The sequence below is a fragment of the Gracilimonas sp. genome (genome assembly GCF_017641085.1).
Classification (GTDB): domain Bacteria; phylum Bacteroidota; class Rhodothermia; order Balneolales; family Balneolaceae; genus Gracilimonas.
In genome coordinates, this window is sequence record NZ_JAEPPI010000001.1 from 1,210,695 (window position 1) to 1,605,420 (window position 394,726).

The window sequence follows — 394,726 nt, forward strand, 5'->3', positions numbered from 1 at the left end:
CGTGGTATGCGTATGGTAATGGAAGCCTCTGAACTTGAAAAAAATTACAAAATGTGCCGTAATGAGGCTGAAACCGCCTTTAATAACCCGGCCGTTTATATTGAGCGTTTTGTAACCAACCCTCACCATGTAGAGATTCAGGTTTTATCTGATCAACATGGCAATCACACCCACTTAGGTGAACGAGATTGTTCGTTACAACGTCGCCACCAAAAAGTACTGGAGGAGTCTCCTTCTCCACTAATGACGGAAGAACTTCGTAAGAGAATGGGCGATGCGGCTACAAATGCTGCCAAAGCTGTGAATTATGAAGGTGCCGGAACAGTAGAGTTTTTGGTTGATGACGACCACAACTTCTACTTCATGGAGATGAACACCCGCATCCAGGTAGAGCACCCCGTTACCGAAGAAGTTACCGGTATCGATTTGATTGAAGAGCAGATTAAAGTAGCGGCCGGCGAAAAGCTGAAGCCTTTCACGCTGGAGTTCAATAATCATGCGATTGAATGCCGTATTAATGCGGAAGATCCGGAACATAATTTCCGTCCTTCTGCTGGTGAAATTACCGTATTCCACCCTCCCGGTGGACATGGAGTTCGCTTAGATACGCATGCTTATTCAGGCTATCGAATTCCACCTCATTATGATTCTATGATCGCTAAGCTGATTGTTAGCGCACCAACCCGAGTGGATGCCATCAAGAAAATGAAGCGTGCTCTTAAGGAATTCATCATTGAAGGAATTAAGACCACTATTCCCTACCACATTCAGCTTATGGATGATGAAAACTTCATTAAAGGGAAGTTTGATACCAAGTACCTGGAAAGAGAATTTAAATATACACCCAAAGAAGACTGAACAACGATGAGCATACCAGCTGAACTGAAATACACCCGCGAACATGAGTGGATTAAAGATAACGGCGACGGAACGGCCACCATTGGTATTACCGATTTTGCTCAGGGTGAATTAGGCGATATTGTTTTTGTGGAACTGGAACCTGAAGGCTCAGAATTCTCTAAAGATGATACTTTTGGAACCGTTGAAGCTGTAAAAACCGTATCAGATCTTTATGCTCCTCTCGATGGGGAAATCGTTGAGCTGAATGAGAAGCTTGAAGATGAACCTGAGTTGGTTAATGATGATCCTTATGGCGACGGATGGATGGTTAAAATCAAAATTGATGATGACTCTCAGATGGACGACCTGCTCTCAGCTGAAGAATACGAAGAAGTCATAGCCTGACCCCTTACCGGTACAGGCTTTATTTATTTTACTCACTAATATCTTACAAAAAGCTTCATGCACAGCCGACATTCGGAATGGATTCTCATCCTTGATTACGGTTCTCAATTCACTCAACTTATTGCTCGCCGGCTGCGTGAACTTCATATTTACTGTGAAATTCACCCTTACAATGTAACCCTGGATGAAGTATCTACACCTACTCCGGGTGGAATCATTCTCTCCGGTGGCCCCAAAAGTGTAAATGACAAGGATGCCCCTGGTCTTCAAGCCAAAATTTTAGATTGGGATATCCCTATTCTAGGAGTTTGTTACGGACTTCAGTTATTAGCTCATACTGAAATCCCCGGTAGTGTTGAAAAAGCTGAAAAACGGGAATATGGCCGGGCTAATCTTCTTATTGATAATAGTGAAGACCTGCTAAAGGATATTGAAGATGAAAGTGTGGTTTGGATGAGCCACGGTGATCACATTCATGAGCTTCCTCCTTCCTACGAAATTATCGGACATACAACGAACGCTAAGGTCGCTGCTGTCCGGCATAAAGAGAACCACATTTATGGTGTCCAATTTCACCCTGAAGTTGCTCATACCGAACATGGAAAGCAGTTGCTCCAGAATTTTGCCTATACCATATGTGGACTAAAAGGCGACTGGACTTCCGAGTCTTTTATTGATGAGCAGATTCAATCTATACGTGAAAAAGTCGGAGACGACAAAGTATTATGTGCCCTTTCCGGCGGAGTAGATTCTACGGTAGTGGCCACGCTTATTCACAAAGCTATTGGAGATCAGTTGCAATGTGTGTTCGTGGATAACGGATTATTGAGAAAAAATGAATTTGAGTCGGTATTGGATCTCTACACGCAGGATTTACATCTGCCCGTTAAAGGCGTTGACGCTTCGAAACTATTTTTAGATCGACTTTCCGGTGTTTCTGATCCTGAAGAAAAGCGAAAGATTATAGGAAATACCTTTATTGATGTTTTCGAGGAAGAAATTGGCGACGATGCCGATTTCAAATACCTGGCTCAGGGTACTCTTTATCCCGACGTCATTGAAAGTGTATCTTTCAAAGGTCCTTCTGCAACTATAAAATCACACCACAATGTGGGCGGACTTCCCGAAAAAATGAAGCTCGACCTGATTGAACCGGTTCGTGAGCTTTTTAAGGATGAAGTTCGTGAAGTCGGCCGTACATTAGGTATTCCTGATCACTTTATTGGACGCCATCCTTTTCCCGGTCCGGGACTTGGAATTCGGGTATTGGGCGAGTTGTCTGAAGATCGACTCAATTTGTTACGAGAAGCCGATTATATTTTTGTTGAAGAGCTTAAAGAACAGAATTTATATAATGATGTATGGCAAGCACTGGCTGTCCTGCTGCCGGTTCAAAGCGTAGGTGTAATGGGCGATGAACGCACCTATGAGTTCACCATCGCCCTGAGAGCTGTCACCAGTCTGGACGGTATGACAGCCGACTGGTCGCATCTTCCCTATGAGTTTCTGGCTCATGTTTCGAATCGAATTATAAACGAGATCAAGGGAATTAATCGGGTGGTTTATGATATAAGTTCAAAACCTCCGGCCACTATTGAGTGGGAATGATTGTGCTTGTAAAACCCGGTGAAAATCTTATTTTTGCCTTCAATATTCCAACAATAACTAAGTTGAAATCTCGTGGCTGAATCAACCAAAAAAAAGCAGGCAAAAGAAACCAAAGGCTCTTCTCTCTTTGATAAATTTCTCAATTTAATAGAAAAAGCCGGGAATAAGCTTCCAGATCCTGCAATGCTTTTTCTCATGTTGCTGGTTTTTGTGTGGATACTATCCGCTGTGCTCTCCCCCATAGATTTTGGAGAAACCCATCCTTTAACCGGCAATGAGCTTGCCGTTAAGAATTTACTGACCGGTGAAAGCATGGCTGATTTTTTGGCCAACATGATCAGTACATTTGTATTGTTCGCGCCATTGGGTATTGTTCTTGTTGCCATGCTTGGTGTTGGAGTAGCTGAACATTCCGGCTGGATAGATGCAGGGCTGAAAAAGCTTTTGAATTTTACGCCAAAAGCATTTCTAACCCCCATGCTTATACTGATTGCCATCGTCAGCCACACAGCGGCAGATGCAGGATATGTATTGGTAATCCCACTTGGCGGAGTGATTTTTTATGCGGCGGGTAGGCATCCCTTGGCAGGAATTGCAGCTGCTTTTGCCGGTGTAAGTGGCGGGTTTTCTGCCAACTTCATTCCTTCTGCTATCGACCCGCTTATTATGAGCTTTACGCTTGAAGCAGCAAAAATTCTTGACCCGGATATTGCACTGAATCCATTGAACAATATCTATTTCACCGGGGCCTCCAGTATTCTGATTGTGCTTGTTGGCTGGTATATCACCGATAAAATCGTTGAGCCCCGCCTGGCCAACGTTGAGGTTGACGGAGACGAGGATGAAATGCCCCAGATGGAAACCGTAACTGATAAAGAAAGCCGTGCTTTCTGGCTTGGATTCGGCGCAATGATACTAGGAATCATTGGTTTGTTTATTTGGGCCTGGCCGGAAGGTTCTGCCCTTCGCGACCCAAACTGGGACAACCCGGATGTGAGCTCTTTGTTTTCATTCCAGGCACCTTTGATGCAAGCCATTGTACCCCTGATTTTTATCTTTCTATTAATTCCCGGTGTGGTTTATGGATATGTATCCGGTAAGTACACATCCTCTAAAGACATGATCGATAATATGAAAAAATCGATGGAGAGCATGGGCTATTATATTGTGATGGCTTTCTTTTGTGCCCTTTTTATCGATGCCTTTTCTGAATCAAATATCGGTCTTTTGGTAGCTCTAAAGGGAGCTAACTTTTTGCAGTCCCTGGCATTACCCGGGCAGGTTACCATTGTAGGGATCATCATTTTGAGTGCAGTTGTAAACCTGCTGGTAGGCTCCGCCTCTGCAAAGTGGGCTCTTATCGCTCCCATATTTGTCCCGATGCTTATGCAGTTAGGGATTTCACCCGATTTAACTCAGGCAGCATACCGGGTCGGAGATTCCGTTTCTAACATTATAACTCCTCTATTACCCTACTTCCCGCTCGTTGTCGTGTTTTGTCAGCGTTATGTTAAGAATACCGGAATCGGAACCCTTATTTCTATGATGCTTCCATACTCGCTAATTTTCATGGTTGTTTGGACGATCTTCTTGTTGCTTTACTGGTGGATTGGAATTCCATTAAGCTTTGAGTCTAACTATGTATATCCGGCCATGTAATGTTCTTTATAGAAATCACTTTTTAAGAGCCTTGCATCGTTGAACTGAACGCATTGTGATATTAATGATACACAAATTCAGAACTTTTTAGCCTTTGCTTAGTTATAAATTCAGAAACTAACATATTCATACCCTATTTGATGAAACGACTTCTATTTTCTTTAGTACTTCTGTTCACTTTTTCCTTATCCGCCATCGCTCAATCTATAGAAACCGGCATTGAGTTTTACGAGGAAGGAAACTACGAACGAGCTCTTCGAATTTTTGAACAATCCAACAATCCGAGTGCTCAGCTATTTGCAGGCAAAAGCTATTATGCACTAAACAACTTCATCAAGGCAAAGGAATACCTGGGTAAGGTTGACAGCACCTCCTCTGAAATATTCAGCGAAGCTAAATACACGGCTTCTCTTGCCGATTTCCAGCTAAAGAACTTTGCAGCTTCTCTGGATGCCCTGCATGAACTAAAACAGAATTCACGAGAACCTTCTGTATCACGGGCAGCCTTCTCTTTTTACCGCGATGTGGTTAATTATCTCACTCTCGAGCAGCGGTTTAATACTTTCAGAGCTACAAAATATGATGCTGTACGGCTTGACCTTGTAGAGGCTGGGGTCGGAAAGTTAGACTTGGTTTCTGCACGGGCCCTTTTCAAGGCCTATAAGGCAAGTACGATTTCGGATACAACCAATTATGCTTCCATAGAAGCTTTGTTGAGCGATTCTGCTGCCTATATGCAGCGATACAATCCAAACCGATATACGAAAGCTCCATCCGGTTTAGCCTATAATATCGGGGTGGCCCTTCCTCAGTTTGAAATTGAATCTCCTCAGTTTGAAATTCCCCAACACTTGTATTTTGGCATTCAGCTCGCAGTAGAAAAATTCAACAGTGAGAATACGGATCTGAAGGCGTTTCTCACCTACAAAAACACCGGTGCTGATGCAGCCAATGCTCCTGCTATTGCTAATGAACTGGCCTGGAATCACGATGCTGATATCATCATCGGCCCGCTTTTTTCGGAAGTGGCAGTAGCCATGTCTCAATATGCGGAGCTGTATGAAATTCCCATGCTCACTCCCCTTGCCAATTCAGACAGCCTGAACCTTGACCACAATTATACCTACCAGTTGAATCCTACCTTTGCGATTCAGGGTCAAAGAATGGCGCAATTTGCCATCCGGAATTTAGGATATGATACACTGGCCGTAATCGCAGAGCGGGGCTCTTTAGGTGAACCCTCAGCTGTGGCTTTTCTTGATGAAGCTCGCAAACTGGGTGGCGAAGTGGTAAGATATTACGTGGAAGAACTTGAATCAGAAGGCTACGATATCAGTAAATACGCCAGAAACTTTGATCCCGAAGTAGATACGGTTTTCAATTACAATATAGATGCCGTATATGCACCATTTACAGGCAACATCGCCGAGACCCTTATTAGTTCTCTACTCACCAATTTGGAAGCCATAGGAACCGATATGACGGTTTTAGGTTCTGAAGAATGGGAAATGGCCGATATCGATTCCCGAAATCTCCCGGATACTGAGATTTACTATACCAAGACCTTTGAGCAGAATCCCGGAAATACCGACATAGAAGATTTTGAAAGTGAATTTCGTCTACGTTTCGATACCGAACCCAATCGCTTTGCTCTTATTGGGTATGATGCGGCCAACGTAGCACTACGAACTTTAAAAAGAGTGCAAAATCCGGCTTATCTGAAAGAAGGACTTAAGAAGTTCAACAACTACCGCGGACTGATCATGGACGTGAGCTTTCAGAATACCCACATTAATCAGGAAGTGAGCATCAAACAGCTTCAGTACAAAGAAAGGGCTGGCGAACAGTAACGGTTATCTTGTTTCCTGCTCGTTAGCTTGTTGCTCGGCTTCGCGCTGCCTCTTAATTCGATATTGCTCACGTAGCCAGCGTCGCCATTTCTCACTTTCCGCCTGATGTTCACTAAATGTTCGGGTAAACACGTGTCCACCTTCCGGATTAGCTACCATATATAAATAGTCATGGTCTTCCGGATATAGAGTAGCCTCAATGGTAGAAAAGCTTGGGTTGGTGATTGGCCCCGGTGGTAACCCACTGTTCATATAGGTGTTGTAAGGATGATCTATCTGGTAATCTTCAAACAAAAGCCGCCTTCGCTCCCCTAAAGCAAAATTTACGGTAGGATCGGCTTGCAGGCGCATCCCCCGGTTCAGCCGGTTCCAATATAATCCACTGATGATTGGTTTCTCATCCTGATTTTTGGCCTCCCATTCCACAATGGATGCCAGCGTAACAACTTCGTTAATGGTCATATCCATTTCCTCAGCTTGCTCGCGATACTCTTGCGTGAAGGCATTGTCAAACTCCCGCAATACCTTATTTAGAAACTCTTTCGGTGAACTGGTCCAGTAAATGAGATATGTTTCGGGAAGCATCCTTCCGAAAAGTTCTTCTTTGGAAAGATCTTTCTCAGCCAAGAATGAACTGTCATTCATCAATGTTAATAAAGAATCGGAATCAAAATGCAGGTTCTCGGCTGTAGTTTGAGTGAACCTGTCTGTTGTAATACCGGGTAATATAACTACTGAAACCGGGTCCTGAATGCCCCGTGCCATTTTTGACAGGAAGCCGTTGTAAGAATATTCTCCTTCAAATACATACCGCCCACGCTGCATCTTTCTCCATCCCAGAATACGAGCCGCCCACTCCATTTCGGTTTTATCGAACCGGATGTCTTCACTTTCTAAATACTGTTGCAGGTCTAATAATCCGGAATTTCCGGGAAGCAGTATTTCCGTCTGTTCTTCAAAAACGAGAGAAGAACCGGATGTAAGTCGAATGAGCCTTGAACTCAATACCATCACTGCGATTAGTACAAAAAGCAGGATCGTTGTAATGAATTCGGGCTTTGTTACCGCAAATTGTCGTTGAATATTCATGCGCTAAAGATACAAATTGAAATGTAAAAGAGAATATCTGATGTAAAGTTGGTCAGCTGTAACAATTTACGATTCTGCTGAAACATTCCTTTTTCGTGGTCGTATTTGTTGGGCGAAGAGCAAAGAGCTTTTGGATGCTGCATAAGCACCAAATGCCCTAAAGAAAAAAACCCGGGCCTTGATCAGTCCGGGTTTCTTTATTAAGCGAGATTTTGTTTAGAAAGTTGGATTAAATCGTATCCAGAATGACGTTCTCCCCTCCGAACCAGCTATTGGTTTTGCGACCTCAGCTCTGAACATCCCAAAACCTAAACCGATGCCGGCATTATGAGAAAGTTCTGAGAAACTTAGATCAAAATCAGAGAGCGGATTTGTCGTTGCTAAATAACTTTGGTTGAACATGCTCGTGCCTGAATCCAGGAAAAGCGAGATATAAAATGAACTCAAATCCGGCCACCCATCCCGATAAGATGTACTTTTCCCCAGTTCTACTTCCAGATTACTCAATACCATCAGGTTTCCGGTTAACGACTTAAAGCCCAACGCCCGCATACTTCCTATTCCACCAAGAGCAAAGTTTTTGAAATCCGGAGCTTCACCCGTAATACTTCCGGCCATGAGTCTCCACTTGAACAGCGTGGTGTGGTCTAACCGAAAGTAAGACTTTGCTTCTACCTGGTATTTATTATAGAAGAAATCATTCTCTGTTCCTCCAAGATCAGCAATTTCAGCCTTAGCTGACACCGTTGACCATACCGAAGAATGTCTATTTACGGTACGTGGATTTATGGTGAGTCCTAAAGTGAGGCTTTGTTGATTAATTTGCTCAAGGTCACTGTGAATAGCCGGGTTTGGCCGGAAGCTGGAATATTTTGAAATCACAGAAAAATCAGTATTCACTTCCAAAGAGCTAAACTCATCTACATTATAAGATGCTCCAAATTCTAAAAAACGAACAGGTTTAATAATCGCATAGAATCCGTACCCGTCGGCATTGTAATAATCATGATAGTCAAAGCCGGTAGCGAATGATGTAAGCGAATTTTCATAGATACCTGTTCGCCAGTAATCTTCTGTAGAAGTAGTATTATGAAGGTCTCCTCCGAAGAGCAACCACTTTCTATCTGTACCAATACTCTTCTCAGCGCCAATGGAATACTGCAGCTGATCCTGAGCAACGGAATACCCGATCAACCCGTGAAGGTCAACGTTCTCGATTCCCAGAAAATTAGCGTTATTCCAATCCATCTTTTCTTCCTGGTATCCAAGAAATAAACCATCTACCCTGTTATGTCGAATCATTCCGGAAACGGGATAGGCTGAATAGATCGGATTTTTCACTCCAAAATTACTGCCGGAATAAAATTTCTCGTCAATCCCCTCATACAAATCAATACCTTCATAAAAATTGACTTCGAGATCCTGTGCTGGCAACCCAAGTGTAACACTCAGTGCAATCAGAAATGCAGTTATTACTCTCATAGTAATGTACCTCGTATTATGTTTCTCTTAAACCACTATGAATAATAACGTTAAAAATACTTTAAAAAGGAAGTCCCGGTTCTATGACCGAAATACACCGATCAAAAAGGTAATGTGATCATTGAGTTCTTTGCCGATAAGTTCAGCTCCCTTTCTTATATCTTCGCGTGGCACATTGGCTGCGAACTTGGCATCCTTAAGTTTTTTAGTAACCGATTTCACCTTCATATCCTCAAAGCCGTTAGGCCTCATCAATGAAACAGCGTTCATAAAACCGGATAACTCATCGCAGGCAAAAAGATATCGCTCAATCTCACTATTCGGTTCTTTACCCGTCCTTTCTGGAGCATGGGCTTTTATAGCTTCAATTACAGATTCAGGATAATCGTGCTCAGGGAGTATCTCGTTTACAGCTTTGTGTGGATGTTCATCCGGGTATTTCTCCCAATCCAAATCGTGTAACAAACCCGCAGTCCACCACTCTTCTACCTGTTGTTCCGATTTGTTCAATGCACGTCCATAACCTTCCATAGCCCTTGCAACCATCATTGAATGATTCAGCAAACTTTCTCCTTTAATAAATTCCTTTAACAGCTTAACTGAAGCTTCCCTTTTTATTACAGCCATAACATCTGATCTATATTTATGTTCGTATTAACAGTTGCATTAGTTACCCAAAATCATTTAACATTCAACAGTTATTTTTAAATAACTAAATAATTATTTAACCAAGGCTAATATGCGCTATTTTTTTTCAACCCTTGTTCTTTTTCTATTATTCTTTAGTGTTGGTTGTATCAGCAACGTGGAAGATATCTCAGAAACTCCTGATATCGATCCAAATGATATTAGTTATTCTGCTGATATTCAGCCAATACTTACCTCAAATTGTGGAAGTTGCCACATTAATTCTTCAACAAACGGGGTGAATCTCACTTCCTATAATTCTACGATCAATAGCATGGGTTCCGTGGCAGGCGGGCCTATCGTTGTACCCGGTGAGCCGGAAAACAGCCCGTTAGTAGAAAAAATTAAGCCGGATCCCTCTTATGGAAGCAGGATGCCTACCACCGGTCAGTATCTCACCACAACAGAAATCGCACAAATTGAAGCCTGGATTGCAGGCGGTGCGGAGGATAATTAGTATGAAGAAATTTACAACAACGCTCATTTTACTCTTTGGATTTATTGCGACGGCTTCAGCTCAGTCTTACATGACTGAGGAAGGCACGGCTATCTTTCATTCCAGAGTTCCGCTACACACATTTTCCGGTAATTCAGAGAACCTGACAGGACTCATAAACCTAAGCAATAACAAAGTTGACTTCTATATCGACTTAACGACCCTGGAAACAGGCATCGAAAAAAGAGATCGCGATATGAAGGAAACCCTGGAAACAAAGAAATACCCTTTTGCGGAATTTTTCGGGGAATTGGTTTCAGATTTTAACCCGGACACAACGGCCGAACAACCAGTAAAAGTGAAGGGAGATTTCAAGATTCATGGCGTGAGCCGGGAGGTCACCATTGACGGTACCCTTCAAATGAAACCGGAAGGGCTGTTGGTGAAAGCCAGTTGGATATTACGTCTCGAGGATTACGATATCGTCCCTCCCAGCCTGCTTTTTGTAAAAGTGGATCAGGAACAGGAAATTGAAATTGAAGCACTATTAAAACCGGTAGAAGATTAATATGGTTATTCGAAAAACAACACTTATCACACTGGTATTTCTTTTTGGCAGCTATTCCTTAAGCGCCCAGGTTCTGGAACGAAAAAGAGCGGTGCAGGACGGACCGGTTGAAGACATTTTTCTTGCGGGAAGTATTGCCGGTTTAAGTACAGTTACAGCTCTGCCCAAAAAGAATATGAACAGCATGGTAATGCACAATTTTGGTCTGGTATCGGGTGGAATTGAAGATTTTTACGGCTTGGACGGAGGAGCGGCCGTTCGGTTAGGTATCGACTATGGCGTAACGGATAAGCTCGATATCGGGATTGGCCGGACCGGGATTGAAGACGTTGTTGATCTGCGTGCCAAGTACGTTATTCTTGAACAATTGAAGTCGGACAAAGTGCCTGTGCAAATAGCCATCAAAGGTGATTTGGGAATCTCTACCCAAAAAGAAAGGCGTTTTGATTATACCTTTACCGAGCGGCTAAATTATTTCACTTCTGTGATGGTTGCCCGGAAATTTAACGACAAGCTGAGCCTGCAGGTTTCTCCAATGCTTTCCCACTTTAATACCGTAGTGAAAGAGCAGAATAACGGTAAGTTGTACAACACCATAGTTGGCCTTGGAATAGCCGGTCGGTATAAGTTAAACAACCGGAATGCACTCGCATTCGAATATCTACCCGTGTTGGGAAACAGAAACCCGAACACCAAAGATCATGTTGCCGTCTCTTTCGAAATCGATACCGGCGGGCATGTTTTTCAGCTCTTTTTTATGAGTGGACGGTGGTTCACCGAACAACACCTGCTTGCCCGTACCGATACCAATATTCTGGACCTGGATTTCCGGTTCGGTTTTAATATAAACCGTTTCTTTGGTCTGGGTAAATAAACCGTCTTATACGTACGACTGTATTTCCTTCGCTACGCCACGGTTATACTGAAAGGCCATGTCTTTGTAATTCACCAAATCTACAATGGTCCCGATTAAGCAAAGTCCACCGGTAAAGATGTACAGGATGCCCATCCCGATTTGATTCAATAAAAGACGATGCACACCTGCAATCAGGAAAAAACCAAGAATACAGGTAATTAAAACCGTTTGCGGGTCTTTTCTTCGTGAACGGTACACAGATGCAAACTTAGAAGCCTGTTCGTCTGATAAGTCTGAAAGTAATTTCCCGACGTATAGTGATTCGTCCCCTTCTATTTCCGGTAAATGATCTATAACATTAGCCATGCTGTTCCTTATTCGTAGTTAGTTTTGATTCTTGATAAAGTTCTTTCCAAATGTAAATGATTCTTCCTGAGAGGATGAAAACGGCTGCCGGTCCGGCGAAATGGGCTTGCAACGCGGCTTCAAAATTCCCCCTGAATGTGTAGGATACCGAATGCCCCAAACCCTCACCGGGACAATAATCAATGCCAATCCAATCAAAAAAGCAGAGTGAGGTTCCTGTATTTTCAGGACTCATAAGTGCGAGTAACACAAGTCCGGCACTGAACACAAACCACTCCAAATGTTTTCTTATAAAGCACATATCCCGACTACGCATCTTATTAGGTTAAGTTTCTAATTTCTGGGTCTTAACTTTCTGGGAAAGTAATGAGAAATAGTGAAGAAAAACCGATTTGATCGATACACGTCGCTGGTGGATATCTCACTTCCAATACTGATCTGCCAGAAGTTTTTGAATTTATGTTCGAGCTGAATTCTTCCTGAGTAAAAGAAGCCTTCTCTTCGTTCGTGTTTACCAAAAATCTCACCCGTAAGCTGAGTACGATAATCAAAGTTATCGGGGTTGCGGTACCTGAAATCAAGTCCAATACCCTGGGCAAAATATTGATCGGGGGTGTAATATGGTATACCTGATAAGAAGCTTTCTGTAGCATCGGCATAACTCACTTCACCCACAGGCCTGACCCTGAATTTGGTCTCCATTAAATCAAGGAACAGTCGGATTTGCCCTCCGTACCTGAACACATCATTGGTATAATATTTACCGGTTGCTGACAGGGCGCTTACTACGTTCCCACTAAAAAAATAATCCTGCCGGTACAGCTGAAGCTGAGCCTGATAGTAGTCGTTTTGGAGTGAAGTGGACGTGAGCTCAGCCCCTCCTGTTAACTCAATGGAAGTAAATGCTGAGTCTTTGCTGAAACTCATTCCGATGAGTCCTTCAGGAATGAATTCACTGCCATCAACCAGTACGGTTGGGCCTATTCGAAATTCAAACTGTTGATTATCAGATCGATGTGTAAATTGATATCCCCCACCCTGATAATTTAATGTTCCATTTCCGGTAAGGTTATCATCTGAAAAAACCAGGTACTCTGATTTGATAGTGTGAGTGTTCTGTCTTCGGTTTCCAAATTGAACAGAAAGTCCTCCACGGGCAAAGGTGTTGTCGAAGTTATCGTTTCTGTATTCTCCAAACAGGGAAGCTCTTACGCCTTCTGTCCATCTGTATTCGTCCCTGATTGACTTCCGCTGATCGGGGTCAAAGAACTTCGGGTATTTTCGGAAGAAGCTTTTTTTCATTTCATACGGTTTAAAGCCAATTTCATTTCTGATCAGCGTATCGGCAGCCAGTCCTTTTTCCCGGCCATTTTCAAAGAGCGGATATAAAGTGTTGTACGACTGCTCTTCAAAACCTTCATAAAATAAATTAGACCCAACAAAAGATCGGAGATCGGCATTGTCAGGATCGTTGGTTACCAGCTCGTTGGCTTTGGCCAGATACAGTGCATCCAGATTGAGCTGTGAAAGCCAGAATAGCTTTAACTGCTCTTCAAAGTCCGGAGCGTTATTGGCCCAGAACAAAGCTCTCTCATACTCATTGGCTTCAAAACCGTACATGAGCGCTAAGTTGGAAGCAAACGGGGTAAGTTGATCATAGGCGTAATCGGGAAACTCTTCCACAAGAGCCATCGTGCTGTCCGGGCTTGCATAATAAATAGATCGCTGAACGGTGAAGGCATATAGGGAATCTGTTTGGGGACGCATATCCAACAGCTTCCGCAAATTCTTTTTCATTTCCGGCCAGTTTTCCTGCGATTCAATGGACTTTGTATAACTCAGCAGCGTCTCATAGTCGTCGGGGGCAAGCTCTAAGGCCCTCAATCTCCACCGGCGTTCAAAGTCTTCACCAAAGAGCCCAAGTGCGGCTACAACCTGATTCTTAAGTGCTATAACTTTACCCGAACGATGTACTTCCCATAATCTTTCCAGGAAAAGTTCAGCCCGGGACTGCATCCCTTCCCAACCGTAATAAGTTAACAGGCGATCAATATCATCCTGAACCCACACATCATTCCGCAATAGTCGATCTTCAAGAATATCAATGGCGCGGGAAATCTGATTGAATTCTACGCTTAACGAAATAAGCTGTTCCTGATTTGCAACCGTTGGATTTTGCCGCCACGTCCTAACAGCATCTTCCATCCGTGTATCCCGCCAATTACCTGAATCGAAGACAGAACCATCGGATGCAATGAGGCTATACTGACGAAAGTTATCGATTTGATCTCTGACCAGGCTATTGACGAACTGCCGGTCATAGTAAAAACTCTTATCAAAATTGGGGACGAAAAACACATCAGTTGAAACTTTGAACTGATAGAGATATCCATCCCAAATTCCGGTTCTGCTGTAGCTCAGGCCTTGTTTGTTCAGGGTGCTCTCCACTTCCCTAACCTGCTCTTGGGTAACATACATGTACCAGTGTGTGTTATCATTTGGAAACTTTGGTACGTAATTATTTCTGTATCCGGTATTAATTTTGATGGACGGGCCGTCTAAGGAATAGTTGGAAAGCCGCTGCCTCCAGTCTTCGGTTTTTTTGCCCCCCAGTGTTGCAGCTACAAATCTATTATTGGGATAGTGTTGGTATGTGTGTTTGACTCTTCGGCTTAAAAGCTGATATAAACCATACCCGTATTCCGGATCTGATTTCCAGCCAAGTCCCAAAGGATTTCGACTCGAGAATTCGTCTTCTCTCCGCTGGGTAACCTGAAAAACATCATCGGGATGCACAAAATGATTCCAGATTCCGGTAAGCAGTTGCAGGCCATGCTGATCCATCAGGGAATTCTCATTCATGGTAAAACCACTGCTTATCCGGGGGTAGTTGAATAAGGCCGATGGAGCATAGGGATCAGGGTCAAATTCCCGTCCCCGCCCTTCTGAACGATCCCCAAAATAGAGAGAACTCATATATTCAATACTCGGCATACCTTTTACAATAGCCTGGATGCCAATGGAATCTATTTGATTTGTTGGGGGCACATAATTTGTTGGTAAAGGCCCTAAACCATCAATCCTCCATCGCTTGCGGGCCGCCTGAAGCGCCGACACCATGAAGTTCATATTATCCCAATCCTCGGACCACAGCGAAAAGTGATTATACCCATGAAATGCCAGTTCGTGGCGGGTGTTTTTTATACTGTTGGCCAGAAAAATACTCCCCTGTATAATTTTGTCGTTAAAGATAATGGAGCCCTGCCTCCATTCCTGGAAGTCGAAAGGCGGCACTACATTCGCATTATAATTGAATGCGGTCATTGCTGAGTAAGTAATATCGAAAGAATCGGCTAAGGCTACCATATCCGGCCACCAGATTTTACTTACAAACTCGGTGTGTGTAACATCATACTCTTCATCAATGGGTGGCAGCTTTTCGTTATACAGTGGTGCGGGGAAGTCATCCAGAAAAATTGTACTCACATCGGCCACCTGATATGGAATTCCCTGCAATCCCCGGAGTATGGAAGAGAAAAGAATTCCCCGATAAATCTTTCCTCCAACCACAAAACTGTTCACCGTAACTACTTCACCCAGCCCAATTTTATTCGAAATAATGAAAGGTTGATCAGGATCCGTTGCAGTACTTGCTAAAATCGAGATATCGTCGCTGAAGTCTTTCCTATCCAATCCATAATGAGGCAGCAATCCGTTTGGATTATATTGCCTGTTCTGCATTCCCGGAAAAGCGTCTCCCTTTAACCGGAAACCCACATTTATAGAATCTGCGTCAAAGTTAGCATCCTGTTTAATGCCCTGCAGAAACGAAAAACGAGGGTTATTAATCGGCCCGATAACTACAAGGGAATTCCCACGCGTAACAAACTCAACTATCTCCTCAATCTCAGCATCCGATAACTCCTGAATACGCTCAGAGGTCACGATCAGGCTTCGTACCGACTGTGGAATGGCAAATTCCTGGGTTAAAATTCCAAAGTCGATGGTGAAATAGGGAATCTTGGTGTAATCGAGTGCCTTCTGAACCTGCTCGGATACCTCAGCACTGAAACCACTTCCCTGATTCTTAATCACCATTACTAAAGGAGAGTTAGATGATACTTCAATCCCGGAAAATCCTCTGAACGAACCGTTTTGCTGGCAGCCTGATACTATAGCCACAGAGATTACCATGAACGCCAATGCTGCGCTTTGAATAAACCCGGTAGTTCTGGTTCTAAAGTTCGGTTTGTTATTTGAAGAGTCGTGCTGCACGTCCTTCCTCTGTTGGATAAATATTTCTTAAAACTCCGCCTATAGTAGATTCATCGTCCCTATTTACGATTTCATAAACAATGGCCTCTTCGGTTTCATAATATACTCTGACTTTCCTTCCTTCAAGCTGTCGAAATGTTACCAGCCATTGCTCAATATCTCTCATTGTATTCTGAGCATCATACAAAATTCCCTGCTGAATAGAGCCGTAAGGTGGCTTTTCAACAAACAGAAAGATGCTGGCAGGTGGTACTTCCTGTACTTCCGGGCGTTGATCGTCAGGTACCATTAAATATTGCTGGTACAGGGAATCAATTACACCATAATTATTAAGAAAAAACTGATAGTTCATGAAAAAGTGCCGGTTCTTAGCCAGCTCACGATCCAGTTCCGGTCCTACCGTTGCGTAAGTATAAGGTATTCGCTCATTGATGATATTGTAATAGGCGTTGAAAAAGCCGTTAGGTTCTGTTTTTGGAAGCTTACTGCTTTTGCGCAGCCCTCCCTGATATGCAAATAGAAAAACCACAACACCTAAAGTTATTATCGGCATGACATAAGGGGTGATTTTCTCAACAGGCTTAATTATCCATTCCAGAAAAATGAATATTGAGCACATACTCAACCCAAAGAAAATGCAGATCAACATCCCGTAAAAACTGTTAAGCTGATCAGGGTCGATATACACGTATTGATAATCGAAAAAAGGTGTGTACAAGTATGAGATGCATACAAAAAGCATCAGAAATACCATCTCATCCCCAATTCGTTTCTTTTGTTGAACAAAAAGCCGGATCAGGAATCCTGCAAATAAAATTATACCAGCATAGAAATATATCAGGCTTAACTCCTCAATGGGTATAATCAAATCGGTGGTAAAGCTGAATACCTGGGTATTAAATAGCTGATCCTGAAAGAAAGTACCAACACTCAGTCCTGAGGCCAGGCAATAAATGATATACGGAGCCAACGTCAGCACATAAATTGATATCAGGTAGAGTGTAATTTTTCCAAACCGTTTGAAGAAATACTTTTTAGGGATAGATAGAATCCCGACTAACATAAACGGCAGCAACACCATCAACAGTACAAATACGTTTGTGAGGCCCGTTGCCACTATTCCCATGAAAATATAGAACCAGGGTGTTTTCCCGCCCGACCGTATATTGCGGAGAAAGAACAGCATGGTAGGCAATGCAAAACATAAGGAGAACGAAAGGGATGTCAGTTCAGATTCGAGCTCCATCGAAACCGGCAGGAACAGTGTCGGAAACACTGCATAGATAAGAGCTGAAAGCAAAGCTGCAGATTGGTGCCTTCTTTTTGTAAGATCCCGCATTACCCAGAAAATGATAACGGCCAGGAAAAAGCTGATCAAAGCACCGATAATGTGTAGTATCATTTCCGGGCTTACCTGTGTAATAGTACTGAAGAAATTGATAATGGAGTGCATTCCCTTGGGCGTGGGATAACCGGAGAAGTATTCCTGAAGGCTCAGCCCTTTTACCGCATCCAATTCAAAATACCACACCCTGCTGAACGGTGCTGAATTCTGAATGGACGGTATAATTCTAAGCACCGAGGCTAAAATACCTATCCCTACAGCAGCAATGGAATATGGGTTTTCTGGGTTAATGGGAGGTTTCTTAAAAATTCGTTGTTTGAAATCGGCCCAGTTCAGGTTCTTTACTTTTTCAATAAACAGAACGTGGTTGGCTACAATACGGTTTTCGCCCCGGTTAAAAATATCTGTTACCGTACTTCCCTCCCATTTGCGTTTAAAGAAATGAACCAGCAGCGGCAGCATCAAAAGACAAAACAGAATACTGATGAAATCATAGATATGGAGATTCACCAGCATAAAGGTTCCAATGATGATCAAACCACCCAAACCCACCCAGGAAAATACTATACGATCAATTCCCCTTTTATTTCCGGCGTGTTCAAAAAACAAGGGGGTCACAAAACCAAATACAAAGAGGAAACTGATGGTAAGCCTGATCACCGAGAATATGGCTTGAATATCGTAGCTCATGAGCTCCCGGATTTCAGGGTGTTGGCAACTGAATCGGGCTGCACGGGCAGTTCACTCAAACCAATATTGCTAATAAAGTATGGGCGCCCTAAAGTATCCAGGCGGGCTTTAATTTGCTTTCTTTTGGTATCAGAATCAGCAAAACCTACAATAAAATACGGCTTACCGCTTTGGGTGGAATAGTGGTTCAAATATTCAAGCCGGTCGTTGAATTCTGCAGCAGACCGTATCCGATACCGTTTATTTTCAAAGTCATAGTCGGATGCGAGTGCCTCGGTTAAAAAAGCGTCAACATCATCGCCGGTCTCTCCCAGTAAAAAAGCTCCTGCATTCTGGATGATCGTCAACCCGGGGTATCGCTGCCTGATTCCCTCGATCAGCTGAACCATGTAGGGCTGTAAATGTGCGCGTTCTGTGTTCGGAGCTACGGCATCAACGGTATCGAGGAACAGACCATCTACACCTTTTTCCGTGATGGCCGGCAAAACTTCTGTTAAAATGACCCGCCGGGCTTCAGTACTTTCCAGGTCGATAAAAAAACTATTCCAGTTTTCATTTTTCCCCAGAAAACCGATTTCGGCTAAACGGGGATAATACCAGCGGTTAGCATCCACTTCTCCAAGCGTGACATAGGCAATAATCTTTGTGCCGGTTGCACGCAAAGCGTCCATTTCTTCCTCGGTATAAAAATCCGGCTCTATAATTACCATGCGGTAATTCTGCACCTGTTCCGGTGTTACCTTAGCATAACAAACCCCAAATGGAGTGTGATCTGCCATCGAAAAGGAAGCCTGTTTCGTGTTGTTACACTGTGTAAAAAGAAGTGCCATTATGCAAATTGCTGAAAAATTCAGTTTCATTCTTCAACACCTAACCTCACACATTCTTGCCATCCTAAGGCCTGTAAAAGCTGAATGGCCGTTGGAATCAATACCATATCAAATTCCACATCGGCACGTTCCATCAGGTTCTTCGATAATAACTCGAGCCATTCGTCGTCGGTTTTGGAGTCATCACCGGCATATGTTTCTACGAAATCCACCACAAACTCAAACAAGCCGATAATTTTCCCCGTCCACGGAATGCTTTCAGATTTCAACCCGGAAGGAGAACCGTTTCCGTTTACCCATTCGTGGTGGGTTTTTATTCCCTCAAGCACATCACGGTGTATCGAGAGCTGCTCAACCAAGTTAGCCCCAATGAGAGGATGTGAAAGCTCACCTCCAATTGTTTTACCCGGCTCAATACTTATAGCCCCCACATAGCCGATATCATGAAGCTTGGCTGTTTTGATGATAATCTCCATCTCGTCATCTTCCAGACCAAAAAACATTCCGAATCGCTGCACAAAAGCAACCATTCTTGGGGTGTGAAAACGGGTTTTCTCCCGGCTTTGCTCGATGGCGCGTAACATCTTGTAATAACCATCCATAAGCTGATCTGAGAAATGCTCATTTTTATACCGGTAGTCAAAGAGGTTGGCCAGCGACAGTCCGATTTCTTCTAACAGTCCTTCAACATCAAGCTTTCCTCCTTTGTCGGTTTTCTCAACCATTAGAAATCCTGAATGATGCTCTCCGTTAAAATACTCGACATCAACCTGCTTACCCCACTGTTTTAGAAACTCTTGTCCGAATTCGGTAGCCGAGAGATTGCCGTCACTATCTTTATAGAGGGCTTTTTCTCCTTCAGCCGTAAAATAACCGGCTACTTTTTCCTTCATACCAATAGAGGCAAGCAATTTATGCCCGCCCGGGGTAAACTCAACGATACATCCGGATTCTACTTTTCTTCCATTAACTACATACCTCAGCATAATCTGGGCAACCCCTTCCGTATTCAACTTCCCGCTGCCCAAATCCGAAACTACATCGTCGATTTTCTGCTCATATTCGCGCTGCGGGTTACTCTCTTCATCATCGAGGTTGATGAGCCAGTTGGCCAGCAATCTACCCACAATCGATAGTTTTGGGGTGATTTGATCCGGGCTTTTCGTGTACGGACCTGCGCAGTATATCCCCCATTGCTCTCCATCCTTTTTAAACAGAGGAATATGCTCGCACTGTCCGATGGAATGTGATGCTATCCCTTGCTCTTTAAACACCTCATCCATGCTCATTTTCTTTTCAAGGTTCTGCAACTGGTACTCGAAATCTTTTATGTATTCTTTCTGCTGTTGTGATTGTTTGTGAGGCTCTTGTTCTTCGTTTTTATCACGCAGTATGTTCCTGGTAAGCACATGTCGCCGGTCGAGCACCAATTTATCGCCCTGCAATCTATACACAAAATGTACGGGGGCCCGGTACAGCAAATCCATCCAGTTTACGATATCGCCGAATGAGGGACTTTCTTTTCGCGACAGGTGTTCAGCCGATAACTCCCAGAATTCAAGCTGTTGCTCGGTTCCGAAAGCCTCCATAGAGAAAGCCTTGCTAAGCCGATTGCCCACAGTATGTATGTAACTTCGAACGTCTTTAATCATAGGGATACCTCAATATGCAGAGTAATAGAAATAATCGAGATGTTTAAAAAATCTTTTTGCCAAAATTCCGGTGGATATACCAAATACCAGCGATCCGGCAATCAGGCCAATAACAGCATATTCTAAACCAAAAATACGGCTGCATAAAAATCCGGTTATAAAATTCACAAACAGTGAACCAATCATGGAATACATTACCATTTCGGGCCGGTTCAAAGTGAAAAAGAACAGGCTGTTCAACAATCCATATATCAAAAATAAATAGCCGATACTTGCCAGCCAAAAGACCTTAAAGGTCATCGGGTTGGCGAAAAAATCTGAAATCTCGGGTACTTCATTTTCAAAAATACGCAGGCTCAATACTCCATAATACGTAATCAAGATAGATATCCCGCCGACCACCAATAGCAACAAAATCTGTTTGATATAGAACCTCCTGAAAAAGCGGTTAAAAAGTTTAAGCTTTGAAATAACGGCTTTTTTCTGAGCGGGAATCAGGTTCAGTGAAAAAGAATGAACGCTATACTCAAGCATGGCAATGGTAATAACCAGACTTATTAGTGCCCAGTCCATCCCCAATTCGTATGGGGTGTTAAACCAAATGATGTATTCAGGCGGAGGCGGGCCGGCCGACCATGCCATTAACCGATCCATGAACAGGAAGGTGAAGTAGCAAAATCCATACACAAAGTAGCGATAGGTATTGTAATAACTTACCTCTCCCTCCGGTAATGATTGTTTAAAGAGTTCCTGACGAAGGGACCTGATCTTCAGCTTATAATAAATGAATGCATAGCCGGAGATTATGACGGTAGCTGTTAAAATCCCTAACCATTGAGACAGGTAAATTCCGAGTCCGGCAAAATCCATCCCAAATATCACAAAAATGGTACCTGATACAATCCCCATCAAAATCATAAACCGTTGCTCGGTAGCAAATAGTACGGATGCTGAAAGCAGAAGCAGCGAGATCAATACCATGTAAATCATGGACAAAATGATGAGCTGTTGCGGGTAGAAGGGCAAGATCAGGTTGATCCCAAAGATGACTAAAGCGGAAATAAACACAAATGGAATCCCGATTTTCATCACGGCGATGGTAGCTTTTGCTGCCAGGTAATAATTACCCTCTCCCTTATACTTGGACACCAGTCGGCCCAACGTTTGAATAAATCCACCAGTTAGAATGAAGGAAAGCATGGTACCCAATGCGACTACAGTTGCCTGTGCCTCATTAAAATCGAACCAGGCCCATAGTGCATACTCAAATACAATAATGGCAATGATTTGTGAAAGCATAGGCATGGAAAAAACCATCCCTGCCGTGTAATGTTTGGCAAATAGCTTGAGCGTACGCCCTATACCTCCAAACTTAAACTCATCAACATCTTCCTCTGCATCCCCGGCAGCTTCTTTTTCCTTCTTTTTAATCCGGTTGTACACTTCGTTGCCAAGGTCAAAAACAGAATCGTAGCCATAATCGGTTTTGGCATCTACATTTCGAACCCCGAGAGATTCAATGGTAGCGGCTACCGCCCATTTACTGATTGGGTTTCCAATCAGATCATACACTCGCTCAGTTATATCCTGAACGGCTTCAGCCTTAGCAGGACGTTCAAGCTGTATTTGATCATGCTCAGGCATACTCAAACTCCTTTTCTTTCACATGGTCTAACAACTTCAGCACCGATTTAACCTTAACGCGTTCTTTCCACGGCGAACGTTCTTTGGCGGCGAGCTTCGTGTAGGAGTCGTAATACGCATTCACCGACTTTTCTGTTGTGAATGTAAGCAATACACGGTCCCGGGCTTTCCTGCCCAGCTCAAGCCGTAAATCATCGTCAATTAGCAATGTAACCACCCCTTTTGCAATATCTTGCGGATCGCGTGGCTTGCATAAAATTCCACACCCTTCAAGGGCGTCCCGTATCCCTCCCACATCGGTGGCCACAACCGGACGGCCACAGCTCATAGATTCAATCACGGTGTACGGGAATCCTTCCGAGATGGAAGTTAAAATGGAGATATCGCCTTCATTGAAAATCATACTGGGCTGATCGTGGAATCCCCCAAATTGAAAAGTGTCCTCCAGCTGCAATTCTGAAACCAACGCCTTGCACCTGGCTACATATTCTTTATCCACTTCAAGACTTCCATATACCTTGAATTGAACCTCCGGGATCTCTTTTCGAACGATATCAGCAGCTCTGATCATCGTCTCGATATCTTTTAAGGGAAAAACCTGAGCTACAGCGATCACAGTTGGCACGCCCTGTGTTTGCCTTGGTTTTGGGGTTGGCTTAAACAGATCCGTATTCACCCCGTTGTAAATAGGTATTATATTTTCCTCAGCCGCCTCAAACCGTTTTTCCCAATCCTTGTTAGCTGTTGTAACCGGCGAAATCTGGTCGGCAGTATAATACACTGCCCGGCTTACCATGGTTGAAAGATCCACGAGTAATTTTTTTGAAAAGAAAGGCATATCGGCCTGCCCTACATTGATCAATCGCTCCCGCATATACACCCCGTGATCGGTTACCATGCTTGGGATGCCTTTCTCGTATTTAGCAGCAATGGAGATTAGCGCAGGGAAACCGGCCAGGGTTGCATGGGTAACATCTATTTCATCCGAAATGGGTGCCGCAACGGGCATTAAAAAATGATACAACCAGCGCATGCCAAAGGTAATGTCAAATACCCGGGGCTGTTCGTTATACGACAAATCAGACGCTTCAAAATTGTTAATGAGCGACTGTTTAAACCCGGTCCACAATAAAGGCTGCCTCAGGGTTTGTTTGTAGTCGTAGTATTGAAAGTATTTCCAAAGCCCATACAGGATATCACTGATGCGCTGTACATCGGTATAAGGATCAAAAAGGCATTCGATGAAGTCTTCAAAAATAGGCTTGAAATAGGTGTTAATGACCTTCTTAGATACCCGCGACTTCTTTTCAATTTGATAAGAAAACGGACGGCGGTCATCGTAATAGTCTGAGGGCTCATCAACTCCCCACAGAGGTATGTGAGTTATCCTTCGTATGTTTTCAGGCAGTCGATACCGGGTTTCAACATAGGGATTACCGGTAATGGCCAACAGTTCAAAATCTACCTTCTCTACCAGCTCTGTGCACAAGATATGCGACCATGTAGACACACCGCCCCCGCTGTAAGGATATGAACCTTCAGTCTCGAACAGCACATATGGTTTGTCTTTGCTCACTCTTCTGCTGCTTCCTCCACCCGGCTCATATTCTTCATTAATGTCTCATAGTCAGAAAATATCTGTTCCCAGGTATGATTTTCTTTTACCCTTTCAAATCGGGTATTAACGTACCGATTAAAATGTAGCCGATTATTCCAAAGCCTTGTTATTTTTCCCGCCAGGCCTTCCAAAGAAGAACCAGGGGGCGAAACAAGGCCATATTTTTCGGTTAAATCACCTACACGAAACCCAACGGGTAACGCTTTATGAGCTAAAGCCTCTAACATTACCAGTGGCTGAGATTCGTTGTGGCTGGTTATCGACAAAAAATCAAAATCACTAAAAAAGTTTTTGGCTGGCTGGTTCCAAATACATTCCACTTCCGGATAATCCTTGCAAACAGATCTAACCTGCTTTTCAAGCTCGTTTTCATTGGCATCACTTAATAGCATTCGAAATTTAGGAGTGATACTGTGCCCTTTGAACCCATCCACCAACTCAAAAAAAGCAAGTGGATTCTTCATTTCTGCGCATCGCCCCACCCAACCAATTACCGGCCGATCCGCTCTGCTTTTCTCCGATCTGAGCCAGGAAGCCGGGATTCCGTTTGGGATATATATGATGTCCGTTGCGCCCAATTCTTTTTGATATGGAATATTCGATTCGGAAACCGTAACCACTTGCTCGGCATTCTTATACGTGTATAAAGCAAGTTCTTTGAAAGAGGACATCATATTGATTTTATCACGGCTGCCTTCTGGAATTTTATATCCGCATTCCAGCGCAACCGCTCCCATTTCGATCTCCTTCCAGTAAATGGCGTGTTCTGTCAATAGAAGCGGCGTGTCTATTTGATTAGCCAATCTACTACCCAGCCAACCGGCAAAACCGGTATTGGTTACATGTACAAGATCAAACTCTGAATCCGAAAGTGTATGGTTCGACAATGCCTGATCGTACCAATGTTCCAGGTGAGCTGAAGTATCACTTCCCAATTCAGGGGGTGAAATCCGGATGAAATCGTTGATATTGTCGGTTAAAGGATACAGTGCTTCAGAAGGGTTCAATCCCTGAAATTCATCCGTAGCGATCTGTAAGATTGTAAAATCAAATTCCTGCAAATGGCTAAGATAGCGGTAAACCCATTCGCTTACACCCCCTCTGTACCACGGATAGGTCCCTTCTATAATGAGCAGAACTTTCATATGATTAAATCAGGAGTTCGCTTTTTTATATAGCCGATATAGAATAGATCCCGATTGTTTAATTAACCTGGAGACAAGCTCAAACTCAGTGGATGAAAACAGCACCGACCGTTTCATTAGCAGTATGCCAAACATAGGGGCATCAGCCGGAACGTTCATATTATTCATTAACAGCTCCCGCTCACTTATCGCAAACAACGGTACCGTAATTTCTGCAGGCAGATCTTCTTTCTTGGAGAAATCCACAAAAAAGCCTTGCTCATCATTAAACACATGATTGCTCATGTAGGCTTCTTTGGATTCTTTAAGGAGCTCAAAGCTCTTCTGCCCGCTTATATCGGTAACGTTATCCGGTTTTATTGAATTTTTAGACTCCATAAATAATAATTTGGATTGGTCATCGTGTACCATCCAGAAGCCGGTAAATTTATTCGTAATGATTTCATTCAATCCATTACCCAGCGTTTTAACTGTATCAGAAAACGAACCGGAAATGGCCGTCTCCATCAACTTCATAACCAGCCGGTCTTTCTTTTTAGACTGATCTTCGTCCAGCCCGGTTATGCGTATATCCGTCACAATCTTCATTCGGATTATTTCGAGCACCCGTTCGCGGTCGTTATTCAAAAGTTCTTTTTTGATGAAATCAGCCGCACCCAAATCATAGGCTTTCTGCTCTTTCTCAACCGTTGGCAGGTTCGTCATTATTAAAACGGGAATTTTCTTCTTCTTCTCATCCAACCGAATAGACTCCAAAAATTCGAGCCCTGAAATTCCCGGCATATGGATATCTGAAAGAATAAGATTGACATCTTTTTCAGATAAAATATCAATGGCTTCCTGCACATTGTGCGCATTTAAAACAGTAAACTCGTTCTTAAGCAGGTTTTTGATCATGAAATGAATCGGTTCATCATCATCAATAACTAAAACCTTGTAATTCATAGACTTTCTAATTTATGCTAACTTTTCTTCTAAAGGTAAACTAATAAAAAACGTGGTGCCCTTATCCAATTCAGACTCAACCCAGATCTTTCCTTCATGCAGTTCAACATATAACTGTACAATATCTAAACCAAGTCCGGTTCCAACCTCACCATTGGTTCCATTTCGGGAAGGTTTATCGGGATTAGTGAATAAATCTTCTTGTAATTTCTCAGGGATCCCAATACCGGTGTCCTGCACTCTGATTTCCAAGCTGCCATTATTCTGGATTGCATGAACGACAACTTCTCCCCCTGAAGGAGTAAATTTCAGTGCATTCGAAACCAGGTTGTTGACGGCTATTTCTAATTTATTTTGATCAGCATCCAACTTAATTCCGGCCGGACTAACAGAATAATCCAGCTTTACGTTTTTAACCACCGACTTTGCCCTGTTCATGGAAACTACACGCTCAAATAATTCCGTAATTGACACGGTTGAATATTCCAGTTCTTCAGGCTCAATTTTCTTTGACTCCCGGTCAAGGACTTCCCTCACCAAATTCAAAAGATTGGTTCCACTTTCTTCAATTACAGAAAGCATTTGGGTTTGTTCCTCGGCTGTAATCTTATTGCTGTCCCTCATCAGTTTTACCAGCCCGATTATTCCGGTGAGTGGATTCTTTATATCGTGGCTTACCGTTCGTACCAAATCATCCTTTTTTTGGTTCAGCCTGCTCAACTCAATTTCACGTTCTCTTAAAATTTTTATGCGTTCATTAAGCTGCTTTTGAAGGGAGCGAATTTGCAGGTGTGTCTTAATTCTGGCCAGGGTTTCTTCTTTCTGAAAGGGCTTGGTAATGTAGTCCACCCCACCATATTTAAATCCCTGTACTTTATCTTCGGTATCTGATAGCGAGCTTAAAAATATAACCGGAGTATCTTCAAGCAGCTGATTTGATTTAATTCGCTTGACCACTTCAAATCCGCTGATGTCGGGCATCATGATATCGAGCAAAATTAAGTCCGGCTCATGTTTTTTTGCCAACTCTATAGCTTCATGTCCGTTTGAGGCTTCAATATATTCATAGCCCTCTTTCGTCAGTACATGAGATAGCAGACGAAGGTTGGCAGGCGTATCATCTACAATTAAGATTAAACTTTCTTTTGGCTTCAAGTGCTAACTTTTTTTGGGTTGAAACTGCCTTCACTAAAGAACAACATTTTGCTGAAAAGGTAGGCAGATTGAGAAAACCTTACTAATTAATTTACTTTATAAATATAACGGAAAAAGGCCTTCTGAATTAAAGAAGGCCTTGAGGAAATAACAAATAAAGTTGTGTTTTTTCAGCACTCAAAAGAAAAGTATCTGAGCGGAATAAATGAGGCTAAATTAGTAATCGAAGTCGTCCATCATTTCCACCGGCTCTTTAGGCATCGCCAAAGAAAGGCCGAAATAGACTAAAAGACTGGCGCCCCATCCCATGAAAAATGCTGCTACAAAAATAAACCGTACAACGGTAGCGCTGATACCAAAATACTTCGCCAGTCCTCCGCACACACCGGCCCATTTTTTATCAGACCTGGATTTCATCAACCTTTTAGAGTGACGGTATCCATAGCTGTCGATACCGCTGTATGATGTACTCTTACCGGATGATGATTTTGAATCGAGGGCGTTATTCAATTTAGCATTTGAGGAATAGGAACTTGATTCTGAACCGGGAATATCTGTATAAGAGCCTGAAGAGGCTGCCTTGGCCTTCTTTCTGGCCTTCTTAATTTTACGTGCTCTTTTTCGGTCACCAACAAAGAATCCAAAGCCTACCAGGGTAATCAAAGCTCCACCAATAATGGGTAAGCCAACGATAGCATCACTAACAAAATTTGCGAGACCTTCGCCAATCGGTAACCCAACCCACTGCACCATAAAAGTAATAGCTAAAAACAACATTACCATGCCTGAGATGGTGGCAATATTCCAAATGCTTTTGCCTGTGTCTTTTTCCTCTTCTTTAAGGAATTCCTGCATGGTTGAGTTTAACTCAAAATCGTTAAACTCCAAAGATGCGGTACCGGTTCTTGATGCTTGCTTTGTTCTAATTTTATCAGCCATAATATTTTTTCCTCCGTTGTGCCCTACGGCTAAATTAGCGCATTGTTACGCGAAAATCACTTCCTCTTCCGAAATTATCACATCCAATTTTTCGTCAAATTCTTCGATGGGTATTTCATCAAACAGAAAGGCATCAAACACTAAGCCTACTTTTATAGCTTTGGCTTCTTTTAAAAAACGATCATAAAACCCCTTGCCATATCCCAGCCTGTTTCCGGCTCGGTCTGCAGCAGCCATGGGTACAATAATAAGCTCAAGCTCCTTCACATTTACCGGAGTAATATGCTTTGGCTCTTCTACTCCCCATTTGTTTTTTTTCAGGTCAGAAAGAGAGCGAATCTCCGAGTGGGTTAAACTCCTGTCTTCGAAATTGGTGACTGGAACTACGGCTCTCTTGTCTCCATTTAAAATATCTTCGAGTAAGCCATCGGTGTAAACTTCCCGCCGCTGGTTCATAGATATATAGGTATGAACCGTTTTAGCTTCTTTGAAGTAGTCAGCATTTGTAAGTGAAGAGATAATCTGATCTGATTTATTCTTCCATTCCCTGTCAGGAATCTGCAGTCTTTCAGCTAATACTTTTTCCCTTAAATCCTGCTTTTGTTGGGAAATGGAGCTCATAATTCAATCAGGTGATGTTTAGTCAGATCCAACCCTTCTTTCTCAATTTCAGCAAGCAGTTCGTTCCAAATATCCACCCCATACTTATTCATAAAGTACACCGGGGAAACTGCTCGTTCCTGTAATCCTCCATCGGGGAATAAATTCACTTTGATCTTCTCAATACGGTTTAGCTGAATTTCTTCCTGCTTTTTGATGGAGCGATATACGCGGCCTTTCAGTTTATCAAGCTCATTGCCAAATCCTGCTACCGTTTTACCGACCATGCCATCCAAAGTTGGGTCGATCTCATTTATAACTTGAAGGGGTTCTTCGGCCGAATCTTCCAGCTTTTGCTTCCAATCTCCGAATACCTGCTCAATATCAACGGTATCAGTTTGTTCGATAAACTCGGATTCGAGGTCTTCAATGCGCTTGCCATACTCACAAAAACTAAAGGGTAACTTTTCCACGATTCTCGAAATTCCGGACTCAATAATGGTGGCGCTGAATCTTGGAAAAATGGGAGGCATCTGCAGATCGAAGTGTCTATAAAAGTCTTTCATTTGCCCATAGTAGGCCAATTCACCGGGTCCGGCTACATACCCAAGAGTTGGTAATAGCATATCCTGAATTACCGGGCGAAGAAAAACATTAGGAGAGAATTTTTCCGGGCTACTCTGGATTTTTTCGATGAGTTCTTCCTGGGTCCAGTTTTTCTCACCGGCCCTCCACCCTTTCCCTTCCCGGTTAAGCTTTTGTCTGCCTTCAGTCTCAGATAGGTAAAACAAGTTGGAATCACCATTCATCACCTGTCGATGAAAATCATTCTCGAGTTCCGAACTTTTTTTCTCTATGGCTTCATAAATCGAATCCGCTTTCGATATGCTGGCAGAGAATTGGTCGACCAACAGGTTTTTAACAGGGGCAAAATTACTCCCCGCAATCAGCAGGCCTTCTTCAGCAAACCACTGGTTTATTAATCCGGCAAATGCCCGGGAGTGGGTTTTCCCTTCCCGATAGTGTTCATCTATTTGGCTCCAAAGAGCTTCCGAAAAGTCTGTATCAAAAAGTTCTTCCTTAATTTTTGATTTCAATTCTTCAATCTGCCCGGTAACCAATTCATCAGAAACCGGCTTTCCGCTACCCTCTTCATTTAAATGAATTTTTGTAAAGTCTTTTCTGCCGGTTATGCCTGTCCACGCTATTTCTTCAAAATCATGATCTTCATCAGCCAGCCAAAATACAGGGACAACGGGCCGGCCTAATTTTTCCTGATAACTTCGGGCAAGCAGAATAGCCGCCATTGTTTTATAAATGGTGAACATAGGTCCACCTAAAATGCCCAACTGCTGGCCGGTCACTACAACAAGTGCATCTTCTTTACCGAGTTTCTTCAGCTGATTGGTTTGAGAAGAGGAAATACCGAGTTCATCATGATATTCTCTCAGTGCCTCTATATAAGCGTCTTTATATCGTGCTCCAGAAAGGGCTTCTGCTCTTCTTTCAATGTCAGCTTCATCCAGAGGATTAAACTCATAAAATGAACTGAGCTTATCGTAATCGTTTAGGTAGGTTGTGAATAGCTTTGAGTAAGACAGTTCGGTAAACGAACATCCAGATAGGTCCAAAATTTATCCTTTCATTTTAGAAATGCGGTCCCGAATCTTGGCCGCTTTCTCGTAATTTTCGGTTTCAATAGCTGTTTGAAGCTCTTTTTCCAACTTTTCGAGTTGGGTTAATTCTTTTTGCCCGGGTGCAGGATCATCGCTTTTGAGTGCTTCTTCGAGGGTTTGGCTTTCCGGTTCTGTACTGATCCCGGCTTCCTTCAACACCTCGTCATTCACATAGATAGGTGCGTTAAAGCGCACTGCTAATGCAATGGCATCACTCGGTCGGGCATCCAGCTCTACCAGCTGATTCTCACGCTCAAATATAATTTGCGCATAAAAGGTTCCTTCTGATAAATCATTAATGAAGACCTGCTTCACTTGCGTGTCGAAGCTTAAAAAGAAGTTCTTCAACAAGTCGTGAGTCATTGGTCGGGGTGGCTTAATGTTTTCGAGCTCAAGAGCAATAGCCTGAGCTTCGAACGAACCAATGATGATGGGGAGTCTTTGATTTCCTTCCGCTTCTGTTAAGATTAAAGCGTACGCGCCTCCACTGCTCGGGCTTGTTGAGAGTCCCAGAATTTCCATTAATACTTTACTCAAATCTACACCTTTTATATGCTTTTGTAGGTTGGCTTTAGAAGGTAACGAATTTTAGTTAAGTCTTAAACCTGCTCATTTATTAATGCAACTTTAATCAATCTTGAAAAGTTTAGCCAAAATTCAATCTTTTTTCTTCCATAAAAATTCAAATAAAGCCTATATTCTCGCCCAATTTCGTTGACATTGCGAAACATTGAGGGTAACTTTTCAGCCCGTTAACCGAGAACATTTCAGATATATGCTCGAAAATTATTTTCCGATTTTAATTGTAGGTATCGTTGCCTTAATTCTGGCAGCTGCTTTTCTGATCCTATCTAAAATATTAGGGCCATTTCGTCCTAATAAGAACAAGTTAGATCCTTACGAAAGTGGAATGGATCCGGTCGGGGAAGCCAAAGACCGCTATTCTATCAGCTTCTACCTGGTAGCGATGGAATTTATTGTATTCGACCTTGAAGTCATTTTCATATATCCGTGGGCGGTTCGGTATTTAGAATTTGGCGTAGGAACGTTCATGGCTATGATGCTATTTATTGTAATACTATTCGTCGGACTTCTCTATACCCTGAAGAAAGGCACCTTAGACTGGGACTTAAATCATTTTAAAGCTTAATAACTACCATGGGAATCGAATCAGCACTTGGTGAAGGTTTTTTTACAACTAAAATTGATGCGCTCACAAACTGGGCCCGGGCCAATGCCGCCTGGCCGATGCCAATGGGTTTAGCCTGTTGCGCTATCGAAATGATGGCCTTTGCCGGCCCGCGTTATGACGCCTCCCGATTCGGTTCGGAGGTAATGCGCTTTTCTCCCCGGCAAAGTGATGTTATGATTGTGGCTGGATGGTCCACCTATAAAATGTCGCACGCTATTCGCCGTATCTGGGATCAAATGCCCGATCCAAAATGGTGTATCGCTATGGGTGCTTGTGCATCAACTGGTGGAATGCACCGCTGCTATGGTGTGGTTCAGGGAGTTGATAATTACCTTCCGGTTGACGCTTACGTTTCCGGTTGCCCTCCCCGCCCCGATGCCCTGCTTCATGCACTGATGAAGATACAGGACAAAATTAAAACTGAGCACTCTGTTTTATTAGACACTTAAGATTATGAGTTTAGACTTGAACAAAACGGAACAAGGCGTTGTAGATGGCCTTTCTTCTGATTTTTCCGAGGACTTGATTGAAGTTTATCAGTCCTGTGGTCATACCTACATCCGGGTTGAAGAAGAAAACATTATAGACATTCTGAAATACCTGAAGGAAAAGCACCACTTTATTTTCTTGTGTGATATTATCGGAACCGACCGGTACACATCTGACGAGCGGTTTGAAGTTATTTACAACATCATGAATCTTCGAACTCAGGATCGAATGTTTGTGAAGATCAGAGTAGAAGAAGAAAATCCTCAGGTTCCAACCGCCACTTCTCTTTGGACCTCCGCCGGCTGGTTTGAACGTGAAATTTACGATATGTACGGTGTTCGTTTTGAAGGGCATCCTGATCACAGACGTATGTATATGCCGGAAGATTTTGAATACTTCCCGCTTAGAAAAGAATTTCCGCTGTTGGGTATCCCCGGTTCTATCGAACTGCCTAACACAACCCCAGATACGGAGTAAGGCATGAAACTCAAAGACATTAACAGTAAGGTAGATCCTAAGTTTTTTAAGGAGCACCAGCGAGGCATATATAAAAGCCTTGAGGATAAGCACACTACCATTGAAGAGATTGACAGCGAAGACCCGCTGAATTCCAAAATGATTTTGAATATGGGTCCGCAGCATCCGGCTACACACGGGGTGTTGCGTCTTATCCTTCAGCTGAGGGGTGAATTGATTGAAAAAACCAAGATTGACATTGGGTACCTGCACCGTGGTGTAGAAAAGATTGCTGAGAATAAGACATACCAGGAATTCATGCCTTACACCGACCGCATGGATTACCTATCTCCTTACAGCAATAACGTAGCTTTATGTACCGCTGTTGAGAAACTGGCTGATGTTGAAGTACCCGAACGTGCTCAATACATTCGCATGATTTGTTGTGAATTGGCTCGTATCTCCTCTCACCTGTTATGGTTAGGTACCATGGTGATGGATGCCGGTGCCATCTCATTTTTCATCTGGACCTTCCGTGAACGTGAAAAAATCTATGACATTTTTGATGAAGTAGCCGGGCACCGTTTTACGGTTTCTCACTCCAGAATTGGGGGTGTGGCGAACGATCTTACCGATGATGCCGTAGCACGTATTAAGGAGTTTGTAGAGAAATTCCCTCAGGAACTTAAAGACTGGCATGGACTTTTAGACCGTAACCGAATTTTTATTGAAAGAAACCAGGATGTTGGGATCCTTCAAACCAAGAATGCTCTAGACCTTGGTGCTACCGGTCCGGTTCTAAGAGCTTCGGGGTATGCTGTTGACCAGCGAATTATTAATCCCTATCTGAAGTATGATGAGGTAGATTTTGAAGTACCAACCCGCCTTGAGGGTGATAATCTTGCCCGATACTTTGTCAGAATGGAAGAGATGGGTGAAAGTATTAAGATTATTCAGCAGTGCTTTGATAAGATGCCAAAAGGCCCGGTTAGAACCAATAACGCCAAGCAGGCCTACCCTTCCAAAGACGAAGTTTACTATTCCATGGAGGGAATGATTCATGATTTCATGATGACGGACACCGGTATTTGTCCACCGGCTGGTAAAGAAGTTTACCATGCGGTAGAATCCCCTAAAGGAGAACTTGGCTACTTTATTCAAAGCGATGGAACCGGACATCCATGGAGATTAAAAGTTAATGCCCCTTCCCTCAGAAACCTTCAGGTGCTGGAGCATATTCTGGATGGCGAGATGGTGGCTGACACGGTTGTTATAATCGGAGGAATTGATCCTGTAATGGGAGAAGCAGATAAATAAATGGAAGAAACGTACGAATTTACAAAAGAAGACTTAGAGGAAATCGAAACCATAAAGGCGAAGTTTCCTACCGTGATGCCTGCTACCCTGCCTACACTTTGGGTAGCTCAACGTCGGTTTGGCCACGTTGAACCGCCGGTTCAACGCCTGGTTGCAGAGACTCTTGACTTGCCTGAATCGCATGTTCACGGAGTGGCAACTTTCTATACCCAATATTATAAAGAGCGCAAAGGTAAATACGTGCTGGACGTTTGTACAACAACCAGCTGTCAGCTTTGCGGCGGATATGAAATGCTGCACTACCTGGAAGATAAACTGGGCATCAAAGCCGGTGAGACTACCGAAGACGGCATGTTCAGCATCCAATCGGTGGAGTGTCTGGGTGCCTGCGGTTACGCCCCTATGATGCAAATCACCAATGATGTATATGTAAATCATCTCACCGAAGATAAGCTGGATAAAGTCATTGAAAGCCTGAAAGATGGTAAAATGCCTGAATTTGAATCGGTAGGAATGCCTCTCCTCGAAAAAAGAAATATTTAAGTAATTATGGCCTCAGACTGGAAATCATTTGAACCCGTTCTTATTCCCGACATCCCAAATCTTGAAAAGATTGAGGTGTATGAGAAGAATGGCGGGTATGAATCTCTTAAGAATGTAGTTACAAGTAGCGACTGGACGCCTGAAGGGGTCGTAAATGAAGTGAAAGCTGCCAATATTCGAGGTCGTGGCGGTGCCGGATTTAATGCCGGCTTGAAATGGTCGTTTATGCCCAAACCTGATGGGGGGCCTCGTTACCTTGCCTGCAATGGTGATGAATCTGAACCCGGGACTTTTAAAGACCGTAAGATTTTTGAATATAATCCCCACCTATTTATTGAGGGGGCGCTGATTGCCGCTTATGCTATGCAAATCACCACCATATATGTGTATGTGCGTGGAGAATATATTTCATGGGTTAACATGATGGAGAAAGCCCTTCAGGATGCCCGGGACAAAGGATATATCGGAAAGAACTTATTTGGAACCGATTATAGTGTTGAATTTGAAATAACCTACGGTGCCGGAGCTTACATTTGCGGCGAAGAAACTTCTATGCTTGAATCGCTGGAAGGAAAGCGAGGATATCCTCGTGTTAAGCCTCCCTTCCCTGCTCAAAAAGGACTTTGGGGGCGCCCAACAACCATTAACAATATCGAAACCCTGGCGAATGTACCGCTGGTAATCAAGAACGGTGCGGACTGGTTTAAAGGCATTGGTGCTGAAAGTCATCCTGGACCGGTTTTATACGGAATTTCAGGTCATGTAAATCGCCCCGGAGTGTATGAATTGCCGACAGGTGTTCCTGTAATGGATTTAATTAATGATGTGGCTCAGGGAATTCGAGGCGGAAAGAAATTAAAAGCTCTGATTCCGGGCGGTTCTTCTACACCGGTTTTAAGAGCAGACCAGCTGGAAAATACTTCTATGGATTCCGATTCACTCCGTGAAGCCGGATCTATGATGGGAACAGCAGGCATGATTGTAATGGATGAAGACACAGACATGGTAGATGCTCTTTGGAGAATTTCCCATTTCTATCACCATGAATCATGTGGACAATGTACTCCGTGCCGTGAAGGAACCGGTTGGGCTGAAAAGATTTTGTTGAAAATTAAGAACGGCGATGGTGAAATCAGAGATCTAGATCTATTACTGGATTTAACTACTCAGATGGAAGGACGAACTATTTGTGCCCTGGCTGATGCAGCCGCATGGCCCATTCGCCACACTATTAACCGCTTTAGAGATGAATTCGAAGCTCGCTGTAAGAAATCAGTTCACGCAGTAGCCTAAAAGTGATGATCTTTTGATTGAATCATCGATCATAAATCAAAAATTGTGAGATGCCAGAAATATTTATAGACGGACAACGATACGAATTTGAAGAAGGTACTGATAAAGGTCTGCTTCAGTTCATTTTAGATAATGGCAAAGAAGTCCCCTTCTTTTGCTACCACCCTTCTATGAGCGCACCGGCAAACTGCCGGCAGTGTTACGTGAAAGTGGGTACTCCTGTGAAAAACCAGGAAACCGGCGAGTATGAACTGGATGAGAACGGGGACCGAGAAATCAGATGGTTTCCAAAGATGCAGACTTCCTGCACCATGCAGATGCAAGATGGTATGGTTGTTGAAACACAGGAAACAAGCGAAGAAGTAGCCCGGGCTCAGAAAGATACTATGGAACTGATCCTGGTAAATCATCCTCTTGACTGTCCTATTTGTGATCAGGCCGGTGAATGTCCGCTGCAAATTCAAACCTACAAATACGGTCCGGAAGGCAGCCGTTTTGAAGTTAAGAAAGTACATAAGCCTAAGCGTGTTGAGCTTGGCCCAAGAGTTACCCTCGATGCTGAACGATGCATTAACTGTACGCGATGTGTTCGGTTTACGGAAGAAATCAGTGAAACACATCAACTCACCATTACTTCCCGTGGCGATAAAAATTATCCGATTACGGCGCCCGGACGTGAGTTTGACGATCCCTATTCAATGAATACCATTGATATTTGTCCGGTTGGAGCACTAACCTCAACCGATTTCCGGTTTAAGGCACGTGTTTGGGAAATGAACCAGACCCCAAGTATTGATGTGACCAATGGTAAGGGAACCAACATAGATATCTGGACGCGTGATAACCTCGTGCTCCGAATCACGCCAAGATTTAATGGTGAAGTTAACGACCACTGGATGGCTGATGAAGGCCGGGAAGTTTACCGAAGATTTAACGAGAACCGTATCTCCCGCCCTGCCCTTAAGCTGGACGGAGACAACCAGTCAAAAACTTCCTGGAACAATGCTATTGAGACCTTTGCTGAAACGCTGGAAGCCGGAAAGCCGGAAGATGTTATAGTGATCGGAAGTGCTCATGCCTCTGTAGAAGAGAATTACGCGCTGATGAAAGTGTTTAATCTTTGGGGCGTTAATAACTTTAAGTTTGCTCCTCATATCATTGAAGGTGCAGGTGATGATTTCTTGCTCACCGACGATCAGGCTCCTAACACAAGTGGTGTGAAGCTGATTGGTTATGAAGAAAGCAACGACCTGAAAGCTGACGTAAATGACGCTAAGATCGTTATTATGCTTTCGGATGAACTTATTGATCGCGAAGTGCTTTCTGCTGAAGATCTGAAAGGTAAATTCAGCATACTTCTTTCAACCAATGAATGCGATACCAGTAAATCAGCTGATCTTGTGATTCCGGTTACTTGTATTGCTGAGCATGCAGCCAGCTACGTAAATGTAGATGGGCGAATTCAGCGCTCCTTCCCTGCCAAAGAAACCAAGTACACACACCGAAGCCTGGATCTGGAAATGTCACAAGGCCGACTGGATCGCTACGGAACCAATTTTGATAACTGGGTTACCGAAGACAATAAAGTTGATTGTGCTCCCGCCTGGGAAATCATGAACCGATTGGCCGATCGATTGGGATTAGATGTTGAATTCGGTGCATCTCGTGAAATTATGGATGAAATTGCATCTTCAAACCCATCCTTCGAGAACATTAGCTACGAGCGAATGGATAATGAAATGGGCGTGAACCTTAACCCTTCAAACAAAAAAGAGGCAACTGCATAAATGAGTACAGGTGGAATTGATATTTTAGGACTTTTTATCCCTACCTGGGTTGCCGTTCTTAGCTTAGGTATTTTTACCTGGCTTAATTCAGCAGCTCTTTTGGTGTATGCTGAACGTCGTATTGCCGGGTTAATTCAGAATCGTGTGGGACCAAACCGTGTAGGTCCTGCAGGTTTGCTACAGCCCGTTGCAGATGTTGTAAAGCTTCTGCTTAAAGAAGACGTTACTCCGTCTCAAGGCTATAAAGTTATTCACCACATTGCCCCGGTTATACCGGTTTTTACCGCTTTTATGACGGTATCGGTAATTCCTTTTGGAGAAAACCTTTATGTCACTGATATCAATGCTGGTGTTCTTTTTATTTTAGCTATTGCCTCACTGGGTGTATATGGTGTTACTTTAGCCGGGTGGTCCTCTAACAGTAAATACTCCCTTCTTGGTGGACTCAGAGCTGCTGCTCAGATGATCAGTTACGAACTTCCTATGGGTATGGCCTTGGCTTCCGTGGTTTTAGTAGCCGGGTCCCTGAGTATGGTAGAAATCGCTGCTTCACAGGAGCATTTGTGGAATGTGTTTATAAATCCGATTGGTGCCATCATCTTTATAATTGCTGCATTTGCAGAGGCTAACCGAACTCCGTTTGATTTGGTTGAGGCTGAGCAGGAACTTGTGGGTGGTTTCCATACCGAATACAGTGGTATGCGTTTCGGAATGTTTTTCCTTGCCGAGTACATGCACGTATTCATTGGTAGTGTACTTATTACCACCTTCTTTTTTGGAAGTTACCACCTGCCATTTGCAGGATACTGGCTGCCCGAAATGAGCGCATTAGCGAAAGGCGTTCTGGACGTTTCCGTATTCATGGCTAAAGTAGTGTTCTGGTGCTTCGTATTCATTTGGGTACGCTGGACCATCCCGCGATTCAAGTACAATCAGGTTATGAAGCTTGGCTGGGCCCGACTACTTCCGCTGAGTATCCTTAATTTCATGCTGATTGCAGCCGGTATGTACGCATATACGCACTGGTTCTAAGATTATTCAGCATATCTGATTTCTTTAAAGCCGGTTATGCCGGCTTTTTTTTTATTGCCCATCATTTATCGCATGAATTGCCTAATCTAAAGATGTGATATAATCCCAGCTCTCTGCTTTCTATCCTTACTCCGTGTTCCGGAAGGAACGTTAAAACCCAAAAATACGGAGCAGGTTATGAAAACAATTAAATTACTTTTGGTTGCGCTGATGCTAATTACACTCTCATCTTGCACTATTTACGATAATGATGTGGAAGGCGAAGTTGATCTCGTTTATTCAAGTACCATCACAATTCGTGCCAACGATTTCGTTTCCCAGGACGAATATGTGTCTGTTGCTAATTATGGATGGGATAATCTGGATGTGGAAATGGTTGATTATGGCCTTGTATTAGGTTATATCCGGTTTGAAGGTACCACAGCCTGGCATGCCCTCCCTTATTCCATTCCTTTCGAAAATGACCTCGTAAATCTCCGGTATTCATTCGATGTTGATAATATCAGTTTGATATTGGAAGGCGAAGTAGCTGATAATAATCAGGCAAATGAAGCTCTTTTTGATGGCGATGTACTGCGGGTAATCGCAATCCCTCCTTCAGAAATCATCCGATCCAAAGCAATTAATTATCGGAACTATGATCAGATTAAAGAGTTATATAATATTGAATGATTACTATTAGAGTAACATTTTGTACATCTTTTACTCTTATAGAAAGAAAAATTAATACAAACGAACCAACCAACTATTGGAGACACTAATGAATTTCTCAAAAGTTTGTACCATCCTATTTGGAATTATACTGGGCTTATCATTTTCGGCTCAGGCACAATCCATTCCCGAAACAGGGTCATTTGGAATTCGCGCTAACTTAACCGGACAGAATTCAATTGAAATGCCCTATATGCTCAATGAATCCCTTTCCCTGGCACCTTACATCGGATTCAGCACAACGCAGGATCAGTCAACTAATGTTTCGATTGGTATCCGGCCACGATACTATGCAAGTACCAGCAACGCATTAAGTACGTATTTTACCGGCACTTTAGGATTTACAAATACTTCTTTCAGTAATACAAATAACTCCGTAACCGACTTTAATCTTGGAGTGGGATATGGTGCCGAGTACTTCTTTTCAAATCAATTCAGCGTAAGTGCCGATGCCAACCTGAACAGCCGGTTTGGAGATAGCGCTACAAACCTTTCAACCGGAGCCAGAGTGTCAGCCACTTTCTATTTCTGATCCATCATAAATATGTATTATGTCGAAAAGCCGCCTTGCAACAGGGCGGCTTTTTTAGTTTAATAGAGTTACACTCCCTTGGCTTGAATTAGCAAGCTCGGGATTTTGGTTTGATAAGTAGTTATCATTAAGTATGATAGAAAAAGAAAAAAACGTTGAGATCTTTAGGGCACTGCCTGTTCCCACGGCCCTTATAAACATTGATGATCCGGCTTTTACCATTGTGGCTGTAAACGATGCCTTTAAAAAAGTTTCGAGCCGGCAAGGGAAAGATATCGTTGGAAAATCTTTTTCTGATGCTTATCAAAATAGTTGTGAGAATCATAAGTTTTCCGATTTTCAAGTGGTCTTGTCATCATTTCGAAAAGCCCTTGAAACTGAACAAATACATAAAATCCCAAAAATCCGGTACGATATTACCACTGATAAGGGTAAGCCTCAGCTTACATACTGGGAATTTACTGTAGCTCCCTATTATAATAACGAAGATTGTTTAGCCTACCTGCTTTGTACAGCCTCTGACATTACCGAGAATGTGTTAATTGAGGAACAGAAAGATATCATCCTTAATCACACCGAAGGAAGCTTTATTTTAACCAATGAGAATTTAGAAATACTGCTATGTAATGATCAGTTTGTGCAAAATTATAAAGAAATTTTCGGTATAGAGGTTCAAAAAGGGATTTCAATACTTGAATACGCGCTACCTGAAAGAAGAAAAGAGATTGAAAAGATATATGAACATGTGCTTAGTGGAGAAACCATTGAAATAGAACTCCCTGTTCCAATTCCGGGCGGTGATTACAGGTATTTCAATGTTTTATACAAACCAGCAAAACGTTCCAATGGTGACATTTTTGGGGCATTTATATCACTGCGAGAAATTACTTCTGAAAAAGAGGCCAAACAGAGTTTAGAAGAAAAGGAAGCTCGTTTTCGATCCCTTGTTGAACAAGGAGGTGATGTTGTAGTTATCCTTGACAGTAAAGGAGACCCTAAATATATAACCCCTTCTGTAGAACCCGTTTTTGGCTACAAGCCGGAAGAGGCGCAAAATTTAAATGTAACCGATGTTACCCATCCTGAAGATTTTCATCTGGTTGAAAAGGCTCTCCGGGAAGCAATGGAAAACCCCGGAAAGGATGTGAAAGTGCCCCCTGTTCGGATGCAGCAAAGAGACCGAACATGGAGGTGGTACGAAACGTCTATTACCGACTTGAGACATGAACCCTCAGTTGCCGGAATTGTCGATAATATCAGAGACGTTCATGAGCAGGTATTGACAGAAAAACTACTCGAACGATCCAAAGAGAAGTATGAATCGCTGGTGAGAAGTGTTGAAGGTGTTATTTGGGAAGCTAAAGCCGACACCTATGAGTTTACCTACATCAGTCCGCAGTCGGAATATTTGTTTGGATATAGTGCTGAAGAGTGGATCAATAATTCTGATTTCTGGGAGAATAATATTCACCCCGAAGATCGCCAGGAATCCGTAGCATACTGCCAGAACCAGACAAAAAAAGGACTCAATCACGACTTTGAATACCGGTTTAAAAAAGCCTCGGGGGAATATATATGGGTTCGGGATGTAGTTACTGTAATCACCAAAAACGGTAAGCCGGATTTACTGCGGGGACTAATGATCGATATTAATGAGCAAAAAAGGCTCATCAATCTGATGGAGGAAACTTATCAGATTGCCAAAATCGGAAATTGGGAGCTTGATCTTAAGCAGGAAAAATTGTTTTGGTCTCCGTTTATCAAAGAACTTCACGATGTACCGCCAGACTATGAACCGGACCTGAACACTGCGATTGAGTTTTATGAGAAAGGCAAAAGCAGGAAGGAAATTGAAAAAGCAGTAGAAAATGCCATCGAACATAATGAATCCTTCGATGTTGAACTGACCATAATTACAGCCAAGGGAAATAAAAAGTGGATCCGTGCTGTAGGAACTCCTGAACAAGCCAATGGCGAATGTATCCGGATTTTTGGGAGTACCCAGGACATCACAGACCGGAAAATAGCCGAGGAAAAACTTAAGAAAGCAGAACAAAAATACCGAAATGTTGTTGAGCACAGCACCAATATGTTTTACACCCATGGTGTTGATGGAGTTCTGAACTACGTGAGTCCTCAATCGAACTACTTTCTGGGGTATGAACCGGAAGAAGCCAAAAAACGATGGACGGAATTCATTACCGATCACCCCATCAATCAAAAAGGAGTGGCAATAACACAGAAAGCAATTGAAACAGGTGAAACCCAACCGCCTTATGAGCTTCAGTTACGAACAGGTAAAGACGAGATTATTTGGGTTGAAGTAAACGAAGCTCCCCTGGTAGTTAATGGTGAAACGGTTTCTATTGTTGGCTCTCTTACAGATATTACCGAACGTAAAAAGTATGAGGAAAAACTCCAGAATAGCCTGGAGCGCTACCACTATGTTTCCAAAGCCACTCGTGATGCCATTTATGACTGGGATGCTGAAAAAAATACCATCCACTGGGGAGATGGCTTGTACTCGCTGTTTGGGTACAAACCTTCGGATATCGATGCCTCTGTTAACCGATGGATCGACCTGATTCACCCCGACGATGTAGAAGAAGTTCGGGAGGCTTTAAAGTTTACCCTTAAGGATGCTTCAATGAATCATTGGGCGTATGAGTATCGGCTGAAGAAAGCGAATGGAGACTATGCGCATGTGAGGGAAAACGGATACATCAAAAGAAATGAAGACGGATGGGCTACCCGGATGATTGGGGCTATTCAGGACATTACCGAAGAAGTCTTCTCAAAACAAGAAATTCAGGCCTCCCTATCTGAAAAAGAAACACTGCTTTCAGAAATCCATCACCGCGTAAAAAATAATCTGGCCGTTGTTTCCGGGATGATTCAACTGCAGGCCTATGATACCGAAAACGCTGATTTACAAGCTAAACTGTTTGACAGCGTGGTTCGCATCAAAACCATGGCCACAGTACATGAACTGCTGTACCAGTCTCAAAGCTTTTCAAAGCTTGAATTCTCTGATACCCTCCAAAAACTTGTGGAGAATATATCCGACACCCTGCGTTCCAACACCTATATAGATACAACCATTGACTGTGAACCAATTAAATTAAACATAAATCAGGCCATACCCGCTTCATTGATCGTAAATGAAGTGATCACAAATATTTATAAACACGCTTTTAAAGGACGTGAAAAAGGGAATGTGGCGTTCAAGCTGGATAAAAAGAACGAGCTTATAAATATTCAGATAAAAGATGACGGTGTAGGATTTCCCGAAGGTTTTGACGTAGATGTAAACACCTCTTTAGGCTTTCATTTAATTCGGGTTTTAAGTGATCAAATCGATGCCACGTACAAGTATGAGAATGGAACTTCAGGAACTCTTTTTGAATTATCATTCCGAAAACATAACAACAAAGGCATAGGAAACAGGCATCTTAAATAAATGTAATTTTTTCCTAAAGAAAACTCGTTTACCTTCGATAAGTACTAAAACAGGTACGCACTGCAACGCTCTTTGTTAAATAACATATTACTATTCCAAGCTTTTAAGAGTTAGTACTTCATGGTTTCAACCTCATACAGTCGTCAGATACTGGATAACATCCCCAACAGTGTTTTTGTTGTCAATGTACACGACACCGGATTATTCAGCATCAAAGATGTAAACAAAGCTCAACTGGCCTTTATCAATAAAGAGAGAGATGAAATTGTAGGCAAATACACCCATGAGATATTCCCGGCTGAAGTCGCAAATCACCTTAAGAACGTGTACCAACGATGCGTGAACGAAGGTGAAAGAATCTCTTACGAAGAGAAGATAAACTTGCCGGATAAAGGTGAACGATATTATTTGACCACACTGACTCCACTGAAAGATGAGGACGGTGCCGTAACAAGTCTTGTGGGCACATCCATAGATATTACCGAACAAAAGCTTACTGAACAGTCGTTACGAAAAAGCGAGGAACAATATCGTGGCTTTGTACAAAACAGTACGGAGGGCATTTATTTGTTCGAGTTTAGAGATCCTATTGATACTACCCTGCCTCCTCTTGAGCAGATACCACTATTCTTCAAAAAAGGTTATATGGCAGCTTGTAACGAAGTAATGGCAGAAATGTACGGATATAATGATAGCAATATAATCATCGGTAAAAATCTTGAGTTCTTTTTTGGCAATGAAAAGAGCGACCACATTATTGAGTATTTTAAAGGAATAATTGAAGCAAATTATAAAATCAAAGATGCCCTGAGTATTGAGTTAGATAAGGATGGTAACCCTAAATACTTTCTAAACAGTATTACCGGAATTATAAAGGATGGTTATCTGACACGCGTGTGGGGAACCCAGAAAGATGTAACAACAGAAAAGGCGGCTGAAAAACAGCTGCAGGAGTCATTGGCAGAGAAAAATACGTTGCTCTCTGAAATTCATCACCGGGTGAAAAACAATCTCGCTGTTGTTTCCGGAATGATGCAGCTACAGGCTTACGAAGCTGAAAATGATAGCCTGAAGGAGAAATTGTACGACAGCGTAGTTCGGATAAAAACCATGGCAACGGTTCATGAATTGTTGTACCAGTCGCAGAGCTTTTCAAAGCTGGAGTTTTCGGATACGCTGACCAGACTTGTAGAGAACATTTCAGAAACCCTGCAAACAAGAACGAATGTAGAGGTTGATATCGATTGTGAACTCATTCACCTGAACATTAATCAGGCTATTCCCGCCTCTCTCATTGTAAATGAGGTATTGACGAATACTTACAAACACGCTTTCCCAAACAAAGAAGAAGGTAAAATCAATTTTACCCTATCAGAAAAGGATAAACTTATCCGGATTGAAATAACTGACAATGGCATTGGCTTCCCTTCCGAAAAGAATACAGAACAGGGCTCTTTGGGTGTACACTTGATCGATGTGCTCAGCCAGCAAATTGAAGCCAACTACGAATACACCAACAATAAAGATGGAAAAGGAACCTACTTCTCCATGTCATTTAAACGAACTGACTCATCAGAAATAGCTGATCACCAGCTTTCGTAGTTTTTTCTTTACTTCATTTGAGGGAGAGAACCGAGCTTCAGCAATTCGGCCATTCTTTTACCCACATAGGTATTGTCTCTCCATCCCATAAACTCGGTAGCCTGCGGACCATAAGCCATCAGTGGAACGGGTGTTCCGGTGTGATAGCCGGTAGTCCAGTAAATCTCTAAAGAATCTCCTTCAGCACGCTGCCGCTGTAATGTCATCCCGCCGGTTTCGTGATCAGCAGTCAATACAACTAACGTCTCTCCATCCTCACGTGCAAAGTCGAGGGCTGTTTTTACAGCTGCATCAAAATCTTCCACTTCATTGAGTACATAATCGGTGTCGTTTCCATGACCGCCCCAATCAATCTGACTTCCTTCAATCATGAGGAAAAAACCGGCTTCATTACGGCTTAATATATTCAGAGCTTTTGAGGTCATAGCTGCTGTCGATGGCTCTCCTTCTGCTCTTTCAAGGCCATCATTTGCAAATAAACCCAAAAGCATTTCAGCTTCACTGTTATCAAGCTCTTCTTCATTGCGAAGTAACTGATACCCAGCTTCCTCTGCTTGTGAGATCAGGTCTAAGGAGTCGCTGCGGTATTGTGAGGAAAAGAATTCGAACCCTCCGCCCAGCATAACTTCAGTTCCGGAACTCAGCAACTGAACCGCTATTTCTTCCTCCATACTCCGGCTTTCTACATGAGAGGCAAAACTGGCCGGCGTAGCATGGGTTATAGAGGAAGTGGCTATTAATCCGGTGCTCAAGCCCATCTCTTCAGCTAATTCTAAAATAGTCTTACAAGCTTGCTTATCCGGGTTTACGGCGATAGCTCCGTTATAAGTTTTCAGTCCGCATGAATAGGCCGTTGCCCCTGAAGCGGAATCGGTAATTAGATTATCCGAAGAGTGCGTTTTCACAAACCCGGTTACCGGCATTGTTTGCATGTGCAGCAAGCCGTCCGGGCCAACCAAAGCATATTGCCCGGATGTGATTTGTGCCAATCCGGTACCGTCTCCTATTAAAAAGATGATGTTCTTAACCGTCTTTCCTTCTACAAGCGGTAAGAGTTCCGGTGTTTCTGAGTCTGAAGTTGCAACCGGCATGACTTCGGTGTTCTCAGAATTATCCGGGTTCTGGCAGGAAGTTGAAATGATTAACAGTACGGATAGAAATAAAAACTTTTTCATAGCTAATTTTTTTCTGAAAGTAACGGTTCTGCTTAGGCTTTGAATTAAGAGAATGTAAAAGTATGGCTATCCTTTTATGAAAAGAACGCCTTGATCAGTCCCCACAAACCTTTTGCAGGCTTTAGTGAATTCTGATTCCTTTTGGTAGCCTTGGTAATGCGTTCGGCTGGAATAACCGGCTCCTGGGGGGCCTTGTTATTATCAGACCGCTTGGGTTTCTCCGACGATTGTTTCTTTGCTTTCGGTTTCGAATCCTTGGCAGCACTTCCTTTCAAGACAACGTCAACAGAATCCAGGTTTTGAACTTTTTTGTTGGCTTCAGCTATCTCTTTTTGAGTCAACTTTTTGGTCTTTTTCTTTTCCGGTTTCGGTTTATCTGATTTTTCTTTTTCGCTATCTGATTCAGACTTCTTCTTCGATTCGGATGGCCGTCTCTTTTTCTCTGATGTACTTTTTGATGATTTTTTGTCCTGGGAAGCAGGTTTACCTGAAGATGGTAGGTCCAAAATCTCCAGCTGGTCCCCTACTTTATCCTGAATGGCTTTAAAAGCACGTTTGTCCTTTTTGTTTACAAAGGTGACGGCAACACCGGTCTTATCATAACGACCGGTCCGGCCAATACGGTGCACATAATCATCCACGGCGCGGGGTACATCATAATTAATAATTAAAGAAACATCTGCGATATCAATACCGCGAGCCAATACATCCGTGGCTACAATAACGGGTACCTGTCCGCTTTTAAATTCATGTAAAGCTTTATTTCTTTCATCCTGATCGCGGTCGCCGTGAATACTGCCGGCCTTAATCCCCTTCTTAACCAGTAAGCGTTCCAGCTCGTCTGTTCCTCTTTTGGTAGCACAGAAGATAATACAAGAATCCCACTTCAGATCATCCAGCACACTCTGAACCAGGCTTAGCTTCTGTTTTTGATCCACAAAATAAGCCTGCTGTTCAATACTGCCCGATGGCTTTTCAATAGCGAGCTCCACTTTCTCAGGATCATTCATAAACTGATTGGCCAAATCCTTGATCTCATTTGGCATCGTGGCGGAGAACAACATTGTTTGGCGCTCTTTAGGAAGCTTTTTTATGATTTTAGTCACATCCGGTAAAAAGCCCATATCGAGCATACGATCGGCCTCATCCAACACCAAAAACTTGATGTGACTGAAGTCAATGTCCAGCACCTTGGTCTGATCAATCAGCCTTCCCGGCGTGGCAACAATAATATCTACACCGGAGCGGATGGCTTTGGCTTGCTGAGAAAAATCTTCACCCCCAATAATATTAGCAGAGGAAATCCCGGTGTGGTATCCGAGTGCAAAAATCTGTTCGTCTATTTGTTGCGCCAGTTCCCGGGTTGGGGATAAGATTAACGCCTGAGTATGTTCGGATGGATTTTCTAAAATCTGTTGTAGTACAGGAATAACAAATGCCCCTGTTTTCCCTGTACCAGTTTGTGCGGCTCCAATAATATCCTTTTTCTGAAGGATGATGGGTATGGTCTGTTCTTGTATGGGAGTCGGTTCCGTGTAGCCAATGTCTCTCAAGCCGGCTTTAAGCTCGTCTTTGAAGTCAAAATCGTTAAATGTCAATGGTCTCGTCTGTATTGAAATTTCTTATGATGCTACAATATACACAGATGACGGATTATTTATTCCACTTTGCTATGATTTGCCCTATTTTATAATGATTAACGAAATTGAACTTTATAATTCTAATCATCAAAACTTTACTATGAGATTTAATAAACTATTCTTCAGTTCTCTACTGAGCGCTATGCTGTTAGTTTCAGCATGCAATCAACAAAAAATGGGAGCAAGCTCTTCCGAAGCTGACCTCAGCACCAAACTCGACAGCGTCAGCTATGCCCTTGGTTTCCAAAATGGAATGTTTTTGAGCCGTGAAGGCATCGATGAACTGGAAATGAATAACTACAATGCCGGAATTAATGCCGGACTATCATCAGAAGACGGTCTACTTACCCAGGAACAAATTCGTTCGGTTACCAGCAGCTACCTGCAGGAATTAACCGAAATGAGAAGCCAGGAAAACCTGGAAGCCGGTCAGGCGTTTCTTGAAGAAAACATCAACAAAGAAGGCGTTCAGGAAACCGAATCCGGCCTTCAATATAAAGTGATTGAAGAAGGTGATGGAGCGTCTCCTTCGGCTGAAAGTACCGTTCGCGTGCACTATGAAGGAAAGCTGCTGGACGGAGAAGTATTCGACAGTTCTTACGACAGAGGTCAGCCAGCTGAATTTCCTCTTAACCGTGTAATTCCGGGTTGGACGGAAGGCGTACAGCTCATGAAAGAAGGCGCAACTTACGAGTTCTATATTCCGGCCGAGCTTGCTTATGGCAGCAGAGCTCCACAGGGCAGTCCGATTGGGCCTAATGAGACATTGGTATTTAAAGTAGAGTTGCTCGAAGTGAAAGAAGCGGGCAGTTCGAATTAACGGAATTGCTATTTCAAAAAGAAAACCCCGACACAAGTTAATGTGCCGGGGTTTTTTATTTCTTATCGTTGTTACGTTTAAGACGCAAGATTGATGAGAATCATGATTTGGCTGACAGCTTCAATTTCAGATTCACTGCTGCCTGACAGGTTACTCTCTACTGTTCCCTGAATACTTGTAAAGAATGATTCATACACATCAAATACAGCACTTGCTTTCAGGATTCCTGAAATAGAGCTACTGAAATTTGATTTGGCACCATTATCTGAATTAATCTCATTGTCAATATTCAGAATAACGGTTGCTTCAAATGCCGTATCGCTTTCCATGGTGTTTCTTACTTTGTCATGGTATGCTTCAAATGCAGCTTCTACTTCGCTGGCTACACCGGCACTTGCTTCAATGTCGGATCGCAGTTCTACGCCAGCATCTATAATTGCCTGCTTAGAACTTTCAGACATTTCCGTTGCTTCAGCTTCTGCCTGCACGGCTAAGTCAACAGCAGTTGCAGCGATTAAAGAAGCTTGAGCTCTTGCATCATTTTTGATTTCAGAGGAAACGGCTGTCATACTATTAACAGTAACACGGCTCCACATTTCGAGAGCTTTGGCTGTTGCAGATGCATCCAGTCCGGCATTAACGTATGCGTTAACGGTTGATTCTATAAATACGTCGTACGCTTCTGATCGTGCTTCAGCACTTGAAGAAGCAGCAAGTTCAGATTCTAACTGGAACTGAGCTTCCGCTAATAGTTCGTAGGTTTCTTCAAGGGCTTCTTCGGAATTGTCCTGCATCATTTCGCTATAGAACTCTACTCTTGCTTCCGCAGAATTTTTAAGAGCGGCTGCAATTTGAGCAGAAGAAGTAAGTCCGGATTCTACCTCTGATGCCACGTTATTGGTCACCACAGCTTCGATATCAGACTTCTGAACGATATCAGCGTTGCCTGAGGCAACAACTTCAGCAAACACCGAAGACTCTGCCGTAGATTCTGTGTTGATGGGTTTTAGTGAAACGGAACTACCGTTTTCAACTTCACCGGAAAGAAAACCTCTCCATTCGTTACCCTCTTTCTTCGCAACAATAACAATGTTTTCAGCTGCTTCCACATCTACTTCAAGCATAAAACTGCCTGACGCATTCGTTTCTGTTTCGGTACCTTCCATGGTTTCTAAAGAACCATCAGAGGTAACTCTGGCAGCAGTTACAACGGCTCCTTCTACAGAAGAAGTTGCAACTTTTTGTTTGGAAGATTCGGGCTGTACTGAACCTTCTATGGTAGCACTTCCATTATTGGATGAGCTTGTTGAACAACCCATAGCTACCAACGCCGTTATTAAAATTACAATTGATAGTTTTATATGATTTGTTGTAAACATTTCGATTTTTCTTGGATTCATGTTCACAGCCTTAAACCGGTAGTAAAAAACTTTGTTCCGAGTGGCATTTCACGATATCCCTGCTAAAATTGCTTATGGAAATGTTAAAAATTCTCTAATACGAATTAGGAATCTCTAAGGGCATTTAAATAAATCTATTCGCATATTAGGGAAAGAAATAAGGGGAAACGGCTATCAACCGCTCCCCCCTGATACGTTGGCTTTTTGGGGTACAAAAATATAGAAGGCTACTATGCTTAATTGCATTGTAGCTTTTTTTGAATGGGTTTGTTCCGAGATTTAATGAAGTTCTTCTTCAGCTATTCCCACAACTTTTGTTTTACACCACTTTTTCTTGATACAGTTCGTTCGATTATTCTCCTTAAAATTTCTTCCTTAACAATGATAAGAGTGCTCAGCCTTGCTCTTGTTACAGCTGTATAAAGAATCTCTTTCGAAAGTACTGTATTTACTTGATTTGGCAATATGATGGCTACTTCATCAAATTCAGAGCCCTGACTTTTGTGGATAGTAAGCGCAAATGCGGGTTCATAGTCTTTTAAACGGGCGGCTGAGACCCTGACAGGACGATCTCCTTCAAACTCGATGACCTCCCCTTTTCTCTGATAAATCCCAATTTCGCCATTCTTTACTTTTAATAATGAGTCATTCCGTGTAGCCATTACAATCCGGCCATCATACCATTCACGGTTATCTATCCTGCTTTCATTTCTTCGTATTATCCGTTCCGCTCGTTCATTTATGTACTCCACACCAAATGGTCCTCTCCTGAGGGCACAGAGAATCTTTTTATTATGTGAAGCGGCCAGTCTCTGTTCTTCCGGAAGCCGACTGTAATCCTTATAATGATCCTGCACATAGCTTTTAAAAACTGCTTCTATTGCTTTACTGTCCGGTTCAATCCAGGACAAACCTTCCAATTTGTGATCTTTGAGTATAGCAATTGCTTTGTCAGCATCAGATTCATTCACGGCTTCGGCAAATTTTTGGATACCGCTGTTCTTTCCAAAACGATAGCTTTTTGTCAGAAATAAGATACAGTCGTTGATTGGTGATGTTGAGTCCCCAACGGGAATATCAATCCCCTGTAGTTCTCTTAAAGAACTTGCCACTCCTTCAGAAAAGGTATTCTCTCTTCCGCATATATCTCCGAGAATAGAGCCCGCTTCCACAGAGGCCAACTGATCCTTATCTCCCAGTACAATCAGTTTGGTATTTGGCCCAATAGACCTGATCAGCCTTACCCACATGTTGATATCAAGCATGGAAGCCTCATCTACCACTACAAGATCATATGGAAGATGATTTTCTTCATTGAATTTAAACGTACTTCCTCTGAAATCAGACCCGAGAAGTTTGTGGACAGTCAGGGCCGAATCCGGAATTTCAATTCCTGCTAAAACTTCGGGGTTTAAATTCTTCTTTCCACTTTCTATTGATTCAGAAAGCCGCCGGGCTGCCTTTCCGGTTGGTGCTGCCAGCGCAATTCGAAAATCTTGTTGTGAATACGCCTGTGCCTGAGCAGCAATAATATTCAAAACTGTAAACGTTTTGCCTGTTCCCGGTCCGCCGGAAATAACGAGCAGGTCTTTCAAAAAGCTAAGCTGCACGGCTACATGCTGCCAGTTTACTTCAAACAAGTCGTTAGCGGGAGGCAAAACAGATTGAATAGCCTTCTTATGTTTTTCCTTTAACTCCAACCGGGGGGCAGCTTTCTGTTTCAGCCATGCACATAACTCCTCTTCATACTTCCAATAACGGTGCAGGTACAGTCGAGAGCCTTCCAGAACCAGCGGGTGCAGTTCAGTACCGTTACTCACCAGGTTGCTTTCTTTCAGTGCCCTGGACCAGTCCTTTTTTAGGGAATCAGTTAACTTAATCTCAGATTTGGCGTCTTCGAATAAGTATTCATCCTTCCAGTCTCCGAAATCAAGGCAAACATGGCCTTTTTGCTGGGCAAAAATACAGGCAGCTGCTGCTAATAATACTTCCGGTTTTACGTCCGGCTCTATTTGCTTAAGAAAGCGTACAAATTCCAGTTCAAGTAAAGAGATCACTTCTTCAGATAACAGCTTTTCCAGGTAAGGCAGGACTTCCATCATTGATGCCCTCCCTGCTCAAAATAGTGACCCAATTGGCTGATCAACTCAGAATCTGGTCTATGGAAAAACACTCCGCTGCCGGGCTTGTCCTTATCAACACCTCGCAAAAAGAGATAGAGAACTCCACCAAAATGTTGCTCATAATCATAGTGTACTACTCTTTTTCTAAGAAAACGATGAAGAGCCAGAGAATATATGTGATACTGTAAATCGTAGCCTGAATCTATGATTGCCTGAGAAAGGTTTTCAGAAGAATAGTCGGCCGGAGTATCTCCAAGATGGTTGGACTTATAATCCAGGATATAATACCTGTCTCCGGACCGAAAAATAAGATCGATAAACCCTTTTATAAACCCGGAAGCCTGATCGATATCTGCCGAGCCGGGTTTCTCTCCCCTGATCATCTCCCAAATTTCAATTACCTGCAGGTTTTGGACAGGAAAATAGAACTCCATCTCTTTTAGCACATCAGTATCGTTGAGGGTTGAAAGACTGACCGGCGGATTTCCCAGTTCCATAGCCAGGGTATCCTCTACCCATTGTTGAACGGGGGTTTTCCATATCTCCTCAAACCCATAGTAATTCAAATTATCAATGATTACCTGCTCAAGGTTCTTGGGAGAATTGAACGATATATCCTCGAAAATTTTGTGCAGAAAAGTACCCGCATTCGCCCCTCTCGGGAAGCCAAATTTATCGTGTGTAAGCGGGGCTTTGTTTTCGAATTGGTAGAATAACTCATCGTAATCATGAGCTGAGTCTGTATGACTCTTTCCCTCCATCAGGGATGAATAACTCAACATTTTCGGGTATCGATACATATCCTTTCTTCGGAACTGGGCCGACTTAAGAGTTGAAACAGTCTCAGATTTCTGATCTCGTTTAGCAGACTTACCACCTACCGGATCACGTACTTCAATATGATCGCACTTGTTAAGAATGGACAATAAAGAATCAAAACTACGTGAATCTGATTCATTCTTGCCGTTTAGTATTGATGATAATGGGGATTGATCAATCTTCTTGTAATTGGGAATAAACACAAAGCTCGAAGCTACCGACCGTGTTAAGGCCACGTATGTAAGCCTGACTTCCTCTGCCATTTGCTGCTCAACTGTTAGCGCTTCATATTGCTCCCGCTCCGAATGAGAAATCCCCTGACTGATATCAATATAATTGACTCCATCCCGGTGAAATTTCAATATGTCAGTCGATTTTACATCCGCCCCGGAATCCCACAAAAAAGGACATAGTACGATTGGGTACTGAAGTCCTTTGGAGGAGTGTATGGTTGAAATCTGAATGAGGTCTTCATCACTTTCCAGCCGCAATTGTTCATCGTCAGAGTCGGCGCTGCTTTTCTGCTGCTTTTGATGATACCATTTCAAAAGGGCTTTTCCCTGCACCCGCTGTTCTCTTTGAGCCTGGCCTAATAACTCGGACAGATGCATGAGGTTTGTAATTCTCCTCTCTGCGTCCTTAAATACCGATAGTCGCCCTAACACACCAAACTCCTGCAACAATCGCTCTAATGCCGCCTCAATGCCCTGATTATCCCATATTTCTTTTAGTTGAACAAACTGTTGAATAATTTTTGCCCATTTCTGCTCATCTTGAAGTAAAGAGTAAATATCCCCGGCGGTATAGCCCAACAACTCGGTCGATAGTGCAGCCCGAATTCCCTGCTCATTACTGATTTCTTGGGTGGATTTGAGCACAAGCAGTAATTCATCAGCTTCCCGGGTTAGAAATACACTGGTTCGGGATTTTAACACACTTTTCAGCCCCTTTTCCCGCAGCATTTGTTGAATTTTCTCCCCCTGGAATCCCTTCCTGATTAAAATGGCGATGTCTTTCTCTTCTACTTCACGGCCATTCAAGGTGTATTCTCCGGATAACAACTCCTTCACTTCGTTACAAACAGCTGTATAAATGTCCTCCTCAAGTGTACCTTTAGAGGAATATTCATCTCCATCCAAGGTAATAGCCTGAAGTGGAGTTACTGCTCCTGCGGATTTTCTTTTTAAATATGGGCTATCTTCTTTTTGAGAAGGAAAATGGGCCGGTTTAAAGGAAAAACCATCTATCAAAAAAGGAGAAGCTGATTGCCCGAATAATTCGTTAACCCCTTCAATCATTCTGCTGTTAGACCTGTGATTCTCACTCAAAGTATAGGATTGTGCATCATCGGAATCTTTCTTGGCCTCCAGGTAGGTAAATATATCCGCCCCTCTGAACCCATAGATGGCCTGCTTGGGATCGCCAATCATAAACAATGCAGCATCCACCCGTTTGTAGTAAATCTGCTTGAAAATACTGTACTGTATAGGATCCGTATCCTGAAATTCATCCACCAATGCCAGCGGATATTTTATACTTAACCGTTTAGCCAATTTACCGGAGGAATCAGCACTCAATCCTTTTTCAGCTAATTCGAGTAAGTCACTGTAGGTTAGCAGGTTGCTATTTTCTTTCTGTTTCTCAAAATCTGCTTTTATCTGACCTATTGACTCCTGTATAAATGCAATCTTCAGCATCTTTAACCGGTCCGCTATTTCCATATACTCGTCTATGGCCCTGGATATATTGAGCTCCGGAATATCGGGGGCAGACTTTTTCCCTGAACGACTTATCTTTCTCCCAAATTTTTCAAGCCTGTCCGAATACCAAATCTTTGCATTGTCATTATTCAGCCATTCCCGGAGAATAAGCCAGTCACTTTCCTCTGTGCTTTTCCGGTAAATACCGCGGTTTAAATCATCTCCCCTGTAAATCTCCTCAAGAGCTTTCCCTTCGTCTTCCCAGAGTACTTGTACCTCTTCAAATTTCTCCCGTAGTCGGTCAACTAAACTATATAATCTTTCTAAGTTATAATTAGCCGGTATAACCTCCGAATTTGGCTGATTCATAATTTCATCCACCACCGACTTCAGCTCATCCGGGCCGAAACCCTCATCTGTAAGGTAATCAAGCAGTAGCAAGTCATTAGAATCGGTTTCAGCCCCCCTGATAAATGACCTCCAGTAATCGTCCACGCAATCCTGGAGCACTTCTGATTGATCCGTTAGCAGCTCAAGGTTGGGGGGAACTCCAAACTGAAGGCTGTATTCTGTCAGTAAGCGGCTACAAAAGCCATGAATAGTAAAAACCGCTGCTTCATCAAACCTATCTATAGCTGATTTTAGCTTAGCTTCCGCATCATCATAGCCCTGGCTAATAAGATTTTCCAAAAACCCGTCATTACCGGCTTCATTACTTTTAATTGCCTGTAGCGATTCCTTAAGACGACTTCTAAGCCTGAACTTCAATTCTGCGGTAGCAGCCTCTGTATAAGTCATAACCAGGATTTGGGAAGGCTCAAGTCCTTTCTCCAAAATAGCCCGCACGTACAATGAGGTAATGTTATAGGTCTTACCGGTACCCGCACTGGCCTCCACCAGGCTTATGCCTTTCAGAGGAGCTTCGAAAACAGCTAAAGGCTTACTCATACCTCCTCCTCTCGTTGGGCTTGCAAGAATGGCTCCCAAAACTTTAGGGCGTTCTCTTTAAAAATACCCAATGCCATTGGATCATATCCCCGCCAAAGCAAAGCGTTGTAATAATCAGCTTCCTCGGCATATAATTTATGGGGGTTAACCTCCCATTTTGCCCGGGCTTTTTTAACAGCCTCCTCCGGATCTTTCCCATCTAAAACAGCATCTGCATAAGCTTTTGAGGATTGCGGAAAGAAAGCAGCTTTATGCAGAACCGGGTTGTTGGCAAAAAAGAACTCTACATACTCAGAAAGCGGGTTCGATTGAATATCAGATGACCGGATTTCAAGTACTTCTATATCCGCTCCATCCTTTGATAAGTAAAGGCTTCTATTCAGGTTGTAACCACTTTGAAGCAGCACAAGATGCTTCAGCCAGTGTTCCACCTCATGTTCGGCCCTGCGTTGCCCCACTCGATAGGAAACTAACAAATCGCCATACAATCCATGAATAGGGCCATATAATTGAATTCCGGCTACTTCAATAGAGATTTCTTCCGTGTGTTCACCCGCCTCTGTATAGGATTTCAGATGCTTCAACAAATCTGCAACACTTTCCTTTTCACGATTAAAGACTTTATCTCCTTCCAAAGCCTCCGGAATCATTGCTGCAGCACTTGCGTACTTTCTAACCATGCCAACCGTCTCGTTCTTTTGCAGCATTTCAAAGAGTAAATGATCAAGCTTGTAGCGATCTAAGCTGTTTAACTTAAAAGACTCACGGTCTGAAATTTCTTTGAATTTATTATAAGATGAAAGACTTAATTGATTCTGCAATATATATTTAGAGGGACTAATAAAAAAAGATATCAAGTCGGAAAGGTGTGTTTGTTCCTGCGGGTCTTTTTCTATTGAAGTAAGTTTTGGATCGATAAAAACCGGTTGACCTTCTCGCTTCCCCTTTTGCATTCGCTCAGAAAGCTGTCGATTTATATCCGAGTATGAATTCGGATTGTCTCCAACAAAGTATTGTTTGTTGAATGGGTGTAAACTATGCCTGATAATGCCTTCTTTCTGAGACTCAAAGAATACATCCAGCAGCTGCTGCACCAAAATAGACGGAAGCCGGGTGGACTCAGAGTGTTGGTCTTGCCCCCGGTAACTAATATGAAGATGTTCCCGGGCAGCCTGAATGGTCTCAAGAAATAAATAAGTGTCATCCTCTTTCAGAATACGATCTGCGGGCTTGGGATCAGCATAAATAAGGTCAAATTCGGGACGAATGGCTTTTCTCGGAAATACACTTTCATTCATCCCCAATAAAGCTATAAAGCGGAAAGGCACGGAGCGGTATGGAATGTAAGAGCTGACGGTAACCCCCTGCCCAAATCGGCCCGAGGACGAATCATGATTCGACAGTTGACCAACCAGCCAATCTTTCAATAAGGTAAATGGAACTTCTTGGCTAAAGGTTGTAAAAGATGCCTGTTCTTTCAGTTTATCAAGCATCTTCCGCAAGGTACCAGCCTGAAAGTTTTGGGTGTTTTCATCCCCGATAAAATCATCAATAAGCCGACGGGTAAATACAATCCATTCAACCGGAGTCTTCTGATTAGCTATTTTATCTGCGGCTGATCTCAATAAATGTATAAAGTGAGCAAGCCGGGCCGAAAGCATTGCATCATCCGATGAGGAAATACGATCATATGGAACCATTTGCTGATATACATTCAAAGTTTCCGGCTCCATACTAAACCCTGATAATAGCTGATTTACTCCCTTCTTCCAGCTATACCGGGTATTAAAGTCATTCCCTACTCCCTGGTAAATACGATTCTCCAGCACCCAACCTTCTATCAGTTCCAAATCTGCATCAGAAAAAGAAAATTTAGCTTTAACAGGTTCGTTATTTAGCAGCTGGAGTACGGCACTGGCTTTAAATGGAGACGACAAAAGCTCCAGCACTTCACTAAGCGTGTGCTCTGAAGAATGATAATTCCGGCCCGATAATTTCGAAACAGGAACTGCAGGTTCTCCCACATCACTGGTAAAAACCGTCTCTATCATACCGGAATAAGCCTCCACATCCGGAATCATGACTAATACATCGCTAAGCCTGCTTTGAGGGTTATTATCCAGATACCGAAGCACCTCATCTTTAAGCACCTGTACTTCGCGACGTATGTTATGACAAGAATGTACTTTGAACGACGGAAAGGAGACTTCCTCACCGTTTTCCGGACCATTAGTCTCTGTGGGAACTTCATTTTTATCCAATATTTCATGTAGCAGCTGTAGTTGTTCTTGAGTGGATCTCCCCCAATCATCCAGCAAAAGTTTCAGATCCTCATTTGAATGATCATCAGCCTTTTCCGAAGAGAAAAAATGAACGTCGTGCTTTTTCCCAATACGGCTTATGATCTCCATAAACGGCTTTGACAAGTGGGATAAACCAAATACGTACACATTCCCGGGTATTCCACTCCAAAGCTCATGATTGGCATCATCCAGCCATTCTACCAGTTCTGAATAGGCTTGAGACCTGCTCGGTAAATGCTCAATATTTTCGGTTGAGGTCCACTGTTCATTTAATGCATTCCAAATAGATAGCTGCCAGCGCTCATTCGGATCTTTCGTAACCAATTGCCGTTGTAGCCAGCTTTCCATCATTTCCGGTCGATACACCTGATACTGATCAAATATATCGGCGAGCTGTCCGCACAGTTGAAATCTCTTTTTTGAAGTGTCAGAGCCAGAATCGTAAAAAGGTATTTGATCCAAAAGGTTTTTGTTGGATGAAAGCAGTTCAAAGAGAGCCCAATGCATTGAATTTAAGTCGGCAGGTAAAACCTGGGGAATTTCGTCCTTTTGTAGCCGGTAAAGCATCCACAAAAACTCAGAAGGAAAAATGAACCGAATGTTTCCGGCTATACCCTGCTCTTCCGCTATTTTAAGCGACAGCCACTCCTTAATTTCATTGTTTTGAACAATAACCCAGGGCTTAGAGAAAGGATTTTGGCTATCCGGTTTTATGATCCCGGAAAAATGACGTGCAAGCGTTTGTTGTGATTGTGAATGATAAGTTTTGAACATAGTGCCTTGTATCTGGGGCACATAATAAGAAAACCCCCGGGGATATAAAGCCGAAATTATCTATTGATGAGATCTCTTATTGAACTTTTCAGAATGGCATTAACTACGGCTGAGTAAGAAGTTTCTTTCTTATCCGCTATCATTTTTACGCTTTCTACAACAGGCTCTTCCAGGTAATAACTGGCTGTAATTTTGTTCACCCTGGAACCAGAAGATTGCTCTTCATTAGATACTTCCTGATTGTTCTCACCCTGAGAATCAGAAGGAGTAATAAAGTCAAAAGAAGCATGTCTCCGCGTGCTGTATGCCAGCGGATTATGCCCAAGGCTCTTTTTCTTACTCATTGTTTATTGGCCGTTTTTTATTTCTTTGGCTAATGCAAAGTAATCTTGTGCCCCTGCACTGTTACCATCGTATTCAAATATCGTTTTGTGGTGACTTGGCGCCTCTGCCAGGGCCACATTGTCACGGATGATAGTCTTAAACACTTTTGGACCAAAATAGTCCTTAATGTGTCCAACAACCTCTTTATTCAGGTTCTTTCGACTATCATACAGGGTGCAGATTATACCCCCTACCTCAAGCTGATTGTTCAATCTCTGCTGAACCACTTTCACCAAATCTAGCAACTTGGATAAGCCGTGCAATGCCAGATATTCTGACTGTAGCACAATAAAAATATCTTTAACTGCGGTAAAAGCATTCAGGGTAAGCAACCCTAAGTTTGGCGGGCAGTCAATCAATACATAGTCGTAATCATAATCTTCCTCAAGCTGTTTCATCACATCCTTAAGTAAACTTTCCCTGGCCGGTTCACTGGCTAATTCCAGCTCTGCACCGGAAAGCTCAAGAGATGATGGGATGAAATCAAAGCCATTATGCTCAATGATGATATCGTCAACATTGGCCCCCCCACGTAAAGCATGGTATATGGTTTTTTCGAGCCGGTGTGAATGGGTTCTTAAGGAATAGGTTAAATTTGCCTGAGGGTCGAGATCTATGAGAAGTACTTTTTTGCCAAGTTTTGCGAGTCCTGCCCCAAGATTAATCGTTGTGGTTGTTTTACCAACTCCGCCCTTCTGATTTGTTAATGCGATTGTTTTCATGGTGATTCTAAGCCGTAATCAATTCTTTTTACTTAGAGAGTAATCTTGTGCCCTTTTGTTACAATAATATTAGTTCTTCGGATTGTCCAATAGAACTTTTTAATTCTTGATGACCAAAAGAGATTATTTCATTTCTTCAATATGCTGTATCTTCAAATGTAGCAATAAAGAACGAAGATATAATGAGATTTTTTAGCCGAAAGTTGATCAAGCCCCAGGACCTGAACGCACATGGAACCCTTTTTGGAGGTTCTGTTTTAAGTTGGGTTGATGAAGAAGCCGCCATATATGTACTGTGCCAGCTGGGTAAAAGTAACATTGTGACCAAATATATGTCTGAAATCAACTTTGTCAATTCCGCAAAGTTGGGCGAAGTTATTGAGATTGGCATGGAAACTGTTAAATTCGGACGTACTTCCATTACCGTTAAGTGTGTGGTACGAAATAAATTCAGCAAAGAAACCATTATCAGCATTGATAAAATTGTATTTGTTCATCTTGATGAATTTGGGAAACCATCGCCCCATCATATCGAAGAACCTGTTAACGAATAACTCCGACCTTGAGTAGCAATAATAAATTAGTTGATTTTTCGGGCCTGTCTGATATGCTCTATGGAGAGGAAAAGTATATCAAGGAATTTGCAGAAGCCGCCATTTCTTCCTTCAGCGAGTTCTCAGAGAACTATAAAAAGTTTTTACTGGCACGGGATGAAACTAATTTTAGAAAAGCGGGACACAAAATTAAGCCGGTAACTCAAATGCTTGGTCTCGAACAAATACTTGAGGAATATGAGCATGCAAAAACACTCATCTGGGATGAAAAACCCCAGAACGAATTAGAAACTTCAGCTGATAAAGTTCAGCACATCTGCTCGGAAGTCATTAAAGAATTAGAAGAAGAAACTTAGGCTATTTTCATGAATGTATTGGTAACAGGGGGAGCCGGCTATATTGGAAGTCATACGGTTCTGGAATTGTTAAATGAGGGACACCAGGTCATCGTGGTTGACAATCTTTCAAACAGCAGCGAAGAAGCGCTTAAAAGAGTTAAAGACATTACAGGGAAACAACTCACGTTCTATAAAGAAGATCTTCTAAACAAAAACGCTCTGGATAAGATTTTCTCGGACCATGAGATAGACTCAGTGATTCACTTTGCAGGATATAAAGCTGTTGGTGAATCTGTAGAGAAGCCGCTGATGTATTATGACAATAACATTACCAGCACTCTCTATTTGTGCGAATTGATGAATAAGCATGGGGTCAAAAACATTGTTTTCTCTTCTTCTGCTACGGTTTACGGGGATCCACATGAAGTCCCTATTACTGAAGACTTCCCCCTTTCGGCAACCAACCCCTATGGGCGTACCAAATTATTTATTGAATACATTCTCAAAGACCTTCACCTTGCTGATGAGTCATGGAACATTGCTCTGCTTCGTTATTTTAACCCGGTAGGAGCGCACAAAAGCGGTTTAATCGGTGAAGACCCCAATGATATTCCCAACAACCTGATGCCTTTTGTGTCTCAGGTTGCGGTAGGCAAATTAGAGCAGCTTTCTGTTTTCGGTGATGATTACCCTACTCCGGACGGAACGGGTGTTCGGGATTACATCCACGTAGTAGATTTAGCCATCGGTCATTTAAAAGCCCTGGAAAAACTGACTTCTGATCCCGGCCTGGTTATTTATAACCTGGGCACCGGGAAAGGAACCAGTGTTTTAGAAATGGTAAAAGCCTTTGAAAAAGCATCCGGCAAGGAAGTTCCCTATAAAATCACCCCACGCCGGCCCGGCGATATCGCTGCTTGCTATGCTGATCCTTCCAAAGCCGAAGATGAACTTGGCTGGACAGCTGAACGAGGAATTGAAGAAATGTGCAGAGATGCCTGGAAATGGCAATCAGAGAATCCTAACGGCTACAAATAAAAAGTAAAACTGCTTTGTTATTTAGTAGTTACTACCCTTATCTTTGAAGTCTTCAAAAAAGCCAAAGTGGCGGAATTGGTAGACGCGCGCGACTCAAAATCGCGTTCCTCCGGGAGTGAGGGTTCGAGTCCCTCCTTTGGTACCATCAAAGCCTTGCAGATTTCTGTAAGGCTTTTTTTATTGCCAGATGTTTTACGTTTACGCCATATCAAGTGTTGATCGGAATTATATCTATGTCGGCTTAACAGATAATCTAAACCGGAGAGTTAGCCAACATCAAAAGGGGTACGAGAAAACTACCAAGCCCTATGCACCATTTCGACTTATTCACTCCGAAGTTTTTGATACCAGAGAAGAAGCGCGAAAAAGGGAAAAGTATTTAAAATCCGGTTCCGGGAAAGAATTTCTGCGGTCAGTAAGAGATAACCTTTAGTTATAGCATGTTCCTTCGGGAGTTCGGGCCTGCCTGCCGGCTGAGGCAGGTTCGAGTCCCTCCTTTGGTACCATCAAAGCCTTGCAGATTTCTGTAAGGCTTTTCTTTTTTTCGGAAACCCATCACTTTCTCCCCACCGAAAGTGCAATCATCTTGGGTGATAATTTATTCCGGATGTTATTGAAAAGAACCTCTAACCGGGAACAAATATCTATTTCTGAAGTACATCCGGCTTAGCAAATACGCGATACACCCTATTTCTGAATCTGTTTAAATATTAATTATTTATAACAAATCTGTAACACCAATGGGTTGTGTACACTCTTGTAACAAAAAGAAATCAAGGAAGGAGCAAACATGGTCAAGTATTTAGTTTTCTGTGTTTTTGTAGCGGCTGGTTACATTGTCTATACCAATTTTCCGGTAAATCACGGCCCGGGCATTACTGCAAAAGAAGGACCTGAGATAAAGCGATTAACATGGCAGGAACCCTTTTCCTTTAAAGGAGCTACACTGACCCCAAAAAAAACCATTGAAGCCGAAGTCCGGATTATCAAAAGAAAGCGTTATTTCTTTGACAGTTTTTCCCGATACTCCCCGGTGGATGCTGTGGTAGGCTGGAATCAGCTTTCGGATGAACGCAACCTGGATTACATCTTCTTTACGCTTGATGACCGAACTCACGATGTGGACCTTACCCGTCCTCCAGTAGAAGTTTCTACCATCTACCAGGAAAGTGATTTATGGCATTTCATTCCCTCTTCAGCATCTGTAGAAGAACAGCTTAAACAACTCCGGGATGGACATATTGTAAAGCTGGAAGGACTCTTGGTTGATATTGACCATGACGAAGGATTCGGTTACCAAACGGCTACTGAAGTTTCAGGCAGATACAATGATAGCGGATTCGCCATCTGGGTAGAGAAATTTCACATCCGATAACTTAATTCAACTTCCTATTGATTGTATTATCCTCAAAAATTATTTTCAGGTTCAATCATAGGGAGCATAACTCCTTGTGAGTTAAATATTAAAGTTAATCGGGTAGTTATGTCAGAAAAACAAAAGGGTACGGTAAAGTGGTTCCACAATACCAAAGGTTATGGGTTCATAAGTACGGAAACGGGGGAAGATGCCTTTGTTCACTATTCAGAAATTCAAGCTGATGGGTTTAAGAAATTACGCCGTGGTGAAGAAGTGGAATTTGTTTTAGATGAAGGCGATAAAGGATTGCACGCCAAAGAAGTAGTATCCTTAACTCCTGTTGAAGATCAGGTGGAATAATTTATATGGCCTGGCTAAAAGATGCCTACTTAGATGTTATCGTTTTATTGTTGATTGCTGTATTTGCGGTATATACCAATAACATTCTGGAAGTAGTTTTATGGGTATATACCGGTCTCTTACTTTTAAGTAAAGTAATCGCTTTTTTCATGCCCGCCCTCCAGAAAAAGGCCGACCAAACGGAAGCACCTCCTCTATTCTATCATTTAATTTACGCGCTCACAATTGCGATATTTCTTTATATTGCGAAATATTATCTGGCTATTGCCTGGGCTTTAATTTGGTTAGCTTCATTTATTAGTTCGGCAAAAAAGTCAAAAAAGAAATCATAACTTTAGGTATCGCCATTTTTGAAGTTCGCGATTAAATTACTTTTTCCTGCCTTATTTTTATTCTTTAGTTCTGCAGCACAAACCAGTGTTGCACAAACCACAAATTCCGAATACAAAAGAGCAAGCTTTACCCTTTGGGCGGGCTATTCATTTAATTCTGTTCGTTTTTTGGGAAAAACAGAAAACTCGCAAACTCAGATTTTTGGTATTGGCCTTCAAAGACCTGTTAAAGAATATCCCCAAAACAAAGCCATTTGGTACACGGCTGACCTGATTCCATACATTCACTTCAATTACCCCAAAAGAGATGAAAATAACAGAATGGTCTCTCGAAGTGGGTTTGGGTTATCCCCAGTAGGCTTTACCCTTATGGACAATACTCAAAAACGCCTTACTCCTTATATCCGAACCACCGGTGGCATGATATTTATGGAACGTAATTTCCCAACTGATGGTGCAAGAAAGCTAAATTACACCTTCGATATTACACTGGGTGCAAATTTAAGATTCAATACTTTTGCAATGATATCCTTTGGTTATAAATTTCATCATATTTCGAACGCCGAAACAGGCAACGAAAATCCGGGGCTGGACTCTAACTTTTTGTTTTTAAAATTTTCAATTCAATAGAATCAACATGTCGCTGAAAGCAATCATCAAAACTAGCAAAGGAACTATAAACGTTAATCTATTTTCGGAGAGGGCTCCAAGAACGGTGGCTAATTTCGTGAATCTTGCCTCCCGTGGTTTTTATGACAACCTGAAATTTCATCGGGTGATTAATGACTTTATGATTCAAGGTGGATGCCCCAACGGTGATGGTCGTGGTGGACCGGGATACCGTTTTGAGGATGAGTTTCATGAAGAGCTGATCCATGATGAACCAGGTAAACTCTCCATGGCTAATGCCGGCCCAGATACCAATGGAAGCCAGTTCTTCATCACTCATGTCGCTACCCCTTGGCTGGATGGCAAACATGCTGTTTTTGGTGAAGTTGAATCAGAAGGTGATCAGGATGTAGTTGATGCTATTTCATCCGGAGATAAGATTGAATCGATTGATATTGAGGGCGAATTTGAAGAGTTGCTCAGAAAAATCGATGAAGTGCAGTATTGGAATGAAAGCCTGGACGAACAATTTGAGAATCTGAGGCCGGCCGCCGTTTAATTTCAAAATGCTGTAAACTTTTCGAAAGTCTATTCGTAGTGGTTGCAAAATAATCGCATCAACCTTATCACTATGCAACGACTGTTACTATTTTCCATTTTTTCGTTAGGACTTCTATTCTCTCCAAACTATTCCTCAGCTCAGGATAGCGGTGAATATGACGAGCTCAAATACCGGAAATGGCGAGTCACCCTCTTCCCTCCTTTAAGTACAAACTGGACTAACGCACCGGATTATACGGCTCGTTATTCCATTAATATATTAGGTGGTTATCATGGAGGTTTAGATGGTGGTGAAATCGGCGGGCTCATTAATTACAATAAGTACTATGCCCATGGTTTTCAGGTTGCCGGTTTAGTTAATGCCACAGGAGGTGATATGGCCGGGGTAAACATTGCAGGAGCCTTGAACCTTTCGAGCGATGAAATGTCGGGGATACAGTTTTCAGGCCTTGCCAACATAGCCGGGGAAGATCTTGAAGGTATTCAGGGAGCCGGCGGCTTTAATATAGCCGGTGGCAATTCCAGTGGATTGCAGTTTGCCGGTTTAGGGAATATTGCCAAAGGTGATATTGAAGGCTTGCAAGGCGCAGGAGGCATAAATGCAGCCTGGGGTGATATTTCCGGGTTACAGGCAGCAGGAATTGCCAATATAGCCCGGGAAGATGTGGAAGGACTTCAGGCAGCCGGGTTTATGAACTTTGCCGGATCCGATATTTCCGGCTTGCAAGCATCAGGAGCAGCCAATATTGCTCTGGGTGATATTGAAGGGCTTATGGCTACCGGAGGGGTTAACATTGCCAAAGAAAATGCCAGTGGTTTATTCGCCGCCGGGTTGCTCAACGTAGCCAATAATGTTGAAGGACTTGTTTTCTCAGGTGGAGCCAATATTGCCAAAAACTTAGAAGGGATACAGTTCGCAAGCTTATTGAACTTTTCGGAAACCGCTACCGGAGTTCAAATCGGACTTATAAATCTGGCTAAAGATTTTGAAGGTGTTCCGGTTGGTCTGATCAGCTTGTACGGTAATGGCCGAAAGAATGTGGATGTTCGCTTTTCTGATGGTGGATTCACTGATATCGGATTAACCCTTGGCACCTATCGTGTGTACAACTCCGCCATTTTCGGCTACAATACCCTTTTAGACAGAGATGCTTACCGAGTTGGGCTCGCCATAGGCCTTGAAAAGAACATCAACGATTCCTTCCAAAACTGGAAAGATGAATCCATGTATGTGAATCAAGAATTTGCTTTTACTCATCAGTTTGAGGATGAATGGTCCCGAAAATTAAATATGATCTATTCCTATAAATTTCTGGTAGGCAAGCGATTTGGAAATGGCTTCTCACTCTATGGCGGACCTACTTTCAACGCCCAAATCACCCGTGTAAATGCAGCTGAAGATTATACGTGGTACAGTTTATGGTCACCAGAGTGGAAAGGAAGAGATTACCGGTTCTGGGTTGGATTTACGGCCGGAGTACGTCTATTCAAACAAAAAGCAGTACCCCGCTTCAAAGATGAATTCAATAACTGGGACATTGACTGGTAACTGATTATGGCCGTGAATTTAATTCCGTAAGATTATCCGCTTTCATCAAATCTAAACTAAAAATACGTTCGTACTGTTAAGCAGCTCTAAACAGACAAACTAATTAACTTTGGATTTTATGAAATACGCAGTCTTAATTATAGCGTTCATGGCCATTATCGCTACCGCTCTCCTGTCAATAAATGCTGAAGAACCCCCGGCTAATATTCATCAACATGATTTAGAACAAGCAGGTATTGAGATGGTAGCAGCACGCCAAGACACCATGCCTGAAGAGGATTATCCGTTCAAAAAATCGGAAGCAGAATGGAAAGAAATTTTGACCTCCAAAGAATATCGCATTCTGCGTGAACGCGGCACGGAACTCCCCTATGTAAACGAATATGATGACAACAAAAGGGAAGGAATTTATGTGTGTGGAGGTTGCGGACAAAAGCTGTATAGCTCTGAACATAAGTACGACAGCGGAACAGGCTGGCCAAGTTTTTGGAAACCTCTGGCAGATTCCCTTGTAGGTGAACGAGAAGATAACAGCTTTTTCATGACCCGCACTGAGATTGTATGCTCAAACTGTGGCGGTCATCTTGGTCATGTTTTCGATGACGGGCCACAACCTACCGGTTTAAGGTACTGTATGAATTCTGCGGCTATGGATTTCATCCCAAAAGACGAAATTTCAGCTGATGAATAAAAAGCCGGCTGCGTTGTTGGAAATCTTTGCAACTATTTAGATTATAAGGCGTCTTGAACAGGATGCCTTTTTTATTGGAAAACAAATTTTACAGCATGACATCTAAAGCCACTATTCTACACGAAGCCAGTTTCAGCCCAAAAATCAAAAATTATATTTTGTGGTACGGGGTATTAATTTGCTTCCTTACCGTTGTTATGATCCCCCTTATCCCCATTTGGCTGATTGTCGCATCATTCTATCTGAGTAAGTACTTTGAGCGCCTTGAGTGTGAGCTAACCACCCGCTCCCTCCGATTTAAGAAAGGATATATTTTTCATACCGAGCGAACCATCCCGCTTGATAAAATTCAGGATCTGACCTTCAAAGAAGGTCCTTTGTTGAAATATTTCGGGCTTAGCATTTTGAGGATTGAAACTGCCGGTAGTTCAGCTCAAGCCGGACCGGACCTTTCCCTGATTGGCATAGTTGATGCCTTCGATTTTCGAAGCATGGTTTTGGATCAGCGAGATAAAGTAACGGACACCCAGGGTTCGGGTTCTGCGAATGAAAGCGCCGATTCATCCATCGAGATCCTTAAAGAAATCAGAGATTCTCTGAAACGCATTGAAGGTAAACTACCGCAATAAGTTTTAGGAAGTTGGAATTTTGGTTACCCGCACGTGGTTTTACTTCCAAATAAAACAACACATTCCATTTCGTTTCTATAAGTCTATTTTCAGTGCCATGAATCTCCCCAAAAAGCTCTTTAAAGCATGAAGATATCTGTTATTGGTGCCGGTTTAGGGGGATTGTCAGCCGCTTGTTTACTTGCTGCAAAGGGACATCAGGTCACTATTTTTGAAAAGAATGAGAATACCGGGGGGAAGATGAATATTATCGAGGTTGATGGATATCGGTTTGATACGGGCCCCAGTCTTTTAACCATGCCATTCATCCTTGAGAAGTTGTTTGAAGAGTGCGGAACCGACCTGCATGATTATCTCTCGTTAGAACCCTTAGATCCCATCTGCAGGTATTTTTATCCGGATGGAACTGTTTTCAACAATTATGAAGACAAAGAAGCAACAAAGGATGAAATCATGGCTTTTGCTCCCCAAGATGCAGACTCATATCCGAAGTTCTTAGAATATGCCCGGTCACTTTACCAAAAAACAGCGGATGCATTCATATTCAACCCTTTGTTTGGCTTTAGCGACCTGAAAGAGTTAGACCTCCTGAGTTTCTTTGGCATTGATGCCTTTACAACAGTTAGCAAGCGAGTGGATAGTACCTTTGAATCGCCATACCTAAGAAAATTCTTTAAGCGCTTTACCACATACAATGGTTCTTCCCCTTTCCTTGCTCCGGCAACCCTGAATGTAATTCCACACGTGGAAATAAATCAGGGTGGGTATTATGTGAAGGACGGATTATACAAAGTGGCCGAGGCGTTGACCACATTGGCTGAGGCGCTGGGTGTTGAATTCTTGTTTAATGCTGAAATTACTTCCATTGAAGTTGATCAATCCAAAGCAAAAGGCATTAAGCTACGTACCGGTAAAAATGTTGAGTCTGATTTAGTGATATCAAACAGTGATGCTACAGAAACCATGGCTCACCTTTTGCCGGGTGACTCGATTTCCAATCGAAAGAAAGAAAAAGCAAAATCTATAGAACCCTCCTGCTCCGGTTTTGTGCTGATGCTGGGTACCGACAAAAAATTCGAGCAGCTGGTTCATCATAATATTTTCTTTTCGGAGGACTATAAAAAAGAGTTCAAACAGATTTTTGAAGAGAAAGTGATGCCCGATGATCCAACTATCTATATCGCAAACACATCGTACTCCGATCCACATCACGCCCCCGAGCATGGATCCAACCTCTTTATTCTGATAAATGCTCCGTATCTGTCAGACCACTACAACTGGGATGAACAGGCAATGTCTTATGGAGATAAAGTGATTCGGGAACTAGAGCAGCGAGGACTTGAGCATCTTTCTGAACATATTCAATTCAAAAAAACCATTACCCCGAATGACTTCTACGAAATATACCGGTCAAATAAAGGAAGCATTTACGGGACTTCATCCAACAGTAAGTTCTCTGCCTTTCTTCGCCCCAGAAATAAGTCCCGTGAAATAGAAAAGCTTTATTTTGTGGGCGGCTCCACACACCCCGGTGGCGGGATCCCTTTGGTGGTGCAGTCTGCGTTTAATGCTGTGGAGTTGATTGAACGTTATGAAACTACCTAAGTAAAAGTTACTCTGCCGCTTCCTGTTCAACATCCAGGTTAATCACTTCTACGTTGTGCAGTTTCCCTTCTATAATCTGGAAGCGAATTACGGTTCGTTGTGATTGAAAGCCTTGTTTGCCGGCAGCTCCCGGATTCATGTACAACATTTTATTTAAATCCTGATCGCGGGAAATGCGAAGAATGTGAGAGTGGCCGCACACAAAAAGTTCAGGAGGATTGGTTTCCATTTCCTGACGGATAGGAAGGCAATAACGTCCGGGAATTCCCCCGATGTGCGTCATCCATACTTTCAGTCCCTCCCTCTCAAAACGCTGATGCAATGGATAAACCTGACGAATGTCTTCCCCATCAATGTTTCCATAAACACCAACAACAGGGGCGATTTTTTGAAGTTCCTGAGCTATAGACAGGGTTCCAAAATCTCCGGCGTGCCAGATTTCGTCGCAGTCCTCGAAATACTCGAATACCTGAGGATCGAGGTAATTATGCGTATCTGAAATTAGCCCTATTTTGATCATACTTTTTGTATCATCTTAGTACTCCAACAAAGCGGAACAAGAAACTACATTTTTCAATCTCGTTCCACCAATTTCGAAACAATAGCAAAATTTTATTCATTCATTGAAGAGTTTCAGCATTATTATCGTTACCTGGAATGCCCTTGAGCACCTCAAGAATTATCTGCCATCGGTAACCGAAACAGACTATCCTGAATTTGAAATCATCATTGCCGATAATGCCTCAACCGATGGTTCCAAGGAATGGATTAAGTCAACGTATCCTGAAATTAAAATTACCAGCTTCGACCAAAACTACGGCTATTGCGGAGGAAATAACAGAGCTGTTCCCTTTGCTGAAAAAGATCTTCTACTATTCCTGAATAACGACGTTAAAGTTGAGAAAAACTGGCTGCAAGGAATCAATGATATATTTGAGAAAGACGAGAAAATGGCGGCCGTTCAACCCAAGATGAGAGCAGTCGAACAACCGGAACATTTTGAGTACGCCGGGGCTGCCGGGGGATTCATGGATAAATACGGATACACCTTTTGCCGGGGACGAATTTTTAATGAAGTAGAACGGGATGAAGGTCAGTATGATGATTCCCCCAACCTATTCTGGGCTTCGGGTGCTGCACTCGCCATCCGAAAGGATCTTTTTATAGAATCCGGTGGATTTGATGAGGATTTTGAGTTCCATATGGAAGAGATTGATTTATGCTGGCGACTTCAGAACCAGGGGTATAGAATCGGTTACGCTCCCGAGAGTTTAGTCTATCATCTGGGGGGCGGTTCATTGCCAATGGGATCTCCACGTAAAGTGTACTACAACTTCCGCAACAGCCTCTTTATGCTATGGAAGAATTATAGTTCGGCCAGCTTACGAAAGAGGTTTTTACTTCGGTTGATATTGGATGTTATCGCCGCTTACAAAGCGCTCCTGTCCGGAAAACCCAAAGAATGGTGGGCCGTAGCTAAAGCCCATCTGCATTTTGTAAAGGACTTTTTCAGGGTGAACCGGAAGCGAAAAAAACTTCAATCCCAACGAACTATCTCGCATGATCCGGATACCATGCTGGATATCAGTCTCATTTGGCAGCATTTTGCCAAAGGTGTTAAACGCTTTCGTGATCTATAGTTTTAAGGGAGATTTTCGCTAAGGCTATTCCGTTGCTACCGAAAAAAGTGATCCTTAGATCACCTTTTCCTACCTCTTCTGTCTTCTCCTTCAACATTGAGAAGATTTAGGTGAGGCCGGAGTACAGGCTTGGACTTTTGAGCTAAACACCTGCACACTATCAAATAAATCACCTTTATTTTACCATTAAGAAGCTTTTCTCTTCTTGAATGAATTGATCACTCCTCCATCCAGAACTGCCTGTCGCTGTCGGTCACTTAGCGTATGTTTCACTTCGTATTCGGTTCCTTTGGTCACGTTGACCAATTTGGCCGTATTCCCACTTTCTATGCTTGCACGGATGTTTTCAACTTTAAGCACATCTCCCTGCTCAATGTCATTGTAATCTTCTTCGCTTGTGAACTCAAAAGGCGGAATACCGAAATTCACCAGGTTCTGCCAGCCTATTCGAGCATAACTTTTTGCAATCACAGCTCTTTGGCCAAGATAACGGGGAGCAATAGCTGCGTGTTCACGACTGGAGCCCTGTGCGTAATTTTCACCAGCGATAACCACGTGCCCACCATGTTCCTCTTTGGCTTTCATCGCCCGGTCGTGAAAGTTTTTATCGACAACATCGAGCGTGAACTTACTGATCTCGGGGATATTGCTTCTGAATGGCAGCACTTCGGTTCCTGCACGCAGTATTTCATCGGTTGAAATATCATCCCCCATTTTCAGCAGTACCGGAACTTCAAAGTCTTCCAGTTCACCAAAATTTGGCATGCTTGAAATGTTTGGCCCTTTCTTAATTTCACCCCGCTCCTCTTTGGGCTTTGGCGGAGTCAGCATGTCGGTATTTACAATAACTTCTTTGAGCGGAGTGTATTTTGGATACTCCATATTAAACAGCTTCTCAAGATCTCTCGGATCGGTGATTTTGCCTGTTAAAGCCGAAGCTGCGGCCGTTTCCGGGCTCACAAGAAATACAGAATCTTCTGGGGTACCTGAACGATCCGGAAAGTTGCGAGGCACCGTTCTCAGACTATTTTGACCGGTGGCCGGGGCTTGTCCCATTCCAATACATCCGTTACAACCGGCCTGGTGAATTCGGGCCCCGGATTGCACCAGGTTAAACATCACATCATTCTTAACCATGTTCTCGATAATCTGCCTGGATGTCGGGTTGATATCAAATGAGACGTTATCATTCACTGTTTTACCTTTAACGATTTCAGAAGAGATCCAAAAGTCGCGATATCCGGGATTTGCCGATGAGCCAATGTAGGATTGATAAATATCTTTACCCTCTACTTCTCGCACTGGCACCACATTACCCGGAGAACTTGGCAGGGCAATCAGCGGTTCTACATCATCCAGAATGAGTTCTTCATACTTATCGTATTCTGCTCCTTCATCGGCGAGGAGTTCAACGTATTCATCACCCCGTTTTTGGGTCTCCATAAAGCGACGGATTTCCCCATCGGCCGGAAAGACCGTTGTTGTAGCACCCATTTCGGTGCCCATATTGGCAATCACGTGACGGTCCATGGTATCAAGATTCTTCAACCCTTCCCCGAAATATTCTATTACATAGCCGGAAGCGCCATCTACATCGTAGCGGCGGAGCATTTCCAGAACCACGTCTTTGGCACTGACCCAATCTTTTAATTCACCTTTCAACTCAACCCCCAGCACTTTGGGCATTTTTATAAAAAGTGGTTCGCCTGCAATCGCAAAGGCCACATCCAATCCTCCCGAACCGATGGCCAACATGCCCATACATCCTGATGCCGGTGTGTGGCTATCAGAACCTGCCAGGGTTTTGCCGGGGATTGCAAAGCGCTCGGTCTCTATAGGATGACTCACTCCGTTTCCCGGGCGGCTAAACCACATTCCAAATCGTTCAGCTGCTGATTTCAGAAATACATGATCATCAGGATTCTTAAAATCAGACTGTATCAAATTGTGATCTACGTATTGACAGGAAATCTCAGTTTTGGCTTCGTCCAGTTCCATGGCCTCCAATTCCAACATAACCATGGTGCCGGTTGCATCCTGCGTCAGGGTTTGATCGATTTTAAGCCCAATTTCTTGTCCGGGCACCATCTCCCCTTCCACCAAATGACTTTGAATTAATTTCTGAGTTACGTTAAGTGGCTTGCTCATATCTATTTACCGATTGTTGAAATTGTGAATTATCGCTACTATCACAACTTCATGAGACGCAAAAAGATTCAGATTCGTGAACATTGATTTTGAACTTTACTTTGAGAAAGCCTTACCGGTCATAAAAAAATGGTGGTTTTCGGTGGTTTGTATTCCATTTTGTTGGGTATTGGCCGAACAGTTTTGGATGGCTCTGAAGTGGGAAATCTCCTTTTCCTGGAACTATCCCTATCCTTTCTTTCTGTCACCCTTTTTCTTTTTTATAGATAATTTTCTGTTGATTGTCCACGAGGCCGGCCATACCTTATTTGGTTTTATCGGCGGCAGGTTTATCACCATTCTTGGGGGAACACTTTTTGAAATACTGCTTCCCTTCGCCATATTCGCCTTTGGGTGGTACAATCAAAAACGATATGTAGCTCAAACCGGGTTACTTCTCACCGCTTTTGCCTGGATTGAGTCGGCAGCTTATGCAGCCGATGCCATGGATCGACGAATGCCGCTGATCGGAAATCTTCCAAAATCTTCTCATGACTTTTATAACCTCTTCTCGATGAAAGGAGTACTGACAGAACACATGACTTACGCCTGGGTTATGTATTGGATAGGAATCCTGACGCTGCTCCTTTTTTTTATTTGGCCGCTTATTGAACGAAAGCAATATGAGTATGTGGATATAGAAATGGATGTATGATTATTCTCATACATATTAAAATTAAACCATTAGTTAAAGGATAATCCTGAAAGGATTGAACATGAATAACTCCGGGTAAAACCCGGAGCAAAGGGTACACGCATAACAAAAACCCCAACGGGGTTAAATGGACCAGGAAAATGAGCACTTATACACAATTACTATATCAAATTGTTTTCAGTACCAAAAATAGGCAACCGGTGTTGACCAAAAAAAACAGAAAAGAGCTTTATAAATACATTTGGGGCATACTCAAGAATAAGCAATGTCATTTATATCAGATTAATGGGGTTGAAAACCATCTTCATATAATTACTCATATTCATCCGACTGTAGCTATTTCTACTTTAGTTAAAGACATAAAATTGGCTAGTAGTAAGTTTATAAAGCAGAATCAATTGTTTACTGATTTTCAAGGTTGGCAGTCAGGCTACGGCGCCTTTACATATTCAATAAAGGCCAAAGATCAATTAATTGAGTATGTGAAAAACCAAGAAGAGCATCACAAACATTGTACCTTTTTAGAAGAATATAAAGCTCTTCTCAGTTACCATGGTATTTCTTTTGATGATCGTTATTTCCCCTAATCATTAAACCCTTTTAGGGTTTATATATCCTTTCACTTTAGTTCCACAGGTTACGTTTCACTTTACCTGTGGCTATTTACATTTAATCCCTTCGGGATAAATAAAGTGTTGGCTTGATTCAAAATATTGATGTTACCTTGAAAGGGTTTAAATACAAATTTCTCCCTATTACATTAACCGCCTCAATTATTATCTTCAAACAGAGTAATCAAATTATTTGCCCATGATCCCAAAGGAAATCCTCAAAAAGATTCGTAAGCTTGAAATCCAGACTAAAGGTATCGTGAATACTTTATTTGGCGGGGAATATCAGTCTGCCTTTAAAGGCCGTGGAATGGAGTTCTCGGAAGTCCGGGCTTACACCTACGGGGATGATATCCGGCAAATCGACTGGAATGTTACGGCACGTACCGGGGACCCGTTCATTAAAGTATTTGAGGAAGAGCGTGAGCAAACGCTCATGCTCTGTATAGATATCTCTCAAAGCGGAACCTTTGGAAGCCAAAGCCAAAGTAAAATGGATCTGGCCATTGAATTAGCCGCCGTGTTGGCTTTCAGTGCCATAAAAAACAGCGACAAAGTCGGTTTGGTTTTATTCAGCGACCATATCGAGAAAGTGGTTCCTCCCAAAAAAGGCCGGACGCACGTACTTCGTCTGATTCGGGAACTCTACACGACAAATCCTACCGGAACCGGCACAGACATTGCAGATGCACTCTCTTACATCAACAGGCTACTGGACCGCAGAGCTATTGTAGTATTAACCTCTGATTTTCAGGATAAGGATTTCGAAAAGCAGCTGCGCATTACCAATCAAAAACATGACCTGGTTAGCATTATTATTAACGATCATTTGGAGGATGAGCTTCCTGATGTAGGATTGGTAAAGATCAGGGATGCCGAAACCGGAGCTGAAAAAATGATTGATACCTCAAGCCGGAAAGTTCGTGAGGCTTACAAAATCCGCCGTATGGAACAGAAAGCCTACATACACGATAAGATGCTTAAAATGAAGATCGACGCCGTTGAGGTTCAAACCAACGAATCGTATGTGCAGCCCTTGATGAACTTCTTTAAGCGTCGGGGCAGCCGCTACTGATCAAGGTGCGGTAAATGAAGCTACCGTTGACTCCCCTGCCTCATCAATTTGGCTGAGCTGAAATTTCAGGTCTTCGATATGATTGAAAAATTGCTCCATTTGAGCACCCTCAATTGCTTTTGAAGGTGGCAGCTTAACTTTAAGCGGGTTTACAGGCTGGCCGTTTTTATAAATGCGGTAATCTAAATGCACGCCCGTTACCCTTCCGGTTTTTCCGACAAATCCTATTACCTGCCCTTGTTTTACTCGTTGTCCTGCACGTATTCCTTTAGCAAAACCATTCAAGTGTAAATATGCGGTTGTGTAGGTTCCGTTATGGCGGATTTTGACAATATTACCATTAGCCCCTCGATACTGGGCTTCAACCACTTCTCCATCCCCAACAGAAAGCACGGGTGTACCAAGCGGTGCTGCATAATCAACCCCATAATGAGGCATTCTCCTCTTAAGAACGGGATGGAAACGACTGTGTGAGAAGTTTGAACTTACTCTTTGTGAATACTTGAATGGTGCTTTCATCAGGGCTTTTTGTACGCCGTTTCCTTCACTGTCGTAGTAGCCGGCCCGGTCGTCCGTTTCAAAAAAGAACGCATCGAAGGTTTCATTTTTATTGGTAAACTCTGCCGCCAGGATTTTTCCAATTCCAAATGGTTCACCATCTACAAATTCTTCTTCATAAATCACCTTGAAACTGTCACCCGGGTATAAACGGAAGAAATCTATCTGCCAGGCAAAAATCTCGCTTAATCGGTATCCAAGAAGAGCACTTACATCCTGATCAACCAGCGTTTCATATAAAGAAGATTCAATGACACCGCTCGCCTCAGCAATACGGGTGGTAACCTCTTTTTGGCCGGTTTTCACCGCTATCTCATTTCCCCACTCAAATACAACATAGTCGAGCGCATTGGTATGTAATATCAGTCGTTGGGCGTCTTTAGATTCCTTATCAAGATAGGTGATGTACTTCTGCCCGGGCTTTATTCTGTTGCTTTGAAAGACGCCCTTCGACTTTTGATTGATCTCATATATTGTTTGAGGTGAAACATCTAAATCCCTTAGAATCAGGTATAAACTCTCATTCCGCTTTACCCGGCCTTCCTCAACTTCAAGGTTGATGCGGTTGAACCCATATGGATCAAGCTGCACCCCTTCCGAAATCTCGACCATATTATCCGGTGAAATTACCAGCTCAGGCAATTCTGCATTTTTGTTTGAATAGAGTGTCAGGGAAAGTGTCGCAATCAGACAAAACACACCAATTCCCAAACCCAACTTCATACCACTATTAACCATGTATCAACTGTAGATTAAATATTTCGGAAAATAATAAGGATTAATACCCTACTTTCATAAAAATGAGATGCACCTTACTTTTGCAAAATATTTACAACTCATTGTTATATTTTCAGGCTGTTAAGTTCAATTAAGATATTATTTTCAATTTTAATGAAAATCACCCTGTTGAGGCTCCGCGCTTTACGACTATCCTTTTTGTTGGTTACATGTTTATGCTCGGCGCAGGTTTTCGCTCAAAGTGTGAATACCCGGGTCACTGCCGATTCCCTTACCATCGGTGAAGTATTTGAATACTCCATTGCCATTCAATTTGACCGGGAGTACCAAAACGTCCAGTACCCGGACACAAATTCCTTCCCTTCCTCTCTTGAGCTATTAGGCCGGCAACAATTTCGTACATCTGATTTTTCAGACAGCCTGGTTTATACACTACAGTACTTTAATAATGAGGATGTGCAAATTTCTTCGATGCCCATTACCCTTTACGGGACGAATGACTCTTCCACGGTGTTTACTGATCCGGTTTCCCTCTATTTTAAAACGGTAGTAGCTGCAGGAGATACTACCTTAAAGCCCATGAAACCTAATTTTGCTTTTCCTCGTCCATGGTGGCCATGGGTACTGGCGGGCTTAGCTCTTGCCGGATTTTTGCTCTGGTGGTTTAAATTCAGAGATCAGGAGAAAACAGAAAGCGTTGATCCTGAACCTCAGATTGAGCCATTTTACAATCCACTGGAAGAATTGGAAAAGCAATTGCTGGTAATCAAGAATGAATCAAAAGTGGCTGATACCAAGAACTTCAAACTCTTTTACAGTGAAGTGGGTGATGCCATCCGTGCCTATTTTGAAGATTTGTACAACATACCTGCCCTTGAGTGTACTTCCAGTGAGTTACTGCGCTACCTGGATGCCTATGGTGTAGATGATACCCTCACCGAGAAAACCCGGCTTATTTTGAGAAAAGCGGATCTGGTAAAATTCGCTAAATACACCCCAACTCTTGAAGATGCCTGGCAGACCTATGATAACGCCCTTGAATTCCTTGAGCGGGCAAAACTGGCTGATTCAGCGCGCATTGGAAGGCTTAAAGCAAAATACAATCAGCAATTCATGATCACACCAACCCAAAAAGATCAGGGTGAAGACTGATGGAATTTGCGAACCCTCAATGGTTTTGGGCGTTACTGGTTCTGCCGGTTATCATTGGGTTGTACCTGTATCGGTACTTTGCCCATAAACAGGCTACCCTCTCCTTTTCATCGCTTGAACTGCTGGAGGATTTACCCGGAAACTGGAAATCACACCTCCATTGGGTTCAGGCATTCTTCCTTTGGGCAGGAATCGGCTTTTTGATTATTGCGCTTGCGCGACCTCAGGAACGGCTGACCACCGTTGAACGCAATGCCGAAGGAATTGATATCGTGCTCGTATTGGATATGTCCACCTCAATGCGGGCTGAAGATTTAAAACCCAACCGCTTTGAAGCGGCCCGGAATGTGGCCAAGAGCTTTGTTGACAAGCGTAATTCTGACCGAATCGGGCTGGTTACTTTTGCCATGAAAAGTTTCACTGTAGTTCCACCTACTCTCGATTACCGATTGCTCAAAAGCTTACTCGATGATCTGGAAATGGGCGTTATTGAGGACGGCACGGCCATTGGGATGGGAATTGCTACCGCTATAAACCGGTTGAAAGAAAGTGAAGCTGAAAGTAAGGTTATCATCTTACTTACTGATGGCCAGAATAATGCCGGTGAGATTGATCCTGTTACCGCAGCCGATCTGGCTGTGACGTACGGCATTAAGATATACACTATTGGTGCCGGAACCCGGGGAACAGCTCCTTATCCTATTCAGGACCCGATTTTCGGACGAAGATATCAAAACATTCAGGTGAATATTGACGAGGAGATGCTTACACAGGTGGCAAACTTAACAGATGGCAAATACTTTCGGGCAACCGATTCTGAACAGCTTGAAAACATTTATGCTGAAATTGACGAGCTCGAAAAATCAGAGGTGGAAGAACTCATCTATACCGATTATGAAGATTTATACGCCCGTTACCTGGGGCTTTCCCTTGGATTTCTGTTTCTCAGCTTCCTGCTCAGCAAAACCATTTTAAACGGGATTGAAAACTCCTGAACGTTTTATCGGTTACTTCCCTTTCCATGAATCCAAATATTCTATTTCGATTGCCAATCGGGCCGGAATCAGCGTATCTTTAATCACAAATTTTCAGGCACCAAAAGCTATTCATGAGTATATCTTCAATTAAAGGTCAACTTCAGAAAAACGGGATTTTTGATCGTGTATATGAGGAGATTTCCAATCAGAAAAAACTCACCCTTAAGAAAAGCATTGGTGCACTCAACAGCTTTTTACTAAATGCACTTTCTTCCCGAAAAAAGAATGTGTTGGTGATTTCCGAAACAGATGAAGGAGCCCGGTTTCTTAAAGCCGACCTGGATGTAATCAGTAATGAAAACCCGGTCATCTTATTCCCCTCCTCCAATAAGAAACCATATGACCGACAACAACTTAAAGACACCAGCTTATTAGTTCAGCGGTCTGAGGCCCTTCAAGCTATTTCTGATCATGAGTCGAAGGTTGTTATTACTTCGGTGGAAGCTATCGGAGAGAAAATCGCTCCGCCCTCCACCTTAAATGAAGTTAGTCTGGTACTGGAAAAAGGTCAGGAAGTGGACCTGGAAAAGTTTAGGGAGCAGCTTGTGGATCAGGGATATAGCCCCGTTAAGTTTGTGGACGAGCCCGGTGAGTTTGCCGTTCGCGGAGGTATCCTGGATGTATTTCCCTATTCCGGAGAATATCCTTTGCGGCTTGAGTTCTTTGGGGATGAATTGGATACCATTCGTGAATTTGATGCCGATTCTCAGCGATCGATTGCTTTTCTGAATCAGGCTCGCATCATACCGGATCTTACCAACCTCCCGGAAACAGAGAAATCAAGCTTTCTCTCCTATTTCGATGAAGAAACACTGCTGGTTACCTCTAACAAGGACTTGATTGTATCAGAGATTGGGAAAAACTACGAAACGGCCGTTGAAGCTTTTGACGAACATGAAGCCGATGATGATTTATCGCTTCCTGAGGAGCTTTATCTTTCAGAAGATGTATTTGAGGGTGAATTGGGTAAATTTACCCATCAGCTGTTTGTAGCTAATGTTGGCGCATCAGAAAAAGCGGACAAAACCCTTACGCTGGAAACCAAGCCCCAGCCTGACTTTCACGGTAATTTTAAACTATTACGTGAGAATATCACTAAGAACTCTTCAAATGGTCTGAATACCATTATTCTTTGTGATAACGAAGGCCAAAGAGTCCGTTTTGAAGAACTTCTTGGAGAGGCCAGCCAGGAGTTTAAATATCTGCTGGTGGTAGAAACGCTTCACGAGGGTTTTATCTATGAACCCGCTAAATTAGCCGTTTATACGGATCACCAGATCTTTAACCGATACCATCGCCCAAAAACCAAGAGAAGACGCTTCCATGGCGGAATTTCCTTTAAAGAACTGAAGGATTTGAGTCTCGGTGACTTCGTGGTCCATGTAGATTATGGAATCGGCAAGTTTATGGGGTTCAAAAAGATCAACGTAAAAAATACGGAACAGGAAGTTGTAGTTCTTCAATACAAGGATGATTCCACCCTTTACGTAAACGTAACCAGCCTTCATAAACTGCAAAAATACTCCGGCAAAGAAGGAACTGCTCCCCGTATTACCAAACTGGGTTCGGGTGCCTGGGCTCGCAAAAAAGCGCAGACCAAGAAGAAAGTTAAAGACATTGCCCGCGAGCTTATCCAATTGTACGCCAAGAGAAAAGCGGAAACAGCTCACGACTTTTCACCGGATAATGAATGGCAAACAGAACTTGAAGCCAATTTTGAATTTGAGGAAACTCCGGATCAGTACGATGCCATTGAAGCCGTTAAGAATGATATGGAAAGTAAGCATCCAATGGACCGGCTTGTTTGTGGAGATGTTGGATTTGGAAAAACAGAAGTCGCCGTTCGCGCTGCCTTTAAAGCTGTACTCGATCATAAGCAGGTGGCCGTGCTTGTCCCCACTACCATCCTGGCTGAGCAGCATGCCAAAACGTTTATGCGGCGAATGGAGAAGTTTCCCGTACGGATAGAAGCCCTCTCCCGCTTCAGAACTTCCAAAGAGCAAAAGGAATCCATTAAAAAGCTCAAGAAAGGCGAACTGGATATTGTGATTGGCACACACCGATTACTGTCGAAAGATGTTGAATTTAAAGACCTGGGACTCATCATTGTGGATGAAGAGCAACGGTTCGGGGTTTCAGCTAAAGAAAAACTCAAAAACTTCCGGGCCTCTGTGGATGTCCTCACCCTTACCGCCACGCCCATCCCCAGAACACTGCAATTCTCACTGATGGGTGCTCGTGACCTCAGCGTCATCAATACCCCACCGCCAAACCGACAACCTGTTTACACAGAAATACACAGCTTTGACGAAGAGCTGATCCGGGATGCAATTTTGCAGGAAATATCCCGGGGCGGACAAGTGTTCTTCATTCATAATCGGGTCAAGAATATTGAAGAGATAGCAGAGATGGTAAGACGGCTTGCCCCCGATATAAGGGTGCGGTACGGTCATGGACAAATGACTGGCTCCCAATTAGATAAGATAATCACCGATTTCTATCAGCATAAGTTTGATGTGCTGGTTTCCACCAACATTGTGGAGAATGGAATTGACATTGCCAATGCAAATACCATCATCATCAACCAGGCCAATAATTTCGGATTGGCTGAGCTTCACCAGTTACGGGGAAGAGTCGGGCGATCGAACCGAAAAGCCTTCTGTTATCTTATAACCAACCCCATCCAAACCCTAAGTACGGAAGCCAGGAAACGACTTTTAGCCCTGGAAGAGTTTTCTGATCTCGGATCCGGTTTCAATATTGCCATGCGTGATCTTGATATCCGCGGAGCGGGTGATATATTGGGGGCCGAACAAAGTGGCTTTATTAACGACATCGGCTTTGATCTGTACACCAAGATTCTGAATGATGCCGTCAAAGAGCTAAAACAGTCCGAATTCAGTGATATGTTCGATGATGTGGAAATTGAAGTTGAATTACCTGAAACTACAGTAGAATTTGATGAAACCGCCCTCCTGCCTCAAAATTACGTGTCGGACAATGTTGAGCGCCTGAATCTGTACCGCAAACTCTCGCAGGCTAATACCGAGAAAGAGATTGAAGAATGGAAAGATGAAATTGTTGACCGCTTTGGTCCTGCCCCCAAAGAAGCCAAATATCTTATCCTGGCAAGCAAAATTCGGTTATTTGCCTCCCGGAACTTCTTCACAAAAGTTACTATCCGGGCTGATCGTATGTGGCTGGTTTGTCCAAAACAGGAAACAGAAATGGGAGCAAACTTCTTTGATTCCGGTAAATTTCAGGATATTCTTGAGAAACTGGAAGTTACCAAGAAAGACAAGTTTCAAGTGGTTCAAAAGAAAGATACTGTACGCTTCGTAGTACAGGATATCCCAGACATTGAATCCGCATATGAATACCTTAAAGAATTGGCTATGAGTGAGTTGCATGCCTGACCTTAGTACATATATAGATCTTATTAAACAAGGTAATGTCGTAGCATTTCCAACCGAAACGGTGTACGGTCTTGGAGCGGATGCCTGGAATCCCACGGCCATCCAGAAGATATTTTCCATTAAAGGCCGTCCTTCTGACAACCCGTTGATTGTTCATGTTTCTGAGGAAGAGCAAGTGCATGAATTTTCTGATCAAATTCCGGATTCAGCACATGTTTTGATCGAAGAGTTCTGGCCCGGACCTCTTTCCCTGGTGTTACCCAAAAAGCCTGAAGTTTTGGATGCCGTCACCGCCGGTTTGGATACCGTAGCCATTCGAATGCCTGATCACGACATTGCGCTGGAATTTATTTCCGAAACCGGGCCGTTGGTCGCACCCAGTGCGAATAAATCTGGCAGACCCAGCCCTACTAAAGCAGAGCACGTGAAGGCTGATTTTGGAGATGATTTTCCGGTTATCGATGGAAAAGCAACGAAAGTAGGGTTGGAATCAACGGTTCTGGATTTGACGGGCGATCAGCCTGAAATCCTTCGTCCGGGAAGCATCAGCCGCAAACAGATTGAAGACGTATTGGGTTTTACTGTCCATGAATCCTTCTTTGCGCATATGGAACGACCTAAGAGTCCGGGACAGAAGTATTCCCATTATAAACCAAAGGCAGAGGTACGCTGGCTGGAAGTTCTGGAAAAAACTGATGATCCAGAGTGCCTCTATCTGCTTTTAAGCTCTGATGTTTACGATTCGGTCAACATCATCGATTTCAACAACGATTTAGACCGCTTAGCCCGGCAGATATACGACCGATTCCGTCAGGCTGATATTGAAGGATACTCGGCAGTAGCCATTGAGAACTTTCAGGATATGGATCATCCTATTATACCGGCTCTGTTAAATAGAGTACAGAAAGCTATCGGTTAGTCTTCAAAAACCCCAAACGTTTGATCTGGGCGCATCGAGAGTACAGCTTTGACCATCACGTCAACTAAAGCATCCACGTCCTTCATAGAGCAAATTTCGACCGGAGAATGCATATATCTGAGCGGTAACGAAATCAATGCGCTTGGAATACCGGTCTGCTGGTAGAAAATACTGTCTGTATCCGTTCCGGTTCTCACGCTGGTAGCCTCATGCTGTATGTCGATATCGTTCTTCTCACAAACATCTTCCAGGAATTCAACCACTTTTGGGTGATTAGCTCCACCATGCTGAATAGTTGGTCCCTTGCCCAATTCTACTGTTCCATGTTCTTTCTGATCTATTCCAGGTGTATCCGTTGCGTGAGTTACATCGGTCACTAAAGCCACATCCGGCATAAAACGGTAACTCATCATCCGTGCTCCGAATCCTCCTACCTCCTCTTGTATGGAGTTCAGGGCAATTACATTCACTTTAAGATCTTTCTTCTGCTTACTGATTTTCCGCATGGCTTCAGCAATGATGTACCCGCCAATACGATTATCCAGTGCACGAGCAGTCAAGCGATCATCGCTTAAAAATTCTGTGTCGGATGCATAGGTAATTGGATCTCCGATTTGCACCAGCTCAAGCGCCTCTTCTTTGGAAGAAACTCCAATATCCACATAAATATCTTTCCAGGCGGGCTGCTTACCTCCGCCGTTTTTATTGTCCTGCAGATGAATGGCTGTATTTCCTGTAACGCCAACTACCCGTCCTCTTTTATTGTGAATAAATACTTTCTTAGCACGCGCAATGGTCGAATCACTTCCACCCAATTTGTTCACATAAACATAGCCCTGATCGGTGATATGCTGCACCACCATGCCGATTTCGTCACAATGGGCTTCCAGCATAACGGTAGCTACATCCCCACTCATATTGATTTTACCGGCTGCTGAACCGTATGCATCCGTCACCACCTCATCTGCAAACTGTTCCACATACTCCTTCCAGACTTTTACCCCTTCTTTTTCATATCCGGTTGGGCTTGGTGTGATGAGTAGTTCTTCTAAAAAATCGCGTTCATTCTGCTTGGCCATTCGTGTACTGAATTTGGTTTAAATTTAGTCGGGTTGAATATAATAAATATAGCTTCCAGAATAAGCCTTTTAGCATTTGTCATTTCGCCTGATCACCCGCATCTTCAGAACAAAAAAAAGCACCCATGTTTAGACCTGAATATAACCCTGACACTTTTTATCACTGGACCGAAATCCCTGTTCGTTTTCGGGACCTGGATCCACTGAATCATGTAAATAATGCCCTGTTTAACACTTATCTGGAGGAAGCCCGGATACAGTTTTTGGGTGAAGTTGGGCAGATGCAAAATGAATTCACAGAAGGCAAAACCTTTGTACTGGTGAAGATTACCATAGAATACCTCAAACAGATTACTTTTCCCTCCACCTTACTGGTTGGCACAGGCGTGGGTGAAGTAGGAAACTCCAGTATTGAAGCGGTTCAGGGAATCTACGATAAGAAATCGAAAGACCTGATGGGGGTAGCGAAATCAACCGGTGTTTGGTATGATATCAATAAAAAGCGCCCTACCCGCCTCCCGGAAATTGAAAATTTAGACGATATGGTTGTTGGGGAGTGATAAAGTGATGAAGTAATAAGAACTTTAGAAACCTCGCTGTCTCACCATATCACTTCATCACTCTTTACCTCATTTCTACATATCTTCAACGGCTCAAACATAATTCTCCTTAAAGCACATGGATAAAAGCACACGGTATAAAATTTTCAATGATCCGATTCATGGGTTTATCACCGTTCCAAAAGGTCCGATTCTTAGACTCATCGACCACCCTTATGTGCAGCGATTGAGGAGAATCCGTCAGCTGGGGCTTGGTTACCTTGTTTTCCCGGCCGCCGAACATTCCCGGTTTTCACATGCTTTAGGCGCCCTTGAGTTAGGTCAGCGCGTGCTAAACAACCTTCGTGAAAAGGATACCACCATTAGTCAGCCCGAATACGAAGGGACATTGATGGCGATTTTACTTCACGATGTAGGCCACGGCCCCCTTTCTCACACTCTGGAGCATACTTTGATAAAGGACTTCAACCATGAGATGATGAGCTTGTCCATCATGAAAGAGCTCAATAAGGAGTTTCATGGAGCGCTGGACACCGCCATCGATATTTTCACCAATCAGCACAAGAAGAAGTTTCTGCATCAGTTGATTTCTTCCCAGCTCGATTTAGATCGCCTCGACTACCTGAGAAGGGACAGTTTTTTTACCGGTGTTTCCGAAGGTACGGTGGGGATTAACCGGATTTTGAAGACCATGCGGGTTTTCAAAGGGAACATTGTGATTGAAAAGAAAGGAATATATGCCGTTGAGAATTACATTATCGCCCGCCGTTTGATGTACATGCAGGTGTACCAACACAAAACTGTTTTAAGTGCAGATTTTTTACTTCGAAGCATATTTAAGCGGGTACATCATCTAATTGCTGACGGAAAGGAACTGGATTTTGCCTCACCGGCCCTTCAGTATTTCCTGACCGAACAGCCTTCAGCCAAGAAAACAATCACTAAACAAATGATTGACCGTTACGCTGAAATGGATGACCACGATGTGTACTTAAGTATAAAAATCTGGAAGAAATGCGGAGATAAAATTCTGTCGAATCTCTGCCACCGGTTTCTAAATCGGGATTTATTCCGAACCACCTTTCTGGATAAGAAACCCACCAAAGCCCAGCTGAATGAAATCACCCAGAAAACTCAAAAAGCGCTAAAAAGACTTCGGTTGCCTACAGATGAAACAGCTGTGGAACATTATCTGGGTTTTGAAAACAGCTATTCAGAAGCCTACAAATATAAGAATGAGAGCATCTGGATTTTGGAGGACGAGAAGGCTATTGAGTTCTCTAAAGCTGCAGAAACAAAAAATATTATAGCTTTAACAGAACCCGTTGTAAAACACTACTGCGTGCACCTAAAAGATATCAGCATTTAAGAAGCCGATTTTTTAACGGGTAGGAATTGGGAGAGTTTGTCAAACAGATCTTCTTCATTAAAAGGTTTTTTCAGGTATTCCGAAAATCCTTGATTCATTAAGTCTGATCTCGATTCCTTATGTTCCCCGGAAGTAAAAGCGATGATAGGGATGCTGTTTACTTTATTACCCCGGTTTAACTTTCTGATTTTTCTCATAGCTTCTACACCGCCCATCACAGGCATACAAATATCCATTAGAATTACATCGGGCTTTTGTCCCTCAAAGTGTAGCAGCGCTTCTACCCCGTTTTCGGCTTCTTGTGTCTCGAAATTATTTCGCTCGAGTATAATCCTGGCCAGGCTTCTGTTAAACTTAAGATCATCTACGATCAAAGCCTTCAGTGCCTTCGTATCTTTTTTTGTTGGATTATGTTTTATAGCCCGGCTCATTCTATAATTTATAAGATGATTTCCGCCATTCACGTAACTCATCAAAATTATTAAAAGAGACTTCGGATTACAGGTTAATCTTTCTTAATTAATACTTGTAAATCGGGTATCAGACACGCTTATAGGTTACGTAGCTAAGCTCGTCATGATCCTCTCTCGATTCTTCCTTCCAGGTTGTTCCTATTTCATCTCTGTATTCAGGAAAATAGGTATCTCCTTCATATTCCTGATGGATTTCAGTAATGATGAGCTTGTCGGCTATATCTATGGTTTGCCTGTATAATACGCCTCCACCGATGATGAAAACTTCCTCCTCGTTAGACGATTTTAATGCATCTTCGAGAGAGGAATAAGTATCAACGTTCTTGTAATTTTGGGTTGTGGAGAGTACAATATTCTTTCGTTCAGGAAGCGGAATTTCATTTAACTCCTCAAAAACACCCCGGCCCATTATGATAGTTTTACCTATGGTGGTTCTTTTGAAATGCTTTAAATCTTCCGGATATCGCCAGGGCAGCCCCCCTTCTTTACCGATTACAAGGTTGGGATCATGCGCTGCAACAAGAGTGATGGTCATACTGCAACCTCAAATTTAATAACCGGATCGGGATCATAGTTCTCCAGTGTGAAATCATCAAAAGTGAGTTCATCTACCGGTTTGTTGGCTATTTTCAAGGTTGGAAGTGGTTTAGGCTTTCGGGTGAGCTGCTCCTTCAAACCATCAACGTGATTTACGTAGATATGAGCGTCCACTATGGAGTGCGCGAAGGTTCCCGGTTCAAGCCCCACTTCCTGAGCAATGGCCAGCGTTAAGGCAGAATAGCATGCCAGGTTAAACGGAATACCCAGTGCAATGTCTCCTGAGCGTTGCGTTAAATGGCAGTTTAACTTACCGTCAGCCACATTGAAAATATACATGAGGTGGCAAGGTGGAAGACCCATTTCATCCAGTAAACCCGGGTGCCAGGCACTAACCACAATCCTTCTGCTGTTCGGATTATTCTTCAGCATATCAATAGCTCGCTGAACCTGGTCAAACTCTTTACGAACCCAAACTTCTTTATCAAGGGCTGAGCCATTTCCTTCAAACCGAACGGATTCTTTTTCAAAATATGGAAACCTTCGCCAGAGCACTGGATAAATCGGGCCAACATGTCCGTCTTCATCTGCCCAGGCGTCCCAGATATGACAGTCGTTTTCATCCCGTAACCAGCGGATGTGATCCTCTCCCCTCAGGTACCAGAGCATTTCTAAAATCACCGATCTGAAATATACTTTCTTGGTGGTAAGCAAAGGAAAACCTTCCGATAAATCTACTTTATAAAATTCAGCAAAATTTGAAATCGTGTCGGTGCCGGTCCGGTTTTCTTTCCTGACCCCATTTTCAAGTACGCTTTTTACAAGATCGTGGTATGCTTTCATCGAAGTATGTTGGGCTTTAAAGTAAGGTTCCGCTTAAAAGTACAATTGCTATGGTAAAATAAATAATGATTCCGCTCACATCTACTATGGTTGCAACAAAAGGAGCTGAAGATACGGCCGGATCCAAATTCATTTTTGAGAGGAAGAAAGGAAGCATTGCCCCGGTAAAATTCCCGAACAAAACGATGGAAAAAAGGCTCAAGCCAATCACTCCTGCTGTAAGGAATACAGTTTTGGAAAGCTCAGCTCCTCCAAGTAAATCCCAGCCAATTAATGTGAAAAAGCCTAACAGACCTATCAATCCTCCCAGCATGAGACCGGAAGTAAATTCACGTCTGAATACTTTCTTCCAGTCTTCCGGTTTAAGGTCGTCGGTGGCAAGGGCTCGTATTACCAATGTAGCTGCCTGAGAGCCGGAGTTACCCCCACTGGAGATAATCAGCGGTACAAAGAACGACAAAGCTACTACTTTCTGGAGCACTTCTTCATATCCACCCATAGCGATGGCTGTTAAAATCTGTCCGACAAAAAGCACAATCAGCCACCAAAGCCGTTTTTTAACAATATCGAAAATGGAGGATTGAGAATAATAGTCATCCAGAGCATCCATACCAGCCATTTTCTGCATATCCTCGGTAGTCTCTTCCTCGGCCACGTCAATCACGTCATCTGCAGTCACGATGCCTACAAGCACCCCATCCGAATCAACAACCGGCAAAGCTACGCGGTCATATTTGGATAGCATTTTAACGGCCTCTTCCTGATCATCATAAACAGACAGAGCTTCAAAAGAGCGGTCCATCAACACATCAATCTGGTCTTCCTGATTAGCCAGGATCAGATGGGTAATCCGAAGATCATCAATCAGGTGCTCTTTGTCATCAACCACGTAAATTACGTTGATGGTTTCTGCAGTTTCCCCATACTTGCGGATGTGGGCCATGCTACGCTCTATCGACCAATCCGATTTCACCCGAACATAGCGTGGAGTCATCAATCGGCCAACGCTTTCTTCAGGATATCCCAACAGTTTCTTAAGCTGTTTCTGGTCTTCCCGGTTGATGGAGTTCATCACCCGCTGTGTCAGGTGGCCGGGAAGCTCTTCTAAGATCGAAACCTGCTCATCCGGTTCCAGGTTTATCATCACGTCGCTAAGCTGCTGTTTGCTGAACAGCTCCAGTAGCTCCACTCCTTTAGAAGAAGGGAGTTCCGCAAAAACATCGGCTGCCACCGGTTTCTTCAATAGCCGGAAAACAACCACGGCAATATCACCCGGTAATTCAAGTAACAGATCGGCGATATCAACGGCGGGCACATCGTTCAAAACCTCTTTTAAGGCAACCCAATCTTTGGAAGCGATAAGCTCTTCGAATTCCGGTTTAATGAGTTGAACAAACATGGATTTTCCTTTTGAATGGGCCTGTGGTGGACGGGCTAAGAATCGGGGTTAATCCATCAAAAAACAAGTTTTGTGACGCTTATTTCTCTACAATTACCTGAGAAAACAGGTAATCAGTCTTTGATACTCTTTAGTGCTTCACGGGCTGCTTTTTGCTCGGCCTTTTTCTTGCTTTTCCCAACACCGGTTCCCAGTTGTTCCTCTCCTATCAACACTTTTACCTCGAAGGTACGATTGTGCCCCGGCCCGCTTTCATTGATTAGCTCATACCTGGGAATGGGCATTTTTTCAGCCTGCGCATATTCAAGCAAGGCACTTTTATAATTGTCCAGCGTATTTATGAGTTCTTTTATAATCAGGTTTTCTTCAATCACCTTATCCACAAAATCATAAGCATGCTGATAACCTTTTGTGATGTAAATGGCAGCAATGATGGATTCAAAAGCGTCTGCCAAAATACTCTTAGCAACCTTTGTACTCCCGTTTCTCTCTCCCAACTCCATTAAATCTTCTATGCCCAGCTTCTTGGAGAAATCGGACAGTGTTTCTCCCCTTACCAGTTTGGCCCGGACTTTTGTGAGAAATCCTTCGTCTTTCTCAGGGTATTGATTGAACAAAATTTCTGCGGCAATCAGATCCAGGACGGCATCTCCTAAAAATTCGAGGCGTTCGTAAGAGTCGTAGGTTTCGTACTGCTCCTGGGAAAGCGTGGAGCGGTGACGCAGAGCCTTTAGAAAAAGAGAAGGATCGTCGATTTGGAAACCAACGATCCTTTCTAATTTCTCAATTCTGCTTTTAAGTTCAGGGCTAAGATCTGATTTCTTCTTCTTTGTAAAAAGAGACCTGAACCAATCGGGCATGAATGCTTAGTCCTTGTACTTTTTAAATACGAGGGTTGAATTATGGCCGCCAAAACCGAATGCATTGTTAAGTGCGTATTCAACATCGCGTACCACCGCTTCATTAGCGGTGTAGTTCAGATCACATTCCGGATCCTGATTTTCGATGTTAACGGTTGGAGGCACCATACCGTGATATATAGCCAGCAGTGATGCGATAGATTCAATAGCACCTGCTGCTCCCAAAGTATGACCATGCATACTCTTGGTAGAGTTCAGGTTGATTTTCTTCGCATGATCGCCAAAAACCTTTTTAATGGTATTGGTTTCAGCTATATCACCTAACGGTGTGGATGTACCGTGCATGTTGATGTGATCTACATCTTCCGGCTTAATGCCCGCTGCCTTCATGGCTTTGGTCATCGCCAGAATCACTCCATTTCCATCCGGATCGGGAGCGGTGATGTGATATGCATCGGCAGAAAAGCCATACCCTTTGATTTCACCGTAAATACGGGCACCACGATCGAGAGCAGATTCCAGGCTTTCAAGAATGAAAATACCTGCACCTTCACCCAATACAAATCCATCACGATCTTTATCGAATGGACGTGATGCTGTTTCCGGAGAATCGTTTCGGGTTGACATTGCCTTCATGCTGTTGAAACCGGAAATCCCGATTTTGGTTATCGGAGCTTCAGTTCCACCGGCAACGGCATAGTCTGCCTGTCCGTACCGAATGGTATCGTAGGCAAGCCCGATGTTATGAGAACCCGTAGCGCAAGCAGAAACCGCGCAGTAATTAGGACCTCTGAATCCATATCGTATGGAAATCTGGCCCGATACGATATCGGGAATAAGCATGGGTATAAAGAATGGGGAAACCCCTCTTGGCCCGTGCTCATGAAATGATATCGATTGCTCATAGAATGTTTCCATGCCACCAATACCGGTTCCCACCAATACAGCAACCTCGTCCTTATTTATCTTTTCCAGATCAAGCTTACTGTCTTCGAGCGCTTCTCCGGAAGCGATAAGGGCATATTGTGCCACTTTATCTAACCGCCGGGCTTCTTTACGATCGAAATAATTGGAGTAATCGTAGTCCTCAATCTGAGCAGCAAATTTTGTGGCGAAGTCGGTTGTGTCAAAATGTTCGACAGGCCGGACTCCGTTTTTACCTGAAACTAAACCGTTCCAGAAGTCCGGTGCACTTTTCCCGATTGGGGTGAAGGCACCGATACCTGTTACTACAACTCTGCGAGTGCTCATAGGAATGTGTTATTAAATGTAGTACGTATTAAACTAATTAAGACAGTTTTCCTGAAAGATAACTTACAGCATCACCTACAGTGGCGATGTTTTCGGCGTCTTCGTCAGGAATACTGAGATCGAATTCCTTTTCGAACTCCATGATCAATTCTACTGTATCCAGAGAATCGGCTCCGAGATCGTTAGTGAAGTTTGCATCACCTGCAACTTCTGATTCGTCTACACCAAGTTTATCTACAATGATAGCTTTTACTTTTGATTCTACGTCTTGTGACATATTGTGTCCTTTTCAGTGATTAGTTGGTAATTATAATTTTTATAAAATAAGTGTTTTCAACTTAAAAATTCAGTCTGGTATCTGCAATTCATAACCGCATTACATTGCCATGCCGCCATCAACCCGAATTACTTCTCCGGTAATGTACGAACTCATATCCGAGGCAAGGAATACAACGGCATCTGCTACTTCATCGGCTTCTCCTGCTCTTCCAAGAGGAGTTTCCGCTTTGATACCTTCCAATACTTTCTCGTCAAGCTCACCGGTCATGTCGGTCAGAATATATCCCGGAGCAATTACATTTGCACGAATATTTCTGGACGAAAGTTCTTTGGCATATGATTTGGTGAACCCAATAATACCGGCTTTAGAGGCTGCGTAATTACTTTGGCCTGCGTTGCCGGTAATACCCACGACGGAGCTGATATTTATGATAGATCCGCCTCGATTTCTCATCATGGGTTTAGCGGCCGCTTTAGAATAATTGAAAATACTTTTCAGGTTCGTGGTGATCACATCATCCCATTGCTCTTCGCTCATGCGAAGGATAAGATTGTCTTTAGTGATGCCGGCGTTGTTTACAATCACATCCAGCTTTTCCCAGTCATTTACAATCTCATTGATTACTTCTTCTGCACGCTCATAATTAACTGCATCGGCCTGGAGTGCTTTTGCTTTGCGCCCTTTTGCTTCAATCTCGGCCTTTACTTCTTCTGCGGCGTCAGCCGAGCGGGCATAAGTGATGGCAACATCGGCGCCAAAATCAGCCAGCTTAAGCGCAATAGCTCTTCCTATACCCCGGCTGCCTCCGGTTACCAAACACGTTTTTCCTTCAAGTGTTAAACTCATAGTCTGTTCTTATTGATGTCCTGAAATTTCTACGTCTTTCAATGTTCTTTTAACCAAGCCCTGAAGCACTTTACCGGGACCAACTTCCACAAAGGCATTCGCTCCATCCGAGCTCATGTTGTTCAAGGTTTGCGTCCAGCGTACCGGATTCAATAACTGATTTAACAAATTTGATCTGATCTCTTCAGGATCAGTGGTCGCCTCGGCGGTGTAGTTACTGTAAATCGGGCAGTTTGTTTCGCTGATGTCCAATTTCTGCAGTTGATCTTTTAAACCATCGTAAGCCGGCTGCATTAAAGAGGAATGAAACGCTCCACTTACCGGAAGTAATTTTGCCATTCGGGCTCCATTCTCTTTGGCAAGCTCAACAGCTTTCTCTACCGCTTCCTGATATCCGGAAATCACAAGCTGACCCGGACAGTTATAATTAGCTGCGATAACTTCTTTGCCGGTTTCTTCAGTAGCCTGAGCACAAACTTTTTCTACAGCCTCATCCTCCATTCCAATAACAGCAGCCATGGTTCCGGGATTATCCGTACCGGCTTTCTGCATCAATTCACCCCGGCGGCGAACAATTTTTAGCGCATCTTTAAAAGAAACAGCCCCAGATGCTACCAGAGCTGAGAATTCACCCAGGCTGTGCCCTGCAACCATATCAGGTGTGGCACCTAGTGTTTTAAATAACGCCACGGAGTGCAGGAATATGGCGGGTTGTGTAAACTCTGTTTGGGTAAGTTTCTCCTGTGGACCTTCAAACATAATGGTCTTCAGGTCGATGCCTAAAATTTCATTGGCATCATCAAAATACTTTGCGGCATGAGGGTTTGAGTCGTATAACTCTTTCCCCATTCCTACAAATTGAGAGCCCTGTCCGGGAAATAAATAGGCTGTACTCATCTTACTTAATCCCCCATGTTAAATAAATGGCGCCCCACGTAAAGCCGCCACCAAAGGCAGCCAATATGATGTTGTCGCCGTGATTCAATTTATCTTTCCAATCATATAAACAAAGCGGAATGGTTGCCGCCGTGGTATTTCCATACTTATTAATATTGATCATCACTTTCTCGTTAGAAAGTCCCATTCGGCGGGCAGTTGCATCAATAATTCTCAAATTAGCCTGATGTGGAACCAGCCATGCTACATCCTCCGGCTCCAGATTATTCCGCTCCATAATTTCGAGTGACACATCGGCCATTCCCATCGTTGCTTTTTTGAAAACTGCGCGGCCATCCTGCTGTAGGTAGTGCATTTTATTTTTAACAGTTTCTTCAGAAGCAGGATTTCTGCTTCCTCCGGCCGGCTGATACAGGCTGCATTCCGAATCGCCTTCCGTGTAATGCTTCTGATCTATGATGCCGGTACCGTCTTCTGATTCTTCCAATAATACCGCTCCGGCTCCATCACCAAATAAAATACATGTGGTTCTGTCGGTCATATCCAGGATGGAACTCATCTTATCGGTACCGATTACCAAAACTTTTTTAGCCCGGCCAGACTCGATATACATAGTACCGGTGCTCAGCGCATAAAGAAATCCCGAGCATGCGGCCGAAAGATCAAAAGCAAAAGCATTTTTAGCACCTATCATACCTTGTACCAGGCATGCTGTAGCCGGGAACATATAATCCGGTGTAACAGTGGCAAGAATAATAAGGTCAATTTCTTCAGCAGAAATGCCACGATTTTTCAGGGCTTCTTTTGCAGCTTCTGCTCCCATAAAAGCCGTTGCTTTATCAGGGTCTTTAAGAATTCGCCGCTTCTCGATTCCTGTGCGTGTTCTGATCCATTCATCATTGGTATCTACCAGTTTCTCAAGATCTTTGTTTGTCATTCGATCTTCAGGCAGATAATGTCCTACCGATGTAATTTTAGCTCGTTTTACTTCCATGAAGAGATTTAGCTCAGTTTAGAGATGCTACGATTTTGCCGTTCACATCGTTTTCTACTGTTTGAACAGCACTTTTTATCATATTTTTGATCGCAAGAGGTGAGCTTCCGCCGTGTCCGACAATGCTCACTCCGTTTACGCCTAAGAAAGGAATACCGCCTACGTTTTCATAATTAAAAGAGGACAAAGCGGTGTGTAATACTTTTTGAATCTGTCCCACTTCCTCTTTGGAAAGCCCCATTTCCTTAACGGCACCGCCAATCATTTGCTGAACTATTTCAGGAATGGATTCTCCGAATTTGAGTACGATATTGCCCACCAAGCCATCACATAAAAATACATCAGCTTTACCGGGAAGAATGTCTTTACCTTCCACGTTGCCAACAAAATTGTCATGGTTTTTTAATTCGGCGTGAATTTCTTTGAGGAGATCGGTCCCCTTTCCTTCTTCTTCTCCTACATTAAGGAGACCAACTTTGGGATTGTCAATGTTCAGAATCTGCTGGCAGTAGATTTGCCCCATTTTGGCAAACTGCACGGCGGCTTCCGGTTTAATTTCCAGATTGGCTCCTGCATCAACCAGCAGTCTAAATCCTTTTATTGTTGGGAAATAAGAAGCAATAGTTGGTCGCAATACTCCTTTTAGTTTACCTAAGCCAAACATGGATGCTGCCAATAAAGCCCCGGTATTCCCGGCACTTACAAAAGCATCGCACTTGCCGGCTTTATGCAGGCCTACCCCAACTACTATAGATGATTGTTGTTTAGTTTTTACAGCCTGTGCCGGAGATTCTTCCATCCCAATAACCTGGGGAGCGTCATGAACAAGAACCCGCTTGGTATCAAAATCATGATTTGCGAGTTCTTTATTTACTTGATCTTCAGGGCCAACCAGAAGCACAGTGAGTTCACTGTTTTCTTCCACCGCCTGAAGAGCTCCTTCTACAGGATTTTTTGGGTAATAATCTCCACCGGCTGCATCTACTGCAACAATCATATATCAGTTTTTTAGTTAGCTGCTTTCATTACCTGGCGGCCACGGTAGTAACCACATTCTGCGCATGCATGGTGGTAACGATGGAGAGCACCGCAGTTAGAACATTTGGATAATGTTACGTCAGAAATTGCGTGATGTGCACGACGCTTGTTCTTACGGGCATTCGATGTTCTTCGTTTTGGATGTGCCATTAAATTTACCTTGTATCGTTAATCTTTTAATTCTTTCAATTTTTCCCACCGTGGATCGATTTTTTCTTCATCATCTTCAGGAATATCACCGAATTGCTCATTCAGTACTTCCTTGGGATTTCCGTCCTCGTCCAGAAAGCGGGGATGTAATTTCTTTGTTGGGAGATTAAGCAAAATGGTATCTCTAACATCCTGCTCTAAATCAATTTGCTTACTTGCGTGATCGTAATTTCTTACTGCACCGTTTTCATCAGCTGATTCTTCAACCTCTTCAGCCTTAAAAAGGACCTCATAATCCTGCTGCACTTCGTAATCAAAGGCATCAAGGGAGCGGTCGCATACCAGTTCAACGTTCGCATCAATTGAAAACTGAGTGCGAACAAACTGCATGGTGCGATAGAAATCAATATGTAAAGAACCGCCTTTAAAAGTGACGTCTCCCAAATCAAGTTCCTCAGAACTTAATTGAAGAGTTTTTTCACTTTGTTCTTCAGGTATCTCAAAGATCTTAAACTTAAGCATAGAACTTCTCCTCAATAGCTACCTAAAATAAGCATTATACATTTGTGGTTCAATCAATTAAATAAGCCAAACATTCGCTGGTCTATTAAATCAATTACCCTGCCTAAATCCTCTTCATTATTCACAAAATCGAGGTCATCGGTGTCAATAATGAGTTTTTCATGGGGATAACGGCCGATCCAGTCCTCATACAGGTTGTTCAGCCTTTCCAGGTACTCAATGCGAATGGTGTTCTCATAGTCTCTTCCCCGCTGCTGAATTTGCTTCACCAAAGTGGGAACCTGTGCACGCAAATAAATGAGCAGATCCGGCGGACGAAGGTAATAGCTCATTTCATTAAAAAGTGCTTCGTAGTTGGCAAAATCACGGTCACTCATCAGGTTCATGTTGTGAAGGTTCTTCGCAAAAATCTCCACGTCTTCATAAATGGTTCTGTCCTGAATTAAGTTCACATCGTCGTTCAGCATCTCTTTTTGATGGCGAAAACGGCTGGAGAGAAAATAGATCTGGAGGTTAAAACTCCATCGGCGCATGTCCTCATAAAAATCCTGCAAATACGGATTGTCATCAACCGATTCGTAGAATGCCTCCCAGTTAAAATGTTTTGCCAGTAATCCTGTTAACGATGATTTCCCGGCACCGATATTCCCGGCTACCGCTACATATTTTGATTTATTTTCCTGATCCATAGATTGATTTAATTATTTACCAAGTAGTCGATACATGGCTTTTTTATAGTCTTCCACTCCGGGTTGATTGAATGGATTGACCTCTAAACTATACACAAAAATACCGGTTAATAGCTCGAAGAAATAAATCAGCTGCCCGATGTTCTCTTCGTTTAAAGCAGGTAACGAAACCCTCACTATCGGAACGTCCCCTTCGCTGTGAGCTTCGGTTGTTCCTTCCCGAGCTTTGGTATTAATTTCATGGAATGATTTCCCGGCCAGATAATTCAGCTCATCATCATTTCCTTCAAGCTTGTTCACCTGCAATTTTGAGAATGGCTTTTCTACGATTATAAAGGTCTCCATCAGGCTTCGCTGACCCTGCTGTATAAACTGACCAATACTGTGCAAATCCGTAGAAAAAGTGGCCACCGTTGGAAAGATACCTTTGCCCTCCTTCCCTTCACTTTCACCAAGCAACTGCTGAATCCAACCGCCAAGAGAAGTCAGCTCCGGCTCAAAAGTTGCAAATACATCAATGGTTTTACCGGATTCATGAATGGCATTACGGAGAGCCGCATATTCCAGCAGATCTTCTGCGTTTTCTTCGTACGAATTGTAAGCTGAAACGGCCCCGTAAAAAAGAGTACGGATATCAATACCTGCCACGGCAATTGGAAGCAGACCAACCGGTGTCAACACCGAGTACCTTCCGCCAACATTGTCAGGAATAATAAATTTACGATATCCTTTTTGTTCAATCAGTTTATTAAGAAGTCCACCTTCTTTACTGGTTGTACAGATAATATGCTCGGAAGCATCTTCGCCGTACATTTCCTCCAGAAGTTCTCTGATCATCCTGAATGCCAGAGCCGTTTCAAGCGTGGACCCGGATTTCGAAATTACATTCACATAAATACGCTTCGGCTCGCCATTCTTCTTAGGCTGCTTCAGGTAATTCAGGAGCTGTTCCTGATACTTCCCTCCAATATGATGGCCGGCATACAGTATCTCAGGTCCATTGCTGCCAAAATGAGGAGAAAGTGCATCGATCACGGCTTTGGCTCCTAAATAGGAACCGCCAATTCCACATACTATAAAGACATCAGCTTTAGCCCGAATCTCTTCTCCAAGAGATCCGATCTTTTCAAGTTCGGCATCGTTTGGATCGGCCAGTAAATCTCGCCAACCCAGCCATTCGGAGCCGGGACCCGTTTTATTCTTTAAATGATCAAGTGCAGTATCTGCCTTTTTGCGGGCTTTGAGATACTCATCATCTTGAATGAATTTTCGGGCAATACTTATGTCACAGTTGATCATGGTTACCTTAGAATTTTTGCTAATTCAATTAATGAATGGTCTAACTCTTTCTTTTTGGATATGGCGACACGCATTGGGGTGAGTTTCAGAGAATTATTGACCACACCAACCATAACTTCACTGTGACCTTCAATTAATACTTTCACAGCGGCCGCTCCAAGCCTGCTGGCCAATACGCGATCCCGTGCTGTTGGCGCACCGCCTCGCTGAATGTGACCTAAGATACAAACCCGCATATCGTACTGGGAGAAATCATCTTTTATTTTTTCAGCCAGTTTAATGGCTCCTCCGGTTTCGTCTCCTTCCGCAACAACTATCAGGCTGCTTCGGCGCTGTTCTTTCAGCATGTTGTTCAGCTGACGTTTAACCTCTTCCACATTCGTGAGTTCTTCCGGCAAAAGGGCAATTTCAGCACCACTGGCAATACTGGTTTCAAGTGCAATAAAGCCGGTATCGCGGCCCATTACTTCTACCAAAAACATACGCTCGTGAGCATCAGCTGTGTCGCGGATTTTATCAATGGCTTCAAGGGCTGTGTTTAGAGCGGAGTCGTAACCAATGGTTTCATCCGTACCAATAATGTCGTTGTCGATGGTAGCAGGAACACCGACTACATTAACCCCATGCTCTTTACTGAGTAAATTTGCTCCGGTGAAAGTACCGTCTCCGCCAATGGCTACAAGTGCATCGATATTATATTTTTTCAGATTATCAGCTGCTTTCTTCCTTCCTTCTTCGGTTCGGAATTCCTCAGAACGCGCTGATTTCAAAATGGTACCGCCGCGCTGTATAATATTCGACACCGAGTGCGTATCCATTTCAACAAATTCATCGTGAATTAAACCGTAATATCCATGTTTTACTCCATATACATTAATTTCTGATTGTGCTGAAGCTCTGACCACAGCCCGTACGGCTGCGTTCATTCCGGGAGAGTCTCCTCCACTTGTCAAAACTGCAATAGTTTTGACTTTAACTAAATCTTCTGACATAAATTTTCAATGAGAGTGAGTGATTGAGAGTAAATAATTGTTTCGTATTATGAGTAAATTATTACACCGACAAGTTTAAGAAAATTTCAACACAATTGATGATCGATAACCAAGAGTTAGAGCAGATAAATTCGGAGACCGTTACCCGCAAGACCTTAAAGGAAATTACCGCCCCTGTTTCTGAAAACTTGTCGGAATTCAGGAGTTTTTTTAAGGAGACCATTCAATCGGATGTATTTCTGTTAGATCAAATCATCAACTACCTGTTACGGCAGAAAGGCAAGGAGCTTCGACCTACCCTTGTGTTCATGAGCGCCAACCTGTTCGGTGAAATAAATCAAAGAAGTTACATCGCTGCTACAATGATTGAGCTGCTCCACACGGCCACCCTCATTCATGATGATGTGGTGGACGAGGCAAATTCGCGGCGAGGATTTGTCAGCATCAATAAAATATGGAAGAACAAAGCCGGGGTATTATTAGGTGATTATTTACTATCGAAAGGATTACTGATTGCTCTCGAAAATAAAGAGCATAACCTGTTGGAGGTTCAGTCGCGAGCGGTTCAGAAAATGAGTGAAGGAGAATTACGACAGCTCAAAACAGCCGGGCTGTTTAACATGACTGAAGAACGCTACTTCCAGATTATCTCCGAAAAAACTGCCAGCCTTATTTCTACCTGTTGCGAATGCGGTGCTGTTTCGGTTACCGATGACGAAGAGATTCACAAGAAAATGCGTGAAATCGGGATGTGTATTGGTATCGCCTTCCAGATCAGGGACGACCTTTTTGATTATGGAGTTTACGATGTAGGTAAGCCGACCCGAAACGATATTCAGGAACGAAAGGTAACTCTTCCCCTTATAAAAGCTTTTGAGCATGCTTCAAAGAAAGATGCAGCCCATATCCGGGCCTTGATGAAGAAAAGGAAGAAATCATCGAAGAATGTTGAGGACATCGTCGATTTTGTTCACTCCAACGGTGGAATGGAATATGCCAAGCAGAGCATGTATGATTACGCGAATGAAGCTATTGAAGGCTTAAAAACGGTTCCGGATTCCTCTGCCAAACAAGACTTTGCTGATTTGATTCATTTTGTAATTACCCGGAAAAAGTAGTTTGATGGATTTTAGCCAGCACGTTTTTATTTCTGATGTACACCTTGGTGCTTTTTCTTCGGAAACCAATAAGCAGATTGAGCAGGATTTAATTGCTCTCATTCAATTTTGTAAGCAGGAACGTATTAAAATGCACATCCTGGGTGATCTTTTTGACTACTGGATGGAATATCCTGAGAAAGGATTTGTGCCTTCATTAGGAAAAAATGTATTAGATGCATTTGAAGATTATAACAAAACCGTTACCCCTGCCCTGTACATAACCGGAAATCACGACAACTGGACATTCGGTCATTTTGAAGATCGCGGTTTCGAAATTGAACCCAATTTCAGGCTACTTGAACTTAATGATAAACGTTTTCTGCTGATGCACGGCGATGGAGTGGCAGCAAATAAGATTGATTTTCCCAGGGCTACCTTTCACCGCCTTTTGAGAAACCCGGCTTTTGTGAGTACCTATCAAAAAATATTATCTCCGGAAGCAGGCCTCGCAACCATGAAATTGTTTTCCTCTGTTACAAGAAGGAGAAATAATCACAATCCCGAACCTCTGAACCGTCAGGCAAAGAAGATCTTCGGGCGTCATAATTTAGACTTTATCATAAGCGGACATGATCATGTACCAAGAGTGGAAACATTTTCGCGCGGAGACTATATAAATCTGGGAACATTTTTTAACCACCGGACCATGGCCTTATATAACAAACAAGGAATACAACTCGTTAAGTGGAAGGCGGCATCAAAAAATTTTTTACCTTTCGAAGGAATTAAATAAATACCATGAGCGACGACAAGAAAGAACCCATCGATCATAAACGGTACTTCAACGATCCGGATTACCGAAAGAAGATATTAAAGGAGCGAAAGGAAAAAGGTGAAGCAGCTCCGGGAGGGTCTTCCCCTTCTTTCCGAAAGTTCTGGATATGGGCCGGTAGTATAGCCGGTGTTTTATGCCTGTTTGTGGCTGGGTACGTCTTTTATCTATTTCAGGGACTTCCTTCTGCCGATGAATTTGAAAACCCGGAAACCGCCATCGCCTCAGAGGTGAGAAGTCGGGATGGAGTAACCCTTGACAAATATTTTACCGAGAACCGAAAATGGGTTCGCTACGAAGACATCTCCCCTCATGTAATTGACGCACTGGTTGCCACCGAAGACCACAGGTTTTACAATCACTGGGGAATCGATATGTATGCTACACTGGCTATACCCTGGCACCTGATCAACGGTCGCTGGCAGGGAGCTTCTACTATCAGTCAACAGCTTGCCCGAAACCTGTACAAGAAAATCGGACAGGAATTTTCCATTGCCCGTAAGTTCAGGGAAATGATTACGGCCGCTCAGCTCGAAAAGCGGTACACCAAGCGTGAGATTGCCGAGATGTACCTGAACACGGTGGAGTTTCCAAACTCAACCTTCGGTATTGAAGCAGCCGCTCAAACCCATTACGGTAAACCTGCCAAAGAATTAAATATTAATGAAGCTGCGATGATGGTGGGCTCGTTGCAGGCCATTTATGCATATAACCCCCGGATCTTTCCGGAACGATCAGAACGACGTCGCGATATCGTTCTTTCGCAAATGCATAAGCGAGGATTTCTAACCGATCAGGAATATATAACACTGACCGAAGAGCCTATTGGTCTGGATTATCATCCGCCTTTCAAAACAGGTCGTCAAAGCCGTTATTTTGGTGAGTATGTCCGCCAGCAGGTTCAGCCCTGGTTAGAAGAAAACGGGTATGATTTATACAAAGATGGGTTAGTAATTTACACCACTATTGATTCAAGGTTACAACGCCATGCTGAGCGTGCGGTAAAAACCAAGCTGGATTCCCTGCAAAAAATCTATGAAGCTGAATGGACCTCACCCGGTGGCGAATACATGGATGAATTCTGGGAAAAGAACCCATTATTCCTGCGCCAATTTTTGAGAGAAACCGACCGCTATAAAAATGGTTTCTCCAAATATGATACCAAGATAGAGAAAGTCGTTTTCGATTCTCTCTTTGCAGATACCGCCTTTGTTGACTCAGTGAAACGTGCACGAACGAAGCTCGAATCCGGATTTGTGGCAATTGAACCCAGCAACGGTAAAGTTTTAGCCTGGGTGGGCGGAACCGATTACGGAAACGTTCAGTACGATCATGTGTATCAGTCACGCCGGCAGGCAGGTTCTACCTTTAAACCCTTTGTATATGCAGTAGCCATCGATAACGGGTACAAACCCTATCACAAGTTTTCCAAGTTCCCGGTGACCTTCCGCGACCGAGCCGGAAAAATCTGGAATCCCAAGGATGAAACGGTTCATGACGGACCTATTAATGTATCACTAAGAGAAGCGCTCGCCCGCAGTATGAACAATGTAACCGTTCGCTTGCTTCCTGAAATTGCGGGAGCCCCGGGAACCAACAAGTTGTGGGAATTAGATCCTGCAGCCCGCAAGATTAAGGCCATGGCCTCCAATCTTGGAATAGATATGAGCAAAACTCCGGCCTATCCTTCCATAGCTTTGGGAACTGCAGAAGTATCACTGCTGGAATTAACCAGTGCTTATACTACTTTCGCCAATAAAGGGGTTCATATTGAGCCGATTGCCATAACCCGAATTGAAGACCGTGAGGGAAATATCCTTAAAGAATTTCACCCAGATTACACCAAGGAAGTGATTAGCCCGGAAACGGCTTATATTATCACGGATATGCTTAGGGGCGTTATCCGCGGTGGGGAAGATTTTTATGGAACGGGCGTTCGTTTACGAAATGTGTATGGCGTTCGACAGGATGTGGCCGGTAAAACCGGTACCACTCAAAACAGTGCTGATAACTGGTTCGTAGGCATGATGCCTCACATTGTGATGGGTGCATGGGTAGGTGGAGCCGATCGCCGAATTCGCTTCCCTGAAGATACCTATATCGGTCAGGGTGCCCGGTCTGCGCTTCCAATCGTTGGTACTTTTATTAACTATGCCACAGCTGACGATCAGGCCTATTGGAAGTATGATGCTTTTGATCCACCCCCTGGATTTGTGATGCCCGAAGATCCTGAAAAGACCAACAATGAACTGGTTAAGGATAAAGACAAAGGAAGAATAGGCTGGTAATTGTTACCGGCCTTCATCCAGCCAATGGATGAGATTTAGTAAAAATTGAATGTTCTGCGGGGCCAGGTTTCGGTTGTTAAGCCCAAATTTAAATTCACCCTGGTCATTTGTAATTTTTTGAGCGGTAAACATCGCGGCTTCTCCAAAAACAGCTAATCGTCCCTTCCCGAACTCCATTATTACACCCTGGGAAAATCCATTAAGATCTATTGTTTTGGTGGTGTCCGTAAATTGCCAGGCTATTTCAGGTTCAAGGCTTACATCACCCTCTTCAAAAAGCATAACCGGTGTTGCATCGGAAGGATAAGTAAAAGCTGAACCTGTAAAGGAGGTCACCCTGGTTATTCCGTCTGTGATTTCCGTTGAACTGAGTTTTCCATTCTCCATGCTAAACACATCCGGGCTATTCCCTTCTTTATTTAGACGGGCAAAGCCATTACTGAACTCAAAGCCAAATGCCTTCGTCAGATTTGAAGCCGCTCCCGGAAAAGGCATATGATCGGCAATCAAGAACAGACTGCCTCCCTCTGCCACCCAGTTCTTGATGGTTTCTACTTCTTTGGCAGAATAAACCGGAGGATTGGGCAGTTGCCAATTTCCGAGATTGCTTTCGTGAAGCGGGTTGACCGTAACAAAAATCCGGCAATCATTTAACTGAGCTATTTGCTCGGCCGGCTCGGGGAAATCTATGGTTTGATAGCCGTCTTTCCGAAGGATATAAGCTGTGGGAGCAAACCCGCCCATCAGCGTATGAAAGTTATTATGGGCAGAGTCAAAGCAAATTACAGGTCCTTCGTCTGCCACATAGCGAGGTTCGTCAATATTAACCGTGAAAGAGGTATCGGGTTGTTGCTGGGCCAGGCCGTACAACGGCATAATCATCAAAACTGAAAGAAAGATATAACTCATGAGCTCAATTATTTAGTTACTACTATAAATATAGTACTATATCCCAAATAAAAAAGCCGATGTTCCCACCGGCTTTTTAACACTAAATAATAAATGGTTTCAGAATCAGGCTTCTTCTACAGATTCTGCCAACAATGTAAGTTTGTTGTTGTTTACTTCAACAAACCCACCGGAGATCAGAAAGTTTGTATCTCCATCATCTTTACGCACCAGTACACTTCCCTTTTCCAGAGTTGATACGATAGGCGCGTGATTTGCCTTGACTTCAAAGCTACCCTGCGTTCCGGGTAACTTCACTCCGGTTACTTCTCCCTCAAAAAGAGAGCCGTTCGGAGTTAAAATCTGTGCATTAAATGAGCTCATGAAAATACCTGATTAAATTTAAGCAGCTTCTTGTTCTTCAGCTTCAGCGAGCAGCTTCTCACCTTTCTCAATAGCTTCGTTGATATCCCCTACCATGTAGAACGCGTTCTCAGGAAGGTGATCAAGTTCGCCGTCAAGAATCATCTTGAAGCCTTTAACCGTCTCATCAACTTTCACATAAACACCCGGCTGACCTGTAAACTGCTCGGCCACATGGAAGTTCTGAGAAAGGAATCGCTGAACACGACGGGCACGGTGTACAACCTGCTTATCTTCGTCAGAAAGCTCATCCATACCGAGGATGGCAATAATATCCTGAAGGTCTTTGTAGTTCTGAAGCAGACGAGTCACGCGGTTGGCAACGTCATAGTGCTCTTGTCCAACAACCTTCGGATCCAGAATAGTTGATGATGAATCCAAAGGATCAACCGCCGGATAAATACCGATTTGTGTTAATGCACGCGAAAGTACCGTTGTTGCATCCAGGTGAGTAAAGGTGGTAGCCGGAGCAGGGTCAGTTAAATCATCGGCAGGTACATAAACGGCCTGAACCGATGTAATTGATCCGCTCTTGGTTGAAGTAATACGCTCCTGAAGGTCACCCATCTCGGTAGCCAGTGTTGGCTGGTAACCTACCGCAGAAGGCATACGTCCCAGAAGTGCAGACACCTCAGAACCGGCCTGTGTAAATCGGAAAATGTTATCAATAAAGAGCAGGATATCACGGGATACTTCATCACGGAAATATTCAGCTACTGTTAGCCCGGACAGTGCTACTCGTGCACGTGCACCCGGAGGCTCATTCATCTGACCAAATACCAGAGTAGCCTGAGATTCTTTTAATTTCGTTTTATCTACTTTGGAAAGGTCCCAGTTGCCCTCTTCCATAGATTCTTTGAATTCATCGCCGTAGTTGATAATACCGGACTCGATAAATTCACGCAGAAGGTCATTTCCTTCTCGGGTACGCTCACCAACACCGGCAAATACGGAAAGTCCACCGTGCTGCTTCGCAATATTGTTAATCAGTTCCTGAATCAACACGGTTTTACCTACACCGGCACCACCAAACAATCCAATTTTACCACCCTTGGCATACGGGCAAAGCAGGTCAACAACTTTGATACCTGTCTCAAGCATTTCGGTTGATGTAGCAAGCTGATCAAAAGCCGGAGCCTGGCGGTGAATTGGGTAAGAATTTTTTCCTTCCGGGGCATCGATTCCATCAATAGAATCCCCTACTACATTAAATAGTCGGCCTCGGATATCTTCTCCCACCGGCATAGAAATAGCTTTACCGGTGTCAACAACTTCCATACCGCGAACAAGTCCGTCGGTAGAATCCATCGCGATGGTACGCACACGATCTTCACCAAGGTGTTGAGCAACTTCAAGAGTTAGGGTTGAGCCGTCTGTCATTTTAATCTCAAGGGCGTTGAGAACAGCCGGAGTTTTACTTTCAGAAAAATCAACATCAACTACAGGTCCAATTACCTGCGCTATAGTTCCTTTATTCATGTGCTATATCGCGATTTTGTTAGTTTTGCTTTGATGAATTAGTAGCCTGAATTATGCACTACTGCAAAGGCTGGTAAAGATAGGCAGATACATAAAGAGAGGCAATCAAAATTCTTATGAAATATTACAGACAATTTTGATGCACCCGTTTAGTTTGTTGAGCATCATTCTCACATTAAAATGCGGGTTTATTTACGCCCTGCTATATTGATGTTAAACAACCCATTAATTAATCCAGTGAATTATGAACACCCTCCTATTTGTGCTCTTCCTTTTTGTGAATGCATTCCCGCCTACCGACTCCCTGCTTACCACCTCTCAAATTGATGAAGTAACCGTTTACAGACAACAAGCACAGATTCAGCGAAAGGCCACCCTCAATTTAAAGGCCGGAAAAAATATCGTTGTATTTGAGCAGCTCACCCCTTCTATGAATCAAAACAGCATTCAGCTTAAAGCGGATGGACAGTTCACGGTTCTATCCATAACGCAAAGGTATAACTATTTTAAATCTCAGCAACGAAATCCACAGGTCTTACAACTTGAACAACGAAGAGACTCTCTTCAGCAGGAAGTTACTTTCCTGGAATCGGACCTGAATGTGATACAACGGGAAATGAGATTATTGGAAAGCACCACCTCAGATGTGCAGAATCATGAGTTGACAGCTGCTGAACTCACCCAATTTCTTGATCTTTACCGGAGCCGGGCATCGAAACTTGAGCGAGAGAGAATCTCCCTTTCCAAAAAACTCAATACCGAAAGGGCCGAACTGAATAAAATCATCGCTCAGATACGGGAGTTGAGCGGGAGTCAACGTAATCGGTTTTCTGAGGTAATTGCTGAAGTGAATTCGGAACAGGCTCAAACCTTAACCTTTACTCTTAGTTATCTGGTCAGGTCTGCCGGGTGGTCACCTTCTTATGATATCCGTTCGCAGAGTGTTTCGGAACCATTACTCATCAATTACAAAGCAAAAGTATTTCAGAATACGGGTATCGATTGGGATGATGTGAGTCTTACTATCAATTCAGGAAATCCATCAGCCGGTGCCACATTACCAAATATTTCTCCAACCTATGTCGATTTTGTTCAGGCCTATCCTCAACCTGCCAAACAGAGTATGATGGATGAATTAGTTGTTACGGGATATGCAGAATCTGATGCTGCCAAGCGAGCTGAGGTAGCTATGGAGGCTCAGTTACCAAGCGTTGACTTCACCCAAAACCAAACATCATTCAGCTATAAAATTAACACTCCATACACTGTTCCGTCAGACGGGAAAGCCCATAATGTTGAAATTAAGCGAGCAGAAACAACTACGGATTACAGCTATTCAACCATCCCGAAGCACGCGCAACATGCCTACCTGATCGGGAATATATCGGACTGGGATGATTTGAATCTGATTGCCGGAGAAGCCAACATCTATTTCGAAAACAGTTTTATCGGTACAACCCGAATAAACCCCAATTCATTTGATGACACCTTGTCGGTTTCACTTGGCCGTGATGAAGGAATTATTGTGGATCGTAATAAGCTTCGGGATTTTGAAGAACGAAATTTCTTCGGAAACAGAGTCAGGGAAAAACATGCCTGGGAAATTAACATCCGGAACACAAAGTCCGAATCTATTACGATAACGGTAAAAGATCAGCTTCCGATTTCCGGAAACGAAGACATAAAGGTGAACGCAAACCGGCTTAGCGGAGGAAATCTGGACAAAGAAACAGGTATTGTAACCTGGACCTTAACCCTTTCCCCAAACAGTTCCGAATCGTTGAGATTTGACTATCAGATCGAGTATCCGTCCGATCAAAGGATTAGCTACTAAAAATCTTATTAGTAGTTTCAAAATTGAAATGAGCCGGATTCTGAATAGCGCAGGGCTGAACCCCATGCTTGCTTACCGGATGAGATTGGGAGCTATTCATGATTTGTTGGCACTAAAGAGTACTGGTTCCGCTGCGGAACCCCAATGCGAGGCTCAGCCTCAGAATTGGCTGGGTTAGTTGGTATTTAGTGATTAGAGTTAACTAATTTGAGAGAGAGATTTCGGGGGACGGAAAGTGGTTATTGAGGAGGAGCCTCGGGCGGGCATTACGGAGCGGAGCACCCTAACGAGAACTAACTAACTATTCATGGTTGGGTGCTATGGATACCCCTGTTTCCTGTAAACAAGCATGGCGTTCACGGCTGGCTTATAGAGATAACACACTCCACCACTGTCACGAAACCCCTCATAAGGTAAAAAAACTGCTAAATTGGGTGTACTTCCATTAGCAACTCCCCTGTTAAAATTTTATCTTTACAAGCTATTGAGCCGCGCCTAAAACCGTGGCTCGTTTTATTGCATCATCCAAGACATCAAGGTGACGAAAATCACCTTTTTTTGTAGCAGGTAACCACAATTTTAAAACTCGACTCCTTTGGAAACTGAATTATCAGAACGCTCGGTAAGTGTAGACATTCTCATAAACTTCGATGAAAATCAGAGGCTGGATTATAACCTGGCTGATGAGCTTGAAACAAGAGAACGGGCTCAGGTCAGGGAATACGTGCAGAATATCATGCGTAAACGAAGCTACCTCGATTTTTTGATCGATGAATTCTCAAGCGTTTCCGTGGCTGAAATGAAGCCGGGCTTGAAGAATATCCTGCGCCTCGCCATTTATGATATGCTGTTTATGGACAGCACCCCGGATTATGCTGCCATTAACGAAGCGGTTGAAATAGCCAAAATGAAACTCGGTTCTAAAACCGGAGATTTGGTAAATGCTATTATGAGAAACCTGCAGCGTGATCGCGAAAAGTTGCCCAAGCCGGCGTTTAAAGATCGTAACAAACTGGTAGCCACTACTTTCTCTCATCCCGAATGGATGGTGGAGCGTTGGAGAAAGCGTTTTGGAGAGCGTGAAGCCTTCCAGCTGATGCAGGCCAACAACTCCCGCCCACATTATTATGTACGTGTGAATACGCTGCGAACCAAGCCGGAAAATTTTGAGCTGCGCATCGAGAAAATGGATGTGGTAGCCAAACCAAGCGACTGGCTTCCGTATTACTACCAGGTAGAATCGGTCCAGCCTTTTATTGAAAAAGGATTGTTGAGCAAAGGCATTTGCCTGGTACAGGATATTGCCGCCGGCTTCGCCCCTACTGTGTTAGACCCTCAGCCGGGCGAGAAAGTATTTGACCTCTGCGCAGCACCGGGAACTAAATCCATCATGATGGCCGACCTGATGCAGGCCGAAGGCGAAATTCTTTCCGTAGATATTTCTTCCGAGCGGTTGGAAAAGCTGGCTGAAAGTGCCCTTAATTACGGAGCCGAGAATATTAAAATCCGCCGTGGTGATGTACTTGAAGTTTCCCTTGGGTTGGCAGATGCCGTACTCCTGGATGCGCCATGTACAGGAACCGGAGTATTAAGCAAGCGCGCTGACCTTCGCTGGAGACGTGATGAAGAAGGATTGAAAAATGCAGTTGAGCTACAGGAACAATTACTGGAAGAAGCCGCCAACATGGTTAAGCGAGGCGGACGTTTGGTGTACAGCACCTGCTCACTGGAGCCGGAAGAGAATATGGAACAAATCACCAAGTTCCTTGAGAAGTACGATAACTTTGAACTTGAACCTCTGGAAGATTACCTGCCGGAAGAAGTGTTGGCTGAAGAAGGCAAAGCCTACCAAACATTCCCGCACAAGCACGGCTGTGACGGACACTTTGGCGTGCTCCTGAAACGAGTTAAATAATAGTTTACAAACAATCGCTCCAGCGCAGAGCGTGTGGAGCGAGGCTTTATTAATACATTCAACCATAATAAACTGGTTTCGAACGCTCTGCGTCGGAACCTATTAGTTTAAAAAGCTGAAGTTTTGAGTAAAGAAATTCCCGCACAATACGATGCCTCTAAAGTTGAGGATAAATGGTATGCCTACTGGATGGAAAACAACTATTTCCATTCTGAACCGGACGATCGAGAGTCTTTTACCGTAGTTATCCCCCCTCCCAATGTTACCGGTGTGCTCCATATGGGACACATGCTGAACAATACCATTCAGGATGTTTTGGTTCGTCGTGCACGCATGCAGGGTTACAACGCATGCTGGGTTCCCGGAACCGACCATGCCTCCATTGCCACTGAAGCAAAAGTAGTACGCAAACTACGTTCAAAGGGAATTACCAAAAAAGACCTGACGCGGGATGAATTTCTGGAGCATGCCTGGGAATGGACACATGAGCATGGCGGAATCATCCTTGAACAATTGAAGAAGTTGGGAGCCAGTTGCGACTGGGACCGTACCGCTTTTACCATGGATGAGGATTACTCAGAAAGTGTAATTGATGTATTTATCGATCTGCATGAGAAAGGTAAAATCTATCGTGGCGAACGAATGATTAACTGGGATCCGGCTGCCCAAACTACGCTAAGTGATGAAGAGGTCATCCACAAAGAAGTGGATTCCAAACTGTACCATGTTCGTTATAAGATTGTGGGCGAAGATGAGTTTGTAACCATCGCAACTACCCGGCCGGAAACCATCCTGGGAGATACCGCCGTTTGTGTGAACCCGGATGATGAACGCTACACGCATTTGCACGGGAAGAAGGTGATGGTGCCCTTGGTTAACCGTGAGATTCCTGTGATTCAGGATGATTATGTGGATATGGAATTCGGAACCGGTTGTCTGAAAATCACCCCTGCTCATGATGTTAATGACTATGAAATCGGACAAAAGCACAACCTTGAAACCATTGACGTACTGAATGCCGATGGCAGTATGAGCGAAGCGGCTCAGCTTTATATTGGAGAAGACCGGTTTGCGGTCAGAAAGAAAATTGCTAACGACCTTGAAGAAGCCGGTCACCTTGTAGAAGTGGAAAATTACAAAAACAAAGTAGGCTTCTCGGAGCGAACCGATGTACCCATTGAGCCTCGCCTGTCTCTGCAGTGGTGGGTGGATATGGATCAGCTCAGCAAGCCCGCTCTCGATAACGTGATGGACGACACGGTTGAATTCCACCCCGCTAAATTCAAGAATTCTTATCGCCACTGGATGGAAAACATCCGGGATTGGAATATAAGTCGTCAGCTTTGGTGGGGACACCGAATTCCCGTGTTTTATTACGGGGAAGGCCATGATGATTATGTAGTCGCTAAATCAATGGATGAAGCTCTTCCTAAAGCACAAGAGAAGTCAGGGAATAAAGACCTGAAAGCCTCTGATCTGAAGCAAGATGAAGACGTGCTGGATACCTGGTTCTCCTCCTGGCTATGGCCTATTTCTGTGTTTGATTCAGATTACATCCGAACCGGCAAGGCCAATAAAGAGCTTCAATATTACTATCCAACCAAAGATCTGGTTACTGCTCCTGAAATCATGTTTCTCTGGGTAGCTCGTATGATTGTTTCCGGGTATGAGTACATGGACGACAAACCGTTCGACAATGTGTATTACACCGGTATAGTTCGCGATAAGAAAGGTCGGAAGATGAGCAAGAGTCTCGGAAATTCCCCCGACCCGCTGGAACTCATTAAGAAATATGGAGCCGATGGAATCCGGATGGGAATGCTTTTTGCAACCCCGGCCGGTAACGACCTCCCTTTTGATGAAAAACTGTGCGAGCAAGGCCGCAATTTCTGTAATAAAATCTGGAATGCCTTCCGCTTTCTTACCATGAATATGGAAGATGGCGAGAAGTATGAGCCAACGCTGGAAATCAATAAAGATGACATATCTGACCGGTGGATGGCTGCGCGGATTCAGCAGACGATTCAGGAAGTCAATAAAGACTTTGATAACTACAAGCTGAATGATGCACTCAAGAAAGTATATTCCCTGATCTGGGATGATTTCTGTGACTGGTATATAGAATTGGCTAAGCCGGAAGTGTATGGAGAAAAAATCCCTGTTGATAAACTCAATACAGCGCTGGGGTTTTTTGAGCAGCTCATGAAGCTCCTCCACCCTTTCATGCCATTCATTAGTGAAGAGATTTACCAGCACATTCAGGAACGAGGTACGGAAGAAGCACTTCTTATTTCCGAATGGCCTAAAGCCGATGATGCTAAGTTAAACGAGGACGATCTCAAACTTTTTGGGACCTTGCAGCAGATGGTTTCTTCTCTGAGAAATATCCGTTCTGAAGTGAATGTTTCCCCGAAAGAAGAACTGGATGTTCTGATTAGTACAAAAGAACAATCCACCGCAGAAGCCCTTCTCGAAAACCAGCTTGTGCTGAAAAAGCTGGAAAGCATTCAGTCGCTAACCATTTCAACCCAAATTGACAAACCCAAAGTGTATTCGTCCTCCATTGTAGATGGAAATGAACTGTTTGTACCGCTGGATGGTCTGGTTGATTTTGACAAGGAACGAGAGCGTATCCAAAAAGAGATTGACCGTTTGGAAGGATTTTTATCGGGTATAGAAAAGAAGCTGGCAAATAAAGGCTTCATCAATAATGCCCCGGAAAACGTTGTTGAGCTGGAGAAAAAGAAGAAAGCCGACACGGAAGACAGCCTCGCTAAACTGCGGGAACAACTTAAAGATTTTGAAGAATAACCACATCGTTCACTGAGGAATACAGGGAATAAATTTCAATAGTTGTAGTTACTTGAACTTTCTGTGTCTTCGTGGTTAAAAGAATATTATGAAAACATTTTCACTTCCATCTGAGGAGCCTAAAGGACGTCCTGATTTTCTATCCGGGCTGAACAAGCAGCAGAAACAGGCTGTAACCCACACCGATGGCCCACTACTTATTGTGGCCGGTGCAGGCTCCGGAAAAACCCGGGTTTTGACCTATCGAATTGCTTACCTGCTGCAGCAGTATAAAGCAGCACCCGAGCAAATACTTGCTTTAACCTTTACCAATAAGGCAGCCCGGGAAATGAAGGAGCGTATTCAGAACCTGATCGGCGATAAAGCCAAAAAACTCTGGATGGGTACCTTCCACTCTATCTTCTCAAAAATTCTGCGCTTTGAAGCCGATAAAATTGGCTATGGCGCGGACTTTACCATTTACGATACCAATGATTCACAGACGGTAATCAAACAGATTCTGCAGGAGCTGAATTTTGATCCCAAAGAGATCAAACCCAAAACCATCCATAATAAAATCAGTGACTCTAAGAATCAGCTGATTGAAGCCGATACTTACCAGGATCGTTTTGTGAGCAGTACGCTGGATGATATTACAGCGCGGGTGTACAAAATTTATAACAAGCGGCTGAAGCAGAGTAACGCCATGGATTTTGACGACCTGCTGGTGAAACCGATCCAACTGTTTGAAGAGCATCCGGACATTCTGGAAAAGTACCAGGACCGTTTTAAGTATATTCTGATTGATGAGTACCAGGATACCAACCACGCTCAGTATAAAGTAACCAAGTTATTAGCCGCCAAGTACGAAAATATTTGTGTGGTTGGTGATGATGCCCAAAGTATTTATTCCTTCCGCGGAGCAGATATTTCGAACATACTGAATTTTAAGGAGGATTATGAAGATGCGACACAGGTGCCGCTGGAGCAAAACTATCGCTCCACAAAAGCCATCCTGCAGTGTGCCGATTCCATCATCAAACAAAATACCAAGCAGCTCGATAAGACCCTGTGGACCGATCAGGATTACGGCGAACGCATCACCGTTCTGGAAAACTTTGACGAGCGGGATGAAGCCAATCGCGTAGCCAGTCACATTCAAAACCTGAAGATGAAGCATGGCTACAAAAACAACGATTTTGCCATTCTCTACCGCACAAACTACCAATCGCGTGTATTTGAGGAAGCCCTGAGGCGCAAGGATTTGGCTTATCAATTGGTGGGCGGACTCTCCTTCTACCAGCGTAAAGAAATTAAAGACGTGCTGGCTTATCTCACCCTGTTGGTCAACCCCCATGATGAAACCAACCTTTTGCGGATTATCAACGAACCTTCACGGGGAATTGGGAATAAATCCATACAGGATTTAATCAAGCAGGCGCGGGAAGAGAGCAGTTCCATCTGGAATATCATCCAGAACATTGAAGAGCTGGATGTCTATAAACCGGCCAAAGCACGGGTACGTGAATTTGTAGATATGATCAACCGCTTGCGAAGTAACCTTGAGGGCGGCGAGAGCATTTCGGATACGGTGAAAGCCATGCTGGAGCAATCCGGTTACATGCGTGCATTGGTTGAGGAAAACTCCCATGAATCGATGATGCGCAGGGATAACATCATAGAGCTTCAAAATGCGATCTCTTATTACGAAAAAGGAAAAGAGAAACCATCCCTGAGTGCTTTTTTACAGGAAATTAGCCTCATTACCGATACTGATAAGTTCGACGAAGACAAACCGGCTATTACTCTGATGACGGTTCATGCTTCCAAAGGACTCGAATTTCCCTGTGTATTTATTGTTGGGCTTGAAGAGAATCTGTTCCCCATGGGTGCCCGGGATAATTTTGATGTGGACATCGAAGAAGAACGCCGCCTGTTTTATGTAGCTATTACCAGAGCCGAGGAACGGTTGTATTTCAGCCATTGCAGGAGCCGGTTCAAGTTTGGAGAAGAAATGCGCCAGTCGCGTTCCCGATTTCTGGACGAAGTGGATGCCGGCGTTGTTCAAACCGAAACCGGGGCAACGATTTCTCAAAAGAAAGACCGGTTTGAGAATAAATCCTCCGGTGATTCCGGCAGGGATATGGACTACGATTGGAAGCAAGCCCACACCAAAAAAACCTACAAGTCTCCCTCGGCTACCATTCATTATGACTACGAAGACGGGGAAGATCCATTCCAGGTTGGCACTAAAGTGATTCACTCTAAGTTCGGGCCCGGTAAAATCATTTCCAGGTCAGGATTAGGAACAGATGCCAAAGTTGTTGTATTTTTCAAAAACAGAGGACAAAAAAAGTTAATGTTGAGGGCAGCTCCTCTACAGGTAATTGATTAGTAATTAACAGATTACCCCACGTTAGCGTTAGAATATCATGTATAGTCGGCAGGCAATATCTTTACTATTTTTCCTGTGTTTAAGCAGCTTTTCGGTGCTTGCACAGCCTGTTATTACTCCAAGAAATATGGCTCTTGGAGGTGGCGGAAGTACCTATATCACCGACTATAATGCCAATTTCTACAATCCAGCGAACCTCATGATTCGTGATCGTGAAGGTGATTTTTCAATCGGGGTTGGAATCGGCGGTTTTTTCTTTAATCCCTTTGAGAGTTTTGACGATCCGATTTTACAGTATGAGAACGCACGGGATTATTTATCAGCTTATGAGTCCGGTAATCGAGCTTCTTTCAGTTCAAACCGGGATGAAATTCTGGACGAGAATTATCGCCGTAATGCTACCCTTTCCGACAATACCACCCGCTACGATGCAACGGTATTGGGTATGAAGTGGAAACGGGAAAATCGCTCATTTTCTGTTGCCCTCCGAACACGTACTTCTTCGAATTTCAGAGCCGGAAAAGGATGGTATGTCAACGAATTTCAGGAAGACCGGGACGGTAATACTGTACTTGACCGAAGCCTGATCCACCGGTACCAAACGCTTCATGAACTCTCCTTTGGGTATGCGGAATCGTTTCCTTTTCTAACGGGATTAACCCCGCGGCTTGATAATTTTGTTATCGGAATAGCACCAAAAATCGTGGTTAGCGGTAACTACCAAAATGCTGCATGGGAGAATGTCTATCAGCAGCAGGGTAATTCCGTGCAAAGAATTGAATCCTTTTCTTATGATGCCACCGGAGAATTTTCAGCATCTACCGGGGCTTATTTTAACGGCAGTAACATACAAACTGCCAATACACAGTCATTCAATAATAACTATTTCACATTTGATGGAATCGGGGCCGGACTGGATATCGGCGTTACCTACCTCCTCACTCTGGGTAGTGACCTATCCGCCATTCGACCGGATCAACAGCCCACCCGAAAATCGCTTCGGCTTTCGTTTTCGATGACCGACATCGGGTTCGTTTCCTATAACAACGATGAGCTTACCATTTCGATGGATACCGACACCACGATGGGAGCTGCGGTTCCATCTAACGTAAGTAACGAAATGTTTACCGGCACCCGAGGGCAATACATCTCGTTTATAGAGCAATATGGAGAAGACAATCCATTCACAGGAACCAACCGAAGCCGAGCTTCTTTTTCTACGCTTTTGCCGATGGCGGTTCACGGAGGAGCTTTACTTGAAATTAACAGGCTGAAACTGATGGGTGACATCAGTATTGGCCTGACAAATAATGCTTTCAATTCAACCAAAATAATTTCTTCTGTGGGGGTTGAAATTCGACCTTTGAAGTTCTTGCCACTACGGGGAGGGGTTCAGTTTAAAGCTGCACAACCCAATTTTCTTAGCCTTGGAACCGCTATTGAAACCAAGAAATGGGATTTTTCTGTGGCCGCCCTGTTAACTCCCAATTCCCTCACCAATCAACCCACAATAACCGGGGTTTCGGTAGCTACCCTTCAGTTCCACTTTTAAAGCCTGCCACTTTGCCCTACATTACTGACAGGCAGCGGGTGTTTCTGACGCTTTGTTTTGTGTGAATGATATGGCTTCGTATTTGCACCTTAATATTCAAACGTAAAAACTGCAGATATTTTTATTTATGAAACAGCGCTTTGATTTATTTGAAAAATTCGATCAGTCTGATGACAACTTCGATGATTTTGAGCAGGCCATTCCTCTCATGTCCGAAGAAGAAGAGAAAGAACTGACGGAAGCTGAAATTCCTGATTCCCTCCCCATCCTACCCCTGAAAAACACCGTATTATTTCCGGGAGTTGTTGTTCCGATTACCGTTGGGCGCGATCGTTCTCTTGCCCTGGTAAAAGAGGCTTACGATGGAGACAAAACCATTGGGGTCGTTACCCAGAAAAATGAAGATATAGAAGAACCTGAGTACAAAGATCTTCATAAGATCGGAACCGTTGCTCAGATTCTGAAGCTCATCAAAATGCCGGATGGCAGCAAGAGCATTGTTATTCAGGGCAAGTCTAATTTCAAGGTTAAGAAATTCACCCAGAGTACTCCCTATTTCAAGGCTGATGTGGAGCCGTACAACAAAGAAATGGATATTGAAGGGTTAGAGCTGGATGCTTCGGTTCGCAATATTAAAGAGACGGCGACCAAGATTATCAACATGTCTCCCAACATTCCTTCGGAGGCATCTATAGCCGTCAATAATATCAACAGCCCAACTTTTCTGTTGAATTTCATTTCCTCCAACCTGAATGTGTCTATCTCAGATAAACAGTCTCTGCTGGAGATCCGTAAATTTTCTGAGAACCTGGATAAGGTCATGGAATTTCTTGAGAAGGAAGTGCAGGTGCTGGATATGAGTGAGAAAATCCGGACTAAAGTGAAATCGGATATTGATGACCAGCAGCGTGAGTTTTACCTGCGCCAGCAAATGAAGGCCATTCAGGAAGAGCTTGGTGAAGACGCCGAACAGCAGGATATTGAAAAACTGCGTGAGCGCCTCAAAAGCAAAAAGCTTCCGGACAGTGCCCGCGAAACGGCTGAAAAAGAACTGCAGCGACTGGAAATGACGCCTAATGCATCTCCAAATTATGGCATTATCTACAGTTATGTGGAATGGATTCTGGATCTGCCCTGGGAAGAGTTTTCCGAAGATAAACTGGATCTAAAATATGCACGAGAAGTGCTGGATGAAGATCACTACGGACTCGAGAAGGTTAAAAAAAGAATTGTCGAATACCTGGCCGTATTAAAGCTCAAGCAGGACATGAAAGCTCCTATTCTCTGCTTCTACGGCCCTCCGGGTGTTGGAAAGACCAGCTTAGGGAAATCTATTGCAAGAGCGTTAAACAGAGAGTTTGAACGCTTCAGCCTGGGTGGCATCAGAGATGAAGCCGAAGTTCGCGGTCACCGCCGAACATATATAGGTGCCCTGCCGGGACGCATCATCCGTTCCATGAAAAAGGCCGGCAAAGGAAATCCCGTTATCATGCTGGATGAAATTGATAAAGTAGGTGCCGACTACAGAGGTGATCCCACTTCTGCCCTGCTCGAGGTTCTAGACCCGGAACAAAATGATACCTTCACCGACAACTATCTTGAGCTGGAGTATGACTTGTCTAAGGTGATGTTCATCGCTACAGCAAACTCGCTGGATACCATTCCGGCTCCGCTAAAAGACCGTATGGAGATCATCAACATTAGCGGTTATACGCTGGAAGAGAAAACTCAAATTGCCAAAAAGTACCTGATACCCAAGCAAATTGAAGAAAACGGACTGAAAGAAGAGCAGATTTCTTTCACGGACGACTCCATTGAACGACTTATTGATCAATATACCCGCGAATCCGGCGTTCGAAATCTCGAGCGACAAATTGCCGGATGCTGCCGTGGAGTTGCGGCTAAAATTGCCTCAGGCGAAATCGAAGAGTTTGATGTAGAAGCCGATGATGTAGAAGAATTTCTCGGTAAACGGAAGTTTTTCAGCGATGCAGCCGAGCGGACCACCGTTCCCGGCGTGGCTACAGGCATGGCCTGGACGCCGTACGGCGGTGACATCCTATTCATTGAGGCCAGTGTATCTAAAGGCTCCGGGAAACTGAATATTACCGGTCAGCTTGGCGATGTGATGAAAGAGTCCGCTATGCTGGCTGTCTCTTATCTGAAGGCACATTCCGAAGAAATCGGTATTCCTGAAGAAGCGTTCAAATATTGGGATTTACACGTACACGTACCGGCCGGAGCAGTTCCTAAAGACGGACCTTCTGCCGGAGTTTCGCTGATGTCAGCAATCGCCTCCATATTTACGCAACGTAAAGTGAAAGGCACAATCGCCCTTACCGGTGAGATTACCCTTCGCGGACTCGTTCTGCCTGTTGGCGGAATTAAAGAGAAAGTGCTGGCAGCCAAGCGAGCAGGCATTAAGAAAGTGCTGCTTCCAAAGAAAAATGAAAAGGATGTAGCTGAAATTGAAGAAGAAGTACTCGGTGATCTGGAAGTAGAGTACCTGGAACGTATGGATCCGCTGCTGGATATCATCCTCGAAGATGAACCCGTTCAGGATGCTTCCGACTTCTTTAAGGTAAGCGAAGCTCATAAAGCTTCTGTTTCCGGTAAGAATGGAAAAATGCCCCAAAAAGATGTGGAAGTGGTAAGTCGCGATGATGACGAATAATTAATCCTGACATCATTGATAAATTAAAAGAGCGGGTTTTGCCCGCTCTTTTTTACACTATACAATCCAGCCCATCCAGCAGCATGTGAATAAGCAGCCCTAAGCCTGTAAGTTGTATCCTAAAGTTCCACTTCTCTCCCGCTTCTGAAAGCTTCCAGGACTTTAGATAAAAAGGAATCATAAACATCAGAATGTAAACAGCTATTGCCCAAATAGTATGTAAGGGATGGAACCCGATCGAGCACCGGTTTGGATCATAAACCGGGTTGGCTAACAAATGATCTGCATCTACTACCATGGTCGCTATCAGGATCAGGAAAGCCAATTTCCATTTCGACCTGTAAAAAAACCAAGCTACAATTAAGGGAACCAAAAAATGAGAAATTATATGTACCATGTTCTCAAGCTATGATTTTCTGTGTTCGTATCATATCCGATTCTCTTACTTCTCACTATTCTTGCCAGTTATAAAATTATCGTTTTTGTGATACTTTGGTTCCTCTCATTCTATTTGAAGCCATAAAATTCCTACATAAGATATTTTGGTAACAGAAAATTGCTCTTCGAACCCATGATGAAAGCCTTTGGATTTTTTAGGCCCTTCATAAAATCTTCAAGAAAAATTAGTAATCAATATTATCTATACAAATAAAATGGGGGAGTTATGAAAAAGCGAATTATTATAGTAGGGTCAGGATTTGCAGGCTATACCACGGCGGTTCAGTTGGCAAAGGCTACAAAATCCAGATATGATATCAGTGTGATTGACAAAAAACCCGAGTTTGTATTTACCCCCTCTCTGGTCTGGTTCCCCTTTGGGAAAAAGAAAATAGAGAACAGCTCTTTTGACACCCGGCCCATATATGAAAAATTAGGGGTTACCTTTATCGAAAGTATAGTTTATGGGTTTGATTTAGAGGATCAGCTAATATACACCCCTGATCGAGATATTGAGTATGATTATCTTGTGATAGCAACAGGTAGCACCCCGAAATTTGCAAGTATTAAGGGATTGTATCCCAACATACACACATGGTCCGTATTCAGTGGTTTCGAACATGCCCAAATTACTAAAAAGGCCTGGAAAGAGTACTTGAAAAAACCAGGCCCCCTGGTGGTAGGTACTTCGCAATGGGGCGGTTATTCTTATGTAGCCTACGAGTTTTTATTTAATGCACTATACCAATTGCACAAAGCAGATTTACTGGACAACGTACCTATCCATTTCATCACTTCAGAGCCTTTCCTTGGCCATTTTGGAATTGGCGGACTCGGTGAAGACTCCGACAAAGCAATGGAGCTTTTTAAAAGCTTTAATATCAAAGTTCATCTGAATGCTGAAATTCATGAGGTGAAATCAAATGAAGTAATTCTGGAAGGCGGAACCGTTCTACCTTCTTCATTTACCATGATCATCCCTCCCTTTAACGGTATAGATGCAGTTAAAACTACTCGAAAATTTGGCAATGAAAACGGTCTGATTCGTGTAACTGATCAATTTTATCATCCTAACCATCCAAATGTATTCGTTGCCGGAGGCGCCATTTCTGTAGTACAAAAAGCAGACAGTAAAGTTGGGATTGCCATGCCATGTACTCACTCATTCTCTGAAATGACCGCAAAAGCCATAGCTCAGAATATTACAGCTGAGATCGAAGGGGGAATTCATGCGGCCAGCACCACCGAAGAACTATACAGTTTTATCCGTAAAGATCTTCAGTATTTGGGTAATATCATGTTCAGGGAGTACTCTAATGTAACCGAAGCTCTGAACTTCATAGCAAAAGGGTCTCAGGATAAATGGGCAAACCACTCCCTGAAAGACTATATCGAGTCAGCCTATTCGGAGAATTTCATGAACATTAAATATTAGAGTAAGATCGCGCTACAGAATTTGTCTTGAAGGTTTCTGAAAAACACATCTTGTTAATCCCTTTTCCTTCCTTATTTTTGTCGCATGCAAAAAGGAAGAGTCATACAATCTACCGGTAGCTGGTATCATGTTGATACCGGGGATGAAATTATAAAATCGCGTCTGCCGGGTCGCTTTCGGTTGAATGAGAAAGAAGTCACCAACCCCATAGCTGTTGGCGACTGGGTAGAATTTGAGCTCAATGACGATGGAACCGGTAATATTGATAAGATCCATGACCGGGAGAACTATATCACCCGGCAGGCTACCCACGGTAAGAGAGGTGAACAGATACTGGTTGCCAACCTTGACCAGGCTTGTGTGGTTCAATCCATAAAAAAACCAAAGGTAAAGGAAGGATTTATCGACCGGTTTTTAGTGACCTGTGAAGCCTATGAAGTGAAGCCGGTTATCATTCTGAATAAAATTGACCTGGCTAAAAGTGGCGGACTCGAATTTGCTGAAGAACTCTCAGAATTATATACCGGGCTGGGTTATACTTTTTTAATCACCAGTATTGATAACTCCGATTCACTGCAAAAGCTGAAAGAGCAACTCAAAGATAAAACATCCGCTTTTATTGGCCCCTCCGGAGTGGGTAAAACCAGCTTAGTGAATGCTATTGATCCTTCTTATGACCTTAAAGTGAAAGAAGTGTCCGACTTTTCTAACAAAGGAAAACACACCACAACCTATGCTCAATTGATTCCACTCAGTTTTGGTGGATACCTGGCAGACACGCCGGGAATCCGGGAATTCGGGCTCGTTAATATTGAACCATGGGAATTGTCTCTATTTTTCCCTGAGATGCTGGAACCCAGAAAGGAATGCCAGTTTAATAATTGCACGCACGCTCATGAACCGAAATGCGGTGTAGCAAAGGCTTTTGAAGACGGTGAAATTGCTGTCAGCCGGTACAATTCATACCTGAATATGCTTGATTCCCTATAAAAGCGATATTTTCCAAACCCCGGATACAGGTATTCCCTCTCTGCAAAATTATATAGATATTAGGACATAACACTCAACAAATATCAGGAGTACGAATGTTTAATAAATTCAAAAAAATAACGAAAGGCTTATGTGCCCTATCTGTCATAAGCCTCGCTACAGTCGGGAATGCACATGCACAACTCGGGGATGCCGGAGCAATTCTAAGAGCAGGTGCTGAAGATGCGAATACATTGATGGAAAGCTATCTGGCACCTTACACCAAAGGTTTTGGAGCCGGACTGAATACAGGGTGGTTCAATACCGCTAAAGCTCATCCAACCCTTGGCTTTGATATAAGCCTGAATGTATCGGCTGCCGTTATTCCGGGGTCTGATCAAATTTTTGATGTCAGCCAGCTTGCTCTTCAGCAGTTAGAAGTGGTTTCAGGTGGTTCTGAAACGCCTACGGTTGCCGGAGACAAAAGCACCAATACCGAAGTAGGTATCTTTGCCACTAATCCTCAAAATGGAAACAGAGAAGAAGTGGCTCGTTTTGGGCTTCCTGGCGGATCAGGATTTCCATATGCACCTGCTCCTATGATTCAGGCAAGCCTTGGTATTGTTAAAGATACCGACATAAGTCTGCGTTATATCCCGGAATTCACAGCCCCTGTAGTTGATGCCGGCGTTGGGTTATTCGGAGTCGGTGTAAAGCATGGTATCAATCAGTGGTTACCAGGCGGAAAATTATTACCGGTCGATCTTTCTGTTCAAATTGGGTATAACAAGTTTAATGCGAACGCAAACTTTAATGTAGATCCGGAAGAAGGTTCTGACATTTACAACCCTTACAACGCATCTCAGTGGGACGGCCAGGGAATTGACTTAGAAACCACAGCCACCACCTATAATGCCATTGTAGGTAAAACAGTGCCATTCGTTTCTGTTTATGGCGGGATTGGTTTCGAAACTTCGAAAACTTCTCTTAAAACACCCGGTGCCTACCCTGTTACCTCTTTCAACCCGAATTACAATCCGAACTCTACTGATCCGGAGACTCGGGAAAAGAGAATTGAATCTGTGGAAGGTCCCATCGACCTGGAGATTAAGGATAATAACTCCATGCGTGCTTTTGCCGGTTTGAGATTCAGCCTTGCAGTATTCAGAATTTCAGCCAGCTACACCATCTCCAACTACTCTACATTTAACGTAGGTGTTGGTTTTGGTTTAAGATAATCCGGAATCATTTTTTCTGATTAAACAAAAAAGGCGCTCACTTGAGCGCCTTTTTTTATACAGCTATATATTCAAAATCTAAGCTCAGGCAAGCTGATGATCAGCAAGCAACGGACTCTCAACCTTTTCATCCGATTCAATGATTCCGTCTCGGAGCCGCACAATCCGTCGGGCGTGATCAGCAATCTCTTGCTCGTGAGTCACCACGATAATAGTATTACCCTGTCGGTACAGCTCTTCAAACAATAACATAATTTCTTCCCCGGTTTTGGTATCCAGGTTACCGGTTGGCTCATCAGCCAGTAGAATGGACGGATTGTTTACCAGCGCACGAGCAATGGCTACACGCTGTCTTTGTCCACCGGAGAGCTCGTTAGGCTTATGGTCGATACGATCGCCAAGCCCGACCTTGGTCAATACCTCGGTAGCTCGCTGTTTACGCTCTGCCGACTTCATCCCCGCATAAATCAAAGGAAGTTCAGCGTTAGCCAGGCAGGAGGTTCGGGGCAACAGGTTAAAGGTCTGGAATACGAAACCGATTTCCCGGTTACGGACTTCAGCCAGCTCGGCATCATCCATATTCGACACATTACTCCCGTTTAAGATATAATCTCCGGTAGTTGGAGTATCGAGGCAGCCGATCATATTCATCAGGGTCGATTTACCTGAACCGGAAGGTCCCATAATGGCTATGTACTCATTTTCTTTCACATCAAAAGTTACACCGGCAAGGGCGTGAACTTCTGTGTTCCCCATCTGGTACACTTTGGTTAAATCGGTAATTTCAATAACTGGTTTCTTCGACATGATGCGTATCCGTGCTGTAATTTAATTAATTGAATGTGGCTACCTTGTTGTTTACGATTACATTATCGCCATCCTTAAGCAAATTTGAAAGTGTTCGATAGCTTCCGATTACAATTTCTTCCCCGGCATTCACACCAGAAAGAATCTGGATGTGTGTATTGTCGCTGATACCGGTCTCCACTTCTTTACGAATGGCTTTGCCGTCTTCCACAACAAACACTACCTTTCGGATATCCTCTTCCTGAATAGTCAGGTCACTGTCGTCCTGAGAACTTACCAGCATAATTTCCGCAGAATCAGATTCCGCTTTTTGAGCTTTTTCATCCTTAGCGAAATCACGCACCGTTACAGCCTGTATTGGTACCGACACAACATTAGTGGCCGTTTGTGTTTCAATATCTACGGTTGCTGACATTCCGGGGCGGAATTTAGGTACGAACATTTCTTCAGGATCTTCTGAAGCTTCGTTGCGAACCAGTTTTTCCGGGCTGCTGTCTAAATTATGAGGGGTGATGATTCGAACCTTCACCTGATAATTGGTTACCTGCTCGTTGGTCCCGCTTCCGGTAACCTGAGCTGAATTTGCAATCTCGGTAACCACACCATTAAATCGTCGCTCCGGATAAGCATCTACTTCAATTCGGGTAGTGTCAGCAAAATCCACATTCACGATATCGTTTTCGTTTACTTCAACCAGTACTTCCATTCGGTCGAGAAGGGAAACACGCATCATCTCGGTTCCGGCCATTTGGGCATTACCCAACACACGTTCGCCTTCTTCAACTCCAAGTCCGGTAACGGTTCCATCCTGAGGAGCACGAATAACGGTTTGCTCCAGTTCTTCCTGAGCCTGTCGCAACTGTGCTTCTGCACTCTGAATTTGATACTCAGCAGCCTTCAAACTGGCTTTTTGAGATTCCCATTCCGACTTAGATTGAATGTAATCCATCTCAGAAATGAGATCTTTATCATATAATTTCTTGTCTCTTTGGTGAGCAGCCTCTGCCCTTATCAAAGATGCCTTGGTCTGCTCCAGCCTTGCTTTTTGGGTAAGCAGAGCTGCATTCAGGTTATCAATCTGAGCTTGATAAATATCCGGTTTGATGCGAACCAGCAAATCACCTTCACGCACAAAATCGCCTTCCTTCACAGCAAGCTCGATGATCTCTCCGGATACATCCGGGCGAATAATCACCTCGATCTCCGGCTGCACTTTACCTGACGCTGAAACCAGTTGCGTAATAGTTTTCAGCTTGGCGGTCGCAGTCTCTACTTCCTTACCGGTTTCAGAGTTTCCTATAACTCCGGTGAACCGCAGCGTTAATCCCAGTGCAATAATTACCCCGAGAACCCCGCCGATCCACATCAACAATTTCGATGTCGAAGATTTCTTCTTAGCCATTTCCCTATCCTATCCCTTACTTATTAAATCTATTTTGTTTAAAATTCTACGCTGTCGCCACTGAGTTTACCGAGGTAATAATCCAGCAGTTTTTCCTGGAAAATCAGGTTGTACATCGCTTGTGTATAATTTGACTGTGCCTCAACATAGTTGGCCTGGGCCTGACTCAATTCGATTAGCGTGCTTGATCCTACATTGTACCGCTCCTGTTGGGTTTCAAACGCTCTCTCGCTTGCTCTTCTTGATTTTTCAGAAGCTTCCAGCTGTTTTACATACGATGTGTAATCATTATAAGCCTGCGTTACTTCCTGAATTACCTGAAGTTTTGAATTGTCGAACGAAAGCTTGGCATTCTTTAGCTGTACTTTTGAAGATTGAATATTGTACATACGGTTCCAATTCTGAAAAATCGGAATATTAACTGACAAGCCTAATGAACGGTTAATTTGCTGATCAAAAAACTGGTCACTGAAACTAACACTTCCCTGCCCCGGCAAAGAATACTGGTCGCTGTATCGAGAAGACATTGATGCACTTGCGGATACAGAAGGATATAGACTTCCCTGAGCTATTTGAAGCTGATACTCAAGGGTTTTAATATCTGCAATCTCACTTTTCAAATCTGATCGGTTCAGGATAGCCTGGTCAATAAGCTCACTGAGGCTATAATCCTGTCCCACACTTTGCGATACTTCCATTTCTGTTTCCGGTACAACAAATTCGTAGTCGCCAAGCGGATCTATCTGAAGCTGGCGCACCAAAAAGAGTTTGCTGAATTTCAGGCTGTTTTCCTGTTGCGTTAGGGCCAATTCATCACTTGCTACCTGTGCTTCCTGGTTATATAGATACACTGTTGGGCGTGAACCTACCTCTACTTGTGCACGAACTTGTTCAAGCTGCTGCATAGAGTTTTCAAGATTCTCTTCCGCAATTTCCAGAAGCTGAAGATCCAGCAACACCTGAAGATATCTTGTAGCTGTATTAAAAATTACTTGTTCTTTAGCTCTTTGCAGGCTTTCCTCTGATGAAACCTTTGACTGCTGGCTTGCACGAAGCGAAAGTATATTATTGAAGCCATCAAAAATTGTTATATCTGCCCCAATTCTACCGCTTATTGATTGAGAGGTAACATCAACAAATGGATTTAAACCGGGCTCACTCAATCGGTCGGCGATGAACTGTTGACCTGTTGATCTGCCACCACTCAGGCTTGAAGAAACGGTTGGCGCAAAATCAGCATACTCACTGGTAATATTATCATTAGCGAGTTCAAGGTTATTCTTGGCCTGCTTAAGTTGGTAATTATTATCCAAGGCAATTTGAATCGCTTCCTGAAGTGTAATGGTGCGTGCTTCCTGTGCTAAAATCGGTGAGGTAAATAAAAGAAGGGCAAGCAGCGTAGATGAAAGTAGTCGTTTCATGATATTATTTCGTATTTGTATTAACGGGTTCGTACACGAGATTGGACGAAAATAGTTACAGTTTAGTTGCCCTATTTTCGAATTTTATATCCTTTTACAGAGAAGAGCTAAATTGTTGTAAAATCAATCCTCAGAATCATGCCCTTTTTCTTTCAGGGCGGCAACTTTATTGTCGATGTAATCAAGCACCAAGCTGAGACCTTTTTTAGCAAGCATTCGCTTTATCTCTTTTGAAATAGCAGAATCAGATTGACTCCGGCTACCATAAGTTTTAGATGACGATGAGGAAGAATTCTTTCGGTTTGAACCGAGTAAAAATCCAACCACTACCGAAGCACCCACAATGGGAAGCGGGTATTTTTTAATCAGGTTTTTGGGTGCTAAACCGGTTGACACTCCCTCTTTTACCTCATCTATAGATTTATCCAGTCCATTTTGGATGTTGGCTAATTCTTGCTCAAGCTCTTTTTTCTTTTTCTCAAGGTCTGATAACTTTTCTTTAGCCATTATTCTCAGTTTGTTTCTTTTCGTTTTCTTTGAGTGCAAGCTGTTCTTGATCTTGCTGCTGATTTGGAAGTGTATCCAGGAACTCAGCCAGTATCTGTTGCTGTATTTTTCGGGCTATTGATTTTGGCTTTGCCACCACAAAGATCAACCCAAGCACAATAAAAGGAGAAGCAACAATGGCATAACCGGCCCATTCTTTATCAAGCAGGTCACCTAAAAAAATAGAGAGTGCCGTTAAGCCAAAAACCAGTCCTAAGCCCAAAATAGCATATCCGAATAACTGCTGTATAGACTGCCCGATCAGGTAACTGACTTTATCTCCGATGTTCAATACACTCAGCTCAATACGGGTCTCCACATAATGCTTGAGCTCGCGGGTAATCTGTTTAATCCTGCTTCCTACATCTTCCATGAGAGCTTAATCGTCTGAGGTGAATATTTTTGCAGCAATAAAGCCTACTGCAAGCCCTATAGCAACAGAAGCGAGTGGATTTTTCCGGATGGTATTTTCCGATCGTTCTCGGAGTTCATCCAGGCGAACCTGCAATTCTTCATCTTCGAGAATTTCTCGGCCACGGCCAATAGCACTGTCGAGCCGTTCGTTTAAATTTTGGATGATTTCTTCGTTCATAATGCCCTGAGTTTTATTTCAATATAAGAAATTGCATTGGATGCATAAATCATTCCACTACAAAAAATTATTCGTAGCGTAAACTTTCTATAGGATCAAGTTTCGCTGCTTTAAAAGCAGGATACACTCCGAATATCAGCCCTACGATTAACATTCCGAAAAAGCCACCGGCCACTGACCAAATCGGGATAACCGCTTCTGTCTCGATCCATACGGCCATCAGGTTCCCAACCCCAATGCCTAAGGCCATTCCAATAATTCCACCGAGCTGGCATATGAAAATAGTCTCCATCAAGAACTGACTGACAATGGCTTTTCTGGTTGCACCGACGGCTTTGCGAACGCCAATTTCCCGGGTACGTTCCGAAACGGATACGAGCATAATATTCATTACTCCGATACCGGCTCCAAGCAGCGTGATAAGTCCGATTGCAAAACCACCCATATATAATGCTCCGGTGAAAGCATCAAATGTTCCGGAGAGGGAATCGTTAGTGGATATTTCAAAATCGTTGTTCTCACCGGGATTTACCTTTCTGATAACCCGAAGTATCCCGGTGATCTCTTCCACCGTTTCCGTTATAAAATCAATTTCTGGTGCGCGTACCTGAATGCTGATATTCCGGTTTCCACCATAAGCATTCAAGGCTGCGGTATATGGAATGAGTACAAAGTTATCGAACGACTGCCCGAATATTTGTCCTTTTGATTCCAACAGACCAATTACAGTATAGGGCTTACCATCAAAGCGGATTTCTTTACCAAGTGGGTATTCGTTTTTAAAAAGGGCGTCCTGCACATCTTTTCCTACTATTACCACATTGCGCCCATACTGGATGTCGTCACCGGTAAAATTCCGGCCATCTTCAAGGGTGTAAGAATTGTTGGCGAGGTAATTTTCATTACTGCCCCGAACCCCTACATTCGGCTCGGTTTCTTCGTCACCGAATTTGATTTTTGTAGTATTGAAGTACTCATCGGGACTCATTCCCCTTCCAATTTGCATCAGGTCTTCCAATCTTTCAGCTGTCCTGAAATCAATATCCTTCCGATTTCGAATATCATCACTCAAGGAACCCATCTGTACTGCCGGGGTTTTGGATACATTGATGACATCACTGCCCATCAGGCTCATGGTGTTTTTAAAATAGTTATCCAACACTGCCACGGCTGTTGTTGAAACGATAACCGCGAACACCCCAATCACCAAAGCAAGAAGGGTCAGGAAAGACCTTAGCTTATTTGCTTTAAGGGAATCAAACGCTTGTATGGTTGTCTCTTTGATATGCATTATTACTCAAACCTCAATGATTCAATAGGATCCGATTTAGCAGCGCGGTAAGCAGGGATGAATCCGAATATCACCCCAACCAGGGTACAAATGCTGAAGGCTAATATTACCACACTCACGTTCATTACCGCTACAAAAGCCTGATTGATGAGCACAGTTAAACCACCCGCAAGGGCCACTCCGATAATTCCCCCCAACAAACAAATCGCGATGGCCTCCAGAAGAAACTGTGTGAGTATTTCCCAGGCTTTGGCCCCTACCGCTTTTCTAATTCCAATTTCCTTAGTTCGTTCTCTTACGGATACAAACATGATGTTCATAACGCCAATGCCCCCAATCAACAACGAAAGTCCACTGAGTATAAACCCCACCGTATAGATTCCGGCTTTCATTCCTTCCAGCTGTTGTTTAAAGGCCTCGGGTTTATTCAGGGCAAAGTCATTGTCTTCTGTGGCATCAAGCTGACGTATTCTTCGCATAATTCCTTCCAGCTCATACTCTCCTTCTTTGAAAGCTTCCTGGTTAGGAAATTGCACACCTATTTGGAGTCCATACCTCAAGCCATAAATCTGCCCATAAGCGGATATAGGAATGATAATGCGATTATCGGTGTCTTCGAGCCCCAGAAATTTGCCCTGTTTTTCTAAAACTCCTACCACTGTGAATTTCTGACCGCCCACACGAATTTGTTTTCCCAACGGGGTTTCAAACTCGAACAATGATTCCATTAAGGTATGTCCGATAACCGCGACATTCGAACCCGATCGCACTTCCTGCTCAACAAACATTCGCCCTTGGTCAATATTCAGCCCCTGTATTTCCAGGTAATTCGCTGTGGTTCCACTTAATCCAACACCTTCCGCACTTTTTTCCTGGTAGCGGATGGATGTATTTCTGTTAGCGGAAGCCGTGACTGTATTAGCATACCGGCTGTACTCGCGAATCTGATCCACATACTCGAGCTTCATTTCCTTTCTGTTCCGGTATTCCCACCATTTGTACTCTCCGCCCATGCCCCATGGCCACTTCTGCACATACACAACATTTTGCCCCATCATAGCCATGCTTTTCTCAAAGGAGATGTCCATGCCGGTGGTAACTGCATCCACAATGGTTACCATCGTAATACCAATAATGATACAAAGAGCAGTGAGTGTGGAGCGGATTTTATTTACTTTAAGTGCCCGAAGAGCTATCCTGAATCCTTCTGTAAAACTGTTTACTATTCTCATGAAATTATTTGGGGTGAAAAGACGTCTCTGTTACGCAATTGAATTTAATTCGTTACATCGTTTTTGAAATAAAAGATCGTTTTTTTACCCTCATTGAAACCCTAAATATTCCTTACTTTCTCTAAAAACTGTTTTCTATGAAATTAGACGTTCTTGTTTTTGCATCCCATCCCGATGATGCCGAATTAGGCTGTGGCGGAACCATTGCTTCCCTGACCTCTGCCGGAAAGAAAGTCGGTATTATTGATCTCACCAAAGGTGAAATGGGCACCCGTGGAACTGAACAAACCCGTGCTGAGGAAGTTAAGAAAGCCAGCGAAATTTTATCTATTTCATATCGTAAAAATCTGGATTTGGGTGATTCATTATTACCCAACACCCGGGAGAACCAGCTGAAAATCATCGAACAGGTCCGGGCAACCCAGCCACACATTTGTTTGGTAGGTGCTCCTTTTGACAGGCATCCCGATCACCCCAAAGGAACACACCTCGTACTGGATGCCCTTTTCTACGCCGGCTTAAAGAAGCTTGCTACCCCCGATGATAATGGGAATGAACAATCCACCTGGAGGCCTTCCCATATTCTGCACTATATGCAGGATCGGCCTATGGAACCTGATTTTATTTATGATATTTCAGAGCATTGGGAAACGAAGAGACAGGCTATGCTGGCTTATACTACTCAGTTTAATGTAAGCGATCCCGGCGATGAGCCTTCCACCTATATCTCCAGCGAAAATTATTTCAAACAGCTTGAAGGTCGAGCCCGGTACCTTGGACACCTGGCAGGTTTTACTTTTGGTGAGGCTTTTAAATATTACCTATCCCCCGCACCGCTAAAGAACTTTAACTCCTTTTTTGATACTGCTCCAAAACGGTAAGTCAAATACTTAGTCCGGTTCAATACTCACAAACCGTTCGATATTCCGCGACATCTCGATCCGGGTTACCAGAGATTTAACAATCTTTTTATACAGCTCCGCACCCAAAATTTTGTCCTCTATACCGGCATCAATGTTTGGATTGTCATTCACTTCGATCACATACACTTTGTCGCCCAGCATTTTCAGATCAACGCCATAAAGTCCGTCTCCCATTAATGAGGCAGCTTTTGTTGCTGCTTTGAGAACTTTTTTTGGCACTTCTTGCATAGAGAGCGTTGAAGATTCGCCGGATTGATCTTTCTTTGCCCCTTTCCAGTTATAAATCTGCCAGTGCCCCTTTGCCATAAAATACTTGCATACGAACAAGGGTTGATTATCCAGCACTCCTACTCTCCAGTCAAAGTCAGAAGGCAGAAATTCCTGGCCAATCACCAGATCAGATGACTTGAATAACCGCCGCAACGACTCTTCCATCTCCTGTGCATCATTTACTTTAGTAACGCCTAAGGAAAAGGCACTGTCCGGTTGCTTGAGGATCATTGGGTATTTAAGGCCGGCTAAATCTTTGTCTTTCAACATGCCCTTATAGAAAACGATGGTTTCGGGTGTAGGGATGTTGTTCACCTTCAATCGTTCGTGAAGATAAATTTTGTTGGAGCACCGAAGGATTGACCACGGGTCGTCAATTACAGCCAGCCCTTCTGCATACGCCTTTCTGGCAAACTGGTAGGTGTAATCATTTACGTTTGTGGTTTCCCTGATAAACAGAGCATCAAACTCGGAAAGCCGGTTGTAATCATTTTTTGTAATAAATTCGGTATAAATGTCGAGTTCATCAGCAGCCTCTTCTATCTTCTTCAGAGCTTTTTTATTGGAGGGTGGATTTTCTTCCCCGGGGTTCACAAGTATAGCCAGGTAATACTTATAGTTTTGCAGCTTGGTGCGCTGAAACCGTTTGGTTTCGAAATATTGCCTGGCAAAATCCGGTATGTAATGCTGCTCATCATCCGGTACTTTGTTCATGCTAAGTGGTACAATTCGCTTAATATCCCAACGGTTCGTTTTTATGAAATGAACCTGAAACAAGGGGGACTCGAACATTTGGTATAGACTCTGCCCCAGTAGTTTATAGTTTTTATCTACCGTTTGACCGAAGTACACATTCAGATTAAATTTGCTCCCATCAAGTTTATCCAGCGATTTCTGAATAGTCTCATCAATATCATCGGCTATAGAGCGGATCACCTCCACATCCCGAAAGTCGCGTATGGTTGTAGCATTAGGAATCGCCCGGTGTGCCCGAGCCGATGCCAACAGCGAAACATAGTAGCCAAAACTCTGATACTTGTAAGAATTGCACAGGTTAAAAACCCTCAACGGCCGGTCCGCAAACCGTTCATTATTGGAGGTGTACTCTTTGGATGAAACCACTTCTACATTGGCGAGTTCCAGCTTCCAATTCTTGGGATTGTCCACCACAATTACATTCGAAATGCGTGTTTTAACCTCCGGGTGAGGAAGTTCCCAAACCATCCTCAGTGCATCTTTACCGTCTTCATAATAATCGCTAAGCAATTCCGTGGATTCAAAACCTGCTTTTTTATACCAATTGATGAGTTTACGGTCCTCCGCATATGCCTCAAGAGAAATTCTCACCACCCCTTTTTCAGCAGCTAACTTCCGAACGTGATCAAGTAAACAATTCCCTATACCCTTACCCTGATAATCCGGATCTACAACAATGGAGAATATTCGAATGGTCTTTTTATACACATACAGAATCAGGCTTCCTACCGGTTTGGGGCCTTCGGCATCAAAAGATTCGGCAATCCAAACTTGTTGAAAAGTGCTTTTAAGGCTTAAGTCGAGCGTTCGTTTTGGGCTTTGTTGAAAATAAGGGAAAGCTTTTTGTTCAAGCTTCAGCAAAAGGTCAAGGTCTTCTAACCTGGAACTTCTGATTGATATATCCATATGATAAGCAGTTAGTTATAAACTAATTTACGCCATTTTTTGATGGATAAAATAGCCTTGAAAAAATATTATCCTTTTAATTCCTCTTCCTCAAAACATGCCCTGATCTCATTCAACAAAAAACGATGTACAGATGCATTGCCGGCTATAATTCTTTGACCGAACAGCCAGTCACCTTCTCCCTTCCAGTCGGTAATAACTCCTCCTGCTTCCTTAATGATGAGCACACCGGCGGCAACATCCCAGGGACTTAGCCCATATTCATAAAAACCTTCAAAACGGCCACAGGCTACATTGCATAGATCCCAGGCAGCCGATCCTGGTCGCCGAACACCGTGAGTTTTCTCCATCATGCGCTTAAAAAGCTTCAGATAATTATCCACCAGGTTCAGGTTATTGTATGGAAAACCGGTTCCTATCAATGATGAAGAAGGATCCTCGTTTTGTGAAATCCATATTCGTTCCTCATTCAGGTAAGCCCCACCGCCTTCGGTTGCCGTAAATAATTCATCGTTAGCCACTTCGTACACCAAACCCACTTTAGGCTCCCTATTTTCCCATAAAGCTATCGAAACGCAATAAACCGGAAAAGAATGCGCAAAATTTGTGGTTCCGTCGATGGGATCAATTATCCAGATACGCCCCTCCGGGATGGATGCCTTCGCCTTCGACTCCTCGGCCAGAATCTGATCATTGGGAAAAGCATCTTCGATCACCTCTATGATTTTCTTTTCAGATTTCACATCGGCATCGGTAACCAAGTCGTTTTTACCTTTCAGCTTTACGTCTAATGAAGTCTTGCCGACAAACTCCCTGATGGTTGTTGCCGCTTCTTTAGCTGCCTGTTTGGCTACTTCCAGCTCTTTTGAATAATTCAATTTATACCCTTTGGTTTTGGTTTGAGGAATAAAGATTAAAGATAGAGATTAAAAAGCGGGATTTCCTTGCTCATCGCCTTTAATATCAACCAAATTTTGTGGATATTTGGAGCCAATTTCTTACCTAAATCAAAGATGTGATGGTCATCCCCATAGCAAGCGATCATGCCGGTTTTCCTGCCAAGGAAATGGTTAAAAAAATACTGGAAGAAATGGGACATACTCCCGTTGACTACGGAACCCATTCCGAAGATTCTGTCGATTACCCCGACTTTGCCGTTAAAGTATCCGAAGTGGTTAATAACGGCGAACATGAGCAGGGAATCCTGGTTTGCGGGAGCGGACAAGGCGTGTGCATGACGGCCAACAAGTATCCTAAAATTCGTGCCGGATTGGTCTATTCACCTAAAGCCGCCGAAATGACAAGACTGCATAACAACGCCAACGTCATGTGCTTGCCCGGGCGGGAACTGAATGAATCTGAGATCAAAGAAATTATTGAAGCCTGGTTTGCCACTGATTTTGAAGGTGGCCGCCACGAGCGACGCGTAAATAAAATCGAATCATTAACCCAAAAGTAACCGCCGCCGATGAAATCCCTTCAAGAGCAAGATGCCCAAATTTTTGACCTTCTCGAAAAAGAAACTGACCGACAGAATTATAACCTTGAGTTAATCGCCTCCGAGAACTTCGCTTCCAAAGCTACCATATCAGCGATGGGCAGCGTGCTTACCAATAAATATGCGGAAGGCTATCCCGGTAAACGATATTATGGCGGATGTGAGGTTGTTGATGATGTGGAGGATATTGCCCGCGACCGAGCTAAGAAATTATTTGGAGCCGATTGGGTGAATGTACAACCGCATTCCGGGGCAACGGCCAACGCAGCGGTTTATCTTGCCTGCATGAAGCCCGGCGAAACCCTGTTAGGCTTTGACCTTTCCCATGGTGGTCACCTTACCCACGGTTCTCCCGTAAACTTCTCCGGCATCAATTATAATGCCGAGTTTTATGGAGTGAGTAAAGAAACCGGCCGTCTGGATATGAACATCATCCGTGACCGGGCCCTTGAAGTGAAACCCACCATGATCTCCATTGGAGCTTCGGCCTACCCCAGAGATTATGACTATGAAGCTTTCCGAAGCATTGCGGATGAAGTAGGTGCTTTACTTTGGATGGATATGGCGCATACCGCAGGATTGATTGCAACGGGAAATCTCAATGACCCTCTGCCCCACGCGCACGTAGTAACCACAACTACACACAAGACTTTACGCGGCCCAAGAGGTGGAATGATTTTGGTTGGCAAAGATGGCGAAAATACCATCGGGGTGACTGCGGCCAAATCCGGGCGGACAAAGAACTGGGGTGAAGTTTTTGACTCGGCTGTATTTCCGGGGACTCAGGGCGGTCCGCTAATGCACGTGATTGCAGCCAAAGCGGTTTCTTTTGGTGAAGCTTTACAGGATGATTTCAAAAAATATCAAACCCAGACTCAGAAGAATGCCAAAGCTATGGCGGCTAAGTTCATGGAAATGGGCTATAACCTGGTCAGTGACGGGACCGACAATCACCTGATTCTGATCGACCTCCGAAACAAAGGCTTGAATGGTAAAATTGCAGAAGATGCGCTTGGAAATGCAGCCATTACGGTAAACAAAAACATGGTTCCTTTCGATACGGAAAGTCCATTCGTGACCTCCGGAATTCGGATTGGCTCTCCGGCAATGACAACCCGCGGCCTGAAGGAAGCTGAGTTTGAGCAAATCGCTGTGTTGATTGACCGTGTACTTCAAAAACCGGAAGATGCTGACACACATAAGAAAGTAGAACAGGAAGTACGCGACCTTTGCGATCGTTTCCCTCTCTATGATTTTGTAACCGCATAAGGCAGGAATCGAATTGGAAGAACGCCAAATCATGCAAGGTGAGCCGCCCAAGGCCCAGAAACCGGCCGACCGCACCGGCACCATGTCTTTTCTCGATCATCTGGAAGAGCTCCGCTGGCGCATCATCAAAGGTCTGATAGGGGTTTTGGTTGGGGTCACCATCGCTTTTGTGTTCTCAGATTTCTTTGTGGAAAAAGTAATGCTGGGGCCCACCCGTGCCGACTTCTTCATGTATGATATACTTCGTGTGGATGCAGTCAACTTTGAGCTTCAGAGTCGGCGTTTACCCGGGCAGTTCTTCACCTTTTGGGGAACTCTTTTCGTGATGGGTTTTGTGATTGGCTCTCCCATTTTCATTTACCAGATATGGGCTTTTGTGGAGCCGGCACTGGAATCAAGAGAAAAAAGAAAGACTTTTTTCAGCACCTTCTTTATTACGTTTTTCTTTCTGCTGGGTGTGGCCTTCGGATACCTGATCCTTGTTCCCTTTGCCCTGCAGTTTTTTGCCCAGTTTCAGATCTCGGATATTATTCGCAACGACTTTGATATCAACGAGTACTTCAGCTCCGTTTCAATGTGGGTGGTTGCCTGTGGTATCATATTCCAGATACCGGTGGTAAGTTACTCACTTTCAAAAATCGGATTACTGACGCCGGATTTACTTAGAAAATACCGCAGACATTCCATTGTATTTGCATTGGTGATATCTGCGATGCTAACTCCACCCGATCCGATTTCCCAGATTCTTATCGCCCTGCCGCTAACCGTTCTTTATGAACTCTCGATCTGGATTAGCCGGTATGCCATGCGAAAAAGAAAGAAGGAATTGGAAGAAGCTATAACAGGAGTTTCAGAATCCGACTCCTCCCGTTGATTAATCTGCCATCTCATATGGTTTTAAGCCAGCGAAGCTTTATCTTTGATCGAAATAAATTGAAGGCACAATAGTTAAACAACTATCTAACCAAACTTAGAGAATAATATCATCTCAATGAATATCACCCGCTTGAAAAGCTCCATTTTAGTCACCCTTTTTGTTTCTTTGCTCATCGTTTCCTGCGATACTAATAACGATCCCCGACGCATTGACTATTCTGATGTACCCGAACCTTTTTCCATTGAAAACCCGGTTAGTGTAGATACAACCGAGTCGGGCCTTATCATTTACGTGATTGAGGAAGGCTCCGGAGATCTTGAAGTGATTCCCCGCGACCAGATTTCTTTTTACTATACCAAGCGCTACAAAGATGATTTGGATCGGATTATTGGTAGTTCCTATGCCAATGGAGTAACGTTTCCACATACCGGTCCTGTAACTCCTACAAGTACTCGAAGTGTTATCAGCGAAAGCCAGTTCAGAGAAGGTGTTATAGGAATGGTTGAAGGTGAAAAGAGAGTACTGGTACTCACCCCACCGGTATTTGGTTACTTAGGAAATTCCTACACCTACACAAATGATACACTTTGGATAGACATCGAGTTGGATAGTATCGCCCTCTAAGAATTATATTCCCTTTTAACCTTGGGGTGAATAGTCGTGGTTATTTCATAGGGAATGGTGCCGGCAATACGTGCCCATTCTTTTGCAGAGAGCTTTCCGTTTCTTAGAATCACTACAGGCTCGCCCTGCTCAAAACGGTCTTTACCGAGGTACACAGTCATATAGTCCATACTAATGGTACCCACCTGTTGATATAATTGACCGGCTATTTCCACGTGTATCTTCCCGCTCAATGTTCTGAACACCCCGTCAGCATATCCTACAGGAATGGTGCCCAGCCATCCTTCTTCCGGAGCTGTCCATCGGCTTCCATATCCAACAGCATCCCCTTTATTAAGTTTTTTTACCTGAACCAAATGCGAAACCCACTTCACAGCCGGTTTCAACTCTCTTATTTCCGTCTCACCGGGCGCATATCCAAATAGTGAAACCCCAAACCTGACGGCATCAAAGTATGTGCCTTCTTCACCGTAGAAGAACAGGCCTCCGCTGTTACAGGCGTGGGTCATTAAGTGATCGGGGAAAACCGGGCGTATAGATTTAAAGACTTCCAGCTGGCGAAGCACCCGTTCATGCCCCGGATCATCTGAGTTGGCAAAATGCGTGTAAATGCCGGTGTAGTTCAGTTTATCAAATTCTTTCATTTTCTCCCGGGCACTTTCAGCCTGTTCGGGCAACATCCCAAGCCGAAACATGCCGGTATCAAAATGAAGATGACATTGTGTTCCGTCTTCAAGCCGATCAAAAACCGACAGGTCTGAAATACTTGTCGTAATATCGTGCTCCTTATATAGATGTTCACTTCCTAAAGGAGGAATTTCGAAGACAAGTATGGGTTTCTTAATACCTGATTCTCTAAGCTCGATGGCTTCCGCCAGCTTTGCTACACAAAAATAATCGACGCTGCCTTCCAGGTGACGAGCTACCTGAACGGCTCCATGCCCATAGGCATCGTCTTTAACCACAGCCATTTTTTTGATGTTTTTGCCTACCTGATCAGAAATCACACCTAAATTGTGAGCGATCCTTGAAAGATCTACGTACAGAGTTGATGACAATGAATTACCTCAGCTAACTAAATGAAAAGAATTTCTTCTTATTGTTTTTCAGGATTACCCGGGCTGCGTTATGACCTGCAGCCCCGAATACACCTCCTCCGGGATGGCAGGAAGCACTGGCCAAATATAAATTTTTGATGGGAGTTTCGTACTGACTCATTTCAGGAATCGGGCGAAACATAAACATCTGATCAAAACTCATCTCCACATGCATCACATTTCCCCTCAGCAGCCCATGTTTGCGTTCAATATCCAGCGGAGACTGAATGTACCAATCAATCAGTTTGCCCTTCATATTCGGAGCGTAACCGGTAACAACATCATAAATTTTTTGAGCTTCCCGCTCTCGTATATCATCCCAATGCATTCCATTTGCCAGTTCATAAGGATGCCATTGCGCCCAGGCAAACAGGGTGTGCTTTCCGTCCCTGGCTACATCCGGATCAATTTTGGAGAAGGTCATACATAACACCGCGGGCTTCTCAGGTGGCAGTTTCTTGGTATAGTCGCCGATGGCGTTATTCATGTATTGAACGGAAGGCGCCAACAGCTGAATCCCATTGTGGATATGAGGATCGCCGGGAGCAGCAGTATATTCCGGCAGCTCTTCCACCGCACATCGTATTACCATCCCGAATCCATTTCCAACATTAATATCTTCCACTTTTTTGAACATGGAATCATCTAAATGATCGCGCCCTACCATTTTCATCATGGTGGTTTGAACATGGGCATTGGAAACAATGGTATCAGCTTTGAATTCTTCCCCATTTTCGGTTCTGACTCCAATCGCTTTACCGTTTTCAATCAGAATTTTTTGGATGGGATGATCGGCCTTAACCTCACCGCAGTGGGCTTCAATCATGTTCTTCATAGCCTGTGTAAGCATGCCGCTTCCTCCCCTTGGATGCTTAGCACCACTCTCGTGCAGCATCGACTGCCAGCCAGCAAAATCGCCGGTCGCAGAATGATCGGGCAACGGCCCGGATTGAGCGGCAAACCAAAGGATAGCCGCCTTCATGTAAGGACTTTCAAACGCATCATTCACCACTTTTCCATAGCTGGACAGAATTTTTTGGAGTCCGGCAGCCTGTTCGCCTTTCCTGAACATAGCCCCGTCTTTAATCTGGGCTTTTGCCATGGTTCCGATGATGTCTCCTGCAGAGGGTTTGGTCATAAAAGCTTTCAGCACCCCTTTGTTTATCTTCCCCCAGAATTTGATGAACTCTTTATAATTCTCAACATCTCCAGGTGCCACTTTTGAAATAGACTCAAGAGTACGATCCACATCTTTCCAAAAATGAATCACACCTTTACCGGTTGGAACGGGATACGACATGATCGGATCCATATCGATGTATTCCAGCCCATATTTGGTGAGTTCTAAGTCTTCCAGGATTCCCGTCTGGTGAATCATAATATGCACGGAAGAACCCACATCCATTCTAAACCCATTCGGGTTTTCCGGAGATTGAAACATGGTCTCGGTTCTCACCGCTCCCCCTATTGTTGAGTCGCGCTCAAGAACTAAAACTTCGTATCCGTTTTTTGCAAGATAACAAGCCGTGACAAGGCCATTATGCCCCGATCCAATGATGATAGCGTCATATTTTTTCATAGAAGACAAAGATAAAATGAATTGCTTGAAAGCAAAGAATTTTTAAGTTACACAAACTGATTAATCATTCTATTAATTCACTGTTTATGAAAGTAGGCCGGTTTGAAATTGAACAGCTCAGCGAAGGAATTTTTGAGGTTTTCGATGATGGTATTTTCCAGAAAATAGACTCAGCTGATATCACAGCCCGCCAGAAAAAACCGGGTATTAAAAAGCAATCATCGGCAATTGGCATAAACCCCATTCTTATCCGGGATGGCAAACACAATGTGTTATTAGACACAGGCCTGGGTTGGGGACTGGATCACAAAAGTTCATACACCGACACCTCCAACCTGTTAACCAATTTGGATATATTTGGGCTTGCTCCTTCCGATATCACCCATGTAGTGCTCAGTCACCTGCACTTCGATCATGCGGCTGGTTCAACCTATGTGGACAGCAACACCTCCACCCAGCCAACCATGAGCTATGCCAATTATTTCATCCAAAAGAAAGAATGGTACTATGCGCTGGAACAAGTTGGAAAAAAGAAGCAGATTTCAGGAGCCGGTTATGAGCTGGATGAGTTTTATAAGCTTGCCGCTGAAGATAAACTGGTGATGATCACCGACACCTATTTTGAATTGCTTCCCGGAATTGAACTCATCAGAACCGGCGGACATACTCCCGGTCACCAAATTGTAAAAATCCAGGATTCAGGAGAAACAGCTTATTTTTTGGGTGATTTAGTTCCCTCCGAACATCACCTGAATCACTATGCCATGCGTCAGATGGATGTTGACCCCATTCAATCCAAAAAAGCGAAAACCTTGATTTTGCGACAAGCGGTAAAGGAGAAATCACTGATGCTGTTTTATCACTCGGTTCACGCCAAAGCCGGCATGCTGGAGCAGGATAAGGACAAGAAGTTTATACTTAGAGTGATAAATGGGTAAATCTTATCTCAAGGTCTGAGGAAGTATCTGAATCAGGTTCCAAACACCGCTCTACTTATTCATCGAAATCAGAAACTCTTCGTTGTTCTTCGTGCCTTTAATTTTCTCGAGCAGGAAGTCCATCGCCTCAAACGGACTCATGTTGGTCAGGTAGCGGCGTAAAAGCACTACTTTTTCACGTTCTGCATCTGAAACCAACAGTTCTTCGCGGCGGGTTCCACTTCGGAAGATATCAATGGCCGGATACAGACGTCGATCTGAGATTCGGCGATCCAGGTAAATTTCCATGTTACCTGTTCCCTTAAATTCTTCGAAGATCACATCATCCATGCGAGAGCCGGTATCAATCAAAGCAGTGGCAAGAATGGTAAGCGAGCCGCCGTTTTCAATGTTCCGTGCAGAACTAAACAACTGACGGGGTGCTTTGAGAGCTTCGGAATCCACACCACCGGTCATGGTTCGGCCTTTGCTGGAAGCGGTGATATTATAAGCTCGTGCAAGCCGGGTGATGGAGTCCATCAATAACAGTACATCATGTCCGCTTTCAACCAATCTCTTGGCTTTCTCAAACACAATCTCGGCCAATCCAACATGATTTTCGGGCCGCTCATCAAAGGTAGAAGCCACAACTTCAGCCCCTTTCACGTTTCGCTCCATTTCCGTCACTTCTTCCGGGCGTTCATCAATCAACACAATCAAAATTTTGGTGTCGGGATGATTGGCTGAAACGGCATTCGCGATATTTCGGAGAATAGTCGTCTTACCGGTTTTAGGCTGGGCAACGATTAATCCACGCTGACCTTTACCTACCGGTGCAAATAAATCAATAAGTCGGGTTGAATGATTTTGCGGATCAAACTCCAGACGATAACGTTGGTCGGGATGAACCGGAAGCAATTCTTCAAAATCCTGACGGTTGTCCATGTCATGAGGAATACGGCCATTCACTCCTTCAATGCGGAGCAGTGCAAAATACCGCTCTCCCACTTTGGGCGGACGAATGACCCCAATCACCACGTCTCCCTGCTTCAGTCTGAATCTCTTAATTTGTGAAGGCGAAACGTAAATATCGTCCGGACTGGCTTTGTAATTATAGTTTACCGAGCGCAGAAACCCGTAGCCATCAGGTAGAATTTCAAGTGTTCCTTCATTGAACAGGTAAGGGCCTAAATCCGGCTCCAATTCCTTAATGCGTTTTTCCAGGGAGGTTGCGTCCGACTCAGGCAACTTATTGTGCTCGTGCCCTTTTCGGCGCTTCTTATTTTTATGCTGATGCTTTTTCTTAGAGGAATTATCGTCTTTCTTTTCCTCTTTTTTATATGAAACGATATGAGACTGAACACCATAACTCTTCATTTCCGATTCTTTTTCGGCAGAATCGTTCTTTTGGCGATCATCTTTTTGATCGGAAGCCTTGTTATCAGATGAATTTTGATCCTGGGCTTCTTCTCGTATTCGTTCAATAAGCTGAACTTTACGAATTCCGGTTACCCGTTTAATTCCAATTGACTTGGCTAATGTTTGTAATTCGTGAAGCTTTTTCCCCTCTAAGGATTCCAACTCCCCGGCCGAGATTCCGGCGGTTTCATTATCTGACATAAAATGTGGCTGTTATAAATATATGATTCTTACTGAATTTTGGGGTGAACATCGGGCTGCCCTATTCCGGCAGCAGCATTGGACATTCAATCAGGTAAGGATAAATAGGCGGTGAGAATTTATGATACGTTTGTTGTCCACCGCTTAACGATGGGATAAAAGTAAAAACTTCCCATAAAAATTACTAACTCAGTCTTTAATTCATTTAAAATAATTTCTTTATCGTTTTCCGTGATTAATTCTGCTTCTATAAATTCACGAATATCCCCAAATTTTGCTGCTCTTTCCCCTTCCTGCTCCACAAAGTACGCTTTTTTAAATCCCTGCAATTGTTCCATGAACTCCGGGGTAATCTTGTCTTTCATGCCGGAAAAAACCAATACCACTTCCTGCTTGGGCTTCATTTCTTCCACTGCACTGAGAGACGATTCCAGTGCCTGTGCATTATGAGAACCGCTGAAATACCAATCAAACTCGGGGCTCAGCTTTTCAAAACGGCCGGGTGCCCCTGCAAATGATTCGATTGAATGTATAAGCTTTTCTTCCTTCACTTTGAATTTAGTGTTCAGGATATCAACTACCTTCCAAACTATCGCTACGTTCCACTTATTCATGGACTCCTTGAATGTAGTCTTAAGCTGAACCGAAGCATCATTCAGTGAAATAACGCCACACTTCCATTCGGGTTGCAACCTTTCAGCCTTATATACCTGCGCATTCTGTTTCAGGGCCACGTAAGAAATTTCGTTCAACGGGCTTCCTGAGATATTACCCAGCACCACCGGCTTGTTCTTTTTTATGATCCCGGCCTTTTCCCGTGCAATCTCCTCAACCGTATCCCCCAATACATTTTGATGGTCCAAACCAATGCTGGTAATAACTGATACTTCCGGGGCAATGATATTGGTGGAGTCCAGGCGCCCACCCAGTCCCGTTTCTATAATCGCCAAATCCACCTCCTGTTTTGCAAAGAACCAGAATGCCAGCGCAGTACTGATTTCAAAGTAGCTGAGTTGAATTTCCTGCAACAACTTCGCTGATTCCTGAAAGAATTCAAGCAGCTGAGCGTCTGTAATTTCTTCCCTATTCACTCGTACACGCTCGTTATAACGTAACAGATGAGGAGAGGTGAACAGCCCGGTTCTATAGCCCGCATCAGAATAAACTTTCTCAAGTAAATAGCAGGTGGTCCCCTTACCGTTAGTACCGGCTACATGAATGGATGGGTATTCATTTTGTGGATTTCCCATTTGCTCACAAAATGCCCGTATGTTTTCGAGCGAGAAATTGGCGGCCGAAGTACCCGACTTTTGAAACATGGGAATGGAGTCAAGAAAACCCCAAACGTCATCGATCGTACTGAACGGCTTCATTTCTGAAACTCCTTCACCTTCAGCTGTTCGAAGCCCACTTTAATCTTCATTACCAGCGGGTGGTTGACCTCAAACCGGGTTTTGTCCAAAGAAATTACTTCTGCTATTTCAAGCAGAGAATTCGTGCAGAAAACAGCCTCCGCTTGACGGATTTCTGAAAGAAGGTATTCTGATTCTTCGATCGGGAGCCCAAGAGAGAAAATGACATCGAGAACCAACGACCGGGTTACACCGGGGAGTAAATCACATGTCGTTGATGGTGTAAAAATCTTGCCTTCTTTTACCCAAAAAACGTTCGCAGAAGTAGTTTCACTGACTTTGTCACTGACAGTAAGCATCAACGCATCATCGCAGGAGTGCTTTACAGCCTCCTGAGCAGCCTTCACATAGTTCAACCCGTTACTGAGCTTATATTTGCGTTCGAGGGCCTCAGAAGGAATACAGCGCGTTTCTGCCACCGACAGTTTTATCTCTTTCTCTTGTGGCAGAAACTCCGATGCCTGTATCATCCACTGAGCATCTTTTGTTTTCGGAGCATACCCTCTCTCTCCACCTCTCCAGCATTGAATGCGAATCATAGCTTCTGTGTGCTCAAGCTGATTCTGTTTCAATAACTTGTGGACCTGATCCCATAAATCTGGGGATGAAAACGGAGCATTTATATCAAGATAGTTGAGCCCTGATTCCAAACGCTCGATGTGATCTTCCCACCCTAAAAACTTTCCGGCGTAGCTTCTAAGTGTTTCAAAGCAACCATCGCCATACATCATACCCCGGTTTAATGGAGAAATAGCAGCAGCTGATTCTTGAATCAGTTCGCCATTCAACATCATGTACATCGATCTACTCATCCAAATGCACTTTTAGTGAATCGTATCCCACTCCTTTCTCATAACCGATTTGGGAAGTGATGACTCGGCCATCTTTATCAAATAGGATATAACTCGGAAAACCCGGAACCTTAAGGTGATTAAACAGGTGCGTACCGTCCAGGTAGGTAAAACCGGGATATCCGGGGACTTCCGGGAGTGATTCTTCCGCATCCTTCACCAAACCGGCAAGCACAACCAGCGAATCATTTTCGAGGGTGTATTTCTGTATCTCGTCCAGCATGGATATGGACTTATCTGACCAGCTGGCCCAAAATATCAGCAAGGCTGTATTCCCTTTTTGATCTGCTACTGAAGTGGAATCGGCTGAACTCAGTACCCGAAGCGGCATGATTCGAAGCGAGTCGGAAGTGGCAATATTCTCGTTAAAACGTGTGCGTTGCTTTCGCTCGAAATTAAAGGAAGAGAATACAATGACCAGCATGGTAATGACGGCCACTGCAACCATAAAAGGAACAAATTGTTTTTGTTCTAAGCGCATCTTTTTTGAGGGAAGATAGAGAAGATTTAATTCAAAATGAGACCTGAAATAGTAGTAATGGTATAGCCCTGATACAAAGTACGTCTCAGTTTATCAGCACCGATATTTATATTAGCTATCGCTTACAAACAGAATCAATTTTTGTACGGTGAAATTAGCTGAAGCGGGTTCCCTTTTTGGTCCCGGTATACCAGGAAATCGGAGTCTGTTGTAAATACAGGTACACTTTTTTCGCTCTCATACAGTACTAAAAGGCAAACATCTGCAAGTGAAGTTTGCTGATCGGAATATTTTTCAAATAATTCAAACACTCTTTGTTTATTAGACCTCAAAGCAGACCTGACTTCTAATTGATCTTTATCTATCATGCTTGAAATGGCAGCCAGTGCATAAGAAGAGTTTCGGGTAATAAAAAGAGTTTCTGTCAGTACAGCCTCACAGGTAATAAACCTGAACCTTTCTTTACTGAGTTCAATCTTAACCCATTGATGAAATTGATCTCTTTCCCTGAGTAAAGCAACCAGTGGACCTGTATCAAGAAAGACTGTCTTCACCAAGGCCTTCCAGGTATTTAGGATTTGTAGAAAGATCTTCGGGCCCACCTTTTATAACCCCAACAAAAGATTGTAGCTGTTCTAAGGAAGAGCCCGGTTTGGCTTCAATTTCATACTCCATGACTTCTTCATTCACCAAATTCATTACTACTTCTTTTTGGGATTGCCCCTTCCTTTCTGAAAGTAGTTTAATCTTGGCTTTCTCTTCAGGCGTTAACTTCATCCCAAACCAGACAATATCTTTTTTGTCTTTTGCACTCATCTTTGACTTATTATTTTATTGTTGCAACAAATTTATAGCAAAGTTGCAACAGAGTCCACTAAATTTTCAATATCGACTTATTGATATGTTAGTGAACTATTTGATCTCTGCTTTCTCATCCACATCATCCACAAAATACATAGTGGCTGCGGCAATAATCATCACGATGCCACCGAGAACCAAAGCATAAACCGCTTCTCCCCCAAAGTATGTACGGGTTACAAATCCCAGAATGGTTGCCGCCAGCAGTTGTGGAAGTACAATAAAGAAGTTAAAAATCCCCATATACAGTCCCATTTTTTGGGCGGGAAGGGATCCGGCCAGGATTGCGTATGGCATTGCCAGAATGGAAGCCCAGGCTACCCCTACTCCAATCATCGAAATGATGAGCATCATCGGATCAGAGATGAAGTAAATCAAGATCAAACCGATACCGCCCAAAACCAAAGATAAAGCATGTACCCATTTGCGGCTCAATATTTTAGCCAAAGGAGCTAATCCAAAGGCAACGATAGCAGCGACGCCGTTGTACACACCAAACATCACACCTACCCAGTCGGCCCCTTCATTATAAAGCATGGAGGTTGTATCACTGGTTCCGTAGATGTGAGCCGTTACTCCGGAGGTGGTATAAATCCACATGGCAAATAAGGCAAACCAGGAAAAGAATTGAACTACAGCCAGCTGCTTCATGGTTTTCGGCATATGAATGAAATCATGCATCACCACAACCAGTCCGTGTTGGGTTTTACCGCCTTTCTGAAGCAGTCCTGCTACCAAAGAAACCAGACCAGCTGCAATCAACCCGCCCGTTGCCACATACACTTCTTTCTCAAGTTCGTATGCATAAGTGAGATACGTAGTGATTGCTCCGACAACGGCAAAAATGATCCCCAGATTAATTTTATTCTGCCCCTTTCCGGCTTCAATGGGAACTTCGCGGAGCACAGATTCATCTACTATTTCTTCTTTTTCCGCTTCTTCGAATCGTTCGAGTTCTTCCGGGCTGTATTCTTTAGTACGGAAAACCGTCCAGGCGACCGCACTGATGAAAGCTACCGCCCCCAGGTAGAACGACCATTTTACGGAGGGAGGAATAATTCCTTCAGGGGCTGTATTTGCCACCCCGAACCAGTTACTCAGCATCCATGGTAGAGCGGATGCCACCACAGCTCCGGTTCCGATAAAGAAACTCTGCATGGCAAAACCTTTTGTCCGCTGCTCGGACGGGAGCATATCCCCAACAAATGCCCTGAACGGCTCCATAGATACATTTATGGAAGCATCCATGATCCAAAGCATGCCCGCTGCTACCCAGAGCACGGGCGAATTTGGCATTATCACTAAAGCAATGGAAGCTGCAATGGCTCCAAATAAGAAGTACGGGCGACGGCGACCTAATCGTGTCCAGGTTCGGTCACTGAAATATCCAATGATTGGCTGAACCACAAGTCCGGTTAAAGGAGCTGCAATCCACAGTATGGGGATGTCATCTACACTGGCCCCCAGGGTTTCAAAAATACGACTTACGTTTGCATTCTGAAGGGCAAAGCCAAATTGAATCCCCAAAAAGCCAAAGCTCATATTCCATATTTCCCAAAAACTAAGGCGGGGGCGTGTGGTAGATTTTTCCATGCTTCCTGTATGATTAATTATTTAACAAAAATAACCCATTGGTTGGGGCCGAAACTGATCTCTTGCGTGGTAACCATCAAACTGGTGGAATTGTAGGTGGTGTACGATTCATCAACCCCTACTTCTGAAAGAGGTACGCTTTTTCGATCGCTGCTAAAATTAAGAACCACAACAACTTCACTGTCCTCTTTTTGACGTGTGTAGGCTAATACTCCTTCTGAGCCTTCAGGAACCCGGATAAACTCCAGATCTCCGCCAAAATCTCCATTCCACAAAGCGGGATTGTCCCGTTTCAGGCCTACAAGTGTTGTGTAGAAATCCTGATACTTATACTCTTTCCATTCAATCGGGTCTTTCTCAAAGAATTCAAGCTGCTTGTCTAATCCAGATTCCTGCCCGTTATATATTAATGGCATTCCGTCGATGGTTGCAGAAAGCACCGCGTAGTTCTCGAAATTATCCCCATACATTTGTGGATCAGTTCCATTCCATGAATTCTCATCGTGGTTGGAAGTGAAATACATGCGGTAGGAAGAGGAAGGAAAGTTGGCTTCGGTTGCCTGCATCAGGCTATCCAAATCCTGAAATGTTTGATGCCCTGCCGCAATTTCACGAATAGTGTGCGCATACTGCCAGGCATAATTCATATGAAAAGCTTCTTTTACCAATTCAGGCTCTCCATCTTCAGCCAGCATAAACACCGGTTTGATTGTGTTTAGTGAGTCAATTGCTTCTTTCCAAAAGTCGGTTGGCACCATTCCCGCCACATCACATCGGTATCCATCAATATCAAATTCACGCACCCAATATTCGAGGGCATCAATCATAGCTGCCCGCATTTTTTCGTTCTCATAATCGAGCTGAATTACGTCGGTCCAGTCGGTACCTCTTGGAGGCATAAAGTTTCCTTCCTCATTCAATTCGTACCACTCCGGGTTTTCGATCCAGGGATTATCCCATGCGGTATGATTTGCTACCCAATCGATAATCACCTTAAAACCTAATTGATGTGCTTCATCCACAAAACGGGCAAAATCAGCTTTGGTGCCAAAGTTCGGGTTCACGTCTTTATAGTCCTGTACTGAATAGTAGCTACCCAGCGGCCCCTTTCTATTCTTCTCTCCGATGGGATGAATAGGCATCAGCCATAAAATACGAACACCCATCTCGCGAATTCTCGGTAAGTCTTTTCGAACGGCTTCGAACGTACCTTCTTCCGAATACTGGCGGACATTAATTTCATAAATGCTGGAATTCTTACTCCATTCCAGCTGCTTCACCGAACTTACAGGAGCTTTGTCTGAATTTTGTTCGGGTTGATTGCAACCGCCAAAAATAACACTTAAAGCCAGTAAAACCGGAAGCAGGTTGTTTATAAATTTCTTCATGAACTTGGTTTTCTTATAGAGTTAGTATTTCAAAACTGTTTGATGGCAGGGTTACTTTGAGCACCCCATCCTCTATTACAAAATCGTTACCGAATTGGGCTTCCAGATTTGAGTAATCAAATTCATCCCGTAAAAGCACCTCTACTATTTGCTGCTGATCCGATTTATTGAAAGCTGCGATTACCTGCTCCTCGAAGTACGCTCTGGAGTAGGCTAATGTATTTTCCGTAACGGTATGGAATCGAAAGTCGCCATATGTCAGGGTCATTTCAGTGTTACGAAGGTCGGTTAACGTGCTGTACACGCTCCGGTTCCTGAGTTCCTGTGAGCTGAGCTCGTCTTCCTCAAATTCCATCCATCGGCGGTTATCCGGGTCGTTGGCTCCGGGCTGACCGTATTCATCGCCCTGGTACGTCACCGGAATTCCCGGAATGGTTTGGTTAAAGGCATGAAACATGCTCAAACGGTCGTAGGCAAAAGCCTGAGGATCTTCAATTTCCCGGGTCCAGCCTGCCAGTTTACCGTCTTCACTCCAGCTTACTTCCCCACTGGTTAGGGTGATAAACCGGGTTTTGTCGTGATTGCCGGAGATATAGCCCATCAGGTTGTGGTAACCGTAATAGTTAAAACTTTCCTGTAGTTGCGTTTCCAGTCCTTCAAAAGAGTTACCCTGCCCGAAGGTATTCAGTCCGGCATCATACAAACTGAAATCAAACTGAGCATCCAGCATCCCGGAGTTGATGTAACTTGCAATCAGCTCACGACTTCCATAAGTCTCTCCAATCTGGAAAATTTGTCTTCCGGTAGGTATTGTTACAGAATCTTTGATCTTACGGGTGAGCGTTCTCCAGAATTCCAGCTGAATATGCTTGGTGGCATCGTGGCGGAATCCATCCAGCTCAAAATCTTTAACCCAATAAAGTGCAGAATCCGTCATCGTTTCAATGACTTCTTCCCGGGAAAAGTCCAGTGTGGGCATGAAGGTATCGAACCAGGTGGTGAGTCTCTGCTCGTCCCAAAGCTCCGTATTCAGCCGTCCGTCAGGCAAATAAAGCTCGGTTGCCCAATCCGGGTTTCGCTGATATACAGGATGAAGTTCATGCACGTGATTGGCTACATAATCAAGAATCACATTCATCCCGTTTTGGTGGGCTACATCCAGCAGCTCCCTGAATTCCTCTTCCGTACCAAAACGGTCGTCCACTTTGGATGATGACACCGGCCAGTAGCCATGATACCCGGAGAAAGTTGTTGTCACCCCTCCTTTATCCCACAGTCCATAGGCATCTTCCGGATTCTGGGTGATGGGAGAAAGCCACAGCGTATTCACTCCGATATCCTGGAAATATCCGCTTTGGATAGTTTGAGTGATTCCCGCAAAATCACCCCCGTAATAATTGGCTTTAGGGTGAATTTGAGGATCATCCACTTTTCGGGTATTCGCAGGATTACCGTCTTTAAAGCGGTCAATCAACACGAAATACATATTCCAGTTGTGGTTATCGTGGCGAGTGAGTTCTCCGGTATCCCGTATCACCTTTCCGTAGCTCAGTGGAATTAATACATCATTAGAAAGCCGGCCGTTTTCGTAAGTCCAGGCCCGGATATGAGACCGCTCCATCCTTTGAGCATTAGCCGGGATCTCAAAACTGAGAATGTTGTCTTTGTAGCGTGTTTCCAGCTGGAAATTTTCCCAGAATATAATCGTGTTTTCTGTGGCCGGAGTTTTGAGATAAACTACCGGCTCAGAGTGGTCGTAAGTTTCCAGCATGGGCTTCTCAGCCTCCACATCACCAACAGTCAGAACGGAGTTCGTTCCTCCCATACCGTTGCTTACGGTATTAGGATTAGCAGGATCCGGTGTTTCCTTTCCATCCAGCATCAGGATGTATTGATAAACTCCTTCATTCACCAGCATCGTGGTTTTCCAGATACCGTTCTCTTTTGTAAAAGGGGCAGCAGCCGGATTCCAGTTATTCATTTCACCTTTTAACTGAACCGTTTCATACTGCTTTCCTTCCGGGTCAAAGGTGATGGTAACTTCCTGCTTGTTCGACTTTTTGAGGAGGATATCGTACCCATAGCCATCCACCCAAAAAGTCATAACGCCCAGGGGATTGTCTAACGAACCTGATAAAACCACCTCTTCTCTGTCCTGAGACAACACTGCAGACAGTGAAGCCGGCACAACAACTGAATCGATGAGTGAGGGAGAAATAAAGTAATCGGCTGTTATGATGGTGGTTTTATCAAATTCGAGACTAATGGGGGAAGCCTGCCCGATGATCTGTGAGTCTTTCGGTGCATCTATGTAAGAAGAACACCCCATTGCCCATAAGGCTAATGCTGCTATTGTAAACTTTAAAATCTTATTCATCATGGACACCTGATATTATTTGACCAGCATCATTTTTTGTGTGAAAACCTCATCCCCTGCCTGCAAACGATAGATATACATCCCGCTGCCTAAATTATCTGCATTAAAACTCACAGAATAAGAACCGGCGGCTTTTCTTCCGTTCACGAGCTCTGTCACCTTTCTTCCCAAAACGTCAAATACTTCCAGCTTTACCACTCCCGTTTTGGCTACATCAAAGGCAATAGTGGTAGTTGGGTTGAAGGGATTCGGGTAATTCTGTTTGAGCCGAAAGGAATCCGGCAGATCATTCCCGGATGCGGTTTCAGCAGATGTCAGCAATCCTTCCTCGGGAGTTTCAAACTGACTGGTGGTATAAATCCTGAACTCGCCAGGAGTAAGCGTAAACGTCATATTCGGATCCCCTACGGTAATGGAAGTCCCCTCAAAGAAGTTATACCACTCACCCGATGCCGGAAAAGTCACCTCTGCATCGGCTTCAGTAACTCCAAAATTCCCGACTACTAAAGCATCCGAATCCTCATGCTGCAGAACATATATTTTAATGGCTTCACTAAGTTTATATGAAGAAGCATCAGGATTGGTAAACACCGGACTGCTTTTTCTGAGGTTGATCAACGAACTCCAGGTTTTATATACCTTCAGTCGCTCATTATCGTCATAATAATTCCACCGGATGGGTTTCTCGCTTACTCTTCCCGGATCACTGGCCAGGCAATCCCCATTAGATCCCCCACCTGGTTTCAGGCATTCATCTTCGCCCCATCCATAGCCGAGTTCACCGAATTGCCACATCATTTTTGGCCCAGGCATCGGGAAGAAAAAAGCACCCACCAGCTTTTGGCGAGCCAGTGCGGTTCCTAAATCTTTGATGTCATAATTACCGGATGAATTTCCGAATTTCTTCTTTTTCAGCATCAGCCACTGTTCATCATGGCTTTCCATATACCCGACAAGGTGCCGTTGCTGGAAAGTGCTTCTGGATTCAGAAAGCACCCCAAACAAATTGGACTTACCATTCTCATTGTACCCCATGGAGGCTTCCCCGTAGGCAAAATTCATATTGCCCCAAAGCATCACCCCTTTGCCTTCATGAACCCGGTAGTTGGCCCACTCTTTCTCTTCGTTTTCGGTTCCCAGATGCTCAAAAATCACTATAAAATCAGGATCGGCCGCCCATTGATAGTCGGCGTATTTTTTTAACAGGTCAACCCGATCTTGTTGGTAAGCACTTGTACATGAACCATTACTTTCGGTACAGTTTTGAGTAAAGCCTTTGGTCAAATCCCATCGGAATCCATCAATCTTATACTCATTGATCCAGTGCTCAATCATCCGTTTTGTGTAGTACTGAGTCGCAGAATACGAATGATCAAAATCGTTGAATACATTAGATGCGTGTCGAGGCTGTGAGTTGAAATAATACTCATCATCATTGCCATAAAGCTGATAAAGCGGATTTGCACCGGTGGCATGATTCATTACCACATCCAGAATAACGGCCATGTCTCTTTTGTGGGCTTCATCCACAAACTTTTTAAAAGCAGTTGGTGTACCGTAAAATTTATCGAGGGCCAGGTGATGGTTGGGGTTATATCCCCAGCTCAGGTTTCCGTCAAATTCACTGACGGGCATCAGCTCAATGGCGTTCACTCCCAGGTTTTCGAGGTAATCAAGCGTGTCAGTTAACGTCTGGAAGTTTTTTGTTGAAAGAAAATCTCGGACCAACAATTCGTAAATCACCAGCTCGGTTTTCTTCGGCCGCTGATAATCGGTTGCCTCCCATTGGTATTCATCTCTTCCCGGCTGAAGAACGGTTACCCATCCCTGGGTTTTATCTGACGGGTAAGCTAAAAGGTTGGGAAAGGTTGATTCCGGAATATACTGGTCATTAAACGGGTCGAGCACCAATTCAGAATAGGGATCCGAAATCCGCAGTTCGCCATCAACAAGGTACTGCATACCGTATTCCTCACCGGGCGTTAATCCGGTAATTTCAATCCAGTGCCATACGCTGTCGGGATTCAGTGAATCTTTTTTCATGAGGAAGTCCTCATTCACTTTCCACTCGTTGAAATTCCCAAGCACAAACACGTAATCTTTGCCTGGGGCAAATAAAGAAAGCGTAGCTGAGGTACCGTCCTGACTGTAAGAAATCCCATCCTGAAGTCCCTGAGGACGATCGGCTTTTTCCGGGCTCACATCCGGTAAATAGGCAAAAGTGACCGAATCAGTCCGTGTAGCACCCGATTCGGTAACGGCTACCAGTTTAATAGTGTTTTCCCCTACCGTTAGTGAAGCAGTGGATAGATCCGTAATTGAAAATAACTGCCGATCGGTATCATAATTTCCGGCAAAAGAACTTACTGAGTTTCCATTCACAATAAATTCCGAAGCATTCAGGTCAATGGGATCGCTATCGGTTGAGGCAACGGTTGCCCAGATCTCATCCTCTTCGCCCACAATTTGGTTATTGGAAGGCTGAAGCTGAAAAATAAGCGGAGTTGTTACTTCGATGAATGAGTCATTGTTATTGCCGATAGCAATATCGTTTAGCGGATCGGTAAACCACTGCCATTCCGAGCCGCTGGCGTTGTACTGCTCATGAAATTTATAAGCATATCCTGATTGGCCCTCATAAGTTGAGGTGCCACCGCCAACCGTCAGGCTAATGGTTTTATACCAAAACCCGTTGGCCTGATCTTCTTGCATTAAGGAACCGTCGGTTGTACTAATCCGGCCACTGCTGTTGTTCCCCCAGTTATTAAACTCACCGGGCACGAAAGCCCTCACGGCATCATCGTTGGAATAATATCGGAAGGTGACGTCAATGGTATTTTGTGCTACAGATATACTTTGAGTTAACAAAAAGACGAGCAGTAGTGATATTGACTTCAAGTACTTCATGGAGCTTAGGTTAAGCGTCAATTTTCTTTCCGTTTACTTCGGTGGAAGTTCGGGTAATTAATTCCGGCGTATAAATGGTTTGGGAGATAGCCTTATCCGGTTTATTCATCCGTTCAATAAGGTTTTGAGTGGCAAAAAAGCCCATATCTCTCATAGGCTGACGAATGGTGGAAAGGCCCATATACTCAGCCAGTTCAATATCATCGTAGCCGATTATGGGAATTTGTTTGCCGGTATCCTGCATGGCTTTCAGTGCACCCACGGCCTGAATATCTGAGGCGCAAAAACAGGCTTCCGGCATCGGATCCATCGTCAGAATTTTAATCATGGCCTCATAGCCTGCCCGTTCGGTAAAACCGTCCCGATACATGGTATCTCCGGTAATCACCAGATTTTTGTCAAAGGCAATTCCAAATTCGTCCAGGGCTTTTTTGTATCCAACGATACGATCCTTAATAGGCTGAGAAGTCTCCAGAGCCGAAAGCATGGCAACTCTCTCATACCCCTTTTTAAACAAGCTTTTTGCAGCCCTGTAGGCACCCTGGGCATTATCAACACTCACAGAATCGAATCCCTCATAGTGTTCATCCACGAGGGTGATGGGTACATTATACTTCTGGAGTTTGCTCCAGTCTTTATCGTTCAGGTGAATGGAAATAAAGAGATACCCTTCTGCCCATCTGCGTTTAAGAACGTGCTCTACCTGCTCCTGAATATCTTTATTCGGGGAAATGTTAAAGATGCTGAGTTCGTAGTTTTCTTCACTCAGCTTATCCTGAATCCCTCCCAGTACTTCCATAAAGAAGTAGTTCGAGATAACCGGCACCACAATCATCACCGTATTATTCTTACGGCTGGCGAGTCCCTGTGCAAATGCCTGCGGGTGATACCCCATTTCGTCTGCAACAGCCAGAACTTTCTTCTTGGCTTTGTCAGATACGTTGGCGCTGTTATTGAATACACGGGAAACCGTGGCAATACTAACACCTGCTTTTTTTGCGATATCGTATATAGTTGCTGGCAAATCGAGTGTGTTTTTGAGAAAAACGCAGGCACCGGTCAAAGTACCTGCGAATAAAAGACTTATTATCGAGTAATCAATCTACTTGATTAACATCATTTTCTTGTTCTGGGTAAATGTACCTGCCTCAATTCGGTAGAGATACATTCCAGATGCAAGTTTAGACGCATCGAACTGAACCGTATGCTGTCCGGCAGTCATGCGACCATTTACTAATTGAGCTACTTGCTGTCCAAGAATATTGTAAACCGTCAACGTAACCTGAGTTGCAGATGGCAACGTGAAGTTAATGTTCGTTGTCGGGTTGAATGGGTTTGGATAGTTCTGGCTCAGTGAGAATTCTTCCGGTGTAGTAGTGATATCTTCGTTTTCGTTAGAAACAACTACATCGTTATCACCTTTACCACCACGTCGTACTACAACGGGTCCTTCGGTAGTAGCAAGGATGTATTCGTCATACAAATCATCATAAACTGAATCTCCGCGAACGAATCCACCAAACACTACTTCTACTTTAGAACCGCCGATACGAACATTGTGGTCAGCTCCGAAGCCAGCTTCGTTGTCATATCCGTTGATACCTAATTTAAAGGCACCTACACGGGCATCTCCGGCTACAAAAGACTTGGTTAACGTCCACAGAGAGTCTCCGGCAACTGCGTCGTTACCTTCTCCGCTGTCATTAAACTTCAGGTCTTCAGCTCCACCAAGAACAGGTCCCCAGTCTTCCCATCCACCGGCTAACAGAGGTCCGTTACCGGAAAGGAAATTAATGGTTGAATCCTGTCCACCACCGGCTTGAACATCAGCAGGAAGTGCTGAACTATCTGCAAGGTGGTAGTAAGCTGCACGAAGATCTACCTCAAATACAACATCGGTATCTTCAGAGAATACATCGTTAGGTGTAATTCCATCGAAGTAAGGGATATTACCATCAGGAGCGTTCTGAGCCAGGTATCGGCCTTCAAACAATCCTTCTTCAGTCACAGTGATCATTTTGTTATCACCACTTTCCCATGTCACAGATTCATCATCATTCACAATAGTGAATTTATATGCGTAGGTACTTGGGATCGGTTTATCAGTACTGAAAGTAACAGAACCTTCATAGATACCTTCTGTCTGTGACTCGGTTAGGTTATAAACTCCAGCACTCCAGTCAGCTTCGAATGCACCAGTTACAGAAACGGATTCAGTTTGTGGGTCGAAGTTTCCGTTTAGCTCCTGAATTGACATATCTACCTGGAAGAATAACTCAACTTCACCAAAAGTAGCGTTGTTTAAGTCATCATAATCAAACTCAGGCTCTTCAGCTCCGAGGGTAGAATCCATACTTACCGTAAATGTGCGGTTGTCGCCTCGACTTTCATAACCACCATTAATTCTACCAGAATTAGAGTAGATGTGGAATTTGTAGGCGTAATCGCCCGGTGACAGAATGAGAGCTTTGGTATAAATACCATCTTCATCACTGTCTGTTAAAGTATCAGCAGCAGTATCCCAGGCGCTCATTGAACCAGGGATGGTAACAAAATCTTCGCCCGGAACGAATGCAGCGGAGTCGATGATATCGTTCATATCAGCCTGGAATGTAATTTCATAGCCAAATGTGTGCATTCCAAGATCAGAAAAGTCGTTCTCATCTTTTACAATCCATTCTGAAGATGCAGCATCGGTGCCAAAAGATGCTAAAGCAGTAGTGTTACCACTAAATACGTTAGACTTTCGTACCAGGGTGTGATTTTGTGTACCGTTTGATACACCGGCAACATCCCAACCACTTCCGGGATCATTGTCAGGGTCACCAAACACATCTATAATTGTTGTGTCTGTTCCTGAAATATGGATGACAGCACGTGCATCGTCTCCATTATGATGAACCACACTTGGAAAACTTAATACCTCGTTTGCCATGCTTGTGTCATATAGTGCAGAATCGATTGAGCTGTTTGCCAGAACATATGTTTGATATGGTGCAAGACTTGCTCCTGTTGGAAATGTATGATAATACTCCCAACCACCGCCGTTTACCGATTGTGCTATTTGATAGTCATCTAAGGTGAGTGTATCACCACTCGCATTAAATAACTCGAGCGCCTTGTTATTACTTGAGCCTTCTACGTACTCAGAAATAATAAGGGCGTCCTGCGCCTGTACATTTACAAACCCTAAAAGGGCGAAAAGTACAGCACTGAATAAGGTTGTAACCTTTTTCATAGTTGCTCCTATGTTTATTGTTATTGTTTCTGCGTGTGCAGTTTCTTATTAAAAATCTATTTGTAAGGTCCACAATATGGGATCTTCCAAATACTCATGGGTCATATAGGTCGCTCCAAAATTGGCGCCTATCCCGTTAAAATCATACTTCAGGCCAAATCCGGCGGTCAATCCCTGATCTTCTATCTGAGTGGAAAATAAACTTCGATATCCTCCCCTCAAAAACAGCAGGTCGTTGAACCCATATTCAACTCCCAGATCTATACTTTCAGAGTTGTCGCTGGGATGTTTGGCATCAATGGCTAACTCAACTTTATGGCTTTCAATATCAAGAGCATCCATGGCAACCCCTACTTTAAACAGCAGAGGCATTGGCCAGGAATCGGTACCGAGATACCCTTCCAGCCGGTCATTATTCCCATTGATACTTTCATCAATGTCGATGGCTTGCCTTAAATCATCACCCGACATCTTCATTTCATTTCCGAAATTAGTCATCGACATCCCAATTCTCAGGTTCTTGAAATTCGTGCGATAAAATACGCCGAGATCAACTGCAAAGCCGGTAGCCGACTCATTCCAGATTTTTTCCTGTACAAACTTGGTGTTGGCTCCGATGGAAAACTGATCAGTTATAAATCTTGAATAAGAAACAGCAACAGCCAGGTTAGTCGGGGTAAATACCTCTCCGGTTCCTTCCGGGATCTCAATGGTTCTCACCTCAATTTCACCATGATCGATGGCACGTACGGAAAGAGCAAAATTACCAAGATTCCCTCCATTTATAACTACCGAAGCATCCTGGATTTGAGAGTCAAGGAACCAGTTCATATTTGAAAATGTCACCGTGTTGTTTTCCAGCTGTGCCATGCCTGCCGGGTTCCAAAACATGGAGCTTCCGTCATCAGCAATGGCAACATAAGCACCCCCCATGGCCGTAGCCTTGGCGCCTGATGAAATACTTAAAAAAGCGGCGGCTGTAGTTCCAACTTTATCCTGTGCCTGCACATTCGCTGCTAAAACCACGCTGGTTACTAACAACAAACAGTACTTGACTGCCTTAACTATGTTCATTGTTTGACCTTTCATTATTTAATGAGTGCAATTTTTCCTGTTTTAGTACCAACGCCGGGAGCCTTCAGGTGATAGTAGTAGACTCCATAGGCTACATCAAGATTTTCTCTTGTTCGCAAATCCCAGTCAACATATCCGCGATCGATGGAAGCATCGTGCTGAAGTTCACGTACCAGTTCCCCCCGAACCGTGAAGATTCGTATCGTTGAACCCTCGGGTACATTCTGGAACTGAATTTTGCGCTCTCCTCGTCCGCTCGTAATGGTTGGCGGTAATTTTCCTTCCCAGCTGGCTGCGCTTACATATGGATTCGGTACCACCCGTACCTGATCGAGCCTGTCTTTGGCTGATTCATTATCCACGTTAGATGATTTAGTGGTGTACGAATAGGTATCGCCGGAACCAAACGACTTATACGTCTTGATTTCATAAATATCGCCGGCTTCAGGCAACTCTCCTGTTGGCACGCGCCCTTGTCCCAGCACTGTTTCATATACAATTCGGAATTCAAAAACCGGGCTCAGAGAATCACCAAAACTGTCGTAGATATAGACGAATTCACGATCGCCCAATCTTCCGTCCTGGGTGCCCTGCGTTTCATCGAAAGCAAATGGTACTTCTTCTCCGGTAACAGTATTAGTTACGGTGAAGTTGACATCCACAGCCGGAGTATTTCTGGCACTTGGTCCCGTACCATTCACCGTATCAAGGGAGGTTGCAACATTCTGATCAAAAAATTCAATTTCATAATCATATGGAGCTTCCAAAGCCGAAAACTGCCAAAACGGACTGTTACTCAACGTTCCATCACGAACCAGTACGTCAATTTTAAGGGAATCACCGTCAACCCATCCTGATTCATCCTGATTTATACGGGTTTCATCATTCTGGAAAGCCAGTCTCATGCCATCAAAGATATTTGATTCGGCATCCGAAAGCGGCACATCGGAAAGTATGATATCGCCATTGTTAACCACAGAATAGGTGGTTGCCGGGTAGGTATTTCCCGGGAAGCGTACTTCGTATTCTGCATTTTCTTTCAGGAATACCGGGTCCAGAACTTCCACAAATACATCACCGGTTGCAGTTCCCTGTGGATGACCTACATCACCTACAACAGAACCGGCCTGGTATCCCAAAACAGGAGTATTTGGCTCTACTTCCACTACGTTAATATCTGTTACCGTAGAACCGTCATCCCGAATAGTTACCGAGAAGTTATTCTCAGCGGGATAAAAATCAATACTTCCCCTATCGTATGCAGCCAATGCATAATAATAGGTTTGGCCGTTCACCACATTGGTATCAACAAAGGAATGCTTGAGGCCGGTATCATCCCCTAAATAGAAGGGTACACCACGTACACGATCGGCAAGATCAGGGTTGTACACATAGGTCGGGTCGTTCTGTCCGGTTGAGGTGTCTTCCGCTGCCTGCCACAATCCGTTAATACCATTATCCAGATCAAACTGTGCGATCGGCTCCAGCAGAGCATCATTTCCAAAGGCATCAGTAATTCTACCCGGATCCAGGAAGTTGGGGTCGGTACTTTTGAAGATTTTGTAGCCCTCAAAATCCTGTCCTAAAATCGGGTCAATACTTTCTTCTGCAATGCTATTCCAGTAGAGGGTAACTCGTTCATCGCCAACGGCCGCTTTAAGGGTTGGTTTTTCCGGCGGACGGGCAAAGTTGTAATTCCGGTTATAGATTTCCTGAATAGTCTGCACGTTGTTGGTGATGTTGGCAAGGTCTTCTCCAAATACCAAAGCAAGTGAAAAACGAATGGTTTCGCCCGGCTCGAGTCGGAAATACCCGGAGCTAAAGATAAAGTCACCATCTACACCACCAGCCTGTCTGTCTTCGTTAAGCTGGTTATTTGGAGTGAAGAAGCCCGGAGACATGGCATCCCAAACCTGGGAGTCTTCATTCAGACGTACAGCACCCGGAGGTGTGAAGTAATAGAAACTTGAAAGACCAACCTGATCGGTTTCGTCCACATCAAGGTTTTCGAAATTAGGTTCACCAACAGTGGGTACGCCATCTCCTTCACCGGCATCTCCCGTTCCGGAAACCCCATCAGCTCCTACATCATCGGTAAGCGGGTTCCAGTCAGAGTCGTTATCAATTCCGTCCGAACCGGACTCATCAATCATAGGGTTTAACAGACCATGGTTGATAGAATCTTGGCGGGTTGGGGTGCCGTTACCCACATCTTCGGCAAAACCGAGGTAATTTTTGTAATACAAGGCAGGAAGGAAGCGAATGCCACCGGTAATTTCCTGCTGACGTCGCTCAAAGTGCAGCAGCTGATCTTCGTCAATCAACCCATCCAGGTCATCGTCAATCAGATTCTTCTCGGTTACTGTAATCGTCTCGTTTCGGTTCTGAACTTCTTTAGTTACTTCTTCAAGGGTCATTCCCGGAGAAAGCTGATACTCAATACCCTGAGATGTTACCGTGGTGGTCCCACTTCCGAGGAATATAAATGAGCGTTCGCCTGTTTCTTGATCAATCAAAATAATAGGATCGCCTTCACTCAAAGTGCGGGGCTGAAAATCCTGGCTTTGAAATACGTTACCCTGCCCTGCAAGGGATGGATCTACATAAGGGAATCCGTCAATATTTAACTCATTGGGATCGCCATCACCATCGTTATCAATACCGTCTTCAGGGTCGCCGGGACTTTCCATAAAGGCGTACCCAACATATCCCACGTCGTTACCGTCATTGTTGGTTCCATCGGCATCCCATGAATAAACAATTCGGTTAGCCTGATCGAAGAAAGCCAGGTCATCCTGAGTATCCCCGGTACCGGAAACTGCACTTTCTCCGGCAGCTGTTCCCACTACCAGGCCAACAGAAACACGCGGATAGGTTGTGGTACTGGTGTTTGTCAATTCGTAGATATAAAACATGGCATCCTGAGCCAGGAACTGAGACCACTGGAGCCCACGCACGCTCATAGCAAGTCCCTGTCCATCCCGGGAAGGATCGGTACTGTCCGGCTCAAAGGGTGAAATTTCCCCTTGGTCAGCCAGGTCATTCATATACTTGTCATTGTGATCGTCGGTCCAGAAATACGTCTCGAAATCAGCATTTTGAATACCGCGGCCAAAGAAACCATTCCACTCCGGGCTTCCATCGGGAGCTATCCAGGTAGGCTGATCAGGCCAGCGATTCGGCCAGGTTGATTCATCCACGCTGATGGCCGGACGGTCGTTTTCACCATCATCATTGGCAAAACCTCCCATAGGCTCAAAACCCCAGAAACGGGTTTGGCCGGGACGAATACCCTGTCCTGCCCGTGGACCAAAGTTTGTAACAGAGTGCTGAACCAATGAATCCGCTTCTCCATCGCCGTTGGTATCAACCGGAATTTCCAATGAGATTACCGGAGATACATCACCGATGTAATTCACATCCGAACCGCGCGGCCACTGTCCTCGAATTTCACCCACGCCGCCTAACAGACCGGTATTGTGGAAGGTAATCCACACGCGATTACCATCCGATTCAGCACTTTTTCGGTACTCCCGGCTTGAGCGGTATTGTGGATCTTTAAGGAAGTCGGGCACATTTTGAGCGGTTGCATAATCCTGCGCAAAAAACAGGACCGCAAATAAAAAAACTAAGCTGGATGTAAATTTTTTCATGCTTTTTTGAGTATCAAACGAATGCATATTGGTATTCAATTAAAAATTATATCGGACTCCGAAAACCACACGTCGCGGTTCGTTATAAAAATCAGGTCGGTCGTAATTCTCATTCAGATATCGGATATCTCCCCTGAACGTTTTCAGGTCTTCATTTCTGTAGAGCGAATATTCTGCAGTTCCTGTATCAGAAAAAACTCCCTGCTCGTTACCGGTGTCGAGCACGTTGTCAATCTTGGCATAAACCTGAAGCCTTTGATTGCCGCCCATTTCAAAATTCTTGGTAAGGTTTAAATCCAGGTTGTACTTAGGCGGGCGTCGCTGGCTGTTTAATGGATTGACCGATGGAGGTGTTGTTCCGCTGCGAAGGGTGTAATCCGGAGTGTACGGGAAACCGGAACCTGCATTAAAAATAGCACCAAATCCCCAACCCTTTCTGGAAGTATAGTTAGCTGTCAGGTTAACCGTGTGGAGCTGATCCCAGTCTAATGGTACAATCCTTTTTTCGAGTTCAGTTTTTGCGGCCGCTGCATTGTAGGCCTGAGATGGATCGGAGGCATTTCCTTTGGCAATCTGGAAGGTATAATCTGCGGTAAAAAAGAGTCCGCTTGAAAGCGCCTGTTCGAAGCTTAAAACCACCCCTTTGATAAAACCGAAGTCAGAGTTCTTAACAATGCCATATCGCACTGATGTACCATCAACAACGGTAGGATCGGTGGCCGTACCCGCGAGGTTTCTGATATCCCGGAAAAAAGCGGTTACCTCTACAGCCGAGCTACTGGTTAATTCCTGCTTATATCCCAATTCACCGTTAATGGTTTTTTGAGGCTTCAGGTTTGCGTTACCGAGCAGTCCAATCAGTCCCGATCCGCTTCCAAGGCGGAAGAAGGGATTTTGGTACAGCAGGTTAAAGTTTGGAATCTGGAAAAAGTGACCATAAGAAAAGTGCAGAGCTCCGGTCTCCGAAATCGGGAAAGCTATTCCCAAACGGGGACTGAATTGCCAGGTGGGTTCTGAAGATTCAAATACCTGACTTTCGTCCTCAGGACGTTGCTCTTCAAACACAACATTAGGGTCGGTTGGGTCAGTAAATACCTTGAAATTTGAATCGAAGTAGTCGAAACGGACTCCGGCATTAATAATCAGGTTCCCGATTTCTACCTTATCCTGTATGTAACCGGAAACCTCAATTGGGTTTACATCATATTTCGAGTTCACAAAAACGGTTGACACTCCGCCATTAGGATTGTTAACGATAGAGGTTTTGTCGCTGTACTTTAGGGAATGATACCTATACTCAATACCGGATTTAATTTGGTTGGCGCTGTTTACCTGACTTGTAATGTCAAACTTACCGATCAACGTGCTGGTTTCCCGGCTTGTGCGACCGTTATCGGTTCCCCCTACTATAAAGTTGGATGTGATGTTGCTTGCCCGGAATCCCGCATAATCATTCGGCAGATATCTTGAGTCATTGGGATCTTCAAACAAGTACGACTCATACATTTTATAGGTATTCGATACGCTAACATCATAATAGGTATTACTTGAAAGCGTATGGGTGCCTTTCAGGTAGGCGCTGTAATTCCTGGTAAACTCCTGTCGCGAAAACTGCGGCATGAACTGAGCGGAATGATTGTAATTCTGAAACTCTTCTCCACCAAAAATAGCATTAGCTGCAATCTTCACCCCTGAAGCAGGACGCCAGGTTAACTTCATCTGGGCATTCAGTTTTTCATAGGGATTCATATTCACCAGCGAAGAATCACCGGAGCCCAAGGTATCCACCAGCCCAAGCTGACCGAGTGAATTAATCCCCACATCATTATAATCGAACACTTCCCGGCCATAAAACCAGCCGTCATTTCCAAAATATCGGGCGCTGGCAAAGAAAAACAGTTTATCCTTTATAATGGGGCCGTCAAGACTGGCTTCAACATTACGTACCGCGATGGGGTTAATCTGCCCAATACCTCTAAAAAGATCCGTCCTTGTGGATACATAATCACCTAAAAAGGTATTTACCGAGCCGGTAAAATTATTGCTTCCATCTTTGGTTACAATATTCACAATACCACTCATGGCTTGCCCGTATTCAGCATTAAAAGCACCGGTAACCACCTGTACTTCCTTAACCGAGCTATTCTCAACACCTGCTGAAAGGCTGCCATCAAAAACATCTGTTACGGGAACTCCATCCACCCAATACCCTACCTCGCCGGTACGACCTCCTCTAAAGTGACCATCAACAACACCGGCTTGTAGTTCAACAACTTCTGAGAAGTTTTCTACCGGAATAGCTTCAATCTGATCGCTTGTTACTGAAGAAAGGCTCGCCGTTACATCTTTTCTGATCAATTCTCGCCCTGCAGTAACCGTAACCTCTTCCCCTTCCAATACCTGAGCCCGAAGTTCAACATTAATTTCTGTGGTCAGATCAATGGAAACACGTACATCTTCTACAGTAGTCTGGCTGTACCCGATGTATGAAACCACCAAGTTATAGCTACCCGACTCAACTCCTGTAATAATGTACTCTCCATTTACATCGGTTGCATCTCCTTTGGTTGTCCCTTCAATAATTACACTGGCGCCGATAATTGTTTCCCCTGTTTCAAAATCGGTAACTACTCCGCGAATTTTTCCATATTGAGCAAAGGCAGTCGCGGTGGTAAGGCTAAAAAAGAGTATGAAGAGATAGCGCATTAATCCAACATTATTTGTTCCGGTTCTTGGAATATAATGTAATGTAAGCGCTTACAATTTTTCAAGGATTATTTTCAAAAAACCGCTTTTCTAATGTAGGCTAATCGTCAAACTGTTTGGCACAATCCATCTCGGGATTAGTAATTAATTAACAGTTCTTTAACCTAAATATAATCTTTCAATTTTAGCCACTCTCGACAAATAATGAAATTAAAATATAAGGTTATTTAATTTCAGGGGTTAAAATTCTGAGAATGAATGAAAGTGCTTACAAGATTTTTATCTATTCGGACTCAACTGCCTTTTTCTTCCCATAATTTTCCTGAATATAATTATCCAGAATATCCCGGAATTCCTGCCCGATATTATCCCCTCTCAGCGTGGTGAAATGGTCTCCATCTACATAAACAGGGGCTTTGGGTTCTTCGAAGGTTCCGGGCAGAGAAATCCCGATATTAGCATTCCTGGATTCACCCGGTCCGTTTACCACGCATCCCATCACGGCTACATCCATTTCTTCTACACCGGGATATACTTTCCTCCACACCGGCATTGATTCAACAATGTAATCCTGTATTTCTTCGGCCAGCTCCTGGAAATAGGTGCTTTTGGTTCTTCCGCATCCCGGGCAGGATGTTACTTGTGGAATAAAGCTTCTTATTTTAAGTGACTGAAGAATCTGCTGGGCTACCTGAACTTCCAATGCACGATCTGCTCCGGGTTGGGGAGTCAGTGAAACCCTTATGGTGTCTCCTATCCCTTGTTGTAAAATGACTGATAATGCTGCTGAACTGGCAACAATACCCTTCATCCCCATTCCGGCTTCGGTCAACCCAACATGAAGCGGATAATCCACTTCTTTAGCTATTCGTTCGTACACGGTAATAACATCCTGTACACCGGACATCTTACAACTTATTATGATCTTATTGGAAGCAAGTCCTACTTCTTCGGCCAGTTTGGACGAACGTTTGGCGCTTTCCACCATGGTATCCAACATAACTTCCTTAGCCGATTTTGGTTTAGGTAATTCGTTGTTGGCATCCATTTTGTCTGCAAGCAGCTGCTGATCCAGTGAACCCCAGTTTACCCCGATACGAACTGATTTGTCATATCTGATGGCCTGTTCTACAATGGTTGCAAAGTTCTCGTCCCGGGTTTTGGTGCCAGTGTTTCCCGGATTAATACGGAAGTTGGCCAACGCCTCAGCCATATCCGGATATTGAGTCAGCAGCTTATGCCCGTTATAGTGGAAGTCACCGATAATGGGAACGGTAACTCCCCGGTTCATCAATTTCTCTTTTATATGTGGGACAGCTTTAGCAGCTTCGTCGTTATTTACGGTGATACGAACCAGCTCGGAACCGGCCCGGTGTAAATGCTCAATCTGGTCTGCCGTCTCATCGATATCTGCTGTATCGGTGTTTGTCATGGATTGAACCACAATGGGAGCATCTCCCCCAACGGGAACGTGCCCGACCATTACCTGTATTGATTTGCGTCTCTTAATTGCCGACATAGTGCCCTAATCTTTCTTACTTAATTCAAATAGTTTTCGTTTTTCTTCCTGAGAAAGTGAATCATATCCTTTCTTCGATATTTTCTCCAAAATGGCGTCCAGTTCCGACTGATCCATTTCTTCCACAATCTCAGCATCCTGAACAATATGCATGTTTTTATTGCGTGGACGTTTAGTACCGGAGCCGGAGGTACCGGCTGGTTTCACTTTCCCAAACATATATTCTACGTAACGGATAACCATACTTAAGTCCGTTCCGTTTTGATGCGCCTTCACTAATAAATATCCTCCCAGAGCTCCACCCAAATGTACAAGCCTGGCTACTCCATCCGCACTTCCAAGAAACAAGATGTCGATGGCAATCCATCCGGCCACAAAGAAACGAGCCTGAATGGGCGGAAATAAAAACAGCATGATAGGAGCTGTGGGAAACAGCATCGCAAAAGCAACCAGGATACCGGTTACCGCACCTGAGGCGCCAATTACCAGCGCAGTCCCGAATATCTGGGCAATACCCGCATCAAGCAGGGCTCCCAATATTCCGGCTCCAAAATAAATTACGGTAAACGATCTCGGCCCCAACGTTTCTTCCACGGCTCTTCCCATCCACCAAAGCCATAGCATATTGAATAAAAAATGAAAGAAACCTCCATGGAGAAACATATAGGTAACCAATCGCCAGGGTTGAGTTAAGAAGGTCGGAAAAGATGGATCAAAGCCGAGGGTTGGCACCACCCAGTTATTCAATGTCTGCCCGCCCAGCATTTGGATCACAAACACCACGGCATTAATGGCAATAATGGTCCGAATAGCCACCGGCATCCGCATAAAGCCACGCTTGAAAGCATTTCCAAACGAATCGTAGTTGCCGCTGTTCAAATTACCACCGGTAAAAAAAGAAGGTCCGTTAGCCATAGTATTCCGGTTTTTTTAGTCCCCAGTATTTAATCAGGATAAAACCTACCACCAAGCCCCCTAAGTGAGCAAAGTGTGCAACTCCGCTGTTGGGCATCGCCAAGCCATTGAACAATTCAAACAGCCCATAAAACCCTACAAAGTATTTTGCCTTTATCGGTATAGGCGGAATCAAAAGCATGATATATCGGTCGGGGAACATCATTCCAAAGGCCAGCAAAATACCAAAAACCGCGCCGGAAGCACCTAAGGTATAGGCAAAATATCCACCTATAAACATGTGAATGACAGCTGCTCCGATTCCGGTCAATAAATAATAAATGAGAAACCGCTTCGAGCCCCAAAGGTTTTCAATAGCCTGCCCGAATATCCACAGAGCAAAAAGGTTGAGAAAGATGTGGCTGAGGTCGGCATGCAAAAACATATAGGTTACCAACTGCCACGGCATAAAGCCTTCTCCCAACGGGTTCAGGACTAAGTACGGAGCAATAGCGGCACCGATTGGAGTCCAGCCGGAACCAAACAGCTGTTTGGTAAGCAGGAACGCCAGTGCGTTAATAATCAAAAGGTTTTTAATTACCGGTGGGAATACGGAAAATTGGGTATTGGGTGAAAAATTATCCAAAAAATTCTGCTTTATTGATGATTCTTGATGACACGTGAATATACGTTGATTCCACTCAAAGTTACGCCCGGAATTCCTTGTCCCGGGTACGTCGTATCTCCAACAAGATACAAACCTTTAAACGGAGTTTCGTGGGGAGTCCAATTGAGCAAGCTTCGTGCCATACTTTGTGGAATTCCACCTACCCTGCCTTTTTTACGGTACACCCAGTTTTCCCACGTTACCGGTGTTGCGGTATGTATAACATCTATTTCTGAGTCAGCAAATCCGGGCAACTTTTCAGCGAGTTTCTTAACGACAAACTCTTCCACCTGTTGCTTTGCCGATTCATATTCCCCGTTCAGTGAGTACCAAAATTCCGGAGAAGCATGGGTAGAAATATTCAACGTGCGACTCCCCTCCTTCGCCCGATCCGTATCCTCTCGTTTAGACATGGATACAAAGAAGGAGTCCGAGTTGGTAAACGGAACCGTTTTACCTTCTTCCAAATGGATTTGATGATGCAAGGGTAAATCATCCGGGTAGGTATCGGTGGTTGCGATCCCCAGCGTGATCGCACCCCAGGCATGGTTGAAATCTTTGGATTCCGATTCAAAGTACTCCTTCACAACACCGGAAGTAATCCCATTCATATTCCAAACCGGGATATTTGAGATCACAATGGGTGCCCGATAAGTATACTTTTCCTTTCTTTTATTTTGGGTTTTAACCGTGAACTGCTCTCCTTCCCGATCAATCATTTCAACTCCTTCTTTGGTATGAAGAGCTCCACCCTTTTCATGAATAAAGGCACGGATGGTATTCACCATCTCCAGCAAACCGCCCGGCACGTAATAATTGGAATAATTGGTGTAGGTCAGTCCTGCCGCTCCAAACAAGAAAGGAGTTTGATGTGCTTTAGCTTGTGCGGTTATCATCAGTTGCTCATCCACGAATCGGCGAAATTTGGGGGTATCCACGCCGTACTTTTGCATGACATCTTCCACGGATTGAATCGCATATTTAAGCACCCAAACGTCCAAAGGATTATTATTGATAGCCAGCTTTACCCATTCCGATATTTTTTGGGGAGGAAAGAATGGGTTCTTCAGTGAAACCTTCCACACTAAATCAGAAACGGCCAGTGCCTCTTTCCAAAAACCACGCTGTCCGTTTGCATTACCAAAAACCCGGACGCATTCCTGAATCCATTGCTCGCGGTCTTTGTAACGTGTAAGCTGTTCCCCATCCAGCCACACCGACATGCTTGGCGTAATTTCTTCTCGTGGAATCTGAATACCGGTTTCTTTTTCCAGCTTCCAGAGCGGCTGATTTTCATCGAAACCAATCAGTGTAGTTGCCCCCGATTCAAACACATACCCTTTACGGAAATAAGAAGAAGAACAACCGCCCGGAGCATGCGCTTTCTCCAGGATAAGAACTTTATATCCGGCATTGGCCAGCATGGCGCCGGCACTCATTCCACCCATACCGGAGCCGGCAATAATTACATCGTAGTCTGTATTGATATTCATGCCGACCTAACATGATTTATCAGCCAAAATGTTCCGTACTTTTTCGGTATTACGATGTGGGCATTTTTAACCTTTCCAGAGTTAAACCGGGAAGGTTAATCAAAATTCGAGCCTTAATAACTCTGGAAAGGATAGCTAAAGGAAGAATGATGATTAACCATCCAACAACTATTCGCTCCGACGCAGAGCGTCCGGAGCGAGTGTCACCTCATCACCTCATCACTCTTAATGCGCTTCCAACCAATTACCAGCTACTCCTGAATCAACATCCAGCGGCACTTCCAGCTCAAAAGCGGTTTCCATCAGTTCGTTGATTTTGGCAGGCACTTCATCCAGTTCGCTTTCATGAATTTCGAAGATCAGCTCATCATGCACCTGCAGCAGCATGCGACTTTTCTTGTTGTTGTTCTTCAGCCAGTGATGAATGTTAATCATGGCCAGCTTAATGATGTCGGCAGCTGTTCCCTGAATCGGCATATTGATAGCCGTTCGTTCGGCAAAGCCCCGTACGTTCCAGTTCCCAGATTTGATGTCAGGAATATACCGGCGACGGCCCAGCAGGGTTTTCACATAACCATGCTCCCGGGCAAACTCCTTTGTATCATTGATGTAATTCAGAATATTCGGGAACCGCTCGAAATATTGATCTATCATCTCCTTGCCTTCGTTATTCTCAATTCCCAAACGTGAAGCAAGCCCATAGGCACTTACCCCGTAAGGAATTCCGAAGTTTACTTCTTTGGCTTTACGCCGATGGTCGGCCGTCACTTCATCCAGCGAATCCAGATCAAATATTTCCTTTGCTGTTCTGGAGTGAATGTCTTCTTTGTTTTTGAAGGCTTCCATCATCGCCTCATCCTGGGCAATATGTGCAATAACCCTAAGTTCAACTTGTGAGTAATCGGCAGACATGATCTTATACCCTTCCTCCGCAATAAATGCCTTTCGTATCTCTCGCCCCCTTTTGGTTCGAATTGGGATATTCTGAAGGTTTGGATTGGAGGAACTCAACCGTCCTGTCGCAGCCACGCTTTGATTGAACTCGGTATGAATACGACCGGTATCTTCATTGATCAACTCCGGCAGTGCATCCACATAGGTTGATTTTAGTTTTGTCAGCTGGCGGTAATCCAGAATCAGACTTGGCATTTCATATTTGGCAGCCAGCTTTGTTAAAACTGATTCGGCCGTAGAATACTGCCCCGTTTTGGTTTTCTTGCCGGCCGGCAGGTCCATTTTCTCGAACAAAATGGTGCCCAGCTGCTGTGGAGAATTGATGTTAAACTCCTCTCCCGCCTTGTCATAAATCTGTTTTTCCAGTTCTTTCAGGTCTTTGTCCAGTTCCCTGGAAAAGGCCGCCAGCATATCGGTGTCCAGCTTTACGCCTTTATACTCCATATCAGCCAGCACTTCCATCAGCGGATAATCTACGGTGTAGGCTATCTCCTCCAGCTCGTCTTCCTTCAGCTTGTCGCTTAGAATTTCATACAAACGCAGGGTGATATCGGAATCTTCACAGGCATACAGATATACGTCTTCCGGCTTCAGCTCTGCCATTGAAATCTGCTTCTTCCCTTTTCCAATGAGTTCTTCGATGGGAACAGGCTTGTAGTTCAGCAAACTCTTGGCAAGCTCATCCATTTTCAGGCGCTGATTTGCATCAATCAGGTAAGCGGCGACCATGGTATCAAAGGCCTTGCCCTTAATTTCGATTCCGGATCGCTTCAGCATCAGGTAGTCAAATTTATAGTTATGTGCCACCTTGGTTGACTCCTCATTCTCGAACAACGGACGAAGAATTTCTATTACTTCCTTTTCATCCAAACCTCCTTCTACGTTCACCGGGATATAATAGCCGGTTCCGGGAGTGGCAGTAAGTGAAATTCCTACCAGTCCGGCTGAAACAGGATCAGGGCTGTCCGTTTCCGTGTCAAAGCAGAATTCCTTTTTATCTTTGAACTGTTCAGCAAGCTTCTTCACTTCATCCAGAGAGTTCACCAACTCATAGTTTACCTTATCCTCATCCAGCTCCTGCTTGGGAGCTTCCTCTTTAAATGAACCAAAAAGGTCAACCTGATCTCCATCTTTTGAGGCAACCGGACCTTCCTCTCCCAGATACTTCTTGGTAAGGGTTCGAAATTCCATTCGCTTGAAGAACAAACCCAGTTCTTTCTTGTCGGGCCCTTTCCACTCCAGTTCTTCCCAATCCTCAGTTTCGGGTACATCGGTTTTTATAGTGACCATAAACTTGGCATGAAGGGCCTGCTCACCATATTCCATCAAGCCTTCGCGGGCTCGTTTTCCACTGATATTCGGAGCATCTTCGATGGCTTTTTCCAGCGATCCGTACTTCTTAATCAGCTTAGGTGCTCCCTTCTTTCCAATACCCGGCACCCCCGGAATATTATCCGAGGTATCACCGATCATAGCCAGCACATCAATCACCTGCTCCGGATACACTCCGAAATAATCTTTCACACCTTCCCGATCGATAATATTGAAGCCACCGTTATTGTTGTCCGGCTTCATCATGCGAATGTGATCGTGCACCAGCTGCATAAAATCTTTGTCGGGTGTCACCAGCATCACATCTACATCATCAGCGTTTGCGCCGCTGGCGATGGTTCCGATAATGTCATCCGCTTCGTAGCCATCCTGTTCTATATTCGTGATTCCCCACGCCTTCACCATTTCTTTGATAAGCGGGATACCAATGGTTAATTCCTCTGGCTGGGGCGGGCGATTGGCTTTATAGTCCTCATCTTCTTCATGCCTGAACGTGGGTTCGTGCGTATCCCAGGCAACAGCAATGTGAGTCGGTTTCTCTTCGTCCAGCATTTTCTCCAGGGTATTGGCAAAACCGAGAACGGGTCCGGTTGGAATGCCCTCCGAGTTTTTAAGCCTGCTGTTTATAAACGCAAAGTGTGCACGGTAGGCCAGCGCCATTCCGTCCAGTAAAAAGAGAAGTTTTTTAGACATTGAATCTGATTATTTTGAACGTGTACAATGAACATGGAAACTAATTTTTTTTGATTCTAATTACGAATATAGATTACATATCATCCACCCCGGTAAAATGCCATTTCCATGCAATTTCTTTTTGATACTTAGAATATCAACTCATTAAATGAATTTAAACTCGCTGCCAAAAATTGAATTACATCTACACCTGGATTGCTCTTTAAGCTTTGATGTGGTTAAACATTTACGTCCCGGAATAACCCAGGAGCAATATAAATCAGATTTTATTGCTCCGGCCAACTGCTCCAGTCTGGATGAATACCTGAAGTGTGCGCAGGAACCCATAGCCCTCATGCAATCCAAAGAGCAGCTGGAGATGGTAACTCTCGATCTGTTCCAACAGCTGAAAAAAGATCATGTGATTTACGCTGAAATCCGTTTCGCCCCGCTTCAGCATTGCAACAAGGGTTTGACCGCAGAAGAGGTTGTGCAAGCTGTAGATGAAGCTACTGCCAAAGGGATAAATGAAACGGGTATTGAAGCGAGAATCATCTTGTGCACGCTTCGCCATTTTACAGAAGAACAAAGCATGCAAACCGTGCGGCTCGTGGAAAAATTTAAAGGCAGCCGTGTTACCGGTTTTGATATAGCCGCTGATGAAACCCTGCCGGTTGATAACCACATCAAAGCTTTTGAATACGCCAATCGAAACAACATTCCCTGCACGGCCCATGCCGGGGAAGCGTGCGGAGCGGAAAGCGTACGTGAAGTTTTACAGAATTTCTACCCTTCCCGAATTGGTCATGGCGTTCGAAGCCTGGAAGACGATGCACTCATGGGTCACCTCAAAGAACAAAACATTCACCTGGAGGTGTGCCCAACCAGTAACGTGCAAACCGGGATTTACGATTCAGTGGCCAATCACCGGGTCAATGAAATCTACGAGCGGGGAAATTCACTGAGTATCAATACAGACGGACGTACAATTTCCAATGTTTCTTTGAACGAAGAGTATTCTTCTTTGAATAAGCACTTTAACTGGAAACCCGAACACTTTTTTCGTGTTAACCATCACGCTATAGATGCTGCTTTTTGTAATGAGGAGACGAAAGAGACATTGCGCCGTAAACTAAAAGATGGGTCTAAGAACGATTGAAAGTAAAATAGGGAGATATTTGCAGAGCAAGTGTCTGTCCCCTGAATCAACTTTCAATTCTCATCCCTCAAAACTATTCCGGTTCTCTGTTTACTTATTTCGCTTCCGGATTTTGCTACCCGGCCGTTAACAATCACCCACTCAAATCCGGTGGCCGGTTTGTGGGGAGATGAGAAAGTGGCGTTATCCTGCACCTGTTCCGGATCAAAAATCACGATGTCTGCTTTTTTACCGGTTTGAAGTACACCCCGATCAGTTATTCCAAGTGTTTGTACAGACAGTCCCGACATCTTATAAACGGCCTCTTCTATGGAAAGGGATTGCTCTTCTACCACATATTTTCGAATGATTTTGGCAAAGCTGCCGTAGCCTCTTGGGTGACGCATACCCGGACTCCCATCCGAACTGATCATTACTCCATCCGCTATGGCAATGCGATCCTGTAACTCTTCATTCATTACAAAATGAGCGGCTGATCCTGCATTTGGACCCATTTGAAGCAGAAAATCAATGGGAGTTACACCTTCGGCTTTTGCTGCTTCAGCCAGTGTTTGCCCGGCATATGTACCTGACCCGAACAGAATTGCATCCGGGCCGTTTCGCTGTTCCACTTTCGATTCCAGAAACTCCCGCAGCAGCGTTGGATTCTCCTTCATGATGGCCTTCCATTCTTTCTCTGTTTTGGCCCAGGTTGGGAACACAATCCCAATCCCGGTGTAGCTGGCTGCGTACGGATAGGTATCTGCAGTGAAAGTAATTCCTTCTTCATTGTAAGACTCTATCTGATTCAGTACTTCTTCAGCCCGCTCTTCTCCTTTTCCATATACAACTTTAAAGTGAGATGCATGAACGCGAGCATATTGCCCCAACTCAGCCAATTCTTCTAAAGATTCAGCTATCCGAGAGTCGTCTTCGCTGCGCATATGGCTCATTACGATCCCGTCAAATTCTCCTACAACTTTGGCAAGAGCAGTTAGTTCATCGGGCTTGGCATACAGCCCCGGCACATATTCAAGTCCAAGGCTCATCCCAAAGGTACCGGCTGTCAGGTCAGCTCGTAGCTTGGCTTGCATTCGCTCGATATCACGGTCAAATACTTCTTTGTCTTCGTTCAAACCTACCGATCTTCTAAGAGTGGCATGCCCCACTAAAGCAGCTACATTAACCGCCGGCTTTGCAGCTTCCACCTCTTCAAACCAATCAGCAAGAGAACCGCTTGCAGGTGAGGAACCATCCTGACCAAGCAGAATAGTAGTAACACCCATCGACAGGTAGCTCTCAAATTCCGGTGTTCGAATCGGATTTCCGTGAGCATGCATATCAATAAATCCGGGAGCTACCACTTTCCCTGATGCATCTATCATTCGTATTCCATGAAGGGTATCCGGGCTGATCTCACCAATGGTATGAATGGAATCTCCACGAACCAGTAGATCTGCCTGATAAGCATCTTCCCCGGTTCCATCTACGATGGTTCCATTCAGAATCAGCAGATCTGCATTGTTTTGAGCCTGAAGTTCTCCTGCGCCCGCAAAAAAGTTAATTAAGCTAAAAGCCAGGATGAGTGTGGAAATAGTTTTTTTCATTGGATGCCTTCTCTGTGGTATGAAATAAAATTCATCACAAAGAAAGCCAAACCCGGCCACACTTAAAAGGATGTCTATGAAATTATGTGGAGCTTAAACCCTTAAACATTAAAACGGAAAAGCAGTACATCACCGTCTTGCACAACATATTCCTTTCCTTCCTGACGCATTTTTCCGGCTTCGCGAGCGGCTTTTTCTGAGCCGAGTTCTTCATAGTCCTTGAAAGCAATAGTCTCGGCACGGATGAATCCTTTTTCAAAGTCAGTGTGTATGACCCCGGCTGCCTGTGGGGCTTTAGTCCCTTTTTTGATGGTCCAGGCACGCGCTTCTTTAGGTCCGGCTGTGAAATACGTAATCAACCCAAGCTCTTTGAAGGCTCCTTTAATCAGTCGGTCTAAGCCTGCACTTGGTACGCCCAATTCTTCCAGGAACATTTCTTTTTCATCTTCGTCAAGCTCGGCGATTTCAGCTTCAATCTTAGCACAAAACATTACGGTTTCATCATCGTGCTCAGAAGCAATCTCTTTGACGGTATCCACGTATTCGTTCCCGTCTTCCAGGTCAGATTCTCCAACGTTACAGGCATAAAGCACCTGTTTATCGGATAGCAGGAACAGGTCTTTGTAGGCTTCCCTCTCTTCTTTGGAGACTTCGAAAGTCCGGGCTGAATTGCCTTCTCCCAAATGATCAGCCAGCCTTTGAACGATCTCTAACTGGGCTACTTTGGCTTTATCGCCGCCTTTAGCTTCTTTCTTCAGCTTCTCCACCCGCTTTTCAACCGATTCCAGGTCCTTCAGAATTAATTCTTCCTCAATGATGCGAATGTCCCGCTCGGGATCAACACTTCCTTCCACGTGAATTATATCGTTATCATCAAAGCAACGAACCACATGCAGGATCAGGTCAACTTCCCGAATATGAGATAAAAAGGCATTCCCTTTCCCCTTTCCTTCAGAAGCACCCTTTACCAAACCGGCAATATCCACAAACTCGATGGTAGCCGGCAGTACGTTTTTGGATTCAGCCAGCTCTGCCAGTATATGCAGTCTGTCATCGGGAACAGGAACCATGCCCACATTCGGGTCGATGGTACAAAAAGGGAAGTTAGCTGATTCGGCTCCGGCGTTACTCAGGGCATTAAATAAGGTTGATTTACCTACGTTGGGTAGCCCAACAATTCCACATCTTAAGCTCATGTACGGATTATTTGAATTTTAAAAGTCTAAACTATCTTGTTGAATAAATTTGGTTTCGGGGAGAGCCACAGCCGTTAAAACGCCATAGCCTCTTTCTTTATACACACAGCCGGTGTCTATGCCCAGCATGTTTGGTTCTACAATGGGTTCCTTTACCGGGGTATGACCAAAAACCACCGTTTTCTCCCACACGTTCTTGCGCGCATACACATGATCGCGCTGCCAGATAAACTGATCACGCTCGTATTTACTTTCCAGGTTTTCCTGAATGGTCAAATCGGGAGATATGCCACCGTGCACAAAAAAATAATCTTCGGTCTCCCAGTACAACACGGTGTTTTTGAAAAACTCGTAATGATCTTCCGGCAGGTCAAAGTCGCCCGGGGATGAATCGTAATCACTCAAAGTGGTATTCCCGCCATTGCTCAGCCACAAATTCCATTCCCCTTTTTCGTAGGCGTCCAGCAGCATTTGGTCATGATTGCCGGTCAGAAAAACACACTCATGATTCTGGTCAAATTCAATAAGCTGTTCTACCACCCGCCGGGAATCCGGACCACGATCCGTATAATCTCCAAGGAATACGTAAGTCGGTTTATTGTTGAAAGTATCATCAAGTGTGTTAAGCAGTGCTTCATTAGATTCTGCACACCCGTGAATGTCGCCAATTGCTATAATTTCAGGATGTGATGCCATGTTCTTTAATTATTTCCCAACGATTTTTGAATGAGTCCTCGCCCTTTTTTATTAATGCGTCCTTTTTCATTCAAATCGCTCAAAGCAGCATCTAAAATTCCATTTATAAATCGTCCCGATTTAGCCGTGGAGTATCGTTTAGCTAGTTCGATGGCCTCGTTAATGCTTACTTTGGTGGGAATTTCTTCGAAATAGATAAACTCGCAAATGGCCATTTTCAGGATCATGCGGTCAATTAAAGCCAGCCGGTTTATGTCCCAGTTTTTAATATGATCGACAATTACTTCATCCAGCTCTTCTTCATGATCAATGGTTTCGAAAAATAATTTCTCTGCGAAACGGCGAAGGTCTTTCTCTTTGGTGAATTCTGCTTTCTTGATAATGGTGTCGGCGACGTGCTGGGTAGAATCTTTGCCGAGTTGGAGTGCGTAAATTGCTTTGAGAACCGTTTCTCGTACTTGTCTTCGATTGATCATGCCAAATAACTATTGTAGTGAGCGCCAAAGATACGGGTTTGTTGATACAATTGTGCATCATAAAAATCACAAATCGACCTTTCGGTCAATCCCCGAATTCTCGGGGCAAATCTGCCTCGTTGATTTTCGAGCGATCGAACGACCGATTATAGATGGACGAATTTGTCCTGTAAGGAATTCGTATCTGGTCGCTCTTACATAGAAAGAATAAATCAGAAAAAAATGACCAAAGCACAACTTGAAGAACGGTTGATTCAATTTGCTGTTCTTATCATCAAAATTACTAATGAACTGCCTTCTAACAGAGCTTCAAACCAACTCGGGGGACAATTGCTTAGAAGCGGAACCTCCCCTGCACTTAACTATGGTGAGGCAAGAAGTGCAGAGTCGCTTAAAGATTTTATTCACAAAATGCAGCTGGTACTCAAAGAACTGCGGGAATCTTATGTTTGCCTTAAAATCATTCACTTATCAAACTTATATAAAAATGAAAGTAGTATTGTTGAGGCTAAATCAGAATGCAATGAACTGATTTCTATCTTCGTAAAAAGCGTACAGACTGCGACCAAAAGAAAAATGGGTAGCTCCTGACTCAACCAAATCACAAATCGATCTTTCGGTCCATCGCAATTCTGTCTGGTTGATTATCGAGCGATCGAACGACCGATTATCGATGGACGATTTTCATCTATATAAAACCCCAAACTAGCATTGTGTTACTCCCCGAAAGCTCCCTATATTTGAAGCCGTTATTTACTGATCTTGCGTCCTTAGCTCAGTTGGTTCAGAGCGCCGCCTTGACAGGGCGGAGGTCACTGGTTCGAGTCCAGTAGGACGCACATTTATTTTTAGGATATCACTTCGCTGCTTTTCTACTCCTCTTCTTCGCTGCTCTTCTCGAACCTGAATTCGAAAATGGCTCCATCCTCGCTACGATAATCAAATGAAGCATTTAGCTGTTTGGAAAGTGTTTTGATGAGTGTCATACCCAAGGAAGTATGGATACTGGCCTGAGGTTGCTCAGGAAGGCCAATTCCATCGTCTTGAATTTGAAGCAGCAGCTTGTCGCACGGACGGGAAAGGCTCACCGTTATGTTTCCAGTCTTTCTGCCGGCAAAAGCATGTTTGTAACTGTTGGTGATGATTTCATTCAGCAGTAAACCACAGGGAATAGCCTGAATGATCGGGAGTTTAACCGGAATGATATCCAGCTCAATGTTTACTTTAACATCCGACCGCTTCATGGTTTTATGTATCACTTCGGTCAGCTCTTCAAAATACTGGTTGATGTCCACCTCCGAAAAATCATCACTCTGGTAGAGCTTCTCATGCACCATCGCGATGGAATTAACCCGCATCTGGCTGTCTTTAAGGATTCGTTTGGCGTTTTCATCTTTGGCAGAATAGGATTGTAACTCCAGCAAGCCGGTGATTACGGCAAGGTTGTTCTTCACGCGGTGGTGGACTTCCGCCAGCAGCATTTCTTTTTCCCGAAGTGATTTACGAACCTGCTCCTCGGCCTTTTTCCGGTCGGTGATGTCCACATAAATACCATAAATACCCACCACGCTTTTTTCTACCACTACCGGAACGGCGTAAATGATCACATCCAGGATAGTGCCGTCTTTACGGATTCGTTTCTCTGTTACTTCGGTTACCTTTGCACTCTCAGTGAGCCGAACGGCATCATCATGTCGTTTTTCCGGGACGATTAACTTATCCAGCTCCAGCCCCTGCAGTTCATTTTCGCGATACCCAAACAGTTGCTCAAAGCCATCATTAACCATTTCAACTTCACGATGCTCGTTCAGCAAGGCAATACCGATAGGCGATGAGTTAAACAGCTTGCTGAATAAACCTTCACGCTGCTTAAGCGCTTCTTCTGATTCTTTCCGGTCAGAAATATCCCGCTCAATCACTATAATGACTTTTTCGCCAAAATAATTACCGGTATTTACCAACACCTCGGTGGGGAATATTTCGCCGTTTTTCCGTTTGCCCCATCCCTCATATTTGCCGGGATGTCCGTCATAAGCCCGCTCACGGATTTCCTTAATTTGTTCTTCATCATACTTACCCGGGGCCGAAAGCATTCGATTGTGCTTGCCTACTACTTCGGTTCTTTTGTAGCCAAAGGTGCTTTCGAGTCCCTCGTTGGCCTCAATAATCACTCCCTCTTTATCCAGCAGATAGATGGCATCACTGATGGAATTAAACAAATCCTGGTAGCTCATCATGCTGCGCTTGGCATCATCCAGGGCTTCTTCGCGGTCGGTAACATCGTGCACAAGAGAATACATGGCCACCACATCCCCATCTGAATTGTACAGCAGCGAATTATACCATTCGCAGTAAATCACTTCTCCGTTTTTGGTAATGTTTCTGTTGATTACCGAAACGTCTTTTTGGCCATTCTTATATGTCTCCTTGATAGTGTCTCGCACATAATCCAGGTCATCCTCGTGGATGAACTTTTCCAGCAACCTCTTCTCGTTGATAGCTTCTTCCTCGGTGTATCCAAAAAGATCCTCGGCTTTTTCTGACCAGCGAATGATATTCAGAGATGCATCCCATTCAATTTCAGCCAGCGGGAAATTGTTAAGGTCGAGCTGACTGGACAGTAATTTCTTTTCATCTCTCTTTCCTTCCACAATTTCAGAGAAGTTATGAGCTATTACCAGTTTAGCGGGCCGGCCTTTATAGTTGATGAGGTGAGCAGAAAGCTGAAAGTACAGATCCTTCCCGTCTTTTGTTTTAAACACCCAAATTTTATCTGCAGACTTTTTTGCAGGTATAGGTATTTCATCCTTTATCTTTTTACCTGATTTCTGCTCTCCGAAGTCGATTACTCTTTTCTTTAAGAACTTCTTTTTTTTATACCCTAAAATCTCAGTGGCCGCACTGTTTACATCTAAAATCTTGAGGGTAGCCTGCTCGCAAACGAACATAGGCTGAGCATCGAAGAAGCTTTCTTCGGGATTAAAATTCATGTACTACTGTAGATTTAATTTCATTGCCGAACGAATATCACATTTCTGAGCCATCAAATCCAATCCTTTTAATGTAAATAAATCACCAGAATAAGCCTGTGTGTACATACTATTTTTTTTATCTTCCACTGTTAAAGAAATTCTGAGAATAAAACACTGAATGGCAGACCAAAAAATTACGCTTACATTACCCGACGGAAGTCAACGAGAATATTCATCAGGAACCACAGGATTAGAAGTAGCAAAGTCTATTGCATCCGGATTAGCGCGTGCCGCACTTAGCATTACTGTGGATGGTGAAATTATTGATCTGGATCGTCCCATTACCAAAGATGCTGAGATAGCTATCAATACCTGGGACAGTGAGGACGGCAAATACACCTTCTGGCACTCCTCTGCTCACCTGCTCGCAGAAGCCGTTCAGGAACTGTACCCCAAAGCCAAATTCGGAATTGGCCCGCCCATCGAAAGCGGGTTCTATTACGACATCGATTTCGGCGATAAGCAGATTTCCCAGGAAGACTTGTCAAAGATTGAAGACAAGTTCATCAAGATGGCCCGTAAAAAAAATGAGTTTGACCGAAAGGAAGTAACGAAGCAGGAAGCCCTCGATTTCTATAAAGAAAAAGGTAATGAGTATAAAGTGGACCTGATTGAAGATCTGGATGACGGCACTATTACTTTTTACACACAGGGTGATTTCACCGATCTCTGCCGTGGCCCGCACATCCCCAATACCGGAGATGTGAAAGCGGTTAAGCTCACCAGCCTGGCCGGAGCGTATTGGAGAGGAGATAATGAAAGTAAACAGCTGACTCGTATTTATGGTATCAGCTTTCCCAAGCAGAAAATGCTGGAAGAGCATCTCACCCGTTTGGAAGAAGCCAAAAAAAGGGATCACCGAAAGCTCGGTAAAGAGCTTGGCATTTATATGATCGACAATATGGTAGGCAGTGGCTTACCGATGTGGCTCCCCAATGGAACGGTACTTCGCCGAACGCTGGAGGCATTTCTCCGTGATGAGCAAAAAAAGCGCGGCTATAAAGAGGTTATCACTCCGCATATTGCTAATATAGAATTGTATAAAACATCCGGTCACTATCCGTATTACCAGGATTCGCAGTACAACCCAATGCAGGTAGATGATGAAGAGTACATGCTGAAGCCGATGAACTGCCCGCACCATCACCGGATTTATTCCAATGATTTGCGCAGTTACCGCGACCTTCCTCTGAGATTGGCTGAATTTGGCTCGGTTTATCGCTACGAGCAGTCCGGGGAGTTAAGCGGACTTTCAAGAGTTCGGGGATTTACCCAGGATGATGCTCACATTTATTGCACGCACGACCAGCTGAAACAGGAAATTAAGCATACTATAGAACTCACTCAGTTTGTATTTAACACATTTGGCATGCCGGTCGATATCCGTCTCTCCTATCGTGATGACAACGAGAAGAAATACGGAGGCAACACCGAGTACTGGGATCGCGCACAAAAAGAGATTCGGGAAGTAGCCGACGAAATGGAGCTCGACTATCATGTAGCTCCCGGCGAGGCCAGCTTTTACGGACCAAAAATCGATTTTATAATCCGTGATGCCATTGGACGCAAGTGGCAGCTTGGTACTGTTCAGGTTGATTATGTAATGCCTGAACGATTTGACCTGACCTATGTAGGTTCAGACAATGAGAAGCACCGTCCGGTTATTATTCACCGCGCGCCCTTTGGATCGATGGAACGGTTCACCAGTATTCTGATTGAACATTTTGCCGGAAACTTTCCGCTGTGGCTGGCTCCTGAACAAGTACGCATTCTTCCCATATCTGATGAACAAAATGCGTATGCTGAATATTGCTATGAGAAATTGAATGAACTTGGGGTTCGGGTTGAACTGGATTCCCGAAGCGAGCAGATCGGAGGAAAAATCCGGGATGCTGAAACGAGTAAGATCCCATATATGTTAATAGTGGGAAGTAAGGAAGTAGAAGATGAAACTGTTTCCGTTCGCCGCCATAAAAAAGGCGATATTGGAACTTTCAATTTTTCTGATTTTCTTACAGACATAAATGAAGAAATTCAAACAAAAGCTTTACCTAAAGACTAACTAAACAACGAGGTTACTATCGCAAGAAGAAGTTATCAGAGACGACCACAAAACGAGGATCGTCCTCGAATTAATGAAGAAATCAATGCTGCTAAGGTTCGGGTTATCAAACCTGACGAAGAGCATGAAATTACGACAGCTGAACGCGCCCTGCAGATAGCTGCATCGTATGATTTGGATCTCGTAGAGGTCGCCCCAAAAGCCAAGCCCCCGGTTTGCAAGGTGATTGACTATGGGAAATTTATGTACGAGAAAAAGAAAAAAGAGAAAGAAGCGAAGAAAAAACAGCACACCATATCTGTTAAAGAATTGCGCTTCCGTCCGAACACGGACGATCATGATCTTGAATTCAAAACCCGCCACGCACGAGAATTTTTGGAAGGTGGCGACAAGGTGAAAGCAACTGTACAGTTCCGTGGACGAGATATGCTTTACACGGAAAAAGGCGAATTATTGCTTCTGCAGCTTGCTAAGGACCTTTCTGATGTAGGCAAAATTGAAAGCAAGCCTAATATGGAAGGCCGCAGAATGATCATGATGCTCGCCCCATCTAAAAGTTAATTCCTTCGTTGCACAGGGATACAAATCTCCCTATTTTATAAGTCTTTAAATTTTCACAAAAGTTGGTGGATTTCCATGCCAAAAATGAAAAGTAATAGTGGTGCTAAAAAGCGGTTTAAAGTTACCGGTTCCGGTAAAATTAAGCGTAAAAAAGCTTTTAAGCGTCACATTCTGACAAAGAAAAGTAGTAAAACTAAAAGACAGCTTGGAAAAGACACATTGGTTGACAAAGCCGATGAAAAGTCTATCAAAAGACAGCTGCCTTATCAATCTTAATTTTTAAACTAACGACAAAATGCCACGTTCATTAAATTTGGTGGCTTCCCGTCGCCGTCGCAAAAAGATCATTGATCAAGCGAAAGGTTACTGGGGTAAGCGTAAGAACGTTTACACCATTGCGAAGAATGCTGTAGAGAAAGGACTTCTCTACCAATACAGAGATCGCAAGAATCGTAAACGTAATTTCCGTCGATTATGGATCACCCGCATCAATGCGGCAGCAAGGCTCAACGGTACAACCTATTCTAAACTCATCCACGGGATGAAGACCAAGAATATGGAGATCAACCGTAAGGTACTTGCAGATCTTGCCGTACGCGATGCAGATACGTTTGCTGCTATTGTTAAGGAAGCCACTGCTTAATTGCATATATTAAACGGTATAAACCGGCAGATCTTTTTTATAAGGTTTGCCGGTTTTTTTATTTTTGGGAATTAATTTCGGTTCCGACGCAAAGCGTCAGAACCAGTCAAAGAAAAAGTATTTAAATTCCCCTATGCTATAACACTCGGTGTCGTGGCAATTACCGGAATACATTTTATTAAGCCTTCGCTTATGGCGGTTGGCGTCAAAGCGATTTCATTTAAAAAATCACATTTCATGCTTAATGATATAAAAGCATTACAGGAAGAAATTAACAGCTTCTCCATCACTGATGAGGAGCAGCTTGAAGCTTTCCGTCTTGAATTCCTATCCCGAAACGGGAAAGTGCAATCCATGTTCAAGAATATGGGGAAAGTTCCCAAGGAAGAACGGGCTGAAGTTGGAAAGGCCATGAACCAGGTGAAAGTGCTGGCTGAATCGAAATTTGAAGAAGCCAAAGCCGCACTCGAGCAAGATGAAAGCAAAGACCTGAGTGCCAAAGACGACATTACCCTCACTCCTCCTTCCTATCCGTTAGGTTCACTGCACCCGCTTACGCAGACTTTGGAGGAAATGAAATCCATTTTCTACCGACTTGGATTTACCATTGCAGACGGACCGGAAATCGAGGATGACTTTCACAACTTTACCGCCCTGAACTTTCCTCCGAATCACCCGGCACGGGACGAACAGGATACCTTTTTCATTAAGAAGAGTGATGATCCCGATGTTCAGGATTTGGTTCTGCGAACGCATACTTCCCCGGTTCAAATTCGGCTGATGGAAAACACGGAACCTCCAATCCGGGCTATTATGCCTGGACGTGTGTACAGGAATGAAGCCGTTTCGCCAAAGTCTTATTTCTTATTTCACCAGGTAGAGGCTTTATATATAGATGAAAACGTAAGCGTCGCTGACCTGAAGGAAACACTTATCACCTTTGCCAAGCTGATGTTTGGCACCGATGTGAAATACCGGCTTCGTCCCGGATTCTTCCCCTTCACCGAACCCAGCCTTGAGATGGATATCTGGTGGGGATCGGAACAAGACGGCAAGTGGCTGGAAATTTTAGGTTCCGGCATGGTTGATCCCAATGTATTCAAACATGCAGGTGTTGACCCGGAGAAATATACCGGCTTTGCCTGGGGAATGGGTGTTGAACGTATCGCCATTCTCAGACACGGGATTGACGACATCCGTACCTTCTACGAAAATGACATTCGCTTCCTCGAACAGTTTAACTAAATACCTCCCCCGCTTTAATGAAAGTATCGTACAACTGGCTTAAAGAATTTATTGATCTTCCCCTCTCACCGGAAGAAACCGCAGAAAAACTAACGCTTATCGGACTGGAAGTAGAAGAAGTTGAGTCTTTTGGCAGTTCTCTGGAAGGAGTTATTGTCGGAGAAATACTGGAAGTTCGAGAACATCCAAATGCCGACCGGCTTCAGATTTGTGATGTAAAACTCGGCGACTCCCAAACCCAGATTGTTTGCGGAGCCAAAAATGTGGCAGCCGGGCAAAAAGTACCCGTTGCTACCGTCGGCTCCACCCTACCCATTAAACTGGATGACGGTTCATTCCTGAAAATCAAAAAGGCGAAGCTTCGGGGTGAAGTTTCTGAAGGGATGATTTGTGCCGAAGACGAACTTGGGCTTGGAACCGATCATGAAGGCATAATGGTGCTGGATGAAGACCTGAAAGTGGGAATGCCCATTTCTGAGATCTTTGATCTTTATGAAGATACCATCATCGATATTGCCATTACCCCAAACCGGCCGGATGCCACCTGCCATTTAGGAGTTGCACGCGATTTGGCTGCCGCGCTTAATATTGATCTTAAGAAACCGGAAATACCATCCGGTAAAACTGTTCAGAATTCCGAAGACATCACCATTAAAATTGAGAATGCCGAGAAGTGCCATCGGTATGTCGGAAAGAAGGTAAAAGGTATTGAGATAAAAGAATCACCAAGCTGGCTGCGAAATAAGCTGAAAGCCATTGGTGTGCGTTCGGTTAATAATGTGGTGGATGTAACCAATTATGTGATGTATGAATTGGGGCAGCCTTTGCATGCGTTTGATTACAAAACCATTCGCGGGAAAGAGATTGTTGTTAAAGATTTCAGCAAAGAAATTGAGTTTGAAACGCTTGATCACGTAAAACGAAAATGCACACCCGGAACTTTGTTTATTTGTGACGGTGAAGGTCCGGTAGCCATAGCCGGCGTAATGGGCGGTGTGGATTCTGAAGTTGGAGATGACACTACCGACATCCTCATTGAAAGTGCTTATTTCGATCCCGGCTCTATCCGCAGAACGGCCAAAGAACAAACTTTGCAAACCGATGCCTCCTATCGATTTGAGCGGGGTATTGACCCTAATCTTCAAGCCATTGCGGCAGAACGCGCTGCTCAACTCATTGCTGAAGTTGCAGGTGGGGAGATTTCTGAGGAAACAGTGGATGTTCACCCTACCAAAACAGAAACGCACCAGCTTACTCTCAGAAAAAGCTACACCAACCGTCTGTTGGGAACCGACTTCGACATTCAAACCATTGCAACAATTCTGGACGGCCTTGAACTTAAGGAAGTGAATCGGGATGATGATACCATTACATTGGAGATTCCAACCTTCCGCCCGGATTTAGAACGCGAAGTGGATCTGATCGAGGAAGTTGGACGACTCTTTGATTACAATAAAATTCCCGCTCCGAAGCACGGTATTTATGTTTCTTCAGAGCCGATTAACGAATGGGAAAAGCTTAATCAAAAAATCAGGAATACCTGCCTGCAATTGGGCTTCCGCGAAATCTATTCCAATTCATTGATCTCTGAGAAAGAAGCTTCTCACTTTGGTGAACTCGATGATATGATTTCTGCACTGAATCCTTTAAACAAGGATATGAGCACCCTGCGCCCTTCCCTGCTCCACGGATTTCTGAAATCAGCCTCTTACAACTTCAACCGCAAAAGAGCCGGTGTTCGGTTCTTTGAACTGGGCCATGTGTTCAATGCGGATAAAGAAGGAACGTATTACGAAGGGATTAAAGAGGAAGTACATGTACTGCTTGGGCTTGCAGGTCTTAAGAATCAGGACAGCTGGTTGGAAGAGGCAGAATCCTATTCCATTTTTGATCTGAAGGCTTTGGTTCATGCCTTCTTCAGTAAGCTGAATTTAATGCAGCATCTTTCATCCAAGGCAAAAGATGAAACCATCCTCGAATACTTTTGGGGAGAAAAGAAAATCGGAACCCTGTTTCTGCCTTCCGATGACTTAAAAGAAGCCTATGACTTTGAACAGGAAGCTTTTGTAGCAGAGATTTCAGTGTCGGCAATTTCAGAAGCCCTTGCTGTTATTCCTGAAAATACCTTTAAAGCCGTACCTAAATTTCCCGCTTTTGAATTCGACTTTGCGGTCATTGTTTCACAGTCGGTTACAGCCGGAGAACTGATGGAAGTGATCGAAGATAAAGCAGGTGAACAGCTGGAAAGCATTGATATTTTTGACGTTTTTGAGGGGGAGTCTATTGGAAAAGGAAACAAAAGTCTGGCCTTCCGGTTAAACTTCCTGGATCCGAACAAGACCTTGAATATCAAAGAAGTAGAACCTATTATTCAGCGAATTGTTAAATCATTGGAAAAAGATTTTTCAGCTAAACTGAGAGGGTAATCAAACCTGCATATGAATAAACTTTCACAACAAAGCGATAAATTCAGACAGCTGCTGGATGAAGTGGGTTCCGAGGTGGAAGGCCTGAAACAGGAAATACGTGAGCTCAAAAAAGATAACGCAAAGCTAAAAGCCAAGCTCGAGGAAGAGCACGAGAAACAAACCGATATCTTTTCTGCCATTACTGAATCAGAGCGGCTGGCGCTAAGGCAACATGTGCAGGGACTTATCTCAAAAATTGACCATCACCTTGGAGTTGATTCATGAAATCGATAAAAGTTACCATCCTCGGCAAGCAGTACCCTCTTAAAGTTGAGGATCATGAAGAAGAATCCATGATCCGGATTTGCAAATTCGTGGATGAACGTTTCAAAACCTATCGGCAGCAACTGGTAAAACAGCCGGAATCTACCGTTATGGTTCTGGCTGCCCTCAGCATAGCCGAAGAGCTTTTTGAGGCCCGTAATGCCAATACGGAATTAGAGAATAACGAAGAAGTTCTGATGGAACGTGTGAATCACAGCCTTGAGCGTTTACTTACCGAAATCAGAGAATAATAATCCCCATAAATAGCAGGAGTTCATTTTGGCTGATACAATCAGCATTTTTTTTGTTGGCGATATTGTTGGAGACCCCGGCATTGAAATGACCAACACCTTCCTCCCCAGTCTCATTAAAAAGTACGACGCCGATTTTGTGATTGCCAATGCCGAAAATTCGCATGAAGGATTCGGCACAAATCGAAAAATCATCAAAAACCTGCTGAACCTTGGGGTGAATGTGGTTACCGGCGGAGATCATTCCTTCGACAAGTGGAAAGTGTTTGATTACATGCGCGAACATGATCATATCCTCCGCCCTCTTAACTACCCTAAGGGTAATGCAGGGCTTGGTTTCAGTATTCACGAAGTGCCTAAAAAGAATGTTAAAGTAGGTGTACTGAATTTGCAGGGTCGTACTTTTATGAAAGCCATTGACGATCCTTTTTCCACAGCCGAATGGGCTCTGGAGAAAATGCGGGAAGAAACCCATATCATTTTTGTGGATTTCCACGCCGAAGCCACCGCCGAAAAAATATCCATGGGATGGCATCTTGATGGGAAAGCCTCGGTGATGGTAGGCACCCATACTCATGTTCAAACCAATGATGCCCGAATTTACCCGCAGGGACTTGGTTACCTGACCGATGCCGGCATGACCGGATCCACCAATGGAGTAATTGGTATGGATAAGAAAGTAGCTATCAAGCGATTTATGACGGGTGTCCATCAAAAATATCAGCCCGCATCAGGCGATAATCAGCTTTGCGGGGCTTTTGCAAAAGTAGATATCGAAACCGGAAAATGTGTACACATCGAACCCGTTACCTATCCTGGACTTAACAACTCAGCTACTGATTGATGGATACAAAGAAAACCGTGCTTGAGGCACAAAACCTGTATAAAAGTTTTCCGGGCGGACCTGATAAAGGCGAGCTTAAAGTGTTACAGGGAATGAACCTGAAGATTGAAGAAGCCAGCATCACCTCCATCGTGGGCTCCAGCGGAAGTGGTAAAAGTACGCTCCTGCATATACTTGGTGGTTTAGACCGTGCCGACTCCGGCGATGTTTACTGGAATGGGAAAAACATATCCACCTACAAAGCGGATGACCTGGCTGATTTCCGGAATAAGTATATAGGGTTTGTGTTTCAGTTCCATCACTTGCTCCCTGAATTTACAGCACTTGAGAATGTAGCTATGCCCGCGCTTATTGCCGGCACACAATCCGGAGAAGCTAATGAACGCGCACATGAACTGCTCGGGTTATTTGGTATTGATGAACGATCGGAGCACCGTCCTACCCAACTTTCGGGTGGTGAGCAGCAACGTGTTTCTATGGCTCGGGCGCTCATGAATAACCCTCGTGTTGTGCTTGCGGACGAGCCCACGGGAAATCTCGACCAGGAGAATACAGACATCATACTGGACCTGCTTTTCGAACTCCGGGAAGCCATGGGAGTATCTGTATTATTGATTACCCACGAAAAAGAAATTGCCAGCCGATCTGATACCATCCTTGAATTAAAAAATGGTGTTTTAGAATCACTTTAGGGTTTTGGGAAGTCCAAAAACAGTCCTATTTTTACATCCTTCAAATCACAGCTATTTTAAATAAATAAACATGTCGAAAAGACTTTCAAAAGAAGAATTAGAATCCGATCCGCTGATTGAGAATTATAATCGTGCGGCGGCTTATGTAACGGAAAACAAAAGCTTTATCACCACTGTGGCCATTGCAGTAGTGCTGGTTGTAGGCGGTATTATAGGATATAATTACTATTCCTCAGCGCAGGAACAGGAAGCGCAGCAATTGCTTTCAGTAGCCGAGAACTATTACAACCGGGCTGAATATGAGAATGCTCTCTATGGAGATGAATTCGAGCTGACCTATGGATTCGATCAAATTGCTGAGGAATTCCCGCGAACCAACGCCGGCAACATTGCCAATTTCTATGCCGCTGTTTCCAGTTACGAACTCGGTGATATTGAAAATGCCCTGATGTTCATGGAAGAGTTTGATGTGCCCAAAGGCATTCTTGGTGTAGGCCCGCTTAGTTTCCACGGCAAACTGCTGATGGCTAACGAAAGCTTTGATGCAGCAGCCGAGAAATTCGTTCAGGCCGCCAACTGGAACGAGAACAGTGTCACCACTCCCTCCAACCTTCTTGAAGCCGCACAAGCCTATTATCAGGCCGGTAACTACGACAAAGCGGATGAAGTAGCTACCCAGATTATTGAAGAGTATCCACAAAGCGGTCAAATTGCAGAATCAGAAAGACTGAAAGGAATGATCGCTGCAACCAGCTAATCTTTCTTTTCTTTAGATAGAGATTTTAAAAAGGCTGCCTTCAGGGTGGCCTTTTTTTATGCGCTGTACTTTTATATGGAATTCAGATAACTGTGCAGATCTTCATCCGTGTCAATGTTCAGCTTCTTCCGCAGCCTCGACCTGCTTATATAAACACTGGAGGGTTTGATGTTCAGCATATTAGAAATTTCCTTGGAGTTAAATCCAATCTTGATGTAGGCGCAAAGTCGAAGATCGTAGCGGGTAAGGTCGGGGAATTCATCCCTCAGGGTATCAAAAAATTCCTGGTGAAGCTCATCAATCTGTATTTCAAAGGTATTGTCTTCCGGCTCAATGTGAGAGTCAATAATCTGAAGGATCTCTGCACTTCTTACTTTTATGGATTCCGGATGTTCTCCGATCTGTTCTAATTTATTTTTCAGCTTTTGAAGAATCCTGTTCTTCTCATCGTTCTCTTTAGATTTGGTCGCAAGCTCAATGGTTTTGGTTTTCAGTTGAGCCTTCAGCTGTTCAAACTCAGCCTGAGACTTTTGCCGTTCGGCAATTTTCAGCGTCTTTTTATGCTTCTCCTGCTGTTGCTGTAACGATTTACGCTGATTAATAAGCAGGTCTTTTTTCTGCTTACCGAGCGATGCTTCCTTAATGAAATCGGCTTGTTCATTGGCCGACATATACATGCTGGGGTTATTTCCATCATGAAGAGGCTCATTCTGAACGGTTATAGCATCGATGGTAATCCCCTCCTCTGCCATTCCCTGTATATATTTCACAAAATAGAGTGCGTAAGCATCATAATAGCGGGGTAGTAATCTTCCTCCCACGGTGTTGTTGTTTGATTTCATCCAAATGGGAGCTGACCAGGGTGAGCCCATAATTTTGAGTTCGGAATTAATAGCCAGAATCTCTTTCAACACCGGAATTAAATGCTCACGATCTGGGTCAAGACTGAATTCCGACATATCCTCGTCTGTCTCTCCGGCCTGTAAATCATTATAAGAGAATGTATGAGGGTCTAAATCCGAGGAACCAATACTCACACGCAGGTAGCTTACTCCAATATCCCCTTCACCACGTCCGAAAAGCTCTTGCAGCAATTCCTGACGAGCTGAAGCACTCATGTTACTAATATGAAGGGCACTCCCACCGGTAAGCGAATACCCAAAGCCGTCAATAGTTTGATAAGTTTTGTTTGAAGTAACTTCTATTGTTGGCAGTTCTGAATCAGCTTTGGCTTGTGTTACCCTGCCATCAATCTCCTCAAAGAGTGCAATTTGATCAGCGGTTGTAAGCCATAAATCTGAACCTTTATTACCATTGTCGCCCGCAGTTTTACATGATTGGTTAAACAGGAAAATTGAAATGACAAGACAAACAAAGCAAAGAATTCTGGTATTCATATGATCCTATTAATCAATAACTATCCATCAATTGTTTTGAAACAGGGCTACAACTTCCGAGGGACTCATGTTTTCGATCATATCCCTGCGGCCAAGTTCGCGGATGAAATCTTCAGTAACTCCGTTTGCGTGAAGGGCTATAATCCCTGAATAATCTAATTCTTCCAGGTAATCATATCTGTTCAGCGTTTGCATATAATCCAGTGGAACCCCATTGGCATATAGCCCAACAATACCAGGATAGTTCAAATCCTCCAGCAAGTCCAACCGATTCAGCCCGCGGAGATACTCTTCTGAAACACCGTTTGAATGCAACCCGATTACACCTGTGTAATCCAGCTCATCCAGGTAATCAATTCGTTCTAAATTTCGGATATAATCGGCCGGTACTCCGTTGGCATGTAAACCAATCAAAGCGGTATAGTCTAATTCCTCCAGAAAATCGGCACGTTCCAGCTCGCGCATGTAATCCAGTGGCACCTCGTTTTGATACAACGCCATGATCTGATTACGGTCTGGCGTTTCACCGAAATCAAGCTTTTTAACGTCATCGATATACTCCAGTATTCCACCCGAAAGACCTGCCGGATTCTGAACCACTTCCGTCACCTGTCCGCTGTTTCCTCCGATTCCCAATGCATCAAGTGGTCGCCAGTCATTAAACCAGATAAAGAAAATTACCAGAAATACCCCTAAAACAATGGCATCCCGTTTCAGAGTCCCCTTCTTTTCCTCGTTGAATTCCGGGCGGACGTAATCCAGAAAACCCTCATCCTCCTTAGGGTCTTCTCCGCCGTCAAAATCTATTTCCGGCTCCTGTTCTGCATCATTGTTATGCAGATGATTCTTGATACGATTGCTATGTTTGTCTTTTTGGCCAGCCATATCCCGAATGTATGAATTGCGGAGCTAAGATTGTACAGGGAAGACCTATTTCTTTATGAAGCCCTGAAGGACTTCGCTTGTTTACCGGAATAGATGAGTGGCAATAGATAGAATGCTGACTGAGTTTGACATTTTGGGTAACCCGATCGTCCATCGCAAATCGCGAACCGATCTCTCGCAAATCAAACAGCGCAGTGATGAACCAAATTCCGAATATCTATTAACGAATTTCCACTTCCGGTAACCCAAATGGTAAAGGAGATCCCGGATCAGATCCGGGATGACGACTTTGCTTTACCGGTAAAGATTAACGAAAATACTAATCTGCGAAATCCAACAAACCCACAAATCTGCGATCACATGTTTCGCCGATACTGCCCACCTACTTCATATAAAGCATGTGAAATCTGTCCCAGCGAAGCTACTTTAACCGTTTCCATGAGTTCTTCGAAGAGGTTGCCGTTGTTTCGGGCTACTTCTTTGAGTCGTTCGATAGCTATATCAGCGTCTTTTTCGTTTCGTTTCCAGAACTGCTCCAGGTTTTCAATCTGCTGGCGTTTTTCTTCTTCAGTTGAACGGATGAGGTCGATTTCTTTATCGCCTTCTTCTCCTTCGCCTTCCTTCTGAAAGGTATTCACACCAATAATCGGAAGCTCTCCGGAGTGTTTTTTGGATTCGTAATAAAGCGATTCATCCTGAATCTTGCCCCGCTGATACATATTCTCCATAGCGCCGAGTACGCCACCACGTTCAGTGATGCGATCAAACTCGGTAAGAATGGCTTCTTCCACCAGATCGGTCAGTTCATCAATAAAATACGATCCCTGGTTAATGTTCTCATTCTTAGCCGTTCCCAGTTCTTTATTAATGATCATTTGGATAGCCAGAGCACGACGAACAGACTCCTCGGTCGGAGTGGTAATTGCCTCGTCATAAGCATTGGTGTGCAAAGAGTTACAATTATCGTATATCGCTAATAATGCCTGAAGTGTGGTTCGGATATCATTAAACTGAATCTCCTGAGCGTGCAGAGAGCGACCACTGGTTTGAATGTGATATTTCAGCTTCTGTGAACGGTCGTTGGCTTCGTATTTATTCTTCATGGCTACGGCCCATATACGTCGCGCCACGCGACCGATAACCGCGTATTCAGGGTCAAGTCCGTTACTGAAAAAGAACGACAGGTTATGGGCAAAATCATCCACATCCAATCCGCGTGCCAGGTAATATTCCACAAAGGTAAACCCATTGGCCAGCGTAAAGGCTGCCTGTGTAATTGGATTCGCCCCCGCCTCTGCAATGTGATAACCGGAGATTGAAACCGAGTAGTAATTACGGACATTATGTTCGGTGAAATAGGTTTGAATGTCCCCCATCATCTTCAGGGCGAATTCAGTGGAAAAGATACAGGTATTTTGTGCCTGGTCTTCCTTCAGTATGTCAGCCTGAACCGTTCCGCGAACCACGCTCAGGGTGTTTTCCTTAATCTCGTTATAAGTGCTTTCCGGCAATAAATGATCTCCTGAAATACCAAGGGTAGCCAGGCCAAATTCATCATTGCCTTCCGGAATTTCATTGCTGTACTGCGGTTGTTCCACTCCCCGTTCTTTGAAGTAAGATTTAATTTTCTTCTTCGCTTCTTCCCACTTGCCGTTTTCTTTCAGATACCGTTCTACTTCCTGGTCAATAGCGGTATTCATAAACATCGCCAGAATCATAGGGGCCGGGCCGTTTATGGTCATCGATACCGATGTTTTTGGGGAAGTCAGTTCAAAGCCGGAATACAGCTTCTTCATGTCATCCACGGTACAAATACTGACACCGGAGTTACCGATTTTACCGTAAATATCCGGTCGATATCCTGGGTCTTCACCATACAGTGTTACCGAATCAAAAGCCGTGGAAAGTCGTGCAGCCGGCATGCCTTCACTCACGTAGTGAAAACGTTTGTTGGTTCGCTCCGGGGTTCCTTCGCCTGCAAACATGCGGGTGGGGTCTTCACCCTCCCTCTTGAACGGGAATACACCTGCGGTGTATGGGAAATATCCCGGCAGATTTTCTTTCAGGGCAAATTTCAGCTGCTCCCCTTTGTTCTTTGTTTTGGGAAGAGCCACACGTGGAATCTGTAATCCACTCAGCGATTCACGATATAATTCATTCTTGAAGGTCTTGTCGCGGATTTGAACCTCAAAATGTTCTTGCTGGTATTGCTCAAATAATTCATTCCAGCCATCCAGGATTTTCTTAGGCAGCACGTCCAGCTTAGTAAGCCAGTGCTCTCGCATTTTATCCAGGTTATCCTGCATCACCTGCTTTTCATCCGGATTCCAGCTTTCCAGCTGATCCATGGTTCCTGAAACCTGATCCAGTTTGGAAGCGGCATCCACCTGCTCTTCCACCCACTCGTGGTAATCACGAACTGTTTCTGAAATTTCGGATAAATACCGAACCCGTTTTCCGGGAATAATGGCCTGCGCCTGAATATCCTCAGCCGGCTTGGGATTCGTATAAATTTTGGTTTCCCAGCCAATTTCATAATGGCCGTTGATCTTATCCACCAGGGCCTTGAACAAACGGTTCACGCCTTCATCATTAAACTGTGCGGCTATAGTTGGGTACACCGGCATATCTTCCTGCTTGGCATGCCATGAGCCCGTGTTTCGAATCATTTGCTTGCGTACATCCCGCAGAGCATCCAATGACCCTTTCTTCTCAAACTTATTAAGCACCACCAAATCAGCGAGATCAAGCATGTTAATCTTCTCAAGCTGTGTGGCTGCCCCGTATTCACTCGTCATTACATACATCGGGATATCGGTGATATCCACAATCTCAGTGCCGCTCTGCCCGATTCCGGAGGTTTCCACTATAATGAGGTCAAATCCGGCTGCTTTGTACAATTCAATGGCACCGAGCAGTCCTTTACTGGTAGATCGATTGGATGCCCGGGTAGCCATACTGCGCATAAATACCCGGTCGGTGTCGATGCTGTTCATGCGGATGCGGTCGCCCAACAAGGCTCCGCCTGTTTTCACTTTGGACGGATCTACGGAAATGATCCCGATGGTCAGGTCTTCAAACTCAGTTAAAAATCGCCGAACCAGTTCATCGGTCAGAGAACTTTTACCGGCTCCACCGGTTCCTGTAATCCCGACCAGGGGTATGGTTTTATCGGATAATTCAATCTCCTTGCCTTTCCCATTAAGGATCTTACCATCTTTCAGCGCTAAAATGTCTTCATGTTCATTCTCAATAGCCGTTAGCGAACGGGAAAGGGCAATCGTATCATGTTTTTTGAGTTTCTTGAAGTCGGGCTTGGCAACAGAAATGGGATCGAAATCACATTCCTCCAGCATGAAGTTGATCATACCCTGCAGACCCATTTTACTGCCATCTTCAACAGAAAAAATGCGGGTTACGCCGGCTTCATGAAGTTCTTCGATTTCATCCCCAACAATAACTCCGCCGCCACCGCCAAATACTTTGATGTGTCCGGCTCCGTGCTCTTCAAGCAGTTCAATCATATACTTGAAGTACTCTACGTGTCCGCCCTGGTACGAGCTGATTGCAATACCCTGAGCATCTTCCTGAATAGCACAATTCACGATTTCATGCACCGAGCGATTGTGCCCGAGATGAATAACTTCGGCCCCGCTGCTTTGCAAAATTCTGCGCATGATATTGATACTGGCATCATGACCGTCAAACAAACTGGCAGCCGTTACAAAACGTATTTTATGCTCAGCCTGGTACGGCTCTTGCACGTGGTTATTCTTATCTGATTTTGCTGCAGCTTTCTTAGCTGGTGATGTTTTCGTTTTTACCGACATAATCTTTTTTCTTGATAGTGGAAGCGGTTCCATAAGATATGGATTTGAACAAGAAGTATTAAATACCTTAATGGAATATTATATCTTGCTCAGGATCTGGCGTTTTCGCCACTTTCAATGCTTTTTGGAGGATCGTTTTTATAAACCAACGTTCGATAAGGGAATGGTATTTCAATTCCTTCGGCGTCAAATCTTTTTTTGATGCTTTCCAGCAGGTCACACCCCATTACAAATGCATCCTGTGGGTTACTTGCCCAGCTCCAGGCTCTTAAGTTCACCGACGATTCTCCCATCATCACAACCCTAACCGGTACGATATCATCACCGGCCTCAATTTGCTCTTCCGTCCGCACATCCACAAAATGTGGATGTTTGAGTACCTCTTCTTTCATGATTTTTTTAGCAAGATCGATGTCAGAATCATAACTGATGCCCATATCAATCCACTTACAGATTTTATTATCCTCGTAGTTTGAATTTATGACCACCTCATTGCTGATCACGGAATTGGGAATAATAATGCGTTTGTTTTCAAAATTACGGATTACGGTGTGGCGGAGATTTATGTCTTCAACAACACCGGTCAAGTCAGTTCTTACCTGAATTCGGTCTGAAATCTTGTAAGGTTTAAACAGAACGATGAACAAACCACTGATCACATTGGAAAGAGCAGCCTGTGATGCAAAACCAACCGCTACGGCTAATAAACCTGCACCGGCCAGCAGGGAAGCTGCAATAACCCGAAGCTGTGGAATCATGTAAATAGCAAAGCTGATACCGGCCAGGTAAATCAACACGATGATTGAGCGCTTGAAAAACACCAGGCTGGTGACATCATCATTGTCTTCCGCCTCACGATTTCGTTTGATAATGGCGTTCAAAATCCTCGACGTGACCCCTGCAATCACAATGGTGATGAGAATAATCACACCAATTAGGATGGGCAGGTGCCAGATTTCATCAATGTAAGTCGAAAGCAGTTCTTTCATGGTTTTAGTCGAATGTGATATTTACTTCGGAAGTAAATCCTTCCTGAACTTTTAAATTACGTTGTACATAATAGTGCTCGGGGGCGTTAAAGGGAATTGCCGTGCCGCGATCCCATTTTTCATTGCCATTCTCGTCTCTGAACAGGATAAGGGTATAAGAAAGCGGGGGCAAACCCGTAAGTACGGTTGACTGACGAAATGAGGTAAATACCCATTCCTCTCCTCCCGGCGATAGCAGTTGTACAAAATGAATATCGGTTGAATCTACATTTTGGAGGTTGATTTCAATATCCCCGTATTCGGTAGAGTCCCATACTTCCGGTTCAAATAGCTTTCTTCTGAGCGTTTTAGGATTCCAAACCAGGAATTGGTAATCGACTCCTTCAATCCACTCCCCCTGCGGTGCCACCCATAATTCGTTTCGGTTTGTTTGAACCTCGGGCCAGTCCTCAAAATCCACCTGTCCCTCTATAACCACCAGTGAGTCTGTTATCTCCGGCTCCGATATCGGGGCGGCGTAAGTCACTTTAAAGACTTCATCCTGAAGTAATCCATTGGTTCCGTTAGCAGAAATGATACGCTGACTCGTAGTGTCTTCCTGGGCGGTTCCCGTAAACGGCATCTCTTCCGTTTCAAGTGGATTACCCGCACCATCTGTAAAACCGGATAACCGAAGCGTGTATTCTGTATTTTCCAGTAAAGGCTGTTCGCTTTGGGCAAAAACCACAAAAAGCTCTTTTTCAGGAATATACAGTGGGTAAGCCGATGTATAGTTTTCGCCTGCTGAATCCTGAACCACTAACTCCGCATCTTCTTCTATATTGATATTTTCACTAAAGCGTAAGCGCAAACGGTTAGTCGAGAATAATCCCACTCCTTGCAGTGAGGGTGCAACGGAGTCCACCTGGGTTACATAAATTACATCCAGGGTATCGCTGCCTTCCTTTTCCAGGGTTATGAATTCATCAAAGAACGGATAGGCTGACTCACTGCCTCTATCCCATGTTTTATTGCGGTTGCGGTCATCCACAAGCAAAGCTTTATACCGTCCGTCGGCGAGGTAGGAGAACCGGAATACTCCGCCAGTATCGGTCTGGGCTTCATAACTCGCTTTACTGCTTAAATCGAAAGGCTGCCTGTATAACAACACTCTTCGGTCTCCCGCCCCTGTTCCATCGTCAGCAATCCGGATTCTGCCCATGATTTTCCCCTCATCAATTTCATTTCCGGTTGAAATGGCAAGGGTAACCGGGCGCTCCATTTTATTTCCACGGGTATCGGCAAGGTCGGTGCCGAGTTTTATAATGACCGTGGTGGAATCCGGAAAGCGTTTATCAAACTCTATGGTCATCGTTTTTCTTCGCCATGAAACGTCATACTCGATACCAAGATCCGGCTCCACGGTGATGGCTCCTTGCACCGAAGAACGGCCGATAAACTCATCAAACTGAAATACAAACGTCCTGCCTGTAAAATTGGTAGTTCCTGTTTCAGGGGAAGTATATTCGACTTTGGGGCCATCTTTGTCTGCCGGTCCGCCGGTTGGGGCTATAGGAGTGGCACAGGCTGCTATGCCGGCAATGATCAATGCAAATAAGAAAAAAAGAAGCTTTTGTCGGGTCTTCAACAGGAGGTATATCTATTTGTTAAAACCCAAATATAGGCATTTTGCGCTCTCTGTCGAATGAGAACTTTAATGAATTCAAGGGAAACCGATCAACTCTTGCCCCGCAGCCTTGCTGAAAAACATTGTAGTAAGGCTCCGTCTCAGAATTGATTGGGAAAGAGCTTAAAAATTCCATATCTATTCTTTATTATATGTAGGTAAATCTATTGGTTGACAAGCAAAGCAAATAGTATAAGTTTTTAGCTTATGAAACGGTTAACGGGGTTCATTGCTTTAATTTTTTTAATGGGTGGCTGTGCTGCCTACAAGCTGGATACAGCTCAGAATGAGTTGCGTACTTCATTCGCTTCCGGAGACTACGCTACCACTGTTCAGCTTATAGAAAAGCTCGAGAAAAACGAAGTTTATCAAAATAAAGAAAAGGTACTTCTTCACCTCGAACACGGATTGGTAAACCATTTTGCCAGCAACTATGAGCAAAGCAGTTACCATTTCACCCAGGCTGAAAACGAAATGGATGTCCTTTTTTCAAAAAGCATGAGCCGGGCGGTAAAATCCTTTGTGGTAAATGATAATACCCTGGCCTATGATGGAGAAGATTATGAGGACATCTACCTTAACATTTTCAAATGCCTCAACTATATTCACCAGGATGAACTGGAAAGTGCCCTGGTTGAAGTCCGCCGTGTGACCTACAAGCTCGAGCGCCTGGATCAAAAGTATAACGGACTGGTGGAGTCGTTATCCAAAGCAGATACCACCAGCACCGATGATGACAAATGGAAAACCGGTGATACAAACATCCAAAACAGTGCCCTGGGGCGCTACCTTTCTACCATTCTGTATGCAAAAACCAATAAGCCGGATGATGCCCGCATCGAGTACGAAAACCTATTGAAGGCTTACAGAGAGCAACCTTCAGTTTATGGTAACAAGCCTGATGAGAGTAAGCTGCGCCAAATCACTGAGCCCGAACGATACAATGTGCTGGTGCAAGCCTTTGCCGGCAGAGCTCCAATCAAAGAACAGAACGACATCCGGCTCTATCTGGACGAATCGGATACTTACCTCAAGTTTTCACTCCCGAGTCTCAAAACATTCAACTCTCAGGTAAGTGCCGTTAAAGTGAATTTTGAAAATGGGAATCCGGTACAGCTCGACTTGATAGAAGAAATGGATCAGGTCGCCAAGGAAGTGTATAAGGTGAAAGAACCCATCATTTATGCCCGAACCTTTGTGCGAACCTTCCTGAAAGCCGCCGCGGCGGCCAAAATGAAAAAGGAGGCCAAGAAAGAAGACGAAACGCTCGGTAGTATTGTGAATATTTTGGGTAAAATTGCTCAGGAAACGACTGAAAAAGCTGATTTAAGAAGCTGGCAGACCATGCCCGGTAAAGCCTACGCCACCGTTTTGAATCTTCCGCCTGGTGACCATAACGTTGAAGTGCAATATTACGGACATACAGGGCAACTAATTCACGCTCAGCCCCGAATCATTACCGTACGGGAAAACGAAACTTTGAAACTGGTTGAATCCATTTACTGGAATTAATACCGAATCTATAACTGATTATCATGAACAAGACCTTAATCCTGCTTTCAGTCCTGTCTCCTCTTCTTTTATGGGGATGTGGATCAAGTAAAAGTGCTTCTTCGGGAAGCAACGGCATTCCAAACTGGGTGAATAATCCGTCAAGTGAATTTAACGAACAGAAATACCTGATGGCCGTGGGAAGCGGAAGCACGTTAAACGAAGCCCGGGGCGATGCCTTTGCCAGCCTTTCTCAGATTTTTCAGATGGATATTGATGCAACCGAGCAGCTTAACTCTGAGTTTATAGATCGGAACATTAACAATCAGCTTTATTCGGAGAGTACCTCCCAACTCTTGAATAACATCAAAATCGGGACAAACCAGGAATTGATGAACACAACCATCCTGACCTCCGAAGTGGATAAATTCGGCACCTACCACGCCCTGGCCGGCATGGATCGGGCAGAATCATCCCGCATCTACAACCAGGAAATTTCAAACAACCGGATTAAGATAAATGAGCTGGAACAAAATGCGGACAGCGAAAACAACATCCTTCAAAAATTAGTGCTTCTGAAAAAAGCTCAGTCATTGGCAACTGCCAACGAAATCCTAACCCGTCAGCTGAATGTAATCCGGGGCGGAACGGGAACCGGTGGTGAAGCAACGGAAACGCTGGTCAGGCTCCAAGAAAAATTCAGAACGGCTCAACAAAAGGCCATTGTGAAGTTGGCCTCGGGTAATGCCACTTCTACCGTAAAATCAGCGGTAGCCAGCGTACTGCAAAATGCCGGGTTTACTATTGCCGAAAGCACCGATAACGCCATCCTTGCCGTGAATGTAAACTACCTGACCCAGAAAGCCGACTTAAACCGTGATGACGCCGAGTTTGTGAAATGGGAACTCGTAATTGAAGTTAACGATCTTCAGACAAACCGGTCTTTTAAAACCTATATGACCGAAGGCCGCGATGGAGCTCCCTCCTATGCCGATGCCCTCAAACGAGCTGATTTTACTGCGCGTTCAAAAATCGAAAAAGAATTTAATACCTTCCTGAACAATGAACTTTTGCAAATTAACTAACACCGACCATTATGAAATACCTCGCTCTATCCCTTTTTATATGTACACTCATTGTAACCGGATGCGGTCCATCGCAGCAGGTAAGCCGCGTAGCTGCCGATACCCAAACCGACCTCTCCGGACGCTGGAATGATACCGATGCCCGGCTGGTAGCTGAAGAAATGATCAGTGATGCCGTTTCCATGCCCTGGTTGTCTAATTTCAACCAAAATCACAGTGATCCTCCGGTAACCATCGTAGGTAATGTCCGCAACGAAACCATGGAACACATCGACACCGATGTGATAACCAAAGAAATGGAGCGTGCTTTCGTAAACAGCGGCAGAGTGCAAGTGGTAGCCAGCCAGGAAGAGCGCCAACAGATTCGACAAGAGCGACAGGAGCAGCAAAGTTTTGCCTCCTACGAATCTACCAAGGCACTCGCTCAGGAATTAGGTGCTGATTTTATGCTGATTGGTAATATCAGTTCTATTGTAGATGAATCACTGAGCGGTAAAGATGCAGCTATTTTCTATTCTGTTAATCTGGAGCTCATTGATGTAGAAACCAATCGTAAAGTTTGGATTGGCAATAAAAAGATTAAGAAACTCATCGAACGCCGGAAGCTTCGCGGTTAAGATCGAACGTTTTCAATTTTTAAGGCTTTCTGTTGTGCAGAAGGCCTTTTTATTTTCACAAAGACATGCTCTTACAAAAACCAACGCTGTACACCGACTTCTATGAACTCACGATGGCTCAGGGATACTTCCTATCCGGTCGTCATCAGCAACCCGCTAATTTTGATTATTTCTTCCGAAGCCTCCCCTTCAATGGCGGTTATGTGGTTTTTGCCGGACTATCTGACCTTCTGGAAATCATCGAAAATTTCACCTTTCACGAGGATGAATTAGCCTACCTGAAAGAACAGGGTTTTAAGAGTGATTTCCTGAGCTATTTAAAAGATTTTCAGTTTCAGGGTGATTTTTATTCGGTGAAGGAAGGCGAAGTCATTTTTGCCAATGAACCGGTACTTCGTGTTGAGGGAAACATCCTGGAAACGCAGATACTGGAAACCGTGATACTGAACACGCTGAATTTTGAGTCTTTGATTGCCACCAAGGCTTCCCGTATTAAACTGGCAGCCGGTGATAAATCTGTTTTGGATTTTGGGCTGAGAAGATCACAGGGGTTGGGTGGCTTGCAGGCTTCCAAAGCTTCGGTTATTGGTGGCATAGGTGGATCTTCCAATGTATTGTCCGGTAAGATGTATGACATTGACGTGAGCGGAACCATGGCTCACTCCTGGGTGCAATCATTCGGGGATGAACTCACGGCTTTCAGAACCTATGCCCGGCATTATCCTGATGCCTCCATCCTGCTGGTGGATACCTACGACACCCTGAAAAGCGGAGTTCCCAACGCCATTAAAGTTGCCAAAGAACTGGAGGAAAAGGGACATAAACTCATTGCTATTCGACTTGACAGCGGCGACCTGGCTTACCTTGCCCGCCAAAGCCGAAACATGCTGGACAATGCCGGTTTAGACTACGTTCAGATCGCTGCATCTAATCAGCTTGATGAGTATGTAATAAAAAGCCTGCTCGATCAGGATGCCCCAATCGACTTATTTGGAGTGGGCACAAAACTGGTAACCGCTTATGACGATCCCGCCCTGGACGGCGTGTATAAACTGAGCTCCATCAATGGAAACCCAACGTTGAAGATCTCGGAAAACATTGAGAAAATAACCCTTCCTGATACCAAAAAGATTGTGCGATATCTCAATGAAGATGGCAGTTTTTATTGTGATGGGGTTTTACTGGACGATGAAGGTGAACAAGACGTAGTTTATCATCCCCACGTAACTCATAAATCTTCTAAGGTAGCTGAGTTGAAATCAGAAACTTTACTGAGTAAGATCGTGGATCAGGGTCGGGTTACTATCACCCCGCCAAAACCAAAGCAAAGTGCAGCATATGCCCGTGAACGGTTAGCGAAACTAAATCAGGAGCATAAACGCTTTGATAATCCCCATGTGTACAAAGTGGGTGTAAGTAAGAAACTACGAGACTTAAAAGATCAATTAGTCCAAAAAGGTTAGTACAATGAGAGCTTTAGTGATTGTTGATATTCAGAACGACTTTTGTCCGGGCGGAGCACTGGCCGTACCCGGCGGCGATGAAATCATTGAGCCGGTTAACAAACTGACCACCGGATTTGATTGCATCGTTCAAACGCAGGATTGGCATCCTCAGGACCATCTCTCCTTTGCTTCCAATCATGATGGCAAAGAGCCCTATGAAACCATTGAAATGGATTATGGGGAGCAGGTGCTTTGGCCTGATCACTGCGTACAGGGAACCAAAGGGGCTGACTTTCATCCCAATTTAAAAACTGATCCTTCTCAGCTCATCGTCCGAAAAGGATTTCGAAAACACATCGATTCCTACTCTGCTTTTTTTGAAAATGACAATGAAACCGTTACCGGCTTACACGGCTACCTGCAGGAGCGGGGAGTCAGTGAATTGTTTGTAGTTGGGTTAGCCACCGACTTCTGCGTAAAATGGACGGTTCTGGATGGACTGAAACTTGGTTATGATGTACACCTGGTTGAAGATGCCGTTCGAGGTATCGATATTGATGGATCGGTGGATACTGCCATGCGGGAAATGAAAGATGCCGGTGTAGTTCTAACACATTCAAAAAAACTTTGATAGTATTGTGAGTAGTTCATTTGATTTTTGTGTACTCGGAGCCGGGTTAGCCGGTTTGTCCATCTCGAAGCATTTAATAGATAACGGAGCTTCTGTTTGCCTGATCGATACCGGTGAAGTTGCTTCAGGAGCATCAGGAACTCCACTTGGGTTAGTGAATCCCGCTACAGGTCGTTGGGGTACCAAGAGCTGGAGAGCTGAAGATTGCCACCAGGCTGTGTATGATGATTTGAAGGAGATTCAGGAACAAACTCCGGTTCGTCTGTTCGATAAGACAGGCATTTTACGCCCGGCTCAGGACGAAGAAATGGCTGAACGGATGTTTGGTAATTTCGAAAAGAACGACTGGCCGGAAGACTGGTGTCATTGGCTGGATAAGAAAGAAGTAGCATCCATAAACCCCGAATTGAATTGCGTGGAAGGTGGAATGTGGCTTCCGCATGGACTCACTGTAAACGTTCCCACTTATCTCAAATCGAAAGCGGGTTATTTGTCCGACAAAGGGCTGCACATCATTACAAATGCGGATTACAGCCTTGATCAAAGTGGCGACCATTTTGAGCTTTCATTTAATGATGGCAAAATTCTCGAAGCCAATTCGGTGATCTTTACGGCCGGACATCAAACCAAAGAATCCGAATATTGGGATTTTCTCCCCCTCCATGCCATAAAAGGACAGGTAGCTGTATTTGAATCTCCCCAAACCCGAAAATTCGATTATTCAATTTCTGCCCTCGGATATATCGCTTCCATTTCTGATACCCGTTTTGTAGCCGGAAGTACCTACGAACATCACTTTGAAGACGTAGAACCTGATATTGAAGGACTAGACTATCTAACCGAAAGACTTGGAGGCGTTTATCCTTCCCTGTTCAAAGAAGCCAAACTGGTCGATCAGTGGGCTGGTGTCAGAGCATCCACACCGAATAAAAAGCCCATTGTTGGTGCCCACCCGGATATTGAGAATATGTTCGTTTTTGCCGGACTTGGATCAAAGGGGCTGTTGTATAGCGTCTATTTTGGTAAAGCTCTTTCTGAATATATACTGCAAGGATCAGCTATCCCCAAAGAGGTTTCGGTGAACAGGGTCTGAATCTTTTTGTTTCCTGATTCGGCCTTTTTTATCAACCGTAATTGAACCATACATATTATGCTTGTTAAGCTGATCAATTTTCTTACGGATATACTTCATTTTCTTTGGTGCATTCTTGTCCATAAAAATTTGCTTTACCTGAAGCCAAGCCGTCAGCTCATCTTCTTCTCTCCCGTTCCACATTGCTGAAAACAACCGTTCCAGTTCGTCTTTATAGGTGTCTTTTGAATATTTTCGGGCAAACCACGCCATCGCATAGCTTAGCGGCAGGGCCAGTATAAAACCAATAATCTCATAAATAGCAAAGCTCGTCATAGTGCTGATTTTATTCAGCGACCAGAACGAGCTTTGAAAGAAATTAATTCAGCAATAAAATATTAGAATCGGAGCAGGAGTCCACTCCAAGCTACACCGGCAGATGAACCTGAGTTCTCAGAGTTTGCCACATTTGATACTCCTACAGTAAATTCAAGGAAGTTGAAATCAAGTCCAATTCCGGCTGAATACGCTGCTGATGAATATCCACCTACACGAGAGCCAACCCGAATCGGAATAAAACCTAATAATCGGTATTGAGCACCCAGACTCAGTGCGCTTCGTTCAGAGTTAAGTCCATTACCGTTAAACCCAACGCCATAATCGAGAGCAAGCATCAGCTTACCCATCTCAAGCGAAGCTCCGAAGTTATACATCGAAGGCAGGTTATAAGTAATACCGGCCGTTTGTTCTGAATTAAACTGCCCGTAAACATCATTTTGCAGACTATCAGACAGGTTATCAAAGAAGTTGGAAAACTCATCGTCATCACCGGCTCCCTGGTAACTGAAGTTACCGTCTGCATATACGCTGGAAGGGTCCTGATCGTACGTTAGTTTTCCCATATCCGTGATGGACATAGATACACGAAGAGTTTTCTTCTTACGGACGAAAAGAGGAATCGGAACAGATGAAATATCCATTTCCACCGTAGCCCCAAGGTCAAGACCAAAGCCGGTTGCCTGGGGTGAGCTCAGGTCATCGGCAACATCTCCAAATTCTACATAGTCATCAAACTTGGCGTTGTTATCCTGGTTGTAAGCTGTTTCATAAGCCTGAAGCTGTCGGGAAAGCTCTCCAATAGTTTGCAAGCTGTAATTGAATTCGTGGTTAATGGTGAAGTTTGAACCATTGGAACCGTCATCAATCTGAAGACTTGAATTGAAATCAAGATCGGCTGTGTAAACACCATACAGGTATTTGGGAGCCGCTCCAACATATAATTTTATATCTTTGGCAAAAAACAGATCCGGGATATTAATGAAGTTCAGCTCCCGGGCATAGCCTACTGAAATCTCAGCGAAGGCTACCGTATTTGAACTAAAATTAACCGGAGTCGGACTAGAAAATTTATCCGAATCCAATCCATAGGTCATCAGCTCGGCCATCCCTTTGTTGATGGCAAAATCTTCCGTGATACGCACTCTAGAAGCCACACTGAATGCCTGATTGGCACCGCGGTAGGAAACCCCCAACGGAGCCATGCTGAAAGTAGCAGAAAGCTCGCGCTCATTGGATGAACTGGAACCAAACCACTCATTGAGCATGTTAGTGCGGGTTTCACCGGCAATTAGCCGTCCTGTAGTAAGGTATTTGTTATAAACAGCCAGGTTGGCAAGGCTTCCACCTGCCTTTACACCGAAATTCATCAACCCAATTTGAGTTTTTGGGCGGTGAATATCCAGCATAAGGTTAGCCGGGTTTATGAAGTTGGCGTGAAAGCCATCCACATAGGCCGTACCTCCACTTCCCATTGCAAGTGACTGAGAGTTATAGTGCCTTGACTGTGCAAACAACGAAGTAGATGCTACCCCGATAATTAGTGCTAAGAATAAACTTTTCTTCATGATGTTCTTATATAGCCTGTTATTCATCTTACTTCACCTCCGATTCGATGGTCAATTCTGCCCGAACCGATAAAGTGATATAGTCGGAAGTCCGTATTTTAACGTCTTGGTTATTTGTTGTTTGTAATGAAGCTGAAACCTCCAGGAACCGAGTTTGATAAAGTTGATCGAGCTGATCCTGCGATAGGGCAAGCTCAATGGTGCCGCTGGTTGGGTTCTCATGATCAGAGAATCGGTCAACACCAATTTGTGCAGCTTGCAAAGTTATTTCATCCAGAACTACAGAAACCGGAGAAAGTTCATTCTGAAGGGAATCCAGGAAGGTCACCACAAGCTCAACACCCATCGGGAACCCGTTCTCATAATCGATGGCGATAATCCCTTCCGTAATTGACTGATCGTCTCCATTTTCAGGAGAAGGCACACCACTCATATCTTGCTCTACAGTATCTGTGTAAGTAATAGGCTGGGTAGTTGATAGCCTCAGAGGAATATCGACACTGATTTTAGGATCGAAGTTAAGCGGGTCGATTATAGTGGCCACATCTTCATCTTCATTTACAACAGCTTTACCAATAAAGCGAATTTCAGAAGGCAGGTTATTCAGGAAATCGTCCACATTGGTGTTGGTACGATCGAACTGAATAGAAGCATTGATGTTATCACCATTTAAATTCTCAGCCAGTGAAAACTTAATCATTTCATCGGCATCAAGGGGATCTCCTGCATCTTTAAGCAGACCGGATATAGGGTCGGTTGGATCCACATCATATTCTGCTCCAGTTCCTCTCAGGTACACCTGCTCTCCATCTCCGTTAATTCCTACAAAAGCACCGTAAATCGTAGTCGGTACACTGATGTTGGTTTCGTAGTTGATGGATAGAATTGGGTTGGTGAAATTCAGGTTATTCAGCTGGGATGAAAGGTCATTCAAGCCGTCAATCTCTGTAATTTCAGCTTCGTTATCGTTGAATAAAGCTAAATCGTCATCCAGGTCAGCCGGATCGTCATCATTCAAAAGAACCGTTTGCTGCTTGATTACACCGGTAGCTCGTTCAATCTCCAGTCCTGAAATTGTAACCGAAGAAGCCACTGACTGATTTTCGTTAATCACTCGAATCTGATCACCCTGAGGAGCATTTTTGGTGTTCTCAGTAGCTGCACTGATCGTAAAAGTAATTTCGTTGTTGGTGGCATAAACTTCACACTCGGTCAACGGAATAGTAACCCGGTTAGAACTACCTGCTCTTGATATCTCCGTGCCATTGGCTTCGGTATATGCAATCTGCAGAGGGTTCACACTGGTAATCTCTGAAATATTGTTAGCTACAGAAGCCGGACAGTTTCTGATATCCGGGAAGTCGATGGTCACATCAATGGAAAACTCCAGATCATTTTGAATGGGATCAATGTCAATCTCACCGGCCTTCATTCGGATAAAGTGGTTAGACTGTGTGAACTCAAACTCATCGGCGCTAAAGGTAGCAGTGCTTGAGGTTGAAAAATCCTGTGCATCAAGAGCAGCTTGTACCTGTGATGCTACCAGGTTATTACCATTCACAGAATTAACCACCAACTCCTGTGGGTTATTCGGGAAATTGAAATTATCCCAGGATACCACAATCTCAACCCCGAGGTTGCGAAGCTGGTCACCATCAGAAAATGTAATGGAAGCCGTTTGCGTGCTACCGTCTGTTAACTGATTTCCGTTGGCTGCACTGAAAGTAGCAGCATTGCCAATAGGTGCATTATTTGTGGTGTCGATAACCTGAATATTGGCGGTCTGAAAATCAAATCCCAGGTTATTGGTCAGTTGTACATCTAAAGCCCCGCTTTTAATTGTAGCGCTGCTAAAGAAATCGGTGTTGGCACCAATACCGATACGCACCGGTGAAGCCGCATTACTGCCCGCGGGTATTGGCGTTCCAGCCGGTACAAAATTAGGGTTTTGCCCTGTCACTTCTTCTATATTAGCAGAACCCAGGTCGCCGGAACCGGAAGAGAAATCCGTAATCTCAATCTCCCCTACGGCCGCATCAAAAGAGGTGGGGTCCACATCAATTACCGGGATGGCATCATTCAACTCACCAAAATTGAAATCCTGCTCCTTGGAGATAGTGATGAAGTCGTCGCCGTCTACCGTAAACAACGAATCGAAGTCTGAGCCTGTCGTGTCAATCATGACTGACATGGTAGAGTCTCCCATGAATTGAAACGTCTTGTTGTACATCACGGGGGCTTCTACTTTGTGTGAAGTTCTGAAATCGGGTGATTTCGGAAGTTCACACCCTGTAAAAGCCACACCAAGTGCTATACACGCTATAAAGTGTTTTTTGATCTGCATTACCGAGTAATTTGATTTTGAATATTATATTGGACCCGAAGAAAATACCTGAAGGTAGGTTCAACAGTATTTTAGTATTCTATTTACCTAAAGCTATCAAAGCCTTGTAAGTATAGAAAGTTAAAATTGATTTAGCTAAAAAAAACGCCTGAATATGTAGTGTACAGTTGCCTCTACAGAACGCTTATCCAAGTTTCGGTGGTATTATCGGTACTATTTAATTTTTATTAACCGGATTAATTTCCCGTTAAACTAATTTCTGATGATCCTCACAATTCTCACTACAATTCGGTATTTTTGATGCTTCGTTTGAACGCAATTAATTAATCCAATTTTTATAGATGTCTGACCAGGAATTATCCCTCTCCGAACAAGAAGAAATTCGCAGGGAAAAACTTCAGCAACTCCAGGATTTAGGAGTTAACCCCTACCCTCACTCTTTTGACGTTACCCACAATTCAAAACAGATTTTAGATGATGAAGAGCATTATCTCCGGGATGAGGAAACCAATCCTGATTCTGAAATCGTGACCGTTGCCGGACGTGTAATGACGCGCCGCATTATGGGGAAAGCTTCTTTCTTTAACCTGCAGGATTCCGAAGGCACTATTCAGGTATATATCCGCCGGGATGACGTAGCCACCGAAGAGCTGGGCAACGACAACTACAATAAGGTGTTCAAGAAGCTTGTGGACATCGGCGACATTGTCGGCATCAAAGGCTTTGTGTTTAAGACCGGAACCGGCGAGACTACCATTCATGCCGAAGAATTCCACTTTTTGACTAAAACCATCCGCCCTATCCCTACTCCCAAAGAGGAGGAAACAGAAGATGGGGAGACGATTGTCCACGATGCTTTTACTGATAAAGAGCAGCGCTACCGCATGCGCTATGTGGATTTGATTGTGAATCCTGAAGTGCGTGAAACCTTCAAGCAACGTACCCAAATGGTTCAGATCATGCGTAATGTGATGAACGAGAAAGGATACCTGGAAGTGGAAACACCCATCCTTCAGCCTGTTTACGGTGGCGCAGCGGCCAAGCCTTTTGTGACGCATCACAATGCACTGGATATGGATTTATATCTTCGTATCGCTAATGAACTCTATCTGAAGCGACTTATCGTTGGCGGTTATGATGGCGTTTATGAATTTTCGAAGGATTTCAGGAATGAAGGTCTTTCCCGCTTCCACAATCCGGAGTTTACCCAGGTTGAGCTGTACGTTGCCTATAAAGACTACAACTGGATGATGGAGTTCACCGAGAAGATGCTGGAGAAGGTAGCTATCGAACTCCACGGTTCTACCAAAGTACAGGTTGGCGAACATGAAATTGATTTCAAAGCCCCATGGCCCCGTGTTCCTCTTTTTGAAGCTATTGAAAAAGAAACCGGGCATGACCTTTATGGCAAAGACCTGGATGAACTGAAGGCGGTTGCCAAAGAACTGCACATTGAAATGGACGAGTCTTTCGGTGCCGGTAAAATCATCGATGAGATTTTCGGGGAATACGTGGAAGGCAAACTCATTCAGCCAACATTTATCACCGACTACCCGTTGGAGATGAGTCCGCTTACCAAAAAGCACCGATCCAAGGAAGGATTGGTCGAGCGGTTTGAAGCCATCTGTAACGGAAAAGAAATTGCCAATGCTTACACCGAGCTTAATGATCCGATTGACCAGCGGGAACGACTGGAAGAGCAGGCCAAGCTAAGAGCCGGCGGAGATGATGAAGCCATGACCATCGACGACGACTTTATCCGAGCCCTCGAATATGGCATGCCTCCTACTGCAGGAATAGGAATTGGAATCGACCGTCTGGCGATGATAATGACTAACTCAGAATCCATCCGCGACGTCCTTTTCTTCCCTCAGATGAAACCGGAATAGTTGTTTAAGCACCAAATACCAAGTCACAAGCTCCAAATTCCAATGACCAGAATAAAAACTTATAGATCATTATTTACCGTCATTGCGAGGAGACGAACAGGTAAAACTGTGATTGGGATTTATAACGACGAAGCAATCTTCATGAACCACACAACAAGTCCTGAAAAGGAGATTGCCACGTCGCATTCGCTCCTCGCAATGACGGTATTTTCTGGTTTTTGGAATTTGATACTTGAAACTTGGAGTTTAAACAAATGAAATTTGAGTGGTACCTGGCACTTCGGTATTTCAAAGGCTCGCGCAAAAGCTCGGGCTTTTTGTCGTTCATCAAGTACATGTCGATTACCGGCATTGCGGTGGGCTCGGCCGGGCTCCTCATCGCCCTTTCCATTGTCCACGGATTTAAATCCACGATTAACGGGAAGATTATGGATTTTGCCCCGCATATCACCGTCACCACTTTTACGGACCGACCCATCGAACGGGTAGACACCGTTTTTGCCCATCTCGACCGATATCCCGAAATCAAGAGTAAGCAGATTGTGATTCAGGGTCAGGTTATGATTCAAACCCGGGATGCCGTAACCGGAACAACGCTCAAAGGTGTTGATTTAGACAGACCCTCGTTCGGAGTTGGAAAGTATATTTCTGAAGGAACATATAGCCTGGGGCGGGATTCCACCGGTATGCCCGGCGTTGTGATGGGCGCCCAGCTGGCCCAGGAACTTCAGGCCGAAATTGGATCTGTGATTACTGTTTATACTATTGAAGGCATTCCCTCCTTAATCAACTCCCCCGAAATCAAGCAATTCAGGCTGACCGGTATTTACGAAACGGGAATCGACCGGTTTGATGACGTGTTTGCCATGGTGAGCCGACCCCACGCCCAACAGCTGTTCAAGTATCCACCCAATGTAGCCGATGGTATTGAATTAAGGTTGCAGGATGATGTGGACATTTTCCCCTTCAAAGAAAAGCTGAGTGAAAGCCTCACCTTCCCCTACTACAATGAAACCATTTACACCGTTTTCGGGAATATTTTTGCCTGGGTGGAACTGCAGGAAAATATGATTCCCCTGGTAATCAGCGGAATGATTATTGTAGCTGCGTTTAACCTGATTGGAGCTATCCTGATGATGGTGCTGGAGCGTACCCGAGATATTGGCGTACTGAAAACCATTGGCAGTAAGTCGAAGATCATACGCCGGATTTTTCTGATGGAGGGACTGATGGTCGCCGGGGTCGGGCTTATTATCGGAATTGGTATATCTTTACTTTTTTGGTTCCTGCAGGCTAACTACCAGATTATCCCTCTTTCACAGGAAAACTACTACATGAGTTATGCCCCGGTGGAACCGCACCTGATGGATTTCCTGATTACAGCCGTAGTCACCCTTCTCCTCTCCGCCATCGCCTCCTGGTTCCCCGCCCGTGTAGCTGCCAATACCGATCCGGTTAAGGTTATTTCGTTCGGTCGATAAGGACTGGCGGTAACGTTCATTCTGATACAGATTGTCGGTATGAGGTTAAATTCCAAGCTTCAAGCTCCAAATTCCAATGACCAATTCTATGAAAACGAAACACCACCAAAGACCAGTCATTGCGAGGAGCCTCCGAATCCAAATGCCGGGCTAGGTGCATAACGACGCGGCAATCTCTCTGAATCTGGCAACCAAACCATTTAACAATTTCATCCCTGCTAAGCAGGGAGCTGATTGGCTCGGTAAGCTCTACAACTGGTGCCTTTATACTAACTGTTCCGACCTCTTTTGTTTTCTCCTTGTCAAGGAGAAAGACGCGTTGAAATGTTTGGTAGTTTGATTCATTCTCTTCCCTTTTTTAAGCTCCGAAAAAGCCTCCTCCTTACGAAGGAGAAGATTTAGAGGAGGTCGAGGGTTTAGGGCAGTGAGTTATAATGTTTGGGTGAAATCTATACCTGAGGAGCAATCTTCGTGAATTAGACTTAAAGATTTTTTGGAGTTTCATCCACAAGCATCACTACCATAAACCTCAGCTTGTTTCATGAAAATCCAACCCTCTCTATTCTTTGAATCAATAACTCTAACCCACCATTCTGTTTTTGATTTCTTGACTTGTTTAGCAAATTCTGTTTCCTCTGGTTCATCAGCCCGTCGATTAAACCAGTAATGGTCCGAAACACTAGAATATTTACCTTGGTAAAAAACTTTATAATATCCTTCTCCTTCATAATTCAAAACATATAAAGTGTCATTTGCTTCTATTCTCCACCAAGCCATAGCAAATGATTTTTTCGCAATGATCTCACCGGGCTCAATGATGTAAACATTTCCTGTTTCTGCTTTAAATTCTTCACCTTCTGGAATCATGAAAAGTAAAGTAGTATCTCGTGGATTCTCATACACCTTGATGTCGTTTTCGGCAGACCATTCTGTATAAACACAACATTCGAACGGACAAACTCCTTCCATGACCACCGGAACAACCATTTTATCCTGAGCTGTAGTTGCAGCTGAAAAGACAAAATGAAGAAGAAGACTTAGAATAAGGTTACGGAAAGTATTCATATGAAAGAGTATTTAGTGAGCTCTTGAAACTAATATCATTCAGGTTAATAAGGCTAAGCCTCTATTAGGCATTCAACAGCAGAGCAGCGGAACAAGAATAAGCAATTTCCATGACTACGGAATTAAGTCTTACAGGGAGCTTAAATTTATTATCTGTCCACTCATTATTTGAGTTCTAAGCTAATTTCATATTCCTTCCCGTTCATTGAGAATACAATTCTTTTGGATGTATGTTTTAAAATTTTTCGATCGCTTACATCGAATTCTTTGTGATGGTTAGGACAAAGAATTAAAATATTGCGAGGAGATTCAGGCCCTTTCTGGTTTTTGGGTATAATATGAGCCGCTTCAATGTAAAAGGTATTGTCTCTTTTTTGAATAGAATGACCACAAATCTGACACTTGTAATCTCTTAGGTATTTTAGCTGAGCAATAGTTTTGTTATCTCTCTTATAACTTGTGCTTTTAATAGTTATGGTTTGTGGATCTGAAGATGAGATTGAGTTTAATTCTTCGATTATTAAATCTCTATCTACATTGTTTGAAGTTAAGTAGTCATGAATTTCATCTTGTTCAGCATTGTCAATTGATAGAAGACTATATCCTGAAAATTGATCATATATTTTTCTAACTGTTCTTAAAGTTGTATTCCGGAGTGACTCGTAATATTCAATATGGAGCTTTAATGAAGTAAGGGCATCAATCAGTGATTCAATACCGAAATCTTGCTTAATATTCTCTAAAAAATAGTTTGTTGAATAGGCATTGAGAGTCCTCGTGAACCTTTTACCTTCCATCATGCATTTGAAAATATTAATGAAGTCTGAGGCTGTATTAGGATTCATTTCATGCTTTTCTTTAAGAAGAGAGCGGCCGTCTTGAAATGATATTTCTTCTAAGTACACAGCTTTAGAAACTTCATATGCTTTCTGAGAATGTTGTTCAGTAACTTTCATTATCAAATATCATCTAATTTTTATAATCATTGAATGCCCATAATTAATAATATTACAGATATGCTTATCCGTACTATTACAGTGTATAATATTCCAAATCCACCTTAAGTCCAAGTAAACCCCTGTATTTCAACATTATGCAGATTTATTAATATTCAAAATTTTGCTACCATTTCTTTACTCTCAAACTCCTACTTTTAGCCACTCAGTAGTAAAACATTCAATACGAATTTCATGGACCCCGTCACTCACGGACTTATCGGTGCCACCGCTTCACAGTCGTTTGCGGATAAACGAAGCTTTCGGGCGGCGGCTTTTACCGGGCTGGCATCGGCCATGCTCGCCGACCTTGATGTGTTTCTTGGCAGTGCCTCCGATCCGCTGCTCAACCTGGAGCTGCACCGGCAGTTTACCCATTCCATCGTGTTTATTCCGGTTGGTGCGCTGTTCGCTACCCTCCTGCTTTGGTGGTTTGTGAAGAATCATCTTACCGTCAAAGAAACGTACCTGTTCAGTTTAGCCGGTTACGCAACTGCCGGCATTACCGATGTCTTCACCAGCTACGGCGTGCTCCTCTTCTGGCCCTTCAGCGACACCCGTGTTTCCCTGGATATCATCTCCGTCTTTGATCCACTATTTACATTTGGAGTTATCCTTTTGACCGGCATGGCTTTCTACAAATGGAAGCAACTCTTCGCCTGGCTTGCCCTCGGATGGATGGCCTTCTACCTCTTCTTTGGATTTACCCAACAGCTTAAAGCAACGGAGGTTGCCCGACAAAAAGCCGGACATACAAACCACGAGATTCATCAGCTGATCGTAAAACCCACCATTGCCAACAACTGGCTGTGGAGCATTCGTTATACAGCTAACGATAGCCTACATACAGCCGGCGTAAAACTCATTCCCTTTTCTGATCCCGTAATTTACAACGGCGAAAGCACTCCGCTAATGGATTGGGAATCAGCATTCAGATCGTACCGGGGAACCACACTCTATAACGATATCGCCCGCTTTTCAAAACTCTCGGATGGCATACTGATACGTCACGCCAATCACGAACAAGTTATAGGCGATGGACGTTATTCCATGCTCCCGACCACCCTTTCTCCGCTCTGGGGTATTGAGGTTGATACGACCAAACCCAATCAGCATGTGCAGTTTGGGACGTATCGAGATGCGGGTGAAGAGGTAAGAAAACCGTTTCTGGAGATGTTGTTTTAGGAATGAGTTTCTGGCCCTTAGCTGCCCTTTCCGACCTCTTTTGTTTTCTCCTTATTAAGGAGAAAGACGCGTTGAAATGCTTCTTTGCTTAAATCTAATATCGTAATCTTTTATGAAGCATGGAAAAGTCTCCTCCTTGCGAAGGAGGAGATTTAGTGGAGGACGGAGGTTGCAATCATCCATCAAGCCATTTCCACCTAACGACCCACCTCCCTACCGGCAGGCAGGCCCCAACCCTCCCTATTGCGCTGCGCTTATATGGAGGGGGCGCTTAATTAAAGAGTATTCCCATAACCTATATCTTTCTCGCCACACCAACTCTTACCAACGAGTCCTCTTTCCCTGCGGCCACAGATAAGAGTTCAAATGTACTACAGGCGCGCCGGAGGGAGAGAGACAGAGAGACAGAGAGAGGGTCCTCTATGAAAAGGGTTCATCATTTCATCTCACCAACCTCCAAAATCTTCTCCAGCACCCGATCCATATCCGCCAGCTCTTCTTTTTTACCCGAAGTACTTTTAATCCCAATCCATTGAGTACTACATCCCGTTGGTAATCATACTCCTTTTGGAAATCATGGACTTTGCCGTCCATTTCTACAACCAGCTTTAGTTCCGCACAATAGAAATCAGCGATGTAGAAATACCGGCGGTTATTATGTTGCTCGTGCACAAAAGGTTTTTGACGAAGAAATTTATATCCACCCAGTTGACGGTTTCTTACATACTTCCATAATATTTTCTCGGAAGGCGTTGCATTATTTCGCAACTCTCTGGGTATTTCGGTTATGGTTTTTTTGGTGAGATTCATGATTGAATTAGAATGATTTGCCCGAAAACCGCAAGTTTGTTGTGCAAACGTTATAGCCCTTCGCTAAACGACCCACCTCCCTACCGGCAGGCAGGCCCCAACCCTCCCTATTGCGCTACGCTTATATGGAGGGAGCGCTTAATTAAAGAGTTTACCCTTTGCTCATATCTTTTTTACCACCCTAACTCTAACCAACGAGTCCTCTTTCCCTGCGGCCACAGATAAGAGTTCAAATGTAATACAGGCGCGCCGGAGGGAGAGAGACAGAGAGAGGGTCCTGTATTAAAGGGCAACCAACTACCCCAAACAAAAAAGGGCGGACAAACTGTCCGCCCTGCAGGTAATAATCTAATTTGAATCCGGAGCTTAGTTCAGAACGGTTTCCACTTCGTCCCATTCCATGTCGAAGGCTTCGGCTACATCCTGATACACGATGGTACCGTTGGCGATGTTGAGGCCTTTGAGGAGCTCCGCATCATCTTTCAGGGCTTTCTTCCAGCCTTTGTTGGCCAGTGCTACCGCATATGGAAGCGTCACGTTGGTGAGTCCCATGGTAGAGGTGTAAGGAACCGCTCCCGGCATGTTGGCCACACAGTAGTGAACTACATCGTCCACCATGTACACCGGATCTTTATGTGTGGTTGGCTTGGAGGTTTCAAAACATCCGCCCTGGTCAATGGCTACATCAACCAATACGGTTCCGGGCTTCATTTCCTTCAGCATATCACGGGTAATCAGGTGTGGGGCTTTGGCACCGGGCTTCAGTACTGCACCGATAATCAAATCCACACCCGGAAGCATCTTGCGGATATTGGCTTCGGATGAAAACATCGTGTTTACATTTTTGTCCATTACATCATCGAGGTATCGCAGGCGTGGCATGTTAATATCCATGATGGTAGTATCGGCGCCCATACCGGCAGCAATCTTGGCCGCGTTCACACCTACAACTCCGCCGCCCAATACCAATACTTTGGCCGGAGGTACACCGGGAATTCCACCCATCAGTTTTCCTAAACCGCCTTTGGGTTTTTCAAGGTAAACAGCTCCTTCCTGAGCGGCCATTCGTCCTGCTACTTCACTCATCGGGATAAGAAGCGGTAACGAACGGTCTGCTTTTTCTACTGTTTCATAAGCGATGGCAATACACTTTGAGTCAACAACGGCTTTTGTAAGCGCTTCTTCAGCTGCAAAATGAAAATAAGTGAAGATCACTTGTCCTTCCCGCATGCGTGGATACTCAACGGCGATCGGCTCTTTCACTTTCATGATCATTTCGGCCTTTTTCCATACTTCCTCCACGTCGTCAATAATGGTAGCACCGGCATCGATATAATCCTGGTTGCTGAACCCGCTGCCAACACCCGCATTTTTCTCGATTAACACTTCATGTCCGTTGCGCTTCATCTGAACAACGCCGCCGGGCTGAATAGCTACCCTGTTCTCGTGGGTTTTAATCTCTTTAGGAACTCCAATAATCATGATTTAAAACGTTTGGTTATGCTGTCATTTAAAGGGATGCAAAGGTAGGTATTTTTATCCAAAACTGACGAATGAATATTTCATATTGAGTTGTAAAACTATTTTGTTATTTGTGGTTAATGTCTAAAAATTTGAATCATTTGTACTAATTTCACCCGAATAACTTTCGGAAACTAAATTATTGACTCTATGCACGCTTTTTCTACTAAACTTATTACTGCTTGTGCTCTCTCCTTTTTTTTGATTGCAGGCTGTACCTCTTCCAAAGAAACCACATCCAATCCCACTCAAAAACCATCCCGATCTGCCAGCTCTTCCTCTAACGGTATAAAGCCTTACTCGGAAGTAATCACCGACAAAGCCAAAACCGACGAAGGCTTGTTTGATGTGCATTGGGTTGATGACAAACTCTACTACGAAATCCCGGATTCACTGCTGAACCGTGAAATGTTGCTCGTGAGTCGTATCGCACAGGTACCAACCGATTATTTCGGGTTTTTCTCAGGAGGATCAAAAACCGCCGAACAGGTGCTTACTTTTGAACGTCAGCGGGATCAGATTTTAATCCGAAAGCAATCTTATAATGCCGTAGCCAGCGATACGTTGCCGATCTACAAATCAGTGAAGGCTAATAATTTTGCGCCCATTCTCGCTGCCTTCCCGATTGAAACCATTGGCAAAGATTCAGCTTCCGTGGTTATTGAAATGACCGATTTCTTCACTTCCGATATCGAAGCTATAAGCGGTGCCATCAGCTTTCTGAGAAGAGAATATCAGGTAAGAAGACTTGATGGAAACCGAACCTATATTGAGTCTGCCAAGAGCTTCCCAAAGAATATTGAAGTCCGCCACGTACTTACTTACGATGCCGGCAATCCTCCCTCCGATCAGGGCACAAACACCCTTTCTATGCTGATGAATCAGTCTATGGTACTGCTTCCTGAGGAGCCAATGCGACCCCGTTATGAAGACTATCGTGTGGGTTGGTTTACGGTTGATCAAATTGACTACGGACTGGAAGCTCAGAAAGCGAAGGAAGTCAGTTACATCCGTCGGTGGAGACTGGAACCCAAAGATCCTGAAGCTTATGCACGGGGCGAACTGGTTGAGCCGGTAAAACCCATTGTGTATTACCTCGATCCCGCTACTCCCAAGAAATATGTGCCATATGTAAAGCAAGGTGTGGAAGACTGGAATGAAGCCTTTGAAGCCGCCGGTTTTAAAAATGCCGTAATTGCCAAAGAAGCACCTTCCCCGGAGGAAGATCCGGACTGGAGCCCGGAAGACATTCGCTATTCTACCGTTCGTTGGGTAGCCAGCACCATTAGGAATGCTGTTGGGCCAAGTGTGAGCGATCCCCGAACCGGCGAAATTATTGAAAGTGATATTGTTTGGTACCATAACCACATGCGTTCTTATCGCAACCGGCTGATGATTGAAACCGGAGCTGCTAATCCGGACGCCCGAAAACTACAGCTTGATGATGACCTGATTGGAGAAACCATGCGGCGTGTAATTGCTCATGAGGTGGGTCATGCTATCGGACTTCCCCATAACATGCAGTCCAGTTCGGCTTATCCTGTGGATTCCCTTCGCTCCGGTACATTTACGCAAGAGTATGGAATCGCAACCACCATCATGGAGTATGCACGCCAGAACTACATTGCTCAGCCCGGTGATGAGAACATCCGGTTCATTCGAAAAATCGGACCCTACGATAAATATGCTGTAAACTGGGGATACCGTGTAATTCCTGAGGCTGAAACTCCCGAAGATGAAAAACCCATTCTGGACAGCTGGATTGAAGAAAAAGCCGGCGACCCTGTTTATCGTTTTGCTTCTTCCACAGGCTGGGATCCTTCTTCTCAAACCGAGGACTTATCCAACGATCCGGTCCAGGCCAGTACGTATGGCCTCATGAACCTGAAACGTGTGGTTCCGAATTTAATAGAATGGACTTCCACTCCCGGTGAGGGTTATGATGATCTGGAGGAAATTTATGGTGAATTGGTTTTCCAATGGGCTCGTTATGCCGGCCATGTCTCCACTAATATCGGCGGAGTTTACCAGGAGCGAAAGGCTTCCGATCAGGACGGAGTGCTTTATACCCCGGTGCCTGCTGATTACCAAAAAGAAGCCATGGATTTTCTTAGTGAACATGTCTTCACTACGCCCGACTGGCTGCTGGACAAGGAGATCCTCCGCCGCATAGAACACGCCGGAGCCCTCGAAAGAGTCAAAAACCTGCAGGCTCGTTTACTGAATGATGTGATGGATGCCGGCGTAATGCTGAGACTGAACGAAGCACATATTTTCGATGAAGATGCCTATGCCCCGCTTGACATGCTGGAAGATTTACGGCGCGGTGTTTGGAGTGAAGTGTACTCCCCGGCTGCCATCGATCCCTATCGCCGTAACTTGCAGCGAATGTATATTCAGAACATTGAAGAGATGTTTGAGAATGATGAAGTTGGAAGGTCATGGAATCCGGTAGATGTGGCTACTTCTGATATCCGTCCGCTTTTACGGGTTGAGCTTAATACTCTTCAGGCTGATCTTCAAAGAGCTCAGAGTCGTATCCCTGATGCTGTTTCTAAAGCGCATATTGCGGACATCCTTGAGCGCATTGACGGGATTTTAAACCCAACTGATTAAGCGAGCAGTATTAGATATTAGAATCATAGCTTCTGTGTAAAAGCAGGAGCTATTTTTTTATTTAAGCTTCAGAGCTTTCAGAATACCTTTTTCGGTAATTTTTACGTGCCCGTACAGGAACGGCCCGCCTATACTCGCTATGTTAATCAGTTCTTTATTCTCCAGGTATTCCAGCAGGTTCTTAAGTTCTGCTCTGTCAACCTCAAGTTCTTCAGCAAGCTCTTCGACCGGTATTTTTTTATCGGTATCTTTTTCACACAGCTCCCCAAGCTGTAAGAGTAGCTGTTTAGCCCTGCTATTAAAATCTCCGCCAATTAACATATACATGCTTAAATCAATCGTTGGCTAAGAATCCCCAATTCAGCTAAAGAGAAGGTTACGTTAATGTTAAGCTATCATTAACAAGGCTGAATAGCGAGCTTATTATAAGACTATTCTAATCGATTATTTGCTCAGTTAGGCGGAACTTAAGCCTTAATAAAAATAGGTGTTTTATGTTAGATGGGTTGACGCTGAGGAATCGAATATTCCTATTCTCTTCTCTTTTGCTGCTGATGGCATTCTTGCTGATGTGGATATTCGTACGTCCGCAGTACAGGGAAGCTATCATTAATGAGCGTACCACCATTGTATCCCAGCTTCAAGAATACTCCTTAAAGCGCTCTGATCAGATTATCCGAAACTGGCTGAATTCCACCAACTACACCGCCGAAGAAATAGCCAAAGCCCCGGAGCAAACCCAGAATATCGTTACCAAAACCATCAACCTGACGCCCGGCTTGATGAGAATTACCATTTCGGAGCAATCATCGGCTGAGTCAGTTGACATGAGGCGTTCTTTTTATGATGAAGTAGATTTCAGTGGTATCAAATACAAATGGTATCCCTCTCGCCTGGATCCCATGATTAACGTTAGCTGGAGCCCCGATACCCTACAAAACACCCATTTCTTCATAGCCAAGCGGGTAATCCAAATCGGTGGAAACATCTTTCAGCTGGATATGTTTTTTGATGCATCGCAAATCACCCGGGAGCTTATTAACATCCCGCTGGGGGGGAATTATGTGGCTAACATCGTTAGTGGAACCGGTGATAACATTGTCCCCGAACAGCCTTTTGAGTTTCCAGCTTTCCTGGTTGGTGATGCCAGCTACTCCAGTCAATCTACCATAGAAATGAACGGGAGTAATTGGTTCGTTATGACTTCCAGGTTTCAAACCACTCCTTTTTGGCACGTCATAGCGGTGGAAGACTCTTTTATCCTGCAGCCTGTGCATGATTTAATCAGGTTTTCGGTGATAACCGGTGGAGTTATTCTTTTCATCCTCTTTTGCTTTAGCTGGTATGTAAGCATTCACGTTAACAAACCGGTTGAACAGATTATAACCGACGTGGAGTACCTGAGTGCTCTGAACTTTGAGCATCAGATTAAGCCTGTTTCACTACCCGAATTTGACCTCATGCAGGAAACACTGGAAAATATCAGGCTTACCCTGCAGCGCTATCAGAAAATAAATGTGGAAAGAATCATACTGGAAGAATCCAAGAACAAGTATATGATGACCTATTCTGAGGATCTGATTGGAATTTTGGATGAAAACCAGCATTTCAGCTTCCTGAATAACAATTTCCAAAACTTCCTGAACAGCCTTCAGCTGGATCCAAAGGTTATTACCCCGGATGAAATTTTGGAACACGCTGATATTCAAACCACCAAGCTTGAGCAGAATATTCATTACCCGGACCCTTATACCATTAAGATTAACCGTGCGGAATTGTCCCACTCTTTAAAAGAAGGGAAATCGTATTTCTATGATTTCCAGTATGTGACCATCGTTGATCAGGAGGATAATGAACAAGCTGCAATGATTATTCTGCACGACAAGACCGAAGACCGCCTGAATGATATCAAGCGAAACGACATGATTAACATCATTGTGCATGAGCTTAAAAACCCGATTAGCGGGGTTATCGGGCTTTCGCAGATATTACTGGAGAATGAGAATATTGAGGATGAAGAACAGCAGGTTTTGGTAAACCAGATTAATTTATCAGGCGACCGGATGAACAAGCTGGTAAACCGATTCCTTGAAATTCAACGACTGGAATCCGGCAAGAACTCGGCTGAATTTGAAAACGTAGATCTGGAGAAAGTGGTTGAGCATGTTCAGCAAATCACCAGCCCCCTCCTCAGTGAGAAAAATCTCACAATAGATTCGAAGAAAACCGGCCGTGATTTTAAAGTGAAGGGAAGTAGTGATTTATTGTTTGATGCTGTGCAAAATCTAATCAGTAATGCCATCAAATACGGGAATGAAAACCGAACCATTGAGATTCAGCTTACTGAAAAGCCGGAGAACATCCGTTTTAGCGTAACCGATCATGGTTTTGGGATTAGTACCGAAGATCAAAAGAAAATTTTCGACAAGTTTTATCGTGTCCGGTCTAAAGCAACCTCCAGGGAAAAAGGGACGGGACTGGGCCTGGCTTATGTTCGCGAGATTATACATCAGCACGATGGGGAAATTGAGCTGGAATCGAATGAAGCCATTGGTAGCCGTTTTACCCTGATAATCCCAAAAACGAATGGACAGAGCCTCACCTGAAATGAAATTTCGCTATCTGCTCATATCGCTGATTTTGTTTTCTGTTGAACCGGGAGAAATCTATGCCCGGCAAAACCCGCTTACCTTTCAATCTCAGGATTTACAGCTGATTGCCCAGCGCTACACCGGAAGCACGGTCAACTGGCCCCTTGTTATCGAAATGGCCTCTCACGATGTTGATAAAAACTCCTTTACCCTGGAACCGTCGGCCATCCTTCAGTTACAGAATTTTGCTGAGTTTTCTTCAAAGGTGAACGAACAACAAAAGCGGATCAGTGACCTCATTAATTCCGGGGCCACTGTATTTGCCGCTGAAGAATATGCAGCCGTAAAGGAAATTATCAGCAAATATTCCACCTCCATCAGTGAGGGTGAACTGGACCAGGCTATTGGCTATGCCGGGCAGCTGGAGCAAGCCGTTGATGAAATGGAAACCACACTGATGAATAACCGGATTGTGGACGTGCAGGCTCAGCTCAGCAGAAAGAAAGGGGAAGTAAATAAGAGAGTCGGGCTACTGGGCAGCTGGTCTGACTCATTCATTGGAGATTTATTCAAGCAATCGGACGGCATCAGAACGCTGATTGAAAGCTACGCCACCCTCTCCTTTACCGACGGCAGTGATATTCAGGTTAACCCCAATACCATCGCCGTAATCCGTAAATCCCGAATTGATAAGCTCAACAATGCGAGCGATACGGAAATCACCTTGGAAGACGGTGGTTTGTTAGCCAAACTTTCTGCCGCCGGAAAAGACCGAAGTACATATGTATTGAATGCCGGTCCCTCGCGTACCGAACTGAAAACTCAAAATTTCTATGCCGAAACGGAAGGTGTTGAACGGGCCAAGCTATCCAATTACGACGGAGAAGCCATCATAAACTCGAACGATGTCACAATCACCATCCAAAAAAATCAGGGTACCATCGTGGAGGAAGGAAAAGATCCGTTGCAACCGGTAGAACTTCTTCCTGCTCCGGAACTGGACTGGTCATCAGCTGATACCCTTATCAATGAAGAGGAACTTCTTTTTGCATTCCGGGAAATAGACGACGCTGCAAATTACCGGGTCCAATATAGTAACTCTCCGAACTTTGACGGCCAACTTACAGAAGTAACCACCAGCGAATCAGCGGTCAATATTGAAAACCTGCCTATGGGTATGACCTACGTTCGGGTTCAGGCCACAGATCAGCTTGGGCTTAGAGGGCCATTTTCCAAAACAGCAAGAATTATTCGTAATGTAGATAATCAGCCTCCTCCGGTATTTTTGGATAACATTCGGGGCAACATTTTGTTAACCTCGGGCGATACTTACACTGTTGAAGGCGTTACTGAACCGGATGCCGTTCTCACCATGAATGGAAAGAGAGTGTCGGTAGCTTCATCCGGTCGCTTTTCACATACACTATCGAACTTATCGGGAGAAACCGATGTAAAAATCATATCCAAAGACCCGACCGGTAATGTATCCGAACTGGATGTAATTGTAGCCCGGCTTACCGAAGATCAGCTCTATGATTTCAACATTGGTAAAGCTTCTGCATTACAATCTAACCGTGTAAAAGCGGGCAGTACTATTATTTCCTCTAAAGCTTATAACGGGTTGAAGGTGATAATTTCAAACCAACAGCAGTCCCGAACTATTGCAACCGACGGTCAGGGCCGCTGGGGGACTAAAATCACGTTTATTCCCGGCGAACTCATCATCACCTTTAAGGACGTGAGCACAGATCAAACCTATTTAACGAAGACATTTATTGTTGAGGCAGACCAATGAAGAAAATAGCCTTTGGTACATATCTTCTTCTGATGTTCTTACTATCTCCGCTGGCTTTGCTGCAGGCGCAGGATATGTTTCTCTCTATATCGGGACAGAATACCGAGTTCAAAAGCGGGGACAACCGACATCAGTATGACATCTGGATAAAGCCGGATGCCGATGCCCCCAAAGCTATGCTTCAACTTTTTGATGCCGGTATTGGCGGTACCATCGATCAGATTACCACCACAAACGCCAACACCACAACCACCTATCGCATCTATCCTTTTGAGGAGCTCTATTCCTTCAGTGATAACCAAATTACTGAGAAATCCGGTAGTAGTTCGGATCTGGAAACTTTGTCGGTGATGAACGAAGAACGGTTCAAAGGCCGCTGGATTAACTTATTTGTGCTCAACGAAGAAGTTGAAAATGGATTCATCGTTCGGGTTACAGCCGATGGCGGGAATGATGTAAATAATTTTGATCTGAGAGTCAGAAATACGGTTGGTGATCCGCTTGAAGGTCAACCCTGGAAGATTATCACCATAGACCTGGGGATTGGCATTTTTGATATGTCACCGGAACAGAGCGTGCAGGTGAAGCCGTACAATCCGGGCGTTGTGCTCCCAGCTTTGGAGGCCGACGGTGAAGAAGACAGCAAGATTGAAATCACCGATGCAACCGGTACGTACTACCCACTTAGTCAGGAAAACACTCGCCTTCCTGAAAACAGCTTTGGTATTGAAAGCGAATGGGCCGTAAGCATCAGCGGCTCCAGGCAGATACTGAACAACATCGCTATTTACGGTAAGGAACGACCGATTTTATGGTTGTATGAAGGTCACTTCCATCCGACTGCAAAACCCGATTTCAATATTCAAACCACCACCGCCAATAACTGTACGGATAAAACTTTCAGGCTCAGCAGCACCACCCTTTCTCAAAGAGAGATGCAGAATGCGGAGTGGACTCTTAACGAAAGAACACTGGCTACCGGTTTTTCTCCAAACATACCGTTTACCGTTCGGGGTAAACAAACCATAAATGTGAAAGTACCCAACCCGGCACCGAATGTGCTGCCAAAATTCTGGGTCACTTCAACAGACATTGATATTACCAGTCCGCCCATTGCCCGCTTGCAAAGTCCAAAGGAAATTGTAGCACCCGGAGAGGTTATCACCCTTTCGGCGGAAAACTCTTACGATCTTGGCAGGCAGGAATTGAGCTATACCTGGTTTGTAAACGGACGTCCGGCTGGTAATGGTCCAACCTTTGATTTTTCTTCTGAGGATACAGGCACCCATATCATTTCGGTTCGGGTGAGTAACAGTGGAACTGTAGCGAGGTGTAACAACAGCCAGCGCCAGCTGCGTATTCGTGTAAATAGTCAGCCTTATGCTGAAATCCGTTATGACTCTACCTTCCAGACCGGCCAGTCACTTACCTTTTCTGCCATAAACATAAACGACAGTGACGGCGACTCCCTCAGCTATGAATGGGAAGGATTGGGGGTTACCGGCAACGAGAACACAAAACGCGAGGTGGCTATAAGCCATTTAGCAACCGGCACCTTTGATGTTACCTTAACGCTTGATGACAATACAAATACCGATAATTCCGGGTTCACTATCACCCGTTCGTACACGGTTACTCCTCCCCGCGCCGTAAACGTTCAGGAATCTTCGGATTCTACTTTAACTGACTCAACCCAATCCGGTCCTGCAACTGATAGCCTTTTGACAGATGAGATTCAATTTGAACCACCGGTTCCCAATCCCAATGCAGCCATCGAAGCTCCGAGAGTTTCATCAGTTTCAAAAGTTGGATTTACGCTGAATGATTCTCTCACAACTTCTACCAACACCGCTTCCGATTCCGTTCTTATTGAGTGGGATTTTGGAGATGGAACGGTAGCCTCGGGTGTTCAGCCTTCTCATTTGTATGAGAAACCCGGCACCTATGCAGTGAATGTGACCATCAGGAAAGGAGATGAGGTAGAGAAAAAGCGCCATGTAATTGTGATAAACGAATATCCGGTTGCTGATTTTACCGTACCTGATACGCTGGCCGGCGGACATGCTTTCCGGGTTGACGGCACCCAAAGCACCGACAAGGATGGTTTTATTACCGGCTACCAGTGGTATATTGATGGTGTGCCTGCTGCCACGGGCCCAAGCCCAACGCTGACCATCAACGACCCCGGCGAACACACCATTTCCCTTAGAGTTCAGGATAATTCCGGTCACGAAAATGCCCAGGACCTTTCCAGTAAAGATATATGGGTGAATCACGCTCCGGTACTAAAATGGAATATCAACCCGGATAAAATTGCACCGGGCGACGAAGTAACATTCGATGCCACCGAATCCTACGATCCGGATGGTCAGATTCGGGAGCTGAAATGGTCTTTCCCTGATGGAACTGAAATGAACGGCCCCGTTGTAACCAAAAGTTTTGGAGAAAGCGGACCGCACTACTTTACTCTCACTGCTACCGACAATCAGGGGCTTGCGAATTCCACCATCTCCAAAGAAGGTACGGTCAACATAAACCATGAGCCTTATATCATTACAGAACGAGTAGTCCGGTCCAACTCCCTGGACATTAAACTGGATGCTTCCGAAACGTATGATGTAGATAACGACCAGGTGTTTTTTGAATGGACACTCCCGGATGGTTCCAAGCGAAATGAAGCCAGTTTCAGCTGGAGAGCTCCGGAATTTGGGGTACACATCGTGGGCCTATCCGTTCATGACGGACTTGAATTATCCAACAGCCGTAACCAGGAAACCATCCGCATACTTATTAATCGCCCCGTTGAAGCAATCGTTGATTCCCTGATTGCCACCTGTAGCGGTAAAACAGTTTTGTTCAACAGTTCAAGCAGTATCGATCCCGATGGAAACGACTTTGATGTAACCTGGTATTTCGGAAATGGAGAAACCTCTAAGGAAGCGAACCCTTCTTATGTTTATGATGCCCCCGGTGTTTATGAGGCCCGCCTGGAACTTACAGATGGCATCACCGAGGAAAAGACCGTTGCCAAGATACCGGTGATTGTTGAGGGTTCTCCGGTAGCCAAGATGAATGTTAGCGACACCACCATTTGTGTGAATACCGCGCTTAACCTCGATGGTTCAAACAGTGTGGACCCCTCAGGAGCTCTTCCCTCCCTGGTTTGGAGCCTTGGAGACGGCACTACTGAAAGCGGCCCAAAAGTACAGCATGTGTACACCGAACCCGGTATTTATCCACTTACCCTGACGGTTCAGGGATCCGGTTCAGCACAGTGTGGAAATACAAATCAGGTACGAGCAACCGTAAGGGTAATTCAAGGCCCGAATGCCGTTTTTAATTTACAAGAGTGGGCCAGTCCCGGTGATGTGATTACCCTGGATGGGAGTGCTTCTTCGGCAGAAGATGAAATAATCAATGCCGAATGGAGAATTGAGTATGTACCGGATGGGTCAGTAGAAACCGTTCAGGGCCTGGTTGCCGACCACCCTTTTACTGAACCCGGTGAATACCTGGTGACTTTATTTCTGCAAACTGATTCATCCAGCGGCTGTAATACCGTGACCCTTACGAAATCCATAAAAGTAAATGCAGCTCCTAATATCGTCTGGGATATGCCGGAAACGGTTCCTGCCGGTTCTGATTTAAATCTGAATGCCCTGCAATCAAATGATCCGGACGGTTTTATCAAAGAGTATAGTTGGTTCCTCGATGGGGAATTAATCAGCAAAAATGCCTCGGAGATCATTAAAACCGTTGAGCCCGGATTTCATACCATTGCCCTGGAGGTGAAGGATAACTCCCCTTCCAATAATAACCGGGTTCGTATGGAGAAACGCTTTTTTGCCAACAGTTCACCCCTGCCTGAGATAACCGCTCCCGGAAAAGTATATCTGAATCGACAAGTCCGCCTTTCGGGAGGACCAGAAACAGACCGTGACGGAGATCAACTTATTCAGCAGTGGAAGGTGAATAATCGCCTCATCGATGATTCCACCTTCACCCCCACCCAACTTCGGGAATATCGCATAACCCTGATTCAGGATGACGGACGTGGGATATCTAACTCGGTAGATTCGGCTGTGGTTCATATTATTCCAATCGGCCATCCGAATATCGATCCCGAGTATCCAGAGCAAATCAGTTTTGGGGGCAGCCTTTCCATCAGCGACCTGAAAATACCCCGGCAGAACGACTGGAAGTTTGTAGTGGACGGATCCTATCAAAACAGCTGGTCGGCCGATACCCCGGGTCCGGACAGCCTGCACCTGATGTGGTTTTATGAGCAGCGGCCCACATCGTCTGTGAAATACCCTATCGTGGTATCCGAGCCGCTACGGTTTACAAATGAAGCCGATACCGTCCGGAATGCGGAATGGAATCCGGCTAATCCTTTTACCGTAATCAGAGCGCCGGAAGTAAACCGTGAGGTTTCACAGGTTAAGTTTACCTGGCTGCAGGACGGGGAAGAAATTGGAGTTGGATACCGCATCAGTCTGCCGGTTCAAAAGGGAGAGAATCGCTTCAGGGTCATAGTTCGAGACTTGCAGGTGAAACAATCATCACCCGTTGAAACCGAAATGGTTATTATCACTGAATAGATCAGTATCTGCAAGATAATATTGGATTTAAAATATTCTATATGGTTTTATTTTCAGTAAAAAAGATGGTAACATTGAACGTTTTATAATTAATCATCAGGCTTCATTTGAAGATTGTTATTATTGGTGCCGGAGAGATTGGATACGACCTCGCCAGCGTACTTTCATCAGAAAAACACGACGTTACCGTGCTTGACCGTGAGAAAGAGTGCCTCAACAAGGTATCAGATTCTCTCGATGTGCTCACCATAGAAGGAAATGCCACCTCCGTTAAAGATCTCGTAAAAACGGATGTAGCTAACGCTGATATACTGATATCGGTTACCAGCATCGATGAGGTGAATATGATTTCCGGTATGATCGGGAAACGACTGGGGGCAAAAATGGTTATTGCCCGGATTCGCAGCGACGAGTTCTCTCAGGATAATGCTCCCCTTACCCCTTCCGATCTTGGTATCGACGTAATGATCCATCCCGAGCTGAGTGCCGCCCAGGAAATCGCCCAGTTGTTGAAGAGGTCATCAGCCAGTGATGTAATTAACCTTGCGGAAGACCGCATGCAGCTAATTGGGATACGCCTGGAGCCTGATTCACCTTTAATTGGCAAATCCTTAAATGAATATTCAGCCCTTCACTCTGATGTCACTTTTCGCGTGGTAGCTATTGGTCGACGTGGCCGCACTATTATTCCCAATGGTTCAGTAAAACTTCAGAAATATGACCAGATGTTTGTTCTGGCTAAAACCGAAAACATTCCCTTCATCATTGAAACGACTGGTAAAAAAGAGATGGAATTGAATTCGGTGATGATTGCCGGTGGTTCCGCTATGGGAGCCATGATAGCGCGGATTCTCTGCGCCGATCCTTCCAAAAAATGGTCCATTAAACTGATTGAACCGGACTATGATACCGCTGAGGAACTCGCTATCGAGCTTAAGGAAGTGATGGTATTAAACGGGAATCCTACCGACCCGGATTTACTGGCCACCGAGGGTATCAGCGACATGGATGCTTTCATAGCGGTGACTGATGACGAGGAATCCAACATTATATCCTGCCTGATGGCCAAGCACCTTGAGGTCAAAAAGACGGTAGCCCTTGTATCCAAACCCGATTTCATCCCATTGGCTCAAACTATTGGACTGGATGCCGTTATAAACAAGAAAGTAGCTGCTTCCAACGAAATACACCGTTATGTGCGCCGGGGACGCGTAATTTCAGTTACCGAACTGAGAGGTATTAAAGCAGAGGTTATTGAACTGCAAGCTAACGAAGGCTCTAAAATCACCCAAAAACCCATCAAAAAATTGCGTCTTCCGGATGGATGCGTGATCGGTGGTGTTCTTTGCGATGGTTCGGTTGAAATTGCCACCGGTGCAACGGAAGTAAAGGCAAACGATCGGGTTATGATATTCTGCGTGCCTTCTGCCATCGATAAAGTAACCAAGCTTTTTCAATAATGGCTCTTTCACCGACTTCAAACCTGAACCGGGCAAATATTGACTTCCTTGTCGTTTTGGGAGTTTTGGGTGCATTCATCTTTTTTATGGGTTTCGCCCTGATGCTTCCTGCATTCGTTGATTTTTACTATGGAGAAGATACCTGGCACTCCTTCCTATTTTCAGCAGCCATCGCTTTTGTGGTGGGTGGTGCTCTTTGGTATTCCTTTCGCCCTCAGGAAGAGCTCAGAGTCCGCGAAGGATTCCTGATTGTAAGCCTTACCTGGCTTTCACTCTCACTGGTCGGAGCCCTTCCTTTTGTGATCTCAGGAGTTCTCCCTTCTTTTACCGATGCCGTTTTCGAAACCATGAGCGGTTTGTCAACCACCGGCTCAACCATACTGGGCGGAACCACCAGCGACGGTTTCCGGAATCCACAGATTGAAGATATCCCCAAAAGCTTTTTATTCTGGCGCTCGCTCGCTCACTGGCTGGGGGGAATGGGTATTATCGTTTTATCATTGGCGATCCTTCCCTTATTGGGAATTGGAGGCATGCAGCTGTTTCAGGCAGAATCACCCGGCCCCACTGCCGATAAGCTCACCCCGCGTGTGCAAGAGACAGCTAAGCTTTTATGGGGCATTTACGTTGCCTTTACAGCAGCCGAATTCATTTTGCTGTGGCTTCATCCTTCCATGGACTGGTTCGAAGCCATTAACCATGCTTTTGCGACTATGGCAACGGGTGGATTTTCAACCAAAAATGCCAGTATCGAGGCCTTCAACTCTGCCTATGTGGATTGGGTCATTATCATTTTTATGTACCTGGCAGGCATTAACTTTGCCATGCACTTCCGGCTTATTCAGGGCGACAAAGGGGCCTTTTTGGGCAACCGGGAGATTCGATTTTACACGCTCGTTATTTTCATCGGCATCGTAATCATCTCCGGTTCGCTGTGGGTAATTGATAACTATAACATTCTTGACGCTCTTCGATACGGCGCCTTTCAGGTACTGGCCATTGTAACAACCACCGGCTTTGGAACCGACAATTATGAAGTCTGGAATTCTATTGGGGCCTTTTTCCTGTTCCTGCTCTTTTTCACCGGTGGATGTGCCGGCTCAACCGGCGGCGGTATTAAAATGATCCGCTGGATGATTCTGATTCGTAACACCGGACGAGAGATCAAGCAAATCATTCACCCCAAAGCGATCCTTCCTGTAAGAATAGGCGATCAGGCCATTAACCGAAATATCCAGCAGACGGTGCTGAGCTTTTTCATTCTCTATGTGTTCATTTTTGCAGCAGGGGCTTTTGCTATCAGTCTGTTTGGCTACGATATCATGTCATCCATTGGGGCAAGTATAGCTGCTATTGGTAATATCGGACCGGGTTGGGGTGATTTTGGTCCTACAGATAACTTTGCCGGACTTCCTTACCTCGGGAAATGGATTTTGATTATGCTGATGATGGTGGGGCGGCTCGAAATTTTCACCGTACTGATCATCTTCTCTCCTGCTTTCTGGAAACAGTGATTTCAGGTTACATCTCATCCCTTTAAAAATGTATCTACCCGTTGAGAGAGCCATCTCCTGAATTCTTCCGTAGTTGGTGGACTGTGTCGGGTATCCGGCAGCAGCTCCGTTTCAACATTCGGGATGTGTGCTTTTGCCCTTTCAATCAATGGTTCTCCGGGAAAAGACAAATCATTGTCTGCAGCAATAGTGAGAACCGGCATATTCAAGTTTTGCAGTTCTTCATCAGAGGCGACCGACGGAATTCTCTTTGGAGTGATGAAGTCATTTATGGAATCACCAAGAAAATGAGCCCAATCATCATCCCAGGTTGTTAAGAAATAATCTACCAGTTTTTTCAGGTTCTCTTCGGACGGGTTGAATTTATATTTAATCATCGGAATCGTCAGGGTCATTAAGCCTTTCATCACCGGAGCTTGAAAAATGCCCGCCGGAACTAACAGGATCAACTTACCTACTCGTTCGGGAAATGCCGTTGAAAATTCACGGACAATATATCCGCCTATGCTTACCCCGAATAAGTGAACCGTTTCAAGTCCACAAGAGTCTATAACCCCGGCAAGCCATTGAGAATGACTATTGTCTTTAAATGAAAGCCGTTCAGGGATGCCTTTCACGGAAAAACCGGGGATATCCGGAAGGATGAGTTGGTAATGCTCGGCCAGGTGCCTGATTTCAGAAAGCAAGTGAGCCGAACTGTTAAGCATAGCGTGCAGGCAAACCAACGGTGGCTTATCAGGATTACCGGCCACTAAAACATGGCTTTCCCCGAATGAGGTAGCAACCATCTTAAACTCCACATTCAGATCAACCTTAGATAAAAAAAGTTGAAACCATTCTTCCTGCCTGTTTCGCGCTTCCTGACTCTTGAAAATATCTTTTCCCACTTCAGTAGATTCTTTTGGAATTATAATTGAAGCCCTTGCACGTTTAAGCAAGCATGCGACAAAGCTCCATAGTAATACGATTCACCTGATTTCCAAAACAGAATCAGACTTGGTTCTCTTAGTTATGCTTCGTTTCCCCGTCTCATCTTAACCTGCTTGGCACACCTCATTCCATCCATGGCTGCAGAAACAATTCCCCCTGCATAGCCGGCTCCTTCACCACAGGGATATAATCCGGCAATTTGTACATGCTCCAGGGTTTCTCTGTTTCTTGGGATTTTAACAGGACTTGAAGTACGGGATTCAGGAGCATGAACCACGGCGTCATTAGTCAGGTAACCTCGCATACTGCGATCGAATTGAAGAAACCCTTCTTTCAGGTTTTTATGGATGAAGTCTGGCAAAACCGAACCCAGTTCAACCGAGGTAATGCCCGGTGCATAAGAGGTGTTGGGCAAGTCCTCAGAAACATCCCCTTTGATAAAGTCCCGCAGGCGCTGAGCCGGTGCCGTTTGGGTTTTCCCTCCTTCTGCCCAGGCTTTCTGTTCTATGGAGCGCTGAAATTCCATGGCCGCAAGTGGTCCGAATTCTTCAAAAGGCTTAAAGTCTTCAGGCTTCAATTCTACCACAATGCCTGAATTGGCCGTAGATCGGGCCCGGCGTGAAGAAGACCACCCGTTGGTCACAACTTCCCCCGGCGAGGTTGCACAGGGAGCTATAACGCCACCCGGACACATACAAAACGAATACACCCCGCGATCATCCACCTGTTTAACAATACTGTAGGCAGCAGGCGGAAGATAGTCTCCCCGGGTTTCACAATTATACTGAATGGTGTCTATCAGTGATTGCGGATGCTCAACCCGTACACCGATGGCCAGTGGTTTGAGTTCAATTTCAATTCCTTTTCGGTATAACAGCTCAAAAATATCTCGAGCCGAATGTCCGGTCGCCAGGATTACACTTTTAGCGGTAAACCTGGTTCCGTCTTGGGCAATCACTCCTTTTATGGACGAAGAATCAGCAATGAGATCGGTAACACGGGTATTGAAATGAATGTCTCCGCCGTGCTGTAAAATACACTCCCGCATGTTGGCTATAATATCCGGCAGTTTATTGGTTCCAATGTGAGGGTGTGCTTCCACCAGGATATTCTTTACCGCTCCGAAACCAACCAGCAGATCCAGCACTTTCCGAACATCCCCCCGCTTTTTGGAGCGCGTGTATAGCTTACCATCCGAATAGGTTCCGGCACCGCCTTCCCCAAAGCAGTAGTTCGAATCCTCATTCACCTCATGCCTGACGTTAATTCCCTTGAGGTCCTGAATCCGGTCTTTTGCATTTTTTCCACGCTCAATGATGACCGGCTTCAGCCCATTTTCCAGCAGCTCAAGTGCAGCAAACAAGCCTGCAGGACCGGCTCCAATTATTATCACCTCTTCGGCATTACTCACATTGGGATAATCGGGAAGGGAGATTTCATCCGGTTCAAACTCCTCATTGATATACATCCGTACTTTGAGGTTGTAGTAAGCCTGTCTGGATCGGGCATCGATGGAACGACGTAATACCTGCACATGACGCAGATCTTCCGGGGCTAACCCCTCTTTATCAATTAGGTATTCTTCAAGTAAATGAGACTCTCCTGCCACTTCGGGCAGCACTCGGATCTGTAGTTCTTTCTGCATGCCTCAAAAATACGGAATTGCAGGGTTTTAACTAACCGAATCCGGAACTAAGCTCCCTCAATTATTCATGGTGAGTGCAACCAGCTCAACGGAAATGGAGATATCTGGATCAACAAAATTATTATCGATAAGACTGGTGAGCCGTTTCCAATAACTTCCCTGATAAGAGATATTATACTCAAACCGGTCGATGGTAAATGAAGCATTGTAACGAATGCCTGACTTATCCGATGTTTTCGCGGCGTTGAATTCTACTTCCCGGGTTACATCTCTGACCGACAAGTTGCCTGTTATCCTCACCCGTTCACCTTCCAGCTTCCTGGTTTGGGTGATTTCAAATACCGCTGTTGGATATTTCTCCACATAAAAGAAGTCTTCACTTTCCAGATGCTCGGTTAAATATCGCCGCGGAACCGGATCACTTTTGGGAATGTCGGTTACCGTTATGGAGTGCATATCGGCTATGAAATAACCGCTGGTCAGCTGGCCACCATCTAATTCCAGGTGGCCTTCACGCAACTTCAGTATTCCTTCGTGGCTGTCGGAACCTCGCATTTCGGTTCCTCTCCATTTTACTACCGATTGCTCGGTATCCACAATCAGGTTTATGCTTTCGGTTGAGTCTGTTCTTTGCTCTTCGTTACTTTGAACCGCTGCGAATACACATGAAGCACCGGCAATCAGAATAAAAAAGGTGGTATGGAAGATTGCCTTATTCATAGCCCCTCACATTTTTACCCAGAATGAAATCTCTTTCTCCAACCAGGATGCCGTTTTCTTTTTTCAGGGATAAAACGCCTGAACTTCCTCCTCTGGGTGCATCCGGATTTTGCTGGTCATCATCTAACCGTGGATCATCTTCAAAAAAGTAGGATCCCAACCAGTAGTATTTTCCATTCGGTTCCAGAACAATGGGATGAATGTGTGCCGGTTGTGTTGCGTATTTACCGGGCCGGAAGGTGTAGAAGGTATATCTGCCATCAACACCGGTTTTAACCCATCCATGAATGTAACCGTAGCTGCGTTCCCAACCGGTTTCGCCGCCCCGTTTCGGATATACTCCATCCGCGTTGGTTTGATGAACGAAGAGAATCACCCCCTCTGCCGGAGTCTTACCGTCGCTTTCATAAATAGTACCGGTAATTTTGATTTTGGGTTCATTGTCACCGAATTCAGGTAAGGTGTCGGTTGGGGAAAGCTGGCGGTCACCAAAATCCAGCACGGCTTCACAACCCTGACACGGACCTCCAACCAGCCGTGCATTCTTAAAGGCCGACTCCTGCGCAAAACCGCAGCCGGACCCCATCATCAGTAACAAAAGCGAGAGTAGTATTTTGATCATATTCATTAGTTCGGGATTAGTGTTTATAAGAAAACGTTACACTTCACCCGCTAATGTAGTTATTCAGAAGGGCATTACGACCTGCATTAGCATGACATGAGTGATTTACCGAACAAGATGAGTAGAACCGCTACAGCAAATTTCCCCTGAGCGCATCTGCATAATTACGACTGAGCCGAACCTGATTTCCGTCATCCAATATCACATCATAATCCCCGTTTCCGCGCGACTGTAATTCCTCAATTCGGTGAGTGTTCACGATGGTGGATTTATGAATTCGCTTGAAGTGATTGGGCAAGTCTTCGATTATATTCTTCAGGCTGTCGAGTCGCACGTGCTTTTGTTTGTCGGTGAAAATATCGAGGTAAGCACCATCCGAACTAATCCACTTGATGTCGTTAACATCCACCACCAGGTTACTTCGTCCATTCTTGATGGTTAGGGTTTGGGGCTGATCCGCAGATGCCTGTTTTTCCCCGGTTCTTCTGCGTTTCATATAAACCGTCAATCCTGAAAGAGCCGTATAAACCGACAGTGCTATATACAATCGGGTGGAAAGTTTTTCAAAGAGGATATAGAGCAGGGTCATGGGGTTGTCGTGGATGAGAATGGAAACCCCGAACAGTATCACAGAAAAAACCAGCAGATGAACAAATGTTACCATTATGATTTGAACACCCAACACGGCGATATATAGAAACCCGGATGTTCGTTCTCCTGCTTTGGCTATGCCAAAATCCAGTGCTATAAAAAACGGGATAAATAGTGGCCAAAAGAGTTTGTAAGCTAATGACTCTCCCGCCCTGAAGGCACTATTCTGAAGCACCGAACTGATGTAATCCTGACCGAATTCCAGAAAAGCAATGAACAGCCAAAACGCACAAAAGCCCATAAAATACTTTTTATTCTCCACCGAGAATAACCCCGTTGAAGGGACTTTTATAGGTTGATAAAGCTGCTTTAAATAACTCATAACAATTGGGCGCAATTGCAGGAATGATGACTTCGGTGCTCTAAACAGGCAACGCAGTTATCTAACAAAATATTGAGAGCCTGGCAAGAAGGATATTCTTGAGGCTGGCTGCCGGATAACAGTTTATATGGTTCGGCCGCCATCTTTAGAACTCAACCACAATCTTTCCTTTATGCTTTCCCTCTCCGAAATACTGAATCAATTCCGGGATTTGATCAAAGGGGTACGGTCCGTCGATAACGGGTTTAAGTATCCCTTTTTCCGCAAGTCTTGTCAGCTGATCCAAACCCTTATTCGGTTTCAGGGCAAGAACACTAAGTTTTTTACCGGTAAAGAGTGACAGAATCCACCCTGACAATACTATTCCAAATAACCGGGGCATCGAACCTCCAACGGTGACATACCTCCCCTTCTTTTTGAGACATCGGGCATAGGTAAACACCGACCGGTTTGTTTTTGCATCGAGGATAAGGTCATACCGGTCTCCGGTTTCTGTAAAGTCCGTTGTCTTGTAATCGATCACATGATCATATCCCAGCGACTTCATCATTTCAAGCTTTTCTCCGCTATCCACCCCGGTTACTTCTGCCTGTAATGGCTTCAGCATTTGGATGGCCAGGGTACCAACTCCACCTCCGGCCCCGTTTATCAGTATCCTTTCACCGGATTTCAATTCCCTTTTATGGATAAGTCCCTGTAGAGCCAGAAGTCCGGCGTGCGGAAGGGCCGCGGCTTCATTATGACTCAGGTTCCCGGGCTTTTTTGATACCATTTTCTCCGGTACACACACGTATTCGGCAAATCCGCCAAAGCCGCATTCTGAAAGGTCGCAGTATATCTCATCGCCGATGCTGAAGGAACTTACTTTTTCCCCTACCGCTTCGATGGTTCCGGAAATATCTACCCCGGGGATCCGGATTTTTGGGGTTCGCAATCCGTATAGCATGCGAATTATAAACGGATTTCCTCTGACCAGTCCCCAATCCCAGTCGTTGATAGATGCCGAATGAATGTAAACCAACACTTCGTCATCCTTCGGAACCGGCTTGGAAACTTCCCCAACCTCCAGCTTATGCGGCAATCCGTATTCCTTTAATAATATGGCTTTCATGGAAGTGGGTTATGGCGGGCTGGTGGTTATGAATCCGAGATTATGAGTTGGTAGAAGTAGCGAAATTAATTCCTTGCAAACAAGTTCTATCGCAGCCTGGACGCGTTCGATTTAAAACGCTTTGTTAGCCAACCGTTAATATGGTTTTTTAGGTAATACTTGACTTGTATGCCAAATGGTAAGCATGTCTACCCGATTTGGTTTTAACTCGTACACCAGGCGATAATTACCATGGATAAGTTCTTTTATCTCCGGCCGGTTAAACTCCGGAATCATTCTTCCACTATCGGGCTGTGTCCTGAGTTGCTCACAATGCTCAAAAATACCTTCAGCCCATTGGATAGCCGTAGGGATATGATCTAAAGCAATATAATCTGTACACTCTTCAACCCTTGTTAAAAACCGATCGGTTAAAATTACTTCCATTTAGAAAGATGACTTTCGATTCTATTTTTTGCTTCATCCACAGAATAGGTCTTGCCTTGTTCCACCTGTTGCTTGGCTTCCAGTAAATCTTCCAGCATTTCCATTCTTTTAGTGACCCGTTCATATTCTGATACATCCATTAAAACCGCAGCACTCTTCCCATGTTGAGTAAGCACGATAGGTTGCTTTTCCTTTTTTAAGCGTTTCACAAAATCAGCAGATTTCCTTCTAAACTCAGAGAGGGGTTCGATATCGTTGGTAATAGAAATATTCATATCAGTGCATTAAAAGTTTTTTAAAGTACTGATAATATACTGGAATGAATTTTGAGAACCAATGGAAATGGAGGATTAGGTTGCTAACGACCCGGCGTTTAAACGGCGCAGGTTCTTGTTTTTCGTAGAAGTAACGGATTAATTTTATTGCTCACAAGCTTTCGAGGGAACCCTACCTGCGTCCGTTTGAAATGCTTGTTATTTTACTAGCTATGTGGGTTAATTAATCTTTCCTAGTTGCTCGAAATTCCCCGGTAATATTTGACTCTGTATCTGAACTAATTACTGTGACAAGCCTAAAACTCCCTACTAATAGATCGTCTGTTTTTTCATCAATATATATAGTACCAGATTTAATCCCCTGGGAATCAAGTGTGTTTGGATGGACAAATATATTTTGGAAGAAAGTTGATCCTAGTTCTAATTCATCTGCGTCTGTTTCCCAAAGTGAATTTAGAGTAAGGCCGATATTGATAGTGTACTCAGTTGTTTCACCATTAATCTCTCTTGTATTAGTAATTTCTCCTGTCTTAAGAGTTAAAAATAAAACTGAATCTTCTAAAACATTCTGAAATCCATCAGTAGGAATTTCAATTTCAAAAAAAGCATTCCCATCAAAACTACTTCCATCTTCAACTTTTGCAGTAAATTTTCCATCCAAAAGTTCGTCAATATTTAAACTTGTTGAGCTTGAGCAACCTGCAAAAAATAAGGTGCTAACTATCAAGAGGTGGCTTAAAGGCGATATTAGTTTCATAACAAATATGTTTGTTGATCTACTTATATAATCTAGTAAAGTCTAGGTAAAATAACATAATATTACCCAAACAAGGGTTTTGTTAGAACGCGGTGGATAAAATCCAAAAATCCGCCTTCAAAATCCTCATTCGGTGTTTCCAGGATATTATCCGACACCAAAGACGGATAAAGTCGCCGTATAACATCTTCTCAGGAATGTGCAGATTTCTTTTGAGAAAGGAAAATCAAATAGTTAGCGGTACGGGTGGGCTTGAATATGAGGAGTAGTGAGTTTTGAGTAGTGAGACCACTCATCACTCATCACTCACTACTAACCTCTTACATCTAACATCTTTTATCTTAAATCTATCAACCCTAAAACCGAATCCAGTCTTTGTCTTCCAGCCATTGGATAAGCGCGGGCAGGAAAGTAATCGAGGTTAGTAAGGTCATGCCGATTCCCAGCACCGCCATTACTCCTATTGACTGCAGGCCCGGATGATTCGTGAAAAGCAGTCCGGCAAAACCGAGCATGGTGGTAATGGAGCCCATGGTTATGTGCTGCCCCGTACTCGAAAGCACCTGCCACATGCTGTTCTTTCCTTCTTCCCGGTAACGGTGCGCAAGGTGCACGCCGCTGTCTTCCCCGATTCCGAGAATAGCCGGAAGAACCACCAGGTTATAAAAGTTAAACTGCAGGCCGAATATCATCATGAGACCAAACAGCCAGAGCAGACCCACCAGTAACGGAAGCATGGCTATGATAGACCACCGGAACGACCGGAAGGAAAACAACATGAAGAAGTAAATGAAAATGAAGGTGGCCCCTACCATATACGGACTTTCAGTTCGCATCAGGTCGAGCATGGAGGCGGCTACAATAGAGGTACTGGCTGCATGAAATTCTTTACCGCTGTCCAGGGTCACCACCGATACGTCATTCTTAAAGGCGATGGATTTCTTTCCGTCTCCCAGCCCTACCGACGGATAGATGATAACGAAACGCCCCACCTCTCCGTCTTTGGTAATAAAACGGGACTTCAGGTAATTCGGGATGGAATCCAGCGAAACGGGCTCAGTGGTTTGGGCGGCCATCCGAAGTTTTTCCAGGTCCTCATCCTCCTGTTCAACCAAGAATGGGTCCTTTAAGAGCTCCCGAATTTCGGCAATTTTTTGAAGCTTCTGCTGCTCTTGTGCTTCATGGATTGGATAACGTTCCTGCAGGGTCTCCACGCTTTTTATGGTCGGTGAAGTAGTGTCGGAATCCATCCGTTCTTTCAGGATGCCTGCAATTTCTTCCACCTGCTCGTTGGTCTCGGCAATGATGTAAGCCGGATTGCGCTTGCTGTTGTCATCCACCTGACCGGCAAAGGAACGAAATTCTTCATATTCAGGGAAGGTGGGTTCCAGCTCACCAAAGTCGTACTGAAAGCGGAGATTGCCGCTGAAGCCGATCACAAAGGCCGAAGCAACCAGGCCCACCGTTACAATGGTTCGGGCGTATGGGTAGCGGTGTACGCCGGTGTATTCCTCCTTCTGCTCATCGGAGATCAGGATCCAGTTGAGGCGTTCATCAAATATAACCAGCAGTGCCGGAAGGATATATAACATAGCCATGAGTGACAGCAATATTCCGGTGCCGGATATAAAACCAAATTCGGAAAAGCCGCGGAAATCGGCGAACATCAGAATGTATAAAGCAGCAGCGGTAGTAAAAGCCGATACCAGGATGGCTTCCCCGGTCTTTTCATTTGTTTTCATGACGGCGTCATGGGCATTCATTCCCAGGGAGCGAAGCTCTATATACCGGGCATAGTAATGAATACCATAATCGATGCCCAACCCGAACAGGATCACGAAAAGAACGGAAGTCATGGTATTTAATACTCCTAAATAGAAGTAGGTGATTCCGAATGTCCAGGTCAGGCTGATCAAAAGCGGAACCCCGATAATAAGCACCGGAACCGGCATCCGGATAATGTGCGACCAAACGGAGTAATCTCCATTCCCGTTGGTTCCTTTGCGGTAATGAATATACTTTTTAAAGAAGAAGTACAGCATCACCAGCAAAATCACACTGCTGATCCCGCTGGCAAAACTTCCCAGAACGTCGTTCATGATGGAGGTGAGTTCCTCAAGGTGTCGTTTCAGCCGGCCACCGAAACGAACTTCCATTTCCGGGTGGTAAGCCTGAGGGTTCATGGAGGCAAGTAAGGAATCATATTCATCAAACATATCCTCCAGGTACTTGATGTCGCTTTTGGAACCCGTTGGAAAGAACCGGACTACCATGATGGTACTGTCCTCATTTACCGGGTACTCTGAAGGAACCAGCATGTTGTAGCTGTCTTCAAAGTTTTCGGCTCCTGCGGTTTCTTCCTCATCTTCATCCCCGAGATCAAAATAGAACGGGTTGGCCTCTTCTTTGGCCTGTTGGATTTCATCTTGCAGGTACTGGGTTACTTCCTCCAGCTCGTTCTCGCTGGCGAGGTACAGGGCGTTGTTCTTTACAAACTCTGTTTCCCGTCGGAATTCAGCCCGTTTAAAAAAGGTGTCTTCATAACGGGGATAGTACAAATCGAGGGAGCGTTGAATCAGGGTATCGGCAAAGGCTTTGTTGGCTTCAAAGCTGGGAGAGTTAATCACCACCAGCATTTCCGTTTCTCCCCCTACCGACTCGCTCAGCTTTTCCAGGGCCAACACATTGGAGTGATCTTCTGGGAGAAGATTGGCAATGTCGGTATCAACTTTAAGCTGAAGCGCATAATAGCCGCTTAAAACGGCCAGTATAATACAAACGGAAACGACCCAATACGGATGGGAATAATTGAATTTCAGTAGTGGCTTTAACAGCCTCAGAAGTTGTTTCATTTAAATAGATTCCTGGAAAATTCTTTAATCAATGCCCTGCATCTGTTTGCTGCGGGTCATATTTCGTTCTGCAGATTACTTCATCGGAAGGCGTTTAAACTTTGAATGCCTGCATTTCAAAATGCCTAACATAAAAAATATGATCGCCAATCCTGAAGCGGTGGAAATTAACTGTTTTTCGCCTAATTTATTTCATTTGATCACGCAATTTTAAAAAACAAAACATCTTCGGTTAACATACATATAATTGATTCAGACTAATCCTAGATTTGCCCCGTTTGTTCGAATAACTATGATTCAGAATTATTTACATTTCGCCAATGAAATCTTCCAAAGCCGTGTTAAGCCTTTAAAATTTACCCTAACATTAACTATTGAATACGCTCTTTACTAATTATCTATCATCTGCACACAGCTTTTTCTGCCCAATTTTTCAATTATATTCATCGATGAAATCTTTTTTCTTTAGGTTCTTATTTATTCTATTTCTTCTGCCGGTTTCGCTCTCTGCTCAAACAGTATATTTCCCTGTTGGAAGTTTCGGAGATTCGGATGGTCAGGACTTCGCTGCCAAGAATATTCAGTCAAAATATTTTAACGAGCTGTGGACTTATCATGTGCAGCTCGATAATGGTGTTCAGCTGATCTATACCTTTTCCATCAACGATTTCGGCTCATTTAAAGGCAGAGTTACCGGCGTTAAGCTCTCGGTTACCTGGACTGACGGTAACACCTATGTAGTGAATAAGGAATATAATCCCGCCACCTTAGTGGTTGAGCCGGACAGTAATTACATCCGCCCTCATCCTGAACGACCTTACTGGGGCAAAGGCAGTTTTGATGATAAGCACCGCCTGTTTTTTCACAACACCAACGACGGGGTTCAATACGATCTGGATCTCACCTTCACCAACATCGCGAAAGGAAAAACCATGGGAGACGGCGTTTATAAAGTTGGTAATAACGAGCTCGGAATGGCTCTGCTCATTCCCCATGCTGATGTGAAAGGTATGGTGGCTATTAACGGTGATACGCTGAATGTAACCGGTGTGGGGTATATGGATCACATTTATCAGAATAATCTCTCTTCGGAAATTATTGACCGCAGTTACCGAATTAAAACCGGGGATGCTGAGAATGGCATGTTCTTCCATTTCCTGACGCTTCGCAAAGCAGGCCTCCAAACTCCGATTGGCTATGGAGTGGGCTACCGAAACGGACTCGAGTATCTAATCACCCCTTCTTCAATTGAACGGGTAGAATCGGGGCAGGAAACCCCAGAGTTGGACCGCTATGTTAAAATCAAACCTTACCAAACGGATGTACTGAATGTGAGGGTGAAAAAACACATGGACACTTACTCCCTGCTGAATGAACTGGGAGGCATAAAAAGGTTTGTAGCCAAAAAAGTAATTGGCGGAGAGCTGATTGAGATGAATGGTACCGTAACCATCAATAAAGACCAACTCGGTTATTTTTATTACCTGGTAGCTAAGTAATAAATTTGAGGTCAATACAACTTAACCGTTTTGCCGGATGAGGCTCACTTTATTAAATTTTTTGAGCAGTATTCTATGAAACAATCTTTAATCGTTATCCTCTGTTTATTCTTATTTCATCAGGCTTTGTTTGCCCAGAGTTATATTGAAAAAGCACATCCCGAAATAACGGAGCTTAAACAAGATGATTTCAAGATTCACAATAAACAGGGGGCCTATTACAATGAACAGTGGGCCTACCACGTGATTCTGGATAACGACGCTCAAATCTATGTTACCTACGCCGTACATCATTTTGCAGGACTTAGGAATTCTTCAAGCAGCGGAAGACTTTCCCTGTTGAACTGGAAGGGTGAAAACTATAGTTCGCCAAGAGAATATGACCTGAATAATCTGATACTTCAGGAAAACCCCTATAAAATGAAGCTGCATCCCGAACGGGATATTTGGATTGAAGGCATACCCGGATTTAGCGAGCATCACTTTCATTTTAAGGGTAAATATGAAATACATATAAATTTTGATCAACCCTACCCCGGCTTTAAACCGGGCAATGGGGTTTTTAAGTTAGGTGATGAGGATGAACTAGGGATGTTTGTCCATATTCCCTTTTCCAGGGTTTCGGGTTATATCGCAGAAGGTCAGGATACCGTTAAAGTTTCCGGTATCGGATTTATGGACCACATCTATCAAACAAATTTAGCCACAAGGCTGCTTGAAAGCAGTTATAAGTTTAATGGAAGAACAGAGAATGGTTTTTCCGGCGGCTCTTTTATGGTACCTAAGCATTCTGCCAATGAGGCCATCGGTTACGCCTATTTCTATGATGGTGAAACATTGACTTTGAAAAACCCTGAAAAGGTCACCGTTAATAAACGAAAAGAAGTATCAGGAACTAAGACCCCTCTCGATATTACTGTCAATTATGAGGACGGGTCCAGCGATACTTTTTATTTTAGTGAAGTAGAGGAAAAAGTAGCTATGTTAAATGAACTGAGTGCTTTTAAAAAGCTGATCATTAAGCCCTTTTTAGGTGGAGAAGTTCTATTCTACCGGGGCCGGGCCCAAACAAACACCAAAGAAGAAGTGTATTTTAACCTTTCATTGGTTGATTGATCTCAGACAACATCTTCTCCGCTTCAGCCAGCATTTCCGGGGTGTCCACATCCTGCCAGTAAGCATCTCCGATGTCCAGCGTATGCATTTTTCCGGCTTCGGCCAGGGCCTGAACTCCATCAGAAAGTGAGGCATCGCCGGTAGCTTCATATACTCGCTTAATTTCATCAAGCAAGCCTTTAGTGCATACAAATACGCCGGTGTCGATGCAGTTGTACTCGCTGATAAGCTTCCCTATCGACTTGATTCGACCTTCCTTCACCATCACTTTGGTGGCGTCATCCATATCAAAGATTTCATCCACTTTGTAATCTACCAGTAAGGTAGCGGTGCCTTCATCCGGTTGATGCGCGCCCGCCAGTTCCATCATTTGATCAGAAAGGATGTGGTCGGCCATGGTTAGAATAAAATCCTCTTCAATAAAAGGCTCAGCAACCAGTACCGAAATTCCGTTACTCAAATCGTACCGCTTGTTATGGGCAAATTCGATGGGAACATCCCCGGTGTAAGAATCAAGGATGTCTTTCTTAATCTCTTCAAACCCAAAACCCAGCACAATGACGACTTTCCCGCATCCTGCCGTTCTCAGACTTTCGATGGTGCGATAGATAAGCGGAGTACCACCGACAGAAGTCAGTGGTTTGAGATCCGTATCTGTATCCACACCGGCCAGGCGGGAACCAAATCCCGCCGCTAAAACGACACCTGTTTTTGTTGGTAATTCAGACATAAAACTTATTTGTAGGAGTCGTAATTCTCAGACAGGTGAGTTACCGGCTGCTCTCCACCCATAACGCGCAGGGTGTTTTTGAGCCTGAAATGCTGAATGAAAATATCGTGCTCCTGAACATGGCCGTCTTCAACCTGGGGACTCTTGAAGTAGAAACTCAGCCATTCCTGAACACCGGCTTTGCCTTCACGCTTGGCAAGGTCAAGGAACAGGGCAAGGTCAAGAACGATCGGTGCAGCGAGAATAGAATCACGGCAGAGGAAATCCACTTTGATCTGCATGGGGTAGCTCATCCAGCCAAAGATATCGATGTTGTCCCAGCCTTCTTTCTCATCACCGCGTGGCGGGTAATAGTTAATACGAACTTTGTGGTACAGATCCGCATACAGGTCTTTGTAAGTCTCGGGCTGAAGGATGGTATCCAGTACACCTGATTTGGTAACTTCTTTTGACTTGAAGCTTTCCGGATCGTCCAGTACTTCACCGTCACGGTTTCCTAAAATATTGGTAGAGAACCAGCCCTGAATACCCAGCATCCGTGTTTTGAAACCCGGTGCTAAAATGGTTTTCATCAGGGTTTGGCCGGTTTTAAAGTCTTTTCCGGCAATAGGTACGCCTTTCTCTTCTGCCAGCTGTGTGAGGGCAGGATTATCGGCTGATAAGTTTGGAGCGCCGTTTGCATACGGTACGCCTTCCATGATAGCTGCGTAAGCATAAAGCTGAGAAGGTGAAATAGCTTCATCGTTTTCTTCCAGACCTTTTTCGAAGGCTTCAATCGACATATGACATTCGGAAGGTGACTGGTAAACTTCAGTAGAACCACACCATACCATTACCGCACGTGTTGCCCCGGTTTCCTTCATTCGGTTGCGAATGTCTTCGCGAAGCTGCTCGGCCAGGTCTTTTTTGGTTTTGAAATCTTTCACGTTTGGCCCGTCCAGCTTCTTCACATACTTCTGCTCAAAAGCAGCCGACATAGGCTCAATAGTCTTCAGGAAATCGGCAATGGGCTCAATATCCTGTGGCTTCAACACTTTGGCGTGAACGCAGGCATCATACACATTATCGGGCTTTACGTCCCATCCCCCGAATGTCAGGTCTTCCAGTTCGGCAAGTGGTAAAAAATCTTTGATGAGCGGGTTTCGGTTTTCAGACCGAGCTCCTAAACGGATGGTCTGCATCTGGGTAAGAGAACCGATAGGCTTGGATAATCCTTTTCGAATAGATTCAACACCTGCGATAAAGGTGGTGGCAACGGCTCCCATTCCCGGAGTTAAAACTAATAATTTCCCGTCTGCTGCTTTTGTGCTGTTATTTGACATTCGTAACTTTTTAGCTGAAAATTTTAATCCTTAAAGATAAAGAACTTGCTCAAGTTATGTTAGCACTTAATTAGTAATTCTATAAGAATTCGATAACCCCTTCTTAATCCTTCATTTCAATTGCTTGCGCTTCGCCCTATATTTGCTGACTCCATTTTTTATAAAACAAAAGCGACAATCCCTGATGATTATTAAAGATAATGAGTGAAAGTTCCTTTGCGCGCAGAGTGGCTTCGTCGGTGCTCTACAGTGGAGTTGGTTCGGTTACAGCGCGCCTGCTCAATGCTGTTGCTCTTTTCTATACGCTTAAGGTAATTTCTGAAGAGCAGTTTGGGATTGCTGCCCTTGCCCTCGCTTTTTTCAGTACCACCAAAGCCCTTACCGAACTGGGACTGGGAACTGCCCTGGTGCAGGAGAAGAGAATCGGGCGCACACAAGTCGATTCGTTGTTCTGGATCAGCTTTCTCCTCTCGGTTGTGGTGTATGGCCTCATCTACCTCGGGGCCCCTTTTGTGGCATCCTTTTATGACACCCCCGTGCTTTCTTCGATGATTCGGGTGTATATGCTGGGTATCATCGCGTTTAGCTTTTATATGATTTCGAGCAAGCTGATGATGCGCGACCTAGAATTCAAAAAGCTGGCCATAAGCGATAACGTGGCATTGGCTTCATCGGCAGGACTCATGATTTACCTTGCCTACACCGGGTGGGGTGCCTGGGCCATCATTCTTGCAGAACTGGCCAATAAAGTGGGACAAATGGTATTCTGTATGTTTTTCAAACCGTATTGGCCACGCTTTCATTATGATCATGGAAAGGTGAAACACCTTATCGAATTTGGAATGTTTACCACCGGCTCCAACTTCTTTCAGAAATTTTATATGAATGCGGATTACCTGATTATCGGTAAGTTCTTTTCCATGGAGCTGGTAGGGATCTATTCATTTGCCTACCGCCTGGTGTTTGATACGGTTAAAGAACTTTCTAATGTGATTAACCGGGTGGCTTATCCTGCATTTGCCAAGCTCCAAAATCAAATTCCCCGACTGCGGAACTACTTCTTCACCATGTCGCGGGCCAGTATGCTTTTGGTCGGAACCGTTATGGTTATCATCGGAACGTATATCGACTGGTTCCTGCCACTGGTGGGCTATGAAAAATGGATGGATGCCGTTCCTTATATGAGAATTTTTGTAGCCGTTGGAATCATTCAATGCCTGGTTACCCTGCTTCCAAAACTGATCAATGCCAAAGGCGAAGCACGGTTCATTTTCTATTTTACCAGTGCGAATGCAATACTGCTTCCGGCGGGATTCCTCATTGCCTCTCAAATAAGCATGATGGCCGTTGCGCTCGTTTGGCTTACCGTTTATCCACTGGTTTCCCTGGTCATCATCTATTTTGGAGCTAAGCTTACCGAGACCAACGTATGGAGGTTTGGATTGAAGAGCATCTCGGCTTTCGCCACTCTTATCCCCCTGGCCGGCTTTGCTTATGCTGTCAGATACGGCATCACCACCTTTTACGGGGAGGCTACCATAGGAGCGGTTGCGTTGGCAGCTATATTTGTATTCAGCATTACCGCATCCGTCATCTGGTTCCGTGAGAAAGATGCCATTCAGGCCATCCGGAAGTAATTATACGGTAAACTCGTAATCCTTCAGGAAGTCATACTTCTGACTTCGCTCTGCCACCTGATCGATCATCTCCTGCGGCCATTCAATCTTGGTACGGCTCTTGGAAGGAGAATCAAATACCTTGGCAGCGGCCGCCTTGATGTAATCCTCATACGGCTCAACCTCTAAAAACTCTACAAGTGTACGAAGCGTCTTCTCTGAATCTGAAATAAACTCTTCGTGGGTAAGCTCACACCACTCATCTTCAGCTACTTCTGATTTGAGTTTGGCGTTCGCCTCTACCCTCTTAAAGTAACTGTCGATCGCCTCTTGCAGGCTTGGCTGTACCGACCATTTTCTCTTGTGCGTGGCGATGTTATCCAAAGGATGGCGTACAATATGAATCAGTTTTAGCGGAAGCTGAACCTCTTTTCTGAGCTTCTCAATAATATCCGGCTTGGCCTGCAGATGGCGGGATGAACCTCCGCCTTTTTTATCCCCAATTACCTTCAGATTTCGGTAGCGCCCTTGCCACAGTCCTTCGATGGCATAATCGTACCCGGTCCATTCGCGCCCTTTTCCGGTAAACACTTTGTCTTTATGAAGAATCAGGCTGAAAATTTGCTCGCGGCTGAATCCGGCTCTCAGGTATCGCAGCGCATCCAATTCATGCGAAATAACCACATCGGGGTGAGCATCTAACAAAGAACCCACCAGCGTGTGCCCGCTTCGCGGATAGCCAATAAACATGCAGTAGCGCTCAATCTCATTGTAATCCCACTTGAAGTGTGAGTTCATGATTTTACTTTTCACGTAATCCCAGGGCATCCCAAGATCTGCACGGAGATCTCTGCGTTCGAACCCAAGCGCATCTGACAAAGCGGTTATTTGTTCACCAACTTTTTTGAGTACCGCCATTTTCTTACCTAACTATCTGTTTTTTATTCAAATTTTGATTCGTCCGGATAGGCATATCCTTCCTCACGGGCACCGGTAATGGTAGCCCAAATTGATCGGCTGAAATCTAAGCATTGATAGAACAAGTTTTTGGAAAAGGAAAGGGAATATTCACTTTTCTCATACCCCATTTCCTGCAACCTGGAACCGGCTGTTTTTTCAACTAATGCAATCTGCCAGGGCTCCAAAGCCGACTTCCAATCATCATTTCTGTTCTTCTGAATAGGCTTGAGGGTTCCTTTTTTCCATGATTTCTCGCCTTCAGCAAATCCTTTTTCTTCCCTGTTATAAAATTCCAGCATTTGCGGCTGGAAATCCACACCCAGAAAATCACAAATCCGGTTTAACATTCCTTCCGCATCTTTTATCAAATCCTGATAGCGAAGCATCATGTATTGGCCTTCCGGCAGGTCGTTTTGCAACTGCTGATGCATCTCTACGTACTCCCGCCAACGCCGGGTTGTCACATACACCGATGGCGAACCGAACTGTGCTTTAATTTCTGACCAGGCAGTTGCACGCGGATCCCTGAACATAGAAATAATTTTAGCATTCGGATAGGCCTTCAGAATTTCAGGGACCTGAAGAATATGCCGGGGCGTTTTCTCCCCCACTATACTTTTATCCCTTTCCTTCCGGTACATAGTTAGCTGCAGGTTGAAAAGGTCGGCCGGGGATGTCAGTGTTAATTCCTTTGACCACTGAATGGCTTCCTTTTTAACCAATCCAAGATCTCTTAGCCTTGTTTTTTGATCGTACCAAAAATCAAAAAGGCGTTCTTTGAATGCTTGCCTGTTTTCAGAACTAAGATATTTTTGTTCGAGATCAGCAGCGTGGTGAAAGAAATGGGTTTCCGGAGGAATTACAATATCCCGGTGCGAACTGAGCATACTTTGTAGCAGAGTTGAGCCGGACCGGCTGGTGCCCACGATGAAGAATATCCGGTCATGGGTTTGCTTAAGGTCACTTTGTGTGATCTGAATACTCAAGAGCTGATTTTGTAATTCATTGTTGAACTCAGTTTTCGTCTTCTACAAGATCTTGAATGGTATTCCAGATTCGCTCGCAATTCTTACCATCAGCCGAAAGCATGTGCTTGTCTAAATATTGCTGGGCTTTCTCTGCACAGCAATCCGGTTCTTCCAGGCCTTTTTGAATTTGATCCATCATGGCATCAAAGTTACGGGCCAGCATTCCCCCATTCTCTTCGGGATCATATTTCCAGATGAATTTTATGGAATCCACTTTCTTCTTACGAATGCCGAACAGCGTCTTATTCAGCCACATAAACGACTCATCCTTACTCTTAACCGGATAGACATGAACCGTTGGCCGGTGAGTAGCATAAAACAGGTTCGCTATGCTGCTGAAATTTGTAACCAAAACGTCCGCAACCTGCAGGTCCAGAAAGTTATCGGGATGATGATCCTTAAACTTCAGCACGATGTTATCATACTTTGTTTCCAGGCTTTGCAGAAACTCGAGGTAATGATGTTCAAACCGGTACGAATCGTGCAGCCTCAAAATTACATTTACCTGCTTTTCATTGAGGTCCGTCAGCAGCTGGTTGAATAGTTTATCCTCATCTCCCCAATGCGAAAACACCTCTCCGTAATGCCAGGTTGGGGCAATTAAGACGGTTTTCCTGTTTACCACATCAAAAGGGTAATAAGGCTGCAATTCCTCTTTCAACACATCCTTCTGCAAATAATCGTGGCTGGCCGACCCGAGATTAATACAATTCTCGGGGTGAAATCCACTTACTTCCGTTCGGTGTTTAAAATCGATTTTCCCAAAACTGGCCCATTTGATATCCTGGTTGGGCTCTTTCATGGTGCCCCAGGTTAACCGAATATTGCGGTGGAGCCACTTAAATTCCTCTTCATCATTCGGCCCCTTCCAGCCGTAGCCGTGCCACAGTATCAACGCTTTGGGGCTGAGCTTTCTAAGCGGGATGTTATTATCCATAATGGTGATATCCGGGTCGAAGCCCTTAATACCCCGAATGAGTGCCATCTTGTTGGAGTCGTACAGCTCAACATCGATATCCCAAAATTCGAAGATACCTTCCTGCTTAAACTTTTCAGCATCATCCAGTAACACTTTCACTTCCGAGTCGGTCTCTTCCGTGAGATACTTGGTAAAGCTCAACAAGTCGGCACCAAAAGTGGTGGCATAGATCAATACTTTCATAAATTGATACTCAGCCGATTGTATTAGAATTTTCAGTTACTGCCATATAGCCCAAACCTAACGCCCGCTTTAAATATTGTTACCAACCTGCTGCGGGTTATCCCGCTTACATTGTTGTAATTCGCAATATGATTATATCCTGTATCCAGTTCAAACCAAAACATGGAGCTGGGTTGATAGAGTACATGCAAACCAGCCCTTACCGTATTTTCTACCTGTCCGGTGAGAATAATATCGATCACACTGCCATCCGGGTTTTCCTTATTATAATCCTGATTAATCACCTGTTCCCCTTTGGAATAATAGGTCAGGTAAGGAGCAACCATAAGTCCCCTCCGGTATCGATCCAGAAAAAATTCAGGATACACTTTAATCTTTATGTAGTCATTGGTCGGTGTTCCAATACCCCTGTTCATGTACAAATACCTTCCTTCTGCCAGATCAGTGTTATAGGTTTGGTAGGCTACGGCTTCAAATTCAAGGTTTAAATCTGCACTGGTGTTTGAGAGAGCATAATTAAGGGAACTCAGGAAGGTAAAGGTGAAGGGCTCGCCTTTATCTTCGGTGTGTTGGAAATCATCGATCAGTAACTGTCCATTCAGGGTGAAATTACTGAACTGAGTCCATATCATTCCCCCGAACATAAGGTTATTCGTCTCATCCCAGGGAATATTATCTGATACAAATACATGCGTCAGCAGTGGGTTGCTGTACTTTAAAGAGAGCCCGGTATTATGGCCGGAGTACAGGATGGCTTCAAAAAAACTTATCCGGAATTTCGGTGAGGGATGAAAATTCAACCGGTGCATGGAAATAAACCGGTTATTCGCATCTTCATCGAAAGTCGTTCTTTCAACAAACACACTATCCCCGGATATATCATTTAACTCTCCAAGGATGCTTTGGAATGAAAAATACTTCCCTGACAAACTGAAAGTCAGATTATCGAAAGAACGGGCATTTGTACTGATGATGGAGGAGGCTTCTCCGTATTTACCCCAATGATGATTATACCGGCCCAGCATTATCTTTACACCGGATTTTTGATACCCTATATAAGAATCTTCGGCCCTGATAAATAAGCGTTTTGCAGCATCAAACCCATCGGGGTCCTGGTCGTAGTAGTAATCGTGACGGAAGGAAAGCTGACCTGCAAAATCTCCTTTTTCCATGTATCCTGTAACGGTAGCAGCGGGATATATATAGACATCCTGATTTAACGGATCAACAGCATCAAGACGTTCAGTATCACTGATCACCGGAGAAGCTGAGAACTCGCCACCAATTTCGTTGTCATCTGTCTCATTTAGCTCTACCCTTTCTTTTATCAGGTTCAGCCATACCTTCTCATTTCCCGATAATTGATCTTCATTAATACGGCTTATGGATTGCTTCACCTGTCCGTATGAATAAGGAAGAACAGTAGGATCTAGATCCAGCATTTTGCCTCTATGCTGCAAGCGCTGGATATATTCATAGGTATAGTCAGAAAGTGTCAACACCCTGCCATCCTGTGCATATACGCTTACAACAAGCAAAGAAATACATATGGTGAGAAGAGCACCTTTTAATCTGTTGATCATCAAGAAATTAGGTAATGAATCTTTTGAAGAGGCTAAGTTAAATCACTGAAGAGTTTTTATGAAATGTATTTTTGAACCCTTTTCTGAGGTACGACAATGGGGTTATCAAAGCCGGGGTAATACCGATTAAGCCCGTGCAGCTCTTTTTCTTAAGCTCTCCAACAGGGGCTCAAAGCCCTTCTGATTGATAATGCGCTGGAACTGGCGATTGTAGGAAGAAGCGGTAGATACATCATCAATTTCCATATCTACAATTACCCATCGCCCGTCCTGATATTCCATTTCATAATTAACAGGAGTGCGCACATTTTCGAGCTGAGCGAGCGTCTCTACCCGAGCTTCATCACCTTCTACCTGAATATCACGATAAGTGACTTTGGCCCGATAGATATCCAGCTTATTCAAAGATTGGTCTCTTACGATAGTAGCAAAAAGATCGACAAATTCGGTCCTTTTTTCTGTTGCAATGGTATCGTACGTCTCCTCCAGCGCTTCCTTTGCCATGGCTTCGAAATTGATCACCCCGTTTATGATCTCTTTCAATTGCTGACGCTGTTCGTCGGTATATTCCGTTCCTTCAGGCCCCACAAGTTCTTTGATTTGCTCGTCCCGTTCTTCCAGCAGCGACCGCACATCCTCTGCTGTTTGTTGGGCTGTTGCTGTAGCCGTTAAGAATATCACTAATAGAAATGTTTTAATGGCCGTTTTTAACATATGCATTGTCTGAATCAGTTTGTTATTAACGTAGTTAACGGAATCCCTGCCGATTTATTCAGTTTTGCCAGCGATGAATTATACTCAAAAATGCGCTGCTTTAATTGAAGTTTAAGCTCCAGTTCTTTGCGCATGGCATCAATCAGGTCTTTCACTTCACCCATACCAAAATCGTAGTCCAGTTGTTCCTGCCTTAACCATCGCTTGGAGGTTACCAGCGCCTCATCGGTTTGTTCTACTTTTACATCAGCCAGAGAAGCCTGTCGGTAGTTGTTATTAACCTCAAGCAGTATACCATCCTTGGCTGCATCCTGAGCATATGAAGCCTGTTTCAGTTTAATTTTGCTTCGTTCAATATTAGCCCTGATGGAGAAAAAATTCAGCTTTTGCCGGATCGTAAATCCGAAACCACCGGTAAACAGGTTGGTGTTATTCTGAATAAATGGGTTCGACTGTCGAGGGCGATTAGGCGTATTCGCAAAGTTGACATAACCGGCCAGATATAATCCGGGTAAATTCTGTTTTTTCAGGGAAGTGATGTAAGTTTCGGTCGCTTCCTCTCCTACTTTGAGGGCTTTAAGTTCGGGGCGGTTATTAAAGGCGGCTTGTTGATAAAAATCCACCGGTTCAATATTGGCCGCAACCGGATCCAGAAATCGAACCTGTGGTTCAAATACATCCCCAGCTTCATTGCGAAGCACATAGTTCCAGGTTTCTTTCACGAAGTTCATGTTCTCTTCCACTTCCGCCTTCTGTATTTCAAACTCCGATTTGTATATCTCAAACTTGAATACTTCTGACTCATCCAGGCTGCTGTCCCCTTCCTCTCTCATTTCATTTATCTGTCGCTCAACCTGATTCACCTTATCCTGAGCTTCTTCCAGCAAACGCTCAATTTCCAAAGCGAGAACATAACTAAAGTATAAATCGAAAAGTCTTAATTCGAGATCGGCTTTTTTTGCATCAAAACTGTACTGAGCAGCTTCGGCTCCCAGTCGGGCTGCTTCCACGGCCTTGTTTATGGCTCCCCAGGTGAATACCGGCTGGACTGCTGAAAGCTGGAACTTGGTATATATGGCCCAGTCATTCCAGTTGTTACGGAGGTTGGGGTCTAAATAATATTCATCTTCCTGAAGATCCGTTCGGTCACTTTCTACTCCGGGAACAAGTCCGTGCTGGGTATCTAACCTCATGTTTGGTACAATGCGCTGAGCCTGTGCCTGCTTGATCTGGTTTTCAGCAATTTCCACATCCTGCCGTTGATATTTCATCTGCCCGGAGTTATCCAGGGCTTTATTCAGAAAGGTATTGAAATCGATTTGAAGAGTATCCTGAGCAAAACTCACTGGGCTGAAGGCAAGCAGACAAGTAATAAGCGATAAAAGAATTCGTGCTGTCATATTAATTTATTGGTTTGAGGCGTAAACGCATGCACGATGATATTATTTAAAACCCATTATATAAAACAGAAATAGCCCCAAAAGGGGCTATTTATTGCGGAGAGCGAGGGATTCGAACCCCCGGAGACCGTGAGGCCTCAATGGTTTTCAAGACCACCGCATTCGACCACTCTGCCAGCTCTCCTAATTTTCACTCAGTGCTTGCGCACCGGATACAATCTCAGAAATTTCTGTGGTAATCGCACTTTGTCGGGCCTGATTATACTCAAGTCGTAAATCTCGTTCGAGGTCCTTAGCATTTTCGGTTGCACTGTCCATTGCGGTCATTCGTGCGCCCTGCTCAGAAGCATTCGACTCAAGTACGGCTCGCCATAGCTGCATGTTTAAATGCAAAGGCAATAATCGATCTAATATTGCCTGCGAATTCGGCTCGTAAAGGTAATCAATAGCTTGCTTAGATGCATTACCAGAATCACTTTTTGTGATATCCTCTGTATCTATAGGAAGCACCTTTTGAACTTTACGGTTCTGTGCAATTACAGACTTAAATTCATTATAGGCGATATATACTTCATCAAAATCACCATCAACAAATTGCGCTGTTGCAGCTTCCATTATTCTTGATGTAGCATCATACTTAATATCATCAAAAAAGCCGGGGAAGCTGTTAATTACGTTATACTTTCTTTTTTTGAAGTGAGCCGAAGCTTTCTTTCCAATGGTAACCAGTGATAATGTTTTATTATCCAGGTGATTTTGGAAATCACTATGCAAACGGCTTTCTACTTCTTTAAAAAGGTTGTTGTTGAACCCACCGCATAATCCGCGATCAGATCCCACAACGATAAAAAGTACATTTTTCACCTCTTCGGGTTTACGCATTACCGGATTGGTGGCACTGCTGTTATCAGCAAGCCGGCCTGCAACTTCTTCAATCTTAGAAGCATAAGGCCGCGTTTGGGTCATGCGGTCCTGGGCTTTTCTAAGCTTGGCAGCAGCTACCATCTTCATAGCTTTGGTAATCTGCTGCGTGTTATTTACAGATGATATCCGGTTTCGTATGTCTCGAAGATTCGCCATCTATGCTAATTCTTTAGTTGGTTGCTGTAACCTGATCAATTACGGATTCCGCTACTTCTATAAGCTGGCTGCCAAAAGTGTCATCTAAAACACCGCTTTGTGCCAATTTGCTCATCTCATCTTCATACTTGATGCCAACAGTTTCAAGGTACTGGCTCTCAAACTCTTCAATTTGTTCTACAGCAAGCTTATCAAGCAGGCCTTCGTCATTAATTTTCAGAAGGGCGATTTGCTGTTCAACAGGCAGCGGTTGGTAAACATCTTGCTTAAGCAGCTCTACCGTACGCTCCCCTTTACGAAGCTGTGCCTGAGTGGAAGCATCCAAATCAGAACCGAATTTAGCAAAAGCTTCCAGCTCACGATACTGCGCAAGGTCAAGCTTCAGTGTACCGGAAAGTTTCTTCATGGATTTCACCTGTGCAGATCCACCTACACGAGATACCGAAGTACCTACGTCGATAGCGGGACGAATACCCTGGTTAAACAGATCTGTATCAAGGAAGATCTGGCCATCAGTAATAGAAATTACGTTGGTTGGGATATAAGCAGATACGTCACCGGCCTGGGTTTCAATAACCGGAAGTGCAGTTAATGAACCACCGCCTTTTACTTTAGGACGCAGCTCGTCAGGAATGTTATTCATTGACTGAGCTACCTTATCATCATTAATGATTTTCGCTGCACGCTCCAAAAGCCGGCTGTGCAGGTAAAATACATCACCAGGATAAGCTTCACGGCCCGGAGGTCGTTTCAGCAACAGGGAAAGCTCACGATAAGCGACCGCCTGCTTGGAAAGGTCATCATAAATTACCAGTGCATGTCGGCCGGTATCGCGGAAATACTCACCAATAGTGGCTCCGGCAAAAGGCGCAATGTAACGCATAGGTGCAGAAGCACTGGCAGGAGCCGATACGATTGTGGTATAGTCCATAGCTCCGTTTTCTTCCAGAACCTTACGAATTCCGGCAACGGTTGAACCTTTTTGACCAACGGCCACATAGATACAGTGAACTGGTTTTTCAGTACCCTGTGTAGCTTTCTGGTTAATGATGGTATCAACGGCTACAGAGGTTTTTCCTGTTTGTCGGTCACCAATAATCAACTCACGCTGACCACGGCCGATTGGAATCAAAGAGTCAATAGATTTCAGACCTGTTTGAAGGGGCTCTTTTACCGGCTCACGGTAAATTACACCCGGAGCTTTACGCTCAAGCGGAAGTCGAATAGTGTCGCCGCTTACGGCACCTTTACCGTCAATGGGATTACCCAGTGGATCAATCACACGCCCAAGCAGGCCTTCACCTACGTTGATAGACGCGATATCTTTAGTTCGTTTTACGGTGTGCCCTTCCTGAACAGCACTTGATGAACCGAAGAGTACGATACCAACGTTATCTTCCTCCAGGTTAAGTACCATTCCGGTTACAGGTTCGCCTTTTTCATTTTTTGAATCCGGCAGTTCAACCAATTCACCGGCCTGCACTTTAGAAAGCCCATACACGCGAGCGATACCGTCACCCACTTCGAGTACGGTACCTACATCGTAGGTATCAGCTTCGTTGTCAAAGCCTGATAATTGTTTTCGTAATATGGCTGAAACTTCGTCTGGTCTGACTTGACTCATTGTAATCTAAGATTAATAAAACTGTTTTAATTTATTCCGTTGCTGTATTCAGGAATACATCTTCAAGCTGTTCCAATTTATGCTTGATGGTACCGTCAATAACTGTATCAGCTATTTTTATGGCCATACCGCCTTTCAGGTCTTCCTGCACTTTAACTGTGATATTCACCTTTTTACCGGTTACATCTTCCAGTCTTTTTATGACCTGATCTTTTTGCTTGTCATCCAGTTCGTTGGCAACAAACACTTCTGCTTCTATGATGCCTGCATATTCATTGTAGATATCAGTAAAAGCATGCGTTATTTCGCCAATAATGTTTTGACGATTTTTACGCGCAATCAGGTTGACAAACCTAAACACCAGTTCACTAACTTTTCCTTCGAAAAGAGCTTCCAGTGCATTTGCTTTTTTATCTGGCTTGATAACCGGGCTCTTCAGAAATAACTGCAGATCACGGGATCCTTCAACGGTGTTCTTTATGAATTGAACATCCTCGAAGGTGCGCTCTACTGCATCCTGTTCTTTAGCGAGCCCTAAAAGTGCAGTAGCGTAACGGCGTGCCGCTTTAGATACCAGCATGAATTATTATTAGTTTTTTGGAAGGTTAGATAAAAAATTATCTACCAGCTTGTTATTTTTTTCACTGTCAAGTTCGGCATCAATGATAATAGAAGCTGATTCTACGGCAAGTTTTGCCACTTCTTTCCTCAATTCAACCAAAGCTTGTTTCTTTTCTTGTTCAATAGAGGTGCGAGCTTGCTCAATAAGTTGATCAGCATCTTCCTTAGCTTTCTTAATACGTTCTGCACGTATCAATTCAGCTTCCTCTACTGCTTCTTTTCGAATCTGTTGTGCTTTTACTTCTGCTTCCCGAAGAGCTTTCTCATTATCTTTAGAGATTTTCTCAGCTTTCGCTAATGCATTCTCAGCGGATTCTAAAGACTCCTTAATATTTCGCTCTCGTTCTTGGAGCGCCGTCATAATTGGCGGTACAGCATATTTTGTCATCACCCAGACAAATACAATCATGGATATCAAAATCCATAATGCAAAACCTGTATTAAATGACAGAAAACTGCCGCCTGCTAAAAGTAGAGTCATCTTCTACCTGTTTTTATACTTGGATTCCAAGAGCAAGAAGAATACAAATAACTGCACCAAGAAGGGCAACACCCTCAATGAAAGCTGCAGTTAAGATCATTGCACCACGAATATCACCTGAAGCTTCAGGTTGGCGTGCAATGCTTTCCGTAGCTGCTTTACCGATCATTCCGATACCGATTCCGGCACCAATTGCCACGATTCCAGCACCAATACCAGCTGCTAATAGTCCCATAGTTCTATAAGTTTGTTTATTTAGTTATTGTTGTGTTTATATAATTATGCTTTTTCAGCAATATGTTCTGTATGATATCCTTCTTCCGCATGCGCATGATCTTCTGCTGCCATTCCAATAAAAACAGCTGAGAGCAGAGCAAATATGTAAGCTTGTAATAGAGCTACGAATGCCTTTAGTGCGTATAGTGCGGCTGTTAATGCAACAGAAACCACACTTACTCCATAACCGGCCGCGGCCCCAAATGCTTCTGCAAAAATAAAGATCAATCCCAATACTGCTATAATCATGATCTTACCGGATAACATGTTTGCGAAAAGTCGAATAGCAAGCGCAAAAGGCTTGGTAAAAATCCCAAGTATTTCAACAGGCGTCAGAATTGCGCGAACCCAGGTTGGCACTCCTGGGAACCAAAATATATGCGCCCAATAATCTTTTGTACCGCTAAACTGGGTAATAAAGAATGTGATAACAGCTAATGTACCTGTCACGGTAAGGTCGGCTGTAGCAGTTGCTGCCCAAGGCAACAAGCCAAACAGGTTCATAAATGATATTCCCATGAATACCGTAAATAAATATGGTACGTAACGATCCGCCTTAGTTTTATCAATATTTTCTCTTGCAATATCGTCCCTTACAAAGACAAATAGAATCTCAAAAATATTCTGTAACGCTCCTTTTGGTTCAACGTTACTACCAATCCCCTTTTTATAACGATTAGCCATATATATAGTTAACCAAATTACGGCGCCAAGGCTGAACCAAAAATAGATTAGGTGAGAGGTAATGGAAAGATCAATTATCATGCTTCCACTTACCGGCTTAATAACACCGCCAATCGCCTCAAAGTCACTTGAAGAAGCAGCAGATTTTGTACTTGAATAGAAGCTTAAGCTTTTCACTCCATCCTGGCTTTCCCAAAAGAAAATGCGTGGCAGGTAAAGCTTAGCACCAAATGCTTTGAAATAGTCATGATCTGCAACAGTTCCAACAATATCGATAACAGGTTCATCATCAGAGTTATCCTGAGTATCACTTGCGAATGTATTTGAGGTGCTAATCGATAAAAATAAAAGAGTTAAAAAAACTCGACGCAGGGTTTGAACCATTTTAACTGCTACTCTTTTTGTAGAATTTTGTTTAAAAAAATCATTTCCGTTACAGATTGGCAAAGATAGGAAATTATGAAACTAACTGTAAAGTATAATTCATCAATTTTTGTTACTCCAAGCAAAATTCCAAACAAAGCTAATACCAATAAAAACCTGATCGCAATTGAAAAGAAAAAAATCTGCGTAAACAGCTTATTATCTGCATTTTTAAAATTATCAAAGACCCATGCACTGCTACTCACAAAAATGGCGCTGAGTGTTATACCTGATAAAACCGCTACCCCCTCTTGTTCACCAACAATAAAAAAGCTCAAACTTGCGAGCATCAGCAGTCCTGAAAAGTATACTGTTCCTTTTAGAACTGAATTATTAAGATTAATCATTATCCCGATTATTGAGCTTTCTGTTGATTCGAGCAATCATTAATCCAAAGATTATCATCCCTGCCAAAACCCCCAGTAATATAAATATTGGGGATGTTTCGAAATATTTATCCAGTAAATACCCGGCTAAGAGAGGGATGACAAGGGAAGCTGCGATCTCAGCTCCCAAGCCCAGATATTCCATGTATTTTTGTGGAAGAATATTCTTTGACAATGAATCAGGAGGTACTCTTTACTTTGGTATCGTTCACGTAGTCGGAATCACTGGATTGAGAAAGTGATTTTGCGTCAGTACCCATCCGGCAAGAACCGTTTATCTGAGCACCTTCTTCTACGATGAGGGTTTTGGTGTAGATATTTCCGTCAATAACGGCACTTTCTCTTAGCGTAAGTTTGCCTGAAACTTTCACCTCTCCTTCTACTTTTCCGGCAATATCGGCATCAGCTGAGGTAATGTTTCCTATAATTTTACCATTGCCGGTTACAATCAATTTCCCTTTTGAAACAGCTTCGCCTTCAACAGTACCAGCAATTCTGATATCTGTTTGTGAGCTCAGGTCCCCTTTTAATTTTGTACCCTCACTTAAAATATTAACTGATGGTGAGCTATTTGAATTCTCAGAACCGTTATTAGGTGTAGATTTTCTATTGTTTAACATAACTTGATTTTATTTGATTAAATAGACTTCCGGATTTTGAGGTACTCCATTTTTCCAGATCTCAAAATGAAGATGCGGTCCGGTACTTAAGACTCCGGCGTTTCCAATTTCGCCTAAAATATCTCCTTTCAGTACCAGGTCGCCTTCCTTCTTATTTAATTTAGCAAGGTGTTTATAGGTTGTAACCACACCTTCACTATGTTGCACGGATATTACATATCCATTGTTAATTGTCCAACTGCTATTGAAAACGGAACCGTCAGCAATATTTATGACAGGCTCGTTGTTTTTTGTGGCTATGTCTAAGCCATAATGTTCATCGTCGGGCATATACCCACGGGTTAATGAGCCCTGTACCGGATACTTCGCCGGGAAATCAGGTGCTGTTTTAGATACATTGGAAAATAAGACTTCATTTTGGCTGAGCCGGTTAAATTGCCCGGATTCATCAAAGTTTATAAAATCAGAATTCTGAAAAGGGTCATTAGGATCAAACAAGTTATCAAAGCGTTCGTCCATGACCAGTGTAGTATCAATACTCAACCGGATTATGTTCTTCATTTCCCGCAGCTGCATATCCCGCTGGCGAAGGGAATCTTCAAGGGCAATGGCTTTCTCTGTAACTTCCAAAATCTGCGCACGAATTTCAGCATCATCGGTACTGTAAAGCAACCCACCCAACGGGGTCAACATAAAAACTAGCGCTACAAAAATCGCAAATACAGTGGATATCCCCAAAATCATACCAAACAAACCATTGGGATACACCATATAGGAATTATCCTCATCTGGCTTGGAGTCATCCAGCAAAATCACTGTGATTTTCTTCTGTCGCTGTTCAAATAATTTTTTAAGCAGATCAATCATCGCTTTCCAAGTTACTACAATACAATCTATTTATTGAACAGAAATTTCATCTAACATGTGCGCTAATTTACCTGTCAGCTTTTTACGGTTATATGACTCAACCACCTCATCAGAATGTTGAGGCCAGTTATCTTTTTGGTAACATTCTACAATCGCTGACAGCTGCCCGGTGATCTCCGTGATATCGTAGGGATCTGCAATAAATGCTTTTCCATATTTCTCCAGCATCGTTTTTGCACTTCCCTCGGGAACAAGACCCAAAATTGGTTTCTTTGTTGCAAAGTATTCACTCGTTTTTCCAAGTGAAATGATTGCAGGATTCTTTCTTTGGCCAATATTCAGCCACAGTACGTCCGCATTCATCAGGTTTTTCACGGCCAAATCATGATCTACATACCCAAAATCCAACACTATCGAGGTTAAATCCAACTCATGAATCACCTTCCAGTGTTTGCTATTCAACCCTCCCTGAAACTGAAGCTCTATGCTTTCTTTGAGCTCCGGATTATGTTTCAATAATCTATGTACCGCCTTTAAAAATGATTCCGGCGTGCTTTCGGGATAAAAGGTACCGCTGTACAGAAACTTCAGTTTTTGGGGTGAACCTGATGCCATCTCACCGGCCGACTCAAAATCTTCCGGATCATAGCCATGCCCGATTACTTCCACTTCCTTAAGCACTCTTGAAGAGATGCTCCGGGCTATTTCCCTATTAATAGTAAGAAGCGCATTTGCTTTGGTGAGGGTGTCTATTTCCAGCTGTTCCATCTTCTTTTTGTGCCAGGCTGTAGGATATTTAATCAGGTGACTTTCCACCCAATCATCCCTCAGATCCATAACAACTGGGATACCGGTCTGTTCCTTCAGCTTTTGAGCCAGCATTAAATTACTGTGCGGCGGGCCGCTTGCTAAAACTGCCTCAATATCTTTCTCTTTAACCAGTCCCAGGGCTTTTTCCAGGCCGGGTTCAATCCAGCTTCTCTTGTTATCTGGAATGAAGAAGAAGGTAGAAAACCAGCGTAAAATTTTGGCGATCGTCCCTGGCACTTTTACTTCCTGGGCACTTTGACCGGTCCGGTGAAATGGAGTATTAGCCTCTACTCTGTGCACTTCAAGGTTGAGGTCTTTGACTTCCTGCTGAAGGGATTCATCAAAGGTGTGATAGGCTCCCGGTTCCGGACATAATATGATCGGGTTCCAGCCAAAATCTCTCAGGTATTTAGCAAACTTGAGGGGACGCTGAACCCCACTCCCTCCCATCGGAGGAAAATAATAGACAATGAAGAGTACGTTTTTCATCCCGGGCAAGGCCGATCAGGATACCGAGTAGTTCGGCGCTTCCTTAGTGATCTGCACCGAATGGGGGTGACTTTCACGGTAAGAAGCTGCTGAAATCTGAACAAACTCAGCTTTCTTCATCTCATCGATATTGGCAGCACCGGCGTAGCCCATGGCAGCTCTTAGTCCGCCCGACATCTGGTGAACAACTTCACTTAGATATCCCTTAAATGGCACACGGCCTTCAATTCCTTCAGGAACCAGTTTATTGATATCGTCCTCCACATCCTGGAAGTAGCGATCTTTAGAGCCTTTGTTCATCGCACTGATGCTTCCCATTCCACGGTAAGATTTGTACTTACGGGATTCATAGATAATGGTCTCTCCCGGACTTTCATCCACACCGGCAAACATAGAGCCCATCATAACGGCATCGGCACCGCCGGCAATGGCTTTGGGGATATCCCCGGTTTGCTTGATGCCTCCGTCTGCAATCAGGCCGATACCATTCTCACGTGTAAATTCGGCCACTTCCATTACTGCACTTAACTGGGGAACTCCAACTCCGGTTACCACCCGGGTGGTACAAATTGAACCCGGTCCAACTCCTACTTTCACTACATCGGCACCAGCTTCCACTAATGCTTCTGCGGCTGCCTTAGTGGCAATGTTTCCGCCAATTACGTTCAGGTCAGGGTACGAGCTTTTGATTTTCTTGATGGTTTCGAGCACGCCTTTGGAATGTCCGTGTGCGGTATCAACCGTGATGGCGTCCACACTTGCAGCTACCAGTGCATCAACACGGTCCATAGTATCGGCGGTAACACCAACGGCTGCGCCTACTCTCAATCTTCCCATTTCATCCTTACAGGCATTCGGGAAGTTCATTTTCTTTTCGATATCCTTGAAGGTGATCAGGCCAACCAACTTATTATTGGCATCTACAATTGGGAGTTTCTCAACCTTATAATGCTGCAGAATCTGTTCAGCCTGTTTCAGGTTGGTTCCTTCTTTGGCGGTGATCAAATCTTCGTGGGTCATTATATCACCGAGCTTTTTATTCAGCTCCGATTCAAAACGAAGATCTCTGTTTGTCACAATCCCTACTAAAATTCCGGTCTCATCCACGATGGGAATTCCACCAATCTTCTGCTTTTTCATGAGTGCCCGGGCTTCACGAACTGTAGCGCCTTCTTTCAGGGTAACCGGATCAACAATCATCCCGCTCTCACTTCTTTTTACCAACCGAACATGCTCAGCCTGATCTTCAATACTCATGTTTTTGTGAAGCATGGCGATTCCCCCTTCCCGGGCCAGCGCAATAGCCAAGCGGTATTCGGAAACCGTATCCATTGCCGCACTAATGATAGGTACATTCAGTTTTAGAGAAGGCGTTAGCTGAACGGTGGTATCTACATCGCGTGGCAAAACCTGTGAAAAATTTGGGACCAGAAGTACGTCATCGTACGTAAGTCCCTGGCGCGTAATGCGTTCAAAGGGAGAGGAGTTATTCATTTTGTACATGAAAAAGAAAGTTTGGCTTGCAGTTTTTCAAAGATAAGGATATCTCTGTGGAAGTTCCGCATTGAATAACAATTTTTGTTGGGATTACGTAGAGCGTCCAAACTTATTATTTATGAGCAATAGCAAGACATACACCAAAAAAGAATTCAGCCGCATTCTGAGTAAAGCCTCAGAAATTCAAACCAACAAAGATTTATATGGGGATCAGGAAGGGTTAACTGAAGAGGAATTAATTCATGTAGCTGAGGAAGTAGGTATAAGCCGTGAAGCGCTAAAGGAAGCTTTACAATCTATAGACGAACCTGATCTTGATGAACAAACCTACAGCCTCGTAGAAGGCACTTCCCGAATTCAAAATTCGGCAACGATACATACAGAGTTTACCGATGAGCAATGGGAAGACCTGATTCTTGAGATTCGTAAAGCTACCGGAGGAATAGGAAAAATCAGCAAATCAGGTAATACCTACGAATGGGAACAACGAAAGACTGACTTTGGCTATAAACACTTTTCCTTCACTCCAAAAGACGGCGTCACCAAAATCCAGATGGTTTCTTCATGGGGACCATTCAAAGGAATTGTTGGCTTCCTGAGCTTTTTCTTTGCTTTCATCGTAACCTTGATTGCCATAAAAGAAATCAGTGGTAAACAACTGGCCTTGATGATCGCACCCTTTGTTGGGTTAGGCGGGTTTGCCATGAGCCGGTTCTTTTTGAAAAGCTATTACCGAAAGCAAAAAGAACAGCTTGCAAAGCTTACCCTCGCCCTTACCAAAAAGATCAAGTCTTTAGGTACTCCTTCAAATTCTATCGAAATTGAAGACGGGGAAGTTTATCAGTCTCAGCAACCAAACAAAACTGATCAATCCCGTAACCGAAATCATTAAAGCGGTTTTACTTTAAGGGCTTTGATGGCTGCATTCAGTGTGCAAATTCCATCCTGAAAACAGCTCACCCAGTAGTGAATAGAATCACGTCGGCGTTTAACAAATGGATCACAGGATGAAAACCGGCCCTTGAGTTCCTCAACCATGAACTTCACATCATCATTGATTTCAATTTTGAGTTGATCGGGTAAATTTCCCCAACCCATTAGTTCAAAAGCCTGCTGCATTTCAGCGTACTCATCCTGGCTCTCCCGCTCGATTCTCTTAAGAATTGGAACGGCAAATAAAGCTGTTAACTGATCTTTTTGTGGGGTGATTGAAAGTGCGTTGCTTGTCATAATCATCGGTTTTGTTTTTTGATTTACTCAATGATAATGACAGTGAGTGACATCATATTGTCACCCCAAATAAAATTAAATTCTCTCTACAAACTGTATTGAAAATGCTAACTATAGAGCGTTAGGAAGTAAAACCTATATTATGTACATTTATTTATGTACATAATTAAGGAACAATTATGAAAAAAGTACCCGTAAACGAAGTAAGAGAGCAATTAGCCAAATACCTCACCGAGGCCGAGCGAGGCGAAGAGGTCATTATTACCCGGCATAACAAGCCTGTTGCCAAGCTGGTGAATTATGAAGAGCCTAAAAAAGAAAAATTCTCAAACATGGAAGAATTTCGGAACAGTTTAAAAGTAGAAGGCTCTGTTCTAAACACATTAATTGAAATGCGAAATGAGGAAAGAGTTGGCTGAGCACAACGTATATATAGATACCAGTGCCATAATTCCATTCTATTTCAAAGAAATTTACAGTAGTGAGTCTCAAAGACTATTTGAAGAGCATAGTTTTTTCCAAATAAGCGAGCTTTCTAAGATTGAGTTCTATTCGACAGCACGCAAAAAGGTTAGATTAGGTCATACAACAGAATCAGAAATCAAAAAAGTATTTCGAATCTTCGAGCTGCACTTAAAGGAAGGCGTATTTTCTATTTTAAATGTAAACAAACCTCATTACGAAGCTGCCTCAAACATCATCAAATCGACGGAAAACTCACTGAGAAGTTTGGATGCCCTCCATTTAGGAATTGCCTACTCAGAAAACCTATCCATATTTAGTTTTGACAAAGTATTTATTAAAACTGCAGAAGAATTTGGGATTCAAACAATTGGCAATTATTAACTCTGCTCCGGATAAATGCTCTTCTTAGCTGCTAATAAGGTATTCTTCATCAACATGGCAACAGTCATCGGACCAACGCCTCCGGGGACCGGAGTAATCCAGCTGGCTTTTTTCTTAACCGACTCAAAGTCCACATCTCCAACCAGCTTGTACCCTTTTTCAGCTGTTTCATCGGCTATACGGTTAATTCCCACATCAATAATTACGGCGCCTTCCTTGATCATTTCTGCTTTAATCAGGTGGGGCTGGCCTGCTGCGGCAATCAAAATGTCGGCAGAAATAGTGTGCTGAGTCAGATCTTTGGTGTACTTATGGCAAATGGTTGTGGTAGCCTTTCCCGAAGAATTTTCTCTGGATAGCATAATCGCCATAGGCGACCCCACAATGTTGCTGGCCCCAACTACAACAGCATGTTTGGCCTTCACGGGAATGCTGTAATGTTTGAAAAGCTCCATAATTCCCGCCGGGGTACAGCTGCGAAAACAAGGCTGGTCAACCGTAAGCCTTCCCACATTCATGGGATGAAAACCATCCACATCCTTACGATGGTCGATGCTTTCAATCACGTCATGAGAAGAAAGATGCGCCGGCAACGGAAGCTGCACCAAAATTCCATCTACAGCATCATCTTCATTGTACTTTTGGATAATCGACTTAAGCTCTTTAGCTGAAATGGTATCCTGCAATATTTCGGTATGGGTTTCGATGCCCACATCTTCACACGCCCGGGTTTTCGCGCCCGTGTACACTTTAGAGGCCGGGTCATCCCCTACTAAAATCACCTGCAGGAACGGCGCCCGATTTCCCTTCGCTGTCCAGTCTTCCACATCCTCCCGAACGCGGTTACGGACTAATTCTGCTACTTTCTTGCCATCAATAATTTCTGCACTCATGCTATCGTTCTATGTTATACTTTTTCATTTTATTATACATGTGGCTGCGCTGTATGCCAATCTGTTCTGCCGTCTGAGAAATATTCCAATCGTTCTTTTCCAGCTGCTTCACTAAAAATATGCGTTCTGCTGTTTCCTTGAAATCCTGAAAATCTTCTGTTTCATCAGCCAGCTTACCCAAATCCCCGGCTTTTAAATCCCTTGTTTTGAGCACGTCATTAACCGTCTCTTTAGTGATTTCATCGCCGGATGCCAGAATTCCCAACCGCTCAACTGCATTCTGAAGCTCCCGAACATTCCCGCTCCACTCTTTTTCCTTTAGCGCCTTCAGGGCACCATCCGAAAATGAAATAGATGAAAAGCTGATATCCTTTTCCTTCAGGTTATTCAGGCAGGCTTTGGCAATTAGCGGGATATCCTCTTTACGCTCTCTGAGTGGAGGAACTTTGATTGGAATCACGCTTATCCGGTGAAATAAATCTTCCCGAAAATTTCCTTCTTTGATCTCTTCTTCCAGATCTTTATTCGTAGCGGCAAGTATGCGTACATCCACCGAAACTGATTCATTACCTCCCACGCGGGTCACTTTATTTTCCTGCAGAGCCCGTAGCACTTTGGCCTGAGCTTCCAAACTCATATCCCCAATTTCATCCAAAAATAAGGTACCACCGTCAGCCTGTTCAAACTTACCGATACGCTGATCGGAAGCACCGGTAAATGCACCTTTTTCATGACCAAACAATTCACTTTCTAACAAATCGGATGGAATGGCTGCGCAGTTTACTTCCACGAAAGGTCCGGTGCTTCTTGGGCTTTTTTCATGAATCCATTTTGCCACCAGCTCCTTTCCGGTTCCATTTTCACCGGTTATTAAAACGCGGGATTGCGTTGGGGCAACCTTTTCGATCAGCGTTTTGATTTTCGAAATAGCTTTGCTCTCCCCGATGATCTCCTGAACCTTCGGCAACTTTTTCTTGATCTGCTTGTACTCTTTGGCAAGATGTTGCTGGGAAAGCGCATTCCTGACCGAAATCAGCAGACGATTTAAATCCGGAGGTTTTTCCAGAAAATCATAGGCGCCCATTTTTGTGGCTTCAACGGCAATTTCTATGGTACCGTGACCGGAAATCATAATAACAGGAAACTCGTGTCCGGCTTCGCGAAGCTTTTTGAGGGTCTCAAGGCCATCCATTCCCTGCATTTTGATATCAAGGAACATCAGGTCAATGTCATTCTCTCCAACAAAATCCAGGGCCAGCTGTCCGCTTTCCACGGTAGAAACATCATAGTTCTCATACTGCAGAATTTCTTCCAGCGTATTACGAATGGCTTTTTCGTCATCCGTAATTAAGATATGTGCTTTCTGTTCAGACATTCCCGGTATGGTTAACTATTGTTATGAGGCCGCGAAATCACGAAAACTTTAAGCCTACGCAAACTAAGATTACTACTTACAGTTTAGTGTTTTCGTGTTTTTTATGGCAATACATCAATACTTGCTGTAAAGGTACATCAATATTTTTTCATGGACAGCATCGATTGGGCGTACTTTTTCCGAGATAAAATTATTTGTCGCAATACTCACGATGATCTTCTTCCCGGACTCTGCCTCAAAATAACCACTCAGTGTTCTAACCCCGGTCACAAAACCCGACTTCCCTTTGAAATTGTTATACAATGGAGTTCCTTTCATCCGATGGGCTAAGGTTCCATCAATACCGGCTACCGACATGCTGTTGAAATAGGGCGTGGCTTCAGGGTGCCCCTGCATCTTAACCAACAGATCCGATAAAATCGTCGTCTTGTTGAAGTTCCCTCCTGCCAAACCGGAGCCGTCGTTCATCTGAATGTGAGTGGTATCCAAGCCCATTTCTGCTGCAAATTCCCGAACCTGCTGAATTCCGTGTTCAAACGATCCCGGCTGTTCTCCGGCCTTGGCAGAAAGCGTTTTGAGTATCATCTCGGTATAGAAATTATCGCTCTCTTTGTTCACCCAGTTTATGAGCTCAGCCAGCGGCTTCGATTCATGTTCAGCCAGGATGTTTGTTGTATCGTAATCGAAGGCTTTATCATAAACCACAATCGCACCGTCAAACTGAATTCCGTTGTCATTGAGGTATTCTTTAAAGGAATCCAAAAAGAACATGGGCGGATTATCAATCGAAAGCGATTCATCTTCATAATAATCCTTAGGAAGAGTGCTACCCAGCACAATACGATTGCCCCCCATCTCCCGGCGATAGTATTCGTCGTATTCGGTGGCCTGGTGAGTGATTACTTGCCGGTTTTCAAAATGTACATAATCTGTGCTATCCGGAAACCAGGTAATGCGCGGAGTTTCCCCAATTTTACCTTCTGCAAACACTTCCAGATCCACGGCATTGTTGTTGAAGGAAAGCGGGCTGACCTGAACTCCGTAGTAGAATGAAAAATCGTACCAGTCCCATCCTTTGGGGTAATGCTGCCCGTCAAATAAGCTAACATCGGCCATCAGCATTCCATCAATCTCTTCAATTCCCTTTGCTTTCAGCTGATTGGCAAACTTTCGGAACACATGATAACGGTCATCATTATACAAGTCGCCGCTTATTGAGGGATCTCCACTTCCCTTTATGATGAGATTACCCTTCCATGTATTGCCCGACAATTCTCCATCTCCATAAACCAAAGTCTGAAAGCGGTAATCAGCGCCAAAAAAATCGAGGAATGCGGCTGTAGTTAATAGCTTTTGGTTGGAAGCGGGAACAATCACTTTGCCGGGATTGAAGCTTTCCAGTATCCGGCCCTGATCGTCCCGTACCGTTACCGACCAAAACGCTTCCTGATTCGGAGCCTGATCAATAATAGCCGAAAGATTCTGAGCACAGAGGGTTTCCGCAAAAAATGCGAGGAGCAATGGAAGTACAATGCGGAAAGAAAGCTTCATTTAGCTTACAAAGTATTTTTCTTCTTCACCCTGAAATGCATTCAGAATTTCATCAGTAGAGCTGCAATTGAGTATTGTTTCCCTGAATGATCCGCTGTTCATCAGCCTTGAAATCCGGCTTAGCAGTTTAATATGCTGGCTGTTATTTGATTCCGGCCCAACAAGCAGAAAAACCAACCGAACCGGTTCATTGTCGATAGAATCAAAGTCGAGCGGTTCTTCCAGAAGAGCAAAAGCGGCAAGGTTATCATCCACCGACGAAGTTTTTGCGTGCGGAATAGCGAGTCCTTTCCCCACACCGGTACTCATGATTTTTTCGCGTTCAAACACAGCTTGTCTTATTTCTTCCAACTGTTCTTTGGACTCCACTTTTTCCTCTAAAGCATCTACAAGGGCATTTATGAGTTCTTTTTTGGAGCCAACAGCAAAGCTGGGGAGAACCGTGGTTTGATCTAACAGCGAAAATAAATTCATGTAATTTCCTGGCAAAAATAAAGATTCGATAGCGCTCGAATATAGGCAGTGAAGAGTGAATCAATCAAAGATTAATTGCATTGTTTTTAGCTAAGCCGAATAATAAGGGGTAAGCTGTAACCGATTTTTACAAAAAAGGATCACTCTGACTTTTGTCCTTTACTTTCAGTTCAGCACCTTTCCCAGATTCAGGTTGACTACATCCATACCTTGCTCTATTCCCCCTATCAATAACCCGCCAAAATCCTTAAACTTGGCCATGGATTGGATCCGGAGCACACTCACAATTTTAAAGAAAGACCTGCAGATTGAACTGCGCACCCGATTTGCCTTCAACATGGTGTTGGCTTTTGTTGCGGCAGCCATGCTTTTAGTATTATTCACCCTCCGCGCCGACCAGCTGGAACCGGGACCAAAATCCGGCCTGGTTTGGATTATCATTCTCTTTGCTGCTCTGTCTGCCCTTAGCCGAAGTTTCATTTCTGAAACCGATAAAAAAACCTTTGACCTGCTCCGTATTTACGCCGAAGGAACCACCGTTTATACCGGGAAACTGCTATACAATTTTTTGTTTACGCTGCTTATAAATGTCGCCACTTTCGCAGGTTATATTTTTCTGATGGGTTTGGAGATTCAATCCTGGCCGGCATTTCTTGTTATGCTGTTGGTGGGAACCGCAGGCCTATCAGGCGTGGCAACGATGACAGCGGCCGTTGTGTCTCAGGCCGACCGCAAAGGGGCTATATTCTCTGTGTTGAGCATCCCCCTGTTTATGCCGTTAGTACTCTTACTGGCTGATATCAGTAAAACAGCCTTCATAAGTGGCGGAGACGGCTCTATGAACAACGTCACGGCTCTGATCGGCTTTGCGGGGGTAACCATCACCGCCGGAATTTTGCTTTTTGATTACATTTGGGAGGAATGACGGTAGACGAACGACGAGGGACCAATGACCAATGACCATTGAAGATAGACAAATGACTAACGATAGACCGATTTACTGTTATGGCTTTTAAGTTTGAGAAATTAGAGGTTTGGCAATTGGCTGTAGATTTAGCTGATGAGATCTATCTGTTAATTGAAGCGTTGCCTGATACTGAAAAGTTTAACCTAACTTCACAAATTCAAAGAGCCGTTACATCTGTATCTTTAAATATTGCTGAAGGCTCGACTGGTCAAACTGATCCGGAACAGTCTCGGTTTATTGGATATGCTCATAGATCGTTGATGGAGGTTGTAGCTTGTCTTATTCTAATGAAAAAGAGAGCTTATATTTCTACAGAACTTTTCGAAAAACTTTACCAAGATTCGGAAAAGTTATCTGCTAAATTGTTAGCAATGAAAAAATATCTAAAGAAAGGACTTCAATCCAATGAACCAGGCAAGAGCTACGAAATTGAATAAGCGTTGGTCGTCAGTCAGTGGTCATTCGTCGTTGGTCCTTCGTCGTCCATCACTCGTCATAAATAAAAGAAATTCATGAACATCAAGTTTGGAAACAGAAGAATAATTGGACAGAGCCGGGCTAAGGAACAGGTTGAGCGCATGCTGGCTTCAGACCGGATTAGCCATGCTTACCTTCTTTCCGGCCCCTCAGGCGTGGGAAAAACCGCTTTTGCCCTGGCTTTTGCCGAGGCCATTAATGGCATCGATCACCTCAGTGATTTGGGAGAATATAAGGCCTCAAAAAAGTCATCCTGGTTTACTCATCCGGATATTCATGTCTTCATCCCTAAGCCCACATCAGCTAAAACAGAAGAACTACGCGACCGGCTGGAACTGCTTTCCAAAGATCCCTACGAGATTATCGATTTTTCCCAGCGCCCTTCTTTGGATGATGAGTCTTCCAAAAACCTGCAGGCTTTCTATCCCATTGACTATTTCCGGGATGACATCCGCCCTATCGCCAAGCTCAAGCCCAACGAAGGGAATCGCGTGGTCATTATTCTCACCCATGTTGAGACCATGAGGAAAGAGACTGCCAATGCCTTCTTGAAGTTATTGGAAGAACCCTCTGACCGGCTAATGTTTATCCTCACCACCGAAAGCTACGAAAGCCTCCTTCCCACCATTACATCGCGCTGCCAGCATATTCCCCTGGGAGCACTTAAAGCCCAAGAGGTTGAACAGGGGCTAATTGATGTGGATGGTTTGGAACCGGAAGCCGCAGCTTACCTGGCAAGAGTGTCGAATGGAAACTATGCCATGACCCGTTTTTTTGATGTCTCCAAACTGAAGGAGAACCGGGAATCCGTGGTTGAATATCTCCGCATGGCGTTCAGCCAGGATGCAAACGGCCTATCAACGCTGGTGCAAGATTGGCAAAGTTCTCAGAATATTGAAGGCTTAATCGCCATGACTAACCTGATCGAAATGTACATCCGGGATTTGATGGTGTATCGTGAAACCGGCGAAAAGAAATTCATCACTAACATTGATCAGCTGGAATCCATACAAAAATTTGTAAAAGCCCTGGATGACGCCCGGCTGGAGGAAATGATAACCCATCTGGATGAATTTCGACCCGCTCTTCGCCAAAATGTAAACCCTAAGCTTATATTTATTGTTTTGGCATTACGATTTTCAACCCTGATGCGCGGACTTGATCCCATTATCCCCGATGAAGAAAACTGGAAACACGTACCCGCATTTGTAGAATAGCTTATGAAAGAAATCACGTTTCATAAAATGCAGGGAGCCGGTAACGACTTTGTGGTTATCGACAACCGAAAGTATGGATTTGCTTTGGATCAGATCATCAAGATTACTCCAAAACTATGTGACCGGAAGTTTGGGATTGGCGGGGATGGAATTTTAGTGCTCCAACCGGCTCAAAAAGCGGAGGTCGATTTCACTATGATTTACCGGAATGCTGACGGCAGTGATGCCGGCATGTGTGGAAATGGAGCCCGATGCTTGGTTATGTTTGCCTTTAAAAACGGGTTTAATGCCACACAAACCTTTAACGTACACGATAACGTGTATGAGGCTGAAGTTCATGCTGATAACAGCGTCAGCATTCATTTTCCGGTTCACGTACAACCTGAACGAAGAACGCTGAACGGCTACGACCTGATTAAAGCTGATGCCGCTACGGAACACTTGGTCACATTCATCCCACAAGAAAAACTTGAAGATGAAAAAGAACTGGTAAGTATAGGGAGTGAATTGCGCTATCATCCTGAGGTAAATCCACCCGGCAGTAATGTTAACTTTGTTTGTGCTGAAGACGGAGAATCCATCCATCTGCAAACTTATGAGCGGGGCGTAGAAGGTCTTACCCTTGCTTGCGGAACCGGAGCCTTAGCCTCTGCCATAGCCACTCATTTCCACAAACAGCAACAAGAAAAGCATGCCACCTACACCGTGAAAGTTAAAGGAGGAACGCTAAAAGCCTCATTCGATTTTAATCCTGATACAACCACTTATCACCAATTAATTTTAACGGGACCTGCTCATTTTGTTTTTGAAGGCATCTACACTTTATAAGTACTCACTCATCTTAATGGCCGGAATTTTGCTCAGCGGCTGTTCGGCTTCCATCTCTAACTCGGTAAGTAACCGGGACTCTAGCGAACAATATGTAAGTCGCTATCTTGTTCCCAATCAGCTGCCGGTACCGCAATCCATCCAAAGTGTGCAATTGTACCGTAAAGGAAGCGACAACAATCCACCCATTATCGAACTTGGTTCAGCCCAAAAAATGGTCCTCGCCTTTGATGAGTTATCCGACTTATCCGGCCAGTTTCGTATCACATTCACCCATCACGATCAGGATTGGGATAACAGCAATATTCCACAGGATTGGTACCTGGAGGGAATTAATGAGATTATCGTAGGCGGTGGAGAAAAGAATGAGTTAAGCGACCCTGACTTTTTTCATTATGAAACCGAATTCCCAAACAACCGGCTGAAGTTTAAAATCAGCGGTAACTACATGCTTCATGTTTCGGATTTTGATTCCGGTGTGAAGCTCTTTTCCCTTCCCTTTTTCGTAACTGAAGATGCGGGTGAGATACGTTCATGGGTAGAAACCATCTATAATGCCGGACAGCGATATAATGCCGTCGACCAGCCATTCAGTGAGTTTGTTTACCCGGATTTCATTGAATTTCCCCAGTTTGATTTAAGTTTCTATTTTGTTCAGAACCGATTTTGGGGTGATCAGAAACGATCCGAAAATTACGATTTCTCCGAACAGGATCGCTCACAGTTTCATCTGTCAAGAGAAAGAGCTTTCCCGGCTAATTATGATTTCATCGGGTTGAACCTCAACTCCCTGTCGGTGGACGGCAGCCAAATCATAGATGTGCAATTTGGGCAGACCCCACCGTTGGTGATACTTCGGGAAGACATTCTCAACTTCACTTCCGATCCGGTTAGCAGCTGGACGTCCAACTTTGGCAATCCAAAAAGCTCAACTGATTCCCGCTATGCCACCGTCAGGTTTCGTTTTCATGATGGCGGAAGATTCTCTGAAGATAAGGGCGTTTACCTGGTGGGAGATTTTAATCAGTGGCTGCTTTCAGAAAATAATAAACTACGCTACAATGAGGATTCCGGGTATTGGGAAACCACTTCCCTGATAAAACAAGGAACCTACACATATAAATATGCCACAAAAGAAGGCGAACACGGCATTGATGATCTCATTTTGAGTGATACCATTACCCGCCGGAATCAGGAATATGCAAGTTTTGTGTATTTCCAGGATCCGGAATATCGTTACCAACGATTACTACAGGTTCAAATATTCCGGAGCTCGGAGTAACACACTCTTTAGAAGTCTATACCAATGGAGAAGTAGTGGATAGGATCATCTCCAAACCCTTCTCTGCCGTATGGCCACCCAACATCATACCTGAAAGGCAGGCCAAAAACGATAGTTCGCAATCCAAAACCAGCTCCAATCAGGATATCACCGTCATAATATGGAGCTTCAAACTGTACGGGTCCTTGTGGAGTCTGGGCCTGGTCACTGAATCGTTCTTCAGCAATTTTGAAGTCCAGCTTAGCTTTGTTAATTACAGGCTCTCCGTTATCCAATAGTCCGTAGTCAATTCGCTCGCCCCATGCGGTTCCAACATCAAGGAAAGCAGCTCCCGTGATGTTATAGAACGGGAGAATCGGGAGTGCGCCGGGAACAACGGCAGCAAAAAGAGGAAAACGGAATTCTGCATTAATTAATGAGAAATTGCTTCCGTAGATGCTGTTATAGGCATATCCACGAACCGGTAAAGCAGGTACGGTAAAGAAACTGTCCGTCAGCTTATCAAAGGAAAGTCCGTTATTACTAAACTGCTGGTTAATCCAACCAAGCCGGCCTCCCATAAAATAGGTTTGCTTGTCTGGGCCGATGGAAGTGGCGCCCGATGCCCGCAAGGCAATGGAATACTGCCCGCTTCGTCCCAAGCCAATGTACTGTCTGAAATCAGCCAATACAGATCCAAATTGTGGAGCATTCTCACCAACACCGGGGCTGCCCGAGATTCCTATTGAATATCTACGTCCACCTCTTGGGGTTAAAAATCCGGGTAAGGTCCGATCGTTGGTAAATACAACTTCCGGGTATAGAAACAGACTTCGCTGATTATCGGGTTGGTTTGCACTCGTTGATAAACCCGCATACCGATCGCTCACTGAGCTGTAATCACGGGTAACTCCCATTGCTGAAAAGCCAAAATCGATCCGTTTAAACTTGTTAAATGGATATTGAGCGTTTACAGAGCCACCGAATGTCCGGAACCGGATAAGTTCCCCAAAAATAGTCTGATATCTTCTGGACGTGTGAAAGTATGAACCAAACCAATTGGTGCGATTTTTCAGGTATCCGTATTGTATGGAATAGTCACTGTTCCGCAGATCTGTTACAAAATTGGTTCCCAGTGCAATTTGGTGATCTCCCAGCAGATCACTGATGATAAATTGCGTTTGAGCCGCTGAGCCATAAGTGGAAGCTACAAAAGTGGGGTTATATGCTATATCCGTAGAAAACTTAAGCCGGTAGTTCTTAGGTTGAAAGCGTCCATCATCCGTAATGTTATTCTCCGGAGTGAAGCTTTTAATGTCTTCCAACTCAAGCGTTGTGTCCTCCATAACTTCTGTACTGAACACATAATTTCTGAAGTCGATTTCATCAGACTCTTGCTCTTGCTGCGCTACTTCTTCCGTGCCCTCTTCCCCTCCAGTCTCGGTTTCACCGGCTTGTTCAACTTCCTCATCAGCATTAGCAACGCGTTCGCCTTCCAGGCTCAGTCCATCGGCAAATAGTTGCTGAGCATACCGGATAGCCGGAACCCGGGTAAGTTTACTTTCTGAAGCCCTTCGTTGTGCCCAGTAATTTTTGGAGAGCTCGCCTCCTTTATCCCGGTTGAGTGGAGACCTCAGCAAGAAAATATCGAGGTACCCTTCATTGATGGAGTTAAAAGCCAACCGTGAACCATCACCACTTATCGAGATTTGAGAGGCTCCGGTTTGTAAATTCGTTAATGGGACTGATGTCCGGGTATCCAGGTTGTATTCATAAACATTCAGGATTCCGTTCTCATCAGAGATATATACCAAGCGTCCGTCTCTGGTTGTTTGTGGGCCTTTTTCACTCCATGTAGGCGTATTGGTCAGCCTTGTGGCTGTAGTCCTGGCGTTCAGGTTTACCCGAAAGATGTCGGTTTGGTAGATGCTCTCATCACCTAACAAATCATAACTGAGCGTATAATTGTGGAGTGCTACTTTCTCTCCCCGGTCAGACACAAAGTAAAGTGTTTCTGAGTCCGTGCCCCAGGCCGGCTGCATGTCTGAGAAGAAGTCGCCGGTTACATTGATTAATTTACCGGTTTCCAGGTTGTACACAAAAATGTCCTGATAAGGACCGATGTTACCATCAAAGGCTAATTTCTTACCATCCGGTGACCAGGCAATGGAAGCAATGGCATCCAGGTTGGGAAACTTAAGCTTATTTATTTTACCGGTGTTGTAGTTTATCAGGGCAATATCATCTCTTCCTTTTGATTTAGTTGAGATCGCAATCTGATTTCCATCCGGCGACCAGGCAATATTTGGATTCAAAATGTTCAGTTCCTCAAACTCAGGATTGTCTTCTCCCCTGATCAACGTCTTCAGTTTTCTTCCATCAATGGCACTGATGGCTACCACATCAAAATACCCTCTCCTATTGGTAATAAAGGCTACTTTATCGCCTTGCGGAGATATGGCCGGGCTGGTATTATAAGACCCGTACTGCCCTCGTTCAGTCAGCTGATTAGCGATCATATCGGCTCGTTCCCGTTCAGCTACCTCCGGATAGTATCTTTCCTGAAGAGCATCTTGCCAGGCTTTATCCAATTCTTTAAAGTTTAGTCCCAGTGACTGTTGTAAGCCAACCTCCACACTTCTTGTGGTTTTAATTCTTTGCAGTATTTCGGCAATTTTCTGACGGCCGTATTCTTCGACCACAAAATTCCAAAACGATTGCCCGCCCCGGTAGGCATAGTACCCGCTCAGGTACTGAAGCGGAGGCAAGTAGTTATTGATTACTGCATCCCTAACATACATATCTGTATTCGTATCCCAGCCTAAGGCAGTGTACTCAGCAAGGCCCTCTTCAAACCAAAGTGGAAACTGAAGCTGAATGTTATTGCGGATAATGGAATTGATGGTACCGCCGTAAAACATATCGTTAAAAACCGCGTGAACCAGCTCGTGGTGAAGCGTACGACGGAAATCGGCATAGTCTCCGGTAAAAGGGACCGTCATCCGGTTTTTCATTTTGTCAGTCACCCCGCCAATTCCCTCTGCGCTGGTAGGCAGATTTACTACATTCGTTTGGGAGAAATCGTTGTGAGAATCATAAACGATGAGCGTTATACGATTGGATATCTCATGGTTAAAATCTTCGGACAGTTGCTTGTAGGCCGACTCGATACTTTTCGCCCCAAATTCAGCCAGCTCATAGTTCTTTTCTCCGTAGTAATACACATCGAAATGCTTGGACTGAATGTAGCGCCATTCAAAATCCTCATAAACTACCCTGTTCTTACCAAAGGAGTAATATTGAGCCAGAGCCGGTGTACCGGACATAAATACTATTGCAGCGAGTAATACAACTGAACTAATTTTAACTTTCATAATAGAGAGTATTAAAAGTTATTTGGCTAATCCGAAGTCGATTTGTCGTTTTTCCAAGTTGGTGCTTTTAACATAAACACGGATTTCATCGCCAAGCTGAAACTGTTTTCCGCTCTTGCGGCCAACCAGGGCATGGCGCTTTTCATTGAAAACGAAATAATCACTTTTCAGATCGCTCATTCTTATCATTCCTTCACAGTAAATGTCTTTTAGGTTCACAAAAATTCCCCGTTCCATCACACCGCTGATAATTCCGTCAAATTTCTCACCGGTTTTACCGCTTAAAAACTCAACCTGCTTCAGTTTTATGGAGTCACGTTCAGCGTCAACGGCAACACGTTCGCGCTCACTGCAATGTTCTCCATCTTTTTTGAGCTGATCGTGGGTGTAAACCCTCGCTCCTGAATTGTAACCTTTTAGAAGCCGGTGCACAATAACATCAGGGTAACGGCGAATGGGACTGGTAAAGTGTGCATAGTGCCCAAAACCCAATCCAAAGTGACCGAGATTATTCGGTGAATATTCAGCCTTAGCCATTGCCCTGAGCATTAGTCCGTTAACGATATACTCCAGGCTTGTATTTTCCACTTTTTTGAGAAGGTCGTTGATCTTTTTAGGAGAGATTTTATCCCCGAGATCAAACTTGATTCCTATGGGTTTAACCTGCTCCGCTATGGAAGCCAGTTTCTCCTGATCCGGCTTGTCATGTACCCGGTAGAAAAATGGATACAAGTCTTTTGAGCGCTTCTTATCTGACTTTTTACGTAATTCCTCCACATGCATAGCCACTGTTTTATTGGCCATCAGCATGCATTCCTCAATCAGACGATGGGCAAAAATACGTTCCTTCAAAATTACTTTGAGCGGCTTACCGTCATCATCTAAAACAAACTTGGGTTCAGGGGTGTCAAAGTCTATCGCTCCTTCACGGAATCGTTTGTCCAGGAGTATCCGGGCTAACTCTTCCGCCAGCTTCACCTCTTTGGCATATTTGTGATTCTTACCCTCAATCACTTCTTGAGCCTGTTCGTAAGTAAATCTCTGTTTGGAATGAATCACGGTTTCCTCCACAGAGTAATCAACCAGCTTGCCATTCGGGGCAATTTCCATAAAGCAGCTGTAGGTCAGCTTGTCTTCATTAGGGCGCAAACTGCACACACCATTACTCAGCACTTCCGGGAGCATAGGAATCACACGATCCACTAAATAAACGCTTGTTCCCCGGCTGTGTGCTTCTTCATCCAGCACGGTTTTTGGGGTGAGGTAATGCGTTACATCGGCAATATGAACCCCCAGGTAATAGTTTCCATTATCCAGCTTTTTGATGCTCAGCGCATCATCAAAATCCTTGGCATCTTCCGGGTCGATGGTAAAAACATTCTCGTCTCTTAAATCCCGGCGTCTGTGGCATTCCTCTTCGGGAATCTCGGTTGGAATCTGGTTAGCATACTCCTCCACTTGTTTGGGAAATTCAGCAACCATGTCATTTTCAGCCAGTATGGATAATACGTTGGCATCATTTGAACCCGATTTTCCTAAAACCGATTTGATACGGGCTTCCGGTAACGCTTTGGGGTGAACCCAGTTCACAAGCTCAAATATAACCTTGTCGCCATCCTCAGCTCCATTTACGAATTCCGGAAGTACAAAGAAGTTGGTATGAACCGATTTCTTATCCGATTCAATCACAAAATTCTCTTTACTGACTTTTGTAAGTGTACCTACATAAAAGTCTTTGCCCCGTTCCAGTATTTCCAGGATTTTACCCCGGGGTTGGCCGGAGCCCTTTTTCTGCCCGGTTATCTTAACCCGAACTTTATCATCGTTCAGAGCCGTTCCTACATCGCGGGATGAAATCATTATATCCTGATCCAGCTCATCGGTAATTACATAACCGGTTCCGCGGACTGAGATATCAATCTTTCCTTCAACAACATGGGACGAACCCGAGGACTTCTTTGCCTTCTTCCTGGTGTTTTTCCCAAGAAAAACATAATTGTCTTTTCGGCTGATGGTGTTTTGATTAGCCAGCCGGCCCAGTGATTTGTCCAGCCGTTTTATCTCGTTATTACTTTCTAACCGAAGTACGCTAATAATTTGCTCTCTTGTTAGCTTACCGTCGGGGCTGTTTTTCAATAAATCAACAACCAGGTCTTCAAATTTACTTAGTCTTTCTTTCTTACTACTCATTCAAATATTCTTATGCGGGATCTCGTCCCTCTATGTTTTCTGTTATTTCTTCTTGATTCTGTTCTTTTTCTTTAACGCCAAATAGCTTTCTGAAAGGCGAAAGCAACCGATTGAAAAATTCATCCCAGGTATTGAAACTTACTTTGGCTTCAAGGCCTACACCATTTATTTCCTGAGATTGTTGTGATTGTTCGGTGCTGCTAATGGTTCCGAAGGTAAGATCCTGGCGGTGGAAAGCCGTTACTGCAAAGGTGCGGTTTATTCTAAAGGTAGCACCAAGATCTCCAATATTTGATTGTCTTCCTGTGATTTGTCCTTCCCGGCGAAGTATTATTTTGTCATTGTAAAGCCGTAGCGCTACTCCAAGGTCAACTTGGTTATATGTATTTAAGTTAAAATCTACATCTAAACTACTCAAATCACTGTTCAATAACGAATTTACCTGATTTGATAACAATGGGTTAATAACCTGGCTCGAAAGCAATGGATTCAGCACCGCTGCACTGCCCGATAAATTTTCTCCAAAGGGATTGGCTTGAGGGTCACCTGCTGAAGAAACCGGTATAAAATCTCCCATAAGCATAAAGTTGGTGGCCTGAATTAACTTCAGGCTTTCATCCCTGTTAATGGAGGCCAGCTGGGTGGACAGCGTTGAGCTTTGTTGCGACTCAAAGGTATTGGGCAAACGGAAAAAGAAATTATTTTCAATACTGGTTAGGGTTCCACCGATATTCAGCACTAATTCTACAGGCACCCGTTGGGCATTTTCAGGATCCCTGGAGCCGGTGCTGCTCAGGGTGTTAATATCAGGCCGGGCACGATAAATGGCATTCAGGTTCAGGCGTGCATTTGCAGGATCTCCCTCCCAGATAATGGTACCGCCTGATTCCAGCTCGAAACGGCGGGTAAAGATATCGCCACTCACAAACTGGTAGTTCCCGCCCGTTATATCAAAGCGGCCAAACATGGATACCTGTTCGTCTTCCAGCAATATGCGCAAGCGACCGGTACCATCGGCTGTTACGATATCGCCGGTAACCGGATCGAAAATCAGTTGTACTGTCATCGGGTTGGTAGCCACAAACTGCAGATCTAAAGTAAAACGCTCAGCAAAGGTAAGCTCCTCTTCCGGCTGGCCCTGTTCGTCATTAATTCGATTTCGGGAATTAGTGGAATTTACACCTGACCGTAAATCGTCCACGTCAAAAGAGTTCACGAAACGTATAAACCGGTTGTCTTCATTAAATTCCGTTTCCTCCAATAATGGGATGGAAATCTGTGAAAAATCAGATATAACAATCGGCTCTTCGGTGCGAAGCACCGGATTCATATTGGTACCGGAAATGGTGACCGTGCTGGAGCCATAGGCCTGTCCAAAAAATGCCACGGTTGGGTCGAATGAGCTATTCAGGAACTGAAACTCATCCATATCCAGGCTTATCCGAAGGCTGTCGGTTGGACCAAAATTATTTAAATCATAAAAACCGCTCAGAATGGCACTACCACCTGAAGGATCAATAAAGTAGATATCATTAAAAGTGAAGCCTTCGTACCGGTTAAAGGTTAAACTACCCTGTGCATAGTAGTAGGTATCCAGAAATTGGGGGCGGATATAAGCGGCATCTTCAGTACCCACAATAAATTCTGATTCAAAATCATAGTTCTCCAGATTTCCCCAGATTTTACCCGTTCCGTTAGCCAGCCCCGCAGCTTCAGCAAACACCTTTGGACCTATGTACGGTAAAATCCACATGTCAATATTCTCAAACTCTATATCAAATTGATAAAGCGAGTCAACAGCCGGGAAATTACCTTCTTTTGGAGCAAGGACGTACCCGTCTATATTAAAGTTCTGCCCTTTACGATCGTTGTTGGCATAATATTGGGGGTATTTGGCCGAATCCGTACTTACGGAGATATTAGTATCAAAACGGTCTAAGGATTGATTGTATCGGCTGGTGAGCAGGATATCACCGAAAAGTGTGTTGTCCAGGTTAAAGGCTTCAACATCAATTTCTCCCTGGATGGTCGGTACCGTAGTCAGCGTTCGGGTGGTGAATTTACCGTTTACTATTCCCCCAAACCGGACTCTTCCCCCTATCAAATCTGAAAGACGGCCAAGGTTCACGTCTCCAATGTTATAGTTAACTGAATCTTCCGTAGAGCTGCTGAAGGTGCCGTTTACCTGTACAAACTGGGAGTCGCTTTCAAAGACAAAATCGTTCAGCGTTAATTTTTCATCCGATTGATAGCGAAGCATGGGGGTTCCTTCATTGGCCCATCTAAAGGTGCCGGTACCCAACGTAAAATCATGGATGAATAAGGAAATTGCCTCTTCCGAAATGTCCCCTCCGGCATGGAAAGAGAATGAAGCATCATCTGCCAACTCCCGAATATTACTTCTCAGCTCAACGGAATCCTGGTTGAAATTAGCTGCAAAATCAAAATCCCTGCCTACTATTGAGTTATAATCAATTTGAGCTGCATTGGCCTGAAACTGAAGTCCGGAAAAGTCTTTCAGGTCCGCCTCCCTCCTGAAGCCTCCTGTGGTCTGTATCATCAAAGAGTCGGCTTCAAAGTCCCGGATTCTCGTCTTACTATCTATCAGGGTAGCATTAAAAAGCAGTCGCTGAGAATTCACATTCACCGTTGAATTGATACGGGCAGAAGTTGAAATATGTGGAAAACTCGGGAAGTATGAGGTAATCAGCCCAAGGTTTTTCAATCTCCCGGAGATAGTAAGGTTTTGGTTACGGCTGATTTGGGTGGAATCTTTAATGGTCGTCAAACTATCAAAAGCGATTTCTTCCCTCACCCGGTTGGTAAAATAGCGGCTCCATTGCTCGCTGAGAACCAGCAGGTCAGCCGGTACGAAATCCCCTTGCACGGTGGCATCAAAGGCGGTGGATGTCATACGCAGAATTCGCTGTTGGGCATCGGGCTCGTTGAAATCAACATATATTTGGTGGCGACCCAGTGTATCATCCCCGGCCACTGCACGGGTAATATCAAGACTTACCTGCCCGTACAGTTCGTTCCACTCTTTGCCAATCAAGCTCAGGTCGTATTCCATATCCGCATACACTTCCCGCATGCGATTGTCTTGCACAATTTCATTCAGAAATATATTACCGGCTTCACCTTTTAAAGAGTAGGACGGAATAGAAGTGGTTAGGTCAATGGTACCGTTTGTGGTTAAAAGCGCTCCATTCACTTCAGCTCTGATATCCGGTTCAATCAAACCATCATTCCAGTTTACCAATATCACAACCTGGTTAAACCGGCGGTTGTCAAATGCTCCCTGATTCGACCGGATTACCAGTCCGCCTTCGCTTTCCCTCAGGTTGAAAGAAGTGCTTTTGATCTCCCCGTTCAGGGTTAAATCGGTAGATTGTATTCGGGGATCTATCAAATTTCCTAAATCAAGGGAGTCCGTATTGAAGCTCAGATCAAAACCAATGGAGTTACCCCAGTTCCAAACCCCGTCAACCTGAAACTGCCCACGCTCCATATTCTGAGCCATGATATTCGTTGAGGTGGTGTCTGTAGTACCCGAAATTTCCCCTTCAAACCGGGTGGAGGTTAAGGCGTCGATCTGCGCAGTGGTGAGTGCCGAGTTTATAAGCTCAAGCTCTTTTTGTGCCAAAACAACAGCTTCCAGGCTTACATTATAGGACAGCTGATCAACACTTCTCAGATTTTCTAAAGTGCCGTTTAAATCTGCAAAACTTTCTCCTATACTCAGTTCAACAGTGCTGAAATACAGGGAGTCGAGCGTACCTTCACCGGTCAGTTTACCTTTAATATCACTTTGAAGCTCAGGGACATCAGGGAAAAAACGGGTGATATAGGATGTTTCCAGAGCCAACCGATCCACAGTTAAACTGAGCGTAGCCTCCTTAAGCTGCTGTTTAACTGCCCCATCCAACATATTTACCCCTTCAGCATCACCGCTGAAGCGACCGCTTGAGTTACCGGACTTAATATTCAGGGCATTCAGTTCCAGGAACCGGGAGTCGTTATAAATTTGACCAAACAACTCAACGGTTGGGATATTGAATTCAGGTACATCAAACTGTATTCGGTTAATATCCACAAAGCGCTGGTCGTTGGTGAATTCAAAAAACATATCCATCTGAACATTCCTGATGTTCAGGCTATCGGAAGTGGTTACCCGGTTTGGTTTTTCAAAGGCATTCCGCACCACAAAATTACCATCCCGAACTATCACTGAAGGAATGATAATCTGAAAACCGGAGCTTGGCTTACTATCTGACCTTACCGATCCTGCTGTTAGGTTTGATTTCAGTTTAAAAGCCTCATCCAGAGAAAACTCAGATTCCGGATCCACAACTCCTTTCGGCGATTCTACCTGAAGTGCATTTATCACCACCCTGTTCCGAAGCAGGGACCAAATATCCAGGCTGGCGTTGATGGAGCTCGTCTCAAATACCGGCCTGAATTCCGAAGAATCCGGGTAAATTTTAACGTTATTCATTTGCATGCGAAGTGGTAACAAGCCTTCAAGCTGACCAATGCTCAGCACGCCCTCAAAATTCTGACTAAACCGATCCTGAAGCTCCACAGCCACCTGATCTTTTACCGGCTGAAGCTGCATCAACCCAAAAGCTGCCCCAAAAACGAGGGCAATAGTCAACACCAGCACCCCGATAAAGGTCCAGAAAATATTCCAGGATTTATGTAACCAGCGTATGTATGCCACTATGTAAAAATGTTTAGCGTGTGTTCCCAGGCCCGTTGCACAAAGCCGGTGTCAGATACTTTATAAACGTAGGGAGAACTTAATTCCTTCAACAAGATGAGTTGTATTTGCTCGTCTTTCACTTTCTTATCGGTTTTCATCAGGTACACCAATTCTTCCGGGGAGGCCTTTACTTCATTCAAATTCAGCTTATACAACGGCTTGAACTGCATTAAATTGGATAAATCAATATTAGCACCTAAAGAATTGGAAGCGTGAACGGCGGCAATCATTCCGGCATAAACGGCCTCACCGTGAGAATACAACTTATAGTCACCTTGCTTTTCAATAACGTGAGCAAAAGTATGACCGAAATTCAAAAAAGCCCGCTTCCCGGCTTCAAGTACATCTTCAGCTACAATTTCAACTTTAATCTTTGCACTTTGCTGAATCAAGGGCAACCAGGACTTCCCGTCAACAAAGGTATTCTCCTTAATCAACGTGTTTACCTGTTCAAGGATTTCAGGGCTGTGAATCATTCCGTACTTAAGTACTTCACTCAGGCCATTTACCCATTCTTTTTCCGGAAGGGTTTCCAGGTATTTAACATCTGCAAATACCGCTGCAGGCTGATAAAAACTTCCTACCAGGTTTTTCCCGGTATGATGATTGATGCCGGTTTTCCCTCCAATCGAGCTATCCACCATGGCCAGCAAGGTAGTGGGGATGTGGATAAGCGGAAGTCCGCGTAACACCGTAGCCGCTACAAAGCCGGACAAATCACCGGTTACCCCGCCCCCAATGGCGATCAGCGGCGTTCCTCTTTCAGCGCCTTCATTCAGAACAAAATCCACAGCCTGCTTATAGATTTCGATGTTCTTCGCCTGCTCTCCCCGGGGGACTTCAAAAATGTGAAGCTCTTTAAAGTGAGATTTCAACGCCTTCTCAAAATGGGTGCGGTGATGCTTCAGCACAAAAGCATCCACCATCAAAAAGACTTTTGCGGAGCCGTAATGCTGTACAAACTCCTCCAGTTCTGCACTTAAATCGTAGCCAAAGTGCAATTCATAAATATCTTCCGTGGAAGTTTGGACTGAAATAGAATCAGACATGCCGGGTAATTTTTTCGATGGCCGCTTCCGTCATTTCCTCAACAGTTGAAAATAACGGTGTTTTAATTGCAACCTGAGCCTGTTTGTAGAATTTTTCTCGACCTGAATATAAGGCTTTCAGCTCTGTAAAGAGAGTATCCCTGGATTTAATTTTTCCGTCCTTATTAAACACAATCGGGCGCTCATTGCTTTGCAGCACTCTGTCGGTTATTTGTTCCAAAGGCGTATCCACAAAAAGCAGCAACCCGTTCACCTTCAGGTGATCAACAATGCGCTGATTTTGCAGGGCTCCCCCGCCCAGCGACACCACTCCTCTGAAATTACGGGTCAGATCAAGCAGGTATTCCCACTCCTTTTCCCGGAAGTAGTGCTCTCCGTGCTCATCGAAGATGGCGCGGATGCTTTTGCCCTCCCTTTCAACAATAACCTCATCCAGGTCGCGGTATTCCCGCTCCAGCTTCCCGGCCAGGGCTTTGCCGAGTGTGCTTTTCCCGGATGCCATGAAGCCACACAGGTACATACTGTCTTTAAATTTTTGCAGTCGGTAAGAATTCATTTCGTAGGTTTTTTAGGAGTCACCATTTCCACCTCTTCCCGATCCACAACTACCGCACCGGGGGATGATCCTTTGGGTTTGCGCACGTATTTCTTTTTGGTGATGATCACCGGAGCCAACTTGGATCCTTTTGATTTCGAATTATAAGCAGCGTAGGAAGCAGCCTCCAGCAGCACCTTCTTTTCCGGCATGCCTTTGTCATTCCCCATTCTGATGACCAGGTGAGAGCCGGGAACACCGCGGGCGTGCATCCAAACATCCTCTTTGTGGGCTTTCTGAACCAGCGTATCGTTGCTTTTGGCATTCTTCCCGATCCACACCGGATAGCCCTGTACCTCCAGCGTGTGAAAGGGCAGCTGTTCTTCGTCGCCTGAGTTATCCTGATTTCGGTACTCCTTCAGCTCTTCCTCACGATCTTTCTCCCAATCCTTAAACTCCCAGAGGTTGGTAATCTCCTCCGCTTCTTCCAACAAACGCTCTGCCTTTTCTTTTTCTTTTTGCATGATGGGGATGCGCTTCATGGCTTCCTCATACGATTTCTCCGCACCGGCCGACTTCTTGTAATACCGCTGGGCATTCCCGGCTATATCCAGATCAATTTCAAGTGGGATGGTTACCTTTTCGCCTTCATTATACAGGTCATCCACTTCGATCTCTTCTTTGTTGACATCCCCGAGATGAGCATTGGCCATCAAAATATGTCCCCATTGCTCGTATTTCTCAGCCCGTTCCAGCCCTTTATCGGCCTGCTCAAGGTTTTGGAGGCCTGATTTGGTCCGTTTAATTTTTCTTTTCAGGCTTTTAAGGAGGGATGATTTACGTTGACGGAGCCGCTGATCCCGGGAGTAATTTTTGTACCGATAGAGAATAAGATCGTTTACACTATCGAACTCTTTTTCCGTCTTAACAGGCAGTGTTTCTTCGGACAACAGCGTGGTATCTCCATTTTCCAGAAGACGCGGGAAAGGTTTGTTTTCCATTTCATCACAAACTTTACGCACGAACTCCTGAAGCTCCTCTTCCCCCGCTTCATCAAGATTATAAATATCTATCAGCTCCTGAATATTTTGCCGTGGGAACATCGCGTTTATAGCCACTATTTTATTCTTGGTGCTTTTTCGGCTGATGTCCTCCTCAATCTCGTACACATTCAGTTTCTGAGGACTTGGCGGTTCCTCTTCGGTTTCATCGTACTCTTTAAATACCTCGATGATCTCCCCCTCTTTGGAAAGAAACACATTCGAGCGATTGCTGAACAGCCTGAAATGCAGCTTGTGCCCGTCTTCAAAATGAATAAACAGCCACCGGTCGGTTTCCGGGATGGTTATATCGGTGATTTCCATACCATAAATCTTCTCAAAGAAATCGATGGTGTTGCTCTTTTTTGCCCCCCGAAAACTGTCTATATAAAGAGCAATATTTCCGGGGGCCGAACTGAAGCATAATCGGTGCTTAGCGGCCTCTGTGTGTACAAAAAACTCCAGATAATTTTTATATGGACTGACCGCCTGCTCGATTTTACCGGCAGTTAACTTGTTTTTAAGCTCTCGCTTTAGATATATTAGCTCGTAATAGTTCATTTAATTTGAGGGGAAAATACAGGTTTAATGCATTATCCAATATTTAATTCTATCGTAAATACCGTAGAATCACAATTGGGGAAAAGAGGGATTAAAGCCGAGAAATTCAGGACCTGGGAAGATAATAAGATTCATGCCACCGGATTAGAATTAATCATTAGTCTGGACAAAGTTTCAAACTTCATGAATTCGCTTTCCATTAATTTTGACTGGGACAGCTTTAGAGAAACAACTATGGCCAAAGAGCTGGAAGGTATGAATAGTCATCCGTTTCTCAAGATTGAAACCCTGACTAAATCAACCGTCACTCCTACCATTGACGTTGAAATGAGCTGGCTGTTTGATATCGACCGCTGTCAACCCGAAATACCCGGAGAAGCCGGCAATTACCGTATCGAAAAAGCCAGCCGGTGGATGGAATCCATTAGCAAAAAAGTAAATGAGCTGCTGGCTAAAGACGATATCATTACCCGCTGGCACATCGAAATTGACGGGGATGAGAACGGCCGCTACCTCTCCGCCATTAACCTTATCTCTTACTTCCAATACGAACTGACTTCGCCCAAAAGCCTGGAAGAAGTTCAGCATCTGGTAAGCCGAAAGCTTCAGGATTTACTCCTTAAAGCCAACCGGGTTATTTACCTGGCTGATGAAATACTCGATGATTCGGTAGCAGCGTAATTGTATCCGCTCGAATTGGCAACGACGCAGAGCGTCGGTGCAAGTAAAAAAGAGTCATCCTGAGGGTACTCCTGAAAGATCTTTGCTCTTACTGGCTGGTAAGTATTTCATAACAAAGGTTCATCCTACCTACGGAAGACAGGCACTGTCGCTCTGAATGACAATCATGGTAATCCTGAAATCAAGCCAATCAAGGTTCCTAAGTTTTTGAACCTTGATTTATGGGATTGAAAGATTGGCTTGATTAGTATAAGCGTAACATTTTGAAAAGGAATCTTTTCTTGAGATGTCTTTAAAAAAACATTTCATAACAAAGACCTATTACCTAGCCGGAAGTTCTTTTTTTTTGTCATCGCGAGGAGCCTGGTTTTGCTATAGGATCAAATAGGTATTCGACGCGGCGATCTCCTTGTCAGGACTCTTTGCCGTTACCGGGAAATTGCTTCGTCGTTATGCATACGGTTCCTGCGTTTGGCTAAGCCGGCTCCTCGAATTACCTAACATCTACAGCAATGACCAACTGGTTTAAAAATCAGGCTTAGCTTACTCAGTCGTAGGTGTAAAACCCTTCGCCGGTTTTGTTGCCGAGTTTGCCGGCATCTACCATTTTGACCAGCAGCGGTGCGGGACGGTATTTAGGATCTTTGAAGCCTTCATACAGCACGTTCAGGATATCTAGACATACATCCAGACCGATAAAATCTGCCAGTCTTAGCGGACCCATCGGATGCGCCATTCCCAGCTTCATTACTTCGTCCACATGTTCGGCTGTGGCTACTCCCTCTCCTACGCAAAAGATGGCCTCATTAATCATGGGCATCAGCACGCGGTTGCTTACAAAACCGGGAGCATCGTTCACGGGAACCGGAACTTTATTTAATTTCTCTGATGTCTCTTTAACTATCTCATAGGTTTCATCATCGGTTTGGAGTCCGCGTACAATCTCAACCAGCTTCATTACCGGAACGGGATTAAAGAAGTGCATCCCGATAAACTTCTCCGGGCGGGATGTTAAAGCCGCCAGCTTGGTGATGGAAATAGAGGACGTATTTGATCCCAGAATAGCATGATCGGGAGCAGCTTTATCGACTTTTTCCCAAACTGTTTTCTTGATCTCAAAATTCTCGGGAACAGCCTCAACAACCAGGTCAACATCTTTCACCCCTTCTTCAACATCCAGAAAGATGCTGATTCCATCCATTGTTGCTGATTTCTTAGCCTCATCGATCTTTTCTTTCTTCACCATGCGATCCAGGTTTTTCTCTATGGTCGCTACGGCTTTATCCGCAAATTCCTGTTTGGTTTCGATGAGATTCACGGAAATGTCATTCATTGCAAATACATGCGCAATTCCATTTCCCATTGTTCCGCCGCCTATCACAGCTACTTTCTTTACGTCCATTTTGTCCGGTTATTTTCAGTTTTAATTTTCATCAGATTAGGGCTTTTGGAAGCGTTTTTCAAGGAACCAGAGTTCATTTTTTGCAAAAACTTCCTGCCCTGAATTAGTTCGTTTAAGGATGTTACTAAATTTGGTAACGAACCGTAGAAAAGCTTAGAAGTTGAATCGAAGATTGGCTGTTATCCCTGGTTCACCAAAAGTATTCACATAGCTGAAGTTGGCTTCCGGGGTGTTATCGACAAGATCTCTGGCATGGATGAAGGCACTGATTCCACTTACCAAGCGATTAGCCACCATCAGGGCAACCAACGTTGGCAGCTGACTGCGGTTACGCTCTACCCGTTCCCGTGCATCCTGATACTGAAAGCGATGTTGAGTGCTTTCCCAGTTCCATTGGTATTCGGATGACTCAGGAAAAACCTGATCCCAGTTTCGGGTCCGGAGTTGGGCATCGTTATAGGCAGCAAGGTTGTCATAATTTCCTACTGCAATGATAAAATCTCTCGACTTGCCTGATAAATCGGTATTAGCGCGGGCTTCAGCAAAGGTGAAATAATCTTGTTCCAGGTAATTGGCACGAGCATCTAATCCAAAATATGAGAGCACCAGCACTACTTCTCCCGCCAAATGATATTTACCCCGGTTCCAGTTATCGTTTTCAGCGTAATAATGTCCCCATCCCGGAACTACCAAAGACCGAAAGAATGCCCCTTTAGGTGATGGAAAATCTTCTTTTTGCTGAACCTGCGCTTGAACTTCAACCGAAAATACTACCGTAAAAATCAGCAGGAACACCCAACATCCAACAACGAACGCTGAAGTATTTTTTTGCCTGAAATACTTACTAATACATGCTCTCATACTCTGGTTTTAAACGTTCGGTGTTCCATGTTCGATGTTCTTTACTCAGCGTTCTTCTTCCTTTCTCTGCCCCAATGTCGGAAAATAGAAATGCTAAATCCAGCCATTAGAATAAAGGTGCCGGCCCAAACTACCGATATAAAGGGTTTCTCATCGGCTACAATTAGTACCCATTCCGGCTCATATTCTTCTTCGAGGCCGGTTATGGTTAACTCAATGTTGTTTTCCTGGGGATTGATTTCCGTGAACTGAAACTCCAGGTTAAAATCAGGAATTCGTGCCGGTGGAGAGTAAATGTAGCTTTGTCCATCCTGACTATAAACGGCAAATAATGGTTCAAGAGTTATAATCCTGCTGCTTGCCGGATGTATCAACTCGACCTGAGCCCGTACGCCAATAGAGGTATTTGGAGGTAATTCCGAAGTATCGGTTCGGGCGTAGTCCACAAACCTGATTTTGAATTTACCCACATCAACGGTTTGACCCGGGTTGAATTTAATCTTCTGAACTTCGGGAGAATCCTCGGCGGTGGTATCCTGAGCGGCTGCATTCTGCATCATGCTTCGGTTTTCAGCAGCACGGTCGTTTTGCTCCTGTACATACGAACTACCACCCACATATAGATAGATATCACTAAGCAATCCTGTTCTCACATCGGGATCTACCGACCACTGTATGTTTTCGGCGGTGGAAGTGGTAAGCATCGGATAGACTTCCGGGTTCATATAAAAAGGCTTGCCGCCGTCAACCGGTTCAAACTTGATTCGGTAGGTTTGCTGACCGCGACGCACCGAATTATCCAGCTCATACCCTTCGTAAGTCAGCATATATCGGTTATCAACGAGCACGGGCTCATTCAGGTTCAGTAATAGCATTTCCTCTTTTTGGGTGACTTTGAAGCCTTGCTCGTCAGTTACCTCTCCCTGTTCAACTGCAGCATTGTAATTGGCTGTTTTTTGATCCACGAGATAGGAGTTGTACGCTGATGATGCCAAAATTCCCACCAACAATAATCCAAAGCCCACGTGAGTAAGTGATCCACCAACAAGTTTGGGATTTTGAAAAGCAAGGCGAACCATCACCCAGGCATTCCCTACCACAGCGAAATATCCGCAGAACAGGTACACCATGTAATAGATATTCCGTACGTCTCCAAGAATAATGGAGAGAATGGTTACGGCACTGGTTACCAACAGCGGGTTAATTAAAGCTGAAGCCAGTGATTCAGCGTCATATTTCTTCCAAAACAGATACTGCCCCAACACGGTGAAAATCGCCATAACCATGGCAATGGGCATACTCCAGTCGTTATAAAAACTGATTTCCGGTGGGGTTGGATTCTCAACAAACAGCTTTCCAATGATCGGGGAGCTGGTTCCAAGAATAATTACCAAACCAAGGATAAGTAAAAGCATAGCCCCGGTTACCGTCATAAACTCCCGGCTGAGGAATTTAGATTCTTTTTCGGGAGACGGAAGTTCTTTATATCTCCAGAAAAACAGCCCCAGTCCCAATAGTGTTACAACGAGCATAAATGCCAGGAGCTGATTATACAATCCAAGATCCACAAAGCTGTGTACGGATGAGCTTCCCAGAATTCCGGATCGGGTCAGGAAGGTTTCATAGACAACCGCTACGTAAGCCAGAATAGCAAAAAGAATGGATGACTTCTGAGCTATGGAGCTTTTCCGCTGAATAATCATGGTGTGAATGCCCGCCGTCCCGATTAACCAGGGGACCAGGGATGCGTTCTCAACCGGATCCCAGGCCCAGTATCCACCAAAGGAGAGCGTGACGTACGCCCAATATCCTCCGAGAAAAATGGCCGTCAGTAAAGCTACATTTGCGCTTAGGGTCCATGGAAGTGCCGGGCCAATCCACTCATTATACTTTTGCTTCCACAGCGCGGCCATGGCAAAGCAGTACGGAATGGTCATCATCGCAAAGCCGACAAATAATATGGGTGGATGAATCATCATCCAGGGGCTTTTAAGCAAGTCATTTAATCCGCTCCCATCCTGTGGAACAAAGTCAGGATTAGCTTGCAGAAACGGAGCGTTGGGCATCTCTTCAGCGATGGTTCGGAATGGAGATGCTCCCAGTTTCAACCCAAAAACATCCCAGCCTAATAACATTGACAGCAGGAATACCTGCGTAAGCGTGAGGAAGAACAGCACCGGTGCTTTATAGGGGGCTCGCGTCCATTTCATCAACCCAAAACCAAAGAAGGCGGAAATCAGAATCCAAAGCATAAAGCTGCCTTCCTGTCCGCCATAAAAAGCAGACCAAAGATATCGTGGCGCTAAATCAAGGCTGGTGTAATTGAACACATAATAGTACTGAAACTGGTGCTGGAAGATCAGGTACACCAAAATGCCTGAAGCAACGACGAGAAAAGTAGTTTTTGCAGCAAACAGCCAGTTACCCGCACGAAGAGTACGATTTTCGTCCCGGTTAGCTGAAATGAAATAGAAGATCATGGCCGCCAAAGAAGTAACGAAAGAGGCGGAGATCAGGATTTTACCAATGGTTCCTAACATAGATTTGCGTTATCCCTGAGAAGCTTCACTGAATTGACTTGGGTCGGCATCGTTGTACTTAGACGGACACTTCATCAGCATCTCGTTTGCGTAGAAAGTATCGCCTCTCATTTCACCGATGACAACCAGCTGGTCAGCCTGTTCAAAATTATTGGGCTTGGGCTTGGAGTACACCACTTTTTTAGAAACGCCGTCTTCGTCTTTCATGTAGAAAACGAATTTTCTGGTTTCCAGAGAAAATTCAGCTCCTTTTTCTTCATCCCAGGTTCCGGGGATATGGGCACTGCTCATTTCAGTTGCGCCTTCAAAGGTTGTGTAGGTACTAATGCTTTCACCAAAGTTGTACATCAACAGAGAGGTAAACCCAACAATGGCTACAATTCCTATAATCAGTTTTGGTTTCATGCGTCTTTTGATGATTGAATTTGTTCTTCCAGTTTGCTCACTTTCTTATCTACCCGGAATAGAAAAAACAGGAGTACCAGCCAGATAATCAGGCTCACTCCCAACACTACATATATTAATTCGTTTGAAGACATAAATTGAATAAATGCGCCGGCCTCTTCCGCCCCGGGTGCTCCGCTCCAGTTATCAGAGTAAGCTTGGGTGAGGGTGTCAACGGCAGTGAGTGAATCTTCTTGCATCAATTTTTGAATTTATTTTAGACTGTAAACTTACGAATTATCGATCTCGAATTGAACCTTTTTATACCTGTGAACCACATCGTAGATCCAGTATCCAAGAGCTATAAATCCGATAAATGCCGGGTATAAAATATAGCGAAGTTCATCGGCTGTTATCTCACTGAAAGCAGGATTTCCATCTGCTCCCGGGTGCAGGCTTGTTAATTGTCGCGGAACCACATACAACAAAAAAGGAATGGTGGTAACTGCAAAAATATTGTAAACGGCGGCTAATTTTGCGCGTTTCTGTTCGTCATCAAAAGCCGACCGGAGCATGAAATAAGCCACATATATCATCAATGCCAGTGCAGCCAGGTTCATCTTTGGTTCGGCGAACGTCCACCACGATCCCCAGGTAAAACGTGCCCAGAGCGAGCCGGTCAACAATCCGCATACGCCAAAAGCCACACCCACCGTCGCCGCCGATGAGGCTTTCATATCAAACTCGATTTCCGGCTCATTTAAATATTTAATGCTGTACCAAAAGCTGATCAAAAAGAGAACGAACATCGTCATCCACATGGGTACGTGAAAAAAGATGTTGCGTGCCGTCTGTTCGAGAATGGGGATGTCAGGAATTTCTATCAAAAAACCGCCTGCGATAACGAGGGTCATCCAGCCGGCTACTACGTATTTCCAGGGTTTCAATAGTATGCGAATTTTATTAACTATGGCTACGTTGTTTGGGTAAAATATACGAATTTACCCATCATTTTTTGAGTATATAATCTGTAAAACCTGTTATGAGTAACAACCAAAAATCCATCACCCTCACTCCCTCCTGGAAAGCTTTTTTCTGGCAATATTTTTTTGGGGTGATTCTGATCCCGGCCTTAGTGGGAATGTACCTGATCTGGAAAACCCGGAAGACGCATAAATCCATTTCCTATACCATCACTGACCGGAAGATAACCGTGGTTGACGGACATATATCCCAAAATATTGATCTGTCCGATATCCGTCAGGCGGTAGCCGGTGAGAAGCACTTTGGGGTGGGCTCCGTTATCATCAAAACCAGTGGCCGTGAAGTTGAGCTTATCGGACTTAGAAACCCGGAAGCCATCAGCCAATCTATAGAAAAAGCCGTTGAAGCCGAGCTTAAACGACTTGCAGCTGAGAAAGAAGCCAAACCCCGGGAACCGGAATACGAACCCGGCTCTATGGACCAGCTGGAATACCTCACCGGTCTTTGGCAGCAGGGACTTATGACTGACGAAGATTTCAAAGCTGAAAAGAAAAAGTTGCAATAGTTAAACTTCCGTTTCCACTTATAGGTATTCTCCCTTTTCGTTTCTACAGAAAAATTATACCTGCCCCTCAATTATGACAGTGTTTTACAAAATTAAGTCGTTTATTGGACGCCTAATCTAAACATCCAGGTAACATTTATGCATACAACACTACTGAAATCAGCTTTTTTAGCCGTATTTATATCCGCTTTATCTTCTACTGCAACCTTCTCTCAACAAGCCAACTTTGAGGCCGCTGAACGCTTCACCGGTGATAAAATGGAGAAACTTATTGGTAATACTTCGGTGTGGCCCCGGTGGATTGAGGACACCAATAATTTCTGGTACACCTACGAAAACGATGAAGGTAAAAACTGGTATTTCGTAAATGCCGAGCGTCCCTCCCAGCGATTGCTTTTTGACCAAGAGGAAATGGCTTCACAGCTGGCTGAAACTTTTGAACGTCCTTTTAATGCCAAAGACCTGGACCTGAAAGATTTTGAGTACGACACCGACAAAGAACGCTTTACTTTTCATGTTGACAGCATTCAGTTCACCTATAATTTGAATGGAAATGATCTAATTAAAGGGGATTCTCTCGAAAAAGAAGAACGGGAACCGTGGGCTACCTACTCCCCCGACAGCACCTGGGTTGCCTTTGCCAAAAACCACAATCTTTACCTGATGCGCTCGGATGATGAGGACAGCACCGAAATTCAACTTACCGATGACGGTGAGCGCTGGTTCAGCTATCAGGCTGATGAAGGCGATACCACAAGCAACAAGCGCCTGCGAACCAATGCCAACTTTTTTGATGATGAAAGCAAACTATACATCACACGTACCGATGACCGTAAAGTAAATGAGCTTTGGGTGATAAACAGTCTGGGAAAACGACCTGAACTGGAAACCTATAAGTATTCCATGCCCGGTGAGGAAGAAATTGGCATTCCTCAGATTGAAGTTTTTGATATAGCGAGCCGTGAGCGAGTGATCATGGATACGGATAAATGGGAAGACCAGGAGCTGCGAGCCAACTACGGGGATCATCAGACCGGTGATTACAAATCCACCCCCTCCGACAAATTATATATCTACCGTGAAAACCGAACTTCCGATAAAGTGGACATCCTGATCGGCGATACCGAAACCGGGGAAACCGAAGTTCTGCTTAGTGAAACCAGCAAGCCTTATTTCAACTGGAGTTTCCAGGATCTGGCCATTATCAATGATGGTGAAGAATACATTTGGTGGAGCGAGCGTACCGGATGGGGTCAGCTTTATCGGTACAACTCTGAAGGCAACCTGAAGAACCGGATTACCTCCGGTAATTTTGTAGTGGGCGATATTGTGAAAATAGACACAACCGCCAAAACCATTTACTTTGAAGGCTATGGCCGTGATGGTGATCACCCCTACTACGAGCATCTGTACAGTGTTCGTTTTGATGGTTCGAATTTCAAACACCTGACCCCGGAAAATGCTGATCACAGCATTTCTGAGTCGGATAAAGACAACTATTTCGTAGATAACTACTCCCGCGTCAACATGCCTACCAAATCGGTTCTTCGTGACCGCAATGGAAAAGTGACATTGACCCTTCAGGAAGTGGATATGAGTAAAGCTGAAGTCATTGGCTGGAAAGCCCCGGAAGAATTCAGGATTAAAGCCGCTGACGGAGCCACCGATCTTTACGGTGTAATGTGGAAACCGTTCGACTTCGACTCTACCCGGTCTTACCCCATTATCTCGTATGTATATCCCGGTCCACAGACCGAACCCTTCCCAACCAGCTTTTCGCTGCAGGGTTATACCGGCCGTAATCAGGCGCTGGCTCAGCTTGGCTTTGTGGTAGTGGCGTTTGGAAATCGTGGTGGCAGCCCGGTTCGCTCCCGCTATTATCACACCTACGGATATGGTGATTTAAGAGATTACCCGCTGGCTGATAATAAATACGGTATCGAACAACTGGCTTCGCGCCATTCTTTTATTGACCAAAGCCGGGTTGGAATTTACGGACACTCCGGTGGTGGCTTTATGAGTACGGCCGCGCTGCTCACCTTTCCTGATTTTTATGATGTGGCGGTTTCTTCTGCCGGTAATCACGACAATAACGTGTATAACCACTGGTGGAGCGAAACTCACAACGGTGTGAAAGAAACCCGCAAGACTGTCAAAGAAATGAACGAAGACAGTGTGGAAGTGGAGAAAGAAGAAATCACTTTTGACGGGCCGATTGAATCGAATGCAGATTTGGCGGGCAACCTGAAAGGACACCTGTTGTTAGTTCATGGTAACATTGATAACAACGTTCATCCGGCGAATACGCTACGCCTGGCTGATGCCCTCATCAAAGCCGGTAAGCGTTTTGATATGATGATACTGCCCGGCCGCCGCCATGGCTTCGGACCTTATCAACCATACTTTGAGCGTCAGAAGTGGTATTACTTCTCTCAGCACCTTTTGGGTGATTACCGAAGTAATGTGGATATGAATCTGCCGGAAGATTGATTGAACATCCAACAAGGAACATCCAAGGCTGAACGTTGAAGGTAACTTGGAGCGTCTGTAAGTCCTCCAGGCGTTGCCCGGTTCTTGGTTCTTCTACCATAGAACGCGCCAATGTTCTGTGAACGCGTGGACCTTCTCAGAGCTTTTTCTTAGGGCTGATCGACATCGCGGAAATACTTTATCCGCGATCTGCCTGTTTAGGCCTGATGAGTGTATTAGGGAGATCTCTGGTCAGGCCAGAGATGACATATCTTTTAATTACTTCAATTTATTAATAGAAGCCGGTTTCCAGTGGAGGCCGGCTTTTTCTGTGCAATTCCTTTTTAAAAAATTCGCTGAACTATTATGAATTTTTTACAAAAATATCTCTTTAATTAAGCGTGCAAATATCCACGGTAATTTTATTCAGATTCTATGAAACATCTCTTTTCCCTGTTTATACTTTTGATCATTGGAACCTCCTACGCCTTTGCCCAGGCCAATTTTGAAGCCGCTGAACGCTTTACCGGAGAGAAAATGGAAAAACTCATCGGTGATACCTTCGTTTGGCCCCGATGGATTGAAGACACGGATACTTTCTGGTATCCCTTTGAAAATACCGAAGGCACAAACTGGTATTTTGTGGATGCCGCCCGTGGTTCACAAAGAGAACTGTTTGACCGTGATGAGCTTGCAGCACAGCTATCTGAGACATTCAACCGCCCTTTCAACTCCAAAGATCTTGCCCTGAATGATTTCGATTACGACACCGACAAAGAACGATTCACCTTTCATGTAGACAGCATCAATTTCACCTTTAACCTGAATGGAAACCGTTTGGTGAAGGGCGACTCTTTAAGTGAGGAAAAAGAAGAAGACTGGGCTACCTATTCCCCGGACAGCACCTGGATTGCTTTTGCTAAAAATCACGACCTGTATGTAATGCGGGCTGATGATGAAGACAGTACCGAGATTCAGCTTACCGATGATGGTGAGCTGTGGTTCAGCTATCAGGCTGATGATAGTGACACCACCTCAAACGAAAGGTTGCGTTCTCGTGCCAACTGGTTTGAAGACTCGGAGAAACTATGGGTGAAGCGTCAGGATAAAAGAAAAGTGGATGAGCTTTGGGTGATTAACTCGCTTGGTAAACGACCGGAGCTCGAGACCTATAAGTACCCGATGCCGGGTGAAGAGGATATTTATGTGGATGAAATCAAAGTATTTGATCCTGCTGGTGAGACTTCCGTAACCCTGGATACTGACAAATGGGAAGATCAGTCGCTGGGTGGTGTTTATTTTAATGATGGCGGAATTTGGGAAACCCAAAAGTCGGATTACCTCTACATTCTGCGCCGCGACCGAACCTGGAGCAAGATTGATGTGCTGAAAGCCAATACCACAACCGGTGATGTTGAAGTGCTGTGGTCGGAAGAAAGTAAGCCCTATTTCAATACGCGTTATGCGCAGTTGGGAATCATTAACGAAGGAGAAGAATTTATCTGGTGGAGTGAACGAACCGGATGGGGACAGCTTTACCGCTACGATTCGGAAGGAAACCTGAAAAATGCGGTTACCTCCGGATACTATACCGTAGGGGATATTGCTAAAATTGACACATCTGCCAAAACCATTTACTTCACAGCCTATGGGCGAGAAGAAGGACAAAACCCCTATTTCGAAAATCTATACTCCGTTCGTTTTGACGGCTCAAGACTCCGCCACCTGACACCGGAAGATGCCAATCATAATATCAATGCCTCTGAAGATGGAAACTACTTCGTGGATAACTACTCACGGGTAGATATGCCTACCAAAACGGTTGTCAGAAATGGAAACGGCGAAGCTATTCTGGAGCTACAACAAGTGGATATGTCGGCTGCCGAGAATATTGGCTGGAGCGCGCCGGAAGAGTTTACCGTAAAAGCTGCCGATGGTGCTACCGACTTGTATGGTGTAATGTGGAAACCCTTCGACTTTGATCCTGAAAAGGACTATCCGATTATCAGTTATGTATATCCCGGTCCACAGACCGAACCCTTCCCTACCAGTTTTTCCGTAACCGGTTCCACCGGGAGAAATCAATCGCTGGCGCAACTGGGATTTGTGGTTGTAGCTTTTGGTCAGCGCGGGGGAAGCCCGATTCGCTCCAAATATTATCACAACTTTGGTTATGGAGATATGCGTGATTATCCCCTTGCAGATAATAAATATGGCATAGAACAACTGGCTTCCCGCCATTCTTTTATTGATCAGGACAAAGTGGGCATATTCGGGCATTCCGGTGGTGGCTTTATGAGTACCGCTGCGCTCCTCACCTATCCAGATTTTTATGACGTGGCTGTATCCTCAGCTGGGAATCACGACAACAACATCTATAATATTTGGTGGAGTGAAGTTCATAACGGTGTGAAAGAGAAGCGCAAGACCGTGAAGGAAATGAACGAAGACAGTGTGGAAGTGGAGAAGGAAGAAATTACCTTCGACGCGCCCATTGAATCGAATGCCGAACTGGCCGGAAACCTTAAGGGGCACCTGCTTCTGGTTCATGGCGATATGGATAACAACGTTCACCCTGCTAATACCATCCGCCTGGCTGACGCCCTCATCAAAGCCGGTAAGCGTTTTGACATGATGATTTTACCCGGCCGCCGGCATGGATTTGGACCCTACAATCCCTACTTCCAGCGCATGATGTGGCATTACTTTGCTGAGCACCTGTTAGGTGATTACCGCCCGGATGTGATCGACTTTAATCTTCCGGAAGACTGATAGAACATTGAACAAGGAACACCCAACATTGAACTCAGAAGTTTTTACTTTTTGCGTTCGATGTTCCTTGCTGGGTGTTCAGCCGCCAAGCTTTTTCGTTGGGTGTGATGGTGAAGCTCCATAAGATGCCGGCGAGCGCCATCACTCCTCCATATACCATGATGAGCGGTTTAACGGTCATCAGACCGCTTTCCAGGATCAGGGAGGCAATGACCACCGAAAAGGAATTCCCAATGGTAAAAAGCAGCCATTCTGTGCTGAATATTCGTCCGCGAAAGGTATCCTGTGTTCGTTTTTGAAGGAGTACGGTGCTGGAAACCCAGTTGGCTCCGGAAGCTGCATGGGCAAAAAGCACGAATAAAAGCATTAGCCCAATACTGTTTACCACCCCTACCACCAAGTACATCACCCCGCAAAACGTAATAGCGAGCCCCATCAACAGCACCCAGTCTTTTTCTTCTCGAAAGATCCTGCGGCCTATAATGGGGCCGATTCCTGTTCCAAATCCCCGGGCGGCATACAACAATCCCAAGCCAATACTTCCCATCATCAGCACTTCTTCACTGACAATGATCAAAAGATATACAAGGCCTCCCAGAAACACCGTGGATGTGCCTTTTGCCAACGAGGGGCGAAGAATGTGGCGGTTTTTCACCAGGTAACTGAGTCCTTCTTTAATGCCCTTAAACGGGTTACGGGTACGGTACATTTCTTCCTTCGAAAGCCTCTTCTGAGGGATGACAGCCCTATACACAAACCACGCCGATATCACATAACTGAAGCCATCCAGAATCAGTACATTGGTCGTTCCCAGCCATTCGGTAGCAAAACCACCAATGGCCATCCCCGTGGTAAAAATAATACTCCAGCTGGCCGTTGAAATAATATTGGCGTTGGTGAGGTTACCCTCGGAGGTAACATTGGGGATGGAGGAGGTCTTGGCCGGTTCAAAGACGGCGGAAAGCATCATCTGTACAGCGGTTAGAACATAAGCCAGCCAGAGTGTGGCGGCAGAATCTACAAATATAATTCCGACAACAGCTACCCCACGCAGTAAATCACACCAGATCATCAGCTTCCTGCGGTTGAAGCGATCGGCTAAATAGCCGGCGAAGGGTGAGAACAAAGCCAGGCTCAACATTTTAACAACGATTATCAGCCCAAGCAGAAATTCGGAATCGGAATAACGACCGATGATGGCATACAGGGCAAGCAGTCCAAACCAATCCCCGAAATTCGATATCGACTGAGCAATCCAAAGCCGACGAAAATCTTTGTTTTCTTTTATGAGGTTAAGGTACGGGCGGAGGTTTTTGGTCATAAATATAGCCGTCAGCTTTCAGACTTCAGCTGTCAGCAACAAATTTGAACATTATGAACATTAAGGTTTGTATTGATGACTTCTTTCAACAAGCTTGAAGGTTCTGTAGATAATCCTTCAACGTTCAGTGTTGGTTGTTCCTTGTTGGGTGTTCAATTCATTCAACGCCGGTGCTGCCAAACCCGCCTTCTCCTCGGTCCGTTTCATCCAGCTCATCTACTTCCAGCAGCGGGAGCTGTGTAACCGGAGCAATCACCATCTGGGCAATTCGATCTCCATGATTAACCACAAACTCCTCCTCTCCGTGGTTAATGGCTATCACTTTCACTTCTCCCCTGTAATCCGCATCGATGGTTCCCGGAGCGTTCAGCATGGTAATACCATTTCGGATGGCCAACCCGCTTCGTGGCCTGATTTGAGCTTCATACCCTTCAGGCAGGGCCATCTGCAATCCGGTCGGGATTAAGGTCCGTTCTCCAGGTTTAATCACGATGGGTGTTTCCACCGCAGCGCGCACGTCCATTCCGGCAGCGGCCACCGATTCGTAGTTTGGAAGCGGCAAGTCTTTGGCGTGATCCAGTTTTTTAATTAATACCTGTTTCATAATTCTTCGCGTGTGTATTCAATCATTCGTACGATTACATTTCCCCATAATACCTTCACCCTTGCTTCCAGCGGCACCCGGAGATCATCATCCAGAAACCAGGCTCTGAAATCGCCGGAGAAGCCAAACGGGCCTTCAATATTCTCCGTGGTTCCGTTCATCAGGTAAGCCTGTATCGGGCCGTCAAAGGAGGCATAATTTCGCTTTTCTTTTTTGAGAGAGTTATCAGCGTAAATGTATCCCTTTTTCTTGGTCACATACACCGGCAGGGTGTAATCTTCCTCGCTCCCGGCAAAGAGGCGTGAAAAATAAAAGATGAGGTGACCTGAGGTAGCGGGATCTTCCAGATCAAGCGTATCCCGGGAATCGTCTTCTTCGATGTAGTACACCTTGCCGATATCCCGATCGAACCAGTATTGAATTTCATCATACTCCCCTTCATCAATATTATCTTTCCAGTACTTCACTTCTACCGGCAGGCCTTTTTCATTCACATAAAACAAACTGTGAAACCGGTCCAGCTCATCTCCTACAAAAGGAATGGATGGATTCGACTCAATTTCTGTAAGGATGTGATTCAGTTCCCGCCCTTCATAAGTGGTGTCGCTCAACAGTTCAACATTCACCCAACCCAGCTTCAAAAACCCATACTTCACTTCGTACCGGAAGGTTTCCTTCACCGAAAAAAGCTCATCCATAGTTGGGGGTGTGGAGCTGGTATCCGGAAAGGTGTGCTGTCCGAAAGCGGGAGCCGTCAACACAAATAGTAATATGGGGAGAATGATTCTGGTCATAAAGTCAGTTTGCCAAAAGGCAGGATTCGGACAATTATTTCTCCTCCGGTTCCTCTTCGGCTATAAAAGCCTCAAACGATTCTTCGTCATAGCCCACCAGCACCGATTCATCTTTCATAAGCACCGGCCGCTTGATCATCACCTGGTTTTCCAGCAGCTGCTCAAACAATTCCTCTTCTGACAGATCTTTATCGGCCAGGCCTAAATCTCTCCACTTGCGGCCTCGTTTGTTCACCAATACCTCTAGTCCCACCTTAAACTCCAGTTCCTTCAGCTCATCTCGCGTCAACGGGTCTTTTTTTACATCAATGAACTCATACTCAACGTCGTGTTCGTCCATCCATTTTTTGGTATCTCTGATCTTGTTGCAGTTTTTTATTCCGGCAATATGAAGCATCGTAGTATTATGGTGAATGTTTTGTATTTTCAGTGAGGGAAAGATACGGTTTGTTTCCTGAAATTCGAACGTAATGAACGCCGAGTTCGTGCCATTTTATGCTGAAGTTTTTTACCTCTCCGTTTTTACTGATCTCGCTGCTCCTGCTGATGAGCTGTACCCGTAATGATGCCCAGCGCGACTTCGAAAAGGAAGCCTATGCCCAGCCCCGGAATTATACCGAAACCACCAATCAGGGTGCGGTACAGAACCTGGATGAGGACGACTGGCGCACTTCCCCGCTTTTCCAGGGACTCATTGAGATCGTACCTCCCTACCCCAACCCGGTTACCACCGATCAGGCCATCCAGTTTGAGGTGGAAGTGACGGGAGTACAATCCGTAAACGGTTTGGAAGTGTTGGTGAGGCTGCAAGACAACACTTTCCGCACGCTCTACACCGATTTTGAAACACTTCAGCCCGGACTCACTACTTTTCAGATCAACCCCATCGAATTCTCGGAGTTTGGAAATCCTGAGGGAGCCCGCGGGCTGAACCGGGTGTACATCTTTAGTGCCAATCAGCAGATGATATCCTACGGGGATATTATGGTGGAATAGGTTAAGAACATCCAACACGGAACATCCAATGTTGAACGTAGAACGGTTTGCAGGAGGTTCGTGTGTCATAGCTTACTCTTACTTCATTCTTACAAATGTTGGATGTTTACCGAATTCTCATAAGATAGGCCCTGTTGCATACTATTATGTTATACCTTTATCAGAATCTGATGCTGAAGATAATTTCTAAATCAATATTTCTATTGCTTTTCTTGTATTCGAATACTTTGTTCGCCCGGCAACAAGTGACAATTACAGCAGGTGATACAACAGTTGTCAATTCAAGACTTATCTCATTTAATGCTTTTGCAGAGGCTGTTGGAGTTGACATCTTGAGTGAAACTGAGTACTCAGGTACAACTCATTTAAGATTGTGGGGACCCCTTTCCCATAGTTTTGCAGCACGATTTTTAAATATAAGTATCGAATCAGATCAGATATCAGGTAAATGGTATGCCACATGGATCAATAATTCCAGGCAAAAAAGTAGAAAAGAACTCTATAAGAAGTGGAATTGTACTTCTGACATACGCACAGTTTCAAATGACTTTGGATCACGATCCGGATGCTTAATTAAAGAAGCGTACAGTGAAGCAATCCGAAGTATTCGAAACCTTGTGTTTGAATCAGGTTTTATTGAATTACTTAATCAACCGATTGATAGACGAATTCAGTTAGACGGTAAAAGTCTGCATGTGGAAATACTTGATGAAGAGGGGTATCGATTTGTAAGTTTTATGAATTATCATTTCCAACATCATCCCAAAAAACAGTTGATCGATAAAGCTCGAACTGTTTTAGGGTTATGGAAATAAAACCCAGCAAAAGTGTCTAAAAGTGTTTCATTAAGACGCCCCGAATAATCGAAACAGGCTGGATAGAGTGAAACAGAAACTTGACTGCTTGATATTAATTTCGCTACTTCTTTAAAACACTCCCATTTCTGTTTTACCTGATAAACCCAACAGCCTGACAAGGATTACCAATGGATAATGCAAGAATAACAGGTAGTGCCCCCATATTGTTGGTTAAAGATGTTGAGAAATCAGCCAATTATTATCGTGATAAAGTTGGCTTCAGCTACGACCGGTTTTGGGGTGAACCTCCCGGATTTTGCATTCTTCATCGTAATGGATTCAACCTGATGCTCAGCCGGGTCGAGGATGAACGCCATATCGTTCCCCACTACAAAGTGGTACAAAACATGTGGAATGTTTACTTCTGGATAGATGACGCCAAAAAATTCTATGATGAGCTGGTGGCATCGGGTGCTGAAATTGACTACCACCTGGAGGAAAAAGACTATGGCTGCCTGGAGTTTGGGATTCAGGACCCGGATGGGTATGACATTGCTTTTGGACAGGTACTTTGATGAAATCGGCTACCATGTTTTCATTGAGCCGACAAAAAGCTAAGGTCTGATCTCCTTTCCGCTCTCAAAAAACAAGATCCCAAGTATTAACCAAGGGATGACTTGAGCTATGCTATAATTCCCTTCCCATCCGGTCAGTATTGGATCGGCTTTGATTACTTCTTATAAAAAAGTAACCCGCCGCCTCGGGTTCCTACAATGAATTCAGCGATGCCGTCGCCATCTAAATCAGTAAAATGAGGAGCTGTGAGCTGGGCTGTGGCTACCTCAAAGGGCATCGGCTTTTTAGTGAACTGAGGCAGCTCTGGTGTCCCGGTGTTTTCAAAAAACACAATACCTTCGATTTTACTCCCTGAAAATAAATCAAGATCCCCATCTCCATCTATGTCATAAAAAGCAGGGGCACTCCGGTGCTGAACTTCCACATTCGGGAAAGCTTCTTTCTCCAAACTAAACTCCGGGCTGCCTTCCGATCCAATGTTACGAAAGAGCTGTAACCCACCGCCTGACTCCCCCACTATCAGGTCAAGGTCTCCGTCGGCATCAATGTCGGCTAGAGTCGGTACAGCATTACTGCCTCTTTCCAGTTCCGCTATGGTTTGAGTTTCAAGCTTAAATCCAGTTCCGGTATTCGTAAACAAGGCAATGTTTCCCTTCCAGTTGCCAAGCAGAAGATCGTCGAGACCGTCGCCATTCAAATCAGTAAGCACAGGCGCATAATGGTAAGCAGTGGGCAGATCAAGGGTTCCGGTCAGGTGAAATTCCGGAGCTGAGGTTGTGCCCCGGTTTTCAAATCGGTAAATAACGGATGTGTTTTGGTTGGAGGGGTCGATTTTATTGGCCAGCAGTAAATCCAAATCTCCATCACCATCCAGATCGCCGGTAGCAGGGATGCTCTCATCTCCTACATCGATCATATCAATAAACTGTGTGGTTTGGAGGCTGAAATCCCCTTCCTCTTGTTCAAAGAAATACAGGTTGTCACTAAGGGTAAGGTTGGCATTGTAGGCCCCGCCCAAAACGCCCAGAAACAGGTCCACATCGCCATCCCCTTCCCAGTCGGCTAAAGTTGGAGCATTATACCCGCTGGTTTGAACCGGATTGGAGGGCGGAAACGGCTTGGGTTCGCCCCTGAAATCCGGATTTTCACAAGTGCCTGTGTTTTCGATGAGCAGAATACTCGGCTCGAAAAAATCACCCCAGAATAAATCCTGATCACCGTCCGAATCGATATCCATAAAAGCCATGGTGTTGGCCCCGTGCATAGTACCAAACTGCTTTACGATCTCTATATCCTCAAACCGCTTGGTTACCAGTTTGAAGCGCGGAATTTGGTTTTCATCTCTGCCCACTGATTCGTATCGCGCCAATGTACCATCCAGACTTCCTATAAACAGATCCAGGCGACCGTCGCAATCTATGTCGGTGACATTGGGGATATTCTGCCGGTCAGAGAAGATAGGCTCGCCGTTTACATCCTTCAGGGAATCAGCGGCCAGTACAAAATTTGGATTTTCCGCATCACCTTCATTCCGGTAATAGCGGATGTAACTGTAGGGCTGTTCGGCCAATAAATCAAAATCCCCATCCTGATCCATATCCACAAAACGGAACCACTCTCCGATATCCAGGTTCTGAAATTTATTGGATCTCCACTTCAACGGACTTTTAGTATTGTTACCAAGATGCTCAAAGAACATCAGCTCATCGGTCTGCTCCTGCACAAAAAAGTCAGGATCGCCATCACCGTCTATATCGGCAAATTGAGGCCTTGGTGCATTAAAACCGCCAATAAAGGGATGGTCGATAGCTGTTCCGTCTTCTGCATATACCACAAACGGGCTGATGTGTTGTCGATATCTCTCTGATTCTGAATTGCTTGTTCCGGCGTTTTGCAACGACGCACAGCCGGTTATCAGAAACAAAACGACAAACGGTAACAGAGCCAAAGAAAAATGAGGTATTTTCAATCGGAGCTTTTGAATTATATTCATCACCAAATGCGGGTTCCTATTCCGGTTGAATTCATGCCGGTTTCGATGACTTTTTCAATCGTCAGCGTTTCTGTATTGATGATGACCACTGTTCCGGTATATCCATCTTCATCAGAGCTACCTTCGGGCATATAAGTGCCGTCCATATTGTTATTCGTCACATATAAATACTTGTCATCCGCTGAAAGCACGGCTCCGTGAGGTTGTGCCAAGCCGTTACCTTCAATCACTTTTTCAACTTTCTTGTTTTCCATATCCACAACGGTGACGGTATGGGCGCCTTTGTTTCCAAAATAGACCCGTTTGCCATCGGAAGAATACACCGGGTGCCACGGCTGTGCATTGACGGAAATGGCATCCGTCAATTGGGGCTTCAACGGGTTTGACAGGTCAAAGACCAATAGTTTCCCCGAAACCTGACCGGTTGCCACCATGGTTTGTCCGTCCGGTGAAATAGCAAAATTCACCAATACATGGTTGTTTCCCTCCAGCATGGTGAGTTCGGTTTCCCCTGTATCGTTATTTCTTGCCAGAATTTGATTAGCAGATAAACTCGCTATATAAGTGAATTTACCATCCGGCGAAGTTGCAAGAGCGTGCGGCCTGGAGAAGAATAAATCCACTTCTTCCTCAACATTCATATTTGCCCGACCTATCAATCCAAAACTCTGAGGCGGGTTCACGGCACTCATCGACCGGCCTACAAAAAGGAAATCTTTGGTTGGGTGCATGGCCATCAGTCCCGGAACTTCCAGTTCGGCTTCATCCACCAACTCATTATCACGATTGAATTTCAGTACTTTATTTTCACCAATCAGGGTAACAAACCAGTGTGAGCCATCGGAATCGGCTATAGCATGATGCGGTTTGGCGTTTTTAGAAAAACCGAGTTTCTGCAGGTCGATGGTTTCTATCAAAGAATTTGTTGCTACATCAATAACCGAAAGCGTTGCCTCCCCCTGGTTACAGACGTAAATCCGCTGCCCTTCCGTACTTTGTTGGGCGTGTAAAGCTGTTCCCAAAAAAGCTGAAATGGCAAATATGCCTATCACCGATAGTAACCTGTACACTGACTGCATTCGAACTCTCATTTAATTTTAGATTGGTTATAAAAGAAAAGGCAACTTCATGTTGATCTCAGATGAGAATACATAAAGTTGCCTGATCAAATTTATTGTCTTTTACTGGTTGATCGCCTGCTGGTTTGTTTCCAAAATAAACAATCCTTCACGTCCACTGGTCATCACTACTACACCACTCTTGAAGTACGGGTAGTTACTCCACGTTCCGGAGAAACCGGGGGCGTCTTTGGTGAACGGATGCGTATCAAAGTGACCAACTCTCTGTGGATTGGCAGGATCGGTAACATCAATAACCTGTAATCCACTTACATAGTTAGACTGGTACATCATATTGTCTTTGATATAAAGGTTGTGGTCAGAAGATGCGTTTTCAATTAAATACTCACGCACAAACTGTGGATCATCAAGGTCAGTTACATCCCAAACTATGGTTCGGGTTTGATCTACTTTACCCATCAATTCATCCAGCTCATCATTCTGGAAGAAATAGCGGTGATCTTCTGTCAACCAGCCCTGGTGTACATAACCGTAATCAGGATAAGAAGCAGTAGAAAGTGCAACCGGATTTTCTTTGTCGGTTACATCCGCAATACTGATAGCTGTTTCGTTTGCACCGATGCAGATTTCGCTGCCTTTGTGTTCTTCATCCGGTCCGTCATAGATTACGCACTGAGCATCGTGAGAATACCCGGTTCCGCTACGGCCTGTTGAAGGATCAGAAAAACATCCTGCAAAAGTAGGGTTAGCCGGATCCTGAATATTCACCATATGCAGTCCGCCGCCACAGGTTTGTCCACCGCCGCTGCTTCCTACAATAAAGGCATATCCGGATTCTTCATTTATGACTACGTTGTGCGCACTGTGAATTTTATCGTAGTGATTGGTTTCTTCAAGCTGTAATGGCTCTCCGGCAAATTCACGCAATTGGGTCATGTCAAGCACCTGCATTCCATGTTCTCCAGCACCGTCTGCCACTACATAAGCGTGGTTTTTATACACTTTGATGTCTCTCCACACATTGGCACGAGCGCCTTCGGTCATAGGCAGGTTTCCAACATAAATAGGATTAGCCGGGTCACTGATATCTACAAAAGAAGTCCCTTCATTCCGGCCTACAATTGCATATTCTTTTTCGGTGAGCGGATCAGTCCAGCCCCACATATCGTTAAGACGAACTCCTCGCTCTCCACCAATAGCACTTATTGGCATGAAGGAAATCAGATCTACATTGCTACATCCGAATTGATCGGCTTTACCGTCGCTGCAATCAATACGTCCGTTGGTAATTGGTTTCAGGACATTTCCGCCTTTGCCAATTACGAGGTTTTGAGTGGTCCACATTCCTTCTGCGTTTCTTTCGAGGATGGCTGCAGATCCGGCTCCGTAATCAGCTCCCACCAATCCGGCTACTGCAACATTTCCTTCCACATCCAGTGTACCTGAGAAATAATCTCCTTTTTCCTGATCAGCCATTGCCATCTTGGAAGCTCCGATCCACATGCCATTGTCGTCCATATTAAACTGATATATGGTTCCTCTGCCTTCATTGGCATTCGGAGCTCCTATCCATACACCTGATTCCACAAATGTGATAGACCCGCCAAACAGATAGCCTGCCTGACCGTCAAAGGCTACCAGGCGTCCGCTTTCATTCCACATTCCATCTTCGTTACGATAAACAAATACGGTTCCGGATGCGCCAGCATTTCTCGGAGCGCCTACCAGAATTTGATCTCCATGAATGGCCAGTGCATTGCCAAACTGACTTCTCTGTGTGGTTTGGTCGCTTGTCAGAGTTGCGGTGTGGTTCCAGCTTCCGGAGCCATCATTATTAAATACGTGAACCGTGCCTCCCTCCCGCTGTGGAGCACCAACTACTAAATTCATTCCATCTACTGCCAGACTTGAACCGAAGTTTGAACCGGCTGTATCGGGATTCATAACGCTGGCAACTTCCATCCATTGACCGTTGTTGGCTAGGCGATATACAAATACCGCTCCCTTGCCATTTCCGTGATCAGGAGCTCCAACATAAGCGTGATCTCCCTTGAGGACTACACTTGAACCCAGCGAACTTTCAACGGTGTCAGCCGGTAAAGTAAACTGCCCGGTCTGTGTCCAGCTTCCTGAATTCGATTGTTCAAACACAAAAGCCGCTCCATGGCCATCATTCATATCCGGAGCGCCAATCAGTACATATTTTCCATCGGCTGAAACCGAAGAACCGAAACCGTCACCAATCATCCCATTGTCGGCCATTAGCATGGTTTCTTGTGCCCACTCTTCGCCGGACTTCGCAAAAATATAAACCGCTCCGGGCTGGTGATTATTAGACGGTTCACCGATAAATACAAAACCATTTGAAATAGAAACTGCCTGGGCAAAGCCAAACATAGCTTCAGATTCTCCATCGGGAGTAGTCTGAGCCTGTGCCGTAAACAAGGCAGTGGTTAGAAATAGCAAAAATAAACTCGAAAGTCGTTTCATGGAATCTTTGATTTGTTAATACTCAGGTAAAAAACTTAGCAGGGTGAATATAGTGCCTGCTTGTGAAAAATCCAGAAAATAGAGAAAGGGGAAACATTTTTTAAAGAATGCCTCCCCATCCGATAACGTATGGTTTATTCTTCAGTGCTTTTCAGCAGTGCCCAGGCGGTGGCTCCGATAAGCGCTGCCGTTCCGCCTAAGATCAGCGCCAGGTTTACATCCCGCTGAATGCGCTCAGCCTTAGATAAATAGTCGGACCCAATCCCCTTCTTTGCAATAATACCTTCCAGTTCTTTCACTCTGTTCTGCAATTCTTTCTTCGTTTTATTCTTCAAGCTCATTTGTTTGATATTTTATGATTAAACTTTTCTGTTTCTTTAACTCTTTTAAATTGACCAACATAGAATCAATAAATTTTGTTTCATGTACACACCATTAAATTTGTCTTGTTATGAGTGATATTAACATTGACGAGAACAGCCTGCGAAAAGCACCTTCTTTTATTGAACGAATCAAGCATACCATTATCTCTGCTTTACTTGGCGCTTTAATCGCACAAATGATTGCATGGCTTATTGGTTTTGGTTCTATTGTAAGGTGGTATGATGAAATACCCTTCCTGATTTTTGCCGGTATCTTCGGTATTCTTGGTTTTATTTTTGGTGAACGTTTTATTACAACTCTGACTATAACAATCAATGAATGGTAGCGCTTTATTCCCTTCCTAATATGGCGATCACCAAACCTGAAACTTTCCTTAACAAATAAGCATTTCAATTCGCAGGCAGAGATGCTATATTCCCAACCCCAAATTTGAACCTCAAAAAAGACAAAATGAGCGTATTAGTTGGAAATGATACCCGCCTGATTGTACAGGGATTTACCGGAAGCGAGGGTAGCTTCCATGCCGGACAAATGATGGAATACGGTACCAACGTTGTTGGTGGTGTAACTCCCGGAAAAGGCGGACAGACCCATTTAGACCGACCTGTTTTTAATACTGTGGCTGAAGCCGTAGATGAAGTTGATGCCAACACTTCCGTAATATTTGTACCCCCTGCCTTTGCAGGCGATGCCATCACGGAAGCTGCCTTTGCTGGTATAAAAGTAATTATCTGTATTACTGAAGGCATCCCGGTTAAAGATATGATCGTGGCCAAACAAATTGTAAACAGTCATGGCGCCACTTTAATAGGCCCTAACTGTCCGGGTGTTATTACTCCGGGTGAAGCTAAAGTCGGAATTATGCCCGGCAGCATTTTTACTCCCGGTAAAGTTGGGTTGATTTCCCGCTCCGGTACGCTCACATATGAAGCCGTAGATCAGCTGACCAAAGAAGGACTCGGCCAAAGTACCGCTATCGGAATTGGTGGTGACCCGGTTATCGGAACCACGCACCTCGATGCCGTTAAAATGCTGAACGATGATCCGGATACCGATTCCATTGTACTGATCGGTGAAATTGGCGGAACGGCTGAAGAAGAAGCTGCGGAATGGATCAAAGATAATTGTGATAAGCCGGTTGTGGCATTTATTGCAGGTTCAACAGCGCCTCCCGGACGACGAATGGGTCATGCCGGTGCCATTATTTCCGGTGGAAAAGGAACTGCCCAGGAGAAAAAGAAAGCTCTGGCTGAAGCGGGTATCACAGTTGTTGAAAGCCCGGCTGAAATCGGCATCACGCTGAAGAAAATGCTGGAAACAGCCTAAGCCATATTTTTCCTTTAAAATTTAAGCCTCTTCCCTTTTTGGGTTGAGGCTTTTTTATGTGCCGGAAAATCTCTTTCGATTCATCGGGATTGGCAATACTTTATCCGAAAGAACATAAACCTGATCTGCAATTATGAAATTTCTCTCTTTGACCTCAGCCATCTCAATTTTCATCGCCCTATTAACTTTACAAACAATGCAGGTAGAAAAACCTGAAATAATTACCAAAGATCAATGGGGTGGTAAAGCCCCCGTCGGCGAGAAAGAAACTCATGAAATTAAGTATGTCACCATTCATCATGGCGGGGTAGAGTTTGGTAAGGACAAAGATCCGATGGAATACATGCGTAACCTGCAAAAGTTCAGCCAGGATGATAAAAACTGGATGGATATCCCCTATCACTTCTGCATCGACCTGGATGGTAATATCTACGAAGCCCGCCCTTTGCAATACCCGGGTGATACAAATACAGAGTATGATCCAACCGGACATGCCCTGATTAATGTAATGGGCAATTATGAAGTGCAGAAAATCAAGCCCGAGCAGATTGAGGCCATTGCTCATTTAAGTGCCTGGTTAGCACAAGAATATGAAGTACCCACCGATTCCATCGCTACCCACAAAGATCATTCTGACCAAACCGTGTGCCCCGGCGAAGATCTTTATAAGTATTTTGAAGACGGCACCATTATAAACCGTATTCAAAAGTTGTTGAAAGAATAAAGTTCAGGTTTATATAATAGTCCCGTCCGGGATTACCGTGTTCTTTTTCACAATCACAATGCCATCGCGTACGTAGTGGTATTTGTGATCGCCATCTTCGAGATGGTTTCCTCCTACAATGCGTACATCATTACCGATACACACATTTTTGTCGATAATACAATTGCTGATGTAGCACCTTCGGCCGATTCCCATGGCCGGCTTTTCGGGTCCTGCATTTTCAATTACATCCCGATCCTGAAAATAGTCGTTACCCATAATTATGGAGTACTCTACAGTACTTCCTTTCCCGATACGTGAGCGAATTCCAACCACCGACCGAACAATGCGGCTGGCTTCTATGATACACCCTTCCGCCATCAGCGCATGCTCAAGCGTTGTTCCCATAAGTTTTGAGGCCGGAAGCAAACGGGCGCGAGTGTAGATAAAGTTGTCATTATCATAGAGATTAAAATCGGGCACGGTATCAGCGAGGGCTAAATTTGCCTCAAAGAAAGACTGAATGGTACCGATATCCGTCCAGTAACCGCCATATTCATAACTAACGACTTTCTTACCGCCTTCAACGCATTTTGGAATCAGCTCTTTACCGAAATCAGTGGCATCCGGATTGTCATCAAACAGCTTCTTCAGCATTTCCCGATTGAAAATATAAATACCCATGGAAGCCAGATAATCCTTGCCTTGCTCTTTGTACGGCTCCGGCACTTGCGATTTCCACTTGTCAAGCTCATCAGTAGAGGGTTTTTCTACAAAATCTTCGATCACACCGTCCGCATTGGTCTTCATAATCCCGAAACCGGTGGCATCGCTGGCATTTACAGGGATGGTAGCCACAGTCAGGTCAGCGTCTTTCTCCTTATGCCGCTGCAGCATCTTACTGTAATCCATTTGGTACAGCTGGTCACCCGAAAGAATCAAAACGTGATCATGCTCATGATTTTCCATGTGGTGAACCGATTGGCGTACCGCATCTGCGGTTCCCTGAAACCAGTCGGTGCTATCCGGCGTTTGTTCGGCGGCCAGGATATCCACAAAACCACTGCTGAAAGCATCAAAGTTATAGGTGTTTTTAATGTGGCGATTCAGCGATGCAGAATTGAATTGGGTCAGCACATAAATTCTGCGGATATCCGAATTCAGGCAGTTTGAAATGGGAATATCAACCAACCGGTATTTCCCGCCCACAGGTACAGCGGGTTTGGATCGGTGATCGGTTAAAGGGAATAACCGGGTTCCCCGGCCTCCGCCTAAAATAACTGCTATAACTGATGACCTTTTCATATTGAACCTATTTAGAAATTAACGCTTTGTACATTTTTATGTATTCCTGGGCCGATCGCTTCCACGAAAAATCCAGCTTCATAATCCGGCTCAACACTTCCGAATGTTGGGAAGAATCGACATATAAGTTTACGGCTCTGTCGATGGCTTCCGAAGCCGCTTCCAGGCTAAACTCGTCGAATGTGATGCCGTAGCCCTCGTCCTCCGAAATATCCACAACCGTATCTTTCAATCCCCCAACCGCACGAACAATGGGAACCGTTCCATAACGCATAGCAAACATTTGATTTAACCCGCACGGTTCTACTCGTGAAGGCATTAAAATGAAATCAGAGCCGGCATACATCTGATGCGCCAGTTTCTCGTTGTATTCGAGGGTGGCATCAAAATAGCCAACATGATCGCCTTCCATGCTTGCAAAAATCTGATGAAGCTGCGGATCGCCGGTTCCCAACAACACAAAATTCACTTCCACATCCGAATACATCACACGCTTGAATAAATCAGGTAATAAATCAGCCCCTTTTTCACGAACCAACCGGCCAATAAATGAAATAGTGGGTAACTCCGGATTCAGCCCAAATTCCCGGCATAAGTATTTCTTATTCTCAGCCTTTCTTTTCTTCCTGTTTCGGTAGCCAAAGTTGTACTCGATCAACTCATCGGTATTCGGGTCCCAAACTTCGGTATCAATCCCATTCACAATTCCGGTCGATTTCTTCCGCTCCTGCTGAAACAACAATTCCAGTCCGCTGCTTTCTTCCGACAGCTCACTCATATAATTTTTGGAAACCGTGGTAATCTGCCAGGCACATTTCAAACCGGATGCCAGTGAGTTGAGCCTTCCATCCCAATCTAGCAAGCCAAGATTATCAATATTGAAAGCGGGTAATAACTTAAAGTTATCCAGCTCGTGTTCGCCGTGATATTCGGCGTTATGAACCGTAAGTACAGTTGGGATATCCGACATATCCCGGTAGCGATTGCACTGCGAAAGCATAAATGGAACCAAGCCTGTATGATGATCATGGCAATGCACCACTTCCGGCTTTTCATCCCGCACTCTCATCCATTCCAGCGCAGCAATCTGAAAACTCACAAATCGCTCAAGCTCGTCCCAGTATCCGTGCCCCGACCACGGGTCAATGTAAATACCCGGCCGGTCAAACCTTCCCGGAATATCAATCACGTAAAACGGGAAACCGAGTTTATTGTCCGTCATTTTCTGCACGGTGAATTTCACCTGATCGGCCGCCATGGAAAAGGCCCCTTCGAAAACCGTTTCGTATTCCTGAGATCCAATCCATTGATTGTCGTACTTCGGAATCACCACTTCACAATGATGGCCAAGCTGGTTCAGATATTTGGGAAGGGAACCAACTACATCAGCGAGTCCGCCGGCCTTGGCAGCGGGATAACATTCTGCACTCAAATGAATTATGCGCATTTGATTTGAAACCTGTGTCCTTACAATTCGTTACCGTTTATTATATGGGAAATAAGAAATCTTTGGGCATCTTCCAAAACAAACAGGGGCTTTCTTTCAAGTTACCTTTGCTTTTCTTATGCTCTCCCGTCACATCAATCAATTTGAAATTAAAATACGATTATGGCAGTAATTGAAGTTAACAACGTCTTTAAATCGTTTGGTAAAACCAAGGCGGTAAACGACGTTAGTTTTGAGGTACATAAAGGGCGCATTTTCGGGCTGCTGGGACCTAACGGAGCCGGCAAAACCACTACCATCCGGATGATTAATTACATCCTCTCTCCCGACAGTGGCAGCGTAACCATCAACGGGAATATCGCAAGCCCGGAAACCCAGAAGGTAATAGGATACATGCCGGAAGAACGCGGGCTTTACAAAAAAATGAAGGTGCTGGATCAGCTGATGTACCTTACCCAGCTTAAAGGCATGAACTCAACCGATGCCAAAAAAGCTATTGATTACTGGCTGGATCGATTTGAAGCTTCCGACTGGAAAAAGAAGGAGATCAATGAACTCTCCAAAGGGATGTCCCAGAAGATACAGTTCATCGCTACCATTGCTCATGATCCTGATATCTATATTTTTGACGAGCCGTTTAGCGGACTTGATCCCATCAACAGCGAAACGCTGAAAGAGATTATCATTGAGCTACGCGAGAAAGGAAAAACCATTTTATTCTCCACTCACCGCATGGAACAGGTCGAGCAGATGTGTGACGATATTTGCCTGTTCAACCAGGGTGAAGCCGTACTGACCGGTAACCTGCGGGAAATCAAATCATCCTTCGGAGAAAATACCATTAACCTGGAGTTTGAAGGCGATAGTTCGTTCCTGGATACGCTGGATAATGTCCGCATCAACAACCGATCCACCAACTTTGCGGAAATTCGGGTGCTGGACGGACAGAACATGCAGGACATCCTGAAAGTAGCTATGGAGCATGCTGAAATTCACAAATTCGAACGCATTGAGCCATCATTAACAGAAATTTTTATCTCCACCGTTGGGGAAGACAACATCAAAAAAGGGGAGCTGGTATAATTATGAGTCTGCACAAAATTTGGTTAGTACTGAAAAGGGAATATCTCACGCGCGTTAAAAGTAAATCGTTCATCATAGCCACTGCCTTAACTCCGCTCGCTTTGGTAGCCTTTATCGGCATTGTGGTGTACATCAGCATTTCAGAATCGGAGGTAGAAAAAAGAATCGGGATACTGGACAATACCAATGTATTGGTAGAGCGACTGGTTGACATTAATGAGACCCGCTATTTTGATGTAAGTGATATCCCCGAAGACAGCCTCCGCGCCGACGTACTCGACGGCGATCTGGATGGGTTTATTATTCTGAATGATCAGGTGATCTCGGAATCTCAAAGTCCCACTCTGATTTATGGAGGTAGCGGCGGTTTAAGTTTTATATCCGCGGTTCGGTCCGATTTACGGGAAGCCGTGCGGGAAGAGAAACTCTCTCGTGAGAATGTGTCGGATAACATCCGGGAAATTTTTGAGACCCGAACCGGACTGGAAGCCGTCAAGCTGACCGAAGAAGGGGAATCCGAAGATAACACCCTGTTTGCCTCTGCTCTGGGCTTCATACTCGGGCTGATGATCTTTATGGGCATTTTCATATACGGATCCCTGCTGATGCGCAGCGTGATTGAGGAAAAAACCAACCGGGTACTGGAAGTAATCGCTTCGTCGGTGAAACCGATTGAGCTGATGTTCGGGAAATTGTTTGGGGTATTGGCTATGGCCCTCACTCAGTTCAGTATCTGGATTGTATTCTATATCGGTCTTTCTATTGCCGCTGCGCCGGTTGCGGGCATGATTATGGAAGCACAGATGAGTAACATCCCGGATGAAGCTGCACAAGCAGCAGCCTCCTCATTCGATCCCTCCTCCCTGGAGCAGATGGTGGTTGACCCAATGATTTTTGTGAACTTCCTGATCTTCTTTTTCCTCGGTTTTATGATATACAGTGCCGTGTTTGCCGCTATCGGTGCTGCGGTAGAAACCGAGCAGGATTCCCAGCAGTTTATGCTGCCGGTCGGACTTCCGATTTTCGTCGGTTACTTCCTGAACACCAAAGTAATGGAAGCGCCCGACTCCGGACTCTCCCTGTTTGTTTCCCTGTTTCCGCTCACCGCCCCCATTAACATGATTACGCGGATTGCCGCATCCCAGGTTCCCTTATGGCAAATCATCGTTTCTATTTTGTTGATGATTCTGACCTTCCTGGGCATCATGTGGCTGGCGGCTAAAATCTACCGTGTGGGTATTTTGATGTATGGCAAAAAACCCTCCTTCAAAGAGCTCGGCAAGTGGATTAAGCAAAGTTAAACAGAGGGAATCCTATTACTTCATTTTATAAGGGACGGGCTTGCTCGTCCCTTTTTTTGGTTCAGCTTGTGTGGTTGCAGACAATTTCGCTATTTCTAAGAAATATCCCCACATGGTTAAACGCTGGGTCGTTATATGATTTATGATAAACGCCGGCTACAAGATTGGAGGTAATATGACACAATATATCGATGGATTTGTACTTCCCGTTCCACGAGTTCACCTGAATGAATACAAGAATGTGGCGGAAAAAGTAGCTGAAATTTGGAAGGAATATGGAGCACTCGCTTATTTCGAGTATGTCGGAGAAGATTTAAAGATAGAAAGCACGCGTTCGTTTATAGAACTTGTGGATTTAAAGGAAGACGAAGTAATTGTATTTGGATGGGTTTTATTTCCTTCGAAAGAAACTCGTGATTCAGCAAATAAAAAAGTCCCCAACGACCCAAGGATGGCGGAATTAGTAGCCCCGCTAACCAACCCTGAACGATTGATTTTTGATGCTGAACGAATGGTGTATGGAGGTTTTCAGTCGTTGGTTCAATCGTCATAATAATTTCAGGCTTCGGTCCTGCTACTTCCTCTTATACCCCGGTGTTTGTATAAAATACTTTGGCTCAAACAAGGCTTTGTCCTCCTCTGCATCCTCTTCCCGAAAAATAGAGAAAGCCCCGTTGTCCAGGTTAAAGCCGAGCATACGTCCCGATTTGGACTTAATCATTACCGTAGATGAATTCCGTTCAAAATCATACACATCTATCTCAAAACGGTGTTTTTGAATATCGGAATTCAACAGATGCTTGATTAAATCGTCTTTCTCATTGGTGTAGAGCGTGAAGTCTTTGCTCTTTGTGTATAGGTGAAAACAATGATAGTAATCGGATTTGTATTCATCCAAAAGCAGGTCCGATAACTGATATCGGTGCTCTCCTTTCACAATGATGGATGAGTCCGTTACCGCCAATTTTGATTTCAATTCAGCCCCTCCGTTTATCTTCGTAATAAAGGAAATGATCATCACCGCCCCAATCACAATAATGAATAGGGTCTCAATGGCGTGAGTTTCCAGGAAATCATTCAGATTAAAAACGATGTAGGTGAATGCAATCATAAAAATGAGGGCAAAAAAACCGGAAGCACATCCCAGAAATAACTGTCGATTGGTGTATTTAAATTCTGCAGCCGCCATACATACTTTTAATTTAGAGCAACGGGAATCTAAGTGAAATAATCTGTTCTTAGAAATAAGGTTTCGGTTAAGCGGAAAATTTCTGATTTCAGTCGCTTATTTCGATAGTTCCTCAAAATCTGTATAATATTCCTTGTCAAGCACATAGAAGGTTTTCGGAAGTACTTTTTTGGCCGGTAGATACGAAGTTGCACCCGGCTGTGCATTTCTTGAATATTTTTTTGATAGGTACGGTGCTATGGAACATTCTACACAAGCCTTAAAACCCCCTCCCGTTGCCGATGGACAGGCTCTTTTCTTTAATCACCTGTTTAAGTTTAAGTCGGATACGCATGGATTTCTGCAGGAGCAAAGCACGAATATGGGACCTTTGTTTACGGTAAAGCTTCTTTCCAGGGATATTTATGTATTGAATCATCCGGATGCTATTCAGCACGTTCTAGCCGGTAATGCAAATAACTACAGCCGGATGAAGCCCTATTCCATCATGGTTGAGTTACTGGGGCGTGGACTGATTACTACCGAGGGTGATGAATGGAAACGCAGAAGGCGTATTGCTCAACCTTCTTTCCACAAAAGAAAGATGGGTGAGCTCTTTGATGAGATGCAGCAGACGATCACCCAATTTATTGAACAGAGAGAATTTACCGGGGGCCAATCAACCGATCTTGACAGGGAAATGAGCCAAATTACTATTGAAGTGCTGAGTAATACCATCCTTAAGAACGACATTGAGTTTGAAACCGAGCAGCTGAAAACCAACTTTGCGCTTGCATGGGATTACCTGTCCCAGAAACGGTTCCGGTGGACCAAGCTGCTAAATAAACTACCCAGTAAAACAAAATCGAAAGGGCAGCGTGCAATAGCTGATTTAAAGAAATCCATCCTTGAACTCATCGAAAAACGCAGGACTTCATCAGGAGAATTTAACGACCTGATGGATATGCTGATGAACGCTACCGATGAAGAAACCGGAGATAATCTTTCAAACGAAGAGTTACTGGATGAGGTAATCACGCTGTTCACTGCCGGTCATGATACTACAGCCGTGGCTCTTACCTGGAGCCTTTACTGCCTGGCTCATCACCCCAAAGTGGAAGAAAAAGTCCTCGCAGAAATTGACCGGAACTGGAAAGAAGACGGCTTTCTCTTTGAAGATCTGCGTCATTTCCCGTACCTGAACATGTTTATACGAGAAGTGATGCGTTTATTCCCTCCGGTCTGGACCTTTGGTCGCCGTTCGCTGGAAGAGGATGAAATTATGGGTTTCAAGATACCGGCCGATGCCTCTGTTACCCTCCCCTCCATACTCGTGCACCGTAACCCTGAATTCTGGGAAAAGCCCGATGATTTCTATCCTGAGCATTTTACAGAAGAGCGGGTTGCCGGAAGGCATAAATACGCTTACTTCCCTTTTGGGGGTGGACAAAGGCTCTGTATAGGCCAGCATTTTGCACTAATGGAAATACAGCTCGTGCTCATGTTCCTATTGCGAAAATACACAGTAACCCTTGCATCCAACAAACCCGCTGAACTCAATCTGTTGATTTCAACAAAGCCCAAAAATCCGATATGGGCAGTATTCACTCCAAGAAATATTTAGTATGAAGAACGCTGCACATACCACCCTTCCCTGGCCTGCATTCAGAGATGATGTTAAAGATTTCCTGGACTTGGCTAAAGACCGCAACTATGCCTATGGTTTTTCAGAAGCAGACATCACCCGCATTCATGCTCAACTTCAGCAGAGAAAAGTATCCGGAGAAGAACCACACTCCCTGAGTGCTTACCTGATTTGGTGTTTGGGCAAAGCGGTAAGTGCACACCCTCAGGTTCAGGCCGTTAAGCATAAAAAGAAACTGGTGGTGTTTGAGGATGTAGATGTGGCCTTGATGATCGAGAAGAAACTCCCCGATGGTAAAACTTTTCCCTTCCCCTACATCTTTAAAGCAGTTCAGACCAAATCTTTTGAAGAAATTAATACCGAGCTTCGTGAGGCAAAAGCACTGAGTTTTGAGTCCATCCGGAAAAGGAAAAAATCAGTTATTCCCCGATTTCTTCCCAAGTTCCTCAGGTTATTTATCCTGAAGAAATTGCTCAGCAACCCGTTTCGGGCAAAAGAAGTAAAAGGAACCATCGCGTTGACAAGTCTTGGCAACGTTCTGAGTAAGCGCAAATTTTGGCCGGTCCCAACCGGACCATACCCAATAATTGTAGCCACAGGTGGCGTTTACGATTCCAAAGGCGTGCATTCATCCGGAGTAAAGAAGATGTTATGTTTTTCCTTTTCTCTTGATCATGATATTCTAGATGGGGCTCCGGTAGCCCGTTTTGGGAATACCTTTATTGAACTTTTGGAAAGTGCCTCCGGAATAGGGGAAAAAGTATAGGCATCATGGATAAAGTGGAAATCAAATACGGCTTTTGGCCTTATGTAGTTTACCCCGGCACAATGATCATCAGTCTGGGGATGTTTTTTGTACTAATGGCCAATGGCTTTGAGTTGCTTGCCAGTACCTATATTCCACTTACCTTTGGGGCCTTATCCATTATCTTTTTTGAGCTATACACTCCCCATCAAAAAGAATGGATTTTTGATAAGCATGATGTCATTAACGACTCACTGTTCATGCTCACCGTCCAAACTATCCTGCCTAAAATCCTCAGCTTCCTCGTTGCCATTTTCATATTACGGATGCTGGACTATTATGAACTCCAAATTACCGGACTGTGGCCCCATCACTGGTCTATGGCATTCCAGGTGATTTTAATGGTGTTTATTGCCGATTTCTTCCGTTACTGGCTGCATAAGTTTTCCCATGAGATTCCATTTCTCTGGAAGTTTCACGCCGTTCACCATTCACCCAAAAAACTATACTGGCTAAATGTGGGGCGATTCCATCCTGTTGAAAAAGCACTGCAGTTTCTGGGCGATGCCATGCCGTTCATTATTGTAGGAGTTTCGGAAGAGGTGCTGGCGCTTTACTTTGTTTTTTATGCGGTTAATGGCTTTTTCCAACATTGCAATATCGAACTGGAAATGGGGCCGCTTAACTATGTAATCAGCGGCCCGCAACTACATCGTTGGCATCATTCCCGAAAGATTGAAGAATCCAACACCAACTACGGAAACAACATTATTATATGGGATATTCTTTTTGGCACCTACTTTTTCCCAAAACACCGGCTTGTAGATGAACTTGGCCTGCTCAACAAAGAGTATCCATTAGATTACCTGTCCCAATTAAAAACTCCCTTCTCCGGTGAAATAGACAAAAAAGCCCTCCCCCTCCAAGGTATTTCCGGAATGATTTTGAATACGCTTCTGAAATTTAAAATGAAGTGGATCGAGATTACCCTTTATAACCCTTTGAAAGAACTTGCCCGATCACCTGAGAAAGTTCAGAAAGAAACATTGTCCTCTATTCTTTTGGAGAATATGAATACTCTTTATGGGAAAGAGTATAATTTTGATAAAATCACCGGTTACGAAAGTTATCGAGAGAAAGTACCGGTTAGTGAATATGAAGACATCCGGGGCTTAATCGAAAAGCAGGATCTTGAGAAAACAACTTCTTTAACTGCAGAATCTCCCCTTTTTTATAACCAAACGAGTGGAACAACTGGTCAACCTAAATACCTGCCTGTTTTAAAGAGAACACTGGCATCGTTAAGGAAGACTCAACAGATATTTTCCCTGGTTCAATACACAGCTTGTCCGGAAGCGTTTTACGGGAAGATCATAGGTTTGGTGAGTCCGGCTATAGAAGGTTATATGCCTTCCGGTAATCCTTTTGGAAGTGCCTCCGGTCATATTTATAACACCATGCCCTGGCTTGCCCGTAAGAAATACGTTATTCCTAAAGAGGTATTTCAGATTAAAGACTATGAGATAAAATATTACATAGTGTGCCGGCTGATGATTGAGGAAAAAGATGTGACGTACCTGGGTAGTGCCAACCCTTCAAGTTTTCACAAACTTCTGGATGTTATCAATCAAAATTTTAGCCACATTTATAGCGACATCGCTTCAGGAACGTGCAAATACCTCGGAGATTTAGATCCTCGAATTATCGCTGCGGTAAACAGGAGACTAAAACCGAATTCAAAAAGAGCTGAAGAATTGGCTCACTTGTTTAGCACCGGCGATCAAATTAGCTACAAAGAAATCTGGCCTTATCTGAAACTCCTGATTACCTGGACCGGGGGAAGCTGTGGAATCTCTCTGAAAAGTGTACTCCCCAAATTCCGAAATGATATCCGTGTTATTGATCTTGGATATTTATCCAGCGAACTAAGAGCAACGGTTACGATAAACCCGGCTACGAATGAAGGCGTACCTACGATCGGAGAAAACTTTTTTGAGTTTGTACACAGAGATGACTGGGAGAATGACCGCCCTGACTTTAAAATGATAGGAAGTTTAGAACAAGGAGAGCAATACTATATTTTTGTAACCACTCCCACCGGTTTATACCGGTACAATATGAACGATATCATTGAAATCTCAGGTAAGTTTGAGAATACTCCCACTTTTCGCTTTATACAAAAAGGGAAAGGAGTTACAAATATAACGGGGGAGAAATTATATGTAAGCCAGGTTATTAATGCCGTAAAAAAAGCAGAACAAGAACTGAACCTTGATTTTCGTTTTTACCAAATGTTAGCTGATGAGAAATCGTCTTTATATGAATTATATATTGAACCCGGCGAGAGAATAATTCCTTCTATCTCAGAACTCAGCCGGGTTATTGATACCGCACTGCAAGAACAGAATATAGAATACAAAACAAAAAGGGAGAGCGATCGGCTGCAGGAGTTGAAACTACATATTCTTGTGCATGGCTGTTATGAAACCTACAAAGATTTTTATTTGAAGCAAGGACAAAGAGAGGGGCAATTTAAACCTCAAATTTTACAGTACAAGAGTAACTTTGATTTTAAAATTCAGGAGTTCGTTGCTGAATGAACATAGATAAGCTCATAATCAAACCCCTTGAGATCCCTTTCAATTCAAGCTTTGAACATAGTTCGGCCAAACGTAAAAAAACGCAGGCTGTTTTAGTCGCTGCCAGGACTGAAAAAGGAAACACGGGGCTTGGGGAAGGTTGCCCCCGGGTATATGTAACAGGGGAAACAGTATTTACATGCATCGATTTCTTTAATAAACATGCTCCTGAAATTAAACGCCATATCCATTCTATATCTGACCTGAAACATTGGGTTTTCCAAAATAAAACCCTCATCGATAAAAACCCTTCGGCGTGGTGTGCCATTGAACTTTCCATCCTTGATGCGTTATCAAAAGACCAGAAAACATCGGTAGAAGCCACGGTTGAAGTACCTGAATTACAACCTGCTTTTCAGTACAGTGCTGTGATTGGGATGAGCAATGAAGCGGTAGCAAGGAAAAGGATTGAAAAGTTTAATGCACTTGGCTTTAAAGATTTTAAAGTAAAGATATCCGGAAATCTGACTAAGGATAATTCCATACTACAAACTGTCAAAGAAATTATCCCAACGGCAACCATCCGATTAGATGCCAATAACCTGTGGAATATCCCGGAACAAGCAGTGAAGTACCTTAACGGACTTACCGTGACTCCCTCAGCTATAGAAGAGCCTCTTGAAGCAGAGGACTTTGAAGGTCACAGAAAGTTTATTGAACAATCCGGAATTCCCGTAATCCTGGATGAATCTATTTACCTGGAAGAGCATTTAGAATCCATTCTGAGTTTTTCAGAAAACTTCATCATTAACCTGAGGGTATCAAAAATGGGAAGTATTCTAAGATCTTTGAAAATGGCTGAAATGGCTGCCAGTGCCGATATCCCTTTAGTCATTGGCTCACAAGTTGGTGAGACCAGTATCTTAACCCGAGCCGCCCTAACCATTTCAAGTACATACTCTGACCGGGTCAGAGCTATGGAAGGAGCTTATGGGACTTTACTTTTAGACAGAGATGTAACGGACAAGTCCCTCATGTTTGGCAAAAATGGAGTAATAAATACCCTTGAGAGCCTTGATTATAAAAAGTTTGGTTTCGGCCTTGTTTATAGAAAAGAGTTCACGGATATATAATCGCTTATTGCGGCTGGTTTAATTCCCCATTACTCTACGGATCTTAACCTGTACCCTCGGGTCCATCTCCTCTTTTCTTCGGTCTTTAAGTACGTCAACCGTTTTCTTGGCAGACAGATACTGCACGGCATCCAGTGCCTGGTAACGAATTCTGGGGTCCCGGTCCGCCATGAGCATTTCTATGGTTTGATTCCAGTATTCCTGGTTTTTCTCATAGGTTAGCAGAATATTGAGTGCCTGTTTTTTGATGGAATACGGATAATCTCCCAGTGCCATCCGGTCAGCAATGGATATAGATTCTCGTGTGGTATCTGTTTGAACAGCAACCTTCAGAACGTTAATGGCTTTGTCGGCATCACCACTTCTCTCCAATCGCTCTGTTAATGATATCAGGTTATCGGCTTCGGCCAATTTTCCATAAGTATTCAACGCCGTGGCAAATACAGTGTCTATTTCAGCCCTGATAAGTGTGTTTCTGACAGCGTATCTGACCTGTTCGTTTTCGGGATAATCAGCAAGCGCCCTTATGGCCGACAGCCTTATCGCCAAATTATCAGAATTCAATTGCTCCAGGAAGTTTTGCTCGGTCCCGGATGCGCCCTGTGTTATTTCCCCTAAGGTGGCCAGCATGGCCGCACGAACTTCCGGTTCTCCCTCAGCTTCCAGAACATCCTGCAGGGCCAGCTGTAAATCCGGGTTATCGGTATAATTTCTGAGCTGGCGAGCCGCTTCTATCTTTTCATCGGGATTGGAACTTCGAAGCTGACGAATCAAAAACATAAAGGGCTTTTGCTCCTTCAGAGTAAGGTCAAAATCGGTTTTAGGTTTCAGAGTCACATATTCGACACCCGAGATCAGCTCTACTGAAACAGAATCGGACGCACCTGTAAAGGTGATTTCTGACCGTGTGGTATCCATAAAACCATACTGAACCAGTTCCAGTCCGGCAAGGGTACCCACCGGCTCCGATTCTGCCTGAAAATGTAAAGTGAGCGAAGGCTCTAGTTCATCGTACCGATAGTCCACTTGATAGGTATATCCTTTCTGAGCTTCCTCATCTTTATTCATAAGCGGTTCTGGCAATGCTTTCCAGTAAATCCCGGTTTGGTCGTACCAGAAGTCGGCGTATTCACTCCAACCGCTTACCTCCTGCATTTGCTGAATCAGTTCCGGCAATGATTCCCTGATGGTTTGTTTGAGAAATTCATCCTGCATATTTCCAATTCCCTGTACCCATTCATTCCAGCCTTGGATCGACTGCAGGTTATCCGGGTTCAACAGAGGTACGCTTTCATCGCTTTCAGTGACCAGAGCTTTCAAAAACTCATAGCGTGAATCGGGTGCATCAAGGTAGCGGTGGAAATTTCCCAGCCACTGTTCTGCGATCCCTCTCTTCAATTGGGAGGACAGACTTCCAAGGTTCTGGTATAAATAAATGACTCCGGCTCCTGACTGAATTTCTTCCCAGTGATTATCAGGCAGCACAACAATGTGAAGAGCCGAATACGGAAACTCGTAGGAGAACGTGTTCTCATATTTCTTCAGGCTTTCAACAGCAATAGATAACAATCCCGACCGAACTCCTTCAAGTAATGCATTTTCGGAGGCATGTATAGAGACTTCTTTCACCCCTGAACGAGCACTTTCTGTTTGGAAACTTCCAACCGAAAAGGTAATTCCAGATACCGGAACCGCAGTTTCTGAACTCCATTCAACCCGCTTCTCTTCGGTAGAAACAACTTCATCACCTACTTTATTTCCATTAAATACAACCTGAAGATCTGCCGGAATCGTGAAACTTGCATTGACCACTGACTCCACCTCGGGGTGATCCGGGATCGGAATCCAATGGTGGCGGGAACGTGGATTTAAAGAGGTCCACAGGTTCCCATAAACATCGGTATTAATTCCATAAGGAGAAGAACTCTCCCAGGTTACCAAAAAAGAGGTGCGTTGGTCTGCATTCAGGGTATCCTGCAACTGAATGATCAGCGAATCTGAACTCACCCTAAAATCAAGTGACTGACCGTTGTTCGAAACTTCCTTAACATCAAGATTGGATGTATTGAAAACAACTCGTGTAAGATCGGGCTGCCTGGAACTGATACGGTAGGTGCCTGTTGCTTTAATAAGTGCAGATGACGGTTCCACTGTTACTTCCAAATCGATGCTGTTCAGCAAAAAAGGCAATTCGGGGTAAGCCTTATAGTCCCAGTTTACCGACGACTGACCGAAAAGTGTGGCTACAAAAAGAAATGTAAAAAGCGTTGTAAATAGACCTTTTTTCATTAGTTGGTGTGTGCTTCAAATATTTTCATTACTTCAGGGAAGAGGGCCTTGTTGGTGGAGAATCCGTTTCCTGAAAATATGGTTTCATTGCCTTCAATATCACTAAAAATGCCACCGGCCTCTTGCATCACCGGAAGTAACGCAGCGGCATCCCAAATATTAAGTTCAGGGTCGTACATCAGGTCGGCCCGGCCGGTAGCCACCATCATGTGGCCGTAAGCATCTCCCCATGTTCTGTGTAGTTTGGTTTTGGTCATGAGTTCCTCAAAAATTTCCTGCTGCCCCATTTCCTTAAACCTGAAAATTTCGGTTACCAACAAGGTCGCATCTTCCAGTCTGTCGGTTTTGCGTACCTGACAAGGTTCTCCATTCAGAGTGGCTCCCTCTCCAATAGCTGCGGCACAAAGTTCCTCCAAAGCCGGAGCGTAAATGATGCCCACCTGTGGTTCATCATCCACTAAAACCCCAATCAGTGTAGTGTAAAATGGAATGCCATGAATAAAGGACTTTGTTCCATCTATTGGATCCAGTACCCACTTAATGTTACTATCTTCGTTGGTTTTGCCGTATTCTTCACCAATGATGCCATGGTCAGGAAATCGTTTCAGGATTTCCTCCCGCATTATCTGTTCTGTTTCACGATCAGCTATGGTAACGGGAGAGTCATCATCTTTGCTAATGACTTCCACATTCTTTTTAAAATATTTTAAGGTATGATGTCCGCCAATTTTAGCAATTTCGGTTGCTGCTTGTAATAAATCTTGTATCATTGAATCCGTTAATTCTTCAAACTTTTAACTAATCATCTGCTTGCTGCCAAAATTATGAGTATGAGAAAGGTTCTTCAAACAATTTTGATTCCGGCTTTGTGTTTGCTTCCCGCCTTGTCGTTTGCACAAAACGGTAAAGTACGGCTCAGCAATGAGAGTAAGTTAAGCATTAATGGAAAATCAAATGTGAATGATTTCAGATGTGAATCGGAGCACGAACTGCAGCAGGATTCCCTGGATTTTGATTATCACTTTTCAGCAGACACCATTACTGTGGATGGGGTTTCCCTGTTTCTGGAAATCAGCGAGTTTGATTGCGGGAAAAAAGCCATTAACCGAGATTTTCGAAGTACTTTAAAGTACAAGGAACATCCCTTCATACAAATTACGCTGAATGAATTGATTCTTGAGAATGAAGAGAATCCGATTCCAAAAACAGCCCATGTAACCATAACCATTGCCGGGGTTGAACGAAATTACGAAGTGCCCCTAAATGCTTTCTCCAGTACCGAAGAAGGAGCGTTGGTTGGAGGGAATAAAACGCTTTACATGACCGATTTCGGCCTCACCCCTCCCTCTCCTCTCTTTGGACTCGTTCAGGTAAGCGATGAACTGGATATTGTGTTTGATTTGGTAGTTCGGTTTGAGCCCTGATATTTACACTGTCTCTGAGCTTTAGAAATTCTCTTCAAAAAAAACCGCCGGCTGAATTGTTCCAACCTGCGGTTAATTTCAAGAATCTTTGTGATATAAAAAAAGGGCGAGCCTTTCACAGCCCGCCCCTTTCCTATGAGGTCGGTATATCAGAAGCTTACCACAGCTTCTAACATGATTCCGCTAAATTCTGCACCGGCATAGTCGCCAGAGAAACCGTCATAAGTTTGTGTTACATACTCAAGTTTGGTAAGTACGTTTTCAGTCATGAACCAGCCACCACCAATGTTGATTCGAGAGATGTCAATTTCATCGCCGTTTGGTTCTTCACCGGATACAGTGTTGTATCGGCCACCTACGTAGAAGTTTTCATCCATTCCGAATCTGTACAGAAGTTCTGCACCAATTTGTGTGTATGAACGAGTGTCTTCGCCGTTATCGATTGCACCGGATGTATTTTCAAATACACCGTAGAACTCAACACCCTGGAACTTCACAAATGGGTTGATCATAATAGCTGTCATTTCGCCGGCAATTGGACCACCAGGTGCACGGCTAGAAACCGCAAATGAAGGTGCGAAACGGCCTGATCGGAAGTTGCCCGGCTCAATTACGTTGTAGTAACGGCTACCGGCACGGTCACCAGAATACAGGTAGATAGAAGCATTCTGAGAGACTCGGAACATGGAACCGGTTAAACGAACTCTCAAGTCGTCGTTAACCTGGCTGTCATATCCTAATTTTGCCAAGAAAGAAGGCTTAGTTTTAACAGCACCTTCTACAGTACTTTGGTTCAGTTTACCATTGGTTAAACCAATCATTCCAAAGAGGTTACCGGTGTAGTAGTAAACTTCAGCACCAACTTCAGTGGTGAAAGAATCCATAATGTAGTTTCCTACAAATGGGTTGAGGATTGCAGAACCGTTATCACTGCGACGGAAGTGGTTGTCACCATAGTTGTTTTCCATGTGACCTACTTTGATTCGGATATTGTCGCTAAGACTTGAAAGGAATCCTTCCTCGATGAAGTCAAAACTATCAATCTGCAGATATCCACCTTTCACATATGTTTCAGTGTGGTTTTGAGATGATAGGTAAGTACGAAGGTGCATTCTCATACCGGGAGCAAGAGCAACATCCAGATCCAGGTTAGAAGTAGCAAGGTTGAAGTTATTCTCTAAGTCTGCAAGACTACCTGCATCGTTATCATGGCTTATGCCTTGAAACTGAAGTGCGTTAGAGCCACCGATTCGTACATAAACACCGTCGAAGGATTTATCTGTTGTGAATGGTGCTTCAAATACATTCAGGCCTGCTTTTGTAGCCGGTACAAAGTATTGAATGTTGTTGCGTTCCTGAGCTGATAAGTTCGTTGCCGAAAAGAAGGCGAGAACAAAAGCTGTAAGTACGGTTGTGAAATATTTTACGTTAGATTTCATGACCTTAGGATTTAGTGTTGTTGGTTAGTTAGTTAGTTGTTGTTTATTGAAATTTATTGTTGAGCGAATTTTGCATTGAATTCCACATCTACCTTTTCTCCGGCTTTTATAGTGCCGAACATGGCAGTGGGCGGATCAACATTAAATTCAGTCATGTCAATATTCTGTTTCCCGTTAAATAGGATGCTGCCGTCTGCCTGGAGTTGATATTCAACTTCCATCTGTACGTTTTTGGTTACGCCCGCGATAGTGAGTTCACCCTTCGCGGTCAGTGAAGCCGGGCCTACACGTTCAATTTCAGTTAATGAAAACGTGATATTCGGATGCTTCTTCACTTTCAGTGCATCATCAATTCGTTTATCCATACCGCCTTTTCCACTGTTTATTTCTTCGGCTACAACATCGAATTGCAGGCCTGAAATTGAGACCAGGGAATCACCGGATACTTCTATGGTAGCCGAACCGGAGAACTCTTCAGCAGGAGCTTCCCAATCGTGTACATTTGAAGTTCCCCAAACGATGATTTCGCTTTCGTCCGGTACTATCTGGTAGGTTTGTGCGAAAAGTGCTGTACTTAGCAGCAGTGTTACTATGAATGAAAATGTAGTCTTTAACATATCGACCTCTTTAGGTTTAAATCTGAGTTCGTTAATTAACTCACCACAAAGAAACCACACTTTCATGAAGGGAATGTGAAGAAAAAAGTAAATTATCTATTCATCAAGTTATTTATCTACAATGATTTACAGGATGAATGCGAATAGCTTTTGTGAAGATTATATGAATCTGAATAAGTAATTTTTATTTAACAGGAAGACCTTCCATCTTCATAATCTTGAGGGCATTTGTAGTGGGGCAAGGTCCCTCTTTTATTTTATACTCAAAGCTCATTCTCCCGTCTTCAATGGTTTCAGCGAAATGCCAGTTACTTAGTTCCGGAATTTCTTTTTCCAGAGATGCTAATTCCAGATCGTGAGTAGAAACCATCCCGATTCCATGTTTGCCGGCAATTTCTTTAAGAAAAGCTGTACTCCCCTGAAATCGCTCTCTGTTGTTTGTACCCTTAAAAATTTCATCTACAAAATAGAACAGCGGAAGCTCTTCCTCATCCCCGAGCTTATCAAGCAGCGTTCGAAGACGTCTTACCTCAGCATAGAAATGAGATAACCCCCCTTCCAGTGAATCCTTAACATTAATACTGGTGAATACACGAAACAGATTAGTCTTCAGTTCAACTGCATTAACAGGGGCTCCGGCAAAAGCGAGGCATAAATTAATGCCAACCGTTCTGAGGAAAGTACTTTTACCCGCCATGTTGGAGCCGGTAATCAAAAACAAATCCTTCCCCTCTTCCACTTTAAAATTATTAGTCACTTTTTGGTTGGCCGGAATCAGCGGATGCCCTAACTCTTTAGCCTCAAACAGTATCTCAGAATCGTTTGTCAGCTCGGGAAAGCTGTACTCCCGGTGTAAAGCCCCAAAGTTAGCCATTGAGTTGAGCGCTTCCAGTTCATAAAAAGTATTCAGCCACTCTGTAAGACGAGGTTCAAACTCCTTTTTCAGTTTTTCCATTTTCATGGAATAGTACATATCCCAGGGAAGGATCAAATTCACCAGCGGCCACACCACCTGATTGGCCTGAAGAGAGGCCGCTCCGGTTAGCTTTTCTACTTTTCTCAGGTAAACCGAGGGCTTGGTTTCTGCAGATTGAAAAACCTTCAAAAGTTGAGCCAAACTTTCTTTATTTGAAACCTTGAACTCCTCCACATGCAACAACAACTCCCGGAAACGACCCAGCATTTTTTCCATTTGGTAAGCAGCATCAAACAGTCCGGCTATCTTATCACTCTTGAGTTTGTAGTAACTCAGATATAGCACCAATGAAGCCAGTGGTGCGATCACCGGGAGCACTCCTATCCATGCTAAAACCGCCATCGTAAGCGTGGAAACCGATAATCCCGAAAGTATCAGCAAAGGCAGTTTGTATCCGGTTCGCTCCGGCTGCCTGAGCCAGGCAAGCATTTGTTCTTCCGTCCAGTCTTTCTGTGACGTGTGACTTTGCGTATATCGGCCAATCACAGAAAGTTTATCCCTGAAGGCTTGCAACGGAATGAGGTCCTGAACCAATTCTTGCCGCTGCATGATCTCTTCTTCAACAGGAAATTCATTCATCAACCAGCTTAGTAGTTTCTGTGAACCTCCCTCATATAAAGATGTATCTACCAAATGATGCAGGGAGTAATTCCCCACTATATCAAGGTCGTTGGCAAAAGGATGATCTTTCAGATCCTTATCATATCTTCTTTTGGGGATTTCGTTCCAGGCCAGCTGCAACCGGGCAATATGTTGTTGCTTGACTTCTTTGAGATATCCCAACTTCTCTATGGCTTTATGCACTTTCTGATGTCGGTCGGCCAGATACAAAAACCCAACAATTCCCACCAAAAGACCCAATACATATAAATAATCATTTATGGCTCCGGATGTGAAATAACCAAAAGCCAAAATCGCAAAAAATGCGACTCCCCTAACCCACGAGTAACGGTGACTGTATTCTTCCAACCGTTCTGTTTTTTGGGCAATATGCTCACAGAATCGCTGTAGTCTTTGTATTTGTTTTTTTCTGCTCATAATGAATTACATGGGTTTGACTGTTCTACAGTCATCAAAGTGGAGTGAGGATAAAAAAAGAATCGCCCAAAAACTTCCTTCACTTTCAGTACAGCTAAACAATTGGTAATATCCAACCGAATTAAATTTACAGATATGAATTATTTCGCACACGAAACAGCTGTTATTGATGATGGTGCTGTCATCGGAAAGGGAACCAAAATATGGCACTTTACCCACGTAATGCCAGATGCCGAACTTGGAGAAAATTGCAACCTGGGACAAAATGTGGTCGTTTCACCAAAAGTAAAACTTGGCCGTAATGTAAAGGTTCAGAACAATGTATCCATTTACACCGGTGTGATCTGCGAAGATGATGTCTTCCTTGGCCCCTCCATGGTGTTCACGAATATCGTTAATCCCAGAAGTGCTGTCGTCCGTCGAGATGAGTATGTGGAAACGCAGGTGAGAAAAGGTGCTTCCATCGGGGCCAATGCTACCGTTATCTGCGGAAATGAACTGGGCAAGTATTGCCTAATTGGAGCCGGGGCTGTAATCACCAAACCAGTTCCTCCCTATGCGTTAATGGTTGGAAATCCCGCCAAACAAATTGGATGGGTCAGCGAATACGGGCACCGTCTGCACTTTGGAGATGATGGCAGAGCCACCTGTCCGGAGTCGGGAGATCAGTACCGGATGCATGGCGGGGAAGTAACAAAAGGCGAAGATTAGTCTTTAGCCAATTCAGCAACCGTTGCTCCCCACCCACTCCGGTCGCTGGCCAGACTATATGATTCCACATGTGGATTTCGATCCAATAAATTGTGCACGGTTCTTCTCAACACGCCTTTTCCCTTCCCATGGATAATCCGGATTGAATAAATCTCTTTTTCCCGGCAGGCTTCTATATAATCAGGGATCAGATCTCCCAGTTCTTTGGGATTGAAGAGATGTAAATCAAGGACTCCGTTTATTGGTACTTCGATAGGGTCAGGTTCGTTCATTCGTTATTCGTTCTAGGTCATTGGTCATTGGTCATTGGTCATTGGTCACTGGTCACTGGTCACTGGTCACTGGTCGTCCGTCGTCAAAATCCACCACCCTTCGTTCCTTCACTACTTTTTTGATGAAATCCACAACTTTCTGATGATCGGGGTGTGCCGCGTAGGCTTTAAGATCTTCTTCAGATGCACATTCCGTTGTCAAAACCACATCGCAAATTGCCGCACCTGTTCCTTTCAATATATTAATGCCCACTTCCGCACTGACTAATTCCTCAATTTTATTGGGCAGATCTTCCAGCAGTTTCTTCATCACTTCTGCATTTTCAATTTTGGTTTTACCTTCAGCTACTTCTTTAAGCTTCCACATTACTACATGTTTGATCATATCGGGTTTTCGTTATTCGTTATTCGTTAGTCACTGGTCACTGGTCACTGGTCACTGGTCACTGGTCATGAATATCTATTTAAACCATCGTAATTCCCAAAATACTGCCTTTCAAAATGCGATGTTCCTTGTTCAAGGTTCGAAGTTCTTCCGCTGTCAATTAATAGCAGGAACCCTTAACTTTGGGGTTCTGTTTAAATGGCACAGGCTCGTCCTGTTCTCCAAGATTTATAAATCAGAAATATTGAAAACATTGGATTTAGATAAAATCACTGCCGAAGAGATCGGCGAAGACCACATCAGCAACGGAGTTAACACTCCCCTGCGTGATGATGCTTTTGAAAAAACCGACGAAGAGAAAATTGAAATTATTCAGGAGCATTTCGCAGAAATAATGCATGCTTTGGGGCTCGACTTAACCGACGACAGCCTGAAAGGCACCCCATACCGTGTGGCAAAGATGTATGTGAAAGAAATTTTTGAGGGATTGAATCCCAAGAATAAGCCGGTAGCCCGTCAGTTTAATAACAACTACGACTATCAGGGCATGCTTGTGGAAAAAAATATTCAGGTGACTTCTTTTTGTGAGCACCACTTTCTTCCCTTCATCGGGAAAGCCCATGTTGGATATATTTCTTCCGGCAAAAAAGTGATCGGACTTTCAAAAATCAACCGAATTGTAGATTACTACTCCCGCCGACCTCAGGTTCAGGAGCGACTCACCCTACAAATTGCCGATGAGCTGCAGGAAGCGTTAGAAACTGACGATGTAGCTGTTTTTATAGACAGCAAGCACCTGTGCGTTTCAACCCGAGGCATTAAAGACCAGAGCAGCAGTACCATTACGGCTGAATATCGCGGAGCCTTCCAAAACGAAGACACCCAACAGAAATTCATCGATTACATTACAACCACCACCGAGATCCAATAATTGCTGTGGCTGAAAAAGGCACCCTACAACTTCACGTTTACAACACCCTCTCCCGAAAGAAAGAACCGTTTGAACCACTGAACCCGCCTCATGTGGGTATGTATGTTTGTGGTCCCACTGTGTATGGAGATGCTCACCTGGGTCATGCCAAAAGCTATGTCTCTTTTGATGTGGTGCTTCGCTATCTCCGGTATTTGGGGTATAACGTGCGCTATGTTCAGAACATCACGGATGTTGGTCATTTAGTGGATGACGCTGAAGAAGGTGAAGACAAACTTAGCAAGCAGGCGCGCATTGAGAAAGTACAGCCCATGGAAATTGCTGAGAAGTACACCTATACCTACTTCCGGGATATGGATGCTCTGAATGTACTCCGGCCTGATATTGCACCTCGAGCAACGGGACATATCCCCGAGCAGATAGCCATGGTGAAAAAGCTGATCGAGAACGGCCATGCATACGAAGTTAATGGAAACGTTTATTTTGATGTGTCTTCGGATAAAGAATATGGCAAGCTGAGCGGACGTAAAACAGAAGATGCAGAATCAGGAACCCGTGTTGAAACGGCTTCCGATAAAAAGAGTCCGGAAGATTTTGCTCTCTGGAAGAAAGCGGAAGATAAGCACATCATGAAGTGGGACTCACCATGGGGTGTTGGCTACCCAGGCTGGCATATTGAATGTTCGGCTATGAGTACAAAATATCTTGGGGAGAGTTTTGATATCCATGGCGGCGGACTCGAAAATCAGTTTCCACACCATGAATGTGAAATTGCCCAGGCCGAATGTGCACACGACAAAGATTTTGTGAAGTACTGGTTGCATAATAACATGGTAACGCTGGAAGGCCAGAAGATGGGGAAATCGCTTGGAAATGCGATTAACCTGCACGAGTTTTTTACGGGTGATCATAAACTGCTGACCCGAGCCTGGCCACCGGAAGTCATTCGATTCTTCCTGCTTCAAAGTCATTACCGAAGCACTACTGATTTCTCTGAAGAGGCTTTATCCGGAGCTGAATCCGGCTTGAAGAACCTTCACTCCATGATTCAGACTATCGAACAAACAGAGCCCGGTGATGGAAAAGAATTTGATCTGAAGAGCTTTAAAGAAGCATTTGAGTCATCGATGAATGATGATTTCAACTCGGCTCAGGCTATCGCCATTTTGTTTGAGAAGCTAAAGGAAATTCGAAAACGAATTAACGATTCAGACGTTCCTTCAAACCTGGATGAGATAAAAGTATTTCTGCACAGCGTAGTGGAAGAAGTGCTCGGAATTTGGCCGAAGGAGGAAGCCGGCGGAGACGAACAGTTAACCAGCGATTTAATTGAGCTGTTGATTGAGATCCGTAAGGATGCCAGAGCCAATAAGAATTTTGAGCTTTCAGATAAAATCCGGGACGACCTGAGTGAACTGGGTGTTCAGCTTATGGACGGCAAAGATGGTACTTCCTTCGAAATTGACAAATGAACTGGCTGAGCAACATATTCAGCCTGCTGATTGTCAGCTTAGTAAAGTTTTATCAGGCAGCTATATCACCCTGGTTGGGAAAAAGCTGTCGATACTCCCCCACTTGTTCCCGTTACATGATTGAAGCGGTTGAAGAATGGGGACCTTTAAAAGGATTTTGGATGGGCATTAAACGAATAGGGCGATGCCATCCCTGGGGCGGCGATGGATACGATCCTGTTCCTAAAAAGAATACAGAATAACGAATATTGAACATTGAATTACGAAGTAATGAGCAGCATTAATTTCAAAGAACGAAAAACCGTAGAACAAGTTGAAGAAGGAACCGAGCTGGCTCCTAAATTCCAGGAAGACGGACTGATTCCTGTAGTAACCACCGATTTCGAATCCGGTGAATTGCTGATGCACGGTTATATGAACGAGGAAGCCTTCAAGAAGACTATCGAATTGGGCGAAGCCGTGTATTACAGCCGAAGCCGGGAGACTTTATGGCATAAAGGCGCCACATCCGGGCTTACACAAATCATAAAAGAAATGCGTATTGATGATGACCAGGATTGTGTATGGCTGCGTGTAGAAGTGCAGGGCAATGGTGCCAGTTGTCACGTAGGATACCGCTCCTGCTTCTACCGAAGTGTGCCCACCGGCGAGGAATTTTCGCAGAACGATGGAGAGCTAAACTTTGAGGAAGACGAAAAAGTCTTTGATCCTAAAGAAGTATATGGAGATGCACCAAATCCCACCAAGCTCTGATTGTTACTATAGCTTTTTTAATAGCCCGGATTCTTAACTGAGTCCGGGCTTTTCTTTTTCTTAGAAGCACTTCAATAAAAAAACCCGAACTCCAAAAGAAGCCGGGTTCAAGGTGTTAAGTCAAGCGAGGAATTTACGCAGGTTCAAACTCCATGCGCTCCGATTCAAAAGCTTCATCTAACGGGGTGTCTGCTAAATGGTTGGTGTAATTACTGATGGTTTTAAGAGCAATAATCAGGTTTATTTCCAGGGCATTTTGTTTGGTATATCCTGCATCGAGGAATGCCTGAATATCTGCATCTGACAGGTGTCCGCGGTTTTGTACGGCTTTTCTTGTGTATGTAACAAGGGCATCAAATTTTTCATCCGGTAATGGTTCTCCATTTCGGACAGCTGTTACAATATCCTCATTCGTATTCAACTGGTTTTTGAGTATGGTTGAATGGATGGCTGAACAGTAATGGCATTCGTTTTCAATACTAACTGCTAATATAGCCAGCTGCTGTTCTTTAGCTGAGAAACTGGTATTTCCTACAATTTCATCCAGTTTTAAATAGCCTTCAAGTACGGACGGGGCTTCCGCAAATTCTCCCAGCAGATTGGGTACAAAACCGAATTTCTCTTTTGCTCCTTTTAGAAATGGTTGCGCTGATTCCGGTGCGTTTTCTTCATTATAAATAGTAAAGTCCATAATCGTAATTCTTAATTAATAGTAATTCTTCTTTTTATTGTAATAGTACATGGGATTGATGGGCTAGCCGGAATAGATATTACCCGATGGTACCTGAGAAAAGAACAATCACGCTGATAGGAAATGCTTATACAGGGATCTTATACTCTTGGTGAGACTTTATTTTGGCCGGAATTTACTGGTTCACTGAAATTGAATCCCGGTACTCTCCAAGGGATGTTCGCTCCCATGCATCTGATTGGATATACTTCAGCAATACCGATAACTCAATTACATCCATGAACCCGGGTTTACTCCCGATTACGATATGATCCGGTTGCAGGAAAATAGCTGTGGGTGTAGCATTCATTTTCATCTTTTTGCTGAACGCTTTGGAAGTCATCCTTTGCCCGTTAAACGTGAGTTTTTCTTTTGACTCGATATCGATGCGAACAGGGTAAAAGTAGGTGCTCAACAAAGACTGAATTGTTGAGTCGGTAAAAACCTCATGGTGCATTCTCTTGCAGATCCCACACCAATCCGCTTCCATAAACAGGAAGAGGTCTTTCTCGTATTCAATGGATAATCGACTCGCTTCTTCAAAATCGTACCACTGCATGTTTGCAGGCTGACTTTGTTGCCCATATACCGGATAGGCTCCAACGTATAGAAGCACAATTACTGCAATGAGCCTGTATAAATTATTCACCGGTGCCATAGATAAATCCGTTTTGATTCTGGCTGAAACTGAAGAAAACAGAAGCAGATAACACAAAAGATGTGGTTGGCTGGGTTCCGTTCAGCTGCTGATAAACCGGCAGCTCTCCAAAAACGCGCAGGTTAACCCAATCATGCACCTGGTAGCCAACTCCGGTTTTTAAGCTAAGCCATTCCCCGCCTGTATTTGGCAGCCGAAAATCGTTGAGCTGATCCCGGGTGGTGCTCCTGAACTTTATTTGGCCATCGTACGACCATCGGTCCCACATTGCACCTGATACACCGGCAATTGCTACGAATTCGTTGCCAAATGTATAGTTATCCGACTCGTTGAATCGCTCTGCAGTTCCGGTGTATCTATAGGTTCCGTTCAAGAACACATTCATATTCAGGGTTCTTATGGCACGGGATACAAACATCCATCCGACCCCATCCCATGCTCCGGTTCCGGGCTGCATATCTGCATTTAAGGCTACATTATTCGCTTCCAGAGAAGTAGTACCAAAAGGAATTTTTGCACCGACTCCCAAACTAAACTGGTAGGGGTTCCATAAATCCTGATTTATGAGGTGATACTTCATCATCACCATTCCATCCCCTATTCCGCTCGTAGTTATGGTGCTGGGATTCACCTGGGTTTGCAGTCCGGTAGTTCGGCTTTTTTCTATATAGGTAAAAGTGCCGGTAACACTCAGTTTGTCACTGATTCCATAACTCAACTCAAGCAATGCCGTGTTGGTAATTCTTTCCTGAGTTCGGTTATTCAACTCATTTGCGCCGCTGTATAAGCTTGAAATATTATTGTGCTCCCAGGTCAAGCCACCCATAAAACTTCCACCGACTACTGTTGCAAAATTCTGAGAGCTGATAAGAGGAGCTCCTGCACAACTGCAGGTTTGAGCTTGAAGAACGGGATTATACACCGACATCAACAAAATGACGAGGGATGCTAAACCGGAAAATTCAATTGCGGGAGACCCCGAACTCATAATTTTTACAGCTTTAGAATTAATACATCAACTAATTGTGATGTACAGACGCAATGCAGCACTATCCTCTTACCAAAATGGAATTGCGTAAGATTTTCAAAGTTACGTGCATCACTACTTTAGATTATACAATTTGAATGCACCAACAAAGTCATATATGCTCAGACAGCTATTCCCTATAATTTTTGTATTTGGAGTATTTTTCGGTGCGTGCAATCAGGTCAGTACGGATTCTGAATCCAACACTGAAACCCCGGATGATCCCGATTCGGAATGGCTCATCCCCTCCGATGAAATAGTTGATGGCGGCCCGGGAAAAGACGGAATTCCCTCCGTTGATGACCCACAGTTTGCACCCGTAAGTGAGATCAATTACATACAGGACGATCGGTTAGTTATAGGATTAAAAGTAGGCAATGAAGTCAAAGCTTATCCTCACCAGATTTTAGACTGGCATGAAATTATTAATGATGAAATCGGAGACACCTACTTCTCCGTTACCTATTGTCCCCTTACGGGAACCGGGATCGTACTGGATCGGATGATTGAAGGTGAGGTTACAGAGTTTGGCGTTTCAGGGTTATTGTTCAGAAACAACCTGATTGCCTACGACCGAAAAACAGACACGCACTATTCTCAAATGCAGATCCGGGGAGTAAAAGGCCCACTGAAAGGTGAAACCATAAACTCTTCCTTTTCTACCGTCCAAACTACATGGAAGACCTGGAAAGCCATCTATCCGGAATCAAAAGTAGTTACCAAAGAAACCGGGTTTGGAAGATTCTATAACGGCTATGCCTACGGGGAAAGTTATTTAACCGATGAAGACTATATCCTTTTCCCTGTAAAGCATGAAAATGACCGGCTGCCCGGAAAAACGGTGGTTCACGCCTTTCTGCCAGAAGATGTAACCGGAAACCCCGGTGATGAACTGGAGGTGAGGGTTTTTGCGAAGGATGAAATGTCAGAAGAGATCAGTGTCATCAATGAAGACTATGCCGGCAATCATATTGTGGCCGCTGGAAGCCGGGATCATAACTTTGTCGTCACTTTCAGACGAGAATTAGCCGACGGTACTATTTTGAATTTTGAACCTGTTCAGGATCAATTACCGGTTATCATGACTGATAGTGAAGGTAATCAATGGAATATATTTGGAGAGGCGGTAAGCGGTCCCAGAGAAGGCGAAACCTTAGCCCCGACAAAGTCTTACGATGGATATTGGTTCGCCATAGCCGATATGTTTCCCAATGCATGTGTGTACCCAAGTACCGGTTGTAAGGGGTATGTGGATAGATAGATAGATAGATAGATAGTTAGTTAAGCTTTTGTGTTGATTCAACTACTCTATATCCACTCTTTATCCACCGGAAAAGCCCATATACCATCAGCGACCAGGCTACGAAGATGAGCTCAAGGTAAATCAGGTACACCGGCCACTCGGGTAAGATGCTGAAGAAGGTGGTTCCCGGGGGCTTGCCCATAACATACAGGTAGTTGCTGCCCAGCAGGAGATTAATTCCTCCAATCACTAAAGCCACAAAATTGAGTGCTACCACAGATCGCCCCACATCACTTAACTTCAGGTCCCAACCCCACTCAATAGCCGGATACAGTGCCACAAGCACTAACAAGAGATGCACCATCCAGTAACGAATGGCATCGTAATGAAATAGAGAGAATTGAACGGAGGGCGTCAGATTTGCCTGAGACACCCCTAATACCACCCAGAAGAATAACACAGACCAGGTATTCCTGTCACTCTTCATATACACCCACACAAGTACAAAGGGAAGGAAATTGCACATATGCAGAGGGATGTCGTTGGTAACATCAAAGGTTCCGGTGTACATATTCAGGGGAATCTTCATAAGCTGAGAGAGGGACATCATCATGGCCATAACCAAAAGCACCTTCCGCTGGGCTTCCCGGCTTCGGGTTCTCATGAATGGGATAAACCAGATGCAAAATCCCAAAAACAGCAGGAGCACTGTAAAATGCTCTGCCGAGTAGGACGAAAACAGGTAGGTTGTGTCAAAAAAGGTATTCAAGAATCTATTTCTTTTGCTTTAACTGAACTCAGATGCCTGACTGGAATTGAGCAATTTGAAGCTCATTGATTTCAGTTCTAAAAAACAAAAAAATACGATTATTTCATTGAATGGCTTTTAACTTTTTAGCCCGAGAGGTTATTTATGTCAAATATACTATTGGAGAAGGTATTCTGTAAGTTCAGTTGACAAAAAGTAATTCTACATTGTCGTTTTTTTCCAATTTATACTTCACTTCCTTCCGTAGCTTAGACGAAATCCACAATCAAATCTTAGTACATGAAAAAACTGCTTCTTTTTCTCGTCCTCTCCCTGGGAACTTCCACCTCCCTTATGAGCCAGAGTTTACAAGACCTGAACTGGATCACCGGCTATTGGACCGGTAATACACAGGGTGTTGATATGGAAGAACTTTGGACTCCGGTATCCGGAAATATGATTCTGGGTGTACACCGTGATGTATTTGGAGAGAATTCCGCTTATGAGTTCCTCCGCATAACCATCAAAAAAGACGGGTCCATAGTGTACCTGGCTTCCCCATCCGGAAAAGAACCCACCGAATTTACTCTGTCGGAATTGACTTCAAATAAAGCCGTTTTTGAAAACCTCAGCCACGACTTCCCCCAGCGAATTATTTACAGCCGTTCCGGCGACCAACTTACGGCCCGGATTGAAGATGAAAATGGTGAGAAAGGAATGCAGTGGACCTGGACTAAAACAGACCTGGAGTAGTTAGAAAGTTCACAATAGTCAGAAAAGACTAATCAATCACTCTCGTAAAAAAGATGGGTAAAACTGAATGTAGGCTCAAAGAAATCTCTGGGTGTGAGGCCGGTGTACGTTTTAAATTCTTTGATAAAATGGGCCTGATCATAGTACCCATTATCACAGGCAAGCTCTGTCAGGGTTTCGTATTCTCTATTAATCATTTTTTGGACAGCCGTTTTTAACCTGATAATTTTTGATAGCTGCTTCAGATTAATGCCAACCGATTCTGCAAACCTGCGTTCCAGGGTGCGCCTGCTCACCACAGTGTCGATCGGTAGTTCATTTATTTTTTGTCTGCCCCGGCTTTCGATAATGGTACTCACGGTTTCTTTTACAATAGAATCTGCGACAGTGAAAGATTCAAACTTATCGGTCAGAAATTGTTCGATAATGTCTATCCGCAGTTCGATCGATGAAGCCTTCAGGATTTTGGATTCTAGAGCCATCCCTTCCTCCCCCAATATCTCAGCCAGCGGAACGGCCGAATCCTGAAATTCTTTAGCCGCTAATTTTGATATCGGCTGTAACCCTTCGGGTTTGAATCGGACGGCAAACATACCGGAATCACCGGACGGCTCAATTTCAAGTTTCCGGGTTAGCTGGCCGAATACAAAACATTGAGGCTGCCTTATTCTGCTGCCATCCGGCACACAATGCTATCAATAGGATTTCCTAAAATTATGTCTAGCGCAATTCTTACTAAATCACTGCTATTTGTATACTCATCTAGTTTTTCGGACTGAGACTTTTTTATATAAAAAGTTCTAGTTACTCCTCCTTGTTCATATTTTCTTCTGGCAATTCGAGCAGGACGTATCTCAACTCCAGCTGAGGTAATCCATCTCCTTAGACGATCTACATGAAGTACTATACCATTCTTCTTCTCTCTTCTTGAAATCGCATTAATTGAAATAGACTTGTCCTGTTTATACTCTTGGACTAACCTATCTTTATACTTCTTATATTCAGTTTTTGACATCCCCAATGTATTATGGGTTGGTCGATTGGTTTTATTTAGATTACCTCGATTGTTCTCCATTGGCATAATTATTTGACAAAAAAAAAAGGAGCCGGACCCCTCCGACTCCCTATAACCTCCAACACCCTAACACAATGACCCAGATAAGATAAGCTAATATCGCCTCTGGGAAGACGTTAGTGATGTGTGGGCGCAAATAATAATATAAACAAATCTTTAAAGCAAAAAATTGTTGATAATTGTCGCCTTATTGGACTTAATGCTTCGGCTACACTATTACCTAGTTTTCAAAATCTAGATTATAAACTTTGATTTTATATTGTTTATGGTAGCTAGAGTTCTTTGGTCAAAGATCAATTCTATCTATTTTTGTGAAGTAAATATTTTCAAGACTACATTTTCTTACATATAAATATTATATAATAAATGTCTTACAATATTATTTGCAGATAATATTCCGATGTTTTAGATTCAGTCGTCGCTGATTTAATGGCAACTTGCAGAGCGACTTATAAATACTGCTAAAGCGCCGGTTGTGCTCAAACCAGCGGTACACTGTCGCTCTTCTAATAACGCTGGTATAAATTGATTCAGATGAGTAAACGATTTAACCCTTATGCAAACTTGCTGAAAAAGGATCGTCAAAGTTTATCAGAAAATAATATCAAGAATATCAACGTGCCGCAGGGTACTTAATAACTTCTACAGACAACAATTTTCAACCATAAATTTATCAGAAGTATGTCGAATATCTCCTTTCAATTAATCATTGATACCCAAAACATTTTTCTTAGCCAGGCTCCGGATAAAGGACGAATCAGGGCCAACCTGACCGGCCTGAACATGGATCAAGTTGATGTCATTGTAGATGGGATCATTGATGCAGGGCCGGATGTAGTGAACCATTTAAAAAAATGCCTAAAAGAGAAAACTGATGACTCGTAGATACCGACTTTCCTGTTATTAAATCATTCATATTACGACTCAGATAACACAGCATCCTAACCACATGTTTTATCTCAAATAAAGCGGCACTGAAAAGTGTCGCTTTTCATTTCAGTTCTATTGCTCTTGTATTACTCTTCGGTAACTACCTTCTTGCTTAACTTCCTTTACTACTCCCACCCCTTTTTGGTTGAAATGATCACGTAAAGCTTCAGCACACTCATAGGCTATTTTTTTATTCTCTGAAGCAATTTGAATTAAAACAGTTTTCTCTTCTTGTTTTTTAAAGAAACCGATTGCTGTAGCTAAGGTAAAAGAATCCGTGAAACCAGAAACAATATCTGCGATTTCATTTTTTAGATCTTCGGTCAATTCTTCACCCACCCCAAGATAGAGAAGGTAGTTATCACGCTGAACTTGCTCAGTCATTAACCGGTCTGCAAGGTGATTTAATATATCTTTCCCATTTCCAGTTTGGATTATGGTTTCTGCTATTTGCTCCCAAATGTTATAAGGTTCAATTTTTGTCATTTAGATATTTTATTAGAAATAGAAAGCAGTAAAGAATCATCTGTTATCAATTTTCCAGAACGACTCAATACATTTGTAGTTTGCAGGATACAGCTTCCACCAAATTCAGTTTCGTATTTTCCTGTAACCTGTTTTTCGGTACCAGGATAAAGAAGAACTCCATCATGGCTTTCAAATAACCGATTGTAAGCAAAAATTTGCCTGAGGTCGTTGTCTGAAGGCCGATTTTTAGTTGGGGTTTTCCATTTCGTATCAACTACAATCTTTTTACCGGATTCATCTTTTGGTATAAGCAAAATATCCGGTTTTAATCTTTTTCGGCTACTTTCAGACCTCCAGAACACCTTATTACTTTGTGCTTTTACTTGGTATTTGTCCGATAAATGACGCCTCATCATTTTTGTAATAAAACGCTCCCAAAGTTGATTCATGTCAAACATTAAGGCTAGCACATGGTTACTGCCTTTTGATATGTCAGGATGGTAATTCAATAGAATCAGTCGTGCGATTTCTAAAGCTTCGGAGTAGCGTTCTGTTTTTCGATTCAAGTAAATTTGATTGAACATTTGTTCATGTACTGTACAATCTTCTATCTCTTCGAAGTAAAGTAACTGACTCTTTACTCTGCTTCTCAAGTCTGAACGAATTGGGATCTGCGATAATACGACCAGCGTCTTTTTTAAAATTTGATTGATTAGGTGATTGAAATCATATTTGCTGTACTCAACGTGAAATCTCTCTTTGTGTATAATGTTATCCCGAATCTGACCGGGTATATGTAAGCGACCTTTTAACGCTGTTTGATTCTCTTTTACCTTCCGATATTTCTTTGCTAATCCCTGGTGTGTAAGCCTCTCACATTCTTTAATGAACAGTTCAATGTACAGATCAAAAATTGAATTGCGCTGAAGCCTTAAATCTGATTTTGAAGTAGATGCTACTTCGATACCAGAGGTAATTCTAAGCATCTGTATTAGTACATCTCTCCAGATCTTTTTATCCAGAGTTGACCGGTCCGTCTTGGGTAACACTTCAATAGCCGTATCTCCAACCTGAATAACCCCAACGTACTGATTGAATTTTACTCCCTTATGAATCAGTGAAAAGTAAGGCGTACCATTGATTCCATGGTATTTTTCAAGTTGCTCAAAAAGCTTGACCGTAAAGTTTGGCTCTGATTTGAGAGTCAGCCTTTCATGCTCAAAAACCGATATGGTTTTACTTTTTGGCATATAGTTTTAGGCTTTTTTATTGAGAAGCACATTTAACGCCCCTTCAAAAGCTTCATCATTATATTTCCAATCGGTAGTAAGCTCCCAAACTTCCCGATCGTCAAAAATAGAGTCATCGTAATCTGACTTCGCAAATAAATCAGTTTCTCCTGAATGCTCAGCCTGTTTAATAAAGCCCTTTCCTAGTACAAGCTGAATTTTTCCTTTGTCTCCGTAGAAGTATTCTTCGAGTAATGGAATGATGTTCCTGTAAAACACTCTCTGAAGGTCTGATACCTCTTTTACATTCATAAAGTAGGAATGCCCAATCAGATGATCCTTATCAAGTAATTTTTTGATTCTCTTATTTATAGTCTCAAGAATATTTGAAAGCAAAAACTGACTTTCACTAACATAGATTTCACTCTTTTCTGCCTTCAAAGCTCCTTCTTCTTCAATCACCTTGATTTTTGGAGGCATCTCTTCAAAAGTAAACCTGCGTCGCAATGCCGTATCCAATGCTTCAATACTCCGGTCAGCGGTATTCATAGTACCGATAATGTGCAAATTGGATGGGACACTAAATGGTTTTTTTGAGTAGGGTAAAATAGCTTTTTGCTCTTCTTTTCCTCCCTCCCTTTTATCTGACTCGATAAGGGTAATTAACTCACCGAAAATCTGAGCGATATTTCCCCTGTTAATCTCATCTATGATAAGTACAAAGTTTTCATTACTGCCTTCAGTAACCTCAGCTATATTCTGTTTTTCAAAAAATTCTCTGCTTACCCAGTCTTTCTTTAACATATAAATGGGTTGCTGTTGCAGGTTTTTCTCATAGATCTCTTCGATTGGAATCTCTACGTCCTTTACCAACCAATCTACGTCACGAAAATGAGGGTAAGAAATGGGCGCATCGGGTTTGTATTCATAATCTCCCTTTACTTGGCCAATCGCTCTGACAATGGAATTACCTTTTGAAACCAGAACATAATGCCCCTTCTTCAAATAATGGATGAAATAATTCATGGCTCTGGAAGAAAAATCACTCAACCCTGAACTTTCCTGAACAATTTCTTTTATGTCAGACTCAGATTTTCCCGAAAGATCAAGATGATCTAAATACCCTATCGAAATCTTACCATGATCGATACAGTATTGATAGATCTCATCGTCTTCTTCTTTGTTTGTATTTCCCAAAGAAACCTTAAAAAACTGAGCTTTTTTAAAATCTTCATCGCTTAACCGAACACGTTCCCTGGCTTCCTCTGCTTCACCTTCCGAATAATATTTCGCTTTTCTACAAATTCGTTTAAAAATACCATCTTCAATCTTATAGGAAAGATCTCCCTCAGTATTGACATCTGGCTTGATGCCTTCTACAAAATCCTCGTACGTAAAGCTTTGATGAAACGTAGTAAAAGCAATTCTTCTTTTCTTTGACTCTGCCCAGTCAGTAATTAACAATTCCCGGTACCGTTTTGTTAGAGCTTCCCGATCATATTTATGTTCCTCATAAAACTCAGGATCTACTATTTGCAGTGCTTTATTGACCGTGTAGAAAGTTTTACCTGTTCCTGGAGGGCCGAATAAAATTTGATTTAAGTAATTTTGATTTTTTGCCTCTTCCATTTTGCTAACTCCTTTTCCAATTTGAAGTTCTTTAACTAAACGATCAACATAGTTTTTATATGAAGTTATATCAGTCAGCGTTTTTCTGACTATATCTGAATCTGGCCATATTCCTTTATTCAGCCAATTTACTTTCCTTGTATGCTTAAAGTAATCTCTGTCTTCTTTATAATTATAATCAGACTCAACAATACCCCAGCCTAAATATTCTGTTGTTCCTTTCTTTGCAATTACGATATCTCCAGGCTCAATTACATTTGCAAATTCCCAACAGGCAGTTTTATCATTTTTCTTAGATGAGTCAGTATCAAATGCTTCTTGAAGAGGCTTTTTTAAGTCACTTTTCTTGTTATAATTTCTAAGATTTCCTAAAAAATCCCAGCCTATTGCCATTATTCCTTGCGAATAGAATTCTTCCCAAAACTCAGCGTTTGATCCAGGGGAATACATCCAAAATTTTCTGTTTGCTAAGTCAAAAGCTTTTTTCTCATTACTTCTATCCGACTCATAGCTTTTCCACAGCTCTCTCGTATAGTCAAAATAATCTTCACCCTCAGGTTTTTTATCGATCAAGAATCTATGAATTTTCGATATTGGGCAGGAATCTGCATCAGCTAAGCCTTCAGTTTTACCTACTTTTCTAATAGCTTCTGTTTTAAAAATATTTATGACTTGAAAGTCAGAGTATTGAAAAGCAATTTTCCACTTTAAAGCATCTCCGAGATCAATGGAATCAATTTCCTGAAGCTCGTTTGATTGGACGAACTCAATCACTGATACAATTAAACTTCTAACCTCTTTAAAAACTTCCTGTGCGTTGTCTCCATACTTAGAAACCCATGCGTATTCTCCGTCAGTTGAATATCCAGATCTCGAATCTTCACTATCTGTATTATTCCGCTTATAAATACCAAATTTGTAAGCTGATCCACCCCAAATACTTCCTAAGTCTTGTGTTTTAGATTCTAGCCAATAACAGAATGAATCCTCTTTATTGAGGTTTGTGTATTCATCCAACTCCATTGACTTTACCCGCTCTAACGACCACTCCTTGAGAAACTCTTGCTTTAATTCATAGAGTTCTTTGTTTTTTTTCTTCTCCACAATCTCAAACCCCATATCATCTAAATATTTATTCGTCGTCTCACCACCACTCCGTTCCCATACCCTATCTCCATTCATTTCTTCATGAGCATAACGCATGATTTCTTTGGGCGGGAAAGCTTCTCCATCAATGATTACATCGTAGCCGGTAGAAGAATGAAGTTCTATTCCTTCATCTTTAATTTTTTGTACCGCCTTTTCGATGTGTTCCCAAGTTATTTTGTCCGGTTCAAATGGCATTTTTATTTTAACTAATTAAAAGTGACATCGTAATAAATCCAGCTATCATAATTACTAATGATAATATCATTATTGCTTTTATAACTTTAGCTTCCTTTCTATGAATCGAAAACTCATCATTAGTTGTAGCTTTGAAGCCTGATAATTGATCAGCAATCCCTTCGATTTTATTCTTGAGATTTTTTTCTGTCTTTACCTGATTCCCCTGTATCCTCTTATCTTCCTCTTTTAAAGTTGTAAGTATTTCTGCCATTTTGGAAAAATTTTTCTGTGTTTTTCCTTCAAGATCTTTTAATTCATTGAGTCCACTATCTAAAACTGAAAATTTTTGAGTTACTAAAGATTGTGTCTCACTATTTACTTTTTCTGACTTTTCAATACTTTCCTCTAGCGCTTTAATTGCAGCATTAACCCTTTGCTCAGTCTCTCCATACTCTTTATTGACCTGATCAAGAAATGAATCTGCTTTTGTGGAGTATTCTTTAATTTGTTGAACTATCTTCTTGGCATTTTCTGCATTTTCAGATGTAATTTGATTGACATTTTTAAGCTTTTCAAGCTGGTCAATAAGTTCTTCAAATTCTTTTTGTGCATTAATTAAATCACTCATTGTATGATATTTGGTTCAAAAATTTCTTGAGACAATTAGAGGTTCTAAATACTAAAATTTCATTCGTTAGCGGGTCCAAAACAGGAGAAATTGTAGGATTTATATCAAGTACTTTAGAATTAAATAATTGTAGAAGACTCAGGATATTCTCCCATGATTCATTCTTCTGTAGGCTTTTGAAGCCTTTCTTATACAATTCAATAGCTTGTTGAATTAAAGGTCTTTCCATTGCAGATTCAAAATCTACACTTTGTTGACTCTCCAAAGCGAAGTAACTGTAAGCAGTTAACAGGTCTATGCTTGCATTATCTCTTGTCATTGTTATTCTTAAATTCTCACAAGCACCCCTTAAGTGTTTGGCATTGTTTATTTCTCCTCCCAAATTATCCGGAGGATTATTTATATACCCGAGATACTTTTCAACTACTTCTGTATTTTCAATTCTTCCCCCATCAGTATCTTTGGGCAAATAGTTTACCCTGGCATATTTAGAAGTGAAATAATAGACAATATTTTCTCTGAATATTTTTTCACCATGCTCATGGCCTATTTCACACAGCTGTTGCATGTAATCAATTGCCCTTTTTCTTTTCTCAGAGATTTCTTGGTCAATAAATTCAGTTAAGGTAAAAAGTACTCTTTTTAAAGCCGGTTCATACTCCTTAGATCTTGCAATTTTCATCCACCTTTCAGTCGATTCATTACCTAAATACCTCTTCAAATATTTTTCAAGATTGGTAAAATAATCTTCATCCGTTTTTCCTTGAAATTTAACCATCACAAACCTTGCATAATAATCAATCACATAATCATCAATAATCCCTGCAATCATTAAGCGATAAATTGCTCTAAGTGTGTCACTGGTATTCCTGATTTGATAAAACTTAGATTTTATTTCTTCAATAGAATTATCAGAAATAGTTAAACTACTTTGATAGTTTGTATGCCTTCTATACTGGAAAAGTAAATTATGAATAAATTCTTCAGAGCTTCCGCAAAAATTATAAGCAGCCCGTATTACCCGTGGTTCCATTTCAGGGTTATTCGGCTTTAAGAATTCAGATAACTCATTTACTATATTATTATTAAATCCAATTCTAAGTTCGTGAATTGACTTATTATCTACCTCTAACAAAGTCTTAATACCCGGGGCAGAACTTGTATTAAGCCATTCTATGTAATCTTCTCCATTTGACTCTTCTTTGAGGATCTCAATTATTGAATCCGCAATTTCCTTTGATTTGTCTTTATCAAAATTCTGAATAAAATCGTCGTAGGTTCTTAGGTCTCTGAGCAAATCAATGGAAACAATTTGTATACGATCAGCAGGGTTTTGTTGAAAATGTCCAAAGACGTTTAAATATCTATTATTCCAGAAACTAACCTTTCCAATTTCCGGATGTTTCTCTTTTGCTCTTCTATCTATAATATTAGGATAGAAACCTTCCTCGTATTTAACTTCATTCAGGAATTCATCTATAATTTCTTTTTCCCTTGATATACCTTTAAACGAATTTTCATAAAAATCATAATTTGTTCTAATATCTTCAGGGTAATATAGTATAGTACAAATTGCAGGCTTCCCATCTCTTCCAGCCCGGCCAGCCTCCTGGTAGAAACTTTCAACTGAATCTGTAAATGAATAATGGTAAGTGAATCGAATATTGGGCTTATCCAAACCCATTCCAAAAGCCTTAGTTGCAATCATCAGATTCTTTTTATTATTCATAAAATCATCCTGATTCTCTACTGATGAATTTGCTTCCCTCTCCACTCTATTATTCCGAATTGAATTTTCATCTCCACCACCGAAGAAGGTTCCAATATCTAAATACTGTAAGTGGTTTTCGAGATAATCTTTTACTGATAAAACACCATTTTTTAATTTATCAGACTTTGTAGGACAAAATATTACACCAGCATTTTTGTACTCTCCATCTTTATTCTTTCCAAAAAAATTGTTTCCCAAGTCAAGTAATTGCAGTTGATCTGATGCTTTTTTTAGTTCCTCGGGTATATTCGTTATAGAGCTTTTCAATTTTGAGTGTTTAACTGCACCGATTTCCTTTTCTCTTTCAAAGAAATTATTAAGGGTCTCCTCATCAAGCTGCTCATCAAACTTTATGATATTAAAATTCAACTCTTTTCTATCGATAGCATCAGCCGGTAATGTTACTATGGCATCCTCTGGCATTTCCAATTCCCTTTGAACGTCTGCTAAAACATCAAATGATGCAGTTGCTGTTAGCCCATAAAAGATCAGGTTATTATCCTTTGCTTTACAAAAACGTTTCAGGTTCTGAGCAAGATTTAAATAGGTATGTCTAAAATCATGTCCCCACTCTGAAACACAATGAGCTTCATCTATCACTGCATAGCTATAGTAAACACCAAACTCGCTACATTCATCAAGTTTTGTCCTAAACTCTTTCATTTGAAGTCGCTCAGGGGAGATATATACAAACTGAAACCTCGACTTTACCAGATTGTTTAAGTTTTCTTCTTTCTCATCTTTAGTGTTAAAGGAATTAATAAAAACAGCGTTGTCAATCCCATTAGATAATAGCCCATCGTGCTGATCTTTCATTAATGAGTTAATAGGTTCTATAATTATTGAAACCCCGGGCTGCAGTATTCCGCAAATTTGATATGTAAGAGATTTACCACCGCCCGTAGGTAGCAACCCAATTACATCAAGATCCTGAAAAGCTCGATTTATTATTGATTCCTGACCTGGCCTGAATTTTGATTTTCTAAATATATTTCTAAGAAAATATAAGAGCGCTTTTTCTTGATTGTCAGTGTCATATAAAAAGTCTTGACTATACCTATCCTCTATTTCCTTTTCATCAAGTACACCTAATCTTTTATATTTTAGCTTCCTGTCAGTTAATACCCTAAGAAAAAAGTCATTCTCACTTACTTCTTCGGTATTCTTTTTTGATAGATTAGAAATTACATATCCACCTGTTTCCGAGCTGCATTCATACAATATACTATGAGCTTTTTTCGAGGATTTAAACCCGATCTCCTTAAGACTTTTTTCCTCTTCCGACACCAACGAATTAATCTGTTTAAATAAATTATTCAAGTCCTCAACTAAATAAAGGGCCAATAATTCATCCTTGTTTTTAATATCTACGTCAAACTGCCCTGAAGGGTTGTAAAGCATATATACCAGTAGGATCAGCTGTTGTATACGGGCACAAGCTTGAAGATCTCTTAAAATTTTGAACAGTGTTAGATACTGAGATCCAAACTGTTTGGCGACACTTTCAGTAGTGTAATCACTAAAACCTGTTAGCAGAGTACTTAGTGTCTCCTTTTCCAATTCAGACAGTTCTGGCCAAGTAAAATCAACTTTAGCCTCTGCACTTTCAAAACTTAACGATACATTTTCTTCTCCTAAATGAGTCTTCAGTATATATTCTGAAAGCATGAGGGAGGCTCGAGTAGGTCTTCCTCTTGTAATGATATTCCAAATAACTTTTATGAGTGGATTGACATTACTAATGTCAATATGTTCTGGAAAATTACTTACCTCAAAAGGGAGACTTGAGTTGTAGAAGTCTTTTAATACTCCCGGACTAACAATTTTTTTTAACTCCTTGTCAATTTCATCAATGTAGTACCCAGCTTTAAAATATGGCATAAAACATACTTAAATAATGTTTTAACTCTAAGATAGATAATGAAAATCTATTAATTATGCCATGTACTTTTGGGTAACAATATTGCGAGTATCACTATTCTTTATTCAACAAATACTCTACAATATCTTTGGTATAAAGAATGAGTTCATACGCCTCTTTATCTGAGACTCTATTTAAGTTATGAACGGCATCATTTCGAACTCGTTGAACTTTGGATAGCTTTTCAATGTATTCCTTTGGAAGTACTTTCTCTTTCTTGGCAAACTCTTTTAGTTTTTGGAAGTAAATTCTTTATTCGCTTTAAGTGTTTGACCATCGATCAATTTCGTGGCATAATCCCCGTTAATCAGACATAATTTGTTTCTGATTAAATCTTCTAATATTGAATTACAAAGTATAATAGCTGCATTTCTGCATCCATATAACCAAGCTTCTGTCGCTTCTTGAAAATAGGCTTCGAATTCTTTGTTTGTTACGTTCTTAACAGATACAAAAGTCGGACGAATCATTTTCGCCCTCTTCAGATAATCCCCAACAAAATTCGTGATGAAGTCGGTATTATCTCCGCCAAAAATCTCATCATAATGATCCTCATCATCATACACTTTCCACAAAAAATCTATAACAGTATTCTTACGTGTAATTGATGCGGTGTCTTTTTCATAGATCAGCTCCCCCGGATTCTCAACTAAGTATGATCTGATTTTGGGCATTAATTCATTAACACGACTCTTTTTATGTTCATCGAGTTCAATCATTTCTTGATCCGTGAACATATCAACGAAAAGATCTGCAAGTTCATCGAGTTGCTTATTAATTGATTTTGTACCCATTGACTACTCCCCTTCTCTGTTTCATATCAATACATACTTAAGCAGACATTCTAATACTTAAAATACCCCTCAAGATGTTTGTTGGCTATTTGTACGTGTTGGAGTGGAAATAATTCAGCTTTACGGTCTGACCATTGCTCAAGCTGTCTGGAGATTTCTTCAGGAGTATTCACTTTATATTTTCTTCGAATGAAATCAACGGTAGCCAGTAACTCCAAACCGTAGGTAGTTTGAAAGCCATCGATCAGGTCAGATAGCTTTTCAAGATGTGTTTTCTGATCTTTGGTTAACCTATCATCAATATAATTTTCTACTTCTGGTTTTTTGTTAACCACCAATTCCAGCGCTTCAAACGGTTTAACATCCATTTGCTCCATCCCTTTAAGGTAATACCCGTTAACAGCATCCAGTAAAAAACGAGCCTTTCCTGAATACGGACCATAATGGCCTTCTTTAAAATCCATATCTAACTGTGTTTCTCCCAACAGCTGTAAAAAATAGCACAGTTTTTCAGAAGCAAATTCGCTGGCTTCTTCACCCATAGAGCGATAGTTGTAAAGCAAAGAAAGCAACATTGCTCTTGAATCAGTCAATTTCGAGGCGGAACCGTCTGTCTGTTTTTTCAATTCCTGCTTTACTTTTTTAGATGGCTCATACAATACTATTTCTATATCCAAATCCTTCAAGGAGGAAATAATAAGTGGCTTAACCAAACTCCAGTTTAACCCACCCTGACCGCAACCAAGGGGTGGAATAGCTATGGATTTTATTCCCAGCTCAGGAATACGTTTTCTCAAATCCTGCAAGCCTTCATCAATCCAGGATATTTTGGAAGCATTTCTCCAGTGCTGCTTAGTAGGGAAGTTGATAATATACCTGGGGTTTTCAATCAGGCTATGAGAATGAATAAAAACTTTACCAGTTTGAACTTCTCCCTGTTCAACCGCTGCTTTATAGGCTTTGAAATTATCAGGAAATTCCCGTTTAAACTGCAAAGCAATACCTTTCCCCATTACTCCAACAGTGTTTACCGTATTCACAATGGCCTCGGTATTGGCATTCAATATGTTTCCGGTTCTATAGGTGATCATAATAGAGTTTCTTAGGGGATTTTCTGACTTCTATTTCCAACCCGTTTGCTTTGATAATACCCTTTACGGTTTGTTCTGCTTTTACATTGAATACTCCAATATAACAAATACAAGTAACGGGAACATGTTCTTTGATTAACAACTCTGATTGCTTTTTATCTTTTCGATCAAGTTGTGTTTCCGTGTTACTCCAATCTTCGGCATAAATTGCCTCCCAATCTAATTTATCAAAATCATCCTCATCATTGAACATATAATCAGTCTTATACTTGCTATAAGCATGACCATTCGTAAAGAACCACTCACAACCCCCTGCTTTAATTTCATCTACATTCGTGATGAGGTAAATAATTTCTTCCTGCGGCACCTGCTCAATATCCTCCCAGCCGGTTGCAATGTTATAAAGCATGGGTGTTCGTGGGCCGAGATAAAAAGGAATATACTCTTCAAAAGTGCCACCCGGAGGATCGGGAGCTTGTACACTCCTGCGGTTTTTAATTAAAGTACTGCTGCCAATGGATTTATAATTTCGATCAGCATGCTTCGATCCGACCGTAGCGATTCCATGCTCCAGAATGTGAGACAAATTCTGGATGTGAGACAAATTCTGGATGTGAGACAAATTCTGGATGTGAGTAATTCTGTATAGCCATATAGGTTCCGGTACTTTACTCATCATTAACTTTTAATCAGTTTAATTAAACGATTATTCCCCATACTGCGGATACACCTTCCCTTTTTCCGGTATTTCCGGATAGCCATTGGCATCCCGTATTTTTTCCCATTCCCAGGCATCTATAACCGCATCACCATCGCAGTCTTCATAATAGCACATTTCCTTTAAATGGCCTTCTTCGTTTACTTCGGTTCGGTACTCGTCTTCTTTATACGCTCTCTCACAGTGTAAACACCATAAATAACCGGATTCGGCTTTACCGAACATGTCTTCTCTATCTGTTGGACTCATTTTTTCAAATTATTTGCATGAATGATTATGGTACTTTTCTTTTGAAGAAAATCTTTTTTGGCAATGAAAGCATAAAAACTCTCCGTTGTGTTTTACCGTATTACTTTCATCAATATTAGGTTTAGTTTTTATCTCCGGAGGGTTAGTTCTTATTTTTTTTGCCCTCTTGTCAATGCATCGATTTTCAAAATGTTGATTATAAGTTTTCATTGAATAGAACAATTTCCGACATCTTTTACATCGAATTTTTACTTCCTCCTCCTTTTCTGAAGAATCTTCTTTCTCCTTGGCTTTTTGCTCTTCTCTTCTTTTATGCCTTTCAATAAATTCTTGTCTTTTATTATCAAATAAGGAGGTTGAATACAATACGGCATCCTCAAACGTGTAATCCTTAGAACTTTGAATAAATGACAGAAGGTACGTCCCAGGATCGGTTTTTTTGATATAACAGGATTTATGAATAAGACCATCTAACTTTTTATCGCTAACACTCATCAAATAAGAGAATTGGTTCTTCCCATCTAAAATCCGACCCATCCACTCGTATTCGTATCCGCCTTCAATAGGGGTTTTGATCAAGTCCTCTAATTCAAATTTGTACCACTTTCCTTTGCCGGAGCGATCTTTGTAACCCATAGAGGATTCGTCTCCATTTGAAGTACAGGGGTGTTTCGGCCAGGGTGGTCCTAATTCATCAAAGTAAACTTTAGAACCGTGTTCGTTTTCGTAATAAAATACGTTGTCTCCGCAAACTGGGCAGTTTGCATTAGGTATTGTGAAACTACTCGGTTTCTTTCCATTTGATTCAAAACTCAGATTATTCTCAATGCGACTGATCTGCTGTTTTTTCTCGTAGGTAGTTAGTTCTCCGCATGCACCATCTATGTGAATAGGCGTAGCTACCCCGTCCATTTTACGAATAACTATGCGACCGCCACATTTTCTGCAAGTTTGGTAGTCATTCATTAGGTTACCTTTCAGTTTTATCATCTTTTAAAAAATAGTAGGCAAAAACTTCTGCTAATCGCTCTTCAAAGGGTTCTTTATTTCTTCTGAATTCAATTCCCTTGGGATTCGACATTACTGCTCCATAGTCCTTTTTCAATGCCTCATAAACTATCTTCGGCGAAACCAATCGCTTTACTGCGTTATACTGATCCATTTCAAAAAGCGAGTGTTCCATTACATCTTCTGGTGTATAAGTTTTTGGCATAAAAGACTTCAAAAACTCAATAGCATTAGAGGATTTATTGTCAATTGCATTTTCAATGAATTCACTAACTTCTTCAGCCGAGCCTAAACGCCAATGGTTCATAAGCAGAGCTGCATTATCTTTGATCTTTCCGTCCCTTAGGAAAAAAGCTCCATGTTTTTCTGCATCATTTTTTATTTGATCTGAAATTAGTTTTTGAACTTTTTTGAATTCATCTGGTTGGAGAATCTGTTCCTTGTCTTTATCCCTGTAAAGATCACGACTGATTTCTGCTGTTAGAATAATGTTTGAGCATTCATTAATTACTCTTTCAGCAGTTTCCAATCGGTTTTTTGGATCAATACTCTCAATAACAGTTGCAATCAGGTAAGAAGCTTTCCTGAGTGGAGAATTGAAATCCATAATTGCATCATCATACTTTCGGAACCGGTGGCCTAATTTTGAGAGCACGAAAGCCAGATTTGGTGAAGAAGTTTTGGTAATTTCTCTTTCATTTTCCTCAATTTTTCTTAGAAACGCACCCTCACTACTATTTTCAATCAATTGAGTAGCTCTTTGAACACTAAGATCAACTGACTCAGTTGGTAGACCGATAATAAACTCCCCAACTTGCTGATCACTTAAATCCATTTTTGGAATTGAATAAGTGAAGTATCTGTCAAAATAGTATGAGGAACTGATTCTCTGTTTTCTGGCAAGCTCTTTTATGTCTGGCTTTTGACCTAAAAAATCAGTTTGAATGCGTGGAAAAAGAGATGACAAAATGTTTCTTACTGATTCTCCCTGATTTTCTAACAGAGACTCCCTTTGCTCAGCCTCTTTTTTTTCCACTTCTTTAGGATCAGGAAATATTGAATCTTTTTCAGAGGATATAAAAAGGTCTTTGTTTTCATAAACATTCTCATATATATCTGGGTAACAGATCCGTAATCCTTCAATCATTAATAAGTCATGTAATCGTACTTCACCCTTTAGAATAGGTACAGAAAAGGTTAATGCATTCAAATAACGTTTGACTATTCTGGGAGTATTTAACTTATCCTCTAAACCGTTCTGTATTGAGTTCACTATGTCATTGTTCTCATCTTCACTAACATAAATCGAATTATTTGCGATGATTTCATTTAATCCAGGATATAGTATCTCACCGTAGAGGTCCGTTCTTTGCACTTTTGGCAGATTAAGTGGCACCTGGATTATTTTATCTAAGAAATCACGACCTGAATCAGGATATTTAGGTTCGAGTGCTTTAGATACAATGGTAGGGTCAAATCCTAATACATAAATTACGTTATCGAAGTCCGCAGTAACCTTTAGTAAACCGAACAATACTTGAACTTCCTCACTATCTAATCGGTCGATATCGTCAATAAATACGATATGTTTTTTACCGGTTTTACTTAACTGCTCACTAATTCTCTTTTTTTGTTTTTCAAGAGATTCGGAATTTTTGAGAGACTCTTCCAATGAATTTATTGCAGGGGAGAAATCTGTATCATTAACAAAATCTTTACCCTTGCCAAATTTGTCTTTGATTTTATCCCATCCACCAAGTTGTGAAAACATGGCTAAACCTGTAACCGGCTCAGCCAAGGCTACTATGAGTCCTGAATAAGCCAACAGTGTCTTAGCAATTTTCTTACCTTCCTTGTCTAACTTATGACTAATTCCCTGAGCAAATTGTTTAAAAAAGCTGTTGAGTAAGTGCTCCTCATTCTTATACCGCCATGGATTAAAATCTATATATAATGCTTCACCCTCATGTTCTTCATTCAGATAGTATTTAATGAAATTAATGACAGAAGTTTTGCCATCTCCCCATTTACCGTAGATACCCACTGTTAGATGATCCGGTGTACTTTTGCCTATAAGAATTTTTGCCACCCGTTTAGCAAACTCATCACGACCGAATTTATCTTGTGCAGGATCTTCAAGTGCCAGATCGGTTATTACCTTATCAATTTTTTCTTCCCCTTCACCCATGGTTATTAATAGTGTTTCGTTATGGTTTAATCATTCTCTAAACTAACCGCCTCATACTCCTCCTCACTCAACCCAAACTCCGGGTCCACTACTTGTACCTCTTCCCAGGTGAGGTTGTAGAGCTTGTACACCAGCGTGTCTATTTGTTGTTCTAAGGCGGTGGTGTTCTGTCCGTCACTTCTTAATCTCTCTATTTTTTCAACTTTCTCAATAAGCTCTGCTTGAATTTTTTCATGTGCTAAATAAATTGGTATCTCTGAAAGCGGAGTGTAAAATAATTCAAGTGTTTCGCCTTTTCTTTTCCCCCTGTGATATAGCCAAAAGAAAAATAAAGATGAATTTATTAGAGCTAATAAATATTTGAGTTGGACGTCTTCATGATCATTTTTATGAGTGATCAAGTAACAATCTGATCTACAGTACCAATCAATCTCATTGTAGGCAAAGCAATTGTCTTTAACTCTATATGGGACACAAATTTTTGGGCTTTTAAAAATGTTTTCATCTCTAGGCCATTGAAGTTGAAAATATTTTATTCGTCCATTTTTATATTCTCTTCTATCTTTTAAAATACCCTCAAACCTCATTAAATGACGTTCAATATTTGGATAGTTTTCTATGCTATTAACATTTCTATCTAAGTATAAAAGCAATTTATCATTTTCAATTCTTGACTGGTATTTATCAATATCTGAATTTTTAAAAAACGGCTTCAATAGTTCCTTCTCATCACTATTAAAGCTTTTAATCGTTTGCAAATCGCGTACATTCTCTAAGTCAAAAACATAAATACCGTCATTTATTGCAATTTTGCTTAGCGATTCAACTTTCTCAGTAAATCTATTAGTAAATTTATCACACCCACTCACTACCCCTTGGTTTATCTCAGTAATGTTTCCAAGTAGATCATCAGATTTATCTAAAATCTTCTCTAAAACCCCATTTACTCCTACTGAATCAGAATATGAAGTAGTTCCTGAAAGCCTTATATAATTCTTTGATCCATCGTACAGATCAATTGATTTAAATGATCTGTATTCTGTTTGCTCATCTTTATTACTTAAAATTTTGTTCAGTTCATTCGTCGACCCAGTACCATTTTTTTTAACGTCTATTATCTGTACGGATATATCTTTTGCAGCAGGCTTCTTAAAAATTGTTATTAAATTATGTTGGCCTCTGGCTGAATCAAATATCTTAAGCTCACCAAAATTTATTAGTTGCAGTATGCTACTTCTATCCTTTAAATCGTTCCGAAGTTTTAGCGCTCCGTCAGCTGTTGGATAATAGTTTGTGGTAATAAAGGTATTTATCCCTTTTTCATTTGAGAGGTTGAGAGCTAAATGCATAAAGAAGTAGAAGTAATCCATTTTACCTAAATAGAAATTTGATAATCCGCCCAATTGAACTCTTCTAAACTTCTCTTTATTACCAGACTCTCCAAGATACGGTGGATTTGCAATTACGATATCAAATCCAGTTTGCTTTGTAAATTTTTCATTAAGCATCTCAGGAAAATCTAATTTCCAATCGAAATAGTGAATGCTACTTGGGGTTTTTCTAAGAGATTCAAGCTTTTTAATTAAATCATTAAAGCCAATCAGTTTTAGTTTTCGCTCAGTATTTTCTTCAAATAAATTCCCCTTATCCTCATTATTTGCAACATAATCTTCTCGATCAAAATGAAGCTGGTGAATTAAAGCTTCTACTTTATGCTGATCAATTTCCTTCTTCAAATTTTCTTTTTCTTCGGTATCGGCATCAAAATACTTTTCTTGTTTATCTACTATTGCACTTAGGGCTTTCTTTAAATTTTGGAGATGTTCTTTTGTGCTATCAACCTCTCCTTCCATTTCCCAATTAATATTAACAATCTGTTCCTCGCCATCTATAACTAAACGGCTCACCAGCGAATCCCCCACTACAATTTTATAATCCAGGTTGGGTAGGGCGGTGGGTTTTTCTTCATCCACAATCAGCGAGAGCCAAAAGCGTAGCCGGGCAATGTCCACGGCTCCTTTTTCAATATCTACCCCATAAATAGAGTTTTGGATGATCTGCTTTTTCACTTCCGCTGGGTGCCAGTCTTCGTCAGGCAGCTCCCAAATGGCCTGCACATTATCTGGGGAGAGATGGTGCAGCGTTTCCACCGCCTGGTAAATTTCCTGTAAAATCCCCATCGGGAACGCGCCGGAACCAATCGCCGGATCGCAGACTTTCACCTCTTTCAGGGACTTCAAGAGTTGCTCGGTAAAACCTACCAGATCCCCCGCTTCCTGTTTCTTAATCAAATCCTCTAAATGGCACCGCAATTCATCTTTCTCCGAGTCCTCGGTGTCTTCAGCAGTTAATTCCGTCAGCAAATACTCTATCAAACTCTCCTGGCACATGTAGTGCACAATGGGCTTGGGCGTGTAGTAGGCGCCTTTGTCTTTGTTATCCTCCAGCAGGTTCTCAAAAATGTGCCCCAGCATTTCCGGGTCCACCGCAATGGTATGGTCACCCGGACTGTCCTCATGAATAGTAAAATTATAGGCACTCAGAAAATCGAGAAAGCCCCGTGTATTCGGGCTTTCGGAATCCTCGGGATTGGAAAAAAGCTCTCCCGGCAACAGCAGGGTTTCAGTGTTATGGTCGGTTTCATCCTTCTCAAACAGTCCACCATTTAGAAACGGAATATACACCGTACTGCCATCGGGCATTTCAAAAGCATGATCATCGTCCCGGTTCAGCGTGTCAAAAAAGAGCTTTGTAAGCCACTGAGAGTAAAACTGATCTTTTTTATCCTCAGGAACCTGCTTAAAAAGGTCATAAATAAAATCCGGTTTGCCGTCATTAAAATCGGTGGATTTCGCACCCAACCATTGTTTCTTCTGCACAAAATAGAGAAACACAATCCGGCCCAGCAGTTTCTTCACAAAATCACGGGCTTCCTTTTCATGATCGGTCGTCGCCTTAAAATAAAACTGAAACTGGGAGATACGGTCTCCAACTTCTTTTACTCCACTTTTGGTCCAGATCTTTCCGGTCAGGTGGCCCACAAACTTGTCGTACTGTTCTTTGTATTCCTTAAAAAACTCCTTGGACACCTTCTGTACCGAAAATGCTTCCAGTACATGTTCTAAGTTATTATCATCTCCCTTTTGCACTACTTTGATCAGCCGTCCCGCTGCCGTTTTGCAGGATTCAGCAGGTCCCACTACATAGGTATAACGCTTTGGATGCGTTTCCTCTTTAATCGTATTGCCGTCCTCATCCCATCCATACCGTTCTGAATAAAAAGTAATGCGCCACTCATTTGTTTCCGGCTGGTAATAGGAAATTAATGCGCCATCCGTTAAACCGGCAATTACTTCATTATCCACCAGTCTGCGTAACCCTACCCGATTGCGAGCAAGCTGTACCGAATCGGATTTAAGCTCCACTTCCAGAAAAATCAGCGTATCGCCATCCAGATCCACCTCTCCAAACTGCGAGATATGATTGGCCAGGTTTCGTTGCTCTTCCCGCGTGAAGGTGGTCGGACGATCCTGCGCAAACATATCGGCCTCCGGAAACAACTCCAGCAACACCTCTTTCCATGTATCCCGATTGTAGTTGGCTCTTAGCTTTCTTTGCAGCTCTTGTTTATTCATAAAAAATCTTGTGTATGATTAAACTGTAAATGATTCCGAAATGATAATTTTTGGTTCCAGCGGTGAATTTGTTCGTTCTTCTTGCTCCGGTTCAAATTCTGACTTCTCATTTTCCAGCAGAGGATAGGAATTCAGGATCTTGATTAGGTTTTGATGAAATTCCGAGCCTTTCAACTCTTTCACTTTTTTGAACAGTTTGTTCACTTCACGTGGCAATTTCTGAAATTTCCCAACGGCAACGGCTTCCCGTGCTTTTTTAAGCAGCTCCTTGTCTTCCTCTGAAGCAAATTCCGTATTGGACTGCATCTTCAAAATACCAATGGCTTTCTTTTCATTGGGTCCCAGTTTATTTCCTGAGGAAGTTTCCAGGGCTCGTTTTTGAAGTCCTGCTTTAAACGATTGTACGGCAGAACTTACTTGCTCGTGGTGTTGGTCGTGAAGCTTGGTTCCTTTCTCCGTGACTTTGGCTTCAAACAATCGGGCTGCTTCCACAAAGGTGAGTTCTTCCAGTTCGCCCTTCGCATCAATATAATAGAAGGCATCCCGCTTCTCGTTTTTCAGATAAGTGAGCGTGCTGAGCTTTCTGGTTTTATCCTTCCGGCCGGTTCGGGCTCTGAGTGGAACCGAGGATCGAATTTTGTTGTAAGTATCCGGGTCTTCATCCCGCAAACGCCGGAGGAAGTTCAGGTACACCAAGCGTTCATCCCGTTCTTCTTCCGGCACACGTTCAAACAATCCAAAGGAATCATATTCCTCTTCATCAGTATAAATCTGACTGTCCTCACCCAGTGCGGTATGAAAAGCCTGCAGCTTCAGGAAGGCTTTTTGATTCAGGTCGATCTCACTATCAGCTTCTTTCGTAGGATAAAAGTTGAAGATATGAATGGTATCGGACTGCGTTCCCACCCGATTCACCCGGCCAATGCGCTGCATCAGCTTTGTGGAATTCCAGGGGATGTCGTAATTCACAATCACATTGGAACGATGTAGGTTTACACCCTCTGCCAACACTTCCGTGGTAATGACAATATTGTATTCATCTTTTTGTTCGGTGATCGGGATGTTGGCGTCAAAGTTTTCACGAATCAGCGGAGCACGGTCTTTTTGGTTATCACCATCCACCGTCAGCACTTTTTGAATGCCATGCTCTTTCATTTTTTTGGATAGATAATCAATGGTTTCCTTCGATTCTGAAAACACAACCAGCTTTTGCTGATCATTAATTTCACTGCTCATGAAGGTATTTTTGAGCTCATCCAAAAAGGTATCCAGCTTGGGATCATAGGTAATTTTACTCCAGCGGTCGGTTAGCTCATCCAGAATTTCTTGATCGTTTTTAACCCCCGGCTTATAACGCTTGTCAAAATCATCGATTTCAAAAACCAGGATATCAGTGTCATCTTCCGGATCATTGAGCATCTCCTCTAATTCATCCTCGGTTTTATCATTTTGGTTGAGGATGTAGTCGGCAATATCCAGCTTTGGCGCTATATAAACCTTACCGTTCTCCAGCATTTTCAGCATAGCCGAGTTATTTCTCCGATACCGTTCCAGTGATTTATAAAAAGCATGAAAACTGCTATCCAGTCGCTTTACCAATAGACTCTTCATCAAAATTGCCAGCTGATCGGAAATCACTTCCGCCTGATTATTGAAGAACTTTTCTTGCGCTTTTTTCGGCAAAAATCGAATCGCCTGATAACGATAGTATTTTAAACCAGTATCCGTGTATTTAAGCAACTGCATGGTTTTGTCATACAGCTCATTCAGTTTTGGGTCGAGCTGGTAGAGTATCGGTTTCGGAGGCTTTATATCAGGGAAAGTCATGCCCTGCTCCGCCATATCCTTTCGGTACTCTTCCGTCTTCATGATATCGGTACGAGTCCGGCGTACAATGATGGGCTCTAATATCTTATTCCGAATAGTCTCGTAGATTTTCTTAACCCCCTTTTTGATCTTGGTGTTATCCCGTTCCTTTTTGAGCTTCTTATACTCATCAATCAACGGACGGAAAAAGCTTTGTAGGTTCTTTACCTCAAGGGAAGAATCTTTGGCATCCTGAAACAGATAAAGCAGGTTTCGGATATCCTGTGGTTTATTATTCAATGGAGTAGCCGTAACCAAGATCACTTTCTTTTCTCGGCTTCCGTCGGTTCCAGGTCGTTTTCGGGGTGTTTTACAGAGCTTCTGCAACTGCGTAAACATCTGGGCTTCATCACTGCGAAACTTGTGGGCCTCATCCACAATAATCAGATCATAATCTTCCGGATATCGGATTTTATGAAGGCTGCCATTGGTGATAAAATCTACATTGGGCACTTCAAAATCCCGGATCGTCTCCCGCCAGTTATTCTCTAAAGCAGGAGGATAAACCACCAAAATTTTGGTCCGATAGCCGTTGCTAAAATAGAATTTCTTAGCAATAATACTGGCTACAATGGTTTTCCCAAGCCCAACCACATCCGCCAGAATAAACCCATTGTGATGCATGAGTTTATTATAGCCATCATTTACGGCATCCACCTGATAATGAAGTTTCTTATAGCCTCGAGGCAAATCGGTAATGGATTCGGGATCGTATTCAATACTCTGCCCGAAATACTCCATCAAAAATTTAATGTAGATCTCAAAGGGAGTGAATGAATCATTCAGGAAGGTTTTTTCAGTTAGCTCTTCAATGGATTTTGGCAAGATATCAATGCCTTCATCCCATAAATCTTGAAACGTCTCTCTTGCAAACTCAACATCCCCAAAGCGGTCTAACTGCACATTAAATTCAAAATTCTTTTCCAGTCCGGCTGAGGTCATATTACTGGAGCCAGTGATCACAAACCCTGAGTTGTGCTCGTTATAATTCTCTGGCCGGAAAATGTAGATCTTGGAGTGTAGCTTCTTACTAGGATGAGCTTTGATCTGCACTTTCTTATCCACGATATCCTGAACAAACTGGATGATACCATCTTCAACCTTTTTGCTGTAATCAGCATTTTCAATATCCCTGCGGACCTCAGATAAAAACTCAGTTCGTGTTACGTTAGTATTGAAATTGAACTCCAATCCCTTTCGGGCTGCCTCACTGATCAGGTGATCGACATCAATCCCAACCAAAATGCGAACTTCCTCCACTTCATCAATAAACTTCCGCACCCGAAAATAGCCGGAAGCTCTGAGGTACCCCACCAGCGCATCAAACTTTTTGATATCAACGTGTTCAAAAATCCCCTCAAATTTCTTGAGCAGGGTATTCCCTTTTTTATTGGTGAAAAAGTGGGTGTTCATTCAGTATTTTATAAAATAGAATTCAAATTGATTTTGACCTAAAATAAGAGAAATCAGGAAGTTTTAAAGCAGTATTCATTAGCTTTTTCTCTTTAGATCCATATCAACAAGTGATTGGATTTTGTCCTGAGTCACCCTAGCTAATTGGTCCCAAGAGCTGATAACTTTTTCAAACCACTGATCACTTACATCAGTTTTCATGTGTTCATTCAAAACTTTGACCAGCTCTTCCTTGACTTCTCTTGCATAGTGTTCAGGTAGTGGATAGGGAAAAACCCCTGTCTTTTCAAATAACCAATGAATGGCTGTACGCGAAAGTTCTAGCGCCTCAACAAAGTATTTAAAATCATGCTTCAGGACTCTTAACCAACTATTCACATACTTAGCGTGACCTTTGCGAGGTGTTAGTTTATTACTGAACTGTGTTGTTAAAATTGCAGTCCCCAATTCAGCGATCAATTCTTCAAAAGCATAAGCCGGGGAACCTTTCTTGTTAATCATACCACGATCACACCTTGAATTATGCCCCGTCCAATGAATAATTTCATGAAGCAAGGTGGCATAATAGTTTTCCAGTGACGTAGCTCCTTCAACCTCTCTAAAAGAGGCCTTTGGCGGCATTATAATTTGATCTTTATCAACATTGTATAATGCTCTTGTACCTTTGTGTGCAATCTTTGCTTCCGTTTTTAAAACAAATTCTTCAATCTGCTCAAACTTTGGGGCTTGATTTTGGAACAGACCGATTTGGTTGATTCGATTATTTGTTACCTGATCAATATTGAATACATAGTGAAAAAAGATTCTAAACCCATCTATGTCTTCAGTTTCATCATCTGCAAGCTCTAACTCTAATTGATCATATTCTTCGAGATCATCTTGTGGGATCACAAATTTTACTAATGTCCCCTTGGAGCCTTGCTGAACACCAGAACCAAACTGATTCCATTGCCTCATCGTGGCCCAAACATTTTGCGAGTAACCTTTTTTCTGACACTCATCCCACAAAATCAGCAGGTTATTACCCCCATAAAATTTCCCGGTCACTCTATTTTTGGCTTGTGGAATACCTTTATGCCAAGGCATCTCCCACTTATCAACCCCTTCTTCAATTTGCTCTATAATAGATTGAGCTATTTGGTTACTTCTGTTTTTGTGGTAAGCAATTTTTTCTTCCCAAGTCATTGGCATAAAATAGAATCCAGAATTTATCTTAAGCTAAAAATACATCATTAATTGAATTGAACTAAGTCTTTTACCTTTTTTGAACTCTGTAAGTAATTATCCCAGTTGTCTTTAATCTGGTGCCATGCTGAATATTCAGAAGAATATCTTCCGGTTAAAAACAGTTTATTTTCTTTTATAACCTTCCCTTGGCCTTTTTCCAACTTCAAAAAGTCGAATCCTCTTTCTGCATTTAACACCCAAAAATCAGTCCAGATCTCTCTGCTGTGAAAAACCGGACTGGCACTTCCTCTCTGGGTATACAACTTTAAACATCCCTTATACTTCGGGATATCAATCATTTTACGAATCCGCTCAATTGTCTCCTCAACCCTGCTGTTACTATCTGCATGTAAATCAGATATTATTTCGATGGTAAGCTGCTCGGGATCACTAAACCTGGTTAAGGCTTTAATCATACCAGTCAGGTCTATAGAATGTATATTCTTATATAAGTATGGATCCTTAATCCTGATATGCTTAAACGGGTGTACAAAGTTGGATAAAAACCGTGCCCAGTTAAAAGTATCACCAATATTTAATGGAAGAGATTTTTCTTTAAATAAATGTCTCACTTTTGCTGTAAGAAGGTCATTGTCCTCAACTAACGGTTTATATCCCACTTTCATTAGTTCATTCTTCCAATGCGGGTCTTCTATTATTGAATGAAAGACCACATCAGCAGGCTGAGTATATGCGGAAGCCAAAGATTTTAATATCGACTTCCTGATCTTAATATTCTCAAAGCTATCAGGTATCAAATCTTCTGATGTACGTGCTTTAATTTTTCCTGCTGCCTCCAGGCTGCTTAGAGATTTACCAAACTCTGGATCTTTATCACTCAAACTTTCCAATAAGTCATAAAGAGATTCACCATCGGCCCCCACAATGAGCAGGCTCTTTTTTATTGCCCTATATAAATCATAATAATTGTTCTCTTCATCAAACAAAGCTTTTCTGACATTCTCAGGAAAGCTCTTAAGAAAAGCAGTAGTTAGAAACCCATCCATATTACAATCAATTCATTGATTTATAACGACTCTTTAGCCGCTCCATGGTCAGGTCGGCCGATAGTTCAAAAAAGTCATCCGGCCAGGGTTCCGTGAAGGCTCCACTTTCATCCAGTTTCATTTCCCGCACATGAGCCCCTCCCTCTTTATTTGATACATACAGGATGGCGATATCATCTTTAGAAATTCCTTGCTCTCCATCAGAAGTATGATATTTGGTTACCTCCAGTTGCAGGGATTTAATGATGTGCTCACTATGGGTTTCCATTATGATGTTACGATTTGGCCTGAATGTATAAGACAATAACCGACCAAATTTAGATTGCAGACCGGGGTGCAGATGAAGTTCAGGTTGTTCTATAATTATGTCATCGTTTTCAAACCTTGAAATTAATTCAACTACTATCGGTAATAATTGACTTAATCCTGTCCCTACATCTCTAAGAGAAAGAATATGTCCGCTTATTGTATTTCTTAAAGCCAGGTTTTTAATTTCACGATGGTCGTTAAGATTACTTTTAAATGTCTCTTGAACAAATTCAAGATTAAGATTCAACCTATCTTCCGAAGTAAGGATCATGTTTATGATTTCTCTATAACTAGTTTCTTCGCCGGTTTCGTAATCTTCAAACCCAAAATCATCTTCTAATAAATTGTACCAGGCATTATCTTCAATATGTGTGCTGTTTACAATCCTTTCTGGTATTGCTCTAAGTGGCCCAAAATAGGAAGTCGTCCTAACTCTAAAAGGATAAATTTCGTTAAAAGGGTTAATAAAAAAATCATTGATAAAGTTATGTATATCACTTTTTATAAGTTCTGATTCCCTTTCATTCCAGTTGTATATTTCACTAAAATTACCATCTTGTCGTATACGTAAAAAATCACCAGTAATTGAAATTTCAGCGCTATCAATCAGCTTCTTTAGATTACTAATTTCTAAATGTAATAGATTCCCTGTTTCACTTTTCATGATGTTTTTATTTAACAAAGACATAATTAATATCTCAGCCCCATCACTAAACTCTTTCAAATTTAAGTATGGCTTATTTTCATTATCCTGAGCCAATTTAAGTTTAGCTGTCTCAGGGAAATTAAAATTCTCTTTTTCCACCCCATTATCACTTAATATTGATACTTCCCCTTTTATATCATTAAATAATAATTCAACAGATGTGATATAAGTTGCATCAAAGTTTTTAACGTCTATTTCAACCTCCCATTTTAAATCTCCTTCCCATTTAAAAAAGGCAAGATTTAAATCCGTTATTTGCGCTGTATTTAAGGTATTAGCTATTTCCCTAAAAATATCTCTATTTATATCTCCCTTAACTTTAATCTCTCTGCCAAATCTGAATTTACCACCTTCAGCACCATAGTTTATTATCTGATGAATACCTCCATAGTCTATTATTTCATCTCCTTCTTGCACCTCTATTAAATCTGATTGTTTATACTTAAAAAAGTGATGCACATACATCAGGCTTTTCAGTAAACTAGACTTACCCGCATTATTAGTTCCAAAAATCAGAGTAATCGGTTTAATTATTATTTCTTGTCTGTCACTATAAGCTTTAAAGTTTTCAATTATATGTTTATTAAAGGATGTATCAATCATTATAATTTACATGTATATAATTCTCAAGGCACATAGTCTATCTATTTAAAATAACCTTACTAGTCATCAAGCACGGCTCTAAAATACGATCGCGGTCTCGAAATCCTTTTGCCGGCTCCATTCCTAAAGGTGCCCTTTTTGGCGGACCAGTTTCTTCCGCGTCTGTAGTTCTTTTTTGAAAATCCGGACATGATTATACTTAATTTTTTTGTAATTAATAATTCAAATTTCCGCCTAATTAATTGATATTAATGGCCCATTTCTTCTTCAAATTCACTTTTCGTCAAACTTCTCGAAAGTTGAACAATGGGCTTCTCTACCGGCAATCCCTTTTCATCCAGTTCATCCCGGAACCCCACTATCTCAAATATGTAGAACGTGCTGGCATCTTTATTTCTTCGCACGTAATTCAGGCCACATTCTAAATAGTGTCTGCTCACCCCTAGTTCTTCACTCTTTTCAGGATTACCATTATAGGGTAGTCTGTTTGGGCTTCTGAATCGATTCATAAATACTTAATGAGTCACTTGTTTTAGTTCATCACAATGATATACCTTTGTGGTGCACTCATTCTGCACAGTTAAATATGTTATGTCTGTAAATAAAAATGCACTGCTCCGTTACCAGGTACTGGATCGTTGTTTTAGAAACCCCGGCCGCAAGTTTTTTTGGCAAGACCTGCTTGCTGAAATAAACGAAGCACTGGAGGAGTATAATGGTCCGGAAAGCAAAATCAAAAGGCGTCAACTTTTTGATGATATTAAGTTTATGGAGAGTGATCAGGGATGGTCCATTCCCCTTGAAAGGCACAAAGACGGCCGAAAAGTATATTACAGATACTCAGATAAAGACTTCTCTATTTCAAATCAGCCTTTAAATGAAGATGAAAAAAATCAGATCGATGCTGCTATTTCTGTGCTATCAAGATTTGCGGGAGCCCCTCAGTTTGAGTGGGTTCAGGAAATGATACCTGTGCTCCAGGATCGCCTAGGGCTTAAGCAAAGCTCACGGGAAGTAATCAGCATTGAGTCAAACATAGATCTTAAGGGTATAGAGTATCTTGGAACTTTATATGATGCCATCGTTAATGAGTTGGTTTTAAAAGTTGAATATCAGAACTTTAAATCTGATGATAGCTTCGAACTCACTTTTCATCCTCATTTCCTGAAGCAATACAACAACCGCTGGTTTGCATTCGGCCTGAATGAGGAATTAGATATCCAAACCTGGAACCTTGCACTAGACCGGATACAAAATATTGAGCAGACCCAATCTGTATACATTCAATCAGATATAGACTGGAATGAATATTTCTTTGATATCATCGGAGTAACCCGCCCGGAAAATGGCAAAGTAGAAACGTTAGTATTGGAGTTTACCAAAGAACAGGCGCCATATGTAATTACCAAGCCCCTTCACCCTACCCAGAAACATGAGTCGGTAGATGGTAATCTCAGAGTGGAGATTGAAATAATACCTAATTACGAATTGAAAACACTTATTCTTTCATTTGGGGAGAAGGTAAAGGTCTTAAAACCTCAAAGTATTAAAGAGAGGATTGATTCCAGAATCCAACTAATGAGAAAAGACTGATTACTTACCAAATAACCGGCTCCACCAAGTCTTTTATTTGGTCCGGTTAGTAAGTGAAAATAAGCCCCACATAATTTATATCACCCAAAAAAAAAAAAAAGCCTGACCCGCTTTTCGCGAATCAGGCTTTGGTAAGCTCCCCGGGCTGGATTCGAACCAGCGACCAATTGATTAACAGTCAACTGCTCTGCCACTGAGCTACCGAGGAATATTGTAGCTTTTTTTGACTTTATTTGTTTCAATAAATAAAAAAGCCCCGTTGAAGGGGCGACAAATATAAAGACATTATCCGCCTACTTTCAACACTTTTCTTCACTTTTTATAGAAAACTTTCTGGAGCACCAATCCCGCCGCGGGAGCGGTATAAGTAGGTATTTCTGATTTGGGATTTCTCAATGCCTCCTCAAATTGATCCAGCGTCATTTTATTCTGTGCTACACGCACCATTGTTCCGACCAAACGCCTTACCATATTCCGCAAAAACCGGTTGGCCCTGATGTGATATTTGATCACCTCTCCCTCTTCCTCAAACTCCGAAAGCTGAATTTCACACAGAGTCGTCATGTTATCCTCATTAAATTTTGAGAATCCTTCAAAATCAAATTCACCCTTTAACAGAGCCGCACATTCTTCGAGTTTGGTATAGTCGACGGGTTGATTGAGCTGCCATGAATATCGCTCCTTAAGCGGCATCCATCTTTTTGTGATGGTGTATTCGTACTGCCGGCCGGTGGCATCAAATCGGGCATGGAAGTCACCCGCTACTTCCTCAATACCCGTGATCTGAATTTCTTTCCCAATCAGCTTGTTTGCTTTATAGATCAGATCATCAGCATCAACGTGTTCAGGCAGATCTAAATGCGCCGTTTGCCCGGTGGCATGGACGCCGGCATCGGTTCTGCCCTGTCCGATTATGTCCATATCGGTTTGCAGAATCGTAGAGAATGCATCCTCAATGGTTTGTTCAACAGTAGGAGTATTGGGTTGAATCTGCCAGCCGGAAAAATCGGTGCCGTCGTACTCAATCGTAAGTAGGTATCTTTGCATGCTTGCAATATATGAATGACTTTCAACATTCTTGAAATTAGAAATTACATATTCAGATTCGTCCCGAATTTTATCATCTTTGGTCAACAACAGAAGTCCGAAATCTTGAAGTTATATTATGCGCATTGAGTTAGATATTAAGCTTGGTTTTAAAAACGTGATGATTCGTCCTAAACGCTCTACCCTCAAATCCCGCGCGGACGTTTCGCTGGAACGAACCTTTAAATTTCTGCATGCCAAAAAAGGCTGGACGGGTATCCCGGTTATGGCCGCCAACATGGACACCACCGGCACTTTCGAAATGGGCACGGCCCTGGCCGGGCATAAGATGTTCACCGCCATTCACAAGCACTACTCCATCGAGCAATGGAAAGCTTTTTTAGATGCAGCAGATGAGTCCATCACCGAACATATCGCCGTTAGTACCGGAACCGGATCAGCGGATATGGAAAAACTCAATGCGCTGATGAAACGGTTTCCCCAACTTCGGTTTATCTGTATTGATGTGGCTAACGGTTATTCCGAGCACTTCGTGAAATTTGTGAAGAAAGTGCGGGAGAAATATCCCGATAAAGTAATCATAGCCGGCAATGTGGTAACCGGAGAAATGGTGGAAGAACTGCTACTGGCCGGGGCTGATATTATAAAAGTGGGAATCGGGCCGGGTTCGGTTTGTACTACACGACTCAAAACCGGCGTCGGGTTCCCCCAGCTTTCAGCGATCATCGAATGTGCCGATGCCGCCCATGGGTTAGGCGGACAAATTATTTCTGACGGCGGTTGTAAATCCCCCGGCGATGTAGCCAAAGCCTTTGGCGGTGGTGCCGATTTTGTGATGCTCGGTGGCATGTTTTCCGGTCATAAAGAAAGCGGCGGCGAATTGGTTGAGGAAGATGGGGAGAAATTTAAAACCTTTTATGGCATGAGCTCTGAAACCGCAATGGAAAAATACTCCGGCGGTGTGGCCGAATACCGCGCCTCGGAAGGTAAAACCGTGAAAGTGCCCTATCGCGGACCTGTAGAAGACACCGTTCAGGACATACTTGGCGGAGTGCGATCTACCTGTACCTATGTAGGAGCCAAGAAACTGAAAGAGCTGACCAAACGCACAACCTTCATCCGGGTTCAGGAGCAGTTAAATGAGATGTTTTCTGAGTAGGATTAACTTGGTGCTTTCTCAGGGCATAGCGATGCCGTGAACGACTCGCTTGCTTACTGGAATACACCTAATCCCCAACCACCATCTTACTAGTGACATCTCTCTCTTCCAGTAAACAAGCGAAGGGGTTCAGCCCTTCGCAGAAGTTTCAGCTACTCTTTATTCAACAACCGAAATATAATCGCCAGCTGGCCGGTATGATATGCGTTGTGTTCCAGAACCAGCAGAGCTTCGCGGAGTAGTGTTTGTCCATCTCCGTGCGGAATTTCAGCCTGAAGGTCATTTTTGGGGTTCAGAATGAAATTCATCATTTCATTGCGTTCATCGAAAAACTGCTTTTTCAACTCTTCCCACTCTTCTTCACTGGCCGGGGACTGTTCCATGGGCCAGTAATCATGAGGCCAGGTCATTCTCTCGTAATGGCTGTTTCGGCTGAAGTCCAGAATATCATATTGAGCTACGCGTAGATGAAAAAACTGCTCATAGAAAGAGTACGGGAGTCCGGCCGGACGCTTACCTAAATCTTCAAATTCAACTTCCTCCAGTAAATCCTCAATTTTTATAAAGGCCTGGCCGCCTTCCAGCTGATGAATTAAATGTTCCCGCGTTACCCGCTCCGAGTGATGTTCCATTAATTACTCTGGCTTTTGTTTGGTTTGAATTCATCCCTTAAATACATGTTATGTGAGAATCATTCAACCTAAGCATTAAATCCCCAACCACCATCTTACCATCGACAACCCTCTCTTCCAGTACACAAGCGAGGGGGTTCAGCCCTTCGATACTACATCAACCCACCACGATGTCGTGAACGACTCGCTTGTTTACCCGAATACACATAACCCTCAACCACCATCTTACCATCGGCAATCATCTCTTCAGGTACAAAAGCGAAGGGGTTCAGCCCTTCGATACTATTTCAACCAACCGCGATGCCGTGAACGACTCGCTTGTTTACCGGAAACCATCACTCCCTAAATTACTAATTCTCCACATACGACCATCTCTTCCTGCGCACAAGTAATCAGTTCTATCTCTTTACGAAAGATGCCCCTTAATAAAGGTGAAAAATAAATTGTAAGGAATCTGCTTATAATCGCTCTAACAAGAGAGACGGAACAGAACCCGCATAATGCCTAAAACCTATAACATGATCTGGGTACACATTGTATTCAGGACCAAAGAAAGTAAGCCCTGTCTCTCCTGGGAGATAAGAAATGCCGTATGTGACTTTATCAAGAAAGAGGGAAACCGAAGGGGATTCTTCGTTGATACCGTAAATGGAGTCAGAGACCATTTGCATGTGTTACTCAGGATCAGAACTACACAAACCGTAGCGGATGCTGTCAACTGGATTAAAGGAGCCTCATCTCGATGGCTCAATTTACAATACAACTGGAAATATGGCTTTGAATGGCAGGAAGGATACGGCGTTTTCTCAGTAAGTATTGATGATATAAAAAAGGTCAGAGCCTATATCTATAATCAGGAGAAACATCATAAATCCAAGACATGCATTCCTCAATTTGAAGAAACAGAATCTCGTACTCAACCAACCGAGTTGCCCTAAACGACTCGCTTACTTACCCGAATACACCTAATCCCCAACCACCCACCATCTTACCATCGGCAACCATCCCTTCCGGTACACAAGCGAAGGGGTTCAGCCCTTCGGTAATTAATCACCCAAAAAATTATGGATTTATATCGCCGTCAGATTGTTTAATTTCCGTCATATATATTAAACCTATTTTGACTATTCCATGAACACTTTTTTGAAGCTGTTGATCTTTTTTGTCATCCTGATTTTGGGATTTGCCGGGCTGGCTTTTTACTGGACGTTCTACAAACCCCTTCCCGATTATGAGGAAACCATTTCATTGACCGGACTTTCTGAAGAGGTTCAAGTCCATTGGGATGCTTACGGTGTTCCGCATATCTACGCGGATAACGAAGATGATTTATACTATGCTTTGGGGTATGTTCACGCCCAGGACCGCCTATGGCAAATGACGCTCACCCAGATTGCCGCCGAAGGTCGTTTTGCAGAATTTTTTGGAGAGAATGAGGAGCTGATTGAGCTGGATAAATATCAGCGGACGCTTGGGTTTTGGAAAATAGCACAGCAGCTGGTGGACACGCTCGGACAAGAAGAACGGGAGGTGCTGAATGCATACACACATGGAGTGAATGCTTTTGTGAATAACAACACGAACCGACTGCCTGTGGAGTTTTCGCTGACGGGAATTCAGCCGCTGAGATGGACCCCGGCACGCTCTCTGGCCGTCAGCCGGCTTATGGGATGGGAATTGAATATGGGATGGTGGAGTGAAGTTACCTACGGATACCTCCGGGAAAAACTCCCCGCCAATCAGTTTGAACAACTTCAATTGCGTTTTCCTGAATCGGCTCCAACTTCCCTGGATGATGAGGAGTCGATGGGTTACTCCGCTGCCCTTATGCCCATGCTTCAACAGGAAATTAAGAAAAGGGAACTCCTCGAAATGGAAGGCACCCATGTAGGCAGTAACGCCTGGCTAATTGACGGTTCCAAATCAGAGACCGGTTACCCGATGCTGGCGGGCGACCCTCATCTCGGACTGGATATGCCGGGCAAGTGGTATGAAGTGCATCTGAACCTGAATGGCAAGAATGTATCCGGGGCAACGTTGGCCGGAGTACCAGCGGTTATCATCGGGCAGAATGATCAGATAGCTTGGTCATTTACCAGCATCATGAGTGATGACACCGACTTTTTCCTCGAGCAAACCGATCCGCTGGACCGTGGCCGGTATGTTGCCGATTCCCTCAATGACACCACTGCCTCTTACCGATCGTTTGATAAAATCAGAGAAATCATCAAAGTGAAAGATGGTGATGACCGGTCGTTTGAAATTCGATATACCAAGCACGGGCCCGTTATTTCTGATATCTATCCTGTACAGGAGCTCACCGAAGATAAGGTGATCTCCATGCAATGGACCGGCTACGAAATGAGCAACGAAATGCGAACGCTGTACCAAATCAACTGGGCTGAGGACTTCCAGGATTTTAAAGACGCTCTTCCTTCATTTGGAGTACCGGGATTGAATCTGATGTATGCAGATGTGGAAGGAAATATAGCCATGTATTCGGTGGCTAAACTCCCCATTCGTAGCGGAGATCCCATCACATTACGGGAAGGTTGGGATCCGGCTCAGGACTGGCAGGGATTCATTCCCCACGATCAAATGCCCCGACTTATCAATCCCGAGGACGGCTGGATTGCCAATGCTAACAACAAAATCACTACCGACAGTTACCCTTATTACATTGCATTTTTTTGGGAGCCGCCTTCAAGAATTGAGCGAATCGAGCAGGTGCTTACAGCTGATTCAACCTTGGGATACAACCAGTTTCAAAGCTTGCAGAATGATTCCTATTCGGCCTTTGCAGCAAAACTCACCCCCAAGATTCTGGAGATCATCAAAAACCAGGATGCCTATAACTTTGACCTCCCCATCTCATACCTGGAGAATTGGAATTATAAGTACGATTTGAAATCCACAGCTGCATCAATATTTGATGTGTTTTTCGTCAACTTCACGGAGAATACGCTGAAGGATGATTTTGGTGATGTGGCCTATTCCAATTTCATTCATCATGAGAATATTCCGGTTCGAACCATGTCATCACTCATCGATACCGAAAGTTCGTTCTTTGATGACCTGACCACCGAATCGGTTGAGACAAAAGAAGATATGGTTGTGAAGAGTATGCAGGATGCCATCCTGTTTCTGAGTGATTCTTTAGGAAGCGAACCCTTTGAATGGAGATGGGAACAGCTGCATACATTGATGCTGGAACCACCGCTTTTATCACGCGCAGCTGAAGACCCCGAATCACCAAATGCGCTAAAGCATATTGTTGATAATGTACTCAGCAAAGGACCCTACAAAGTTCCGAGTCATGGAATGAGCGTAAACAATGGTCAATACAGGTGGAATAATGCTTTTGAGATGATTCTCGGCCCATCCATTCGCCGCATTTCTGACTTATCAGATATGAGCCGAAGCAAAAGTATCCTCCCGACCGGCCAATCAGGCAATCCTCTATCAGATCATTATGGGGATCAAACCAATATGTGGCTGGATGGACAGTATCGCTGGTTGTATCAAGACTCTACCCTTTTTGAAGAAGCTGACATCCGAACCATGCGGTTGGTGCCTGTTGAGTAAATCTGCGTAATTGTTTTATTCTAACATCTCTTATCAACGATGCCGTAAACCGCTCGCTTGCTTACTTGAATACATCTCAGCCTTGGACAACTTCTAACACAAAGCAACCATCTCTTCCAGTACCCAAGCGAAGGGGTTTAGCCCTTCCATGCTAAGCCAATCTACCGCGATGCCGTGAACGGCTCGCTTGCTTACTGGAATCCACCTCAGCCTTGGACAACTTCTAACACAAAGCAACCATCTCTTCCGGTACGCAAGCGAAGGGGTTCAGCCCTTCGCGAAGTGTGATGTACCGCATATGTTTTCACCCTCGCTGCATTCACCAATTTTAACAAATCCATCCGCAACAAGAATTTATGAAGCAGCGTATTTCTGCACCGCGTATATTCCGCTCTTAACCTAATTTATTCCTGCTATGAAACCACGCATACTTTATCTTTTCTCAGCCCTCCTCATTTCCTCCTTTATAACAGCCTCTTGTGTTCAGAAACAAACCGAATTCTCTGTTGAGTACGAGAAATTCACTCTGGATAACGGCTTGGAAGTCATTTTTCATAAAGACCATTCAGACCCGGTTGTGGCGGTGGCATTGACTTTCCACGTAGGTTCTGCCCGTGAAATTGAAGGACGAACGGGTTTTGCTCACCTTTTTGAACATTTGCTGTTTCTGGAATCTGAGAACTTAGGTAAAGGCGGGTTGGATAAAATGAGCAGCCGCATCGGCGGTTCAGGTGCAAACGGTTCCACCAGCCGAGACCGCACCAATTATTTTCAGACGGTCCCAAAAGATGCCCTGGAGAAAATGATTTGGGCTGAAGCCGATAAACTCGGCTACTTCATTAATACCGTGACTGAAGCTGTACTGGCGAAAGAGAAACAGGTGGTGAAAAATGAAAAGCGCCAGGGCGTGGACAATGCCCCTTATGGTCATGCTAACTATGTAGTGGGAAAGAATATGTATCCGGCCGAACATCCTTACAACTGGCAGGTAATCGGTTCGCTGGAAGATCTCCAAAATGCTACGCTTCAGGATGTGAAGGATTTCTATAACCAATGGTACGTTCCCAACAACGCCACTCTTGTGATTGCCGGAGATTTTGATTCAGAGCAAGCCAAAGCCTGGATCCACAAATATTTTGATGAAATTCCACGGGGTGAAGACATTGAGCCTTTACCGGATATGCCGGCCGATCTGGATCAAACCAAGAAAAAATATTACGAAGATAATTTCGCCCGACTTCCGGAATTACGACTCGTTTGGCCCGGTGTGGATTTATATCATGAGGATGCCTATGCACTGGATATCCTGACGGAACTGCTTGCTGATGGCAAAAAAGCTCCGCTGTACAAGGTATTGGTTGAGGAGCAGGAACTGACCTCTAACGTATATATGAATAGCGGAAACTCTGAGCTTGCCGGGGAAATTGCCTTCATCACCCGTGCATATCCCAATACTGATTTGAATGATGTTGCAGGAGCGGTCAACGAAGCTTTTATGAGGTTTGAAGATGAGGGATTTACCCAGGCCGACCTGGACCGGATTAAAGCCGGCATTGAAACCGATTTTTATAACGGGCTTTCCAGCGTGTTAGGGAAAGCATTTCAGCTGGCGCAATACAATATCTTTGCGGGTGATCCCGGATACATCAACAAGGACATTCAGAAAACCCTCGCGGTCACCAAAGAAGATGTGATGAGGGTTTATCAGAAATATATAAAGGGCCAATATTTTGTAGCCACCAGCTTTGTACCTCAAAGGGGGGCTGATCTGGCTTTAGATGGTTCAGAACCAGCTGAAGTTGTGGAAGAAGAAATCGTGCAGAATGGGGAAGGTGAAAGCTTTAGCCTGCCCGAAGAAACTGCCTATGAAAAAACGCCATCCAGCTTTGACCGATCTGTAGAACCACCCTATGGTGAAAGTCCGGATTTGAAAGTACCGGAAATCTGGGAAACGGAACTCGCCAGTGGATTGGATGTATATGGAATCGAGAATTATGAGCTTCCTCTGGTTGAGTTTGAGATCACGATCAAAGGTGGATTAATGCTTGAAAATCCCGAAAAAACCGGCGTGGCCAATTTGGTTGCCGAACTACTGACAAAAGGCACAGCCAATAAAACACCGGAAGAACTGGAACAGGCCATCGATGAGCTGGGAGCAAGCATTAATATCTTCTCAGGCCGTCAGTCGGTCACCATCAGAGGGAATTCCCTGGCGCGTTACTATGATGAAACCATGGCCTTGGTAGAAGAAATGCTGCTGGAACCCCGCTGGGATGAGCGTGAATTTGAGCTGGCCAAACAAAGTACGATGAGCCAGATTGCTCAGCAGAGTGCCAACCCGAACAGTATTGCCACAAATACCTTTAACAAGCTGCTTTACGGTGAAGACCACATTTTATCCTTCAACCCAATAGGAACCACATCAAGTATCGAGGCTATTAAACTGGATGATCTGCAAGCATATTATGCGAACTACATCTCCCCTTCTGTGGCTGATATGCACGTGGTGGGGGCAATTGATCAGAGTGAAGTTGTTGCATCTCTTGACAACCTAAATGACCGCTGGGAAGCCAAAGAGGTAGAACTGCCGGAATTTAAAACCCCGGAGCCACCTTCAGCCTCCAAGGTGTATTTCTATGATGTACCTGATGCCAAACAATCGGTACTCAGATTCGGTTACCTGGCCATGCCGGAAACCCATCCCGATTTCTATCCTGCTGAGGTGATGAACTACAAGCTGGGCGGTGGCGGATTTGCTTCACGCTTCACCCAGGAACTGCGGGAAGGAAAAGGCTATACCTATGGTATCGGTTCCGGCTTTTCCGGCTCAGACATCGCCGGACCTTTTGTGATTTCGAGCGGAGTCCGAACCAATGTCACCTACGAATCAGCCGCATTAGTTAAAGAAATCCTCGAAGATTATCCTGACACTTTCACCGAAGAAGACCTGAAAAACACCAAAAGCTTTTTACTGAAAAGTAATGCCCGCCGATTTGAAACTTTAGGCGCAAAACTGAACCTGTTAGAAAATATCAGTGCCTATGGCTGGTCGCCTGATTACATCAAACAGCGGGAAGAAGTGGTGAAAAACATGACGCAAGAACGCATCCAGGAGCTGGCCCGAACCTATGCCAATCCCGATAAAATGATCTGGCTGGTGGTCGGTGATGCCAAAACACAAATGGATCGCCTGCAACAATTAGGCTTTGGAGATCCCATACTGGTAAACGAATACTTTAAGGAAGGTAAGTAGATAGTTAGACGTTAGATGTAAGATGTAAGATGTAAGATGTAAGATATTAGAGATAAAATGCAGGCAAATCTTAGATCTTTAGTCTAACATCTTACATCTATAATCTATAATCTAGTAACCAATATAACTCTGTCCTTCTTTCAGCTCGATGATGCCATCTTTGGTGGTAAATTTTACCGGTATGGAAATGAATCCTCCTCCTCTTTTTGCTTTCTTTACCGTAAAATGCAGATGAGGTCCGGTTGCATATCCTGTAGCGCCGGAATACCCGATTAGCTGACCGGTTCGAACCTCCTGCCCCAAACGCACTTCCACGCCTCGGTGCCTCAGGTGCGAGTAATCGGCAAAGGTTCCGTCATCATGCAAAATGGTAATGAAATTGGCGAACGGCATCATGTCTTCCGAGCCCCCACCGCGGTTATTCTTTTCCTCCATCATCACCACTTTCCCGCTTCGCGCGGCATAGATTTCCGTTCCGGTTGGCATGTTAAAATCGAGGGCATGCCGGGAATCTCCGTAATGAGAGAAAGTGCCGCCAAATCCCTGATCCACTTTGTAGGTTTCTCCAATTGGGAAAGGCAGTCGGTAGGCAAAGGAATCGTTATGGCGGGCAAATATATTCCCCATGTAATACCGGTACCTTGTATTTAAATTCCAGCCCTCTTTTAAATCCTTATAAGTAAATCTTATTAAAAGCCGGTTGCTGTTTGCGGGAAGAAAGTCAACGAGCGGAAGCTTTTTTTGAGGTTCCAGTTTGTCGATGTCAGCATCAAGCTCTATGGTTACGGGATACAAATTCGTATTTCTGGCGTGAAGCTCAATGTGCTCTTCCTTCTCAATTCGAAAAACCTCTACCGTCCCGTTGTCCTGAGATAGAAATCCCGCAATCAGAAACAATATTACCCAAAATGACTTCATACTGATTTCTTATTCTTAGGTATTTTGCTGAACTTTGATGTCAACGAATTTATTCTCATGGATCTTTCTGTCATTCACTTACTGCTGATTCTAAGTGCTTCACTCGATGGGGAGTCTAACGAAAGCCGGATATATTTAAAAATAAAAAACGGCGATCAACAAGCATTCCGAAAGTTTTTTGATGCCCATCACGATGAATTATACAGATATCTATATTCTAAAGGTGTAGCAAAAGAAGCGGCCGAAGACCTGATCCAGAAAGCCTTTGTTTATATTTGGGAGAACCGGGCTTCAATCGAAGAGCATAAGTCGTTACGGGCCTATCTTTTCCGCATTGCCTACACGCGGATGCTCAACCTTTTTCGGGATAATGAAAAATTCGATCAAAACAAGGAAATCCGGGAGTTGGATTACCCTGATTCCGGCTCTCAACCCGATCAGAATATCTATCAAAGAGAATTAAACAAAACCATTGAAAAGGCGATATCAGCGATGCCTGAAAAGCGACAAAACGTTTTCCGGCTCTGTTTCATGCAGGAATTCACCTATAAAGAAGCCGCTGAGTTCCTGGATGTATCGGTCAAAACCGTGGAAAATCATATGGGACTTGCCCTGAAAGATCTCCGTTCAACCCTGTCAAAAGCAGCCAAAGATTATTTGTAAACTTTCTGCAAGACTCCTGTTATTCATAGATTTATACACTCTAATCCTTAATACTGCTTTTTTAATCATCAATTCAGCAGAAATTTATTTACTATGTGATTGGGGGAACTTTGAATTTGATGTGTAATAGTAGTGAACACATAATTAACTGAATCATTATGAAATCACTATTCAAAAAAATACCAACTACTATACTCCCACTCTTAATGGTAGCAGCCATGTTTTCTGCCTGTACCCTGGATGATATCTCCAAAGACATCGACAACCAGGAATTGACAGCAGAAGAAATGGAAGCAGCTACCCAGATTATGGGAGAGGCCTTATCTGATGATAATGACGGCGTTTTCTCCAGCCTGAACGACGCTCTAACCACCGTTTCATCTTCAGGCTTTGGCAACGACAGCCACATGAAAGGTCATCATGACGACGACAGAAACTCCGGTCGGGGTAACGAAAGTAATTACCAGTACGAATACGATCGGCAAACCGGTACGCATACCATCAGCTTTAACCGGGAAGTGAATAACCCGAATTTCCAGAAAAGCTTGTCGGCTGTATTAACATATGTATTCACCGATGTTAACGGAGAGTATATTGCTGCACCCCGGCAAAATCGTGAGCGCATTGAGAATATCGATTTCACTTCCGACAAGAACGGTAGCACACAAAGTCGATTCCGAAATTCGGAATTCAGCCGTGCTGATACCTTCGCATTCACCGGCCTGAGCGATGCCAGCTCCATTCTTACCATCGATGGAAAGCATTATGGCAATGGTTCCATTGACGGTGTAACCCGGGAAGGTGACACTTTCGAACGCTCTTTTGTCAACGAAATCAATTTCCTTGATATTCAAGTGAATAAAGACACGGTTGCCGCATACGGTTCCTTAACACAAGGTGTAACAGGAACCCTCAACTATGAGCTGACTATCTTCCGTAGCAGCAATGGACAAGGTTCTTCCAAAACGGTTACCGGAACCATCGAAATGGATGGAGACGGAACTGCTCTCCTTCGCTTTGCTAACGTAAACCGTTTGTTTAAAGTGAATCTGCGCACCGGGTTTGTCAGCGATGACGAGGTTGATATTGAATCAGCCGTTGCAGCCGTTGACACTCTGAATCAGACCGTAACGCTCCGAAATGATTTGTTGGTGATAGTATCTGACCGCACCGAAATTGAAGGTGAAGACGGACTGGATTCACTCGAAGCCGTTGCTAGAGCTCTTGATGCCGGCGAAAGCGTTATTGCTGAAGTGGAAGGATACCGGAATCCTGATAACAGATCTGAATTCATTGCTGAAGAAATCGAATTCGAATTTGCTGAAGATGATGATGAAGACGACGATGACAATGACGATGATGATTAACCTTAACTGATACTTCAAACATTACCGTGCAGACCTTTGACCGGGTCTGCACGGATTCTTTTAGATTCAACAACCCATAATGGCAGACAATCAAAACATATCGCCCGATGATCAGGACCGTCAACTGGCTCGAATTATTGGAGAGGCATTGCCTGATTTAGCGGTTTTGGAGAATACTTCAAACCCTTTGCTTTCCCAGTTGTTTGCCTACAAAAGTTCGGCAAGCCAACCGGTTGAACCGATAAGCTCAGAAGCTGTGTGGGATTCAATTCAATCCGAGATAAATGAATCCTCGGGTTCTGCCCGCATTTTACATTTCTCCCCGACAATCCGGAGATATGCTGTCGCAGCAGCTGTGGTGATGGTTGCCTTAGTAGGAAGCTTCTTCTATCAACAACTGACGGCACCAACCCTGGTTGGGGAAAGTTTTGCTACAGCAGAAACCTTGACCTTACCGGACGGTTCTGCCGTCACTCTTCGCCCCTACTCTGCCTTATTCGCCGTGGATGTTTCTAATGAGTCAGCCAAATACAAACTGACGGGAGAAGCGTATTTTGAGGTATCCCACGATCCTTCCCGAACATTTTCGGTTCGTACCGACCAGTCCGAAGTGCGTGTATTGGGAACCAAGTTCATACTCAGTGACTGGGGTAGCACTTCCACGGTATACCTGCAGGAAGGCCGAATTCAATACACAGCACTTAACAGCCGACAATCGGTTCAACTGGAACCGGGACAAACTTCTTCCATCAGTGAAACCACGGCCACTCCGCAAGTAACCACTACAGAAGAAACTCCCTTTACTGACTGGCTGAATAATGAACTCGTATTTCAAAACAAACCGGTTCAATCGGTATTTAATGAACTGGATCAGCATTTCAACATCACCATTCAGGCGCAACCTGACATTCTTCAGGAAAATCTGAGTGGCTCTATTCCTCTCGACAATCTTGAATCCGTACTCAAAGATCTTGAGTTGGTTCTCGGCGGTAATTTCTCAGAAACCGGGCAAAATTCATACGTTTTCAAACCGAATTCCTAATGAGAGACCAATGGCGTGTTTTATTATTTGGTATGATCGTTTGTCTCGGCTTAACCCGGCAGGCATACGCTCAGTACGACTTTGAGCAGTCTTCGGTTCTCGAAATCATCCGCGAAATTGAAGACAACGAAGTATACCGGTTTCTATACCGGGAATCGCAACTCACCGGCATCAGCTTAAGCTTTTCGGCTACCTCTGCCACTATTATTGATTCACTGCGAACCCATTTATATAACGTTAATATTGCCATAGAAGCTGATACTTCCAGAAAGCAGATTATTCTCTACAAGCAGACCACATCTTCTTCCCAAAAGTTATCCGTTACAGGTCAGGTTGTGGATGCCAGAACCGGTGAACGACTTCCCTTTGCTACTATATTCTACGACATAAACGGGCGAAAGCAAGGAGTGGCAGCCAATGCATCGGGGGTATTCAACATTAAAGAGACCTACTCAGGAAGATCGGTTACTTTACATTGCTCCTTCCTTGGTTATGAAAACGGTCGCATAAAGCTTAGCATGGATGAGCAAACTGCTTTCAGGGATCTCACCTTTCGCCTGCAACCGGTTGCTCTGCAATCAAATGATATCATCGTAACCGGATTTACCTATCCGGCCGGTTCCGATAGCATCTATCGTAATTTTGTAAATGCCGGGATACTCAATCCTTTAGGTGAAAACAATACCACCAAAGCCTTGCAGGCACTGCCGGCCGTAACCAATGGAACGGCTTTGAATAACGGAATTAACGTGCGTGGCAGCTCCGCTGATGCCACTCATATTCTGCTGGATGGTATTACCATTTATAATCAAAGTCACCTGTTTGGGCTTCTGGACAGCTTTAATCCCAATGCCCTGCAAACCTCCGGTTTCTTCTATGATGTGACCCCGGCCCAGTTTCAATCCTCTCCCGGCGGCACTATCAACATGTTGACTAAGACCGGCTCATTGAATGATTTTAGTGCTTCTGCCGGACTTAGTAACACGGCCTTCAATGCAACATTGCAGGGGCCTGTTTCTTCAGGTAAAAGCAGCTGGCTGCTTTCCGCTCGTACTTCCTACATGAATTCCCTAAACTGGTTCCGCAATGATGACCTGATTGCCTACGGACTAAATATCGATCGACCCAACAGCCTTGCCGGCGATGATGTAACGGACATTGACTCTCGACTGGTTTTTCCGGGCAGTTACGATGCTTCATTCTTCGACCTGCATGGAAAGATGTATGTTGAATTCGGAAACGGAAGCCGGCTAATTGCCGGAGCCTATTATGGTGCCGATGATGTCTCTCAGGATGCAGAGCGGCTGGTGAGAAGGTTCAACCCAAATGCTCCATCCCAGCGCTTTAGTTTGGAAGAAGTACACACGCTAAATAAGTGGGGAAATTTCAGTTCCAGTTTAGCCTATAAATCGCCGGTTTCTGAACGGATCTACAGCAGCTCTTTAGCAGCGGTTAGCATATACAATTCCGAATTCAGTAAAGATGACTTTGTTTATAACCGGATTCAGGAAAACGGTGCCAACATACAGGTTTTCACTTATCCGCTTCAAAACCAAAGCGTGTTCAATGAAATTAAGCTGGATCAGACATTTGATCTGGTGCTGCCAAATACCCAATGGACTGTGGGGGCTTCCTACCAATATTTCCTGGGGGAATATTTCGAAGAATCCTTCGACCGGCCGGGATTTTTCACCACCTTTGAGTCGGGCTTAGCCGACCTATACGCCCAGCTTGATTTTACCTCACTGGATGTAATGAATGTACATTTCGGATCTCGACTGCACTACTACACCAATGGAGATTATCTATACTACTCGCCTCGGTTAAAGCTCAAGTTCTTAAACGAACGAGCCATCTCCCTTGGTCTTGGATACAGTCGAAATTACCAGTTTACCCATCGGCTCTCATTCTATAATATCAGCAGTCCCGACGTATGGATTATCAGTACGAAGGAACAGCCACCCACTACTTCCGATTACTTCACAGCCGGCCTGTATTTCCGGTTTCTTGATAACACCCTTTTCCAGGTGGAGGGATATCATAAATCTCTCATAAACGCCCGATTATTCGACATCAATGCCCAAACCCTTACCAATAGTTTTAATGCGCCTCCCTGGTTTTACGGGAATGATGGAACTGCAAAAGGACTGGAGCTTTTACTTAAAAACCGGTTTCAGAAGCTAACGCTTACTCATTCATATGCTCTTTCTGAATCCACCTTCCGGAATCCGGATATATTTGATGGAGAGGAGTTTTATACCGAATGGGACCGCACACACAGCTTCCATTCTGCCGTTGAGTACAGGATTATCCCAAACTTGAAGACGTTCCTGCGCCTCACACTTGCTTCCGGCACCCCAAATCGCCTTCACTTTCTGCAGATTGAAGAACAGGAGCGACTGGGAAATTATCGAAGAGTGGATGCAGGATTTGAGTATAAAGCAGAATTAGACGGAGTAGTGATGGAAATCGGGGCGTCTGTATTTAACTTGTTTGATCATCAAAGTACCTGGTATCGAGAATTGGATCTGGTAATTGACACCTCGGTTCCTCCTTCTCAACGCCGCCTCAGCTCCCAGGCCGTGAATGTCTATGATTTAGGAATTCAGCCCTCTTTTAATATGATGGTCAGGTTTTAAAGGTGTTAGGTGTTAGGTGGTAGGTTTTAGTTAGACATTTAGAGCGATAGAGATCAACCTTTGCCCTGAAATGTTTACCAAGCATTGAATAGTAAGGATCCTTCTCACTTACCATCCCAACCCTATTTCAAACATCCATTCGCTCAGTATGACGTCCCTAACTAACACCTAACACCTAACACCTTACGACTAAAACCTTCCACCCTAAACAACCGCATCCACCTCAATTTCTACTATTAAATCCGGATGGATAAGCCGGGAAACCTCCACCAGTGTAGCTGCAGGTTTAACTTCCCCGAAAAACTTCTGATGGGCTCTCCCGAATTCCTCCCATTGGTCTATATCAGTAATAAAAGTCCTCGTCCGAACTACATCATTCAGAGAAGCACCGGCTTTCTTCAGTGCCCTCTCAATATTCAGGATACATTGTTTGGTCTGAAGATAGAGGTCATCTTTTCCCACTACATCCCCGTTTTTATCAATACCCGTTGTGCCCGATACAAAAATCTGATTTCCGGTCTTCACCGCTCTACTGTATCCTACTTTAGCTTCCCACTCCGCCCCGGAGGATATATTCGTTCGCATTTTTTCTTTACCTGAGTTCTGAATAATTTATTTAAAGTTCATCGTTTTATGAATATCAGAGCGAGTTTTAAACCCAAATATACTATCGTTTTCCGGGACCTTCCTGATTTGGCCTAGGCTACAAGAATCGGGTGATCTTCTTCTTTGAATAACTGCTTGAGATAAGCTATCGCTTTTTCTTTGTCCTGATATTTAGTGTCAATAAGGTAGGCTTTGGGATTCCCCAAAACTTTGCCGGTAGCACTGAATTGCCAATACCGATCTGTAAAACAAAGTTCCTCCATATCTTTATAATAAATGACTTTTGAATTAATCACTCCATAGCGGGTCATCTTTTCGTTGTCAAATTCAATATGGTGACGAAAGCTATAAAACATAGTATATAGCATACCTAGACAAAAAAGAATCATAATTGCTCCAAAAAGAAGCGCCTGGTTTTTGCCCATATATTCCCACAACTCTGTCATTCCATAGAAAAGATAACCGACAGCACCAATACAGATAACCCCTGCTATCAGCTGATAAATTTTCCATCCCTTTTTTACCTCAAGTACTACTTTTTCATTTTTCATTGTACCCTTAATTAATTGGTGTTTCTGTAAAATAAGCCTCCTCTGGAAGATGTCAATACAGAAGGGCTTTTTTACTGAGTATATAGATTCTCGTTCGAACCGGAGAAACTGGTAAGAAATACTTGTCGAGACCTTTTCGAAACGACCCACCTCCCTACCGGCAGGCAGGCCCCAACCCTCCCTATTGCGCTGCGCTTATATGGAGGGGGCGCTTAATTAAAGAGTATTCCCATAACCTATATCTTTCTCGCCACACCAACTCTTACCAACGAGTCCTCTTTCCCTGCGGCCACAGATAAGAGTTCAAATGTACTACAGGCGCGCCGG

329 protein-coding genes and 4 tRNA genes (1 of these 333 running past the window's edge) are annotated in these 394,726 nt (G+C 43.7%); 138 read left to right on the forward strand and 195 right to left on the reverse strand.

Annotation, left to right across the window (positions count from 1 at the left end):
- The 5 genes from accC to JJ941_RS05285 form a co-directional block, all read left to right on the forward strand.
- Window positions 1-858: the 3' portion of an acetyl-CoA carboxylase biotin carboxylase subunit gene (accC, locus tag JJ941_RS05265; protein WP_290962610.1), read on the forward strand. Its footprint begins 495 nt before the window's first position; the window shows 858 of its 1,353 coding nt (coding positions 496-1,353); its start codon lies beyond the left edge, outside the window; it ends in the stop codon at window positions 856-858.
- Between the two features lie 6 nt (window positions 859-864).
- The gene (gene gcvH, locus JJ941_RS05270; RefSeq protein WP_290962611.1) at window positions 865-1,245 is read left to right on the forward strand and encodes a glycine cleavage system protein GcvH; all 381 of its coding nucleotides are present in this window, start codon (window positions 865-867) and stop codon (window positions 1,243-1,245) included.
- 57 nt (window positions 1,246-1,302) lie between these two features.
- Window positions 1,303-2,853 carry a glutamine-hydrolyzing GMP synthase gene (gene guaA, locus JJ941_RS05275; RefSeq protein WP_290962612.1) on the forward strand — a complete coding sequence of 517 codons (1,551 nt, stop codon included), beginning with the start codon at window positions 1,303-1,305 and terminating at the stop codon, window positions 2,851-2,853.
- Window positions 2,854-2,925: 72 nt separating this feature from the next.
- Window positions 2,926-4,512 (forward strand): AbgT family transporter, encoded by a 1,587-nt coding sequence (locus JJ941_RS05280; protein ID WP_290962613.1) that lies wholly within the window; start codon window positions 2,926-2,928, stop codon window positions 4,510-4,512.
- 140 nt (window positions 4,513-4,652) lie between these two features.
- A complete protein-coding gene (locus JJ941_RS05285) occupies window positions 4,653-6,362 on the forward strand; it encodes an ABC transporter substrate-binding protein (RefSeq protein ID WP_290962614.1) in 1,710 nt (569 codons plus the stop codon).
- Between the two features lie 3 nt (window positions 6,363-6,365).
- On the opposite strand, the gene mltG is transcribed toward JJ941_RS05285, so the two are convergent.
- The 3 genes from mltG to JJ941_RS05300 all read right to left on the reverse strand — a co-directional run bounded on the left by mltG (window position 6,366) and on the right by JJ941_RS05300 (window position 9,560).
- Complete coding sequence (mltG, locus tag JJ941_RS05290) at window positions 6,366-7,451, reverse strand: endolytic transglycosylase MltG (protein ID WP_290962615.1); 1,086 nt, start codon at window positions 7,449-7,451, stop codon at window positions 6,366-6,368.
- 216 nt (window positions 7,452-7,667) lie between these two features.
- The gene (locus JJ941_RS05295) at window positions 7,668-8,933 is read right to left on the reverse strand and encodes a BamA/TamA family outer membrane protein (RefSeq protein ID WP_290962616.1); all 1,266 of its coding nucleotides are present in this window, start codon (window positions 8,931-8,933) and stop codon (window positions 7,668-7,670) included.
- A gap of 81 nt (window positions 8,934-9,014) precedes the next feature.
- On the reverse strand, window positions 9,015-9,560 hold the full coding sequence (locus tag JJ941_RS05300) for an HD domain-containing protein (RefSeq protein WP_290962617.1): 546 nt from the start codon (window positions 9,558-9,560) through the stop codon (window positions 9,015-9,017).
- 112 nt (window positions 9,561-9,672) lie between these two features.
- Here JJ941_RS05300 and JJ941_RS05305 point away from each other — a divergent pair, with 112 nt between their 5' ends.
- The 3 genes from JJ941_RS05305 to JJ941_RS05315 are packed head-to-tail and all read left to right on the forward strand — an operon-like array spanning window position 9,673 to window position 11,498.
- Window positions 9,673-10,077, forward strand: a complete 405-nt coding sequence (locus tag JJ941_RS05305; RefSeq protein WP_290962618.1) for a c-type cytochrome domain-containing protein — start codon at window positions 9,673-9,675, stop codon at window positions 10,075-10,077.
- Window position 10,078: 1 nt separating this feature from the next.
- A complete protein-coding gene (locus tag JJ941_RS05310) occupies window positions 10,079-10,624 on the forward strand; it encodes a YceI family protein (protein WP_290962619.1) in 546 nt (181 codons plus the stop codon).
- A gap of 1 nt (window position 10,625) precedes the next feature.
- Window positions 10,626-11,498: a DUF5777 family beta-barrel protein gene (locus JJ941_RS05315; protein WP_290962620.1), complete on the forward strand. Its 873-nt coding sequence runs from the start codon at window positions 10,626-10,628 to the stop codon at window positions 11,496-11,498.
- 6 nt (window positions 11,499-11,504) lie between these two features.
- Here JJ941_RS05315 and JJ941_RS05320 read toward each other — a convergent pair whose 3' ends face one another.
- The 15 genes from JJ941_RS05320 to JJ941_RS05390 all read right to left on the reverse strand — a co-directional run bounded on the left by JJ941_RS05320 (window position 11,505) and on the right by JJ941_RS05390 (window position 30,897).
- Window positions 11,505-11,846 carry a TM2 domain-containing protein gene (locus tag JJ941_RS05320; RefSeq protein WP_290962621.1) on the reverse strand — a complete coding sequence of 114 codons (342 nt, stop codon included), beginning with the start codon at window positions 11,844-11,846 and terminating at the stop codon, window positions 11,505-11,507.
- Entirely contained in the window at window positions 11,839-12,147 is a 309-nt protein-coding gene (locus JJ941_RS05325; protein ID WP_290962622.1) for a DUF2752 domain-containing protein, read from the reverse strand. Before JJ941_RS05325 ends, JJ941_RS05320 begins: the two co-directional genes overlap by 8 nt.
- Before the next feature lie 32 nt (window positions 12,148-12,179).
- Window positions 12,180-16,028, reverse strand: a complete 3,849-nt coding sequence (locus tag JJ941_RS05330; RefSeq protein WP_290962623.1) for a DUF2194 domain-containing protein — start codon at window positions 16,026-16,028, stop codon at window positions 12,180-12,182.
- A 70-nt stretch (window positions 16,029-16,098) separates the two neighbouring features.
- Window positions 16,099-18,156 (reverse strand): hypothetical protein, encoded by a 2,058-nt coding sequence (locus JJ941_RS05335; protein WP_290962624.1) that lies wholly within the window; start codon window positions 18,154-18,156, stop codon window positions 16,099-16,101.
- Window positions 18,153-18,986: an endo alpha-1,4 polygalactosaminidase gene (locus tag JJ941_RS05340; protein ID WP_290962625.1), complete on the reverse strand. Its 834-nt coding sequence runs from the start codon at window positions 18,984-18,986 to the stop codon at window positions 18,153-18,155. The genes JJ941_RS05335 and JJ941_RS05340 overlap by 4 nt, the downstream gene beginning before the upstream one ends.
- Window positions 18,987-19,012: 26 nt before the next feature.
- Window positions 19,013-20,638, reverse strand: a complete 1,626-nt coding sequence (locus JJ941_RS05345) for an HD domain-containing phosphohydrolase (protein ID WP_290962626.1) — start codon at window positions 20,636-20,638, stop codon at window positions 19,013-19,015.
- Window positions 20,639-20,647: 9 nt separating this feature from the next.
- Entirely contained in the window at window positions 20,648-22,282 is a 1,635-nt protein-coding gene (locus JJ941_RS05350; protein ID WP_290962627.1) for a hypothetical protein, read from the reverse strand.
- A complete protein-coding gene (gene pelF / locus JJ941_RS05355) occupies window positions 22,275-23,858 on the reverse strand; it encodes a GT4 family glycosyltransferase PelF (protein ID WP_290962628.1) in 1,584 nt (527 codons plus the stop codon). The genes JJ941_RS05350 and pelF overlap by 8 nt, the downstream gene beginning before the upstream one ends.
- Complete coding sequence (locus tag JJ941_RS05360; RefSeq protein ID WP_290962629.1) at window positions 23,855-25,045, reverse strand: DUF3492 domain-containing protein; 1,191 nt, start codon at window positions 25,043-25,045, stop codon at window positions 23,855-23,857. The genes pelF and JJ941_RS05360 overlap by 4 nt, the downstream gene beginning before the upstream one ends.
- A 9-nt stretch (window positions 25,046-25,054) precedes the next feature.
- Window positions 25,055-25,990 (reverse strand): response regulator, encoded by a 936-nt coding sequence (locus tag JJ941_RS05365; protein WP_290962630.1) that lies wholly within the window; start codon window positions 25,988-25,990, stop codon window positions 25,055-25,057.
- A 12-nt stretch (window positions 25,991-26,002) separates the two neighbouring features.
- Window positions 26,003-27,145 carry a hybrid sensor histidine kinase/response regulator gene (locus tag JJ941_RS05370; protein WP_290962631.1) on the reverse strand — a complete coding sequence of 381 codons (1,143 nt, stop codon included), beginning with the start codon at window positions 27,143-27,145 and terminating at the stop codon, window positions 26,003-26,005.
- A 216-nt stretch (window positions 27,146-27,361) separates the two neighbouring features.
- Window positions 27,362-28,084, reverse strand: a complete 723-nt coding sequence (locus tag JJ941_RS05375) for a PspC domain-containing protein (protein WP_290962632.1) — start codon at window positions 28,082-28,084, stop codon at window positions 27,362-27,364.
- 45 nt (window positions 28,085-28,129) lie between these two features.
- Complete coding sequence (locus JJ941_RS05380) at window positions 28,130-28,705, reverse strand: 5-formyltetrahydrofolate cyclo-ligase (RefSeq protein WP_290962633.1); 576 nt, start codon at window positions 28,703-28,705, stop codon at window positions 28,130-28,132.
- Window positions 28,702-30,315, reverse strand: coding sequence for a bacillithiol biosynthesis cysteine-adding enzyme BshC (gene bshC, locus JJ941_RS05385; protein WP_290962634.1), 1,614 nt, complete (start codon window positions 30,313-30,315; stop codon window positions 28,702-28,704). Before bshC ends, JJ941_RS05380 begins: the two co-directional genes overlap by 4 nt.
- 3 nt (window positions 30,316-30,318) lie before the next feature.
- A complete protein-coding gene (locus JJ941_RS05390; protein ID WP_290962635.1) occupies window positions 30,319-30,897 on the reverse strand; it encodes a bifunctional nuclease family protein in 579 nt (192 codons plus the stop codon).
- Window positions 30,898-31,135: 238 nt separating this feature from the next.
- Between JJ941_RS05390 and ndhC the strand changes: the two genes are divergently transcribed.
- The 12 genes from ndhC (at window position 31,136) to JJ941_RS05450 (ending at window position 44,774) form a co-directional block, all read left to right on the forward strand.
- The gene (gene ndhC / locus JJ941_RS05395) at window positions 31,136-31,510 is read left to right on the forward strand and encodes an NADH-quinone oxidoreductase subunit A (RefSeq protein ID WP_255135728.1); all 375 of its coding nucleotides are present in this window, start codon (window positions 31,136-31,138) and stop codon (window positions 31,508-31,510) included.
- Window positions 31,511-31,518: 8 nt separating this feature from the next.
- On the forward strand, window positions 31,519-32,001 hold the full coding sequence (nuoB, locus tag JJ941_RS05400) for an NADH-quinone oxidoreductase subunit NuoB (RefSeq protein WP_255135729.1): 483 nt from the start codon (window positions 31,519-31,521) through the stop codon (window positions 31,999-32,001).
- A 4-nt stretch (window positions 32,002-32,005) separates the two neighbouring features.
- Window positions 32,006-32,518: an NADH-quinone oxidoreductase subunit C gene (locus JJ941_RS05405; RefSeq protein ID WP_255135730.1), complete on the forward strand. Its 513-nt coding sequence runs from the start codon at window positions 32,006-32,008 to the stop codon at window positions 32,516-32,518.
- Window positions 32,519-32,521: 3 nt separating this feature from the next.
- Window positions 32,522-33,814, forward strand: coding sequence for an NADH dehydrogenase (quinone) subunit D (gene nuoD, locus JJ941_RS05410; protein ID WP_290962636.1), 1,293 nt, complete (start codon window positions 32,522-32,524; stop codon window positions 33,812-33,814).
- Window positions 33,815-34,357, forward strand: coding sequence for an NAD(P)H-dependent oxidoreductase subunit E (locus JJ941_RS05415; protein ID WP_290962637.1), 543 nt, complete (start codon window positions 33,815-33,817; stop codon window positions 34,355-34,357). It abuts the gene before it with no gap.
- Window positions 34,358-34,363: 6 nt separating this feature from the next.
- The gene (gene nuoF / locus JJ941_RS05420; RefSeq protein ID WP_290962638.1) at window positions 34,364-35,650 is read left to right on the forward strand and encodes an NADH-quinone oxidoreductase subunit NuoF; all 1,287 of its coding nucleotides are present in this window, start codon (window positions 34,364-34,366) and stop codon (window positions 35,648-35,650) included.
- 50 nt (window positions 35,651-35,700) lie between these two features.
- Window positions 35,701-37,437, forward strand: coding sequence for a 2Fe-2S iron-sulfur cluster-binding protein (locus JJ941_RS05425; RefSeq protein WP_290962639.1), 1,737 nt, complete (start codon window positions 35,701-35,703; stop codon window positions 37,435-37,437).
- Window positions 37,438-38,469, forward strand: a complete 1,032-nt coding sequence (gene nuoH / locus JJ941_RS05430) for an NADH-quinone oxidoreductase subunit NuoH (protein WP_290962641.1) — start codon at window positions 37,438-37,440, stop codon at window positions 38,467-38,469.
- Window positions 38,470-38,646: 177 nt separating this feature from the next.
- Entirely contained in the window at window positions 38,647-39,141 is a 495-nt protein-coding gene (locus tag JJ941_RS05435; protein ID WP_290962643.1) for a hypothetical protein, read from the forward strand.
- A gap of 88 nt (window positions 39,142-39,229) precedes the next feature.
- Window positions 39,230-39,712, forward strand: coding sequence for an outer membrane beta-barrel protein (locus tag JJ941_RS05440; RefSeq protein WP_290962644.1), 483 nt, complete (start codon window positions 39,230-39,232; stop codon window positions 39,710-39,712).
- A gap of 133 nt (window positions 39,713-39,845) precedes the next feature.
- Entirely contained in the window at window positions 39,846-43,172 is a 3,327-nt protein-coding gene (locus JJ941_RS05445; RefSeq protein WP_290962645.1) for a PAS domain S-box protein, read from the forward strand.
- A 120-nt stretch (window positions 43,173-43,292) separates the two neighbouring features.
- Window positions 43,293-44,774 carry a histidine kinase dimerization/phosphoacceptor domain -containing protein gene (locus JJ941_RS05450; protein WP_290962647.1) on the forward strand — a complete coding sequence of 494 codons (1,482 nt, stop codon included), beginning with the start codon at window positions 43,293-43,295 and terminating at the stop codon, window positions 44,772-44,774.
- 8 nt (window positions 44,775-44,782) lie between these two features.
- Here the strand turns inward: JJ941_RS05450 and JJ941_RS05455 are convergent, their stop codons facing one another.
- Complete coding sequence (locus JJ941_RS05455) at window positions 44,783-45,949, reverse strand: alkaline phosphatase (RefSeq protein WP_290962649.1); 1,167 nt, start codon at window positions 45,947-45,949, stop codon at window positions 44,783-44,785.
- Between the two features lie 74 nt (window positions 45,950-46,023).
- Window positions 46,024-47,547 (reverse strand): DEAD/DEAH box helicase, encoded by a 1,524-nt coding sequence (locus JJ941_RS05460; RefSeq protein WP_290962651.1) that lies wholly within the window; start codon window positions 47,545-47,547, stop codon window positions 46,024-46,026.
- A 184-nt stretch (window positions 47,548-47,731) separates the two neighbouring features.
- On the opposite strand from JJ941_RS05460, the gene JJ941_RS05465 reads away from it, so the two are divergent.
- Window positions 47,732-48,409: an FKBP-type peptidyl-prolyl cis-trans isomerase gene (locus JJ941_RS05465; protein WP_290962653.1), complete on the forward strand. Its 678-nt coding sequence runs from the start codon at window positions 47,732-47,734 to the stop codon at window positions 48,407-48,409.
- 77 nt (window positions 48,410-48,486) lie between these two features.
- Here JJ941_RS05465 and JJ941_RS05470 read toward each other — a convergent pair whose 3' ends face one another.
- The 6 genes from JJ941_RS05470 to JJ941_RS05495 form a co-directional block, all read right to left on the reverse strand.
- Complete coding sequence (locus JJ941_RS05470; RefSeq protein ID WP_290962655.1) at window positions 48,487-49,809, reverse strand: hypothetical protein; 1,323 nt, start codon at window positions 49,807-49,809, stop codon at window positions 48,487-48,489.
- A gap of 299 nt (window positions 49,810-50,108) precedes the next feature.
- The gene (recD, locus tag JJ941_RS05475) at window positions 50,109-51,911 is read right to left on the reverse strand and encodes an exodeoxyribonuclease V subunit alpha (protein ID WP_290962656.1); all 1,803 of its coding nucleotides are present in this window, start codon (window positions 51,909-51,911) and stop codon (window positions 50,109-50,111) included.
- On the reverse strand, window positions 51,908-55,399 hold the full coding sequence (recB, locus tag JJ941_RS05480; RefSeq protein WP_290962657.1) for an exodeoxyribonuclease V subunit beta: 3,492 nt from the start codon (window positions 55,397-55,399) through the stop codon (window positions 51,908-51,910). Before recB ends, recD begins: the two co-directional genes overlap by 4 nt.
- On the reverse strand, window positions 55,396-58,476 hold the full coding sequence (locus tag JJ941_RS05485; protein ID WP_290962658.1) for an exodeoxyribonuclease V subunit gamma: 3,081 nt from the start codon (window positions 58,474-58,476) through the stop codon (window positions 55,396-55,398). Before JJ941_RS05485 ends, recB begins: the two co-directional genes overlap by 4 nt.
- A gap of 56 nt (window positions 58,477-58,532) precedes the next feature.
- Entirely contained in the window at window positions 58,533-58,820 is a 288-nt protein-coding gene (locus tag JJ941_RS05490) for a hypothetical protein (RefSeq protein WP_290962660.1), read from the reverse strand.
- A gap of 3 nt (window positions 58,821-58,823) precedes the next feature.
- Window positions 58,824-59,582 carry a ParA family protein gene (locus JJ941_RS05495; protein WP_255135748.1) on the reverse strand — a complete coding sequence of 253 codons (759 nt, stop codon included), beginning with the start codon at window positions 59,580-59,582 and terminating at the stop codon, window positions 58,824-58,826.
- 182 nt (window positions 59,583-59,764) lie between these two features.
- Here JJ941_RS05495 and JJ941_RS05500 point away from each other — a divergent pair, with 182 nt between their 5' ends.
- The 14 genes from JJ941_RS05500 (at window position 59,765) to crtI (ending at window position 69,205) form a co-directional block, all read left to right on the forward strand.
- On the forward strand, window positions 59,765-60,136 hold the full coding sequence (locus tag JJ941_RS05500) for a hotdog domain-containing protein (protein ID WP_255135749.1): 372 nt from the start codon (window positions 59,765-59,767) through the stop codon (window positions 60,134-60,136).
- A gap of 8 nt (window positions 60,137-60,144) precedes the next feature.
- Complete coding sequence (locus tag JJ941_RS05505) at window positions 60,145-60,492, forward strand: taurine dioxygenase (protein ID WP_290962661.1); 348 nt, start codon at window positions 60,145-60,147, stop codon at window positions 60,490-60,492.
- A gap of 9 nt (window positions 60,493-60,501) precedes the next feature.
- On the forward strand, window positions 60,502-61,512 hold the full coding sequence (galE, locus tag JJ941_RS05510) for a UDP-glucose 4-epimerase GalE (protein WP_290962662.1): 1,011 nt from the start codon (window positions 60,502-60,504) through the stop codon (window positions 61,510-61,512).
- A 60-nt stretch (window positions 61,513-61,572) separates the two neighbouring features.
- Window positions 61,573-61,657 (forward strand) — tRNA-Leu (locus JJ941_RS05515).
- Window positions 61,658-61,699: 42 nt separating this feature from the next.
- Entirely contained in the window at window positions 61,700-61,945 is a 246-nt protein-coding gene (locus tag JJ941_RS15285) for a GIY-YIG nuclease family protein (protein ID WP_366069232.1), read from the forward strand.
- 357 nt (window positions 61,946-62,302) lie between these two features.
- Window positions 62,303-62,887, forward strand: coding sequence for a hypothetical protein (locus tag JJ941_RS05520; protein ID WP_290962663.1), 585 nt, complete (start codon window positions 62,303-62,305; stop codon window positions 62,885-62,887).
- Between the two features lie 108 nt (window positions 62,888-62,995).
- Window positions 62,996-63,229: a cold-shock protein gene (locus tag JJ941_RS05525; RefSeq protein ID WP_290962664.1), complete on the forward strand. Its 234-nt coding sequence runs from the start codon at window positions 62,996-62,998 to the stop codon at window positions 63,227-63,229.
- 5 nt (window positions 63,230-63,234) lie between these two features.
- Window positions 63,235-63,561 carry a hypothetical protein gene (locus JJ941_RS05530; protein ID WP_290962665.1) on the forward strand — a complete coding sequence of 109 codons (327 nt, stop codon included), beginning with the start codon at window positions 63,235-63,237 and terminating at the stop codon, window positions 63,559-63,561.
- 168 nt (window positions 63,562-63,729) lie between these two features.
- Complete coding sequence (locus JJ941_RS05535) at window positions 63,730-64,191, forward strand: acyloxyacyl hydrolase (RefSeq protein ID WP_290962666.1); 462 nt, start codon at window positions 63,730-63,732, stop codon at window positions 64,189-64,191.
- A 7-nt stretch (window positions 64,192-64,198) separates the two neighbouring features.
- Window positions 64,199-64,729 carry a peptidylprolyl isomerase gene (locus tag JJ941_RS05540; protein ID WP_290962667.1) on the forward strand — a complete coding sequence of 177 codons (531 nt, stop codon included), beginning with the start codon at window positions 64,199-64,201 and terminating at the stop codon, window positions 64,727-64,729.
- 72 nt (window positions 64,730-64,801) lie between these two features.
- Window positions 64,802-66,280 (forward strand): hypothetical protein, encoded by a 1,479-nt coding sequence (locus JJ941_RS05545; RefSeq protein ID WP_290962669.1) that lies wholly within the window; start codon window positions 64,802-64,804, stop codon window positions 66,278-66,280.
- Window positions 66,281-66,398: 118 nt separating this feature from the next.
- On the forward strand, window positions 66,399-66,971 hold the full coding sequence (gene msrB, locus JJ941_RS05550) for a peptide-methionine (R)-S-oxide reductase MsrB (protein WP_290962671.1): 573 nt from the start codon (window positions 66,399-66,401) through the stop codon (window positions 66,969-66,971).
- Between the two features lie 95 nt (window positions 66,972-67,066).
- Entirely contained in the window at window positions 67,067-67,600 is a 534-nt protein-coding gene (locus tag JJ941_RS05555; RefSeq protein WP_290962674.1) for a PH domain-containing protein, read from the forward strand.
- 126 nt (window positions 67,601-67,726) lie between these two features.
- Window positions 67,727-69,205 (forward strand): phytoene desaturase family protein, encoded by a 1,479-nt coding sequence (gene crtI, locus JJ941_RS05560; protein ID WP_290962676.1) that lies wholly within the window; start codon window positions 67,727-67,729, stop codon window positions 69,203-69,205.
- A 7-nt stretch (window positions 69,206-69,212) separates the two neighbouring features.
- Here the strand turns inward: crtI and JJ941_RS05565 are convergent, their stop codons facing one another.
- Complete coding sequence (locus JJ941_RS05565) at window positions 69,213-69,725, reverse strand: metallophosphoesterase family protein (RefSeq protein WP_290962678.1); 513 nt, start codon at window positions 69,723-69,725, stop codon at window positions 69,213-69,215.
- Window positions 69,726-69,828: 103 nt separating this feature from the next.
- On the opposite strand from JJ941_RS05565, the gene JJ941_RS05570 reads away from it, so the two are divergent.
- Window positions 69,829-70,845, forward strand: a complete 1,017-nt coding sequence (locus tag JJ941_RS05570) for a glycosyltransferase family 2 protein (RefSeq protein ID WP_290962680.1) — start codon at window positions 69,829-69,831, stop codon at window positions 70,843-70,845.
- Window positions 70,846-71,031: 186 nt separating this feature from the next.
- Here JJ941_RS05570 and JJ941_RS05575 read toward each other — a convergent pair whose 3' ends face one another.
- The gene (locus JJ941_RS05575; RefSeq protein ID WP_290962682.1) at window positions 71,032-72,993 is read right to left on the reverse strand and encodes an aconitate hydratase; all 1,962 of its coding nucleotides are present in this window, start codon (window positions 72,991-72,993) and stop codon (window positions 71,032-71,034) included.
- Between the two features lie 76 nt (window positions 72,994-73,069).
- Here JJ941_RS05575 and JJ941_RS05580 point away from each other — a divergent pair, with 76 nt between their 5' ends.
- From JJ941_RS05580 to JJ941_RS05590, 3 genes are all read left to right on the forward strand, one after another.
- Entirely contained in the window at window positions 73,070-73,687 is a 618-nt protein-coding gene (locus JJ941_RS05580; RefSeq protein WP_290962684.1) for a hypothetical protein, read from the forward strand.
- A gap of 140 nt (window positions 73,688-73,827) precedes the next feature.
- Entirely contained in the window at window positions 73,828-74,274 is a 447-nt protein-coding gene (tnpA, locus tag JJ941_RS05585; protein WP_290962686.1) for an IS200/IS605 family transposase, read from the forward strand.
- Between the two features lie 223 nt (window positions 74,275-74,497).
- Window positions 74,498-75,373, forward strand: a complete 876-nt coding sequence (locus tag JJ941_RS05590; protein WP_290962688.1) for a DUF58 domain-containing protein — start codon at window positions 74,498-74,500, stop codon at window positions 75,371-75,373.
- Here JJ941_RS05590 and JJ941_RS05595 read toward each other — a convergent pair whose 3' ends face one another.
- Window positions 75,374-76,669, reverse strand: a complete 1,296-nt coding sequence (locus JJ941_RS05595; RefSeq protein ID WP_290962690.1) for a peptidoglycan DD-metalloendopeptidase family protein — start codon at window positions 76,667-76,669, stop codon at window positions 75,374-75,376.
- A gap of 243 nt (window positions 76,670-76,912) precedes the next feature.
- Here JJ941_RS05595 and JJ941_RS05600 point away from each other — a divergent pair, with 243 nt between their 5' ends.
- The 4 genes from JJ941_RS05600 (at window position 76,913) to JJ941_RS05615 (ending at window position 83,193) form a co-directional block, all read left to right on the forward strand.
- Entirely contained in the window at window positions 76,913-77,821 is a 909-nt protein-coding gene (locus tag JJ941_RS05600) for a hypothetical protein (protein ID WP_290962692.1), read from the forward strand.
- The gene (locus JJ941_RS05605) at window positions 77,821-78,816 is read left to right on the forward strand and encodes a VWA domain-containing protein (RefSeq protein ID WP_290962694.1); all 996 of its coding nucleotides are present in this window, start codon (window positions 77,821-77,823) and stop codon (window positions 78,814-78,816) included. Before JJ941_RS05600 ends, JJ941_RS05605 begins: the two co-directional genes overlap by 1 nt.
- Before the next feature lie 113 nt (window positions 78,817-78,929).
- A complete protein-coding gene (gene mfd / locus JJ941_RS05610) occupies window positions 78,930-82,274 on the forward strand; it encodes a transcription-repair coupling factor (RefSeq protein WP_290962695.1) in 3,345 nt (1,114 codons plus the stop codon).
- Window positions 82,267-83,193, forward strand: a complete 927-nt coding sequence (locus JJ941_RS05615; protein WP_255135770.1) for an L-threonylcarbamoyladenylate synthase — start codon at window positions 82,267-82,269, stop codon at window positions 83,191-83,193. The genes mfd and JJ941_RS05615 overlap by 8 nt, the downstream gene beginning before the upstream one ends.
- Here the strand turns inward: JJ941_RS05615 and JJ941_RS05620 are convergent.
- Window positions 83,190-84,272, reverse strand: coding sequence for a M42 family metallopeptidase (locus tag JJ941_RS05620; RefSeq protein WP_290962698.1), 1,083 nt, complete (start codon window positions 84,270-84,272; stop codon window positions 83,190-83,192). The two genes, JJ941_RS05615 and JJ941_RS05620, sit on opposite strands and share 4 nt — an antisense overlap.
- A gap of 125 nt (window positions 84,273-84,397) precedes the next feature.
- On the opposite strand from JJ941_RS05620, the gene JJ941_RS05625 reads away from it, so the two are divergent.
- Both JJ941_RS05625 and JJ941_RS05630 read left to right on the forward strand, forming a co-directional pair.
- Window positions 84,398-84,832: a thioesterase family protein gene (locus JJ941_RS05625; RefSeq protein ID WP_290962700.1), complete on the forward strand. Its 435-nt coding sequence runs from the start codon at window positions 84,398-84,400 to the stop codon at window positions 84,830-84,832.
- Between the two features lie 118 nt (window positions 84,833-84,950).
- On the forward strand, window positions 84,951-86,201 hold the full coding sequence (locus JJ941_RS05630) for an HD domain-containing protein (RefSeq protein WP_255135773.1): 1,251 nt from the start codon (window positions 84,951-84,953) through the stop codon (window positions 86,199-86,201).
- Here JJ941_RS05630 and JJ941_RS05635 read toward each other — a convergent pair.
- From JJ941_RS05635 to pfkA, 16 genes are all read right to left on the reverse strand, one after another.
- Window positions 86,198-86,674: a response regulator gene (locus JJ941_RS05635; protein ID WP_290962703.1), complete on the reverse strand. Its 477-nt coding sequence runs from the start codon at window positions 86,672-86,674 to the stop codon at window positions 86,198-86,200. The genes JJ941_RS05630 and JJ941_RS05635 overlap by 4 nt on opposite strands.
- Before the next feature lie 67 nt (window positions 86,675-86,741).
- Window positions 86,742-87,209 carry a dihydrofolate reductase gene (locus JJ941_RS05640; RefSeq protein WP_290962705.1) on the reverse strand — a complete coding sequence of 156 codons (468 nt, stop codon included), beginning with the start codon at window positions 87,207-87,209 and terminating at the stop codon, window positions 86,742-86,744.
- The gene (locus JJ941_RS05645) at window positions 87,206-88,054 is read right to left on the reverse strand and encodes a thymidylate synthase (RefSeq protein ID WP_290962707.1); all 849 of its coding nucleotides are present in this window, start codon (window positions 88,052-88,054) and stop codon (window positions 87,206-87,208) included. The genes JJ941_RS05640 and JJ941_RS05645 overlap by 4 nt, the downstream gene beginning before the upstream one ends.
- A 16-nt stretch (window positions 88,055-88,070) precedes the next feature.
- Window positions 88,071-89,453 (reverse strand): magnesium transporter, encoded by a 1,383-nt coding sequence (gene mgtE, locus JJ941_RS05650; RefSeq protein WP_290962709.1) that lies wholly within the window; start codon window positions 89,451-89,453, stop codon window positions 88,071-88,073.
- A 113-nt stretch (window positions 89,454-89,566) separates the two neighbouring features.
- A complete protein-coding gene (gene rnc / locus JJ941_RS05655) occupies window positions 89,567-90,313 on the reverse strand; it encodes a ribonuclease III (RefSeq protein WP_290962711.1) in 747 nt (248 codons plus the stop codon).
- Window positions 90,314-90,319: 6 nt separating this feature from the next.
- A complete protein-coding gene (gene fabF, locus JJ941_RS05660; RefSeq protein ID WP_290962713.1) occupies window positions 90,320-91,564 on the reverse strand; it encodes a beta-ketoacyl-ACP synthase II in 1,245 nt (414 codons plus the stop codon).
- Window positions 91,565-91,601: 37 nt separating this feature from the next.
- Window positions 91,602-91,841, reverse strand: a complete 240-nt coding sequence (locus JJ941_RS05665) for an acyl carrier protein (RefSeq protein ID WP_255135780.1) — start codon at window positions 91,839-91,841, stop codon at window positions 91,602-91,604.
- A 99-nt stretch (window positions 91,842-91,940) separates the two neighbouring features.
- The gene (fabG, locus tag JJ941_RS05670) at window positions 91,941-92,690 is read right to left on the reverse strand and encodes a 3-oxoacyl-[acyl-carrier-protein] reductase (protein ID WP_290962716.1); all 750 of its coding nucleotides are present in this window, start codon (window positions 92,688-92,690) and stop codon (window positions 91,941-91,943) included.
- Window positions 92,691-92,699: 9 nt separating this feature from the next.
- The gene (gene fabD, locus JJ941_RS05675) at window positions 92,700-93,587 is read right to left on the reverse strand and encodes an ACP S-malonyltransferase (RefSeq protein WP_290962717.1); all 888 of its coding nucleotides are present in this window, start codon (window positions 93,585-93,587) and stop codon (window positions 92,700-92,702) included.
- Window position 93,588: 1 nt separating this feature from the next.
- Window positions 93,589-94,581, reverse strand: a complete 993-nt coding sequence (locus JJ941_RS05680; RefSeq protein WP_290962718.1) for a beta-ketoacyl-ACP synthase III — start codon at window positions 94,579-94,581, stop codon at window positions 93,589-93,591.
- 13 nt (window positions 94,582-94,594) lie between these two features.
- Complete coding sequence (gene plsX, locus JJ941_RS05685) at window positions 94,595-95,578, reverse strand: phosphate acyltransferase PlsX (protein WP_290962719.1); 984 nt, start codon at window positions 95,576-95,578, stop codon at window positions 94,595-94,597.
- 11 nt (window positions 95,579-95,589) lie between these two features.
- Window positions 95,590-95,769, reverse strand: a complete 180-nt coding sequence (gene rpmF, locus JJ941_RS05690) for a 50S ribosomal protein L32 (RefSeq protein WP_255135785.1) — start codon at window positions 95,767-95,769, stop codon at window positions 95,590-95,592.
- Window positions 95,770-95,787: 18 nt separating this feature from the next.
- Window positions 95,788-96,291 carry a DUF177 domain-containing protein gene (locus JJ941_RS05695; RefSeq protein ID WP_255135786.1) on the reverse strand — a complete coding sequence of 168 codons (504 nt, stop codon included), beginning with the start codon at window positions 96,289-96,291 and terminating at the stop codon, window positions 95,788-95,790.
- Between the two features lie 53 nt (window positions 96,292-96,344).
- On the reverse strand, window positions 96,345-96,980 hold the full coding sequence (locus JJ941_RS05700) for a deoxynucleoside kinase (RefSeq protein ID WP_290962720.1): 636 nt from the start codon (window positions 96,978-96,980) through the stop codon (window positions 96,345-96,347).
- A 12-nt stretch (window positions 96,981-96,992) separates the two neighbouring features.
- On the reverse strand, window positions 96,993-98,279 hold the full coding sequence (locus JJ941_RS05705) for a glucose-6-phosphate isomerase (protein WP_290962721.1): 1,287 nt from the start codon (window positions 98,277-98,279) through the stop codon (window positions 96,993-96,995).
- Between the two features lie 2 nt (window positions 98,280-98,281).
- Window positions 98,282-99,271, reverse strand: a complete 990-nt coding sequence (pfkA, locus tag JJ941_RS05710) for a 6-phosphofructokinase (RefSeq protein WP_290962723.1) — start codon at window positions 99,269-99,271, stop codon at window positions 98,282-98,284.
- Between the two features lie 98 nt (window positions 99,272-99,369).
- Here pfkA and JJ941_RS05715 point away from each other — a divergent pair, with 98 nt between their 5' ends.
- The 3 genes from JJ941_RS05715 to JJ941_RS05725 are packed head-to-tail and all read left to right on the forward strand — an operon-like array spanning window position 99,370 to window position 103,491.
- Window positions 99,370-100,389, forward strand: a complete 1,020-nt coding sequence (locus tag JJ941_RS05715; RefSeq protein WP_290962726.1) for a polyprenyl synthetase family protein — start codon at window positions 99,370-99,372, stop codon at window positions 100,387-100,389.
- 4 nt (window positions 100,390-100,393) lie between these two features.
- Window positions 100,394-101,164 carry a metallophosphoesterase gene (locus JJ941_RS05720; RefSeq protein ID WP_290962727.1) on the forward strand — a complete coding sequence of 257 codons (771 nt, stop codon included), beginning with the start codon at window positions 100,394-100,396 and terminating at the stop codon, window positions 101,162-101,164.
- A 5-nt stretch (window positions 101,165-101,169) separates the two neighbouring features.
- Window positions 101,170-103,491, forward strand: a complete 2,322-nt coding sequence (locus JJ941_RS05725; protein ID WP_290962728.1) for a transglycosylase domain-containing protein — start codon at window positions 101,170-101,172, stop codon at window positions 103,489-103,491.
- Between the two features lie 3 nt (window positions 103,492-103,494).
- Here the strand turns inward: JJ941_RS05725 and JJ941_RS05730 are convergent, their stop codons facing one another.
- The 3 genes from JJ941_RS05730 to atpD all read right to left on the reverse strand — a co-directional run bounded on the left by JJ941_RS05730 (window position 103,495) and on the right by atpD (window position 106,281).
- On the reverse strand, window positions 103,495-104,400 hold the full coding sequence (locus JJ941_RS05730; RefSeq protein ID WP_290962729.1) for a hypothetical protein: 906 nt from the start codon (window positions 104,398-104,400) through the stop codon (window positions 103,495-103,497).
- A gap of 105 nt (window positions 104,401-104,505) precedes the next feature.
- Window positions 104,506-104,763 (reverse strand): ATP synthase F1 subunit epsilon, encoded by a 258-nt coding sequence (gene atpC, locus JJ941_RS05735; protein ID WP_255135794.1) that lies wholly within the window; start codon window positions 104,761-104,763, stop codon window positions 104,506-104,508.
- Window positions 104,764-104,781: 18 nt separating this feature from the next.
- The gene (gene atpD, locus JJ941_RS05740; protein ID WP_290962731.1) at window positions 104,782-106,281 is read right to left on the reverse strand and encodes a F0F1 ATP synthase subunit beta; all 1,500 of its coding nucleotides are present in this window, start codon (window positions 106,279-106,281) and stop codon (window positions 104,782-104,784) included.
- A 244-nt stretch (window positions 106,282-106,525) separates the two neighbouring features.
- Between atpD and JJ941_RS05745 the strand changes: the two genes are divergently transcribed.
- The 6 genes from JJ941_RS05745 to lon all read left to right on the forward strand — a co-directional run bounded on the left by JJ941_RS05745 (window position 106,526) and on the right by lon (window position 119,441).
- Window positions 106,526-108,115 carry a mucoidy inhibitor MuiA family protein gene (locus JJ941_RS05745; protein ID WP_290962733.1) on the forward strand — a complete coding sequence of 530 codons (1,590 nt, stop codon included), beginning with the start codon at window positions 106,526-106,528 and terminating at the stop codon, window positions 108,113-108,115.
- Between the two features lie 595 nt (window positions 108,116-108,710).
- Complete coding sequence (gene rsmB, locus JJ941_RS05750; protein WP_290962735.1) at window positions 108,711-110,030, forward strand: 16S rRNA (cytosine(967)-C(5))-methyltransferase RsmB; 1,320 nt, start codon at window positions 108,711-108,713, stop codon at window positions 110,028-110,030.
- Window positions 110,031-110,153: 123 nt separating this feature from the next.
- Complete coding sequence (locus JJ941_RS05755; RefSeq protein WP_290962737.1) at window positions 110,154-112,841, forward strand: valine--tRNA ligase; 2,688 nt, start codon at window positions 110,154-110,156, stop codon at window positions 112,839-112,841.
- An 88-nt stretch (window positions 112,842-112,929) separates the two neighbouring features.
- Entirely contained in the window at window positions 112,930-115,215 is a 2,286-nt protein-coding gene (locus tag JJ941_RS05760) for a UvrD-helicase domain-containing protein (protein WP_290962739.1), read from the forward strand.
- 94 nt (window positions 115,216-115,309) lie between these two features.
- A complete protein-coding gene (locus JJ941_RS05765) occupies window positions 115,310-116,767 on the forward strand; it encodes a DUF5723 family protein (protein WP_290962741.1) in 1,458 nt (485 codons plus the stop codon).
- A gap of 127 nt (window positions 116,768-116,894) precedes the next feature.
- Window positions 116,895-119,441 carry an endopeptidase La gene (lon, locus tag JJ941_RS05770; RefSeq protein ID WP_290962743.1) on the forward strand — a complete coding sequence of 849 codons (2,547 nt, stop codon included), beginning with the start codon at window positions 116,895-116,897 and terminating at the stop codon, window positions 119,439-119,441.
- Window positions 119,442-119,493: 52 nt separating this feature from the next.
- Here lon and JJ941_RS05775 read toward each other — a convergent pair whose 3' ends face one another.
- On the reverse strand, window positions 119,494-119,838 hold the full coding sequence (locus JJ941_RS05775; protein ID WP_290962745.1) for a DUF6122 family protein: 345 nt from the start codon (window positions 119,836-119,838) through the stop codon (window positions 119,494-119,496).
- A 267-nt stretch (window positions 119,839-120,105) separates the two neighbouring features.
- Between JJ941_RS05775 and JJ941_RS05780 the strand changes: the two genes are divergently transcribed.
- From JJ941_RS05780 to JJ941_RS05790, 3 genes are all read left to right on the forward strand, one after another.
- On the forward strand, window positions 120,106-121,314 hold the full coding sequence (locus JJ941_RS05780; RefSeq protein ID WP_290962748.1) for an FAD-dependent oxidoreductase: 1,209 nt from the start codon (window positions 120,106-120,108) through the stop codon (window positions 121,312-121,314).
- 84 nt (window positions 121,315-121,398) lie between these two features.
- The gene (gene rsgA / locus JJ941_RS05785) at window positions 121,399-122,304 is read left to right on the forward strand and encodes a ribosome small subunit-dependent GTPase A (RefSeq protein WP_290962750.1); all 906 of its coding nucleotides are present in this window, start codon (window positions 121,399-121,401) and stop codon (window positions 122,302-122,304) included.
- Window positions 122,305-122,399: 95 nt separating this feature from the next.
- Window positions 122,400-123,521 carry a DUF6588 family protein gene (locus JJ941_RS05790; protein WP_290962751.1) on the forward strand — a complete coding sequence of 374 codons (1,122 nt, stop codon included), beginning with the start codon at window positions 122,400-122,402 and terminating at the stop codon, window positions 123,519-123,521.
- Window positions 123,522-123,605: 84 nt separating this feature from the next.
- Here the strand turns inward: JJ941_RS05790 and JJ941_RS05795 are convergent, their stop codons facing one another.
- From JJ941_RS05795 to JJ941_RS05830, 8 genes are all read right to left on the reverse strand, one after another.
- On the reverse strand, window positions 123,606-124,328 hold the full coding sequence (locus JJ941_RS05795; protein ID WP_290962754.1) for an ABC transporter ATP-binding protein: 723 nt from the start codon (window positions 124,326-124,328) through the stop codon (window positions 123,606-123,608).
- 25 nt (window positions 124,329-124,353) lie between these two features.
- The gene (locus JJ941_RS05800; RefSeq protein WP_290962756.1) at window positions 124,354-125,730 is read right to left on the reverse strand and encodes an efflux RND transporter periplasmic adaptor subunit; all 1,377 of its coding nucleotides are present in this window, start codon (window positions 125,728-125,730) and stop codon (window positions 124,354-124,356) included.
- Between the two features lie 38 nt (window positions 125,731-125,768).
- A complete protein-coding gene (locus tag JJ941_RS05805) occupies window positions 125,769-127,151 on the reverse strand; it encodes a TolC family protein (protein WP_290962758.1) in 1,383 nt (460 codons plus the stop codon).
- A gap of 123 nt (window positions 127,152-127,274) precedes the next feature.
- Window positions 127,275-127,658 carry a hypothetical protein gene (locus tag JJ941_RS05810; protein ID WP_290962759.1) on the reverse strand — a complete coding sequence of 128 codons (384 nt, stop codon included), beginning with the start codon at window positions 127,656-127,658 and terminating at the stop codon, window positions 127,275-127,277.
- The gene (locus JJ941_RS05815; protein WP_290962760.1) at window positions 127,651-128,070 is read right to left on the reverse strand and encodes a phage holin family protein; all 420 of its coding nucleotides are present in this window, start codon (window positions 128,068-128,070) and stop codon (window positions 127,651-127,653) included. Before JJ941_RS05815 ends, JJ941_RS05810 begins: the two co-directional genes overlap by 8 nt.
- A 6-nt stretch (window positions 128,071-128,076) precedes the next feature.
- On the reverse strand, window positions 128,077-128,289 hold the full coding sequence (locus tag JJ941_RS05820; protein ID WP_255135812.1) for a hypothetical protein: 213 nt from the start codon (window positions 128,287-128,289) through the stop codon (window positions 128,077-128,079).
- Window positions 128,290-128,356: 67 nt separating this feature from the next.
- The gene (locus JJ941_RS05825) at window positions 128,357-129,580 is read right to left on the reverse strand and encodes an ABC transporter permease (protein WP_290962763.1); all 1,224 of its coding nucleotides are present in this window, start codon (window positions 129,578-129,580) and stop codon (window positions 128,357-128,359) included.
- 2 nt (window positions 129,581-129,582) lie between these two features.
- Entirely contained in the window at window positions 129,583-130,812 is a 1,230-nt protein-coding gene (locus tag JJ941_RS05830) for an ABC transporter permease (RefSeq protein WP_290962765.1), read from the reverse strand.
- A 137-nt stretch (window positions 130,813-130,949) separates the two neighbouring features.
- On the opposite strand from JJ941_RS05830, the gene bshB1 reads away from it, so the two are divergent.
- Window positions 130,950-131,693, forward strand: coding sequence for a bacillithiol biosynthesis deacetylase BshB1 (gene bshB1 / locus JJ941_RS05835; RefSeq protein ID WP_290962767.1), 744 nt, complete (start codon window positions 130,950-130,952; stop codon window positions 131,691-131,693).
- Window positions 131,694-131,702: 9 nt separating this feature from the next.
- Here the strand turns inward: bshB1 and JJ941_RS05840 are convergent, their stop codons facing one another.
- A complete protein-coding gene (locus JJ941_RS05840) occupies window positions 131,703-133,667 on the reverse strand; it encodes a GNAT family N-acetyltransferase (protein ID WP_290962769.1) in 1,965 nt (654 codons plus the stop codon).
- 68 nt (window positions 133,668-133,735) lie between these two features.
- On the reverse strand, window positions 133,736-134,545 hold the full coding sequence (locus JJ941_RS05845; protein ID WP_290962771.1) for an inositol monophosphatase family protein: 810 nt from the start codon (window positions 134,543-134,545) through the stop codon (window positions 133,736-133,738).
- A gap of 140 nt (window positions 134,546-134,685) precedes the next feature.
- On the opposite strand from JJ941_RS05845, the gene rpiB reads away from it, so the two are divergent.
- The 4 genes from rpiB (at window position 134,686) to JJ941_RS05865 (ending at window position 137,935) form a co-directional block, all read left to right on the forward strand.
- Window positions 134,686-135,126: a ribose 5-phosphate isomerase B gene (gene rpiB / locus JJ941_RS05850; protein ID WP_290963142.1), complete on the forward strand. Its 441-nt coding sequence runs from the start codon at window positions 134,686-134,688 to the stop codon at window positions 135,124-135,126.
- 9 nt (window positions 135,127-135,135) lie between these two features.
- Complete coding sequence (gene glyA, locus JJ941_RS05855) at window positions 135,136-136,434, forward strand: serine hydroxymethyltransferase (protein ID WP_290962773.1); 1,299 nt, start codon at window positions 135,136-135,138, stop codon at window positions 136,432-136,434.
- Window positions 136,435-136,447: 13 nt separating this feature from the next.
- Window positions 136,448-137,308, forward strand: a complete 861-nt coding sequence (gene tatC / locus JJ941_RS05860; protein WP_290962774.1) for a twin-arginine translocase subunit TatC — start codon at window positions 136,448-136,450, stop codon at window positions 137,306-137,308.
- 117 nt (window positions 137,309-137,425) lie between these two features.
- Window positions 137,426-137,935, forward strand: a complete 510-nt coding sequence (locus JJ941_RS05865) for a hypothetical protein (RefSeq protein ID WP_290962776.1) — start codon at window positions 137,426-137,428, stop codon at window positions 137,933-137,935.
- Here the strand turns inward: JJ941_RS05865 and alr are convergent.
- Both alr and JJ941_RS05875 read right to left on the reverse strand, forming a co-directional pair.
- Entirely contained in the window at window positions 137,932-138,993 is a 1,062-nt protein-coding gene (gene alr / locus JJ941_RS05870) for an alanine racemase (RefSeq protein WP_290962778.1), read from the reverse strand. The two genes, JJ941_RS05865 and alr, sit on opposite strands and share 4 nt — an antisense overlap.
- 13 nt (window positions 138,994-139,006) lie before the next feature.
- On the reverse strand, window positions 139,007-140,611 hold the full coding sequence (locus JJ941_RS05875; RefSeq protein WP_290962779.1) for an NAD(P)/FAD-dependent oxidoreductase: 1,605 nt from the start codon (window positions 140,609-140,611) through the stop codon (window positions 139,007-139,009).
- Between the two features lie 86 nt (window positions 140,612-140,697).
- Here JJ941_RS05875 and JJ941_RS05880 point away from each other — a divergent pair, with 86 nt between their 5' ends.
- Window positions 140,698-141,549, forward strand: coding sequence for an MBL fold metallo-hydrolase (locus JJ941_RS05880; RefSeq protein ID WP_290962781.1), 852 nt, complete (start codon window positions 140,698-140,700; stop codon window positions 141,547-141,549).
- A gap of 51 nt (window positions 141,550-141,600) precedes the next feature.
- Here JJ941_RS05880 and rho read toward each other — a convergent pair whose 3' ends face one another.
- The 20 genes from rho to polA all read right to left on the reverse strand — a co-directional run bounded on the left by rho (window position 141,601) and on the right by polA (window position 173,238).
- Window positions 141,601-143,148 carry a transcription termination factor Rho gene (gene rho / locus JJ941_RS05885; protein WP_290962783.1) on the reverse strand — a complete coding sequence of 516 codons (1,548 nt, stop codon included), beginning with the start codon at window positions 143,146-143,148 and terminating at the stop codon, window positions 141,601-141,603.
- 119 nt (window positions 143,149-143,267) lie between these two features.
- Window positions 143,268-144,521 carry a Mur ligase family protein gene (locus tag JJ941_RS05890; RefSeq protein WP_290962785.1) on the reverse strand — a complete coding sequence of 418 codons (1,254 nt, stop codon included), beginning with the start codon at window positions 144,519-144,521 and terminating at the stop codon, window positions 143,268-143,270.
- Complete coding sequence (locus tag JJ941_RS05895) at window positions 144,518-145,372, reverse strand: aminotransferase class IV (protein WP_290962787.1); 855 nt, start codon at window positions 145,370-145,372, stop codon at window positions 144,518-144,520. Before JJ941_RS05895 ends, JJ941_RS05890 begins: the two co-directional genes overlap by 4 nt.
- Window positions 145,365-145,892, reverse strand: coding sequence for a hypothetical protein (locus JJ941_RS05900; RefSeq protein WP_290962789.1), 528 nt, complete (start codon window positions 145,890-145,892; stop codon window positions 145,365-145,367). Before JJ941_RS05900 ends, JJ941_RS05895 begins: the two co-directional genes overlap by 8 nt.
- A 134-nt stretch (window positions 145,893-146,026) precedes the next feature.
- Window positions 146,027-146,446 carry a PIN domain-containing protein gene (locus tag JJ941_RS05905; protein ID WP_290962790.1) on the reverse strand — a complete coding sequence of 140 codons (420 nt, stop codon included), beginning with the start codon at window positions 146,444-146,446 and terminating at the stop codon, window positions 146,027-146,029.
- Window positions 146,427-146,708 carry a hypothetical protein gene (locus JJ941_RS05910; protein ID WP_290962792.1) on the reverse strand — a complete coding sequence of 94 codons (282 nt, stop codon included), beginning with the start codon at window positions 146,706-146,708 and terminating at the stop codon, window positions 146,427-146,429. The genes JJ941_RS05905 and JJ941_RS05910 overlap by 20 nt, the downstream gene beginning before the upstream one ends.
- 96 nt (window positions 146,709-146,804) lie before the next feature.
- The gene (locus JJ941_RS05915) at window positions 146,805-148,343 is read right to left on the reverse strand and encodes an MFS transporter (protein ID WP_290962794.1); all 1,539 of its coding nucleotides are present in this window, start codon (window positions 148,341-148,343) and stop codon (window positions 146,805-146,807) included.
- A 17-nt stretch (window positions 148,344-148,360) separates the two neighbouring features.
- Window positions 148,361-149,731, reverse strand: coding sequence for an alpha-amylase family glycosyl hydrolase (locus JJ941_RS05920; protein ID WP_290962796.1), 1,371 nt, complete (start codon window positions 149,729-149,731; stop codon window positions 148,361-148,363).
- 13 nt (window positions 149,732-149,744) lie between these two features.
- The gene (locus tag JJ941_RS05925) at window positions 149,745-152,111 is read right to left on the reverse strand and encodes an alpha-amylase family glycosyl hydrolase (RefSeq protein ID WP_290962798.1); all 2,367 of its coding nucleotides are present in this window, start codon (window positions 152,109-152,111) and stop codon (window positions 149,745-149,747) included.
- Between the two features lie 12 nt (window positions 152,112-152,123).
- Complete coding sequence (locus JJ941_RS05930; protein WP_290962800.1) at window positions 152,124-155,015, reverse strand: alpha-amylase family glycosyl hydrolase; 2,892 nt, start codon at window positions 155,013-155,015, stop codon at window positions 152,124-152,126.
- 10 nt (window positions 155,016-155,025) lie between these two features.
- Window positions 155,026-156,039 (reverse strand): LacI family DNA-binding transcriptional regulator, encoded by a 1,014-nt coding sequence (locus JJ941_RS05935; protein ID WP_290962801.1) that lies wholly within the window; start codon window positions 156,037-156,039, stop codon window positions 155,026-155,028.
- A 78-nt stretch (window positions 156,040-156,117) separates the two neighbouring features.
- Entirely contained in the window at window positions 156,118-158,253 is a 2,136-nt protein-coding gene (locus tag JJ941_RS05940; RefSeq protein ID WP_290962804.1) for a T9SS type A sorting domain-containing protein, read from the reverse strand.
- Window positions 158,254-158,301: 48 nt separating this feature from the next.
- Window positions 158,302-159,327, reverse strand: a complete 1,026-nt coding sequence (locus JJ941_RS05945; RefSeq protein WP_290962806.1) for a PorV/PorQ family protein — start codon at window positions 159,325-159,327, stop codon at window positions 158,302-158,304.
- A 14-nt stretch (window positions 159,328-159,341) separates the two neighbouring features.
- A complete protein-coding gene (locus JJ941_RS05950) occupies window positions 159,342-162,980 on the reverse strand; it encodes a hypothetical protein (protein ID WP_290962809.1) in 3,639 nt (1,212 codons plus the stop codon).
- 39 nt (window positions 162,981-163,019) lie between these two features.
- Complete coding sequence (locus JJ941_RS05955) at window positions 163,020-165,686, reverse strand: TonB-dependent receptor (RefSeq protein WP_290962810.1); 2,667 nt, start codon at window positions 165,684-165,686, stop codon at window positions 163,020-163,022.
- 283 nt (window positions 165,687-165,969) lie between these two features.
- On the reverse strand, window positions 165,970-167,205 hold the full coding sequence (gene ispG, locus JJ941_RS05960) for a flavodoxin-dependent (E)-4-hydroxy-3-methylbut-2-enyl-diphosphate synthase (RefSeq protein WP_290962811.1): 1,236 nt from the start codon (window positions 167,203-167,205) through the stop codon (window positions 165,970-165,972).
- 6 nt (window positions 167,206-167,211) lie between these two features.
- Window positions 167,212-168,120 (reverse strand): rhomboid family intramembrane serine protease, encoded by a 909-nt coding sequence (locus JJ941_RS05965; protein WP_290962813.1) that lies wholly within the window; start codon window positions 168,118-168,120, stop codon window positions 167,212-167,214.
- Window positions 168,113-168,745, reverse strand: a complete 633-nt coding sequence (locus JJ941_RS05970; protein WP_290962815.1) for a rhomboid family intramembrane serine protease — start codon at window positions 168,743-168,745, stop codon at window positions 168,113-168,115. Before JJ941_RS05970 ends, JJ941_RS05965 begins: the two co-directional genes overlap by 8 nt.
- Window positions 168,746-168,756: 11 nt before the next feature.
- Window positions 168,757-170,259, reverse strand: coding sequence for an NAD(P)/FAD-dependent oxidoreductase (locus tag JJ941_RS05975; RefSeq protein ID WP_290962817.1), 1,503 nt, complete (start codon window positions 170,257-170,259; stop codon window positions 168,757-168,759).
- A gap of 225 nt (window positions 170,260-170,484) precedes the next feature.
- Entirely contained in the window at window positions 170,485-173,238 is a 2,754-nt protein-coding gene (gene polA, locus JJ941_RS05980) for a DNA polymerase I (RefSeq protein WP_290962819.1), read from the reverse strand.
- 148 nt (window positions 173,239-173,386) lie between these two features.
- Here polA and add point away from each other — a divergent pair, with 148 nt between their 5' ends.
- Entirely contained in the window at window positions 173,387-174,376 is a 990-nt protein-coding gene (gene add / locus JJ941_RS05985) for an adenosine deaminase (RefSeq protein ID WP_290962821.1), read from the forward strand.
- Window positions 174,377-174,429: 53 nt separating this feature from the next.
- Here the strand turns inward: add and JJ941_RS05990 are convergent, their stop codons facing one another.
- From JJ941_RS05990 to nusB, 4 genes are all read right to left on the reverse strand, one after another.
- A complete protein-coding gene (locus JJ941_RS05990) occupies window positions 174,430-175,962 on the reverse strand; it encodes an amidohydrolase family protein (RefSeq protein ID WP_290962823.1) in 1,533 nt (510 codons plus the stop codon).
- A 101-nt stretch (window positions 175,963-176,063) separates the two neighbouring features.
- Window positions 176,064-177,158: a redox-regulated ATPase YchF gene (gene ychF / locus JJ941_RS05995; protein WP_290962825.1), complete on the reverse strand. Its 1,095-nt coding sequence runs from the start codon at window positions 177,156-177,158 to the stop codon at window positions 176,064-176,066.
- Between the two features lie 18 nt (window positions 177,159-177,176).
- Entirely contained in the window at window positions 177,177-177,854 is a 678-nt protein-coding gene (locus JJ941_RS06000) for a metallophosphoesterase family protein (protein ID WP_290962827.1), read from the reverse strand.
- A gap of 5 nt (window positions 177,855-177,859) precedes the next feature.
- Window positions 177,860-178,330 (reverse strand): transcription antitermination factor NusB, encoded by a 471-nt coding sequence (gene nusB, locus JJ941_RS06005; protein WP_290962830.1) that lies wholly within the window; start codon window positions 178,328-178,330, stop codon window positions 177,860-177,862.
- A gap of 162 nt (window positions 178,331-178,492) precedes the next feature.
- Between nusB and JJ941_RS06010 the strand changes: the two genes are divergently transcribed.
- Together JJ941_RS06010 and JJ941_RS06015 are read left to right on the forward strand one after the other, a co-directional pair.
- Window positions 178,493-178,921: a four helix bundle protein gene (locus JJ941_RS06010; protein ID WP_290962832.1), complete on the forward strand. Its 429-nt coding sequence runs from the start codon at window positions 178,493-178,495 to the stop codon at window positions 178,919-178,921.
- A gap of 173 nt (window positions 178,922-179,094) precedes the next feature.
- Window positions 179,095-179,169, forward strand: a tRNA-Val gene (locus tag JJ941_RS06015).
- 33 nt (window positions 179,170-179,202) lie between these two features.
- Here JJ941_RS06015 and JJ941_RS06020 read toward each other — a convergent pair.
- Entirely contained in the window at window positions 179,203-181,320 is a 2,118-nt protein-coding gene (locus JJ941_RS06020; protein ID WP_290962833.1) for a PAS domain S-box protein, read from the reverse strand.
- A gap of 160 nt (window positions 181,321-181,480) precedes the next feature.
- Here JJ941_RS06020 and thrS point away from each other — a divergent pair, with 160 nt between their 5' ends.
- From thrS to JJ941_RS06075, 11 genes are all read left to right on the forward strand, one after another.
- On the forward strand, window positions 181,481-183,424 hold the full coding sequence (gene thrS / locus JJ941_RS06025) for a threonine--tRNA ligase (RefSeq protein WP_290962834.1): 1,944 nt from the start codon (window positions 181,481-181,483) through the stop codon (window positions 183,422-183,424).
- An 18-nt stretch (window positions 183,425-183,442) separates the two neighbouring features.
- On the forward strand, window positions 183,443-183,985 hold the full coding sequence (gene infC, locus JJ941_RS06030; protein ID WP_255135932.1) for a translation initiation factor IF-3: 543 nt from the start codon (window positions 183,443-183,445) through the stop codon (window positions 183,983-183,985).
- A 75-nt stretch (window positions 183,986-184,060) separates the two neighbouring features.
- Window positions 184,061-184,261: a 50S ribosomal protein L35 gene (gene rpmI, locus JJ941_RS06035; protein WP_290962835.1), complete on the forward strand. Its 201-nt coding sequence runs from the start codon at window positions 184,061-184,063 to the stop codon at window positions 184,259-184,261.
- A gap of 19 nt (window positions 184,262-184,280) precedes the next feature.
- Window positions 184,281-184,628: a 50S ribosomal protein L20 gene (rplT, locus tag JJ941_RS06040; RefSeq protein WP_255135857.1), complete on the forward strand. Its 348-nt coding sequence runs from the start codon at window positions 184,281-184,283 to the stop codon at window positions 184,626-184,628.
- A gap of 237 nt (window positions 184,629-184,865) precedes the next feature.
- Entirely contained in the window at window positions 184,866-185,873 is a 1,008-nt protein-coding gene (gene pheS, locus JJ941_RS06045; RefSeq protein WP_290962836.1) for a phenylalanine--tRNA ligase subunit alpha, read from the forward strand.
- 17 nt (window positions 185,874-185,890) lie between these two features.
- Window positions 185,891-188,299, forward strand: coding sequence for a phenylalanine--tRNA ligase subunit beta (gene pheT / locus JJ941_RS06050; protein ID WP_290962837.1), 2,409 nt, complete (start codon window positions 185,891-185,893; stop codon window positions 188,297-188,299).
- 12 nt (window positions 188,300-188,311) lie between these two features.
- Window positions 188,312-188,566 (forward strand): hypothetical protein, encoded by a 255-nt coding sequence (locus JJ941_RS06055; protein ID WP_255135860.1) that lies wholly within the window; start codon window positions 188,312-188,314, stop codon window positions 188,564-188,566.
- A complete protein-coding gene (locus tag JJ941_RS06060; protein ID WP_290962840.1) occupies window positions 188,563-188,856 on the forward strand; it encodes a cell division protein ZapA in 294 nt (97 codons plus the stop codon). The genes JJ941_RS06055 and JJ941_RS06060 overlap by 4 nt, the downstream gene beginning before the upstream one ends.
- Before the next feature lie 28 nt (window positions 188,857-188,884).
- Entirely contained in the window at window positions 188,885-189,700 is an 816-nt protein-coding gene (locus tag JJ941_RS06065; RefSeq protein ID WP_255135862.1) for a TIGR00282 family metallophosphoesterase, read from the forward strand.
- The gene (locus JJ941_RS06070; protein WP_290962843.1) at window positions 189,700-190,392 is read left to right on the forward strand and encodes an ABC transporter ATP-binding protein; all 693 of its coding nucleotides are present in this window, start codon (window positions 189,700-189,702) and stop codon (window positions 190,390-190,392) included. Before JJ941_RS06065 ends, JJ941_RS06070 begins: the two co-directional genes overlap by 1 nt.
- Window positions 190,393-190,462: 70 nt before the next feature.
- Complete coding sequence (locus JJ941_RS06075; RefSeq protein WP_290962844.1) at window positions 190,463-191,149, forward strand: tetratricopeptide repeat protein; 687 nt, start codon at window positions 190,463-190,465, stop codon at window positions 191,147-191,149.
- Between the two features lie 71 nt (window positions 191,150-191,220).
- On the opposite strand, the gene JJ941_RS06080 is transcribed toward JJ941_RS06075, so the two are convergent.
- The 5 genes from JJ941_RS06080 to JJ941_RS06100 all read right to left on the reverse strand — a co-directional run bounded on the left by JJ941_RS06080 (window position 191,221) and on the right by JJ941_RS06100 (window position 199,877).
- Window positions 191,221-192,546, reverse strand: coding sequence for a hypothetical protein (locus JJ941_RS06080; RefSeq protein ID WP_290962846.1), 1,326 nt, complete (start codon window positions 192,544-192,546; stop codon window positions 191,221-191,223).
- Window positions 192,547-192,573: 27 nt separating this feature from the next.
- Window positions 192,574-193,431, reverse strand: a complete 858-nt coding sequence (locus tag JJ941_RS06085) for a hypothetical protein (protein ID WP_290962848.1) — start codon at window positions 193,429-193,431, stop codon at window positions 192,574-192,576.
- Window positions 193,432-193,787: 356 nt separating this feature from the next.
- A complete protein-coding gene (locus tag JJ941_RS06090; RefSeq protein WP_290962850.1) occupies window positions 193,788-197,261 on the reverse strand; it encodes a methylmalonyl-CoA mutase family protein in 3,474 nt (1,157 codons plus the stop codon).
- Between the two features lie 89 nt (window positions 197,262-197,350).
- On the reverse strand, window positions 197,351-198,250 hold the full coding sequence (locus JJ941_RS06095) for a mechanosensitive ion channel family protein (RefSeq protein WP_290962852.1): 900 nt from the start codon (window positions 198,248-198,250) through the stop codon (window positions 197,351-197,353).
- 4 nt (window positions 198,251-198,254) lie between these two features.
- Complete coding sequence (locus JJ941_RS06100; protein ID WP_290962854.1) at window positions 198,255-199,877, reverse strand: Ig-like domain-containing protein; 1,623 nt, start codon at window positions 199,875-199,877, stop codon at window positions 198,255-198,257.
- A 246-nt stretch (window positions 199,878-200,123) separates the two neighbouring features.
- On the opposite strand from JJ941_RS06100, the gene JJ941_RS06105 reads away from it, so the two are divergent.
- The 6 genes from JJ941_RS06105 (at window position 200,124) to JJ941_RS06130 (ending at window position 206,278) form a co-directional block, all read left to right on the forward strand.
- Window positions 200,124-201,428: a hypothetical protein gene (locus JJ941_RS06105; protein ID WP_290962856.1), complete on the forward strand. Its 1,305-nt coding sequence runs from the start codon at window positions 200,124-200,126 to the stop codon at window positions 201,426-201,428.
- 23 nt (window positions 201,429-201,451) lie between these two features.
- Window positions 201,452-202,492 carry an LPP20 family lipoprotein gene (locus tag JJ941_RS06110; RefSeq protein WP_290962858.1) on the forward strand — a complete coding sequence of 347 codons (1,041 nt, stop codon included), beginning with the start codon at window positions 201,452-201,454 and terminating at the stop codon, window positions 202,490-202,492.
- Between the two features lie 11 nt (window positions 202,493-202,503).
- A complete protein-coding gene (gene lpoB, locus JJ941_RS06115) occupies window positions 202,504-203,109 on the forward strand; it encodes a penicillin-binding protein activator LpoB (RefSeq protein WP_290962860.1) in 606 nt (201 codons plus the stop codon).
- Window positions 203,110-203,174: 65 nt separating this feature from the next.
- Window positions 203,175-204,572: a nicotinate phosphoribosyltransferase gene (locus JJ941_RS06120; protein ID WP_290962862.1), complete on the forward strand. Its 1,398-nt coding sequence runs from the start codon at window positions 203,175-203,177 to the stop codon at window positions 204,570-204,572.
- Between the two features lie 4 nt (window positions 204,573-204,576).
- The gene (gene pncA, locus JJ941_RS06125; RefSeq protein WP_290962864.1) at window positions 204,577-205,185 is read left to right on the forward strand and encodes a bifunctional nicotinamidase/pyrazinamidase; all 609 of its coding nucleotides are present in this window, start codon (window positions 204,577-204,579) and stop codon (window positions 205,183-205,185) included.
- Window positions 205,186-205,192: 7 nt separating this feature from the next.
- Entirely contained in the window at window positions 205,193-206,278 is a 1,086-nt protein-coding gene (locus JJ941_RS06130; protein ID WP_290962866.1) for an FAD-dependent oxidoreductase, read from the forward strand.
- On the opposite strand, the gene JJ941_RS06135 is transcribed toward JJ941_RS06130, so the two are convergent.
- From JJ941_RS06135 to JJ941_RS06145, 3 genes are all read right to left on the reverse strand, one after another.
- On the reverse strand, window positions 206,240-206,593 hold the full coding sequence (locus JJ941_RS06135) for a hypothetical protein (protein WP_290962868.1): 354 nt from the start codon (window positions 206,591-206,593) through the stop codon (window positions 206,240-206,242). The two genes, JJ941_RS06130 and JJ941_RS06135, sit on opposite strands and share 39 nt — an antisense overlap.
- 62 nt (window positions 206,594-206,655) lie before the next feature.
- On the reverse strand, window positions 206,656-208,161 hold the full coding sequence (locus JJ941_RS06140; RefSeq protein WP_290962870.1) for a DUF5723 family protein: 1,506 nt from the start codon (window positions 208,159-208,161) through the stop codon (window positions 206,656-206,658).
- Window positions 208,162-208,189: 28 nt separating this feature from the next.
- Window positions 208,190-210,505, reverse strand: a complete 2,316-nt coding sequence (locus JJ941_RS06145) for a hypothetical protein (RefSeq protein ID WP_290962872.1) — start codon at window positions 210,503-210,505, stop codon at window positions 208,190-208,192.
- Between the two features lie 341 nt (window positions 210,506-210,846).
- Between JJ941_RS06145 and lysS the strand changes: the two genes are divergently transcribed.
- Window positions 210,847-212,394: a lysine--tRNA ligase gene (gene lysS / locus JJ941_RS06150; protein ID WP_290962873.1), complete on the forward strand. Its 1,548-nt coding sequence runs from the start codon at window positions 210,847-210,849 to the stop codon at window positions 212,392-212,394.
- Between the two features lie 254 nt (window positions 212,395-212,648).
- Window positions 212,649-213,875, forward strand: a complete 1,227-nt coding sequence (locus tag JJ941_RS06155; RefSeq protein WP_290962875.1) for an FtsX-like permease family protein — start codon at window positions 212,649-212,651, stop codon at window positions 213,873-213,875.
- A gap of 501 nt (window positions 213,876-214,376) precedes the next feature.
- Here the strand turns inward: JJ941_RS06155 and JJ941_RS06160 are convergent.
- Complete coding sequence (locus JJ941_RS06160) at window positions 214,377-214,940, reverse strand: hypothetical protein (RefSeq protein WP_290962877.1); 564 nt, start codon at window positions 214,938-214,940, stop codon at window positions 214,377-214,379.
- Between the two features lie 164 nt (window positions 214,941-215,104).
- Window positions 215,105-215,896 carry an HNH endonuclease gene (locus JJ941_RS06165; protein ID WP_290962879.1) on the reverse strand — a complete coding sequence of 264 codons (792 nt, stop codon included), beginning with the start codon at window positions 215,894-215,896 and terminating at the stop codon, window positions 215,105-215,107.
- A 234-nt stretch (window positions 215,897-216,130) separates the two neighbouring features.
- On the opposite strand from JJ941_RS06165, the gene JJ941_RS06170 reads away from it, so the two are divergent.
- Window positions 216,131-217,120, forward strand: a complete 990-nt coding sequence (locus JJ941_RS06170) for a metal-dependent hydrolase (protein ID WP_290962880.1) — start codon at window positions 216,131-216,133, stop codon at window positions 217,118-217,120.
- A 441-nt stretch (window positions 217,121-217,561) separates the two neighbouring features.
- Here JJ941_RS06170 and JJ941_RS06175 read toward each other — a convergent pair whose 3' ends face one another.
- Together JJ941_RS06175 and ald are read right to left on the reverse strand one after the other, a co-directional pair.
- A complete protein-coding gene (locus JJ941_RS06175) occupies window positions 217,562-217,930 on the reverse strand; it encodes a DUF559 domain-containing protein (RefSeq protein WP_290962882.1) in 369 nt (122 codons plus the stop codon).
- Between the two features lie 366 nt (window positions 217,931-218,296).
- Window positions 218,297-219,412, reverse strand: a complete 1,116-nt coding sequence (ald, locus tag JJ941_RS06180; protein WP_290962884.1) for an alanine dehydrogenase — start codon at window positions 219,410-219,412, stop codon at window positions 218,297-218,299.
- Window positions 219,413-219,601: 189 nt separating this feature from the next.
- Between ald and JJ941_RS06185 the strand changes: the two genes are divergently transcribed.
- Entirely contained in the window at window positions 219,602-222,067 is a 2,466-nt protein-coding gene (locus tag JJ941_RS06185; protein ID WP_290962885.1) for a zinc-dependent metalloprotease, read from the forward strand.
- Window positions 222,068-222,124: 57 nt separating this feature from the next.
- Here JJ941_RS06185 and JJ941_RS06190 read toward each other — a convergent pair whose 3' ends face one another.
- On the reverse strand, window positions 222,125-222,394 hold the full coding sequence (locus JJ941_RS06190) for a hypothetical protein (protein ID WP_290962886.1): 270 nt from the start codon (window positions 222,392-222,394) through the stop codon (window positions 222,125-222,127).
- 227 nt (window positions 222,395-222,621) lie between these two features.
- Here JJ941_RS06190 and JJ941_RS06195 point away from each other — a divergent pair, with 227 nt between their 5' ends.
- The 5 genes from JJ941_RS06195 to JJ941_RS06215 all read left to right on the forward strand — a co-directional run bounded on the left by JJ941_RS06195 (window position 222,622) and on the right by JJ941_RS06215 (window position 234,028).
- A complete protein-coding gene (locus JJ941_RS06195; protein ID WP_290962887.1) occupies window positions 222,622-224,673 on the forward strand; it encodes a HAMP domain-containing sensor histidine kinase in 2,052 nt (683 codons plus the stop codon).
- A 1-nt stretch (window position 224,674) separates the two neighbouring features.
- Window positions 224,675-226,453, forward strand: coding sequence for a hypothetical protein (locus JJ941_RS06200; protein WP_290962889.1), 1,779 nt, complete (start codon window positions 224,675-224,677; stop codon window positions 226,451-226,453).
- Window positions 226,450-231,054, forward strand: a complete 4,605-nt coding sequence (locus JJ941_RS06205; protein ID WP_290962891.1) for a PKD domain-containing protein — start codon at window positions 226,450-226,452, stop codon at window positions 231,052-231,054. The genes JJ941_RS06200 and JJ941_RS06205 overlap by 4 nt, the downstream gene beginning before the upstream one ends.
- Window positions 231,055-231,161: 107 nt before the next feature.
- A complete protein-coding gene (gene trkA, locus JJ941_RS06210) occupies window positions 231,162-232,514 on the forward strand; it encodes a Trk system potassium transporter TrkA (protein ID WP_290962892.1) in 1,353 nt (450 codons plus the stop codon).
- Complete coding sequence (locus JJ941_RS06215; RefSeq protein ID WP_290962894.1) at window positions 232,514-234,028, forward strand: TrkH family potassium uptake protein; 1,515 nt, start codon at window positions 232,514-232,516, stop codon at window positions 234,026-234,028. The genes trkA and JJ941_RS06215 overlap by 1 nt, the downstream gene beginning before the upstream one ends.
- 14 nt (window positions 234,029-234,042) lie before the next feature.
- On the opposite strand, the gene JJ941_RS06220 is transcribed toward JJ941_RS06215, so the two are convergent.
- The 10 genes from JJ941_RS06220 to JJ941_RS06265 form a co-directional block, all read right to left on the reverse strand.
- On the reverse strand, window positions 234,043-234,915 hold the full coding sequence (locus JJ941_RS06220) for an alpha/beta hydrolase (protein ID WP_290962895.1): 873 nt from the start codon (window positions 234,913-234,915) through the stop codon (window positions 234,043-234,045).
- A 122-nt stretch (window positions 234,916-235,037) separates the two neighbouring features.
- Window positions 235,038-236,603: an FAD-dependent protein gene (locus JJ941_RS06225; protein ID WP_290962896.1), complete on the reverse strand. Its 1,566-nt coding sequence runs from the start codon at window positions 236,601-236,603 to the stop codon at window positions 235,038-235,040.
- Window positions 236,604-236,660: 57 nt separating this feature from the next.
- On the reverse strand, window positions 236,661-237,323 hold the full coding sequence (locus JJ941_RS06230; protein ID WP_290962897.1) for a YceI family protein: 663 nt from the start codon (window positions 237,321-237,323) through the stop codon (window positions 236,661-236,663).
- On the reverse strand, window positions 237,316-237,945 hold the full coding sequence (locus JJ941_RS06235; protein WP_290962898.1) for a hypothetical protein: 630 nt from the start codon (window positions 237,943-237,945) through the stop codon (window positions 237,316-237,318). Before JJ941_RS06235 ends, JJ941_RS06230 begins: the two co-directional genes overlap by 8 nt.
- Window positions 237,946-238,075: 130 nt before the next feature.
- The gene (locus tag JJ941_RS06240; protein WP_290962899.1) at window positions 238,076-238,918 is read right to left on the reverse strand and encodes a LytTR family DNA-binding domain-containing protein; all 843 of its coding nucleotides are present in this window, start codon (window positions 238,916-238,918) and stop codon (window positions 238,076-238,078) included.
- Between the two features lie 145 nt (window positions 238,919-239,063).
- Window positions 239,064-240,029 (reverse strand): NAD(P)-dependent alcohol dehydrogenase, encoded by a 966-nt coding sequence (locus JJ941_RS06245; RefSeq protein ID WP_290962900.1) that lies wholly within the window; start codon window positions 240,027-240,029, stop codon window positions 239,064-239,066.
- Window positions 240,030-240,164: 135 nt separating this feature from the next.
- Window positions 240,165-240,455, reverse strand: a complete 291-nt coding sequence (locus tag JJ941_RS06250) for a type II toxin-antitoxin system RelE/ParE family toxin (protein ID WP_290962901.1) — start codon at window positions 240,453-240,455, stop codon at window positions 240,165-240,167.
- Window positions 240,446-240,730: a type II toxin-antitoxin system Phd/YefM family antitoxin gene (locus JJ941_RS06255; RefSeq protein ID WP_290962902.1), complete on the reverse strand. Its 285-nt coding sequence runs from the start codon at window positions 240,728-240,730 to the stop codon at window positions 240,446-240,448. Before JJ941_RS06255 ends, JJ941_RS06250 begins: the two co-directional genes overlap by 10 nt.
- Before the next feature lie 223 nt (window positions 240,731-240,953).
- Window positions 240,954-241,487: a hypothetical protein gene (locus JJ941_RS06260; protein ID WP_290962903.1), complete on the reverse strand. Its 534-nt coding sequence runs from the start codon at window positions 241,485-241,487 to the stop codon at window positions 240,954-240,956.
- A 356-nt stretch (window positions 241,488-241,843) separates the two neighbouring features.
- Entirely contained in the window at window positions 241,844-244,339 is a 2,496-nt protein-coding gene (locus JJ941_RS06265) for an MMPL family transporter (RefSeq protein ID WP_290962904.1), read from the reverse strand.
- Between the two features lie 449 nt (window positions 244,340-244,788).
- Here JJ941_RS06265 and JJ941_RS06270 point away from each other — a divergent pair, with 449 nt between their 5' ends.
- A complete protein-coding gene (locus JJ941_RS06270; RefSeq protein ID WP_290962905.1) occupies window positions 244,789-245,838 on the forward strand; it encodes a hypothetical protein in 1,050 nt (349 codons plus the stop codon).
- Between the two features lie 75 nt (window positions 245,839-245,913).
- Window positions 245,914-246,954: a hypothetical protein gene (locus JJ941_RS06275; RefSeq protein WP_290962906.1), complete on the forward strand. Its 1,041-nt coding sequence runs from the start codon at window positions 245,914-245,916 to the stop codon at window positions 246,952-246,954.
- Here JJ941_RS06275 and JJ941_RS06280 read toward each other — a convergent pair.
- Together JJ941_RS06280 and JJ941_RS06285 are read right to left on the reverse strand one after the other, a co-directional pair.
- On the reverse strand, window positions 246,932-247,684 hold the full coding sequence (locus JJ941_RS06280) for a sugar phosphate nucleotidyltransferase (protein WP_290962907.1): 753 nt from the start codon (window positions 247,682-247,684) through the stop codon (window positions 246,932-246,934). The genes JJ941_RS06275 and JJ941_RS06280 overlap by 23 nt on opposite strands.
- A 5-nt stretch (window positions 247,685-247,689) precedes the next feature.
- The gene (locus JJ941_RS06285; RefSeq protein WP_290962909.1) at window positions 247,690-249,006 is read right to left on the reverse strand and encodes an inositol-3-phosphate synthase; all 1,317 of its coding nucleotides are present in this window, start codon (window positions 249,004-249,006) and stop codon (window positions 247,690-247,692) included.
- 200 nt (window positions 249,007-249,206) lie between these two features.
- Between JJ941_RS06285 and JJ941_RS06290 the strand changes: the two genes are divergently transcribed.
- A complete protein-coding gene (locus JJ941_RS06290; protein ID WP_255131998.1) occupies window positions 249,207-250,643 on the forward strand; it encodes a lipopolysaccharide biosynthesis protein in 1,437 nt (478 codons plus the stop codon).
- Here JJ941_RS06290 and JJ941_RS06295 read toward each other — a convergent pair whose 3' ends face one another.
- The 19 genes from JJ941_RS06295 to guaB form a co-directional block, all read right to left on the reverse strand.
- Complete coding sequence (locus JJ941_RS06295) at window positions 250,644-251,540, reverse strand: sulfotransferase (protein WP_290962912.1); 897 nt, start codon at window positions 251,538-251,540, stop codon at window positions 250,644-250,646. It abuts the gene before it with no gap.
- Between the two features lie 23 nt (window positions 251,541-251,563).
- Window positions 251,564-252,568, reverse strand: coding sequence for a sulfotransferase (locus tag JJ941_RS06300; RefSeq protein ID WP_290962914.1), 1,005 nt, complete (start codon window positions 252,566-252,568; stop codon window positions 251,564-251,566).
- A 28-nt stretch (window positions 252,569-252,596) separates the two neighbouring features.
- Window positions 252,597-253,772 carry a CDP-glycerol glycerophosphotransferase family protein gene (locus JJ941_RS06305; RefSeq protein WP_290962916.1) on the reverse strand — a complete coding sequence of 392 codons (1,176 nt, stop codon included), beginning with the start codon at window positions 253,770-253,772 and terminating at the stop codon, window positions 252,597-252,599.
- 32 nt (window positions 253,773-253,804) lie between these two features.
- Window positions 253,805-255,355: a capsule assembly Wzi family protein gene (locus JJ941_RS06310; protein ID WP_290962918.1), complete on the reverse strand. Its 1,551-nt coding sequence runs from the start codon at window positions 255,353-255,355 to the stop codon at window positions 253,805-253,807.
- Window positions 255,356-255,481: 126 nt separating this feature from the next.
- Entirely contained in the window at window positions 255,482-256,075 is a 594-nt protein-coding gene (locus JJ941_RS06315) for an ABC transporter substrate-binding protein (protein WP_290962920.1), read from the reverse strand.
- An 8-nt stretch (window positions 256,076-256,083) separates the two neighbouring features.
- Window positions 256,084-257,469 carry a TolC family protein gene (locus JJ941_RS06320; RefSeq protein ID WP_290962922.1) on the reverse strand — a complete coding sequence of 462 codons (1,386 nt, stop codon included), beginning with the start codon at window positions 257,467-257,469 and terminating at the stop codon, window positions 256,084-256,086.
- A gap of 97 nt (window positions 257,470-257,566) precedes the next feature.
- Window positions 257,567-257,653: transfer RNA gene (locus tag JJ941_RS06325), tRNA-Ser, on the reverse strand.
- Complete coding sequence (atpG, locus tag JJ941_RS06330) at window positions 257,653-258,549, reverse strand: ATP synthase F1 subunit gamma (protein ID WP_290962924.1); 897 nt, start codon at window positions 258,547-258,549, stop codon at window positions 257,653-257,655. Before atpG ends, JJ941_RS06325 begins: the two co-directional genes overlap by 1 nt.
- Before the next feature lie 13 nt (window positions 258,550-258,562).
- Window positions 258,563-260,173 carry a F0F1 ATP synthase subunit alpha gene (atpA, locus tag JJ941_RS06335; RefSeq protein ID WP_290962926.1) on the reverse strand — a complete coding sequence of 537 codons (1,611 nt, stop codon included), beginning with the start codon at window positions 260,171-260,173 and terminating at the stop codon, window positions 258,563-258,565.
- Between the two features lie 31 nt (window positions 260,174-260,204).
- Window positions 260,205-260,753 (reverse strand): ATP synthase F1 subunit delta, encoded by a 549-nt coding sequence (gene atpH / locus JJ941_RS06340; RefSeq protein ID WP_290962928.1) that lies wholly within the window; start codon window positions 260,751-260,753, stop codon window positions 260,205-260,207.
- A gap of 9 nt (window positions 260,754-260,762) precedes the next feature.
- Window positions 260,763-261,275, reverse strand: a complete 513-nt coding sequence (atpF, locus tag JJ941_RS06345; protein ID WP_290962930.1) for a F0F1 ATP synthase subunit B — start codon at window positions 261,273-261,275, stop codon at window positions 260,763-260,765.
- Window positions 261,276-261,288: 13 nt separating this feature from the next.
- Window positions 261,289-261,510, reverse strand: a complete 222-nt coding sequence (atpE, locus tag JJ941_RS06350) for an ATP synthase F0 subunit C (protein WP_290962932.1) — start codon at window positions 261,508-261,510, stop codon at window positions 261,289-261,291.
- 44 nt (window positions 261,511-261,554) lie between these two features.
- Window positions 261,555-262,619, reverse strand: coding sequence for a F0F1 ATP synthase subunit A (gene atpB, locus JJ941_RS06355; RefSeq protein WP_290962934.1), 1,065 nt, complete (start codon window positions 262,617-262,619; stop codon window positions 261,555-261,557).
- An 8-nt stretch (window positions 262,620-262,627) separates the two neighbouring features.
- A complete protein-coding gene (locus JJ941_RS15290) occupies window positions 262,628-263,005 on the reverse strand; it encodes a hypothetical protein (RefSeq protein WP_366069234.1) in 378 nt (125 codons plus the stop codon).
- The gene (locus JJ941_RS15295; protein WP_366069239.1) at window positions 262,998-263,189 is read right to left on the reverse strand and encodes an AtpZ/AtpI family protein; all 192 of its coding nucleotides are present in this window, start codon (window positions 263,187-263,189) and stop codon (window positions 262,998-263,000) included. The genes JJ941_RS15290 and JJ941_RS15295 overlap by 8 nt, the downstream gene beginning before the upstream one ends.
- Before the next feature lie 34 nt (window positions 263,190-263,223).
- Window positions 263,224-263,664, reverse strand: coding sequence for a polymer-forming cytoskeletal protein (locus tag JJ941_RS06365; RefSeq protein WP_290962938.1), 441 nt, complete (start codon window positions 263,662-263,664; stop codon window positions 263,224-263,226).
- A 9-nt stretch (window positions 263,665-263,673) separates the two neighbouring features.
- Entirely contained in the window at window positions 263,674-264,531 is an 858-nt protein-coding gene (locus JJ941_RS06370; RefSeq protein WP_290962940.1) for a M23 family metallopeptidase, read from the reverse strand.
- A gap of 30 nt (window positions 264,532-264,561) precedes the next feature.
- Window positions 264,562-265,830: a glycosyltransferase gene (locus JJ941_RS06375; protein WP_290962942.1), complete on the reverse strand. Its 1,269-nt coding sequence runs from the start codon at window positions 265,828-265,830 to the stop codon at window positions 264,562-264,564.
- Window positions 265,831-265,845: 15 nt separating this feature from the next.
- Window positions 265,846-267,333, reverse strand: coding sequence for an IMP dehydrogenase (gene guaB / locus JJ941_RS06380; protein WP_290962944.1), 1,488 nt, complete (start codon window positions 267,331-267,333; stop codon window positions 265,846-265,848).
- Window positions 267,334-267,445: 112 nt separating this feature from the next.
- Between guaB and JJ941_RS06385 the strand changes: the two genes are divergently transcribed.
- Window positions 267,446-268,219, forward strand: a complete 774-nt coding sequence (locus JJ941_RS06385) for a hypothetical protein (RefSeq protein WP_290962946.1) — start codon at window positions 267,446-267,448, stop codon at window positions 268,217-268,219.
- Here JJ941_RS06385 and JJ941_RS06390 read toward each other — a convergent pair.
- Window positions 268,216-268,557, reverse strand: coding sequence for a hypothetical protein (locus tag JJ941_RS06390; protein WP_290962948.1), 342 nt, complete (start codon window positions 268,555-268,557; stop codon window positions 268,216-268,218). The two genes, JJ941_RS06385 and JJ941_RS06390, sit on opposite strands and share 4 nt — an antisense overlap.
- Window positions 268,558-268,736: 179 nt before the next feature.
- On the opposite strand from JJ941_RS06390, the gene JJ941_RS06395 reads away from it, so the two are divergent.
- A complete protein-coding gene (locus tag JJ941_RS06395) occupies window positions 268,737-268,976 on the forward strand; it encodes a type II toxin-antitoxin system Phd/YefM family antitoxin (RefSeq protein WP_290962950.1) in 240 nt (79 codons plus the stop codon).
- A complete protein-coding gene (locus JJ941_RS06400) occupies window positions 268,957-269,403 on the forward strand; it encodes a type II toxin-antitoxin system VapC family toxin (protein ID WP_290962952.1) in 447 nt (148 codons plus the stop codon). The genes JJ941_RS06395 and JJ941_RS06400 overlap by 20 nt, the downstream gene beginning before the upstream one ends.
- On the opposite strand, the gene folD is transcribed toward JJ941_RS06400, so the two are convergent.
- The 4 genes from folD to JJ941_RS06420 all read right to left on the reverse strand — a co-directional run bounded on the left by folD (window position 269,400) and on the right by JJ941_RS06420 (window position 273,696).
- Window positions 269,400-270,296: a bifunctional methylenetetrahydrofolate dehydrogenase/methenyltetrahydrofolate cyclohydrolase FolD gene (gene folD, locus JJ941_RS06405; RefSeq protein WP_290962954.1), complete on the reverse strand. Its 897-nt coding sequence runs from the start codon at window positions 270,294-270,296 to the stop codon at window positions 269,400-269,402. The two genes, JJ941_RS06400 and folD, sit on opposite strands and share 4 nt — an antisense overlap.
- Window position 270,297: 1 nt before the next feature.
- A complete protein-coding gene (locus JJ941_RS06410; protein ID WP_290962956.1) occupies window positions 270,298-271,671 on the reverse strand; it encodes a sigma-54 dependent transcriptional regulator in 1,374 nt (457 codons plus the stop codon).
- A 114-nt stretch (window positions 271,672-271,785) separates the two neighbouring features.
- Window positions 271,786-273,222 (reverse strand): D-alanyl-D-alanine carboxypeptidase/D-alanyl-D-alanine-endopeptidase, encoded by a 1,437-nt coding sequence (gene dacB, locus JJ941_RS06415; protein ID WP_290962958.1) that lies wholly within the window; start codon window positions 273,220-273,222, stop codon window positions 271,786-271,788.
- Window positions 273,223-273,696 (reverse strand): PTS sugar transporter subunit IIA, encoded by a 474-nt coding sequence (locus JJ941_RS06420; protein ID WP_290962960.1) that lies wholly within the window; start codon window positions 273,694-273,696, stop codon window positions 273,223-273,225.
- Window positions 273,697-273,955: 259 nt separating this feature from the next.
- Between JJ941_RS06420 and JJ941_RS06425 the strand changes: the two genes are divergently transcribed.
- The 5 genes from JJ941_RS06425 (at window position 273,956) to JJ941_RS06445 (ending at window position 278,467) form a co-directional block, all read left to right on the forward strand.
- Window positions 273,956-274,621, forward strand: a complete 666-nt coding sequence (locus tag JJ941_RS06425; protein WP_290962962.1) for a heme exporter protein CcmB — start codon at window positions 273,956-273,958, stop codon at window positions 274,619-274,621.
- Between the two features lie 80 nt (window positions 274,622-274,701).
- A complete protein-coding gene (locus tag JJ941_RS06430) occupies window positions 274,702-275,100 on the forward strand; it encodes a four helix bundle protein (RefSeq protein WP_290962964.1) in 399 nt (132 codons plus the stop codon).
- A 75-nt stretch (window positions 275,101-275,175) separates the two neighbouring features.
- Complete coding sequence (locus tag JJ941_RS06435) at window positions 275,176-276,357, forward strand: DNA polymerase III subunit delta' C-terminal domain-containing protein (RefSeq protein WP_290962966.1); 1,182 nt, start codon at window positions 275,176-275,178, stop codon at window positions 276,355-276,357.
- A 3-nt stretch (window positions 276,358-276,360) separates the two neighbouring features.
- The gene (dapF, locus tag JJ941_RS06440; protein WP_290962968.1) at window positions 276,361-277,185 is read left to right on the forward strand and encodes a diaminopimelate epimerase; all 825 of its coding nucleotides are present in this window, start codon (window positions 276,361-276,363) and stop codon (window positions 277,183-277,185) included.
- Entirely contained in the window at window positions 277,163-278,467 is a 1,305-nt protein-coding gene (locus JJ941_RS06445) for a type IX secretion system plug protein domain-containing protein (protein WP_290962970.1), read from the forward strand. The genes dapF and JJ941_RS06445 overlap by 23 nt, the downstream gene beginning before the upstream one ends.
- A gap of 8 nt (window positions 278,468-278,475) precedes the next feature.
- On the opposite strand, the gene JJ941_RS06450 is transcribed toward JJ941_RS06445, so the two are convergent.
- Genes JJ941_RS06450 through JJ941_RS06475 form a run of 6 tightly spaced genes read right to left on the reverse strand, consistent with a single transcriptional unit; the run spans window position 278,476 to window position 291,960 of the window.
- Complete coding sequence (locus JJ941_RS06450; protein WP_290962972.1) at window positions 278,476-281,820, reverse strand: peptidase MA family metallohydrolase; 3,345 nt, start codon at window positions 281,818-281,820, stop codon at window positions 278,476-278,478.
- A gap of 18 nt (window positions 281,821-281,838) precedes the next feature.
- Window positions 281,839-284,010 carry a ribonuclease R gene (gene rnr, locus JJ941_RS06455; RefSeq protein ID WP_290962973.1) on the reverse strand — a complete coding sequence of 724 codons (2,172 nt, stop codon included), beginning with the start codon at window positions 284,008-284,010 and terminating at the stop codon, window positions 281,839-281,841.
- Window positions 284,011-284,020: 10 nt separating this feature from the next.
- Window positions 284,021-288,733: a hypothetical protein gene (locus JJ941_RS06460; RefSeq protein WP_290962974.1), complete on the reverse strand. Its 4,713-nt coding sequence runs from the start codon at window positions 288,731-288,733 to the stop codon at window positions 284,021-284,023.
- Window positions 288,733-289,824 carry a 3-dehydroquinate synthase gene (gene aroB / locus JJ941_RS06465; protein ID WP_290962975.1) on the reverse strand — a complete coding sequence of 364 codons (1,092 nt, stop codon included), beginning with the start codon at window positions 289,822-289,824 and terminating at the stop codon, window positions 288,733-288,735. Before aroB ends, JJ941_RS06460 begins: the two co-directional genes overlap by 1 nt.
- The gene (locus tag JJ941_RS06470) at window positions 289,817-290,380 is read right to left on the reverse strand and encodes a shikimate kinase (RefSeq protein WP_290962977.1); all 564 of its coding nucleotides are present in this window, start codon (window positions 290,378-290,380) and stop codon (window positions 289,817-289,819) included. The genes aroB and JJ941_RS06470 overlap by 8 nt, the downstream gene beginning before the upstream one ends.
- Entirely contained in the window at window positions 290,377-291,960 is a 1,584-nt protein-coding gene (locus tag JJ941_RS06475; RefSeq protein ID WP_290962978.1) for an NFACT RNA binding domain-containing protein, read from the reverse strand. The genes JJ941_RS06470 and JJ941_RS06475 overlap by 4 nt, the downstream gene beginning before the upstream one ends.
- A 27-nt stretch (window positions 291,961-291,987) precedes the next feature.
- Between JJ941_RS06475 and JJ941_RS06480 the strand changes: the two genes are divergently transcribed.
- Window positions 291,988-292,641: a hypothetical protein gene (locus tag JJ941_RS06480; RefSeq protein ID WP_290962979.1), complete on the forward strand. Its 654-nt coding sequence runs from the start codon at window positions 291,988-291,990 to the stop codon at window positions 292,639-292,641.
- A gap of 547 nt (window positions 292,642-293,188) precedes the next feature.
- On the opposite strand, the gene JJ941_RS06485 is transcribed toward JJ941_RS06480, so the two are convergent.
- The 6 genes from JJ941_RS06485 to JJ941_RS06510 all read right to left on the reverse strand — a co-directional run bounded on the left by JJ941_RS06485 (window position 293,189) and on the right by JJ941_RS06510 (window position 298,775).
- A complete protein-coding gene (locus JJ941_RS06485) occupies window positions 293,189-294,043 on the reverse strand; it encodes a 3-hydroxybutyryl-CoA dehydrogenase (RefSeq protein WP_290962980.1) in 855 nt (284 codons plus the stop codon).
- Between the two features lie 153 nt (window positions 294,044-294,196).
- A complete protein-coding gene (locus JJ941_RS06490; protein WP_290962982.1) occupies window positions 294,197-294,904 on the reverse strand; it encodes a hypothetical protein in 708 nt (235 codons plus the stop codon).
- A 41-nt stretch (window positions 294,905-294,945) separates the two neighbouring features.
- On the reverse strand, window positions 294,946-297,444 hold the full coding sequence (gene ccsA, locus JJ941_RS06495; RefSeq protein ID WP_290962984.1) for a cytochrome c biogenesis protein CcsA: 2,499 nt from the start codon (window positions 297,442-297,444) through the stop codon (window positions 294,946-294,948).
- 9 nt (window positions 297,445-297,453) lie between these two features.
- Window positions 297,454-297,849, reverse strand: a complete 396-nt coding sequence (locus JJ941_RS06500; RefSeq protein ID WP_290962986.1) for a cytochrome c maturation protein CcmE — start codon at window positions 297,847-297,849, stop codon at window positions 297,454-297,456.
- Entirely contained in the window at window positions 297,846-298,088 is a 243-nt protein-coding gene (locus JJ941_RS06505) for a CcmD family protein (protein ID WP_290962988.1), read from the reverse strand. Before JJ941_RS06505 ends, JJ941_RS06500 begins: the two co-directional genes overlap by 4 nt.
- Window positions 298,089-298,118: 30 nt before the next feature.
- Complete coding sequence (locus JJ941_RS06510) at window positions 298,119-298,775, reverse strand: cytochrome c biogenesis protein (protein ID WP_290962990.1); 657 nt, start codon at window positions 298,773-298,775, stop codon at window positions 298,119-298,121.
- A 95-nt stretch (window positions 298,776-298,870) separates the two neighbouring features.
- Between JJ941_RS06510 and JJ941_RS06515 the strand changes: the two genes are divergently transcribed.
- The 3 genes from JJ941_RS06515 to JJ941_RS06525 all read left to right on the forward strand — a co-directional run bounded on the left by JJ941_RS06515 (window position 298,871) and on the right by JJ941_RS06525 (window position 304,618).
- Window positions 298,871-299,377: a hypothetical protein gene (locus JJ941_RS06515; RefSeq protein ID WP_290962992.1), complete on the forward strand. Its 507-nt coding sequence runs from the start codon at window positions 298,871-298,873 to the stop codon at window positions 299,375-299,377.
- Window positions 299,378-299,515: 138 nt separating this feature from the next.
- Window positions 299,516-301,867 carry a DPP IV N-terminal domain-containing protein gene (locus JJ941_RS06520; RefSeq protein ID WP_290962994.1) on the forward strand — a complete coding sequence of 784 codons (2,352 nt, stop codon included), beginning with the start codon at window positions 299,516-299,518 and terminating at the stop codon, window positions 301,865-301,867.
- Between the two features lie 414 nt (window positions 301,868-302,281).
- Window positions 302,282-304,618 carry a DPP IV N-terminal domain-containing protein gene (locus JJ941_RS06525; RefSeq protein WP_290962996.1) on the forward strand — a complete coding sequence of 779 codons (2,337 nt, stop codon included), beginning with the start codon at window positions 302,282-302,284 and terminating at the stop codon, window positions 304,616-304,618.
- 34 nt (window positions 304,619-304,652) lie between these two features.
- Here JJ941_RS06525 and JJ941_RS06530 read toward each other — a convergent pair whose 3' ends face one another.
- The 4 genes from JJ941_RS06530 to JJ941_RS06545 form a co-directional block, all read right to left on the reverse strand.
- Entirely contained in the window at window positions 304,653-305,939 is a 1,287-nt protein-coding gene (locus tag JJ941_RS06530) for an MFS transporter (RefSeq protein WP_290962998.1), read from the reverse strand.
- Between the two features lie 157 nt (window positions 305,940-306,096).
- The gene (gene dut / locus JJ941_RS06535; protein ID WP_255132086.1) at window positions 306,097-306,543 is read right to left on the reverse strand and encodes a dUTP diphosphatase; all 447 of its coding nucleotides are present in this window, start codon (window positions 306,541-306,543) and stop codon (window positions 306,097-306,099) included.
- Entirely contained in the window at window positions 306,540-307,337 is a 798-nt protein-coding gene (locus JJ941_RS06540; protein ID WP_290963001.1) for a DUF3108 domain-containing protein, read from the reverse strand. The genes dut and JJ941_RS06540 overlap by 4 nt, the downstream gene beginning before the upstream one ends.
- Before the next feature lie 34 nt (window positions 307,338-307,371).
- Window positions 307,372-307,734 (reverse strand): arsenate reductase family protein, encoded by a 363-nt coding sequence (locus JJ941_RS06545; protein ID WP_290963002.1) that lies wholly within the window; start codon window positions 307,732-307,734, stop codon window positions 307,372-307,374.
- 98 nt (window positions 307,735-307,832) lie between these two features.
- Between JJ941_RS06545 and JJ941_RS06550 the strand changes: the two genes are divergently transcribed.
- The 3 genes from JJ941_RS06550 to JJ941_RS06560 all read left to right on the forward strand — a co-directional run bounded on the left by JJ941_RS06550 (window position 307,833) and on the right by JJ941_RS06560 (window position 309,705).
- Complete coding sequence (locus JJ941_RS06550) at window positions 307,833-308,333, forward strand: hypothetical protein (protein ID WP_290963004.1); 501 nt, start codon at window positions 307,833-307,835, stop codon at window positions 308,331-308,333.
- Window positions 308,334-308,503: 170 nt separating this feature from the next.
- Entirely contained in the window at window positions 308,504-309,148 is a 645-nt protein-coding gene (locus tag JJ941_RS06555; protein ID WP_290963006.1) for a hypothetical protein, read from the forward strand.
- Window positions 309,149-309,318: 170 nt separating this feature from the next.
- Window positions 309,319-309,705 carry a VOC family protein gene (locus JJ941_RS06560; RefSeq protein WP_290963007.1) on the forward strand — a complete coding sequence of 129 codons (387 nt, stop codon included), beginning with the start codon at window positions 309,319-309,321 and terminating at the stop codon, window positions 309,703-309,705.
- 155 nt (window positions 309,706-309,860) lie between these two features.
- On the opposite strand, the gene JJ941_RS06565 is transcribed toward JJ941_RS06560, so the two are convergent.
- The 4 genes from JJ941_RS06565 to JJ941_RS06580 form a co-directional block, all read right to left on the reverse strand.
- Entirely contained in the window at window positions 309,861-311,675 is a 1,815-nt protein-coding gene (locus JJ941_RS06565) for a VCBS repeat-containing protein (protein WP_290963009.1), read from the reverse strand.
- Window positions 311,676-311,698: 23 nt separating this feature from the next.
- Window positions 311,699-312,790, reverse strand: a complete 1,092-nt coding sequence (locus JJ941_RS06570) for a YncE family protein (protein WP_290963011.1) — start codon at window positions 312,788-312,790, stop codon at window positions 311,699-311,701.
- Between the two features lie 90 nt (window positions 312,791-312,880).
- The gene (locus tag JJ941_RS06575; RefSeq protein WP_290963013.1) at window positions 312,881-315,268 is read right to left on the reverse strand and encodes a choice-of-anchor B family protein; all 2,388 of its coding nucleotides are present in this window, start codon (window positions 315,266-315,268) and stop codon (window positions 312,881-312,883) included.
- Between the two features lie 134 nt (window positions 315,269-315,402).
- Window positions 315,403-315,609, reverse strand: a complete 207-nt coding sequence (locus tag JJ941_RS06580; RefSeq protein ID WP_255132116.1) for a hypothetical protein — start codon at window positions 315,607-315,609, stop codon at window positions 315,403-315,405.
- A 110-nt stretch (window positions 315,610-315,719) separates the two neighbouring features.
- Here JJ941_RS06580 and JJ941_RS06585 point away from each other — a divergent pair, with 110 nt between their 5' ends.
- The 3 genes from JJ941_RS06585 (at window position 315,720) to JJ941_RS06595 (ending at window position 317,702) form a co-directional block, all read left to right on the forward strand.
- Window positions 315,720-315,977 (forward strand): hypothetical protein, encoded by a 258-nt coding sequence (locus JJ941_RS06585; RefSeq protein ID WP_290963016.1) that lies wholly within the window; start codon window positions 315,720-315,722, stop codon window positions 315,975-315,977.
- 125 nt (window positions 315,978-316,102) lie between these two features.
- Window positions 316,103-316,978, forward strand: a complete 876-nt coding sequence (gene sucD / locus JJ941_RS06590; RefSeq protein ID WP_255132118.1) for a succinate--CoA ligase subunit alpha — start codon at window positions 316,103-316,105, stop codon at window positions 316,976-316,978.
- A 196-nt stretch (window positions 316,979-317,174) separates the two neighbouring features.
- Complete coding sequence (locus JJ941_RS06595; protein ID WP_290963018.1) at window positions 317,175-317,702, forward strand: peptidoglycan recognition family protein; 528 nt, start codon at window positions 317,175-317,177, stop codon at window positions 317,700-317,702.
- A gap of 9 nt (window positions 317,703-317,711) precedes the next feature.
- Here the strand turns inward: JJ941_RS06595 and JJ941_RS06600 are convergent, their stop codons facing one another.
- Both JJ941_RS06600 and JJ941_RS06605 read right to left on the reverse strand, forming a co-directional pair.
- A complete protein-coding gene (locus tag JJ941_RS06600) occupies window positions 317,712-318,986 on the reverse strand; it encodes a glucose-1-phosphate adenylyltransferase (protein ID WP_290963020.1) in 1,275 nt (424 codons plus the stop codon).
- A gap of 7 nt (window positions 318,987-318,993) precedes the next feature.
- A complete protein-coding gene (locus tag JJ941_RS06605; RefSeq protein WP_290963022.1) occupies window positions 318,994-320,433 on the reverse strand; it encodes a glycogen/starch synthase in 1,440 nt (479 codons plus the stop codon).
- A 162-nt stretch (window positions 320,434-320,595) separates the two neighbouring features.
- Between JJ941_RS06605 and JJ941_RS06610 the strand changes: the two genes are divergently transcribed.
- From JJ941_RS06610 to JJ941_RS06620, 3 genes are all read left to right on the forward strand, one after another.
- The gene (locus JJ941_RS06610; RefSeq protein WP_290963024.1) at window positions 320,596-321,516 is read left to right on the forward strand and encodes an ATP-binding cassette domain-containing protein; all 921 of its coding nucleotides are present in this window, start codon (window positions 320,596-320,598) and stop codon (window positions 321,514-321,516) included.
- 2 nt (window positions 321,517-321,518) lie between these two features.
- The gene (locus JJ941_RS06615) at window positions 321,519-322,817 is read left to right on the forward strand and encodes an ABC transporter permease (protein WP_290963026.1); all 1,299 of its coding nucleotides are present in this window, start codon (window positions 321,519-321,521) and stop codon (window positions 322,815-322,817) included.
- Window positions 322,818-322,992: 175 nt separating this feature from the next.
- Window positions 322,993-323,370, forward strand: coding sequence for a DUF1428 domain-containing protein (locus JJ941_RS06620; protein WP_290963028.1), 378 nt, complete (start codon window positions 322,993-322,995; stop codon window positions 323,368-323,370).
- Window positions 323,371-323,391: 21 nt separating this feature from the next.
- Here the strand turns inward: JJ941_RS06620 and JJ941_RS06625 are convergent, their stop codons facing one another.
- Entirely contained in the window at window positions 323,392-324,006 is a 615-nt protein-coding gene (locus tag JJ941_RS06625; RefSeq protein WP_290963030.1) for a hypothetical protein, read from the reverse strand.
- Between the two features lie 238 nt (window positions 324,007-324,244).
- Here JJ941_RS06625 and JJ941_RS06630 point away from each other — a divergent pair, with 238 nt between their 5' ends.
- From JJ941_RS06630 to JJ941_RS06645, 4 genes are read left to right on the forward strand one after another with little or no spacing between them, the layout of a single operon-like run.
- Entirely contained in the window at window positions 324,245-325,609 is a 1,365-nt protein-coding gene (locus JJ941_RS06630; RefSeq protein ID WP_290963032.1) for a cytochrome P450, read from the forward strand.
- A 1-nt stretch (window position 325,610) separates the two neighbouring features.
- Window positions 325,611-326,396 (forward strand): 2-oxo acid dehydrogenase subunit E2, encoded by a 786-nt coding sequence (locus JJ941_RS06635; protein ID WP_290963034.1) that lies wholly within the window; start codon window positions 325,611-325,613, stop codon window positions 326,394-326,396.
- A 5-nt stretch (window positions 326,397-326,401) separates the two neighbouring features.
- The gene (locus JJ941_RS06640) at window positions 326,402-328,975 is read left to right on the forward strand and encodes a GH3 auxin-responsive promoter family protein (protein WP_290963036.1); all 2,574 of its coding nucleotides are present in this window, start codon (window positions 326,402-326,404) and stop codon (window positions 328,973-328,975) included.
- Window positions 328,972-330,087 (forward strand): enolase C-terminal domain-like protein, encoded by a 1,116-nt coding sequence (locus tag JJ941_RS06645; protein ID WP_290963037.1) that lies wholly within the window; start codon window positions 328,972-328,974, stop codon window positions 330,085-330,087. Before JJ941_RS06640 ends, JJ941_RS06645 begins: the two co-directional genes overlap by 4 nt.
- An 18-nt stretch (window positions 330,088-330,105) precedes the next feature.
- Here JJ941_RS06645 and JJ941_RS06650 read toward each other — a convergent pair whose 3' ends face one another.
- Window positions 330,106-332,376, reverse strand: a complete 2,271-nt coding sequence (locus JJ941_RS06650; protein ID WP_290963039.1) for a hypothetical protein — start codon at window positions 332,374-332,376, stop codon at window positions 330,106-330,108.
- Window positions 332,376-333,146 (reverse strand): histidinol-phosphatase, encoded by a 771-nt coding sequence (gene hisN / locus JJ941_RS06655; protein WP_290963040.1) that lies wholly within the window; start codon window positions 333,144-333,146, stop codon window positions 332,376-332,378. The genes JJ941_RS06650 and hisN overlap by 1 nt, the downstream gene beginning before the upstream one ends.
- Window positions 333,147-333,206: 60 nt before the next feature.
- Between hisN and JJ941_RS06660 the strand changes: the two genes are divergently transcribed.
- Entirely contained in the window at window positions 333,207-333,800 is a 594-nt protein-coding gene (locus JJ941_RS06660; RefSeq protein ID WP_290963042.1) for a YceI family protein, read from the forward strand.
- A 149-nt stretch (window positions 333,801-333,949) separates the two neighbouring features.
- Here the strand turns inward: JJ941_RS06660 and JJ941_RS06665 are convergent, their stop codons facing one another.
- The 3 genes from JJ941_RS06665 to JJ941_RS06675 form a co-directional block, all read right to left on the reverse strand.
- Window positions 333,950-335,239: a hypothetical protein gene (locus JJ941_RS06665; protein ID WP_290963044.1), complete on the reverse strand. Its 1,290-nt coding sequence runs from the start codon at window positions 335,237-335,239 to the stop codon at window positions 333,950-333,952.
- A gap of 53 nt (window positions 335,240-335,292) precedes the next feature.
- Complete coding sequence (locus JJ941_RS06670; protein WP_290963046.1) at window positions 335,293-335,856, reverse strand: YceI family protein; 564 nt, start codon at window positions 335,854-335,856, stop codon at window positions 335,293-335,295.
- A gap of 184 nt (window positions 335,857-336,040) precedes the next feature.
- On the reverse strand, window positions 336,041-337,870 hold the full coding sequence (locus tag JJ941_RS06675) for a MutS family DNA mismatch repair protein (RefSeq protein WP_290963048.1): 1,830 nt from the start codon (window positions 337,868-337,870) through the stop codon (window positions 336,041-336,043).
- A gap of 135 nt (window positions 337,871-338,005) precedes the next feature.
- On the opposite strand from JJ941_RS06675, the gene JJ941_RS06680 reads away from it, so the two are divergent.
- Window positions 338,006-338,581 (forward strand): acyltransferase, encoded by a 576-nt coding sequence (locus JJ941_RS06680; protein WP_290963050.1) that lies wholly within the window; start codon window positions 338,006-338,008, stop codon window positions 338,579-338,581.
- Here JJ941_RS06680 and JJ941_RS06685 read toward each other — a convergent pair.
- Together JJ941_RS06685 and JJ941_RS06690 are read right to left on the reverse strand one after the other, a co-directional pair.
- A complete protein-coding gene (locus tag JJ941_RS06685; RefSeq protein WP_290963052.1) occupies window positions 338,578-338,853 on the reverse strand; it encodes a Smr/MutS family protein in 276 nt (91 codons plus the stop codon). The two genes, JJ941_RS06680 and JJ941_RS06685, sit on opposite strands and share 4 nt — an antisense overlap.
- 52 nt (window positions 338,854-338,905) lie before the next feature.
- Entirely contained in the window at window positions 338,906-339,238 is a 333-nt protein-coding gene (locus JJ941_RS06690) for a Dabb family protein (protein ID WP_290963054.1), read from the reverse strand.
- A gap of 244 nt (window positions 339,239-339,482) precedes the next feature.
- On the opposite strand from JJ941_RS06690, the gene folE reads away from it, so the two are divergent.
- From folE to hisI, 4 genes are read left to right on the forward strand one after another with little or no spacing between them, the layout of a single operon-like run.
- Entirely contained in the window at window positions 339,483-340,169 is a 687-nt protein-coding gene (folE, locus tag JJ941_RS06695) for a GTP cyclohydrolase I FolE (protein ID WP_366069236.1), read from the forward strand.
- 5 nt (window positions 340,170-340,174) lie between these two features.
- On the forward strand, window positions 340,175-341,641 hold the full coding sequence (gene cysS / locus JJ941_RS06700) for a cysteine--tRNA ligase (protein ID WP_290963058.1): 1,467 nt from the start codon (window positions 340,175-340,177) through the stop codon (window positions 341,639-341,641).
- Entirely contained in the window at window positions 341,638-341,883 is a 246-nt protein-coding gene (gene yidD, locus JJ941_RS06705) for a membrane protein insertion efficiency factor YidD (RefSeq protein ID WP_290963060.1), read from the forward strand. Before cysS ends, yidD begins: the two co-directional genes overlap by 4 nt.
- 28 nt (window positions 341,884-341,911) lie before the next feature.
- Window positions 341,912-342,394, forward strand: a complete 483-nt coding sequence (hisI, locus tag JJ941_RS06710) for a phosphoribosyl-AMP cyclohydrolase (protein WP_290963062.1) — start codon at window positions 341,912-341,914, stop codon at window positions 342,392-342,394.
- Window positions 342,395-342,527: 133 nt separating this feature from the next.
- Here the strand turns inward: hisI and JJ941_RS06715 are convergent, their stop codons facing one another.
- The 3 genes from JJ941_RS06715 to JJ941_RS06725 form a co-directional block, all read right to left on the reverse strand.
- Complete coding sequence (locus JJ941_RS06715) at window positions 342,528-343,085, reverse strand: carboxymuconolactone decarboxylase family protein (RefSeq protein WP_290963064.1); 558 nt, start codon at window positions 343,083-343,085, stop codon at window positions 342,528-342,530.
- Window positions 343,086-343,260: 175 nt separating this feature from the next.
- On the reverse strand, window positions 343,261-343,782 hold the full coding sequence (locus tag JJ941_RS06720; RefSeq protein ID WP_290963066.1) for a thioredoxin fold domain-containing protein: 522 nt from the start codon (window positions 343,780-343,782) through the stop codon (window positions 343,261-343,263).
- Entirely contained in the window at window positions 343,766-344,770 is a 1,005-nt protein-coding gene (locus tag JJ941_RS06725) for a hypothetical protein (protein WP_290963068.1), read from the reverse strand. Before JJ941_RS06725 ends, JJ941_RS06720 begins: the two co-directional genes overlap by 17 nt.
- 157 nt (window positions 344,771-344,927) lie before the next feature.
- On the opposite strand from JJ941_RS06725, the gene JJ941_RS06730 reads away from it, so the two are divergent.
- Entirely contained in the window at window positions 344,928-346,070 is a 1,143-nt protein-coding gene (locus tag JJ941_RS06730; RefSeq protein WP_290963069.1) for a DUF3179 domain-containing protein, read from the forward strand.
- 16 nt (window positions 346,071-346,086) lie between these two features.
- On the opposite strand, the gene JJ941_RS06735 is transcribed toward JJ941_RS06730, so the two are convergent.
- Window positions 346,087-346,821, reverse strand: coding sequence for a TIGR02206 family membrane protein (locus JJ941_RS06735; RefSeq protein ID WP_290963070.1), 735 nt, complete (start codon window positions 346,819-346,821; stop codon window positions 346,087-346,089).
- Between the two features lie 279 nt (window positions 346,822-347,100).
- Between JJ941_RS06735 and JJ941_RS06740 the strand changes: the two genes are divergently transcribed.
- Window positions 347,101-347,553 carry a DUF6265 family protein gene (locus JJ941_RS06740; RefSeq protein ID WP_290963072.1) on the forward strand — a complete coding sequence of 151 codons (453 nt, stop codon included), beginning with the start codon at window positions 347,101-347,103 and terminating at the stop codon, window positions 347,551-347,553.
- A 32-nt stretch (window positions 347,554-347,585) separates the two neighbouring features.
- Here JJ941_RS06740 and JJ941_RS06745 read toward each other — a convergent pair whose 3' ends face one another.
- Complete coding sequence (locus tag JJ941_RS06745) at window positions 347,586-348,239, reverse strand: helix-turn-helix domain-containing protein (RefSeq protein ID WP_290963074.1); 654 nt, start codon at window positions 348,237-348,239, stop codon at window positions 347,586-347,588.
- Window positions 348,218-348,568 (reverse strand): hypothetical protein, encoded by a 351-nt coding sequence (locus JJ941_RS06750; RefSeq protein ID WP_290963076.1) that lies wholly within the window; start codon window positions 348,566-348,568, stop codon window positions 348,218-348,220. The genes JJ941_RS06745 and JJ941_RS06750 overlap by 22 nt, the downstream gene beginning before the upstream one ends.
- A 741-nt stretch (window positions 348,569-349,309) precedes the next feature.
- On the opposite strand from JJ941_RS06750, the gene JJ941_RS06755 reads away from it, so the two are divergent.
- Entirely contained in the window at window positions 349,310-349,513 is a 204-nt protein-coding gene (locus JJ941_RS06755) for a hypothetical protein (protein ID WP_290963078.1), read from the forward strand.
- 117 nt (window positions 349,514-349,630) lie between these two features.
- Here the strand turns inward: JJ941_RS06755 and JJ941_RS06760 are convergent, their stop codons facing one another.
- From JJ941_RS06760 to JJ941_RS06840, 17 genes are all read right to left on the reverse strand, one after another.
- Window positions 349,631-350,044, reverse strand: coding sequence for a hypothetical protein (locus JJ941_RS06760; protein ID WP_290963080.1), 414 nt, complete (start codon window positions 350,042-350,044; stop codon window positions 349,631-349,633).
- Window positions 350,041-351,276, reverse strand: coding sequence for a hypothetical protein (locus JJ941_RS06765; RefSeq protein ID WP_290963082.1), 1,236 nt, complete (start codon window positions 351,274-351,276; stop codon window positions 350,041-350,043). The genes JJ941_RS06760 and JJ941_RS06765 overlap by 4 nt, the downstream gene beginning before the upstream one ends.
- Before the next feature lie 6 nt (window positions 351,277-351,282).
- Entirely contained in the window at window positions 351,283-354,228 is a 2,946-nt protein-coding gene (locus JJ941_RS06770) for an AAA family ATPase (RefSeq protein ID WP_290963084.1), read from the reverse strand.
- 7 nt (window positions 354,229-354,235) lie between these two features.
- Window positions 354,236-354,838 (reverse strand): hypothetical protein, encoded by a 603-nt coding sequence (locus JJ941_RS06775; protein WP_290963087.1) that lies wholly within the window; start codon window positions 354,836-354,838, stop codon window positions 354,236-354,238.
- The gene (locus tag JJ941_RS06780; protein ID WP_290963089.1) at window positions 354,831-358,490 is read right to left on the reverse strand and encodes a DEAD/DEAH box helicase; all 3,660 of its coding nucleotides are present in this window, start codon (window positions 358,488-358,490) and stop codon (window positions 354,831-354,833) included. Before JJ941_RS06780 ends, JJ941_RS06775 begins: the two co-directional genes overlap by 8 nt.
- 270 nt (window positions 358,491-358,760) lie before the next feature.
- A complete protein-coding gene (locus tag JJ941_RS06785; RefSeq protein ID WP_290963090.1) occupies window positions 358,761-359,324 on the reverse strand; it encodes a hypothetical protein in 564 nt (187 codons plus the stop codon).
- Window positions 359,325-359,374: 50 nt separating this feature from the next.
- Complete coding sequence (locus tag JJ941_RS06790) at window positions 359,375-360,415, reverse strand: macro domain-containing protein (protein WP_290963092.1); 1,041 nt, start codon at window positions 360,413-360,415, stop codon at window positions 359,375-359,377.
- Window positions 360,402-361,094: a DUF4433 domain-containing protein gene (locus tag JJ941_RS06795; protein ID WP_290963094.1), complete on the reverse strand. Its 693-nt coding sequence runs from the start codon at window positions 361,092-361,094 to the stop codon at window positions 360,402-360,404. Before JJ941_RS06795 ends, JJ941_RS06790 begins: the two co-directional genes overlap by 14 nt.
- Window positions 361,095-361,121: 27 nt before the next feature.
- On the reverse strand, window positions 361,122-361,382 hold the full coding sequence (locus JJ941_RS06800; RefSeq protein WP_290963095.1) for a hypothetical protein: 261 nt from the start codon (window positions 361,380-361,382) through the stop codon (window positions 361,122-361,124).
- A gap of 9 nt (window positions 361,383-361,391) precedes the next feature.
- Window positions 361,392-362,348, reverse strand: a complete 957-nt coding sequence (locus tag JJ941_RS06805) for a hypothetical protein (RefSeq protein WP_290963097.1) — start codon at window positions 362,346-362,348, stop codon at window positions 361,392-361,394.
- A 4-nt stretch (window positions 362,349-362,352) separates the two neighbouring features.
- Window positions 362,353-364,578: a P-loop NTPase fold protein gene (locus tag JJ941_RS06810; RefSeq protein WP_290963099.1), complete on the reverse strand. Its 2,226-nt coding sequence runs from the start codon at window positions 364,576-364,578 to the stop codon at window positions 362,353-362,355.
- 26 nt (window positions 364,579-364,604) lie between these two features.
- The gene (locus JJ941_RS06815) at window positions 364,605-367,943 is read right to left on the reverse strand and encodes an N-6 DNA methylase (RefSeq protein WP_290963101.1); all 3,339 of its coding nucleotides are present in this window, start codon (window positions 367,941-367,943) and stop codon (window positions 364,605-364,607) included.
- Between the two features lie 288 nt (window positions 367,944-368,231).
- Entirely contained in the window at window positions 368,232-371,492 is a 3,261-nt protein-coding gene (locus tag JJ941_RS06820) for a helicase-related protein (protein WP_290963103.1), read from the reverse strand.
- 78 nt (window positions 371,493-371,570) lie between these two features.
- Window positions 371,571-372,677, reverse strand: coding sequence for a zincin-like metallopeptidase domain-containing protein (locus JJ941_RS06825; RefSeq protein WP_290963105.1), 1,107 nt, complete (start codon window positions 372,675-372,677; stop codon window positions 371,571-371,573).
- A gap of 47 nt (window positions 372,678-372,724) precedes the next feature.
- Window positions 372,725-373,726, reverse strand: a complete 1,002-nt coding sequence (locus JJ941_RS06830; protein ID WP_290963107.1) for a hypothetical protein — start codon at window positions 373,724-373,726, stop codon at window positions 372,725-372,727.
- 7 nt (window positions 373,727-373,733) lie between these two features.
- Complete coding sequence (locus tag JJ941_RS06835) at window positions 373,734-375,344, reverse strand: DUF3696 domain-containing protein (protein ID WP_290963108.1); 1,611 nt, start codon at window positions 375,342-375,344, stop codon at window positions 373,734-373,736.
- A 248-nt stretch (window positions 375,345-375,592) separates the two neighbouring features.
- Window positions 375,593-375,853, reverse strand: a complete 261-nt coding sequence (locus tag JJ941_RS06840) for a hypothetical protein (protein ID WP_290963109.1) — start codon at window positions 375,851-375,853, stop codon at window positions 375,593-375,595.
- Between the two features lie 82 nt (window positions 375,854-375,935).
- Between JJ941_RS06840 and JJ941_RS06845 the strand changes: the two genes are divergently transcribed.
- On the forward strand, window positions 375,936-376,937 hold the full coding sequence (locus JJ941_RS06845) for a WYL domain-containing protein (RefSeq protein WP_290963110.1): 1,002 nt from the start codon (window positions 375,936-375,938) through the stop codon (window positions 376,935-376,937).
- A gap of 136 nt (window positions 376,938-377,073) precedes the next feature.
- On the opposite strand, the gene JJ941_RS06850 is transcribed toward JJ941_RS06845, so the two are convergent.
- Together JJ941_RS06850 and truA are read right to left on the reverse strand one after the other, a co-directional pair.
- Window positions 377,074-377,145: transfer RNA gene (locus JJ941_RS06850), tRNA-Asn, on the reverse strand.
- Window positions 377,146-377,249: 104 nt separating this feature from the next.
- Entirely contained in the window at window positions 377,250-377,984 is a 735-nt protein-coding gene (truA, locus tag JJ941_RS06855) for a tRNA pseudouridine(38-40) synthase TruA (protein WP_290963112.1), read from the reverse strand.
- 118 nt (window positions 377,985-378,102) lie between these two features.
- On the opposite strand from truA, the gene JJ941_RS06860 reads away from it, so the two are divergent.
- Window positions 378,103-379,143, forward strand: coding sequence for a GMP reductase (locus JJ941_RS06860; protein WP_290963113.1), 1,041 nt, complete (start codon window positions 378,103-378,105; stop codon window positions 379,141-379,143).
- Between the two features lie 152 nt (window positions 379,144-379,295).
- On the opposite strand, the gene JJ941_RS06865 is transcribed toward JJ941_RS06860, so the two are convergent.
- The gene (locus JJ941_RS06865) at window positions 379,296-379,775 is read right to left on the reverse strand and encodes a DinB family protein (RefSeq protein ID WP_290963114.1); all 480 of its coding nucleotides are present in this window, start codon (window positions 379,773-379,775) and stop codon (window positions 379,296-379,298) included.
- A gap of 500 nt (window positions 379,776-380,275) precedes the next feature.
- Here JJ941_RS06865 and tnpA (JJ941_RS06870) point away from each other — a divergent pair, with 500 nt between their 5' ends.
- The 3 genes from tnpA (JJ941_RS06870) to JJ941_RS06880 all read left to right on the forward strand — a co-directional run bounded on the left by tnpA (JJ941_RS06870) (window position 380,276) and on the right by JJ941_RS06880 (window position 386,613).
- The gene (gene tnpA, locus JJ941_RS06870; protein ID WP_290963116.1) at window positions 380,276-380,713 is read left to right on the forward strand and encodes an IS200/IS605 family transposase; all 438 of its coding nucleotides are present in this window, start codon (window positions 380,276-380,278) and stop codon (window positions 380,711-380,713) included.
- 193 nt (window positions 380,714-380,906) lie between these two features.
- A complete protein-coding gene (locus JJ941_RS06875; RefSeq protein ID WP_290963118.1) occupies window positions 380,907-383,360 on the forward strand; it encodes a penicillin acylase family protein in 2,454 nt (817 codons plus the stop codon).
- 415 nt (window positions 383,361-383,775) lie between these two features.
- Window positions 383,776-386,613, forward strand: coding sequence for a pitrilysin family protein (locus JJ941_RS06880; protein ID WP_290963120.1), 2,838 nt, complete (start codon window positions 383,776-383,778; stop codon window positions 386,611-386,613).
- Window positions 386,614-386,724: 111 nt separating this feature from the next.
- On the opposite strand, the gene JJ941_RS06885 is transcribed toward JJ941_RS06880, so the two are convergent.
- A complete protein-coding gene (locus tag JJ941_RS06885; RefSeq protein WP_290963122.1) occupies window positions 386,725-387,531 on the reverse strand; it encodes a M23 family metallopeptidase in 807 nt (268 codons plus the stop codon).
- 57 nt (window positions 387,532-387,588) lie between these two features.
- Between JJ941_RS06885 and JJ941_RS06890 the strand changes: the two genes are divergently transcribed.
- From JJ941_RS06890 to JJ941_RS06905, 4 genes are all read left to right on the forward strand, one after another.
- Entirely contained in the window at window positions 387,589-388,194 is a 606-nt protein-coding gene (locus JJ941_RS06890; protein ID WP_290963125.1) for an RNA polymerase sigma-70 factor, read from the forward strand.
- 158 nt (window positions 388,195-388,352) lie between these two features.
- On the forward strand, window positions 388,353-389,561 hold the full coding sequence (locus tag JJ941_RS06895; RefSeq protein WP_290963127.1) for a hypothetical protein: 1,209 nt from the start codon (window positions 388,353-388,355) through the stop codon (window positions 389,559-389,561).
- 79 nt (window positions 389,562-389,640) lie between these two features.
- Window positions 389,641-390,603, forward strand: a complete 963-nt coding sequence (locus tag JJ941_RS06900; protein ID WP_290963129.1) for a FecR domain-containing protein — start codon at window positions 389,641-389,643, stop codon at window positions 390,601-390,603.
- Window positions 390,603-393,242, forward strand: a complete 2,640-nt coding sequence (locus tag JJ941_RS06905) for a TonB-dependent receptor (RefSeq protein WP_290963132.1) — start codon at window positions 390,603-390,605, stop codon at window positions 393,240-393,242. Before JJ941_RS06900 ends, JJ941_RS06905 begins: the two co-directional genes overlap by 1 nt.
- A 204-nt stretch (window positions 393,243-393,446) precedes the next feature.
- Here JJ941_RS06905 and JJ941_RS06910 read toward each other — a convergent pair whose 3' ends face one another.
- Window positions 393,447-393,827, reverse strand: coding sequence for a RidA family protein (locus JJ941_RS06910; RefSeq protein ID WP_290963134.1), 381 nt, complete (start codon window positions 393,825-393,827; stop codon window positions 393,447-393,449).
- A gap of 113 nt (window positions 393,828-393,940) precedes the next feature.
- Window positions 393,941-394,399 (reverse strand): hypothetical protein, encoded by a 459-nt coding sequence (locus JJ941_RS06915; protein WP_290963136.1) that lies wholly within the window; start codon window positions 394,397-394,399, stop codon window positions 393,941-393,943.
- Between the last annotated feature and the right edge of the window lie 327 nt (window positions 394,400-394,726).

Bases quoted from the DNA above. Each gene is read 5' to 3' on its own strand.
- JJ941_RS06185 (WP_290962885.1), top strand. From the start codon at position 219,602: ATGCACGCTTTTTCTACTAAACTTATTACTGCTTGTGCTCTCTCCTTT.
- rsgA (WP_290962750.1), top strand. From the start codon at position 121,399: ATGCAAAAAGGAAGAGTCATACAATCTACCGGTAGCTGGTATCATGTT.
- JJ941_RS06805 (WP_290963097.1), bottom strand. From the start codon at position 362,348: ATGAATGACTACCAAACTTGCAGAAAATGTGGCGGTCGCATAGTTATT.
- JJ941_RS05335 (WP_290962624.1), bottom strand. From the start codon at position 18,156: ATGAGCTACGATATTCAAGCCATATTCTCGGTGATCAGGCTTACCATC.
- JJ941_RS06685 (WP_290963052.1), bottom strand. From the start codon at position 338,853: ATGAACGAACCTGACCCTATCGAAGTACCAATAAACGGAGTCCTTGAT.
- JJ941_RS05720 (WP_290962727.1), top strand. From the start codon at position 100,394: ATGGATTTTAGCCAGCACGTTTTTATTTCTGATGTACACCTTGGTGCT.
- galE (WP_290962662.1), top strand. From the start codon at position 60,502: ATGAATGTATTGGTAACAGGGGGAGCCGGCTATATTGGAAGTCATACG.
- JJ941_RS05895 (WP_290962787.1), bottom strand. From the start codon at position 145,372: ATGAGTAGATCGATGTACATGATGTTGAATGGCGAACTGATTCAAGAA.
- JJ941_RS15285 (WP_366069232.1), top strand. From the start codon at position 61,700: ATGTTTTACGTTTACGCCATATCAAGTGTTGATCGGAATTATATCTAT.
- JJ941_RS06595 (WP_290963018.1), top strand. From the start codon at position 317,175: ATGCAGGTAGAAAAACCTGAAATAATTACCAAAGATCAATGGGGTGGT.
- atpF (WP_290962930.1), bottom strand. From the start codon at position 261,275: ATGACTCTACTTTTAGCAGGCGGCAGTTTTCTGTCATTTAATACAGGT.
- JJ941_RS06585 (WP_290963016.1), top strand. From the start codon at position 315,720: ATGAGTGATATTAACATTGACGAGAACAGCCTGCGAAAAGCACCTTCT.
- JJ941_RS06135 (WP_290962868.1), bottom strand. From the start codon at position 206,593: ATGACGAGCTTTGCTATTTATGAGATTATTGGTTTTATACTGGCCCTG.
- JJ941_RS06400 (WP_290962952.1), top strand. From the start codon at position 268,957: ATGAGGAAAGAGTTGGCTGAGCACAACGTATATATAGATACCAGTGCC.
- msrB (WP_290962671.1), top strand. From the start codon at position 66,399: ATGAAATACGCAGTCTTAATTATAGCGTTCATGGCCATTATCGCTACC.
- JJ941_RS06270 (WP_290962905.1), top strand. From the start codon at position 244,789: ATGAAATCTTTTTTCTTTAGGTTCTTATTTATTCTATTTCTTCTGCCG.
- JJ941_RS06640 (WP_290963036.1), top strand. From the start codon at position 326,402: ATGGATAAAGTGGAAATCAAATACGGCTTTTGGCCTTATGTAGTTTAC.
- gcvH (WP_290962611.1), top strand. From the start codon at position 865: ATGAGCATACCAGCTGAACTGAAATACACCCGCGAACATGAGTGGATT.
- JJ941_RS05325 (WP_290962622.1), bottom strand. From the start codon at position 12,147: ATGTGCTTTATAAGAAAACATTTGGAGTGGTTTGTGTTCAGTGCCGGA.
- JJ941_RS06890 (WP_290963125.1), top strand. From the start codon at position 387,589: ATGGATCTTTCTGTCATTCACTTACTGCTGATTCTAAGTGCTTCACTC.
- recD (WP_290962656.1), bottom strand. From the start codon at position 51,911: ATGATGGAAGTCCTGCCTTACCTGGAAAAGCTGTTATCTGAAGAAGTG.
- pheS (WP_290962836.1), top strand. From the start codon at position 184,866: ATGCTTAATGATATAAAAGCATTACAGGAAGAAATTAACAGCTTCTCC.
- JJ941_RS15295 (WP_366069239.1), bottom strand. From the start codon at position 263,189: ATGGAATATCTGGGCTTGGGAGCTGAGATCGCAGCTTCCCTTGTCATC.
- JJ941_RS06170 (WP_290962880.1), top strand. From the start codon at position 216,131: ATGGACCCCGTCACTCACGGACTTATCGGTGCCACCGCTTCACAGTCG.
- JJ941_RS05605 (WP_290962694.1), top strand. From the start codon at position 77,821: ATGGAATTTGCGAACCCTCAATGGTTTTGGGCGTTACTGGTTCTGCCG.
- JJ941_RS06605 (WP_290963022.1), bottom strand. From the start codon at position 320,433: ATGCGCATAATTCATTTGAGTGCAGAATGTTATCCCGCTGCCAAGGCC.
- JJ941_RS06290 (WP_255131998.1), top strand. From the start codon at position 249,207: ATGAGTGAAAGTTCCTTTGCGCGCAGAGTGGCTTCGTCGGTGCTCTAC.
- JJ941_RS06235 (WP_290962898.1), bottom strand. From the start codon at position 237,945: ATGATCAAAATACTACTCTCGCTTTTGTTACTGATGATGGGGTCCGGC.
- JJ941_RS06200 (WP_290962889.1), top strand. From the start codon at position 224,675: ATGAAATTTCGCTATCTGCTCATATCGCTGATTTTGTTTTCTGTTGAA.
- JJ941_RS06880 (WP_290963120.1), top strand. From the start codon at position 383,776: ATGAAACCACGCATACTTTATCTTTTCTCAGCCCTCCTCATTTCCTCC.
- thrS (WP_290962834.1), top strand. From the start codon at position 181,481: ATGGCAGACCAAAAAATTACGCTTACATTACCCGACGGAAGTCAACGA.
- JJ941_RS06580 (WP_255132116.1), bottom strand. From the start codon at position 315,609: ATGAGCTTGAAGAATAAAACGAAGAAAGAATTGCAGAACAGAGTGAAA.
- glyA (WP_290962773.1), top strand. From the start codon at position 135,136: ATGAAATCCCTTCAAGAGCAAGATGCCCAAATTTTTGACCTTCTCGAA.
- JJ941_RS05340 (WP_290962625.1), bottom strand. From the start codon at position 18,986: ATGGCACTTCTTTTTACACAGTGTAACAACACGAAACAGGCTTCCTTT.
- guaA (WP_290962612.1), top strand. From the start codon at position 1,303: ATGCACAGCCGACATTCGGAATGGATTCTCATCCTTGATTACGGTTCT.
- JJ941_RS06195 (WP_290962887.1), top strand. From the start codon at position 222,622: ATGGCATTCTTGCTGATGTGGATATTCGTACGTCCGCAGTACAGGGAA.
- JJ941_RS05915 (WP_290962794.1), bottom strand. From the start codon at position 148,343: ATGGAAAAATCTACCACACGCCCCCGCCTTAGTTTTTGGGAAATATGG.
- JJ941_RS05665 (WP_255135780.1), bottom strand. From the start codon at position 91,841: ATGTCACAAGACGTAGAATCAAAAGTAAAAGCTATCATTGTAGATAAA.
- JJ941_RS05880 (WP_290962781.1), top strand. From the start codon at position 140,698: ATGAAAGTAGGCCGGTTTGAAATTGAACAGCTCAGCGAAGGAATTTTT.
- ispG (WP_290962811.1), bottom strand. From the start codon at position 167,205: ATGTCGGCAATTAAGAGACGCAAATCAATACAGGTAATGGTCGGGCAC.
- JJ941_RS05565 (WP_290962678.1), bottom strand. From the start codon at position 69,725: ATGATCAAAATAGGGCTAATTTCAGATACGCATAATTACCTCGATCCT.
- guaB (WP_290962944.1), bottom strand. From the start codon at position 267,333: ATGTACAAAATGAATAACTCCTCTCCCTTTGAACGCATTACGCGCCAG.
- JJ941_RS05825 (WP_290962763.1), bottom strand. From the start codon at position 129,580: ATGCATATCAAAGAGACAACCATACAAGCGTTTGATTCCCTTAAAGCA.
- JJ941_RS06085 (WP_290962848.1), bottom strand. From the start codon at position 193,431: ATGGCTGGCCAAAAAGACAAACATAGCAATCGTATCAAGAATCATCTG.
- JJ941_RS05780 (WP_290962748.1), top strand. From the start codon at position 120,106: ATGAAAAAGCGAATTATTATAGTAGGGTCAGGATTTGCAGGCTATACC.
- JJ941_RS05695 (WP_255135786.1), bottom strand. From the start codon at position 96,291: ATGCTTAAGTTTAAGATCTTTGAGATACCTGAAGAACAAAGTGAAAAA.
- JJ941_RS05620 (WP_290962698.1), bottom strand. From the start codon at position 84,272: ATGGCCAAGCAGAATGAACGCGATTTTTTAGAAGAACTACTCATCACA.
- rpiB (WP_290963142.1), top strand. From the start codon at position 134,686: ATGGTCATCCCCATAGCAAGCGATCATGCCGGTTTTCCTGCCAAGGAA.
- JJ941_RS06895 (WP_290963127.1), top strand. From the start codon at position 388,353: ATGAAATCACTATTCAAAAAAATACCAACTACTATACTCCCACTCTTA.
- JJ941_RS06095 (WP_290962852.1), bottom strand. From the start codon at position 198,250: ATGAAAGAACTGCTTTCGACTTACATTGATGAAATCTGGCACCTGCCC.
- recB (WP_290962657.1), bottom strand. From the start codon at position 55,399: ATGAGTAAGCCTTTAGCTGTTTTCGAAGCTCCTCTGAAAGGCATAAGC.
- JJ941_RS06285 (WP_290962909.1), bottom strand. From the start codon at position 249,006: ATGTCAAATAACAGCACAAAAGCAGCAGACGGGAAATTATTAGTTTTA.
- JJ941_RS05305 (WP_290962618.1), top strand. From the start codon at position 9,673: ATGCGCTATTTTTTTTCAACCCTTGTTCTTTTTCTATTATTCTTTAGT.
- JJ941_RS06385 (WP_290962946.1), top strand. From the start codon at position 267,446: ATGAGCAATAGCAAGACATACACCAAAAAAGAATTCAGCCGCATTCTG.
- JJ941_RS06720 (WP_290963066.1), bottom strand. From the start codon at position 343,782: ATGGCACCGGTGAATAATTTATACAGGCTCATTGCAGTAATTGTGCTT.
- JJ941_RS05645 (WP_290962707.1), bottom strand. From the start codon at position 88,054: ATGAAAGCATACCACGATCTTGTAAAAAGCGTACTTGAAAATGGGGTC.
- JJ941_RS06680 (WP_290963050.1), top strand. From the start codon at position 338,006: ATGAATTATTTCGCACACGAAACAGCTGTTATTGATGATGGTGCTGTC.
- JJ941_RS06820 (WP_290963103.1), bottom strand. From the start codon at position 371,492: ATGAACACCCACTTTTTCACCAATAAAAAAGGGAATACCCTGCTCAAG.
- JJ941_RS05555 (WP_290962674.1), top strand. From the start codon at position 67,067: ATGACATCTAAAGCCACTATTCTACACGAAGCCAGTTTCAGCCCAAAA.
- lysS (WP_290962873.1), top strand. From the start codon at position 210,847: ATGTCTGACCAGGAATTATCCCTCTCCGAACAAGAAGAAATTCGCAGG.
- JJ941_RS06615 (WP_290963026.1), top strand. From the start codon at position 321,519: ATGAGTCTGCACAAAATTTGGTTAGTACTGAAAAGGGAATATCTCACG.
- fabF (WP_290962713.1), bottom strand. From the start codon at position 91,564: ATGAGCACTCGCAGAGTTGTAGTAACAGGTATCGGTGCCTTCACCCCA.
- JJ941_RS06120 (WP_290962862.1), top strand. From the start codon at position 203,175: ATGCTCTTACAAAAACCAACGCTGTACACCGACTTCTATGAACTCACG.
- JJ941_RS06140 (WP_290962870.1), bottom strand. From the start codon at position 208,161: ATGAAGAAAAGTTTATTCTTAGCACTAATTATCGGGGTAGCATCTACT.
- JJ941_RS05500 (WP_255135749.1), top strand. From the start codon at position 59,765: ATGAGATTTTTTAGCCGAAAGTTGATCAAGCCCCAGGACCTGAACGCA.
- JJ941_RS06450 (WP_290962972.1), bottom strand. From the start codon at position 281,820: ATGAAAGTTAAAATTAGTTCAGTTGTATTACTCGCTGCAATAGTATTT.
- JJ941_RS06630 (WP_290963032.1), top strand. From the start codon at position 324,245: ATGGAACATTCTACACAAGCCTTAAAACCCCCTCCCGTTGCCGATGGA.
- JJ941_RS05365 (WP_290962630.1), bottom strand. From the start codon at position 25,990: ATGAATTACAAGGTTTTAGTTATTGATGATGATGAACCGATTCATTTC.
- JJ941_RS05830 (WP_290962765.1), bottom strand. From the start codon at position 130,812: ATGAGAATAGTAAACAGTTTTACAGAAGGATTCAGGATAGCTCTTCGG.
- JJ941_RS06670 (WP_290963046.1), bottom strand. From the start codon at position 335,856: ATGTTAAAGACTACATTTTCATTCATAGTAACACTGCTGCTAAGTACA.
- JJ941_RS06765 (WP_290963082.1), bottom strand. From the start codon at position 351,276: ATGCCAAAAAGTAAAACCATATCGGTTTTTGAGCATGAAAGGCTGACT.
- ccsA (WP_290962984.1), bottom strand. From the start codon at position 297,444: ATGTTAGGAACCATTGGTAAAATCCTGATCTCCGCCTCTTTCGTTACT.
- JJ941_RS05470 (WP_290962655.1), bottom strand. From the start codon at position 49,809: ATGAATCCAAGAAAAATCGAAATGTTTACAACAAATCATATAAAACTA.
- JJ941_RS06900 (WP_290963129.1), top strand. From the start codon at position 389,641: ATGGCAGACAATCAAAACATATCGCCCGATGATCAGGACCGTCAACTG.
- tnpA (WP_290962686.1), top strand. From the start codon at position 73,828: ATGAGCACTTATACACAATTACTATATCAAATTGTTTTCAGTACCAAA.
- JJ941_RS06070 (WP_290962843.1), top strand. From the start codon at position 189,700: ATGGATACAAAGAAAACCGTGCTTGAGGCACAAAACCTGTATAAAAGT.
- JJ941_RS06555 (WP_290963006.1), top strand. From the start codon at position 308,504: ATGCTGAAGATAATTTCTAAATCAATATTTCTATTGCTTTTCTTGTAT.
- JJ941_RS06410 (WP_290962956.1), bottom strand. From the start codon at position 271,671: ATGTCTGAACAGAAAGCACATATCTTAATTACGGATGACGAAAAAGCC.
- JJ941_RS05745 (WP_290962733.1), top strand. From the start codon at position 106,526: ATGAACACCCTCCTATTTGTGCTCTTCCTTTTTGTGAATGCATTCCCG.
- dapF (WP_290962968.1), top strand. From the start codon at position 276,361: ATGAAAGAAATCACGTTTCATAAAATGCAGGGAGCCGGTAACGACTTT.
- JJ941_RS06310 (WP_290962918.1), bottom strand. From the start codon at position 255,355: ATGATCAACAGATTAAAAGGTGCTCTTCTCACCATATGTATTTCTTTG.
- JJ941_RS05485 (WP_290962658.1), bottom strand. From the start codon at position 58,476: ATGTTCAAAACTTATCATTCACAATCACAACAAACGCTTGCACGTCAT.
- JJ941_RS05540 (WP_290962667.1), top strand. From the start codon at position 64,199: ATGTCGCTGAAAGCAATCATCAAAACTAGCAAAGGAACTATAAACGTT.
- JJ941_RS06420 (WP_290962960.1), bottom strand. From the start codon at position 273,696: ATGAATTTATTTTCGCTGTTAGATCAAACCACGGTTCTCCCCAGCTTT.
- JJ941_RS06365 (WP_290962938.1), bottom strand. From the start codon at position 263,664: ATGTTAAACAATAGAAAATCTACACCTAATAACGGTTCTGAGAATTCA.
- JJ941_RS06000 (WP_290962827.1), bottom strand. From the start codon at position 177,854: ATGGCATCACATCCTGAAATTATAGCAATTGGCGACATTCACGGGTGT.
- mltG (WP_290962615.1), bottom strand. From the start codon at position 7,451: ATGAATATTCAACGACAATTTGCGGTAACAAAGCCCGAATTCATTACA.
- JJ941_RS06265 (WP_290962904.1), bottom strand. From the start codon at position 244,339: ATGAAACAACTTCTGAGGCTGTTAAAGCCACTACTGAAATTCAATTAT.
- JJ941_RS05700 (WP_290962720.1), bottom strand. From the start codon at position 96,980: ATGGATCAGGAAAATAAATCAAAATATGTAGCGGTAGCCGGGAATATC.
- nuoH (WP_290962641.1), top strand. From the start codon at position 37,438: ATGAGTACAGGTGGAATTGATATTTTAGGACTTTTTATCCCTACCTGG.
- JJ941_RS05525 (WP_290962664.1), top strand. From the start codon at position 62,996: ATGTCAGAAAAACAAAAGGGTACGGTAAAGTGGTTCCACAATACCAAA.
- JJ941_RS05815 (WP_290962760.1), bottom strand. From the start codon at position 128,070: ATGGAAGATGTAGGAAGCAGGATTAAACAGATTACCCGCGAGCTCAAG.
- JJ941_RS06525 (WP_290962996.1), top strand. From the start codon at position 302,282: ATGAAACATCTCTTTTCCCTGTTTATACTTTTGATCATTGGAACCTCC.
- folD (WP_290962954.1), bottom strand. From the start codon at position 270,296: ATGAGTGCAGAAATTATTGATGGCAAGAAAGTAGCAGAATTAGTCCGT.
- JJ941_RS06905 (WP_290963132.1), top strand. From the start codon at position 390,603: ATGAGAGACCAATGGCGTGTTTTATTATTTGGTATGATCGTTTGTCTC.
- truA (WP_290963112.1), bottom strand. From the start codon at position 377,984: ATGCAAAGATACCTACTTACGATTGAGTACGACGGCACCGATTTTTCC.
- JJ941_RS05920 (WP_290962796.1), bottom strand. From the start codon at position 149,731: ATGAAGAAATTTATAAACAACCTGCTTCCGGTTTTACTGGCTTTAAGT.
- atpC (WP_255135794.1), bottom strand. From the start codon at position 104,763: ATGAGCTCATTTAATGCACAGATTTTAACTCCGAACGGCTCTCTTTTT.
- tnpA (WP_290963116.1), top strand. From the start codon at position 380,276: ATGCCTAAAACCTATAACATGATCTGGGTACACATTGTATTCAGGACC.
- atpH (WP_290962928.1), bottom strand. From the start codon at position 260,753: ATGCTGGTATCTAAAGCGGCACGCCGTTACGCTACTGCACTTTTAGGG.
- JJ941_RS06665 (WP_290963044.1), bottom strand. From the start codon at position 335,239: ATGAAATCTAACGTAAAATATTTCACAACCGTACTTACAGCTTTTGTT.
- JJ941_RS05615 (WP_255135770.1), top strand. From the start codon at position 82,267: ATGCCTGACCTTAGTACATATATAGATCTTATTAAACAAGGTAATGTC.
- JJ941_RS06650 (WP_290963039.1), bottom strand. From the start codon at position 332,376: ATGAAAAAAGGTCTATTTACAACGCTTTTTACATTTCTTTTTGTAGCC.
- JJ941_RS05760 (WP_290962739.1), top strand. From the start codon at position 112,930: ATGAAAACATTTTCACTTCCATCTGAGGAGCCTAAAGGACGTCCTGAT.
- JJ941_RS06795 (WP_290963094.1), bottom strand. From the start codon at position 361,094: ATGATGAGTAAAGTACCGGAACCTATATGGCTATACAGAATTACTCAC.
- JJ941_RS06250 (WP_290962901.1), bottom strand. From the start codon at position 240,455: ATGGAAGTAATTTTAACCGATCGGTTTTTAACAAGGGTTGAAGAGTGT.
- JJ941_RS05715 (WP_290962726.1), top strand. From the start codon at position 99,370: ATGATCGATAACCAAGAGTTAGAGCAGATAAATTCGGAGACCGTTACC.
- JJ941_RS15290 (WP_366069234.1), bottom strand. From the start codon at position 263,005: ATGATTAATCTTAATAATTCAGTTCTAAAAGGAACAGTATACTTTTCA.
- JJ941_RS05530 (WP_290962665.1), top strand. From the start codon at position 63,235: ATGGCCTGGCTAAAAGATGCCTACTTAGATGTTATCGTTTTATTGTTG.
- JJ941_RS06425 (WP_290962962.1), top strand. From the start codon at position 273,956: ATGGATTGGATCCGGAGCACACTCACAATTTTAAAGAAAGACCTGCAG.
- JJ941_RS05300 (WP_290962617.1), bottom strand. From the start codon at position 9,560: ATGGCTGTAATAAAAAGGGAAGCTTCAGTTAAGCTGTTAAAGGAATTT.
- JJ941_RS05820 (WP_255135812.1), bottom strand. From the start codon at position 128,289: ATGAACGAAGAAATCATCCAAAATTTAAACGAACGGCTCGACAGTGCT.
- JJ941_RS06835 (WP_290963108.1), bottom strand. From the start codon at position 375,344: ATGATTGATACATCCTTTAATAAACATATAATTGAAAACTTTAAAGCT.
- JJ941_RS06600 (WP_290963020.1), bottom strand. From the start codon at position 318,986: ATGAAAAGGTCATCAGTTATAGCAGTTATTTTAGGCGGAGGCCGGGGA.
- JJ941_RS06370 (WP_290962940.1), bottom strand. From the start codon at position 264,531: ATGATTGATCTGCTTAAAAAATTATTTGAACAGCGACAGAAGAAAATC.
- JJ941_RS05965 (WP_290962813.1), bottom strand. From the start codon at position 168,120: ATGGCTAACGGACCTTCTTTTTTTACCGGTGGTAATTTGAACAGCGGC.
- JJ941_RS06375 (WP_290962942.1), bottom strand. From the start codon at position 265,830: ATGAAAAACGTACTCTTCATTGTCTATTATTTTCCTCCGATGGGAGGG.
- rplT (WP_255135857.1), top strand. From the start codon at position 184,281: ATGCCACGTTCATTAAATTTGGTGGCTTCCCGTCGCCGTCGCAAAAAG.
- JJ941_RS05380 (WP_290962633.1), bottom strand. From the start codon at position 28,705: ATGAGCTCCATTTCCCAACAAAAGCAGGATTTAAGGGAAAAAGTATTA.
- JJ941_RS06470 (WP_290962977.1), bottom strand. From the start codon at position 290,380: ATGAATTCTTACCGACTGCAAAAATTTAAAGACAGTATGTACCTGTGT.
- rpmF (WP_255135785.1), bottom strand. From the start codon at position 95,769: ATGGCACATCCAAAACGAAGAACATCGAATGCCCGTAAGAACAAGCGT.
- JJ941_RS05295 (WP_290962616.1), bottom strand. From the start codon at position 8,933: ATGAGAGTAATAACTGCATTTCTGATTGCACTGAGTGTTACACTTGGG.
- JJ941_RS05875 (WP_290962779.1), bottom strand. From the start codon at position 140,611: ATGAAAAAATATGACGCTATCATCATTGGATCGGGGCATAATGGCCTT.
- nuoB (WP_255135729.1), top strand. From the start codon at position 31,519: ATGGGAATCGAATCAGCACTTGGTGAAGGTTTTTTTACAACTAAAATT.
- JJ941_RS06295 (WP_290962912.1), bottom strand. From the start codon at position 251,540: ATGGCGGTACTCAAAAAAGTTGGTGAACAAATAACCGCTTTGTCAGAT.
- JJ941_RS06545 (WP_290963002.1), bottom strand. From the start codon at position 307,734: ATGCTTCATATTGCCGGAATAAAAAACTGCAACAAGATCAGAGATACC.
- JJ941_RS05975 (WP_290962817.1), bottom strand. From the start codon at position 170,259: ATGAATATCAATACAGACTACGATGTAATTATTGCCGGCTCCGGTATG.
- rnr (WP_290962973.1), bottom strand. From the start codon at position 284,010: ATGAGTAGTAAGAAAGAAAGACTAAGTAAATTTGAAGACCTGGTTGTT.
- JJ941_RS06865 (WP_290963114.1), bottom strand. From the start codon at position 379,775: ATGGAACATCACTCGGAGCGGGTAACGCGGGAACATTTAATTCATCAG.
- aroB (WP_290962975.1), bottom strand. From the start codon at position 289,824: ATGTCTGATTCTATTTCAGTCCAAACTTCCACGGAAGATATTTATGAA.
- JJ941_RS05590 (WP_290962688.1), top strand. From the start codon at position 74,498: ATGATCCCAAAGGAAATCCTCAAAAAGATTCGTAAGCTTGAAATCCAG.
- JJ941_RS05350 (WP_290962627.1), bottom strand. From the start codon at position 22,282: ATGCCTGAGCATGATCAAATACAGCTTGAACGTCCTGCTAAGGCTGAA.
- JJ941_RS06255 (WP_290962902.1), bottom strand. From the start codon at position 240,730: ATGAATATTTCTATTACCAACGATATCGAACCCCTCTCTGAGTTTAGA.
- bshB1 (WP_290962767.1), top strand. From the start codon at position 130,950: ATGAAATTAGACGTTCTTGTTTTTGCATCCCATCCCGATGATGCCGAA.
- JJ941_RS05955 (WP_290962810.1), bottom strand. From the start codon at position 165,686: ATGCGCTATCTCTTCATACTCTTTTTTAGCCTTACCACCGCGACTGCC.
- JJ941_RS06755 (WP_290963078.1), top strand. From the start codon at position 349,310: ATGTCGAATATCTCCTTTCAATTAATCATTGATACCCAAAACATTTTT.
- JJ941_RS06725 (WP_290963068.1), bottom strand. From the start codon at position 344,770: ATGAGTTCGGGGTCTCCCGCAATTGAATTTTCCGGTTTAGCATCCCTC.
- JJ941_RS06830 (WP_290963107.1), bottom strand. From the start codon at position 373,726: ATGGATGGGTTTCTAACTACTGCTTTTCTTAAGAGCTTTCCTGAGAAT.
- JJ941_RS05940 (WP_290962804.1), bottom strand. From the start codon at position 158,253: ATGAAAAAGGTTACAACCTTATTCAGTGCTGTACTTTTCGCCCTTTTA.
- JJ941_RS06760 (WP_290963080.1), bottom strand. From the start codon at position 350,044: ATGACAAAAATTGAACCTTATAACATTTGGGAGCAAATAGCAGAAACC.
- JJ941_RS06280 (WP_290962907.1), bottom strand. From the start codon at position 247,684: ATGTCTGAATTACCAACAAAAACAGGTGTCGTTTTAGCGGCGGGATTT.
- JJ941_RS06610 (WP_290963024.1), top strand. From the start codon at position 320,596: ATGGCAGTAATTGAAGTTAACAACGTCTTTAAATCGTTTGGTAAAACC.
- JJ941_RS06215 (WP_290962894.1), top strand. From the start codon at position 232,514: ATGGCTCTTTCACCGACTTCAAACCTGAACCGGGCAAATATTGACTTC.
- JJ941_RS06845 (WP_290963110.1), top strand. From the start codon at position 375,936: ATGTCTGTAAATAAAAATGCACTGCTCCGTTACCAGGTACTGGATCGT.
- JJ941_RS05455 (WP_290962649.1), bottom strand. From the start codon at position 45,949: ATGAAAAAGTTTTTATTTCTATCCGTACTGTTAATCATTTCAACTTCC.
- sucD (WP_255132118.1), top strand. From the start codon at position 316,103: ATGAGCGTATTAGTTGGAAATGATACCCGCCTGATTGTACAGGGATTT.
- JJ941_RS06740 (WP_290963072.1), top strand. From the start codon at position 347,101: ATGAAAAAACTGCTTCTTTTTCTCGTCCTCTCCCTGGGAACTTCCACC.
- JJ941_RS06395 (WP_290962950.1), top strand. From the start codon at position 268,737: ATGAAAAAAGTACCCGTAAACGAAGTAAGAGAGCAATTAGCCAAATAC.
- plsX (WP_290962719.1), bottom strand. From the start codon at position 95,578: ATGATTGTTGCAGTAGATGCAGCCGGTGGAGATTATTACCCAAAAAAT.
- mgtE (WP_290962709.1), bottom strand. From the start codon at position 89,453: ATGTTTGTTCAACTCATTAAACCGGAATTCGAAGAGCTTATCGCTTCC.
- JJ941_RS05990 (WP_290962823.1), bottom strand. From the start codon at position 175,962: ATGAAAAAAACTATTTCCACACTCATCCTGGCTTTTAGCTTAATTAAC.
- JJ941_RS06750 (WP_290963076.1), bottom strand. From the start codon at position 348,568: ATGTCAAAAACTGAATATAAGAAGTATAAAGATAGGTTAGTCCAAGAG.
- JJ941_RS06305 (WP_290962916.1), bottom strand. From the start codon at position 253,772: ATGAAAGTATTGATCTATGCCACCACTTTTGGTGCCGACTTGTTGAGC.
- JJ941_RS06645 (WP_290963037.1), top strand. From the start codon at position 328,972: ATGAACATAGATAAGCTCATAATCAAACCCCTTGAGATCCCTTTCAAT.
- JJ941_RS05635 (WP_290962703.1), bottom strand. From the start codon at position 86,674: ATGAGTTACGTGAATGGCGGAAATCATCTTATAAATTATAGAATGAGC.
- crtI (WP_290962676.1), top strand. From the start codon at position 67,727: ATGAAGATATCTGTTATTGGTGCCGGTTTAGGGGGATTGTCAGCCGCT.
- JJ941_RS05490 (WP_290962660.1), bottom strand. From the start codon at position 58,820: ATGAGTAAGAAAAAGAGCCTTGGGCATAATCCGCTGGCATACAGCACG.
- JJ941_RS06485 (WP_290962980.1), bottom strand. From the start codon at position 294,043: ATGGACGTAAAGAAAGTAGCTGTGATAGGCGGCGGAACAATGGGAAAT.
- JJ941_RS06435 (WP_290962966.1), top strand. From the start codon at position 275,176: ATGAACATCAAGTTTGGAAACAGAAGAATAATTGGACAGAGCCGGGCT.
- JJ941_RS05925 (WP_290962798.1), bottom strand. From the start codon at position 152,111: ATGATGAATAAGATTTTAAAGTTTACAATAGCAGCATTAGCCTTATGG.
- rpmI (WP_290962835.1), top strand. From the start codon at position 184,061: ATGCCAAAAATGAAAAGTAATAGTGGTGCTAAAAAGCGGTTTAAAGTT.
- JJ941_RS06075 (WP_290962844.1), top strand. From the start codon at position 190,463: ATGTCGAAAAGACTTTCAAAAGAAGAATTAGAATCCGATCCGCTGATT.
- JJ941_RS06550 (WP_290963004.1), top strand. From the start codon at position 307,833: ATGCTGAAGTTTTTTACCTCTCCGTTTTTACTGATCTCGCTGCTCCTG.
- JJ941_RS06780 (WP_290963089.1), bottom strand. From the start codon at position 358,490: ATGCCATATTTTAAAGCTGGGTACTACATTGATGAAATTGACAAGGAG.
- JJ941_RS05810 (WP_290962759.1), bottom strand. From the start codon at position 127,658: ATGGCTAAAGAAAAGTTATCAGACCTTGAGAAAAAGAAAAAAGAGCTT.
- JJ941_RS06775 (WP_290963087.1), bottom strand. From the start codon at position 354,838: ATGAGTGATTTAATTAATGCACAAAAAGAATTTGAAGAACTTATTGAC.
- JJ941_RS06155 (WP_290962875.1), top strand. From the start codon at position 212,649: ATGAAATTTGAGTGGTACCTGGCACTTCGGTATTTCAAAGGCTCGCGC.
- JJ941_RS05415 (WP_290962637.1), top strand. From the start codon at position 33,815: ATGGAAGAAACGTACGAATTTACAAAAGAAGACTTAGAGGAAATCGAA.
- dut (WP_255132086.1), bottom strand. From the start codon at position 306,543: ATGAAACAGGTATTAATTAAAAAACTGGATCACGCCAAAGACTTGCCG.
- JJ941_RS06225 (WP_290962896.1), bottom strand. From the start codon at position 236,603: ATGCAGAAAGAACTACAGATCCGAGTGCTGCCCGAAGTGGCAGGAGAG.
- JJ941_RS06785 (WP_290963090.1), bottom strand. From the start codon at position 359,324: ATGGGTACAAAATCAATTAATAAGCAACTCGATGAACTTGCAGATCTT.
- JJ941_RS05630 (WP_255135773.1), top strand. From the start codon at position 84,951: ATGGATAAAAGCACACGGTATAAAATTTTCAATGATCCGATTCATGGG.
- JJ941_RS06105 (WP_290962856.1), top strand. From the start codon at position 200,124: ATGAAACGGTTAACGGGGTTCATTGCTTTAATTTTTTTAATGGGTGGC.
- JJ941_RS06055 (WP_255135860.1), top strand. From the start codon at position 188,312: ATGAATAAACTTTCACAACAAAGCGATAAATTCAGACAGCTGCTGGAT.
- JJ941_RS06540 (WP_290963001.1), bottom strand. From the start codon at position 307,337: ATGACCAGAATCATTCTCCCCATATTACTATTTGTGTTGACGGCTCCC.
- JJ941_RS05725 (WP_290962728.1), top strand. From the start codon at position 101,170: ATGAGCGACGACAAGAAAGAACCCATCGATCATAAACGGTACTTCAAC.
- yidD (WP_290963060.1), top strand. From the start codon at position 341,638: ATGAACTGGCTGAGCAACATATTCAGCCTGCTGATTGTCAGCTTAGTA.
- atpB (WP_290962934.1), bottom strand. From the start codon at position 262,619: ATGGTTCAAACCCTGCGTCGAGTTTTTTTAACTCTTTTATTTTTATCG.
- JJ941_RS05495 (WP_255135748.1), bottom strand. From the start codon at position 59,582: ATGAAAACAATCGCATTAACAAATCAGAAGGGCGGAGTTGGTAAAACA.
- JJ941_RS06690 (WP_290963054.1), bottom strand. From the start codon at position 339,238: ATGATCAAACATGTAGTAATGTGGAAGCTTAAAGAAGTAGCTGAAGGT.
- JJ941_RS05775 (WP_290962745.1), bottom strand. From the start codon at position 119,838: ATGGTACATATAATTTCTCATTTTTTGGTTCCCTTAATTGTAGCTTGG.
- JJ941_RS06315 (WP_290962920.1), bottom strand. From the start codon at position 256,075: ATGCATATGTTAAAAACGGCCATTAAAACATTTCTATTAGTGATATTC.
- fabD (WP_290962717.1), bottom strand. From the start codon at position 93,587: ATGAGTACAGCCTATTTATTTCCCGGACAGGGCTCTCAATTTGTAGGA.
- lon (WP_290962743.1), top strand. From the start codon at position 116,895: ATGAAACAGCGCTTTGATTTATTTGAAAAATTCGATCAGTCTGATGAC.
- JJ941_RS06260 (WP_290962903.1), bottom strand. From the start codon at position 241,487: ATGAAACTAATATCGCCTTTAAGCCACCTCTTGATAGTTAGCACCTTA.
- nuoD (WP_290962636.1), top strand. From the start codon at position 32,522: ATGAAACTCAAAGACATTAACAGTAAGGTAGATCCTAAGTTTTTTAAG.
- JJ941_RS06145 (WP_290962872.1), bottom strand. From the start codon at position 210,505: ATGCAGATCAAAAAACACTTTATAGCGTGTATAGCACTTGGTGTGGCT.
- JJ941_RS06520 (WP_290962994.1), top strand. From the start codon at position 299,516: ATGCATACAACACTACTGAAATCAGCTTTTTTAGCCGTATTTATATCC.
- JJ941_RS06800 (WP_290963095.1), bottom strand. From the start codon at position 361,382: ATGAGTCCAACAGATAGAGAAGACATGTTCGGTAAAGCCGAATCCGGT.
- JJ941_RS06715 (WP_290963064.1), bottom strand. From the start codon at position 343,085: ATGGACTTTACTATTTATAATGAAGAAAACGCACCGGAATCAGCGCAA.
- JJ941_RS05310 (WP_290962619.1), top strand. From the start codon at position 10,079: ATGAAGAAATTTACAACAACGCTCATTTTACTCTTTGGATTTATTGCG.
- JJ941_RS05360 (WP_290962629.1), bottom strand. From the start codon at position 25,045: ATGAAAGTTCTGCTCATTATAGAAGGGACCTATCCGTGGTACAGAGGG.
- JJ941_RS05705 (WP_290962721.1), bottom strand. From the start codon at position 98,279: ATGATCAACTGTGACATAAGTATTGCCCGAAAATTCATTCAAGATGAT.
- JJ941_RS05625 (WP_290962700.1), top strand. From the start codon at position 84,398: ATGTTTAGACCTGAATATAACCCTGACACTTTTTATCACTGGACCGAA.
- JJ941_RS05375 (WP_290962632.1), bottom strand. From the start codon at position 28,084: ATGGCTGATAAAATTAGAACAAAGCAAGCATCAAGAACCGGTACCGCA.
- JJ941_RS05910 (WP_290962792.1), bottom strand. From the start codon at position 146,708: ATGAGTGCAAAAGACAAAAAAGATATTGTCTGGTTTGGGATGAAGTTA.
- JJ941_RS06230 (WP_290962897.1), bottom strand. From the start codon at position 237,323: ATGAATAAGGCAATCTTCCATACCACCTTTTTTATTCTGATTGCCGGT.
- JJ941_RS05445 (WP_290962645.1), top strand. From the start codon at position 39,846: ATGATAGAAAAAGAAAAAAACGTTGAGATCTTTAGGGCACTGCCTGTT.
- atpG (WP_290962924.1), bottom strand. From the start codon at position 258,549: ATGGCGAATCTTCGAGACATACGAAACCGGATATCATCTGTAAATAAC.
- JJ941_RS05465 (WP_290962653.1), top strand. From the start codon at position 47,732: ATGCTGTTAGTTTCAGCATGCAATCAACAAAAAATGGGAGCAAGCTCT.
- JJ941_RS06080 (WP_290962846.1), bottom strand. From the start codon at position 192,546: ATGAATACCAGAATTCTTTGCTTTGTTTGTCTTGTCATTTCAATTTTC.
- lpoB (WP_290962860.1), top strand. From the start codon at position 202,504: ATGAAATACCTCGCTCTATCCCTTTTTATATGTACACTCATTGTAACC.
- JJ941_RS06505 (WP_290962988.1), bottom strand. From the start codon at position 298,088: ATGCAAGAAGATTCACTCACTGCCGTTGACACCCTCACCCAAGCTTAC.
- JJ941_RS06475 (WP_290962978.1), bottom strand. From the start codon at position 291,960: ATGAACTATTACGAGCTAATATATCTAAAGCGAGAGCTTAAAAACAAG.
- JJ941_RS05575 (WP_290962682.1), bottom strand. From the start codon at position 72,993: ATGAGCAAGCCACTTAACGTAACTCAGAAATTAATTCAAAGTCATTTG.
- dacB (WP_290962958.1), bottom strand. From the start codon at position 273,222: ATGAAGCTTTCTTTCCGCATTGTACTTCCATTGCTCCTCGCATTTTTT.
- JJ941_RS06730 (WP_290963069.1), top strand. From the start codon at position 344,928: ATGCTCAGACAGCTATTCCCTATAATTTTTGTATTTGGAGTATTTTTC.
- pfkA (WP_290962723.1), bottom strand. From the start codon at position 99,271: ATGTCAGAAGATTTAGTTAAAGTCAAAACTATTGCAGTTTTGACAAGT.
- JJ941_RS05865 (WP_290962776.1), top strand. From the start codon at position 137,426: ATGAATATCACCCGCTTGAAAAGCTCCATTTTAGTCACCCTTTTTGTT.
- add (WP_290962821.1), top strand. From the start codon at position 173,387: ATGAATTTAAACTCGCTGCCAAAAATTGAATTACATCTACACCTGGAT.
- JJ941_RS06245 (WP_290962900.1), bottom strand. From the start codon at position 240,029: ATGAAAGCCATATTATTAAAGGAATACGGATTGCCGCATAAGCTGGAG.
- JJ941_RS06910 (WP_290963134.1), bottom strand. From the start codon at position 393,827: ATGCGAACGAATATATCCTCCGGGGCGGAGTGGGAAGCTAAAGTAGGA.
- JJ941_RS05315 (WP_290962620.1), top strand. From the start codon at position 10,626: ATGGTTATTCGAAAAACAACACTTATCACACTGGTATTTCTTTTTGGC.
- JJ941_RS05595 (WP_290962690.1), bottom strand. From the start codon at position 76,669: ATGGTTAATAGTGGTATGAAGTTGGGTTTGGGAATTGGTGTGTTTTGT.
- nusB (WP_290962830.1), bottom strand. From the start codon at position 178,330: ATGATCAATCGAAGACAAGTACGAGAAACGGTTCTCAAAGCAATTTAC.
- JJ941_RS06885 (WP_290963122.1), bottom strand. From the start codon at position 387,531: ATGAAGTCATTTTGGGTAATATTGTTTCTGATTGCGGGATTTCTATCT.
- JJ941_RS06190 (WP_290962886.1), bottom strand. From the start codon at position 222,394: ATGTATATGTTAATTGGCGGAGATTTTAATAGCAGGGCTAAACAGCTA.
- JJ941_RS06110 (WP_290962858.1), top strand. From the start codon at position 201,452: ATGAACAAGACCTTAATCCTGCTTTCAGTCCTGTCTCCTCTTCTTTTA.
- JJ941_RS06160 (WP_290962877.1), bottom strand. From the start codon at position 214,940: ATGAATACTTTCCGTAACCTTATTCTAAGTCTTCTTCTTCATTTTGTC.
- JJ941_RS06575 (WP_290963013.1), bottom strand. From the start codon at position 315,268: ATGAAACGACTTTCGAGTTTATTTTTGCTATTTCTAACCACTGCCTTG.
- JJ941_RS06240 (WP_290962899.1), bottom strand. From the start codon at position 238,918: ATGAGTTATTTAAAGCAGCTTTATCAACCTATAAAAGTCCCTTCAACG.
- JJ941_RS06530 (WP_290962998.1), bottom strand. From the start codon at position 305,939: ATGACCAAAAACCTCCGCCCGTACCTTAACCTCATAAAAGAAAACAAA.
- JJ941_RS05900 (WP_290962789.1), bottom strand. From the start codon at position 145,892: ATGCGCTTAGAACAAAAACAATTTGTTCCTTTTATGGTTGCAGTGGCC.
- JJ941_RS06570 (WP_290963011.1), bottom strand. From the start codon at position 312,790: ATGAGAGTTCGAATGCAGTCAGTGTACAGGTTACTATCGGTGATAGGC.
- JJ941_RS05520 (WP_290962663.1), top strand. From the start codon at position 62,303: ATGGTCAAGTATTTAGTTTTCTGTGTTTTTGTAGCGGCTGGTTACATT.
- JJ941_RS06915 (WP_290963136.1), bottom strand. From the start codon at position 394,399: ATGAAAAATGAAAAAGTAGTACTTGAGGTAAAAAAGGGATGGAAAATT.
- JJ941_RS06635 (WP_290963034.1), top strand. From the start codon at position 325,611: ATGAAGAACGCTGCACATACCACCCTTCCCTGGCCTGCATTCAGAGAT.
- JJ941_RS06620 (WP_290963028.1), top strand. From the start codon at position 322,993: ATGACACAATATATCGATGGATTTGTACTTCCCGTTCCACGAGTTCAC.
- JJ941_RS05440 (WP_290962644.1), top strand. From the start codon at position 39,230: ATGAATTTCTCAAAAGTTTGTACCATCCTATTTGGAATTATACTGGGC.
- JJ941_RS06675 (WP_290963048.1), bottom strand. From the start codon at position 337,870: ATGAGCAGAAAAAAACAAATACAAAGACTACAGCGATTCTGTGAGCAT.
- pncA (WP_290962864.1), top strand. From the start codon at position 204,577: ATGAGAGCTTTAGTGATTGTTGATATTCAGAACGACTTTTGTCCGGGC.
- JJ941_RS05405 (WP_255135730.1), top strand. From the start codon at position 32,006: ATGAGTTTAGACTTGAACAAAACGGAACAAGGCGTTGTAGATGGCCTT.
- rho (WP_290962783.1), bottom strand. From the start codon at position 143,148: ATGTCAGATAATGAAACCGCCGGAATCTCGGCCGGGGAGTTGGAATCC.
- JJ941_RS06560 (WP_290963007.1), top strand. From the start codon at position 309,319: ATGGATAATGCAAGAATAACAGGTAGTGCCCCCATATTGTTGGTTAAA.
- JJ941_RS06490 (WP_290962982.1), bottom strand. From the start codon at position 294,904: ATGAGAGCATGTATTAGTAAGTATTTCAGGCAAAAAAATACTTCAGCG.
- JJ941_RS05805 (WP_290962758.1), bottom strand. From the start codon at position 127,151: ATGAAACGACTACTTTCATCTACGCTGCTTGCCCTTCTTTTATTTACC.
- JJ941_RS06165 (WP_290962879.1), bottom strand. From the start codon at position 215,896: ATGAAAGTTACTGAACAACATTCTCAGAAAGCATATGAAGTTTCTAAA.
- ychF (WP_290962825.1), bottom strand. From the start codon at position 177,158: ATGAGCTTAAGATGTGGAATTGTTGGGCTACCCAACGTAGGTAAATCA.
- JJ941_RS05545 (WP_290962669.1), top strand. From the start codon at position 64,802: ATGCAACGACTGTTACTATTTTCCATTTTTTCGTTAGGACTTCTATTC.
- JJ941_RS06060 (WP_290962840.1), top strand. From the start codon at position 188,563: ATGAAATCGATAAAAGTTACCATCCTCGGCAAGCAGTACCCTCTTAAA.
- JJ941_RS06810 (WP_290963099.1), bottom strand. From the start codon at position 364,578: ATGGGTGAAGGGGAAGAAAAAATTGATAAGGTAATAACCGATCTGGCA.
- JJ941_RS05930 (WP_290962800.1), bottom strand. From the start codon at position 155,015: ATGAAGTACTTGAAGTCAATATCACTACTGCTCGTCTTTTTGTTAACT.
- JJ941_RS05450 (WP_290962647.1), top strand. From the start codon at position 43,293: ATGGTTTCAACCTCATACAGTCGTCAGATACTGGATAACATCCCCAAC.
- JJ941_RS05435 (WP_290962643.1), top strand. From the start codon at position 38,647: ATGAAAACAATTAAATTACTTTTGGTTGCGCTGATGCTAATTACACTC.
- hisI (WP_290963062.1), top strand. From the start codon at position 341,912: ATGAGCAGCATTAATTTCAAAGAACGAAAAACCGTAGAACAAGTTGAA.
- JJ941_RS06205 (WP_290962891.1), top strand. From the start codon at position 226,450: ATGAAGAAAATAGCCTTTGGTACATATCTTCTTCTGATGTTCTTACTA.
- atpA (WP_290962926.1), bottom strand. From the start codon at position 260,173: ATGAGTCAAGTCAGACCAGACGAAGTTTCAGCCATATTACGAAAACAA.
- JJ941_RS06275 (WP_290962906.1), top strand. From the start codon at position 245,914: ATGAAACAATCTTTAATCGTTATCCTCTGTTTATTCTTATTTCATCAG.
- JJ941_RS05790 (WP_290962751.1), top strand. From the start codon at position 122,400: ATGTTTAATAAATTCAAAAAAATAACGAAAGGCTTATGTGCCCTATCT.
- JJ941_RS06875 (WP_290963118.1), top strand. From the start codon at position 380,907: ATGAACACTTTTTTGAAGCTGTTGATCTTTTTTGTCATCCTGATTTTG.
- JJ941_RS06430 (WP_290962964.1), top strand. From the start codon at position 274,702: ATGGCTTTTAAGTTTGAGAAATTAGAGGTTTGGCAATTGGCTGTAGAT.
- JJ941_RS06020 (WP_290962833.1), bottom strand. From the start codon at position 181,320: ATGAATTTTAATCCCGAAGAAAGCTTCTTCGATGCTCAGCCTATGTTC.
- JJ941_RS06390 (WP_290962948.1), bottom strand. From the start codon at position 268,557: ATGACAAGCAACGCACTTTCAATCACCCCACAAAAAGATCAGTTAACA.
- fabG (WP_290962716.1), bottom strand. From the start codon at position 92,690: ATGAGTTTAACACTTGAAGGAAAAACGTGTTTGGTAACCGGAGGCAGC.
- JJ941_RS06090 (WP_290962850.1), bottom strand. From the start codon at position 197,261: ATGTCGGTAAAAACGAAAACATCACCAGCTAAGAAAGCTGCAGCAAAA.
- atpE (WP_290962932.1), bottom strand. From the start codon at position 261,510: ATGGGACTATTAGCAGCTGGTATTGGTGCTGGAATCGTGGCAATTGGT.
- JJ941_RS06790 (WP_290963092.1), bottom strand. From the start codon at position 360,415: ATGATCACCTATAGAACCGGAAACATATTGAATGCCAATACCGAGGCC.
- JJ941_RS06660 (WP_290963042.1), top strand. From the start codon at position 333,207: ATGAGAAAGGTTCTTCAAACAATTTTGATTCCGGCTTTGTGTTTGCTT.
- JJ941_RS05840 (WP_290962769.1), bottom strand. From the start codon at position 133,667: ATGGATATATCAATCAGAAGTTCCAGGTTAGAAGACCTTGACCTTTTG.
- JJ941_RS05640 (WP_290962705.1), bottom strand. From the start codon at position 87,209: ATGACCATCACTCTTGTTGCAGCGCATGATCCCAACCTTGTAATCGGT.
- JJ941_RS05425 (WP_290962639.1), top strand. From the start codon at position 35,701: ATGCCAGAAATATTTATAGACGGACAACGATACGAATTTGAAGAAGGT.
- rnc (WP_290962711.1), bottom strand. From the start codon at position 90,313: ATGCCCGATTGGTTCAGGTCTCTTTTTACAAAGAAGAAGAAATCAGAT.
- JJ941_RS06320 (WP_290962922.1), bottom strand. From the start codon at position 257,469: ATGACAGCACGAATTCTTTTATCGCTTATTACTTGTCTGCTTGCCTTC.
- JJ941_RS06625 (WP_290963030.1), bottom strand. From the start codon at position 324,006: ATGGCGGCTGCAGAATTTAAATACACCAATCGACAGTTATTTCTGGGA.
- JJ941_RS06515 (WP_290962992.1), top strand. From the start codon at position 298,871: ATGAGTAACAACCAAAAATCCATCACCCTCACTCCCTCCTGGAAAGCT.
- JJ941_RS06770 (WP_290963084.1), bottom strand. From the start codon at position 354,228: ATGCCATTTGAACCGGACAAAATAACTTGGGAACACATCGAAAAGGCG.
- ndhC (WP_255135728.1), top strand. From the start codon at position 31,136: ATGCTCGAAAATTATTTTCCGATTTTAATTGTAGGTATCGTTGCCTTA.
- JJ941_RS05320 (WP_290962621.1), bottom strand. From the start codon at position 11,846: ATGGCTAATGTTATAGATCATTTACCGGAAATAGAAGGGGACGAATCA.
- JJ941_RS05800 (WP_290962756.1), bottom strand. From the start codon at position 125,730: ATGGCTAAGAAGAAATCTTCGACATCGAAATTGTTGATGTGGATCGGC.
- JJ941_RS06860 (WP_290963113.1), top strand. From the start codon at position 378,103: ATGCGCATTGAGTTAGATATTAAGCTTGGTTTTAAAAACGTGATGATT.
- JJ941_RS06175 (WP_290962882.1), bottom strand. From the start codon at position 217,930: ATGAATCTCACCAAAAAAACCATAACCGAAATACCCAGAGAGTTGCGA.
- pheT (WP_290962837.1), top strand. From the start codon at position 185,891: ATGAAAGTATCGTACAACTGGCTTAAAGAATTTATTGATCTTCCCCTC.
- polA (WP_290962819.1), bottom strand. From the start codon at position 173,238: ATGTCTAAAAAACTTCTCTTTTTACTGGACGGAATGGCGCTGGCCTAC.
- JJ941_RS05285 (WP_290962614.1), top strand. From the start codon at position 4,653: ATGAAACGACTTCTATTTTCTTTAGTACTTCTGTTCACTTTTTCCTTA.
- JJ941_RS05945 (WP_290962806.1), bottom strand. From the start codon at position 159,327: ATGAACATAGTTAAGGCAGTCAAGTACTGTTTGTTGTTAGTAACCAGC.
- JJ941_RS05890 (WP_290962785.1), bottom strand. From the start codon at position 144,521: ATGAAGCCGTTCAGTACGATCGATGACGTTTGGGGTTTTCTTGACTCC.
- JJ941_RS06825 (WP_290963105.1), bottom strand. From the start codon at position 372,677: ATGACTTGGGAAGAAAAAATTGCTTACCACAAAAACAGAAGTAACCAA.
- nuoF (WP_290962638.1), top strand. From the start codon at position 34,364: ATGGCCTCAGACTGGAAATCATTTGAACCCGTTCTTATTCCCGACATC.
- JJ941_RS06840 (WP_290963109.1), bottom strand. From the start codon at position 375,853: ATGAATCGATTCAGAAGCCCAAACAGACTACCCTATAATGGTAATCCT.
- ald (WP_290962884.1), bottom strand. From the start codon at position 219,412: ATGATTATTGGAGTTCCTAAAGAGATTAAAACCCACGAGAACAGGGTA.
- JJ941_RS05345 (WP_290962626.1), bottom strand. From the start codon at position 20,638: ATGATTAAAGACGTTCGAAGTTACATACATACTGTGGGCAATCGGCTT.
- atpD (WP_290962731.1), bottom strand. From the start codon at position 106,281: ATGAATAAAGGAACTATAGCGCAGGTAATTGGACCTGTAGTTGATGTT.
- JJ941_RS05950 (WP_290962809.1), bottom strand. From the start codon at position 162,980: ATGAAAAAATTTACATCCAGCTTAGTTTTTTTATTTGCGGTCCTGTTT.
- JJ941_RS05680 (WP_290962718.1), bottom strand. From the start codon at position 94,581: ATGGAAGTAAAACGAGCTAAAATTACATCGGTAGGACATTATCTGCCT.
- mfd (WP_290962695.1), top strand. From the start codon at position 78,930: ATGAGTATATCTTCAATTAAAGGTCAACTTCAGAAAAACGGGATTTTT.
- JJ941_RS05730 (WP_290962729.1), bottom strand. From the start codon at position 104,400: ATGAGTTATATCTTTCTTTCAGTTTTGATGATTATGCCGTTGTACGGC.
- JJ941_RS06500 (WP_290962986.1), bottom strand. From the start codon at position 297,849: ATGAAACCAAAACTGATTATAGGAATTGTAGCCATTGTTGGGTTTACC.
- hisN (WP_290963040.1), bottom strand. From the start codon at position 333,146: ATGATACAAGATTTATTACAAGCAGCAACCGAAATTGCTAAAATTGGC.
- JJ941_RS06480 (WP_290962979.1), top strand. From the start codon at position 291,988: ATGCATTATCCAATATTTAATTCTATCGTAAATACCGTAGAATCACAA.
- JJ941_RS05795 (WP_290962754.1), bottom strand. From the start codon at position 124,328: ATGTCGAAGAAACCAGTTATTGAAATTACCGATTTAACCAAAGTGTAC.